The sequence below is a fragment of the Methanomassiliicoccales archaeon LGM-RCC1 genome, from assembly GCA_030168575.1.
Taxonomy (GTDB): Archaea; Thermoplasmatota; Thermoplasmata; order Methanomassiliicoccales; family Methanomethylophilaceae; genus Methanoprimaticola.
In genome coordinates this window covers 749,730-1,211,102 of record CP115555.1, presented here as the reverse complement: position 1 = coordinate 1,211,102, position 461,373 = coordinate 749,730, and the positions used below count along the sequence as shown (strand labels likewise).

The 461,373-nt window shown below is 53.7% G+C and carries 477 protein-coding genes, 15 tRNA genes, 2 rRNA genes and 1 pseudogene (2 of these 495 running past the window's edge); 177 read left to right on the top strand and 318 right to left on the bottom strand.

Annotated features, from left to right (window positions below):
• The 3 genes in view from PED39_06170 to PED39_06160 are tightly spaced (at most 4 nt apart) and all read right to left on the bottom strand, a layout consistent with a single transcriptional unit that may run on beyond the window.
• Positions 1–385, bottom strand: partial view of a thiolase domain-containing protein gene (locus PED39_06170; GenBank protein ID WII07173.1) — the 5' portion only. It extends 785 nt beyond the left edge of the window; 385 of the gene's 1,170 nt are visible here — the first part of the coding sequence; its start codon is at positions 383–385; its stop codon lies off the left edge, out of view.
• Positions 386–389: 4 nt separating this feature from the next.
• Complete coding sequence (locus PED39_06165; protein WII07172.1) at positions 390–1,442, bottom strand: hydroxymethylglutaryl-CoA synthase; 1,053 nt, start codon at positions 1,440–1,442, stop codon at positions 390–392.
• A complete protein-coding gene (locus PED39_06160) occupies positions 1,442–2,137 on the bottom strand; it encodes a helix-turn-helix domain-containing protein (GenBank protein WII07171.1) in 696 nt (231 codons plus the stop codon). Before PED39_06160 ends, PED39_06165 begins: the two co-directional genes overlap by 1 nt.
• A gap of 103 nt (positions 2,138–2,240) precedes the next feature.
• On the opposite strand from PED39_06160, the gene PED39_06155 reads away from it, so the two are divergent.
• Together PED39_06155 and acnA are read left to right on the top strand one after the other, a co-directional pair.
• On the top strand, positions 2,241–2,594 hold the full coding sequence (locus PED39_06155; protein WII07170.1) for a hypothetical protein: 354 nt from the start codon (positions 2,241–2,243) through the stop codon (positions 2,592–2,594).
• A gap of 12 nt (positions 2,595–2,606) precedes the next feature.
• Positions 2,607–4,895, top strand: coding sequence for an aconitate hydratase AcnA (gene acnA / locus PED39_06150; GenBank protein WII08387.1), 2,289 nt, complete (start codon positions 2,607–2,609; stop codon positions 4,893–4,895).
• Positions 4,896–5,026: 131 nt separating this feature from the next.
• Here acnA and PED39_06145 read toward each other — a convergent pair whose 3' ends face one another.
• The 3 genes from PED39_06145 to PED39_06135 all read right to left on the bottom strand — a co-directional run bounded on the left by PED39_06145 (position 5,027) and on the right by PED39_06135 (position 7,376).
• Positions 5,027–5,257, bottom strand: a complete 231-nt coding sequence (locus tag PED39_06145; protein ID WII07169.1) for a type II toxin-antitoxin system RelE/ParE family toxin — start codon at positions 5,255–5,257, stop codon at positions 5,027–5,029.
• Positions 5,254–5,475 carry a DUF6290 family protein gene (locus PED39_06140; GenBank protein WII07168.1) on the bottom strand — a complete coding sequence of 74 codons (222 nt, stop codon included), beginning with the start codon at positions 5,473–5,475 and terminating at the stop codon, positions 5,254–5,256. Before PED39_06140 ends, PED39_06145 begins: the two co-directional genes overlap by 4 nt.
• A gap of 92 nt (positions 5,476–5,567) precedes the next feature.
• The gene (locus PED39_06135; protein WII07167.1) at positions 5,568–7,376 is read right to left on the bottom strand and encodes an ABC-F family ATP-binding cassette domain-containing protein; all 1,809 of its coding nucleotides are present in this window, start codon (positions 7,374–7,376) and stop codon (positions 5,568–5,570) included.
• A 1,088-nt stretch (positions 7,377–8,464) separates the two neighbouring features.
• On the opposite strand from PED39_06135, the gene PED39_06130 reads away from it, so the two are divergent.
• Entirely contained in the window at positions 8,465–9,733 is a 1,269-nt protein-coding gene (locus PED39_06130) for an Ig-like domain-containing protein (protein WII07166.1), read from the top strand.
• A gap of 35 nt (positions 9,734–9,768) precedes the next feature.
• Here PED39_06130 and PED39_06125 read toward each other — a convergent pair whose 3' ends face one another.
• The 3 genes from PED39_06125 to PED39_06115 all read right to left on the bottom strand — a co-directional run bounded on the left by PED39_06125 (position 9,769) and on the right by PED39_06115 (position 15,255).
• Positions 9,769–10,419 (bottom strand): YigZ family protein, encoded by a 651-nt coding sequence (locus PED39_06125; protein ID WII07165.1) that lies wholly within the window; start codon positions 10,417–10,419, stop codon positions 9,769–9,771.
• A 34-nt stretch (positions 10,420–10,453) separates the two neighbouring features.
• Positions 10,454–11,956, bottom strand: coding sequence for a sodium/proline symporter PutP (gene putP, locus PED39_06120; protein WII07164.1), 1,503 nt, complete (start codon positions 11,954–11,956; stop codon positions 10,454–10,456).
• A gap of 125 nt (positions 11,957–12,081) precedes the next feature.
• A complete protein-coding gene (locus PED39_06115) occupies positions 12,082–15,255 on the bottom strand; it encodes an MMPL family transporter (GenBank protein ID WII07163.1) in 3,174 nt (1,057 codons plus the stop codon).
• Between the two features lie 106 nt (positions 15,256–15,361).
• Here PED39_06115 and PED39_06110 point away from each other — a divergent pair, with 106 nt between their 5' ends.
• On the top strand, positions 15,362–15,784 hold the full coding sequence (locus PED39_06110; protein ID WII07162.1) for a hypothetical protein: 423 nt from the start codon (positions 15,362–15,364) through the stop codon (positions 15,782–15,784).
• 54 nt (positions 15,785–15,838) lie between these two features.
• Positions 15,839–15,913: transfer RNA gene (locus PED39_06105), tRNA-Ala, on the top strand.
• Between the two features lie 44 nt (positions 15,914–15,957).
• Here the strand turns inward: PED39_06105 and PED39_06100 are convergent.
• From PED39_06100 to PED39_06090, 3 genes are all read right to left on the bottom strand, one after another.
• A complete protein-coding gene (locus PED39_06100) occupies positions 15,958–16,866 on the bottom strand; it encodes an NAD(P)-dependent oxidoreductase (protein WII08386.1) in 909 nt (302 codons plus the stop codon).
• A 239-nt stretch (positions 16,867–17,105) separates the two neighbouring features.
• Entirely contained in the window at positions 17,106–17,705 is a 600-nt protein-coding gene (locus PED39_06095) for a hypothetical protein (GenBank protein WII07161.1), read from the bottom strand.
• A 247-nt stretch (positions 17,706–17,952) separates the two neighbouring features.
• Positions 17,953–18,546, bottom strand: a complete 594-nt coding sequence (locus PED39_06090) for a hypothetical protein (GenBank protein WII07160.1) — start codon at positions 18,544–18,546, stop codon at positions 17,953–17,955.
• A gap of 247 nt (positions 18,547–18,793) precedes the next feature.
• Between PED39_06090 and PED39_06085 the strand changes: the two genes are divergently transcribed.
• Together PED39_06085 and PED39_06080 are read left to right on the top strand one after the other, a co-directional pair.
• Positions 18,794–19,738 (top strand): asparagine synthase-related protein, encoded by a 945-nt coding sequence (locus PED39_06085; protein ID WII07159.1) that lies wholly within the window; start codon positions 18,794–18,796, stop codon positions 19,736–19,738.
• 63 nt (positions 19,739–19,801) lie between these two features.
• Positions 19,802–20,188: a hypothetical protein gene (locus PED39_06080; GenBank protein ID WII07158.1), complete on the top strand. Its 387-nt coding sequence runs from the start codon at positions 19,802–19,804 to the stop codon at positions 20,186–20,188.
• Between the two features lie 22 nt (positions 20,189–20,210).
• On the opposite strand, the gene PED39_06075 is transcribed toward PED39_06080, so the two are convergent.
• Both PED39_06075 and PED39_06070 read right to left on the bottom strand, forming a co-directional pair.
• Complete coding sequence (locus PED39_06075; protein ID WII07157.1) at positions 20,211–20,765, bottom strand: GTPase; 555 nt, start codon at positions 20,763–20,765, stop codon at positions 20,211–20,213.
• A 9-nt stretch (positions 20,766–20,774) separates the two neighbouring features.
• Positions 20,775–22,391, bottom strand: a complete 1,617-nt coding sequence (locus PED39_06070; GenBank protein ID WII07156.1) for a methylamine methyltransferase corrinoid protein reductive activase — start codon at positions 22,389–22,391, stop codon at positions 20,775–20,777.
• Between the two features lie 270 nt (positions 22,392–22,661).
• Here PED39_06070 and PED39_06065 point away from each other — a divergent pair, with 270 nt between their 5' ends.
• From PED39_06065 to PED39_06040, 6 genes are all read left to right on the top strand, one after another.
• Positions 22,662–23,441: a cobalamin-dependent protein gene (locus tag PED39_06065; protein ID WII07155.1), complete on the top strand. Its 780-nt coding sequence runs from the start codon at positions 22,662–22,664 to the stop codon at positions 23,439–23,441.
• A 5-nt stretch (positions 23,442–23,446) separates the two neighbouring features.
• Positions 23,447–24,838: a methanol--corrinoid methyltransferase gene (locus tag PED39_06060; GenBank protein WII07154.1), complete on the top strand. Its 1,392-nt coding sequence runs from the start codon at positions 23,447–23,449 to the stop codon at positions 24,836–24,838.
• A gap of 68 nt (positions 24,839–24,906) precedes the next feature.
• Positions 24,907–25,392, top strand: a complete 486-nt coding sequence (locus PED39_06055) for a hypothetical protein (GenBank protein WII07153.1) — start codon at positions 24,907–24,909, stop codon at positions 25,390–25,392.
• Positions 25,393–25,518: 126 nt separating this feature from the next.
• On the top strand, positions 25,519–28,134 hold the full coding sequence (locus PED39_06050; protein WII07152.1) for a PEP-utilizing enzyme: 2,616 nt from the start codon (positions 25,519–25,521) through the stop codon (positions 28,132–28,134).
• Entirely contained in the window at positions 28,131–29,000 is an 870-nt protein-coding gene (locus PED39_06045) for a hypothetical protein (protein ID WII07151.1), read from the top strand. Before PED39_06050 ends, PED39_06045 begins: the two co-directional genes overlap by 4 nt.
• 104 nt (positions 29,001–29,104) lie before the next feature.
• Positions 29,105–29,443, top strand: coding sequence for a hypothetical protein (locus tag PED39_06040; GenBank protein ID WII07150.1), 339 nt, complete (start codon positions 29,105–29,107; stop codon positions 29,441–29,443).
• A 2-nt stretch (positions 29,444–29,445) separates the two neighbouring features.
• On the opposite strand, the gene PED39_06035 is transcribed toward PED39_06040, so the two are convergent.
• From PED39_06035 to PED39_06000, 8 genes are all read right to left on the bottom strand, one after another.
• The gene (locus tag PED39_06035; GenBank protein WII07149.1) at positions 29,446–29,847 is read right to left on the bottom strand and encodes a hypothetical protein; all 402 of its coding nucleotides are present in this window, start codon (positions 29,845–29,847) and stop codon (positions 29,446–29,448) included.
• 55 nt (positions 29,848–29,902) lie between these two features.
• Complete coding sequence (locus tag PED39_06030; protein WII07148.1) at positions 29,903–30,040, bottom strand: hypothetical protein; 138 nt, start codon at positions 30,038–30,040, stop codon at positions 29,903–29,905.
• A 43-nt stretch (positions 30,041–30,083) separates the two neighbouring features.
• Positions 30,084–30,581 (bottom strand): regulator of amino acid metabolism, contains ACT domain protein, encoded by a 498-nt coding sequence (locus tag PED39_06025; GenBank protein ID WII07147.1) that lies wholly within the window; start codon positions 30,579–30,581, stop codon positions 30,084–30,086.
• 122 nt (positions 30,582–30,703) lie between these two features.
• A complete protein-coding gene (locus PED39_06020) occupies positions 30,704–32,071 on the bottom strand; it encodes a hypothetical protein (protein WII07146.1) in 1,368 nt (455 codons plus the stop codon).
• 28 nt (positions 32,072–32,099) lie between these two features.
• On the bottom strand, positions 32,100–32,738 hold the full coding sequence (gene upp, locus PED39_06015; protein ID WII07145.1) for a uracil phosphoribosyltransferase: 639 nt from the start codon (positions 32,736–32,738) through the stop codon (positions 32,100–32,102).
• 126 nt (positions 32,739–32,864) lie between these two features.
• Positions 32,865–33,488 carry a hypothetical protein gene (locus tag PED39_06010; GenBank protein ID WII07144.1) on the bottom strand — a complete coding sequence of 208 codons (624 nt, stop codon included), beginning with the start codon at positions 33,486–33,488 and terminating at the stop codon, positions 32,865–32,867.
• Positions 33,481–34,062: a deoxynucleoside kinase gene (locus tag PED39_06005; protein WII07143.1), complete on the bottom strand. Its 582-nt coding sequence runs from the start codon at positions 34,060–34,062 to the stop codon at positions 33,481–33,483. The genes PED39_06010 and PED39_06005 overlap by 8 nt, the downstream gene beginning before the upstream one ends.
• Before the next feature lie 4 nt (positions 34,063–34,066).
• Complete coding sequence (locus tag PED39_06000; GenBank protein WII07142.1) at positions 34,067–34,795, bottom strand: hypothetical protein; 729 nt, start codon at positions 34,793–34,795, stop codon at positions 34,067–34,069.
• Between the two features lie 114 nt (positions 34,796–34,909).
• On the opposite strand from PED39_06000, the gene PED39_05995 reads away from it, so the two are divergent.
• Together PED39_05995 and PED39_05990 are read left to right on the top strand one after the other, a co-directional pair.
• Complete coding sequence (locus tag PED39_05995) at positions 34,910–35,740, top strand: geranylgeranylglycerol-phosphate geranylgeranyltransferase (GenBank protein WII07141.1); 831 nt, start codon at positions 34,910–34,912, stop codon at positions 35,738–35,740.
• Between the two features lie 4 nt (positions 35,741–35,744).
• Positions 35,745–36,110, top strand: a complete 366-nt coding sequence (locus PED39_05990) for a type II toxin-antitoxin system PemK/MazF family toxin (protein ID WII07140.1) — start codon at positions 35,745–35,747, stop codon at positions 36,108–36,110.
• Here PED39_05990 and PED39_05985 read toward each other — a convergent pair.
• A pseudogene (locus PED39_05985) lies at positions 36,111–36,575 on the bottom strand (hypothetical protein).
• Between the two features lie 18 nt (positions 36,576–36,593).
• Complete coding sequence (locus tag PED39_05980; protein WII07139.1) at positions 36,594–37,790, bottom strand: Na/Pi symporter; 1,197 nt, start codon at positions 37,788–37,790, stop codon at positions 36,594–36,596.
• 157 nt (positions 37,791–37,947) lie between these two features.
• Here PED39_05980 and PED39_05975 point away from each other — a divergent pair, with 157 nt between their 5' ends.
• Positions 37,948–39,069 carry an SLC13 family permease gene (locus PED39_05975; GenBank protein ID WII07138.1) on the top strand — a complete coding sequence of 374 codons (1,122 nt, stop codon included), beginning with the start codon at positions 37,948–37,950 and terminating at the stop codon, positions 39,067–39,069.
• Between the two features lie 4 nt (positions 39,070–39,073).
• On the opposite strand, the gene PED39_05970 is transcribed toward PED39_05975, so the two are convergent.
• From PED39_05970 to PED39_05955, 4 genes are read right to left on the bottom strand one after another with little or no spacing between them, the layout of a single operon-like run.
• Positions 39,074–39,844, bottom strand: coding sequence for a YqaJ viral recombinase family protein (locus PED39_05970; protein ID WII07137.1), 771 nt, complete (start codon positions 39,842–39,844; stop codon positions 39,074–39,076).
• Positions 39,845–39,895: 51 nt separating this feature from the next.
• The gene (locus PED39_05965; protein WII07136.1) at positions 39,896–40,408 is read right to left on the bottom strand and encodes a GNAT family N-acetyltransferase; all 513 of its coding nucleotides are present in this window, start codon (positions 40,406–40,408) and stop codon (positions 39,896–39,898) included.
• A gap of 1 nt (position 40,409) precedes the next feature.
• Positions 40,410–41,126: a pseudouridine synthase gene (locus PED39_05960; protein WII07135.1), complete on the bottom strand. Its 717-nt coding sequence runs from the start codon at positions 41,124–41,126 to the stop codon at positions 40,410–40,412.
• The gene (locus PED39_05955) at positions 41,123–41,806 is read right to left on the bottom strand and encodes an ACT domain-containing protein (GenBank protein WII07134.1); all 684 of its coding nucleotides are present in this window, start codon (positions 41,804–41,806) and stop codon (positions 41,123–41,125) included. The genes PED39_05960 and PED39_05955 overlap by 4 nt, the downstream gene beginning before the upstream one ends.
• 136 nt (positions 41,807–41,942) lie before the next feature.
• On the opposite strand from PED39_05955, the gene PED39_05950 reads away from it, so the two are divergent.
• The gene (locus PED39_05950) at positions 41,943–42,572 is read left to right on the top strand and encodes a flavodoxin (protein ID WII07133.1); all 630 of its coding nucleotides are present in this window, start codon (positions 41,943–41,945) and stop codon (positions 42,570–42,572) included.
• Between the two features lie 36 nt (positions 42,573–42,608).
• On the opposite strand, the gene PED39_05945 is transcribed toward PED39_05950, so the two are convergent.
• The 4 genes from PED39_05945 to PED39_05930 all read right to left on the bottom strand — a co-directional run bounded on the left by PED39_05945 (position 42,609) and on the right by PED39_05930 (position 46,408).
• Positions 42,609–43,355 carry a hypothetical protein gene (locus PED39_05945; protein WII07132.1) on the bottom strand — a complete coding sequence of 249 codons (747 nt, stop codon included), beginning with the start codon at positions 43,353–43,355 and terminating at the stop codon, positions 42,609–42,611.
• 84 nt (positions 43,356–43,439) lie between these two features.
• Entirely contained in the window at positions 43,440–44,270 is an 831-nt protein-coding gene (locus tag PED39_05940) for an ABC transporter ATP-binding protein (GenBank protein ID WII07131.1), read from the bottom strand.
• Between the two features lie 6 nt (positions 44,271–44,276).
• The gene (locus PED39_05935; GenBank protein ID WII07130.1) at positions 44,277–45,326 is read right to left on the bottom strand and encodes an iron ABC transporter permease; all 1,050 of its coding nucleotides are present in this window, start codon (positions 45,324–45,326) and stop codon (positions 44,277–44,279) included.
• A complete protein-coding gene (locus PED39_05930; GenBank protein ID WII07129.1) occupies positions 45,326–46,408 on the bottom strand; it encodes an iron ABC transporter permease in 1,083 nt (360 codons plus the stop codon). The genes PED39_05935 and PED39_05930 overlap by 1 nt, the downstream gene beginning before the upstream one ends.
• A gap of 119 nt (positions 46,409–46,527) precedes the next feature.
• On the opposite strand from PED39_05930, the gene PED39_05925 reads away from it, so the two are divergent.
• Positions 46,528–48,792 carry a dockerin type I repeat-containing protein gene (locus tag PED39_05925; protein ID WII07128.1) on the top strand — a complete coding sequence of 755 codons (2,265 nt, stop codon included), beginning with the start codon at positions 46,528–46,530 and terminating at the stop codon, positions 48,790–48,792.
• Between the two features lie 16 nt (positions 48,793–48,808).
• Entirely contained in the window at positions 48,809–51,094 is a 2,286-nt protein-coding gene (locus PED39_05920) for a hypothetical protein (GenBank protein WII07127.1), read from the top strand.
• A 35-nt stretch (positions 51,095–51,129) separates the two neighbouring features.
• Here the strand turns inward: PED39_05920 and PED39_05915 are convergent, their stop codons facing one another.
• Genes PED39_05915 through argC form a run of 4 tightly spaced genes read right to left on the bottom strand, consistent with a single transcriptional unit; the run spans position 51,130 to position 55,378 of the window.
• On the bottom strand, positions 51,130–52,302 hold the full coding sequence (locus tag PED39_05915) for an acetylornithine transaminase (GenBank protein ID WII07126.1): 1,173 nt from the start codon (positions 52,300–52,302) through the stop codon (positions 51,130–51,132).
• A gap of 4 nt (positions 52,303–52,306) precedes the next feature.
• Positions 52,307–53,125 (bottom strand): acetylglutamate kinase, encoded by an 819-nt coding sequence (argB, locus tag PED39_05910; protein WII07125.1) that lies wholly within the window; start codon positions 53,123–53,125, stop codon positions 52,307–52,309.
• A gap of 4 nt (positions 53,126–53,129) precedes the next feature.
• On the bottom strand, positions 53,130–54,362 hold the full coding sequence (argJ, locus tag PED39_05905; protein ID WII07124.1) for a bifunctional ornithine acetyltransferase/N-acetylglutamate synthase: 1,233 nt from the start codon (positions 54,360–54,362) through the stop codon (positions 53,130–53,132).
• The gene (gene argC, locus PED39_05900) at positions 54,359–55,378 is read right to left on the bottom strand and encodes an N-acetyl-gamma-glutamyl-phosphate reductase (protein WII07123.1); all 1,020 of its coding nucleotides are present in this window, start codon (positions 55,376–55,378) and stop codon (positions 54,359–54,361) included. Before argC ends, argJ begins: the two co-directional genes overlap by 4 nt.
• Positions 55,379–55,581: 203 nt before the next feature.
• On the opposite strand from argC, the gene PED39_05895 reads away from it, so the two are divergent.
• The gene (locus PED39_05895; protein ID WII07122.1) at positions 55,582–56,937 is read left to right on the top strand and encodes an argininosuccinate synthase; all 1,356 of its coding nucleotides are present in this window, start codon (positions 55,582–55,584) and stop codon (positions 56,935–56,937) included.
• 4 nt (positions 56,938–56,941) lie between these two features.
• Positions 56,942–58,384 carry an argininosuccinate lyase gene (argH, locus tag PED39_05890; protein WII07121.1) on the top strand — a complete coding sequence of 481 codons (1,443 nt, stop codon included), beginning with the start codon at positions 56,942–56,944 and terminating at the stop codon, positions 58,382–58,384.
• Positions 58,385–58,419: 35 nt separating this feature from the next.
• Here the strand turns inward: argH and PED39_05885 are convergent, their stop codons facing one another.
• Entirely contained in the window at positions 58,420–58,788 is a 369-nt protein-coding gene (locus tag PED39_05885) for a hypothetical protein (GenBank protein ID WII07120.1), read from the bottom strand.
• A gap of 50 nt (positions 58,789–58,838) precedes the next feature.
• Here PED39_05885 and thiD point away from each other — a divergent pair, with 50 nt between their 5' ends.
• The 3 genes from thiD to PED39_05870 are packed head-to-tail and all read left to right on the top strand — an operon-like array spanning position 58,839 to position 61,733.
• On the top strand, positions 58,839–60,125 hold the full coding sequence (thiD, locus tag PED39_05880) for a bifunctional hydroxymethylpyrimidine kinase/phosphomethylpyrimidine kinase (GenBank protein WII07119.1): 1,287 nt from the start codon (positions 58,839–58,841) through the stop codon (positions 60,123–60,125).
• A gap of 7 nt (positions 60,126–60,132) precedes the next feature.
• Positions 60,133–60,996: an ABC transporter ATP-binding protein gene (locus PED39_05875; protein ID WII07118.1), complete on the top strand. Its 864-nt coding sequence runs from the start codon at positions 60,133–60,135 to the stop codon at positions 60,994–60,996.
• Complete coding sequence (locus PED39_05870) at positions 60,996–61,733, top strand: ABC transporter permease (GenBank protein ID WII07117.1); 738 nt, start codon at positions 60,996–60,998, stop codon at positions 61,731–61,733. The genes PED39_05875 and PED39_05870 overlap by 1 nt, the downstream gene beginning before the upstream one ends.
• 138 nt (positions 61,734–61,871) lie before the next feature.
• Here PED39_05870 and PED39_05865 read toward each other — a convergent pair whose 3' ends face one another.
• Entirely contained in the window at positions 61,872–62,795 is a 924-nt protein-coding gene (locus tag PED39_05865; protein WII07116.1) for an FKBP-type peptidyl-prolyl cis-trans isomerase, read from the bottom strand.
• 123 nt (positions 62,796–62,918) lie between these two features.
• Here PED39_05865 and thiE point away from each other — a divergent pair, with 123 nt between their 5' ends.
• From thiE to pth2, 4 genes are all read left to right on the top strand, one after another.
• Entirely contained in the window at positions 62,919–63,542 is a 624-nt protein-coding gene (gene thiE, locus PED39_05860) for a thiamine phosphate synthase (protein WII07115.1), read from the top strand.
• Positions 63,543–63,604: 62 nt separating this feature from the next.
• Entirely contained in the window at positions 63,605–66,073 is a 2,469-nt protein-coding gene (locus tag PED39_05855; GenBank protein WII07114.1) for a winged helix-turn-helix domain-containing protein, read from the top strand.
• Between the two features lie 79 nt (positions 66,074–66,152).
• Entirely contained in the window at positions 66,153–67,448 is a 1,296-nt protein-coding gene (locus tag PED39_05850) for a hypothetical protein (GenBank protein ID WII07113.1), read from the top strand.
• 46 nt (positions 67,449–67,494) lie between these two features.
• The gene (gene pth2 / locus PED39_05845; GenBank protein WII07112.1) at positions 67,495–67,875 is read left to right on the top strand and encodes a peptidyl-tRNA hydrolase Pth2; all 381 of its coding nucleotides are present in this window, start codon (positions 67,495–67,497) and stop codon (positions 67,873–67,875) included.
• Here the strand turns inward: pth2 and thiM are convergent, their stop codons facing one another.
• Positions 67,876–68,667, bottom strand: a complete 792-nt coding sequence (gene thiM, locus PED39_05840) for a hydroxyethylthiazole kinase (GenBank protein ID WII07111.1) — start codon at positions 68,665–68,667, stop codon at positions 67,876–67,878.
• A 96-nt stretch (positions 68,668–68,763) separates the two neighbouring features.
• Between thiM and PED39_05835 the strand changes: the two genes are divergently transcribed.
• Together PED39_05835 and tgtA are read left to right on the top strand one after the other, a co-directional pair.
• The gene (locus tag PED39_05835) at positions 68,764–69,168 is read left to right on the top strand and encodes a hypothetical protein (GenBank protein WII07110.1); all 405 of its coding nucleotides are present in this window, start codon (positions 68,764–68,766) and stop codon (positions 69,166–69,168) included.
• Between the two features lie 74 nt (positions 69,169–69,242).
• Positions 69,243–71,174, top strand: coding sequence for a tRNA guanosine(15) transglycosylase TgtA (gene tgtA / locus PED39_05830; GenBank protein WII07109.1), 1,932 nt, complete (start codon positions 69,243–69,245; stop codon positions 71,172–71,174).
• 2 nt (positions 71,175–71,176) lie between these two features.
• Here tgtA and PED39_05825 read toward each other — a convergent pair whose 3' ends face one another.
• Positions 71,177–71,806 carry a formate/nitrite transporter family protein gene (locus PED39_05825; GenBank protein WII07108.1) on the bottom strand — a complete coding sequence of 210 codons (630 nt, stop codon included), beginning with the start codon at positions 71,804–71,806 and terminating at the stop codon, positions 71,177–71,179.
• 81 nt (positions 71,807–71,887) lie between these two features.
• Here PED39_05825 and PED39_05820 point away from each other — a divergent pair, with 81 nt between their 5' ends.
• On the top strand, positions 71,888–72,397 hold the full coding sequence (locus PED39_05820) for a hypothetical protein (GenBank protein ID WII07107.1): 510 nt from the start codon (positions 71,888–71,890) through the stop codon (positions 72,395–72,397).
• Positions 72,398–72,401: 4 nt separating this feature from the next.
• Entirely contained in the window at positions 72,402–72,629 is a 228-nt protein-coding gene (locus PED39_05815) for a helix-turn-helix transcriptional regulator (GenBank protein WII07106.1), read from the top strand.
• On the opposite strand, the gene PED39_05810 is transcribed toward PED39_05815, so the two are convergent.
• A complete protein-coding gene (locus PED39_05810) occupies positions 72,612–73,568 on the bottom strand; it encodes a Na+-dependent transporter (GenBank protein WII07105.1) in 957 nt (318 codons plus the stop codon). The genes PED39_05815 and PED39_05810 overlap by 18 nt on opposite strands.
• Positions 73,569–73,645: 77 nt before the next feature.
• Here PED39_05810 and PED39_05805 point away from each other — a divergent pair, with 77 nt between their 5' ends.
• Positions 73,646–74,575 carry a prenyltransferase gene (locus PED39_05805; protein WII07104.1) on the top strand — a complete coding sequence of 310 codons (930 nt, stop codon included), beginning with the start codon at positions 73,646–73,648 and terminating at the stop codon, positions 74,573–74,575.
• Positions 74,576–75,325 carry a ubiquinone/menaquinone biosynthesis methyltransferase gene (locus PED39_05800; GenBank protein WII07103.1) on the top strand — a complete coding sequence of 250 codons (750 nt, stop codon included), beginning with the start codon at positions 74,576–74,578 and terminating at the stop codon, positions 75,323–75,325.
• 215 nt (positions 75,326–75,540) lie between these two features.
• Here the strand turns inward: PED39_05800 and PED39_05795 are convergent, their stop codons facing one another.
• The 13 genes from PED39_05795 to PED39_05735 form a co-directional block, all read right to left on the bottom strand.
• Positions 75,541–76,185 carry a methyltransferase cognate corrinoid protein gene (locus tag PED39_05795; protein WII07102.1) on the bottom strand — a complete coding sequence of 215 codons (645 nt, stop codon included), beginning with the start codon at positions 76,183–76,185 and terminating at the stop codon, positions 75,541–75,543.
• 368 nt (positions 76,186–76,553) lie between these two features.
• Positions 76,554–78,044, bottom strand: a complete 1,491-nt coding sequence (locus tag PED39_05790; protein ID WII07101.1) for a transcriptional regulator — start codon at positions 78,042–78,044, stop codon at positions 76,554–76,556.
• Between the two features lie 60 nt (positions 78,045–78,104).
• Complete coding sequence (locus PED39_05785; GenBank protein WII07100.1) at positions 78,105–78,824, bottom strand: tetratricopeptide repeat protein; 720 nt, start codon at positions 78,822–78,824, stop codon at positions 78,105–78,107.
• Between the two features lie 45 nt (positions 78,825–78,869).
• Positions 78,870–80,285 (bottom strand): aminopeptidase, encoded by a 1,416-nt coding sequence (locus PED39_05780; GenBank protein WII07099.1) that lies wholly within the window; start codon positions 80,283–80,285, stop codon positions 78,870–78,872.
• 318 nt (positions 80,286–80,603) lie between these two features.
• Positions 80,604–81,386 carry an S-methyl-5'-thioadenosine phosphorylase gene (gene mtnP, locus PED39_05775; GenBank protein ID WII07098.1) on the bottom strand — a complete coding sequence of 261 codons (783 nt, stop codon included), beginning with the start codon at positions 81,384–81,386 and terminating at the stop codon, positions 80,604–80,606.
• Between the two features lie 57 nt (positions 81,387–81,443).
• Positions 81,444–82,091: a histidinol phosphate phosphatase domain-containing protein gene (locus tag PED39_05770; GenBank protein ID WII07097.1), complete on the bottom strand. Its 648-nt coding sequence runs from the start codon at positions 82,089–82,091 to the stop codon at positions 81,444–81,446.
• Entirely contained in the window at positions 82,088–82,690 is a 603-nt protein-coding gene (gene hisIE / locus PED39_05765) for a bifunctional phosphoribosyl-AMP cyclohydrolase/phosphoribosyl-ATP diphosphatase HisIE (GenBank protein ID WII07096.1), read from the bottom strand. The genes PED39_05770 and hisIE overlap by 4 nt, the downstream gene beginning before the upstream one ends.
• Positions 82,687–83,439, bottom strand: coding sequence for an imidazole glycerol phosphate synthase subunit HisF (gene hisF, locus PED39_05760; GenBank protein WII07095.1), 753 nt, complete (start codon positions 83,437–83,439; stop codon positions 82,687–82,689). The genes hisIE and hisF overlap by 4 nt, the downstream gene beginning before the upstream one ends.
• 5 nt (positions 83,440–83,444) lie before the next feature.
• Positions 83,445–83,993, bottom strand: coding sequence for an imidazoleglycerol-phosphate dehydratase (locus tag PED39_05755; GenBank protein WII07094.1), 549 nt, complete (start codon positions 83,991–83,993; stop codon positions 83,445–83,447).
• A gap of 76 nt (positions 83,994–84,069) precedes the next feature.
• Positions 84,070–86,142 carry an ATP-dependent protease LonB gene (gene lonB / locus PED39_05750; GenBank protein ID WII07093.1) on the bottom strand — a complete coding sequence of 691 codons (2,073 nt, stop codon included), beginning with the start codon at positions 86,140–86,142 and terminating at the stop codon, positions 84,070–84,072.
• Between the two features lie 19 nt (positions 86,143–86,161).
• Entirely contained in the window at positions 86,162–87,133 is a 972-nt protein-coding gene (locus PED39_05745; GenBank protein WII07092.1) for a hypothetical protein, read from the bottom strand.
• Between the two features lie 136 nt (positions 87,134–87,269).
• The gene (locus tag PED39_05740; protein WII07091.1) at positions 87,270–87,947 is read right to left on the bottom strand and encodes a DNA alkylation repair protein; all 678 of its coding nucleotides are present in this window, start codon (positions 87,945–87,947) and stop codon (positions 87,270–87,272) included.
• Positions 87,940–88,416 (bottom strand): methylated-DNA--[protein]-cysteine S-methyltransferase, encoded by a 477-nt coding sequence (locus PED39_05735; protein ID WII07090.1) that lies wholly within the window; start codon positions 88,414–88,416, stop codon positions 87,940–87,942. Before PED39_05735 ends, PED39_05740 begins: the two co-directional genes overlap by 8 nt.
• Positions 88,417–88,518: 102 nt before the next feature.
• Here PED39_05735 and PED39_05730 point away from each other — a divergent pair, with 102 nt between their 5' ends.
• Together PED39_05730 and PED39_05725 are read left to right on the top strand one after the other, a co-directional pair.
• Positions 88,519–89,058, top strand: a complete 540-nt coding sequence (locus PED39_05730) for a rubrerythrin family protein (protein WII07089.1) — start codon at positions 88,519–88,521, stop codon at positions 89,056–89,058.
• Positions 89,059–89,129: 71 nt separating this feature from the next.
• The gene (locus PED39_05725; protein ID WII07088.1) at positions 89,130–89,816 is read left to right on the top strand and encodes a DUF5714 domain-containing protein; all 687 of its coding nucleotides are present in this window, start codon (positions 89,130–89,132) and stop codon (positions 89,814–89,816) included.
• Positions 89,817–89,845: 29 nt separating this feature from the next.
• Here the strand turns inward: PED39_05725 and PED39_05720 are convergent, their stop codons facing one another.
• The 4 genes from PED39_05720 to PED39_05705 form a co-directional block, all read right to left on the bottom strand.
• A complete protein-coding gene (locus PED39_05720; GenBank protein ID WII07087.1) occupies positions 89,846–91,750 on the bottom strand; it encodes a beta-CASP ribonuclease aCPSF1 in 1,905 nt (634 codons plus the stop codon).
• A gap of 59 nt (positions 91,751–91,809) precedes the next feature.
• Positions 91,810–92,442 carry a proteasome subunit beta gene (locus PED39_05715; GenBank protein WII07086.1) on the bottom strand — a complete coding sequence of 211 codons (633 nt, stop codon included), beginning with the start codon at positions 92,440–92,442 and terminating at the stop codon, positions 91,810–91,812.
• 96 nt (positions 92,443–92,538) lie between these two features.
• Positions 92,539–93,441 carry a DUF3089 domain-containing protein gene (locus tag PED39_05710; protein WII07085.1) on the bottom strand — a complete coding sequence of 301 codons (903 nt, stop codon included), beginning with the start codon at positions 93,439–93,441 and terminating at the stop codon, positions 92,539–92,541.
• A gap of 1 nt (position 93,442) precedes the next feature.
• Complete coding sequence (locus tag PED39_05705) at positions 93,443–95,128, bottom strand: DUF5591 domain-containing protein (GenBank protein ID WII07084.1); 1,686 nt, start codon at positions 95,126–95,128, stop codon at positions 93,443–93,445.
• A gap of 77 nt (positions 95,129–95,205) precedes the next feature.
• Here PED39_05705 and pyrB point away from each other — a divergent pair, with 77 nt between their 5' ends.
• From pyrB to rrf (PED39_05675), 6 genes are all read left to right on the top strand, one after another.
• Positions 95,206–96,135, top strand: coding sequence for an aspartate carbamoyltransferase (gene pyrB, locus PED39_05700; GenBank protein ID WII07083.1), 930 nt, complete (start codon positions 95,206–95,208; stop codon positions 96,133–96,135).
• Entirely contained in the window at positions 96,135–96,614 is a 480-nt protein-coding gene (pyrI, locus tag PED39_05695; GenBank protein ID WII07082.1) for an aspartate carbamoyltransferase regulatory subunit, read from the top strand. The genes pyrB and pyrI overlap by 1 nt, the downstream gene beginning before the upstream one ends.
• Before the next feature lie 4 nt (positions 96,615–96,618).
• Positions 96,619–97,149 (top strand): AAA family ATPase, encoded by a 531-nt coding sequence (locus tag PED39_05690; protein WII07081.1) that lies wholly within the window; start codon positions 96,619–96,621, stop codon positions 97,147–97,149.
• Positions 97,146–97,412: a hypothetical protein gene (locus PED39_05685; GenBank protein WII07080.1), complete on the top strand. Its 267-nt coding sequence runs from the start codon at positions 97,146–97,148 to the stop codon at positions 97,410–97,412. Before PED39_05690 ends, PED39_05685 begins: the two co-directional genes overlap by 4 nt.
• Positions 97,413–97,490: 78 nt before the next feature.
• Positions 97,491–98,219 (top strand): DUF92 domain-containing protein, encoded by a 729-nt coding sequence (locus PED39_05680; protein ID WII07079.1) that lies wholly within the window; start codon positions 97,491–97,493, stop codon positions 98,217–98,219.
• Positions 98,220–98,252: 33 nt separating this feature from the next.
• Positions 98,253–98,374, top strand: a 5S ribosomal RNA gene (rrf, locus tag PED39_05675).
• Between the two features lie 37 nt (positions 98,375–98,411).
• On the opposite strand, the gene PED39_05670 is transcribed toward rrf (PED39_05675), so the two are convergent.
• The 5 genes from PED39_05670 to PED39_05650 form a co-directional block, all read right to left on the bottom strand.
• Entirely contained in the window at positions 98,412–98,594 is a 183-nt protein-coding gene (locus PED39_05670; protein WII07078.1) for a hypothetical protein, read from the bottom strand.
• 67 nt (positions 98,595–98,661) lie between these two features.
• On the bottom strand, positions 98,662–99,615 hold the full coding sequence (locus tag PED39_05665; protein WII07077.1) for a thiamine pyrophosphate-dependent enzyme: 954 nt from the start codon (positions 99,613–99,615) through the stop codon (positions 98,662–98,664).
• Entirely contained in the window at positions 99,612–100,775 is a 1,164-nt protein-coding gene (gene porA, locus PED39_05660; GenBank protein WII07076.1) for a pyruvate ferredoxin oxidoreductase, read from the bottom strand. Before porA ends, PED39_05665 begins: the two co-directional genes overlap by 4 nt.
• A 2-nt stretch (positions 100,776–100,777) precedes the next feature.
• Positions 100,778–101,047 carry a 4Fe-4S binding protein gene (locus PED39_05655; protein ID WII07075.1) on the bottom strand — a complete coding sequence of 90 codons (270 nt, stop codon included), beginning with the start codon at positions 101,045–101,047 and terminating at the stop codon, positions 100,778–100,780.
• Positions 101,048–101,054: 7 nt separating this feature from the next.
• On the bottom strand, positions 101,055–101,612 hold the full coding sequence (locus tag PED39_05650; GenBank protein WII07074.1) for a 2-oxoacid:acceptor oxidoreductase family protein: 558 nt from the start codon (positions 101,610–101,612) through the stop codon (positions 101,055–101,057).
• A gap of 342 nt (positions 101,613–101,954) precedes the next feature.
• Here PED39_05650 and ppsA point away from each other — a divergent pair, with 342 nt between their 5' ends.
• Positions 101,955–104,282 (top strand): phosphoenolpyruvate synthase, encoded by a 2,328-nt coding sequence (gene ppsA / locus PED39_05645; GenBank protein ID WII07073.1) that lies wholly within the window; start codon positions 101,955–101,957, stop codon positions 104,280–104,282.
• 42 nt (positions 104,283–104,324) lie between these two features.
• A complete protein-coding gene (locus PED39_05640; GenBank protein ID WII07072.1) occupies positions 104,325–104,630 on the top strand; it encodes a TIGR04076 family protein in 306 nt (101 codons plus the stop codon).
• On the opposite strand, the gene PED39_05635 is transcribed toward PED39_05640, so the two are convergent.
• Together PED39_05635 and PED39_05630 are read right to left on the bottom strand one after the other, a co-directional pair.
• Positions 104,624–105,469, bottom strand: a complete 846-nt coding sequence (locus PED39_05635; protein ID WII07071.1) for a CBS domain-containing protein — start codon at positions 105,467–105,469, stop codon at positions 104,624–104,626. The genes PED39_05640 and PED39_05635 overlap by 7 nt on opposite strands.
• Before the next feature lie 43 nt (positions 105,470–105,512).
• Entirely contained in the window at positions 105,513–106,139 is a 627-nt protein-coding gene (locus PED39_05630) for a hypothetical protein (protein ID WII07070.1), read from the bottom strand.
• Between the two features lie 118 nt (positions 106,140–106,257).
• Here PED39_05630 and PED39_05625 point away from each other — a divergent pair, with 118 nt between their 5' ends.
• Together PED39_05625 and PED39_05620 are read left to right on the top strand one after the other, a co-directional pair.
• Entirely contained in the window at positions 106,258–107,997 is a 1,740-nt protein-coding gene (locus tag PED39_05625; GenBank protein ID WII07069.1) for an ABC transporter ATP-binding protein, read from the top strand.
• Complete coding sequence (locus tag PED39_05620; GenBank protein WII07068.1) at positions 107,994–109,811, top strand: ABC transporter ATP-binding protein; 1,818 nt, start codon at positions 107,994–107,996, stop codon at positions 109,809–109,811. Before PED39_05625 ends, PED39_05620 begins: the two co-directional genes overlap by 4 nt.
• A gap of 62 nt (positions 109,812–109,873) precedes the next feature.
• On the opposite strand, the gene PED39_05615 is transcribed toward PED39_05620, so the two are convergent.
• On the bottom strand, positions 109,874–119,146 hold the full coding sequence (locus tag PED39_05615; protein WII07067.1) for an InlB B-repeat-containing protein: 9,273 nt from the start codon (positions 119,144–119,146) through the stop codon (positions 109,874–109,876).
• 396 nt (positions 119,147–119,542) lie between these two features.
• On the opposite strand from PED39_05615, the gene PED39_05610 reads away from it, so the two are divergent.
• Complete coding sequence (locus tag PED39_05610) at positions 119,543–120,370, top strand: Mrp/NBP35 family ATP-binding protein (GenBank protein ID WII07066.1); 828 nt, start codon at positions 119,543–119,545, stop codon at positions 120,368–120,370.
• A 1-nt stretch (position 120,371) separates the two neighbouring features.
• Positions 120,372–120,707, top strand: a complete 336-nt coding sequence (locus PED39_05605; GenBank protein ID WII07065.1) for a hypothetical protein — start codon at positions 120,372–120,374, stop codon at positions 120,705–120,707.
• Between the two features lie 4 nt (positions 120,708–120,711).
• On the opposite strand, the gene PED39_05600 is transcribed toward PED39_05605, so the two are convergent.
• From PED39_05600 to PED39_05230, 75 genes are all read right to left on the bottom strand, one after another.
• The gene (locus PED39_05600; GenBank protein WII07064.1) at positions 120,712–121,338 is read right to left on the bottom strand and encodes a radical SAM protein; all 627 of its coding nucleotides are present in this window, start codon (positions 121,336–121,338) and stop codon (positions 120,712–120,714) included.
• Positions 121,325–121,999, bottom strand: a complete 675-nt coding sequence (queC, locus tag PED39_05595) for a 7-cyano-7-deazaguanine synthase QueC (protein WII07063.1) — start codon at positions 121,997–121,999, stop codon at positions 121,325–121,327. Before queC ends, PED39_05600 begins: the two co-directional genes overlap by 14 nt.
• Positions 122,000–122,473: a 6-pyruvoyl tetrahydropterin synthase family protein gene (locus tag PED39_05590; GenBank protein WII07062.1), complete on the bottom strand. Its 474-nt coding sequence runs from the start codon at positions 122,471–122,473 to the stop codon at positions 122,000–122,002.
• Between the two features lie 2 nt (positions 122,474–122,475).
• Complete coding sequence (gene mtxX, locus PED39_05585; GenBank protein WII07061.1) at positions 122,476–123,219, bottom strand: methanogenesis marker protein Mmp4/MtxX; 744 nt, start codon at positions 123,217–123,219, stop codon at positions 122,476–122,478.
• A gap of 70 nt (positions 123,220–123,289) precedes the next feature.
• Positions 123,290–124,273 carry a diphthamide biosynthesis enzyme Dph2 gene (dph2, locus tag PED39_05580; protein WII07060.1) on the bottom strand — a complete coding sequence of 328 codons (984 nt, stop codon included), beginning with the start codon at positions 124,271–124,273 and terminating at the stop codon, positions 123,290–123,292.
• A 7-nt stretch (positions 124,274–124,280) separates the two neighbouring features.
• Positions 124,281–124,799: a 50S ribosomal protein L16 gene (locus PED39_05575; GenBank protein ID WII07059.1), complete on the bottom strand. Its 519-nt coding sequence runs from the start codon at positions 124,797–124,799 to the stop codon at positions 124,281–124,283.
• A gap of 222 nt (positions 124,800–125,021) precedes the next feature.
• Complete coding sequence (locus tag PED39_05570) at positions 125,022–125,921, bottom strand: site-specific integrase (GenBank protein ID WII07058.1); 900 nt, start codon at positions 125,919–125,921, stop codon at positions 125,022–125,024.
• 320 nt (positions 125,922–126,241) lie between these two features.
• Positions 126,242–126,388 (bottom strand): hypothetical protein, encoded by a 147-nt coding sequence (locus PED39_05565; GenBank protein WII07057.1) that lies wholly within the window; start codon positions 126,386–126,388, stop codon positions 126,242–126,244.
• A complete protein-coding gene (locus PED39_05560) occupies positions 126,381–126,596 on the bottom strand; it encodes a hypothetical protein (GenBank protein ID WII07056.1) in 216 nt (71 codons plus the stop codon). Before PED39_05560 ends, PED39_05565 begins: the two co-directional genes overlap by 8 nt.
• Positions 126,597–126,797: 201 nt before the next feature.
• Complete coding sequence (locus PED39_05555; GenBank protein WII07055.1) at positions 126,798–127,313, bottom strand: hypothetical protein; 516 nt, start codon at positions 127,311–127,313, stop codon at positions 126,798–126,800.
• A complete protein-coding gene (locus tag PED39_05550; protein ID WII07054.1) occupies positions 127,313–128,104 on the bottom strand; it encodes a hypothetical protein in 792 nt (263 codons plus the stop codon). The genes PED39_05555 and PED39_05550 overlap by 1 nt, the downstream gene beginning before the upstream one ends.
• A gap of 108 nt (positions 128,105–128,212) precedes the next feature.
• On the bottom strand, positions 128,213–128,614 hold the full coding sequence (locus PED39_05545) for a hypothetical protein (GenBank protein WII07053.1): 402 nt from the start codon (positions 128,612–128,614) through the stop codon (positions 128,213–128,215).
• A gap of 3 nt (positions 128,615–128,617) precedes the next feature.
• On the bottom strand, positions 128,618–129,682 hold the full coding sequence (locus PED39_05540; protein WII07052.1) for a reverse transcriptase domain-containing protein: 1,065 nt from the start codon (positions 129,680–129,682) through the stop codon (positions 128,618–128,620).
• A 433-nt stretch (positions 129,683–130,115) separates the two neighbouring features.
• Positions 130,116–131,831, bottom strand: a complete 1,716-nt coding sequence (locus PED39_05535) for a carboxypeptidase-like regulatory domain-containing protein (GenBank protein WII07051.1) — start codon at positions 131,829–131,831, stop codon at positions 130,116–130,118.
• A complete protein-coding gene (locus PED39_05530; protein WII07050.1) occupies positions 131,828–132,421 on the bottom strand; it encodes a hypothetical protein in 594 nt (197 codons plus the stop codon). The genes PED39_05535 and PED39_05530 overlap by 4 nt, the downstream gene beginning before the upstream one ends.
• Positions 132,418–133,326 carry a hypothetical protein gene (locus PED39_05525; protein ID WII07049.1) on the bottom strand — a complete coding sequence of 303 codons (909 nt, stop codon included), beginning with the start codon at positions 133,324–133,326 and terminating at the stop codon, positions 132,418–132,420. The genes PED39_05530 and PED39_05525 overlap by 4 nt, the downstream gene beginning before the upstream one ends.
• A 6-nt stretch (positions 133,327–133,332) precedes the next feature.
• A complete protein-coding gene (locus PED39_05520) occupies positions 133,333–133,728 on the bottom strand; it encodes a hypothetical protein (GenBank protein WII07048.1) in 396 nt (131 codons plus the stop codon).
• Between the two features lie 4 nt (positions 133,729–133,732).
• Positions 133,733–133,897, bottom strand: coding sequence for a hypothetical protein (locus PED39_05515; GenBank protein ID WII07047.1), 165 nt, complete (start codon positions 133,895–133,897; stop codon positions 133,733–133,735).
• Positions 133,894–134,163: a hypothetical protein gene (locus PED39_05510; protein ID WII07046.1), complete on the bottom strand. Its 270-nt coding sequence runs from the start codon at positions 134,161–134,163 to the stop codon at positions 133,894–133,896. The genes PED39_05515 and PED39_05510 overlap by 4 nt, the downstream gene beginning before the upstream one ends.
• Entirely contained in the window at positions 134,164–134,484 is a 321-nt protein-coding gene (locus PED39_05505; GenBank protein WII07045.1) for a PF13754 domain-containing protein, read from the bottom strand.
• Complete coding sequence (locus tag PED39_05500) at positions 134,484–135,428, bottom strand: Ig-like domain repeat protein (GenBank protein ID WII07044.1); 945 nt, start codon at positions 135,426–135,428, stop codon at positions 134,484–134,486. Before PED39_05500 ends, PED39_05505 begins: the two co-directional genes overlap by 1 nt.
• Positions 135,429–135,499: 71 nt before the next feature.
• Entirely contained in the window at positions 135,500–136,171 is a 672-nt protein-coding gene (locus tag PED39_05495; protein ID WII07043.1) for a zinc ribbon domain-containing protein, read from the bottom strand.
• A 34-nt stretch (positions 136,172–136,205) separates the two neighbouring features.
• On the bottom strand, positions 136,206–137,747 hold the full coding sequence (locus PED39_05490; GenBank protein ID WII07042.1) for a hypothetical protein: 1,542 nt from the start codon (positions 137,745–137,747) through the stop codon (positions 136,206–136,208).
• A gap of 4 nt (positions 137,748–137,751) precedes the next feature.
• Positions 137,752–138,213, bottom strand: a complete 462-nt coding sequence (locus PED39_05485) for a hypothetical protein (GenBank protein ID WII07041.1) — start codon at positions 138,211–138,213, stop codon at positions 137,752–137,754.
• A complete protein-coding gene (locus PED39_05480) occupies positions 138,210–139,961 on the bottom strand; it encodes a hypothetical protein (GenBank protein WII07040.1) in 1,752 nt (583 codons plus the stop codon). The genes PED39_05485 and PED39_05480 overlap by 4 nt, the downstream gene beginning before the upstream one ends.
• A complete protein-coding gene (locus PED39_05475) occupies positions 139,958–140,224 on the bottom strand; it encodes a hypothetical protein (GenBank protein WII07039.1) in 267 nt (88 codons plus the stop codon). Before PED39_05475 ends, PED39_05480 begins: the two co-directional genes overlap by 4 nt.
• A 35-nt stretch (positions 140,225–140,259) precedes the next feature.
• Positions 140,260–140,547 (bottom strand): hypothetical protein, encoded by a 288-nt coding sequence (locus tag PED39_05470; protein WII07038.1) that lies wholly within the window; start codon positions 140,545–140,547, stop codon positions 140,260–140,262.
• 4 nt (positions 140,548–140,551) lie between these two features.
• On the bottom strand, positions 140,552–141,226 hold the full coding sequence (locus PED39_05465; protein ID WII07037.1) for a hypothetical protein: 675 nt from the start codon (positions 141,224–141,226) through the stop codon (positions 140,552–140,554).
• Positions 141,227–141,235: 9 nt separating this feature from the next.
• Positions 141,236–141,613 carry a hypothetical protein gene (locus PED39_05460; GenBank protein WII07036.1) on the bottom strand — a complete coding sequence of 126 codons (378 nt, stop codon included), beginning with the start codon at positions 141,611–141,613 and terminating at the stop codon, positions 141,236–141,238.
• The gene (locus tag PED39_05455; GenBank protein ID WII07035.1) at positions 141,610–142,026 is read right to left on the bottom strand and encodes an HK97 gp10 family phage protein; all 417 of its coding nucleotides are present in this window, start codon (positions 142,024–142,026) and stop codon (positions 141,610–141,612) included. Before PED39_05455 ends, PED39_05460 begins: the two co-directional genes overlap by 4 nt.
• Positions 142,023–142,340, bottom strand: coding sequence for a hypothetical protein (locus PED39_05450; protein WII07034.1), 318 nt, complete (start codon positions 142,338–142,340; stop codon positions 142,023–142,025). Before PED39_05450 ends, PED39_05455 begins: the two co-directional genes overlap by 4 nt.
• Before the next feature lie 4 nt (positions 142,341–142,344).
• The gene (locus PED39_05445; protein ID WII07033.1) at positions 142,345–142,641 is read right to left on the bottom strand and encodes a hypothetical protein; all 297 of its coding nucleotides are present in this window, start codon (positions 142,639–142,641) and stop codon (positions 142,345–142,347) included.
• A gap of 11 nt (positions 142,642–142,652) precedes the next feature.
• Positions 142,653–143,576: a hypothetical protein gene (locus tag PED39_05440; protein ID WII07032.1), complete on the bottom strand. Its 924-nt coding sequence runs from the start codon at positions 143,574–143,576 to the stop codon at positions 142,653–142,655.
• Between the two features lie 10 nt (positions 143,577–143,586).
• A complete protein-coding gene (locus tag PED39_05435; GenBank protein WII07031.1) occupies positions 143,587–144,108 on the bottom strand; it encodes a DUF4355 domain-containing protein in 522 nt (173 codons plus the stop codon).
• Positions 144,109–144,432: 324 nt separating this feature from the next.
• Complete coding sequence (locus PED39_05430) at positions 144,433–145,518, bottom strand: minor capsid protein (GenBank protein WII07030.1); 1,086 nt, start codon at positions 145,516–145,518, stop codon at positions 144,433–144,435.
• On the bottom strand, positions 145,515–146,897 hold the full coding sequence (locus tag PED39_05425) for a phage portal protein (GenBank protein WII07029.1): 1,383 nt from the start codon (positions 146,895–146,897) through the stop codon (positions 145,515–145,517). The genes PED39_05430 and PED39_05425 overlap by 4 nt, the downstream gene beginning before the upstream one ends.
• Before the next feature lie 4 nt (positions 146,898–146,901).
• The gene (locus PED39_05420; protein WII07028.1) at positions 146,902–148,155 is read right to left on the bottom strand and encodes a terminase family protein; all 1,254 of its coding nucleotides are present in this window, start codon (positions 148,153–148,155) and stop codon (positions 146,902–146,904) included.
• Positions 148,148–148,663 carry a helix-turn-helix domain containing protein gene (locus PED39_05415; GenBank protein WII07027.1) on the bottom strand — a complete coding sequence of 172 codons (516 nt, stop codon included), beginning with the start codon at positions 148,661–148,663 and terminating at the stop codon, positions 148,148–148,150. Before PED39_05415 ends, PED39_05420 begins: the two co-directional genes overlap by 8 nt.
• A gap of 153 nt (positions 148,664–148,816) precedes the next feature.
• Positions 148,817–149,023 (bottom strand): hypothetical protein, encoded by a 207-nt coding sequence (locus PED39_05410; protein WII07026.1) that lies wholly within the window; start codon positions 149,021–149,023, stop codon positions 148,817–148,819.
• Between the two features lie 283 nt (positions 149,024–149,306).
• Complete coding sequence (locus PED39_05405; GenBank protein WII07025.1) at positions 149,307–149,567, bottom strand: hypothetical protein; 261 nt, start codon at positions 149,565–149,567, stop codon at positions 149,307–149,309.
• The gene (locus PED39_05400; protein WII07024.1) at positions 149,564–149,749 is read right to left on the bottom strand and encodes a hypothetical protein; all 186 of its coding nucleotides are present in this window, start codon (positions 149,747–149,749) and stop codon (positions 149,564–149,566) included. Before PED39_05400 ends, PED39_05405 begins: the two co-directional genes overlap by 4 nt.
• Before the next feature lie 3 nt (positions 149,750–149,752).
• Complete coding sequence (locus PED39_05395; GenBank protein WII07023.1) at positions 149,753–149,974, bottom strand: hypothetical protein; 222 nt, start codon at positions 149,972–149,974, stop codon at positions 149,753–149,755.
• Positions 149,975–150,217: 243 nt separating this feature from the next.
• On the bottom strand, positions 150,218–150,418 hold the full coding sequence (locus PED39_05390; GenBank protein WII07022.1) for a hypothetical protein: 201 nt from the start codon (positions 150,416–150,418) through the stop codon (positions 150,218–150,220).
• Positions 150,415–150,576 (bottom strand): hypothetical protein, encoded by a 162-nt coding sequence (locus tag PED39_05385; protein ID WII07021.1) that lies wholly within the window; start codon positions 150,574–150,576, stop codon positions 150,415–150,417. Before PED39_05385 ends, PED39_05390 begins: the two co-directional genes overlap by 4 nt.
• On the bottom strand, positions 150,576–150,779 hold the full coding sequence (locus PED39_05380) for a hypothetical protein (GenBank protein WII07020.1): 204 nt from the start codon (positions 150,777–150,779) through the stop codon (positions 150,576–150,578). The genes PED39_05385 and PED39_05380 overlap by 1 nt, the downstream gene beginning before the upstream one ends.
• A 1-nt stretch (position 150,780) precedes the next feature.
• Complete coding sequence (locus PED39_05375; protein WII07019.1) at positions 150,781–150,987, bottom strand: hypothetical protein; 207 nt, start codon at positions 150,985–150,987, stop codon at positions 150,781–150,783.
• Positions 150,978–151,115: a hypothetical protein gene (locus tag PED39_05370; protein WII07018.1), complete on the bottom strand. Its 138-nt coding sequence runs from the start codon at positions 151,113–151,115 to the stop codon at positions 150,978–150,980. Before PED39_05370 ends, PED39_05375 begins: the two co-directional genes overlap by 10 nt.
• The gene (locus tag PED39_05365; GenBank protein WII07017.1) at positions 151,112–151,273 is read right to left on the bottom strand and encodes a hypothetical protein; all 162 of its coding nucleotides are present in this window, start codon (positions 151,271–151,273) and stop codon (positions 151,112–151,114) included. The genes PED39_05370 and PED39_05365 overlap by 4 nt, the downstream gene beginning before the upstream one ends.
• Before the next feature lie 199 nt (positions 151,274–151,472).
• A complete protein-coding gene (locus PED39_05360; protein ID WII07016.1) occupies positions 151,473–151,682 on the bottom strand; it encodes a hypothetical protein in 210 nt (69 codons plus the stop codon).
• A gap of 257 nt (positions 151,683–151,939) precedes the next feature.
• Positions 151,940–152,170, bottom strand: a complete 231-nt coding sequence (locus tag PED39_05355) for a hypothetical protein (protein ID WII07015.1) — start codon at positions 152,168–152,170, stop codon at positions 151,940–151,942.
• On the bottom strand, positions 152,146–152,400 hold the full coding sequence (locus tag PED39_05350; GenBank protein WII07014.1) for a Lar family restriction alleviation protein: 255 nt from the start codon (positions 152,398–152,400) through the stop codon (positions 152,146–152,148). Before PED39_05350 ends, PED39_05355 begins: the two co-directional genes overlap by 25 nt.
• Positions 152,397–152,579, bottom strand: a complete 183-nt coding sequence (locus PED39_05345; GenBank protein WII07013.1) for a Lar family restriction alleviation protein — start codon at positions 152,577–152,579, stop codon at positions 152,397–152,399. Before PED39_05345 ends, PED39_05350 begins: the two co-directional genes overlap by 4 nt.
• Positions 152,580–152,766: 187 nt before the next feature.
• Entirely contained in the window at positions 152,767–152,946 is a 180-nt protein-coding gene (locus PED39_05340; GenBank protein ID WII07012.1) for a Lar family restriction alleviation protein, read from the bottom strand.
• Between the two features lie 41 nt (positions 152,947–152,987).
• Positions 152,988–153,200 (bottom strand): hypothetical protein, encoded by a 213-nt coding sequence (locus PED39_05335; protein WII07011.1) that lies wholly within the window; start codon positions 153,198–153,200, stop codon positions 152,988–152,990.
• Entirely contained in the window at positions 153,197–153,340 is a 144-nt protein-coding gene (locus tag PED39_05330; GenBank protein WII07010.1) for a hypothetical protein, read from the bottom strand. Before PED39_05330 ends, PED39_05335 begins: the two co-directional genes overlap by 4 nt.
• Positions 153,341–153,691 (bottom strand): hypothetical protein, encoded by a 351-nt coding sequence (locus PED39_05325; protein ID WII07009.1) that lies wholly within the window; start codon positions 153,689–153,691, stop codon positions 153,341–153,343.
• A 295-nt stretch (positions 153,692–153,986) separates the two neighbouring features.
• Positions 153,987–154,454: a DNA N-6-adenine-methyltransferase gene (locus PED39_05320; protein WII07008.1), complete on the bottom strand. Its 468-nt coding sequence runs from the start codon at positions 154,452–154,454 to the stop codon at positions 153,987–153,989.
• A complete protein-coding gene (locus PED39_05315) occupies positions 154,451–155,401 on the bottom strand; it encodes a hypothetical protein (GenBank protein ID WII07007.1) in 951 nt (316 codons plus the stop codon). Before PED39_05315 ends, PED39_05320 begins: the two co-directional genes overlap by 4 nt.
• A 384-nt stretch (positions 155,402–155,785) precedes the next feature.
• On the bottom strand, positions 155,786–156,043 hold the full coding sequence (locus tag PED39_05310; protein WII07006.1) for a Lar family restriction alleviation protein: 258 nt from the start codon (positions 156,041–156,043) through the stop codon (positions 155,786–155,788).
• Positions 156,040–156,201 carry a Lar family restriction alleviation protein gene (locus PED39_05305; protein WII07005.1) on the bottom strand — a complete coding sequence of 54 codons (162 nt, stop codon included), beginning with the start codon at positions 156,199–156,201 and terminating at the stop codon, positions 156,040–156,042. Before PED39_05305 ends, PED39_05310 begins: the two co-directional genes overlap by 4 nt.
• 840 nt (positions 156,202–157,041) lie before the next feature.
• Positions 157,042–157,191, bottom strand: coding sequence for a hypothetical protein (locus tag PED39_05300; protein WII07004.1), 150 nt, complete (start codon positions 157,189–157,191; stop codon positions 157,042–157,044).
• 20 nt (positions 157,192–157,211) lie between these two features.
• Positions 157,212–157,595 carry a Lar family restriction alleviation protein gene (locus PED39_05295; protein WII07003.1) on the bottom strand — a complete coding sequence of 128 codons (384 nt, stop codon included), beginning with the start codon at positions 157,593–157,595 and terminating at the stop codon, positions 157,212–157,214.
• Positions 157,592–157,804, bottom strand: a complete 213-nt coding sequence (locus PED39_05290; GenBank protein WII07002.1) for a hypothetical protein — start codon at positions 157,802–157,804, stop codon at positions 157,592–157,594. Before PED39_05290 ends, PED39_05295 begins: the two co-directional genes overlap by 4 nt.
• Positions 157,801–158,049, bottom strand: a complete 249-nt coding sequence (locus PED39_05285) for a hypothetical protein (GenBank protein WII07001.1) — start codon at positions 158,047–158,049, stop codon at positions 157,801–157,803. The genes PED39_05290 and PED39_05285 overlap by 4 nt, the downstream gene beginning before the upstream one ends.
• Positions 158,025–158,285, bottom strand: coding sequence for a winged helix-turn-helix domain-containing protein (locus PED39_05280; GenBank protein ID WII07000.1), 261 nt, complete (start codon positions 158,283–158,285; stop codon positions 158,025–158,027). Before PED39_05280 ends, PED39_05285 begins: the two co-directional genes overlap by 25 nt.
• Positions 158,282–158,425: a hypothetical protein gene (locus PED39_05275; protein WII06999.1), complete on the bottom strand. Its 144-nt coding sequence runs from the start codon at positions 158,423–158,425 to the stop codon at positions 158,282–158,284. The genes PED39_05280 and PED39_05275 overlap by 4 nt, the downstream gene beginning before the upstream one ends.
• Entirely contained in the window at positions 158,422–158,649 is a 228-nt protein-coding gene (locus PED39_05270) for a hypothetical protein (GenBank protein ID WII06998.1), read from the bottom strand. Before PED39_05270 ends, PED39_05275 begins: the two co-directional genes overlap by 4 nt.
• A complete protein-coding gene (locus PED39_05265) occupies positions 158,646–159,359 on the bottom strand; it encodes a hypothetical protein (GenBank protein WII06997.1) in 714 nt (237 codons plus the stop codon). The genes PED39_05270 and PED39_05265 overlap by 4 nt, the downstream gene beginning before the upstream one ends.
• Positions 159,356–159,616, bottom strand: a complete 261-nt coding sequence (locus PED39_05260) for a helix-turn-helix domain-containing protein (protein WII06996.1) — start codon at positions 159,614–159,616, stop codon at positions 159,356–159,358. Before PED39_05260 ends, PED39_05265 begins: the two co-directional genes overlap by 4 nt.
• Positions 159,613–159,780 (bottom strand): hypothetical protein, encoded by a 168-nt coding sequence (locus PED39_05255; GenBank protein ID WII06995.1) that lies wholly within the window; start codon positions 159,778–159,780, stop codon positions 159,613–159,615. Before PED39_05255 ends, PED39_05260 begins: the two co-directional genes overlap by 4 nt.
• A complete protein-coding gene (locus PED39_05250; GenBank protein WII06994.1) occupies positions 159,777–160,505 on the bottom strand; it encodes a hypothetical protein in 729 nt (242 codons plus the stop codon). The genes PED39_05255 and PED39_05250 overlap by 4 nt, the downstream gene beginning before the upstream one ends.
• Positions 160,502–161,374, bottom strand: a complete 873-nt coding sequence (locus tag PED39_05245) for a hypothetical protein (protein WII06993.1) — start codon at positions 161,372–161,374, stop codon at positions 160,502–160,504. The genes PED39_05250 and PED39_05245 overlap by 4 nt, the downstream gene beginning before the upstream one ends.
• The gene (locus PED39_05240) at positions 161,371–161,586 is read right to left on the bottom strand and encodes a hypothetical protein (protein ID WII06992.1); all 216 of its coding nucleotides are present in this window, start codon (positions 161,584–161,586) and stop codon (positions 161,371–161,373) included. Before PED39_05240 ends, PED39_05245 begins: the two co-directional genes overlap by 4 nt.
• Positions 161,583–161,744 (bottom strand): hypothetical protein, encoded by a 162-nt coding sequence (locus tag PED39_05235; GenBank protein ID WII06991.1) that lies wholly within the window; start codon positions 161,742–161,744, stop codon positions 161,583–161,585. The genes PED39_05240 and PED39_05235 overlap by 4 nt, the downstream gene beginning before the upstream one ends.
• Complete coding sequence (locus tag PED39_05230; GenBank protein ID WII06990.1) at positions 161,741–162,151, bottom strand: hypothetical protein; 411 nt, start codon at positions 162,149–162,151, stop codon at positions 161,741–161,743. The genes PED39_05235 and PED39_05230 overlap by 4 nt, the downstream gene beginning before the upstream one ends.
• Before the next feature lie 260 nt (positions 162,152–162,411).
• Between PED39_05230 and PED39_05225 the strand changes: the two genes are divergently transcribed.
• From PED39_05225 to serS, 4 genes are all read left to right on the top strand, one after another.
• Positions 162,412–163,410 (top strand): hypothetical protein, encoded by a 999-nt coding sequence (locus PED39_05225; protein WII06989.1) that lies wholly within the window; start codon positions 162,412–162,414, stop codon positions 163,408–163,410.
• 65 nt (positions 163,411–163,475) lie between these two features.
• Complete coding sequence (locus PED39_05220) at positions 163,476–163,793, top strand: ribonuclease P protein component 4 (GenBank protein WII06988.1); 318 nt, start codon at positions 163,476–163,478, stop codon at positions 163,791–163,793.
• Positions 163,790–164,083 (top strand): YhbY family RNA-binding protein, encoded by a 294-nt coding sequence (locus PED39_05215; protein ID WII06987.1) that lies wholly within the window; start codon positions 163,790–163,792, stop codon positions 164,081–164,083. The genes PED39_05220 and PED39_05215 overlap by 4 nt, the downstream gene beginning before the upstream one ends.
• A 9-nt stretch (positions 164,084–164,092) precedes the next feature.
• Positions 164,093–165,364, top strand: a complete 1,272-nt coding sequence (gene serS, locus PED39_05210) for a serine--tRNA ligase (protein WII06986.1) — start codon at positions 164,093–164,095, stop codon at positions 165,362–165,364.
• A 35-nt stretch (positions 165,365–165,399) separates the two neighbouring features.
• On the opposite strand, the gene PED39_05205 is transcribed toward serS, so the two are convergent.
• The 4 genes from PED39_05205 to lysS are packed head-to-tail and all read right to left on the bottom strand — an operon-like array spanning position 165,400 to position 169,025.
• Positions 165,400–165,957: a flavin reductase gene (locus PED39_05205; protein ID WII06985.1), complete on the bottom strand. Its 558-nt coding sequence runs from the start codon at positions 165,955–165,957 to the stop codon at positions 165,400–165,402.
• Positions 165,958–165,980: 23 nt separating this feature from the next.
• Positions 165,981–167,126 (bottom strand): HD domain-containing protein, encoded by a 1,146-nt coding sequence (locus PED39_05200; protein WII06984.1) that lies wholly within the window; start codon positions 167,124–167,126, stop codon positions 165,981–165,983.
• Positions 167,127–167,131: 5 nt separating this feature from the next.
• Positions 167,132–167,419 carry a hypothetical protein gene (locus PED39_05195; protein WII06983.1) on the bottom strand — a complete coding sequence of 96 codons (288 nt, stop codon included), beginning with the start codon at positions 167,417–167,419 and terminating at the stop codon, positions 167,132–167,134.
• Between the two features lie 55 nt (positions 167,420–167,474).
• Complete coding sequence (gene lysS / locus PED39_05190; GenBank protein WII06982.1) at positions 167,475–169,025, bottom strand: lysine--tRNA ligase; 1,551 nt, start codon at positions 169,023–169,025, stop codon at positions 167,475–167,477.
• Between the two features lie 116 nt (positions 169,026–169,141).
• On the opposite strand from lysS, the gene PED39_05185 reads away from it, so the two are divergent.
• Positions 169,142–169,306 (top strand): preprotein translocase subunit Sec61beta, encoded by a 165-nt coding sequence (locus PED39_05185; protein ID WII06981.1) that lies wholly within the window; start codon positions 169,142–169,144, stop codon positions 169,304–169,306.
• A gap of 104 nt (positions 169,307–169,410) precedes the next feature.
• Complete coding sequence (locus tag PED39_05180) at positions 169,411–169,914, top strand: hypothetical protein (GenBank protein WII06980.1); 504 nt, start codon at positions 169,411–169,413, stop codon at positions 169,912–169,914.
• Positions 169,915–170,030: 116 nt separating this feature from the next.
• Here the strand turns inward: PED39_05180 and PED39_05175 are convergent, their stop codons facing one another.
• From PED39_05175 to PED39_05165, 3 genes are all read right to left on the bottom strand, one after another.
• Positions 170,031–171,437, bottom strand: coding sequence for an alanine/glycine:cation symporter family protein (locus PED39_05175; GenBank protein WII06979.1), 1,407 nt, complete (start codon positions 171,435–171,437; stop codon positions 170,031–170,033).
• A gap of 70 nt (positions 171,438–171,507) precedes the next feature.
• Positions 171,508–172,797: a cation:proton antiporter gene (locus PED39_05170; protein WII06978.1), complete on the bottom strand. Its 1,290-nt coding sequence runs from the start codon at positions 172,795–172,797 to the stop codon at positions 171,508–171,510.
• Between the two features lie 72 nt (positions 172,798–172,869).
• Complete coding sequence (locus tag PED39_05165; protein ID WII06977.1) at positions 172,870–175,047, bottom strand: hypothetical protein; 2,178 nt, start codon at positions 175,045–175,047, stop codon at positions 172,870–172,872.
• 171 nt (positions 175,048–175,218) lie between these two features.
• On the opposite strand from PED39_05165, the gene PED39_05160 reads away from it, so the two are divergent.
• Positions 175,219–176,556: an MFS transporter gene (locus PED39_05160; GenBank protein ID WII06976.1), complete on the top strand. Its 1,338-nt coding sequence runs from the start codon at positions 175,219–175,221 to the stop codon at positions 176,554–176,556.
• Between the two features lie 2 nt (positions 176,557–176,558).
• Here PED39_05160 and PED39_05155 read toward each other — a convergent pair whose 3' ends face one another.
• Together PED39_05155 and PED39_05150 are read right to left on the bottom strand one after the other, a co-directional pair.
• Positions 176,559–177,302 (bottom strand): hypothetical protein, encoded by a 744-nt coding sequence (locus PED39_05155; GenBank protein ID WII06975.1) that lies wholly within the window; start codon positions 177,300–177,302, stop codon positions 176,559–176,561.
• Between the two features lie 54 nt (positions 177,303–177,356).
• Positions 177,357–178,133, bottom strand: a complete 777-nt coding sequence (locus PED39_05150; GenBank protein ID WII06974.1) for a ZIP family metal transporter — start codon at positions 178,131–178,133, stop codon at positions 177,357–177,359.
• Between the two features lie 91 nt (positions 178,134–178,224).
• Between PED39_05150 and PED39_05145 the strand changes: the two genes are divergently transcribed.
• Positions 178,225–178,608, top strand: coding sequence for a CopG family transcriptional regulator (locus tag PED39_05145; GenBank protein ID WII06973.1), 384 nt, complete (start codon positions 178,225–178,227; stop codon positions 178,606–178,608).
• Between the two features lie 70 nt (positions 178,609–178,678).
• On the opposite strand, the gene PED39_05140 is transcribed toward PED39_05145, so the two are convergent.
• On the bottom strand, positions 178,679–180,061 hold the full coding sequence (locus PED39_05140) for a sodium-dependent transporter (protein ID WII06972.1): 1,383 nt from the start codon (positions 180,059–180,061) through the stop codon (positions 178,679–178,681).
• A gap of 167 nt (positions 180,062–180,228) precedes the next feature.
• On the opposite strand from PED39_05140, the gene PED39_05135 reads away from it, so the two are divergent.
• Positions 180,229–181,212, top strand: coding sequence for a hypothetical protein (locus PED39_05135; GenBank protein ID WII06971.1), 984 nt, complete (start codon positions 180,229–180,231; stop codon positions 181,210–181,212).
• Between the two features lie 238 nt (positions 181,213–181,450).
• Here PED39_05135 and PED39_05130 read toward each other — a convergent pair.
• The 4 genes from PED39_05130 to PED39_05115 form a co-directional block, all read right to left on the bottom strand.
• A tRNA-Glu gene (locus PED39_05130) sits at positions 181,451–181,523 on the bottom strand.
• Between the two features lie 53 nt (positions 181,524–181,576).
• Entirely contained in the window at positions 181,577–182,362 is a 786-nt protein-coding gene (locus PED39_05125; protein ID WII06970.1) for an NAD+ synthase, read from the bottom strand.
• Positions 182,363–182,512: 150 nt separating this feature from the next.
• Positions 182,513–183,259, bottom strand: a complete 747-nt coding sequence (locus PED39_05120; GenBank protein ID WII06969.1) for a hypothetical protein — start codon at positions 183,257–183,259, stop codon at positions 182,513–182,515.
• Positions 183,216–183,395 (bottom strand): hypothetical protein, encoded by a 180-nt coding sequence (locus tag PED39_05115; GenBank protein ID WII06968.1) that lies wholly within the window; start codon positions 183,393–183,395, stop codon positions 183,216–183,218. Before PED39_05115 ends, PED39_05120 begins: the two co-directional genes overlap by 44 nt.
• A 240-nt stretch (positions 183,396–183,635) precedes the next feature.
• On the opposite strand from PED39_05115, the gene PED39_05110 reads away from it, so the two are divergent.
• Positions 183,636–183,724 (top strand) — tRNA-Ser (locus PED39_05110).
• A 465-nt stretch (positions 183,725–184,189) separates the two neighbouring features.
• Here PED39_05110 and PED39_05105 read toward each other — a convergent pair.
• A complete protein-coding gene (locus PED39_05105) occupies positions 184,190–184,693 on the bottom strand; it encodes a hypothetical protein (GenBank protein ID WII06967.1) in 504 nt (167 codons plus the stop codon).
• 125 nt (positions 184,694–184,818) lie between these two features.
• Between PED39_05105 and PED39_05100 the strand changes: the two genes are divergently transcribed.
• The 7 genes from PED39_05100 (at position 184,819) to PED39_05070 (ending at position 191,652) form a co-directional block, all read left to right on the top strand.
• The gene (locus PED39_05100) at positions 184,819–185,310 is read left to right on the top strand and encodes a hypothetical protein (protein ID WII06966.1); all 492 of its coding nucleotides are present in this window, start codon (positions 184,819–184,821) and stop codon (positions 185,308–185,310) included.
• 1 nt (position 185,311) lies between these two features.
• A complete protein-coding gene (locus PED39_05095) occupies positions 185,312–186,313 on the top strand; it encodes a homoserine dehydrogenase (protein ID WII06965.1) in 1,002 nt (333 codons plus the stop codon).
• A 1-nt stretch (position 186,314) separates the two neighbouring features.
• Positions 186,315–187,874, top strand: a complete 1,560-nt coding sequence (gene cimA, locus PED39_05090; protein WII06964.1) for a citramalate synthase — start codon at positions 186,315–186,317, stop codon at positions 187,872–187,874.
• Entirely contained in the window at positions 187,871–188,143 is a 273-nt protein-coding gene (locus PED39_05085; protein ID WII06963.1) for an ACT domain-containing protein, read from the top strand. Before cimA ends, PED39_05085 begins: the two co-directional genes overlap by 4 nt.
• A 4-nt stretch (positions 188,144–188,147) precedes the next feature.
• Entirely contained in the window at positions 188,148–189,512 is a 1,365-nt protein-coding gene (locus tag PED39_05080) for a PFL family protein (protein ID WII06962.1), read from the top strand.
• 77 nt (positions 189,513–189,589) lie between these two features.
• A complete protein-coding gene (locus PED39_05075; protein WII06961.1) occupies positions 189,590–190,411 on the top strand; it encodes a hypothetical protein in 822 nt (273 codons plus the stop codon).
• A complete protein-coding gene (locus PED39_05070; GenBank protein ID WII06960.1) occupies positions 190,408–191,652 on the top strand; it encodes a hypothetical protein in 1,245 nt (414 codons plus the stop codon). The genes PED39_05075 and PED39_05070 overlap by 4 nt, the downstream gene beginning before the upstream one ends.
• 39 nt (positions 191,653–191,691) lie before the next feature.
• Here the strand turns inward: PED39_05070 and PED39_05065 are convergent, their stop codons facing one another.
• The 5 genes from PED39_05065 to PED39_05045 form a co-directional block, all read right to left on the bottom strand.
• Positions 191,692–192,036 carry a hypothetical protein gene (locus tag PED39_05065; protein WII06959.1) on the bottom strand — a complete coding sequence of 115 codons (345 nt, stop codon included), beginning with the start codon at positions 192,034–192,036 and terminating at the stop codon, positions 191,692–191,694.
• Positions 192,037–192,229: 193 nt separating this feature from the next.
• Positions 192,230–192,400, bottom strand: a tRNA-Trp gene (locus tag PED39_05060).
• Between the two features lie 175 nt (positions 192,401–192,575).
• Positions 192,576–192,650: transfer RNA gene (locus tag PED39_05055), tRNA-Arg, on the bottom strand.
• A gap of 101 nt (positions 192,651–192,751) precedes the next feature.
• The gene (locus tag PED39_05050; protein WII06958.1) at positions 192,752–193,375 is read right to left on the bottom strand and encodes a hypothetical protein; all 624 of its coding nucleotides are present in this window, start codon (positions 193,373–193,375) and stop codon (positions 192,752–192,754) included.
• A 56-nt stretch (positions 193,376–193,431) separates the two neighbouring features.
• Positions 193,432–193,830, bottom strand: coding sequence for a hypothetical protein (locus PED39_05045; GenBank protein WII06957.1), 399 nt, complete (start codon positions 193,828–193,830; stop codon positions 193,432–193,434).
• Positions 193,831–193,971: 141 nt separating this feature from the next.
• On the opposite strand from PED39_05045, the gene PED39_05040 reads away from it, so the two are divergent.
• Together PED39_05040 and PED39_05035 are read left to right on the top strand one after the other, a co-directional pair.
• Positions 193,972–194,805: a hypothetical protein gene (locus PED39_05040; protein WII06956.1), complete on the top strand. Its 834-nt coding sequence runs from the start codon at positions 193,972–193,974 to the stop codon at positions 194,803–194,805.
• Positions 194,806–194,898: 93 nt separating this feature from the next.
• On the top strand, positions 194,899–195,681 hold the full coding sequence (locus tag PED39_05035; protein WII06955.1) for a cobalamin biosynthesis protein CbiX: 783 nt from the start codon (positions 194,899–194,901) through the stop codon (positions 195,679–195,681).
• A 70-nt stretch (positions 195,682–195,751) separates the two neighbouring features.
• Here PED39_05035 and PED39_05030 read toward each other — a convergent pair whose 3' ends face one another.
• Positions 195,752–197,065 carry a hypothetical protein gene (locus tag PED39_05030; protein WII06954.1) on the bottom strand — a complete coding sequence of 438 codons (1,314 nt, stop codon included), beginning with the start codon at positions 197,063–197,065 and terminating at the stop codon, positions 195,752–195,754.
• A gap of 167 nt (positions 197,066–197,232) precedes the next feature.
• Between PED39_05030 and dinB the strand changes: the two genes are divergently transcribed.
• Entirely contained in the window at positions 197,233–198,465 is a 1,233-nt protein-coding gene (gene dinB, locus PED39_05025) for a DNA polymerase IV (GenBank protein WII06953.1), read from the top strand.
• 26 nt (positions 198,466–198,491) lie between these two features.
• Here the strand turns inward: dinB and PED39_05020 are convergent, their stop codons facing one another.
• A complete protein-coding gene (locus tag PED39_05020) occupies positions 198,492–198,839 on the bottom strand; it encodes a P-II family nitrogen regulator (protein WII06952.1) in 348 nt (115 codons plus the stop codon).
• A gap of 9 nt (positions 198,840–198,848) precedes the next feature.
• Complete coding sequence (locus tag PED39_05015) at positions 198,849–200,204, bottom strand: ammonium transporter (protein ID WII06951.1); 1,356 nt, start codon at positions 200,202–200,204, stop codon at positions 198,849–198,851.
• Between the two features lie 365 nt (positions 200,205–200,569).
• Here PED39_05015 and PED39_05010 point away from each other — a divergent pair, with 365 nt between their 5' ends.
• The 3 genes from PED39_05010 to PED39_05000 are packed head-to-tail and all read left to right on the top strand — an operon-like array spanning position 200,570 to position 204,798.
• Positions 200,570–201,919: a diaminobutyrate--2-oxoglutarate transaminase family protein gene (locus PED39_05010; protein WII06950.1), complete on the top strand. Its 1,350-nt coding sequence runs from the start codon at positions 200,570–200,572 to the stop codon at positions 201,917–201,919.
• On the top strand, positions 201,906–203,354 hold the full coding sequence (locus PED39_05005; GenBank protein ID WII06949.1) for a pyridoxal-dependent decarboxylase: 1,449 nt from the start codon (positions 201,906–201,908) through the stop codon (positions 203,352–203,354). The genes PED39_05010 and PED39_05005 overlap by 14 nt, the downstream gene beginning before the upstream one ends.
• Positions 203,355–203,388: 34 nt before the next feature.
• The gene (locus PED39_05000; protein ID WII06948.1) at positions 203,389–204,798 is read left to right on the top strand and encodes a glutamate synthase-related protein; all 1,410 of its coding nucleotides are present in this window, start codon (positions 203,389–203,391) and stop codon (positions 204,796–204,798) included.
• Positions 204,799–204,801: 3 nt separating this feature from the next.
• Here the strand turns inward: PED39_05000 and PED39_04995 are convergent, their stop codons facing one another.
• From PED39_04995 to PED39_04920, 16 genes are all read right to left on the bottom strand, one after another.
• Positions 204,802–205,749 carry an alpha/beta hydrolase gene (locus tag PED39_04995; protein ID WII06947.1) on the bottom strand — a complete coding sequence of 316 codons (948 nt, stop codon included), beginning with the start codon at positions 205,747–205,749 and terminating at the stop codon, positions 204,802–204,804.
• Positions 205,746–206,252, bottom strand: a complete 507-nt coding sequence (locus PED39_04990) for a helix-turn-helix domain-containing protein (protein WII06946.1) — start codon at positions 206,250–206,252, stop codon at positions 205,746–205,748. The genes PED39_04995 and PED39_04990 overlap by 4 nt, the downstream gene beginning before the upstream one ends.
• Before the next feature lie 163 nt (positions 206,253–206,415).
• Positions 206,416–206,805 (bottom strand): hypothetical protein, encoded by a 390-nt coding sequence (locus PED39_04985; GenBank protein ID WII06945.1) that lies wholly within the window; start codon positions 206,803–206,805, stop codon positions 206,416–206,418.
• Between the two features lie 102 nt (positions 206,806–206,907).
• Positions 206,908–206,980, bottom strand: a tRNA-Ala gene (locus PED39_04980).
• Between the two features lie 65 nt (positions 206,981–207,045).
• A complete protein-coding gene (gene purF / locus PED39_04975) occupies positions 207,046–208,434 on the bottom strand; it encodes an amidophosphoribosyltransferase (GenBank protein WII06944.1) in 1,389 nt (462 codons plus the stop codon).
• 6 nt (positions 208,435–208,440) lie between these two features.
• Positions 208,441–208,614 carry a 50S ribosomal protein L37e gene (locus PED39_04970; GenBank protein ID WII06943.1) on the bottom strand — a complete coding sequence of 58 codons (174 nt, stop codon included), beginning with the start codon at positions 208,612–208,614 and terminating at the stop codon, positions 208,441–208,443.
• A 189-nt stretch (positions 208,615–208,803) separates the two neighbouring features.
• Positions 208,804–209,925 (bottom strand): cation diffusion facilitator family transporter, encoded by a 1,122-nt coding sequence (locus PED39_04965; protein ID WII06942.1) that lies wholly within the window; start codon positions 209,923–209,925, stop codon positions 208,804–208,806.
• Positions 209,926–209,957: 32 nt separating this feature from the next.
• Positions 209,958–211,073: a YkgJ family cysteine cluster protein gene (locus PED39_04960; protein WII06941.1), complete on the bottom strand. Its 1,116-nt coding sequence runs from the start codon at positions 211,071–211,073 to the stop codon at positions 209,958–209,960.
• Positions 211,066–212,331, bottom strand: a complete 1,266-nt coding sequence (pyrC, locus tag PED39_04955) for a dihydroorotase (protein WII06940.1) — start codon at positions 212,329–212,331, stop codon at positions 211,066–211,068. The genes PED39_04960 and pyrC overlap by 8 nt, the downstream gene beginning before the upstream one ends.
• Before the next feature lies 1 nt (position 212,332).
• The gene (locus PED39_04950) at positions 212,333–212,719 is read right to left on the bottom strand and encodes a hypothetical protein (GenBank protein WII06939.1); all 387 of its coding nucleotides are present in this window, start codon (positions 212,717–212,719) and stop codon (positions 212,333–212,335) included.
• Positions 212,720–212,721: 2 nt separating this feature from the next.
• Positions 212,722–213,894, bottom strand: coding sequence for an ArsA family ATPase (locus PED39_04945; protein WII06938.1), 1,173 nt, complete (start codon positions 213,892–213,894; stop codon positions 212,722–212,724).
• A gap of 85 nt (positions 213,895–213,979) precedes the next feature.
• Positions 213,980–214,088, bottom strand: a tRNA-Met gene (locus PED39_04940).
• A 119-nt stretch (positions 214,089–214,207) separates the two neighbouring features.
• Complete coding sequence (locus PED39_04935) at positions 214,208–214,936, bottom strand: 30S ribosomal protein S3ae (protein ID WII06937.1); 729 nt, start codon at positions 214,934–214,936, stop codon at positions 214,208–214,210.
• Between the two features lie 174 nt (positions 214,937–215,110).
• On the bottom strand, positions 215,111–215,956 hold the full coding sequence (gene hdrB, locus PED39_04930; GenBank protein WII06936.1) for a CoB--CoM heterodisulfide reductase subunit B: 846 nt from the start codon (positions 215,954–215,956) through the stop codon (positions 215,111–215,113).
• A gap of 5 nt (positions 215,957–215,961) precedes the next feature.
• The gene (gene hdrC, locus PED39_04925) at positions 215,962–216,447 is read right to left on the bottom strand and encodes a CoB--CoM heterodisulfide reductase subunit C (protein WII06935.1); all 486 of its coding nucleotides are present in this window, start codon (positions 216,445–216,447) and stop codon (positions 215,962–215,964) included.
• An 85-nt stretch (positions 216,448–216,532) separates the two neighbouring features.
• Positions 216,533–217,333 (bottom strand): LysR family transcriptional regulator, encoded by an 801-nt coding sequence (locus tag PED39_04920; protein ID WII06934.1) that lies wholly within the window; start codon positions 217,331–217,333, stop codon positions 216,533–216,535.
• 46 nt (positions 217,334–217,379) lie between these two features.
• Here PED39_04920 and PED39_04915 point away from each other — a divergent pair, with 46 nt between their 5' ends.
• A complete protein-coding gene (locus tag PED39_04915; GenBank protein ID WII06933.1) occupies positions 217,380–217,901 on the top strand; it encodes a hydrogenase maturation protease in 522 nt (173 codons plus the stop codon).
• Here the strand turns inward: PED39_04915 and PED39_04910 are convergent.
• The gene (locus PED39_04910; protein ID WII06932.1) at positions 217,882–219,156 is read right to left on the bottom strand and encodes a pitrilysin family protein; all 1,275 of its coding nucleotides are present in this window, start codon (positions 219,154–219,156) and stop codon (positions 217,882–217,884) included. The two genes, PED39_04915 and PED39_04910, sit on opposite strands and share 20 nt — an antisense overlap.
• Positions 219,157–219,207: 51 nt before the next feature.
• On the opposite strand from PED39_04910, the gene PED39_04905 reads away from it, so the two are divergent.
• From PED39_04905 to PED39_04895, 3 genes are read left to right on the top strand one after another with little or no spacing between them, the layout of a single operon-like run.
• Positions 219,208–219,924 carry a PAC2 family protein gene (locus PED39_04905; GenBank protein ID WII06931.1) on the top strand — a complete coding sequence of 239 codons (717 nt, stop codon included), beginning with the start codon at positions 219,208–219,210 and terminating at the stop codon, positions 219,922–219,924.
• 36 nt (positions 219,925–219,960) lie between these two features.
• The gene (locus PED39_04900; protein WII06930.1) at positions 219,961–220,434 is read left to right on the top strand and encodes a pyruvoyl-dependent arginine decarboxylase; all 474 of its coding nucleotides are present in this window, start codon (positions 219,961–219,963) and stop codon (positions 220,432–220,434) included.
• 4 nt (positions 220,435–220,438) lie between these two features.
• Positions 220,439–220,879 (top strand): hypothetical protein, encoded by a 441-nt coding sequence (locus PED39_04895; GenBank protein WII06929.1) that lies wholly within the window; start codon positions 220,439–220,441, stop codon positions 220,877–220,879.
• Here PED39_04895 and PED39_04890 read toward each other — a convergent pair.
• The 3 genes from PED39_04890 to PED39_04880 form a co-directional block, all read right to left on the bottom strand.
• The gene (locus PED39_04890) at positions 220,871–221,596 is read right to left on the bottom strand and encodes a hypothetical protein (protein ID WII06928.1); all 726 of its coding nucleotides are present in this window, start codon (positions 221,594–221,596) and stop codon (positions 220,871–220,873) included. The two genes, PED39_04895 and PED39_04890, sit on opposite strands and share 9 nt — an antisense overlap.
• Before the next feature lie 164 nt (positions 221,597–221,760).
• Positions 221,761–223,701, bottom strand: a complete 1,941-nt coding sequence (locus PED39_04885) for a phosphoadenosine phosphosulfate reductase family protein (protein ID WII06927.1) — start codon at positions 223,699–223,701, stop codon at positions 221,761–221,763.
• 60 nt (positions 223,702–223,761) lie between these two features.
• Positions 223,762–224,475 carry an HAD family hydrolase gene (locus PED39_04880; protein ID WII06926.1) on the bottom strand — a complete coding sequence of 238 codons (714 nt, stop codon included), beginning with the start codon at positions 224,473–224,475 and terminating at the stop codon, positions 223,762–223,764.
• 85 nt (positions 224,476–224,560) lie between these two features.
• Here PED39_04880 and PED39_04875 point away from each other — a divergent pair, with 85 nt between their 5' ends.
• Entirely contained in the window at positions 224,561–225,226 is a 666-nt protein-coding gene (locus PED39_04875) for a site-2 protease family protein (GenBank protein ID WII06925.1), read from the top strand.
• Between the two features lie 79 nt (positions 225,227–225,305).
• Here PED39_04875 and PED39_04870 read toward each other — a convergent pair whose 3' ends face one another.
• Genes PED39_04870 through PED39_04860 form a run of 3 tightly spaced genes read right to left on the bottom strand, consistent with a single transcriptional unit; the run spans position 225,306 to position 228,846 of the window.
• The gene (locus PED39_04870) at positions 225,306–226,736 is read right to left on the bottom strand and encodes an FAD-binding protein (GenBank protein ID WII06924.1); all 1,431 of its coding nucleotides are present in this window, start codon (positions 226,734–226,736) and stop codon (positions 225,306–225,308) included.
• 60 nt (positions 226,737–226,796) lie between these two features.
• The gene (locus PED39_04865; GenBank protein WII06923.1) at positions 226,797–227,702 is read right to left on the bottom strand and encodes an adenosylcobinamide amidohydrolase; all 906 of its coding nucleotides are present in this window, start codon (positions 227,700–227,702) and stop codon (positions 226,797–226,799) included.
• Complete coding sequence (locus PED39_04860) at positions 227,692–228,846, bottom strand: adenosylcobinamide amidohydrolase (protein WII06922.1); 1,155 nt, start codon at positions 228,844–228,846, stop codon at positions 227,692–227,694. The genes PED39_04865 and PED39_04860 overlap by 11 nt, the downstream gene beginning before the upstream one ends.
• Before the next feature lie 99 nt (positions 228,847–228,945).
• Between PED39_04860 and PED39_04855 the strand changes: the two genes are divergently transcribed.
• The 5 genes from PED39_04855 to PED39_04835 all read left to right on the top strand — a co-directional run bounded on the left by PED39_04855 (position 228,946) and on the right by PED39_04835 (position 231,917).
• Positions 228,946–229,572 carry an adenylate kinase gene (locus tag PED39_04855; protein ID WII06921.1) on the top strand — a complete coding sequence of 209 codons (627 nt, stop codon included), beginning with the start codon at positions 228,946–228,948 and terminating at the stop codon, positions 229,570–229,572.
• 127 nt (positions 229,573–229,699) lie between these two features.
• Positions 229,700–229,999, top strand: a complete 300-nt coding sequence (locus PED39_04850; GenBank protein ID WII06920.1) for a hypothetical protein — start codon at positions 229,700–229,702, stop codon at positions 229,997–229,999.
• A 19-nt stretch (positions 230,000–230,018) separates the two neighbouring features.
• A tRNA-Gln gene (locus PED39_04845) sits at positions 230,019–230,091 on the top strand.
• Positions 230,092–230,157: 66 nt separating this feature from the next.
• Positions 230,158–231,315, top strand: a complete 1,158-nt coding sequence (locus tag PED39_04840; GenBank protein ID WII06919.1) for a formate--phosphoribosylaminoimidazolecarboxamide ligase family protein — start codon at positions 230,158–230,160, stop codon at positions 231,313–231,315.
• A complete protein-coding gene (locus PED39_04835; GenBank protein ID WII06918.1) occupies positions 231,312–231,917 on the top strand; it encodes a hypothetical protein in 606 nt (201 codons plus the stop codon). Before PED39_04840 ends, PED39_04835 begins: the two co-directional genes overlap by 4 nt.
• 50 nt (positions 231,918–231,967) lie before the next feature.
• Here PED39_04835 and PED39_04830 read toward each other — a convergent pair whose 3' ends face one another.
• The 5 genes from PED39_04830 to PED39_04810 form a co-directional block, all read right to left on the bottom strand.
• Positions 231,968–232,465 (bottom strand): GNAT family N-acetyltransferase, encoded by a 498-nt coding sequence (locus PED39_04830; GenBank protein WII06917.1) that lies wholly within the window; start codon positions 232,463–232,465, stop codon positions 231,968–231,970.
• Between the two features lie 2 nt (positions 232,466–232,467).
• A complete protein-coding gene (argS, locus tag PED39_04825; GenBank protein WII06916.1) occupies positions 232,468–234,228 on the bottom strand; it encodes an arginine--tRNA ligase in 1,761 nt (586 codons plus the stop codon).
• 5 nt (positions 234,229–234,233) lie between these two features.
• Positions 234,234–235,472 (bottom strand): peptide chain release factor aRF-1, encoded by a 1,239-nt coding sequence (prf1, locus tag PED39_04820; GenBank protein ID WII06915.1) that lies wholly within the window; start codon positions 235,470–235,472, stop codon positions 234,234–234,236.
• 89 nt (positions 235,473–235,561) lie between these two features.
• Positions 235,562–235,804, bottom strand: coding sequence for a hypothetical protein (locus tag PED39_04815; GenBank protein WII06914.1), 243 nt, complete (start codon positions 235,802–235,804; stop codon positions 235,562–235,564).
• A gap of 138 nt (positions 235,805–235,942) precedes the next feature.
• Positions 235,943–236,899 carry a hypothetical protein gene (locus PED39_04810; GenBank protein WII06913.1) on the bottom strand — a complete coding sequence of 319 codons (957 nt, stop codon included), beginning with the start codon at positions 236,897–236,899 and terminating at the stop codon, positions 235,943–235,945.
• A 137-nt stretch (positions 236,900–237,036) separates the two neighbouring features.
• Here PED39_04810 and PED39_04805 point away from each other — a divergent pair, with 137 nt between their 5' ends.
• Entirely contained in the window at positions 237,037–237,942 is a 906-nt protein-coding gene (locus PED39_04805; protein ID WII06912.1) for a histidinol phosphatase, read from the top strand.
• Positions 237,943–237,944: 2 nt separating this feature from the next.
• Here the strand turns inward: PED39_04805 and PED39_04800 are convergent, their stop codons facing one another.
• The 8 genes from PED39_04800 to PED39_04765 form a co-directional block, all read right to left on the bottom strand.
• On the bottom strand, positions 237,945–238,241 hold the full coding sequence (locus PED39_04800) for an STAS domain-containing protein (GenBank protein ID WII06911.1): 297 nt from the start codon (positions 238,239–238,241) through the stop codon (positions 237,945–237,947).
• 2 nt (positions 238,242–238,243) lie between these two features.
• The gene (locus PED39_04795) at positions 238,244–240,031 is read right to left on the bottom strand and encodes a SpoIIE family protein phosphatase (protein ID WII06910.1); all 1,788 of its coding nucleotides are present in this window, start codon (positions 240,029–240,031) and stop codon (positions 238,244–238,246) included.
• Positions 240,032–240,033: 2 nt separating this feature from the next.
• Positions 240,034–240,549: a hypothetical protein gene (locus PED39_04790; GenBank protein ID WII06909.1), complete on the bottom strand. Its 516-nt coding sequence runs from the start codon at positions 240,547–240,549 to the stop codon at positions 240,034–240,036.
• Positions 240,546–247,754, bottom strand: a complete 7,209-nt coding sequence (locus PED39_04785; protein WII06908.1) for an amino acid adenylation domain-containing protein — start codon at positions 247,752–247,754, stop codon at positions 240,546–240,548. The genes PED39_04790 and PED39_04785 overlap by 4 nt, the downstream gene beginning before the upstream one ends.
• 370 nt (positions 247,755–248,124) lie before the next feature.
• Entirely contained in the window at positions 248,125–248,658 is a 534-nt protein-coding gene (locus tag PED39_04780; protein WII06907.1) for a hypothetical protein, read from the bottom strand.
• Entirely contained in the window at positions 248,651–249,709 is a 1,059-nt protein-coding gene (locus PED39_04775) for an ATP-binding protein (protein WII06906.1), read from the bottom strand. Before PED39_04775 ends, PED39_04780 begins: the two co-directional genes overlap by 8 nt.
• Positions 249,710–249,938: 229 nt before the next feature.
• Positions 249,939–250,853 carry a DMT family transporter gene (locus tag PED39_04770; GenBank protein WII06905.1) on the bottom strand — a complete coding sequence of 305 codons (915 nt, stop codon included), beginning with the start codon at positions 250,851–250,853 and terminating at the stop codon, positions 249,939–249,941.
• Between the two features lie 14 nt (positions 250,854–250,867).
• A complete protein-coding gene (locus PED39_04765; protein WII06904.1) occupies positions 250,868–251,536 on the bottom strand; it encodes a 4'-phosphopantetheinyl transferase superfamily protein in 669 nt (222 codons plus the stop codon).
• 350 nt (positions 251,537–251,886) lie between these two features.
• On the opposite strand from PED39_04765, the gene PED39_04760 reads away from it, so the two are divergent.
• Positions 251,887–253,026, top strand: a complete 1,140-nt coding sequence (locus tag PED39_04760) for a Fic family protein (protein ID WII06903.1) — start codon at positions 251,887–251,889, stop codon at positions 253,024–253,026.
• Positions 253,027–253,048: 22 nt separating this feature from the next.
• Here PED39_04760 and pyrH read toward each other — a convergent pair whose 3' ends face one another.
• From pyrH to PED39_04735, 5 genes are all read right to left on the bottom strand, one after another.
• Complete coding sequence (pyrH, locus tag PED39_04755; protein ID WII06902.1) at positions 253,049–253,729, bottom strand: UMP kinase; 681 nt, start codon at positions 253,727–253,729, stop codon at positions 253,049–253,051.
• A 471-nt stretch (positions 253,730–254,200) separates the two neighbouring features.
• The gene (locus PED39_04750) at positions 254,201–254,785 is read right to left on the bottom strand and encodes a TetR/AcrR family transcriptional regulator (protein ID WII06901.1); all 585 of its coding nucleotides are present in this window, start codon (positions 254,783–254,785) and stop codon (positions 254,201–254,203) included.
• Positions 254,773–255,567, bottom strand: a complete 795-nt coding sequence (locus PED39_04745) for a S41 family peptidase (GenBank protein ID WII06900.1) — start codon at positions 255,565–255,567, stop codon at positions 254,773–254,775. The genes PED39_04750 and PED39_04745 overlap by 13 nt, the downstream gene beginning before the upstream one ends.
• Positions 255,564–256,169, bottom strand: a complete 606-nt coding sequence (locus PED39_04740) for a hypothetical protein (protein ID WII06899.1) — start codon at positions 256,167–256,169, stop codon at positions 255,564–255,566. The genes PED39_04745 and PED39_04740 overlap by 4 nt, the downstream gene beginning before the upstream one ends.
• 32 nt (positions 256,170–256,201) lie before the next feature.
• Positions 256,202–256,909 (bottom strand): ABC transporter ATP-binding protein, encoded by a 708-nt coding sequence (locus PED39_04735; GenBank protein ID WII06898.1) that lies wholly within the window; start codon positions 256,907–256,909, stop codon positions 256,202–256,204.
• A gap of 628 nt (positions 256,910–257,537) precedes the next feature.
• Here PED39_04735 and PED39_04730 point away from each other — a divergent pair.
• The 4 genes from PED39_04730 to PED39_04715 all read left to right on the top strand — a co-directional run bounded on the left by PED39_04730 (position 257,538) and on the right by PED39_04715 (position 259,489).
• Positions 257,538–257,939, top strand: coding sequence for a hypothetical protein (locus tag PED39_04730; protein ID WII06897.1), 402 nt, complete (start codon positions 257,538–257,540; stop codon positions 257,937–257,939).
• Between the two features lie 247 nt (positions 257,940–258,186).
• Complete coding sequence (locus PED39_04725; protein ID WII06896.1) at positions 258,187–258,768, top strand: zinc ribbon domain-containing protein; 582 nt, start codon at positions 258,187–258,189, stop codon at positions 258,766–258,768.
• A 27-nt stretch (positions 258,769–258,795) separates the two neighbouring features.
• Entirely contained in the window at positions 258,796–259,296 is a 501-nt protein-coding gene (locus PED39_04720; GenBank protein WII06895.1) for a hypothetical protein, read from the top strand.
• On the top strand, positions 259,289–259,489 hold the full coding sequence (locus tag PED39_04715; protein WII06894.1) for a hypothetical protein: 201 nt from the start codon (positions 259,289–259,291) through the stop codon (positions 259,487–259,489). Before PED39_04720 ends, PED39_04715 begins: the two co-directional genes overlap by 8 nt.
• Positions 259,490–259,752: 263 nt before the next feature.
• On the opposite strand, the gene PED39_04710 is transcribed toward PED39_04715, so the two are convergent.
• Together PED39_04710 and PED39_04705 are read right to left on the bottom strand one after the other, a co-directional pair.
• Complete coding sequence (locus tag PED39_04710) at positions 259,753–264,324, bottom strand: hypothetical protein (protein WII06893.1); 4,572 nt, start codon at positions 264,322–264,324, stop codon at positions 259,753–259,755.
• 401 nt (positions 264,325–264,725) lie between these two features.
• On the bottom strand, positions 264,726–269,147 hold the full coding sequence (locus tag PED39_04705) for a hypothetical protein (protein ID WII06892.1): 4,422 nt from the start codon (positions 269,145–269,147) through the stop codon (positions 264,726–264,728).
• Between the two features lie 333 nt (positions 269,148–269,480).
• On the opposite strand from PED39_04705, the gene PED39_04700 reads away from it, so the two are divergent.
• A complete protein-coding gene (locus PED39_04700) occupies positions 269,481–269,888 on the top strand; it encodes a hypothetical protein (GenBank protein ID WII06891.1) in 408 nt (135 codons plus the stop codon).
• A gap of 5 nt (positions 269,889–269,893) precedes the next feature.
• Here PED39_04700 and PED39_04695 read toward each other — a convergent pair whose 3' ends face one another.
• The 7 genes from PED39_04695 to PED39_04665 all read right to left on the bottom strand — a co-directional run bounded on the left by PED39_04695 (position 269,894) and on the right by PED39_04665 (position 278,485).
• Positions 269,894–270,196 (bottom strand): RES domain-containing protein, encoded by a 303-nt coding sequence (locus PED39_04695; protein WII06890.1) that lies wholly within the window; start codon positions 270,194–270,196, stop codon positions 269,894–269,896.
• A gap of 630 nt (positions 270,197–270,826) precedes the next feature.
• A complete protein-coding gene (locus tag PED39_04690; protein WII06889.1) occupies positions 270,827–272,128 on the bottom strand; it encodes a Fic family protein in 1,302 nt (433 codons plus the stop codon).
• Positions 272,129–272,364: 236 nt separating this feature from the next.
• Positions 272,365–276,825 (bottom strand): hypothetical protein, encoded by a 4,461-nt coding sequence (locus PED39_04685; protein WII06888.1) that lies wholly within the window; start codon positions 276,823–276,825, stop codon positions 272,365–272,367.
• Positions 276,826–277,044: 219 nt separating this feature from the next.
• Entirely contained in the window at positions 277,045–277,572 is a 528-nt protein-coding gene (locus PED39_04680; GenBank protein ID WII06887.1) for a hypothetical protein, read from the bottom strand.
• A gap of 189 nt (positions 277,573–277,761) precedes the next feature.
• A complete protein-coding gene (locus tag PED39_04675) occupies positions 277,762–277,971 on the bottom strand; it encodes a hypothetical protein (protein WII06886.1) in 210 nt (69 codons plus the stop codon).
• 34 nt (positions 277,972–278,005) lie between these two features.
• Positions 278,006–278,212, bottom strand: a complete 207-nt coding sequence (locus PED39_04670; GenBank protein ID WII06885.1) for a hypothetical protein — start codon at positions 278,210–278,212, stop codon at positions 278,006–278,008.
• 87 nt (positions 278,213–278,299) lie between these two features.
• Positions 278,300–278,485, bottom strand: coding sequence for a hypothetical protein (locus PED39_04665; GenBank protein WII06884.1), 186 nt, complete (start codon positions 278,483–278,485; stop codon positions 278,300–278,302).
• A 433-nt stretch (positions 278,486–278,918) separates the two neighbouring features.
• Here PED39_04665 and PED39_04660 point away from each other — a divergent pair, with 433 nt between their 5' ends.
• A complete protein-coding gene (locus tag PED39_04660) occupies positions 278,919–280,121 on the top strand; it encodes an ATP-binding protein (GenBank protein ID WII06883.1) in 1,203 nt (400 codons plus the stop codon).
• Positions 280,118–280,684, top strand: a complete 567-nt coding sequence (locus PED39_04655; protein WII06882.1) for an RloB family protein — start codon at positions 280,118–280,120, stop codon at positions 280,682–280,684. Before PED39_04660 ends, PED39_04655 begins: the two co-directional genes overlap by 4 nt.
• A gap of 276 nt (positions 280,685–280,960) precedes the next feature.
• On the opposite strand, the gene PED39_04650 is transcribed toward PED39_04655, so the two are convergent.
• The 7 genes from PED39_04650 to PED39_04620 form a co-directional block, all read right to left on the bottom strand.
• The gene (locus tag PED39_04650) at positions 280,961–282,016 is read right to left on the bottom strand and encodes a hypothetical protein (GenBank protein WII06881.1); all 1,056 of its coding nucleotides are present in this window, start codon (positions 282,014–282,016) and stop codon (positions 280,961–280,963) included.
• Between the two features lie 426 nt (positions 282,017–282,442).
• Positions 282,443–282,832 carry a hypothetical protein gene (locus PED39_04645; protein ID WII06880.1) on the bottom strand — a complete coding sequence of 130 codons (390 nt, stop codon included), beginning with the start codon at positions 282,830–282,832 and terminating at the stop codon, positions 282,443–282,445.
• A 127-nt stretch (positions 282,833–282,959) separates the two neighbouring features.
• On the bottom strand, positions 282,960–283,793 hold the full coding sequence (locus PED39_04640; protein WII06879.1) for a D-aminoacyl-tRNA deacylase: 834 nt from the start codon (positions 283,791–283,793) through the stop codon (positions 282,960–282,962).
• Between the two features lie 675 nt (positions 283,794–284,468).
• Positions 284,469–284,744, bottom strand: a complete 276-nt coding sequence (locus tag PED39_04635) for a hypothetical protein (protein ID WII06878.1) — start codon at positions 284,742–284,744, stop codon at positions 284,469–284,471.
• Between the two features lie 484 nt (positions 284,745–285,228).
• Positions 285,229–285,375 (bottom strand): hypothetical protein, encoded by a 147-nt coding sequence (locus PED39_04630; protein ID WII06877.1) that lies wholly within the window; start codon positions 285,373–285,375, stop codon positions 285,229–285,231.
• 54 nt (positions 285,376–285,429) lie between these two features.
• Complete coding sequence (locus PED39_04625) at positions 285,430–286,950, bottom strand: phenylalanine--tRNA ligase subunit alpha (GenBank protein WII06876.1); 1,521 nt, start codon at positions 286,948–286,950, stop codon at positions 285,430–285,432.
• Between the two features lie 4 nt (positions 286,951–286,954).
• Complete coding sequence (locus PED39_04620) at positions 286,955–288,076, bottom strand: tryptophan--tRNA ligase (GenBank protein ID WII06875.1); 1,122 nt, start codon at positions 288,074–288,076, stop codon at positions 286,955–286,957.
• A 284-nt stretch (positions 288,077–288,360) separates the two neighbouring features.
• On the opposite strand from PED39_04620, the gene PED39_04615 reads away from it, so the two are divergent.
• Complete coding sequence (locus tag PED39_04615) at positions 288,361–289,716, top strand: ATP-binding protein (protein WII06874.1); 1,356 nt, start codon at positions 288,361–288,363, stop codon at positions 289,714–289,716.
• Between the two features lie 71 nt (positions 289,717–289,787).
• Here PED39_04615 and PED39_04610 read toward each other — a convergent pair whose 3' ends face one another.
• Together PED39_04610 and PED39_04605 are read right to left on the bottom strand one after the other, a co-directional pair.
• On the bottom strand, positions 289,788–293,942 hold the full coding sequence (locus PED39_04610; protein WII06873.1) for a hypothetical protein: 4,155 nt from the start codon (positions 293,940–293,942) through the stop codon (positions 289,788–289,790).
• A gap of 332 nt (positions 293,943–294,274) precedes the next feature.
• On the bottom strand, positions 294,275–294,703 hold the full coding sequence (locus PED39_04605) for a hypothetical protein (GenBank protein ID WII06872.1): 429 nt from the start codon (positions 294,701–294,703) through the stop codon (positions 294,275–294,277).
• 133 nt (positions 294,704–294,836) lie between these two features.
• On the opposite strand from PED39_04605, the gene PED39_04600 reads away from it, so the two are divergent.
• On the top strand, positions 294,837–295,115 hold the full coding sequence (locus PED39_04600; GenBank protein WII06871.1) for a hypothetical protein: 279 nt from the start codon (positions 294,837–294,839) through the stop codon (positions 295,113–295,115).
• 11 nt (positions 295,116–295,126) lie between these two features.
• Here the strand turns inward: PED39_04600 and PED39_04595 are convergent, their stop codons facing one another.
• Positions 295,127–296,347, bottom strand: a complete 1,221-nt coding sequence (locus tag PED39_04595) for an ATP-binding protein (protein WII06870.1) — start codon at positions 296,345–296,347, stop codon at positions 295,127–295,129.
• A gap of 273 nt (positions 296,348–296,620) precedes the next feature.
• On the opposite strand from PED39_04595, the gene PED39_04590 reads away from it, so the two are divergent.
• Positions 296,621–297,067, top strand: a complete 447-nt coding sequence (locus tag PED39_04590; protein ID WII06869.1) for a hypothetical protein — start codon at positions 296,621–296,623, stop codon at positions 297,065–297,067.
• Here PED39_04590 and PED39_04585 read toward each other — a convergent pair.
• The 32 genes from PED39_04585 to PED39_04430 form a co-directional block, all read right to left on the bottom strand.
• Entirely contained in the window at positions 297,045–298,142 is a 1,098-nt protein-coding gene (locus tag PED39_04585) for a hypothetical protein (protein ID WII06868.1), read from the bottom strand. The two genes, PED39_04590 and PED39_04585, sit on opposite strands and share 23 nt — an antisense overlap.
• Complete coding sequence (locus tag PED39_04580) at positions 298,139–298,477, bottom strand: hypothetical protein (GenBank protein ID WII06867.1); 339 nt, start codon at positions 298,475–298,477, stop codon at positions 298,139–298,141. Before PED39_04580 ends, PED39_04585 begins: the two co-directional genes overlap by 4 nt.
• Positions 298,478–298,531: 54 nt before the next feature.
• Entirely contained in the window at positions 298,532–299,530 is a 999-nt protein-coding gene (locus PED39_04575) for an RNA-guided pseudouridylation complex pseudouridine synthase subunit Cbf5 (GenBank protein WII06866.1), read from the bottom strand.
• On the bottom strand, positions 299,527–300,057 hold the full coding sequence (locus PED39_04570; GenBank protein ID WII06865.1) for an AAA family ATPase: 531 nt from the start codon (positions 300,055–300,057) through the stop codon (positions 299,527–299,529). The genes PED39_04575 and PED39_04570 overlap by 4 nt, the downstream gene beginning before the upstream one ends.
• Entirely contained in the window at positions 300,054–300,794 is a 741-nt protein-coding gene (locus PED39_04565) for an EMC3/TMCO1 family protein (protein ID WII06864.1), read from the bottom strand. Before PED39_04565 ends, PED39_04570 begins: the two co-directional genes overlap by 4 nt.
• Positions 300,795–300,798: 4 nt before the next feature.
• On the bottom strand, positions 300,799–302,325 hold the full coding sequence (secY, locus tag PED39_04560) for a preprotein translocase subunit SecY (protein ID WII06863.1): 1,527 nt from the start codon (positions 302,323–302,325) through the stop codon (positions 300,799–300,801).
• Positions 302,326–302,347: 22 nt separating this feature from the next.
• On the bottom strand, positions 302,348–302,770 hold the full coding sequence (locus PED39_04555) for an uL15 family ribosomal protein (GenBank protein ID WII06862.1): 423 nt from the start codon (positions 302,768–302,770) through the stop codon (positions 302,348–302,350).
• Positions 302,771–302,780: 10 nt separating this feature from the next.
• Complete coding sequence (locus PED39_04550; protein WII06861.1) at positions 302,781–303,245, bottom strand: 50S ribosomal protein L30; 465 nt, start codon at positions 303,243–303,245, stop codon at positions 302,781–302,783.
• A gap of 2 nt (positions 303,246–303,247) precedes the next feature.
• Positions 303,248–303,928 (bottom strand): 30S ribosomal protein S5, encoded by a 681-nt coding sequence (locus PED39_04545; GenBank protein WII06860.1) that lies wholly within the window; start codon positions 303,926–303,928, stop codon positions 303,248–303,250.
• Between the two features lies 1 nt (position 303,929).
• A complete protein-coding gene (locus PED39_04540; protein WII06859.1) occupies positions 303,930–304,430 on the bottom strand; it encodes a 50S ribosomal protein L18 in 501 nt (166 codons plus the stop codon).
• Positions 304,430–304,888 (bottom strand): 50S ribosomal protein L19e, encoded by a 459-nt coding sequence (locus PED39_04535; GenBank protein WII06858.1) that lies wholly within the window; start codon positions 304,886–304,888, stop codon positions 304,430–304,432. The genes PED39_04540 and PED39_04535 overlap by 1 nt, the downstream gene beginning before the upstream one ends.
• A 2-nt stretch (positions 304,889–304,890) precedes the next feature.
• Positions 304,891–305,583, bottom strand: coding sequence for a 50S ribosomal protein L32e (locus PED39_04530; protein WII06857.1), 693 nt, complete (start codon positions 305,581–305,583; stop codon positions 304,891–304,893).
• Positions 305,580–306,131, bottom strand: coding sequence for a 50S ribosomal protein L6 (locus tag PED39_04525; protein WII06856.1), 552 nt, complete (start codon positions 306,129–306,131; stop codon positions 305,580–305,582). The genes PED39_04530 and PED39_04525 overlap by 4 nt, the downstream gene beginning before the upstream one ends.
• A 9-nt stretch (positions 306,132–306,140) precedes the next feature.
• Complete coding sequence (locus tag PED39_04520; protein WII06855.1) at positions 306,141–306,530, bottom strand: 30S ribosomal protein S8; 390 nt, start codon at positions 306,528–306,530, stop codon at positions 306,141–306,143.
• Between the two features lie 10 nt (positions 306,531–306,540).
• On the bottom strand, positions 306,541–306,702 hold the full coding sequence (locus tag PED39_04515; GenBank protein WII06854.1) for a 30S ribosomal protein S14: 162 nt from the start codon (positions 306,700–306,702) through the stop codon (positions 306,541–306,543).
• The gene (locus PED39_04510; protein ID WII06853.1) at positions 306,699–307,208 is read right to left on the bottom strand and encodes a 50S ribosomal protein L5; all 510 of its coding nucleotides are present in this window, start codon (positions 307,206–307,208) and stop codon (positions 306,699–306,701) included. The genes PED39_04515 and PED39_04510 overlap by 4 nt, the downstream gene beginning before the upstream one ends.
• Positions 307,205–307,912 (bottom strand): 30S ribosomal protein S4e, encoded by a 708-nt coding sequence (locus PED39_04505; GenBank protein WII06852.1) that lies wholly within the window; start codon positions 307,910–307,912, stop codon positions 307,205–307,207. Before PED39_04505 ends, PED39_04510 begins: the two co-directional genes overlap by 4 nt.
• Positions 307,909–308,280 (bottom strand): 50S ribosomal protein L24, encoded by a 372-nt coding sequence (rplX, locus tag PED39_04500; protein ID WII06851.1) that lies wholly within the window; start codon positions 308,278–308,280, stop codon positions 307,909–307,911. The genes PED39_04505 and rplX overlap by 4 nt, the downstream gene beginning before the upstream one ends.
• Positions 308,281–308,290: 10 nt before the next feature.
• Entirely contained in the window at positions 308,291–308,689 is a 399-nt protein-coding gene (locus PED39_04495) for a 50S ribosomal protein L14 (GenBank protein WII06850.1), read from the bottom strand.
• Between the two features lie 5 nt (positions 308,690–308,694).
• Positions 308,695–309,027 carry a 30S ribosomal protein S17 gene (locus PED39_04490; protein WII06849.1) on the bottom strand — a complete coding sequence of 111 codons (333 nt, stop codon included), beginning with the start codon at positions 309,025–309,027 and terminating at the stop codon, positions 308,695–308,697.
• A 6-nt stretch (positions 309,028–309,033) separates the two neighbouring features.
• Positions 309,034–309,288, bottom strand: coding sequence for a ribonuclease P protein subunit (locus PED39_04485; protein WII06848.1), 255 nt, complete (start codon positions 309,286–309,288; stop codon positions 309,034–309,036).
• Entirely contained in the window at positions 309,285–309,584 is a 300-nt protein-coding gene (gene yciH / locus PED39_04480; protein WII06847.1) for a stress response translation initiation inhibitor YciH, read from the bottom strand. Before yciH ends, PED39_04485 begins: the two co-directional genes overlap by 4 nt.
• The gene (rpmC, locus tag PED39_04475; protein WII06846.1) at positions 309,584–309,787 is read right to left on the bottom strand and encodes a 50S ribosomal protein L29; all 204 of its coding nucleotides are present in this window, start codon (positions 309,785–309,787) and stop codon (positions 309,584–309,586) included. The genes yciH and rpmC overlap by 1 nt, the downstream gene beginning before the upstream one ends.
• 2 nt (positions 309,788–309,789) lie before the next feature.
• Entirely contained in the window at positions 309,790–310,482 is a 693-nt protein-coding gene (locus tag PED39_04470) for a 30S ribosomal protein S3 (protein WII06845.1), read from the bottom strand.
• A gap of 1 nt (position 310,483) precedes the next feature.
• Entirely contained in the window at positions 310,484–310,936 is a 453-nt protein-coding gene (locus PED39_04465) for a 50S ribosomal protein L22 (GenBank protein ID WII06844.1), read from the bottom strand.
• 10 nt (positions 310,937–310,946) lie between these two features.
• Positions 310,947–311,408, bottom strand: coding sequence for a 30S ribosomal protein S19 (locus PED39_04460; GenBank protein ID WII06843.1), 462 nt, complete (start codon positions 311,406–311,408; stop codon positions 310,947–310,949).
• 5 nt (positions 311,409–311,413) lie between these two features.
• The gene (locus PED39_04455; GenBank protein WII06842.1) at positions 311,414–312,109 is read right to left on the bottom strand and encodes a 50S ribosomal protein L2; all 696 of its coding nucleotides are present in this window, start codon (positions 312,107–312,109) and stop codon (positions 311,414–311,416) included.
• 11 nt (positions 312,110–312,120) lie between these two features.
• A complete protein-coding gene (rplW, locus tag PED39_04450) occupies positions 312,121–312,402 on the bottom strand; it encodes a 50S ribosomal protein L23 (GenBank protein ID WII06841.1) in 282 nt (93 codons plus the stop codon).
• Positions 312,399–313,178, bottom strand: a complete 780-nt coding sequence (rpl4p, locus tag PED39_04445) for a 50S ribosomal protein L4 (protein ID WII06840.1) — start codon at positions 313,176–313,178, stop codon at positions 312,399–312,401. Before rpl4p ends, rplW begins: the two co-directional genes overlap by 4 nt.
• Before the next feature lie 4 nt (positions 313,179–313,182).
• On the bottom strand, positions 313,183–314,181 hold the full coding sequence (locus tag PED39_04440; protein WII06839.1) for a 50S ribosomal protein L3: 999 nt from the start codon (positions 314,179–314,181) through the stop codon (positions 313,183–313,185).
• Positions 314,182–314,442: 261 nt separating this feature from the next.
• Positions 314,443–314,772, bottom strand: coding sequence for a DUF5611 family protein (locus PED39_04435; protein WII06838.1), 330 nt, complete (start codon positions 314,770–314,772; stop codon positions 314,443–314,445).
• A 4-nt stretch (positions 314,773–314,776) separates the two neighbouring features.
• A complete protein-coding gene (locus PED39_04430; GenBank protein WII06837.1) occupies positions 314,777–315,769 on the bottom strand; it encodes an archaeosine biosynthesis radical SAM protein RaSEA in 993 nt (330 codons plus the stop codon).
• A gap of 149 nt (positions 315,770–315,918) precedes the next feature.
• On the opposite strand from PED39_04430, the gene PED39_04425 reads away from it, so the two are divergent.
• Positions 315,919–317,271 carry an FAD-dependent oxidoreductase gene (locus PED39_04425; GenBank protein ID WII06836.1) on the top strand — a complete coding sequence of 451 codons (1,353 nt, stop codon included), beginning with the start codon at positions 315,919–315,921 and terminating at the stop codon, positions 317,269–317,271.
• Between the two features lie 4 nt (positions 317,272–317,275).
• Positions 317,276–318,046 carry a C15orf41 family protein gene (locus PED39_04420; protein WII06835.1) on the top strand — a complete coding sequence of 257 codons (771 nt, stop codon included), beginning with the start codon at positions 317,276–317,278 and terminating at the stop codon, positions 318,044–318,046.
• 34 nt (positions 318,047–318,080) lie between these two features.
• Here the strand turns inward: PED39_04420 and PED39_04415 are convergent, their stop codons facing one another.
• Both PED39_04415 and mptA read right to left on the bottom strand, forming a co-directional pair.
• Complete coding sequence (locus tag PED39_04415) at positions 318,081–318,458, bottom strand: PAS domain-containing protein (protein WII06834.1); 378 nt, start codon at positions 318,456–318,458, stop codon at positions 318,081–318,083.
• Positions 318,459–318,462: 4 nt separating this feature from the next.
• A complete protein-coding gene (mptA, locus tag PED39_04410; GenBank protein ID WII06833.1) occupies positions 318,463–319,347 on the bottom strand; it encodes a GTP cyclohydrolase MptA in 885 nt (294 codons plus the stop codon).
• Between the two features lie 64 nt (positions 319,348–319,411).
• On the opposite strand from mptA, the gene rnhB reads away from it, so the two are divergent.
• The 6 genes from rnhB to PED39_04380 all read left to right on the top strand — a co-directional run bounded on the left by rnhB (position 319,412) and on the right by PED39_04380 (position 322,520).
• Positions 319,412–320,056 (top strand): ribonuclease HII, encoded by a 645-nt coding sequence (gene rnhB / locus PED39_04405; GenBank protein ID WII06832.1) that lies wholly within the window; start codon positions 319,412–319,414, stop codon positions 320,054–320,056.
• 4 nt (positions 320,057–320,060) lie between these two features.
• Positions 320,061–320,393: an SCP2 sterol-binding domain-containing protein gene (locus PED39_04400; GenBank protein ID WII06831.1), complete on the top strand. Its 333-nt coding sequence runs from the start codon at positions 320,061–320,063 to the stop codon at positions 320,391–320,393.
• A 44-nt stretch (positions 320,394–320,437) separates the two neighbouring features.
• A tRNA-Met gene (locus PED39_04395) sits at positions 320,438–320,515 on the top strand.
• Positions 320,516–320,593: 78 nt separating this feature from the next.
• Positions 320,594–321,478, top strand: a complete 885-nt coding sequence (locus PED39_04390) for a zinc ribbon domain-containing protein (GenBank protein WII06830.1) — start codon at positions 320,594–320,596, stop codon at positions 321,476–321,478.
• 118 nt (positions 321,479–321,596) lie between these two features.
• Positions 321,597–322,073, top strand: a complete 477-nt coding sequence (locus PED39_04385) for a glutathione peroxidase (protein WII06829.1) — start codon at positions 321,597–321,599, stop codon at positions 322,071–322,073.
• 6 nt (positions 322,074–322,079) lie between these two features.
• On the top strand, positions 322,080–322,520 hold the full coding sequence (locus tag PED39_04380) for a MarR family transcriptional regulator (protein ID WII06828.1): 441 nt from the start codon (positions 322,080–322,082) through the stop codon (positions 322,518–322,520).
• Positions 322,521–322,575: 55 nt separating this feature from the next.
• Here the strand turns inward: PED39_04380 and PED39_04375 are convergent, their stop codons facing one another.
• Together PED39_04375 and PED39_04370 are read right to left on the bottom strand one after the other, a co-directional pair.
• Positions 322,576–323,088 (bottom strand): hypothetical protein, encoded by a 513-nt coding sequence (locus tag PED39_04375; protein WII06827.1) that lies wholly within the window; start codon positions 323,086–323,088, stop codon positions 322,576–322,578.
• A 41-nt stretch (positions 323,089–323,129) separates the two neighbouring features.
• Positions 323,130–323,270, bottom strand: coding sequence for a hypothetical protein (locus PED39_04370; GenBank protein ID WII06826.1), 141 nt, complete (start codon positions 323,268–323,270; stop codon positions 323,130–323,132).
• 31 nt (positions 323,271–323,301) lie between these two features.
• Here PED39_04370 and PED39_04365 point away from each other — a divergent pair, with 31 nt between their 5' ends.
• The 7 genes from PED39_04365 to PED39_04335 all read left to right on the top strand — a co-directional run bounded on the left by PED39_04365 (position 323,302) and on the right by PED39_04335 (position 329,081).
• Complete coding sequence (locus PED39_04365; protein WII06825.1) at positions 323,302–323,841, top strand: DUF2284 domain-containing protein; 540 nt, start codon at positions 323,302–323,304, stop codon at positions 323,839–323,841.
• Between the two features lie 44 nt (positions 323,842–323,885).
• Positions 323,886–324,158 carry an aspartyl/glutamyl-tRNA amidotransferase subunit C gene (locus PED39_04360; GenBank protein WII06824.1) on the top strand — a complete coding sequence of 91 codons (273 nt, stop codon included), beginning with the start codon at positions 323,886–323,888 and terminating at the stop codon, positions 324,156–324,158.
• Positions 324,155–325,483 carry an amidase family protein gene (locus PED39_04355; GenBank protein WII06823.1) on the top strand — a complete coding sequence of 443 codons (1,329 nt, stop codon included), beginning with the start codon at positions 324,155–324,157 and terminating at the stop codon, positions 325,481–325,483. The genes PED39_04360 and PED39_04355 overlap by 4 nt, the downstream gene beginning before the upstream one ends.
• A complete protein-coding gene (gene gatB / locus PED39_04350; GenBank protein WII06822.1) occupies positions 325,480–326,820 on the top strand; it encodes an Asp-tRNA(Asn)/Glu-tRNA(Gln) amidotransferase subunit GatB in 1,341 nt (446 codons plus the stop codon). The genes PED39_04355 and gatB overlap by 4 nt, the downstream gene beginning before the upstream one ends.
• Positions 326,821–326,989: 169 nt before the next feature.
• Positions 326,990–327,844: a hypothetical protein gene (locus PED39_04345; GenBank protein ID WII06821.1), complete on the top strand. Its 855-nt coding sequence runs from the start codon at positions 326,990–326,992 to the stop codon at positions 327,842–327,844.
• Positions 327,841–328,188 carry a hypothetical protein gene (locus tag PED39_04340; protein ID WII06820.1) on the top strand — a complete coding sequence of 116 codons (348 nt, stop codon included), beginning with the start codon at positions 327,841–327,843 and terminating at the stop codon, positions 328,186–328,188. The genes PED39_04345 and PED39_04340 overlap by 4 nt, the downstream gene beginning before the upstream one ends.
• Before the next feature lie 380 nt (positions 328,189–328,568).
• Complete coding sequence (locus tag PED39_04335; protein ID WII06819.1) at positions 328,569–329,081, top strand: nitroreductase family protein; 513 nt, start codon at positions 328,569–328,571, stop codon at positions 329,079–329,081.
• A gap of 45 nt (positions 329,082–329,126) precedes the next feature.
• Here PED39_04335 and PED39_04330 read toward each other — a convergent pair whose 3' ends face one another.
• On the bottom strand, positions 329,127–329,528 hold the full coding sequence (locus tag PED39_04330; protein ID WII06818.1) for a DUF3574 domain-containing protein: 402 nt from the start codon (positions 329,526–329,528) through the stop codon (positions 329,127–329,129).
• A 69-nt stretch (positions 329,529–329,597) separates the two neighbouring features.
• Between PED39_04330 and PED39_04325 the strand changes: the two genes are divergently transcribed.
• The gene (locus tag PED39_04325) at positions 329,598–330,545 is read left to right on the top strand and encodes an arsenic resistance protein (GenBank protein ID WII06817.1); all 948 of its coding nucleotides are present in this window, start codon (positions 329,598–329,600) and stop codon (positions 330,543–330,545) included.
• 15 nt (positions 330,546–330,560) lie between these two features.
• Here PED39_04325 and aspS read toward each other — a convergent pair whose 3' ends face one another.
• Together aspS and PED39_04315 are read right to left on the bottom strand one after the other, a co-directional pair.
• Positions 330,561–332,381 carry an aspartate--tRNA ligase gene (gene aspS, locus PED39_04320; protein ID WII06816.1) on the bottom strand — a complete coding sequence of 607 codons (1,821 nt, stop codon included), beginning with the start codon at positions 332,379–332,381 and terminating at the stop codon, positions 330,561–330,563.
• Positions 332,382–333,039: 658 nt separating this feature from the next.
• Positions 333,040–333,429: a zinc ribbon domain-containing protein gene (locus tag PED39_04315; GenBank protein WII06815.1), complete on the bottom strand. Its 390-nt coding sequence runs from the start codon at positions 333,427–333,429 to the stop codon at positions 333,040–333,042.
• A gap of 130 nt (positions 333,430–333,559) precedes the next feature.
• On the opposite strand from PED39_04315, the gene PED39_04310 reads away from it, so the two are divergent.
• From PED39_04310 to PED39_04300, 3 genes are read left to right on the top strand one after another with little or no spacing between them, the layout of a single operon-like run.
• Positions 333,560–334,738: a DHHA1 domain-containing protein gene (locus tag PED39_04310; GenBank protein WII06814.1), complete on the top strand. Its 1,179-nt coding sequence runs from the start codon at positions 333,560–333,562 to the stop codon at positions 334,736–334,738.
• Positions 334,739–334,776: 38 nt separating this feature from the next.
• Positions 334,777–335,148 carry a nascent polypeptide-associated complex protein gene (locus PED39_04305; protein ID WII06813.1) on the top strand — a complete coding sequence of 124 codons (372 nt, stop codon included), beginning with the start codon at positions 334,777–334,779 and terminating at the stop codon, positions 335,146–335,148.
• 4 nt (positions 335,149–335,152) lie between these two features.
• Positions 335,153–335,383, top strand: a complete 231-nt coding sequence (locus tag PED39_04300) for a HypC/HybG/HupF family hydrogenase formation chaperone (GenBank protein WII06812.1) — start codon at positions 335,153–335,155, stop codon at positions 335,381–335,383.
• On the opposite strand, the gene PED39_04295 is transcribed toward PED39_04300, so the two are convergent.
• Positions 335,384–336,898, bottom strand: a complete 1,515-nt coding sequence (locus tag PED39_04295) for a hypothetical protein (GenBank protein WII06811.1) — start codon at positions 336,896–336,898, stop codon at positions 335,384–335,386.
• 268 nt (positions 336,899–337,166) lie between these two features.
• On the opposite strand from PED39_04295, the gene PED39_04290 reads away from it, so the two are divergent.
• The 6 genes from PED39_04290 (at position 337,167) to PED39_04265 (ending at position 342,682) form a co-directional block, all read left to right on the top strand.
• Positions 337,167–337,949 (top strand): B12-binding domain-containing protein, encoded by a 783-nt coding sequence (locus PED39_04290; GenBank protein ID WII06810.1) that lies wholly within the window; start codon positions 337,167–337,169, stop codon positions 337,947–337,949.
• 1 nt (position 337,950) lies between these two features.
• Positions 337,951–339,351: a methanol--corrinoid methyltransferase gene (locus PED39_04285; protein WII06809.1), complete on the top strand. Its 1,401-nt coding sequence runs from the start codon at positions 337,951–337,953 to the stop codon at positions 339,349–339,351.
• A 304-nt stretch (positions 339,352–339,655) separates the two neighbouring features.
• A 5S ribosomal RNA gene (rrf, locus tag PED39_04280) occupies positions 339,656–339,777 on the top strand.
• Positions 339,778–339,871: 94 nt separating this feature from the next.
• A complete protein-coding gene (locus PED39_04275) occupies positions 339,872–340,642 on the top strand; it encodes an isopentenyl phosphate kinase (GenBank protein ID WII06808.1) in 771 nt (256 codons plus the stop codon).
• 4 nt (positions 340,643–340,646) lie between these two features.
• Positions 340,647–341,699, top strand: coding sequence for a type 2 isopentenyl-diphosphate Delta-isomerase (fni, locus tag PED39_04270; protein ID WII06807.1), 1,053 nt, complete (start codon positions 340,647–340,649; stop codon positions 341,697–341,699).
• A complete protein-coding gene (locus tag PED39_04265; protein ID WII06806.1) occupies positions 341,681–342,682 on the top strand; it encodes a polyprenyl synthetase family protein in 1,002 nt (333 codons plus the stop codon). Before fni ends, PED39_04265 begins: the two co-directional genes overlap by 19 nt.
• Position 342,683: 1 nt before the next feature.
• On the opposite strand, the gene radB is transcribed toward PED39_04265, so the two are convergent.
• Positions 342,684–343,343, bottom strand: coding sequence for a DNA repair and recombination protein RadB (gene radB, locus PED39_04260; protein ID WII06805.1), 660 nt, complete (start codon positions 343,341–343,343; stop codon positions 342,684–342,686).
• Positions 343,344–343,449: 106 nt separating this feature from the next.
• Here radB and PED39_04255 point away from each other — a divergent pair, with 106 nt between their 5' ends.
• Both PED39_04255 and PED39_04250 read left to right on the top strand, forming a co-directional pair.
• Positions 343,450–344,775 (top strand): SPFH domain-containing protein, encoded by a 1,326-nt coding sequence (locus tag PED39_04255; protein WII06804.1) that lies wholly within the window; start codon positions 343,450–343,452, stop codon positions 344,773–344,775.
• Between the two features lie 9 nt (positions 344,776–344,784).
• Positions 344,785–345,144, top strand: a complete 360-nt coding sequence (locus PED39_04250) for a hypothetical protein (protein ID WII06803.1) — start codon at positions 344,785–344,787, stop codon at positions 345,142–345,144.
• Between the two features lie 38 nt (positions 345,145–345,182).
• Here the strand turns inward: PED39_04250 and PED39_04245 are convergent, their stop codons facing one another.
• The 3 genes from PED39_04245 to PED39_04235 form a co-directional block, all read right to left on the bottom strand.
• Positions 345,183–346,052 (bottom strand): zinc ribbon domain-containing protein, encoded by an 870-nt coding sequence (locus tag PED39_04245; protein WII06802.1) that lies wholly within the window; start codon positions 346,050–346,052, stop codon positions 345,183–345,185.
• A gap of 87 nt (positions 346,053–346,139) precedes the next feature.
• Positions 346,140–346,460: a hypothetical protein gene (locus PED39_04240; protein WII06801.1), complete on the bottom strand. Its 321-nt coding sequence runs from the start codon at positions 346,458–346,460 to the stop codon at positions 346,140–346,142.
• A 10-nt stretch (positions 346,461–346,470) separates the two neighbouring features.
• Positions 346,471–347,148 carry a TIGR00266 family protein gene (locus PED39_04235; GenBank protein ID WII06800.1) on the bottom strand — a complete coding sequence of 226 codons (678 nt, stop codon included), beginning with the start codon at positions 347,146–347,148 and terminating at the stop codon, positions 346,471–346,473.
• A 51-nt stretch (positions 347,149–347,199) separates the two neighbouring features.
• Here PED39_04235 and PED39_04230 point away from each other — a divergent pair, with 51 nt between their 5' ends.
• Both PED39_04230 and rdgB read left to right on the top strand, forming a co-directional pair.
• The gene (locus tag PED39_04230) at positions 347,200–347,817 is read left to right on the top strand and encodes a KEOPS complex kinase/ATPase Bud32 (GenBank protein ID WII06799.1); all 618 of its coding nucleotides are present in this window, start codon (positions 347,200–347,202) and stop codon (positions 347,815–347,817) included.
• Positions 347,814–348,359, top strand: coding sequence for an RdgB/HAM1 family non-canonical purine NTP pyrophosphatase (gene rdgB / locus PED39_04225; protein ID WII06798.1), 546 nt, complete (start codon positions 347,814–347,816; stop codon positions 348,357–348,359). Before PED39_04230 ends, rdgB begins: the two co-directional genes overlap by 4 nt.
• A gap of 28 nt (positions 348,360–348,387) precedes the next feature.
• Here the strand turns inward: rdgB and PED39_04220 are convergent, their stop codons facing one another.
• From PED39_04220 to PED39_04210, 3 genes are read right to left on the bottom strand one after another with little or no spacing between them, the layout of a single operon-like run.
• Positions 348,388–348,765 (bottom strand): hypothetical protein, encoded by a 378-nt coding sequence (locus PED39_04220; GenBank protein ID WII06797.1) that lies wholly within the window; start codon positions 348,763–348,765, stop codon positions 348,388–348,390.
• A 25-nt stretch (positions 348,766–348,790) separates the two neighbouring features.
• Positions 348,791–350,038, bottom strand: a complete 1,248-nt coding sequence (locus PED39_04215; protein ID WII06796.1) for a phosphoglycerate kinase — start codon at positions 350,036–350,038, stop codon at positions 348,791–348,793.
• A 10-nt stretch (positions 350,039–350,048) separates the two neighbouring features.
• Positions 350,049–351,065, bottom strand: coding sequence for a type II glyceraldehyde-3-phosphate dehydrogenase (locus PED39_04210; protein WII06795.1), 1,017 nt, complete (start codon positions 351,063–351,065; stop codon positions 350,049–350,051).
• A 164-nt stretch (positions 351,066–351,229) separates the two neighbouring features.
• Here PED39_04210 and PED39_04205 point away from each other — a divergent pair, with 164 nt between their 5' ends.
• From PED39_04205 to PED39_04180, 6 genes are all read left to right on the top strand, one after another.
• A complete protein-coding gene (locus PED39_04205; GenBank protein ID WII06794.1) occupies positions 351,230–352,168 on the top strand; it encodes an ABC transporter ATP-binding protein in 939 nt (312 codons plus the stop codon).
• A gap of 1 nt (position 352,169) precedes the next feature.
• Complete coding sequence (locus PED39_04200; protein ID WII06793.1) at positions 352,170–353,177, top strand: ABC transporter permease subunit; 1,008 nt, start codon at positions 352,170–352,172, stop codon at positions 353,175–353,177.
• 100 nt (positions 353,178–353,277) lie between these two features.
• Positions 353,278–354,615 carry a CCA tRNA nucleotidyltransferase gene (gene cca, locus PED39_04195; GenBank protein ID WII06792.1) on the top strand — a complete coding sequence of 446 codons (1,338 nt, stop codon included), beginning with the start codon at positions 353,278–353,280 and terminating at the stop codon, positions 354,613–354,615.
• A gap of 108 nt (positions 354,616–354,723) precedes the next feature.
• Positions 354,724–355,716 carry a Fic family protein gene (locus PED39_04190; GenBank protein ID WII06791.1) on the top strand — a complete coding sequence of 331 codons (993 nt, stop codon included), beginning with the start codon at positions 354,724–354,726 and terminating at the stop codon, positions 355,714–355,716.
• Positions 355,717–355,764: 48 nt separating this feature from the next.
• A tRNA-Pro gene (locus PED39_04185) sits at positions 355,765–355,837 on the top strand.
• A 323-nt stretch (positions 355,838–356,160) separates the two neighbouring features.
• The gene (locus PED39_04180; protein WII06790.1) at positions 356,161–356,394 is read left to right on the top strand and encodes a hypothetical protein; all 234 of its coding nucleotides are present in this window, start codon (positions 356,161–356,163) and stop codon (positions 356,392–356,394) included.
• Between the two features lie 148 nt (positions 356,395–356,542).
• On the opposite strand, the gene PED39_04175 is transcribed toward PED39_04180, so the two are convergent.
• The 7 genes from PED39_04175 to PED39_04145 form a co-directional block, all read right to left on the bottom strand.
• Positions 356,543–357,199, bottom strand: coding sequence for a hypothetical protein (locus tag PED39_04175; protein WII06789.1), 657 nt, complete (start codon positions 357,197–357,199; stop codon positions 356,543–356,545).
• Positions 357,200–357,538 (bottom strand): hypothetical protein, encoded by a 339-nt coding sequence (locus PED39_04170; protein WII06788.1) that lies wholly within the window; start codon positions 357,536–357,538, stop codon positions 357,200–357,202.
• Positions 357,539–357,956: 418 nt separating this feature from the next.
• Positions 357,957–358,718 (bottom strand): DUF1828 domain-containing protein, encoded by a 762-nt coding sequence (locus tag PED39_04165; GenBank protein ID WII06787.1) that lies wholly within the window; start codon positions 358,716–358,718, stop codon positions 357,957–357,959.
• A 4-nt stretch (positions 358,719–358,722) separates the two neighbouring features.
• Entirely contained in the window at positions 358,723–359,454 is a 732-nt protein-coding gene (locus tag PED39_04160; GenBank protein WII06786.1) for a hypothetical protein, read from the bottom strand.
• Between the two features lie 52 nt (positions 359,455–359,506).
• Complete coding sequence (locus tag PED39_04155) at positions 359,507–359,962, bottom strand: hypothetical protein (protein ID WII06785.1); 456 nt, start codon at positions 359,960–359,962, stop codon at positions 359,507–359,509.
• A 218-nt stretch (positions 359,963–360,180) separates the two neighbouring features.
• Positions 360,181–360,477, bottom strand: a complete 297-nt coding sequence (locus PED39_04150; GenBank protein WII06784.1) for a nitrous oxide-stimulated promoter family protein — start codon at positions 360,475–360,477, stop codon at positions 360,181–360,183.
• Between the two features lie 121 nt (positions 360,478–360,598).
• Positions 360,599–360,973, bottom strand: coding sequence for a YegP family protein (locus PED39_04145; protein WII06783.1), 375 nt, complete (start codon positions 360,971–360,973; stop codon positions 360,599–360,601).
• Positions 360,974–361,225: 252 nt separating this feature from the next.
• Between PED39_04145 and PED39_04140 the strand changes: the two genes are divergently transcribed.
• Complete coding sequence (locus PED39_04140; protein WII06782.1) at positions 361,226–361,627, top strand: hypothetical protein; 402 nt, start codon at positions 361,226–361,228, stop codon at positions 361,625–361,627.
• Positions 361,628–361,673: 46 nt separating this feature from the next.
• Here the strand turns inward: PED39_04140 and PED39_04135 are convergent, their stop codons facing one another.
• The gene (locus PED39_04135; protein ID WII06781.1) at positions 361,674–362,225 is read right to left on the bottom strand and encodes a cysteine hydrolase; all 552 of its coding nucleotides are present in this window, start codon (positions 362,223–362,225) and stop codon (positions 361,674–361,676) included.
• Between the two features lie 124 nt (positions 362,226–362,349).
• Between PED39_04135 and PED39_04130 the strand changes: the two genes are divergently transcribed.
• From PED39_04130 to PED39_04120, 3 genes are all read left to right on the top strand, one after another.
• Entirely contained in the window at positions 362,350–364,155 is a 1,806-nt protein-coding gene (locus tag PED39_04130; protein WII06780.1) for an InlB B-repeat-containing protein, read from the top strand.
• A gap of 104 nt (positions 364,156–364,259) precedes the next feature.
• Entirely contained in the window at positions 364,260–365,249 is a 990-nt protein-coding gene (gene ilvC, locus PED39_04125) for a ketol-acid reductoisomerase (GenBank protein WII06779.1), read from the top strand.
• Positions 365,250–365,260: 11 nt separating this feature from the next.
• Complete coding sequence (locus PED39_04120) at positions 365,261–365,641, top strand: cyclophilin-like fold protein (protein ID WII06778.1); 381 nt, start codon at positions 365,261–365,263, stop codon at positions 365,639–365,641.
• Here PED39_04120 and PED39_04115 read toward each other — a convergent pair.
• The 5 genes from PED39_04115 to PED39_04095 all read right to left on the bottom strand — a co-directional run bounded on the left by PED39_04115 (position 365,630) and on the right by PED39_04095 (position 369,279).
• Complete coding sequence (locus PED39_04115; GenBank protein WII06777.1) at positions 365,630–366,415, bottom strand: radical SAM protein; 786 nt, start codon at positions 366,413–366,415, stop codon at positions 365,630–365,632. The genes PED39_04120 and PED39_04115 overlap by 12 nt on opposite strands.
• Complete coding sequence (locus tag PED39_04110) at positions 366,412–367,524, bottom strand: Xaa-Pro peptidase family protein (protein WII06776.1); 1,113 nt, start codon at positions 367,522–367,524, stop codon at positions 366,412–366,414. The genes PED39_04115 and PED39_04110 overlap by 4 nt, the downstream gene beginning before the upstream one ends.
• Positions 367,509–368,315: an aspartate dehydrogenase gene (gene nadX, locus PED39_04105; GenBank protein ID WII06775.1), complete on the bottom strand. Its 807-nt coding sequence runs from the start codon at positions 368,313–368,315 to the stop codon at positions 367,509–367,511. The genes PED39_04110 and nadX overlap by 16 nt, the downstream gene beginning before the upstream one ends.
• 75 nt (positions 368,316–368,390) lie before the next feature.
• Positions 368,391–369,029, bottom strand: coding sequence for an HD domain-containing protein (locus tag PED39_04100; protein WII06774.1), 639 nt, complete (start codon positions 369,027–369,029; stop codon positions 368,391–368,393).
• Between the two features lies 1 nt (position 369,030).
• Positions 369,031–369,279, bottom strand: a complete 249-nt coding sequence (locus PED39_04095) for a hypothetical protein (GenBank protein ID WII06773.1) — start codon at positions 369,277–369,279, stop codon at positions 369,031–369,033.
• Positions 369,280–369,350: 71 nt separating this feature from the next.
• On the opposite strand from PED39_04095, the gene PED39_04090 reads away from it, so the two are divergent.
• Positions 369,351–369,758 carry an archease gene (locus tag PED39_04090; GenBank protein ID WII06772.1) on the top strand — a complete coding sequence of 136 codons (408 nt, stop codon included), beginning with the start codon at positions 369,351–369,353 and terminating at the stop codon, positions 369,756–369,758.
• On the opposite strand, the gene PED39_04085 is transcribed toward PED39_04090, so the two are convergent.
• Positions 369,759–370,265: a hypothetical protein gene (locus tag PED39_04085; protein ID WII06771.1), complete on the bottom strand. Its 507-nt coding sequence runs from the start codon at positions 370,263–370,265 to the stop codon at positions 369,759–369,761.
• A gap of 99 nt (positions 370,266–370,364) precedes the next feature.
• Here PED39_04085 and PED39_04080 point away from each other — a divergent pair, with 99 nt between their 5' ends.
• Positions 370,365–371,186 (top strand): formyltransferase family protein, encoded by an 822-nt coding sequence (locus PED39_04080; protein WII06770.1) that lies wholly within the window; start codon positions 370,365–370,367, stop codon positions 371,184–371,186.
• A gap of 4 nt (positions 371,187–371,190) precedes the next feature.
• Positions 371,191–372,300: a hypothetical protein gene (locus PED39_04075; protein WII06769.1), complete on the top strand. Its 1,110-nt coding sequence runs from the start codon at positions 371,191–371,193 to the stop codon at positions 372,298–372,300.
• 34 nt (positions 372,301–372,334) lie between these two features.
• On the opposite strand, the gene PED39_04070 is transcribed toward PED39_04075, so the two are convergent.
• A tRNA-Glu gene (locus tag PED39_04070) sits at positions 372,335–372,407 on the bottom strand.
• A 107-nt stretch (positions 372,408–372,514) separates the two neighbouring features.
• On the opposite strand from PED39_04070, the gene eif1A reads away from it, so the two are divergent.
• The 8 genes from eif1A to rsmA are packed head-to-tail and all read left to right on the top strand — an operon-like array spanning position 372,515 to position 377,447.
• Positions 372,515–372,844, top strand: coding sequence for a translation initiation factor eIF-1A (gene eif1A / locus PED39_04065; protein WII06768.1), 330 nt, complete (start codon positions 372,515–372,517; stop codon positions 372,842–372,844).
• Positions 372,845–372,858: 14 nt separating this feature from the next.
• The gene (locus tag PED39_04060; GenBank protein WII06767.1) at positions 372,859–373,653 is read left to right on the top strand and encodes a serine protein kinase RIO; all 795 of its coding nucleotides are present in this window, start codon (positions 372,859–372,861) and stop codon (positions 373,651–373,653) included.
• A complete protein-coding gene (locus PED39_04055; GenBank protein ID WII06766.1) occupies positions 373,650–374,198 on the top strand; it encodes a KH domain-containing protein in 549 nt (182 codons plus the stop codon). The genes PED39_04060 and PED39_04055 overlap by 4 nt, the downstream gene beginning before the upstream one ends.
• 8 nt (positions 374,199–374,206) lie before the next feature.
• Positions 374,207–375,433, top strand: a complete 1,227-nt coding sequence (locus tag PED39_04050; protein WII06765.1) for a tRNA pseudouridine(54/55) synthase Pus10 — start codon at positions 374,207–374,209, stop codon at positions 375,431–375,433.
• Between the two features lie 11 nt (positions 375,434–375,444).
• Complete coding sequence (locus PED39_04045) at positions 375,445–375,741, top strand: 50S ribosomal protein L21e (protein ID WII06764.1); 297 nt, start codon at positions 375,445–375,447, stop codon at positions 375,739–375,741.
• 10 nt (positions 375,742–375,751) lie between these two features.
• Entirely contained in the window at positions 375,752–376,102 is a 351-nt protein-coding gene (locus PED39_04040; protein WII06763.1) for an RNA polymerase Rpb4 family protein, read from the top strand.
• Positions 376,103–376,116: 14 nt separating this feature from the next.
• Complete coding sequence (locus tag PED39_04035; GenBank protein WII06762.1) at positions 376,117–376,668, top strand: DUF655 domain-containing protein; 552 nt, start codon at positions 376,117–376,119, stop codon at positions 376,666–376,668.
• The gene (gene rsmA, locus PED39_04030) at positions 376,665–377,447 is read left to right on the top strand and encodes a 16S rRNA (adenine(1518)-N(6)/adenine(1519)-N(6))-dimethyltransferase RsmA (GenBank protein ID WII06761.1); all 783 of its coding nucleotides are present in this window, start codon (positions 376,665–376,667) and stop codon (positions 377,445–377,447) included. The genes PED39_04035 and rsmA overlap by 4 nt, the downstream gene beginning before the upstream one ends.
• A 1-nt stretch (position 377,448) precedes the next feature.
• Here the strand turns inward: rsmA and PED39_04025 are convergent, their stop codons facing one another.
• Positions 377,449–378,522, bottom strand: a complete 1,074-nt coding sequence (locus tag PED39_04025) for an HAD family hydrolase (GenBank protein ID WII06760.1) — start codon at positions 378,520–378,522, stop codon at positions 377,449–377,451.
• A gap of 89 nt (positions 378,523–378,611) precedes the next feature.
• On the opposite strand from PED39_04025, the gene PED39_04020 reads away from it, so the two are divergent.
• The 3 genes from PED39_04020 (at position 378,612) to PED39_04010 (ending at position 382,731) form a co-directional block, all read left to right on the top strand.
• Positions 378,612–379,799 (top strand): redox-regulated ATPase YchF, encoded by a 1,188-nt coding sequence (locus PED39_04020; GenBank protein WII08378.1) that lies wholly within the window; start codon positions 378,612–378,614, stop codon positions 379,797–379,799.
• Position 379,800: 1 nt separating this feature from the next.
• Positions 379,801–382,215 (top strand): DNA polymerase II, encoded by a 2,415-nt coding sequence (locus PED39_04015; protein ID WII08377.1) that lies wholly within the window; start codon positions 379,801–379,803, stop codon positions 382,213–382,215.
• A 90-nt stretch (positions 382,216–382,305) separates the two neighbouring features.
• Positions 382,306–382,731: a hypothetical protein gene (locus PED39_04010; GenBank protein ID WII08376.1), complete on the top strand. Its 426-nt coding sequence runs from the start codon at positions 382,306–382,308 to the stop codon at positions 382,729–382,731.
• Position 382,732: 1 nt separating this feature from the next.
• On the opposite strand, the gene PED39_04005 is transcribed toward PED39_04010, so the two are convergent.
• Complete coding sequence (locus tag PED39_04005) at positions 382,733–383,476, bottom strand: ABC transporter ATP-binding protein (protein ID WII08385.1); 744 nt, start codon at positions 383,474–383,476, stop codon at positions 382,733–382,735.
• Between the two features lie 93 nt (positions 383,477–383,569).
• Here PED39_04005 and PED39_04000 point away from each other — a divergent pair, with 93 nt between their 5' ends.
• From PED39_04000 to PED39_03990, 3 genes are read left to right on the top strand one after another with little or no spacing between them, the layout of a single operon-like run.
• Positions 383,570–384,982 carry a dockerin type I domain-containing protein gene (locus tag PED39_04000; protein WII08375.1) on the top strand — a complete coding sequence of 471 codons (1,413 nt, stop codon included), beginning with the start codon at positions 383,570–383,572 and terminating at the stop codon, positions 384,980–384,982.
• 35 nt (positions 384,983–385,017) lie between these two features.
• Positions 385,018–385,782, top strand: coding sequence for a class I SAM-dependent methyltransferase (locus PED39_03995; GenBank protein ID WII08374.1), 765 nt, complete (start codon positions 385,018–385,020; stop codon positions 385,780–385,782).
• On the top strand, positions 385,767–386,828 hold the full coding sequence (locus PED39_03990) for an iron ABC transporter permease (protein WII08373.1): 1,062 nt from the start codon (positions 385,767–385,769) through the stop codon (positions 386,826–386,828). Before PED39_03995 ends, PED39_03990 begins: the two co-directional genes overlap by 16 nt.
• On the opposite strand, the gene larC is transcribed toward PED39_03990, so the two are convergent.
• The 3 genes from larC to larE are packed head-to-tail and all read right to left on the bottom strand — an operon-like array spanning position 386,829 to position 389,517.
• Positions 386,829–388,013 (bottom strand): nickel pincer cofactor biosynthesis protein LarC, encoded by a 1,185-nt coding sequence (larC, locus tag PED39_03985; GenBank protein WII08372.1) that lies wholly within the window; start codon positions 388,011–388,013, stop codon positions 386,829–386,831. It abuts the gene before it with no gap.
• Positions 388,010–388,753: a nickel pincer cofactor biosynthesis protein LarB gene (gene larB / locus PED39_03980; protein WII08371.1), complete on the bottom strand. Its 744-nt coding sequence runs from the start codon at positions 388,751–388,753 to the stop codon at positions 388,010–388,012. The genes larC and larB overlap by 4 nt, the downstream gene beginning before the upstream one ends.
• Positions 388,750–389,517 carry an ATP-dependent sacrificial sulfur transferase LarE gene (gene larE / locus PED39_03975; GenBank protein ID WII08370.1) on the bottom strand — a complete coding sequence of 256 codons (768 nt, stop codon included), beginning with the start codon at positions 389,515–389,517 and terminating at the stop codon, positions 388,750–388,752. The genes larB and larE overlap by 4 nt, the downstream gene beginning before the upstream one ends.
• A 169-nt stretch (positions 389,518–389,686) precedes the next feature.
• Here larE and PED39_03970 point away from each other — a divergent pair, with 169 nt between their 5' ends.
• Entirely contained in the window at positions 389,687–390,310 is a 624-nt protein-coding gene (locus PED39_03970) for a 50S ribosomal protein L15e (protein ID WII08369.1), read from the top strand.
• 73 nt (positions 390,311–390,383) lie between these two features.
• Here the strand turns inward: PED39_03970 and PED39_03965 are convergent, their stop codons facing one another.
• On the bottom strand, positions 390,384–391,229 hold the full coding sequence (locus PED39_03965) for a THUMP domain-containing protein (protein ID WII08368.1): 846 nt from the start codon (positions 391,227–391,229) through the stop codon (positions 390,384–390,386).
• Positions 391,230–391,285: 56 nt separating this feature from the next.
• Between PED39_03965 and PED39_03960 the strand changes: the two genes are divergently transcribed.
• The 3 genes from PED39_03960 to PED39_03950 all read left to right on the top strand — a co-directional run bounded on the left by PED39_03960 (position 391,286) and on the right by PED39_03950 (position 393,105).
• Positions 391,286–392,107: a sulfite exporter TauE/SafE family protein gene (locus tag PED39_03960; protein WII08367.1), complete on the top strand. Its 822-nt coding sequence runs from the start codon at positions 391,286–391,288 to the stop codon at positions 392,105–392,107.
• Positions 392,104–392,361: a DUF1634 domain-containing protein gene (locus PED39_03955; protein ID WII08366.1), complete on the top strand. Its 258-nt coding sequence runs from the start codon at positions 392,104–392,106 to the stop codon at positions 392,359–392,361. Before PED39_03960 ends, PED39_03955 begins: the two co-directional genes overlap by 4 nt.
• A 456-nt stretch (positions 392,362–392,817) precedes the next feature.
• A complete protein-coding gene (locus PED39_03950) occupies positions 392,818–393,105 on the top strand; it encodes a hypothetical protein (protein ID WII08365.1) in 288 nt (95 codons plus the stop codon).
• 79 nt (positions 393,106–393,184) lie between these two features.
• Here PED39_03950 and PED39_03945 read toward each other — a convergent pair whose 3' ends face one another.
• From PED39_03945 to PED39_03920, 6 genes are all read right to left on the bottom strand, one after another.
• Complete coding sequence (locus PED39_03945) at positions 393,185–394,576, bottom strand: NCS2 family permease (GenBank protein WII08364.1); 1,392 nt, start codon at positions 394,574–394,576, stop codon at positions 393,185–393,187.
• A 607-nt stretch (positions 394,577–395,183) separates the two neighbouring features.
• Positions 395,184–396,401, bottom strand: a complete 1,218-nt coding sequence (locus tag PED39_03940) for a hypothetical protein (GenBank protein WII08363.1) — start codon at positions 396,399–396,401, stop codon at positions 395,184–395,186.
• 59 nt (positions 396,402–396,460) lie between these two features.
• Positions 396,461–396,548, bottom strand: a tRNA-Leu gene (locus tag PED39_03935).
• 107 nt (positions 396,549–396,655) lie between these two features.
• Positions 396,656–396,868 (bottom strand): hypothetical protein, encoded by a 213-nt coding sequence (locus PED39_03930; protein ID WII08362.1) that lies wholly within the window; start codon positions 396,866–396,868, stop codon positions 396,656–396,658.
• Between the two features lie 196 nt (positions 396,869–397,064).
• Positions 397,065–398,750: an ABC transporter ATP-binding protein gene (locus PED39_03925; protein ID WII08361.1), complete on the bottom strand. Its 1,686-nt coding sequence runs from the start codon at positions 398,748–398,750 to the stop codon at positions 397,065–397,067.
• Complete coding sequence (locus PED39_03920) at positions 398,741–400,453, bottom strand: ABC transporter ATP-binding protein (GenBank protein WII08360.1); 1,713 nt, start codon at positions 400,451–400,453, stop codon at positions 398,741–398,743. The genes PED39_03925 and PED39_03920 overlap by 10 nt, the downstream gene beginning before the upstream one ends.
• A 72-nt stretch (positions 400,454–400,525) precedes the next feature.
• Between PED39_03920 and PED39_03915 the strand changes: the two genes are divergently transcribed.
• Positions 400,526–400,942 (top strand): hypothetical protein, encoded by a 417-nt coding sequence (locus PED39_03915; GenBank protein ID WII08359.1) that lies wholly within the window; start codon positions 400,526–400,528, stop codon positions 400,940–400,942.
• 43 nt (positions 400,943–400,985) lie between these two features.
• On the top strand, positions 400,986–402,347 hold the full coding sequence (locus PED39_03910) for a hypothetical protein (GenBank protein ID WII08358.1): 1,362 nt from the start codon (positions 400,986–400,988) through the stop codon (positions 402,345–402,347).
• Here the strand turns inward: PED39_03910 and PED39_03905 are convergent.
• Positions 402,341–402,715 (bottom strand): Mov34/MPN/PAD-1 family protein, encoded by a 375-nt coding sequence (locus PED39_03905; protein ID WII08357.1) that lies wholly within the window; start codon positions 402,713–402,715, stop codon positions 402,341–402,343. The two genes, PED39_03910 and PED39_03905, sit on opposite strands and share 7 nt — an antisense overlap.
• On the bottom strand, positions 402,712–404,319 hold the full coding sequence (locus PED39_03900) for an NAD(+)/NADH kinase (protein WII08356.1): 1,608 nt from the start codon (positions 404,317–404,319) through the stop codon (positions 402,712–402,714). Before PED39_03900 ends, PED39_03905 begins: the two co-directional genes overlap by 4 nt.
• Positions 404,320–404,368: 49 nt before the next feature.
• Here PED39_03900 and PED39_03895 point away from each other — a divergent pair, with 49 nt between their 5' ends.
• Together PED39_03895 and PED39_03890 are read left to right on the top strand one after the other, a co-directional pair.
• A complete protein-coding gene (locus tag PED39_03895; GenBank protein ID WII08355.1) occupies positions 404,369–405,028 on the top strand; it encodes a fibrillarin-like rRNA/tRNA 2'-O-methyltransferase in 660 nt (219 codons plus the stop codon).
• Between the two features lies 1 nt (position 405,029).
• Positions 405,030–405,380, top strand: coding sequence for an NUDIX domain-containing protein (locus tag PED39_03890; protein WII08354.1), 351 nt, complete (start codon positions 405,030–405,032; stop codon positions 405,378–405,380).
• Here the strand turns inward: PED39_03890 and PED39_03885 are convergent.
• Complete coding sequence (locus PED39_03885) at positions 405,371–407,884, bottom strand: hypothetical protein (GenBank protein WII08353.1); 2,514 nt, start codon at positions 407,882–407,884, stop codon at positions 405,371–405,373. The genes PED39_03890 and PED39_03885 overlap by 10 nt on opposite strands.
• Positions 407,881–409,395: an MFS transporter gene (locus PED39_03880; GenBank protein ID WII08352.1), complete on the bottom strand. Its 1,515-nt coding sequence runs from the start codon at positions 409,393–409,395 to the stop codon at positions 407,881–407,883. Before PED39_03880 ends, PED39_03885 begins: the two co-directional genes overlap by 4 nt.
• 161 nt (positions 409,396–409,556) lie before the next feature.
• On the opposite strand from PED39_03880, the gene PED39_03875 reads away from it, so the two are divergent.
• Together PED39_03875 and PED39_03870 are read left to right on the top strand one after the other, a co-directional pair.
• Entirely contained in the window at positions 409,557–410,012 is a 456-nt protein-coding gene (locus PED39_03875; protein ID WII08351.1) for a 30S ribosomal protein S15, read from the top strand.
• Between the two features lie 5 nt (positions 410,013–410,017).
• On the top strand, positions 410,018–411,364 hold the full coding sequence (locus PED39_03870; protein WII08350.1) for a DHH family phosphoesterase: 1,347 nt from the start codon (positions 410,018–410,020) through the stop codon (positions 411,362–411,364).
• Here PED39_03870 and PED39_03865 read toward each other — a convergent pair.
• The gene (locus PED39_03865; GenBank protein ID WII08349.1) at positions 411,348–412,331 is read right to left on the bottom strand and encodes a bifunctional N(6)-L-threonylcarbamoyladenine synthase/serine/threonine protein kinase; all 984 of its coding nucleotides are present in this window, start codon (positions 412,329–412,331) and stop codon (positions 411,348–411,350) included. The genes PED39_03870 and PED39_03865 overlap by 17 nt on opposite strands.
• A 63-nt stretch (positions 412,332–412,394) precedes the next feature.
• Between PED39_03865 and PED39_03860 the strand changes: the two genes are divergently transcribed.
• Positions 412,395–412,470 (top strand) — tRNA-Val (locus PED39_03860).
• Positions 412,471–412,801: 331 nt separating this feature from the next.
• Positions 412,802–414,268 carry an alanine/glycine:cation symporter family protein gene (locus PED39_03855; protein WII08348.1) on the top strand — a complete coding sequence of 489 codons (1,467 nt, stop codon included), beginning with the start codon at positions 412,802–412,804 and terminating at the stop codon, positions 414,266–414,268.
• A gap of 82 nt (positions 414,269–414,350) precedes the next feature.
• Here PED39_03855 and proB read toward each other — a convergent pair whose 3' ends face one another.
• Both proB and PED39_03845 read right to left on the bottom strand, forming a co-directional pair.
• The gene (gene proB, locus PED39_03850; protein WII08347.1) at positions 414,351–415,463 is read right to left on the bottom strand and encodes a glutamate 5-kinase; all 1,113 of its coding nucleotides are present in this window, start codon (positions 415,461–415,463) and stop codon (positions 414,351–414,353) included.
• Positions 415,464–415,467: 4 nt separating this feature from the next.
• Positions 415,468–416,772 carry a glutamate-5-semialdehyde dehydrogenase gene (locus PED39_03845; protein WII08346.1) on the bottom strand — a complete coding sequence of 435 codons (1,305 nt, stop codon included), beginning with the start codon at positions 416,770–416,772 and terminating at the stop codon, positions 415,468–415,470.
• Positions 416,773–416,825: 53 nt separating this feature from the next.
• Between PED39_03845 and PED39_03840 the strand changes: the two genes are divergently transcribed.
• Positions 416,826–416,911: transfer RNA gene (locus PED39_03840), tRNA-Ser, on the top strand.
• Positions 416,912–417,349: 438 nt separating this feature from the next.
• Positions 417,350–418,633, top strand: coding sequence for an acyltransferase (locus tag PED39_03835; GenBank protein WII08345.1), 1,284 nt, complete (start codon positions 417,350–417,352; stop codon positions 418,631–418,633).
• Between the two features lie 677 nt (positions 418,634–419,310).
• Here the strand turns inward: PED39_03835 and PED39_03830 are convergent.
• Entirely contained in the window at positions 419,311–419,634 is a 324-nt protein-coding gene (locus tag PED39_03830; protein WII08344.1) for a hypothetical protein, read from the bottom strand.
• A 357-nt stretch (positions 419,635–419,991) separates the two neighbouring features.
• Between PED39_03830 and PED39_03825 the strand changes: the two genes are divergently transcribed.
• A complete protein-coding gene (locus tag PED39_03825) occupies positions 419,992–420,162 on the top strand; it encodes a hypothetical protein (GenBank protein WII08343.1) in 171 nt (56 codons plus the stop codon).
• A gap of 164 nt (positions 420,163–420,326) precedes the next feature.
• Here PED39_03825 and PED39_03820 read toward each other — a convergent pair whose 3' ends face one another.
• From PED39_03820 to PED39_03810, 3 genes are all read right to left on the bottom strand, one after another.
• Complete coding sequence (locus tag PED39_03820; protein WII08342.1) at positions 420,327–435,923, bottom strand: amino acid adenylation domain-containing protein; 15,597 nt, start codon at positions 435,921–435,923, stop codon at positions 420,327–420,329.
• Between the two features lie 122 nt (positions 435,924–436,045).
• Complete coding sequence (locus PED39_03815) at positions 436,046–436,198, bottom strand: hypothetical protein (GenBank protein ID WII08341.1); 153 nt, start codon at positions 436,196–436,198, stop codon at positions 436,046–436,048.
• Between the two features lie 230 nt (positions 436,199–436,428).
• Complete coding sequence (locus tag PED39_03810) at positions 436,429–437,076, bottom strand: GNAT family N-acetyltransferase (protein WII08340.1); 648 nt, start codon at positions 437,074–437,076, stop codon at positions 436,429–436,431.
• Between the two features lie 177 nt (positions 437,077–437,253).
• On the opposite strand from PED39_03810, the gene PED39_03805 reads away from it, so the two are divergent.
• The gene (locus PED39_03805; GenBank protein WII08339.1) at positions 437,254–438,717 is read left to right on the top strand and encodes an AAA family ATPase; all 1,464 of its coding nucleotides are present in this window, start codon (positions 437,254–437,256) and stop codon (positions 438,715–438,717) included.
• 121 nt (positions 438,718–438,838) lie between these two features.
• On the opposite strand, the gene dnaJ is transcribed toward PED39_03805, so the two are convergent.
• From dnaJ to PED39_03780, 5 genes are all read right to left on the bottom strand, one after another.
• On the bottom strand, positions 438,839–439,957 hold the full coding sequence (gene dnaJ, locus PED39_03800) for a molecular chaperone DnaJ (protein WII08338.1): 1,119 nt from the start codon (positions 439,955–439,957) through the stop codon (positions 438,839–438,841).
• Positions 439,958–439,962: 5 nt separating this feature from the next.
• Entirely contained in the window at positions 439,963–441,825 is a 1,863-nt protein-coding gene (dnaK, locus tag PED39_03795; protein WII08337.1) for a molecular chaperone DnaK, read from the bottom strand.
• A 20-nt stretch (positions 441,826–441,845) separates the two neighbouring features.
• Positions 441,846–442,361 (bottom strand): nucleotide exchange factor GrpE, encoded by a 516-nt coding sequence (locus PED39_03790; GenBank protein ID WII08336.1) that lies wholly within the window; start codon positions 442,359–442,361, stop codon positions 441,846–441,848.
• Between the two features lie 73 nt (positions 442,362–442,434).
• Positions 442,435–444,060, bottom strand: a complete 1,626-nt coding sequence (gene thsB / locus PED39_03785; GenBank protein WII08335.1) for a thermosome subunit beta — start codon at positions 444,058–444,060, stop codon at positions 442,435–442,437.
• Positions 444,061–444,188: 128 nt separating this feature from the next.
• Positions 444,189–446,372, bottom strand: coding sequence for a glutamine synthetase III (locus PED39_03780; protein WII08334.1), 2,184 nt, complete (start codon positions 446,370–446,372; stop codon positions 444,189–444,191).
• 119 nt (positions 446,373–446,491) lie between these two features.
• On the opposite strand from PED39_03780, the gene PED39_03775 reads away from it, so the two are divergent.
• From PED39_03775 to PED39_03760, 4 genes are read left to right on the top strand one after another with little or no spacing between them, the layout of a single operon-like run.
• Entirely contained in the window at positions 446,492–446,980 is a 489-nt protein-coding gene (locus PED39_03775; GenBank protein ID WII08333.1) for an HPP family protein, read from the top strand.
• A gap of 8 nt (positions 446,981–446,988) precedes the next feature.
• Entirely contained in the window at positions 446,989–447,342 is a 354-nt protein-coding gene (locus tag PED39_03770) for a hypothetical protein (protein WII08332.1), read from the top strand.
• A gap of 13 nt (positions 447,343–447,355) precedes the next feature.
• Positions 447,356–447,856, top strand: a complete 501-nt coding sequence (locus PED39_03765) for an NUDIX domain-containing protein (protein ID WII08331.1) — start codon at positions 447,356–447,358, stop codon at positions 447,854–447,856.
• Positions 447,857–447,907: 51 nt separating this feature from the next.
• Positions 447,908–448,432: an adenine phosphoribosyltransferase gene (locus PED39_03760; protein WII08330.1), complete on the top strand. Its 525-nt coding sequence runs from the start codon at positions 447,908–447,910 to the stop codon at positions 448,430–448,432.
• A 13-nt stretch (positions 448,433–448,445) separates the two neighbouring features.
• Here PED39_03760 and PED39_03755 read toward each other — a convergent pair.
• Both PED39_03755 and PED39_03750 read right to left on the bottom strand, forming a co-directional pair.
• Positions 448,446–448,522: transfer RNA gene (locus tag PED39_03755), tRNA-Arg, on the bottom strand.
• Positions 448,523–448,569: 47 nt separating this feature from the next.
• The gene (locus PED39_03750) at positions 448,570–449,319 is read right to left on the bottom strand and encodes a DUF169 domain-containing protein (GenBank protein WII08329.1); all 750 of its coding nucleotides are present in this window, start codon (positions 449,317–449,319) and stop codon (positions 448,570–448,572) included.
• A gap of 116 nt (positions 449,320–449,435) precedes the next feature.
• Here PED39_03750 and hypE point away from each other — a divergent pair, with 116 nt between their 5' ends.
• Positions 449,436–450,467, top strand: a complete 1,032-nt coding sequence (gene hypE / locus PED39_03745) for a hydrogenase expression/formation protein HypE (protein WII08328.1) — start codon at positions 449,436–449,438, stop codon at positions 450,465–450,467.
• A gap of 2 nt (positions 450,468–450,469) precedes the next feature.
• Here hypE and PED39_03740 read toward each other — a convergent pair whose 3' ends face one another.
• Positions 450,470–452,368 carry an AAA family ATPase gene (locus PED39_03740; protein ID WII08327.1) on the bottom strand — a complete coding sequence of 633 codons (1,899 nt, stop codon included), beginning with the start codon at positions 452,366–452,368 and terminating at the stop codon, positions 450,470–450,472.
• 158 nt (positions 452,369–452,526) lie between these two features.
• On the opposite strand from PED39_03740, the gene PED39_03735 reads away from it, so the two are divergent.
• The 7 genes from PED39_03735 to aroC all read left to right on the top strand — a co-directional run bounded on the left by PED39_03735 (position 452,527) and on the right by aroC (position 461,276).
• Positions 452,527–453,858 carry a TrpB-like pyridoxal phosphate-dependent enzyme gene (locus PED39_03735; GenBank protein ID WII08326.1) on the top strand — a complete coding sequence of 444 codons (1,332 nt, stop codon included), beginning with the start codon at positions 452,527–452,529 and terminating at the stop codon, positions 453,856–453,858.
• A 98-nt stretch (positions 453,859–453,956) separates the two neighbouring features.
• Positions 453,957–455,012: a prephenate dehydrogenase/arogenate dehydrogenase family protein gene (locus tag PED39_03730; protein WII08325.1), complete on the top strand. Its 1,056-nt coding sequence runs from the start codon at positions 453,957–453,959 to the stop codon at positions 455,010–455,012.
• Positions 455,013–455,058: 46 nt separating this feature from the next.
• Positions 455,059–455,850, top strand: a complete 792-nt coding sequence (locus PED39_03725) for a 2-amino-3,7-dideoxy-D-threo-hept-6-ulosonate synthase (protein WII08324.1) — start codon at positions 455,059–455,061, stop codon at positions 455,848–455,850.
• A gap of 8 nt (positions 455,851–455,858) precedes the next feature.
• Positions 455,859–456,869 (top strand): 3-dehydroquinate synthase II, encoded by a 1,011-nt coding sequence (locus PED39_03720; GenBank protein WII08323.1) that lies wholly within the window; start codon positions 455,859–455,861, stop codon positions 456,867–456,869.
• Complete coding sequence (gene aroE, locus PED39_03715) at positions 456,870–458,150, top strand: shikimate dehydrogenase (protein WII08322.1); 1,281 nt, start codon at positions 456,870–456,872, stop codon at positions 458,148–458,150.
• Positions 458,147–460,201: a 3-phosphoshikimate 1-carboxyvinyltransferase gene (aroA, locus tag PED39_03710; GenBank protein ID WII08321.1), complete on the top strand. Its 2,055-nt coding sequence runs from the start codon at positions 458,147–458,149 to the stop codon at positions 460,199–460,201. Before aroE ends, aroA begins: the two co-directional genes overlap by 4 nt.
• Positions 460,202–460,205: 4 nt before the next feature.
• Positions 460,206–461,276 carry a chorismate synthase gene (gene aroC, locus PED39_03705; protein ID WII08320.1) on the top strand — a complete coding sequence of 357 codons (1,071 nt, stop codon included), beginning with the start codon at positions 460,206–460,208 and terminating at the stop codon, positions 461,274–461,276.
• On the opposite strand, the gene PED39_03700 is transcribed toward aroC, so the two are convergent.
• On the bottom strand, positions 461,256–461,373 hold the end of the coding sequence (locus tag PED39_03700; protein ID WII08319.1) for a chorismate mutase. Its footprint extends 452 nt past the window's final position; the window shows 118 of its 570 coding nt (coding positions 453–570); the start codon falls outside the window, past its right edge; its stop codon occupies positions 461,256–461,258. The two genes, aroC and PED39_03700, sit on opposite strands and share 21 nt — an antisense overlap.

The window sequence follows — 461,373 nt, the reverse complement described above, 5'->3', positions numbered from 1 at the left end:
TGACGGAGTTGATCGATGCATCGTCCAGATCGGTCATCTTCTCGGCTCCGCCGACCATGACGATGTCGTGCATTCCTGATGCGACTGCCATGACGGCCTCCCTGAATGCCACTCCTCCGGATGCTCCTCCGGCCTCCACCCTCGTCGCAGGGACGTGGTTGGTGGCCATTCCGGTGTAATCCGCGACCATGGCATCGATGTGCTGCTGGTTGATGAAGCGTCCTGCGGACATGTTTCCGATGAACAGTCCGTCGATCTCGCTTCCCGACAGTCCTGCGTCCTCGATGGCCTTGATACCGGCCTCGATACCGAGGGACCTGAAAGATTTGTTCCAAAGCTCACCGAACTTGGTGACTCCTACTCCAATGATTGCTACTTCCCTCATGTTATCACTCCGGCATGATGATCTTGCCCTTGAACTTGGCATAGGAGCCGTAGTCCAGGTAGATCGGGTCTGCCAATATCTTCTCCAGAAGAGGTGCGTTGTCCCTCTTGTAATTCTTAATCTCATCGGTAACGGTGATGTCGAATGCATCGCTTCCCGCTCCGGATCCGTACGATGTGACGAAAATCCTGTCGCCGGGCTTGGCGTGGTCCAGGACGTTGGACAGTCCGAGGGGTACGGCACCGCTGTAGGTGTTACCGATGTCGGGTGTGAGCAGTCCGTACTGTATCTGCTCAGGGGCGAATCCCAGCTGTGCGGCGACCCTTGTGGGGAACTTTCCGTTGGGCTGGTGGAAGACCGCGTAGTTGTAGTCCTCGGGCTTCGTTCCCATGGCCTCCAGCATCATCTTCGCGGCTGATGTGATGTGCCTGAAGTATGCGGGCTCACCGGTGAACCTTCCACCGTGCTTAGGATAGGGCTGTCCCTCTCTCCTCCAGAAGTCGGGTGTGTCGGTTGTGAAGCTCAGTGTCTTGTTGATCTTGGCGATGATCTTCTCGGATCCGATCAGGAAGGCTGCTCCTCCTGCCGATGCGGAGTATTCCAATGCATCCCCGGGCGCTCCCTGGGAGGTGTCCGCTCCAATGGCCACTCCGTACTTCACCATTCCGGATCCGACCAGTCCCATGCAGACCTGGATTCCGGCGGTTCCCGCCTTGCATGCGAACTCCATGTCCGCCGCTGTCATGTTAGGCGTGGCCTCGATGGCCTCTGCTACGATGGTCGATGTGGGCTTGACCGCATAGGGGTGGGACTCCGATCCGACATAGATCGCTCCGATGTCCTTGGGATCCACCTCAGGGACCCTGGCCATCATGCTCCTTGCGGCCTCCGTCGCTATTGTGACGACATCCTCGTCAGGTGAAGGTACAGACTTCTGATTGATCATCAGACCCTTTCCCATTCCCTTTCCGTCTACTCCCCAGATCCTGCCGATCTCCTCGGGCTTGATCCTGTACCTCGGGACATATGCCCCGTAACTCACGATTCCTACATCCATCAGTTCTCAACCTCTTTCAGTGCTGTCAACTTCTCTACTAACGCATCCACCTCGTACTCCGTGGTGACCAGGGGGATGCGCTCCAAACGCGCCAGTTTGACCGCTAGGGGGTCAACGGCATCAGGTTTCTGATAAACGACCACCGCCGGCGTAAGGGGGTGGGCGCGGATGGCGATCATCGGGGAACGGCCGTAGTGGACGTTCGTGAAGATCAATGCCCTCTCGATGTTCCATCCGTACATCTTCATGTAATCCTCGGAACCCAGACTGAGGATCGCCTTTACCGAGTCCACGATGGTGTATCCGTACACCACCTTGGAGGGCACCTGCTCGGTGTTGAGGTCCCTTCCGCCGATGGCCGCTATGAATGTCTTCATATCGACCCCGACAGGGAACTCGTCCGTTGCAAGTATGCAATCCAGCTTGTAGTCCGGGATGTACTTGGAGATTATGGGTGAGCCCCTCTCCTCGTCCAGCTTGATGAAGGACTCCACCATCTTCTTGATGACCGCTACACCGGGGGACTTCCTCCTCCCGGACTCGTAGTCGCTGACGACGGAGTGCGAGATGCCCATGCTGTCGGCCAGCTGATGCTGCGACAGCCCAAACTCCTCTCTCCATTTCCTTATGGTCTTTCCCGGATCAGGCGACAGCGTGATCTCTCCCGCTATCTTCTGTTTGAATTCCTCTACCATGATTCGGTGTAGCCAGGGTCCATATTTAATATTGACGTATCGTCAATTCGTCAATCGACGATTTATTGCACCCCTTATCTTTTTTTACAGGATAGGGATAAACATGGACAGAGGAAGAGGCATGACCGAGATCGGAAAGTGCGTAAAGACGATTGAGACCAAAGAGGGCAAGTTGGACATATACAGCCTCAGGGAGCTGGAGTCCAAGGGTGTGATCAAGGACCTCTCCAAGATGCCCTATTCCATCAAGGTCATCGTGGAATCGATGCTCAGGCAGAGGGACGGGGACGTCATCACGGATGAGGATGTCATCACAGCAGCTTCATGGAACCCCAAGGAGAACACCGATAGGGACATCCCATGGATCCCCGCAAGGGTGCTCCTGCAGGACCTCACCGGAGGAGCAGCCATCACAGATCTGGCCAGCATGAGGAATGCAGTTGAGGCCATGGGCTAGGACCCTGAGCTCATCAACCCCATGATCCCTGTGGACCTCGTCATAGACCACTCGGTCAACACAGATTACGCCGGAAGGGACGACGCGCAGGAGCTGAACGAGCAGCTGGACTTCCAGAGGAACAAGGAGAGGTACGCGCTCTTCAAATGGGCCCAGAGGTCGCTGAAGAACTTCCGCGCCGTGCCCCCGGGGAACGGAATCTGCCACCAGGTCAACCTCGAGTACCTCTCGCCTCTGGTGCACGTCAAGGAGAAGGACGGAAAGACCATAGCATACCCTGATTCCTGCTTCGGAACAGACTCCCACACCACGCAGATCGACGGACTCGGAGTCGTCGGATGGGGTGTCGGAGGAATCGAGGCAGAAGCTGTCATGGTCGGCCAGCCCAGCTACATGAAGCTCCCCGATGTCATCGGATTCAAACTCACCAACAAGCTCGGACCCGGCATCACCGCCACCGACCTTGTCCTCACAGTCGTCCAGATGCTCAGGAAGAAGGGTGTCGTGGGCAAGTTCGTGGAGTTCTACGGACCAGGATACAAGAACCTCTGCCTCGCGGACAGGGCGACCATCGCCAACATGGGTCCGGAGTACGGAGCCACCATGGGATTCTGCCCCGTGGACGAGAAGACCATCGAATACCTCAAACTCACAGGCAGGGACGAAGCCCATATCGACACCATCGAGAAGTACATGAAGGAACAGACGATGTGGTACGACGGCGAGCCGGAGTACACCGACACGCTGGAGCTGGACCTTTCAACAGTGCAGCCCTGTCTCGCAGGACACAAGAGGCCACAAGACAGGATCCTCCTGTCAGAGATGAAGGAGAAGTTCACAGAATCGCTGAAGGCTCTGGGAGTCGAGGAACAGAAGAAGCCCTTCTCCGACCAGCTCGGAGACGGCTCGTTGGTCATCGCTTCGATCACATCCTGTACAAACACCGCCAATCCCTCCGTGATGATCGCGGCCGGACTGGTGGCCAAGAAGGCCGCAGAGCTCGGTCTGAAACCAAAGGACTACGTCAAGACCTCGCTAGCACCCGGATCTAGGGTCGTCACCGAGTACCTGAAGAACTCCGGGCTGCTGCCCTACATGGAGCAACTGGGCTTCCAGGTTTGCGGATACGGATGCATGACATGCATCGGTAACAGCGGACCTCTCTCGGAGAAGGTCAGCAACACCATCATCGCCAACGACCTCGCTGTTGCTGCGATCGCATCGAGCAACAGGAACTTCGAGGGAAGGATCCATCCCCTGGTCAAGGCCAACTACCTTGCGTCGCCCCCGCTGGTCGTGGCGTTCGCCATCGCAGGAAGGGTCGACATCGACATGGATAAGGAACCCCTCGCAACGGTGAATGGCAAGGAGGTGTTCCTGAAGGACGTCTGGCCCACCGATGCCGAGATCCAGGAGATTACCGACAAGTACGTGACCAGGGAGACCTTCGTCGCGAAGTACAAGGACATCTTCAAGGGCTCCGCCAGATGGGATGCCGTGGAATGCTCGGATTCACCCCTGTTCAACTGGGATGAGGCTTCCACCTACATCAGGAACCCGCCTTTCTTCGACGACATATTCGAGGAGCCGGAGATCAAGGACATCAAGAGAGCGAGGGTCCTCGCCAAGCTCGGCGATTCCATCACCACCGACCACATCTCACCGGCAGGAGCCTTCTCCGCCGATTCCGATGCTGGAAGGTACCTGCTCGCCAAGGGAGTCAAGAAGGAGGATTTCAACTCCTACGGATCGAGGAGGGCCAACCACGAGGTCATGGTCAGAGGAACTTTCGCCAACATAAGGTTGAAGAATCAGCTGGTCCCCGGAAGCGAGGGAAGCAAGTCCAGATACATGCCCGATGGCTCCGTCGACACTATATTCGAGACCTCCAGGAAGTACGAGGAGGACATGACCCCCCTGATCGTCCTGGCCGGAAAGGAATACGGAACCGGAAGCTCCAGGGATTGGGCGGCCAAGGGGCCGTTCCTCCTCGGAATCAGGGCAGTGATCGCGGAGTCCTTCGAGAGGATCCACAGGTCCAACTTGGTCGGAATGGGGATCGTCCCGCTGCAGTTCCTCCCCGGACAGAACTGCGAGACGCTGAACCTCGATGGTTCGGAGACGTTCGACATCGACCTTTCGGACCTTGAGCCCAAGGGCGACATCTACGTCACTGCCTACAAGGACGGTAAGAAGCTGGAGTTCAAGACCATCTGCAGGGTAGATGTCCCGGCAGAGGTCGAGTACATCGCCAACGGCGGAATCCTTCAGTACGTCCTGAGAAGGATGGCTGAGGAGTAAACAAACTCAAAAGAATACCTAGAGATTGAATCGATCCAATTATGGACTCTCTTTCAATTTCTGGTACTCTTCCTGATATTCTTCAAAATCGATAGGATCATCGTATGCATGTTCACGATTTCTTATCTCTATCAGAAGATTGTAAGAACATCGCCTTCGATGACCGTGAATATTCTAAAATCACCTACGCGGTATCTCCAAACTCTTTTCAGATCTCCCTTCAAGGACTTGCCCATCCTATAAGGGTCTGATGAACCTTCCAGATTCTTTGTTATCCAAGAGTAGATCATTGCTGCTGAAGAACGATCCATCTTCCTCAGATTCTTCCTTGCTTTATCTGTGTATATCACACTGTACTTCAAAGAAATCCGAGCTCCTTCCCAATTTCCTCGTGAGTATAGGTCTTTGGATTGTTCTTGAACTCCTGGAGAGCCTTGCGACAGATGGTTATGTCTATCTCGTCTTCAATAGCCTCCATGACTGATTTCCTCAACAGCTCTGAAATTGTCATATTGTGAAGCTTTGCATACTGCTCAACAATAGTCTGCTCTTGCTCATTAAATCTGACCGAATAGACCATAATTGTTGTATGACATCGTCATACATAGATGTATATATCGTATCATCTGAACACATAACAACTGTTTCAGAATTGAACTGAAAAACTAGTATTCAATTGTTCTGCTTCGGAAGATCAGGCAGATTGACCTTCTTCCTCTGTCTTCCACCGGTCTTCTTCAGCTTACCCTGGTCCAATGCCCACTGGAAGCTCTTCTGGTCCGCAGGAGCTATGAGCACACGGTCGCCCTTTGCATACTTCTTGCCTGTGACCCAATTCGTGAATGAGGATAGAACACGGTACTCATCCGCATCCATCACGATCTCCTTGGTGTTCTTCCTGCCCTTCATCTCGGAATAGGTTCCGGTGTAGCATCTGACGGTGTGGTCCTTTACCTCCATCATCTTGGTGCAGACGGTGTCCAGGAAGTACCTGTCGTGGGTGACCGTGATGACGGTTCCGTCGTATTCCACCAGAGCTTCCTCGATAGCATGCTTAGCAGGGATGTCCAGGTAGTTAGTGGGCTCGTCCAGGATCAGAAGATTCGTAGCATCCAGGAGCAGCAGGCATAGCGCCACCCTTGCCCTCTGTCCTCCTGACAGGGTCGACATCGGACGCTCCACATCCTCCCCGAAGAGCAGGAACCTTGCCAGCATCTTCCTGGCCTCGCCCCTTCTCTCCTTTCCGATGACCGTGAGGATCTGCTCCTCAGCCGAGAGCTTGAGGTCCAATCCCTCATGATTCTGAGAATAGTATCCGATCTTCGCACCGGGGGCCATCCACATCTCTCCTATCGAGGGGATCTCCTCCAGGATTGCCTTGATCAACGTGGACTTGCCCTGACCGTTGGCGCCGAAGATACCGATCTTATCGCCCTTCTGGATGTCGATGTCCACATGCTCCAGGATTGTCTTGTCTCCGTATCCGACCGAGAGATCCTTGGTGATGAGGACGTTCTTACCAGACTTATGGGCGGCCTGTATCCTGACGGTGATCTCCTCCATCTTCTCGGGTTTCTCCTTCTCGTCCATCTTGTCGATCATCTTCTGCCTGGTCTTGTGGACGGTCAGGAAGGGATTGTCGATGTACATCTGTTTGGCGATGCTCTCCTGATGCTTCTTCTCGGTCATGTAGCGCTGGTATTCCTTGCGCATCCTCTCGAGGTCCAGCATCTTCTTCATAATGAAGTCCGAATAGTTGCCCTTGTATTCACGGGACTTGCCGTGCTCGATCTCCAGCATCCTGGTTGCGATCTTGTCGAGGAAGTACCTGTCATGACTGATGACCAGAACCGCGCAGTGTGAATCTAAAAGGTAATCCTCCAGCCATTCGACCGTGTCTATGTCCAGATGGGATGTGGGCTCGTCCATGACAAGGAGGTCGCATTCCTCCGCCTGGACGACGATCCTAGAGAGCATGACCTTGGCCCTCTCTCCTCCGGAGAGAGAGTCCATAGTCCTGTCCATGAACTCATCTGAAAGACCAACTTTCTCTAATGCTCTCTTCTGATTGTCCTCGTCATCCATGTCGCACTTGGACAGCTGCGATTCGAGGTTCGCATTCTCCTCGGCCAGAGCATTCCAGTCGATGTCCCCGCCTGCCGTCATGATGTCCTCGATCTCCTTTAGGCGGCGCTTGATATTCTCGATGTGCCCATATGGCCTTCCCAGGACATCCCTGACAGTGTACTCATGAGAGGATTCTGGGAACTGCTCCAGATATCCTATCCTCTGCGTGTTGCGGGTGAGCTCACCGGTATCCGGCTTCATCTCGCCCAGCATGATCTTCAAAAAGGTGCTCTTTCCGGCGCCGTTGACACCAATTAGGCCTATGCTGTCACCCCTGTTGATCTGGAGACTGACATCTTTCAGAACCTTCTGCGGTCCGAATGCCTTTGTGATCGACTGGGCTTTAATCAGCATGAGACAGGACAAGAGGTGCTCATACTAAAACGTTAGATTGCGTCGTAACCTATGTGCCAACAGGGGGAAAATGTATATTATGGCTGTTGGATACCCTTTGCATGAATTATGATAAGGCAACGATGAAAGGGAGAGGGCCTAAGGCTCTGATGCTCGTCGTTGTTCTGTTGATCGTGTCGTTTACTGCAGCCACTATTGTAGTTAAAGAGGTAGATGCAGACGGACCTTACACGATTTCACCAGAAACAGCCACAATATACATCAATGGAACTGTCAGTTTATCAGTAAACGGTCTTGCTTCAGGAAATACAGTAGTTTGGAGTTCCGACCAAAGTGCTGCTACAGTGTCCTACTCTACTACAGCGTCATCCACCTGCGTAGTTACGGGAGTTTCAAAAACAACAGGAACTGGTGCAACCATTACTGCAACGGTCTATGCAAATGAAGACCATACAAGTTCTTTAGGTTCTGCAACATGCACAGTGGTAGTCAAAAAAGCTGTAACTGGAGTTGACATTAGAGAGACTAAAGTAGCAGTAGAGATGGATGTTACACCAAAAGTCACGTTGCATGCGGATGTAACACCTGATGATGCATCCGTTAAAACCCTGCAATGGAGCAGCGCGACCCCATCGGTAGCAACGATTGGTCAGTCTACGGGAACAATCACTGCGGTCGCAGTGGGTACTTCAGTAATAACTGTTAAAAGCGTAGACAATCAATCAAAGACCGACACAATCACCATCAATGTCATAAAGAAGGTCGAATCCCTTACTTTATCGGATACCTCTCTGAATTTGTACAAAAACAGCAAAGAATCAGAGAACAGCAAGACAATTGGTGTGACCATATCTCCCTCTGATATCACCTACAGAGACTGGTCGAGTAGCAATACATCTGTAGCTACCGTAAGCAATGATGGTAAGGTCACTGCTGTTGGAGCCGGTACAGCCACGATTACTTTGAAAGTTGGAAGCCAGACGAGAACATGTACCGTCACTGTTTCTACTGTACCGCTAACATCAGTTGAATTAGACAAAACAACTGCTGAAATAAATGTAGGAGATCCTATCGAACTCACTCCACTGTTGAATAATACGACGGGAAGCCACTATCCAACCAACGATAAGGTCACCTGGACCGCCAGCGCATCTGGAAAGGTCAGCGGCCTCCCCAGCGGAGAGGTGTCTGCCGCCAAGGTAACGCTCACAGGGGTCGCTGAGGGCACCGTTACGATCACAGTAACGACCAAAGAAGGCTCCAAGACGGCACAGTGTACGATCAACGTGAAACCCGTTCTCATCCAAAAGGTCGAGATCAAGGATGGTCCCTATGAATTGGAAGTGGACGAGATCAAGGACTTGAGTGCCAAACTGAAGTTCACTCCCACCAATGCTACCAACAAGAATGTAACGTGGGCCTCCAGCGATTCCACGAAGGTAGAGATCAACGCAAACGGCATCATCACCGCTAAAGCTCCTGGAACGGTCACCATAACCGTTACCACCGTGGAAGGCAGTCACACCGCCACGACAACAGTGACAGTCACCAAGGACTACACCATAGAAGCTGACGTCACCGAATCCGGAGGAAAAGGTAACGTCGGCAATGTGACCGAACTGCTGAACAAGATCGAAGCGACCAAAGCAAAAGGTCTGAACCCTATTGTTGATATCGATGCTTCCCACTCCGACTACGTCAGCATGACCTCGGACGTTATCACAAAACTCAAGGGCATCAGGGGCGCAGAGCTCCACATCGAGCTTAAACTCGGAGGCATGGCCTTAGACAATGGCGCCATGAGCAAATTGCCCAAAGGAAACATGATCGGATTCTCGGTCAACACGACAACCCTGGCGGATACTTACGCCAAGTTCGCGCCATACTATGCGTACGACGTCTCGATATACTCTGGGGAACTCAAGGTACCGACCAACTTCGGTGGCGATCATGTCACCGTCGCCATCAAATACACGCTCAAAGACGGGGAGAGCAAAGAGAAACTCGCTGTCGCGTACGTTCCCGACAAAGGAACCCCGGTGCTTGTAAGCGAATTCGACTACAATTCGGAATATGATTGCGTCGTGTTCGAGACCAACCATTGCTCGTCCTTCATGGTGCTCTTCCATGACAATGACATTAAACCTGAAGGTGATGGCTTCATCGTCTTCATCGTGTTCATGATAATAGTCATCGTACTGATCGTCCTGATCACGCTGTACATCAGGTCTGCCAACGGGTTCAAGGGAATGTTCGCTGTTAACGGCAACAACAGGAGACAGCAGCCTCCCCAGCCGCCGGCGGGATACTATCCTCCGGCCGTAGTGTACAATAACTACTACAACTACCGCCGCTGAAAACACTTACCTGCCCGGAAGGGCAGGTCCTTTCTTCACTTCTTCAACGGAAAAGCATCGTCGATGTACTCGTCCTTGACAGGCTTGAGCATCACATGCCTCTCGGTCAGATCCGTTATCCTGCGTACGAACTCGTCCTCATCCGCGATGCGTATCCAAGCCTTGACGTCGACCTTGTCCGAGTAATCGCACTGAGGATTCCTCGCCATAAGGTCCCTGCACTTGCTCTCGAACACGCTGTAATACCCGTAGTCCAGAGTGAACCTGTATACGGCGCAGGCTGTCCTGGTGTGCTTCTCGGCCTTCTCCAGAGCTATCCTTGATCCTTCTGTATAGGCATGTACGAGTCCGCCCGTCCCCAGCAGGGTGCCTCCGAAATACCTCACGACGATGCAGATGACATCTGATAGTCCAGAACCTTTGAGCATGAACAGTATGGGCTTTCCGGCGGTCCCTGAGGGCTCGCCGTTGTCGCTGGACTTCTCCTTCCTCTCGGAGCCGTTGAAGATCGCTGCATAGCAGTAATGCGTAGCGTTCGCATAGCGCTTCGATACGGTCTCGAGACATACGGATATATCTTCCTCCGTAGCACAAGGCATCAGGATGCCGATGAAACGGGATCCTTTCAGAGTGATCTCGTCCTCGTAGGAATCCGTAATCGTATCGTAGTCGGTGATGCGGTTCATAAAAAGATGCCGTCCCGAAGGACGGCTGAAAGGTTTAACGGGACTCCCTCTCGATGACCTGGGCTCTGTCGAAGTCCTCCAGGATCTCTTGCTCGGGAGCCTTGGTCACAAGCGACACGATGACTCCTGCGATGAGCGAGAGTATGAATCCTGGGAGCAGTTCGTAGATGCCGGTTCCGGAGAGGAACGTGTTCCACAGGATGATGGTGGCGAATCCTACCAGCATGGCTGCGATTCCACCATACATGTTCATCCTCTTCCAGTACAGCGAGAGGATCATGAGAGGTCCGAACGCGGCACCGAATCCAGCCCATGCGTAGGACACGAGGCCCATGATCGAGTCTCCTCCGAACATGGCCAGAATGAGTCCGAGGATGGCGATCGCGATGACGATCGACCTGGAGATCCACATGAGCTTGCGGTCGAGGTTCTCCTGCTGGCTAGCCCACTTGGTCTTGCTGATGATGTCGTTGGTGATCGACGATGCGGAGACCAGGAGCTGCGAGTCCGCAGTGGACATGATCGCGGCCATGAGTGCTGCGTAGATGATTCCAGCCAGAAGTGGCGGGAACAGGCTACCGCTCAGGAAGATGAAGATGTGCTCGGGATCGTCCAGAACGGTTCCGACGTCGTAGCCGTTGACAATGAGGTATCCCCTTCCGACGACACCGACAAGGATCGCGAATGTGAGTGCGATGACGATCCAGATGAGGGATACGCGCCTTGCGACCTTAATCTCCTTGGGATCCCTGACAGACATGTACCTGACGGCGATGTGGGGCATACCGAAGTATCCGAACGCCCATGCCATCAGGGATATGATCGTTATGATTCCGAGCGGGCTTCCGCCGTCGTAGAAGATGTTGAGGAACTCGGTTCCGAGTCCATCGAGACCAGCCTCGATCGCCTCCCATCCACCGGTCGTGTTTCCGATGGTTGCAAGGGGAACGACGACGACTGCGATCACCATCAGGATGGCCTGGAAGAAGTCGGTCCAAGCGACCGCTTTGAAACCGCCCATGAATGTGTAGGCGACGATGATGACTCCTCCGATGATCATTGCGACCATTACGCTGATCTCGGGGAAGATTGTCTGAAGAACTCCTCCGCTCGCCTTGAATCCCGATCCGACGTAGATGACGAAGAAGAACAGGATGATCACACTGGCGATGATCCTGAGGTATCCTTTCTTGTCTCCGAAACGGTTGGAGAAGAACTCGGGCATGGTTATAGCGTTGCCCGAGACCTCGGAGTGGACTCTGAGCCTCTTTGCAACGAGCAACCAGGAGAGATATGATCCGATGGCCAGACCGATACCGATCCAGGCCTCGCCCAGACCGAGCATAAGGACTGCACCGGGCAGACCCATAAGGAGCCATCCGCTCATATCGGATGCCTGGGCGGACATCGCTGCCACATAGGGGTTCATAGAACGTCCGCCGAGGAAGTACTGCTCCATATTGTGGGATTTGTTGTAGAAGTAATAGCCGATACCGATTACCAATGCGAAGTAGGCGATAAAGGCGATTAGTACCATGAAATCCAATTCAATACACCTGCGAGCGCATTTAGGTCATCAAATAAAAAAGGAATGGGTGGCAAAAGATGCCATCCATCCCTGTAAATTGTTTGTTTAAGGGATGTGTGGATCCCGTTTCACGGTCAGAAATACTCGTCGAGGTCTTCCTGTGAGGGTGCGTCCTTATCGGACTTGGACTTGTACTTGACGCCGGGTCCCTTCCAGTTCCAATCTCCAAGGAGATGCATCACTGCGGGGACGATGTATGTACGGACGATCAGCGCATCCACCAGGATGGCGAAGCACAGTGCGAATCCGAACTCCTGCATCATGTTCATTCCGGAGATCATCAGGGTACCGAAGGCACCTCCCATGATCAGTCCGCAGATGGTTATGACGGAACCGGTGTGGGTGACCGCGTGGTAGATCGCATCGTCGTTGGACATTCCCAACGCCATCACGTTCTCCTTGATACGGGTGGTCAGCAGGATATCGTAATCCATTCCCAATCCGAGGCATATGACCAGCAGGATGATCGGGATCATCCACAGCGTGTCGCCTCCCAGAAGGTCCACGAACACCAGACGGGTGACTGCCAGTGTCCAAACGATGGACATGAGGATCGTCAGCACCGACCTGAACGGGATGAGGTAGGACCTCATCACCACGAACAGGAGTATGAGGATCAGAACGATCACCAGGAGCTCGATGTAGGCGAACTCCTTCTTGACCTCTTCGGACACTTCATACATGATGACGGCGCTTCCGGTGTTCCACTGGGCCTTGACGATGGCGCTGTTCTTGGTCGCATAGTCGGAGACCGCTGCCGCTATGACGGAGATGGACTCCATGGACCTGGTTGACATACCCGGTGCGTTGGTGGCGGTGATGATGCTGATGTAGGTGACATCGCCTGAGCCGGTCTTCGCATAAGGCCCCCCGAGGATCGAGGCGGAGACGTTCATGATGTAATCCACAATGGGCGCAAAGGTGCCGGACACAAGGATCTCGTTACTGATGCCCGAGCCGTTGAGGAAAGTCACAGCAGCTGCCAGGATCTGTCCCACCGTCGGATTCTCGGCAGTTACCTGGTCTTTGATGGCCGCGACGATGGCATCAGGGTCCGTGACTCCGGCGGCCCTTGCGGCTGCGACCGCGGCATCCCAATCGAACTCAATCCTCATGCTGTCGAACGCACTGTCTATGACGGGTCCGAACCCGTAGACGAGGATGTCATTGGTGAGGCCGTTGCTGTTGAGACCCGAGATGATCTGCGTGGCTCCGGTCCTTGCGGCTTCCGGCATGAAATGGATGATCGCTGCGACGATCTCATCGGGATCAGTGAGACCGTATGATATGGCAGTGGCGACCGCGGCATCCCAATCGATGGTGATTCCGGCGGATGCGAATGCGGCATCCACCACTGATCCGACACCGTTCACCAGCATATCGTCTGTGACGCCGGACTGCTTGATCTGCGTTATGATCGCGGTGAGCGTCTGGGCCATCGAGGGGTACTCCGTTGCGAAGCGCGACTCCACATCGGCCACTATGGCTGCGGGATCCGTGAGACCGGCCGTCTTTGACGCTGCTACCTCCTTGTCCCAATCGAAATCGATATTGTAGGATTCGATGATGCTGTCGATGAGCGCTCCGGGGCCTTTGAACAAGTACTCTGTGCTCATGCCCATCTCTGACACTTTCTCGACCATCTGGTTGAAGATCATATCGATCTTGGCCGAGCTATGCGCCTTGATGTATGCGACCTTTTCATCCGTCTCGGTTATCCCTGCGGCCTCTATCGCTTCCAGCATGTCCTCCCAAACGAAGGGTCCGCTGGCGTATGCGACGTTATCATCCTTCATCATATCTGTATACAGCGATGTCAGGGTAGACGATACCCGATCGTTCCAATTATCGGTCCAATACAGTGTGCCTATCTGCTGACCCTCTGTCTTGGTTATGGTCGCTATGGGCGACTTGTACTCGATGATCGAATAGTTGGGCATGACCATACCCTGGTCTGCGTAATCGGCGATGTATCCCATTCCGTCCCCGGATTCACCGCTCAGCATGGAGGTGATCATATCATAGGAGTTCTCGTTCTCCATGACCAGATATGCTGCGGGGGCGGTGGCGATCAATGCAGCGAGAACGATGGCCTTCGCATGCTTCAGAGAGAACTTGGCGGATCTGTCGAAGTACCTCTCGCCGATCTTCGCGCACCATGCATACCAGCCCTTTGTCGATTTTCCGCCTTCCTTGAACGTTTTCATGGTGGAGGGCCAGAAGACCTTGTCCCCCACGAAGTGGAGGATCGATGGTATCAGGGTCAGAGCGGCAAGCAGCGCGACCAGGACACCCAATGCTAGGCATATTCCCATGGTGGAGATGAGGGAGTAGTTGCAGACGGACATAGCTCCGAAACCGATGATGACCGATGCTCCGGAGATTGTGATCGACTCCCCTGCCCAGACGATAGCCTGGTGGAGGGCGTCATCATGGGAGAGCCCGGCACGGAGCTCTTCCCTGTAACGTGCAATGATGAAGATACAGTAATCACATCCAGCACCCATCATGGACACAAGGATCATCATGTTGGTGATGTAGAAGATGTTCATGTACTGACCGAGGATAAAGATGAGCGCCATGGCGACCACGAAGGCGACACCGATGGTCATCGGCGGGATTCCAGACGACACGAAGGACCTGAAGAACAGTCCAACGAGAATCAGGATCATCAGCACGGTGAAGGGATCGATCTTCGATATGTCCTCCAGTGCGTTGTGCTCCATGTCGTAGGTCATCGCTGATGTTCCGGTGAGGTACTCTGCACCGTTGAATCCGGTAGCCTCCATCACATCGGCGATGAAATCACGGACATCGGGCGTGAAGGCTGCGACCTCGGTAAGGGTCAACCCCTCCAAAGTGATGAATGCCATCACTATTCCCTTACCAGAGGCGTCTTTCATCGGGTCCATGGCAATGGCACCGGTTATATGCTCATAGCCGGATGCGTATGAATCCAGGTCCTCGACGAACGTCTGGGCCCTGGCCAGTTGCGTGGCGTTCTCGAAGTAGAGGACGAGAATCGGCATGGTGTTCTCATCTGCTTCCGACGTGGGGAAGTAGTCGGTCAGGATCTCGAGCCCTATCATGGACTCTGAGTTCTCGGGGGCCATCTCGTTCATGTCGTAGCTCATCACACTGTTGGCGTTGATTGCGAGGAAGCCCGACAGGCACAGGATCAGTACCCAAATCACAATTATCGCCTTGGCATGCCTCTGTATGCCATTGGCAATATGGTCGAATATCATAGGTTCTACGAACCTCCGGTCATATAATAATATTTTTAACGCGACTACACGGAATCAGTTGTTCCCGCCAAGATTTATTCGTGCACTCATATGCCCTGAGCATCACATGGGCGAGGAGTACACATACAGATGCAGTTCCTGCGGACACGAGATCGCGCTCCAGATAGGGGACTACAACTGCAAGGGCTGGGGTGACAGGAAGTCATACGGCGAGATCATGGGCTGCAAATACGGCAAGAAAGCAAAGGATGCCCTTTCCGCTCATCCGCACTGCCTGTTCCACTTCCGCACCGATGTCTTCACATGCGGCTGCGGCTACACCAAGAGCTACGATTCCCTGTTGATCCATGACAATGATATCCTTGAACCGGAGGTCTACTTCTCCACACCGCACAGATGCCCCAGGTGCAAGAAGTACATGCAGGTCCTTGAGGACTTTCCGGACACTATCCGCTGCCACAGGTGCGGTGATGAAATGGAGAAGGACTGGCGCAGCCTTTTCAGATGGGCCCAGCCTTCATCTGAATAAGACCAAAGTTTTTATCTCAGTCCCCTCTACGGAGGCTTACCGGGATTTCTCAATGGGCAAGTAGATCAGCCCGGTTAGATCGCTTCGTTCGCAACGAAGAGGCCGCGAGTTCGAATCTCGCCTTGTCCACTCATTATTCCATCAAAAGTGACCCGCAAAGGTTATTCGAGTGATCAGGCCAGTCTGTGGGGGATCTCCTTCCCTTCGTTGTGCAGTTTCATGCTGAGAAGGCAGTTGGACACCATGTCCCTGACAGCTGTGCGGTAATAGAATGCCATGTGCTGCGTGTAGATGACATTGGGCATGTTCCTCAGGATATCGATGTAGTGTCCTTCCAGATCCTTGCCCCTGCAGTCGTTGTAATACAGACCGAGCTCGTTCTCCACAACGTCCAGTGCAGCACAGGAGACCTGTCCCGAGTCCAGAGCGTCGATGAGGGCCTTGGTATCGACGAGCCCGCCTCTTGCGGTGTTGACGAACACAACGCCCTTCTTCATTTTGGCGAAAGCCTCTGCATCCAGGATATGGTATGTCTTCTCGTTCAGCTCCATATGCATCGAGATGACGTCGCAGGTCCTTAGAAGCTCATCCATGCTGATGAACTCTGCGTACCTGTCGGCCTCTGCCTTCCTGCTGCGGTTGCAGTAATACAGCTTGCATCCGAAGCCTGTCAGGTCCCTCATGACGGCAAGGCCGATCTTTCCGGCTCCGATGATTCCGACGTTCATATCCTTGAGCTGCTCGGCCAGAAGGCAGTTGAGCCTGAAGTCGTTGCCCATGGTCTTGATCATGACCTCCTTCATCCTGCGGACGCCCATCAGGATGTCCATGACGGTGAATTCCGCCACCCCGTCGGAATCGTAGGTGATGTTGGTCACCACCATGCCGATCTCCTTTGCATGGGCTATATCGATGTGGTCGAACCCGATGCACCTTGTGCCTATCATCTTGATCCCCAGCTCCTTGAACCTGTCCAGCATCGGCGCTGTGACCGGTGTCGTGAGGATGGAGACGTAATCGTATCCGGCTGCAAGGTCCACGATCTCAGGGACCAGCGTATCCGAGGTGCAGTCCCATTCTATGCCGAGTTTTTCAGTGAATTCGCTGAAGAACCCCTATTCATCGTATGTCCTGCAGTCGTAGACGAATACCTTCATGATTGACCGGGTGGATAGTTGTGGACTTACGATAAAAAGATTGATGTAAGTGGTCCCGTGACACAGGATGGATGACCAAGGACAATCTAGATTCAATTCAGGTCGTCGAGACCCCCTACAAATCCAACCTCTTGCAGAAGATCTATCGTATCATCTGAGGTAGATCACTGATCAGACTTGTAACGCATCCCTTCCACCGGGACCAACGTAACCTTGCACCGACACCCCAGGCAGAACGGAGGGAATTTGGAGTCCTTGCTTCCGAATTCGAATTCTTTCCCATCCCAGAATTTGCAGATGGAACAATCGTTCTGGAAACATGATATCACATATCTTGGCCTCCAATCCTCGAAGGTTCCCTGTATCTGTGCTGCCTCCCTCATCTTCTTCACGATCCTGCTGCGCGTCAGGATGGTCTGTATGGCTTTGATCTCCAAGGGATCGGCGGTGAAGTACTTGATGAAGAAATCATTAGGACCGTACTCGCTGCGGCACAGCCTGATCGCCATGTCCTTCGCGTGACGAACCCTATCTTCGCACTGAGCATCATAGAGATAACGGCAGTCATCGGCTTCGATTATGTCTGCCTCCGACTCCAGAAACAATGGCGCGTCTAGTGGATTGTGACGTTCGTACTCTTCCAGATAATGATTGTAATCCAGTTTGCATTCCAATGGGACGTGGTCCTTTTCCGAAGTAACGGGCGCCTTTCCGGAACGAAATATGTGGCCCCGCAGTTTGGTTAGATGGGAATCCTTTCCCATGAAATTTCCTCTGCATCGGTAGATAAGGAGTTGTCAGCAATCATTCCGATTTAGGGAAAAGTTAGGCGAAATTCTATTAAAAAATTGTACCACGTTTTCGTTGTTTTGAAAGTGATGACTACATATTGGACGTATTATCCAGTATAGTCTTATTGTTCATATTTGACGATGTGATGATTGTGATAGAATCCTATGAAGAAGGATAGAGACATGAGAAAAATGGGTAAAGGGTTTGGAGAGGGTACGCTCACTGGTGAGCGATACCCGTCCAGGTGAACCAGCATGCCTTGAAGATCGGTACGCCCTCGATGTTGTTGGCGATGAACTTCTTCATGAAGATCATGGACACGATTCCAAGAGCGATGATGTCGATCGCCAGGAGGATGAATACGATCATTCCGGGCGTGGACAATCCCAATGCAGGGTTCGCGGTGAAGATCAAAGCTGCTGTAGCCATGAGGCTTATTCCGGAAACCACTGTCATGAGAGGCTCGATGAGAGCAACGATTCCGACCGCAAGAGTGACGAAGGTCATAGCGAAGATCGCGGTCTGGTTGTTCATTCCGACCCTGAGGATGGTCTTGTCGAAGTGCTCGAAGTCCACGGGGATCGCGAAAAGCGCGACGATCGTGATGGCAAGAGCACATACGGACAGAATGATCGCGAAACTGCGTCCCTTGGGGTCGTACTCTCCCTCAGCCTTGGGCTTGTCCTTCTTCCTTGTCGCAGGAGGCATGGGCATGTACGGAGGCATGTTGGGATTCATGTTGGGATTCATGTTAGGATTCATAGGAGGCGCCTGGTACGGCCTGTTGGGATCGTAGGCGCCGATGCGCTCCACGGGCTCCTGCTGGTGTGTACCGACGGCCTCTTTGAGATTGGCACCGCAGTTAGCACAGGTGTCACTCTCTTCAGGATTGTTATAGCCGCATTTTCCGCAGAATGTGATGTTAATCCCCTCTTTTACTTTACGGCAGATAATTTTCTAAAGATATATAATTCCCCCCGCAATCTTTAGATATCTCGCAACATCCAGATATCGCCTCGAACAGGCTCATTATAATAAGCTCGACGCATTCCGTACACTCATGTGGGACGGATTGAGGGATTCTCTCGTTGAGGTAATCAAGGAAGCCTCAGAAGGCCAAAGGGTGGGCATCGCATGCTCCGGAGGATTGGATTCCGGATTGGTCTCCGCTCTCTCCAAGCAGTATGCTGAATCCGTCACGCTCTATACTTGCGGTACAGCCAACGCCTTCGACGTGTCCATGGCCAAGGACCTCTCCAAGAGGCTCAATCTGCCCTTCGTCCACGCTCAGATATCCAAATCGACCATCGTGGACCTGATCAAGGAATTCATCACCGCCACCGGCGTTTCGGATCCGTTCACCATCTCCTACGAATTGCAGCTCTTCTGCGTCTGCAAGGAGGCCGAGGAGGAGATCATCATCACCGGCCAGGGGGCGGACGAATACTTCATGGGTTGTGCGAAATACGTAGGTCAGACCAGGGAGGAATTCGAGCTTCTGAAGGATGCTGGAGTGGAGAGGCTCATGAACGTCTCCGTCCCTTGCGAGAAGGCGATCGCAGATTACTTCGGAAAGACGCTCATCTACCCCTATCTTGACGACCGTGTGCTCTCCGAGATATCGAAGATCGATCCGGAGACGCTCATTCCCGAGGACATGGACTCCAGGAAGCAGGTGCTGAAGGACGTGGCCAGCGACCTCAGGTACGGGTTCCTGGCGGACAGGAAGAAGAAGTCCTCTCAGTACGGCTCAGGCACCACCGATCTGGTCCGTGCGGTCGCACGCGAGAGAGGGGTTGGGTACGCCAACCTGATCTCCATCCTCTATGACGAAGTCGTCTACGGCAGCAAGCAGTCCGAAAGGGGTGCTGTCGTGAACGCTAGGATCGACCCGATAATCAAGCTCAAGGCCGAAAAGATTCTCATGGAGAAGGGCCTATCACCCTCAGAGGCCATAGAGAAGTTCTACCTGGATGTAATCAAGGAGAACGAGAAAGAGGACTAAAACCCTTAAAAATTCTGAGAAACCGACGATAAAGGTTATCAACGAGGGGGAAATCTTACCATCATGGATTTCTGCCCCAGATGCGGAAGGTACCTCAAGGATGATGAATTCCAGTGTCCCGAATGCGGGAATATGGTTCGTCAGATCCCTCACGATGACGTTCGTCCGGACGGCTTCCAGCCAAATGGCAACGAGAACGTCACAGTTACCTCCGGGAAGGACATAGTGAAAGCCATATTCGACAAATACTTCTTCATAGCGATGGCCATCGGATTCGTCGCGATGTTCGCCGTCACCTACATGTGGGGATTCCACTTCATTCTATTCTGCATACCGCTCTTCTTCCCGATGGGGAGGATGAGCATAGGTCCGGGGCTTCTGGCGGGGATGACCGTCGGAAGCTTGACGGCCATCCTCTGGAAGATGTATATGGTCAGCGCGACAGTGTGAAATCGTAGAGCTTGTCCATTCCCTAGCCGGTCTTCGCGGACACCGCTTCGACAGGCTTGTCGGGGAAGTTCTCCGCGAACCACTTCCTGATGTGCTCCACCTGACCTGGCTGCGCCAGATCCACCTTGTTGATCAGGACCAGGTCGGAGCCCGACATCTGCATCTTGTAGAACGCTTCCTTCTTCTCCAGGAGGGAATCGAACCTCTCCACGTCGGCCAGCCCTATGATTGAACAGGTCTCCTCGTCTATCATGGCCGTGTGCACGAACTGCTTCACCTTGTGAGGAAGCGCCAAACCCGTGGGCTCTATTATCAGGATCTCGGGGTCGATGTCCCTCTTGATGTTCCTCAGAGTCGCCTGAAGGGTACCAACCAACGTACAGCAGATGCACCCCTCGGGCAGCTCCGTTGCGCTGTATCCCTCGGCCTTGATGGTCGCACCGTCCACTCCGACCTCGCCCGATTCGTTGACGATGATCGCGGTCTTCATCCCCTTGTCCACATAGACCTTCGCCAGGCTGAGCAGCATGGTGGTCTTCCCGCTTCCTAGGAATCCTCCGATTATGAACACGTGCATCTGATCGCCTCAGAAGGTGAGCTTGAGGTTATCGTACTTGTAGACCTTCTCCGGACAGCTGAACTGACACCTGTAGCAGGCGGTTCCAAGGCAGTTCTTAGTCTTGACGACGATCTCCTTGTCATCGGTGACGGTGAGAGCGTGCTCGGGGCACTCCTTCTCGCACTTCTTGCATCCTATGCAGCCTTCCATGTGGCCGCGTAGCTCGGTACCGATGTCGTGGAGGATGAACAATCCCCTGTCTCCCAGATCGGGGATGTCACGCTGCACCATTCTGTGGACGGTGGGGGTTCCCTTCGGCTTGGGGAGCTCCTGGATACCGGCGATGGCATTGTTCCTGTTGTACATCTCCATGCCCATTCCCTCGTCGCAGACGGCGAGCTCCTGAGTGTAGATCTGCTCGAAGATCGGGTCCCCGGCGAACATGACATGGTTGGCGCGGATTCCGTTGGCGATATCCTGGAGGGTGTCCAGAAGCTCGGGGTCCCTGAGGATATCGGTGGCCATGGCCAGCGAGGTGTTTCCATACTGATAGATGGTGTTGCATGACGGCGGAAGGAGTCCGACCTCCCTCGCCTTCACGGCATCCACATAGGTTCCGGAGGCTCCGGCCATGTACATGATGTTGAGGTCGCTGAACTTGATTCCCGCGTGCTCAAGGAGGGTGAAGTGTCCTGCCCTCATGGCACCGATGGCCTTCATAGCCTCTGAGATGTCATGGGAGTCGATGTAGATGCCATCCTGGAGATGCATCTTACCGTCGGAGGTGGTGAGCTTTCCCTTCCTCCAGATGTGGCAATCCAAGGCTGCTGCGACGGCTGCGATGACTCCGGTTCCGGTGATACCGATGGCCTTTCCGCTCATCGGACCCTCTTCCTTGACCGTCTCCAGCGCGAAATCGCACCTGTCTCCGTTCTCGGGGATTATGTCGTCATTGAGGACCTTACAGATGTATTGGAAATCATACTCCAGATCGGATATCGCCCCAGGTCCTGCGAGCATACCGCATTTGATGGACTGCCCCTCCATGGCCGGTCCCGCAGCAGCGGATCCGGTATAGATGTCGTCGCCGATCTTCAGCGCCATCTCGGCGTTGGTTCCGTAATCGGTGACCAGACAGTTCTCCTTCTGCTCTAGGAATCCGCTCTTGTACATCATAGCTAGGGCGTCGGCTCCGATCTCGTGCCTGATCGCAGGAGGGACGCATAGCTCGCATCCGTCCTTGACATTCAGTCCGACATCGACCGCTGAGAACACTCCCGCATCCCTCTTCTGTGCGACGATCCCTCTGGCCTTGTGAGCATTCTCTCCGGCGAAAGCGAGGTCATCCACAGGGATTCCTTGGAATAATGATAATTGGATAGGGTTACCGCAGATGCTGACCCTCTCTACCTGTTTGAGATCCACACCGAGCGTAGCGATCAGTTTGTTGACCGTATCCATCAATATCTTGTGGGCCGTGTCGGTTCCTGCATTGATGCAGAAAGTGAGATGGTCCATGATGTTGGCTCCGGGCAGCGGATGGCATTCCGTGACCGAAGTGGACAGGATCTTTCCGGTGGAGAGGTCTACTGCGTGGCCCCTCGTTCCGCTGGTACCGATATCCAAAGAAATTCCGTAGCTCATCTTATCTCCTTCTGGCCGTTTCCGGCCCTACTATTTTGATAATCTTCTTCATGTGATATAAAACCAGATAACATTGGATGGATAGAAATGATGAGTGCTCAATTTTTTTGTTGTTTTAGTCAATAATATATAAAGATACTATCCATAGTTTATATACTTCGGTAGGATTAACCATCCATCCATCCAACTCGTTATATAGGTACTATACACATCCAACTAACTGTAGGAAGTTGGGCAAGCAGCTTCCGAAAAATAATAGGAGGAAAAAGAATGATTGATTATAGCAAAGTCGACTTCTCGAAGATCCTCAAGCGCTACGATGTTGAGGCTCAGAACGAGACAACACCTGAGGCAGTCGCCAAGGCTATGCTCCCTAAGGACCCTGTCCTGTACAAGGTAGCTGACTGCGTCCTTTACATGAAATTCAAGGACGTCGGACCTGCAGTCGCAGAGGCGCTGAAGACGAAAGATGCATTAGATATAATCAACAACGGACTGGTAGTTGGAATGGAGTGTGTCGCGAAACTGTACGCAGAGCACATCTACTACCTGCCCGAGATTATGATGGCAGCAAAGACAATGGAGATCGGAATCGCACTCGCAGAGAAGCAGACCCCCGGTGGAAGGTCCACCAAGGGAACTGTCGTCATGCATGCGGCCGAGGGAGACCCCCACGACATTGGAAAGAACATCGCTGCTGTTATGATGAGGTCGTCCGGATACACAGTCATTGACATGGGTAAGGATGTGGCTGTAGACGACGTCGTTGCCAAGGTGAAGGAAGTCAAACCCTTCATGGTCACCGGTACCGCACTTATGACCACTACTATGACCGCATTCCCGCGCGCAGCAGCAAAGCTCGTCGCAGCAGGCATCAACATCCCGTTCATGGCTGCTGGTGGAGCAGTTAACAGGGACTTCTCCGAGTCATTCGACTTGGGAATCTACTCTGAGAAGGCACCTCAGACTCCCCCGATCGCTGACAAGGTCCTCGAGGGATACGACTGGAAGAAGATCAGGGAAGAGTGGGACCACATTGTAGGAGCGTGAGTAAAATGGCAAAGTACACAAAGATGGCATACGACAGTGCAGAAGAGATGGTATTCGGACACGCAAAGGAGCCCATTTCCTACGGATTCGGAATCAAGGTCGGAGCCGGCAGAGTCATACCCGAGCTCAACTACGGACCCAGGCCCGGATCTGAGGCTTCGCCCGAGAAACTCAAGAAGGAGTACGTTGACTACATCTCGAAGGATGTCCTCAACAGGTGTGTAACACTCGGATTCCCCGACGTCCAGCTGGAGACCGAGTGGATCTCCCAGATGGGAGACCCCAAGATGTCGACTCCCGTCGTAGAGGGACAGAAGGCAATCTGTGAGAAGTTCCACGAGGAGTACGGAATCAACTGTGCAGTAAGGCAGACCATCCCTGACCAGCGTGAGGCTGAGGAGGGATACAGGCCCGGAATGGGCGGAAAGCACAGCTACCCCGAGCACCTGTTCGGATGCGCGGAAGTCGCATGTGAGAATGGAGCAGACGTCCTGTCCTGTGAGACTCTCGGAGGAAAGGAGTTGGGAGACTACGCGACCACCAACGGAGATATCGTCGCATTCCTCTTCGGAATCGGATACCTCGGATCCATCGATATGGAGTACGTGTGGAAGGAGTTCGTCAACATCGCAAAGAAGAACAAGACCGTGGCAGGAGGAGACACCAACTGTTCCGGAGCGAACACCTCGATGTTCATGGCCGGCGGAATGCTGGACCAGGATGTCCAGAGGACCTACTCTGCGGTTACCCGTGCCATCTCGGCAGCAAGGACCCTTGTTGCATGGGAGCAGGGAGCATCCGGACCTGACAAGGACTGCGGTTACGAGGGACCTATCTGTAAGGCCATCGCCGGAAAGCCCTGTGCTCAGGAGGGAAAGAACTGTCAGTGCGCACACGCTGATCTTCAGGGTAACCTGATGGCTCAGGTCTGCGACCTGTGGTCCAACGAGTCCATCGAGTACCACCCCGAGTTCGGAGGAACCTCAGTCCAGTGCTGGATGGGATCCCTCGGATACGAGGTCGCTCTGATGAACACCGCTATCCAGACCGGAAAGCAGAAGGAACTCAGGGACCTGTACATGATCACCGACAGGGAGAGAGGACCTGAGGGACACATCCTCGCATACGACAATGCCTACGATATCGGAAAGGCGATCGTCTCTGAGGGTAACAACTACTACCTCAGGGCAAAGGCAGCCGGACTCAAGGCCGCAGAGCTCATCAAGGCCCACAACGACGCCAAAGAGCTCCAGCTCACCAGGAAGCAGAGGGAAGTCCTCGAGGGAATCATCAAGGACCTCTCCGCACTGCCTGACGACGAGGACAAGTTCTTCGAGTACTGCTGCAAGAAATACGCAGACGTACCCAACTTCGACCTGAAGAACTACGGACTCTGATTTGTAAAACCTTAAACTAAAGCCCGGCAGTGATGCCGGGCAACACCAATTTTCGGAGGTTGTGCTTCATGTCAGAATTCAAGCCAATAGACCCGACAGCATGCGGACTCCTGTTCGTCGCTGCGATCTCATTCCCTCTGGCGCTGTCATGCTTCGTCGAGACAGTCATCCCCGCAGAGCTGTTCATGCTCATCGGTGCGATGATCATGCTCGTGGCAGTCGCTGCTTGGAGAGCGGAGAGCGCGTTCGGATTCACGGTGTTCCTGTTGGTCGGTGCAGCTGTGTTCGCCACCGGATATGGAATAGACTCTTGGGGAAGTGTAGGTTTCGGGATAATCTTCCTCTTCTGCATCATCTGGTCGATCATGGCGAAAACACCAAGACTGTTGACCCTGTTGCTAATAACCACTGCGTTCGTCTTCCTGCTCGCAGGACTGAACGGAATCATAGGCGGACTGACCACCATACTCGGAGTAGTCGCCGCGCTGAACTTCCTGTTCAACTTCTACCTCGGAATGTCGTTGGCAACCGAGGGAAAGATCCCTGCGTTCTAAGCAAAAAGGCATTTATTCCTTCTTAGGGCCCGAAAGGGCCCACCCTTGTTCTAATTAAATAATATACGTTGATTGTCGAATATATGAACCGATAATGCCTTTATTGTAATCCATATTCGTCAATTGATGACAACAGATAGTCCTCGCCCTGTCGTACCCCTGGATTCATCCGACCTAGACATAAGCTTGGTCGGAGGAAAAGGAATCAATATCGCAAAGATGATATCCAGCGGATTCAGCGTACCGCCTGCGCTCTCCGTGACCGTGGATGCATACGAGATGTTCCTCGACCTCACAGGTCTCAGATCCAAGATAGCAGAGGTACTCGAATCGACGGACTTCGATGATGAAGAATCGCTGGAATCCTCCTCGGAGAAGATACGCAACATGTTCTTCGAAGCGGACCTTCCAGAGCAGGAGATCGACATCCTCAAGAAGAACTTCTTCAGCCTTGACGGGGAGTACTTCGCAGTCAGATCCTCAGCAGTGGCCGAGGATCTTGCGGATGCGAGTTTCGCAGGACAACAGGACACCTATCTGAACGTGAGAAAGCATGACATCATCCAGATGGTCCTGAAATGCTGGACCTCCTACTGGAATGCTAGGGCTATGAAGTACAGGCACGACGCCTCCAAGAATCACTTGGAACAGGGAATGGCGATTGTCGTACAGAGAATGGTCAAATCAGACATCAGCGGAGTCATGTTCACATCAGATCCCGTCACAGGAGAAGGACACATCATCATAGAGGCGTCATGGGGACTCGGAGAATCGATAGTATCTGGACTCGTCACCCCGGACAGATACATACTTTCATACGACGGGGAGGTCGTCGACTGCACCGTCAACACCAAGCAGCAGGGATTCTACCTCATAGGAGGAGAGAACAAGCTGATCGACATCGACGAGGACAAGAGGGACGTACGCTGTGCGAACGACAAGATCCTAAAAGCGATAGCGGACGAGGGACTGAAACTCAGAAACCACTTCGGATGCCCCCAGGACATCGAGTGGGCTGTGGAGGACGGCAAGGTGTACATCCTGCAGTCCAGGGCCATTACGACGCTTCCCGACATGGCCGAGAAGGACGACATCCTATGGTCAAGGGGATACGGAGACGAATATTGGGCGGATGCAACGACACCAATGTTCTACACTGTCATGGGGAAACTGCTCACCGATTACGTGAACCATGAGGGCGCCCACATGATGGGATACAAGGACCTCGAGTCCGGGCCACTCACGAAACTGCACAAGTCAAGGGTATATTTCTCCGCGGTCGTGCTGGAGAGGATCTTCGCCCACTATCCGAAGCTGATCCGTTCCAGGGAGCTTCTCGAGTATTTCCCCCGCTCCGAGCAGGAGAGGATCTCGAAGTACCCCAACGATATACTCGGTATGGTCAAGTCACAGCTCTGCCTGCTCATCCGCGACAGAGACGGAATGATCTGGAAGACCGACAAGGTCTACAGGGAATGGGCTAAGGGATTCCTGAAGCTATGCGAGGAATTCGATGCTCTGGACCTCACTAAGCTCGAGGACAAGGAACTGGCCGATTGGTATTACAAGATCCGCAAGGGATCGACCAAGCACTATCAGCTGATCCGTTACGGAATGGTATCCCATTCGATCATGACCAACCTTCTGGTCAAGAACTGGTGCGTCAAATGGATGAACGATGACGGTTCCATCTATGCCGGGCTCATGTCCGGACTGGAGGACAACAAGACCATCGAGACCAACAAGGGATTCTCCGACCTGGGAGTCGCCCTCAGGAATGACCCCGATGTCAGGAAGAAGGCTGAGAGCATGGCTCCGGCCGAGTTCGTGACCTGGCTTCAGACATCCGATGCACCGTTCAAGGACGTGTACAACAAGTTCATCAAGGACTTCGGCCACAGGTCAGGTACGAGGGAACTCAACGCTCTCAGGTGGGCGGAGGATCCCGACTACGTAATGGGAATCGCGCTGCAGATGGCCGCTGGAGATGTGGATCTCAGGGAAGAGTTCAAGAACGGTGTCAAGCGCAGGGAGGATACCGAGACTGACATCAAGAAGAGGCTCGGATTCTTCAGAAGGAAGCTCATCATGACCGTCCTGAAGTACGCCCGCACTTACCTCATATTCAGGGAAAACCAGAGGTTCTACCTCGACCACATGATGTACAGGAACAGGCTAATCTTCCTGGAGCAGGGAAGGAGGATGGCGGAGAAGGGACTCATCGACGACAGGGAGGACATATTCTTCCTGGAGGACACCGAGGCCATCGACATCCTCAACGGAAAGAACATCGGCGACATCAAGGCGCTGATCGCCCCCAGGAAGGCAGAGTTCATGAAGTACCGCGACAGGCTCCCACCGAAGTTCCTGCTCAACGGAGTGGACTTCGACGACGACCCCATCTCCCACGGAGACGTGCTCGTTGGTGCTGCGTCCAGTCCCGGAAGCTACCGCGGAAAGGTGCGCATCATCATGGACGTAAGGGACCTCGGAGAGGTCGAGAAGGGAGAGATCCTGGTCACCAGCAACACCGACCCCGGATGGACGGTCGTGTTCTCCAAGCTCGGAGGACTCATCACCGAGACCGGAGGAATCCTATGCCATGGGGCAGTCATCTCCAGGGAATACAGGATCCCTGCCGTCACCGCGGTCAAATCAGCTTCAACCACCCTCCACACCGGAGACCTAGTGCTGGTCGACGGTACGAAAGGAGAGGTCACCATATTGGAGGAATCGAAATGAGCACAGAACTTGATTGGAACGAGAGCTATTACTTCAACTTCTTCGACAAGAAGGAGGGCCTTACAGCTTTCATGCGCATAGGCAACAAGCCCAACAGGAACGAGAAATCCGTCTTCCTTTTCGTGATGAACAGGAACGGCGTGTTTGGCCTCAGGAACACCGAGCCCTGCGACGAGAACAAGAAGTTGTGCTCATGCCTCAAATTCGATGAGAAGGACGGCGCATGGAGGATCACGTTCAACGGCCCTCTGTTCGACATGTCCAAAGAGCCCGTTCCCATCATGTCCTCACTGGACATCTGCTGGAATCCCGTCAACCCCGTCATGGACTACCATGACTGTGTAGATGAGAAGGGTGCGACCATGTCCGCCAACACCGCTTCGGAGCACTTCGAGCAGTTCGGTGTCGCCACTGGAAAGATCGTCATTGGAGACTACTCCTGCCAGGTGGATGCCACCGGCGAGAGGGACAAGAGCGAAGGTGTCCGCGACTGGGGCTCACCGAAGATGTGGCTTTGGCTGAACTCCGTGTACGACAAGGACCTCGGATGGAACGCCACCAAGCTCTCCACCCAGATGGGCGATGTCGATGCTGGATTCGTAGGTACCAAGGATTCCAACGATCCCGTCATCAAGATCGATGTCGAATTGGAATACAACGGAAACCTGCCCGCCGGATACACGATGAAGATGACCGGAAAGAGCGGAAAGACCTATGATGTGAGGGCGAAGATCCTGAAGCACGCTCAGCTCCCGATGCAGGGCAGCAAGGATATGATGCTCATCGAGACCATCTCGGAGACTGTCATGGACGGTCGCACCGGATACGGAATCGCCGAGTTCCTGGTTCCCGCCCAGAGACAGTGAAACTACGGGGCCAGAGCCCCGTTTTCCTATCTTGAAACCCCTTATGATTCATTCTCACACCGAATAGCATTATAATGCTGCATCCTCATTCGAAACCGATTCACATGACTGACTGCAAAGTATGCGTGGATGCCGGCGTATGCAAGATGAAGACGATCATAACAGCCACCACCGACGAGATGGGGATGGTCAAGCTCGACATCAAGAGCGACTGCCCCGACATCCTGAAGATGTCATGGAGACTCGAATCCTTCAGCCCCTATTCGGAGGTCGAAGCAGAATTCTACAAATCAGAGGTATACAAGCTCGCTCAGGAGACCCCGATACCTCACACAGCATGTCCCGTGCCTTCGGCCATGGTCAAGGCCATAGAGGTCGCTGGGGATCTAGGTCTCAAACGCGACGTGACCATCAGGTTCATCGACGACGATTCAGAAGCCTGATCTCATATCTGTAGCTTGGTGCAGAGAGGCACCTGCCGGCATGCCTGGGCGCAGTAGTACACTTGGATGTTTTTCCCCTTGTACTTCTCCATGAGAAGGTTCCACCCCACTACAGGGATATCCCCCGCAATGATCAGGTTCAGCTTCTTCCCATCGGCGAGCTTTCTGTCGATGTAGTCCCCAAGTTCCCTAGCGAAGGTTATGTTCTCGTCCGAGAGGAAATCACGGTCGACCTTCACGATGTTCGTGTCGGGCTCCTGTTTCCTGAGCTCGTTAAGGACCACTTCGAGCAGCCCTTCCATACCTTCGACCACTAGGCCTGCCAAGGCCATGTTATCCTTGTTCGAGATGAAATCAGCTACATTCAGACGGGGATCTGACTGAGGAGGACAAGCGTTAACCATAAAGATCGGAATCAAAATCGGTAAAGAAGTTTATAACATCTGGCAAGAGGAAAAGTCACTTCATCTTCTTCTTCAGCTTTGCAATCTTCTTCTTTGCTTCGCCGTCACCGGCTGCGGCCTGTTTCTCCAACTCGGCCAGCTCTGCCTTCTTGGCCTGCTGCTTCTTCTCCAACTGCTTCTTGGACATCGGCATATGAAATCGCCTGAATCCTAAATGGACTGAAAGAACAAATATCTTACTTGATCAGGACGCTGGACACACCGCGGCAGTTCTTCAGGAGCATGATGACGTTCTCATGAAGCTTTCCGTCGACTACCAACTGGAGCGTGGATCTGTCCCTCTCACCATCGTCGCTGATCATCGCCTGTCTGAGCGTGATTCCGGAGTTGTAAAGGACGGTGGTGACATCTGCTATGATTCCGGGGACCCTCGCGTCCGTAGGGATGATAACGATGGCGGAGCATCCGATCTCGTCAGCCATATCCACCATGGACAGCATCGGCTGGAGCTTAGAGAAAATACGGTCCAGTTCCGGTGTTGCGGAGATGTGCTCGAGCGTTGTCCTGACCACTCTCCTGTCAACCTCGCACGCACGTGCGATACCAGCATCGGTCTGCTCGATGTCACCGCAATATGCGACACCTTTCGTCACCCTGATCCCATACTCCAGCAGCTTCTTGGCCACCTTGCGCTGGGACGGATACCTCTTGAGCAGTACGGTTATCTGGTCCATGGTCCGGTATTAGAATCGTAGATATTAAACGATGTTCCTATTCGAACAATATTACCTATTTGAATGAATTACTGCATAAAAATGAACAATTAAAAGAGAGGGGATGATCCCCTCGTTTGTCCTCAAGCTTCTTCGAGCTCGGGGTTCATGAGATGGTTCTTCATGACGATATTGGTGATGATACCGACGATCAGCGCAGGGGCCAGCGAATCGATGACAACTCCTCCGCCGAAATCGAAGTACAATCCTCCGAGACCGCAGATGAAGACCGCTGCGACAACGTACAGGTTCCTGGGGTCCATGAGCTCCACACCGGACAGCATCCTGAGACCCGATACGGAGATGAATCCGTACAGTGCGATACAGGTGGATCCGATGACACACCAGGGCAGGGTCTCGACGAACACCACGATGGGGTAGATGAATGCCACGACGATACAGATGAATGCTGTCAGCAGGATGGTCTTGGTAGATGCATTCTTGGACAGTGCGACACAGCCGATCGATTCACCATAGGTGGTGTTGGGGACACCTCCGAAGATAGCTCCGACGAACGATCCCACTCCGTCTCCCACAAGGGTCCTGTGAAGTCCGGGATCGGCGAACAGGTTCCTCTTGAGGATCGAACTGATGTTCTTGTGGTCCCCGAGGTGCTCCGTGAACACGACGAATGCGGTAACGAAGTATGCGACGATGATGGTTACAATCTTCGACATATCTACGGCAGAGAGATCCTGTCCCAAGAGTCCGACGAAGGTCAGCTGGGGGATCCAGTTGTTGAAGTCCCCGATCTTCTCGAACGGCGAGAAGTCGATGAGCTGAAGGTCCTGGATGCCGGTCGCCATTCCGATTCCTGTCAGAATCAGGGCAGCAACGTATCCGACTGCGATTCCGACGATGAAGGGATACATCCTGATGGAGCTCCTTGCCCTCACTGAGGTGTATGCGATCACCATGAAGGCGAACAGACCAAGGATAATTGCGAACATGTTGTATGACGCGGTCGGCAATGCGGAGTTGTACTCGTTGTACATCACATAGGTCATGGCGGTTCCTGCGAGGAAGAATCCGATCAATGCCACAGTGGGTCCGATGACGATCGGAGGCAGGTACTTGTTGATCCACCTGATTCCTCCGGCCAGAACGATTACGGCGATGAGGACGTAGACCAGGCATGCGACCAATGCTCCGATTATGAGACCGAAGAACCCGCATCCGATGGCCATGAACAGCGGACCGATGAATGCGAAACTGCTTCCTAGGAAGACAGGGCTCTTGAACTGCGTGAACAGGAGGTACACGATCGTACCGAATCCCGCTCCGATGAGGGCGGAAGCCATGTTCAGGTACTCGCCTGTGGGGTCCACGATGAGCGGTACGAGTATGGTGGCCGCACTGATGGCGAGGAACTGCTGCAGAGCGCATACCAAGTTCTCCTTGAACGGAGGCTTGTCCCCCACATCATATTTCATTCCATTTTCTTCAGACATGTTATCTTCTCACTAATGAGTTTGTGAATCATTTGGTTCCGAAGATCCTGTCTCCGGCATCCCCCAAACCTGGGAGGATGTATGCGTTCTCATTGAGCTCCCTGTCCATGGTGGAGATATAGACCTCCACGTCGGGATGGTCCTTGTGGACCCTCTCCGCTCCTGTTGGGGCAGCTATGATGGACAGCAGCTTGATCTTCTTGCATCCGTGCTTCTTCAGCATGGTGATGGCCTCGGATGCGCTGCCTCCTGTTGCGAGCATCGGGTCGGTGACGATGACCACCTTCTCCTCGATGCGGTCCGGAAGCTTGCAGTAATATTCGATAGGTTGGTGCGTCTCCTCGTCCCTATAAAGGCCGATATGCCCGACCTTTGCCGAGGGGAAGATGTTCAGGATGCCTTCTACCATGCCCAATCCGGCACGGAGGATGGGGATGACTGCGATGCAGTCGTCCTTGACAACCGTCTGCTTGCATTTCTCCAAGGGCGTCTGAACCTCGATCTCCATTGTTGGAACGTCCCTGAAGCTCTCGTAGACCATCAGGGTAGCGATCTCGGTGATCAGATCCCTAAAATCCTTGTGACCAGTATTGACATCCCTGAGCATCGCCACCTTATGGCGTATCAGGGGATGGTCCAGGACATGAATGTTCGGGCAAAAATCCATCGAACTCACTTCTCTGGGAATATTGTATGGTCGTATCAGTTAAAACTGATTCGTTTAACATACGACAATAATGTGATTTTTAGCAAGATAATGGTCATTGTTGCCCACTAGAATGATGCCCTTGATTCAGAGCAACAGGAAGAAAATGAGATACGTTATGACGAATCCCACAAGCGCTCCGCCCACCAATTGGAGAGGAGTGTGCTTCTTCAGGAAGTAACGGCTCCACATGATCGGGGGCAGAAGGAGTATGTACAACGCCCCGTAAGGCCAGAATGCTGCGGCCAATCCCATGGATGGTCCGATGACACCGCATGCATGCACGCTGATCTTCCAGAACGGGGTGATGAATGCTATCGCAAGAGTGACTAGAACGTAACAGATCATGAGCACGGTGGCGAGCCATGGCGCCCCCAGCAAGTATAGCAGAACGACGCCTATCGAATAGCCGATTATTCCCGCGATCAGAGGCCACATCCTGTCCTCCTTCCTCTCCACATCGAGCTTGTCCGCATTGCCGTACTTCTTCGAGAAGAACACTATGACCGAGATCGGGATGACCACGGCCGAGAGAACTGAAGCGATTGATGCTAGGATGCCTGTCGTTGAATCCTCTGAATAGGACATGCATATGGCGATGAACGGGATTATGGCCAGGAATGGCGGCTGGCCTATGGTGGAGATGACCTTCGCTATCTTCTCGGTCTTGGGAGATATTGTTCCCTCGAAGCGATGCGTCGGATCATGCATTCTTACGGACCTCCTTCAGAACCTTCATCGTCTGTTCCTTGGTCTGCTCAGGTGTCCCGGAGTTGTCGATCTTGATCCAACTGTCGGTTATGAGGGACATCCTGTGGCGTGTCTTCTCCAGCTTCTCCTCGGTCTCGAAGGTCTCAATCTCCTCGCCCCTCTCGTAGATCCTCTGGAGAGCGATCTTGGGCTCTATGTCCACATAGATCTTCACCTCGGGAACGGGAAGGATCATCTCTATGACCTTGTAGATTGGTCTGCAAAGGAATTCGGGCAGATAAGCAGCGGCGAGGCTGTACCTGACGAAGATTATGTCATCGTACTCCTTTCCATGCTTCCTCTTGAATCTGAGCGAATGCAGCACATCGAAGATGTAGTATGTGGTGGAGATCAGAACGGCGACCTTGCTGTCCTTGAGAAGGTACTTGGATGCTGTGCGCCCGTATGACGTCTCACTGTTGGGATGGGTAATCTCCAGGACCTTACGTCCCTCCGACACCAGCTGCTCCCTTATGAAATCGGAAGAGGTGGTCTTTCCGGACCCATCCATACCGTCAACAACGAACCATGTCATCCGATCACAATCCCAACAGAATCATGACGGCCGTGACGGCCATGCAGTTGACGATGTTGTCCACCCATCCGGGAGTGAAAGTCTCTGTGATCGATACGACGGCGCCTGCTATCAGACAGCACGCCCACATGGGGATCGATGCCGCTAGCTTTATTCCGGTCGGATCTGGCAGAGGCATGAAGCCCAGGAAAACGATCAGGACCATGGAAACGATGGCCGTGACGAGCAGGACTGCGAGCGTTCCCTCCAGCGATTTGCCGTTGACGGTCTTGTGCTTTCCGTACTTCTTACCTATGATGCTTCCGAATCCGTCTCCCCAGGTCATCGCCACTATGCCTATGGACGCTGCGGTCCAATGCTCGTTGAAGCATAATGCGACGAGGATGACGATGCTGACCACATACAAGAACAATCCAGGTGTGTGGCCTTTGTTCTTCGATATGTCTCCGAGAGCGGAGTTAGAAATCGCATTATTCTTGAGCATCGCGAAGAAGAGAATGATCGCGAAGGGCACTGCGAAGAATGCCTCCATCACCCAAGCGTTCTCGAACATCCACCAGATGAACACGAAATTACCGATTCCGATGTGGATGATCTTGCGTATGTCGTACTTGTCTCCGGTCTTCTTCTGGGTGAGAAGAGCGACGGCCAATACGGCTACAATCAGTGCGTAGACCAGCACAAGGGCAACGATATCGTTGCTCGAGATCTGAAAAAGGTCTTCGATGCCCATGTGCCATACACCTGATGCTTAACGGTATAAATGACTTAGAGATAAAGGTATGTCCGTCGGATGACGATTTATCTCCACCAATCGAATTTATAGCCCTTCGATGATTGCTGTAGCATGAACAAGTACCTTCGGCTGTTCAGGCTCGGCAACACACTGATCGGCTCGTTCGCGATCCTCATCGCGGCATTCATGGCTGCCGGTACAGGTATGATCGATTACTGGCAGAACCTCGTCATAGGTTTCGCTGTGGTGTTCACATTCATAGCTGGAGGAAACTCACTCAACGACTTCATCGATGTAGAGATTGACAAGACAGCGCATCCTGACCGCCCGGTGCCGTCAGGTGAGCTCACACCGATACAGGCCAGGAACATCGGAATCGTTATGCTGGTCCTATCAGCAGTGCTGTCGCTCCTTACTGTGGATATCCCGAGCATCGCCATCGTCATCATAGCGGTCATCCTGATGGCCTCCTACGAGCTCTTCCTCAAGCAGAGGGGATTCATAGGGAACCTGACCATCGCCGTGATGACCGGAATGGTCTTCCTTCTCGCAGGAGCCCTCGTCGGCGACTACACATCCAACATCGCAGTTGCGGGAATGGCGACCCTGGTCTCGGTAGGAAGGGAGATCTCCAAGGACATCGAGGACATGGAATCCGATATCGGAAGGAAGACCCTCCCCATGAGCATCGGAGTCAGGAACGCATCGATAGTCGCTTCGCTTTTCTACCTAGCTGGTCCAATCCTCAGCTGGTATCCGATCTACCTCGATCCGGCCAACTACCTGTACTACAGCGTTATCCTCGCGGACATCGCGTTCTTCTACTGCGCATACAAGGTGTTCTCGGACCCCCACGCAGCGGAGAAGAAGGCCAAGATCGGTATGCTGTTCGGACTCCTGGCGTTCATCCTGAGCGCCATCTACTACAGCTTCCTCGCGTGATAGGATGAAGCTCAAGCAGGACACCTCCGACCCGAAGGCTATGGAGGTGTGGAACGCCAAGGTCGATTTCGATAACATGTCCGGCGCGAAGAACCGTCCGGTCATCGTCCTGGCGAAGAAGGGCGATGCGTACACGGTCTTCATGGTCACATCCCACGGCCATCATCCGGAGACAGACATCAAGCTGGTGAATCCGTACGAGGTCATGCTGGACAAGACCTCGACGGTCAGGACGGATAGGACTTTCAATGTCCCCAAAAGCAGGTTCAATTACAAGCTCGGAGACCTGACGCCGGACGACTGCGAGATGGTGGAGATGTTCTACGGTCGTGTGAAGAACGGCAAGCGCATCAATACGCCATACGTCTAATCAGGCATACAGCCTGATGACCTTTCCCATGTTGATAAGATGGTCCGCAACCCTCTCTGAATCTGAGGTCATCGCAAGGAACTCCGAACCGACATCCAGAGTGCATATCCCCTCATTGAGCCTCTTGACATGGTTCTCGGCCATCTCCGCAGTGACGATGTCGATGTGCTCCTCGATGTCATAGGCGGCTTCGAGGGCGATCTCGTTGGTCTCTGTGTAGGCCATCTCGATCTTGTCATACAGCTGATCGATGAGGGCCTCCACGTTCATGGTCTCCTCGAGTGCGGTCTCCGAGAATGAAACGTTCATATCCTTCATCTTCTGGGCGTACTCCATGATGTTCTTGGAATAATCTCCGATACGCTCGAGGTCGGATATGGTGTGATACACTGTGGAGATGTAGATCTGATCCCTCTCGTTCAGCCTGTTCTCGGACAGTTTGACGAGGAATCTGGCGATCTCCTTGTTGAGGAAATTGAGCTCCTATTCATTCTGGCAGAACTTCTCAACGTTATCGAAGTCCATCGTGCGGATCATGTGGCATGCAAAACGGTAGTTCTCCATGGCGATGGAGGACATGTTCAGGACCTCCTTCTTGACCTGCTGGACTGCGATTGGGGGATTCCTGAGCATGTACGCGTTCAAGTAGTGCAGGCGGGGTACGAATTCCGTTTCGACCTTCTCGCCACCGATCTTCTCGGGAACAATCCTCATGACGAGCCTGATGAGCGCATTGGTCAGCGGCAGCATGATGACCACTGTGATCACGTTGAACACCGTATGGAACATGGCCAGCTGGGTGGACGGCACTCCGGGGAACAGGGACTCGAAGATTCCTGCATAACCGTATCCGAACAATCCGATGACCATGCCCAATATGACGAAGATGACCACTCCGAACACGTTGAACAGAAGGTGGATCGCCGCAGTACGCTTCGCGTTCAATCCGCCGGAGAATCCGGCGATCATCGCCACGACACAAGAACCGATATTCGATCCGAGGGTCAGGTAGATTCCCTGCTCGAGGTCGATCAGACCGGTGACGACCATGGTGATGGCCAGAGTGGTGACAACCGACGAACTCTGGACCAGTGCAGTCAGGAGAATTCCGATCAGAAGCAAGACGAAGATGTTCTCGATGCCGGCAAGGAAATCGACTACCTCGGGGAGCTGCGAGAACTCCTCCATGGATGTTGCCATCATGGTCAAACCGACGAACAGCAGACCGAAACCGGTCAGAACCCCTGCCCAGATCTTAGTAGACTCTTTCTTAGAGAACGAGTATGCGAACGCTCCGATACCTGCTATCGCAGAGAAGATGACTGCAAGGGAGATCGTCTCCCCGCCGAACATTCCCATGGCGGCGATCTGAGCCGTTATGGTGGTACCGATGTTCGCTCCGTAGATGATAGTGGCAGCAAGCGGCAGGGTCATAATCCCCGCGTTTACGAATCCGATGACCATGACGGTCATGGCTCCGGAGCTCTGGATGGCAGCCGTACCAACGGTACCGATCCCTACTCCGTAAAGCTTGCTCTTGGAGGCCTTGGTGAACATATTCTTGAGCTTGCCACTGCTCAGCGACTCGAGATTCGAACTGAGCATCATGCACGCGGTTAGGAAAACACCGATACCTGCGAGCAGTGTCAAAATGGCCGTTGTGACAATGATAGCGTCCAAGAAAAGCCTCCATTCTTGCCTTGCTTGAAAAGGCGTATTCTTTTTACATTAAAAAGGGCAACCCCCTACCATCGCATTGGCCATCCTCTTCCATCTGCTAAACACGTACGACTCTGCCATCGACAATGTTATAACCGCTGGCCTGCGTTCCCGTCTCATGGATATCATAAGCTTCGTCAAGAAGGACTACCTTCTCATGATATCCGCGGCCCTAGCGTTCATCTCTCTGTTGATAGTTCCGTTTGACACCGTTCTGACCTATGACTACATGAGGATAGTCGAGACGATCTGCACCCTTCTGATGTTCCTGCTGATCGTTGCGGGGCTGAAGGAATGCAACGTCCTGAACAAATTGGCACAGAAGATGCTCAGTGACGTGAAATCCACGAGGATGCTCTGTATCGCCCTGATCCTGATGCCCTTCTTCTGCGCAATGCTGTTCTCGAACGACGTGGCGTTGCTCACATTCGTCCCGTTGGCCATAGCGATCCTCAGCATGGCTGATATGAAGAGGGCCACCATCGGAGTACTGGTCCTCCAGACTGTGGCGGCCAACGTGGGCAGCTTCCTCACCCCGTTCGGGAATCCCCACAACCTTTACATCTTCAATCTGAAAGACGCCTACGGCTTCACGCTTTGGGATTATGAAATGGTTCTCATCCCCATAGTCGCAATGGGTACTGTGATGTTTCTGGCGATGACGCTGATGATGAGGAACAAACCTCTGAAATTCGGAATGGATCAGGAAATCAACATCAAGAACAAGACCACGGTGTTCATCATCCTGGCGCTGTTCATCCTGGCGATAATCACGGTCATCGACTTTATCCCGTTCTACGTCACCGTGCTGATCATAATCGTAGCATTCCTGATCATGATGCCCGGGATCTTCAAGAAAGTCAATTACAGCATCCTGCTGATCTTCTTCTTCCTGTTCGTCTTCGCCAGCGGACTCACCAACATGGAATACGTGCATTCTCTGCTGACAGGGCTCATGGACTGGGATCCCATGTTGACGACCGTCATAACGTCGCAGTTCACAAGCAATGTGCCTTCTACCATTCTGCTTCAGCCGTTCACCGACGATTGGGCGGCGGTTCTGATAGGTGCGGATATAGGAGGATTCGGAACCCCCATAGCATCCATGGCCAGCATCATTACCCTGAAGCTGTATCTCCAGGAGAAGGATTCCTCTGTAAGGAACTATCTGAAGGTCTTCCTCATCGTGAACATAACGATGCTGGCGGTGCTGATCCCGACCTATTACATCTTCGTCTGAGGGATCATCTTCTGGGCTTGTAGGCCTTGAGGTACTTCAGAACTTCTTCATCCTTGTCTGTCCACTCCGGGGTGTATCCGCCCTTGATGTACTCGTTGTACCAATCCTCGCACTGCTTCATGTAGTCGGTCATATCGAGTTTGGGGACGCATATGACCTTCGTGTTGTCCGGATTGGGAACCCACTGCTTGGGACGATCGTAGTCCTTCTCTTCAAGGAATCCAACCAGGAAAAGGATCCTGTCCAGATTGGAGAGCTCGGCATAGAGGGAAGCCTGCAGCATGTAGGTCATCGGGATATTGGAGTAACCTCCCTGATCGTCCTTCCACTTCTCCATATCGTGGGAGGTCTTGATCTCCAGTATTGTGTCCCTGACGCCGTCGACCTGTATGTATCCGTCTACAAGCCCGCCGAAGACCTTCTCGTTATGGAAGTGATCGTAGCCGCATTGCTCCTTGGGAACGGGTTCCTCGACTCCGACCTTCTGTTCCTCCGAGAGGCCCAACGCCTCCCTCATGAGCGACGGCTTGGCCGCGAGATAATCCCTGAGGACCGGTTCCAGGATGTTGCCGGCATCGATGTACTTGTTCGGCTTGTCTCCGGGATAGAGGCCGGCCAATTCGCAGGCCACCTTGAAGGGTGTGGAGAACTCGCTCATTCCAAGTATCGGACCGACCTTGGTGCCGGTGATCTTCTTGAACCTGTAGATATCGAAGATTACATTCTTCTCCTCGTCGTCTATCTCGACGATGCTTGCCCTTCCATCGAATGCCATGCGTGCGGAATCCTGATGGGGGTTAATGATACTATGCCCAGGAATTATAGGTCAGGCCCTTCCGTTGTGGATGTCCTCGTAGAGGGTCACGACCTTGACCATCTCCTCTTCGCTGAGCGTTCCCTGGATGAACATGGCGTCGAACCAGACATCGTCCGAGAGGAGCTTGATACCGGTCTCGGTGCAGCCGTTGCGGATGTAGTAGTTCTGGCGCCTTACCCTCATGATGTAATCCTCGGCCCCGCTGTCCTTGGGTTCCGTCACCAGGAACGACCTCTTGTCCTGATACCTCTGACGGAAATCCTTGAGGATCTGTGCTCCGTATCCCTGTCCGCGTACCTCGGGAACTGTTGCGAAATAGATGAAGAACAGCTTGTCCCCGTCGATGAAACCGAAAATGAATCCGATGAACCTGCCCTCATCGCTGTAGGCGTCGAGGAAGGCCCCCTTCCCCATCGCACGGTGTATGTTCTCCAGAGGGACCCTCTCCGCATCGGAGAATGCGGTCTTGTAAAGATCGAGGATCGGCCCGTCCATGAATGCCATTCTCTCGCTTCTGAGCATATCATAACCCCAACTGTCTGTAGAGCTCCTCGCGCTCCTGCTTGGAGATGTCCCTGTAACGGCCCTCCTTCAGCTTTCCCAGCTCCACGTTCATTACCCTGATCCTGACCAGTTTGACGACATCATAGCCGAAGTACTCGCACATCCTGCGGATCTGCCTGTTCAATCCCTGTTTCAAAATGATCCTGAACTCATTCTCCCCGGTCATCTCTACGAAGCACTTCTTCGTGATCCTGTCCTCCAGGATGGGCACCCCGTTGGACATGCCCTTGATGAATGCCTTGGTGACCGGTTTGTCCACCGTGACGATGTACTCCTTCTCGTGCTCCCCTCTGGAGCGCATGATCTGGTTGGCAAGCTCGCCGTTGTTGGTCATTAGCAAAAGGCCCTGCGAGTCCTTGTCCAGCCTACCTATGGAGTATATCCTCTTCGGATAGCCGATGTAATCTATCACGTTGTCCTTGTCTTCCGGATTGGAGGTGCAGGTTATCCCCTTGGGCTTGTTGAACACCAGGATGATGTCCTCTCCCTCTTTCTCTATCCTCTTCCCGTTGACTGCGACTATGTCGTCCTCGTAGACCCTGTCCCCCACAACGGCAGGCTTGCCGTTGATGGTGACCTTGCCTCCCTCGATCAGCCTGTCGGCCGCACGGCGGGAGGCAACACCAGCCTCGCTGATGTACTTGTTGAGACGGGTTCCTTCGGACAAGACGATCAATCCTTGACCGTGGCCTCGGCGGACTGAATGCACTTGGTAAGAACGGAATAGGCATTGATCATGTTGCTCTCGTCGACGATGAAGATGGTGTCGGTGTGGCAGCTGACCGTCTCCTCGATATTGATGCCTGCGTCGGAGAGATTGGTGATCAGATATGCGATGACTCCGCTTGTGTCCACGATCTTCTCCGGTGACTTGACGGCGATCTCCACGAGGTTCTCCCTGATCTTGATGATGTTGAACCTTCCAACGGTGTCCGTGATCCTGTCCTTGAGGTTCCTGTCAGCGATGATGGTGACCGCGGATGCGGACTGGACGCACTGCATGATGGAGTTCTCGTTCCAAAGGTCCTTGAACAGGTTGTCCATCTTGTGCAGGACGGACCAGTCGTTCTTCGCTGTGACGATGCATGTCTTTGTCCTCATCTCGAGCCTGCTGTCCTTCAGGACCCTGAGGATGTTCAGCTCGTGGTCGGTGGTGACGTTGAGCTTCGATGCGTAACGGCGGCATGCGATCATGACAGCCTCCTCGTTATCGACATCTATGTCCTTCATGATCATCCTGGCCAGGGAGGAATAGTTGATCAATCCCTTGGCGACGCAATCCTTGATGCTGGGGTGCGCGTCGATGTAAACCCTGGTCTTCTCCGCAAGACTCTCTTTCATCTCGCCTTTTGCCATGCTGAGGGATATTGTACTACAGTATTTTATGTCTATCTCTGAACAAAATTATCTTAAAAAGTTCAAAGCACAACATTGTGTCTTGAAATACATTGTTGGATGTTATATCCTATAAATCGGTTATTCGTTTGATAATATGGATAACAAAACGATAGCTATCGTAGCCATTGCGGTCATCGCAATGGTATCCGTAGGAGCTTTGCTGATTCTGAACCCGTGGGGCTCTGAACAGAAGGATCCCGATCCGGAACCGGAAAAGGAATTCCCGGACCTCAATGAGAAGGTCATTGTGATCTACTTCTCAGCGACTGAAACAACAGCTGGAGTGGCAGAGAAGATCATGGATTATCTCAATGCAGATGCATACCGTATAATCCCCGAGGTGCCGTATACTAATGAAGACCTCCAGCGTGATGTTGAGGGCAGCCGTGTAAACAATGAACATGCCGATCATTCGATAAGACCTGCGATCGAGGGGGCCCCGATAGACCTTTCCAGCTATTCCACGATCGTTTTAGGATTCCCAATCTGGTATCACCAAGAACCTAACATCATCGACACTTTCCTCGACATTTACGATCTGAGTGGAAAGAACGTAGCAATCTTCGCAACTTCATGGTCTGCAGGAGTTGCTGCCGCCAGGTTGAGCGTATGGAATGCGGAACCCGACTGCAACATGCTGAAGGGGGCCTGCTTCTCAACTGGTTTCAGCGAATCGGAAATCTACAATTGGCTGGATTCGCTTGGTTTTGAAAAGAAACAATAAATTAGTAGGGGGATAACCCCCTACGTTTTTAGTTTATCAGAAAGCCTTGATGAGCTTTGTCAGTTCCTTCTCGTAGTCAGCCTGTGTGATCTTAGAAAGGATTCCAACGATATCCTCGTCGTAAATCGCTTTGTTCAGGTACAGTCCGAACTTGTCAGAAGTAGACTGGTTGAAGACGATCAGGTTGTTTCCATCCTGGATGACTCCCATTGCCAATGTGAATGCTGCAATGGTTGTCTTTGTAGGGTGGTACGCTCCGTAGAGGACGTAGATCTGATCGCATCCGTAATCGCTGGCCTTGACGTTCTTTACAGAAACTCCGTCGATCGAGTGGAGCTCGATGTTCTTCGTTCCGTTGAGAACTGTGACGAAATCCTTTGCCATTCCGACAGGAGTCAGCTGGGAATAGATGGTTTCTCCGCTGGATCCGTTGGTGGACTCGTAAGGTGCGTCATGAATTTTGATGTAGTTGTCGTATGCTGCGGTAGCTGCATCTTTGGTCTCGAAGTGGATGACTTTGATGTTGCTCGACCTGGTCTTGTCCAGAACTTCTCCGGTTGAAGGGATCACTGTGTTGGTTGTGTAGGACAGAATTGCAAGGTCTTTTGTTCCGCCGATTGCGACTTCGAAATCTCCGAACTCTCCGTCGTAGTCCTTGACGAACTTCTCTGCCAGTTCCTGCGCGTTGTAGTTCTTTGCAGGGAGGAGGAAGACGCAAGCTGCTGCTGCGATGATGATCACAACAGCAACGACAGCGACGATTGTCATTGTCTTCTTTTCCATAATATCCTCTTGGATAAGATATCCATCCGGTGAAGTGAGATGGATGTACTTAAATTGTACTAACCATCCAATTCGTACTGGGTGTCAGATTGCCCTTCTTTCCTTTACGGCATAAGTATCCGCAGCAAGAGAGGCCGACTCGGCATCGAACTCGTCATCTAACATTATGAGATGCGGCCTTCCGTGACTGTCGATGATTTCTGAATCCACGTCATAGACTGCCTTGATGTTCTCCTTCGTGATGACTTCTGAAGGCGTCCCTATCGCATATATGGAACCGCCATAGAGCATGATCATCGTATCGGAATACTTGGCAGCGATGTTGAGGTCGTGACTGATCATTATGACCAGGATGCCCTTCTTCTGGGAAAGATCCCTGAGGATACGTGTGACCTCCATCTGGTGCTTGATGTCCAGGTTCGAGGTCGGCTCGTCCAACAGCAGGATCTCGGGCTCCTGGACCAATCCCCTGGCGAGCATGACCTTCTGGTGCTGTCCTGCGGAGAGCTCATCGAAGTTCCTCATTGCGAGGTCCTCTATGTCCAGAAGCTTCAGGGTCTCATAGACTATGTCCAGATCCTTATCCATTGACTTGTAGGTGGCGTGAGGATGGCGCCCCATGAGCACAGTGTCCACCACAGACAGAGGGAAGGTATCGTTGGCGGAGTAGGGAACGTAACCGACTTTCTTTGCGAGATCCTTGAGCGAGATGTCATTTACAAGATCGCCGTCGATCATCACGGTACCCTTGTTGGGGGAAAGGATCCTATTGATGCAGTGGATCAGCGTGGACTTTCCGACTCCGTTGGGCCCTATGATCGAAAGGAGCTGCGGACCGTTTGCATCCAGCGTTATGTCCTTGAGCACAGGTAAGCTAGAGTACCCAAATTCTATTCCGTCAATTACTAACCTCATTTATCCTCATCTCCAAGCGCTCTTCCTGCGCATCCTGATCAGTATGATTATGAACAACGGGCATCCGATGATGGCGCTGATGACTCCCACGGGCAGAGCGAACTCCCCGGAAACCCTGGCGATACAGTTCGCCAACAGGAGGAATAGTCCTCCGAATACCGCCGAAGCGGGAAGAAGATGTTTTGTCTCGGAACCGACGAACAGCCTCGCGATGTGCGGGGCGACCAGACCAACGAAACCGATGGTACCTGTGAAGCAGACCACTGCCGCGGTCATCAATGATACCAGTGTGATCTCCACCAGGATCGTCTTCCTGGGGTCCACTCCCATGGAGTGAGCTGAATTGGCACCGGCCATCATGACATTGATGCGTCTGTGATGATAGAATATGATGGCACCGCAGACCAGACTGATGGCTAGAGGTATCGGGATGGTGCTCCATTCCGTGAGCGCCAGGGTTCCGACCCTCCAGGAGTAGATCTCGGATAGAGTCTCCTCCGAAGCGGTTATCATCAGCAACTGGACGATAGCTGAGAAGATGTACATCATCGCGATTCCGATAAGGATGATCTTTGTGGCCGTCACCCTGCGCCTGAATGAAAACAGCAGGATTACCGCCACCGGGATCAGCGAGAATCCGAATGCCATCACTATCCTGACCCATGGTTCACCGAAGAACGGCATGATCGTGTTCCCGAGGACGATCGCGATTGATGCACCCAACAGTGCACCTGACGAGACTCCCATGGTATATGGGTCGGCCAGAGGGTTGCGGAGCATGGACTGCATGACCGCACCGCCCAGCGCAAGTACGGCACCTACGATGACCGCGAACAATGAGATGGGCAGCCTCGTGTTGATGACGATATCATCAGAGTACGGGTCGGTTATGTTCCCCATGATGTGATCGATAAGGATCGTATAACAATCCACGAAGCTCAGCTCGTACATTCCTATCGACAGAGAGAGGACTATGGCAACTACGGTCAGCACCGCGCAGAGGATGATGAAGAACCATTTCCTGCGGATCGATCTGTAGTAATCCTCCTTGCCCATCAGAACACCTCCTTCTGAGCTTTACGTCTGACGATGAGATAGAGGAACACGGGCGCGCCGATGAACGACATGACGACTCCCAGAGGGATGTATCCGAATCCCGTGAGAAGACGCGATACTAGGTCTGCTATGACCAAAACCGTGGAGCCCAGTATGATGGATCCGGGAACTACGAACTTGTTGTCCCCTCCGACCAGATAACGGGTCATGTGCGGCGCCACGAGACCGATGAAACCTATGATTCCCGTGAATGAGATGATCGATGCGATGAGCACCGATGTCAGGATGATGCACAGCATCCTGAACTGGACCACATCCAATCCGAGACTCTTGGCGCTCTTCTCTCCCAGAGCCATGATATTGAGCTTACTGGACGATAGCTGAACGAGGATCGCGGAAGCCACTGTCATCACCAACATTAGGGGCATATCCGCCCAGGATGCGTTGGTGACGCTTCCGACCTGCCATATGTATGCGTCCTGAAGACTCTCTGTGCTGGCGGTGATCATCACCAGCGTTACCAATGAGTTGAAGAAGAATGTCAATGCGGTTCCTATGAGGATGATCGTCGATGGCGAATTGCCAACAAAACGCACCATCAATATCACTATGACCGCCGGTATGAGCGACCCGATGAATGCATTGATGACTATTCCTGCCCCCGATACGACCGTGGAGTAGGAGAATCCCATGATTATGGCCACTACTGCTCCCAGACATGCTCCCGAAGAGATTCCGGTGGTATACGCATCTGCGAGAGGATTCTCCATCATGCTCTGCATGACGGTACCGGCCAGGGCCAGACCTGCACCGGCGATCAATGCCATTATCACTCCGGGCATGACATTGTTGAAAATGTAGTAATCGGCCCACCAATCCGGACTCCTGATCTCGTATGTGACACCGGTAATGTGGTCCCAAATGACCTGCGCGGTCTTCGTGAACTCGTATCCTGTACCGACAGAGCATGAGACCAGGGTTGTGATGATGAGGGCTATTAGACATATCGCTAGAAATGCGAATTTGCGGGCTATGGAGCTTTTGTACTGCTCCTTGCCGGTTCTTTCTATCTCCTCGATCATCGGATGAGACATCCAATTTGTTTTTTCGTATTAATTGGTAGCGACCTCCGACCCCCAATATTGTTGGTTAATACTTCCAACTTTTATAGGGAGAAATGATAACAGTTGGCATTGATAACATGAAGTCGAACGTGACCATGATTGCAATTGCCTTGGTAGCGGTAGTCGCAATAGCAGGAGCAGCCGTTTTCATCCTGAACGGAAACGGAGAAGGCGGCGAAGAGCTTCTGGACAAGACTGCCCTCCCCATCTATGGGAATGCGAATGATGACACGACCATAGACCAGAAGGACATAGACCTCATCCAGAAGATGATTGACGAGAGCATCCCCTTGGAAGACTATCCCTTCGCAGATGCCGATAGGGATGGCGCTGTGACCAGCAAGGACATAGCAATCGTACAGAAGATCATCAACGGGGAAAACACACCGGTATGGTTCGTCGACCAGTACGATCTGGTGGCCGGCAAATACCACTACGTTAAGATCGACTATCCGCTCAGGGATATCGTCACTCAGAACGCGGACATGCTGCTGCTGACGATGATGATTGATGCTGACGATGTGGTAGCGGGATACGTTGCCAACATCGCCAACTACCCCAACGAGTTCTACAAGGTCACCCATAACGGCTTCTCCAAACAGGTAGGCGAGACAGCAAGGTACATCGGTTCCACCGACTGGGTGGGCATCAAGAACCTCGATGTGGAGCTACAGGAAGAAGGAAGGCAGATCGGAGCGATCGTCGTTCACAGCAAAGCCGCTCTCGGAGACTATGAGGATGACATCATAGCGGCAGGATTCCCGCTCATATTCCTGAGATGCACTGACCCCATCTATTCGATTGATGCGGCTCTGCTGCTGGGAACCCTCATGGGTCCTGAGCATGCAGCCAAAGCAACTGTTTTCGCTAACGATTGCAAGCAGACCATAAGCGAAGTCAGCGACATAGTCGGCAATATAGCTGACAAGGACAAGAAACGCTTCATCTCCCTGTGCATGATCTGCTACATAGCACAGGATGAATCGCAGTATAACAAACTCGGAATACAAGCTGGGGGCAAGTCTGTCGTCGGTATCTCCGGTAACTCCTCGGAGCGTCTTCAGGATGTGGAAGCCATCACGAAGTACAACAACAAGATAGACTACATGATCAACTGCACCACCCAGGACTGTACGAATGTCACCGCAACATCCCTCTGGGAGGACAACGGTGTCAGATACATGGCCAAGAGCACTCACTACAAGGACATGTTCTGGATCAACATGTCCATGCCGGTTCCCTGCAGGGTGATGTACGTAGCATCAATGTTCTACCCGGACCTGGTGTCGAAAGCTGATGCGGATGCATACTTCCAAAGCACTGTCGACAAGTACATGCCGTACCTTCACGAGACCGTCTCCGACGGATATTTCGACGTATCCAAGGACATGTTCACCATAATCACCTACCAGGATTATGTGAACGAGGGCGGAGGAGACCCTGGCGAAAAGGTCACCTCAGAGATCAATGCGAAGCTCGTAGCCCAGCACTTCCTTGACACCATGGACCTTGAAGGATTCTCCGGCGATGGTTTCTATCTCAAAGATTCTTCGAACGACCAGTCCGCTGACGTCCTCTCCAACTCCGGTAACTACTATGTCAACGTTAAGCTGTACAACGATGCGAAATCCGTATTCGAGGCGAAGAAAGCAGAGTTCGAGCAGAAGGTTGGACAATCGTCCTCCATGGGAGGCACCTATGTCGCCATGGATGTGGTCACCGGCCTCACCGACGGATTCGGTTATTACGTGAACACCACGGAGAAGGGACAGATCGGATCCATGCACTACGCAGGATACTACAAGGAATGTTTCATCCTCATCCATCTGGCGAAGAAACCATCGTTCTCGGATGTGGACCTCCAGGAGATCGTGACTTCGGCGTGGGCGGTGGACGGCAGTTTCTCTGCTGTGGATTCGGCCAACAAGCTTGACCTCAATCTTCTGAGTAAACTGGACTATCCTCCGTACTCTCTCATTCCCAACAGCAATGATGTGAAGGCGGAGATAGGATGTTCAGCGAACGACGCCGGAAAATACTATTACATCACCTACGACAACAGCTCTGATGCGCTGGTCAAATTCCTCAACGAGAAGCAGGAATACATCGACAAGATTGGCACCGACTATATGGGAGGTACCGCAATGGCAGTCGAGAAAGGAGGCTTTGACGACGGATACGGATTCTACGGACAGGCCGTCAGGCAGGGCGGATTCTGGATGCTGAAATTTGTCGGATACAAGGACGGCTGCTTCGTGACCATGTATCTCAGAGGAAACCCCGAGTTCAACGACCAGAACACTGCTGAACTGGTGAACGCAGTAGCGAAAACCATCCCGTGATCTAGGAGACAATGAAATGGAAAAGAACAATCTAATCATAATCGCAGTAGCGGCGGTCATCGTTCTAGCGGCGGCAGCTGTGATTGCGTTAGGAGGCGCGGGCGGTGGCAATTACGACAATCTGAAGATGACCAGCCTGCCGATCTACGGCAACGCCAACGAGGACTACACCATAGACTCGAAAGATGTGGAGCTGATAAGGGAGAACATCGGCGGGGATCTCTCCAAATACCCCTACGCTGACGCTGATGGGGATGACGCCATCACAGAGAACGATGCTGTGATCGTGGAGAAACTCATAGCGGGAGAGAGTACCAAGATACGCTTCATCGACCAATACGTATACGATACTGGCGACATACATCTCCTGGAGATTGACTATCCTCTGAAGAATCTGGTCACCATCAATCCCGATATGCTCCAGCTGATGTTCACTTTTGACGGCGACGAGAAGGTCATAGGCTACATCGCCAACAAGAGTTCCTACACCAATACATTCTACAAGGCCGATCACAACGGTGTGTCCAAATGCCTCGGTACCACCGCTAGGCAGATAAAGACCTCTGAATGGGAGGCGATTAAGAACACGGACAGCGAATACCACGACCAGGGCGGTATCGGCGCCATATTGGCGTACAATGACAATGCCCTCGGAGACTACAAGGACGATCTTCTGGTTGCTGGAATCCCTGTCATTTACATCAGGTGCACAGACCCCTTATACTCCATCGATGCCACCATGCTCCTTGGATTCCTATTGGGTCCGGACTACTTCCAGAAAGCCCTGAATTACGCTAACGATTCTCGTAAGGCCATCGTAGATGTAACCGAGGCCGTCGCAAAACTCGACGAGAAGGACCGCACCAAGTTCATCGCCATGTGCATGTGGCGTTACATCTCTCAGCACGAGTCGCAGTACACCAAGATCGGAACTCAGGCCGGCGGAATAGACGTCGCCAATCTGGAAGGCAACGGATCGACACAGATCAACGATGTGGAGGCGATCACCATCTACAATGGCAAGATCGATTACATCATGAACTGCCACACCTGCGACTGTACAGTGGTCAGCCCCTCGTATCTGTTCGAGAACAGCGACCTGGACATAATCAGAAAATCCTCTGAGTTCGAGAACATGTTCTTCCTGAACCTGTCCATGCCCACGCCCTGCAGAGTGATGTATGCGGCAGCAATGTTCTATCCGGACATTGTGTCGATGAGTGATGCCAACAAATACTTCCAGACAATGGTCGACAAGTACCTCAGCTATCTGGACAACACCGTCGCTGACAATGATTTCAATGTCGTTCAGGACATGATGACCGTGATCACCTACCAGGACTACCTTGACTATAGAGGAGGGGATGAACCAAAGGAGATCGAATCGAATATCAGCACCGTGGCGTTGGCCAACAGGTTCTGGAATATCATGAAGGACGATCTGAACTCCAACTTGGACCCGATGATCGACTATTCGTACACTCCGTACGTACTGTCTCCCGACAACAACTCTCAGGAGTCGAAAGTGGTGTCGGATGGAAGCACATACTACATCAAGTACACTCTGGTGGAAGATGCCAAGTCCAAGTACGAAGAGATTAAGGCCACGTATGAGGCCAAGGTAGGTACAACTGCAAGGACCAGCGGAATATGCACCGAACTTCCGTTCTCCAACGGTCTGACCGAGGGATACGGATACTATGTGAACTCCGATCCTGATGCTGAACATGTGCTCGGAAGCATGAAGTTCGTAGGCTACATCGACCACTGTCTTGTGGATCTGCAGATCGTCAAGAGGCCGTCGTTCTCAATGGATGATCTCGCTAAGCTCATCGATGCGGCATACCCCTCTGAGTCCGGTAAATCCGCGAAGACCTGGCTGCAGACGTTCGACAGCACATCCCTCAACGTGTATCTGGGGTCGCCTTACACCTTGGACGAGGGTGCAACTGATACCTACGCCAACATATCTGCTGCGGACAGCGGGAACGGAAACCGCCACGTGGAGGTCGATTCCTCTGCCAACTCGTTCGCGACGTACAGCAAGGCAGTGTCCACATACAGGACCAAGACCGCCGGTTATGACACGGAGGGTACGGAGTACCTGCCCCTGAGTACCGATGGGTTCGAGGATGCCTTCGGATACATCATATACCGCACCCAGGTGAGTGGATACATGATCTACTTCGCCGGATACGTGGACGGATGCTCTCTGGACCTCACCCTCAGATATGAAGGCACAGACTATACGGTTGACCGTGCAAACACGCTTATCCAAAACATATTGAAAGCCGAACCTTGAAGGTTCGGAAGCAGGGGGATCTCCCCCCTGCCACCTTAAATCGATTCTTTGAGGAGTTTGGTGAAGACATCCTTCTGCTCATCGTTGATGATGAGCGGAGGGATCAAACGGACGGTGTTCCCATGGCAGACGTTCACCAGGACACCGTTATCGCGGCAGTGCTTCTGTACGGCCGCTGCGGTCTCGTTTGAGTCCATCTCGATACCGATTATGAGCCCGTATCCGCGAACCTCCTTGATCTTGTCAGATTTGATGGCCTTCAGATCGGCCATCCATCTCGCTCCCAGATCGTGTGAGTTCTGGACCAGGTTCTCCTTCTTCAAGATGTCCAGAGTAGCGCAACCGGAAGCGGTGACCAGTGGGTTGCCTCCGAATGTCGTTCCGTGGGTTCCGGGAGTCATGACCTTTGCGATCTCGTCTGTGGAGGTGACCGCTCCGATTGGTGCCCCTCCTCCTAGTGCCTTGGCCATGGTGATGATGTCAGGTATGACGTCGAAGTTCTGTATTCCGTACCACATTCCCGTGCGTCCGATTCCGGTCTGAACCTCATCCACTATCATCAGCGTTCCGTTGTCCGTACAGAGGTCGCGGACGGTCTTGAAGAACTCCTTGGGTGCCGTGCGAACACCGCCCTCTCCCTGGATGGGTTCCACTATCAAGGCCGCCACATCCTTGGACATCATGCTCTTCACGGATTCACAGTCACCGTATTCGTAATACTCGTACGCACCGCTGATCAGAGGTTCAAACGAGGCTTGATACTTAGTCTGGCCTGTGGCTCCCAGCGCTGCGGCAGTTCTTCCGTGGAATCCGTTCAGCGCCGCCATCACTTTGCTGCGTCCAGTGTATCTTACGGCCAGTTTCAATGCGCCTTCGTTGGCCTCCGCTCCGCTGTTGACGAACAGGGTGCGGTTGAGCTCACCAGGAGTTATCGACGCTATCTTCTCCGCCAGCTTGGCCTGCTCCTCCACATAGTACAGGTTCGATACATGCGCGAACTTCGCGACCTGCTCCTGCATAGCTTTCACCCACTCTGGGTGCGAATAGCCAATCGAGTTCACGGCTATTCCCGACACCAGGTCAAGATACTCATTGCCACTGGCATCGTAAAGATAGCATCCCTTCCCGTGTGTGAACGACAGTTCTATGCGGCCGTAGTTCTGGAAGAGGTACTTGGAACTCAGTTCCTTTACTTCTTTGAAATCCATTTTATCACTTCACTATGATTGTTCCGTGGAGGTTTCCCTCCTTCATTATGTCTGCAACTATGCAGTTCGGATCCGTCCCGTTCACCATACGGACGGTTCCGACACCCGCTTCTATCGCCTTGCGGCATGCGTCCACCTTGGGGACCATTCCGCCGGATATCACGCCGGATGCGATCAGTTCATCTATCTTCTTCAGATCCACCTTGTCCAGCTTGGACGAGGGATCGTTGACGTCCATCAGTATCCCCGGGACGTCCGTTATGGCGATCATCTCCTTACAGGGGACGTTCGCCGCGATGCCGGCGACCATGGTGTCGGCATTGACGTTCAGCTTCTTCCCGTCCTTGTCCTTCCCTATCGGGTAGATGACGGGCACTACGTTCTGCTCCAGCAGGTCCATCAGCGCTGTGGGGTCGCACTCGGAGACCTCTCCTACCAATCCCACATCCACTGTGATCTTCTGTCCGTCCTCGATGGCCTCCATGGGGGGCTTCTTGACGCAGAGGGTGCAGTGGTATCCAGGCAATCCAATGGCCTGAACGCCTGCATCCTGCAGGCATGCGACGACATCCCTGTTGAGGTTCGAAAGGACCTTCTCAGCCACTTCCAGACCATCTTGGTCCGTGACCCTGATCCCTGCGACCTTCTTGGGCTTGAGTCCCCTCCTCTCCATCTCCTCGGAGATCTCGGGACCTCCTCCGTGGACAAGTATGATCTTCGCCCCTGATGACATCATCTGGGCGATCTCCTTAGCAAGGCGTATCATCGCATCCTTGCCGCGGATAGCGTTTCCGCCGAACTTCAGGACGTATAGATTGTCCATGCTATCACGTGGAGTACTCGGCGTTGATGCGCACGTAATCGTACGTCAGGTCGCATCCCCACCCGGTAGCGGTCTCCTTACCGATTCCCAGGTCGACGATGATTGATACCTCTTTGTTGTCCATGGCCATGCGCACGACCTCCACGGAGCGCTCGTCCTGGAAGACAGGGGCTCCGGAATCCAGGATGGGAACCTCCATGTCCCCTCCCTTGATGGTGAGACGGACATCCTCGAGGTTGAACTTGCATCCGCTGTTGCCCAGCGCCATCATGATACGGCCGTAGTTGGGGTCGGACCCGAATATGGCCGACTTGACAAGAGGCGAGTTGATGATCGTCTTGACCAGCTTGTTCGCATCCTCCTTGGAGTCGGCTCCAGTGACCTTCACCTCGATGAGCTTTGTCGCTCCCTCTCCGTCGGATGCGACGGTGCGGGCGATCTTCGTCATCACGAAGTTCAGGGCATCGAAGAATTCGGGATCGTCGTCGGCCACCTTTCCTCCTGCCATTCCGTTGGCCAGGAGGATGCTGGTGTCGTTGGTGGACTGATCTCCGTCTACCGAGACCATGTTCAATGAACTGTCGAGGATCTGCTGCCATTTCTCGCGGAATCCGACGGACAGGTTGGCATCCGTTGTGATCAGCGACAGGGTGGTTCCGTGGAGGACCTTCATGTGGGGTGCGATCATTCCGCTTCCCTTGCATATCGCTCCGATGTAAACCAGGGTGCCGTCCGAGAGACGTACGCGGACAGCGCACTCCTTCTTGATCGTGTCTGTGGTCATTATGGCCTCGGCCAGATTCGCATCCGCCTGACGTCCGTTGAACAACTCCTTGGCCGCTCTTGAGATACCGTAGCGGACCTTGTGCATGTCCATGAAGCGTCCGATCAGACCGGTGGACATCACTCCGACGTTGAGGGGGTCCAATCCCAACTCGTTTGCGGTGACCTTCTTCATCTCTATGGCGTCCTCGATACCGCGGCGTCCCGTGAGGGCATTTGCGTTACCGCTGTTGACGACAACCGCCTGCAGCTTCTCCGCATTCTCCTTCATCATCACCTGTACGGGTGCCGCCTTCACGTTGTTGCTAGTGTATCCGACACATGCTGTCGCAGGTGTCTCGGAGTACAGCAGAGCAAGGTCGAGCGAGCGGTACTTCACACCGCTGTGCACTCCGGCCGCTTTGAATCCCTGAGGAGTCGTTACTCCCCCCTCTATGACCTCTACCATCTTCATACCCCCAAACCAGGCAGGTTCAGGCCTTTCTTCTCATCCATGTTCAGCATCAAGTTCATGCATTGGACTGCCTGCCCCGATGCCCCTTTGACCAGATTGTCCAACACTCCGAAGGAGACGACCTTGTCCCCCATGACTTTGGACGAAACCTGTGCGTGGTTGGATGCCACCACTGCGCGTATGGACGGCTCGGGGACGTAGTGTACGAACACCTCGTTGCCGTATTGTTTACTATAAATCGAATCCACATCCTCCTGCGAGAGGTCCTTGGTGATGCTGAAGTAGCATGACGACAGGATGCCGCGGACTATGGGCAGAAGCTGCGGGACGAATGTCACCTTGGTGTGGGAACCCGCGAACTTGTCCACCGCCATCTCGATCTCCGGCGTATGGCGGTGCTTGCCTACGCTGTACGGTATGATCGTCTCTCCGCATGTGGAGTGGTGCGTGCGTTCCGTGGGGACCATTCCGGCCCCGGACGTTCCCGACTTGGCATCCACTATGATGTCCTCCTTGACGACTCCTGCCTTCAGCAGAGGCCCGCAGGCCAGGATGATGGATGTCGCATAACAGCCCGGATTGGCCACCAGGTCAGCTCCCTTGATCTCGTCGCGGAAGAACTCCGGCAGACCGTACACCGCTTTCTGCAGATTGTCCACGTCCGTGTGCTCGTGGCCGTACCACTTCTCGTAGACGGCGACATCATGCAGGCGGTAGTCCCCCGACAGGTCGATGCATTTGATCCCCTGCTCCATCAGAGCGGGAATCTCTTTCATGGCCACTCCGTGAGGGGTGGCGACGAACACGAAGTCAAGATCCTTGGTGTCGGAAATCTTCTCGGTGAACTCGAGGTCGCCGATGTATCCCCTGAGGAAGGTGTGGACATCGCCGACCCTGCGTCCCGCGTTCTGGCGTGACGTAAGCGCGGCTATCTCTACATCGGGGTGCGTGCAAAGGATGCGTGAAAGCTCCCCTCCGGTGTACCCGGTTCCTCCTATTATTCCAACTTTAACCATAGGCAGTCTCCTTTTTGTTCCTTTAACCCCATGTTTTTAAGTATATTAAGTATGGTGTTCGATTCTAGACAAAAATGTTACATAGTAAACATTGGGTATGTTCCAGACATCTTGAGTTTCCGAATGGACACTATCCGACACAGTTTGATATATCTTTGCGCGCGCCTTATATAACGGAATTCACATCGTTTGGAACGGTAAGCATGGCAGTAGCTAAGAAGACAGCAACAAAGAAGGCTAGCACAGCCAAGAAGACGGTTAAAGCGACCCCCGCCAAGAAGCCCAGGGACAAAGTAGTCCTTGCGTACTCCGGAGGTCTCGACACATCTGTCGACATCCACTGGTTACAGGAGAACTACAACGTCGACGTCATCGCCATCGCGGTCAATGTCGGTCAGCCCCCGAGCAAGGACGACATCGTGGCCCGCGCACTCAGGAACGGAGCGATCAAGGCCGACTTCATCGATGTCAGGAAAGAGTTCGTCACGGACTACATCTGGCCTGCACTCAAGGCCAACGCCATGTATCAGAACGTCTACCCCCTGAGCACCGCTGTCGCCAGACCTCTCATCACGAAGGTCCTCGCAGACATCGCCAAGAAGGAAGGCGCGAAGTACATCGCCCACGGATGCACAGCCAAGGGAAACGACCAGGTAAGGTTCGATGTCGGACTCATCTCCCAGAACCCCGACCTGAAGATCATCGCCCCCATGAGGGAATGGATCACCACCAGAGAGGAGGAGATCGATTACGCCAAGAAGAACGGCATCGAGATCATCGTCAAGAAGTCCAGCCCCTATAGCCGTGACGAGAACCTCTGGGGCAACTCGTGCGAGTGCGGAATTCTGGAGGACCCCTGGGAGGAGCCACCCGCAGGAGCATGGGCATACACAGTCGACCCTGCCAAGGCACCCGCTGCACCCAAGTACATCGAGATCGGATTCGAGAAGGGTGTTCCCGTATGCCTCGACGGAAAGAGGATGGACGGAGTCAAGCTCATCGAGACACTCAACGAGCTCGCAGGAAAGTACGGAGTCGGAAGGATCGACCACGTCGAGGACCGTCTCGTCGGAATCAAGAGCCGCGAGACATACGAGTGCCCCGCAGCGATCACACTCATCACAGCCCACAGGGCACTGGAGTCCCTGACCCTGCCCAAGAACACGATCGAGTTCAAGCGCATCATCGAGCAGAAGTTCAGTGAGATCATCTACGACGGTCTGTGGTACGAGGGTCTCCGCGAGAACCTCCAGGCATTCATCGAATCCACTCAGGAGTATGTCACCGGAGTCGTAAGGGTCAAGCTGTACAAGGGAACCGCCACCGTTGTCGGAAGGAGATCCCCCTACTCGCTGTACGACGTCGGACTCAGCACATACGCCAAGGGAGACGGCTTCGACCACAGCTCCGCAGTCGGATTCATCTACTGCTGGGGACTGCCCGGCAAGACCGCAGCCAAAGCGCACGCCAAGGCACCCAAGAAGACTGTGAAGAAGGCAGCCCCTGCTGCGAAGAAGACCGCGGCACCTGCCAAGAAGACAGCAACAAAGAAGAAGTGATCACGTGAAACAAGCCCTCTGGTCTGGAAGGTTCAAGGACAAGATGGATGACTCCACGCTCGACTTCACATCCTCGCTGGATGTGGACTCGAAGATGGCGTTCTACGACGTCATGGGGTCCCTCGCACACGTGGAGATGCTGAAGGCATGCTCCATCCTTCCGCCAGAGGATGTCGACCGTATCACAGAAGGCCTCAAGGCCATCCTCAAAGAGATCGAAGAAGGGAAGTTCGAGCTGGACTACTCGCTGGAAGACATCCACACCAACATCGAATTCTCCCTCACTGAGAGGATCGGCCCTGCAGGCGGCAAACTCCATACCGGAAGGAGCAGGAACGACCAGGTCGCAGTCGACTTCAGGATGTACCTCAGGGACAAGGTCCTCGAGGCGGCAACCTCCATCGACGGCCTGGTCACCAGCCTCCTCAAGATCGCCGAGGAAAATGCCGAGACGGTCATGCCCGGATTCACGCACATGCAGCATGCGCAACCGGTAACCTTAGCGCAGCACATGCTCGCATACGCATTCAAGTTCTCAAGGGACGCGGATAGGTTCATCGATGCGTTCAACAGGATGAACAAATGCCCGCTGGGAGCGGCCGCTCTTGCGGGAACGACATACCCCATAGACAGATTCATGACCTCAGAGGCTCTGGGATTCAAGGAGCCCACCGAGAATTCCATGGATTCGGTCAGCGACAGGGACTTCGTGAATGAAGTGGCATTCTGCGCCACCCAGACACAGATCCACCTGTCATCCCTGTGCGAGGAGCTGGTCTACTGGTCCTCTCAGGAGTTTGCGTTCATCGAGATGGATGACAAGTACACCACCGGATCCTCCATCATGCCCCAGAAGAAGAACCCCGACATCGCGGAGCTCGTAAGGGGCAAGACCGGAGGGGTCGTCGGATCACTCGTCACCATGCTGGTCCTGACCAAGGGGCTTCCGCTCACATACAACCGCGACCTGCAGGAGGACAAAAAACCCGTCATGGAATCCATGGACACGGTCATCCGCTGCCTGGAGATCATGGAGAAGGTCATGTCTACGACCACCTTCAAGGCTGACAGGCTCATGGAGGTCACCAGCAGGGGACAGATCAACGCCACCGATCTCGCAGACTACCTTGTGACCAAGGGAATCCCCTTCCGCGAGGCCCACGGCATCGTCGGTGCAGCGGTGAGGGAGAGCATAGAGTCCGGAGTGAACCTCGAGGACATGCCCCTGGACAAACTGAAATCGTTCTGTGACAAGATCGAGGACGACGTCTATAAGTTCATCCCCGTGAAGAGTTGCGTGGACAGAAGGGAATCCTACGGGGGGACATCTCCGACATCCACCGATGAACAGATGTCCAAGGCGATAGAGCAACTGATGCTTCGCGAAGAGACCCTCCGTCAGGAGAAGCAGCTGATCGATAATTGCTGGAAGAACCTGCTGTCCTGACAGCAGGCTGTTTTCTGAGAAGATATCGAGGATAATCAGTCGTAGTCGATACGGTCGTTATCCTTCACATCGAACTTGATGTTGGCGGCAGTCAGCATCTCGCTGATCCTGTCCGCGATGGGGACAAGGTCCGATGCCTTTCCGTACGTCTTGATGTAGAACTCCTTGGAATCCATGGGGAAGACCAGTCTGACCTTTCCCTTCCTGTTGTATCCCTCGGGCTTCCTGTTCATCTCAAGGTCGATGGTGTTGAGCTCTATCAGCATCTGCAGAAGTTCCTCCTCCTCAGGCATCTGATCGATCGACTCCAGGAACATCTTGAGGATGTCGGGGAAAACAGGAGCCAAATCCTTGTAGTCTGATTTGCCTTTGAGGACGAAATGCTTACTGCTGACTTTCATCATTGCTCCAAAGCTAAGACTCTTTATTTATTGCTTTTGATATGGGAAAAACAATGAGAACAGCTCTTACTGTGGCAGGTTCCGACTCCATCGGAGGCGCAGGTGTCCAAGTGGACATCAAGGCCATGTCCGTAGTCGGCATTCACGCCACATCAGTCATCACGGCCGTCACCGCCCAGAACACGCAGGGCGTCGATGGCATCTTCCCCATGCCTGTGGATTTCATCCAGGCCCAGCTCGAATCGGTGCTGAAGGACTGCGACATAAAGGCAGTCAAAACCGGTATGCTGTACAGCGCAGAGATCGTAGAGACGGTGGCAGACATCCTAGAGGACCATGAAGCCCCGCTTATCGTGGATCCCGTCATGATTTCGGGAACCGGATGCTCCCTCTGCGAGGACGATTTTGTCAAGGCACTCAAGAAGAAACTCCTTCCAATATGTGAACTCGTGACCCCGAACATGCATGAAGCTGAGACGTTGGCAGGCATGAAGATCAGGAATGAGGACGACATCACACTCGCCTGCGAGCTCATAGGCAAACAGGGATCGTCCGTCCTGTTCAAAGGCGGCCATCTCAGAGGGCCCAAGGTTGTGGATTACCTGTACCTGTCATCAGAATTCAACAAGCTTGAGTATCCTCGTCTCAACAAGGCCGGACACGGCAGCGGATGCTGCCTCTCCGCTTACATAACCGCCAATATGGCGAAAGGACTGGACATCGTCAACGCGGTGATCAAGTCCAGGGACATGATCCAAGAATCCATCGCATCGCAGTACGCCATAGGCAAGGGCGACGTCGTCGTCAACCCGATGGTGAAGGTCAAAGGGGAATCGGACAAGTTCAAGATCCTCGATTCCCTGGATTCCGCGGCATCCAGGATCATCGACCTGATCCCCAATGAATTCGTCCCCAAAGCGGGAATGAACATCGCCTATGCGCTCAAGGATGCTGCCGGACCAGAGGAGATAGCGGCCATCGACAAGAGGATGGTCGTTCACAACGGAATCCTCAAGAAGAACGGTCCCGCCAAGTTCGGAGCCGCTGAAGGACTATCATACATCCTGCTTGAGATAATGAAGCACGACCCCAAATCCAGATGCATCATGAACCTCGCCTACAGGGACGACATCATCGACATCATGGAAGAGGTCGGCATGACCGCCGTGAGTGTGGAGATGTCCAAGGACAAGATCTCCGAGGCCACGAAGAAGGCCGTCAGCCTTGCCGGAAAGGTACCCGATGCCATTGTTGACAAGGGCTCCAAGAAGGACAGGACAATCAGGATCATCGCCAGGAACCCCGAACTCATGATGGAGAAGCTGGACAACATACTCTGAGGACATCATGGATACGGATGACGACTCCATTATCCGCTGCAGCGGGCTTGTCAAGAGATTCGGGAAGTTCACGGCAGTCGACGGGATCGACCTTGACATTAAGGAAGGGGAGATCTACGGATTCCTCGGACCCAACGGTGCCGGTAAGACTACCACGGTCCGCATGCTCACGACCATCGACGTTCCCGACGAGGGGCAGGTATGGATCGGCGGGCACGACACCCACTCCGATTTCATCGAGGCCAGAAAGCTGCTGGGGATCATACAGCAGCAGCACAGTCTGGACAAGGACCTCACCGTCAAGGAGAACATCATCCATCACGCACTCATGGAGAACCTGTCCTGGAAGGAATCTCACAGGCGCATGAACGAGCTGGCCGACCAGATGGAGCTCCATGAATACATGAACAAGAAGGTCATGCACCTGTCCGGAGGCTGGAAGAAGAGGGTTGCCATCGTCTGCTCGCTCATCCATACCCCGAAGGTACTCTTCATGGACGAGCCCACGACCGGCTTGGACACACAGTCTAGGAACATGCTGTGGAAGCTCATACGCAACATCAACAAGACGGGCACCACCATATTCCTGACAACCCATTACATCTTCGAGGCGGAATCGCTGTGCGACCGTATCGGGATCATCAACAAGGGGAAGATCATAGCCGAGGGAACACCCAAGGAGCTTAAGGAAAAGGTAGGAAACTTCACGCTGGTCACCGTCGATCCCGAAGGAAACGAGAACACCAGCTACTTCCAGGACCTGGCCCACGCCAAGAATGCCTCTCTCGATATCCCGCCGGACTGCAGCATATCGATACGCCGCACCAACCTTGAGGATGTCTTCCTGGAGCTTACCGGGAGGAGGATGTGATGTACAACATTTTCTCCGAGATCTTCAGAGTGGCGTACGGTGACCTGGTCTACATGAAGCACAATGCGATTCAGACCCTGGTCTCCACTCTGGTGGGTCCGTTGCTATATCTCATCGCCTTCGGTTACGGTATGCGCGCAGGCGACTCGGGATACATCGCGTATGTCATACCTGGTATCGTCGCGATATCCTCCATGAACTCAGGATTCTCTTCCTCATCGCAGAAGATAGTCATCCAGAGGCTCTTCCATACCAGCTTCGACGAGCTCATTCTCTGCCCTATGCATACCCCTTCGATAATCTTCGGTAAATGCCTGATGGGGATCATAAGGGGACTCATCGGTGGGGTCATAATCATCTGCCTTGGAATGCTGCTTACATCCGGGCTGCACATAACTGCGGAACTGATCCTGACGATGATCCTTTCGAGCGTAATGTTCTCATTGCTCGGAGTGGCCGCTGGATTGCTGGCTGACTCTACCCCCACATTGATGATGTTCAACAGCCTGATCATCCTCCCGATGTCGTTCATGTGCGGCACCCTGTTCGATGTGAGCGCACTTCCGGACATCATATCCTCGATAATCTGGGCACTTCCGTTGACGCACACCACCACGGTCATGCGTGAAGCGGCGAACTGCCTGCCGATGGATGGAATCTCGATCCTTGTGATCATGATATACATCGTATCGTTCTATGCAATCTGCCATTACGTGATCAGGAAGAAGCTCTACTGAACATGCAGAAGATGAAATTCATCTGCAGACAGCCGTTGCGAATATATTTCTCGGACTGCGACCAACGCACGGATGCAGTGGAATTGATTCAAGAATCGATGATAGAATTGATCCGACCTCAGGTCGTAAGAGGATTGGTTACCCCCGGGCTAATGCCCGGGGGGATGACTGTTCCCACTCGATGGTCAAAACTTTGATCTCGAAGAACAGAGGCTGGTTGACACGCTCTGCTCCTTCTTTGTAGATGATGTCGGAACCATCGATGTTAGTGATGTAGATTGTCTTGGTTCCGAGGTCGAGCTTGATCATCTGAATCTCGGTTGAACCGACCTTCACAGGGTTCTTGATCTCTATGTCGTAGGTGATCTTTCCGCTGGAGACGGTCTTGACCTTGTAGTTGACGACGGTGTCTCCGGACTTGTAGACCTCGTAGGTCTCTCCTGCCTCGGGGACGTAAGTGATCAGGACAGCGTTGCCCATGTCGGTGTAGGAGGCGTATGCGTCCCACTTGTACTTGGAAACGAACTTGACCTCTCCGTTGTCCTTGAGGGTCACGTCGGAGTATGCGGCTGCGAAGTCCGTCTTGGTCATGGTGACGGTTGTGGACATCACATTGCCGGAGGTGTTGAGGTATCCTTCTGTGGATGCTCCGATGTATCCCTGGGCTGCGGTGAGCTCGATCTTGTACTTGTCGCCGACCTTGTGGCCGATGACGGATTCCTCGAATGCCTTCAGCATCGTTCCTTTACCGATTGTGAACTCGAGAGGTGAATAGGAGGTCTTCGCCGTGAAGTCGTTGGATTTGGCGATGTTCGTGTCGTTACCGATGCTGGAAACGTTGGTGTCGAATACGACGGCATAGGTTCCTCCGTACTCGTCATAGAATGTTCCTGTGTACTCCACAGTCACTTTGTCTCCATTCGATGCCGTCTTTTCCCCACTGGGGAACCATTCATCGGACACGAAGCATCCGATGACAACGACGGCTGCAACCAAGAAGATGACACCACAGACCAACATGATCGGGTCCCTATCTTTTCTGACAGTCTTATCGCCAGCCATTTTAACCAAGCAACCGATTCAAAACCCTGTATAAAAGTCCTATGCCTTTTCTATTAAGTAGAATAAAAAAGAGAGGGAATCGAGCCCGAATCAGTTATGTATGACACCGGGGATAGACATGCCATGTTCGACCTGTATGTCGTGACCGATGAATCTCTCTCCAAAGGACGCTCTAATGTCGAGATCGCAAGGCTCGCCTATGAGGGCGGTGCCGATGTTGTGCAGCTGAGGATGAAGGATTCGACAAAGGAGGACATGCTCAGGGACGCCCTCAAAATCAAGGAGATCGCTGACGACTACAGCAGATATTTCTTCGTCAACGACAACGTGGAAGTCGCTGTGGAATCAGAGGCAGACGGCATACATCTGGGACAGTCGGATATGCCTCTGGAGAAGGCATCGGAGATCGTGGGCGGTAGGATGCTCATCGGCATCTCCGTCACGACCGTCGATGAAGCGATAAAAGCCTACAACGGAGGGGCCGCCTACGTCGGTGTCGGATCCATCTTCAACACCTCTACGAAACCTGATGCGACCCAAGGTCTCGGACTTGATGCAATCTACAGGATCAGACAGGCCGTCGACATCCCGATCGTGGCCATCGGCGGTATCAACAAAGGCAACATCCAGGACGTCATCAGGGCTGGTGCAGACTGCGCCGCCGTGGTGTCCGCTGTGGTCAGCCAGGATGATGTGGTCAAAGCGGCTCACGACCTCAGGGACCTCATAATCAAAGCTAAGCTTTGATTCGCACATCGTCCGTACAAACTGGGGTGCTCTTAAAATATAATTAAAAAAATACCCCTATCATGGGCGCACAGGATGAGTATCTACGCAATTTCTGCATCCTACTGACCGACAAAGGTGTCGTTCCCCTCACGGATCCCCTGCAGATAGCAGTCTACAACAGCCTGCTCCAGGGAATGAAGAGACCGAGCGATCTCACATCGGAGCTCAATCTGAGCTCATCGTCTCTGCACTTCATCATCGACAAGATGGCCGAGAACGGGATAATCGACAGGACCAAACCGGAGTCCGACAAGAAGACCGTCTACTACTCCACCAACGCTAAGGTCCTGGCCAGTTCCACGGAGACCAACGACAGGCTCAGGAACGTATCTCAGAAGACATTCGTCGATCCGCTCAAGAACTACAAGGGACTCTCCACACTGTCCAATATGCTGGACTGCTACATGTCCGAGATCGGTGTGGACATCGACCCTCTCAAGATGAAGTACGCCGACGCCCTGGCGGACTCCATCGAGATGGAGAAGGCCGGAATGGAGGATGCCGTGATGAACGTCAGGGACATCTTCTCCAGGATCACAGGCCACAGTTTCTCCGTATTCTCGTTCTCCCCTCTGACCCTGGTGGTCACCGGCGACGAGAACATCATGGACAAATCCAAGATCCTGATGGAATTCGTCATCAGGCTCATCGAGAACTCCACTGGAAGGACCTACAAGATCGTCAGCACAGAGCCCTTCAACGGCGCAGACAACATGATCAAGGTCACCATGGACCGCACAGAGAAGGTGGAAGAGCCCTACATGAACACCAGCCTCCACCACAAGGATACCGATCGCTTCCTCATGGTCGACGTTGACGGATCGGCCGGTCTGATGACCAGCGACGTCCAGATCGATATCATCAACGCCATCTACGAGAGGCCCCTGTGCATCACGGACATAGTCACCAAGGTCGACTCCCCAAGGTCGACCATCACTTCGAACCTGCTCAGGATGGTTGAGGAGGGAGTCATCTCAGTCTTCTACTCCGAATCAGGTTCAGCATACTACGGGCTCGCATGCTCGATACTGCTCAAGAAATCCCGCCCGATCTCCTACGACAGATCCGAGATGGACGAGGTCCTGGACAAGATCAAGGACAAGGAGGGCGGATTCATGGAAGGCCAGTTGCTGTACACATTGGCCCTTCTGAAGATGTACGGATTCGATTCCGAGTACACCATGGTCGTCCTGGGAGCCAAGTACATGAGGGCATCCGGATCCATGGATGTGCAGGGCAGCTTCGACACCTACTTCGGAAAGATGTCGGACATAGCCCAGGCGATCGGACTTTCACTGAACATCGTTTCCGTCTACCCCCTGACGATAGGAATCTCCAGCAGGGACCCTAACTCGGAGATGTCGCAGGCGATGACATTCATCAAGGGAATGGCCCACCAGGGACTGGAGATGGCCAGCAGCGGAATATTCGTCAGGAGCTCGGAGGAGAGCGCGACGAACGAGAACATCTCGTTCAAGGAGATCTACCCCGCACTCAGCATGAAACCCGTGAAGGGAGTCATGATCGAGAACCTGTCCCCTGCGCCTTCCGCGAAGAAACGCACATCATCTGTCAAGACAGCCCTGCTCAACCGCAGCAAGAAGGACAGCACACAGTCCACGAGATCGGTCAGGTACATCACCGCGGCCGTGTTCATGGTGATGCTCTCAGCCATATTGGTGTTCGGAGCGACAGGAACCGGTTCGGATCTCAGCGCAGAGACGTTCGAACTCACTGTCGACAGCTCGCTCGAGTACACTGTGTACGACGAGGACGGCAACGAGCTCACCTACCCGTACAGCGCCCAGGCCGGAGATACGCTCTCCCTGGTCCTCGACGATCCGACAGATATCGGTTACGTGAGGAACGGGATGGCATTCCTGATGTCCCCTGCGGACAACGGAGAGTACAGCATCACGATGAATTCGGACCTGAACCTGGTCCCCCTTTTCGACGTCTCCGACCTGACGGAGATGGATTGCACATTCTCCCTCTACTGCTCGGAGAAGGCCATAGTTCTGGACACAAGCTCCGCTCTTAAGGAGAACGAGAAGTACAGGAGCTCGGAGAGCTACATGGAGCTGACCGGAGGATTGTACGTCTCGGCCAACAATGCGATTAAGGTCACAGCCAAGGACGGCTACTATATCGCCAGCAACGATGAGAGCGAGAAGGACAAGATCCTCCCCAGCCGTTTCTGCAACAGCACCAACTTCAGGGACATGAGCATCAACGAGATCCCCGTTGAGACCAGGACGATCTACCTGGACAACGGCCCGCTGCTTTACGGCGACCAGCTCATCGAGGGTGAGCTCGTGGTTCCCGGAGATGCGAAGAAGATCGGTCCGATGAAGATCGTAGGCGACAAGAACGTCGTGGTCAAGGTCAACGGCAAGGCTGTGGAGCTGGACAACGACAACTCCTTCATCATCATCCTCGAGCCCGGAGTGGAAACCCACATCACGGTGGAAGAGAAGAACTTCTACTGATCTTGCACACATTCCGACAGACCAGCGCATAGTATTATTACACCGTCAGGTCTCGAAGCCACTAGGAGCGTGAACATGCATGGCCGCAAACAAGCACACCGACAAGGGATTCTGCCCTTTCTGCGGTAACGAGTTCCTCGGCGACCATGACAACTGTCCTTTCTGCGGTCAGGACCTCAGACAATACAAGGATGACCTCGGCCCGATCATGGAGACCATCCAGACCAGGACCAACATAGACATGAAGAGCCCCAAGGTCAGGATCACCATGTCGATCATCCTGTTCGTTTTGGTGTTTGCAGGCGCTCTCGTGGCATTCGACTACTATGAGACTCACATGCAGCCTGAACCCGAACCGGTGGCGGAAGGAATCATAGTGGACATCAAGACCAACGGTTACATCGACCTGACCGGCGACTTCGCGAACTACGACCTTAACCTCCTGCCCACCTACGACCCCGAGCTCAAGCTCACCATCAGCCTCAGCGATAAGTACGTGGGCAAATACAACAAGATAATATGGGTCGTCCAAACGGATGCCTACAACCATACGAACGCCAAGAATCCATTCTACCAGAAGGTCACCAAGGACATCGCCGATTCCGACAACATCTACAGCGTGACATGGGACAACGTCTCCATAGGGAGATTCTGGATCACTGCCGACTGCTATGGCGAATCCGGAGATTACGATGTGTTCATCGGCAAGGGAGTGTACTATGGGAAGTACACGACAACCTACTCTTGGGAATACGACGGCACCGTCAATTCCTTCGAGTACACCATGTCTTCCGATGAGGTGAAGAACTGCCTCAACGTGGACCTCAGCATCAGGCTGGACGAACAGTCGAAGACCTCGATGACGAAGTACGTGGTCGATAGCCTCTCCGTGGAAACCCTGAACGATCAGCTGAGATCGCTGTTCAACAAGAACTACAGGGATTCGCAGGCCAAATATGCGGACTTCGTCCTCTCTTTCGTGCAGAACTGCTTCCCCAACGTGTTCGACAGCTTCAACTACCGTGTCAACGACTACTGGGCATACCCGACGGAGACCCTGCTCTGGGGATGCGGCGATGACGAGGACAGGGCCATCCTGTACTGCTCCATCATGAAGAGGGAGGGCAGGGATGTTGGCCTGCTGTTCCTGCCGGAGACCACGATCGCCGCTGTGGATGTCGATCTCACCGACAGCCCCATATCTGCTTACGCCAAAGGGGTCAGGGGAGTCTACAGCCTGTACATCGTGGCCGACACCAGCTCTGACCTGGGGCTCGGAGAGCTCAGGCCTTACTACGACATCTCCGACAATGGAAGGATCCTCTACTACAACGGCGAGGAGATCCACGGACGCTACGGATTAGAGGTCGTGTGAAACAATCAGACCACCTTTTTTATAGGCCGATTATGTCGCTTCCTCCATGGCATTCGGACTGTTCAGACCTACAGGGGAGTATAAGCTCGTCGTGCTCGTAAGGAACGACCTCAAGATGGGCAAGGGCAAGATCGCCGCTCAGGTTGGGCATGCCGCTGTCGAATGCGCGCTTTTCACTGAGAAGAAGGACAAGAAATCCTTCGATGCATGGTACAGATGCGGCCAGCCCAAGATCGTCCTCAAGGTGGATTCGATGGAGGAACTGGACAAGTACAGGATGATCGCCAGCAGCAACAAGATCCATATCGCGGTGATCACCGATGCAGGAAGGACTCAGGTCGACCCGGGAACGGTCACCTGCATGGGCCTCGGACCTGCGCCCGCCAGTGAAATCGACAAGATCACTGGCGAGCTCAAGATGCTGTGATCAGAGCCTTCTGATCTTTGCTTCCTTCGGCAGATCCTCGGATCTGAGATTGAAAAGGGAATCGAACAGCCCGACCTTGAATGAACCCGGACCTTTGCAGTCTTTTGCCGCGTGTTCCGCCGCAACGTTGAATGCAGTTATCGCCGAGATCACGGACTCCTTCTTGACTCCGTTGGCCCCGACATATGATCCGATGACGGAGCTGAGCATGCAGCCGGTACCGGATACGTTGCCCTGCATGGGGTCGCCGTTCTTCAGCTCATACACCTCTTTCCCGTCGGAAACGTAATCCACTTCACCAGTGGATGCGACGATGCAGCCCAGCTTCTCGGCCAGAGAGCTGATCAGCTCGCCTACGTCTGATTTACCCACGGCATCGACTCCTCTTACTCCGCCCTGAATTCCTGCAAGGAACGAGATCTCCCCGGAGTTGCCTTTGATCACTTCGGGCTTTACCTTCTTGATGATCATCTCGGCAACTTCGTTGCGGTATCTGGTGGCACCGGCTCCGACAGGATCGAAGATGACGGGGACATTGTTGTCCTTGGCGATCTTTCCGGCATACATCATGGATTCCACTGTGCGAACGTTGAGAGTCCCCATGTTCAGGACAACGGCATTGGCGAAACTGGACATGTCGATGATGTCCTTCATCTCATCTGTCATCACGGGTGATCCCCCGGAGCAGATGCAGATGTTCGCGCAGTCGTTTACGGTCACATAGTTGGTGATGTGATGGACGAGCGGATGCTTGGAACGGACGCAATCCATCATCTCAGTTAGGTAATCCATGATACCTCTATCCCCAGCCTGATTTAAATCAGATTGCTGGACCAGTAGGATAATGGAAAAGAATCTTTATCTAATCGAGTAAACAATCCTTCTGACATGGCTACGATCAAAATCGAATACAAGCACACCGAGAAGGAGATCTCCGACATATCGATCAGGAGACCCTCCACCGGCAAGATGGCAGCCTACATCCAGGACCTGATCTACGAGATGAAATCCGCGGACATATCCTGCTCGTTCAAGGAGACGATCATCGAGGACGGGAAGAACGACGTCCTTATCAACGGAAGGACCATCCCCGAGGTCATCGACGGCCTCCAGATCAGGTACCTCGATTCCGACGACGCTTGCGACCACGGCAAGCCCCAGAGGATCACGTTCGGACGCCCGACACTCGACTGGAAGAAGGAGTACGTCGAGGACGTGCCCGACACCATCATGAAGAACGCCATCGCCAAGGTGTACGCCGACGAGAGGCAGAAAGAGAAAGAATCGCAGTGAACCCACTTACCCGGGGCATCCCCGGGCTTTTTTTAACGAACTGGTTATAAACGTCGTCCCTATCCTCTGAACTAATGTTCGAGATCATCAGAAGGGACGGGCTCGCCCGTATCGGAAAATTCACCACCAATTCAGGACGCTCCATGGAGACTCCGGCGCTGTTCCCGGTAATCAATCCGAAGATCAACACGGTGCCTGCAAGGGAACTCTATGATACCTTCGGCTTCAAGTCACTGATCACGAACTCATACATCATAAAGAACACGCCCGAACTCAAGGAGAAGGCCCAGGCCGTCGGACTCCACGAGATGCTGGATTTCCCCGGGATCATCATGACCGACTCCGGAACATTCCAGAGTCACATGTACGGCGAGGTGGAGCTCACCAACGAGGAGATCGTGGAATTCCAGAAATCCATAGGCACGGACATCGGAACTGTTCTCGACATTTTCACCGAGCCGTACTGGACCAAGGAGCAGACTGCGGAATCCATCGAGGTCACGCTCGAGAGGACGCAGCAGGCCTGCGAGATGAAGGGCGAAATGATGATCAACGGAGTCGCACAGGGCTCCATCTACCCGGACCTCAGGGAGGACTGCGCTAGGAGGATGGCGGAAATGGACATCGACGTCCACCCCATCGGAGGTGTTGTTCCCCTCATGGAGCAGTACAGATACGCAGAGCTCGTTGATGTCATAATGTCCAGCAAGAAGGGCCTGAATCCCAACCGTCCAGTCCACCTCTTCGGTGCCGGTCACCCCATGATCCTCGCATTCGCAGCGCTGATGGGATGCGATTTCTTCGATTCCGCCTCCTATGCTAAATTCGCTCGCGACGAGAGGATGATGTTCGTCGACGGAACGTTCCGTTTAGCGGACATGGAATCCCTGGACTGCAACTGCCCCGCGTGCCGCGGACACTCCCTAGAGGAGCTCAGGAAGATGGAGAAGGGCAAGAAGACCAAGCTCATCGCTGAGCACAACCTCTACCAGATCGTCCAGGAGCTCAACCTCGTCAGGAGGTACATCCGCGAGGGACGCCTCTGGGAGCTGGCGGAGATCAGATGCCGTGCGCACCCCGCCCTTCTGGAAGCACTGAGGAAGCTGAGGGACTACCAGGATGTCCTGGAGCAGTACGACCCCATCAGCCGTGACGGTGCGATATTCTACACAGGTTCAGAGACAAGGATCCGTCCCGTATTCAAGAGGTACCTCGACAGGCTCGGGACTAGGTATGTCCTGCCCACTGACAAGGTTTGCCTCTTCGAGGACACACACGGTAAGCCTTACAGCAGGCCCTATGAGCAGGAGTTCGACAAGGCCAGGAAGGCAGGTTACACGCCTATCGTCGTCTCGCCATTCGGACCGGTTCCGGCGGAATTGGATGAACTCTATCCCCTGGCGCAGTCGCTTTTCCCCCAGATCCCTGACATGGAAACCGAGACGGAATCCGAGAGGCTCACATATCAGTTCCTAAGCATGATGGGTGTCAAGCAGGTCATCCTCCAGGATCAGATCCCTGAGGACGGGACCGAGGAGTACAACGCGGACATGCTCAGGGCGAAGGCTGTGGCCAGATATCAGTTCGGCATCGAGGCCGCGGATGCACTTTTCAGAGAACCTGTTGAGCTCGTCACCAGCAAGAAGACCGGCAAGATCAGGAACGTCATATCCGACGGGGAGCACGTCCTCTCGATGCGCGCAGGCGACGGACTGTACACCCTCAAGCTCGAGGGAGCGAAGAGGATCGTGAAAGCCGTTCCCAAGCCCCACATGAGAGTCCAGGTGACGGATGATGCCGTTCCCTTCGCCGCAGACGGACGCAACGTCTTCGCCCAGTTCGTAACGGAATGCGATCCGGAGATCCGCCCCATGGAGGAGGTCATCGTCACAGACAAGGACGACAATCCCGTGGCAACCGGACGTGCGTTCCTGGTGCCCTTTGAGATAAGGCAGATGAAGAAGGGAATGGCCGTGAAGGTCCGTTCCGGTTCCAGCGACGAGTGAGCTCAGGCTTCCTCGTACATGTACTTCCTGCAAACGGGGATTATCACTCCGCCGATCGCGTTACCCAATGCGACCAGGAGGATGAATGCGAGTGCCTCCAGGGAGTATGCTCCCGCCGCACAGAAGTAGTACATGTCCGCAATGCTGTGCTCAGATCCCGCAAGAATGAAGACAGGGACGCAGATGAACGCTCCGAGGTAACTCTTCTTCGTCTTGTAGACATCCGCTGCGATGAACATCAGGATACCGCAGAAGATTCCTTTGAGGACCACCGTAACGGGCGAGTCCAGCATGGCCAGCCTTCCATCGATGAATCCGGGGATGAACTGGTCCGCCATAGGCATGCAGAATGCAATGAACATCGTTCCGAAGAAGTTACCGACCAGCATGATCAGCAGATCGATGCCGTATGTCCAGGGTTTGTCGTCGAACATGTATCCGACCTTGCCGGTGTACAGATCGAGACCGAATGTGAAGACGGTGAAAAGTCCGATAGAGAACAGGATCGCCCCTACCCACTTGAGCTCAGGATTTATGCCCATTGTCCCCAGCAGCACAGCGCCGCCGAGTCCTATTGCCATACCGGCGAGGAACGATCTCACAAAGCATTTCGGATAGTGTTGGGAATCCATCTTCACTTCACTTCAGAGGATGTTATCTCTGGCCACCATTTAACCGTTATCATTATTCCCCATGACTGCATCCCTGTATCCATGAGAGGGGACCTCCATACCCTGAAGAAAGTGTGCAGATACGCATCTGTCGTAATGCTGATCGGCGAGATCGCATTCCTCGCCCTCACAGTTGCCGTCATCGCATTGGGGGCATTGTCCTTCTCGTCACCGGACATCCGTTCGATGTTCTCTGATCTTATCAAATGCGGAGGATCCGACATCTCGCTGATTTCAGGTACTCTGGAGATGGCGGTGGCGTTCCTTGCCATGTTCGTCACCGTGAAGGTGATCCATGACATCATGGCCTCCATCCAAAGGGAGCACAGCCCGTTCATGGAGGACACTCCTAAGGGATTCAAGCTCGTTTCCCTGACATTCCTGATATCTGCGGTTCCCCTCACGATTCTTGAATACCTATGCAGGGGCGATGAGATAATCACGATCTGCATCCTGCTGGTATGCGCCCTCATCTCGGTCGTGATGTACTGCCTGACCATAATCTTCCGTTACGGATTCCTGCTGCAGGACGAATCGGACCACACGTTGTGATACAATGGCGATAATCCTCAGATTGGACAGGGTGATGGCGGACAGGAAGATGTCCCTCAACGAGCTCGCCGAGAAGGTGGGCATCTCCAATGTCAATCTGTCGAACATCAAGACCGGGAAGATCTGCGCCATCAGATTCTCCACCCTGAACGGGATCTGCAAGGCCCTGGACTGTCAGCCCGGGGACATCCTCGAGTACATCGAGGAAGACGATTCAGACGCTGCCCTCTGACGCCAGCTCCCTCTCCATCCTCTTCTTCGAGAACAGAACCGAATCCATGAATGCTACCCATGTGATCTCCACGAGGATGGACGTAGCTATAGCGACCATTCCCGGAGGATAGAGGGCTACGCACAGAGCGATCGCAACACCCTTGTTCTTGTATGACGTCATCAGGATATCAGTGACCCTCTGGCCCCAGAGGATTCCGGCCCTCTTCTCAATGACCTCGACGGCGGTACCGAGACCGAATGACCTCAGGGCGGCGATGATCAGGAACGCCAGGAAGATCCACCAGGCATTGCCCGCGAAGTTGGTTGATCCGACGGACAGCCATACCATGAAGAAGATACAGCAGTTGAGGAAGACAGCGAGCGTCTCCTTGCCGATGTCGAATCTCGCCAATACTCTGGACAATACTAGAGGCACGCCGATGAGCTCGATGACCGTGATGATAAGGAACTGCATGTCCACGGAATCTCCGAGGGCGAGCCAAACGATGAACGGGATCCAGATCAGCGAGAGGATGTAGATCACTATGGTGCCTCTGGCAGCATGCTCCGCATCTCCGCGGAGGATGATGGACAGCGGCAGAACGGATCCTGCGAACGGAGTGGCTGCGATGAACACCAGACCAGCGGCCTGAGCGGCATACTCCGTATCCTTGAGAAGCAGGTATCCTGCCAAGGGGATTATGGAAGCGACGACCATCCCGAGCAGTATGGCCCTGGCCATGGACTTCCCGTATTTCAGGGGATTCAGGTTCTGCATCGGTATCCTCGACATCGAAAGGGTCAGCATGACCACGAGGGTGAGGATTGTCAGATTTGAACGCAGTCCTGCGTCCAATACGTCTCCGGGGAACCAGCCGCAGAAGTTGGTGATAAGAGCGACAAACATGGCCGCCATCATCATGAATGCACTGCTGGTCAACAGAGTGATCGCTTTCATAGATGCATCATGACCTAATCAATATTTATCGATTATCGATAAATAATTCATAAATAACATAATTGGGATTGTCGGATATGGCCGACGTCAGACCGGTTAAAGCCGGATGGTGGAATGTATTCAGACCCTGGACCCTTCATGGGGCCATCATACCCGTCCTTATCGGAGGAGCGGTCGCATTCCAGACGGCCGAGGTGAACGTCCTCAGTGTGACGATGTTCCTCCTGATCATCCTGGGAGGATGCCTCCTTCAATCGGCGGCCAATATCCTGAACACCTATGGGGACTTCAAGACCGGAGTGGATACCGTCGAGAACGAGACCAGGTCGCCTGAGCTCGTCACAGGTGTCCTCAGCCCCAAGAAGGTTCTCTACACGGGACTCGCGTGCCTTGGGGTCACCGCCCTGCTCGGACTGATTTTCATCTGGTATTCCGGATGGGGGATCCTGATCTACGGGCTCCTCGGACTTCTGGGAGCCGGGACCTACACAGTAGGACTGTCCTACAAATACCACGGCATGGGCCAGATCAGCGTCTTCGTGATGATGGGGCTCCTGATGCCCCTGGGGACCAACTGCGTACTGACCGGAGAGATATTCGCCTGGGAGCCATTGCTGCTCGGGCTTCCTAACACCTTCATGATCACCGGAGTCCTGGCAGGCAACGAGATGAGGGACTACTGGGAGGACAAGAAGGCTGGAGCAGGTACTCTGCTGGGCCGTTTCCCCTACGAGACAGGGATGAAGATATACCTCTTCGAGAGCCTGGTATCGTTCCCTATTCTGGCCGCACTCATCCTATGCGGGGTCGCACCACTCGGATGCGCATTGGCCTTCATCACGCTGTACGACGGATACATAGTTTACAAGAACAGCAAGAAAGCGCCCACCGATCCGCACGCCAGCTTCATGCTGGTCCCCCTGTGCTTCAAGCTGAATTGGCATTTCGGGCTGCTGCTGGTCATAGGATATGTTTTAGAGTTGAATATCATCCCCATGGTGATCTGAATGACAGAGGAGCTCAAGACCGGCAACCAGTTCGAGGGTAAGGAGGAGTTCGTCAAGGACGCTTTCACCGAGATCGCGGAATACTATGACGACATGAACGAGGTAATGTCCATGCACATGGTGCAGGGATGGCATAAGTTCATGATGAAGCAGGCCGGAGACATCAAGGGCAAGACCTGTCTGGACGTAGGTACCGGTACCGGCGAGATCGCATTCCATGTTGCAAGGACCGCTGGACCAGGATCCACCGTCATCGGAGTGGATATAACTCCTGCGATGCTAGAGCTCGCTAAGAGGAAGGAGGCAGAAATGGACCTCCCTGTCAAGATCGATTGGCGCGAGGGGGACGCCCTTGCCTTGGACATCCCTGACAATTCCGTTAACCTCGTGACATCGGGATACATGCTCAGGAACGTCACCAATATCCTTCAGGCTGTTTCCGAGATGCACAGGGTGCTAGCTCCCGGAGGAAAGGTCGTCGTCGCAGAGCTCTCCAAACCCAAGAACAGGGTAGTGAAGATCGGTTACAACCTCTACATGAAGAGGGTCAAGGCCTACGGTCGCAAGCGCGACAGCGGCAAGAAGATCGATGACAAGTTCTCGCCCTACGAGTGGCTGACCACATCCATCGAGGGATTCCCTTACGGAGACGACATGGTCGCCATCTTCAAGAAGGCCGGTTTCAAAGATGCCCATTTCTACGTCAAGTCGATGGGTGCCGTCAACATCTACGTCGGCACGAAGGAATGATCCTTCGATTATTTTGTTATCAAAACAGCAAATCGCTGATTGTTTGTAGATAATAGTGTGAAAATTAGGTCCCTGGCTCCTAAGGCAAGCGGAGCCAGGGAATCGGGGCGACTTCAGGTGGAAGGACCTGTTGTCTGGAGGTTAATAACCCCGATGGTTTATGTATGGATCCTGGGGTTTCCCCCTGGACTGTTAGCGGCTCAGCGCTGATCGGATCAGTCCGATGCGAGTGCTGATGCCTTCTTGGTTGTCTCGGATGCGGACTCTCCGTAGAGGTCAGCTCCGATCTTGTCGGCGTATCCCTGTGTGACGGGTGCGCCTCCGACCATGACGATGACTTTGTCACGGATGCCCTCGTTGTTGAGCATGTCGATGACGGTCTTCATTCCGGTCATGGTTGTGGTCATGAGTGCAGACATTCCGCAGTAGTTGCAGCCGTTCTTGCACTCCTCAACGATGTTCTTGAGGGGAACGTCCCTTCCGAGGTCGTGGACTTCGAATCCAGCGCACTGGAGCATGGTGGAGCAGATGGACTTTCCGATGTCGTGAACATCTCCCTCGACTGTTCCCATGACTGCGACTCCCTTTGCGGATGCACTTCCGGCTCCGGCCTTGAGCTCGTCGTCGAGAATTGTCATAGCGTTCTTCATTCCGGCAGCTGCGCTCAGAACGTGAGGCAGGAAGAGTTTTCCCCTCTCGAAGAGAACTCCAACGTCGGACATTGCGGCTCCAAGTGTGTTGATGATCTCGTCTGCGGGCATGCCTGCAGCCTTTGCCTCCTCGACAGCCTTTCCGATGTCGGGGACCTTACAAGAGATCAGTGCGTTCTTCAGTTTCTCAGACTCTGCTTCAAATGCCATTTTGTATTCCTCCTTGGTAAGCGGTTTTTCTTAGCTAAACGAAATAATGAGGGCTCAATATAATAAGGTTGTTAATCACATTTATATACAAGTAAAATTTGTTTGAATCAGATGTTCAAATTTTTTCCTCAAAAAATTTGATAATAAAGAATTAATTAGCGTTTATTTTGAAAATATTTATATATAGAAATAAGGAAAAACTATCCAAAAGGGGATGGATTATACATACATCCACCCTATATCCATAGAATTTGTTTGAATCTTAAGTTCAAACTAATATAGATCAAAATCTTTGACTGATAAACATATTATTAAATATAATAATAAAAAAGAAGAAGGAATAATGAAACGTCAATAAAATTAATGATTCAATTGTTCAGAACCATCAATGGATCGGACGCACCCTCGCGGATGACCTCGACCTTGACCCTGTACTTCTCTCCGAGCAAACGCTTGAGTCCCTCGTTGATGAATCCCATTATGAAATCCCCGGGCCATGAAACCCAAAGGGTGTTCTTTGACAGAGTGACCTCGATGCGAAGCGGGAGGTACGTTCTCAGCTCTGCCCTGTCAGGGGGCGAGACCATATTGCAGGCCAAATCGACGAACTGCTGCGGTTCGATGCCCGGGTTCTGATCGATTACAGTGTTGGCCGCATTCCTTCCTGCCCTGATGAACATCTTATCGAAATGTATGCCCAGGCAGTCTATGACCTCCATCGCATAGGCGATGACGGATGAATAGTAATCCACCTCTCCGGATTGGAACCTCTCGGCGATCCCGTTCAAGATGTCACGGTTCTTGGTCCCCGGTTCGGTAACGTACAGGATAGGATCTGCCGTAAGCTTGTACTTCTTCGGAGAACCGGAATCCTTCTCGATCTCTACGGCGCCCATGTCCTGCAGCTTTACGAGTGAAGCATAGAGCGTCGCCTTGGAGATTCCCATGATATCCTCCAGCTCATTCAGCGAATAGTTGCCGTTCGAAAGATTGTCGAGGATGGACATCATAGTCGGATTGGTGAAAAGTGTAGCCTTCCCACCGATGGAGTAGATGGAGAACGGCTCTTTGACCTTGAAAGCGTCCGAATTAGGCATAATCGGACGAGGTGCATCGAACTCCTGGCCGTAGAATGCCGGAACATGGATGTCCACTCTGCGGCCGTGCTCCGAGACCTTAAGGCTCAGATCATGGGCAAGATTGAATCCCAGGAGCATGCGGGAATGCGCGATGAACGCACCGATCATCGGAACAACGATCAACGGAAGGTCCGATATGTCGTCCTTCTTGGATGTGAACACGAGCGTGAGGTCCTCCAGAGTCTCCATGTGGACGGATATACCGTACGGGGCGCACTGGCCCTGGATGTCGTCCAATATGTGGTCCCACCAGCGTCTGCCGCCTTCTATGTATGTGAGGGCGGCACCTACATTGAACAATCCTTGGATAACGTTCAGACCGCTCTCCGTAAGGGATGCCGTATACAGGGACAGATCCTCCCTGCAGGTACACTGCCCATTCCTCATTATGCGTGCAATGGATGCGGACCTTGCATAAAGCTGCCATTCCACATCCGTATCGCTGCAGAACATGAGTATCGCATCGGTCCTGTAGACCGCTATGCGGGCATCGTTCACACGTGCTTCCTGTGTCACGATACCGGTACGGAGCAGCTTGGCCATGTTTCCTTGGATAGTGGACTTGGATACGCCCAGTGTGGTGGCGATCTCCGTAGGGGAGATCTCACGGATGCGCATCTCTTTCAGAATTGCTAGACTGAGGCTGTTGGTTACAATCTGTACTCCGTTCTCTCTGGTGAGATAAACCTCGTACTCGGAACTGTAGCCGACGTCACTCATTCTATCGAATGTCGAATCTGAAACTAACTTAAAAAAGATTATCAGAGCAGTGCGATAATATCACTGGCTGTTCAGTTTCAGGAGCAATTGGAATGCGGGCTCGAATCCATTCTTGGCTGACTTCGTGACCCATTCCACCGCCTCGGCATACTCCATGGGGATCTGATTAGAGAGCCCCAGTGCACCCAGGTTGTACTGGGCTGAGGGCTCGTCCTGCTCGGCGGCATATCTGAAGTATTCCTCTGCACCCTTCAGGTCCTTCTGGTCGAGAAGGATGGATCCCATCATGGACTGGGCATAGGCGAATCCTTTGTCCGCAGCGCTCTCGAACCACTCCTTCGCCTTAGCGAGATCGGGCTCTCCGAGATACTCTCCCATGTACAGCAGCCCGAGGTTGTACTCCGCCTTCACGTCCCCCTTCATCGCCGAGGTCATGAAGTATCCCTCAGCATCCTTGTAGTTGCCTTTCTCGAAAAGGATCCCTCCGTAGCAGAGGCATGCGTCTGAATCCCCCTGGTCGGCGGAGAGCTTGAAGTACTTCTCGGATTCGACGCGGTCCTGGGGGATGCCCTCGCCATTGTCGAGCATGAACGCCAGGTCGTACTGGGCGTCAGAATCTCCAGTGTCGGCCAGCTCCCTGTACAGCTGTGCTGCCTTCTCCTTGTCCATCTCTACCCCCTCGCCGTTGCGGTACTTGGTGGCCAGGATATACTTGGCATCCGGATTGCCCTGTTCGGCCATGCGGACGTAGTCTTCGAAGGAGAACTGCTGCTGTTGCATGGAAACACCGGGAAAAGGTATGGGGCCGAAGCCCCCTGAATGGTTTCAGATCTCCTTGGGGAACTTGCTGTTGTAGACCGCGTAGATCGCCTTGTACAGCATGTACTCGTCGGCCTTCGCGACGACCTCGACGGGTGCGTGCATCGAAAGGACGGGCACACCGATGTCGATGGTGTCGATGTTGTTCAGCGAGATGTAGGACGCAATGGTTCCTCCGCCTCCGACGTCGATCTTTCCGAGCTCTCCCATCTGCCATGAGACTCCGGCATCCCTGAAGATCCTCTGGACATAGTTCACCATCTCGGCCGATGCGTCGTTGGTGCTGTACTTCCCTCCGGCCCCATCGTACTTGGACAGGATCGGTCCGTAGTTCATGAATGCGCAGTTGGTCCTCTCGAATACCTCCGGCCAGGCGGGATCGTATCCCGCTCCGACGTCTGCTGAGAGACAGACGGAGTTCCTCATGACGTGGCGGACCTCGCATCCCTCTGTCTGGGCCAGGTCCTCCATGAAGTCCCTGAAGAAGTATGATGCCATTCCGGTGACACCGTCGGATCCGGTCTCCTCCTTGTCGGCGAAGATGGTCATGGTTGTGTACTCGGGGTTCTTCGTGTCGATCTCCGCCATGAACTCTGCGTAAGCGCAGGAGCTGTCATCCTGTCCGTAGGCTGCGATCATGGACCTGTCGAATCCGAGGTCCCTGGCCTTGAATGCGGGCACGGCGCAGAGCTCTGCGGACTCCAGGTCGCACTCGGTGAATCCGTACTTGTCGTTGAGGATCTTCATGATGGCGAGCTTGCATCTCAGAGATACTTTCTCGTCATCGAATGGCCAGGATCCGATTAGGAGGTTGAGCTGCTCTCCCTCCACGACCTTGGATGCGGTCTTCTGCATCTGGTCCCTCGCCAGGTGGACCAGCAGGTCCGTAATTATGAATGCGGGCTCGGACTCGTCCTCTCCGACATTGATGGTGACCTTCTTCCCGTCCTTCAGCATCACGACTCCGCGGATGGAGAGGGGGACCGTGGTCCATTGGTATTTCTTGATACCGCCGTAATAGTGAGTCTTGAAGTACACCATCTCGCCCTCCTCGAACAGGGGGTGAGGCTTGAAGTCCAGCCTGGGGCTGTCAACGTGTGCGACGGAAACACGGACTCCTTCGGACACGGGTTTCTTTCCCTTGGTGCACATGATCAGGTCCTTTCCGCGGTTGACCATGTAGAACTTGTCGCCGGCCTTGTACTTCTTGCCGGGGACGTACTCCGTGTACTTGTGCTTCTTGAGGATCGGGATCGCGTATGCGACGGCTTCGCGCTCGGTCTTGTTTGCAAGGAAGGCCTTGTAGCCCTCGCAGAACTTCGATGCCTCGTCGAGATACTTGGGATTCGTCTCCCCGATGCTCTTGGGGTTCGAAAGCAACTCATCGGCCAATTTCTGGCCCTTGGTCTTTTTCTCTGCCATGCTTGGGCTAATCAAAAAGGAGGTAGTTAATGCATTTGATTAAGGGTGCGGAGAATCTGCGATTTTGATATTAATTGAAGAAGAGTGCAGCCGGGAGCTAGGCATCGCTCGCTCCCGGCTCCCTGTGATACTATGGATGATGTACTAATGCCGTTCAGCGATGTCTCGTCGGTCCGGAGTGTTACGGACTGAGTTCAAGACCGCTTTCGCTTTCTAGATATAATAAGACTGAGAAACGATTGTCCAGCATTGTGAATCCGGTTGTACAAACACTGACAAAAATGATTGGAAGATGCCGGCACTGAGTGCCGGAAAGAATCATTCGATTGCGCCGCAGGCCTTGGCAGCTGTGATGCAGCTCTTGCAGCCCTCGGTCTTGATCTTGGGGAGTCCGGCCTCGAGCAGCTTGAGTACCTTGTCCAGACATGATGCCATGGTCTTCTTGACCATCTCGATGTCGACGGTCTCCTCCTTCCACGCATCGTAGTCTGTGATGGTGGCGAGACTGCAGTAGCACATTCCGAGCTCCCTTGCGAGCTGACATTCGGGGACGACAGTCATTCCGATGATGTCTCCGAACTGCCTGAACATCCTGCTCTCTGCCCTGGTGGAGAACCTGGGGCCCTCGATGCAGACGTATGTTCCGCCGTTGTGATATTTGATGCCCAGCTTCTTGGCGGTATCCACGAAGACGGAGTTGAGATAGGGGCAGAACGGCTCGGGGATAGCGATGTGAGTGATCGAGTCGTCGAAATAGGTGTAATCGCGCTTCTTGGTGAAATCCACGAACTGGTCAACGATGACCAGGTCACCGCTTGCGAACTTCCTCTGCAGTGATCCGACCGCACATGCGGAGATCACATACTTGCATCCAAGTTCCTTGAGAGCGTACATGTTGGCCCTGTAGGGCACGGTGGACGGCGGGTGGGGCACAGTCGTGCCGTGGCGGTGGAGGAAAGCGATCTCCACGCCAGCGATCTTCCCGATTAGGATCTCGTCAGAGGGCTTTCCGTAAGGTGTGTCTGGAAAGACCTTGTCGATGAGTTCGAAAGTATCCGGGTTATAGATTCCGGTTCCGCCGATTATCGCTATCTCAGGCATAGTACGCCATCTTAACTCCCATATTTAACCGATTTGCTAATTGGACGTGCTGGCACATCATAAATGCTTGGTCATCTCATAGGGTGTTACATGGAGAGCGGTCTCTGCTTCTTTGTCTGTCAGACCAGCTCCGAGAGCCACTACTAATGCCTCAGCATCGTTCATCAGATTCTCAGGCTGGTGCGTGTCGGAATCGATTACCATCTTGGCGCCGACAGCCCTGGCCATGTTCACGACGTGTCCGTTGGTGATGTTGTGACCTGCCCTTCCGGTGACCTCCAGGATGACGTCGTTGTCCTTGGCGATCTGCGCCTCCTCCAACGTGATGAATCCGGGGTGCGCCAGGATATCGATCTCGGGATTCTCGACGGATGCACGGTTGGTCCCGGGCATCACGGGCTCGGTGACGGTCTCTCCGTGGACGACTATCCACTCCGCACCGAACTTCCTGGCCATCTTCGCGACCTTATCGATCTGCTTCGGAGGGACATGTGTGATCTCGACTCCGGGGATGACCTTTATGTAATCCTCGCAGAGGTCGACGGCCTTCACCATGTTCGTGACCACCCATTCGACGTTGGTCATGTCTACGTGGTCGGTGATTGCGATCAGATCGTGTCCCTTGTACATGGCCCTGCGGACCAGTTCGGCAGGGATGAGTTCCCCGTCGCTGTAGACTGTGTGCGTGTGAAGGTCTGCTCTCATTCTGCCCTCTCCTTCAATTTCTTGTAGACCTCGGACATCGGGAGGCCTGTCTTCTCTATGGCCACCATTGCGTGGTAGATCAGGTCGGCCAGTTCCCAGGCCATCTCATCCGTGTCCTTGTCCTTTATCGCCAGTGCGAACTCTCCGGCTTCCTCGATGACCTTCTTGCACATGCGGGTCTCGTCGTTGAACAGCTTGCACGTGTAGCTCTCATCGGAGGGATTCTGGTGCCTGTCCTCAATCACGCGCTTGAGGTCGGGGATGATCGCCATCGTCTCGTCGGTCTCTCCGAAGATGACCTCGTCGAAGCATGACGGCTTTCCGAGATGACAGGCCACTCCGGTCTGCTCCACCCTCACCAGGAGGGTGTCCTCATCGCAGTCGGTCTGGATGGACTTGATCTTCTGGACATGTCCGGACTCCTCGCCCTTCTTCCACATCTTCTGCCTGCTTCTGGACCAGAAGTGGGTGTATCCTGTAGTCTTCATGAGCTCCACAGCCTCTGCATTGGCCCAGGCGACCATGAGAACCTCGTTAGTGATCCAATCCTGGACCACAACGGGGATCAGTCCCTTATCATCGAATTTGAGTTCTGTCATCTTACGCACACTCCGTTGTCCCTGAGGTACTCCTTGACCTCTCCGACGGTGTATTCCTTGTAATGGAAGATCGAGGCCGCCAGCGCAGCCGACGCATTGGTCTGCTGGAAGACCTCCAATATATGCTCCTTCGAACCGCATCCTCCGGATGCGATCACGGGGATCCTGACCTCGTCAGAGATCAGAGCTGTGGGCTTTATGTCGTAACCTGTCTTGACGCCGTCGGCGTCCATGGATGTGAACAGGATCTCCCCTGCCCCGAGGTCCTCGACCTCTTTCGCCCACTCGATGGCATCGATGCCCGTGAACCTCGTTCCCCCGTGCGTTACGACCTCCCAGTGGTCGTCCTTCCACTTTCCGTCGATGGCGACGACTATGCACTGGCAGCCGAATGCGTTGGAGCATTCCGTAATTATGTCCGGGTTCTGAACCGCGGCGGAATTGATCGATACCTTGTCCGCTCCTGCGTTCAGGGTGTTCCTCACATCCTGCACCGATCTTATTCCTCCGCCTACGCAGAGCGGGACGTTCAGGCCCTCTGCGGTCTTGGTTACCACATCGAGCATCGTTGCCCTCTCCTCCTGCGATGCGGAGATGTCCAGGAAGGTGATCTCGTCCGCACCCTGGCCTTCATAGTCGATGGCCATGGTCGGAGGGTCCCCTACCTCTTTGATGTTCTGGAAGTTGATTCCCTTGACTACCTTCCCGCCCCTCATGTCGAGGCAGGGGATGATCCTCTTGGTGAGCATTGGAATCACTTTACTTTTACAGTGCCCTTGTTGCTGAGGGCGGTCTTCCTGACCTTCACTGCTTCCTTGAGGGCCTTTCCCATCGATTTGAAACCGGCCTCTATGATGTGGTGCTCGTCGAAACCGCGGATGACCAGTATGTGCAAGGTGATTCCGGCGGTCATGGCGAAGCTCCTGAAGAAGTGGATGTACAGCGGATCGGGGCAGTCTGCCTCGCAGTACGGCCTGTCCACAAGGTCCAAGGATGTCATCACCATCGCGTCGTCCATGACGACGGTGGCGGTTGCCATCCTCTCTATGGGCTGCTCTCCGATGGCATCCCTCATCGCCTTTCCCAAGGTGATGGCCACATCCTCGATGAGGTGGTGGTCGTTGTCTCCGGAGGCTTTCACCTTGATGTCGAACTCTGCGTACCTCGCGAGTGTCTCCACCATGTGCTTGAGGAACTGGAGGTCGCAATCGACATCGAATTTCCCCGTTCCGTCCAGATTCAGTTCCACTGAGACGTTGGTCTCCCTGGTCTCGCGCTTGATCTTAGCAACCCTGCTGGTCATAATAAGGGACAATTGCGCACGGGTTATTTAAATAGATAAGAAAAGGGCGGGTTCTACCCGCCCTATGAATAATGTTTCAGTCCTCGGACTCAACTTCGACGGTCACTTCGACCTCTTCGGGCTCGGCGACGGTCTCGGCCTCCTCGGCCACAGGCTCCTTCTTGGCGACCTTGGAGCGCTTCCTGTCCTTCTTGTACTTCGGAGGGATCTTGACCTTCTCAGCGGTAGATTCTCCGGAGGGATTCAGCGGAAGGAGTGCATCCAGGTACTTCTGCTTGGCAGGGCAGTCCACGAATGCGTACTCGAACACGTCACGGAGGGTCTGCATGGTGTAGATCTCCATCATGTCGTAGTACTTCCTGTCGATCATGACGTCCTTCTCGTTCTCCTTGGGGATGAGCGCGACCTTGATTCCGGAGTTGGCTGCCGCCTCGAGTTTGGCGGTTACTCCTCCGATGGGCATGACAGTTCCCCTGACGTTCAGCGAACCTGTCATCGCCAGGTCCTGACGGATGGGGATGTTCTCCAATGCGGAGATGATCACGGTGGCCATCGTGACCGATGCGCTGTCACCGTCGACACCGTTGTAGGCTGCGACGTACTCGATGTGGATGTCCAGGGCGGACAGGTCCGTGAGCGTGTACTTCTTGATGACGGCTGAGATGTTGTCGACTGCTTCCTGTGCAATCTTTCCGAGCTGACCGGTTGCGATGATCTTTCCGCCCTTCTTGCTCTGTGCTGGGGTGACCTCAGCGGCCAGGGGCATGACCATTCCGGACATCTCCGACGAGTTGCCGTTGGACAGAACCGCGAGACCGTTGATGAGTCCGACCGCCTCTCCGCTGTTGTGGAAGAGCTGGTATCTCATCATTCCCTCGATCTGCTTATCGGCAATCTGCTGCTCGAGACTGCGGGCTGTCTCCCTTGCGAGCATCACATGCTCGGATGTGACGACTTTGTCGCCGTTGTTAACAGCCATATCTCCTGCGATACGGATCAGTCCTCCGAGCTCCCTCATCCTGAGCGTGATCTCTCCCTTCTTGCCCGAACGGCGCTGACCCTCCTTGAGGATCTCTCCGACGGCGTATTTGTCGAAGGCGGGGATCTTCTCGTCCTTCTTGACCTCCTGGGCGACGAACCTGACGATGTTCTGACGGTTCTCGTCGGTGTCGGGCATGTTGGTCTCCATGAAGACCTCGTATCCGTATCCCCTTATCCTTGACCTGAGTGCGGGGTGCATTCCCTGGATGGCATCCAGGTTACCTGCGCAGACGAGGATGAAGTCGCAGGGTACGGGTTCGGACTTCACCAATGCTCCGGACGACCTCTCGGACTGACCGGTGATTGACATCTTCTTCTCCTGCATGGCGGTGAGGATGGCCTGCTGAGATTCGATCCTCAGGAGGTTGATCTCATCGATGTAGAGGACTCCCTTGTTGGCCTTGTGGATACAGCCTGCCTCGATCCTGTCGTGGGACGGGGTCTCCAGTCCTCCGGACTGGAAGGGATCGTGCCTGACATCTCCCAAGAGGGCACCAGCGTGGGTTCCAGTGGCATCGACGAACGGGGGCATATCTCCCGGATCATGGCCTACTAGGACCTTGGGTACGATGGCGACCTCTGTCCTCTGCTGCATGGGGCTCCTGTAGAGCATGAGTATGAGGAACACACCCATGAACGCCAGCAGGGCGATGGTGTAACCGAAGTACATCGCACCGATCAGACCTAGGATCAGCAGTGCGATGCAGACGTAGATGTAAGCGGAGTTCTTCTGATTCTTCTGGGCCGCGGCTGCAGCTTTCTGCTCGTTGACGACGGCCTTTCCCTTTCCTGCAGGGAACACCCTGATCCTGGGCTCGTTGAAATCCTCGGGGTTGTGATAGGCAACGATGTCCTCTAGGGCCTCCTTGGAAAGATACTCTACCATCGAATTGGCGAGCATGGACTTTCCTGTTCCGGGCTCTCCGATGAGCATGACGTGCCTCTTCTGGGAAGCGGCCTTCTTCATGATCTCGACTGCCCTGTCCTGTCCGATGACGCGGTCCGCCATCATGTTGGGGATCTCGATATCGTCAGTGGTATTGAACGTCTGGGCGTCCACCCAGGCCTCCACCGACAACTTGGATACCTTCTTCTTGTCTTCTGTCATATTAACCCCGTTTCTCCTATCAGATTACTCCAGTCCTGACGGCATAAAGCATGCCGACAATCACTACTGCCCCGATTGCTGCCATGATGAGCATCTCTCCGTACTTCTCGAAGAACGTCGGTCCTCCTACCTGCACGTACTTGTTCTTGGCAAGCTGGGGCACGTCCAGCGTGTTATCGCTGGAAAGCGTCAGATCCCTGTTGTGGGCCGACGACATGGAATAGGCTTTGTTGTCGAAGACCACCTCTGTGAGGTAGCCTGCTATCCCTGTCGTCGTCGCATATGTGGGATCGACGATGTACCATGAATATTTCGTCTCGCCGTCTATGTCCCCTTCCAGATACACGTAATTCCAGAAGCTCTTGGACTCATTGGTTGCGAGCACGTTGTCTCCGGCCACGGTTATGGCCGGGATGTTGTTGAGTATGCAGAGCTGGTTGAAGGCCTGTGATACCCCTGCCGAGGTGGTCTTGAGTTCCACCACGGCGTTGTAGATGTTGCTGACGGTTCCCTCTTCGTCCTTCTGGAAGTACATGCCGTTCAGATAGGCCATTATCGAGATGACCTTCTCAGAATCTGTGTTCCCTGTGACGTTGACTTTGCTGAGGGCTTCGCTCAGCTTCTTCATCTTCTCTGCTGTCATCCCCTCAGGGACGGACAGCGTGAATGTTACCGATTCGACGATGTACTTCTTCTCTTTGCCCTCGTAGATCGCGATCTCGGAGCTGACTTCCACTGCCTTCACCGGATAATCCCAAAGGTAAGGGACCATCGGATTCGTCAGATATTCCGCTGCCAGTGCATCCTGGACTGTGGAGTTCGCGTATGCCTTGGCGGATGCCGTGTCGTCGAATAGCCTGTCGATATTGAACGTAACGGTGAACGTCTTGCTCTCCCCGTCTATCGTGGTAGCGTTCGCGACCTCGTTATAGACGAGCCTTCCGTTGACGTCCAGTTGCGACTTGTATGTGAACAGCTCCGTGTCATCCACCTCGGCATCCAAGGCTGGGATGAATATAACTGACGCTAGAACGAATAACGCCAATATAACGCCTAGACGGGGCTGCATACTCTCTCGCATAAGTCCCTTATTTTTAATAATATGGGTGGCACGGTCGAAATAGTCGTCATTTTTTACGGATCGAGCGAAGGAACTGCTTGTCCTCATCGCTCACACGGTAGGATTCGCAGATCTTCTGAATGGCCTTGTTGTACGTCCATTTGTCCATGTCGCTGTTGCGCATCCTGTCCAATGTGGTTTCCGGGAACTTGACATAGCAGACGGATGCGGCCCAGGCTGCGCCCATCTTGTAGTAGTAGCCGTCATGGTCGTATCTCACGATATCATCCATGATGTCACCTACATGTTCCTCGTCTATGAAGTGCGACATACGCAAAACAAGGGATACTCTCATCCTGAACTCCTGGCCCGAATCGATGAGGGATGAGAAGTAATCGTACACTCTATCCGACTCGCTCTTGCGGAACTTCCAGGCCTGACAGAACGAATCGCAGGTGGCCCAATTATCGATATAGCCCAGGAAACCTTCCGTATAGCCTATCCTGCGCTCGGCATCCATGGGTGCGGTGGCGATCACCAGCCCCTTCAGGACCTCCTCCTCGTAACAGGTCGGAGTCTCTTCGAGGAACGCTTCCCAGTCATCCTTGGTGATCTGCTTGGCAATCTTCTTCAGCGTCGGAACCCTCACTCCGATTATGCCTTCCTTCCCCGGGATCAGTTTGGAATTGAATCTGGCGTACTCCTTCTCGGCGGACTCCTTCAGCAATGAACGGTAATCAATCAAGGAACACGCCCTCCAGATTGAGGAGCTTCTTCTTCATCGACGTGCCTCCGGCATAGTTGCCATAGCCTCCGCCAGAAGGGACCACGCGATGGCACGGCACCAGGATCGGCAACGGGTTCTCTGCGCATGCCATGCCGACTGCGCGCACTGATGTTGGGTATCCGATGGCTTCAGCGACCTGCTTGTAGGTGCGGACCTCCCCGTAGGGTATCCTGTTGAGCTCCTCCATCACCCTGGACCTGAAATCGGAACCGTCGTAACGCAGGTCCAGATCGAACTCAGTCCTCTTCCCTGCGAGATACTCGTTGATCTGCTTCGCGGCCGATGACAGTGCGGGCGTCTCGGATTGGTCCATCGGCGGCAGGTTATCGCACGGCAGGAAAACTCCCGTGATCATGCCCTCTCCGTCCTCGGTGATGCTTATCGTCCCCAGAAGGGTGAAGAAGGATGCGATACACGGCCCGCGCATGCTTTCTGTATCCCTGAATTGATTTTTAAGCATACTTCAGCGTCAGTTGTCCGAGAATAGCTTTTTCTATGGAATCGATGATAGTATCGACGAGGTTACATCATGGAACTAAAAGGTTCAAAAACAGAGCAGAATCTTATGGCGGCTTTCGCAGGCGAGAGTCAGGCCAGGAACAAATACACCTACTACGCCTCCCAGGCGAAGAAAGAGGGCTACGAGCAGATCGCAGACATCTTCCTCGAGACAGCGGAGAACGAGAAGGAGCACGCAAAGCTCTGGTTCAAGGAACTCCACGACGGAAAGGTCCCCAAGACAGTTGAGAACCTGAAGGACGCCGCCCAGGGAGAGAACTACGAGCACACCACGATGTACAAGGAGTTCGCCGAGACAGCGAAGGCTGAGGGATTCGACCAGATCGCCAAACTCTTCGAGATGGTCGGCGGAATCGAGAAGACGCACGAGGAGAGATACCTCGCACTCCTGAAGAACATCGAGGAGGGCGTCGTCTTCAAGAAGGACAAGGTCGTCATGTGGAAGTGCAGGAACTGCGGTTACATCCACGTCGGAGAGGAGGCCCCTGCCGTCTGTCCAGTATGTAAGCACGCCCAGTCGTTCTTCGAAGTAAGAGCAACAAACTGGTGATTTCAAACTCAACCCCCGGTCCGGAAGGTCCGGGGCATAACCTTCTTTCACTTGTTTTCAAGAGGCCTGACATGGATACGGGATGCATAATCTGCGGTTCCGCGCTAGAATACCTGGATGCGGATTATGAAATGACATGCGCCGTATGCGGAAAGAAATTCGCCGACAGAGTGAGATGCGCAGACGGGCATTATGTCTGCAACGAATGCCATATGTCCGGACTGGATTCAATCGTCCCTGTGTGCAGGAAAGAGGTGTCGAAGGATCCATCGGAGATATTGGACAGACTTATGCGCCTTCCGTTCTGTCACATGCACGGCCCTGAGCACCACGTTCTGGTCGCCGCATCGCTTCTTACTGCCTACCGCAACGCAGGAGGAATGGTGGATTTCGATAAGGCACTGACGGAGATCGTGTCGCGCGGCAAAGCGGTCCCGGGAGGGATCTGCGGATACTGGGGCACCTGCGGAGCTGCCGTAAGTTCAGGGATTTTCATATCGGTCGTTACCGGCTCCACTCCTCTGGCGAAGGAGGCGTTCGGATTGTCCAACACCATGACTTCCAGGTCTCTGCAGTCGATAGGTTCCCACGGAGGCCCGAGATGCTGCAAGCGCGACTCGTTCCTTTCGTTGATAGAAGCTGTGAGATTCGTCAAAGAAAATCTCGGCATCGAAATGGAGCTCGGCGAGATTGTGTGCGGTTTCAGCGAAAAGAATCCGCAATGCCTGGGCGGCGACTGCCCGTTCCATAGAAGATGAATGCCCCGGTCTCCCGGGGCTTGAATGGTTTATCTGAGCCTGATGGTCTCGAGGTTCTGGGGAGCCTTGGTCTCGATTCCGAACTTCTTGTAGATCGATGACGCGAAGTCAGTACACTTCTTGTCCTCACCGTGACCGATGATGATCTTGTTCGGCTTGGGCTCCAGCGATGAGATGTACCTCATCAGCTGCTTCCTGTCGGAGTGTCCGGAGAATCCGTCCACGGTGACCCTCTGCATCTTGATCTGCAGATCGATGGGCTTGCCCTTCATGCTGAGGGTGATCTCGCTGCGTCCCCTCTGGATTGTCCTTCCGATGGAACCTTCGGACTGGTATCCGACGAAGAGCAGCCAGTTGTTCTCGTTGTCAGCCCACTCGCGGAAGTACTCCATGACGGGTCCTCCCGACATCATACCAGATGTGGCGAGCACGATGCACGGATCGGGCGAATGGCAGATCTCCTCCCTCATGTCCGCCGTCTCGACCCTCTTGAAGATGGGTGAGAGGAACGGGTTCTCGTTCTGCTGGAAGATCTGCGTCCTCAGATTGCTGTTGAGGTATTCAGGGTAGGCCGTGTGGATTGCGGTTGCTTCCCAGATCATTCCGTCCAGGTACACTGGGCACTTGGGGATCTTGCCGAGGCGCATCTGCTCCTCGATGACGAGCATGACCTCCTGCGACCTTCCGACCGCGAATACAGGGATCAGGACCTTTCCGCCCTTGGCGGTTGCCTGCTGGAGAAGGTTGCCCATCTCCTCGGACGCCTCTGTCCTGGTGGGGGTCACGTCGTTGTGCCCTCCGTAAGTCGACTCTATGACCAGCGTCTCGAGCCTGGGGAATCTGTTGTTGGCAGGGTTGAACAGCCATGTCTTCTCATACTTGGTGTCTCCGGAGAACGCCACGTTGTGGAGACCGTCTCCGATGTGGAAGTGGGCGATGGCCGATCCCAGGATGTGCCCGGCGTTGTGGAAGGTGAGCCTGACATCGGGAGCGATGTCGGTGGTCTCGTTGTACTTGAGCGGGATCGTGTGCAGGATCTCCTGCCTCACGTGGGATGCGTCGTAGGGAGTCTTCTTGTCCTCTCCGAATCCCAGTTTGATGTTGTCCAGCTGCAGAAGCGCCATCAGGTCCCTGGTGGGCGGTGTGCAGTAAACAGGCCCCTTGTAACCATACTTGAACAGTGCTGGAAGTGTTCCGCAGTGGTCCAGGTGGGCGTGGGTGATGACGACGGCATCGATATCCGACAGAGGCTGTACCTCGGGGATCGCGAAATAGGGTGTCGCGTCCGATGAGGGGTCGAGACCGCAGTCGATGAGGATCTTGGACTCTCTGGTGGTCAGCAGCGAAGCAGACCTTCCGACCTGCCTGAATCCTCCCATGGCGGTCATCCTGACCCACTGCTCTCCCTCGAGCTTGGGCCTGGCGATCCTCCTTGCCACATACTTCAGCATGTCCTGCCTCTCGTCGTGGTTCGCACGGAGGTATCCTCTGACATCCGAGACGGTCTTGGACGGGATTGGCGGGGCCCTCATGACCTTGATGTTCCATCCCGTCTCCTTCCTGAGCTCGGTCAGACGCTGACCTTCCTTACCGACGACCTCGCTGGGGTTGATCGCTTCAACGATTGCCTCCCCTGTCTCCTCGACGAAGTTTATGTCGAAGATCTCCGCCTTCTCCGGGATCATGCTCCTGATCTTCTCCTCGACCTTGTTGGGATCCTCGAGTGTGGAGGGGTCAGGCCTGATGTCCACCCTGCGGTGTATGCTCTGCGCGATGGTCCTTGCCAGACTGTCGTCTGCGGAGAACTTCTCGTAATCGTTCGTGTAAACGACCACGACAGGTCCCTCGAAGTTGATCGAAGTGATCTTCATGTCCGAGGGCACAAGTCTCCTGACCTCGTCGGTAAGGGTTTCGAATAGCTTGTCTACGTTCATTTCAAATCCAGCTTTGAAAAGTTAGGGTTTAGAAGGGAAGGGGTTTGAGATGTCCGGATTCAGTTCGGGAACTTGAATCCGAGCTTCTCGCAACGGGAGATGATCTCCTCGCGGGAGATCTCCTCGTATCCGTCGGGACCGACGTACGACACGAGGAATCCGTCTCCGGAGTAATTGTCCCTCCTCCTGGCGGAGTTGAGGGCTGTGATAGCACAGTTGATGCCCTCGTCCTTCGTCATGTTGGGCTTGTATGCGGACTCCAGTGCTCCAAGTGCGAACACTGAACCGGAACCCGATGATGTGTAGTTGTCCTCGAGAACTCCGCCTGCCATGTCAACACTGAAGATGTGTCCGCCTGTGGAGTCGTATCCGCCCACGAGAGGGGCGACGTAGAATCCCTGACGGAGGATATTGCCGATCATGGTGGCCGCTGTCTGTACGGACATGGGTGCGCCCTTCTTCATCTTGTAGATCGAGACCTCGCTCTGGAGGTAACGGACGAGCAGCTGTGCGTCGCCGACTCCGCCTGCGATGGTCATTCCGAGGTTCTCTGCAATGGGGAACACCTTCTGGCAGTGGTTGTCCGCGATCAGATTGCCCATGGTGGCCCTCTGGTCGGTTGCCAGGATTACCCCGTCCTTCAGTTTCAGTCCGATTGTGGTTGTACCGGTCTTAAGAGTCTCCTCAGTCATAGTTAATCTCCCAGTTGATGAGAAAAGACACAACTCGTGCTGTGCTGAGTCTCAATAAAACGCAATCATATATAATGGGTTTGGACGAATGTTCGATTATCTTTTCGACAGGTACGAATCGATCCTCTTGGAGACGTTCTCCTTGAGGTTGTGGTAGAAGAACTCGTAATCGTAGAGGTGAAATCCGCCCTTAGGCAGGAACGGGACGATCGGTTTGTACTTCTCCGCGTCCACTCCGGGGACCTTCAGTGCACCGCGCTCCGGATCGATGTAGCATCCGCAGAAGTTTGGGATCTCGGCCTTGACCTCTCCGTTGGAACGCATGATGCGTGCCCCTTTGTTCAGGGAAGCGTCTGCGGGTACGGAATCCGTCCTCCAGTTGAGTGGGTTGATGGAGTGGCTGCGCCTGCCGACGGGGTGAAAGATCGTCTCCTCGACCTCAGGGGCCTCGCAGTCGAATGTGATGATCACGCCTGTGTCCGTCTCGCCCTTGGCCGGCGGGACCGGATAACGGGCACCCTCATACTCCACATAGTACGGCCAGCCGAATACATAGGCTGCAACGAACTGACTCCGTAAACGGTCATCCTTCAGGTACTCCTCTATGATCCTGTAGCACATGTGCGCGCCCTGCGAGAAACCGGCGAGTATGAACGGCCTGCCATCGTTGTAATTGTCGAGATAGTACCTGAAAGCGGCCGAGATGTCGCTGTACGCAACAGTGATGCATCTCCTCCTGGTCTCGTTGTCAGAGGTGAAAACCTTCAGGGCCGATTGGCGGTACAGGGGCGAGAATACCCTGCAGCGGCCCTCGTACAGCCCGAGCTGCATCCTGACGGCATCCTTCATGCTCTGGACGAACTTCGTGTCATCGACGGACATGTTGTCATCCTCGCCTGTGTAGACCGTCGGCGAGATGAGGAACACGTCCACATCCTTGTCCCTCCCTTCGGACAGGTAAATCCAATTCGCTGGATCGGAATAATCTGTTACGGGCATGTCACTTGACCTTGTGCCTGACCTTGACGGCTATGCCTCTCTTAAGGTCGGTCATCTCGCGTCCGCACATCGCGGCGACGCCTATCGCACGGACCTTTCCGTCGCATACGGCTATCGCCTCGTCTCCCACATGGATCCTCGGATCCGCCTCGATGACCCCTACAGCGAACAGGTTGCCCTTCATCTCGAAGTCCATGATCTTGATGACGGGATATCTGGCATCCGCCAGAAGCTGGGCGCCCTCGATAGTCAGGGATATGCCACCCCTCTCGGGAGTGAACATTCCGAGCTGCGTCTTCTTATGCTCTGCATCCTCGCGGAAGAGTTTGAAGTACGGGAACTTGCCAAGGGCATGGGTGTTACCGTCCATGAGGACCTTGGCCGCCTCGTCGCCGAACTGGAATCTCAGCATGTTCATCATCTGGGCGTCCCTGTCGATCGTGTTATCGACCGGCTCCATGCCCTTTGTAGCATCCCTGAGTGCCTTGTCAAGGTTCTGGAGGGATGCTGGGGATGTGCTGTCTCCGACGACCGTGCATGTCATCTCGGCCAATCCCTCGACCAGCTCGTAATCCTCGCCGAGATGGCAGATGATGCTGTCCCATCCCTGGTCGATGATGTCGCCGACCATCTTGCGGATCATAGCCTTCTCCTCGGGCTTCCATTCCCCGGTGACGGGTATGTCATAGGAGTTGGCAGGATAGTATGCATCCAGTTCCCTGGGGACTACACCGAGCGGAGAGGTGACGATTACCTCCTGCACCAGGGTGTCGTGGAATCCTGTGTGGATGGCGGATGAGAACGCCTTGTGCGTCTTTGAAATGTGATACGGCTTCTTCGCGGAGCATGGGAGCAGCAGGAGGACCTTCTTGTGCTCGGGCTTCCTGTAGCTCTCCATACGATGCTTGTAGCTCTTGATGTCTGGCCTCCTGAGGGCCTGAGTTGTGTTGCAGCTGAACCTGCATCCGACGAAGGAGCATGTCTCCTCGGCATACTCGTAACCGACATCGTCATACAGCCTGAGCATGGCGACGGACGTCGGTGTGGAAGGGGCCCTCTGATCCGCCAGCTCTCTGAGGCGGTCGGTAGCGATGAAGATCCTGATCTTCTCCAGCTCCTCCTCCATCGCCCTGATGTTGCTGTCGGATTCGTCCTGTCCCGTGGCGATCTCCGCCTCGGGGATTAGCCTGATGCCGCTGATACCGGCGGCCCTGGGCAGGGCTTCGTCGAAGAGGTCGACCCCCATGTAGGTCAACAGTGCGACCGTTGAGGGCTCTCCCAATCCCGAGAGATAGAGCAGACGGTTGAAACCGGCGGCCCTTCTGAGCCTGATGATGTTGTCGACGATCCTTCTCGGGTCCTTCCTAAGCTCATATGCATTAGGGACTACCACGATCTCGACGGAATCGTCGAAGGACAGATCCTCCTGGACCGGCAGCCTGACGACGGCGATGCCGTCTGTCACCTGGACCTCGGTATCCCTTCCGGAATTGGAGGTGGTCCTCAGTCCGCTCTCCATCACTACATCGGTGCCCATGACATGGAGCACCCTATCGTTGCCCTTCGCCTCTATCCAGACCGGTGACTCTGGATCCGATCCGATCATCGACGGCGTGGAGAGCTTGAGCTCGTTCCTCGTGTATTCGCAGACCCTTGCGCGCTGGGATCTCGAAAGGACGTCCAACATACTGCGTGCCTATCCCTTCAACGTATAAAAACGGAGCATCAACACCATTATCTACGCGTACACGATAGAGAATAAACATGGACCTATACCACAAGGATGTCGTCTCAATCATGGACTTTTCTAAGGACGACATCGAAGGCATTCTCGACATGGCCGAGGAGATGGTCCCGTACGCCAAGGGTGATAAGATAAAGCGCACCCTGGACGGGAAGATCCTCGGGAACCTGTTCTTCGAACCGTCCACACGCACGAAGCTCTCCTTCGAGAGCGCCGCCCACAGATTGGGCTGCAACGTGATCGATGTGTCGGAGATGTCGATGACATCGATGGCCAAGGGAGAGACCCTGGCGGACACCATCAAGATCGTGGATGCCTACTGCGACGTCACGGTCCTCAGGCATCCCTTCGAGGGAGCAGCCAAGCTCGCGGCCAAGTTCTCCGATCATCCCGTCATCAACGCCGGGGACGGAGCCGGGTCGCACCCCACTCAGACCCTTCTGGACCTCTTCACCATGAGGCAGTCCAAGGGCTCCCTTGACAATCTCAATATCACACTGGTAGGGGACCTGAAGTACGGGAGGACGGTCCATTCCCTCGCACAGGCTCTGACCAAGTTCGGAATGAACATCACCCTGGTAGCGCCTGAGTCGCTGCAGATGCCCAAAGACATAATCGACCATCTGGAAGAGAACGGCTGCCATCCCACCACCAAGGTGTTCCTGGAGGACGCTATAGCGGATGCTGACGTGCTCTACGTCACGAGGATACAGAAGGAGAGGTTCCCCGACCCCGCCGAATATCAGAAGGTCGCAGGCACATACAGGATCGACAACGCACTTCTCGAGAACGCGAAAGATGACCTCATCGTCATGCATCCTCTGCCGAGGGTGAACGAGATCGCGCCGGAAGTGGATGGGACCAAGCACGCTAAGTATTTCGAGCAGGCCGCCAACGGGGTTCCCGTAAGGATGGCCCTCCTCAACGCACTTCTGGGAGGCGAGCTCTGATGTCAGAGGAGAATCAGATCAAGGAGGTCAGGCTTACCCCTATCAGGAACGGAACCGTCATCGATCACATCGCATGCGGACAGGCGCTGAACGTGATCAAGATCCTGGGCATCAACGAGAGCAACATCTACTCGTCCATCAGCGTCGGCATCCATGTCAGCTCCACCACCCTCGGCGGATGGAAGGACATCATCAAGATCGAAGACATAGAGATCGATGACAATACCGCTGAGAAGATCGCCCTGGTGGCGCCCGATGCGACCATATCCATCGTAAGGGATTACTCTGTCGCCAAGAAATACAAGGTGAACCTGGGCGACCATATCATCGGCCTTGCCAGGTGCAGCAACATAAACTGCATAACCAACAAAGGCGAACCGATCAAACCGGAATTCCAGGTCCTGTCCAGATACCCTATGCAGCTCAGGTGCTGCTATTGCGACAAGATCCTGATGAACATCACCGACCACCTGCTGTGATAGAATGAAGATCCTACTCGTCACTGGAATGCCCGGAGCCGGAAAGGAGGAGCTCCTTACCGTTGCCCGCTCTATGGACATCCCGTTCCTGAGGATGGGGGACATCGTCAGGGAATTCTACGAGACCTCCGGTGCGGCACAGAAAGGGCTCAGCGTCGGCCAGGTGGCCAATGGCGAGAGGGAGCTCCACGGCAAGGATATCTGGGCAAAGAGAGCCCTGGAGAGGATGTCCGGCGACCTGTTCCTTGTGGACGGATGCAGGAGCATGGACGAGGTCAACTCATATAGGGGACTGAGCGACGAGGTTTACATCATCGGCGTGCACGCCCCCGGCAAGACCCGCTACGACAGACTTATCAAGAGAGGACGCGAGGACGCACCGCACAACATCGAAGAGTTCAACGAGCGCGACAGCAGGGAACTCGGATGGGGACTCGGGAACGTCATCGCCATGTCCGACATCATGATCGTCAATGATTCCGGCCTCGATTCTTTCAAAGCTAAGGTCAAGAGAGAGCTGGAGGCCCTAAGATGAAGTTCTCCGTTGCCCGCCTCTGCGGAGGTCAGGCCCTTATGGCGGTGTCCGCGGATATCATGGACATCGACATGGCCGAGGCAGCGAAGGGCATCGAGGCCGAAGGACTTCCCATATCCTCCAAGGATGACCAGATGATCGTCTACCAGTGGAACGGGATGGAGACCACTCTCTACAGGCCAGGAAAGGTCATGTTCTTCCCGCTCTCAGACAAAGCGCTCTGCATCAAGTACGCCACCGAGATCCTAGAGCAGTATCTCTAAGTGCCACATAGTAAATTTTGACCGGATATCGTAAAAACGTACTGACCTTTTATCTATGAGTTAGATTATGGACGAGCTATGGACCCGTACCTGTTGATGGCCATTGAAGTCGTCATAACAGCAGTGCTCTCGGTGGAGGTGTACAAGCTCCACTGCCTATCTAAGGGCGGAGCTCTGGCCTCCCTCGTGATCGGGGTCCTGCTGGCCTACTACGGGTCGGTCAGCGCATTCTTCATCATGTCGTTCTTCGTCATCATGAGCTTCTTCGCCACCATGAGGGACATCGACAAGAAGATCGCAATGGGGTTGCAGGAAGGTCAATTCGGCGAACGTGGGTGGAAGAACGTAGTCGCAGTCGGATTCCCTCCCGTTCTCTTTACTGTAATTCATTATTACTACCCAATAGATGAGACGTTGTACGTCATCGCTTTCCTCACATCCGTGGTGGTCGCCGGTGCGGACACCGTGGCCAGCGAAATAGGTGTGAAGGATCCCAAGGCTTACATGATAACCACACTGAAACCCGTGACCCCCGGAACCAACGGGGGCGTCTCCAAGCTAGGTATGGTCTCCTCGACCGTGATGGCCATCGTGACGGCCGCCCTCGGATGGTTGGTCATGACAGCATCACTCAGCTGGTTGATGCTCATCCCCTTTACCCTCGGAGTCTTCGGAAATCTATTGGACAGCCTGTTCGGGGCATGGTTAGAGAATAGAGGATGGATCTCCAAATTCACCGTCAACTGGTCCACAGAGCTCATATCCGCCATACTGGCGGCTGCCCTGTGGTTCTACATTCTAGCATAAGATTATATAGTTGTCACCTATCCCCTGTATTGGTATGACGGCCATAGCGGAGGAGTCACACCCGGTCCCATTCCGAACCCGGCAGTAAAGCCCTCCCGCGTACCTGTCTGTACTGTATTGCGCAAGCGTACGGGAACTCAGGCACGCTGTCAACCACTTTTCCCATTCTATTTCGATGAGCGGGAGCTCTGTTCAAGGTTTTGAGAAATCGTCGCATCTATCGGCCGATGCGAGATGGATCGTACCAATCAGCGTGAACAGAAGGATGAATACGTATGTCGGTCTGAATCCATGGTCCATGTAATCCTTGATGGTCATGATCAGAAGGAACCCGTTGACGACCAGCAGGAACAGCAAAGAATTGTTCAGCGACATCAACGATTCTACGGGCGTATCAAATAAATAAGGGCACCGCCCCGAAGGACGGTGCCGTTGAAGGGTTTCACTCGTCGAGCTCGGACAGCTTGATGAGTCTCTTCCATCTTCTGTCGACTTCGGTCTGCATCTGCTCGATGACGGGCTCCCATCTGTCCTGGAGAAGGTGCTTGTACCTGCCCTGAGCGTTGATCCAGTCCAGGACGGGCTTCTTCTCGGCCTTTCCGTCAGCGATCCTTGCGCTCTCTCCGGTAAGCTCGTACTTACCGTTGACGACTTCGAAGAGAGGCCATACGCAGGTCTCGACTCCCAGCTTCGCCATGGCGATGGTCTGGTCCGATGCGAACCTCCATCCTCTGGGGCAGGGGGACAGCGCGTTGATGAATGCGGGTCCGCCGCAGTTGAACGCCTTCTGTGCCTTCTGGACCGTGTCCCTCCAGTTGTGCGGGGAGACCTGTGCGACGTAGGGGATGTTGTGTGCAACCATGATCTGAGTGAGGTCCTTGGAGAACTCCTTCTTACCGGACGAAACGGAACCGGGCCACGAGGTTGTGGTCTGTGCTCCGATGGTGGTGGCGGAGGATCTCTGGATTCCGGTGTTCATGTATGCCTCGTTGTTAAGGCAGACATAGACCATCCTGTGTCCCCTCTCCATGGCTCCGGACAGTGCCTGGAGACCGATGTCGTAGGTTGCTCCGTCTCCTGCGAAGTTGACGAAGTTGACGTTCTGCTCGACCTTTCCCTTCTTGTGGAGTGCGTTGTACGCGGTCTCCACTCCTGCGCATGTGGCCGCTCCGTTTCCGAAAGCGGTGTGCACGTAGGGCACGTTCCATGAGGTATAGGGGAACACGGTGGTCGAGACCTCGAAGCATCCGGTGGACAGGGAGACGACGATGTCATCCTCCGATCCCATCAGGATCTGCTTCGCGATGATGGACTCGGCGCATCCTGCGCAGAGCCTGTGTCCGCTGGTGAGCCTCACGGGCAGTTTCTGTAAGTCCTTGATCGCAAGAGAGGTCATAGCCTCACCCCCAGATAGTGGACCTTCTCAGCGGTGCCTTCGACGACCGCGGTGAAGGATTTCTCGAATCCGGAAACGGTGGCGTCTGCGCCTCCGAGACCGTATATCACATTGTACATCTTGGGCAGCTTCTCGAGATCGGAAGCTGCTGCGACTACCTCAGGGAACATGGGTCCGTAGGATCCGATGCTGAGGTGCTTGTCATAGACGACAACGCCCTTCTTGCCTGCCATGACCTTGGCGAGGTCCTCGATGGGCCAAGGCCTGTAGACACGGGGCATGGCGCATCCGACCTTCAGTCCCTTCTCGCGGAGGATGTCGACGGTCGCCTTCATGGTTCCGAACGAGGAACCGAGGATGACTGCGACGTACTCTGCGTCATCGCATCTGTACTCCTCTACGAGGTGGTACTCCCTTCCGGAGACTCCCTTGAACTCCTCGAAGACATCCTTGCAGACCTCCAGGGCCTTCTGCATCGCCAGCACGGACTGGTATTTGTGCGGGTAGTAGAAGTCGGGTCCGTCCATGTTTCCGTGGGAAACGGGGTGCTTGGTGTCAAGCAGGGGGTAGAGGGGCTTGTGCTCTCCGACGAAGGATTTGACGGCCTGTGTGTCGACCATGGTCATCCTCTCAATGGCATGGGTCAGGACGAATCCGTCGAGGTTGACCATACAAGGCAGCTGGACCTCGGGGTGCTCGGCGATCCTAGGTGCGACGATGGACATGTCATATGCCTCCTGGACGTTCTCCGAGAACAGCATAAGCCATCCGCAGTCGCGGGCCGCCATTGCGTCTCCGTGGTCGTTGTTGATGTTGATGGGTCCGCTCACGGCCCTGTTGGCTACGGCCATGATAAGGGGGACCCTCATCGCTGCTGTGATGGGGAGCATCTCCCACATGTATGCCAGACCCTGGGATGCAGTGGCCGTGAAGGTCCTTGCTCCGGCGGATGCCGATGACGTACAGAGGGTGAGCGCGGAGTGCTCGGACTCCACGCATACGAACTCGGTCGAGACCTCTGCGTTCGCTACGTACTCTGCGAACTTCTCGACGATGATTGTCTGAGGCGTGATGGGGTATGCCGCACACACGTCGGGGTCGATCTGCTTCCATGCGAGTGCGACCGCGTTGTCTCCGTTGATTGCGATATCCTGCGTCATCCTCACTCCTCCTTCATCGTGATGGCACCCTTGGGGCAGACCTTGGAGCAGATTCCGCATCCCTTGCAGTGAGTGAGCTTGAATCCGCTCATGTGGCCCTCTCTGAACACGACGCTGTTGTCGGGACAGAAGATCCAACACTGACCGCAATCGATGCACTCGTCCTGGTTGATGACAGGGACGTATGTTCTCCAGTCACCGGTGTTGAACTGCTCGGAGTTTCCGGGCTTGACTATGCGTCCTCCTACCACGAGGTCGCTGATGCTTGCCATTACCATTTCACTGCACCTCCTGGTATCCTCTCTTCAGTGCGGAGAGGTTCTTGAGAATGACCTTGTCAGGCAGCTTGCCTGTGAACTTGGTTGTGATCTGGTCCTCCAGATGGTCGTATCCGACGAGGGGCGAGCACTTGACGAGCGCTCCCAGCATGACCGTATTGACCATGGGCTTGCCGATCTCCTCGATGGCGATCTTCTGGGCGTCCAGAGTGTGGCATTCGATATCCGTCATGAGTGCATCCTGGAGCTCCTTGGGAGAGCCTGCGTAATTGGCGACGACGATTGTGTCCTTCTTTGCTCCTTTCGTCACGTCCACCTTTCCGACCAGTGTTCCGTCCATGATGACGACGATGTCGGGCTCGTAGACTTGACTGTGCACTCTGATGGGATTCTCTGAGATCCTCGTGAATGCCCTGATGGGGGCACCCATCCTCTCGGGACCGAACTCGGGGAAGGCCTTGACGTACTTCCCTGCGAGGATCGCGGTCTCCGCGAGGATCTCGTTAGCAGTGACGACTCCCTGACCGCCTCTGCCATGCCAACATATTTCGATATCCATTGATACCACTGACGCTCCCCATGAAGTGCTAGGGATTAAAAGCTTTCCAAATATAATATAACGAATAACATAGCAAGATTATGCTAAATCCTACGAATTGATTATGATTATCTTCGAATTTAGAATATATTATTACGAATTGCAGCAAGATATCTATCAGAATTCGAAATACATACTATTGTTTTCTTAACAGGCTTAAAAATAGTAAGTAAATTTTTCAAAATGTCCTTCTGGATTCATCCAACACCAAATCCTATTATTAAGGGGAACGATATAATCAATCAGAAGGCGGACAGCCCGCCAAAAACTTCCAAAACTGCGTTAAAACAGCGGGGATTCCCAATGGATAAGAAAATTGTCGATGTTAACGAACTGCATGTCGAAGATGTGCCCTTCGTAGGTGGAAAAGGAGCCAACCTCGGAGAGCTTACAAACGCCGGATTCCCTGTGCCTGAGGCATTTGTGCTGACCACAGTGGCCTACGACTACTTCCTCTCCAAGAGCAAGATCTTTGACAAGATCACCAAGGAGCTCGAGGGAATTGACAGGAATTCGGACGACTCTCTCGTCGCCGCCTCCGACAAGATCAGGGCGATGTTCGACGAGTGCGAGATCCCTGCCGACTTGAAGAAAGAAATCGTCTCCAAATACAAGATGCTCTTCCCCAAGGGAAAGATCGGCTTCGTCGCAGTAAGGTCGAGCGCAACCGCTGAGGACCTGCCCGATGCCAGTTTCGCAGGACAGCAGGAGACATACCTCAACGTCAAGGACGAGGCTGACCTATTCGACAAGATCAGGAAGTGCTGGTCCTCTCTGTTCACCGCAAGGGCCATCGCATACCGCGAGAAGCAGGGATACGCCCACGAGGACGTCAAGCTGGCCGTTGTGGTCCAGAGGATGGTCAATTCGGAATTCTCCGGAATCATGTTCACAGTGGACCCCAACAGCGGGGCCAAGCAGATCGTCATCGAGGGAGGCTACGGTCTCGGAGAGGCGATCGTCGGAGGAGAGGTCACACCCGACACATACATCGTCGACAAGCAGAAGATGGATATCCTCAAGAAGAGGATCTCCACGCAGACATGGAAGTACGTACGCGGAAAGAACGGCGGTGTCGAGAAGAAAGACATGCCCCAGGAGATGGTCAAGGCTCAGAAGATCGCCGACGACCGTGTCCTGGAAATCGCGGAGATCGGACGCCAGATCGAGATCCACTACAACAAGCCCATGGACATGGAATGGTGCATCGAGGACAACAAGGCATACATCGTCCAGGCTAGGCCCATCACCGCCACCGGTAACTCTGTCACCAACGAGACGGTGGGAGATGCAGTGTCCAGCGATGCGATCGTCGCCACCGGACTGGGAGCAAGCCCCGGACTCGCCACTGGAAAAGTCATCATCTACGATACATCCATGAGTCTCGACGTCATCAAGGAAGGAGATGTCCTGGTCACGAAGATGACCATGCCCGACATGGTCCCCGCCATGAGCAGGGCCGCAGGAATCATCACCGACGAGGGAGGAATGACCTGTCACGCCGCGATCATCTCCAGGGAGCTCGGAACACCCTGTGTCGTCGGAACAGGAAACGCGACGGAATGCCTCTCCAACGGAATGGATGTCACCGTCGACGGAACCACAGGTAACGTTTACAAAGGAATCATCGCCAAGAAGAAAGACACCTCCTCGGCATCAGCTGAGACCGCAGGACCCGTCGGATATGCGGAGGCAGTCCCCATCACCGGAACAAAGGTCATGGTCAACATGTCCATGCCTGCCAAAGCGGACGAGATCTCGCAGCTTCCCTGCGACGGTGTCGGACTGATGAGGATCGAGTTCCTCTTCACCAACTATGTCGGAGAGCACCCCTGCGCATTCCTCGCTGAGGGAAGGGAGCAGGAGCTCATCGACAAGCTCGCTGACGGAATCTCCAAGGTCACAAGGGCGTTCTACCCCAGGCCCATCGTCCTCAGGACATCGGACTTCAAGACCAACGAGTACCACGACATGAAGGGCGGTGCGGATTACGAGCCCAACGAGGACAACCCCATGATCGGATGGAGGGGATGCTCCAGGTACGTCTCGGACAGCTACCGCGACGCATTCATGTGCGAGCTCAAGGCCATCAAGAAGGTCAGGGACGAGATGGGATTCAAGAACCTCAACATGATGCTCCCGTTCGTCAGGACCATCGACGAGGTCAAGGAGATCACCGCCATGATGGAGTCCATCGGACTCAGGAGGAGCAGGGACTTCAAGCTCTACTTCATGGCAGAGGTCCCGGTCATCATCTTCATGGCGGACGAGTTCTGCAAGTACTGCGATGCGTTCTCCATCGGATCCAACGATCTGACGCAGCTCACGATGGGGTGCGACAGGGATTCCGATATCCTCGGCCACATGGGATACTTCGATGAGAGGAACGAGGGAGTCAAGAGGGCCATTTCCCACTTGATCAAGGTCGCCCACGAGCACGGAAAATACGTGAGCATCTGCGGACAGGGACCTTCGGTCTACCCCGAGTTCACCGAGTTCCTGGTCGAGGAGGGAATCGACGGAATCTCACTGAACCCCGACACCTTCTACAAGACCAAGAGGATCATCGCATCCGCTGAGCAGAGGATCATGCTCAGAGATCTCAGGAACCTTAGGAACCAGCAGTTCTGAAAACGACGGGGCCACCCCCGTCTTCCTATTCTTTTTGATATCATGTATGATGTGAAGATCACGGCCGTACGCAAGACCTGCTACGAGGATCTCATGGAACAATACGAGAACCCGATAGATCACGCCTGCGACATCCAGATCGGCCAGATTTTCATATCCAAGAACGGCAAGAGGCCGGAGGGCATGTGCGAGAGCGCATGGGAATCCATGGAGAAGTTCGTAAAGGAACTGGCCAACGGCGGCGGAAACTTCTACGATGGGTGGATGAAGAACCCCAGGTCCGCTATGATATCATGCAACGACGGATTCAGACCCGTCAGTTTCTACATCGAGGCTATAGATCACTGAGAATCGCGGTCGATGAGCTTCTTGGTCAGTGCCTCGGTCTCCTCTCCAGGCATCAGCATGGTGGTGACCTCCATGAACGGATGCTTGGTGCCTTCGATGATGTTGACATCGTCCAAAGACCTCAATCCCCACTTCTCGGCGGTCTTCTCGAGACCGAGCTTGACATCGTATACATTGGGAATCAGCACGATACACTTGTAGGTCTTCATGCCCAGCTTCTTGGCGGCCATGATCCTGTGGTGACCGTCGACGACGAGATAACCGTTGCGCCTCTCCACTACGATCAAAGGCTCGATCATTCCCCTCTTCAGCTCGTATTGGCGGCCGACCAGCTCATCCATGTAGATCTCCTTCTGGGTGGGGACGATCATGTTTACGGGCACATCCTTGTTCTCGACCTTCATCTTGATACCGTTGGTCTCCTCGAGGAAGCGCTTGACCGTCATGACCTTGTTGGGACGGGACTTCTCAATCTGAGACCTGACGATGTCCAGATTGGAAATGATGCCGATGAGCTTCTTGTCTTCATCGACGACGGGAAGATTCCTCAGACCGTACCTGAACAGAATACGAGTGGCGTCCGCAACGGTCATAGAAGGGATCGCACAGAAAGTCCCCTTCTTCATAACGTTGCGGATCTTGGCATTGGGCTGGTCCACGTAGCGGAGGAGCTCCTTTGCCGTTATGAAACCCAGGAGATATCCGTTCTCGGCCACCGGGAATCCGTGGAACTCCGATTTGATCATCTGATCCATGGCTTCTCTGACCGTCATGTTCGGATCGACGGTCTGAACATTGCGGACCATGTACTCCCCGACTAAGGGCTTATCCTCTGGCATGGGACTCCGTATCGGATAGGAAGATAATAACGATGCTGGCCCATCAGGACTTCGCTTCTTCTTCGTTGGCCCTCAAGTGCTTCGCGTTAGCGGACATTCCTTCGATGATTCCTTCGTCGTAAAGCGAGATGAAGATGTAGAAGAACAGGATCATGGATGTCATGGTGTCGATGTAATCGCATATACTGAATACCATCAGAGGGATCTGGACCAGCCTCGTTATGGCGATCATTGCTATCACCGCTATCAGGATCTTCCTCTGATGCTCGATCCTTTTCACGCTCTTTCTCCTGATCGATCCCGAGACACGCAGCATGTAGAGACAGAAAAGAAGGCCGACCGCGAAAGCCGCATATTCTGGCCAAGTGGTTTCCACAGCGAAATAGTCACCGACCGTACATATGCACCTGTCGACGATGGTCAGTAGCGCTGTAACACCTACGAACGCTCCGAAGACGAAAATCTTGTCGCGTTTGTTCCTCCAGAATTGCTTCGATGCAAGGATCCACAGAGCTGCGTTGATGAATGCTTCCACGCAGTAAACGGTGAATGCCAATCCGCCCCTTCCTTCCATGACATAATCCACCAGAAGGAAACAGCCGCTGATGAACTGTGCTATACCTACGTAAAGGCAGACGGCGACCGAGTTGGTGGCATCGAAGAAATACATCGGGATGACGAACAACTCGGTGTATAAACTTATTTCGCGACCGACTGCTGGACTCGTTACCTATAATATAAGTAAAACAAGGGCAACCTTTTTAACACGTTTTGATTACACCCGTGGTATGTTATTCAGGTATTATAACCGCAACGCGGCGATTCTGTCGGCGATATGTCTATTCGTATCGGCCCTCAGTATCTACTTTACTGCGCAGATACCTGATTGTTTGGACAAGCTCACGGACGCTTTCCTCCATGAGGACACTGAGGGTGCCCTCGATAACGCAGAGATGATGTCTGTCTTCGCGATCAGTTCATTGGCAGCAGCTCTCGTGGCAGGAGTCATGTCCTCCAAGATCGTGTCTCTGGTAACGGTGCGTCTCAGACGCAAAGTGTTCCAAGCCGCGCAGAACATGGTGCCCCAGGATGTCGATCATTTCTCAGTCCCGACTCTTACCAACACCGTCACCGGTGACGTGGAAACGGTAGCTAACTTCATCTCGGCCATGTCGACGACCGGATTGGTCCTGCCCATGACTCTGCTGATCGTTGCCCCGGCAATGGCTTCCAAATCCCTGTTCCTGAACGGAGTGGTGGCGGCCTTGATGATCGCTGGTGCGATATTGATCATGCTCACGCTCCGCCGTATCGCACCCAAAATCGATTACTCCAGCGATCTCGGAAGCGACATGAACAGGAGCGTCATGGAGTACATGGAAGGACTGGGAACCATCCGTACGTATGGTGGAGAGCAGAGACATACGGAAGATTTCAACCGCATCAGCGAAGAGATGTACGGAACGACCGCCTATATCGGAAAGAAGACGGCATACATCTATCCGATGATGGACATGATGGTCATTATCATCCCGCTGGCCATCTATGTTGTTGCATTCTTCGCACTTCCGACTTTAGGATACGAGGAACAGATCTCCCTTTTGGCAAGCATAATATCGTTCACAATGTACGTCCTTATGCTCTTCGCAGCGGTCACCCAGACCATTTCACTAGTGGGTATGCTATATCCGGATTACGTTTCAGCCAGGAATTCTGTCGACGAGGTTCTTGACTACAAACCCTCGCTCACAGAAGGGGACAAGGACCCGCCGTCTGAGGGAGGGACCATCGAATTCCGCGATGTGTCATTCCAGTACCCGACCCGCCACCACCTGGTCCTGAAGAATGTCAGTTTCAAGATCAACCCAGGAGAGAATATCTCCATCATAGGTCCTCCGGCATCAGGAAAGACGACTATCCTCAATCTTATACTCAGATTCTACGACGCCACATCCGGTTCTGTCCTGGTGGACGGAATGGATGTTAAGGACTACCGCTTCGCCGACCTCCGTGAGAGGATCACATACTCATCACAGGACCCGATCATCTTCAGCGAAACCCTGATGGGAAATGTCAGGTTCAGCCCCCAATCGGCAGGAATGAGCGATGAGGAAGTCAGGACAGTGATGAATGAATGCAGGATCGATGAATTCATCCACAGACTTCCCAATGGGGAAGAGACCTTGCTGACGGCGAAAGGTGTGGATCTGTCCGGTGGACAGAAACAAAGGATCAACCTCGCCAGAGCATTGTGTATCCCTGGCGACATATACCTTCTTGACGATCCGTTCTCAGCCGTCGATGTCATGATGGAATCTGAGATACGCGGCAACGTGAAGAGGAGACTGAAGAATGCAACGACGATACTCGTCACACAGAGGGTATCGACGGCCATGAAGGCCGACAGGATCATAGTGATGGATGCCGGCGAGATCATAGACATAGGAACCCACGAAGAGCTCATGAAGACGTGCGAATACTATGCTGAAATGGTTAGATTCCAGTCAGACTGGGAGGCGGTGAAATGAGCGAAGGATCCGGTTTGGAAAAGATAGAGAAGGATCTGGAAGACACCTTCATGCGCCGCCTGTACGAATACTCGCCGAAGGCGCTGCACTACATCACAGTCGGTATACTGCTGACCCTGATCTCCACCGGTTTCAACATTGTCACTCCGCTTCTGCTCTCCTACATAATGGACGAATTCGCCGCAGACATAGGTCATTTCGAAGGATCGGACACGATATTTGCAGCGATCAACACGCTGGTCGCACTGTGTGCCACCTCATTCATCATTTCCACTTACAAGGACCGTGTCATAAGCAAAGGATCCATCGAACTGGCTGAGACCATACGCGTGGACATGTTCGACAAGATCAGAAGGATCCCCTACGGCAGACTGATCGGTGTAAGAACTGGAGATATCGCCAACCGTATCGCTAACGACTGCAGTACGATCTCGAATCTTGCGGGATCGACGGCGGCTACAGGTGTGAGCTCGATAGCCTTGATCGTGGGATCGGGAGCCATGATGGCCTACACCAATGCGGAACTCGCTGTGGTCTGTACGCTGCCTATCGTTTCAGCGGTCTTGATCACGCTCTTCTTCTCCAAGAGTCTGGACAGATACTACAAGAGACAGAGCAAGGATCTTGGTGAAGTGAACAACCGTATCCTGGAGAGCTTCTACGGATACCTCACCATCAGGGCATCCAGTTCAGAGGGCAAGTTCTTCAAGGAATTCCAGGAACTCAACCTGGACATGGGTAAGAAGATGTACAAGCTCATGAACTATGCTTCCCTGATCCCTTCGATGATGGGATTCATCACCAACGTAGGATACGTGACCATCTGCGGTTACGGACTCATGATGATCGCGGACGGCAGAGCGACCTTCGGACTTATCATCGGATTCCTTGTGTACATGAGGCTGTTCACCCAGCCTATAAGCGATATCTCCGCTACAGCCGTCGCGCTGAAAGAGCTCCAGAGCGCTTCCGATAGGGTCTTCGAGGTCCTTGATCAGAGGGAGATTCAGGAACACGATATCGAATCGATCAAGGAATTCAAGGGCGGTGTGGAATTCGACCATGTCAACTTCTCCTTCGGAGAAGGAAAAGGCTATGCGATCAAGGATGTGTCCTTCAAGGTTGAACCTGGTCAGACCGTTGCCATCATCGGACCCACCGGCTCCGGTAAGACGACGCTCATGAATCTGCTGATGGGATTGTTCGAGCTCGAATCGGGAACCATCAAGATCGACGGTACCCCCATCAACGAGCTCAACAACGTTCAGATGCGCAGCATGTTCTCGCTTGTTGCCCAGAACAGCTGGGTTTTCAAAGGCACCATCAGGAACAATATCGTCTACAATTCCGCGCCCAAGAGCGACGAATACCTCTGGGAGGTCATCGATTCTGTAGGTCTAGGCTATATCAGGAAGTACTCCAAGGGTCTGGACACATACCTGGACAACCCCTCTGCGCTGTCCGTCGGACAGAGGCAGCAGTTATCCGTGGCCAGGGCGATCATCCATGACGCCCCTATACTGGTCCTTGACGAGGCTACGAGCTCCGTCGATATCAGGACCGAGAAGGCCATCGTCGAAGCACTTGACAAGGCCGCCAAGAAGAGGACCTCCTTCGTCATAGCGCACAGGCTGTCCACCATAAAATCGGCTGATCTCATCCTTGTCGTCGAGAACGGTACGATCCACGAGAGCGGAACCATGACCGAGCTCATGAAGAAGGGCGGTCTGTTCTACGACCTGGTCTCCGTGCAGAAGAATGACACGAAGACAAAGAAGGATCCTATGCCTGAGAATTTGGATGTTCAATCCTGAGTCCTCTTAAAGTCAAGTAAATAAAAGAAGACGGAGGGGCTCTCCCTCCGCCATTATTGTTTTCACCTCTTAATCCACACAGCCACTGCCGCAATTGCTACCAGTATCACTGCTGCGATTGCGATGTACATCACTGGGAACTCGCCTTCGTCAGTGGGGTCAACCGGGACTGGTTCCGGATCCTCGCTCACGATGGAGTACAGACTCATGTGCGAAAGGTAGAACACCACGTTCTCACCGTCATAGGTGAACTCCAGCTTCTCCAGCTCCTCTCCCAGATAAAGCACTGAGATTGAATCTACAGACTGGCCTTCCTTGAGCTTGTATGGGATAGTGACTTTCACAGGCTCTGAGAACTGCTCGTGGTACTCCTGATGGTTGATCTCCATCCTGATGTCGTATGCAAAGGTGATTCCCGCCTCTGTCCTGTACTTCTGCGGGATATCGTCCGTGATCCTGATGGACAGACGGTCTATGCTTGTAAGGCTCATTCCTTTCAGCGTCTTCGCGGTCAGATAGAGTTCCTTTCCTCCCTCTATGAAGGTGAGGGATCCGTCACCCTGTATGATGTCACTTATGATGGACTCCGGAACTGAAACAGGAGTCTCCGAGATGATGACGACCTCGGGATTCTTGTCTGAAGATATGGCATCGTTGATCAGATCTTCTACCATGTCAGCCTGCTCGTTGGACATGGAATCGCTGTATCCAAACTCGACCTTTCCGGTAGGGGTCTCGCTTCTGGAATCTCCAGAGGTGTGACCGGTAACCCAGTCTCCGCTTGAGAATGTGACGGTGTTCGTGGATTCGAAGCTTCCGTCAGAGGATATGTCCTTCTGCGTCCTGTGCGTCATCGATGCTCCGTTCTTGTCTGTCTCCACATCCGTGACTACGATCTGAGTCGAATCATCCACGCGTTTGGTGGTCTCTGTGACCTTCACCCTCTTGTAACCGTCAGAATATTGGATGGTTTCGGTGATCCTCTCTGTGATGGAACCGTCCGCGTTCATGATGGTCTCTTTCGATATGGATGATTTGGGTTCTTCGGGATCCACAGGATCTACGGGTATGATGCTCCAGTGGGCCGTTAGAGTCTGGTCCTGGACCTCGTTGAACACGGTGTTAGAGTAGATGCGGTAACCCTCCTGGTCATACCAACCGTTGAAGGTGTATCCGGGCCAAGATGCTGTCGGCAGGTCACCGTACGTCGAATTGAACGTTACGGTCTTCGACGGGAATGATAGGGATGTTCCTCCATTCGCATTGAAGGTGACCGTGTATGACTTGTAATGCATGGAATACTGGGCCATGTAGGTGGTGCTGACGTTGACTGTTTCCTCAGACAGGGTTACGGGCATTCCTCCCTTCTCCCAGTGATCGAACTGGTAGTAGATTCCGGGATCGTCGGCCCTGATCGGATCCGCGTGACTGGGCACTGCTCCGGGTTCGACGACTTCCTTGTCCAGGATCTCTCCGTCGTAATCTGCCCACGTGATCCATGTGAACTCCGCTCTGTAGAATGCGAAACCGGTGACCTCTCCAGGCTCTACAGTTGCTCCTATGGAATCAGTCCACCTGATGGGGTGGAATACATCCAAGCCCTGTGCGATAGTGACCTCTCCGAAGTTCAGAGACGTTCCATTTTCGAACTTCTTCTGGTAGTAACCGTTGTAGTCCAGGATCCAGCCGTTGCCCTCGTTGACCAACGTGGAAACGGCACCGTTGAGGTCGACTGTGATGACCGCGGTGTTGGTGTTCGAGGAGTACTTTGCCTTGTAAGTCGCGTCACCGGTAACGATGGCGACATCGGGCTGCCATCCATCGAATGTGTATACTGCATCGTCGTCTCCTGGCCTGATCGGGTCCAGACCATACACTGGAGTGGTTCCGTTGTACAGTATGTCCTGACGTAGCTGGGAGTCGTCATAATCATTCCAAGTTATCGTTGACTTGTGGGTGGTTACCTCGACGACGACTCCTATAACGGTCATCTCATCGACCCTATCGCCTGATCTGACTGGCTGTCCGGAGAGGATGTACTCCCATTTGACGAACTCCACAGTCCTGTATCCTGTATTGTTCGGATGCATGGTAATGTTTCTGTCTCCGATTGTAAGGGATCCATTTTCGTTCACGTCGATCCTGGTTCCCAGAGGGATTCCGATAAGTGATATGACTTCAGCCTGCTGGCCTCCGTTCTCGTCGAATGTGGCCATGGTCTCCGATCCGTATGAGGTGGTCACCAGGACAGAGTAGTCAGCAGGGATCTGCGCGAACATCGCTGTGATCTCAAGGTCGTTCTGACCGTTGATCTGGTATCCGTCAGGGACCATGTCGCTTCCGATATACCAACCCACAAAGATACTGACCATGCTTGCGGAGCTGTTGTTTGCAATCGCTCCGAACTCCTTGTCGAGTCCGCTGATGGAGAGGGTTCCCGCAGGGGTATCGGTACCCATGGTCGAAGTGTCGATATCGCTGACTGTCATCGATGCGTTGCTCTTGACGGTGTAGGTTCCCGCGTTCAAGACAGAACCGAGCGTGCTGTCAGACGATACTATCTTTATCCTGACATCGAAGTAATGCGAATCGAAGGTGGCGGTGTATGTGGCGTCTCCGGTGACGGGTACGATCTCGGGGGACCACCCGTTCCATGAATGCTTCTGATCGACCGGGGTAGCCTTGATCGGGGTGATTCCCGAGTAGCTGGGGGTCGTTCCGTAAGGGATGGATTGGGTCCTGAGGATGGTTCCGTCCCAGTTCTTCCATGTCACTGTGTACTTGTTGACCTCGGTGTCGTAGACTGCGAAATAGGTCGAATCGCCCTCCACATTGGAGATGGCGGGAGTCCACTCCCTGAAGGTATAGGTGTACTGTCCGTCCCTCTCCATGGTCGGGGTACCCGAATATGCAGGGGTTGCTCCATAGGTTAAAGTCTCCTGCTTCAGTACGGTACCATTCTGGTTGACCCAAGTCACCTTGTACTCATTCAGCACCTCATCGTACTGTGCGGTGTAGGTGATATTACCGGTCACGGCGGTCACCTCTGGGGTCCAGCCCAGGAAATTGTAGGTGTACTGAGCAGTAGGCGTCATCGCGGGGGTCCCTCCTAGGAACTCCGGGATCTCATCGAGCGCGACGGATGAGTTCTGAAGGATCTCTCCGTCCGGGTTCATCCAGGTTACGTATGCAGCGACGTTCACCGTCTCGAACATAGCGGTGTAGATGACGTTGCCGGTCACGGCGATCACCTCTGGGGTCCAGCCCAGGAAATTGTACCTGTTGAGATCGTCCTGTGCCCTGGCCGGGGTATCACTGTCGTAGTGGGGTATCGAGCCGTACTCGGCCTCGGAATCGGTCTCAAGAACGGTCTCATCCCAGTTCTTCCATACAACGGTGTACTTGTTGACCGACTGGGTGAGCACAGCGTTGTATGTGACGTTAGCAATCACGACCTCGTTGGCCAGATTGACAGGGGCTGTTCCGCTGTTCTTGGTCCAGGCCACAGTGTATGTGTACTGGGCGTTGTTCAGATAGGTCATGTCCGGTGCCACAGGAACGCTTCCATGCTTCACATCATTGACAGTTGAGATCGTATCTCCGTTCGCATCCTTCCATGTGACCGTATAACCGTTGATGTCGATTTTCGTGAAGCCCAGATTCTGATCGGCCGTGATGTTGCTTATCGTGAACACTCCATCTGATTTGCTCACCTTGGTGCCGTTGGCCAATACCTCAATCTTATCAGGCACCTGACTGTATTCATCGGTATTCGCGGTAATCCTGAATGAGAAGCTATCTCCATAGTTCACGTGATCCTTGTTCATTCCTTCCAAGGGATTGACGGTGAATGTCGTGCTGCCAGAGTAGATTATCTTGAACACCTTGGTTTCGCTGGCGAATGTCGCACGATATACTGTGCTGGAAAGAGCGACATCAGCATTGGGATCAGAAACAGGAACCCACTCCGAACCGACATATTTGGTCCAACCGGTAAACGAATAATTCTTGGAATCATCGGTAACGACGGGTTTCTCCGGAGTTCCCGGGACGATTATGCTGGTGTCGTGAGCGGCGTACTTGTCAGGATAGAGCGTGGCCCCGTTCTCGTCCTGCCACTGGATGGTGTACACATTGATGGTCAGGTCGACCAGTATTGTCTTCGCCTCGGTGATGTTGCTGATCCAATAGTATCCTTCACTGTCCTTAGAGGAAGTGATGTTCTGTTCTGTGCTGCCCTTTGAGATGACAGTCAGGTTCCTCAGCTGTGAGAACTTCGGTGCGCTGGGGTTGGCAGTGATCTTGAATTTGTAACTGCTGCCATGCGTCACGACGTTGGACTCGCTGTCAGGGACCACTGTGAATATATCCGCATCAGGAAGCGTGATAGTGTACTGATTCACTACCTGCGAGAAATCAGCGAAGATGGACATGTCCGAAGTGATTGAGACTCCGCTCAGGTCCACCACACTGCCCGAGCTGTCCAATTTCCATCCGTTGAACACGTAGTGATAACCTGTGATAGGATCTTTAGTGGGGACGAACGGTGCAACAGGCGTACTGCCCGAACGATAATGTTCGGTCATAAGGATCGTATCCCCATCCTTCCAATCGACAGTGAACAGATCGTAACTGAGAGTGGCCCTCAGGACGACATCGGTGGTGACGCTGGGGATTGTGTAGGTAGTGGTCATTCCGTCAGCATTGTTCACAAAGGTCATTCCCATGGGTGCAGGGTCGTTCGTCTCCTTCACTCCGTTCACGCTCAGGATGTACTCTGCCCTCTTGCCTTCGGGATACGACAGGATGGATGTCAGGGAACTGCCGTAGGGGACCTTGAAACCGGATGCGCCCTGGGGGCTGGTAAGAGTACATTCCAGACCATTGTCGCAATTGAAGGTGACGGTATATTCGCTGTATGCCCTGAAGGTGACATCGCCGGACATTGTGTATTCGTTGAGATTCACAATGCTGCCTTCTCCCCCTATCTTCCATCCCTTGAAGGAAGACGTGGTCTGAGCGGGATAAGCCGGTGCATTCGGATGGGTGTCATGCTTCACATCGGAATCAACCGTGATCTGCGTTCCGTCCTCCCTAAGCCAATACACGTTGTAACCGTTGAACGAGATTCCGGTGAAGTCCAGATTCGTGTCCGCCGTGATGCTGCTGACGGTGAACACATTATCCGTGCTCTTCTGTACAGGCTGTCCATTGGCCTGGGCCGTTGCCTTGCTGGGGACCTGACTGTAGCGCTGGTCGATGATCGTCAGGGTGAATTGGAAGTTGCTGCCGTAAGGGATGGCGTTGATATTCGCGCCGTTGAGCGGATTCAGCGTGAACACATCGCTTCCCGAATAGGTGATCCTGAATGTCTTGACCGTCTCTGTGAAATGGGCGTAGTATACTTTGTCGGAGAGCAATACCTGACCATCCATGTTTGTGATGGTCTCGCTGCTATCATACGAACCTACTGACCAGTATTGGAACGTATAATTCATGGAGACGTCCTTGTTCGAGGGGCCGTCTGGTGTACCGGGTTCTGCGACCGGCGTTTCGTACGGACGCGTGATAGATGTGTAGATGCTGTCGCCATTCTTATCAAGCCAACTGGCCGAGTACATGTTGATCGTCAATGTGATGGTGACATCTGCGGGTTTGGTGATGTTCGATATCGTGAAGTTACCATCTGAATCCTTGACCAGGATCTCCGAACCTCCGCCTGTGTAATTGACAGTGACCTTCAGTCCATTGAGCTGACTGAACTGGGGCTGGCTCGGGTTGGGGTTGATCTTGAAAACATACGATGTGCCGTACTCTGCCGGGTTGGTTCCCGATACGGTGACCACGTCGTAGGCTACGTTTGCAGGGATGTTGATGTTGTAAGGAACGATCGCGGTCGAGTATGTAGCCGTATAGACGGTGTTTCCTGTGACAGGACCGACCTGCGGGGACCATCCGCTGAACGTGTAGACGTAATGCTCATCTGTGGCCCGGGTCGGGTTACTGCTGTTGAACACAGGAGTCGAGTTGAGTGCGACCTCGTTATCGGTCTCCAATACGGTTCCGTCATAGTTCTTCCAGACGACCGTGCATGTCTCCACCTTCCACATGGCGTACAAGGTCATGTTACCGGCTACAGTGTCCGTATCGAAGTTCCATGGGTTGCTGTACACTCCCTGGCTGTAGGTTCTGTACCATCCCTTGAATATGTAGTAGCTGGTCGTCGGATCCGCCGGTTTGTTCACAAGATCCCCGTACTTAACGTTCTGCTGAGGGATCTGGGTACCGAACTCCGATGAGAATGATACCGTGTACGTACTGCGTTCCTCGCTGAACAATGCGGTGAACGATTTCGATCCCAAGGACCCTGCGGGAATCTGTGTGATCAAAGTCTTGTTCTCGTCCCCGGTCTCATACCACCCGAGGAATGTCACGTCATATCCGGTCTTCAGATAGGGTGTGATCTTGTCTGCTCCCGGAAGCTGGAGGCTCTGTGAGCTCTTGTAAAGCAACGGAGCGGAATATTCGTTCGCCCAGTGCGCTCCCAAGAGCACGAACGTCAGCTGATTGTCCACATCCGTGATCCTCAGAGCCTCTCCCTGTCTCTGTACCTGATCGGAATCGGCCCATTTCACATTAATGGGATCGTTGATCCTCAACGTGGCGTTATACGAACCGACAGCCGTCCCCTGGGCTTCGCTTACAACTTCATACCAGAAGTTTGAAACGAGGTCGGCTGATTGCTGCTCACCGTTGTACGGGGTCTCCAGAACGGCAGGCCAGGAAATCTCCTTCTTGACGATCTCGAACGTCCTGGTAACCGATTTGTTGAAGTTGCCCTTTCCTTCCACCTTCATGGTGGCGGTTCCCGCAGCGATATTGTTGGTGAAAGATAATGTGTAATCTGTGCCCAGGACCAACACGTTGCCCCAAGCACGGATCTCAGGAGACGGCGTGATGAGCTCTCCTGTATAGACCTGATCCTCGATCGCCTCTATCTGGAGATCGTCACCCATGGATGACAATCCTTTGGGAAGGATCGTCACCTTGCTGCCTCTGATTTCGAATTTTTTGAAATTGTAGACGTAATTGTCCGAACAGAACGTATCACTATCGGACAAGGACAATGCAGTGACGTCGATGACCTTGTTCGATCTGGCCTCCGCATTCGAATACTTCGCGGTGGCGCTTATGTTCGGTACCTCTCCCGATACCAGCCCGTGCATGAACAGATCGGTCGGCTTCACCTGACCGCTGCTGTCCGTGCCCAGATTACGGGTGCCGTCATAGATCTTGCTGATCTCGGCTGACGACGCGCCCTCGATGACGAGTGTCTTCTTCTCGATCACCCATTTGAAAGTCTTGGCTCCGGTGGTATGATCCCACCATTCCAATCCTTCCTTCGGCGTGACCGTTATCTCGTACAGTCCCGCATCCTTTGCATTGTTTTGGCCGGTTATGGTGTAGACGTCGTCGTCTCCCATTAGACCGGTGTGATATTTGCCGTCATAGATGAACTTCCCCACCACAGGAACGTTGTCCGATGAAGTGTAAGCGTTGGGATTTCTGAGGATATTGTCCGTCAGGATTACCAGCTTGACGTCCATTGCAGGCATGAGGAAACTGGTGCCCTCGAGTGCGACGCCGTTGAGGATCACCTTGTAGATGGTCTTACCCTCAGCAGGCACGATGTTGACTTCAACCCCTTTGAACAGACTGTATCCGCTGGGGATGTCACCGTATGATGAGGTCGCCCTGTATTCGCTGGTTTCGTCATAGGTGAGTATTCCTCCGTAAGTCACATATGCGATACGGGTTCCAATATCGGACTTCGCATCCCCGAACCCGTTCCTGATGTTCATCCTGTTGAGACCTGCGGCGCTCTGTCCGTCGTAATGTCCTCCGACACAGAGAGTCTGGTATCCCGCCCTGTACTGGATGTTGTCGCCTATTGGAAGGTAGTTCTTTTTGTTCTCGTTGACGGATGTGGGGAAATCCCAATACTCTGGATTGCTCGAGGTCGACTGAATTGGCAGCATATACTCCTTGCTTGGATTGGGGAAGATCGCGTTTTCTATGAGCTCCTGGTTGTCATTCAGACCTGCGTCCGTGCCGCTGGTGGATGGATATAGGATATGGTCAATGATGTTTCCGATGCTGTTCTGACCTGCATGCAGCTGTCCCTCTCCGATCCACACATCGTCCAATAGGTCATGATACGATCCCCAGGTATTCTCCAGGAACAGCTTGACAGAGTGCTTTCCGTCCTTGTAGGATCCGGAACCGTCGCTGTTCAATCCTCCCCAGTACGGACCCTGATCATCTCCCAGACCGGTGGTCATGGGACCGGAGTTCGCACCGTTGCCCAACAGGGTCGCACCCTGACCTATGGCCAGCTGAGAGTTCTTGGTTCCTATAACCGTGTAGGACATCATCTTGTAGAGAGTCCATTGGTAGTAGTTCCAAATCATGTACTCCCCGGTCTCGTTGGTCGCCTCGGTGTTCAAGTTGTTTACCATGTCACGGAACTGCGCAACCGACTTGTTGTTAAGAGGAGTCTTGCCTGACTGCGATACCAGACTGCTGCCGGATTGGGAAGCCTCGTAGACTCCCAGTCCGAGATAGGGCCTGATCTGTCCGTCTATGGTATGGGCGCGAGCTTCCATCAGCTGGGGCGAAACACCGTCGTCTGTGAAGTAGTCCTGCCTGTTAGAAAGCCAAAGATGATTATCATCCGAATACCAATAGACAGTAGGGATGAACAGCATGATGTTGTAATCCGACGGGTGGGAGTACGTGTAGTACGTGTAGTTATCTGTTCCTGAATAGGCTGACTTGGTAGTCCCGTCGGTTATTATGGCCTCTTCCAAGTTGTATGGGTTGAGGATATATGCTATCTGGCCGGGGACGTAGGATGTCTTGTACAGGTCACCGTTGTTGCGTGTATCCCCGATGTTCAAAGCAACATAGAACGAGTTGAACGGACCGAGTCCGGTCTTCTCATCGAATCTCAGCAAATCGTTGAATTTGGGGTTCGTGGAGCTGCTGTTCACGGAATTGTTGTTGTACAAGAGGTTCCCATAAGTGGTGTCCTCATAGATCTTCACCATGTTTTTATCGGAACCGCCGTACTCCACGCCCTTGATTCCGTTTCCAGTGTATCCTCCGCTGGTGATCTCGCCCGTGGTGATCCTGTATCCATAGGTCTTTCCTATGGGGAGGACATCAGTCATTCCTGCAGCATCGTTCTCCTGTTCGATCATGGTGAACGGCATGCAAAGCATGACTGCTACCACGAACAGAGCGAACAGAGTCTTCCTCGACCTGTCTTTCATGGCCTTACCCCCTCTGTTGCACCCCGTGATTCGAGCGTCTTTTTCCGATCTAATGTGGATCCGTCTGCTAAGCAGGTTAATTGTGGGATTGTCACCTTACCACGACACTTGGCCCATACCGCCATCTTCTTCAGCCTAAGGGCGATACGGTCCCCCTTTTTTTCCTAATAAAAGACAGTTTAGAACTATGTGGTATAAAAGTAATAGCTTTATGTTAGTTGGATAAAATACTGTTAACTATACTTTCTTTTTCATACAACCCAGTAATATCTGTTCACATCTCGTTTCGTGATCATATTTTCCTATCTAGCCCTCTTCGATCGTCCTTCGTTTTTCTCTAACTCCAAACCTTAATCTATAAAAGTCACCCGACGTATGCTGACGCAGAGGATTACTATGGCAGGTCCAGTTTTGACCGGAGAATCAATCGAGCAGGAGACGAGGCTCAATGATGCACTCGCCCAGATCAAGCACGTCATCATCGTCATCAGCGGTAAGGGCGGAGTAGGAAAGAGCACGGTCTCTTCCAACCTCGCGATGACTCTCGCTATGAAGGGTTATGAGACCGGTCTGATGGATATCGACATCACGGGCCCCAACATCCCCAAGATGTTCGGCATCGAGGACGAACAGCTCATGGCGGACGAGGACAGGATGCTCATCCCGATCATAGTTCCCCCGTCGCTCAAGGTCATGTCCATGGCGTTTCTGCTTCCCAGCAAAGATGTCCCTGTAATGTGGCGCGGACCCGTCAAGATGTCCGCCGTCCAGCAGTTCATCGAGGACGTCAGGTGGGGCAAGCTCGACTACCTCGTTATAGACATGCCTCCGGGAACCGGAGACGAGGCTCTGTCCATAGTGCAGCTGATCCCCAAGGCAGACGGAATGGTCGTCGTCACGACACCTCAGGACGTAGCCCTTCTGGACAGCAGGAAGTCCGTTGGATTCGCCGCACAGACCAAGATCCCCATCATCGGAATCATCGAGAACATGAGCGGATTCGTCTGCCCCCACTGCGGTGAGGTCACCGACATCTTCAAGTCGGGCGGAGGAGAGGCCACGGCCAAGGAGATGAACATCCAGTTCCTTGGTAAGATCCCGATCGAGCCAGCTGTCGTACTGAGCGGGGACTCCGGAATGCCTATCGTCCTGAAGGACCCCAAGTCCGCATCCGCACAGGCCTTCGAGGGCATCATAGACAAGATCATCAAGACAGTTGAGTGAGATGAGGATCGTAGTAATCTCAGAGGGCGAGTCGCTTGACTCCGAAGTGGCCGAGGATTTCGGCCACGCCCCCTTCTTCCTAGTGGTGGATTCCGACAGTCTGGACTATCACGTTATCGAGAACGAGTTCGCCGATTCGCCCGAAGGTGCTGGTGTTGCGGTCGCCAAGGCGATAACCACTTTGGAACCTGATGCAGTCATAACCGGCGGCATCGGAATGCACGGACTGGACATCCTCAGAAAAGCAAACATCATTGTATCCTATGACGAAGAAGGTCCGGTCGAACAGTGCATCACGGACTTCGTCAGAAGGCACAACAGAAATATGGCCGCGTGAGCGGTCAGACCCCTTTCTTATCTCCCCAGATTATCTTGTGCAGCTGGGGCAGGACCCGAGCATCGGCATCGTTCTTCAGTACCTGGTCCACCAGCCATTCTAGCCTGTCGGTTCCACCGACCGGTCCGAAGATCACATTGGTATCAACGGGGTGGTCGCTGAGATACTTCACCGCATAATCGAAATCGGTCTGATCCTTGATAATGAACTTGAGCTGATCCTTTCTGGAAAGGTACTGGAGATTGGATGTGAGCATCCTATCGCTCATGCCTGACGAAGGACATTTGATGTCCATGCTTATCATCATCAAAGGATCGTTCGGAACATCCTTCAGGTCAACTGATCCATTGGTCTCCAGGACCACTTTCTTACCTGCTGACAGGAGAGCGTCGAACAGCTCGCAGATGTCCTTCTGGAGCATCGGTTCCCCTCCTGTGATGCAGACTGTCCTGCAATCCCCAACCTTCTCCATTATCTCGGGAACGGTCATCTCCGTCCCGCCTTCCATGGAGTACATGGTGTCACACCAGGCGCACCTGAGGTTGCAGCCTACCGTCCTTACGAACACGGTGGGCGCCCCCATGGTCAGGCCTTCGCCCTGGATCGACTTGAAAATCTCACAGATCCTCATAGGGAATCTCATCCTCGTATCCGGCCTCTTTGAAACCGGCCAATCTTAGCCTGCAGGAATCGCAATGGCCACAGGCCTTCTCTCCGCCGTTGTAGCATGACCATGTCAGGTGCAGCGGCGCCCCGAGCCTCTTTCCCCTCCTGACGATGTCCGCCTTGGAGTCCATGCCGATGGGGGTGACGATCTGTATCGAGTGTCCTTCCTTTCCTGCCTTCGTCCCGACCTCCAGCGTATGCTGGAATGCCTTGATGAACTCAGGAGTGCAATCGGGGTATCCTGAATAGTCCACTGCATTCACACCGATGTAGATCCTGTCCGCATCGATGGATTCGCACAGCCCTGCGGCAATGCTCAGGAACACTATGTTCCTCGCAGGGACGTATGTGACCGGGATCTCCTCGTCCAGCTCTCCCTCGCGGTCCATAGGGACATCCATATCGTCCCTTGTCAGAGCAGAACGGAATGAGCTCAGATTGAGGTCTATTATCACATGCGGGACCTTGTAGAACTTGCATACATTTGCTGCAGAGGTCAGCTCCTTGGTGTGCCTCTGGCCGTACCTGAAGCTCAGTCCCGTGGGTTCGCAGCCGTCCGCTATGGCCTGGGCCATGCATGTGGTGGAATCCAATCCACCGGACAGAAGGACGACTGCCTTAGACATTCAGAGCACCTTCGTGTACCATGCGGTCTGGCCGCGCTCCTCGTCCAGTCCGATTGATACTGACTTCACGTTGGGCGGGAAGGTGAGTTCCCTGGCCATGCGCTCGGCCATCATCCTCGACATCTCCTCGGCCGTTGTGGTGGGGATGTCCAATAATGTGACGTCCATCCTGGGGAAAACATACCTCTTCCCGTCGCAGATGGCCTCTACGGACTCATCGGTAACAGTAAGGTGGACGTCCTCGGACTTGGTGGGAAGGAGGGTCTTGTGATCGACCTCGTCGATCATCTCCTTCAGCTTCTTCTTGAGGACAACGAAATCCATTATCATGCCCTCTTCTCCAATCTCCCCTTCGAGTCTGAGACGGACTATGTATGAATGTCCGTGCAGCCTGGAGCACTTCTCGTGCCTGGGGATGAAATGGCATGCTGAGAACCTTATGCCCCCGTATCCTCCATCAATCTCTAGATACATGATCATTCCTCCGTCATCCTCATCGCCAATGCGAGGGAATCTGTGTAATCCGTCTTGACCCTGGACGTGTCTATGAACACCTTGTCAATGTTGACGACAGGTGCGCCCAGCGCCTTTGCCCCTCCGATGAAATGGAGGGTCCTGAATATGATGTTGCCCGTTATTCCTTCGGGCGCTATGAGAATGTCTGCGTTGTTCACCGCATCCTCGATGAGGATCTGACAGTGGTATGCGTCATAGCCCTCGTCCCTGAGCTGCTTGGCGATGTTCCTTGCACTCTCGATCGATCTATCTACCGCCTTGCATCTGCCTACGTCCTCGCACCTTCCGCCGGACATGACGGCGACCTTGGTGCCCAGACCTACCCTCTTGGCCATCTTGACGCATTGCCGTGCCAGCTCTTCCTTCTGGGGGTCTGTCCAGCCCTCGTCTATGCCGACAGGAGCCATGAGGATCATCTTTCCGCTCAGAAGCTCCAGGAAGACTATCCTCTCCAGGGATTTGACCTCCAGCCTCTTCTTCAGGAGAGGGAGGAGAACGGACGATGACATGTCCCCGCGGACAGCGGCATCGATCTTGCCTGTGGCGAGGTCATCGACCAGAAGGTCGGGATCGTCGTAGATCACGACGTCATGGCCCTTCATCGCGGCTACGCTCTTCTCGACGTTTCCCGCATCGGTGCCGCGTCCGATACCGACACGCACCTTCGGGAGCTCGCTCTTGAGGAGGGCCTCTGTAGTGAACATAAGACCTCCAACAGTTTCCTATTAAATAAATAAGCACGAGAAGAGAAACGCTGAATCCGAACCTGCAGGCTCAAGGCCTGATCTGATCGAACTCGTAATCCGCCCATTCCCTATCGCCGAGGACTATGTCTAACTCAGGAATGGTGAGCATGGGCCTGTCGTACTTTGCGGAATCGTCCATGGCTACACGCGGGCATGCCGTGTTCACATATGCGTCGACCCTGTAAGACATGAGGGATATGGGATTGATCTCCTCCAGGACCGCTTTGTATGCCTTGAGACCGTGCGTCCTGATCTTCTCGATGATCCTATCGGCTTCTGCGGAACGGTTCTGGCCTACCTTGCTGCAGACGATGACCAAAAAGCTCTGGGCATTGGAAGCGGATTGTATCGCAGCGAATCTCTTCCTCAGGATCCGGTCCCTGGTCTCCGCCATATTGCGGACCTCTTTTGTGACAGGATTCAGGACGATAATGTCCTTATTCACACCGAATGCTGCTGCGAGCGGATGGAAATCGCCCTCCCCGATGAACAGGAACGCATCCACATCGTCGATGACCGCCTCGGCCGAGCTGCAGTTGCACCCTAGGACCTGACCGGGATATGCGATCCTCCTGTCACCGACACCCACGGACACTTTCCTGCCGTTCTTCTCCAAGATTGCTTTCACCACGGGGATCAGTCCAAGGTACTGGACGGTCGCCAGAAGCCCTATCCTCTCGGGAAGATCCTTTAAGGAATCCATTACAGAATCGTCCAAGGTGACGTCTGAACGCGACTCGATGTACATTACGTTCGGGTCGTCACCCTGAGAAGGTATCGGCGAATGGCCGAAGTGCACCAAGGCATCTGTCTTGCCCTTGTAATCATACAGATCGCAGGCCCCGTAACATGGGAGGCCCACGATCAGTGTATCAACGCCCGTCTTATCGGACAGGTATTCAGAAATCTCTGTCGCCCGGATCTTCAGACCCTCGGGCAATTGGAGGGCGACGGAGGAATATCCTCCGTCGCGAATCCAAGCAACGATGTCGTCCAATCTGAAATCGAACATCTCGGAATCAGTTTACGAATTCCTTGCCCTTCTCTACGTCGACGTAGCAGGGGGAGGGGAATTTCATGGATGCTCTCCAGAGAGCGTCCTTCGCTACTGCGATCTTGTCAGGGTTGACCCTGACGGTCAGGATTGCCTGGTTGCGCTCGAGCCTTGCAGCTGTTCCGACCGCCTTTCCGAATCCCTGACGCATTCCACTCGAAACACGGTCAGCTCCTGCGCCGGTTGCGAGCTTGTTCTCCCTGAGGACGACGTGGGGGAATGCCCTTACCGTCATGTGGTAGTTGGCGACTCCTGCCTGGGAGGTGAGAACCTTGTTTGCAGCGATACGGCCTGCCTCGATTGAGGTGTGCCTTACCTGGACGCGGTTCTTGACTTTCAATGTCAGTGTAACGGGGAACTCCTGCCTGGTGTTTCCCATCTCGTACTGACTTATACGGCTTGCAGGCACTCCACCCATGTATTCGCGGCGTGTGTATGCCTGTCCCTTGATCTGCCTGTACATCGATGCTGGCTTTCTTACCATTTAAACCACCAATTGTGATTGTGATAGGAACCCTCAATCCAGACGCCTATATAACGACTAGGTTGGGCTCCCATATTCTGTCTCGGACGATTGACAACACCCATATAAATGTTACGGGGCAGACACTCGACAAAAATATTCGCGCCTCTGTGAGTTAGAACAATGTTTCAATATAAAAAACCATTCGAGATTTGTAATCAAAGGAAGGTGTTTAGGTCGCACTTACGCGAGGATCTCGGCCATGTAACTCGTGAACTTATCTCTTGCCACATCCTCTTTGTCTCCATAAGCATCGATGTAGCACTGCAGCGTTGTAGCCGCACTTGCGTGCCTCATCATGGTCTTCAACGTCACGAGATCCGTGTCCAACTCATGCCATAATATTGTTGCGAAGAGTCTCCGGAGAGAGTGGGTGGTGACCTTGACCTTGGTCTTGATGGTGAGCGTCCTCATGTGATCGTTCAATGTCGCCGGGGCCATCCTTCTATAACTGTTCTTATGATGCTGCTGCGATTGAAGGAGGTAGTCGTCCTCGCAGTAGATCGTCCTTTTCCAGCTCCGGTATGACTCGATCTCATTGACTACCTGTGGCAGCATTTTCATCCTGACGACGAAGCCCTCCTCGGTGTGCCCTTTTCCGTGGATCGTGATTTTCCCGTCGCAGATGTCCGATTCTCTGATGTTACACATCTCCGTCCTCCGGAGACCCATGAATGCACCGAGAACGAGCACCAACCTATCAGTCGGATCCGCAGCTCCATAGAGGATCTTGAAGTCCTCGGGAGTGATCCATGTGCGTTCGTACTCTGCCCGGTTCCACAGGAGCCCTGCCTGTTTCTCGATGTCCTTCCCGGTAAAATGCTGACAGAACCTCGACAATATTCTTAGATCCTGCTTGCATACGTTCTCTTTATTCGTCCTGGTTTTGTAAAGGAAGAGTATGTCGTCCGCAGCTATGTCCTCTGCTCTGATGGATCTTCCATCTTCCTGAAGCTTAACCAGCAACCTGTGGATGACCATGGTCTTCTCCTTTACAGTATTCTGTTTCCTGCTTCTTGAGATCAAAAAATCCGCATACTCATTGACTTGACTCATATCGACCTTCCATTCCATCTTCTTCATGCTTCCACCTGTATCGGTCCTCCCATCCGTCGAGAAAACGTTTCATTCGGGAAGCCGTGAGAGAGATAGAGAGAGATAGAGAGATACATCCCGTTTTTTATATACCTCAACTCGCTTATTATGACTGGAGCTCTCATGGCTTCCCACTGGTCTCGCACCAGTGCTGTCCGATCTGTTCGCGCCTTGAATGTGGTCGGACAGAACTCCGATTCTTTCAATCAACTTCGCCTCATTCTTTGCTCACATCCCTCTGCTCCGGGATCCTGACCTTGCATCCGATCTCGCCCGGACGTGCGTTCATTCACTTTCCGATACTATTATCACTCGTCTCCGAATGTGTAATTAAGGCAATCAAGATGGACGAACTCTACACATCCATCCATCTTCACGAGCTTCCTTCCCACGGAAGGATCCCATATCTCACGGCCGCACACTGCACACAATATCATGTTACCCTCCTCAGTCATCATCTTCCTCCGCCGGAGGATCCTCGACCTCGATAGGCCTTGATACGATCCTCACGGTCACGTCCATTTGCATGAACCCCATATTCTCCTCGGTGATCCCGAGATTGTCCATTTCCTTCTTCGGGAACGGGATGAAGAATCCCGATCCAATCTTCCTCACTTCCCCTAAGAAAGTGAGCTCGTCCCTTGTAGCTTTGATTAGGCTCATAGGTCTAATAATGTGTTTCATTTATTTATATTTTCTATATCAAAAATATACATAAATCTCTAATCATTAAAGATGCTCTGTTGTAGATAATTATATTTTCATAAAGAGAAAGGAAAGGAAACCCCTCCAATGGAGGGGCGTAGGTGAAGTCCAATGAATGGTGGAGAGGAGGAAACCTCCTCTCATGGTTGGTGGTAGAGCTCACTTGAGCTCGTTGATCTGCTCGATGTCGCCTTTGAGATTCCTGATTCCCTCGACCAATGCCTTTGCTCCTTCGTTCAGACCCTTAAGGGTATAGAAGGATACTGCGAGCATCAGAATGGGGAGCAGGATGATGTAAGCGACCGCATCGATGTCCGGAATCCACTTCTGAATGATGATGGAGTAGACTATGATGGAGATCGAAGGTGTGAGCAACATGTCGATAATCATCGATGCTGTGTACTTTGATTCCCACTCATCGAACTTGTGCTTCGATTCGCCCTTCATGAAGAGCCCGGACACGATGGGTCCGAAAATGGAGAGCACAGCCATAATGATGACGACGACGAGCTGGTAGTCTGCAGGGATGTAGATTAGATCCATAGAGAGAACCTCCTTGGTTAGTAGTGTGTCCCCTATCACGAACAGGATCACCGAAATGAAGAACTTGGAGGGAGATTCCCTACCAAGTGCAACCAGCATACCCTCGTAAATGATAGAGGACTGTTTGCTCATCAGGCAGTCTCCTGCTTCTTCGCGGGTTTCTTGAAGAACTTGAAGACGATGTAGCCTGCAAGTGCGATGAGGACGATGATGAGAACAACGGAGACGTACATCCATATGTTGTTGTCAACGATGGTCTTCTTCGCATCCTCGACGGCCTTGTCGAGTTCTGCCTGTGTGTAGAGCCCGGCGACTGCAGCGTCGATGGCCTTGATGACATCCTCGGGTGAAGAGTAGCCTGCGTATTTCTCCTCGACCTCTGCAACAGCTGCGGCAACCGCGATAACGAGTGCGGAAGCTGCCTCCTCGGTTCCGATGAGCTCATAAGTGACCTTCTTCGTGAGGATGGTGTTGTCGAGTGTGATCTTTGTGCTGACTCCTCCGACGATCTCGTCGACCTTGTTCACTTCGACGGAAGTGAAGACTTTGAGTCCCTGCATGACATCATCGTCTGCGAGATCCGCAGCCTCGAATGTGACTGTCATTCCCTTGATGAGTCCGGCAGTCTTCATTGCGTCGTAGTAGTCCTTGGTGAGGACGGTGATCTTCTCCTCGAAGTCATCATCAAGAATCGCGACATACTCGACAGCGACCGAGGTTATCTCGTCTGCGTGTGCGAGATCTGCGATCAGAGTGAGGACCTCTGTGTTCTCGAGATAGACATCGTCGATGATGAGGACGAGGTCTCCATCGCCTGCAGCTGCATCGTTGGCCTCTGTCGAGATGACTGCGCCGAATCCGGCGAAAGCCATGGCAAAGACCGCCAGAGCTGCGATAATCTTTGTGTTCAATTTAGTTGTCATTGGGTTAACCCCCTCCAAACGGCAAGTTTGGATTAATTGAGAGTAACCCTATTGAGATTATTATGCCGTGCCTATAATGTGCCAGTTTTGTAGACACGGCATAAGGTTTCATTCCGGCTTGGGCGGATAGGTCACGCTCGCCGGGTAGGTGCTCTGTGAAGGGGTGGCCCTCACTCCCGCCTTGTAGGAGATCCATGCGTCAAGCATGGCCTGATCGGGCACATCATCCCTGCGTTTGGCGATATGCTTCTCCGCCTCGGTGTAGAGATACTCCCTCTCGATGGACCTCAGCTTATCGTCCCACTCCACTCCCGTAGGAAGGATTCCTATCTGCACGAGCTCCATCTCTCCTGCATCGAAACGGTACTGCGTGTATTCGTAGGCCGTCACAGTCTGTCCCGACTCATCCTTCTCTTCAACCGTGTGTTCATTCGTATAGATTAGCGTTACCGTCGGCCCTACGACCTTGGACGGCTGCCTCGCGTAGCTTCTCGTTGTGATTATCTGCATTCTTCATGCCTCCAACATCTTGTTCTCAATGCCGACGTACTCCATCAGCGGATAAACGGTTTTCATACCCAGATAATAGGAATCGCACCACTTAAGACACCCGTAATATGATGCGATGACTCCTCTGTCATGCTTGGTAGGTACTTCACCGTAGAGCATCTTTTCACGGATCTTCCTGCAAGCACGGAGCATCCTTATCTTGGTCCTTTTCCTCAGATGGACGTAGACATCCCCCTCTATAGAACGATAAGAGACAAAACCGACGAAATCGATCCCGGTCCATGTCGGTCTGATACGCCAGTTGGGTTTTATCGACAGTCCCCATGGTGCGATGATCTCTTGGATTTTTTTCAAACACCTGTGGAGCCACGCCTTCGACCAACCGATGATGACGATGTCATCCATATAGCGATAGTACCACTTGCAGTGGAACTGCTCCTTCATGAAGTGATCCAGCTCTGAAAGGTAGAAATTCGCCCAATACTGACTGGTGTAGTTCCCGATAGGAAGCCCGGAGAAGGGATATTCGAAGATGATCTTCCGACACAGTGCAAGGACATCCTTGTCCTTGACCCTCTTCTCGAGCTTCTTCATCAAAATCTCACCGATGATCGAAGGGAAGTATTTGTGAATGTCAATCTGAAGATAATACAGGGCCTCCTCATCATGCAATGCCTTGCGGATCTGCATTACCGCTTGGTGCGCCCCTCTTCCTGGAAGAGCTGCGTATGTCTGCGGAATGAGATTGCCCATAATCATATCGTGGAGCACGAGGATCAGAGCCCAATGGATTATCCTGTCCGGGAAGAAGGGAAGGTCGGCGACCTGTCTCGTCTTTCCCTTCTCGTGGATCTCGAACATCCTGTACTCACTGGTGTGGTATTCGTTTGTAACGAGCAGTCTTTGTACCTCTTTGATGTAGTAATCGGGATTCTCATCGACCTTCTTCACATCCGGACGATGCGTCTTCCCTTTGCGTGCATTCTGATACGCTTGCTTGATGTTCTCGTACGAGACCATCTTCTCCCAGAGGTTTCCTACTCTCTTCGTCATTTTCGTTGCCTTCATGACCTATAAGCGTCCTTTCCCCGAAGGTACTAAACCGCTTTTTCGGTGTCTTACTGTTTTGCCGAGGGGCAAGGCCGTACGAGAATTGGAATCTGGTTTAGGAGCTCTCTTCCATGAGCACTCCACGGTCGATTAGGCCAGACGAGCCCCGTTGTTGTCATTCGAGTTCGACAGATCATTGTTCGCATTCAAGTACGAAGGACCTGCATTGCCATTCGACACATTGTTCGAATTGCCACCCACGTTCCCGAGTGAGACTTCAAGGCAACGTCACTTTCCCGAAGGCCCGTCCATGATTCCACGTCAAGCGTGGTGGACTGTGATGTTGTAATGATTAAGTGGTTTGGCGGGGGTCTTGTTCCCCCTCATGTGGCTTGTGCACCTGTGTCTTTACCTCCGTATGGTGTACGGTTGAGTTCGGCCGAGGACGGCCTCACAGGTCAAACACGAAGGCCAGACGAGCCCCGAAGCTGCCATACGAGTACGACAGAGCATCGGCCGCACTCAAGTACGAAGGACCAGCATAGCCATCCGACACATAGCCCGAAACGCCACCCACGCCCCCGAGCCTATCGGATGATGTCGAGTAGTATTGATAATCGCACAAACCCTTCGAATTGTCTCCAGACGAGTTCGTACCGAGGCCCCAAGAAATGTCCCCTGTGAGGATCCCTGTAGCGAATCCCTGAGCTGCGAATCCAGTGATGGAGGTTTTGTTGCTGGTATTGTCCGTAGGAACCGCATTCTGACCGACGTAGTACGTTCCGCTGTTACCGTAGAAATCGTCGATGAACTGATACTGGCAACCCCACATGTTCTCGATGTAGCACATCACATGGTTAGACGTACCTGAGACATCACCAGCTATCGGGGAGATCGTATTGCATCCTCCCGGGGTACGAGTGGAATACGAGTGCCCGCCCTGACCGATCTTCCTCTGTCCATCGAATGATTTGATCGTGAAGAGAACAAGATCCCTCATCAATGCCCACTGATGGTAGTTCCAGACCATGGCATATCCTCCGGAGACGGTCTTCGCCGTAGAATGCGAACGGAAATTAGCCCTTGTCTGTGATCCTTTGGCCTGTACTCCGGATTTGGACCAGCACTTTGAACCGTCATCGGATGAAAGATAAACCCCGATAGCAAGATAATCGTAGACGTGTCCTCCGATGGTGTGAGCATAAGCAGTCCCCTTGGATGAATCGTCAGAGAGCAGGAGCTTGGATGATGATCTGGCCGAATAGACTGTCGGGATGCAGAACATTGTGTCCTCCGATGTGATGGATGATGAACCGGAAGCACTCTCCCACACCTTCGTCGAATTGTTCCATGTCGCAATCTTCTTGGTCAGGTCATTAGGATTCAGCTTCTCGTGGAGGACTCCGCTGGAATTGAATGTTGCAAAGAAGCAGTCCTTTAGGAGAGGATTCGATGATGTTCCGTCATCACTCCAGCACCAGAATGAGGATGTATAGTTGCTCGCTCTGCCAAGGGATGTATTGGCATTCGCTATCGGAGTCTTGCCGACGAGGTCATCGCCATAAACCAGACATCCCGTAGGGTCCGTCTGGAAGGTTGTCGCATTGAATGTCATGCTGAAAATCCATGCAAAGGTCAATGTAATGGCTGCGGAATATGATCCTCCAACAGATACCGATACGGTCACTGTGTTTGCGCTTCCTCCTGACGGAACGTCTGTGCACGTCACAGTGTAACTTCCAGAACCAGTAAGGTGCAAAGTCACCTGCCCGCTGGAGTCGGTCGTTCCCGTGACCGTCTCCGTGCCATTGGTTGCGGAGATCGTCCTACCGGACTGATAGCCCGAAGACGACGCATCTGTGACCGTAACCGTAATGGACGTGACCGAGATCGTGATGCTTGCAGTGTAGGAGCCTCCGATTTCGGCCACCACCGTAGCGGTAGACGCGGTCGCTCCCGATGGTGCATCGGATGATATTGTATATGTCCCGATGCTCTTGAGGTTGAATGTGACCTGCCCGCTGGAGTCGGTCGTTCCCGTTTGTGTGTTCGTTCCGTTCGTTATGGTGACTGTCCTGCCTGTCTGATAGCCGGAGGAGGACGAATCCGTCACTGTTACCACGAGAGTGGTCTTGATTGCGCTTCCCGCATTGGTTGATCCTATCATGTTGTACGCCTCTTTACTAAAATGGTTGGAATTGTGATGGAGTCTGACTTATCCGAATAGATGTAGACCCCACCGTTGAATGTCTGGCAGACTGGTGAGTAACATCCGGATGTTGCTTCCGCATCGCCGAAGATGACCTGCGCGTAATCATCTGAGGTCAGGTCGTTCGGACCCACGGCGCATCTAAACGGCCAGTCCGCGTATGTGTTATCGGCGATCCACGAGGATGCCGCCTGATTGCTGTAGAACTCGAGTTCTTGGTATTCGTCGTAGACGAGATCGAAGAAGACATAGTACGTCCGTCCAGATTCGGCTATGACCTTCTGGTCCTCGTCATTGAAGTAGGCCCTCTGTGATTGAGATGAATAGTTGAGGGCTACAGTGTATGTGTGCCCAGCATCCACCTCTACGGTCGCCCTTCCGGATGCGTCCGCGGTTGCGGTCTGCGTAGTGACTCCCGTTGCGGTGATTGTGAAGACTGCACCCGTCATGTCCACCCTATCAGAGGACAGGACGTGGAGGTATATGACGGACTTGCCTGCGCCCGTGAGCTCCACGCCGCTTCCGGGGAATGCGCTGATTATGCTCATTCCTCCACCTCGTCGTGGTTATGGAGTATACCTGCCTTGAGGTCTATGGAGGGTTCAGCAAACAATGCGGTGATCTCCACTTTGTTACCTGTCAGCCCTGTTACGACCAGACCGCATCTCGCAATCTCGATGGCCTGTGCGTTCGTCGTTGAGTCGCATGGACCGACAATGGCATCGGCCACGGATTCTACATCCGAGAGTGTGACTTCCTGCGTGTACGGACCACTCCCGGACCATCCCGCCGCGCTCAATGTTATGTCTGTGCTCATTTCCATCATTCCTACCGTTACCTTGATCGGGATGTTGACCTCTGGTCTCAGCGACAACGCAGTGACCCTTACCGTCCTCTCTCCGAGGATCTGTGCTCTAAGAATGGCGTTGACCGCAGCGACATGCTGTGAGAACGATGCGTTATGGTCGACGTATGCTATGGCATCCCTGCCGGGATGGATCGCTGGCATCGTAAGGTCGATGTAATAGGGGCCATTCCCTTGCCACTCATTTGCAAACAGAGTGGCGTGGGCAGTCACTAAAAACTGGTGGGATTCCACCCTATCGCCGACCCCTCCGAGTGCTTGGTACACCGTATAGGTATTCGCCTCGACCCTTTCGAAATCGACATAGGAAACCGAACGTCCAGCAAACCAAACAGGAGCAGGGGAGATGCTCACACCGATCTCTGAAGCTATCGCTGCAATCAGATTCTCCAGCTTCTGCATCTCGTCGAAACGGAACTGCGATGCACGGGTGGTCTCTATGAACTCGACCGTGGGCATACCCGCTTCCTGTGCGATGAGGTTAGCGTTGTACTCACATCTGTTCATATCCCCGAAGGTGAAGAATTCCTCCTTGTCGCCGTATCCAACCCCGTCCCACCGACGGATCATCAGCTGAGGTAAGGTCATCCGACCTCACCCCTTATGGACCAGAATCATAGGCACAGTGATGCTCTTGTTCGATCCAGAATAGATATAGACCCCTCCAGAATATGTCTGGCAGACAGGCGCGAGATCGCCCGAGACAGCATCGTCAATCGCAAACGTCACTTGTGCGACATCGTTCGCCGTTACCCCTGTGCATGCTATGGCGCATCTGTAGGGATAATCCGGATAGGTATTGTCCGAAGACCACGAGGACGCAGTCTTGGATGTGAATATCAGCTCCGCATTCCCCTTGCCTGATGCGGTGTCCGATATGGACTTCATAGTGGTATCTATAGTATCCATGTTCGTGTTTATGACCGAAATGTCCGCAGCCTCCCCGGATGCGGGCTTGGTCAGATTGTAATTCGTTGTTGAAGTGCTCATACCATCACCATGTCTTTGTCGCCAACATCTCGGCCCACGTCAGTTCTGCGACCTGTGCCCACGTCATATCTGTTTGGACGATGTTGGCAGAGAACAATGTGGAGGATCCTGCGTCCACAGGGTTCGGATTGAACCTTAGATACCCTATGGACATGGATTGGACGGTCACGAAACGTCCTCCACATTGAGTTTGAACTTACTTATCCAAGCATCCTGTCCCATGCGCCACTTGATGACTATGGTGTTCATGCCCAGATGTGATGCTACGAAACGGAACTTGACCTCGTTTCCATCCACGTTGCACGACCCAGTCTCAACGACCGCCCCGTCCACATAGAGCTCGTATTCAGCGGAATCGACCTCCGTCTCCTCGTTCCGTGTGTCATAGCAGTCGAAGATGAGCTCAAAACTCTCACCGTAGTAAGCCGTCTGCATTCAGCACACCGCCTTGGTGCATTGGTGCGCGTGCATGGTACAGGCCCTCGGGATGTCCTGCATCTCGCAGGATCTCCCTATGGGTCTCATTGTGCAAATCCCGAACTCATCGAGCCATTTGATGCACTTGACCGTACCTTCCTGGCAGGTGAGGACCGCGGCGCGATAGCTGGTGTTCCCTGCCTCGTCCACGGCCCAGAACTCTGCGACTATGGTCCCGGTCATGTATGGAGGAAGGACGAATATCCAATCGTCCCCCTCCACCTTGGACACGACCATGTCGATGCCCATGACCGTACCATACACGTCTGCTACCGTCATCAGCTGTCGGAGACCGTCACCGAAATGGTGAGGGTCGCGCCTCCATCGGCGGGGTTGGGTGTCAGTGTGATCGCGGAGATGGTCGGTGCGATGGTGTCGACATAGACCGTTCTCGTCACTGAGTTGGAGTTGCCTGCGGTATCGTAGACTGTCACAACGATGCTGTTGCTCTGGTTAGCCACGAGTGTGATGGTGGTGTTGAATGCACCCTCGGTGACTGTGACTTCTGTCTCCGAACCGCCGTTGATTGCAACGGTCAGCCTTGCCAGACCAGAGGTGGCATCCGAGCAGGTTCCAGTGAGTGCAACAGATGTCGAGTTGACATAGGAGTTGTCGACAGGCGAGGTAACGCTGAGGACAGGCAGGGTCACATCGACAGTGAATGATGCACTGTAGGTCGTGGAGACATTGCCGTCATAATCCTTGCAGTAGACCGAGATCGAATGGGGCCCGTCGGCCAATGCCGAACCGGGAGTGTATACGCAGTCCACGGTGGCGTACCCGGTCGTGTACTGATCCACGGTGGCCTTGACAGCCGTTCCGCTGTCAATGCTGATGTAGCACTCGTCAGGGTCGATTCCTGAACCGGCATCAGCGAAACTGAACTGGAATTCAGGTGTGGCGTTGGTGACGTATGCTCCCTGTGTGGGATATGTTATTGATCCCGTGGGCGCGGTCTTCTCGAGGACTGCCAGTTTCAGGGTGTCGCCGAAGGTGGCATCAGAAGTGTCCACCGTCGTGACGTTCCCTGCGGTATCTGCAACCGTGACAACTGCTGGATAGTATCCGTTGGTGGCATTCGGGCCTACTCCCGGACCATCAGCGTAGTTGCTTCCGGACGATGCTGTGGGCGCGGTTATGGATGTTGACCATACACCGTTACCCTGATCGGTAAGATTGTATTCGTTACCGTTCAATGTTATTTTGACTGTAGCTACGGTCATAATAGAATAATGCGAGAAACGATTTATTATGCCGTGGTCGGGAAGAGGATAGGAAAAGGTTTGTGTAAAAGTCAAATCAAACCGTTTTGATCTATGCTGACCTCGGGATCGCGGTAAATCTTGAACCTGTCCTCGTAATGATACAAGGCTATCTCCTTGTCCTTGAAATCCACGGGAAGCGGAGAGATGTGATAGGTTGTGGTGAATGTCGCACCCATCCCAATGTATGTAGGGTCTCCATAGGCCGCTACTCTACGCAGATCGTATGAATTACCATCCACCACTATGAAGAACCGAATCTCGTCCGGTCTGAGGTTCTGCACCTTCTCATTCTTGATGGTCATGTTCAATGTATAGGATAAATACTCGACTCCGCTGATTGAATATGTGTGCTTGTCCAGATGATAATTGGTGAGGACATACTGACCGTCCAGCGGGAGCTCGGATCTATGGATGGTGTCCTCATCATATCCCGTTGGTGTCTGACCAGAAGGAACCATGACCATCAATGCTACGACCACGGCAAGGAGAACGAGTGCTAATGCGACCCCTTTGCGGCTCTTCTTGTACTTCGGGGGAGGCGACGAGAGATATGCGGTATCGTCCTCTCTTGATACCGTTCTTCCATCGTTCTGGTAGTGCATATCGTCTGTGGCGAATCCCGCACCGCAGTAGGGACAGAACTTTGACCCTGCTTCGTGCTCCCTGTGACACTTCCAACAGATCCTCGCTGCCTCGGTCATGATTAAGTGATGCACTCACCATGTATTTTAAAGGTCATCTGATGAAAATGGTCCTCTCGGTCAGATGACCATCGAAGTCTATCTCCCTCTTGATGGGCCGATAGATGGTCTCTCCCCCATCTACAAGGTTGTACTTGCTGTATATCCCGACATCATCGTTGAGGTCCATGGCAGGATCGGCAAGCATCCTGACCGACACGGCTGTGCTGTAGAGATTAGCTGCTATCCTCGAGCCGACTGCTGTGGCATGTGCGAGAGTGGTTATCAGCGGATTGTTGACCGAGAACACCTGTTTGGATGTGGTGGCAGGATCCTCGCGGAGGTCCATGGTATAGTGCGAGGACAGGCCGTCGTAATATGCAATGTCGATGTAGTTGTAGCGATTGATCTGCGAGGTCTCTGCCCAAGTGAACATGGATGTGATGAGGACGTTGCCATAAGCATCGGATGAGAATCCGACACCGATCTCTATCGTTCCCTTACGGTTCGGGAGGATGGAAAGGCCGTATGCCTGCGCCACCTTCTGCAGATCCTCGAGTAGTGAGGACTCGTCATTGAAGCTATATGCCGATACCGGATATATCTCGTAGACATCATCGTCGATGAGGTATGCGAGACCTATCTGTCCAAAGAGGGAGTCGAGGGTAGTCCCAAGGTCCTCCTGCGTGTCGAGTGCCCAAGCATAGTACATATTCGAGAGCTGCCATCTTGTGTCATAGGCAGTAACGGACAGGAAGTTGCCTTTGGTACGCTTCGCACCTATAACGAACCTTCCCATAGGTATCGTGTACTTGCGTGTGTTGTCTGAAAGTAAATAGTATAGGTTGATGGGATTGCCGATCGCGAGCTGCGTGTATAGCGTCTCCGGGTTGTCCTCGTCATAGTCCCCACTGAGATTGATTATATCGAAGTCGAGCTCGGCCATCGGCAATCCCTTCCACAAGGGATCCATCTCCTCGATGTAACTAATCTGATTGCCCAATGCCCTCGAGGACAGGGATATGGAGTCCCCGAACTCCACTTCCACCAGACGGACGTGTTTGAATATGTCGTCTATCTTGGTGATGTGGATTGTGATCTCATCATAGGTGTACTCCCCGGATGCGGTAGCACGATTGGTTCCGCAATCGAGCTGCACGACGGTATCCGTCCCCTCGAGAGAGAACGTGACATCGCCTTCCGCTATGCTCGGACCATCGGTATAGATGGTCAGTGCGGAGGTATGCTCCTGTGACAAGGTGATGATGATGGTGAAGTCTATGTTCCCCGAAGAATCGCTGATCCCTGCGGACCATACACCTATCTCAGGAGGATAGGCTGTAGCTGTAAGAGGCGGTGCTATGCACGAACCTGTTGTCGCTATGCCATCCCCTTCGAAGGTCGCCTCATTGTATGTGATGCCGTAGTTGGCATCAATCAGCTGGCCGATGTTGGACATCGGAAGGAATGCCCCTGCAATATCCGTGATGTCATCTGGCGCGGTATCGTCGATGTACGTTCCAAGGGACATGGAGATGGCCTCTATGCGCCCCGGATTCTGCTGGACGTTCTGATAGCCGGATGCTGCAGAATACATGGTATCAGAGCTCGATGAGGGAGAGCTTTATGTCGTAATGCTCGAAACGTCCGTATGTCTTCCCGTTCTCCGTGACCCAAGCAAATTTTCCGTAGCCTGTTACGGTCTGATCGTTCCCGCGGTACATCTTCTTGTTCTCGACCATCTCGTCGGTGTCGAGATTTAGGAACGTGACCATGAAATACTCTGGTGCAGTGGCATTCATAACTGTTGTCTTCTCGTCATAGGTTAGACCATGCCACTCTATTTCGAGGGTGTACTTCCATGCGATGTGCTTCTTGATGAGTTCTCCCGGCCCATAGCCTGAGTACAAGAGGGACTGTCCTATGTCGGACAACAGGTCCCCTGTACTGACATTCCTCTCCGCCTTAACGAGCTCCTCGAGTCTCGTGGAATACTTCCCGTAGGCGGGGCTCGGAAGAGCCGTTGTACCTATCATTATTACAGGTGAATCCAAATAGGTCATGCTCCCACACTCCCATTCCTTCTGAGGCTCTCCGCCTCGATGTAATCGTAAGATGCCCTCGCTATGGTTCTTCCATCGAGCTCTACAGGGACCTCGATGCGGATGGTCTGTTGAGTGGGTCCGCCTGACGACAATGCCTCCTTGACCGCGGATACGATCATTGAATATGGGGCGGCGACTTCAGGCTCTGTCTTGTTATCTCCCATCCACACAAGCTGAGGACTGTTCGGCATGAATACCCCGCCCTCAGCGAATCCAAATGCAGAGCCTATGCCATTGAAAAAATTGGAAACTCCGCTGACAACGTTATCCACTGCCTTGCCTATGGCGGATCCGACATCGCTAAGGACTTTACCTGCGGACTCAACAGCCCCACTGACGGCATTGGAGACGGACGATGCGACCGAATCGAGGGCAGATGTTGCTCCTGCGGACTTCGCCACCGTGGATGCGGCCTTAGTCCCTTTGAGTGCGGTGGATGCAGCCTTCACAGCCCATCCGACGACAGGGATCGTTCCGACAACATCTATCGCGGTGTCGGCATAATCCCATAGATCCCATTCCTTCCCACTCTGCAACCTGTCGATTGTGCTCGAGAACGGGATTATTCCGGATTTCCAGATCGTGTCAAGAATACTGTCTCCTGTGCCCTCTACCTGTATGACGGGGTTGGGATTAGGATTCCTGTTGTTATTCTTATCATCGGCGGAGTTGCCATCGTCCGGAACAATCACTATCTCTGGTGTCGGGTTGCCGTTGTCATCATATCCGATGAACGATGTCCCGTTACCGCTGGAAGAACCGCTGGAGCTTCCTGATGATGATGAACCTCCACTGACAGACATTCCGTTGAAGGAAAGTCCCTGGAACCATGATTGTATGACGTTCAGTATCTTGACTGCCCAATCATAAATTGATTTGAATAGTGAAAGGATCCCGGAGTTCAAGGCGACTGTGAACCATTGGTCTATCACGGCCTTGATCTCCGATACCTTATCGTAAATCGATGTGAATGCGATTTTCATTGCGGCTACGAGGCCAACACCAGCTCCGAGTGATGCACTGAACCCGTCAGAGAGTGCCGATGCCAATGTGTCGCCGATCACCGCAATGTCTTTGTTGGCTTGGTCTACCCAGACCTTCCACTTCTCCATGATGCTCGCTATGGCGGTCTGCCAAGTGGCAAGATCTGCAGGTACGGCCTCCGGATTAGCGGAGGGTGAAGGGGCGGCATTCTTGAAACCCTTGATGAGGATCCCTCCGATACCCATGCCGAGTACCGCCTCGAGAATTCCCCCAATATCCTTCCCTATATCTTCGAGCATGTCCGTCGCTGACGGCTTGCCCAGAACGTTGAGCTTGTCGAATGCTGCGAGCCTCGCTCCTGAGCCGTTGATGGCTTGGAAGAGCTGCGACCCTACCGCAGCTATGGCCATCACCCCCGTTGCCTTGCGGAAAGCGGAAGAGTTCGCCATCTTCCCCATGGTATTGGACATCTTTCCGATGGTCCCGTTCGTGCCGAACTCGAATCCCATCTTCTTGAATGCGTCACCCATCTTCCCCATGTTGGTGGTAAGCTTCCTCATGGTAGGCGATATGCTCTCGAGGCTCTTCGACATGTCAGAGAACCCGGACGTAGTCTTCTTGACCTCCTCGCTCGTCTTCTCGAGCTTCTGCGACACCCTCTCGAGACTCGCTTCCGCCGCCTCGGTCCTTGCGATTACCTCGAATTCCAGAACATCGGTCATCTCTTCCTCATCCCTTTCAATTTGGCAAGTTGCTGCATCTGATTGGCTAACTCCTTCCTGTCGTTCTGCTGTTCGAGCAGATCCTTGTACTCCTTATCGGTGAACATGTGCCTGAGTGCGGTCGTGGCATCGCCCTTCCCGCTGAGTCCTCCGAGTATCAGATTCGAGATACCGACAGCGAGCTCTATCCTCTCCTGCCTGCTCTTCTCCTTCCGGATGCGGGTGGCGAGGATGATCTGTGAAGGGGGTGCGTCTCTCGGCATCCCCTCCACTAAAGAAATCGTTTCTATCGTGTCCTTCACTCTGTGGATGGGCTATCCTTTGGTATAAACCCCAATTCATTCAGCCCCTCAAGAATGACATTGGACAGATCGTCAATGGTGAATCCGTCCCCGACGAACTGCGGCCATCCCCCTTCATAGAAGAAGGATGTGAGCACCTTCAGGGACGAGAACTTCATGGTCTTGAGATTGGATAGCTCCTTGACCATTGACCAATCCGGATGTGCATCCTCGTATGCGCAGATCGCATCGAAATCAAGCGACACATCCTTCTCCACTCCTGTGGAAGATACGATATGAACCATGGGCTCACTCCGTATTGGCCACCCATGTGGCGGTCAAGGTCTCGTTCTGAGTTATGGTGAAGGACTCTCCCTCGGTCAGCAGACCTCCTGAGTAGCTCCATCCCGCGAATGTGTACCCCTCATAGGTGAAGGTGCACTCGGGGAAGGGGACGACGGTGTTGGGAGCATAGATGAGGCTCTCCATGTCGTCTCCGGACGCTCCGCCCTTGGCGAATGTGATGGTGCAGGCCTGTGTGTATGCTGAAAACACGGGTGCGGCCCTCGGGATCAGAGTGAGGTTGAGTTCGATTGCGGACGAGATCGCTCCTGCTCCCATGGAGAAGGTGAAGTCCGCGAGGACGGTAACGGTCTGATTGAGCTGAGGGTACATGATGTACCATGTGTATGCTTTGCTCTTGTCCAGACTCTGGATGAGGTTCATGTTGGATTCGTCATCTGTTGTCGGACTGTCGAGGAAGGGCTGGCAGTTCATGGTAAACTGGAGGTCTCCTCCTGCTACATCCGGTATGTCACGGATGTATTCGTGGATCTCGCTTCCGAGATGTGTAACGTCTATCCTCTCGGCGGACTCTCCGATCTCGGGTGTGGATTTGACCTCGTTGAAATACAGGAGATTTCCTGTGGTGGGGTCCTGCACCGCAAGCTGGATGCCCTTAGAGGACTGTGCTTTAGTTGTCATTTTCATTCCTCATGAGTATGTGAATGTGTTTCCGCGTTTGTCCAGCAGGGCTTGGACCGTGAGGATCCTGTATGGACCCATAGTCGGATTGTTCCAAGCCGGAGTAAGGCCGATGCGCGTAAATCCGATTTTAGCACAGGCATCAGAAACATCCGAGGCCAGATCAACGATCTCGGTCTGACTCCGTGCGTAGATGTGAATGTTATAGGTTATGAGGTTCATGACCTCTGTACGGTCATGTTCCGTCAGTGTCGGTGTGTTCGTCACCATCGATAGGATGGCGAACGTCGGCTCCTTGATCTTGTGCTGAGGGTACTCGAGGTAGCATTTGCCCGTCTTGAGGGCCTTCTCGACCACTCCGCGCATCTGCTGAACATTCTCGATCATTCGAGCACACTCCTGACTGCGAGCTTGCATTCTTCGACGAACTCGGTCTCCTTGTCGTAAATGGCAGGACGGAGGTAGGAGTGAGGATTCGTTCCCGGCCATCCCGCCGTGAATGATACCTCCTCATCCACATGCCCTCCGTATGCGTTAGAACCTTTGTCTCCCGTTCCGTACTCGACGTATGGAGCATACTCCACATTGGAACCGATACGGGCGGTTATCCCGCCCTTGGTGTACTCGGTCTTCTTGGTTATGCTCCCCCTCAGCCTTCCGGTGATTACGGGAGCCTTGTCCTTCGCATCTCCGACAGCGTTCATGGCGAATCTGCGAACCGCACCCTCGAGGGCGAATTGGATCTCTCTTCCCTTCTCCCTCATGATCTCGGGACCGACCTCTATGGAGTGTACGGTCATAGCTCCTCCCCCGTGATGCGGATGGATAGAGCATCGATCTTGAGGTCGAGGATCTTGTAGAGCCTCTCAGTCTTGGAACCAAGATGATCGCGGACATCCACCTCCCTCGTGCCATCGTTCGCTATGAGGATGGTGAAGAGCTTGTGGACATCCTGCCCCTCTATGAGGTAGTCGATGCTGGTCGAGACGGGATATATGGTTGCCGTGACAGGTTTCTTGCAACGTGTATACTCTGATGTGATGTCCCCCTCCTTCTCGGAGCTGGAGAACTTCCAGATATACAATTTGCGCGAGTCCCTTGCCAACGGTATCATCCTATCACGGCCAGATCGCTTTCCTGTAACGGTCCATGCGGAGACGGAGGGTCTCGGGAAGGGAATCCCACTGACGTGTGATCTCTCCCTCCTTCACCATGGAAGTTCCCTCCGCCCCGAGCATATTGAGCTTTATGGCAGCCATATCGACAATGATCGAATCGACCTCATCCCCGGGATCCTCCTTACGATTGGTGTAGATGAGGAAATCCTGCACTGCCTCCGCAAGAATCTCCTCGAGAACTGCGTCCTCGAGATATGAATACTGCGGGCGTACACGGAGAGAGGCGAGACGGTCCATTCAAGTCACCTTCATCCGGACTTGGCGATACAGGCGTAGAATCCGACCCTCTTCTCCGCGGGAACGAAGCAATCATGGAATATCCTGTACGCATACCTGTCGGCATCAGCGGTCTGGTTGATCTCTTTGGCGATGAACTTGGGTGCTTCGAACGCAACGACTCCCTGTGCGTAGCCGGGAGTGGCGACAGCGAAGAACACCTCGACTCCATTGTTGGAGTATCCAGATGCGGATGAAGCGGAATTGTAGGACAGTGCGGAATACATCCTGTTCTTGGGCATCTTGACGATCTGGTTGCCGTCGAGCTGCATGGTGTCGAGGTCGAGTGTCCTCTGTCCGGAGGTAAGCTCACGGGTCTTGCTGATCTCAGTGGTGTTCCTCAGTGCGGAAATTGCGGTGGGGTCCATGTAAATAACGAGGCCCTCGTCCTTTCCAGTGTCGTCGAAGACTGCATCGAGTGCATCGCCGAGCACGGACAGGATCCTGTTGTATCCGATTCCCGCCGACTGGCTGGATGCGGTGTATGTGTTGTTGACGTGTCCGACTGCGGATGCGGCTGAGACGATTGCTGCGATACGAGTCGCATCGATCTCAGGAACGACCTGAGTCTTCATGAACTCTGCTGCGACCTTCGTTGCGCTGAACACTCCTCCAGTCTCGTTCTCCTCCCTACGGTCAATATCGAAGACTGCGGATCTGTCATGGGTCAGCGCGTAAGGGGCCCATGTGATGGTTCCGTTCGCGGCGGCATAGCCTGCGTTGTAGTCTCCGAGTGATGTGGTGGTCACTGTTGCGATGTCGACCGTGCCTGCACTGTTAGCCGCCCTGATGATCTGAGGGTCCGCCTGCAGAGCCGAGGTCTTCGATTCCTGTTCGATCACGTCATCCATGACGGTCTTAAGGTACTCTGTCACTTTGTTTACGGTGTTTGCCATATAGTTCACCTCACTTCAGCCCTGCGGCCTTCCTCATCTGTTCGAGCAAGTCGTCAGATTCGGCAGACGATGGGGCAGTCGGGGCTCCGCGTCCTCCGACCTTATCCGCGTAGAGCTTGTTGCCCTTCTCGGTGGATGCGTCCGCTATGGCCTTGATAGCGGCCAGCAGTGACTTCTCATCCTGCGCACCGTTCAGAAGCACGGATGCGAGTTCCGTTGGGAGTCCGGCATTGGATAGTTCCTTCTCGGCCTTTGTGAGCCGCAAGGCATTCTCCGCCTCCTCTGCACGCTTGATGAGTGCGTTCCTCTCGTCCTCGGCTTCTGCCTTTGCACGCTCGGACTCGTCCATCTTCAAGCGATCAAGTTCGGTCTTATGCTTGGCCTCCGCCTCGCTGAGTTCCTTCTTGTGCGCACGCTCCGCCTTGTCCAGCCTCTCTTTGATGAGACGGTCCAAGTCGGCCTGTGAGAACTTGAGTTCCTCTGCGGGGGGATCTGTTGTTGTGTTCTCCGGTACTATTGGTTCTTCGGACACGGTTAACCCTCCGTTTGGTGATTGTATGATATTCTCGCGGAGTTTATTATGCCGTGGTCAAAACTGACAGGGGACGACGATAAGGAGAACCCTTTGGAAGGAGAGAGCAACCGTCGCCCCCTTTGAAGGAGGTAATGTTACGGAACCCTCCCTCATGTAAGGAGTGTGCCGGGGTATTCTATTTGGTTATTCTCGACGTTGCGTAACGTAACCCGGGCCTCGAAGAGTGTATGAGCCTGCTTCGCAAGGGGCTCCCGGATCCAGACTTACGATCTGATACTCCCGGCAGATGGAATATGCCCGCTTAGGTTTATTATGCCGTGGTCATTCGTCGAATTTGCCCGTCTCGATACCCAATCTCTTCTTCGCGGCATCGGAACCATAGCGCATGATGTACTCGTTGTATGTCATCGAGGCAGGGACCTTTATCGTCTTACCCTCTGCGTTCCTCGCGGCCCTCATCCTGCCCTCTGCATTCATGACGGTGGTGATGTAGCACCTGCAATTGGGATGGAATGTGGGCATCGGCCCACCAGAACCTACCTTCACGATCTTCCCATCATATCTCCCGCAGATCTCACAGGTCTTCTCGTCAAGGGTACAATGGATCTCGTACTCCTTGAATCCGAGATCCTTCATCTCCTCATAATCGGCATCGATGGAGGCCTGGGCCATGGTAGTCCTGACAAGTCTCACACATTTGTAGGATTCCTTTCCAGTGAGAGCTTCCACATCCTTTGCGATGTCATCATACGAGTGCCCGTCCAACCATCCTTTGGTGCAGATGCGCTTCACTTCCTTCATCTCCTCGTCGGTGAAGAGCTTGACCTTGTCGTACACCCCCTCTCCGCGAAGGGTCTCATCGACCGCTTCCATGTTCGGAATGTCGAAGGAGATCCCGATTCCCGCTTCCATGGAGGAATCGTAGGCGAGACGGGATACGGATTCATCCATGACCTCCTTGCCAGTGCTCTTGAGAACCTTGTCGTACTTCCCTGCGAGGACACGGGATTCGATCTTCTGTGCCTCGTCGATGGCCTTCTTACGGGTCATGCGATAGGAGTATGCGGGAGTGGAGAGGCGGGTGAGCTCCTGCGTCCTATATGGTTCGGGGAGCTTCCTCGCCCTCTCGATCAGGAGGTCGATGTCCTTGGGCTTGACGAAGCCGTCCATGTATTGACGGGCCTCCTCTCTCGAGGAGAACCCGCCTTTCTGTTTGTATGTATCGAGGATTTGCGCAATATCATCCGAAAGTTGCTCGGATGCTTGCTTGGTGGCCCTTATGAGAGTGCGCATAGCGAGTTGGGTCAAGGCGGTAATGGCGAGGACTTTCGCCGCCCCCCTCTTCTGTGACTTGGAGAGCTTGCCCTTCTTGGACTTGCCGTCATTGACCTTGTCTATCGCCATCATTCGACCTCTTCAGCCTCTTCCTCAGCGTCCAGCTGTTCCCTCACCTTATTGCCGAGATTGTTCTGGAGGAAATCCATCTCCATCTGCTGCTGACGCTCCATGTCGAGCTTCGTCTCCACGGCCAGACGTTCCTCCTCTATCGTGACATCCTCCACATAGGGGCAGTTCTCCATAGCCGTTCTCCTCGACAGGATCCTTGCCCCGATGTAGGTGTTGAGTGCATTGGCCTCATTGATGATGTCGGCAGGTATGTCGAATCTGAACACAATCCTCATGTTCTCCACATCGACCGCATCGGCATCTCCGAAGAGGATGTATGAGTAGAGCTTGCATCTCCTCTTGTAGCCCTTGTTGAACTGCGCTATCAGGGACTGCGCGAGATTGTTCAGCCCCTGCAGCTTGAACTTGATCGCCACACCGGAGGAATTGGAGGCGAAGGCCTGATCGGAGAGGTCGGGGATCCTGCTAATCTTGTGGAGGTCGGACTTGATGTCATCTATGAGGACCTGCACCGAGTTCTCGTCGAATGTCTTGACGAGATATGACAGGTCGGCATCCTTGGGAATCGCCAGATATGCCATTTCCTTTATCTGGCCCATATTCTCTTCCACCTCTTCTCTGTCATCTCCGAAGGTGACTCCTTTAGCTACGATGACAGCCGATGCAAAACGGTTCTTGTCTGTGACACGGTCCGACAGCACCTGATTGATGGCGTTCTGCAGGGACATGACGGGCTCGAAGTCCCCTCTCATAGTGGCATTGTTCCTGTACTCGGTGATGGGGACCCTGTCGAATCCGTGAGGGCGGGCCTCCATGACCTGCGAGAATGTGTTATTGTCGAGCTTGTAGCGTGTGATGTTGATCGCGTCGTACACATCGAGGTAATGTGTCCTCTTGTTATCCTCATCGACCTCCTCGTAATGGATCGCACCGAACACTGAATCCGGATCGATGGTGGTGTCGTATGCGACGAAACAGTGAAGGGGGCTGATCGCCGCACTCTTGGGAACGAGTGTTCCGTTCTTCTCCTCGCAGAAGCAGACCTCGAATGCCCTTCCGTATATGGAGCAATCGTTGACAAGCTTCTGATCCACCTCTTCCTTGGTTTGATGCCTGTAGAGGTCTATGACCTCTTCTGCCTTCTCGTCCCCTTCCCCTGCGGTATACTGGGGGGGATTCCCTGCTACATAGGAGGCCTTGGTATCGCAGATGTATTTGCAGTAGTTGGATACGCACGCATATTCGTCTTTCGCGCACTGTCCGGTATCGTATGCCCTGTCTATCGCAGCCAAACGGTCGAGTCTCGCTTTGAACTGGTTGAATGCGTTCCTGATGCTCTTCGGAGTGATCTCCGGCGGTGTCCTTATGATGTCTTCCATGTTCTCATCTCCTCAGTCTCGGCTCGATAAAGGTAGAGGCTGCGTAACGTGTTTCATCCGCGAGATCGTCGTGTTCTTTCACGACCTTGTCCTCTCCTCTCTCCGATGCCTTCTGGTCCCAATGGTAGAGATAGAGCTCCTCGATGGTCAGTGGACACTCGGGAGAGATATAGAGAACGTGCGTTTTCAGGAGTCTGGCGGTTGCGGAAATGCCGTCCAACACCTTCTTGTCAGGGGTTTGCGGCATCCAGTGTCTGCGCTCAGCTTCTCTGACGAGTGCCTCTCCGCCTCCCCCATAATCTATCGTAAGATTCATCTTCGAGATCCCGCCGAGCTCCTCGGTTATCTTCTCGAAGACATCCATATACTCTGAAGTGGTCATCTTGGAGGCCTGTTCAGGTGTGGCCCTCCATTCCTTAACCTTGTAATATGTTTTGGTGGGCTTGTCGTATGCGTACCAGCCCATCGCAGTAGGATGGACCGTACCGAAGTCGATGGCTGCCCAACGGACCGTAGCGGTCTCGGGAGGACTCTTGATGCACTCTTCCCCGAAGAATGGATAAACGAGCCCCTCCGCCACGCATCTCTCCCCTAAGACCTTCCTGCGATATTCCGCCCCCGTGTATGTGAGCTCCAATGCGCGGATCTTCTCGGGAGTCATGATGGGATTGTCCGTCAGTTTGAAGTGCCTCTCCGAATAACCCCCGAACTCCTCCTTCTCCTCAGCGGACATGTTGAGGAATCTGTCGGTGTACTCGGTGTAGATCCTGTTCCGGGGATTCTCGGGATTGGATGTCCACAGCACCCAAGGATGCTCTGAGGCGGAGATACGGGCAAGGGCCTCCTTGATGAAGTTCTCGTGATGCTTGGTGATCTCATCAGCCACCCAGAAATCCGCCGTGAATCCTCTGAGGGAATCATCCGAATCGGAATCGTCCGCACCGAACAGAACGACCCTGACGGGACCGTGCTTGGTGGGGATGATGATTTCGCCTTCGTGCTGCTTGAACTTAGCTTTAGGGGCGAGATCGAGCAGTCCCATGGCGGTCTTGACCACATTGTTCTTCGCTGATTTCGTGGTATTCCCCGAGAGTATGCCCTGCTTCCATGTAGGGTTGTTCTCAATGTGATATAGGAGTGCGAGGATGGATGCCTGCGTCTTTCCGCATCTGACAGGGCCCTCCCAGAACTGGAGCTTGTCCTCGCAGGTTATCCAGTCGAGGACATGGCTCGGGGGCATAATCAAAGTGTCACTCATCGTCCTCGCCTGTCCTTGTCTTCTTCAATGCTTCCGTGAATGCAGTCAATATCGGGTTGTCGGAATCGACCTTATCGTCAAGTCCTCCCCATTTGCCTACGAGTGCAATGTATTGGCGGTACTCCTTGAGGTACGATATGGTCAGGGATTCCCTTGTGGCATCGCCATCCACGAAACGGACTCTATCCAAACCGTCCTTGATGCGGGTGAGTCCGTCCCATAGGCCTCTCAGTGCATGATCCGACAGATTATCAAGATCGATGTGCGATATGGGCGGGAATGCTATGGACTCGTCATTCCGTGGAAAATTCCGATTTTCTTGGAAATTTCCGTTCATCGATTCCATTTTCTTCTCTGCCTTTCTCTCGGCTAAATCCTCGTCCACCTTCTTCTTCCACTGATAGACTGCGGACTTCTTCACATCGTATTCCTTGAGGATCTTGCTCACAGGTACACCTGCATAGAGCTTCATCAGTATCTCTGCGCGTACCTTCTTGTCGACTGCCACGGGTTACCCTCCGTTAAGGTGATTCTAACATTACGAAGCGGTTTTATTATGCCGTGCTTGAAAAGTGTCGGTCTATCTCCCGGCCGACAGGGATCCGTACCAAGGAATGATATTCGGTTATTACGGGTGTCCTTCCCGGTCATAGAATGACGGTCATGGCAGCCTGAGATAGGCATAGACCTCGTGTCCGAGCCATCTCTTGGGCTTCTTCCATCTTTCGAAGTAGTGGTATTCGCATAGAGAATCCATCTGCTTCTTCACGTTGCTGACCCTCTCGACACCTAACCTCTCGGCTACCTCGGCAGGACAGTACACCCTGCCGGGGGTCGTGATCTCTATGATGTCCTGTGAGAGTGTCATGCTCCTCCGTGAGAGGTGATCCTCCTCTATTACCCCCGAGGAGGAGGGGGATCGGATGGCTCCAAGTGTCAATGGATAAGACGATATGCGGCGAGTGCATCCCACTGCAGGCTTGCCGGATATGGGTTTAGGCCGGACCTCCCGTTCGATAAGGGATGGGATTCTCCTCACACTCTGCTTGAGAGGTCCGGTGGAGGTAGCGGGCATCACTGAGGATGCACCTTAGAGTGGGAACACTCGAAAAGTGGCAATGACACTCCGCTGTTAATGAATCTCTAAGAGTTTATTTAAAAAACCCTCGGAGAATCTCCTCGTCGAACTCAAGGAGATCGTACTTGGTGTATACATTGGTCTCGAATATCCTCGCCTCCTTGCCCTCTTCCTCGACGTTCAATGATGTACGGAACGTCAGGACATTCCTGTCATAGTTGACCGTTATGTCCTTCGCATCGTAGACACCTACTGGTCCGGGCAGCGGAGGTTCGAATATCTGCACCATGCCGTCCCTCTTCCCTTTATGGACGACGATCTTGGCGATTATCATGGCTTGTTCTCCGAGATTCCTCCGCCGATCACGGGCGAGGAAGTCTTGGGGGCCACTATTGTCTCCTTGACCGCACCGAGGATGTTATCAGCGATCCTCATGGCGGATGCTTCGTTCTTGAGTGTTGCGGAGAGGAGGTCCTCTCCGGTGTCGTCGTTCCTGAGTAATACTCTGTAGCTCATTGCTCATACCTTCTTTTCTTCTGTTGTAAAGGGTTTCTTGAGGAATGCTCTGCATTCCTGCCCGTCCGAAGGGATGACGACCTTTCCGAACTGCTTGCAGTACGATGTCACGGGTACATCTCCCCAGAACCTGTCATGTCTGACCGCCCTCTCGAGGAAATTCCTGCACTGCATGCAGGTCTGTCCTCCGTTGAGGGTATCTATCTTCGGCATACCGAAAGTCATTCAGTCACCGTCTTTGATTGGCAATTTTGACAATCGGGACAGAGGTGTTCCGTCCATCTCATCCCGGTTGTTGCCGTGTATTCTATCTCCGCCCATCCGTCAGGCAATTCCTCCGTCTCATCCGGATGGATGAAACCACATCTGGAGCATTCGTAGTTCACTCTTCCTCCCTCCTGTGAAGGATTATCAGACTCATGCATCCGATGAGGAGTGTCAATAACATCAAGAGGAAGGTGTCGAGAGTCATTCCGTCTCCCTCCCGTGCTTGATCTGCCATTTGGAATGCAGTGAATCGGTGAGGACTATCCTTCCCCTCCCTGCGAGATAGAGCATGATGTCAAGTACGGAGGATCTCGGAGCTCCGACCTTCTGCGCGACCTCATCCACACTCCTTTCCTGTTCGAGTGCCTTGAGGACGGCATTTGTGAGCTCGGAAGGTGTCATGCTTTCCTCCATAGCCCACATCCGAAGACCGTCTCCGATGCCGTCATTATCCTATCCCCGCAGCGGTATTCCTCTATGGGCTCGCCCTCAGGATCCTGACCGACCGTCCTCTTGGAGAACTCCCTGCATTCGCTGCATGAATGCGCTATGATCGCCATCACTCGTACTCCCGGCAGAGAAGACCTATCAGCTTCTCCGCGCTGCTGAGGATCGACTTGGCATCGGACAGGAGGTACTTCCTGAGCCTATCGACATCCTCATTGGTCCTGATGTTGAGTGACGACCTCGCATGGATGGATTGCATCAGCTCCCTGATCTCCCTGCGGTCGCTGTCCATGACGGATTCGTCGTAGAATGCCATGTCAGAGCACCGTCCCCACACAGGGCTCGCCGTCGAAGAAGAACCCGTGGATCCTGTTCCCGTTCTCCAACCGTATCAGGGCATCCTCGACCTCGTTCTGAGTGGCATCGAGTTCCTTCCCCATCATCGCCACAATGAGTCTTACGGGGACCGCCTTTGTACGGTTGTTCTCAATGAATTCCATAATCGCATCGTCAATCATTGCCATTCCTCCACAATCTCGAGCTCGCAGGCCTCGCATGTCCAGAATAGATGATTGGATGCTTCGTCCTCGGACGGGTACATGCGATTGCCGCAATGGGGACAGATCAGGATGATGTCCCTCCCGTCGCTCATGAGGGGACCTCCTTCCTGATGTAGGATCTGCGTGCGTTGAGGCCCCTTTTGTTTATTCCGTCGGTGCAGATTATGAATCCGTGCTCCCTCAGCTCACAGACCCTGCCTGTGACCACATTGATAGTTACTCCGAGCTCCGCGGCGATCTCCTCGTCCATGAGTCCGGGCTTCTCGGCTATGGTCTAAAACACCTTGCAGCGCAACGTGTCGAGCTTCTTCGTATTGAAAGCCCGCATGTACGCTTCCATGCTATTCTCGGCTATCATCGGCTCATCCTCTTCAGACCCTCGGTCTACGAGAATGAGAATGATTACTGCCATTATTATGCCGTGCATGATAGGACTTCGGCGGATACCACTACCCGACCTCGAGCCAGATGATGTCGGGCTCATATTCGGGACAGGGTTCGACCCCCATCTTCGTATGACTCGGTCTATCGATGAGGAAGCAGGTGGTCATCCCGGAGATCACGCAGATGTGCTTGACGCATGTCCAACAGGATTTCGGGATCTCATCCACCGACTTGCATGGAAGCGCGAAATAGCCGTAATCCGGATTGTCATTCATATTTCGGCGCCCCATAGGGCGTGAGGCAGATGGGGCAGGGTAATCTCGAATCGGTCGTATGAGGGCAGTTATAGGTTATCGGCGTCATTCATCCACCCTCCTGTTCCATCTTTCGATTAGATCCTCCATTCTGGGATTAGTACACCAAACCATCAACCTACAATTAAGGCAATGAATGAAATTACCGTCTTCGGGGGTATGATGCGCATAAACAAGGTCTGAACCTGCACCGCAGAACGGACATGGTTTAAGGTCGGTCATTTCTCCGCCTCCTCGTATATCGTTGTGAACCCGTCTTTCAGCAGTACGGTCGCAGTGCCCTCGACATCCTCGAAAGCAAGGCATAGGCCCTTCTTCCAATTACGGACGATCAGCACGAGATTCCCCTCGGAATCGCTCGCGGACCTCACGACCTTCCATCTCCTACCAATGGCATCGGAGTACCTGTTGCCGGCTGCGAAGGTCACTCCCTTGCCCTCCTGTTCCAAATCTCAATGGCCATCTGTGTGTTCGTGTGCATCGACGAACAGCATGAACATTTCGGGTTCACGCATTGGACCCAATCCTCTCCGCAACCCTTCATGATCTTGGCTGGTGCTCCGCAGAACGGACAGGGTTTCAGTTTTACAACGGTCGGATGATGAATTCCATCGGATGTCGTTCCCGTATATGTCGTAGGCCAAGGGTCACCCCACTTGCCTTTATTGGCAGAGTTCATTCCTTTACCCTCCTGTTCCATTTAGCAATTGCTTCTTTCAGTCCCTTGCCACGAACCTCCGCACCACATATAGGGTTCTCACAATTCACGGAAGCATCGTTCCCTATTTCGTATATCGTCGGCTCATAGGTGTGTATCTCGGTCGAACCGCAGAACGGACAGGGTTTGAGATCGGTCATTCATCCACCCTCCTGTTCCACTTGTCTACTAACTCCCCACGTGCGGATGTTTCACAACTTTCGTAATTCTCCAAAATACATCCGTTATCGGGATGTACGATTGAATAATGTTTGATTTTCACGAGATTGTAATCCATTATCGCAATTGACATTTCGCACCCGCAGAACGGACATGGTTTAAGATCGGTCATACCTCCACCCTCCTGTTCCATCTTTCGACGATCTGCTCTTTGTCCTCACAGTCATCGTATATCATCGCGTTACACCATCCACAGCGGATAACCCAGAACAGATTGTCGGTTTCCAGGTCATCTTCGTAGATCGTCACATCATGTCCGCAGAACGGACAGGGTTTAAGGTCGGTCATTCCTCTTCCTCCTCATCTTTGCCGAAGAACTTGATGTCCATCTATCTCCTCTCACAAAAAAGCTCCTTGATCTTGTCTTCAAGCATATCTCTGCAATCCTCTACCAATGCCCACTCCTTCGTATCATAGCGATAGATGTTGAGGGCCATCAGCTCATTGATGCATCTCCTCGCCAGTCCCATTTCTCTCGACAGATTGAAAATCTTCGCCACATCGTTCCTCGTGGGTGTGGGACGTGCCGTATCTTCGGTCATTCCTCTTCCTCCTTAGGCCTGAATTCCTTGCAATCGTTCGGTGTGTTCCCATCCTCCCATAGGAACGAGCCCAATGACCAACAGCAATGGTCGAGTTCGCACCTATAGCATTGCTCATGGTCCATGTAATGCTCGGTCATTCATTCCACCTCCAACAATATCTGTGATTTGAAACCGTTAACGTATTTGTCCACCCCGCCCCTGACCTGAACCCATGTAGTAGAATCGATAGAATCTGCTCCGGCCAATTTGCATAAGATCATACGCTTAATAGGTCCGATACGTCCGATGTGGCATTGGATACCGTGGGAATGAGCATATTCCACCCATCCTTTCATGGTTTCCAGCTTCCAATTCATCGAACCGCCAACGAATATACCGTTAATGCGATCCACGATCGAATCAATGGAATCGTAGCTCATACCGTCCTGGACTGCCAGGTATTTTGGGAATGTAGGGTACATCCTTTCCAGGATCGGCAACCATGCCATCGAAAACTCCAAGGATGCCGAATCCGTAGGTTTATCGGGTATGACGATATAATCGGGAATCCTGTTCTCTTTTACTAATCTGTTCAGGATGTTTAGGAATGGGCCAGCATTCCATTCTTCCTGTTGATTGAATGCAGAATAGCATCCGTTATCTATGGCAAAGAAAGGCCAATCCTCGGGATTGCGCCAATGATCTACCATCAATAACCCGATATTATGGATGTTGCACTTCTCGATGGTTTTGCGTGTTCCCGTTGATGTGTATAGACGCATCTGCCCATTATTGCTCATATCATCAACTCCTCGCCTCAAACATCGTTATCCTCGGAGTTGTCGGTGTTCCATAGATTACGATTACCGATGGAAACGGAGCACCTACGTTTGAGTTACCGAACTTAACGCGCCCCTTAATGAACCTCAGCTCAGATGCACGCATGACGTAATCCCTCCACCATTTAGTATCTGTCCTTGCGGGGAGTAAACATACAACTGTCCCCCCCCCCAGCCCTGTATCGTAAGCTTTCTTTACCCACTGACCGATGACACGGCCATAAGGGGGATTCATCCAGCATACATCTTTAGTCCAGTCCTGTTTCAATCCGTCAGCGTTTACATCGAAGAATCTCGATACTTTACAGTTAGTCGCACTGGCGCATACATCGAGTGTGAAATCGAACTCCTCGTTGAGCTGATCGAACAGACCTTGCGGAGTCGCCCAATCATCGGTCAGTGATGTTCTCATGCCCGAAGTGAACCCTGTCATAATAACGCCTCCGACTCATCATCGCATCCGCATTCATCGTCCTCGGCGACTGCCTTTCTCTTGGATTTTCTGGGCCGTTTCGGGTTATCCTCATGCTCCGGCTTGATTGGTTTTCTATTCCAGATGTATTTCTCGCATCCGTAACCGTTCTTCCTGTTCTCGCACTCGGAATGAATGCAATACCTGCATTCGTAATTCGGATATGCAGGCCATATTGGTTCTAACGGTTCGACGGTGTAGGGCCAGCGCAGTTCTATGCCTACCCTGTCTGCCAAATCGTTTATCCTGTCGAATAGGTCGGACTTAACCATCCCGCCGTCCTTCCAATCCCTTGTATATGGACAGTAGTTCTCCAACGCCCAGGAATAATGATCTATTAGGAAACATACATCTCTTACTTTCATCCCCCTCCTGAGAACCTCGTTTACGAAGTGCTCGGTTATTACGCTGGGGTCATACTTAGTAATGCGATATGCGTCGCATCTGGAATCATCTTCAAGCTTGATGTCGTAGATCATACCGTCTATGTCTATCAGATACAGATTGTCCGAATCCATCGAGGCATCGGCTATCTGGACGAATCTGCTGTCATATCTATGGTTTATCGGGTCGTATTCGGACAACCTCAACCAATCCTTGACTGTTCCATCGGCGTATATCTCCTTATGATAGGGCGAGCATAATTGGAGAAACGATCTCAACGACATATCGTTATGATCTATGGAGCTATCGGATGTACGGTCTATCTGATTGGTGTTCGCCAACACGCGGGTATCTGTGAGAGCTCCGCCGTTGAAGAACGTACCGATGGAATCGACTATACACTTAGCATCGGTACGATATGCACGCATGAAACCGTCCTCCTCATATACGTCCTTGAGGACGATATGACGGGCCGTCTGCTCTATGATCTTCGGCTTGAAGTCGAAGATAGACGCCTGTATCATCCCTTCCACCTTACGAAGAACGGACATCTGTCCCTTGATGCGCCTACTTTATCGGCTATCGCACATTCTATGCGACCGTTTACAAGCGACCTACCATAATGGAAACATTGGCGACAATCGGTCATTCTTCCTCCTCCATTTGAAAAATCTGCATCCGTGTCCTTTTAGAACCTGGATGTTCAGCTCGTCGCATACCCACTTCTTGCCCGACGGCGCATACTCTTGGATGCGGAAATGCTCGCAATGCCAACAGCATCCGTTATCATCGCGTGGGCCGTAATTCGCATCTTTAGCCCGATCTAATGCGGGCGTAGAATGTTTGGTATTGGATTCCTCCTGCATCTGTTTCTTATGCACGATGGATAGCATCTCGTGGCAAACCTCCTAATCATGCTCGGAGTTGTCGCAGTTGTATCTTTCGGAATCGAGCCACCCGTTGAACAGGGCCAGTAAATCCGCATCGTCATCGGCCCTCCTGTTCCATGATTCAATTGCTTTTTCGATTTTCATTTCAAGGGGGCCTTGAACAAGACAAGTATAGCAAGACACATAACTCAGTCTTTCGCCGTCTATTCCAAACTTATCTTCTAAATGCAAATAAGCTGTTTGTCCACAAAATGGGCATGGTTTAAGGTCGGTCATTCGTTCACTCTCCTGTTCCACATCTCGAACTGCCTGTCCGTTCCCTGATGGTCGCGGACCTCGATGTGGCAGGTGTTGCAGAGGATGTACCGCCCATCGTCCTCACGGTTCTGGACGTTGTTAGAACCGCAGAACGGACATGGCTTCAATTCGGTCATTCGCTCACTCTCCTGTTCCATCTATCCATGAACTCGTCAAAATCGGTGATATAGGGAATACTGCATAACAATAGGAAACAATCATTCTTAGGATGCTGAAACTCCCATACTGGCCCTCCCTGTTCTGGCGGTATATATCTGGTCTTTATCCGACATCCGCAGAACGGACAGGATTCAAGGTTGTTCATATCAACTCCCTCCCATTCCATTTCTGTACCGCAATATGTCTTTCATCCGCCATCGGGCCAGTTGCACCGCATGATTGACATTCCATCTGCCACTGCCCTTCGCCTCCGAATCTATGAGGGTAAATCCGTTCCGATTCCTTGCACCATGGGCAGGGTACGAGTTCGCAGGTCATTCCTCTTCCTCCTGTTCCGTCAATATTCTGTTAATATCTTCCCATTCGTCCTCATCTTCGAGATGGAGTATGTAATTCTCTTTTCTGGATGGGTCGGTCCCAAATATGTGATCAAACGTTACACCGACATTATACTCGTCCTCGTTAACGGGTCCTTCACAGAGAATTGATAATCTATTGAAACGTATGCGGTGCATTTGATTTTCTGACCACAGTTATAGCATTCGAGTTCCGTCTCTTCGCCATCCCCATGATTAAGCTCCTCGCCCTCGAGTTCGTTGACCGATCCGCATCTGGGGCATCTATAACACCAATCTGAGGTCATTCCTCTGCCTCCTTATACGGTTCGACTAATACCCCATCCTTCGTCAATGTTACGATGTATCTCGGATTGCCTTGATAGAAGGAATCCACCTGTGTATTGATAGTTACTACATAGTCATAGAAACCATTATTCTCATATACCTTTGATTCCACCATCATTCTCTCACCCTCTCATACCAGTCGTCCATCCCTCTCTTGCAGTTAGGGCAGTTGTCCCTGACCCATACGAACTGGAACGGGCTGTCGTCCATAGGCTTGGATATGTCCTTGAGGTCGAATATGGCCCCGCAGAACCTACACTTCATCTATACACATCCATCATCGGTCATTCGCTCGCTCTCCTGTTCCATAACCCTGCAATATCCTCATTGTCGGACATGTAATCCCTATAATGCCCGACCTGTGCTCCGCAATCGGTGCATCTGATGCAACATGAACCGTCCTCCTCGTCGGCGAACACAAGTTCCTCCGACCCACAGAAAGGACAAGGTTTCAATACTGATTCAGTCTTAGGTTTTGGCTTGTAGTTTTGAGCATATTCGTTCCACCTCTCGAATATGTCGGAAAGTGTATCTTCTCTCGTCAGTTTCAAATGGTCATAGTATTTGTGACAGCCCGTGCAATGAATAACACGGTTTCCCGATGTGTATTCCGTCATGATATTAAGATCGTCCGACCCACATTCGGGGCATGGCTTGAGTTCGCTCATCCTTTCATCCCCCACATCCGCATTCCTCCTTCGATGCCGAGCTTCTCGACGTAGCCCATCTTCTCCAGCATTAGCAATTTAGCAAATGCCTGAGTACGCTGCTGATACTCGGACTTGTCTGGGTAGAGGGCCTGTCCGAGGGATACCGCGGAGGTCTTCCCATCCTCCGGGAACAACGACAGGATCTGCTTTGCGTCCTCCGGTCTCACTGCGACAACCCCCATATCGTCTTCCTGTTGCTGGTGTGGGTTAAACCTACCTTCTGGACCAGCCCCTTGGCGGACAGCATCCTCATCATCTGACCTATGTTAGTGCTTGTGAAGTGTCCGTTATGCTTCTGATTGAGATAGACGGTCATCGATTCAGTGGTCATCGGTCCGCACTCCTTGAGGTAATCCAGTGCCTCGTCGAGAATCTTCTCCGTGATCCTCATCTGCACATCATCTCCATCCATTCCTCGAGGTCGTAGAGGCCTGCGGCCGCGACCTCTCCGTTATGGATCAGTTTCCAATCCAAACCCACTCTCTCCGTATACCCCTTGTCGCGAAGGATCTTGAGTGACTTGAGAGCAGCAGAATTGTCCATTCCGATGAGTTCGGCTATCCTCACAGCATTGTTGGGTCCGTTCTCATCTATGCAGATGAGGATCTCCGGAGTCCTCGTATGGAAGAGTTCACCCAGAATCGTCATTCCATCACCTTCGTAGTGGAGTGCTTGAGCCTCATCCTGTCGTAACATGATGAATGCACGAGGGTCGTATTGTTGTCCAACAGAAGCCATGACATCTGGTCGGTGATGAGCTCTTGACACAGCCAGCATCTTCCCTTCATTCGTCAACCTCCTGCAGTCTGGCCCCGCAGAAGGGGCACATGAAGAACATGTAGCCCTTCTTGGGTTTGTCCTGAATCTTCATCATGAGACCGTGGACCTTGCCCTTCTGCGCAGACATGTAGATCACGCCGTTGAGCAGACACATGTCCATTTCCCTGCAGCAGGGCTCCAAGACCTTGCTCACGGTCCCGTAGCGGAGTCTCCTGTCGTATGACACGCTCATTCGGACCCCTCCGAATCGATCCTCGGTGCGATGAAATAGAATCCTGACACCGTACCGTCCGTGAAGTCTATTCTTACCGGGTAGTCATTATCGAGATTGATCGTAACCTTGTACGACACGGGGATGGACTTGATCGCCGAGATGACGTATTCCTTCGGGAATACGCTCATTGCGACTGCACCCCGACCGATCCCATTGATCTCCACACCGACATCCTTGGAAGTGAGATCGTACTCTGCGGAGCTGAGCTCATCCTCGGATGCCATCGAGAATGTTCCGTCCTTCACCTTGATAGTGATAGTGTCGCCGAGATCCTGAATCCCTCTGATCGCAGTCAGCAGCCTATCCGCATCCGTCTTGATGGTATTCGGGGTCCTGATGTCCGATATGTCGATGAGAGCCATCCTGCGGGTGATATTCCCTGAGTTCATGGTCAGCCTGTCGTCGATGGAGACTTCTATGTCGTCTCCCGGGGATGATGTTTTGAGGAAACTTTGGATCTTCTCGAGGTCCATCCCGAACTCGTCCGCGGCCTCGTATCCTGTGAGAGCATCGGCAGGAATCGTGAATCCGACCATCGCTACATGGGCTGCGTCCACGCAAACGGTCTCCAACCCCTTCTCGGTGCAATTCACCATAGCAATAGATGTTACCGATGACAGGACCGAGACCAGTCCCTTGAGCATCGGCTGTGGAATGGTGAACCTCATGCGATCACCCCGTACCAGTTGACGGTCTTGTGAGTGAACGGATCCTTCTTCGTTCCTGCCTTGTAGATCAAGCCATCGTCCTCAAGCTTCTTCAGTCTCGCAGTGACGGAGGTCCTCTTTATCTTGGTGAGCCTTTCGATGTCGGCAGACGATGGGTGTCTGGCCTTTCTTATGGTGTCGAGTATGATCTGCGCCTGTGCCTCCTTCGTGGAGCCGAGGCTTGCGTATGCCTCTAAGGAGAGTACGTCGACTGTCATCTCAATCCCTCCGAGTGAAGGAAGGCTATGAGCCTGTCCGTGTGATTCTGGCAGAGCTCATATGCCTCTGTGCCCGTCTTGAATGATGAATGGGCCACGAATGCGTAGGCGATATGGACCGCGTCCTCGGGGATCTCGGCTCCGCACAGTATGCACTTGCTCATGCTACCGCCTCCCTCTTCATCGACCTCTGATAGACGACGTTGCCATCCTTGTCCTTTATCCAATAATCGAAGAAAGTGGATGAACCGCCAAGACACCTCATGGCCTCCTCATCAGCCTTCTCCTTTGCTTCCTCGACCGTTAGCTCCCTGATGCCGCACGATGTGGACTCACGGACCTCTCCGGTGTCACGGACGATGTAATCATAATGGACCGACACGATGAATCTCTCGAAATCCCTATCCCCGTAGGTCCATTCGTCTATGATCTCATGATTCTGCTCAATCCTGCAATGCTGGTTGGGCCTGAGATATAACGTGGCTGACCTGTAGGCATCCGCCAAGGTTAGACAATATGATGTGTGGCCCAGATCCTGCAGTGTCCTTGTCTGCCCCTCGGGGAGCATGACGTTCTCGAACACGAGGTAGATCCAGGGATAATGCTCAGGACCGAGTTCGTTCAGTAGCTCCTTTGGTGTGAGGGATTCCAGATACTCGTTGTATTCTTTTACCTCCCTCTCCTTCTGCTCACGGAACTGCCTTATCTCGTCCTCCTCCATGAGCCTCCTGAATTCCTTGAGGTCGGCCGTGGGGACGGTCTCGTAGTATCTGCCGCACTGCTTGCAGTTCCCCTTAAGGAGGAACCACTTCCTGCCGAACCTCTCCTCTCCCGGATACTCATAGAGGGTAACATCCCCTCCGCATCCGCATTCCATCCATGAGGTCATATCAATCCCACCTCTTGGAGATCCTTGTAGCATCTGATGGTGATGGTGGGTTGCCAATCGATCATCGGTCCATACTGGTTGATGTAATCCTTGATGATCGTACAATCCTTGTTGTTCTGATAGAATCCGAGGATCTCGACCATCTTGGCATCCGCCTCAACCGTCTTCTTGGCGAGCTCCGATTCATCAGCCTTGGTCACTGCGGCCTCGGTGTTGGTCTCTATCTTCTTCTGCACGGTCTTCGCTTCCTTCTTGGTATCGAAGAATCCGCCAGCCTGTGCTGCCTTGGTCGCACGAAGCTTTTTCCTGCGTTCCTCTTCCTGCTCCGCCTTCATCTTGTCGACGATAGGCTTGGCCGTCTCGACGATCTTCATGATCTGATCGTGGAATTTCCTTTCCGGATGGCCCTGCGAGTCGTATGATGTGATGAATCTGAACACATCCAGCAGGTCGTACTCCTCAGCACTCATACCATCGGGATCATCTGCCCTCTCTCCGATATGGTACAGGCCCTTGTAGTGGTTCTTGTAGAGCATGGATTCGGCCTTGTTCCATCCCTTGTCGAGGGTGTCGAATCCGACTGCAGTCCTCGGGAATTCCAGCCCGTGCTCCATCTCCTCATCGTCGATGCTGTAGTATGTCAGCACAGCACTGATCTTGCAACAGAGCTTGCCGTTGGCATCGGTAACGGAGAAGTCCGTCTCCTGATACTGGACAACAAGTCCCGCCTCGGTCTCCGCAGCTCCGACCTCGCGCCTGATCTGGTCGATGTCCACGGACTTGAACTGCGAGTTCGTCATGTCCTTTATCCAAGGATTCTGCTGGAGTATGGCCGCGGCCATGTTGATCCTCTGGAGAACTCCGGTCATTCCTCCACCTCCCTGAACTCGGGCCTCTTAACGTATGACGGGCATTCGTCGATAGTAACGGGCCACTTGGGCCATCTGCATGTCAGCTCGGGATCGATGGTTCCGTACTCGTTGCAAATGACCTTACCGAGCTCGATACGGCTACAGTGGATGCACTTGGAGCAGTCGTCCCCTTCTGGGTAGATGACTTCCTTCGGTGAAGGCATACTCATGACATCACCTTCCTTGCCCTGCCGACAATCGCGTATGCGTCGCCGTCCATGAAGATCTCGAGGAAGGGCCATCTCTCTTGCAGGATCTTGACCTGCGCAAGAACCTGCCTCATGGTGAGTTTCTCCTTGCGGAAGTTGATGAGGATAACATCGCTCATTGGACTTCCTCCATGTTCACGCACGCGCTTCCGCGCGCGATAGTGTGTGTATCTCTCTCTATCTCTCTATCTCTCTCGAGTGATGGGGTAACGGTATGTAGAAGAGCAACGTACTGCTTACGAACAGCCGTATTCATGAGATCCTTGAATACACTGACGTCGATGCCGTCTGTGACCGTGTCACCAAACCTCACCTTGCTGATGAATCCCCTATCGACGAGAGCTTTCCACTTCCTCTTCTGCGTCGAAGGATCCACGACCAACTCCGACATATTCATATCCTTTTCGAAATTTGAGAACCTGTAAGGGATGCTTGTCTTCCCGTCGTTGATGAAGCTCTCAATCAAATACTGCCTTTGCATCCATATTGTTCTGCGAAGCTCTTCGTATGTTATTTTGGCTGACATTTCCAACCTCCGAAGAAGCTCGAAAATCTATTGCCAGCTCGCCCTGTAACATTCATATAAATGTTATGCCAAATTTGCGCGTATATAGGGAAAATCAGGCATCTAGGCAGCTGACGCGCCTGATCTGTCGGTGCGGTTTCATCCTTCGACTTCCCGGCTTTGCGAGCATCGGAAAACCTAAGAGAGCCAGATTTACAATTCTCGATGATATCTGACGGGGCAGGAATAGTTTATTATGCCTGTGGATGATATAGTTTTTGATGCACTCGTTCGGATTCAGGGTAGTTTCGTCGGACCCCGATGACAGGTCGGGAGTCCCCATAGCCGTTGCAGGCCAGATCATGGTGGATGTCCAGACTCTCCTGACGGACATCGGCTGTATGATGCTGAGGCTGTCCATGAGGCTCCAGAACGAGATACCTGACAAGCTTGTCAGGAAATTCGACCTCACCATCGGCGGAGAATCCACAGGGGGCCTGAGTTCAGGACCTACAGAAGGCAACGACGAAGCGCTGGAAGGTGCCATGACGGTCCTCTGCAACACCCTGGACTTCCTGGGGACAGGAGCCGTCGGTAACTGGATGAAGGATACATTCCAGGAGGATGAGGCCCGTGGAAAGATCGCTCAGGATCTGATCGATCTCTCAGAGCACCTCAAAGGATATGTCCTGGAGTATGGCCGCGCAGACGACCAGAAGAGCTTCGAGGGTGTCGATACCTCGAAATTCGTCGAGTACACAGTCGACAAGGATTGGATCTCCGCAGCTGTCGGCAAGGTGGAAAGGGACAGCGTCAGGAGGAATCATTGGAATCTCTCCAATGATGAATACCTGATCCCGGTCTCATTCGACAAGAACATAGCTCATAGCGACATCCCGACGTTCGCAGCGGCCGGACCGGTCATACTGGTCGGAAAAGTGAGAAGGAACAAGGAAGGCCACATCATCGGCCTGGACAAGGTCCAGGGATGCTACACCATCCCTACCCTGAAATTCCACAGGCTCATCACCAAGGACAGGGACATGAACCTGCTGAACCCGCTGATCGCCACCATCTCCTACGACTCCGATACCGGCAACTGGAGCATGAGGAACGATGATGTGGGCATATCTGTGACCAAACCGTCATGGGATGACTGTGTGGTATCCTTCCACGAGTATGGGATCTTCCTCTTCGAGAACTACGTCGAGACGGATAGGCAGTTCGATGGAGAGGAGATGGAAGTTCGCGAATTCCTAATGTCTCTGCTCCCGGCTTGAATGTCCTCCTGTTTAGGTATTTTATTTATAGGTCATGTTCAGTCCGAGACCCTATAGGTGCGCACATGTCACGCCATGTACCCAACGCTACAATCCGCGAGATTGGGGCGGAGCGTATCGACAAGCTGCTTACCATGTCCGAACAGGCCGTCAGGGACGGAAGGGAGGACAGGGCCAGAAGATACATCGATATCGCCACCGGGATCAGCGGCAAGACGCGCGTCAAGATGCCCAAGGATAGGAAGTTCTGCAAGAGCTGCCACCAGCCATTGATGCCCGGTGTCAACTGCACGGTACGCCTGTCCAATCATAAAGTGTGCATCAGATGCGATGTGTGCGGAGAAGTACGGCGCATACCGTACATAAGGGAGCAGAGAAAATGACGGAGAAAGACGCAAGGAAGGAGCTCATGAGGCGTGCCAATGAGATCAACGCCACTGTCCATGTGGGCAAGGACGGTCTCGACCAGGGACTCTTCGATGAGATCACCACACAGCTGAAGAAGAACCGTCTGATCAAGGTGAAGGTGCTTTCGAATTCGGAGGACGGCGCCAAAGAGGCAGCGGAAGCCATCGAAGAGGCCACCGGGGCGGTCATAGTGGATGTCCGCGGCGGAGTAATCGTCGTAACGGACAAGAGGACCTGGACCTCCCTCTCCCAAAAGAAATTCTGAGGTAATGAAATGCTAGATGTCAATGTCATCAGATCGAATCCTGACATGATCAGGACTATGATCAGGAACAGAAACAGAGACGAGACCATATTGGACAGATTCCTTGAGGCAGATTCCGAATGGAGGGCCCTCACGGATGAGAACAACCGCCTCAGAAAGACGAGGAACGATGTTTCACTCGAGATCTCCAAGATGCCCAAGGGCCAGGAGAAGGATTCCAAGATCGCGGAGATGCGCGAAGTCGGAGACAAGATCAAGGCCAACGACGACAGGATGGCCGAGCTCGAGGAGATCAGGCAGGACTGCGTCCTGAACATCCCCAACATCCCCCACGAGTCCGTGCCCATCGGAAAGGACGACACAGAGAACGTCGTCGTATACGAGGCCGGAGAGAAGAGGAAGTTCGACTTCAAGCCCAAGGAGCACTGGGAGCTCGCCGAGGAACTGGACATCATCGATTTCGACAGAGGAACCAAGGTCGCAGGAAGCGGATTCTATGTGATGAAGGGAGACGGAGCAAGGCTCGAGCGCGCCCTCGTCAACTACTTCCTGGACATGCACAAGGACCAGGGCTACACCGAGCTCGTTGTGCCCGCAGTCATCAACAAGGCGGCGGTCATCGGAACCGGTCAGTACCCCAACTTGAAGGATGACATGTACTACCTTGCGAAAGACGACATGTACCTCAACCCCACAGCAGAGGTCCCCATCACGAACCTCCTGCAGGACGAGATCCTGGACAAATCACAGCTTCCCATCTACTACACAGCTAACCTGACATCTTACAGGCGCGAGGTCGGAAAGCACGCGGACACCAAGGGAATCATCCGTGTCCACGAGTTCAGGAAGACAGAGATGGTCAACTTCGTCGAGCCCAGCAAGTCATACGAGAGGCTCGAGGAGCTCAGGAAGAACGCAGAGGACCTCATCAACGGTCTCCAGTTGCCCTACAGGGTACTGCTCCTGTGCACTGGCGATATGAGCTTCTCATGCTCCAAGTGCTACGATCTGGAGCTGTACGCTCCCGGAAAGGATGCGTGGCTCGAGGCATCATCCTGTTCCAACTTCACTGACTTCCAGGCAAGGAGGGCAAGGATCAAGTACAGGCCCGAACCCCACCTGAAGAGCGAGTTCGTTCACACCCTCAACGGTTCCGGTCTCGCACTCCCCAGGACTGTAGTCGCAGTCATGGAGAACTATCAGAACAAGGATGGTACCATCACCATCCCCGAAGTCCTGAGACCCTATATGAGGGGCCAGGAAGTCATCGACAAACACTGAAAAACATTTAGAGGAGGGGGTCTCCCCCTCCGTCATCATTTTAGTTTCTTACCGTCGGAGAATGCCTTCCCGACGACTTCGCCGAACGCGAGATAATCGTGGTTGATCGCATCGTAGATTATCGGGTGGTATTTGCTGAGGTCCACCTTGCCATCCGTGAGGATCGCATCATCGATGTTCAGATTGACGATCTCACCGATACACTCGCAGTTGCTCTTGGTGTAGCTCTTAAGTTTGCACTCCAGACAGATAGGGAGCTCCATGATTATCGGAGCATCCACCTTTTTGCTCTTCTCGGCGTGGAATCCTGCCTTCTCGAACTTATTCGGGACATTGTTCCCAGATACGATACCGACGTAATCGGATCCAACGACAGTCTCCTGCGTTGCGAAACCGACAGTGAACGCCTTGCGCTTCAGGATGTTCTCTACCGTCTTATGCTCCGGAGAAAGACAGATGCTGATCTCCGTGTCCTCATGGATTCCTCCCCATGCCGCATTCATCGCATTGGGCGTTCCGTCACTGTTGTATGTACCGATGATCAGAACAGGCTCGGGATAGATGCATGGTTTGGCTCCGAAATCCTTCCTCATGAGGGCGGTATCGGTTTGGTATATCAAATATTCATGGTGTCCAGATCGGCAACGATCCTTGCGGTATCTATGCTTCCCTTCCTGTCCAGAAGCTTGGCGCGGATGTCCTTCTCGCCCTGTCTGAGGGTGGTTGAGCTCACTCCGTAGCAGATGGAGATGTGCGCCTCCATGTAAGCGGCGAGGTTGTCGCAGGTCTTGAGGTCGTAACCGTTCCTCCTCCCGAACTTAGGATTGGTAGCATCGTCGAACGGGTCCATGACCATGAACATGAACTCCTCATGCCACTCCGGCGCCAACAAGGGGAGGATCTTGCTCTCCACCAGATCCCTCTCGTAATCCTCCAGCAGGGATGCCAATCCGGAGACGTTCACCTTGATCGGCGTGATGACATCCTTGGTGAGCACCTCGGGAAGATCGTGGAATAGACCGGTGTAGTAATCGTTGTAGATCTGCCTATCTGAGGCACCGGCATCCAGATCGTTGAGGAACATCGAATTGGCGACCATCAGGGAGTGCCCCAGAACCGTCGTCTTGGGGATGCGGGGCGTCCTCGCCCAGCGCTGCTGGAATCTCAGCTGTCCGATCAGGTCGATGAAATTGAAGGAATCGCTCCTTGAGGTGGCGATCTCGCGCACCCCGGCCAGATCCATATGCTGGTCGATCTGCTCGTCGATCTCGTTGCGGGTGATATCGATGCCGTAAAGCGATCTATTGGAATCATAGATCAGATTGAACTCCCAGCGTGTGGCCAGATAGTGAGCTGCACGGATGATGTCATCCTCGTGAGACTTGTAGTCCTTCTCGAGGTATGTGATGAATCTCTGCCTGAAATCCGGATCGGAATCGGGGATCAACCTGTCATATTCTGAGATGACGAACTCGTTGACATCCTCTCTCCTGTCCTGAGAGATCTTGTGGAAGACCTGGGGCTTCAGGTCTGTGAGAACGGCGCGCTGTATGAACGAGAAGATCTGGTGCTCTATGAGCCTCTTCCAGTCCACGGATTTGCCAGCCTTCTCCTCGAACTTGCCGATCATCCAGGATATGGCGGCCTTGTGTGCCTGCTTGTCCATCTCCGTCAGATCGACCGGCCTGAGATGGTCGTTCCACCTGTGCATGTTGGCGGAATCGAAGAAAAGGTACAGGATGCGTGCGTTGAGAGCGGACATGCCGATTACTCCAGGACCTCTATCGTGGCATCGTCGCCGACAGGCTGGTATGGGCCGTCAAGAGAGATTATGCATCCCCTGTCCATAGCGGCCTCTTCCCTCGATGCCAATTCCTTCTCGATCTTCCTGGAGCTAAGTGCGGAGAGGGTATATCCTCCTACCATCAGGACCATTCCGATGATGAACGTCCCGATGAAGACTCCGCTAGGGACGAACACATACACCAGGAACGACAGGACCGTGGCGATCATGCCTACGATGGTCAGAATGGGCAGAAGCTCTCTGTACTCCATGTTCTCAAATCCCTCTTGTCCGATAAATAAATGGGGGAATGCTCCCCCTTGCCTTTCACAGAGATGCTTCGTTGAGCCTTCCGATGACGAACTGCTTGTCCATGCTGGCCAGGAACGGTCCGAGCCTCGGACCCATGTTCTTACCTATGAGGATCTTGTACATCGCCTTGAAGGCGCCTTTGTTTCCGATGGAGCCCTGTGCGACCTCAGTGACTGCGGCGTTGATCGATTCGGCAGTCCATGCATCATCCGCAAGCCTACCCGCCAGTGCCTTAAAGTAAGCCTTCTCATCGGCGGAGAGCTCTATTCCCTCGGGGACCTTGTCCTGTATGGAGAACTTGACGTTATCGGGAGCGAACTTGTCCAGCCAGAACCGGATGCAGTCCACACGGACCTGGAGCCTCTTGCGGTCGAAGTCGGTGATCTTAGACATATCCTCGGTCCTTCCCAGGATCTCCATCACGCCGTCGAAGTCCTTCGCCATCTGGACGACGTTGACCAGATGCCTGTATGAGATCTGCATGGGCAGCTTCTCAGGAACATGGTTGTGCTGAGCGATGACATATGCCGCGACGTTGTTCTCCTCTGCCTCGGTGAACTCCTTGGAGAAGTATGCCTTCTCCATCCTGTCGTACTCATCGGTCATGTCCAGGAGCCCCATTCCATAATCGTAGTCGATGGCCCTGTTGGGCTGTGTCCTGAGGAACAGGTAGTTGAGGACCTCTGGAGGGGTCATGTTGATCGCATCGAGACCGGTGACCGCGCTTCCCAGGGACTTGTGCATCTGGACGATCTGTCCTCCGGACTTCAGCTGGACGAACTCGTATGGGATAGGATAGGGTGCCTTTCCTCCGAAGATCTCTGAGACGAGCCTCTTTCCGGAATCGTAGGAACCTCCCGCTGCCGCGTGGTCCTTTCCGAAGGGCTCTGCGGATGTTCCGAAGATCATCCACTTGGCAGGCCACTCGAGCCTCCACTTGAGCTTTCCCTCCATCTTGCGGACATCAACCTTTCCGCTGGATCCGCATTTACAGGAGTACTCGAGGTAGGGGAACTCGTAAGTGTCGAAGTTCGCCTTGCAGAAGCGACCGCAGTCTGGGCAGAGCGGATCGTAGGGCGAGAAGTTGGGGTCGGCATCCTTTCCGGTGACCTCGTGGAGGATCTGGATGACCTCCTGCCTCTTGTTGATCGTCATGTCGATCCACTTGGCGAACTCCCCATTAGCGTAGAGCTCGTGGGTCCAGACGATCTCGCAGTGGACCTCCAGGGAATCGACTGCGTCCAAGAAAGGCTGGATGAAGTGATGGGCGTAGTTGTTGTGCTTACCGCAGGGGCAGGGGATCATGCAGATAGGCTTTCCGACATAGTCCTCGTACTCTTCCGGGAGGAACTCGTACCTCTTCCTCAGAGGGTCGAACGAGTCTATGAGGTAGATCAGCCTAACGTTCTTTCCTTGGGACGCCACGGCACTGCGGATGGATTCTCCGGTGATTGCCTCTCTTAGACTTCCTACGTGGATGATTCCCGTGGGGCTGATTCCTGTAGCGATCAACGGGTGCTCGCAGGTCTCTGCCACTTCCTTTGCGATTACATCTGCCCAGTGCATTCTAATCGAAGCGCGTATATATGTATAATAAAAAGGGATTTCGGTCACGCTCGACTGAAAGGCTTTCCAATCATTCTATGGCAGTCCTTTTATAGTTGTCCTTAATTCGCTACTTTATGGCAAAAAAGAACGACAGCGGTTTCCAGTCCTCCGCAGGTCTGATGAGATACTTCGACGTCGAGAACGAGAAGGGTCTCAAGGTCAGCCCCTACGCGGTCATCGGTATCGCCATTGCTGTCATCGTCATCGTGGAGATCGCATCCGCATTCTTCTCCCTCTGATCGTTAGGTTGCCGTAGTCAGGCCCTTCATCAGTCGGTGAAAGGCTATTTTGAAAATCCATCAGAGTGCATTCCAGTTATATCCTCTGATTCCGATACATGCGCATGTCCGATCCAAGGCTCGATGCGCTGATGTCCGAATTCGAATCCGGACGCGTTCCACTTCTTCAGTTCATACGCTCGGCCAAGGATATCCTGGATTCAATGGATGAGGGGCTGGAGATCATAGGGAAGGCCTATGTGGGCAGCTTCGGGAACCATACCGAAGGAAGGGATCTGATGTCATGCCTGCTCAGGATCTCCGGATTCGAGACCGTCGTGGCCGACCGTCATGTGAACGTAGAGACGATGATCAAATCCTGCGCCGAGGACCCGACCATAGATGTTCTATGCCTATCGGTTCAGACCACATACGACTGTCCTAGCCTCTATGATCTCGAAGAGCTTCTGGAGGAAGCAGGCATCAGGGATCGCCTTATCGTCAATGTTGGCGGTGCGGCCATCAACGAATTCCTTGCAGAGAAGATGGGGTCAGACGTCTTCAGCAGATCCGCGGTTGAATCTACCAGGCTGATCAAAGAGAAAGTTCTGGAGAGAAAAGGATTGTAAGGGGTTTCCCTCATTAAAAGTGGCCTCTTGCCTCTTTGTTTTACTTCACTTCAAACGAAGCAAGAGGCCACTTTTAATGAAATCGTTTGATGCCCGCTTTCGCGGGCTGAAATGTTTCATTCCCAATCGGTCACACCGGTGTCGTCACTGAGAGCATCCTTGTGGAATTTGGGCTTCTCAACGCCTTCGGCCTTCTGCTTCTTGTAATCATTGTAGACTTCAACAGCACGGTTGAAGAGCTTGAAGATGACGAAACAGTTGATTATACCGCACAGCGCCAACAGGATGTCCAGTATGGCGAAGATGAGGTCCGATGCATACAGGGTGGAGAAGAACACGACCACCATGACCAGGATCATGATGATGTACTTCGAGTTCTTGCTCTCGGTTATGAACTTCAGATTGTTCTCACCGATCACATAGTCTCCCATGAGACAGGTGATAGAGAACAGGAAGATGAAGATGAAGATCAGCGTAGGCGCTATGTCTCCGAGAACACTTGTGAATGCTCCCTGCAGATAAGGCATGGAGTCCTCTGCGATCTCCACCAAGGGATCGAAGTTCATGTAGGTCAGGATGACCAGTGCGGTGAGGGTACAGATCAGCGTGTCGATGAGTACTCCCAGGGACTGGGAGAGACCCTGAGATGCAGGGTGGTCGACATCCGCCAGGGACGATACGTTGGTAATGGTACCGATACCGGCCTCGTTGGACCAGATTCCTCTCCTCATACCCCAAAGCAATGCACCAGCGATTCCGCCGACGAATGCGGGCGGACTGAATGCATACTGGAAGATCATAACGATCGCGTTGCCGATATTCTGATAGTTCAACAGAACCGTAACGAGACAGATCACGAGCCATCCCAGAGCCATGAAGGGAACGATGTATGCGGATGATTTGGCGATCCTCTTGAATCCTCCTATGGCCACGATGAATGCGATGATGGTCATCACGATCGCGAGGATCAGCGCATTGTTCTCGAACTCGAATGCTCCACAGAACGCTTCGGAAATGGCTGCCGTCTCCGACGAGATGTATCCGACCAGATACATCATGATCATAAGACCGGCGACGACTGCTCCGAACTTCTTCAATCCGAGTCCGTTGGCGATGTTGTAAGCGGGACCTCCCTTGGAGTTACCATCTTTATCACGGGTCTTGAACAGCTGTCCGATGGTCGACTCAACGAAACTCGTTGCTCCGCCCAACGTAGCGAAAACCCACATCCAGAATATGGCTCCGGGTCCACCGCACAAGATTGCGGTAACGGGACCGGCGATGTTTCCGACTCCCACACGGTTACCCATGCTCACGCAGAACACTTGGAACGGCGTGACTTCTCCTTTCTCACTCTTTTCCTTGGAGAATGTTACCTTGAACATCTCCTTGATCTGTGTGAACTGGATCCCTTTGAACCTGATGGTTGAATACAATCCGAGAAGGAAGATCAACACGAACGGGATCAACCATAAGAGATCGTCGAATTCCCACAGCATATCTGCAATTTCAGTCTCATCCATCCTTAAACCTCACAGTAGTTAAGGTAAGTACGGAGTACGAATCTCCATCTTCCGTTTTATAGGATGTGGGTCAGATCTCGTCTTCCGGGATGATGGTGTATTGCCCTTCGTACTTCTTCTTGAACAGTGAAGAAAGGATCGGAGGCGCTATGATAGTGGTCAGCACAGACATCAAGACGACGACGGTGTAGAGGTCTCCGGTCATCACACCAGCGTGGAGACCTATCGATGCGATGATGATTCCGACCTCTCCCCTGGGCATCATACCGACTCCGATGATGCTGAAGGAGGCTCTGTCGATCGACTTGTCCCCGAGCCTTGCTCCGAGACCGCATCCGAAGTACTTGGTGACCATAGCGAGGATGATGACGATCAGTACAAGGAACACTATGGACATATCGGACATCGCGTAGATATCCACCTGCAGTCCGACATTGATGAAGAAGAACGAAATCAGGAACGAGGTGATAGCCTCCACCCTGTGCTCCAGCTCCCACTCCCAAGCGTAATCTGCGAACATCATTCCTGCAAGGAACGCTCCGATGATGGCCGCGAGTCCGATGTACTCTGCCAGAGCGGCCATTGAAAGACAGACGATGATGGCGAATACAAGCTTGTTGTATGTGATAGGGACCTTTCCGGCTGCCCTGACCTTCGCATTCCTCTCATCGAAGAAGTCGTAGATCTTCGGGACGACGTACTTGGCTACTGCTATCGCAGCCAACACGAACACCACAGCCTTGATGATGATAATGGAGAGGTCGACCATGTCTATACCGCCCTCTGAAGATGCCATTCCCTGAACGATGGCCAGAACGATCATTCCGAGAACATCGTCAATGACGGCTGCTGCGATGATGATACGGGACTCCTTGACCTCCATCAGTCTCATGTCCTTGATGATACGGGCAGTGATTCCCACCGATGTGGCGACCATTGCCGCACCCATGAACATAGCTGCGTTCATGCTGTATCCTCCGATCGCCATGACAAGTGCGAAACCGGCTATGAACGGCAGTATGACTCCCAGCAATGCCGTTAGGAATGCGGCCTTACCGGATCCCAGGAGGTCCTTGACCTTCGTCTCCAATCCGACGGAGAACAGCAGGAACATGACTCCCAGCTCAGACAGGGTGTAGATGATATCGTAGATGTTATCCTCGCCGTACTCATCAGAATAAGGATCGATAGCGAGGATATCTGTCATGAAGCTTCCTCCAGCAACGTTCGCAATCAGTATACCGATGAGTATCTCGCCGATAAGGCCGGGAAAACCAAATCTTGCGAAAAGTGTCGCACCTATACGGGCCAACACGAAGATGACCGCCATACTGAAGAGAACCTGTAAGAGGAGTTCCATGGGTCTTGTAATCTGATAATAATATAAAAACGTAAAAGAAATGGTTTGGATGGGAAAGAAGTTTCTTCGGAATCAGAAGTTGAATCCGACTGAATCGTAGCTCTTGGAGGAGCGTCCGAAGGAGAAGCTGACCATAGGGGTCTGCTTGTCCTCGGGGAGGGGTGCGAGGCACTCCGAATCGGATGCGGCCTCGATCTTCTCCTCGACGTCCTCGGTTGTTCCCATGGGGATCTTCTGGACCATTCCGTCCTTGAACACGAACTTGTAGGTCGTTGCCTGGATCACAGGCTTCTCTACGATGACGCTGTCCTTGCTGAAGTCGGGGTTCTCCCTGACATCGGTCTTCTCCTCCACATCAGTGGAGGTCTCGGCCATCTCGGAGATGCCTCCGAGTGCAAGGGCGTTGAATGACTCCTCGCGTGCCTCGAGAGGCTCGACCTCGATCTTCGTGAAGGCGACGGTTGAGGGCATTGCCTGGAAGACTGCCTGCTTCTGCATGTCCTGTTCGATCTGCATGTAGTCTCCGAAGGCCTCGACAGCGGCCTCGGATGCATCCCATGCGGGCATGACGAATGCCTCCCTTGCAGGGAAGTCGGGAACAGATGCGGCGAGTGCGGTGAATGCCGCTGCGCTCTCCTCGGTGACATCCCATGCGATTTCAGGCACAAGCTGTGCGGGGTACTCGGGCTCAATAACTCCGAATGCGACGAATGCGTCTGCTCCGTCCTCGGTGACATCCCAAACGGGAACCTCGACTGATGCGGGCATGCGGACCAGTCCCATGGACTGGAAGTCCTCGAAGGACACTGCTGCATCCTCGGTGACGTCCCATGCGATTTCAGGCACAAGCTGTGCGGGGTACTCGGGCTCGATGGCTCCGAATGCGACGAATGCGTCTGCAGCATCATCCGAAATCTCCCAGACGGGAGCAGCAACGAAGGGCTCCTCTTCAGGGATCGACATGATGTGGTCGATGAAGGAGACCGAGGCTTCCTCTGTGATATCCCAAACAGGGATCTCGACGGGAACGGGCTCCTCCTCCGGGATCATCGAGATGTAGTCTGCGAAGGAGACGGATGCCTCCTCGGTGACGTCCCATGCGGGCATCTCGACCGGTGCAGGTTCCTCTTCGGGGATCGACATGATGTGGTCGATGAAGGCGGTTGCCGCAACATCAGAGACATCCCAGACGGGTGCCTCGGCCACGAAGGGTTCCTCTGCAGGTATTGATGAAATGAAATCTGTGAATGAAACGGATGCTTCCTCGGAGATCTCCCAGACGGGTGCCTCGATAACAGCCGGCACCTCCATTGCTGCCGGGACCTCGGGTGCCTGAACAGAAGGCATCTCGGGAACGGATCTGTAGAAGTCCTCGATCTTGGGCTCGTCCCTCTCGACGAACATGATGTCGAACTCGTCCTCGACGTCGGTTCCATCCGCCTCGAAGGGCTGGTCTTCCTCGGCGATGGTCTCCTCCTCGATGAACGATGATTCGGCCCTGATCCTAGACTCGACCTTGCTCTCCACAATCTCGTGTGATTCGACGGCAAAATCGAATAAATCGAACTTCTCCTCGGGGGCGGTTCCCCTGATGATGCCGTCATCGTTGATTCCGGACTGGACCATGACGTCATCGTCCTTCTTCATGATGAGGTTACCGAAAAGAGCCCTGGGATCTATGTCCTCAGCGGGAGATGCATAATCTGAGCTGGGGTGAACCTCCTCTAATTCCTCGGCGACTTCCTCCTCGATCTTCATGATCATAGGCTCGGAGGGCTCCTCGGCATCCTGTCCCTCGAAGAGGGAGTTGAAGTCCACGTTCTCCTCTTCCTCGTCATCGTCCTCGTACTCGAACTCGGGGTATTCCTGAGCGGTGTACTTGGGTGCCGATTCCACAGGAACGGATTCGGGCTCCGCAGGGGTGTACTCGAACTCCTCGGCGACAGGATGCGGGTTGATAACGACCGCGCTCTCATTGAAAATGTTCCTGACCGAGTGCCTCTGGAAGTAGATTCCCTGCATCTTCTCGTAACCGTAATCGCTGAGATCCACGGTCTCCGTCTCTTCAGAGGCGGAGGACCTGAACCTGGACAAGTCCGGTTTCTTGATTATATCCTTTGCTTTTGATGATAACTGACCAACGCCTTTGCGAACGTTCTTCGTTATCGCATCCGTATTTAGCCCGCGGTCTTTGACTGAACCTACTAAGTTCTTAAAGCCCGAGCTAAGCTTGCGTGAGCTGTCACTCATGCTATCCCATCCAGAAGAAAAAAGGAGGTTCTGTAATATAAAGGTCGCGCCTTTATTTTGAATAGGATGCCTATAAATAGGCTATTTTTGACTGTTTTTGTCTCACTTTGACCGGATTTTAAGAACGTTCGATTTTTTATATCGGCAAGCCTGATTGCCATCCGATTGCGTATGTCGAGCATCTCGGAACGTATCGAATCCTTACCGATGACCAGGATGACCTGGACAATCCTTTTCCTGGTCGGTCTCGGATGGATGTTCGATGCCATGGATCAGGGAATGGTCAGCGGTGTCATCGCCGCCATAAACCTTGACTGGGGTCTCGACAAGTACCAGCTCAGCTGGCTGACCAGCTCTGGCATATTCGGAATGATCCTGGGTGCGGCACTTTCGGGAGCGATTTCGGACCGCATCGGAAGGAGGACTGTCATCCTTTATACCCTGCTGATCTACAGCATCGGCAGCTTCCTGTGCGGATTGGCCACGGATTATTGGACCCTGTTGTTGTTCCGTTTCATTACCGGATTCGGACTGGGAGGAGAACTACCTGCAGCCTCGACTCTTGTCAGCGAGATCTCCCCCATCAAGTCCAGAGGACGCAACGTCATCATACTGGAAAGCTTCTGGGCATGGGGATGGATCGCTGCCTCGATGGTGGCCTTCCTGGTGATTCCGGCTTTCGGATGGCGCATGGCGTTCTTCGTGGGTGCGCTGCCGGCACTGTTCGCGGCACTGCTCCGTTTCAAGGTCCCGGAGTCCCCCAGGTATCTGGAGGTCAACGGTAAGAGAGAAGAGGCCGAGAGGATAGTGGAGGAACTGGAGAGGTCTGCCGGAGTAGAATCGGTCAAGGACGATACTCCCTCGAAGGGTATAGAGAAGAGGCCCTGGTACGAAGAGTTCAAGATGCTTTGGAAGAGGGAGAACCTCCGTTCCACCGCAGTGCTTTGGGTCATCTGGTTCGGAATAAACTTCGGATACTACGGATTCGTCCTTTGGACCCCCAGCCTACTGACCGATCAGGGATTCGACATCGTCAAGAGCTTCGGATTCACAGTGATCATGTGCATAGCTCAGCTCCCCGGATACTTCAGTGCGGCTTATCTTGTGGAACGCTGGGGACGCAAGCCTACCCTCATAGTGTATTTCTTCGGTACGGCAGCGGCCGCATGGTTCTTCGGACATGCGGACTCCGAGATGACGATCCTCTTGGCAGGATGCCTGCTGTACTTCTTCGCCCTTGGAGCATGGGGCTGCGTTTATTCCTACACCCCGGAGGTCTACCCCACGGATGTCCGCGGCTCCGGTACCGGTTGGGCATCAGCGTTCGGACGCATCGGAGCATTCATCGCGCCGTTCATCGTTCCCATCCTCTACTCCAGCTTCGGTACCGAATACGGTTTCGTCCTTGTATTCGCTGTATTGTCAGCGGCGTTCGCCATGGTGGCGATAGTCATCGCCATATTCGGCAGAGAGACGAAGGGAATGAGCCTGAGGGACACGTCAGAGTGAGATTAGAAAAGCCTCTGCCCGTCATGGACCAGAGACGATGCCCTCATGGGGATGCGGATCAGGACAAGGAACACCGCCGGGATCCAGAACGCCAGGAGCAATCCGAATTGGGTTATGTCATCAGTGACCGTTATCACCGTCGTTGCTAAAGCGGCGATGAGCGCCATGATGGTAGATGCATTAGCGGACCATGCCCAATCGAACATCAGAAGGATCGGCGCAACTGCGAATAAGGCGCTCGCCACCAGCATCGCAGCACCGCCGTGGTTGATCGCCAGGATCGATGACAGGTTGAGGAATATGAGCGAGACGATCAGCATCAGTATGCTGAAAGATCCCAATGCTCCGATGGCATCCACCTTCTTCCAGAAGAATGCCTGGATGAGCATCGATACGAACACCATGATCCCTGAGAGGAGCATGAAATCGTTCGCACCGAATTCGGGATGGATGATGATCAGGACGATTGATTCCATCAGAGGGACGACCGCCAGAAGAGATGTGATGCTAGAGGCTTCCCTGAGCCTCTCGCATGTGCTCCTCTCCGATGACCAGAAGATGTCGCGGCGTCTGTTGATGAATACGAAGGAGAGTCCCGCGATTACCCCTATCACGATGGAGGCGATGCAGATCATTTCTCTGGACGTCTCATCGGTCAGCATGCTCCATGACACCAACGGCACGATGAGTGCGATGGCCAGAGCGATGGCTGTCATGATCAGATAATCGCGGATCTCCTGTTCCATGGTATCAGGACATCCTGCTCCTTGTAGTTATACCCATCATCCACCCCTTAGGCTTCAATGAACATGCGGGAACAGCAGGGCGATGGCTAGCATCAGTCCGACTCCCAGCAGGATGAGGGCAAGAGACTTCATCTCCTTCTCCTCCCTGTGGAAGGCCTCGGGCAGCATGTCGCACATGGTGACATACAGCAGGGTTCCGGATGCGAACATAAGTGGCAGTCCGAGCAGTCCCTCAACCTCCATTCCGCTGAACAGCATGAAGAACAGCGTACCGGTGATCGGGGTGATAAGAGCGAATATCCCCAAGCGCACGAGCGAGCTCCTCCTGGTGTAATCCGAAAGGAGCATCGTGGACGATAGGGAGAACAGCTCCGCGAACTTGTGGATGCACAAACCGATGGTGGCCATCAGACCGACTTCCTCTCCGGCCATGAACATAGCCGCCAGGGCGAGACCGTCGCAGGCTGCATGGATCGCCAGACCGATGTATGACGAAACAGAGACGAGCTTGTGGGAGTGTCCATCCTCGTGGCAGCCGCACTTGTCGTGATGGAGATGGTCCATCAGCTTCTCCAGGATCAGTATGGCGAGGAAACCTAGCGCAAGGACGATCATCGAGTAGTGGGTGTCGATTCCACCCTCCTCGCTTTCCTCCAGAGCCTCCGGCAGGAGCATGAACAGAAGCAGACCGAGGAATATCCCCGCGCTTATGGCGATCATAAGATGGGTGCGCCCATCATCCTTCCTGCCGAACATGGGCAGGTAAGCTCCTATCAGCGAGATCGCCACAAGGAGCGCTGAATACATCAAGAACAGCATTATCGGTTCCATATTCCCTTTGTTGAAATAAGATTATTAAAATATTCGCAGAATGTTAATAATTTCTGCCGACAAGTTTGGCGGATATTATTAACGTGGGACCATGACGATAATAAGCGTGTCGCTCAGCAACGAATACACCGAAGAGCTGGACATCATTCAGGAAACCTACAATCTCAAAGGGAGATCTGAGGCCATCAGGGCCTCGATATCCTCAGCGATGGGAGAGATAAAGGAACTGGACAAGATGGAGGGAATCATCGAGGGGGTGCTGATCATCGTGCGCAGCCACCACGAGGACCCTTGGATGATGCAGATCCAAGGCAGATATCAGGATCACATCAAGACGCAGATGCACTCGCACCTCCAGAACCACAAATGCCTGGAGGTGATGGTGGTGTCGTGCGATGCCCCTGTTCTAAAAGACATATTATCAGAAATAAGGGCTCAGGGAAAAGCGGACTATGTCAAGTTCGTGAGAGGCTGAGAACAGTCTACCTTCACTTTATTATGAGAAAACGGATGCCCGGATCCCCGGGCATCCTTATGGTTTCAGCTCAGAACGGCGGCAGTACGCCGACCATCTGCAGCAAGCCGTAGACAAGCATAACTACCAGGAACACTGGACAGATGTACTTGATCATCAAAACGAAAGCCTTCTCCGATCTGAAGGTGTTTCCTTCGGCCTTCACCTCGTCCGTGATGACGGTCACCTTAATGACGTATCCTATGAAGACACAGGTCAGGATGGCGACTATGGGCATCAGGATAACGTTGGTGATGTTGTCGAAAATTCCTAACCATCCGGCTCCCTGATCAAGAGGCGACAGGTCGGTCATCCAGGGACCGAATCCCATGACTGACATGATTCCCAATACCAAGAGAAGTGCTATCGAGATCAGGATCGAGTTCTTACGCTTGATGGACTTGATATCCACGAACACAGAGACCACAGTCTCTAGAAGTGAGACGGCCGAGGTCATGGCTGCGAACAGAACGAGCAGATAGAATATGGGTGCGACGATCTCACCTGCGGGCATTCCTTCGAATACCTGGGGCAAGGCCGAGAACATCAGTCCCATGCTCTTCGAGTCACCCATTCCCATCATGAATGCCGGAGGAACAATCATGAGACCCGCCAGGAAAGCGACTCCGGTATCAATGATACCGATGTTCCTCGCGGACTTCTCGATGTTGACGTTCTTCTTCATGTAGGAACCGTATGTGATCATGATTCCCATCGCCAGGGACATCGAGTAGAAGATCTGACTGATGGCTCCAACGAAGGTTCCGCCGCTCAGCTTGGACACATCAGGGTTGAGATAGAACACGACTCCATCCCAGATACCGGGGAGAGTGAACTCATAGATGGTGATTCCGATGATCATGAACAGCAGAAGAGGCATGAGGATCTTGCTCAGTTTCTCGATTCCTCTCTCCACACCGACAGCTACACAGACGACACAAAGCAATGCGAAGATCAGGAACCATGCCGTGGGATCGGACATGCCGTCTATGGCGCCCGTGATCCAACTCCACCAGTATGCTCCGCCTCCATCGGCCAGTGTGGCCAGTTCGCCCGTTGCGGACATCGCTAACCATTTTGTGACCCAACCACCGATAACGCAGTAGTATGGTACGATCAGAATAGGAACTATCGCTGCGATGATTCCGATGAATTTGTATTTGCTGCACAATTCTCCGAATGCGCTGATACAAGACTTTCCAGTCTTCCTTCCGAGAGCTGTCTCAGCGATGAGCAATGAAAATCCAAAAGTCACCGCCAAAATGATGTACACGATGACGAAGATTCCTCCTCCATAGTGGGATGTCAGATACGGGAACCTCCAAAGGTTTCCAAGACCGACTGCAGAAGCCGATGCGGCCAGGACGAATCCCACCTTTCCGCTGAATGAAGCTCTCTCTTCATTTTCGGGCATGAGATACGGAAGTGTTGTTCGCCGATATAAAAGGACATCAAAATCTGACCATGGTCAATTATTATTGACTATTTTCCCAAGATAACCAGCAGAATTACGCGTTTACAAGCATCGCTTTGACAGTAATAAAGAAAGACCATTAATACTGCCAACTTACTTTCACGGGCATGAAGTCTACATATATGGCAATCATAGCGGTTGTGATCATCGCGGTCGCAGCCGTAGGTGTGTACTTCGCCTTCTTCAACAACGGTAGTGAGAACTACCCCGTTGATGAGATCGTGAGAGAAGACCTCAGGGAAGGAGATTACATTGAGATTGGATTTGAGGCGGCCATACTGGCCAACAACAACATTACAGGCGTTGAAAAAGAAACAGTCCTCTCCAACCTGACCAATTACTATGGCGAGTTGACCGGACAGCACTCCGTGACATACAAGGGAGTACTCATCATGTGCGACCTGTATGAGTATAAGTCCGGAGAATTCACAACCGAGTACTTGGTGCACCCCGAGACCAGAGTAGTGTACGGATACAACTCCGTAACACCTAACCTCACTATGGAATACAGACTGGAAGATACCAACATCGACATCACTAAGAATGCCAGTGAGCTGACAATCGAGAAATCCTCATACATCAAGTTGTCGAACAGCGTGAGAGTCGCCGAAGGCGAAATCGTCGTGGAGTTCAGCGGATCCACGATCACCACGGTCACCAACGAGTCTGAAGGCCTCTACGACTGTACTGCGGTATCCGAACTCTATGCGAACGCCGATATACGGCTGGAAATCGAGTTCGTGGACCTTGACACCATAAAGCTCAAGGATATCGATGAGCCCATAAAGAAAGAGCTATTCCTGGCCTTCATCTCTGAGGATAAATTAATCGCACAGTTGGAAGAGGAGGAAATCTCGCTTGAGCCCAAGAGCAAGACCACTGAAATCGAGGATGTCGAAGGATACGGAAAGCGTAAGGTCACTTATGAGGTATTTGACGCGACCAAAGATGAACAGACGGCAACATTGACTCTCGGTTACGGCGAGAAAGGCGTCAACTACAATCTGAGCATGGTCTATAGTAGTGACGGCAATTCCCTGAGCTTCGTCGTCAAACTGAAGACCTCCAACCTCATATCGGTCCCCAACTGATTACAAACCATCCCGTCGGATTCCGACGGGATATTCCCCTTATTTTGCATCATTGCATCAGGAATGTACTGCAAATCGAGTTAATCTCGATTCGTATACTATTTAGATCTATTAATCAGGGATACCCGAGACCGCCGAAGCACCTAACAGGATTGCCTCATACTCATAAATGCGGGCCTGGAAGAATAGTGCAACCTAGAGGGAGTACTACTTTCGAATCTGGGTGAGGAAAAAATAGTGCTCCCGACGGGATTTGAACCCGTGTTGAAGCCTCGAGAGGGCTTCATGATTGGCCGCTACACCACAGGAGCAACATTGCAGAACATATAGCCGTAGTACATAAAGATTTCTGACAGGGGGACGGTCAGTATTCCGACGGGCGGAACGCTGGCATCCTCTTGTGCTCCATCAGTTGCACCTGCCTGCGGATGTCGGAGACCTGCTCCTTCGGCAGTCCGGTGTCCGCGGCGATCTGCGCATCAGTGCGGTCCTGCTCCATCTCATACAGGATGGCATCCAGATCCTCGTACTTGATACCCATCTCCGACTCATCCGTCTGACCCTCCCACAGTCCTGCGGACGGGGGCTTGTCGATGATCGGCTGGGGGACGCCGATGATGGCGGCGATCTGCCTGACCTCAGTCTTGTACATGTTCGCTAGAGGGGTCATGTCGCATGCCCCGTCGCCGAACTTGGTGAAGTACCCCATCATGATCTCGCTCTGATTGGACGTTCCCGCAACTAGGTACTGCCTCTTCTTGGCCAGATTGTACAGGACGGCCATCCTGCATCTTGCTGAGATGTTGCCCCTCTCGAGAGGAGTCTCCGCATCTGACAGCAGAACTGCTGCCAGCGCATCGACTGCAGGCTGCACGTCGACCACCCTGTACTCGGTGCCCCAGAGGGCTGCGAGATCAGCGGTTGTCTTGTAGTCCTCCGCAGGGGTGCCCCTGGAGGGCATGAAGATGTTCAGAACGTTCTCCGGGCCCAGCGCATCGGCGCAGAGCTTTGTGACGACAGCGGAATCAATGCCTCCGCTGAGACCGATTACAACACCCTTCGACTTCGTCTTCTTGACGGTGTCCTTGATGAAGGATTGCAACAGGTTCACGTCGTCCTTGGTGATCTTGGGGATCTTCGTTTCTGACATCGCTCTGGTATCTGATAGTGGAGTTATTAACTATTGGTCTGAACAGATATGAGGTGGCATCTGTTGTTAATTACCGTTACAAATAGGGTTCAGAACTGGGGGAAAGGTAGGTTAACGGCTTCCGATCGCTCGGAAGCCGCTTACCAGTTTTCAAAGTGCTTTGACTGCGTCGCTTCCCACGAGATCCACGATCAGAGTGAGCTCGAAGAGATCGTCGACAGCTGTTTCCATGTAGGTCTTGTACAGGACATCCTTGGATCCGTAGTAGAACTTGATGAATGTGTCCGTTCCGAACACATCGACGTTCATCTCCTGTACGGTGACGTCGCGATTCCCGTATGCGGTGACAATCTTTTCAGAATACTTCTTGCCCATGACGATTGAGTCCTCGCCATAGATCTCCTTGATATCGTTCAGACAGCTGGTGTAGACGTAATAGGACATTGCTCCGTCCTTGGTGTACTCGTTGTCGTTGCCTTCGAACTTGTAGACGTCGCCTTCGATGCTTGCCAGCTTCAGTGTGAGCATATCCTTGTTTTCGGAATTCATGGTGGTGTTCAGCTTGCAGTTGTCCCCGTTTCCGATCTCTGTCACCGTGTTGACTGAATATCCCTCCACAGCCACAGCCTCCATGCCGGGTATGAGGGCCCTCATCAGGTAGGTATAGGTGGTGCCCACGGTCACTTCCTGCTCTTCAATGGTCTTAGTGACATCGCAGCTGGTGCCTGTGAGCATGTAATTCGTACCATCCTCGTATGACACACCGAGAATCACTCCGGAATCCTCGATGACATAGTACTCGGCGATTTCTCCGTTCTCATCTATATCATAGACGAAGCATTCGTAGACCTTGTCATTGAAGGTCTTCAGGGTTGAATAGATGGGTGTGGGCCCCAACGATCTGGAAGTACATTTCGGAAAGAGCCTCGGATATAGGCAATTTCACTGTGACGTCCGCTATAAGAGTCGCATCGAAATCGTTCTTGATCTCATCTCCGACTTTGATATCGGTGTAGGCTTCGGTGCCTCCCAATTTCTCTCCCTGTCCAAATGAAAAATAGACGCAAACGCCAGCCACGATAACTATGGTGGCGATCAATATGACTATGATTTTCTTGTCTATGATTAATAAATGGAGCTGGATTATTTAGGATAATTGTTCCTACTTATGAGCAATGCGCCGACTCGGAAAACATCTAATCAGGGGTTGATCCAAAGACCTCGTTTCCTGTAAATAGGCTTTTATATCGTAATAAAATCCCCCTACTTGCACGCCGAGATGGCCCAGCCCGGTAAGGCGCGAGCCTGGAAAGCTCGTGGGCGCCTTTGCCCTCGGGAGTTCAAATCTCCCTCTCGGCGCCATTTTTATTCCATCAAAAGTGACTTGAGCGCAGGCTATAACCTATAAATTTTGGAAACAAAAAACATAGCTAACGCTAAAGATAAGTCAAAAAAAGAACAGTTTGTATAGTTCAGACCCTTCTCACAGCCCAGACATCATGTTATTCTACGATTATACGCATGAAACGCAAATCTCGGTACCGCTTTTCGATTGTCGTACGGTATTGCGTTATGTTATCTCTCGATCGACATCCGGAAGGATGTGATCACGATGGGTTCAACGATTATTTCCCGTACGATTTCTGGCGAAGTGTGATCCGATCTAGTATCGTATTTGAATGAAGAATCACAAAGTATGTTATTATCCCTATCGTCAATCTGCCCGCAGGGCAGCTTATGAACGGGTCAATATATTGACCCGTGAGTCACTTTTGATTGGGCGGTGTTATCAATCTTTACTGGAAACTCAGGACTTCAACACGTCATTCAGTCCTTGATCTTCATAGATTCCAGGATCTCGTTGAGCTGCGGACGGTTGACCGGTTCCATCTCGATTCTGGAGTATGCATAGACGGTATAGCAGACGTTCCCTTGCTTGAAGACGATTATCTCCGCGATGTATTGGTATCCGCGTATCGAGTAGGAATGCCTGAAACCCTCGCCCTCGATGTTGCACAGCAGCCTCCTGAAATGCTTCTCGAACTTGTAGTCGTGATCCTTCAGCCTGGCGGAGAGCCTCTCCTCAGTGCTCTTGCATATGGTCTTAGTTGGGACCATCTTCAGAAGAAGTCCGTTGGGCATGTGCCAGAATACGGTGAGCACCATGTGGTTCTCCCTGTCGATGATGCCCCATCTGTCATGGTTGTGATCCTCATAGAGCTCATCCATGAGGGAATCATCCATGACATCGAATCCGTCGGGTACCGAGATCAGGATTTCGCCGTTCACCAATGCTTCCTGCATATTCGCCCTCAAGGTTGCATCGACCATGTCGTTCTTTACCGTTTGCTTGACGATTTTCGATGTTTTTCCTCCTTTTTACGCAAAATTGCTGATTTTGCGCACGCATCCTTTATTATAGGGAAGAGCAGTTGGGTCAAACATCAGGTGCAAAAATGATAGTTAACGCAGAACTGTTCGTAAACGACCTGCCTGGTCAGCTGATGGGTTCGCTAGAACCGGTATCCCTAGTCAACGGTAACATCCTGGGGGTGGTTCACAACCGCGACAAGATCATCGACAACAGGATCTGCGTCAACATCACCTTCGAAGTGGATGACAAGCAGCTGGAGCGCCTCAAGGACCTCTGGAAGGCCAAGGACATAGTCATCTCCAGCCTGGGATCCGTCCACGAGACATTCACAATGCACTACATACTGATAGGCGACGTCAACGCACAGTACATCGAGGGCCTTCTGAAGAAGGTCAACGAGGCGACGACTCTGGATGAGATCAACGTCAGCTACTCCTCCAAGTCGATAAAGACGGCAAGCCACACCAGCCTGATAACGGTCAAGGCCCGCTACGAGGACAATCTGGAAAAGATCGATTCCATCCTCAGGAAGGAATGCAAGAGGGCCAACATCACTTATGTGAGGGGTGTCTGAAATGAGAGCTTTCATCTGCGGATTCGGAACCATCGGACAGAGCGTGGCCAAGATCATCAAGGAGAAGCAGGACTTCTTCGAGAAGCGCTACGGGGAGTCCCTCATCATAGTGGGAGCGCTGGACTCCAAGAACTTCGTCATCGACCAGAACGGGCTCGATGCGGATTCCGTCATCAAGACGAAGTGCGACACCGGACGTGTCGGCGGAAGGGCGTACAAGAACATCGAGGAAGCGCTGGACTCCGTCGATTTCGACATACTCATAGAGGTCACCTCGACCGACATCAAGACCGGCGGTGCAGGACTGAACAACATCCGCCACGCGCTGGAAACCGGGAAGGATGTCGTCACTGCGAACAAGGGCCCGCTGGCGCTCAACTTCAAAGAGCTCACCGCCCTGGCAGACAAGAACGACCGCTACCTCCTGTTCGAGGGAACAGTCGGCGGCGCGATGCCCATCATCAATCTCAACAAGTACGACCTTGCTGGTCAGAAGATCAAGTCCATCAGGGGTATCTTCAACGGTACATGCAACTACATCCTGACCAAGATGGACGACGGACAGCCCTTCGAGCAGGCGCTCAAGGAGGCGCAGCAGCAGGGATATGCGGAGACCGACCCCACCAATGACGTCGAGGGTTACGACAGCGCATGCAAGGTCGTCATCCTGGCCAACTCCATCTTCGGAAGGAACGCCACGCTCAAGGACGTGGAGATCACCGGAATCACCAGCATCAACTCCGACGCTGTCGCTCTGGCGCAGAACAACGGAATGGTCATCAGGCTCATCGGAGAAGTCTCTGCGACGAAGCTGGAGGTCGCTCCCAGGCTGATCCCGCGCGGACACCCGCTCAGTCTCCCCGGTACCCTGAACACCGCTGAGATCATCACAGAGTACGCTGGACCCATCACCGTCTCCGGTGTCGGAGCAGGCGGTCCCGAGACCGCATCCGCGATCCTCAGCGACATCATCGACATAATGGACGAGAGAATCGGTGACTGAGTTGACCGACTGGGTAGCCGTATACGACACCACCCTGCGCGACGGAGCGCAGACTGAAGGAGTTCTGTTCTCATCAGAGGATAAGCTCGATGTTCTGAAGGCATTGGATGACTTCGGGGTGGATTTCGTGGAGGGCGGCTGGCCAGGCTCCAATCCGGTCGATGACGAATTCTTCGAGAAGTCCAAGGATATCAAGCTCAAGAACACCAGACTCGTGGCCTTCGGCAGCACCCGCAGGAGCGGCGTGAAGCCTGAGGAGGACATGAGCCTCAAGGCTCTGGCGGAATGCCCGGCGGAATGGTGCTGCATCTTCGGCAAATCATGGGATTTCCAGGTCGAGGAGGCGTTAGGGATCAGCCTTGCCGAGAACCTGGACCTGGTGCAGGACAGCGTCAAGTTCCTGGTGGATTCCGGGAAGCATGTCATTTTCGATGCGGAGCACTTCTTCGACGGATACAAGTCGGACAGGAAGTACGCTCTGAACGTCCTCAAGGCGGCAGAGATGGGCGGAGCCGAATGGCTGGTCCTCTGCGATACCAACGGAGGAACCTTGCCGAGCGAGATCGGCGAGGCCGTAGAGGATGCATTGCTGTCTGTGGATGTCCCTCTGGGGATCCACTGCCACAACGATTCCGATCTTGCGACGGCCAATTCCCTGACCGCTGTGGACAGGGGCTGCACCATGGTGCAGTGCACCGTGAACGGACTCGGAGAGAGATGTGGCAACGCCAACATGTGCACGCTGCTCCCCAACCTTGTCTACAAGACGGGATTCGAGACGTCCGAGATGGACCTCCAGAAGATCACTCAGCTCTCCAAATCCATAGGGGAGATAGTCAACATCGCCCCTCGCTCCGACATGCCCTATGTCGGCGAGAGCGCTTTCGCTCACAAAGGTGGAGTACACATCTCCGCCATGACCAAGAACAGCCGCACATACGAGCACATCGACCCCTCGGCCGTGGGCAACTCCAGGAAGATACTGGTGTCCGAGATGGCCGGTAAGGCTAGCATAGTCGAGAAGCTGAAGGAGCTCGGCCTGGAGTGCGGAGACGACACCCCGGACATCGCCAAGAAGATCAAGGAGATGGAGTCCAAGGGCTACCAGTTCGAGGGGGCTGACGCCAGCTTCGAACTGCTGGTCAAGAGGCTCAGAAGGGAGATAGAACCCAAATTCACAGTCAAGGGATTCAAGATACTGATGGACAATCGCCTGGGTGCTATGGACACCGAGGCCAGCATCAAGGTCCTGGATTCCGCAGGGGAGCTTGAGCAGACCGCGGCTGACGGCAACGGTCCGGTCAACGCCCTGGACAAGGCTCTGAGGAAGTCGCTGATCAAGTTCTTCCCGGAGATAAACGACATGAAACTCACGGACTACAAGGTACGTGTCTTCGAGGAGAAGAAGGCAACGGCATCCGGTGTCCGTGTACTGATAAGATCGACTGACGGCAAGTGCAGCTGGACCACGGTCGGCGTGTCCGAGAACGTTGTGGAAGCCAGTCTAATTGCGCTTGTCGACGCTATCGAATACAAACTGATGATAGGTGAGAGCAGATGAGCAAGACCATAGTCACACTGGTAGGGAAGGACAAGGTGGGGATCATTGCCACCGTTTGCAACTTCTTCGCCGAGAACAACATAAACATCCTGGACCTGAAGCAGACCACTGCCCAGGGATACATCAACATGATGATGATCGTGGACACCGACCTCTACGAGGGATCCACCGAGGACCTCAACAAGGGACTCGAAGGAATCGGTGTGAAGGTGGGCTGTACCATCAAGGCGCAGCACGAAGAGATCTTCGACATGATGCACAGGATCTGAGACGATGGTAGAGCTCAATGAGGTCTTCGAGACCGTCAACATGGTCGCCCAGGAGAATCTGGATGTCAGGACCATCACCATGGGAATCAGTCTCCTTGACTGTATAGATCCTAATCTGGACAAGCTCTGCAACAAGATCTTCGACAAGATCACGACGTCCGCCAAGGATCTGGTCAAGGTAGGGGACGACATCGGGAACGAGTTCGGTGTCCCCGTAATCAACAAGAGGATATCCGTCACGCCTATCGCGATAGTCGGAGGAGCTGCATGCAAGAAACCCAAGGACTTCGTCAGGATCGCAGAGACCCTGGACAGTGCTGCGAAGGAAGTAGGCGTCAACTTCATCGGAGGATACTCTGCCCTGGTCCAGAAGGGAATGACCGCAGGCGACAGATTGCTCATAGAATCCATACCCGAAGCACTGGCCAAGACCGAGCGCGTGTGCTCATCCATCAGCCTCGGTTCCACCAGGACGGGTATCAACATGGATGCCGTCAGGCTCATGGGGGACATCATCCTCCAGACCGCAACCGCCACCAAGGAGAACGACTCGCTCGGATGCGCCAAACTCGTGGTGTTCTGCAACCCGCCGGACGACAACCCGTTCATGGCCGGTGCCTTCCACGGAGTGACCGAGGCCGACAAGGTGATCAACGTCGGAGTCAGCGGTCCCGGTGTCGTGAAGTACGAATTATCAAAGGTTCGCGGCGAGGACTTCGAGGTCCTCTGCGAGACGATCAAGAAGACCGCTTTCAAGGTCACAAGGGTAGGGCAGCTGTTCGCCAAGGAGGCATCCAAGAGACTCGGGGTCCCCTTCGGCATCGTTGACCTGTCCCTCGCACCCACACCTGCCGTGGGCGACAGTATCGCGGACATCATCCACGAGATGGGGATGGAGTACGCCGGTGCACCCGGTACGACAGCCGCACTGGCGATCCTGAACGATCAGGTGAAGAAGGGCGGTGTCATGGCATCATCCTATGTGGGCGGACTGTCCGGAGCATTCATCCCCGTGACAGAGGACCAGGCGATGGCAGAGGCCGCTGCGGTTGGAGCGCTTACCCTCGAGAAGCTCGAGGCCATGACATGCGTCTGCTCGGTAGGACTCGACATGATCGCTATCCCCGGAGACACTCCGGCCACGACCATCGCGGGCATAATAGCCGACGAGATGGCCATCGGTATGGTCAACCAGAAGACGACTGCCGTCAGGCTCATCCCCGTCATCGGAAAGGGTGTCGGCGAGGTCGCCGAATTCGGCGGTCTGCTGGGAGAGGCAAAGATCATGCCTGTCAACAGGTTCGGCTGCGCCGACTTCGTCGACCGCGGCGGAAGGATACCTGCGCCCATCCACAGCTTCAAGAACTGATCCGACACCGCTGGATGGTATCGGTTGGTAAACCATCGCTGGATACAATCATATATCCACAGGGACTGTTACAGCCAATGTACGAATCCAATTACCAAGCTCCGGCGTTCAATGAGAACGCCGAGGCTCCAGAAGTTGGCTTCAGGGATAACTTCGTGATATCTCTGAAGAATGCGTTCTCCGTCAGGGGAATAATCGGAATGGTGGCTTCGGTCATCACCATATTAGTTCTGGTGTACCTGCAGGATTACCTTAACGGGTTACTTGCTGAGAGGAGCACCCCGATCTCACTTCCTCTTTTGACCCTGATGATGATCGCAATCCCTGTGTGGACGGTGGCGAATGCAAGCAGGGCATCGTTGAAGAAGAAACAGCTACTGAATGCGTCAGAGACGGCCGGTATCCTCGGAAGATACGTCGGGGCCGTCCTCGGTGCGACCCTCACGATGATCCCCGCCTTCGCGACGATGATCATCTGCATGTTTGTCATCAAAGGAATCGTCCCCATGGTGATCCTGGAATCGTTCGCGGTCATGGCTGCGTTCTCCGCTCTGGTGTGCGCGATGACGATGATGTTCAACACAAGGGTGAAGATGGCTGGTGCTCTGACATTCCTCGTGGTCTTCGTGATCGTTCCGTTGGTGGTCTTCCTCATCGGTCCTTTCACGGGCCTTCTGGATCTGGGAACCATATGCGGAGTCATACCCCTGGTCGACACCATATCGGCGATAGGTACGAACGGATTCGGAGGGCTGACCGTCCTGACGCTATGCACCTTGCTGGCCCCCGTATCGTCAGTACCGACGGATCTGATTGTCGATATCCTGCTGCCCGTTTCGTGGGCACTGGTGTTCCTGGGCCTGACCGTATTCCTCCAATTCAGGAGGGAGAACCAATGAACAAGAAGATGTTGGCGCTGCTGCTGGTCTTCATGATGGCATTCACGGCGACGTTGCCGGCAGTGCAAGCTGATGCGGATGATGAAGAGGATAATGATCTGAGCGATTCGATAATCATCAAGATACTCGAAGCGATCCACAACAGATCCTATACTGTCGAGCTCACTGATGATCATACCGCTAACAGGGCGATCATCGTGGATCTCATCAACAGCGTATTGTCGTCAGAGAGCGGGGGGATTGTAATCACTGAAGAATTCGCAGACATATTGATCGGATACTTCGCAACAATGGTCCTCAAGTATGTGGTTTCAGGCAATTTCGAATACAACGGCGGCACTGACATCGACGCAGGTTATGTGAAAGCAGCATCCGACATCCCCCAGTACATGATAGACCTCATCTCGGGAAAGGACACGGAGGTCGATTATTCCAAGATGTTCGCCGAATGCGGCCTTTCGATTGATTTCAACCTAGGATGTGACGTCGATACCGATGGTCTCGACCACATCGGACTTGATATCAGCGATATGGAGAGCAGTCCGATTAGTTCCCTCCTTACCGCACTGATAGGTACCGACAATCCTGATGCGGTCAACGGCATGGACGTTGTTGCTGAAGACGGTTCTATCTACAGCACGTCGGCCAATCTGAAGCTGTTGACCTATCTGGGCATATTCGCCGACTCCAATATCGGCAAGACGGACAAGGATCCGTATGCGGCATTGAGGATCGTCCTCAATGCTAACGGTAAGTTCGGGGAATCCCTGAATAGGGTCAGCGGAACCGGCCCAGAATCCATAAGAACCGGACTGGAGCTCAACAACCTGTCCCTTGATTTGGTCGTCGATATCGCAAAGAACGGTTCTAAGACCAACATTTCTCTGACCATAAACAAAGCTCTGATCGATGCCAAATACTACATCGGAGCCGATGGCAATTACAAGGAGACAGCGATTCACAACTCCAACCTTATGGCGATGGTCAACGGAACCACGATCGTGGTCTCCGGAGACAGGAACCCTGTCACCCATGAGGTGTCCATAATCACCGATGCTGAAATGGCCAAGGCCAGAGCGGACAGGAGTCAGACCGTGAATGATATCATCGATGAAGCCAAAGATGGTACCGAAAACGAAACTGAGGAGATCGACAGGACGATCCCCCTGATCGTCAGTGCGGTACTGGCGATCGTGGGGATCGCAGTGATATCTGCGGTCAAGTTCGGTAAGAAATACTGATAAAACAAACGGTCCGGGAAACCGGACCCTTTTCCTTCTTCAATGGTAGAAATGCCTGCCCGAGGATGCGGAAGAATCCCTGACCTCAGACCTCTCGATGTAGATCGTGTTCTCTTTTGATTTGACAAGATTGGCGATGGATGCCGCCATATCGTAAGTTGCCGAGGACTGTTCGGTCTCCCAGCTCAACGCGACAGGGACGGCAATGGACTGATCCACATAATCTGAGGGAGAGGGTTTGCTCTTCTTTCCATTCTCGGATGACTCTGTGATAGATTCGCCGCTAATAGCAACGCGCTTGATTAACATGTACACCAGATAGCATGGAAGGACTACCAGGGCCAGGGTCATTATCACCATTTCACCGATTGATTTTCCGAACATCGTATCACCTCTGTTTCTGAATTACCATAGGCTACGGAGTATTTAATCCAACCCCTGGGGGGTATGGGTATAAGCGAAGAATTACGAAAAGATCGTCCAGATGTTGATGATTATAAGAAAAATAAAAACCGTGACCGGGAAGAAGGTTTCAGGCACCCGAAGGTGCCATGGAGAAGCATCGAAGATGCGTGAGTGGGGGCAGAGGGATTTGAACCCCCGTCAGCGGGTTTCCACTACGGGAGGAGCTACCTCCCGCGGAATAAATGAGTCATCGCTCCAGTTAATCATCAACTGTCAGCAAACCCATTTACAATCACGCTCAATAACTGGAGCCCGCCAGTCTGCCAGGTTAGCCTATACCCCCTGGAGAGTGATGCAAATGCAAATCACTGCTTACGCATCTTCGCTTCTTTCTTTCTTCTTCTCATTTTCTTCTTGCGCCATTTCCAACGCTGGTTACCGCGTTTCTTCCAGGCGCGTGAGCCTCTCTTCATCTTGATCCTTCCTTGGATTTGTCATCATTAGGTGATGCATCCAGGCGGGCCCGTCGGGATTCGAACCCGAGGCGTCTGGCTTAGAAGGCCAGCGCTATATCCTGGCTAAGCCACGAGCCCACTCTTCCCCTCCATTGGCTACTATCATTTAAAGGTTGTTGCCTTTTTTCGATAGGCCAATCCAGGGTTTTTTTTCTGTACTGGATGCACCTCGTTCAACGTCAGATTGCAGTCTCGATATGGGGTATCACTTCATCCCACGGGATCTGCAGGATGTAGTCGATTATAGACCCGTATCCGAAGTACTGACAGATGGCCTCGCCTATGCAGAGGAGTCCGAGTATGAACAGCACAGGCCAGCAGTTGAGGAAGGTCCCTACGACCTTCACGATTGCCTCTGCGAAGTTCAGGAGACCGTACACGATGGCGCCGCAGACGAATGCGATTCCAATTCTGTACCAGCCGGTGGCCAGTATGGACAGGTCTATCTCACCGACCATTACACCGTTCAGCCTAGCAAGAGCGATGTACACGATGGCCATCACGAGCATACCGATGATGACGGAGATGTGGATCTCGCGGATGGGTCTGATGATCAATGTGAATGCCGCCAGAGCGATCAGGACCAGCGAATATGTCTCCGCATGGAATCCTTCGAGGACGGCCAGAAGCACTATGACGATTCCGAGCAGGGTTCCAATTGCCACGCACGCCTTGTACTTGCCGGAATCCTTATCCTTGAGATAAGTGACCACTATGATAATGGCCATGATTCCTCCGAGCAGAAGCACGATGGGCGCCAGGTATGTGATTACCCACTCCGGAACATATTCTTCTAGAGTCATGTTTGCCCTAATTGGTTAATAGGATAAAAATGCCCCCGAAGGGGGGCTAAACAGGTTCAGCAGATCTTGGTTCCGGCAGACGGTCCGGCACTCTCGTCCCAGATCTCTGCCACATCGAATGTCCACACTGCGAAACAGGGGAGGTTGACCGCGGCCATCTTGGCTTTCATGTCCTCGTAGACAGGTCCGCTGTCCGCACGTGCGGGGTTCTTCAGGATCAGCTCATAGGCCTTGGGTCCCGCTGCGACGGTGAGCGCGGCCTTTCCTGTCTCTTTCAGGTTCTTCGCCGCTCTCTTCATGAGTATCTCGCCGACCCCGGCCATTCCCTCAGGTGTTACGAAAATGCTTCCACAGACGATCGCATGGGGCTGTCCGTCAGACGCAGCCGTCACTAGAAGCTTTGTTGTCTCTTTCGCGTTGATGATGTCGATTATTTCCGCGGGTATGGATGCCATTTCCTCACCGATTGATTGGATGATTTTGGTCCGTATAAATAGGTTAACTTTTTTGTCATCGACATCCCGCTAGATTCAATCATCTTTTATTGTTATATTCCAAATGAATGTTCTTAAACCAACACAGATGATAAGGTCCAAATGCCACTCTACGAAGACTACATCAGCAGGGAGCAGGAACTGTCATTCCACGATTTCCGCGAACTCAAGCACTGCCGCACCCAAAGGTACCTGTCCATCACCAACATGAAGAACGACATGGGCCTGTACACCAACTTCGCACTCATGATGTCTGACCAATGCCCCTGGCATGTCCAGATACACATACCCGGATTCGATGCGACGATGAACGGTCCGCTCCCGAAGCAGATGGGGGATGCGATGAACTGCCTCTCAGAACGTCTGGGAACCTCCCTGCAGACGGACAGGATCGTGAAGCTCTCTTCCTTTCCACGCACAGCGATAATGGAATCCCTGGCCAACGCGATAATACACTTCGACCCGTCTCTGATGAGGGACATCGTCATCACGGTCGATGAGCGGCACATGGTGATAGAATCTCCGGGGAACGCCGTGTACGAGGTGATAGAGAATGGCCTGCGTAACCCCAAGACTGCGGACATCATGAAGAAGATGGGTTACGCCAAGCTGATGGGGATCGGTTTGGATTCCATCAGATCGTCCTATTGCAATTCAGGTTTCATGCCCCGTCTCATCAGGGAAGACGATACCTTCGCCATCCACCTCCCTGCCATATCCGGGAAGGAGGACAGGGATGAGCGCAGCTACAAAGAAATCATAGAGTACATAGACACCATGGGCCACGCCTATCTGAAGGACCTCTGCGTGTCCCTGATGCTGTCCTCATATACCGCACTGAAAGCTGTTGACAAGCTGCAGAAGGACGGGGAGATATTCTCGATGGGCAGCGGTTCCAAGAAGCGCTATTACCGGAGCAAAAGGAAACAGAAATGATCGCCCTCATAGTTGGACCATACCACCATATCAATATAATGCAATCTTCCTCTCACCCTACATAACAGAAGCTCTGCCGCAGGAGTGAAAAGAATGAGCAAAGGGGTATTGATCGTTGGATACGGTACGAGGAACGGTAACCTCACAGAGATCCTGGACACACAGGTCAACAGGTTGAAATGCAGGGGATGGGAGCATGTGGGCAAGGCCTACTTCAGAGTGAACTCCCCGTCCATCCCTGAAGCGCTGGAGATGATGGTGGACGAGGGCGTGGACGAGATCGTCGCAATCCCCTACTACATCTCGGAAGGTACCCTCACGAAGGAGCTCATCCCCGAGAAGCTCGGTCTGGGCACATCCGAATCCGGAAAGGCCCTGGTGAAAGGGAAGGAGGTCACTATATCCATAGCATCCGCCTTCGACACCAGCTTCACTCTCACCGACATCATCTGCGATAAGATCGCCGATGCCAACGGCAACATGGACGAAGGCATCCTGATCCTCGGTCACGGAACCAGGTTCAAGGCTCTCTCCAACATGCGTACCATCAAGATGAACGCTGAGAGGATAGCTGCCAGAGGCTACAAGCATGTTGCCTATGCCTTCAACGAATACTGCGAACCTACGATCCCCGATGCGCTGGACCAGCTGGAAAAGTCCGGTGTCAAGAGGATCATCGCCGTCCCTCTGTTCATCGCAATGGGCGTCCATCTCGGAAAGGACATTCCCGAGAAGATGGGGCTCCAGCCTTACTCCGAGGGCGGAGAGATAACCGTCAACGGCAGGACCATCACCGTCTTCATGGCGCGCCCTGTCGAGTCCAACCCTCGTCTTCTCGATGTGCTGGACCAGAAGGCCAGGGAATACTTGGGCTGAAAAACATAAATCGTTTTTGTAAGGTGCGGAACCCGTCCGGTATTGAATCCGGACGGGCCCGCTTTCAATCTCACTCCAATTTCTTGTCGGGGAACACGTAGATGTACGCCAGCACGAAGATCAGCAGCACGAACTGATAGAACAGGAACGGCATGATGTCGAAAGCAGACAAGGTCAGTCCTGCTATAGATGCTGCGGACAGCGCAAGGAGCATCTGTGCTCCGTAGGGGATGATTCCCTGCATGACGCAAGAGAAGGTGTCCAGGATGGACGCGGCCTTCTTTGACGAGAAACCATATTCGTTGGAGATGTCCTTGGCGATGGGGTTCGCCATGACGATGGCGACGGTGTTGTTCGCGGTTGCGACATCCATCGCGCTGACCAACAGACCGGTTCCGAGCATTCCGCCCTTGACGCCTTTGAAGGTCTTCCTGATCCAAGCCAGCAGAGCCTCGAATCCGCCGTTGAACGCGATGAGCGCACAGATGGCAGAAACGAGTATGGCGACCATCGCGGTCTCCAGCATTCCGCCCATTCCGGATCCGACGAATGATAGGACGTCTATGGCCTCGGTCGTACCGGTGCCGACCATGATGACCGCTCCGCTGACGATACCTGCTGCCAGGACGACGAACACATTGATTCCGATTATTCCTCCTATCAGGACTATGAGGTACGGGAGGATCAGGATGAGGTCGTATGATCCGACATCTCCGCCGGTTCCCGTTGCAGAGAACGACATGATGGCCAGTATCACGACTGTCACAATCGCTGCAGGAATAGCGAACTTCGCATTCTCCCTGAACTTGTCCTTCATCTGACATCCCTGTCCGTTACAGGCTGCTATGGTCGTATCGGAGATGAATGACAGATTGTCTCCGAACATCGCTCCACCGATGACCGACGCTATGCACAGGGCAGGGTCGAAGTTGGTGGTGAGCGAGATCGAGATGGCGATCGGGGTCAGGACGGTAATGGTACCGCACGACGTTCCCATCGACACCGAGACGAATGCTGCAACAAGGAAGATGACGATGACAGCATACTCAACGGGCACATAGGTCAGCACGAAGTTGGCCACACTGCTGGCTCCTGCCTGGTTCATGACTCCGGTGAAAACTCCTGCGGTCAGGAATATCAGGATCATCATGAAGACATTGGGATCTCCGGCCCCCTTTCCCATGATCGAGAACTTCTCGTTCGAATCAACGCCCTTCGTCTGTACGTACGCGACGGCCAAGGCGATGAGGAAGACCATCAGTACGGGGATGCTGTAGAATCCCATGGATATTCCCATGCCGTACTCCAGGATGATACCCATTCCTAGATAGAGTATAACGAAGATCAGTATGGGAATCAATGCTTTCGGATTTCCTTGGTTCAAGGTATCACTTCGAATACCCCCAAAAGACGGTATCTCTCTTTTAAGGTTGATGTGCAAAATGGTCTTTTTTAGTCATTTTCGTTGAATTGGCGCAATAATCCCATATCTGGAAGGACGGCTGCAACAACTAATATGTTCATGCAGAAACTACAGGTGTCCGAGGACCCATGGAAAGGCTGATCATACACGTGGACATGGATGCGTTCTACGCCTCCGTAGAGATACGTGACGACCCCAGCCTGAAGGGGAGGCCGGTGATAATAGGCTCCCTTCCCCATGAGAGAGGCATCGTGGCAACATGCAGCTACGAGGCCAGGGAGTTCGGGGTCCATTCTGCTATGAACATCAAGGAGGCCTATCGTCTATGCCCCGACGGAGTGTACCTCAGGCCCAACTTCGATAAGTACAAGGCGACATCTGCCCAGATACACAAGATATGGGATGAGTACACGGAGATATCGGAGACGATAGCTCTGGACGAGGCATATCTCGACGTAACGGAAACAGCTGGAAGCCTGGAGAAGGCTAGGGAGTTCGCCAAGGAGATCAAGGCCAGGATCCTCAACGAGGTCGGTTTGACATGCTCCGTCGGATTGGCCTACTGCATGGGGGCCGCCAAGACGGCCAGCGAGGAGAGGAAACCAGACGGTTACTTCGAGATCCTCTCCCCACAGGATTTCATGGACCTGGTGATTGACCGCGACGTCCGCGTTCTGCCTTCCGTCGGTGTAAAGACGGCCGACAAGCTGCACAGTGTAGGGCTGGACACCGTCAGGGACATACTGGAGAGGCAGGAGGATGTCACCGATCTACTGGGGAACCACGGTAAGATGCTCATCGATCTTGCCCAGGGAATCGACGACAGGGTCGTCACCCCCTACAAGCCCGAGGATGCCAAATCCATCAGCCACGAGCTGACCTTCCAGGAGAACGTATCCGACTTCGGATTGCTGGAGGATGTTCTTCTTCTGCTGTCGATGTGCGTAGTCCACAGGGCGAGGCGCTACGACCTCCACGGCAGTGGCGTGGTGCTGAAGATCACCTACTCGGACATGAAGAGCATAACACGGTCGAAGGTCACCCTGCTATGCGACGACCCGATCTCCATCAGGAACGAGGCTGTTGGGTTGCTGTCATCGGTGAGCAAGCGCCCGATTAGACTGATAGGAGTAGGGATCTACAATCTCATGAGCAAAGGAGTCCGCCAGATGACCCTAGACGAGATCATAGACAATGAGAACGGCGAGAGGGAGAAGAAGCTCGCTGCAGCCATCGAGGATCTGTCCGAACGGTACGAGCTGGACTTCGAATCACGCCTACCCCAGATATACGGCAACGACTACCTTCACAGGCTTGTCAACTACATGCAGAAGCACAGGGCCCATAACAAAAGTGTTTGACAGGGGTGGCCCCCTGTCTGGATTGCTCATTCCTTCTTGGCCTCTTCCTCATTCGCTCCGTAGTCGCTTATGGTGTAGGACTCCTCCACAGGAACGACGAAGATCTTTCCGTCACCATGGCTGCCGGTTGTGGCCGTCTTGCATACGGTGTCGATCACCTTCTTGGCATCCTTGTCCTCGACCACGATCTCGAACTTGACCTTCTCTATCTCGTCGACCGTGAACTCCCCGAACCTGTTGGTGAACTTCACCCCAGCCTGCCTTCCGCGGCCGGTCACGTGGGAAATGGTCATTCCGTTTATCCCGATCTCATGAGTGGCATCCTTGACTTCCTGGGCCTTCTCCGGACGTACTATCGCTACTATCATCTTCATGGTATCACCTCACTGGTATGCGGGCTCCCCGTGCTCTATGATGTCCTGTCCGATGGCTTCTTCCTCTTTGGAGACACGCACCGGCATGAACTTTGACAGCACCCATATTATGCAATACGACGCAACGAAACAGAACGCGAGGGTCATGGCAACCGATGCGATCTGTCCGATCAGGAGGTCCGCCTGCCCGAAGATTATCCCTGCTGGACCCTCCTCGTAGATACCTGAAGCGTTGATAGAACCGGTATATTTCGACTCGGCGAATATCCCTGTGGAGATGGCTCCCCAGATGCCTCCTATTCCGTGGACGCCGAAGACGTCCAGCGCGTCATCGAAGTTGCACTTGCTGTGGATGAACCTCACCGCGAAGAAGCACAGCATGGAACCGATGATGCCTATGACGAAGGATGCCCATACCGGCACGTATGCGCATCCTGGGGTTATGGCGACCAGCCCTGCCACCGCTCCTGTGATCAATCCCAACGCTCCTACGCGACCTGTAGTCTGATACTGGCAGATCGCCCAGGTTATCAGCCCTGCCGCGCTGGCGAGCATGGTGACGAAGCATACGTGGATGGCCTGGCCGTTGGCCATCAATCCCGACCCTCCGTTGAATCCGAACCAACCTATCCAGAGGAGCATAGCTCCGAGGAATGCGAAAGGTATGTTGTGTGCATGCGACTTGCGGATGCTGGCGCTTCTCACGCCCACGAAGGAGATCAGGGCCAGACCGGTCACTCCTGCACATATGTGGACGACCGTTCCTCCTGCGAAATCCCTCACGGTGAACAGCTGGTCGAACATCCCTCCGCCCCACACCCAATGGGCCATTGGGGTGTACACGAACAGCCCCCAGAATACCAGGAACCAGGCCAATGCTGTGAATCTCACACGCTCCGCACAGGCACCGATGATGATGCATGCCGTAAGCGCCGAGAACATCATCTGGAAGAATGCGAACTCCAACTCGTTCACCTCTCCGTCGACCACATCCTCGATGACCCCGTTCATGAACACGTGGTCCAGGTTACCGATCAGGAATCCTTCGCTCCCGAAGGCCAGGCTGTATCCGCAGATCACCCAAATGAGGACCATTATGCCCGTGGCGATCAGACACTGCGCCATGGTGGCGGTCATGCTCTGCTTCCTCAGCATTCCTCCGTAGAAGAACGCTATCCCCGGGATCATTGCGAACACCAGAATGGATGCCGTCATGATCCAAGCTATGTCCCCACCGCCGGAAACGGGGGTGAGGAAGCCCTCAGGCTCAGCATCGGCCGATGAGGACATCAGCCCGAGCGCGGTCATTGTCAAGCCCGCAGCGATTATCACAAACGCGGCTGCGATCTTTCCGTGATGATTCAATCCATCTCCTCCTCTGCTGCTTGAAAACAGCAAACGCTGACCTTACGCTGTCTTTTCGTATTTAGAACATCCCAATCTAATCGAAAATGGGCTGTTTTATGTCAAACCTGACGAAAAATCGATTGTAAAATAGACGACATAGATGAACCTATGAGACAATATCGATTTCAGTCTGTAAAACCCGATTTTCGGCAAAAACGCCGAAATCGAAGAGTTCTCAACACCCATTTTATTTAAGATGATGCCCACGGGAAACCCCCTAGAAACCTTCGGTTAACAGATTGGAACAAAGGGGGACAGATCATCCCTCCCTGGGGCACATACGAGGGAAACTGGCTTAAATAATAGGTATGTACCCTCATCCAATGAACCAGAATACGAACAAGTACTTCATCGACCGCCAGGGTGACTTCGAGTCTTCGGCCAGGAGCTACCCTCGCAAATTCCCGCTAGCGATTTCAAAGTCCAAGGGATCATGGATCGAAGATGTTGAAGGCAATCGTTACCTCGATTTCCTCAACGGAGCAGGCACGCTTGCACTCGGCCATAACGATGACGAGATCAATCAGACCATGATTGAACTGATCCAATCGGGTGCCGCGCTGCACACGCTGGACCTTATGACTCCGATGAAGGACGAGTTCGTGAAGACACTCTTCTCGATACTCCCCCCTGAGTTGGCAGCCAAAGCTAAGGTGCAGTTCTGCTCCCCGTCTGGAACGGATGCCGCTGATGCGGCGATCAAGCTGTGCAAGACCGCAACAGGAAGGGGAACCATCATCTCATTCTCCGGAGGCTACCACGGAATGGGCCACGGAGCTATCGCTCTGACAGGAAACTGCACCGCCAAGAACAAGGTGCAGAACATCATGCCCGGAGTCCAGTTCATGCCCTACCCGTACTCCTACCGCTGCCCCATGGGAATCGGCGGAGAGGCGGGAACGAAGGCCTGCATCAACTACTTCGAGCGCCTGCTGAAGGACCCCGAGAGCGGAGTCACCAAACCGGCAGCGGTCATCCTCGAGCCAATCCAGGGAGAGGGAGGAGTCATCCCCGCACCCGTGGAATTCCTCCAGGCGGTCCGCAGGATCACCAAGGAACTCGACATCCCCCTGATCGTGGACGAGGTCCAGTCGGGAATCGGACGCTCCGGAAAGATGTTCGCATTCGAGCACGCAGGAATCGTCCCTGATGTCATCCTCATCTCCAAAGCCATCGGAGGAGGACAGCCCATGTCCGTCGTCGTCTACGACAAGAAGCTCGACGGATGGGAGCCCGGTGCGCACGCAGGAACCTTCCGCGGCAACCAGCTCGCTATGGCAGCAGGTACCATCGTCATGAAGAAGGTCAGCGACCCCAAGTTCCTGGCAGAGGTCACCCGCAAAGGGGACTACCTCAAATCACGCCTCATGAAGCTGAAGGATGAGGTCTCCATCATCGGAGATGTCCGCGGAACCGGACTAATGCTCGGTATCGAGTTCATCGACCCTAACGGCCCCAAGGACCTCATGGGAGTCCCCATGCCCGCAGGAGACATCACCCTCCGCGTCCAGCGCATGTGCTTCGAGAGGAAGCTCATCATGGAGAAGGGCGGACGCTACGGGTCCGTCATGAGATGCCTGTGCCCCCTGACTGTCACCGACGAGGAGATCGATACGATGTACTCGATCTTCGAAGGCGTGGTCAAAGAGGTCGACAAGGATGTCTGCCACTGATCCGCTGCTCCTTTCCGAATCCAAGGAAGTGCAGGAAAGATTCTCCCAGATGCTCAGGGAGACCCTGGAGGCCATATTCAACTCGTTCTCGGACGGCAGCGCCTTCTCCGGGATCGACCCCTACGAACTGAGAGCGAAGATCAACGACCTCGGATTCCTGCCCGAAGAGGGGAAGGGATTCGAAAAGGTGCTGGAGGAGACGGAGAAGGTCATCCTCCCCCACATGCTCAGGACATGGTCCACGGAGTACATGCCCCATCTGCATTCACCCGTTCTGACGGAATCCATCTGCTCAGAACTGATCATCTCATGCTTCAACAGCAGCCTGGACAGCTGGGATCAGGGTCCTGCCGCCACAGAGATGGAGGTCAGCATGATCAACGGCCTCGTGAAGCTGTTCGGCTTCCCCGAGGACACATCGGACGGATGCTTCACATCCGGAGGATCCCAGTCCAACATATCCGCGATCATCGCTGCACGCGATTGGTACTGCGCCAAGAAGTTCAATTATGACGTTAAGATGGACGGACTCCCCCCCGAGTACTCCAAGCTCCGTGTGTACACATCGGAGATATCGCATTTCTCCATGGACAAGGCCAGCCACATCCTCGGGATGGGGTACCGCGCCGTCAGGAAGATCCCAGTCGATTCCAAGTGCAGGATCGACGTGAATGAGTTCGCCAAGATGCTCGAGGAGGATGTTGCCGCAGGGCTCTACCCCTATTGCGCTGTAGCAACCTTCGGCAGCACAGACTTCGGTTCAATCGACGATGCGAAGAGCATGAGGGAGCTGTGCGACAAGTACGGGATGCACCTCCATGCGGATGCCGCCTACGGCTCAGGGCTCATCATGAGCCAGAAGTACCGCGACAGGATCTCCGCCATATCGCTCTGCGATTCCATAACGGTGGACTTCCACAAGATGTTCCTTCTGCCCATCTCATGCTCGGCTATCCTGGTCAAGGACAAGGACCTGCTGAAGTGCTTCGAGCTCCACGCGGACTATCTGAACCGCGAGGAGGACGAGGAGGACGGATACATCAACCTCGTGGGCAAATCGATGCAGACCACCCGCCGCTTCGACGCGCTGAAGGTGTTCATGGCCTTCCAGACCAGAGGAGTGAAGGGCTACGGAGAGATAATCGACAAGGCAGTCGGTAATGCCTACTACTTCTACCAAAGGATATCCGAAGACCCGGAGTTCATCGCCCCGGTGGAACCCGAGCTCTCATCCGTCGTGTTCGCTCTCAACAGCGGCGACGAGGTCAACAAGAAGGTCAGGCGCAAGCTGCTGAGCGAGGGTACCGTCATCGGACAGACCGTCAAGGACGGACGCGTGATGCTGAAGTTCACGCTGCTGAACCCCAACCTCGAGCATTACAAGATCGACGCCATCATCGTGAGGATCAAGGAGCTGGGAAGGACCTTCTCTTGAACTCCTTATAAAGATGGAATGAGTTCTCGTGCTCATGGCAGTCTACAGATGTTCAATATGCGGCGAGATTTACGACGAGGAGATCGAACCGATCAAGTTCGATGACCTCCCAGACGATTGGGTTTGCCCTGTATGTCACGCGCCCAAGAGCGCGTTCGTAAAGGTCGGGGAGGATGCTCCCAAGAAGGAGAGCAAGCCCGTCGAGAAGAAGGCCGCAGACACCAAGGACATCTCTATAGACCCGAAGATGATCAGGCACGACAACGGCCCTATGGATGAGATCCATGCCCTGGCCCAGACTGGGAAGAGCGTGGGCGAGCCCATGGACACCCTTCTGCCGATCCCATCGTTCGATGACATACTATTCCTGGGAGGCCAGCTGGCCCACCCGCCTCTTGACGACGGGGCGGATGTCGACATCAGAGTGACCATAGGCAAGAACGCCGAGAAGCCAATGGTCCTCGAATCTCCCATTTACATCTCGCATATGAGCTTCGGAGCACTGTCCGGAAGGGCCAAGAAGGCTCTCTCCAAGGGCTCCGCCATGGCCAAGACCGCCATCTGCAGCGGAGAGGGAGGAGTCCTCTCCGATGAGATTGACAACGCCTACAGGTACATCTTCGAGTACGTCCCCAACAAATACAGCACCACCATGGACACCTATGAGAGGTGCGATGCAGTCGAGATCAAGATCGGCCAGGGGACCAAGCCCGGAATGGGAGGGCACCTTCCCGGGGACAAGGTAACCGACATCATCGCAATGATGAGGGGCAGACCCGTCGGAAAGGACATCCTCAGCCCGTCCAGATTCAAGGAGATAAACTCCCCTGAGGACCTGAAGACTATGGTGGATTTCCTTCGCAAAGAGACCAAGGGAAAACCGATAGGTGTCAAGATCGCAGCCGAGCATATCGAGGAGGACCTTGGATTCATCTCCAAGTCCGGATGCGATTTCATCACCATCGACGGTAGGGGCGGAGCGACCGGCTCGTCCCCCAAGTTCCTTAAGGATGCCACCACAGTCCCAACTCTATATGCTCTTTCCAGGGCTAGGAAGTACATGGACGAGCACGGCATGGACCAGCAGCTGATCATCACCGGAGGTCTCAGGACCAGCAAGGACTTCATCAAGGCCTTGGCGATGGGTGCCGATGCCGTTGCGATCGCGACCGCTGCTCTCATGGCCCTCGGATGCCAGAAGTACAGGGCATGCAACTCCGGGAAATGCCCCATGGGGATCGCTACCCAGGATCCTGAGCTGGAGTCCCGCTTGGATACCGAGGCCGGCGCCATCAGGGTCGGGAACTATCTCAACGCTACTGCAGAGGAGATCAGGATATTCCTCCGCGTATCCGGCCACAAGTCGCTTGGCGAGCTGTCCCTGGATGACCTGTGCACAGTGAGTTCCGAGATCTCGGAGCACACCGGCATCAGGCACGCGTGAGGATCAATCCCTGAACTGCACCAACCAGGAGTCGATGGTCTCCTTCGTACCCTGATGCATGGGCTTCGCGGCCAGTCTGACGTACTGCTTCTTGACCTTCATGATGCTGTTATCGTCATCGATCTCCCTGAAGATATGGTTCACGTTCTGGGGGACGTAGCAGGTGATGCCCGGGACATCCTGTATCGCGTCAAGGAAATGATAGTCCGAAGACAGATCCGCCGTTCCGGTGATCGCCAGGATCGGTTTCCCGTAGGATTTCAGCATGTTGACGAGATCCCCGGACGAATACGAATCGTGCTCCCTCAGCCATTTTGCGCTCATCTTCGCGCCTTTGATGGAGATGGTATCGCCCTGAGCCTCAGCGGCCTTTCCGAACATCTCATCCTGATTGGACTCGATCTTCTCCCTAGATGCTAGCTTCTGCAGTAGCTTGCCCTTGATACCGCCGGTATTCTCTATCTGCTCCCCCGCTAACCTGCTCTGGTAGCGGAGCGCGTCCTTGAGGCACATGGCCGCTCCGCCAAGAAGGATCAATCCTGCGGTCTCCTCCTTATCAGATAGGAGGGTGGCGATGATGGAACCTTCCGAATGGCCGCATACGATTATCCTGGAAGCGTCCACATACGGCAGCGACTTCATGTACCTGATAACCGAGATCGCATCGTCGGTGATATCGCTGAGACCAGCGGTGTTGAAGTCCCCTCCGGATCCATGAGTGCCCCTCTTGTCGAAACGGACTGCTACGAACCCGTCCTCCGCGAACATCCTTGCGAAGTTCTTGTAGAGATCCATCTTGAATCCCATGCCGTTGCCATCCCTGTCTAGCTTCCCGGTTCCCATGATGATCACGATGGCAGGCTTCCTCTCGCTCTTGTCGGTGTAGGTGATGGTCGCTCCCAGCGGCACACCGCCGTCTATGGTCACATTCTCCTCTTTGATATCCGTCATTCCGATACCTCCTTCACCGGTGCCGATATGAACGATATGCTCCTGAGCTTCCCCTCGTTGGAGGTTACGTACCTGGAGAGCAGATCCCTAAGTTCCCGAAGGTAACCGTCCATGGCCTCATCGGTCATGCGGACGGTGCATGTCCTCATGGAGAGCCTGTCCTTCAGAGGATCATTCTCCCCCTCATCCACATACTCCTTGAAGCTGGCGTAGAGCGTCATGAGGAACTGGTAGGCCATATCTGCGATGTCATCTCCGGACTGCGACATGAATGCGTCCTCGTCGAAGGAGAAGGTCCTCTCGATGGTCCCCCTCACCTTCCTTTCCTCCTTGACGATGATCACCTTTTCGTCTAGGAGCTTATTGATATGGCGGTAAAGGGTCGGCACGGAGATATCGTTCAGAGCCTCAGAGATCTGCTTTGCAGTTGAATCCCCGTTGACTTTCAGGTACTGGACAATCCTTACCCTTACCGGGTTCGAGAGGAGTTCGCTTATCTTCATTCGGCACACCATTATCATTTTTGATTATATTCTCAATAATGAGAATAATATATAAACGTTAACAGATAGCCCAACATGCGGAAAACGAAGGAGAAAGCGGGTATCGTGACGATTGGAACTATAGTAAAGAAGAGGGAAAATGCCCTTGCGGGCATGTTTGTAATCAGATTCCGAAGAATTCCTTGACACCGGGCCTGAACAGATAGTACAGGATGATGGCATCGATGACCAGCGGGATGATTCCGACGAAACTGCCGACAAAGATGGTTGCGATTCCCATGATAAGGCTGAGTCCGTTGACGATCACGCCGATATACCACATGATCTTCCATCCGTTCCACATTCCGCCGGCTATGACCAGGTAGATGATTCCGATGAGAATAACGATTCCACCGCCGAGGGCAGCGTATTCTGCCATTTCGGGTACATGCGCTGATATATCGATGATACCCAAGGCCATGACTATTCCACCAGCGAGGAAGAATAATCCTATCAGGAAGTTGAGAATAGCGACGATGCTGATTACAACTGGGCGATTCTTGTCAGAAGACATGATAATGTGACGGCATTCGAGATTATATATGGTTTTTTGAAAAATGAGTTCAGAGAATGAACAACATCCAATAAAATCAGATATCTGGCTGAAGAGAATGAGTGGACAGGGCGAGATTCGAACTCGCGACCTCTACAATGCCAATGTAACGATCTTCCAACTGATCTACCTGCCCAGTGGATAACCGCACATAGCCTTGCTGTTATTAAACCTTTGGATGAGCTGGAGAACGGAAAAAGCTCAGTTCTGGTCGAACCTGTAAACCTCGCCCTCGATCCTGGTGGGGTACTTGTTGTTGACACAGGCCAGGCACAGGTCCTCTCCCTTGAATCCGATGGCTTCGATGAGTCCCTCGAGGCTGATGTATCCAAGGCTGTCCGCTCCGATGATCTCGCGGATCTCTTCGATGGAGTGCTTGTTGGCGATGAACTGGTCCCTTGTCTTCATGTCTACGCCGTAGAAGCAAGGTGCGATGACAGGGGGGCATCCGATACGGACGTGGACCTCCTTCGCTCCGGCGTCCTTGAGCATGCCGATGAGGATCTTCAGAGTTGTACCCCTTACGATACTGTCGTCGATGATCAGGACCTTCTTGCCGCTGACAGCGCTCCTGATGGGGATCATCTTCATAGAGACCGCAGTCTCCCTGAGCTTCTGCTCGGGCAGGATGAATGTCCTTCCTGCTGCACGGTTCATCATGAATCCTTCCTCGTACGGGATACCTGCCTCGATCGCGTAACCGATGGCGTGCGCACGTCCCGAATCGGGTATGGGCATGACGAAATCGACATCTGCCGGGCACTCTCTGGCCAGGACCCTTCCTATCTCCCTGCGGACATCGTACACGGTCCTTCCGTCGATGACTGAATCTGGCCTAGCGAAGTAAACCCACTCGAACATGCAGTGGGCCTTCGGGTGCTTCGGGTTCTCGGCGGGTGTGAACTTGTAGGAAGTGCTGGTGATCTCGCAGATCTCTCCGGGCTCCACATCCCTTATGACCTCTCCCTTGAGGGCCTCGATCGCTGAGCTCTCAGACACTAGGATGTATCCGCCATCCAATTTTCCTAGGATCAAGGGCCTGAATCCGTACCTGTCCCTGAATCCGTAGGTCTTGCCGTTGATGGTGAATACGACAGAATATGCTCCGTCGAGCTCGTCCATGATCTTGTGGACAGCATCGGTGGGGCTGTAGTCAACGAGATACTTTCCGAGGAGCCTGAGGATCAATTCGCTGTCGGACTGGGTGAAGAAGACCCAACCCTCCTTCATGTACTTCTCTTTCAGCTCGTTGTAGTTGGTGAGCTCGCCGTTGTGTGCGACTGCGATCTCACCGAAATTAGTGGCGACGTTCAAAGGCTGGGCGTTCTCGTAGCCGTTTGCGCCCAGGGTCGCGTACCTGACGTGACCGATTCCCGACTTACCGGGTAATTTAGAAAGGGAACTCGTCGGGATTGCGTCGTTGACCAATCCCTGACCTTTGATGGTGCGGATCGCCGCACCGTTGTAGACGGATATCCCTGCGCTTTCCTGTCCGCGGTGCTGTATAATCATCAGGGCCGTGTAGATATCAGAGGCTACGTCGTAATCGGCAGAAATCGCGACTACACCGCAACTGTGATTCACGGCCATCTCGGATCACTCACGGAGTTTTGCCCAAGCGTATGTTCTCATCTTTGCGGTCTTTCCGTATCCGCATGAAGCGCATACTCCCTTCCTGACGTGGTATGCGCGCTTTCCGCACCTGCGGCAGGGGATGTGCGTCTTGTACTTGTTGTGCCTTCCCTGTGCCGGTGTTCCTGCTCCTGACATTTTCGATCTCTCCTTTGATTGTGATTTGTCCCCGCGGACAACGCACCATCACGATAATCCTATCATGGGTGCTAACTTTGGACACCTATATAGAAACTGTATTTTAAGGTATCCCCCTGAAGATGCCTCTTACAGGAGCCCTCTGGGGGCTGTATCCCCGGGGCATTGATAAATGTGCTGAACGCACCGTCAGAGGTCTATGTCCAACACGACGGCGACCTTGTAATCGGGATATGCGGATTCGATATCCTTCAGGATGTCGCAGTAGACCGCCTCGCGGTCCTTCATATCGAAGTCGATGATGACATCGAGATCCATCCTGCGGGCCTCGCGGTCCAGGAAGAATCCGTGGACCTGCAGCACACCCTCGTGGTTCATGACCCTATCCTTGACGTCGTTGCGGATGCGTGTGGATTCTTCATCGGTGTCGATGGCGTAGATTCCTGTGGCGGTGAGGATTATGCCGAACTCCTGGTAGATGCGTGTCGCCAGGGAGCGCTCCAGCCTGTCGATCTCCTTGGCATCCATGTCCGATGGGACCTCTACATGGACCGATGCCAGAGTGGTGTTGGGGCCGTAGCTGTGGATGATCAGGTCGTACACTCCGGTGACCTTCTCCTCCTTCATGATGGACTCTTTGATAGCGTCCATCTCTTCCTTGTCGGTGCGCCTGCCGAGGATCTCGTCGACGGCCTCGCTGAACATCTCGATACTGGCCTTGATGATGAACACGGAGATCAGCAGTCCGACGTAGGCCTCCAGGCTGATTCCCCAAACGACGAAAATGATGGCGGACAGGAGAACGGATGCAGACAGCACAGCATCGAACAGCGCATCCTTTCCGGATGCCACCAGCGAACCCGAGTTGACCTTCTCCCCGACGCCCTTAACATACCTTCCGAGGAAGATCTTCACCAGGACAGCAGAGGCGATCACTATGAGGGAAACCGTTGAATAATCCGGGACCTCTGGATTGATGATCTTGCCGACAGATTCCGTCAATGCTGTGATTCCTGCATAGAGGACGATGGCCGCGATGATCATCGTGGTCAGGTATTCGATCCTTCCATATCCGAGAGGATGCTTCTTGTCCGGCTTCTTGCCGGCGAGCTTAGTGCCTATGATGGTGACGACGGAGGACAGCGCATCGCTCAGGTTGTTGACCGCATCTAGGGTGACAGCAATCGAGTTGCTAAGGATTCCCACTATGGCCTTGAACGTGGCCAGAAGAACGTTCACGACGATGCCGATTACGCTCGTGCGGACTATCTTGGAGTTCCTATCCTGCTGCTGACTGCCTATGTCGTCCATGAGAGGATGTTAAACCTACCCCGTATAAAAGATTAGACGAAAGCGCCTATCGCAGGTGCATCCAGACGGTCCATGTCGTAGAAGATTATGGCTTCCCTCACGCCCTCAGCTCCCACTCCGGTTCCCATGAAGTGGTCCAGCATGGACATCCTCCAGAGGAGGTCCATCACGGTCACGGCCATGCTGCCGAAGTACGCGTTGGTCATGTCGTCCTCATAGCCGTTCTGGTCCATCATCGAGAACACGCTGCCGAGGAAGCTGTCCCTCTGATTGAGGGTGTTGACGTAGTCCGTCAGTACCTTCACTCCCTCGGAGTCGGGCACCTTCAGCTTGATGTCGGTGGCGTCGGCGAACGCCTTGTGGATGAGATTGCCGTCGTCATCCATCACCATCCACTCTATCCTGCCGTTCTGGGCCATGAACATGTTCCAATTCCAATCCTTGTCGCAGTAGACCGGGACGCTCAGGGGATCGTTCGATGACATCGAGTCCATGGCGAGATCCCTCCCCGCCTCCTCCAGCGACTCCATGTCCAACTGCGTCTCCGGACGGGTGCCCGCCAATGCCATTATCGGCTCTATCTGGGACATATCCATTATACGGCTGAGGTAAGCAAGGTCCGTGAACATCGAGACATTCTCGGAAACGGTCATGCGGAGCATTGACGGGTCCTGATAGACGCCGGCCTCCTTGCAGTTAGCATAGAACTCGCGGTAGACTTCCTTGGCCTCCGCGATGGCTTCGGTTATCCTAGAATCCGCGGCCTTGATGAGTTCCTTGGCCTCGGTCAGAGCATCGTTGCCCTTGCCCTCCCAAGCACCCCTGCAGGAGAGGTCCAATTCGACCTTCACCCTGTCGCTGGCGTAGATGTGGTAGGGGAACTGCCTGCAATATGCGGTCCTGTGGTCGTAGACCTTGCATCTCCTGTTCTCCAGGAAGACGCATGATCCACATCCCTTCTTCAGCGCCAGAGCACTGTAGGGCTGAGGCCCCTTCGTCCTCACAAGGAACTGGGGGTAGTTCTTCTTGAAGAAAGGCCTCTCTTCGGGCAGGACCTCTGGCTGGCAGAGGCAGCACATCCCGCACTGCTCAGGACACGAGACCAGTCTGCCCGTGACCTCCGAATAGTCCACTTCGTAATCAGCCATAGATATCGACCCCTCTGCTCTCTCCGCAGAACTCTGCTCCTTCGACCTGTACCTCTCCCCTGATTATTACTGTATCGGGGAAGATGGCCTCCATGCCTCCGTACTGGCTGTGGCCGCACTTGCTGTGGAGCGTCTTGGGATCTATCCTGGTGACCTTCCTCATATCGAAGATGCTGAAATCGGCATCCATGCCGACTGCGATGCCGCCTTTAGGAAGTGAGAAGGCCTGTCCGGGTGCGTTGGCGCCCATCCTGACGGCCTGCGATAACGGGATGATGTCCTTGCGGACCATGTTCATGATGATCGGCATGGTGGTCTCCACACCGGGCATGCCTCCTGGAGCTGAGTCGAAGTCCCTGCTCTTCTCCGTGACCGTATGAGGGGCATGGTCGGTGCCGATCATGGTTATGTCGCCTGCCAGGAACCTCTTGTAGAGCTCATCGCGATTGTTGATGTCCCTGATGGGCGGATTGACCTTGTAGAATGCATCCTTGTTGCGGTCCACCTCGAACATCATGTGATGCATGGTGACCTCTGTGGTGAACCCTGCCTTCCTGGCCAGGTCCAATCCCTCGGGCGTCGTGATATGGCAGATGTTGATCTTCTTTCCAGAGAAATGACTGGCCAGCCTCCTGATGGCGTTGTGCTCGGCCTCGGCCGGACGATTCCTCAGGTGGTCCCTGGTGCAGTTCTCGGGCTCCTTGAGTATCATGGAGTCGTCCTCTGCATGGACGCTCACGCGCTTGCCGGTGGCAAGAGCATCGGATACGGCGGGGATCAGCTCCTCGTCGTCATTGAGCAGAATGTTGCCTGTGGTGGAACCCATGAAAAGCTTGAATCCGGGGACCATCTTGGCCAGCATCCCCGCGTTGATGTTGGGTGTGATCGCTGCGAACAATCCGAAGTCGGTGTATGCCCTTCCTTTGAGGTGGGATTTCTTCGACATAAGGGTATCGACATCGAATACGGCGGGCTTGGTGTTGGGCATGTCCAGCACCGTCGTCACACCTGCATGGACGGCAGCCAGCGTACCTGTGGAGAAGTCCTCCTTCTCGGTCATGCCGGGGTCCCTGAGATGGACGTGCGGATCGACGAATCCGGGGAGCACGGTCATGCTCGTCCCGAGCTCGATCCTCTTCTCCCCTCCGTTCACATAGCTGCCTACGGCTACTATCTTCCCATCGTTGATTCCTATCTCGGTGTACTTGAGTTCGCCGTTGACGAACGCTCTTCCCATCAGGACGGTCTCGATATCCATGTCACTCAGCTTTCTTCTTTGAGGTCTTCTTCATAGGACAGTTGGGATTGCATGCGCAGATGACCTGCCTGGTGCTCTTCTCCATGTCCTCCGCCGCCTCTTTGGCGAATCCCGGTACCGGAGCGTGCTGAAGAAGTGCCTTCATGCCCTCCATGAACTCCAGACCGGCTGTGATGAAATGCTTCTGTATATCCGGGGATACCAACGTGGAATGGATTTTGTCAAAGGCTTCCTGTCCCTTCGCCTTGGCGAACTCGTTGGTCATGCGGACCCCTTCATACGATGCCATGGCCGCTGCCTTGATGGTATCCTTCGGGACCTTCATCATGCTCTCGACCAGTTCCTTGTTCTGGGCCACGAACCTCTCCAGATCGTCGTTGGTAGTCATGGTCAGTTCCTCTTGAATTTGATAATGAGTTCATTCTCTATGAAATCTGCGCCAAGGATTTCTGCAGATAGTAAAGAATCCGGAAGATGGATGTTGCGCTTCTGGCTTCCAACGTGGACCATGAGCGATGACGCATTGACACGGAACAGCTCCACATCCGCTGCCTCCACGAAAGGCATCTTCATGACCAGCATATCGATCCCGTCCTCGCTGCGGAAGCTCATGGGGCTTTCAGAGGAGTAGACCTTGATCGGGTCCTCCTTGCCGTAGATCTCATCGGCCATGTACTCCAGCATCTCAAGGCCCCTGAGCTCGGTGCTCCTCATATGGCAGACCTTGATCTCCATGGGATCGAAGGCGCTGTGGATCTCCTCCATGTGGAATTTCTGCTCCTTGGCCTTCTCATCGAATATGCCGGAATTCAGGATTTCGTCTGGGTAGACCTTGTTGACCACGAGCATCTCGACGTTCCTGTTGTAAAGGCTCAGATAAGTGTAGGCGCGCATGGTCTCCTTGATGACCATCTGCTCAGGATTGAGGACCAGCCTGACGGTTGTGCATTTGGGATCATCCAGGATCCCGCTGACGCTCTGGAAGGTATCCTTCAGTACATCCACGGTATCCATGACCTCGGATGACGGAAGGGGGACGTTGGACACCTTTCCGACGGTTACGCGGGCCAAGGCCATCAGCTTCTTGAATGTGCTGTAGAACTTCATCACATACCAGTTCGCCGCTTCAGGCAGGCTCAGCAGCCTGAGCGTCTCTCCTGTGGGGGCGGTGTCCATCACTATGACGTCGTACTCTCCGCTCTCGTTGAACTGGTTGACGTAGAAAAGGGCTGAGATCATCTCCATTCCGGGGAAGATCGCCATCTCTTCAGCAGTGATGCTCCCCATGCCTTGGGATTCCATGAACTCGACCACGTACGACTGGATGTCGGCCCATTTGGTCTTCATCTCATGGATGATGTCTATCTCGAATGCGTCGAAGTTCTTCGAGATGTGCTTGATCTCCGTTCCCAGATCGATCCCCAGGGAATCGCCCAGAGAATGAGCTGAATCGGTGCTCATCAGAAGGGTGCGGTGACCTTTCTTGGCCAGTCTGTATGCTGTAGCCGCAGAAGTTGATGTCTTTCCTACTCCGCCCTTCCCGGTGTAGATGATGAGCCTCATGCCATCCTACTGGACATCTTGGTATATAAAAGTCGAGAATCGAATATCGTATTGGACTCAGAACCTAAGAATCGTGGATAGAAGATGGTGCCGGGAATGGGGTTCGAACCCATGACCTTCGGATTTCCCTGGAAGAGGTCTAATTGACCAGAACCCTATGAGTCCGACGCTCCACCAGGCTGAGCCACCCCGGCCTTGTGCAGGAGATTGGCTTGTTCGTTATAAGGGTTTCTATCGGGGTAAGATGGAAGCCAGAATCAGAAAATAAGTATGGAAAGGGTTTGAAGCCCCGGCGTACCGGGGCTGATGAAATTCACTCGGAGGCTTCCTCTGCGGGAGCCTCTTCGGACTCCTCTGCAGGTGCTTCCTCGGCGGTCTCCTCTGCGGGAGCTGCTGCCTCGGGTGCCTGGGTGCTGACCATCTCGTCGGCTGTGAAGACTGCCTCGGGCTCTCCCTCACCGAACTCGAGAACCTCGGACTTCCTGATCTCGATCCTCTTGATGGGGATGATGACGTGGCATGCCTTTGCGAGGTCCCTGGAGAGGGTTCCGTTGATGATTGCCTTGACGATCTCGGACAGTGTCATCTCCTTACCCATGTTGGTCAGGGTCTCGGAGATGATGGCTCTCATTCCCTCCTCCTGGGAGGACTGAATACGCCTGTCCGCGATGGACATGGTCTTTACCCTGTACTTGAAGCCGTCCTTGGTGTAGAAGTCCACGACGTGGTCGGTCTTGGTCTTTCTGCGGCGGGTGAGCCTTCTTACGTAGTCGCTTGTGAGGTCGTGTCCGACGAAGACTGTCTTCGCATCGGTTCCCTCTGTCGCGTTGACCTTGAACTTTAGTTTAATGTGCATCTTGGAGAAGTCCCCGGTCAGGTCCTGAACGGTGACCTCGACGGTACGTCCGATAACGTACTCGGGGTCTGCCGAGGGTGTGTCTCCGATCTCTGCCTCATTGAACATCTTGGGGGCGTGGATCTTGTACCACTCCTTCGCCTTCCACTTGTCCTTCACCTTACGTGCTGCTTGCTGTCTTGCCATGATAGACACCTTTTACTGAGTCGAGGCATCCTATGGTCATATTAAAAGATATGTCGATGTGTGTACCACATATATTTGAACTTAACTCTTAATTATTTAGAGTCAGAATCTCTCCTTTATTATTATATCAATTTTGGAGAAGAAGGGAGGTTTCCCTCCCTAATGAGTTTCAACTCAGAGCACAACAGGTGTCTGGTGCGTGGAGAGTGCGAGGTCCTTGGCGTCCATTCCGATCGCAAGTCCGAGGAGCTGCGAGAGGTGGAGAACGGGGATGCTGTATCCCAGGTCCTTCTGGACACCGTCGAACTGAAGGTGGCAGAACGGGCAGACATCGATGATGAACTGTGCTCCGGATGCCTTCATGTTCTCGAGGTTTGTCTCGGTGAACTTCTTTGCAACGTCTCCAAAAGCTGCCTTGAGTCCTCCTCCTGCACCGCAGCAGAGTGTCTTCTGCTTCCTGGGCATGGACTTGGCTCCGGTAGCCTCGATGAGGTCGTCGAGGATGTGGGGGTTCTCGGGGTCGTCGACCTGCTTGATCTCGCTGGGCTTCAGGAAGTGGCATCCGTAGAATGCTGCGACCTGGTACTCCAGGGGGTTGGTGACGGCGGCCTTGATCTTCTCGACTCCGACCTCGTTGTAGAGGACCTCGGCGAAGTGGTGGACCTTTGTGGTTCCCTTGTACTCCATTCCGATCTCTGCGAGGATCTTGTTGACCTCTGCGAGGAGCTCCTTGTCCTCGGCGAGCTCGTGGGCTGCGTCGAAGAGGGATCCGTAGCATCCGTTACAGATTGTGATGATGGGGAGACCCTGCTTCTCTGCGAGAGCGAGGTTCCTTGCTGCAGCTGCGAGCCATGTCTTCTTGTTGAAGGCCCTGATGACTCCGGGTGCAGGGCAGCAGCTTGCGTCGTTGAGGTCGACGAGTTCGATTCCGAGCGCCTCACAGACATCCCTTGTTGACTTCTCGATTCCGGGGTATCTGAGGGGTGCGATACATCCGAGGAAGAATGCGTATTTTGCCATCTTAATCACTCCTGTACGATCCTGTCGAATCCGGTCGCGATGAGGATCTTGTCCAGATCGGCCTTTGCCTTCTCGTTTGCCAGAACTGTGGGGGGAGTGTCGGGGAGTCCGATCTCGACCCTGAGCTTCGTGTATACATCCTGGACTGAGACGGTGTGTCCGTACTTCAGCAGGTTGGCAGCGGTTCCCTTGTGCTGCTCCCTCATGTGACCCTCTGCAACTGCGAGGTTCCTGAGGTCGATGATCAGGTCGACGATGGGGACCTGACGGGGGCATCTCTCTACGCATGTGTAGCAGGTGCTGCAATCCCAGAGTTCCTCAGAGGTGATGATCTCGTCCTTGAGGCCGAGCTGTGCCATCCTGACGATCTTCCTGACCCTGTAGGAGGTCCTCCTTCCGGAGGGGCATCCTGCTGTACAGGTACCGCACTGGAAGCACATCTTGGCTGCGTCCGCGATTTCTTTCGAAATCTCTGCTTTGGGTGTAACCATGTTAATCGGTCTATCATGCTCCCTCTGATATATAATAAAGGATGATGAAACGGAGGAGCTATTATCAAAAAGGATAATGGCCTTTTCACAGATTTCTGGCCTTAGCGGCCTTTACTATCCTCAAAACCCTCGGATCCTCGTCCCTGTAGATGGCGGTGATGGCGTGGCGGATCATCTTCGGATCCACGGCGCTCTTGAGCCTAAGGTTCCTGCGGGTGAGCATGAACTCGTCGATGAAGAAGCTCTTGTTAGACCCCAAGAGCTCGGATAAGGAGAATGTCTCCGAGTCCACCGTGTACTTCTTCTTGATGGAATCGAGGTACATGAACGCCACCCTCTGCGCCCCGTACTTGTAGCGGATGAATGATGGGCCGTTGTCCACGTACACCATCCCCATGTACCCTATCTCGTCCATGAGGTACTCGTCGGCGTCGAATAGGAACAGAGGATCGTCGATGATCGCCAGGTCGGCACGGTTCTCCCTCATCATACGGATGTTGTACTCGTCGTCGGAGACGATCATGTGGACGTCCGGGATCTTCAGAGCGGACACGACGGACATCATGATATCCTCGGTAACCGGAGAACAGCACACGGTGAAGTCCCTGTCCAGGTTGCATCTGTACCCCATGGCCTTGGCGGTCTCTGCGATCTCCTTACCTGCGGCGGTCAATGCAGATCCTGCCGGGGTGGTGATCAGCACGGGCTCGCCTGCGGCCTCCTCGATGAACGAGATGTACTTGTGGAGGACAGGAACGGATATCCCGAGCTTCCTTGCGGCGGCGCTCTGACTGTTGGTCTCCTGGACCGCCAGCAGGGCCTCCAGCTGACGGGTGGTGACGGTCTTGCCGTTGATGATCTGAGAGCTCTCCGCCTGGATGCGCATATCACAGAGAGTGTTACCAAAAAAGATAAAGCTAATCCCTGAAAAGATGATAAATGGGATGCTCCATAGGGTGTCCGATAAGATGGACAGGAACTCCGAGATCGCCGTTGTAGGACTGGGCAGCCCGATCATGTGCGACGATGCCGTCGGACTGAGGGTATCGCAGGCCGTTGAGGATATGCACCTGGACAGCGTGGACTGCCACCAGGAAGCGGTCGGAGGATTGGACATCCTGCCTGTCATCCACGGTTACAGGATGGCCATCATAGTCGATGCCATCATGACCGGCGAATACGGTCCCGGGACCATAGTAATCTATTCGGAATCGGATTTCGACAGCAAGATCGGGGAAGCGGCCACTCACGATGTCAACCTCCCCACTGCGATAAAGATCGGACGCCAAATGGATCCGGAGATCATGCCCGAGAAGATCATGTTCATCGCGATCGAGGTCCAGGACATCAAAACCATGACCGAGACCATGACTCCCGAGATCGAAGCCGCGGTGCCCAAGGCGTGCGATGCGGTGCTGTACCTTATCGACGATTTCAGAAAGCAAAAGAGCTGAGATCGAGCTTCTTGAAGGTCCTGTTGTTCTTCCCCAGGACCACAATGTTCATCTGGTCCGGCTTGAGGATATCCCTCGCGACCCTCATGACATCGTCCTCCGTGACAGCGTCGATCTTCTGAAGACGCTGCTCCAGCGTCTCTGTGCTCTCGTTCAGCATGTGGTTGACCCCGAGCCTGTAGAGACGGTTGTCCGTCGACTCCATCGCTCTGATGTTAGAACCTTTGACGAGCCTCTTGGCCCTCTCCAGCTCCCCCTTCTCCAGACCCTCGGCGAGGAACTTGCCTAAGACCTGGGAAGTTGTCTCCATTGCCTCGATCACGTTTCCTTTGGTGCATGACATGTACGTGGCGAAGGAGCTTGCGTCGCTGTTCTGAGATATGCTGTTGAAGATGGAATAGACCAGGGCCTTCTTCTCCCTGACATCCTGGAAGAGCCTTGAGCTGGTTCCGGAACCGAGTATGGCAGAGAGCATCGATGCCGCCGTGCGGTCCTTATGGGATGCTCCGTAGGCCTCGAATCCCATGGCCACCTGATAATGCTCCGAATCGCTTGCCACAAACTCGTACTTCCCTTTGGGCGTCGGCGGAGCGGTCCTGACGTTCCTCTTGCCTCCAGCCATGCCATCCAGGGTCTCCTCTGCCCATGCGACGGTCTCGTCCATGTCAGGCGTGCCGACGGCATAGACGGACAGGTTGGGGATCCTGTACTTCTCGTCGTAGTAGGCTCTGAGGTCCTTGTAGGTCATGCCGGCGACGAGCTTCTCGTCGCCTCCCTCGTCCTGGCAGAGCTCGTGCCCCTTCCAGAGCACCATGCTGAACAAATCGTGGATGTACCTCTCGGGTTCGCTCTTGACCATGCTGAGCTCCTGCAGCACGATCTTCTTCTCGAGCTCGGTGGCGTTCTCATTGATGAGCGGGTTGGCCACGATGTCCCCGACGATCCTCCTGGCGACATCTGCAGTCTCGTTGATAGTGATCCCGTAGAATGCGGTCATCTCCCTTCCGGTGAAGGCGTTGAGCTCCCCTCCGGCACCCTCGATCTCCTTGGCCATCTGGTAGGAGTCCATGGTCTTGGTCTCCCTGAACACCGTGTGCTCCAGAAGATGCGATAATCCGAAGATGTCCGAGGTCTCGTCCCTGGATCCGGTGGCGACGCCGATCATGTATGCGATGCTCTCGCTGCCGGGGATGTTCTCCACTACGACCGGTATACCTCCGGAGGTCTTGGAAACCGTGATGGAATGACCGCTCATACTGCGAGTATGATAGAACTTCTTAAAAAGTTATTCGGTATTATGCCTCTCATGAACATGGAGATAATCCAGTACGAGGACATGGATCTGAACGACCCTGTGGGCATCATAGGATTCCCTACCGTGGGCCTCACCAGCTCGATCATGGCCAACATGTACGTGAAGAGCCTGGACATGACGCCCGTGGCAGGCATGGCCTCTGCCTGCATGCCTCCTTACTGCCTTGTCTCCGAGGACCGCGTGATGCCGCCCATCAGATTCTACGGCTACAAGAACAAGAGGAAGAACGGCCAGGATGTGCTCCTGTGCATGACCGAGTACGCCCCCAAACCGGAGGATTGCTACTTCACCTCGACGCAGATCCTGAACTACATGAAGTACAGGGGATGCAAGACCGTCATCTGCATGGAGGGGACCCCCAGATTCGAAGACTCCAAGGTCATGGCCGTCGCAGGAGGCGTGAACGGCAAGAAGCTCCTCAAGAAGTGCGGATTGGAGAGCATGAGCGAGGGGATGATCAGAGGTATGACCGGCATCATCATGTACCTGGCGCCCAGCAAGGGCATGGATGTCATCACGATCATGTCCCCAGCTACATCCGGGGTGCCTGACCCGGCATCATCGACCGCGTTCATCGAGCCTATCTCCAAGCTCGTTCCCGGCTTCAAGACCACGCCCAACGAGCTACTCAAGGAAGCGGAGATCATCCGCAACCAGATCGATATGGCCCAGAAGAACATCGAGGACACATCCCAATATATAGGTTGACAAACAACCTAATATGAGTAAGACTTCGAGAGTCCCATGGAGCTAGTTCCCAGCAAATTCTTCATCACTCACAGCTCGGCTGTGAGCGAGACGTCCGACCTGAATGCCTTCGATAAGGCGCTGATACAGGCTGGCATAGGGGAACAGAACCTGGTCTCCGTGTCATCCGTCATCCCGATAGGCGCGGAACTCATCGACCCCTGCGTAATGCCTATGGGTGCCGTAACGCACTGCGTCCTGGCCCAGATGAGGGGAACGGAAGGGGAGACCATCGCCGCCGGGATCGCCTACGCCTACCGCAAGGACGGAAGGGGCGGTTATGTGGCGGAAGGGCACATCCACGGCTCCGCCGAATCCCTAAGGGAGATCCTCACCTGCAAGATGGACGAGATGTCGAAGATACGCAACGTCGAGTTCGACGAGATCCACTTCGCCATGGAGGAGCTGAAGATCCCCATGGACAACTACGGCTGCTGCGTGGCTGCACTGGTGTTCGCCGAGTACAGGTGATTCAGTGTACGGGATCTTCATCTGCAGCCTCTGCGGAAGGGCCCGTATAGTCGACAAGGACAGCAAGAGCTCCTCATGTCCCTACTGCGGCACCACGACCAAGACGAAGGACATGATCTTCATCTATGAATGCCGGGATCAGGAAAGGGCACGCGAGGCACTGGGCCAGGCTGCCGGGTTCGAAAGGCCTGACGACAAGGCCAAGAAGAAGAGGATCGAGAAGGCCGACCCCTACTCCACGATGATATACAAGTACGAGCACGCCTCGGACCTGGACGAGAAGATGGTGATTTTGGCCAAAGGCCTGACGAAATCCAAGGGAACGTTCACGCTTGAGGATGTACAGGAGATCGTGGGCGAGAAGAATGCCGAGAGGTACGTCGCGGCCATGATGGACCGCTGCTACATAGCTGAGGTCAGACCCGGCCAGTACAGATCATCTTGACTTCGGGATGTCGTCCCTCTTCTCATTGTTGTACTTCAGCACATCCCTAACCACGTTCGGAAGGTTCACGAACAGATTCTTGTGGAAGAAGTACGCACCGATCAGGAGCATCAGCAGGAGCGCACCGATATAGACGATGCCACCAGTGGTGGGGAGTATCGCGAAGATCATGTTGAACGCTACCAGCGGGATGGCCCCCTGCATCAGGTACTGCATCGGCATGTGCCTGGCGATGCCTTCTCCGATGTTCGTTCCTCCTGAGGAGAATATGAGGGATATGCCGCAGGACAGAATCACTGCCATGATGACCATGGTCGGATCGAGTCCTTCCGATGAGGCCATGAGCATGAGGTAGACGAAACCGGACGCCATTCCTCCGGCCATTCCCAGTCCCATGCCGTACCCGTAGAATATCGAATCGGACTTGCCGCGGAACCTCTTGAGATTCATGACCACGACGATTGCCATCAGCTCCACGAACGCCATCATGACCATGTACATGATGGAGAAGGAGCTCTCCAGCAAACCTAGGAGGCTTATGACCACGGCCATTACGGCTCCCTCTACGATACCCACGGTGAAAAGACCGAAGAAAGTGGTGTCCTTGAAGAACGGGGTCTCCACGCGGGGATAGGTGTAGTTCTTCAGGATAGTATCCATCAGTATGAAGACCGGAGCGAATCCGATCAGGAGGGCTATGCCGAATGTCCAATCCATGTTCGGGAGTAGGTGTGCGGGTATTAAAATCGTTATCTGAAAAATCCGGGCTTAGATTCTATAAACAAGTTTCAAAGACTTGTGTAGAAGTCATACTGACTAACGTCCCTACAGAAGTGCTAAGCCCAAAAACGACAAAAAAGCCTAGCCCGAAACACGTAAGTTCACTGTTTAGCAGAGGGACAGGCCTTCTCTCCTTCTCCGGCGGATTCCATCAGTTTATCGTAGTAATGGATGACCATACAGGACCTCTCGCACTTGCCGCATGACGTGCATCTGCCGGGATCAACCCTCATTCCGCCCTTGATGGTTATGGCATGGCGGTGACAGCCCTTCGCGCATATGCCGCACTCAGTGCACAGCTCCGCCCTTATGAGAGCCTTGACCGCCCTCTCGAAAACGATCTTGGAGTTCTTGGCATCCGGAGCGGTCACCGAGACCTGTCCTCCGCCGAACAGCTTGGCCCTTCCGTTTGGCATCTTCAGCAGTGCTATCTCGAACTCCGAGGAGTACTTCACCTCCCCGACGGTCCTGAGCGCATCCTCCACATAGGAGAAGTCCCTGCTGCGGGGGACGTTGACGATGGCCTCCATGGAATACCCTCCTGCAGCGCAGGGCGATGCTCCCTTCAGCATCCTCATGCTGGGGCCTGAAGCCTTGGACGGTTTCAAGGAGATCCGCATCTCATCAGACAGTTGTATCATCTTGGGCGGAAGCACCTTCCATCTCCAGAATCCCATGTCGGCGTATTCCTTGGGAAGCCCTCTTTCCTCAGCGTACTTATGGAGGTAATCCTCCCATTCGGCATACAGGTCTGGATGGATCCTTCCTGTGTTCCTCCACTCGCTGGAAAGGCACGAGGGGCAGAGGTAGCAGCCAATCCTCTCGAAGTCCCTATCATACAATGGGTTGTACTCCAGTCCGAATGTGAGGATGTAGGCCCATACCTCAGCTGCGCACCAAGCCCTGATCGGATTGAGGTTGACCTGATTGGGGACGAACGGGTTCTTCGTAACGAAACCGATGGTGGAACGTGCGTATGATTCCAGCCAGCGGTTGCCCTCCACGGTGATCGTCCCCTTGGGGAAATCCTCAGATATCATATCGGTGGTGGGTCCGAGCTTGCAGACCTTGCAGCACCATCTGAAGTCCTTGGCCGGAGGACCGAATGTGTCGACGTTCTCCCAGAAACCGTCTTTGCCCTCGGCTATGTGGAGCCTGTTGCCGTGCTCCATTGCAAATGCCTTCACATAGTTCACCGTCTCCGGGAACTCCAGACCGGTGTCGATGTACATCAGGTCGAGGTCCTTCACCGCCTGTGAGGCGAGGCCGTAGGCCGCCAGGGAATCCTTCCCTCCCGAGAAGGATACCGTGATCGGGAGACCTTTCTGATTCTTCTCGTCCAGGAACCTCTTGATCTCCTTGACCGCATGCCTGCCGATGCGTCTTATGTGATCCTTGTTCGCCTCGACGAAGGTCCTGAGGTCCGCATCCACAGGCGAAGGCAGCTCCGTCGGGGCGTTTAGATCGCGGATCTTCACCGCCTTCTCGGCGTTCTTCAGCTCCATGCTGTCTGCCAGTGCTATTCCCGGGCCGACCTTCTGGCCCTTCCTTAGGATCAGCGTTTCCCCCGCCTTGAAGTCCCCTATGACGTCGATGACGTTCTCGCCGGGGACCGACTTTCCCTTTAGATGCCCGGACATGCCCCCGATCACCACTATGTTCTTGGTGGCGACAGGGTTGAACATGTCCGCTCCTGGCTGTCTGATCTCCAGGACGATCCTGTCGGACCTCATATCGAATCTGAGTATCCCCAGAACGGAACCGTTGGCGACGATCTCGTCGGTACGGTCCTCTCCAGGGACCTTGTTGAAGAAGATTGCTTTGCCTTCCAGCGGTGTCGAGGTGCCGAAGGCATCCTTGAACAGGGACAGGACCATGGGGATGCTGTCCCCCATGCATGGTCTGATGTCTCCCGGGCTGTTGATCTCGAACTCCCTCCCTTGGGAGCCGCAACTGGAGCAGGACTCGCCTAGTATGAGGGTGCCGCAGCCGTCGCACCATCTGCGTACCTCCTTCCCGTGGGCGATATTCTTTTGGACCATGCCTGCTCCTTCCGTATTCTGATAATCGAGATTCCATAAATGGATTGTCTTCTAAGACGTTCAGTCCCTGAAAAACGTCGGTATCTCCGATATCGATGAAACGATGCCGTTCTCCCTGGACGGTCTCGAGGGATCTATCAGGAATGATCCCCTCATCCCGAATCTCCTGGGCCCGAGGAAATCCTTATCCTCGCTGTCACCGGCGAAGAAGCAGTCGCTCCTTTTCATCCCCAGCGAATCTATGGCAGCCTGGTAGGCGTTGTCGTGCGGTTTCCTGTATCCGACATCGGCGCTGCTTACGACAGCGTCTATGAGATGATCGAAGCCGACATCCTCCAGCAACCCCTTGACCACGATGCCGCGATAGGATGTGTTGCTCAGGACGCCTATCTTGTAACCTCTCTCCCTGAAGTAGCGGAGCGTGTCCTCCGCACCCTCCACTGGGATGAATGTGTGGGTGGACCTCATCATCACGTTCTCCGCCTCGAGGCTGTCGTTCTCCGTGTGGAAGGCCTCGTCCATCCTTGCCAGCAGATAGGTTATAGACATCTCCCTGTGCGGCCCGTGGTTTCCCTCGAACTCGGAGACTATCCTCTCATACTCCCTCTGGACATCCGCCTTATCCGCATCCGGGAACAGCCTGTAGAATGCCGAATAGATGTCATCCAGGTTCCCGAACCTCGCCCTGACCAGCGTCCCGTACATGTCGAATATGAACGCTCTCTTGGATTCGTCGGGGTCATGGAGGAAGCACAGGCTGCGGTTGATGTCCATGAAGTCAGGATGGATAACGGGGATATAACGGATGGTACGGGCGGTCCGATGATACCCTTATTTACGGCGACGGTATCGAAGTTGCATGGACGACGATTACTACGACGGCCTGCAGCGCGTGAATCCGGGTTACGGGAAGCCCAAGTTCAGCAAGATCGAGATAAGGGACATCCTGATCTCGATACTTGTACTGGCATTGGCGTTCACGCTACTGTACCGCAACAGTTCTCTACCTCTGTACTTCGAGATGACCTTCGGTCAGTCTATGGGATACATAGTCCTGTTCCTGTTCTGTCTGGTATTGGTCGTAGTCAGTTTCCTATTCCATGAGTTCGGCCACAAGTTCATGGCCCAGAAATTCGGTCTGTGGTCCGAGTACCGTATGTGGCCAGCAGGACTGGGTATCACCTTAGTGACCTCACTGTTGGGATTCCTGTTCGCATCGCCCGGTGCGGTCGTCATAATGGGGAACATGGACAAGGAGATGAACGGCAAGGTGAGTATAGCCGGACCCATAGTGAACATAGTGCTATGCGTTATCGGAATAGTGGTTTTCAGTCTGACCACCGATACCCTCACGTACATATTCTTCTTCATGCTGGCCAACATCAATGCTATCCTTGCACTCTTCAACCTCATTCCAATACCCCCGCTTGACGGTTCGAAGATCTTCGCATGGAACAAGGTCATCTGGGGAATAGCTATCGCCATTGCGGCAGCTGAATTTATCCTACTCAGATACGTGATCTGAAACTATTCAAGGGGCGCCTGCCCCTGAATTATTTTTAGAAATGATTCCCGGTCGGTCTCCCGACCGGGTTGAAAGGGATTCAATCGAGTTTGCAGGGGTACCTAAGGTTCCTGAGGATCGATCCGGTCCACTGCTCCGATTTGCCGGGGTTCAGGATATTGTCGGGATCGAACGCTGCCTTGACGGCCCTGATGGTGTTGAGCTCCGATGCCCTCTCCTTCTGGTAGTTGGGTGCCTTGGAGATTCCCACACCGTGCTCTCCTGTGACGGTCCCACCGAGCTCGATGCAGACATCGAAGATCTCGTTCACCGCGCTGATTCCCCTCTCCCACTCGTCCTTGTCGGTGGGGTCGATGACCATCTTGGTGTGGAGGTTACCATCAGATGCGTGTCCGTAGGTCGCTACGGTCACCCTGTACTTGTCCGCGATCTCCTGGAATGCTTTCACCGCATCGGGGACCTTGGAGATGGGCACTCCCATATCGTCTGCGAGAGAGACGGATGAGCATCCGGGCTTCAGTGCCGCGAGGGAGACCATGACGGACTTCCTGGCATCGGTCCACTTGTTGATCAGCGCCTTGTCCTTGGTGGGCTCCACGGAGATCGCTCCGTTCTGCTTGGCGATGTCCGCGACGATCGCTATGTCCCTGTCGACTATCTCGTCGCTCTCTCCGTCCGCCTCGACTATTATCAATGCGCCGCAGTCTGGAAGGGGGTGTCCCCTGGCCTTGTTGACCGCGTTGATGCTCGTGCTGTCCATGAGCTCGCAGGATGCGGGGATCAGAGGCTTGGCGATGATGGCGGATATGCACTTGCCTGCGGCGACGACATCCTCGAAGCAGCAGAGGCAGTATGCCGACTTCTTCGGCTTGGTGGTGATCTTGAATGTGATCTCTGTGATGACGCCCAGGGTTCCCTCGGAACCGCACATGAAGCGGGCCAGCTGGTAGCCTGATGCGTCCTTGATGGTCCTTGTTCCGCAGCGGACGATCTCTCCGTCGGCCTTGACGAAGGTCAGTCCCATGACGAAGTCCCTGGTCGCTCCGTATTTGACCGCACGCATACCGGATGCGTTGGTGGCGACCATCCCTCCGACCTGACAGGCCTCAGCGGAACCGGGGGACGGGGGGAAGAAGAAACCGTACTTCTCTAACTCGGCGTTCAGATCGTTGTACACACAGCCTGCCTGGACATCCACCCAGAGGTCCTCGACGCTCACCTTGAGCACCTTGTTCATCCTCTGCATGGCGAGGACGATACCTCCCTTGATCGGGACGGCTGCGCCGCACAGTCCCGTTCCTGACCCTCTGGGGGTCACCGGGATCTTGTACTTGGAAGCGACCTTCATGATCTCCGATACCTGCTCGGTAGAGGTCGGCTGGATGACCATGTCGGGGTCGTTATGGAAGATCGATGCGTCGAATCCGTATGTGTACAGGACCGACGGTGCCACGGAGTACCCGTCCTTTCCTACAATCCTCTCAATCTCATCGATTACCTTCTGTTCCATGCGAACACCTTGTGCGCACGATTACAGTACATCGGATTTAAACGTACGGTTGAACAGAACTTAATTTTCGGCAACGTATCTGGCTACCGCCGTCGCGATGGTGTCCAATATGGACATCCCGGAGACATCCTGCAGCAGACCGGAGCGCATGAGCCTGCGGACGACCTTGAGGCCGATCTCCTCTTCCAGCAGGCCCCACTGGACCTCGTGGTAGATGTGCAGGGCCGCAGATACGGCACCGATCGCAGAGGGCTTGGGGTTTCCGGCGATGACCTTCACCAGGAACAGCGACATGTCCTGGCTGCCGGAGAGGTTGTACAGCTTCTCCTGGTCGTATCCGTACGGTTCGAGCATGCCCAGCAGGTTCATGCGGTTAACGATTGTGACACCGTTCTCCGCGGCGGATGCCTTGACGGCCTCGATTGTGGAGCGACCTATAAGCTCTCCCAGCTTGGTGTGCTTCCCGGCTCCGCGCAGGTACATGCGCGATCCCCTGTCGCGGATGACGAGGATGTTCTGCTTGACCGCTCCCGAGGGGATCAACGAGGAATACGCCAGACCTAGGTCCTGAAGGGATGCGGTTATGCCCTCCGTTGCCGTTATCCCCGCCCTGGCCATGGCCGAATCGGGAAGGTTCGAATCTATCAGGAGTATTAGGAGGATCTCTCCCTGGCCGATGCCGGCCTCCTCGCCTGCCCTGATGAGCCCACCGTTCAGATCGGCGAATGCGATGGCGGTGACGAAGGTCGAACCGTAGGACAGCTCCGATATGCTGAACTTGGTGGGATCGCCGTCGATGTGCACGTACAGGTTGCCGTCGCGGTACGACGTCTCCCCGTTCCCCGCGTGGATGTACTTAACTCCCTCCACCAGGCCGATCTCGGTGCTGGTGAGGATGTCGTGGTCCGAATCCGAGAAGAATATCGATAGCTCGTCGATGTTCCTCTGGATGATCTCACTGCCCATTCGACGACCTCCTTTCCCTGACCACTTCCATGAGCTTCAGCGCGGATGCGTACGACAGCACATCCGGTATCGTCTCGGCGAAGTCCAGCCTGAGCCTCTCCACTGGATCGGTCACCGGCTGCAACACGAGATCCTCGCAGACGCTCCTGGCAAGCTCTATGCCGTCCAATTCCGACATCAGCCCGTTGCGGACATCGTCCGCTATGTTCAGCACGGCGGATACGACCGCGGTGTTGTAAGAATCCTTCCTGATCGCTTCCAGCGCGGACAGCAGCTCGTCCATGGTCGCCGGGAAGCGGATCTCGTCCCTGATGCCATCCATGCTGTATCTGGACATCAGCACAAGCGGGTCCCACTGCGATCTAGGGTTCATACCGGTCTGAAGATCGAACGTCTTCCTTAGGGCCTGCTTCATGCATTGGGAGATGGTCCTAGCCAGCTCGGAGTCCCTTGGTATGGATTCTATCCTCTCGGAGGAGATAGTGTTGGAGATGATCGTGACCTGATCGGTGCCTGAACCGGTGGCGATGCCTTCGCTGTAAAGGCTCCTGGCCTGCAGCTCCTGTATGACGCAGCTCTTCGCCTCCGTGGCGATGAGCGTGGCTTGGAACATGGCGCCGTCGGATAAATTGGCATCCAATGCCATGAGTGTGATTATCGTGCCGGGTTTCTCCTCGTACATCGATTCCGACTCGTCGTAATCGGCAGGGTCTCCTGCGCGGCCTCCGTTGCGCCTGATGCCGCCTGTCACCGCCAGGGATACCTTCACGCCGTTGGCGGAGACCTCGTTGACGATAGCTGCGTTCTCCATGTTCGCAGCGGTGCCTTGGAAGATCGTCCTCTGAGGATCGAGGCCCAGCTTCTGTGCGTAGGCCATGTTCATCCTGTCGTAGGTACCAAGACCTCCCTTCATGCAGGTGTACTCGACCTTGCCGCCCATGGCGGACACGTTGACGACCGCCTGCGGGGAATCCATGAATCCCCCGTTGGTGAACCCTGAGGAAAGCGTCCTGAATCCTGCGTTGGGCATCAGGAGGATAATCGCCCTCCCCTGTCTGAAAACCGTGATGCCCGAGCACATCCTCCCGAACTCCCTGCGGTCGGTGGTGTCCTCGGCCTCGATGATGTCTTCCCATGTTAGCATCGGAAATCGGTACAGTATCGCGGTCTATCTATTATTACGTGCGCAATGGACAATTCCCTGTCGCAACTTTTTATCTATGATGATGCGCTCCCTTTGATTATGAAGACAACGATCGTACTTCTCGGACCCCCGGGAGCAGGAAAGGGAACCCAGGGAGAGAAACTCACAGATGAATTCGGATACGTCAGGCTCTCCACCGGAGACATGCTCCGCGAAGCCGTGAGGAACGGGACCGAACTGGGAAAGAAGGCCAAGGAGTACATGGACTCCGGAGCACTCGTGCCCAACGACCTCATCATCAACCTCATGAAGGAGAAGATCGCCACAGTCAAGGGCGGAGTTCTTCTCGATGGATTCCCCAGGACCGTCGAGCAGGCCGATGCGCTCGGAGAGGTCATGAACGTCGACCTCGCACTGAACTTCGATGTCCCTGATGAGGAGCTCATCTCCAGGCTCACCAAGAGGCGCTCGTGCCCCAACTGCAACGCTGTATACCACCTCGTCACGAAGAAGCCCGCGAAGGACGGCATCTGCGACAAGTGCGGAGCGGAGCTCTACCAGAGGGACGACGACAAGGAAGAGACCGTCAAGAACAGGCTCGAGGTCTACCACAAGAACACACAGCCCCTCATCGACTACTACGAGAAGAAGGGCTGCCTCGTCACCATACCCTCCACGGGAAGCATCGACGAGATCTTCGAGCAGGTCAAGAAGGCAATCCGGTGAAAACAGGGGGGTTCGCCCCTCTTTCCTTTAGTTTGATATCTTTTACAGTTCAATTCATTTGACTAATGGTCAAACCATATACCGTTGATTCAATCCTCTTTATACACAGGATGCGTAATCAGCCGTTATGATTTCCAAATTCCATGTCTCCGACAGGAACGTAGTGGGTCTCTTGCTGATCCTCAGGGAGGACAACAACTTCAACTCCGGCAAGATGGTCTCCATAAACATGAGCTACGGAAATGTCAGGGACGCCGCGGTGCACCTCAGGGATGCCGGACTTCTGACATCCGAGGAATCCCCGGAAAGGAAGGGGAAGACTATGTGGCGCCTGACTCCCGAAGGCAGATCGGTGGCAGACAACCTAGCAGAGGCCGAGAGCGGCCTGAACAAGGCCATGGCGGCTCAAAAGTATTATAAGCAGTGAGGGAATCGGGAGTCTCGATAGCCTCGTAGTGTAGTGGTCAATCATTGGAGACTCTGGATCTCCGGACCCAAGTTCGAATCTTGGCGAGGCTACTCTTCTTCCCCATTCTTACCTGGACCAGCGATTATTATATTACCTCTCTCGCGTTACGTTCGTACATGATTAGCAGAGACGAGGTTCTTGGAAATCTTGAGAAGATTAACCTCAAAGAGGCCAAGATCGGAGTTGTAGGGTCCCATTCGGGACTGGATACATGCGACGGAGCTAAATCCGAGGGATTCAAGACCGTTGCCATCTGCCAGGAGGGAAGGGATTCTCCCTTCACCAGGTACTACAAGACGATCTATGACGACAACGGAAACCTCCGCAGGGGAACTGTGGACGAGACCGTGGTCCTCGACAAGTACAGCAGCATCCTCAAGCCCGAGGTCCAGAACAGCATGTTGAAGAACAACGTCCTGTTCGTTCCGAACAGGTCCTTCGTCTCTTACTGCGGCATCGATGCCGTGGAGGACGACTTCAAGCTCCCCATGGTCGGCAGCAGGAACCTGCTCAGGTCCGAGGAGAGGGGAGACCCCAAGGATTACTATTGGATACTCAACGAGGCCGGACTTCCCTTCCCCAAGAAGGTCGAGAAGCCCGAGGACATCGACGGGCTCACGATCATCAAGGTGCACCACAAGGTCAAGAAGCTGGAGAGAGGATTCTTCACAGCCAAGGATTACGACCAGTTCGTGGAGAAATCCGAGGAACTGATCAAGCAGGGAGTCATCGAACCCGACTTCCTGAAGGACGCGAGGATGGAGCAGTACATCATCGGCCCCGTCTTCAACCTGGACTTCTTCTATTCCCCGCTCGAGGAGAAGGGAGAGAAGCTGGAGCTCCTGGGAATCGACTGGAGGTTCGAGTCCTCTCTGGACGGATACTGTAGGCTCCCCGGAAAGCAGCAGGTGGAGCTGGAAGAGGATGGAATCATCCCCGAGTACACGGTGTGCGGACACAACTCCGCAACACTCAGGGAATCTCTGCTTCCCAAGGCCTACGAGCTCGCTGAGAAGTACGTCGCAGCGACCAAGAAGTTCTACGACCCCGGAATCATCGGACCCTTCTGTCTGCAGACCTGCGTCGACAAGGACCTGCACTTCCACATCTACGATGTCGCACCCCGTATCGGTGGAGGAACCAACGTCCACATGTCCGTCGGACACCCGTACGGAAACTCACTGTGGAGGCAAGAGATGTCCTCCGGAAGGAGACTTGCCAAGGAGATCAGGAGAGCAATCGACGAAGAGCGTGTAGAGGAGATAGTGACATGAAGACCAAGGCATTGTTCGCAGTCGCACTGATGCTGCTGATGGCATTCGCTTTCGTTATTCCCGCAGAGGATGACGATGCGGCGATCACATCTATGAGCATCGAGGGCGGGAACACCATCACAGTGGACCAGGGAAAGACTGTCAAGATCGTGCTCGACTACACGACGGACAGGAACGAGGGATGCACCATCAAGATCGTGAAGGTCTCCGACAACACCACCGTGCACAACCAGTATTACTCCCTTGTATCCGGTGCCGGATCTCTTGAGATCTACCTGGACGACCTCGGGAACACATCGCCCGGAAAGATGAAGCTGACCTACACCAGCGGTGGCTCTGATACCTCGTTCTACTTCGATATCAACTACACCACCTCCATCTGGAGTAATGCCGCGATCTACATCGCGATAATCGCGATCGTCATCCTGGTCATTGCGCTCGTCCTCTTCAAGTCGCGCATGGCGCCCAAGCAGAAGAACCAGCTCACCTTCGAGCAGATCGAGGCCGAGAAGCAGGCCCAGAAGACCTCCAAGCCGGAAGAGAAGAAACCCTCCGCTTCGAAGTCCGAGAGGCAGAGATACCTCGCCTCTAAGAAGAAGTGAAATCATTTAGGCGGGGAGACCCGCCTTCTTTTTTAAAAATCCACAACTGATCAGAGCTTCAGCTTCGGATCCCTAAGGTCCATGAGCGCCACCTCGCGCCTGTCCATGAAGAATCCGAGCTTCTTGTGAAGCAGGATCGACGGTGCGTTGTCCTCTTGGATCATGGCATGGGCCACCGTACAGCCCATATCCCTGCCCTTCTTGACGCACTCCCTCAACAGCTGGTAACCGATCATGTTGCGGCGGAAGTAAGGGTGGACCCCCATGTTCTCGATCCACAGCAGATTGTCCTCGTCACAGATATGGTGGAGTATCTGTGCGAAGATGAAACCGACTACCTCGTCATCCTCTACGGCAACGAAGCTGACTCCGCTGTCCAGATAGGCTTTGAAATGATTCTTGCTGCTGGCCCCAAGATTGTCCTTCCACTCCTGGGGAAGGTCCTCCCACTTGTTCTCGATGGTCTCGGCGAAGTACTCCTTGATGCATGCGATCTCCAAGTTACGGACACTCTCTATGTCCTTGACCTTCAGCTGGCGGATCTCCATCCTCACATCTCCTCGGGTGCGCCCATTCCGAGACAGTCGAGAACGTCAGCGAGAACGGTCTTCGCGCATTCGACCAGGGTGAGCCTGGCGTTCCTCTTCTCGTTCGAGTTGAGGATGGACACGTCAGCGTAGTATTGGTTGAAGGCACTGGCGAGTTCGTGGCCGTATGCCGGGAGCATGTGGACGCGCATGTCGTTGCCTGCGGTCTTGAGGACGTCCTCGTACCTTGCAAGTGTCTTTATGAGATTGAGCTCAGTAGGCTCGACGAATTTGGCCGGATCGGTATCGTGCTCGAATTCTCCGGCTTTCTTCAGCATGGTACAGGCCCTTGCGTGGACATACTGGAGATACGGTCCGGAATTGCCGTCGAAGTTCAGAGCATCCTCCCACTTGAAGACGAACTGCTTCTCCGGCTGCACGCGGATGATGTTGAACCTCACTGCGGCGACACCGACGATCTTGGCGATCTCCCTCATCCTGTCCTCGGGCATCTCCTTGCGCCTGGACTTGATCTCCTCGTATGCGCGGGCGACCGCCTCGTCGATAAGATCGTCGAGGTAGACGACGACTCCCTTCCTGGTGGACATCTTCCCTTCGGGAAGAGAGACGAATGCGTAGAACAACGGCTCGGGGAGCTTCTCATTGCCGAGGATCTCCAATGCAGAGCACAGCTGCTTTGAACCGAGCTTCTGGTCCTCTCCGAGGACATCTATCAGGCGGTCGGCCCTTGTGAACTTGTCGAGATGATAAGCAAGGTCGCGGGTAGTGTACAATGTGGTTCCGTCGGACCTGGTGAAGGTGAACTTGGTGTTCTTCCCCTGGACTCCGAAGTCCTTGAGGTCCACGAACCATGCACCGTCCTCGGTCTGGCCAGCGTACTTGGACTTCTTCAGCTTCTCCACGACGTCCCTTGCCGATCCATCGGCTATGTACTGGGATTCCCATGTGTACCTGTCCAGGAGGACGTTGATGTTCCCCAGGGTCTCCCTGAGTCCATCCAGCATGATCTCCGCTGTGTGCCTGACGGTGTCGATGACCTCCTTGTCGCCCTGCTCGAACCTGCGCATCATGTCGGCGATCTCCTCCTGAACTGCAGGATCGGATTCCATCCTCTTGTTGGCAACGCGGTACTTGGCTACGAGCCTGTGGTCGGTCTTATCCCTCTCCTTCTCGTTCTGGCCGATCTCCTTCATATGCTCCTCGGAGTTCTTGGCGGCCTCCTCGTCGGAGACATTGTTGACACCCCAGGTGAGCACGACGACCTGTTTTCCCACATCGTTGACGTAGTACTCGGTCGTGACCTTGTGTCCGCACCTCTTCAGGCATCTTGCCAGCGTGTCCCCTATGATGGGGTTGCGGGCCCTTCCGACGTGTATGGGGCCGGTAGGATTGGTGGAGGTGTGCTCCACGTTGACAGTGATACCGGACGACGGCATAGAGCCGTAGCATGATTGGCATCTGACGATCTCGTCAAGGGTGGATCTGATCAGTGCCGACGGATCGATGTTGAAGTTGAGGAAACCGTTGACCGACGAGACCTTCGAGATCATGCCGGAGGGCTGTATCCTCGATGCGAGATCGTCGGAGATCATCTGGGGCGCCTTCCTCATGGCCTTGGCCAGCGGGAAACAGGGCACCGCCATGTCGACGCCTTCCATCGTGGAGGCTTCGATGACGAATTCGGCTCCCTCGGAGCCCATATCCTTCAGTGCTGCCGAGACCTTTTCCTGGATCTCGCTGCGGAAATCATCCATGACCGTCATGTGAATCACATCTTGTATCTCAGGAGGGCTGCCACTCCTCCGAACGCTTTCAGCAGCATGTCTCCTTCCTCTGAGTCGGGAGAGATTAGTTGGACGCGGGTGCTGTACAGCTCCGCCTTGTTGAAGAAGTCGTCGATGAAATCCTCATCGTTGACGATCTGGGCATTGGCCCCGCATTCGGGACACTGGAATCTTGCATCCGAATCGGCGACGGTCATCTCATGGGTGTGCCCGGATTGGCACTGGACCGTTATGCGCCTCTTCTTGATGGACTCGGACAGAAGGACCATGTCAACGGCACCGGCGTCCAGTGCAGCCCTGACCTCGTCCTCTCCGTATGCGGAGAGCCCCCCGTCAGGCTTCCTTATCTCGGTGAAGAGCCTCTGCATGAAGACCTTCTCCCTGGAGAGCTGCAGTCCCGTGAGAATGTTCTGGGAGTTCTGGACCAGTTCCCTGAGTCCGGACTCGTCTGTATATCCGGTGTCCACCAACGGTGTGACGACCTTCTTCCTGAGCTCGTGGTGGAGATATTCCTCCTTGACGAAGAACTCCTTGGTGTATCCGGGCCCACCGACCAGTATGCCCAGCAGTTCGGGCCTGTTGAGGAAGTACTCTGTGCAGTTGTCCGCCACCTTTGTGAAGAACTCATGGGCGGCGATCTCGATCAGCCTCTCGAAACGGACGGACGACTGACCTCCCTGGTGGTGTTTGCTGGGGACCAGGGAATCGAAGTGCTTCAGGACCTGTATCCTGCTACCGGAGAGGATACCGAGTGTGGCCTCGGACCTGTCGATGGTGATGAGCCCGTAGCACTTCTTGTCCAGCATCATGGACTCGAGGGGCTCGGTGAAGAAGTCCGAATCGCATCTGTAGAGGAATGCTGTGATCGCTTCCGGCGGGTGGATGACGTACTGGACCATCTTGGTCTGGTCGCCGGCGCGGGGTACCTCCCCGCAGAAGATTACGATACCGTTCGGCGGTGCCTGTTTGAAGGTTTTGAGTCGAGATGCGATGGAGTCGATTGCGCTGGTGACATTCTTCATCGTCGTCTTCGACTTGATGTTGGATGCCTGCGACTGCTCGTTCCTCAGGTACGCCATGACATCGGAGATGGGCTTGTTCTCGGGAACGTAACATGAGATGAGTTCTGTTCCCCTTCCCCTGTAGTTCATGATCTCCTGCATGTCCTTCTTGAAATCGTACCTTGCTCTGTCCTCAGAGTTCTCCAAATTGGCGTCTGCCATTATATCCACCTTGGAGTCGCATCCCTATAATTGTTAAAAAGCTTATGATAGAGTCCGGAGATTTCCACATCAGATACAAAGAACTGCGATCAAAACGAGTCAGTGTCCTTAACCCTGAATCTCCTCTCGACCTCTTCCCTGATATCTTCTGGAATGGCCTCTAAGGCTCTCTGAATATCTATGCTCTCGTCGATCATGAAAGAGACAGTCTTGAGGTAATTGTTAATCGCCTGCTCCTTTGCGATTTCAACTGGAACCAATTCTCCCGAGTCAATGGCTTCCTGAATCCATTCACGTCTCCAACCCCTATGCATCTCCTCATCTATGGTCATATTCAACTCTCCCGCGTTAACCAATTTTAAAGTTCAAACAAGAGGTTATATAGGCTTCCTTACGCCGTTCCATGCAAGACACAAAAAAACGTATCAGAGAATGAATTCTGTCGATAAATCAATAGAAAGGTGAATAAATTATTCGAACGAATTAATGCCTCTTTCCTTGATTCTTTTCTGAACCTCGTCTCTGATTTCTTTTGGTGCACACAAATCCAAGGCCTTTTGAAGATCCATCCCACCACTGACTAAAATGGAGACAGAATTGAGAGAATGATTTACGATCACATCGGCTGGAACCACCTCTCTCGAATCGATGGCTTCCTGGACTCCTTCACGTTTCCAACCCCTATGCATCTCCTCGTCTATGGTCATATTCAATCCCCTGAGCCTATCGAATATGTATTCGGTATCGGGGATATTATAGACTTCGCTCAGCCGTTCCGCCTTCTCATGATCCGTGATATCCGAAGAGAACAACGAATTGAGCATTCCCATGGTTGTCTCCGGGCAATCATCCTTGTTGCCTATGTTGACGATCACGATCTCCATCTTGTCGCTTCTGACCAGCGGACGGTCTGATGAATAACGGCTATCGTATTCGCCCTGAACATAGTATCTGCTGATCGTGTTCTTCATATCCTTTCTCGGATCCATCATGATCCAAATGCTGTAGGTCTTCACGATGTCGCTGTAATTGTCATGGTCGAAGTACGTTCCCTTCTGCTCATGGATGATGGAGGCCGCATAGTACAGCGCCCGGTCGATTATGGAATATCCCGGACTGCGTTCCCTCTGCCCCTCTATGTTCAGCAGCACCCTTACCTTGCCTGTCGCGGGTATGCGCATCTGGATGAAGTTGTCCATGGTCACGTGGTGGCCTTTCGCCGGGATCTCCGGGTTGCCCTTGATCACGGTGCGCCCTCCTTCCTCAATGGGGAGGCATCTCCGGATGTACTCCAGATCCTTTCCCCTGACCTCCTGCACCAGTTCGCTGAGCACACGCGCCAGGACGTAGGAATCCCCCATGATCTCCTTGAATATCTCATCCAATGTTCTTTCCTTTTGTACTCCGACCTCTACCATGTCCATCATTTGGATACGGAACGTATCCGCAGATGAGTTGCGTTCCCCATATTAATCGTGTAAACCGTTTTCTAGACTCTATAGATTGAGACCCCGTTTTTGTCCCATGTACTGTTTATAACTGTTTCATTTGAGTTGAAACTGAGATGATAGGCGTTTATAGATGGGTAACCATCCATGCCTGCATGGGAGAGGCATCTGGCGACAGGGTCAGATTCGGTCGCATCGACCGCGATTGGGTCAGAGAATCGGGTCTGCTGTGCGCCGATATGCATTTCCATACCCATTTCTCGGATTCGTACACGAAGGTGCCCAGCGCCATTGCTCTCGCGAATAAGAGGGGATGCGGTCTGGCCATAACCGACCACAACCTCATAGGCGGTGCTCTGGAGGCCTTCGAATCATGGAAGCTCGGAGATCCCTTCCTCATACCGGGGATAGAGATCAGCTCCTGGGACGGGCCTCACATCCTGGTCTACTTCTACACGATCGATGAGCTGAAGGAGTACTGGGAGAAGAACGTGCATCCGTACATCTCCAAGAGCCCCTGGCTGAACATGGCCAAAGGAACGGAATGGATCCTCGATTCGCTGGAGGACGTCAACTGCGTCGTATCGGGCGCGCATCCTCTTGGATATCTCGGGACGGTCAAGGGCGTTCAGAAAGCGGCCAACAACGGCACCCTACCTAAGGACATCGGGCGCAGGTTCGATGCCTACGAGGTCATCTGCAGCGGGATGTTCAGGGGAGAAAATGTCAAAGCTTGGAAGAAGGCCGACGAGTTCGGCATCGGCTACACCGGAGGCAGCGACGGTCATCTGCTCAGCGAGGTCGGAAGCGTCATCACGTTATCGGATGCCAACGACCTGGATGAGTTCCTCGATAACATCGTGAAGCACAGGAACATGGTCATGGGAAAGGAGAAGATGATCTACAAGAAGGCCATCATGGGTATGGCCAGCGTCAGCAGGTTCATCACAGCGTACCCGCTGTCTTCCATAGAGGAGAAGGTGGGACGCATCGTCCACACCCACTCCAAGAACAGGTGCTGAGATCACTCGATCTTCAGCAGACCGGAGAAGTTCGTCATGTCCAGGATGGACCTGACATCCTTGTTCACGTTCACCAGCTTTATGCCGTCCTTGTCCTCCATCAGCTCGTCGGCGTTCAGGATGGACCTCAGTCCGGCGGACGAGATGTACGATACCTCGGCCATGTCGAACACCAATGACTTGGATTCCACAGCCTCCCTCTCGACGGCCTCGTCCAGTTCCGGTGCCGTGACGTAATCTATGTTGCCTCTGGGGATCAGAGTGGTGACCCCGTTCTCCTTCTTCACATCTATCTGCATTTTCAAATCTCCTTGACCAGTTTCAGTATGTTGTGGTCGCCCTCGCGGGTGTAGGTCACGTCGTCGCAGATCTTCTTGACGATCATGATGCCCAGTCCCCCGCGCTTGCGGTTGTTGAAGTTCTCGACCGGGTCGGGATCTAGATGCTCAAGCGGGTTGAACGGGACCCCCCAGTCTGTTATCGTTATGCTAATCCTGTCGCTGAACACATCCATGGCGACCTTGATGTCGCCCTTCTCCGGCATCTCTCCATAAGCGTACATGTCCAGGTTCGCGAATATCTCTGATACCGCGACCTGCATCTCGTTGATGACCTTGGGCTTGCAGCCAGCCTCGGTGAGTATGCGCTGCAGGCGGGAAATTATCCTGGAATGTCCCTCGCTGTCCGCGGACACGGTTATGCCCTCGTCCTCCTGGACCGAGTAGACCTGCTTGTACTCCATGGCCATGATGGTGATGTCGTCGCTCTGGACAGCATCCCTGACGAATTGGGAAAGGTCGGACTTCACGTGATCCACCAGATCCTCCACATTGGCTCCGCCGTGGGAATCCAGGGAGGAGTTGAGCCTGTCCTCTCCGTACATGGTGCCGTTTGGGCCAACGGCTTCCGTGACACCGTCGGTGTACAGGAAGATCCTGTCCCCGATGTCCATCTTTACGTGCTGCTTATTGTACCTGATCGCCCTCTTCCTTCCGAAGACGAAGTCGGGCTTGGCCTCCAGCTTGGTGAACTTGCCGTCCTTCTCGATGAACGGCGGATTATGACCTGCATCGATGTAAGTGACATCGCCGGTCTTGAGGTCGAGCACCCCTATCCAGACTGTGACGAAGTACTTCATCACATTGTCGGATGCCTGCTCCCTGTTGGCCTTCTCCATCGCCTTTGCGAGGTCGCCTCCGGCCTGAACGTTGGATCTTATCAGTGTCCTGGCGGTTGCCATGAACATGGCCGCGGATATGCCCTTTCCAGAAACGTCTGCCATGACGATGGCCAGATGGGATTCGTCGACCATGAAGAAATCGTAGAAGTCCCCACCGACAGTCTTCGCAGGATACATCCTGGAGGCTATGGAGAACTCCTCCCTGTCGGTGATGTCGGAGGGCAGCATTCCTGACTGAATCTCCGATGCTATGGTGACATCCTTCTCCACCATCGCCTCCCTGATTGCGGCATCCCTGGATTGCTCCATGTGGTTACGGCCTATCTCGGCCAGCCATACCGATAACAGCGAACCGAGTATGAACACCAATGCGGATGGCACGGCGTTGCTGAAGAACTCCTCAGTTATGCTGTCTGCACCGTAGCCGACGATGGTGTTGTAGGTCGGGGTGTAGCTGACCAGCGTCACATAGTTGAGATTGACTATGCCCACCAGGTAGGTCAGGCACGGGCCGACGAGTATCAGGATGCCGCATACCAGCGATGTCGCCAGCGCCAGCTTCCTGTTGTAATACAAGCTGCACAGGATGATCGGCAGGAAATACGGCAGGTAATTGTTGTCCAATATCGTGACGAGTGCGGTACATGTCACCATCACCGCGGACATCAGGACGTACCTGAGCCACCGTGCCTCGCCTTTGTAGACCAGGTTCAGCACCACAGCGAATGCACCGACGGCAGAGCACAGAGTCAATGCCTGATATGTCTCCGCATGCTTGTACAGTTCGATGACATCCATGCGGAACAGGATGTAGAAGATCATCATCACGATCGACAGCAAGACCACAATGGCAGACACGAGATTGTTGGCCTCGCGGTCCGAGTTTATGCTAAACTCTTGACCGGTCATGATCACGACCCTCCTTCAGTATCGTATCCGATGAACAGGGAAGAATTGATCAGATGCAAGGACATCCCGCCAATAATCGAATGATATATCACCCCATACTCGTCCACATAGTAGTAGCTCAGCTGGTTTTTGTAGATGTCACACAGCACCGTTCCGTGAAAGGTCTTGATGAGAGAGATACCACTTACTTCGCATTTGCTTTTCAGCTCCTCGGAGTTGAACAGGATCTTCGAAAGGAACTCATCCTTTCCGCTAGTGTACGTGATCTCCTGCTCCCCAGCAGTGGTCATGTTAACCGTCAGGATGTCACCGTCCATGTCAGCTATCTCGAATCTGATCTCTGAGCCAAGGGCTTCATTCTTGAATACGTAGAAATCGCCTACGACAAGATCCGTGCGGATCTTGCCGTCATCGTCCGGGAATACGAACAGCAGAACAGACATGGCGATCAATATTATCACGGCGACCGCCGCGAGCGGCTTGCCGCCCTTCCTGATATCGGGGATCCCTTTCATCATTTGAAGAACCTCATGGATTTCAATGCCTTGAACGCTCTGTCGATGTACTGCTCGGAGATGATCGGCCAGGAGAAGCCCAGTCTGTAAAGGGCCTTGATGGAGTATATCTCGTCGGCAGCGATGAACCTCCTGGATTCACCGGCGTTTCCGAGATAGCTGATCAGTCCGGAGACGTACTCTCCCTTGGACTCGTCCTTCAGCGCTTCCATGAACCTCTGGTCGAAGACCTTCTTGGAAACGACCTCCACGGGCATGTCGTTGTCCCTCATGACCTTCAGCACGTTGGCCATGTGGACCTTATGGCAGTTGTTCACATGGAACACGGTGAACTGGTCGGGGGTCCCTGCGAGGATGACCACGGCCTTGGCAACCATGTCTATGGGTGAGAACTCCACCTCGATGTCCATATCGGTGACGGAGAAGAATCCGAGCTTGACATAGGACCTCATCTGCTTCATGAAGGCGTTGGTGTCGAAGTTGATCTGGAATTCACCGTCGCTGTCACGGCTCATCAGGTTTCCGACACGGATGATCTTCGCCCTGAGGCCGGAGGGTATGGCGTCGATCATCGCCTTCTCCGCCATGAACTTGGAGTGGGCGTACTTGTTCTCCAGGTTCTGCCCGAAGAACAGCTCGTTCTCCTTCATCTTCTTGTCGATGGGGACGCTGCCGTTGACGGATTCACCGGCAACGCTCTCGGTTGAGATCTGGACGAGCATCGCGTTCTTCCTCTTGGCGACGTCTATCAGGTTCACGACACCTCCAACGTTGACCCTGTCTATGGAGTCGTCAGCTGCGAAGTGCTTCACTATCGCGGCGCAGTTGATGATCGTGTCGAAGTCCAGGTCCTTCACCTTGTCGTAGAGGTCCTTGTCGGTGATGTCGCAATCCAGGACCTTGACCTTCTCGAGGACGCTCTCGTTGAACATTCCTCCGAAGTAGTACATGAACATCGACTTGAGCCTCTCCTCGGATGTCTGTCCCTTTCCGCTCCTCACAAGACAGAACACCTCCTTGACGTTCCTCCTGAGCAGCTCGTAGAGCACGTGCGATCCGAGGTATCCGGTGCATCCGGTGAGCATGATCTTCTTGGGGCTGTGAGAGCTGATCTCGTCCAGCCTGTCAGCGACGTTGGCTGACAGAGGCCCTTCGTCTGCGACGACCTCTTCCTTCGGTTCCTCGCCTCCGGCTGCGGGCTCCTGCTTGGTGATGAACCTGGCCAGCTGCTCGGGCGTGGGGTTGTCGAATATGTTCTTGTAGACCAGCGGGAAGCCTGCATTCATGCAGTTCAGCACGAGCTTGGATGCGGAGATCGATGTTCCTCCGATCGCGAAGAAGTCGTCGTCCGCATACACCTTCTCCAGCCCTAGGACGGTGGCGAAGATCTCGCACAGCTTCTTCTCCGCCTCGCTCTTGGGCATCCTGCCCTCCATCCTGGATGAATCAAGTGTGGGTTCGGGCAGCTTGCGCTTGTCCACCTTGCTGTTGACGTTCAGCGGTATCCTGTCCAGCTGCATCGTGGCGGCAGGCACCATGTAAGGCGGCTTCCTCTCCCCGATGAACCTGTTGAGAGCTTCCACATCGACCTTGCTGTCTGATACGACATAGGCCGCGATGTACTTTCCGCCGGCCGGAGAATCGAAGGCAGCTACCGTGGCATCCCTGATTCCGGGGAACTCGCGGATGACCTTCTCCACTTCTGTAAGTTCGACCCTGAAGCCTCTGACCTTGACCTGGCCGTCGTTCCTTCCGATGCACTCGATCGTACCGTCGGTGAGCCATCTGACGATGTCCCCGGTGCGGTATGCACGCGAGTAGTACGGATCGTTGGTGAACGGGTTCTTGATGAAGACCTCGGAGGTCTTGTCCGGCCTGTTCAGGTATCCTCTGGACACCTGCGGTCCGGCCACATAAAGCTCTCCGAGGGCGCCTACGGGAAGGAGATGTCCGTTGCGGTCCACGACGTAGGCCTTGGTGTTGTCCGTGGGCCTTCCGATCGGGCACAGCGGATTGTCGTCCTTGACGCGGTGGCTTGTAACGTAGACCGATGTCTCCGTAGGACCGTAGATGTTGACGAAATCCACCCACGGGACGGGGTTCACGGGGACAAGTTTCTCTCCGCCGACCAGGAAATGCTTCAGCGTCTTGCATTTGGTCATGGTGACGAACTGCCTTCCCACCTGGGTGGTCATGAATCCGTGGGTGATGCCGTTGTCTACGAAGTAGCGGTCCACCTCGGGCAGGTCGAGGCGCATGTCCTCAGGGATTATATGCAGCTCCCCACCGTTGCACAGCGAGGTGAAGATGTCCATCATGTTCGCATCGAAACCGTAGCTGGCGTAGGATGCCGTGCGCATCTTGTTGCTGCCCTCCAGGTTCCTGGTGTAGTGGTTGATGATGGACTTCACGTTGCCGTTCTCCAGGATGCATCCCTTGGGGGTTCCGGTGGTACCAGAGGTGTAGAGTATGGTGAAGGCGTCCAGCGGACCGCAGACGGTTCCCTTAGGGGTTCCGTCCGGAAGGTCGGCTATCTCGTCCGTGAACAGGACGTCGCCCTGATACTCGTCGATGATTTCCCTGAGCTTGCGGTCGACGATGACCAGCTTGGCACCGGAATCCTTGACCATGAAGTTGAGCCTCTCCTTCGGATAGGAGGGGTCCAGAGGCTGGTATGCCGCTCCGGACCTGATGATTCCTACCGTCGCGAGTGCGATCCACTCGCTCCTCGGGACCAGGACGGATACGAAGTCCTCCTTGCCTATGCCCTTGGACTCCAGCAGGACGCAGATCTTCCTCGAGATCTCATCGAGCTGCTTGTAGGTCATCCTGACGTCCTTGTATGCGACCGCGATGGAATCCGGAGTCTCCTTCATCCACTTCTCGATCATCATGTACGGGGGCACTTCCAGATCCTGCTCCGCTCCGGTCTGGTCGAATCCCTCGAGGACCTTTGCTGCCCTGTCGCTCAGAACGGTGACATCGGCCAGCTCGTCCCTCTTCAGGAATCCTTCCACAGCGGTGTCGAATGCGTCCACCAGACTCTCGACGAATCCGTGGCTGTAGAGTGCCTTATCGTACTCGCACTCGTAGTGCAGCTTGCCTTTGACCTCGGAGAGCATGAATGTGATCGGGCTCTTCACCAGGTCCGACGAGAGGCGGATCTGCTCCGCGGGTGCTCCGCAGATGGTCTCGAATCCGAACATCGCTCCCTGGTAGACGAACAGCATATCGGATTTCACACCGAACTCCTTGTTGATCTCGGCGAAGGACATCACGCTGTTCGACATGCTGTCCATGAGCTGCTGGGAGATGCCGCGGACATAATCCTGGGTCTTGCCCTTGACATGGCAGACCACAGGCATGGTCTTCACCATCATGGCAACGGTCTCCGCGGTACGTGAATCGTCCCTTCCGTTGTATACCGTGGCGAAGACGGGATCCTCGGTTCCGCAGAACTTGGAGAGCACGAATCCGAACACGGAGCACATCATTCCGTTGACGGTGACTCCCTTCTCGCTGCAGTACTTCTGAATCTCATCAGTAGACGCTCCGTCGGTGACGACGGAACCCAATCCCTTGTCCTTGCTGTAGAGGTCTGTCCTGGGAAGGATGTCGGTCTCGCATCCTCCCAGGAGGTTATCGTAATATGTCTTGGCCTTGTCCAGCGCCTCGGGCGTGCGTGCCTCGTTCTCGGACATCACTACCTCGAATCCGCTGAACTTCTCCTTCTCCAGCTCCTCTCCGGCGTATGCGCGGGACACGGAGTCCAGGAAGTTGTTCATCGACGTTCCGTCGGAGATGATGTGATGCATGTCGATGTACAGGTACCTCTCCGACTGCGTCTCCAGAATCCTGAGCCTGAACAGCCTGTCGCCGATGATATTGTACGGCTTGCACAGATTGGATTTGGCCTTCTCCAGGTCATCGACTTTCTCGACAGGGATATCCGCTACACCGTAGTCCTCCTTGTCCTCCCTACTCTGCTGGACATCGCCTGAGGAGTCCAGGAAGATCCTGGTGCGGATGAAGCTGTGGGCGTTCACCGCCTTGACCAAAGATTCCCTCAGCTTCTCGACATCCAGATCCTTGGAGATCTTGAACAGGAGAGGGATGTTGTAAACGGTGCTGCCGGGGTTGGCGATGCACTCGGCGAATATTCCCTCCTGCGTCTTGGACAGTGCATAGCTGTCCTTCTGCTCATAGGTCTTCGAGGGCGACCTGGATCCGATGAGCTTCTCCAGCTTCCTTACGGTGGAGTTCTCCTTCAGGCCCTTGATCTGCATGTCCACACCGAACTCCTTGAACAGGAGGACGTTCAGTTGGATGGTGGTGATTGAAGTCAGTCCTGCTGCGTACAGGTCCGTGTCCACTCCGAATGCGTCTGTGCCGATCACTCCTTTGACGATGTCGAATATCTTCTGCTGGACATCATTCTCGGGCGGAGTCAGGTCCTCGGCCTGGATCTCCGGTTTCGGAAGCTTGCGCTTGTCCACCTTGCTGTTGACGTTTAGCGGGATAGCATCGATCTGCATGGTGACCGCCGGTACCATGTACGGCGGCTTCCTCTCGGCGATGAACGAGTTGAGCTCGTTCACGTCGATCTTGGAATCTGATACGACGTATGCTGCGATGAACTTTCCACCGGAAGGTGCATCGAATGCTGCCACCGTCGCATCCTTGATTCCGGGGAACTCGCGGATGACCTTCTCCACTTCGGTCAGTTCGATCCTGAATCCCCTTACCTTGACCTGTCCGTCGTTCCTGCCGATGTACTCGATAGCTCCGTCCGGCAGCCATCTGACGATGTCCCCGGTGCGGTATGCGCGGCGGTACTTCTGCTCGCTGCAGAACGGATTGACTATGAAGACCTCGGAGGTCTTGTCGGGCCTGTTAAGATATCCTCTAGTGACCTGCGGTCCGGCGACGACCAGCTCACCGGGGATTCCAACTGGAAGCTGGCGTCCGTTCTTGTCCATGATGTACGCCTTGATGTTGTCGTTGGGCCTTCCGATGGGGCACAGCGGATTGTCGTCCTTGACCTGCTGGTATGTGACGTATACAGTGGTCTCTGTGGGACCGTAGAGGTTCACGAAGTCCAGCCACTCCGGCGGGTTGACGGGGACCAGCTTCTCCCCTCCGAGGGAGAAGTGCTTCAGCGTCTTGCATTCCGTCATGGTTACGAACTGCCTTCCCACCTGTGTGGTCATGAAAGCATGCGTGATCTGATTCTCCGTGAAATAACGGTCCATCGCCATGATGTCCAGGCGCATCTCCTCTGGTATGATGTAGAGGTGTGCATCAAAGCAGAGCGTGGTGAAGATGTCCATCATCGATGCGTCGAAACCGTAGCTGGCGTATGTGATCGCACGGCTGTTCTCATCTATCTGGAAATGCCTCTGGTGATGGTTAAGGAAGGATGTGAGGTTCCTGTTCTCCAGGATGCATCCTTTGGGTGTTCCGGTTGTACCCGAGGTGTAGAGTATGGTGAACGGATCCTGGGGTTTGTGCTCGTATTCCTCATCCGATGGTTTCAGAGATGGGATCTCGTCGGTGAACAGGACGTCTCCGTTGTACTCATCCAGGATGTCCCTCAGGGACCTGTCGGCTATGAGGAGCTTCGCTCCGGAGTCCTTGACCATGAAGTTGAGCCTCTCCTTCGGATAGGACGGGTCCAGGGGCTGGTAGGCGGCTCCCGCCCTGAGAACTCCGATGGAAGCGGTTACCATGAGCTGTCCTCTGGGGATCAAAATGGAGACGAAGTCCTCCCTTCCGATGCCTTTGGAATGGATGCAGGCGGCTATCGCGGATGTGACGGAATCCATCTGGCCGTAGGTAATCTGCTCTTCCTTGAACACTGATGCTACGGAGTCGGGAGTCTCCTTCATCCATTTGCGGATCATATCGTAAGGCGTGACGGTGAGGTCCTGATCGACATCTGTCTGGTTGAACCCGTCGATGATCTCGGCGGATTCATCATCCATCAGATCGATCTCGTCCAGACGTTCCTTGACTAGCAGCTCCTGGGCAAGCTTGATGTATGCGCGGAGCAGGGCCTTCATCATCCCTTCGGTGTACATGTCCGCGCGGTAGGACAGGTCGATGACGTAGTCGCCTGTCTTGGAGTCGGCGTCGACGACCTCGAATGTCATCGCTGCGCCGGAGACGTATTTCTTATTGTAGATGCGCTCGACGTTGCCGTCGTAGCCCTCCACGAACTTGAGCTTCGAGACATCCTTCTGGTAGGCCATGGTGATGTCGGCGTTCAGGCCGAACTCCTGAGCCAGCTCGATGTAGGACATCGAATCGTTCCTGTATGTGCCCTCCAGGCGCTGATATGTCGTGGAGATGATGTCGCGGATGGATCCCTTGGAGATGTCGGTGTAGACCGGGATGGTCCTCACGAACATGTTGATGGTGTCCTCGTTCTCAGGTCTCCTGCCGTTGTGGACCGATGTGATGAACGAGTTGTCCTTCCCGGCCATCCTGGCCGTCAGGACGCCCATGACGGTGATAAAGAATGCAGTACGGTTGGTGCCGACTTCCTTGCGGAGTGCACGGAACCTCTCCTCGTCAATGTGGAAGGGCTGCACGATCCTTCCCTGGGAGGGGGTGTCGGAATAGACGTCCCTCGGAGGGAGCGAATCGGTCTCGATGCCGTCCAGGAACGAGGCGTAGAACTTCTTCGCCTCGGCCTTCTCCCCATCGGTCTTGGAGTCCTCATAGGCCACCTCGTCCTGCATGGTGAATTTCTCTTTCTCGAGGGGCTTGCCCTTGTACGCGTCGCCCAGGTCCCTTGCCAGGACCTTGTTCGCGCTGCCGTCGTAGATGAGGTGATGGATATCCATGAAGAGGTAGTTGCCTGAAGGGGTCCTGTAGATCTCGAATCTGGCCAGAGGGCCTTTCGCAAGGTCGAAGGGCACGACCAGATCGTCCTTGACAGAATCGAACTCCTCGTCGGACATGTCTTTGACGATCGCGTGCACCTCGCAGTCCAGTTCCTGGACCAGCTGACCGCTGTCATCAGCGAACACCCTGGTCCTCAGTCCGGGATGCGCCTCCACCAGAGCGTCAACGGCCCTGACGAGTCTATCCACGTCCATATGGTCCGGCATCCTCTCGATGGCGGGGATGTTGTATCTGGTGGAATCAGGGTTCTGAATGCACTCTGCGTAGATCCCGTACTGTACCTTACTTAATCTGAACATGTCCATCACTTCATGTCGCTCGACCAGGAAGGACGCTGCCTGTGACGGTCTCTGATCCTGAACTACATCATAGCCACGCCGTCCATCACCCTGGGGCATAAACCTTGGATGGATGTTATGTCTTATTCCGATTTAATGGCCTTGCCCTTGAATCTCTTCACTGAAGCACTGGATCAGGCTAGATATCTGCTGGGGTTGTAATCCACTGCATTGAAAACCGATGTATTCAGGATGTGTAACATATTCTCTTTCACAAATTCCTCGGTCTGACAGTCGAATATGTTCTTCTGGCCAAGCTCTGAATACATATCCCTTGTAGGCATACTTCTGTCCTAATTCACCAAGAGATTGGCCTTCATCAGATTCAAGTCTATGATCCGCCTCCACATATCAGGCAGGTTTTTTCCCACATCTGCCAATGCGGGATCCCCCTCTTTTCCGACCATTTCCTTGTAATGGTTGATGTCATCCACAGAAACTCTTTCGTCGAGATATGACGAATCATCAGGATGTGCGATGTGTTTATATGATTCAACATCGGGTAATTGATGTACATCTTCCCATTCTCGGTCGAATCATCGAAATAATCTAGCGCCTTCCTTACTCTTCTACTATCGAAATTCTGATCTTGCAGATCCATATCGAACATGAGGAATATGTCCGTGAATGTTCTGTCGAGAACATCGCCTCCGCTCCCGGTTCTACAGGATTTCAGATATTCCTGGAAATCCAGATCCGTGTCGATATCACCGCCTTCGAACATTCCATCCAGCATCTTGTGCAGACTTGTGCCATAACTGAATACGGAATAATCCCTATCGTCGCGGGTACTGCGATGAGGGCCTTGAGGAATCTGGGCTCCGTCCTCCCCCCCTTCAAGGACGAATAGTATATCCTTAGTCATCGAACTCACCGTTGCGGTACATCTTTTCCAGATTGTGACCCTCGCGGAGCTCCCTTCCAGTGGAATCGGAGAATGAACGGATACGCCCGTTATCGATGGTCAGGCAGCAGTCAGGCCTCAAAAGGGAATTCCTAAGAAGGGATATGTTGTGAGTCGTAAACACCGTCTGGAAACCTTCCATCTGTGAGACCATCCTCACTATCCTCTCAGACATCTCGTAATGATAGTATGCATCGAATTCATCCATGTATACAAATCTGACATCTCCGAAATGCTTGTACCAATAATAGAAAAGGGCGAATACCCTCGTTCCTGTGGACGATATTGACTCGAATGTAAGCTGTCTGTTCCTGAACTTCTGGACGAAGACTCCTGGCGTTCCCGGCATCTTCACCACACCCAGATCAGCCTCGACCTCAGCATATTCCTTCAACATTCTCTTGAAATCCTCGGTGAGCCCGTTGTTGATTATGTAATCATAGATGAACTCACCGGTCTTGCCATAACCGATGAATCCGTTTCCTTCTATGTCGGATTTGAAATACAGCATATGTGAGACAAAATCCATGATGAATGATATCGGAGATTCTTTGTTCTGAACAGTGTTCGCATTTATGTAACGGACGACCGAGAGTGCACCGTTGTCCATGTCCATACGGAGATTGTCGGCGTTGATCTTGGAAAGGCCCTTGTAATCGCTCTTGTCGCCGTCACGCAGGAATATGAGCTTCCCATTGACCTCCAGTTCCTCATAGGATATCGTCCTCGGATCGGTCTTGCGATAAATGTATCTTATCGTACGGTCTCCATCTTGGAATTCGTATTCGAATGTGGCATACTTCTTGGTGGAATCCCCGTTCAAATAGGATCCAGGATCGATTTGCCTGTTGTATACCACGTTGTCCGTCAGCGTTACGACAATGTCGAAGATTGCAAGGCCGAGGTTCGTCTTCCCGGAACCGTTCTTTCCGAGTAGTATGACCTTGTTAAGAAGACCGTTGCTTATGCATTGATCATTGAACGAATAATTGCGCACGGCTGTGAAATCCATCACCGTGCGACCCTTAAAATTTTTGTAGTTCTCAACCGCGAATCTTCTCAGCATATTATCCCATTACCGTAATATTTTTACGGCATATAAAAGTATCTATATCCCGTAATAAAATTACGGATATTAGAAAAATTCAATCTTTGATATATAAAGTCTAGATTGTTTTTTCTATGTATTGTGAATCATCAAAAACTAGAATCTAGCTATTCTTCGGGTAAGTACGCATACCTCATGAATCGTAACTCTTTCCCTTGAATCTCTTCACAAGAGATTCAGGCGGGTCCAATAGGATTATGGCGGCCATGACGAGTATTATACCGATCACATCGGTCCAATGGAACTCGTCTCCGAACACCAATACTCCGCATAACGTGGACACTATCAGGCTCGAGGTGATCACGATGGAGACTGTGGCCGGGTCCATACGGCGGATCGAATAGATGACCAGATAGTTGAGCGCCAGTGTACACAGTATTCCCATGACGATGATGCATGCCAAGAGGATCCAGTCGGAACTAGCCACGGTCCAGATCGTGTTGAAATCCGCCAACGGCGCGACCAGGATCGCGCTGAACAGGAAGAAATAGAACATGGCGCTGTTCTCCGAATACCCTCTCTCCCCGATGACCTTTCCGCCTATGGTGAAGGCCGCCAGGGTCATTCCTGAGAGCAGCCCTATCGCGACTCCGAGTATGTCGATATTGTCGACACCATTGACCAATCCGATGATGAACACGCAGCCGACGAAGGCCATCACAACGGCGAGGACCTTCCTTCTGGTGACCTTGTCCCCGAAGAGGAAGTATGCAAAGACCAGCATGAAGTATGGGCTGGTCATCTCTAGCACCGCCGCCACTTCCAGAGGCAGCGTCTCCTGAGCGGTGAACACGCACACGTTGCTGATGACGTTGAACGCTCCGAACAGGGCGAATATCCAAAGGTCGCGTATCCTGACCTTGAAGGCTGAACGGTCGATGGCCAGAAGGATCAGTGCGAACACTATGGCGGTCACTCCCTCGCGGCAGGCACAGATCTCCATCGGACCCAATCCTGCATTGAGCAGATCCTTGGAGAACATGTTGAGGAGACCTGCGAGGATCGCGGCCAGAAGTACCATTGCGAAGGGTGACGGCTTGAAGCTCACGAAGGTCTAAGGTATTACGAGTATTTAGCGAGGTCTACATACTCCATCTTCGGAGAGAAGTCCTCCGCCAGGGAGCAGACGGCGTATCTGTAGCCGTCGTTCATGTCGTATTCCTTGAAATGATAGACGTTGCCGTCGACGGTTTGGTCCACGGATATATCCTCACCCAAGTGGATGCAGAATGAATCCAGAGGGAGCTCGAATCCCAGGCCGGTGGCCTTCATGAAGCTCTCCTTGAGGGTCCAGAAACGATAGAACATGCCGTCCCTGTCATCAGCGGAGGAGATCGTTCCGTACTCGGAACCGAAGAAGTACCTCCTGGCGATGTCCATATCGATGGGTTGTATGTGCTCGACGTCGCATCCCAGGTCGATATCGGATACAGAGCACATCACGCGATGCTCGGAATGTGAGAGATTGAATTGGATGTCCGAGCCTTCCATTATAGGCTTGCCGTTCTTCCGGTATCCTATGCGGACACTGTCGGGATCCTCTCCCAGGCCATCCAGGGCCCTGCGGAGCAGCAGCCATGCGCCTGCGGACAGCGCCTTGTCCTTGGCGAAGACGAAGGAATCCGCCTTCTCCCTGCGGTATTCCGGAAGGACGGAGTATGCCCTGCCGTAGACGTCTGGATGAAGAAGGAGGTCGGTATCCGAATAGTATGTGACGACTGTCCGGGGCATGTCGTTTCCTTGATTGTAATCGGAGTTGATTATCGTTTGTGAATGTACTCGGTCAAAAAGAAACGTGATGTGTGACAGCAATATTCCATTGAATCTTCATTGAAAAGTGTGCGATATTTTCTATCTACTTTTCAATCATATTTAAGCAATTTATAAAAGAATGACTTATTTTGATGTACAAAACAACAAAGTGTATAGCTAACGGTATTAAACTGCCACTACTGAAGGAAAAAAGAATGGTTCGCACCCCAGTCACTGCCTTATTTACACTAATTATAATAAATTTTTATCACAATAACCAACAAATCATCAGATTATTTATATATAGATATCAATTATGATAAATTATTATGATAATAAACTATGATAAATACAGAAGATTCTATGCGGATCTGGTCCCTGTACGGCACAAGAGGAAGGACCTCACCAAAATAGATGTCAGGCTCAGCAAAGGCTACAGGGATGCCATCCGCGACATCGGCGATATGGACAGGACACTGGGGTCCTTCGTCCTTGCCGAGAAGGACTACACCGATCTCGTTCAGGAGGCACATGCGGTGAATGCCCATTGGTCCACGAAGATCGAAGGGAACAGGATGAGCCTCAGGGAGGTCGAGGAATCCTCGCGCATGATGATGAGATCGGAGGGGATCGTCAGGGCAACCGACCCCGGCAACCAGCAGGAGATCCTCAACCACCTGTATTCATACTACGTCCCCGGCCTCTTCCGGCTGCCGTGGGATACCGGTACGGTGTCTGCGGTGCACAGATACCTGTTGACCGGCACCGACGAGGATTGCGTGCCAGGGAGGATCAGGACGGACGGGGAGGAAGTGCACGTGGTGGCCGGGGACCAGGAGGTTTTCATCGGATGCCCTTCCGTACATGTGATGACCGAGTTATCGGATCTGATGGAATGGCTGAGGGACTCGCCATTGGAGAGCATCGTCACCGCCGTCGTGTTCTTCCATGAGTTCGAGAGCATACATCCGTTCCTGGAAGGGAACGGGAGGACGGGGCGCTCGCTCTTCCATATCCTGATGCAGGAACTTGGGTACAGAAACTTCAACCTCTGCAAGATCGACGACAAGCTCCTCGGTGACGGAGATGTGTACTACAACCTTCTGAGGTACACGGACAAGACCGGGGATTATTCACCCTTGGTGGAGTTCTTCATCGACTGCATCCAATCCGCCTACGGCGAGGCCGTGAGAGAATTCGGGGAGAAGGATGTGCTGAAAGGACTGGACCTGAACTCCAGGCAGCTGGCCATTCGTGCGAAGGAAAGGAAGGAATGGTTCACGATGCAGGAGGCATCGTCCTGGGCCGACGGTATCGGGGACCAATCGGTGAGGAACAGGCTCAACGCACTGGCGGACATGGGCGTGCTCGAGAAACAGGGGAAGACAAGGTCCATGACGTTCAGGTTCAACGATCCGTTCAGAAGGATAAGGGAGAGCCTGGGAGATGTGCTGCCTGAATCCGATTGACGGATCCTTTGTATTATCCGAATCAGTGAGAATCCACGAAGGTCCCGTTGATCTCCTTCCCCAGAATGGCGTTCCTGAGCTCGTCCAGGTTCCTTCCGTCGATGATCAGGATATCCATCCTGTTCTCCTTGGCGAGCTTCACTCCCAGCGGATCGAACACGCTGGACTTGGACGCCCCGTGCTCCTTGTAAACGATATCCCCCAGCTCATCGATCGTCATGTTGGTGATCTTCTTCGCGTCGGGGTTCTTCCTGGGGTCGTCGGTGTAGACAGCGTCGACGGATGTCCCGTTGATGATCCTGTCCGCCTTCATAGCGGCGGCCAGCATCGAGGATACTGCATCGGTTGTGTGTCCGGGGACGGTACCACCCATCACCGCGATCTTCCCTGGGACGGATGCCTTGGCCGTCTCCTCCACGTCGCCGGTGACCGTATCGGGCATGTCGCCGAGTGCTAGGCTGAGGAGCTGGGCGTTCATCCTCGTGGCCGCTATGCCCAGGATGTCCTGCGCGTAGGTGTCCCCTCCGAGATCCCTGGCGATGCCTGCGTAGTACCTGGCCGTCTTGCCCCCGCCGCATACGACGGCGATCTGGACCTCCTTGGAGACCTCCTTAAGCATCTCCGCAAGTCTGCGTATGAAATCCGCATCGTTCTCTCCGGGCACGAGGATGGAACCTCCGATGGACACGACGACCTTATCCATGTTATCGGGCCTGGATGGGGCTGGACCAATATGAATGTGTTTATGGAGCGATGGAGAAGAGGACGAAAGAATCGAACATTTGATGAAGTGGGTGTCAAAGAAGAACGGAGCATTCGGCGCTATGCGCCTTATGCTCCTGTCAGCCACTTCGCCTGGAGGCTCACTGATTGGATGAGCATCCAATTATAATTGGATTGCAATCCAATAAATCCCTTCCGTAATCCATGGAAGACGGTTATGTTATCAGGCACAGGTACCTCGATATGATGATGGAATACCGCAGAAATCCGGAGCTCATCAAGGTCCTCACAGGTATCCGCAGATGCGGCAAATCCGTCATACTGGAGCAGTTCCGCGAGAGACTCGTGTCCGAAGGGTTCCCGAGGGCATCGAGGTCATCGATGCCGTGGATTTCTCCTGGAGGAAAGAAGAGGGGATTGCGGAGCACCAGGTGCTCCGCGGGCCCTTATCTCAGTTCGATTCGCCCTTATTGGACACCACGCCGTTCATTATCTTGTCGATGCACAGTTCCATCAAATCCTCCGATGCCTCCGTCCTGTCGGCGAAGACCAGAGCGGCCATGCCGTTGGCGATGGCCACCATGTACTTGATGTCGAACATCAGCTCGGGATGTTCGTCGGCGAGGCATCCGTACTTGTCCTCGAATATCCTCTTGATGACCTCCTCCACGGTCCTGTACTTTGGAGGAAGCGGGCCGTGGCTATGGGCATGCTGGATGTAGAAACGTGCCTTCTGCGGGTTCTCCATCAGGTATCCGAAGTACGCCCTCCAGAGATCGGACAGATAGGAACGGATGTTCTCCACCGTGCACACCTCCGGGCCGGACACCTCGTGCAGCCTGAGCCTGATCTCGTGGCAGATGAGGGTGAAGCAGCTGGACATCAGGTTCCTCTTGGTACCGTAGTAATGGATGATGAGCGTCTTGCTGCATCCGAGCTCGGTAGCTATATCGTCCAGCGACACCGTCGCCCCCTTGATGTGGTAGAGCTCGATGGTCTTCAGCAGGATGTCGTTCTTCTTGTTCATGTCATCCATCCCTCCGAGCGCAGCATCTCGTATGCCAATTCCAGATAGTCGTTTATGTTCGCGGAGTCGAAGCCGACGATCTTCATGGTGGATCCGGATCCTACCGCGTTGGGGACCTCCCACTTGTAGGCCGCATAGCGGAACATATAGTTCGGATCTGCATGGAATCCGCCCATGAGCTCCATTCCGACACCGCATGCCGGAGGCTCCACTCCGATGGCGACACAGTTCTTCATCTTGCCGAATATGCAAGACGCCAGCATCTCCGCGCATCCGCGCGTGTCCCTGTTGGTGAAGAGGAAGACCTTGTATGGTCTGAACTCGGCACCTTTGGACGATGTGCTGCACTCGTGCCCGCGGTACTTCTGTCTGCAGATCTCCCCGCCCGCCAGCGCGGCGGACATCCTCATCGCGGCCCTGCAATCGTCTCCAGTTGAGGATCTTAGGTCTATGATCAGGACGTCGGGAGAGGATTTCCTGATCGATGACAGCGCCCTGTTGACGGAATCGTCGCAGACGTGATACATCCTCAGGGTCATAACCGAGTCCTCCGTGCGGTCCACCGTGATGCTGGTGTTCACCGGCATCCTCGAATAGATCCTGGTCACCCTGTCCGAAGGGACATTGTCGGTGAGCCAAGAATTGATCACCTCCGGACTCCTCTCCTTCCCATCCAGGAGCTGCTCCTTCCTCTTCTCGAAGGAAGCTATCCAGTCCATGAATAGGTAGGAGTTCTCGTACGCATCCACCATCCTGAGCACGTCAGTGCCGCTTAACGCCCTGTCCATCATATCCCCTCCAACATGCGTTGCTTGGACGGCAGCCATACCGCCCGCATGAGCTCGGCCACGAGCCACATGATTATCACCGCCGATACCAGCAGCGCCACGAATATCGGCCAGTCTACGGATCCCTCCGACAGGAACAATCCTACCGCCATCGCTATGAAGATGAGTGTCACACCGTCTCCTTTCCTCCTTCCGAAGCGGATTATTGCCATCCACCTCAGTAGGACCAGGAGGTTAGATACGAATACCAGGGCTATCAGGATCGCCACGCATCCTGCCTCCAACGACAGCGACCATCCGCCCACCATGAGCAGGCATGCCATGGTTAGCGACGATATGGCGGTGCATATGAGCGTCCTCTTCAGGAGGAGCCTCATGGATCTCTCCGACACAGTCGGCATGTCCCTGCTGAGGATCAGCACCATGGTCATGTCCCCCAGAGGGAAGGCCCTGTGGAAACGGAGCGACATCACCAATGGCGTCACCAACAGCAGAGGCGACAGCTGATGGAACGGCACCCAATGCATCATCAACAGGATGATGATCGGCATCAGGATCGAGAGCCCTATCAGGACCTCCTTCCTCTCGTCGAACCTCTCCTTCACATAGGAGAGATGGACCGGCGTGAACCTTCCGATCAGAATCTCGCCCCCCTCATGAGCGCGAGATATCTCTCGGTAAGATCGAGTCCCTCCCTGTTGTCGATTATGTCCAGAACCTTGCCTTTCTTGAGGAACAGCAGGGTGTCGCTTACCCTCTGGAGACTCATTAGGTCGTTGGAGCTTATTACGAATGACGTACCTAGAGACTTCAGGGCTCTGACGTACCCCTCCAGATGGATACGGCCTTCTGTATCCAGACAGGAGAACGGTTCGTCCATGATCACGAGGTCGGGAAGTCCCACCATGGTCCTGGCGTAGGACAGTCCTTTCCTCATCCCGTCTGACAGGGTACCCGGCATGGAATCCTTGCGGCCGACAAGTTTCACCGCTTCCAGGATGTCCTCGATGTCGGAGTCCATCCTGTGCCTGCCGGGATATCCTCTGTAACACTGGTAGAACATCTCGAGATTCTCGGAGACGGTCATATCGAACGCTGCCGCGGTATCTGCGACGTAATGGATGCCTGCTTCGCAGGGATCTACCTCGGCGACGTCCTTCCCATCAACTGTCACTGTACCATGGCTGTCATACAGTCCGGCTATCGTCAATAGGAGGGTGGTCTTTCCGGAACCATTAGGTCCGCATACCCCCAAGCATTTGGACTCGGGGACGCTGAACGTAACGTTCTCCAGAACCGTCCTGTTCGATAGCATGGCAGTCAGACCGTTCACTTTCAGTTCCAAATCGATACCCCTGATGTTAACTCCCTTTCGATCAATCCCCTCCGAGCGGGCGCGACGTGAAATGTATGAGTCCTCTCGATATATAACCGAGACCTTTCCGAATGGTCAGTCCGACAATACATCCAGCAATGGGGAAATGAGGGTGAGAAATCGTGTCCGGGATAACACGAATCGACGAAGTGCTATAATGGATTCTCGATGAGATAGCTAGGGGAGAAGAACAGCCTGTCCGCCCGGGCAACAAGAGTCGTCGACGGACCCGGAATGAAATACAGTCACTACTATGCCGAAAGCGCCCTGTTCAGTGGGCCTAGGTAACCGGCTGTCCGCATCTTTCTCGGGCTGACAGGCAAATGTATCGAGGGGCTGCAGGATATATAATCAAGACCTTTCCAGATGGTCAGATTTTGTAAGGTGTCTGAAGGATTCGTTTCTAGTAAGAAAGATAAAAACAGGTCACTTGAAAAGTAACATTCAATACCTATCGTAGATCTTTAGACCTGCTATTCGACGGACAGGGAATTCTTACCTTTTGGTACCGTACCGCCTGGAAAGGCCTTGGTTAAATATTGACAGATTCTCTCTATCACTGCGGAACACTCTGCCGAGAAATCCGCAGGATAAGGACATGAATGGAGAAGGAATCACGATGCACGACGCTGTCGGGCTGACCGTTCCGGGTACGGCATTCGCGCCAGGATTGGATGTGCACTGCATTCCGATCGAGGTCACCAGTCATACGTACTGCGGTTTCGATCTAACCGACGATAGCGGAAGCGCAACTGCATCGTATCCCGAACCACATCCGGACATGCCTGATGACAGGAACGGACCAGAGGGCCATTCATTACCTGGTGGCCTGCCGTTCATCGTGTCCTATGCGAGGGCCCGCCTCCGTGACAGCGACAAGACCTGCGCTGTGGGGAGGTCCATCACCACACACGGTCGGGACAATATCATGGGTCCCGGTAACCTTGCCGAGACGTCCGGAGAGACTGATTCATTGGTATCTCCATCGGGATACTCGTGATTCTCACGGTGTACCGGTATACAGCAGGTGTCTCCTGGCCGGACGGCATAGGATCCTCAGGGGTACGACCGTGAAAAAGGCCCGACAGCCCAAAGGCATGATCCAAAGCGGATCCGACGGCAGAGTGTTCTGCGCACATTACCCGCTACGCGGAGTACCCGTGCATACTGCAGAGATTTAGATGCGTGGCTGGTCCAGAAGTGGAACCTAAACGGTGAAGCCTGTTCTGACTCGAAACGGTGAGATAGTGGCTAGGATATGTTGGAAATGCGGAAGAATGCATGACGAAGGCGAATCATCATGTCCGTTCTGCGGAGCAACATTCGCCTCCGAGGACGAAACATATCAGAACGACGGCAGGACCATATCGTCCGAGAACCGCGACGCATATCTGAGATCCGGACCTCCCAAGTACAGGCGTAACCGCGATTCCATCCTTACAGCTATCATCCCCATAATCATCTTGATTCTGGTGGCGTATGCCGTCATTGACCTCACCGGCATCCTGAAACCGGACATAGTGTATGACTACGGGACCGATGAGGTGGAGACGGGACCTGAATGGAACAAGGTCACATACCAAATCTTCCTGGCTGACAACAAGTTTTTGTACATCGACTGGTCCGGGATCTCCTTCGAGCTGAACGTCGGCGAGGAATTGTATTCCCCATCTCAGACGGACATGAAGAACCTGGGTTTGGTCTATGCTGGTAAGGTGTCGTTCACGATACCTTCGTCGCAGACCTATGAGGATGCGGTACTGAACCTGACGTACACGGATGGGAAGTATTCGTTCGAAAGGGATACGTCGCTCATTAGGTCCCGCTGAAAGAAGGAGGAGGCGGTCAAAATTAAGATGGATCCGCTCTATATGGTTGCGCTGTGGCTGATGATAAACAGTGCGGTCGTTCTTGCTGTATATACCGTTGCATTCCTCATATGGGAACTGGACACCGATGCCCAATTGGTGTTCCAAGTTACGGTGTTCATTCCGATCCTGATGTCGCTTGTGCCTATGTTGGTGTGTTACAGGCGCGATATGAGTCTGACCTCCATTATGAACGGAGAGGATTATGATGACGAAAGGGATCGGAGAACCATAGTCAGGATTAGGAAGTCGATCAGCCGCCGGTATCGCATCGTCATAGTATCGCTGCTTTTGATCATTGTCACCATCTGGATGCTGAGATTGGCAGGCATCATCACCTCGGATATCCCCCATCTGATCGTAATGGGGCCCGTCATTTTGATCATAGGCATAGGTTCGCTCCTTCAAGAGAACGCAATCAGGAACGCTTCTCTGCGATGGACCGGAATTTACCATTTTGTCCTTATGACCAGAGTTCCGATTGACTGACGTTCAGTTACCGCTTGATAAGGTCTTGAATAAATATCCGCAGAACGCCTTCAGTATTGCAGACCTGTTCTGCAGAAGGGATTGCTATGGGCAATATGACAAACTGGTCGATAAAGGAATGGTTGATTGTGATTACGGTCTTTCTGATCGCGGTGCTCCTGAGCTGGCTGTCGTGGATGTTGTTGGCGGGTGATTTCGGCGAGGATGCTGTATGGGCAGGATATTGCCTGCTTCCGGCGTTCTTGATCATCCTGCTGATATGCATTGCGGCCTATCGCAGAGGCGACAGGATCTCTCCTCCGATACGCAAAGAATCGGATGAACTGAAGCCGTAACCGTTCCCAACGGCCAGGGTCACCCTGGCCTCTTTCCTTTTCTTGGATTCATCAGATCTGTGAGACCGTGTCCTGAGTGAATGGAACTCGGCACTTCTATTCTGCATTAGAGTTTGCTTCATCAGCGCCTGTCGAGGCTGAGGGCAAGGTAGATGGCCATTATCGAAAGGATGACGAACAACAGGGACAGCAGGAGATTGGTTATGGTCAGTTCGGACTCCTTCTCCGGTTCGACGGGTTCCGGAGAGATGGGTTCGGTACCGGACAGCTGGAATGTGCGGAGCGCATATCCCTTCTCGTCATCGTAGCCGTCGGTCCCTGACAGGACGAACTTCCGATCCTCCAGGACGTTGCCGTGGCGGTCCGAGAGCTGTACCCCGGAGGCGGTCTCCTCGTACTTCTTCATCAGGGTGTAGGTGACCTCGTATGTGCCTGCCTCGAGCATCTTTGTGGAGACGAAGACGTTGCCGCCTGTGTTCAGCAGCAGGATACCGTCGATGGAGACGGACTTCAGCCCGGAATCGGTCACGATGGTGACGTAGTATATTTTGTGGTTGACGTTCAGCTCATAGTCCTTGCCCATTGTGAGGTCGACGGTGTCTACCTCCTCCCCGTCCAGCATCCACTTTCCAGCTATGGAATCCTCTACCGTCGGTCTGCCTATATCTGCTTCGGTGCAGGTGCTGTCGCCGGGGACGTACACCGTCATGTAGAGCTCCCCGTCCACGTAGAATCTGGATGCCTTCATGTCGGTCACCGCGTCGTCGGATATGGTGGAGCCTGCCCTGAGATAGATGATGCCGGCATCATCGGCGAATCCGATGGATCTCGCTGACGCGATAGCTGTAGCGGAGAGGTCGTCGGACTCCATTCCGATGTACAATGATGTGACCGTGAGGGATCCGCCATGGGATTCTCCGTTGGTGTTGTCAGCTGGCAGGACAACAAGGGATCCGAGGATCGTTGCGCTGACGACGGTCAGCGAACCTGCTGATGTGGATTTGTTCTCACTTGCGGGGTTCTTCCCACTGTTGACGATGACGGTACCGTCGACCGTCATCGTGTAGATCGATACCTTCCCAGCAATGGCCAAAGCGGAACCCGCATTCACTTCGAATCCCACTGTTTCGGGGACGGTCAGACCCGTTGCGGTGACCGTTCCGTCCGTCAGAGTGATTACAGGAGTCTTGGACTTCGCACCCTTCGTTACTGATCCGCTCAGGATAAGGCCGGAATCGAATGTTGCTGTGAAGCCTCTGATGCCCTTGATCTCTGCGACATTTGTGCCGTTGGAGATTGTTCCATCGAATGTTCCCAAAGCAACCAACCGTGCGTTGGCTGCCGTGATGTCTGCCGTCAGCGAGCTGCCTTCGGCGACGATGATCGTAGCAGGTTCGTCTGCAGACTTTCCCATGACGGAGACGGCGCCTCCGTCTACTGCGCCGTAAGCGAAGATCGTCGCATCTTCTGCGTCCATCACATCGATCGATGCTGTTCTGAGGGGCGTTACGTTCACGTATGGCCCTCTGTCGTACACGCAGTAGTACATTGCGGCGACCTTGTACTTCGCATAGATCGTTGCGGGATTATCGCTCTCGCCCGTCATGAACACACCGTTGACCACGAGCTCCGAAGGAGACGATCCGTCGAATGTTCCGGCGATACCGTTGAAGGCTGTGACCGTACCGTCGATGGTGATGACCGTTCTCGGACCTAAAGCCAGCTGCGTCTTGTAGGGTGCTGCTAGCGTGACCCCCTCTTTCACGGTCACGTTGGACCTGAATGTTACTGTCTCGGTCGATGTGATGGTGACCGTGTCGCCAGGATTGGCATTGTTCAATGCATTGTAAACGTTGGTGTATATCGAGGAGACTTCCCCTTCCACTGCCACATCGCAATTGACGTGAGCAAGCCTGTTGTCATCCTTGTTCTCGAATTCAAGGGTACCGTACACGGTCACGCCGTTCCCTCTGAAGACGGCCCCGTCCGCGAACTTGACAACCGCGGAGGTGTTGGTCCTGGACCCGATGGTCACGTCCCCTCTGTTGCTCAGCTCCACGGTCGAAGGCACATACAGATTCGAGTTCAGCGCGTAAGCTCCGTAGATGGTGATCGCGGTGGCTCCGGCATCCATTGCCTTCTCGAGCGTGGTGTAATAGTGATAGATGCTGCTGAGGTCGTCAGGCTTGTAGTAGGCCCCGATCATGTTGGTCGGGGTGTCGACGTTCGTCCTCAGGGTGATGAGTCCGGTGGAAGCCACCTTTCCGGTCACCGATAGGCGGGCATCGCTGCTCAGGACGTATAAGTTGCCGGAGACCGCGAGCTTGTTCGCGGCCACGTTCAGTACCACCTTGTCGCCGAGGTAGAGGTCTTCCTTGACCATCGGCGTGGATCCCGATATGGTGACCACCGGATAATCGTTGGATCCGTTTGGCAGGACATAGTCCATGTGTCCAGAGATATCCATTCCCCTGGAGGTCGTTCCGGATGCCACTGTTAACTTGATTCCCTCGAGTCCGGTCCTGTCGTCGATTCCGTCGGTCGAACCGTCGTGGGATGCCACGGTGAACGTGTTGACACCGTCCTTTATCGTTAGTACTGCGCTTGTGGAGGCTGATGTCTGGCGGGCGATGGTGACCTCTCTCACATCGGCCTCTGCACCTGTGGTCGCCAGGACGAGCTCCGAGCTGAGCCCCATGTATGCATCGTCAAGGATGAGCTTCCCCCCGATTGAGGTGGATTTGGATTCGGCGGAGAAGGTGCCTTCGATGACGACCTTGGATCCGGCCGAGGTCTTGAGACTGACACCGACGTTGTTGTATGCGTAGAGGTCCAGGTTACCCTGCGATTCCAGGGACCCCCCGTTCGCTATGCTGAGAGGTCCGCTCGCGGTGACCGTGTCCTCTGCTCCGAGTATGATGTTCGATCCGCGCCAACCTTCTATAGAACCTGTGACTGACGATGATTCGAGGTTATAGACGCGGAGATAGGCTCCGTCCTTCACCTCGATGTCCCCCTTGACGTCTAGTATGGCGGAATCGGAATCGATGATCAGAGTCGATCCCTGATCGATGGTCAGCGTCATCCCCTCGGGGATGGTGAGTGTGCCCCATACCGTGACGACGGAATTGTTGCGTATCGTGAGGTCGCTGATGAGGTCAACGCTCTGAGTCTGGTGGAAGGTCGCTCCGCCCATCATGGTTCCGCCGATGCCCATCCTGGACAGTGCTTCTGTGAAGTCTATGGTACCGGTGCCGTTCTGGTCATCGACCTTGACCTTGGAGGACATCCACATGCCTTTGTGCGCCTTGAATGTCCCGGAGCATTTCAAAGCCGTTGACGCTGCGGAGGAATCCAATCCTCCTTTAACGATCATCCTGCCTGATGATGCACCCAGACTGGTGGCCTTGTCGACCAGGAAGTTCTCGCCCATGACCAGCCTGGAATCCGCCGATATGTTAATGTAATCGTTCTCGTACACGTGGAAATTGTTGGCTACAGTGAATGTCCCTGATTCCAGAGAGATCCTCGTGTAACTCGTCGAAACAATGGCCGTTCCCGTCTCCGAGATGGTGAGGGTGCCTGTGTATTCCTCCACATAGGCCTTGTTGCTGTTGATGACGTCCCCGGTGCCGTTCAGATTGTTCAGGGTGATGTGGGCAGTGGCGTTGTTCAAAGTGGCTGTGATGCCTGCATTGGAGAATCTGCCCGCCTCCACCTTGCCGTAGATGAAAGGTGCAGCCGCAGCAGCTTCGATGCCTGCGCTGGTGCTTGAGATCGTCACATTACCATCGTTAAGCGGACTGTTACTGGCGACCTGCACTGCCTTGGTCGCATAGAAATTGATGGATACGTTAGTTGTCATGAATCCGTAATTCAATTCGCCGGCAGTCATCGTTGCAACACCTTTGTCCATCGTGAAACCCATGCTGGATGCTGCTTCTGTTATACCAATGACCATCGTGCCTGTTGCGGCGGTTCCAATCGAGAAGGTAATGACTCCGGTTGATGCAGTTGCTGCTCTGACGGTCGCTGTGGCAACGGCTGTCGTGCCTGCGGTTCCGTTGGAGTAGGTAAGAGAACTCACGGTGTATGTTCCCATGGATCCTACGGGGAAGACGATCAACTGCTCGTTGTAATATGCGGTCTTGGACCCATCGGTGAGGAAGGTGTATGTCGTGCCGTCCTTCTTGTACGGCGTCTTCAACGTCGTGTGCTCATCCATCGTGGTTATGCTGAAATGATCTGTATTTCCGGCATTGTTGCTTGCTGTGATGGTTTGTGTATAAACTCCGCCGGCAGCCACGACAAACTCCAGCTTGGTATCCTTGTAATAGGTCACCTGACCTGATATCCAGGAGTCGCTGGCCGTTGCCGCGACGTACGCAGTGACAGTTATGGAATGGGTGCTCTTCGATGCGAATGTGACCGAAGCGCCGTGCCTGACGAAGACAGTTACGGAGTAATCTCCGTCAGAACCTGCGCTTACAGTGTCCCCATTGTCCGCGTAGTAGTATGCACCATTACCTGTAAGAGTGACTGAGGTATCGATGGCGTTGATCGTCAGATCCGATGTCGTCTCCTCTGTGTTGGCAGCATCGTTCTGCTCTGATGTTGCGATGACAGTGATGACTGAGAAGGCCATGACGAATACGGCCAAGACTGCCAGGAACTTTGTATTCCTCGCGCTCATCACCATTTTCTCCTTACAGCGGACCGCCCAACTGGTTAGAAGCGTCATTCAGGTTCCTGTTCCCTTTCTAATCATCTCAATGGAACGGAATCCCTTGGATTTTGATCCACCCCTTGACCGATCGCACCACAGCGATGATCTAGCCCCTTACCTCGATGGAACAGGTGCATCATGCACTTACCCTTATTTTATTTTGATACCGGTAATAGTCCAGTAGAATCTAACTACTTGCGTGAAGAACAGAATAGGTACGACGCTGAGAGCGGATCGATAGTATCGCTGCCAGCAAAAGATGTGCTGTACCGTTCTGACCGAGCCTGCTTAGGTAATGCCGGGGGATGACCCCGGGCTGTTTGTTTTGTGGTTATTGGTGTGCTTTCAACATCATTCCGAAGTTACCTTCAGCTCCTGTTGAGTCTCAACGCGACGATGACTGCCATGACGGCGATCAGGATCACGAGGATGACAAGCAGGATGGTGGTGATGGTCCACTCGGACTTCTCCTCGGGGGTGATGGGTTCGGGAGTGACGATCTGCTCGGTTCCGGAGAGCTGTAGCAGGACATTGGTGTCGGTGGTTCCGGAGAGGACGAATGAATTGTCCTTGAGGATTGTTCCGTCAGCGGTGTAGAGCTGGGCGGTTCCCTCGTATCCGTTGATCAGGGTGTAGGTGACCTTGTAGGTTCCTGCTTCCATAGCACGGAGCTCGAACAAGTTGTCTCCGGATGCGGGCGACTTCATGACTATTCCGTTGATGAAGACTGCCTTGACTCCGGCATCGGTCTTGATCGTCACGTTGTAGATGTCGTACTTCACGCTGATGTCGTACTTGGTAGCATCGTTGTCGGGTGTGACGTTTCCGGTGATCTTTCCGATGTCGTCGCCTGATCCGATGATGGAGACGTTGCCCTTGGACCAGTTGTAGTTCACGATGGCGTTCTCAACGGGGACGAGGGTCTTGGCGAGCACGACGTTTCCGTTGCTGTAGACGGTGAACCAGAGCTTTCCGTCGATGTAGAAGTTGTTGTACTTCATGTCCTCGACGATGGCCGGGTCGACGGTGTTGCCTGCGTACAGAATGACCGTAGTGGCGGTGACCTCTCCGGTGACGGAAGCGGCCGCTGCGATGGCCTTGGATGAGGATCCGATGGTCACGTTGGTGATCTCGGAGTCTCCGATGGAGGTCAGTGTTCCGGTGACGTTGGCGTACTTGGCCTCGAGGGATTCCTTCTCGCCGATGGTGAATGTTCCGGTGACGACAAGTGTGTTGTCAAGATCGATAGCTTTCTTACCGGTAGTGGTTGCTGCGCCGGTGATCTTCAGGTCGTATGCGCTGAGCTCTCCGATGACAGCATCTCCCGCTACTGCGAAGGAGTGGGTCTTCTCGGTTCCCTTTCCGAACTTTCCGGATACGGTGAAGTCGTCGCCAATGGCGATTGTCAGCTTGTCGGTGTTGGCGGTCGAGGGGACTGCTCCGGCGAGGGTCGCGGTGGAAGCTCCGTCGGTCACCTTGGTGTTGACCTGGGTTCCGTGTGCGAACACGACCTTGGCGTTGGTGGCGGTAATGCTGGTTATCTCCACGTCATCGTTGAAGGTGACTGTGGCTGCTCCTGCATTAGTTCCGGCGAATGCGAGGTCTCCTGCGCTGATCTTTCCGTAGACATCCACGGTGGTGACGCCTGCGGCGGTGATGTCTCCAAGGTTGTTGATTCCTGCGATGTAGTAGTAATCGACGTTCGCGACCTCTGTGGCGAAATAGGCTCCAGTGAGGCCAGTGGTATTGTATGTCCTCTGGTCATCGCTGACGATGTATCCGTTGAGTGTGACGTCATCGTAGCTGCCGAAGTCAGCCGCTGCATAGAGCATAAGGGTTCCGTTGACGGTCAGCTTGTAGTTCTTCTCGTCGGTGTTGTTGTATGTGCTGAACTCCTTCTCGTTGGTGTCGAGGGTAACTCCCGCCTTGATTGTGGTGTTCCTGGTGAGCTCGACGGCTCCGCTGTCCTTCGTGATGACTACTACGTCTCCGGCCTCAGCTGCATCGAGTGCCGCATAGAGGTTGGTGAACATCAGGTCAGTGGTTCCGACGACCTTGACATCTGCGATGATGGATGTCGCGGTGGTGGCTCCGGTGAGTCCGGTCCTGGCGTTCTCGACGTACAGCGTTCCATCTACGGTGATTGTGGCTCCGTTGTTGAGCTCCGCTCCGTATGCAACGATGACTTTTCCGTCCTCGGTGATCTTCATTGCACCCTGGTTCTTCACCTTCATTGGGGCAGGGATGGTGACTTCGGTCTTGATAGAGTTGTCTCCCATTGCCGTGACCTCATTGACTCCGGCCTCAGTAGCCATGGAGATGGCGTTAGCAAATGTGGTGTAGTAGTAGATCTTGTTGAAGTTCTCGTTCACCATGAACACGGTAGCGTTGATGGTCGGTCCGGACATCGGTGCCTTGTTGGCAATAGCCAATCCGTCGACGGTGATGGAATTCGCGCCTGTGATCTCGGTGTTTCCACTAACCATAACGAACGTTCCCTTGACGACGAGATCATCTGTAGTAGCACCCGATCCTGCAAGCTTGAACTTCTCCTGCATGATCAGGTCACCGATGAACGTCATTCCTTTGACAGTGAGAGAGTATGTACCTGTAATCTCTCCGTAGGTCTTGGTAGCGACGGATGCATTACCTCCGATGATGAAATAGCTGTAATCGGCTTTTCCATCATCGCCAGGGGAGTTGTATGTTCCGATCAAGAGTCCGGAGACGATCTTCCAGTCACTTTCGCCGGTGTAGGTGGAGGGGATCTGGACGTAGTTAGTTCCGGTTGTCTTGACTTTGTTGATGAATTTCAAATCGAAACCGTTTTTAGGCAGAGCGAGCTCATTGATCGTAACGGTGGCCGCTTTGTCTGTGATGGTGATTTGAGTGGTTGCTGAGAGGTTAACGACTCCGTCAATAACGAGAGCACCTGCATTGGATACGACGGATGACGCTGCAGCTAATGTGAGAGCGGCATTCTGCTCGAAGATTCCGGATGCCTGGTTGAGGAAAGCTCCGGTCTGTTTGATCTCCATATTTCCTGCTGCGTTGGTAAATGTACCGTAGTTCTTCACGAATGCAGCGGATCCTGCACCGCTTCCGACGACGAGAGTCTTCTGAGATACGATTGCTGCGGGGTCTGTGATGGTGAACTCCCCATTGTTCTCGATGAATCCTGCCGTGTTCTGGATATTACCAGCCTCGATAGCAGTGCTCTGAGCCCTGATGGTTCCGTTGTTGATGATGACGGACTGAGCGTTCGCCATGACGATCTTTCCGTTGCCGGTGATGTCGAGTGTTGCTCCCTCATCGATGATGAGGACTCCATTCAACTGCAGTGTTCCGATGAGTGTCGCACTTCCCGTGATCGTGGCGGACTGGTTGAACTCATAAGTATCGTTACTGATGGTTCCGGTGATGATCTTGTTGTTTGCGGTCTGGTTCCTGACGTCTCCGGTGGAGGTGTTGGTGAATATGACTCCGGTAGCTATGGTGGTCTCCTTGAATGTGAAGGTACCGTTGTTGGTGATTGTTGCACTGCCGCCGGTGTTCGTCCACGCGGGTACTGCTCCGGTCAGTGCCTCATCAGTAGTGAGCTGGGTGGTTACGATCCTTCCTTTGTTGTTGATCGTGTCATCATTGGTTGACTGCACAAAGATACCGAGGTTGTTGATGACTCCCTCGTTCTTCATCGTGTCCTTCAGTGTCAATTTTCCCACACCGTTGACCTTGGAGGAATCCTTGGTCTGCTTGATGCTGATGGTTCCGTAGTTGACGAAGTCTGCTGTAGCGGTCTCGCCCTGGTTGTAGTGCTCATCACTGGTTATTACTTCCGCCAACGTAGAAATCGGAGTAGTAGGTGTACCTGAAGCAGGCTCTGTCGCATCGACGTAAAGCGTGGATCCCAGAGGGATGTTGCTCGAGATTGCGGCTGCAGTCTCAGGTGCCTTTACGATCTCGACATCTCCTGCATCCCACTCGGTTATCGTGGCATGTTTGTCCCCACTGCTAGCAATGGTCATCTTACCAGTGAACTTCGTCAAGGTCAAGACGTTGACTGTACCTGTGGACTCGGAAGAGACCGTTCCTGTGAAATTAGTGAAAGTCCATTCAGACGGATCAGCTTCAGTGTTGTAGTTATACAGAACTCCGGTCCAGATTCCCGTTGCCATGAAGTTCGCAGAGGTTACATTGGTGTCGTCCCCGACAGAGGCCGCGTGGAATACTCCGCTGTTTGTAGCCAGGAGAGATTTCTGTGTTCCTGCAGCTGTTGCCGTACCGATACCGATGCATGTTCCCATGTTGGTTCCGTCAGTTTCCTCATAATCTACTCCCAAGAGTAAATAGTCACCAGACTTAAACAGAGTACCTGCAGCTGTTGCTGATGTGTAGATCGTGTTGGTTCCGCTTGTGGTCTTCTTGACACTCAGTGCTGAGAAGTACATCGCTGCCCCAGGAACAGATTCGACACTGATTGTGACTGTCTTTCCTTCCTCGATCAGAAGCAATACAGGTGACGAATTGCCCGTTATCGTCGGGAAGATCACGGTCGTGTTTTCTGCGAAATAGTATGCTTTTCCAGGGGTGATTGAACCTGTTGTTGTCAATATGTCAGTCGTAGCAGTTACTGACGTCAATACAGTCCTATCTGCGTTCCATGTTGATACTGTACTCGCAGTACCGCCTGTCGCATCATCCTGCTCAGCAGGTACAACGACAGCGAATGCGGCGAATGCCATAGCGAGAACAGCCAGGGCTGCCAGGAATTTCATTCCTTTTGTATTCATATTTCATTTCTCCTTTTCAGCGGTGATGTTACCTCTGATCCGGGTTGTCTTCCGAAACTCGGAAGATGATGTCGAAAAATCTCCGTTTACTTGCAGGACCCTCATCCCTATAATGGGATCCCGCGGGCCTTTCACCGCCCGACCCTCTTATCCCGTCTCAGGCCCCTAATTTCCCTTGACGGAGAAAGATACGGTCGAATACACTCAATCTGATCAGATTATTAAGAAGGCTCAGCGATTCCAGACAAACTATCCCGAAAAAACGCACAAAAGATGTATACCCTACATGGATTCAAAACCCTGTTCTTATCAACGTTGAACATCCGGGACATCATGCAGGTACCCCGCACCGTCCCCCTGGACGGCAAGCTCGACGACAGGAAGAACGTCTACAAGGAACCCATACGGTTCGAGGATCTCCCCGAGGAGCTGCAGCATTACCTCTCCGACCGCTCCCGCAGGAAGAAGGACGAGAGGAACACGGCGCAGATCCTCGAGGGGAAGCACGTTCTGACGCTCATACTATACATCGATGCGATGTCCCCCGTTCTGAAATCCGACATCTACAACAACGTGTCCCGTAGCGGGGGCATGGTGGAGAAGATAGAGGACCTTGTGGAATTGGGGTTGGTGAAGGTCTACTGCACCGCGAGGACGAACTCGCAGATACTCGTCATAACAGAGAAGGGGAAGCTTGTGGCGGGGCTGATCAGGGAGATCGTCGGGACTGTTGAAAGCTGATTGGGTTAACGGCCCCGTTTCTTTCTTATCTGGCCTAGCTCCACTGTTCCATTAACAACAATTGCCCCGAATGATGACCGATTCAATTTCACACACTCTTCAGCTACGACCATTTCCAATATGGAACCGGGCTTGAGAAGAGCGGCATTTCTCTCTGATTCCCTCCAATCCCATACGGACCTGAATAGAATACCATCAAAACCTCCTTTCCCAAGGAAGAAATCGGCAGCTGCGCGGGATGCTTTATACGAATTGCCCTTTTTATCCTGATCCCATAGAATGAGATCATTGGCCGGATCCAATATCATGTCGGCCTTCTTCGATTGCTCTTCTCTTAGTTCTTTCCTCCATTTCCTATCCAGGAATGGATCTTTACAAGAACCGCCGTGGCCAACGTTATCTCCTTCCTGTTTCTGTAGTGAATCATTACGAAAGGGTTATTCCCGGAATATTCGGTCTCGATCAGTGCTCCTCCGGGGGTCGATGATGTATGCATCACCGAGCTGCTGAGGTAGTCCGATCCTCCTGTACGGTTGGAAAGGTCGAACGGTTTCTTCCAATACCGACCCGGTTACCTCACCCTACGAAAAATTAACTCTCCAACTGGGATCGTGTTGAAAAATAGGTTCTTCACCAGTCTTTATCTCGGCCACAGAACCATCAGTATTGCTTCCTTTATTTCCTCCTCATCCATTGATAAGAAACCGGATCCCTTCAGAGCCTCCATCCCCCGCTCTGATTCATGCCTATCTGATGAATCCGGTCAGTCCCTGTACCCTTCGACATCGGATAGGAATTCAGTCTTTTTCGATGACATCGCATATCAGCATGCCCTGTTTCCCTTTATCAATATTTAAAAAAAAGTCAAATTATATGATTTTGACTTTCTTTGATATTTTACATCCGGTATGAATAAAATCTCGATTTGGAACCATGATTCACAATCTTGATTTCCAATCGATATCGTCTGTCACGACATACAGCACCGTTTTCCTGTTCTTAGACAATGCTCTGACATATCCCAATTCGCAAAGGTGTCTGACATACAGTCTTGCAGACTGATACGATATCGGATATCTATTGGAGATCTCCCTTATGCTGAAAGGGGAGGGGTCCTTGGTATAATCCTTCAATACGGTCATCTCATACATATTCAATTCAGGATTGGACTCGATCATCTTCACTATGTTCTTCTGCTCCGCCACCTTCCGTTCAATGTACTTTCTCAGATCATCGACAGCTGTCTCTATACATTTGAGATTGAACTTTATGAAGTATGTGAGGTCATGATCATCGGTTTCGGAATACTGATATGCCAACCCGTATTTGGTTTGGGACTTCCTTATCACTCTGGATATGGAAGCGTATTCCATCAGCCAATACCCTCTTTTCATGGCATACCAGTAGAATAATGATCTGGCAAGGCGGCCATTACCATCAACAAAAGGATGAATATACCCTATTAGATAGTGTATAATTATCCCTTTGACTATCGGATGGATGAATTCATCCTCGTTATTGATGAATTCACACAGATCTTCCATCATACCAGGAATCTGTTCATACTTAGGCGGGATGTGAAAAATCAAATCTTCCCCATCTGAGCTTCCGACATAAGTCTGATCATCCTCTCTGAACCTCCCCTCCCACTGCGGTCCCTCGCGCAAAGTCCCCTTGGCGATCGCTCTATGCATCTCTAGGATCAGTTCTATATCCATCTTCTTGTCCAATGTGCTCTTTATGTGCTCCATTGCTTCATAGTTGTTGAAGATCATTCTCTCGCTATTATCCCGAGGTTTGCGTTGCGCCCTAAGCATCCTTTTGGCTTCCTGCCTCGTTGTTGCGGCCCCCTCGATCTGACTGGATGCGATCGCTTCCTCCATAAATGACATCATGACGTATCTTCTTGCGGTCCTCTCTCCCGGATTCTCAACAGACACGGGACCGGCAGAATCACGATCGATATGATAAAGACATTCCTGGAATGAAGAGATTAGATTGTAGCTGAGATCCAGACCACATACCTGTATCCTCTTCGAGGTGTTGGTACGCAGGATTTTCATCAGGGCCCACGTGCTCCTCAGATCCTTCTCGTCCACCCTATATTTCAACTCGTCCCAATGATAGTAGGCCTCATTGTACTGAAATATCTTTGAAATCTGTTCAGGATCATCGATATATCCCATAGCATTTTTGAAATCCTCTGGAGTGAGATCGGGTGTTTTCTGTATTTTTTTCACAGTGCGACAGTGACGTATTAATATTTAAAGAAAAGTCAAATTATATGATTTTGACTTTTATTGTCTTTTAGAGGGATGGATCTAATCACGATTAACAATCGATCATATTAGCGATGGCCGTCCGTTGATCGTGGTAGATTAAGACATGATCCCGATAATTTGTAAGAAAGGGGGATTGCTCCCCCTGTTTGTCTTTTGGTTATTGGTCTTTGTTCAACATGGTTCCGAAGTTACCTTCAGCTCCTGTTCAGCCTGAGCGCGACGATGACTGCCATGACGGCTATCAGGATCACGAGGATGACGAGCAGGATGGTGGTGATGGTCCACTCGTTCTGCTCGACGGGTGTGGGCTCGGGAGTGACTTCCTTCTCAGTTCCGGAGAGCTGGAAGGTGACATCCCTGTGGTCTGCGTCACCGGTGATGGTGATTCCGTAACCTCCAAGGACCGCCTTGCCCTCTGCATCGTACAGCACGGGGCTTCCCTCGTATCCGTCCTTCAGGGTGAAGGACAGGACGTACTTGCCTGCGGACATCTTGAATCCCATTCCGTTCTCGGAGTACTGCTTCGTATAGGAAACATACACGTTGTTACCGAGGTTGATGAGCTCCCTTCCGTCGACGGCAACGGACTTAACTCCGTCGTCGGTCTTGACGATGAGGGTGAACACATCGTAGTCGATGAGTGCGGTGTAGGTCCTGGATGTCGTAAGCGCGGTTCCGGTAGCCTTATAAACAGTTCCAGAGGACGTGTAGGTCCAGTACTCGAAATCGACTTCCTCGGAGTGGGGACATACTATGTCTCCCGCTGTGAGGACAGAATTCGAGAGCGTGTAGACTGTGAGGTATGCTGCATTCTCAACGACGAACTTGCTGACGACCATTCCATCGACGACTTCCTCACTGATGGTGGAACCCTCGAGCACGAAAGCCTCCTTCAGTCCGGCAATGACGGATGCGGAAACGTACGCTGATGCTGCGGTGGTGGCCCCCCTCTTGTCCACATCTGCCCTCTTGACACCGACGTACAGTTTGGCGATGGTAGCGCTTCCTGCGGCGGTGCCTGCCTCGGAATCAGAATCTGCGATGATAAGTGCGCCGAGTACTTGGACACCCTTCTTCACTTCGGTAGCGGAGTTAACGAAGATTCCGCCGTCGGTAACATAGAGGGTTCCATTGATGGTTGCGGTCGAACCGTTCTCGATCTTGGCATTGTTGTTGGAACCGTCCACGACGAGGGTGGTATCGGCTGCGACGGTGAACGATGATACGTCGAGTGTTCCGGTGACGTACACGATACCCTTGGATGCGCTCACGGACAGGTCTGCTGTTCCCTTACCCTTTGTGATGGTTCCGGTTACGAACAGCATGCTCTCTCCCTTGACGGTCTTCTCTTCGACAGTGAATCCCTGTGCATTGGCGAACTTCACTGCTCCCTCCTCGGAACCGATAGTACCGGTAAAGGAAGGTTTGGTTGCGTCAGTGGGTGCGCTGATCTGCGCCTTGGCGAGGGTCAGGGTTCCCATGCTGAGGGACTGTCCTGCGGGAATCACCACAGAGATCTTGTAGTCTCCGGCGATCTCGACGTCGGTTGCGGTCTCGTCTCCGTAGATGGTGACGGGCTTGGCCTTGTCATCGATGAACAGCGGGACCACCTCAAAGTCGGTGATCATGTTGTAGGTCGCATCGGAGTCGGTGTAGGTGTAGTATGCTCCAGTGGCTGCATATTTGGCATAGGAAGCATCCGCAACTGTGGCGAACACTCCGTTGACGATGAGCCTGACTTCACCAGATGTGGCGAGTGTTGGATTGTTGACGAATACGGATCCGGTCTCGGTCTGCAGAGCATCCCACGAGCTGAGGGTTCCGTTAACAGTCAATACGACTCCGTCATTCAGCTTCAATGCCTTTCCAGCATCCAACTCAACGGTAACGAGCGCAGGAATGGTTACGGATTTATCGAGGACAACGGGTGCGGTGTCCTTGGTCACAGTGATTATGTCTCCCGGCTCGGCAGCGGCGAGTGCGGTGTACAGGTTGGTGAAAACCTGGTAGTTGCCATTTGTGGTGAACACATCGGATATAATCTCTCCGACCTTCTTTCCGGTGGTGTAATCCTCGAATACGAGGGAGCCGTTCACGATGGCCTCATTGATAGTCAGCTTGGCTCCGTCCTTGACAGTCAGCTTGGCATTCCTGTAGTCGCCGTCGCCGACGTAAATCGTGGCACCGGAGGCGTCGACTTTGATGGGTGCAGGAATCTCCACGTCTCCGTAGACGTAGATGTTTCCGAGGAGCTTGAAGTCCTTTCCGATCTGGAGGGCGTTCTCCAACGAAGTGTAATTGTAGTACTTGATACCCATTACCGTCTCTTCATAGTAGGCAGCGTTGATCTGTGTGATCGTATCCTTGTTGATTACGGACAGGAGACCGGTGACGGTGACATAGGGTCCATAAGTTCCAGCTTCTCTAAAGTCAATGGGGTCCCCGGTAACAGTCTTGTACATAGTACCGCTAATCGTCAAGGTTGCCCTATAATCGGTGAACTGCACCTTCTCACCGATACTAAGCATATCGGAGACGGTCATTCCTGTAGAAACATTCGTGGCAACATTGCCATCTGTCAATGTGATGGTGATTACATTAGCAGTTCCCGAGGATACTGAACCGGACAGATCCAGCTTGCTGGAGAGCTTCTCGACTCCGTAGGAATCGATCAAAGCCGCTGTCTGGGTGACTGTGAGTCCTGAAAGGATCTGGGTGCCGGTCACTGTTCCTGCTCTTGTGACAGTGATTGTGTTACCTGCGGCGATGGTGATGGAAGTTCCCTCGGAGTTCTTCATCGATGTTCCGACATCCGCAATAACGAAGACGTCGTCCTCATTGTCACCGAGGTCGGTGAACTTGACGGAGGACAAGATGACCTTCGCGCCGTTGCCCACGGTGTAGATGTAGCTCTTGTCTGAATCTCCAGCATAGAGCTTCACAGTACCGTCGATATCGAAGGTGCCTGCTACGTTCACGGCAGCGGAAGCTGCGGTGTACTCGAGGGTTCCCTCGATGACTCCCTTGGAGCCGGATGCGAAGTTGATGCTTGTAGCATCGCCTGCAAGGAGTGTTCCGTTGGAGGTGACTGTCAAGAGCGATCCGCTCTTGAAGGTAGTCTTGGCGTTGACATCCATGGGAGCATCCGTAGTAATAGTTCCGGTGATGTTGAAGCCGTTTCCGTACAAGAAGTACAGTCCTGTATTGGCCACAGTGGTCTTCTTAGCATCAATCTCTCCCTGAATATCAGCAGTTGCCAGATTTGAGATGACGGTTTCTTCATTGTACACCGTTCCACCGAGTATCAGGGTAGCGGTGTCGGATACGGTAAGAGTAACTCCAGGGTTGACCGTGAGCTTACCGAGAATAGCGAGCGTCACTCCAGGCCTGATGACCAGATCCTTCGTAATAACGATATTCTGAATCTGATTACCAGTAAAGTCAGATGTGAGCTCTGTGGTCATCTCTACGTCCTTCATAGCGGATCCGAGTGAAACATCGCTGGCAGCCATGGTAGTGTAGACTCCCTGCCCAAAGATGGCTCCGCTGTAAGCGGCGAACTTTCCGTCGTTGGTTCCGTCGCCGTTGTTAGTGATTGCAAGGGTCGCTCCGTCTTTGGCGTTGAGTGTTCCGTAGAGGATCAGGGATGAATTGTCCGCGATGGTCAATGCACCTGCACCTGCATTGGCATAGCCATAGTTGAGTGTAGCGTTCTTACCTATCGTCAGGGCCCCGGTGACAGTGAAATTTCCGCCACTGGGTGTTGTGAATGTACCTTCGTTGAGGCTCATCTTCCCTGCGGCGATGGATGTTATAACTCCGCCTGTCGCGGTGTATCCTCCATTACAGGCGTCGAGGACAATCTTGTTGTCGAATGCCTGTATCTGACCGGTAGTGGTCGCACCTGCCGCGGATGTGAACGTGATCTCTCCAGTCGCCCCATCTGTCTTTTTGATCTCCATTCCGCCGTTGAGGTAGAGGTCCCCCCTGGCTTCCAGTTGTATATCGTTCGACGCCTGCTGGATCACGGTCACGGTATCCGTGACCTCCGTCGTTGCATTGTCGATACCTGCATAGAGCTTTGTGCCGGTAATAATTACATCGAGCAACTCTCCCTTCTCAAGGATCTTCACATCACCGATAGCGAACTCACCGCCCCATGTTGCATGGTTATCAGTAACTGTTATGTTGTTCTGTGTGAGGTACGTTGAAGTGCTCGTGATCTTGATGACTCCTCCGTCGTTCTCAATCACATAATCCGCAAGGATCTGATTCGCGAAGACGATCTTCGACGCATTCGCGTAGTTGTACGTGGCTTCATTATTTGCAACGGTCTTCGTAGCCGCTCCGACGATGATTCCAGGGCTTGTGAATGTTGTCGCCGAGCCTTTCTCGATCGTGATCGAGGCTCCGTCGAGCAAGAAAATTCCGTAAGTACCTGATACTTTATTCGGTGCGATCGTGTATTCCCTATCGGCGACCAGGATTTTATTTCCGCTTGTCTGATCGACAGCTCCCTCTGCTGCCTCTGTAGCCTCAATTGCTCCCCATGCTGCCGCCTCATTCTCCTGTGCGGGAAGGGCGACTGCGAAGGCCGCGAAGGCGAAAGCCAACACTGCGAGGACAGCCAGGAATTTGATTCCTTTTGTATTCATATTTCATTTCTCCTTTTCAGCGGTGATCTTACCTCTGATCCGGGTTGCCTTTCTATCGAAAGGTGATGTCGAAAAATCTCCGTTTACTTGCAGGACCCCATGCCCTTAATCATGGATCCCGCGGGCCTTTCACCGCCCGACCCTCTTATCCCGTCTCGGGCCCCTAATTTCCCTTGACGGAGAAAGATACGGTCGAAACTACAGAATCTGAAAGGAAGATTAAAAGGGACAGAACTCTCGAAGGAACTCCGAACAACAACGGTTCGAAGGACCGTATACACCAAACGTGCTATCACGGAAGGGAACCCTGTCCCCCCCCCCCATCTTGTACTCTCCCTTGACCAGGTCTATCATCTGCCTTACCAATTCGGCCACATCGTGACCCTTATCAGTAATCACGATCACATTGGAATTGGTCCTGGCGGTCTCGTATATCTCTATCAGCCCTATCGACCTCATCTCGTCCAGCTTGTGCACCATGTTGGCGCTCCTGGACACCGTGTTATACACATCCGACTTCAACACGGGGGACATCTCGTCTATGAACAGCAGGGCGGTCATCACGTGCTTCTCCTCCAGAACTTGAAGAACACCCCTCCTCTCGCTGCCCTCCGACCTCCTCTCCATCAGGATCCTTCTAATGTCCTCCGGGAGCTCCTCGTACGACCTAGGGTTCTCCGAGGCCCTCTTCCTGTCGTCCAGCGCACCCGATATGGGTATCGATCTGCGGTTGTGGCCGTTTTCCATGGTTCGTACAGCATCGTTGACGGTTATAGGCAGCATACTGTCTCGAATAATGCTCGAACTCTTTTGGATGACACGGATAGTTTACATCTTTGATGATGGCCGGGGAATCGTGGATCTAAAGATCCACGACCGAAAAAGACCGTTCGATCACGAATAAAGACCAGGAACCCCCGGCCGTCTTCGGAGTTCTCATTCCTCATCCTTCTCCCATGCTTGGATCCTCTTACGGAACACCAGGATCAGGATCAAACCTATCGAACCCACGATGTACGTGGGCCAATTGGCATATTCTATCATATCCTCACCGAATCTCCCGTCCCATATCAGAGCCGAAATCAACGAAAGGAGCATCATGATAGAGAATATGACAATCAGGAATATCCAACCCTTCCTGCTCATGATGCATCCCCTTGATTCACAAAGACCATATCGGTCAGCCCTCCTGTTCCCAGGACAGTAACGTCCTGCGGAAGATCAGGACCAAGGATATGACGACGACCGCAGAAACAGGCAGGATCCAACTCTTCAGCCAGATCCAATCCTCGCCGAACATCCCTTCGGAGACCTTCTCCGTCAACAATAGGAGCAGGAGCATGACTGCAAAGAATATTATGAACACATACCAAGCCTTTCTTCCCATCCTACACCACCTTACCTCAATCGAATACCTATCGATCCAAGTTAATGACCGACAGCAGAGGATCGGACAACCTGACCGTTTCTATGATCATTCATCTTCAGAGTCCGACAAATCCATGGCCCAGCAGAATGCAGCGACCAACGGAGAAACGATCAAGGGATAGAACACAATGGTCCAGTTATCTTCCAGGATCACGAACATGATCGCGACGGAAAACAGCACGGTCATCATGCAGAAGAACATGATGACCGCACCCAGAGTCCCTCTTCTCATCCTATTGCCTCCTTACAACTTTCCAATCTCGAACCGACAGGCGTATTCAAAGCGGAACATAGGATGATCCCCCGCGACTGTCGAAATCCCTCCGTCCATGATATCGCCGGAGACATCTCGCATTACGGAATAATAAGGATGACCTTACCATATGGTTACACTTTTCAATATACAATATCGAATATGCGACAGAAAGACTTCGGCCAATGACTTGAAAAAGAATCACAGTTTTTGTCATAAGGATTTTGGACCGCAAGTACGAGCACTTTAACAGCAGATTATACGATATAATTCCCGAAAATATAGCCATAGCCCGCCTGCACCATTTTTCAATCTCCAAATCATAGGTATAAAAACCTAAAATTCAAAATTAAATTTTGATTATTGTGATTTTGTCACAAATTTTATAATTAAATTTCGCATATACACAATCATGTTGATTCGCTTTACCCTTGAGAACTACAAATGCTTCAAGGACAGCACCACGTTGAATCTCAAAGCCTCTCCGGACAGACTCCACCCGCACAACCTTTACGTCTCGGAAGACGGCAAGACGAAGCTGCTGAGGTCCGCCAGCATCTACGGTTCCAATGCATCCGGGAAGACGACCGTGCTCGCAGCACTATCCCTCATGAAGGATTTCGTCATGAACTCCAACATGTTCGACCCGGCCCTGCCTCTGAACCATATGCCTTTCGCTTTCGACCCGGCATGCACATCCAAGCCCACGTCGTTCGAGGCCGAGTTCATCCACGGGGGCATCCGCTACATCTATGGGTTCAGCTATGATTCAGAAAAAATAAGCGAGGAACATCTGTTCTCGTATCCGAACGGCAAGAAGAAGATGGCGTTCGTAAGAGACGGACAGAATTACAGGTTCAACTCCGATGTCAAGATCAGGACGGACATCTCCAAGAGGATGGATCCGAAGAAGCTCTACGCATCCTTCGCATCCCAGTTCAACGATGCTGAGTGCAAGGCCGTGCACGATTGGTTCTCCAACGGACTGATCACCATCGTCAACTACAATGTGGGCAGCTCTCTGGAGATGCTCTTCGACACCATGAACAGGGATCCGGACTTCAAAGGATACGTGCTGAAGGCGCTGAGGATAGCCGACTTCGGGATAACCGACCTCCGCGACAACATGCAGCTCATAAACGTGACACCGGCAGCGATGGCCGTGAGGATGCATGATTACAGGGCGCAGCACACGGTCGATGGGAAGGATCGGCTCCTTCCGCTCGCGGCGGAGTCGAACGGGACCATCCGCTTCCTTGCCGTCATCGGCCCTGTGATCAGCGCATTGATGAACGGTCTGACCTTGAGCGTTGACGAGATGGATATGAGCTTCCACACGGACCTTTGCAAATGGATAATCGGATTGTTCCATGATCCGGAACAGAACGTGAAAAACGCCCAGCTGATCTTCAATACCCATGATCCAGAGCTCCTTGACCAGACCATGGTCCGCAGGGACCAGGTCTGGATGACCAACAAGGATGCGAACACCTCCGAATCAACCCTGAACAATCTCACGGAGTACCGTGTACGCAACGACCTCGACATCCGCAAGGCGTACATCAACGGATCTCTCGGAGGAACACCCTTTATCGAATCGGAGATGCTGATTTGAGCAGGGAACAGCTTCCGACGGTGCTCATCGTCACCGAAGGGTTGACCGAGAAGAAGTACCTCTCCCATCTGTCCAGACGGAACGCAGGATACCTAGTCAGGGTGGTCGAATCCCCCAGGAAGGATCCGGTCAGTATTGTGAAGTTCTGCATCAAGGAGATGTCGAATCGGGGGCTGAGTCCGAAGGACGGCGATATGGTCTACTGCGTCATCGATGTAGACTTCAACAAGGAAATACAACTGAAGAAGTCCATTGCCCTGGCGAGGAAGAACGGCATCTCTGTCGTGCTCTCCAACCCTTGCTTCGAGGTATTCTTAATCTTCCATTTCAGAGATGTCCTGCCGATTTTCGCATCCCCCGATGAAGCAGTCGAATATCTCAAAGGATTCATCCCGGATTACACCAAAAATAAAGATTATTGGTATCTGTTAGAGAAAGACCTCGATGTCGCCCTGGAAAGAGTTGCGAGAGAATTGGACGAGATACCTCTCGTACTAGGTTCAAAGAGCACAACAAACATCGGCAGACTATTCGATGACATCAAAAAGATGAATGAGACCTAAGTCATCGCATAATATATTGCGATTACCCTTTAGAACACATTACAATGCGAATTAATGTGCATTTTTCTAAATAGGAGGAACGGCACGGACGCACGATTGTATTCTGATGATGCGAGTCATCCGACGACGCGCTAAAAAGTACTCAGAGTGAGGGTCGGTTCCAGACTCAACATGGGAGTGGTGCAGCATTCCAGCAAAATGAGAATAAGGCTATCCTCGATCGTCATGTTCTCACAGTTGGAGAAGAGGGTGCGGGGAGGTCCGCACCCTCTTCATTCACCTATAGGGGTGCCTCTTGGACACCTCCACCATGGCCTGTATGTTCCTTATCGGTGTGTTCAGCGGTTCGGCGCATCCGGCACCGAAGATATATCTTCCGTCCTGGCCGGCATAGGAGAAGCATCTCTCCGCCTCCTCGGTGACCTTTTCTACGGAATCGCTGAGCATCACCGAAACGGGATCCAGATTGCCCATGATCGCCACCTTGTCGCCAAAGCATTTCCTGGCATCCCTCAGATCCACCTTGTGGTCCAGACTCATGACCTTGGCCCCGGTCTTCACGAAGTCCGGGAGCATCGGCGTCGTATCGCCGCAGATGTGCAGCATCGTATCCACACCGTACTCCCTGTTCCAATGCATTATGTTGTCATGAAGACGGTCGCGGTTGAACTTCCTGAACATATCTCCATCGATCATATCCGCGGAGGACACCGGGTCCGTGTAGACGACATAATCCGCATAGACCTCCTCCAGCTGAGCACTGACGATGTCCCTGGAGAACGCCGCTCCCCTGTCTATGACCCTATTGATCTCCTCGGGCTGCATCATAAGCCCCATGATCAGGTTCTCCATCCCGAAGAGGAAACCGCTGGTGGTCAGGACGCCCTCGCACCATACGGGCATCATCACATCCTGGCACGCCTTGCGCTGCGAGGCGAAGAAGTCCACCACATACCTGTAGAATTTCGGACAGGTCGCAGGATCGAAGGGGTCGTAGAGATACTTCTCCACGGCCTCGTCTATGGATTGGAAGTAGGTGTTCTTCAGGGAACCCTGGTCGTTCTCCGGCAGCTTGATCTCGATACCGGGCAGGTCCATGAATATGCCCTTGGTCTCGACGGGACCGAAGAAGAAGTCCGCCCCTGTTTCCTTTACCCATTTCTTCATGATGGTAACGGCAAGGCCGGGATCGTCCCTGCATTGCTGCATGGTGCGGCCGGTGTGCCCGAGCATTGCGGCGTTGCCGAAATCGCATACCGGAGCACGGTCGGGGATCTCCCCTTGGAAGATCGCGAGGCCGCGTTCGCGGGACGTCATCTTCTTCGTGGACATTGCATCACCGCTTCGATGCCGGCAGCCCCGACATTACAATAATCGGATGCGGTCCTGTGGTAAGGTCTGCCGGAAATCCGGCCCCTTACCGACTGTTCTGTCGTGATTCTCATATCGATATCCTTCTGCAGAACTGGTCTGCGATACTGGAGGCATTATGCAGATATTTATCCTAGACCTTATCGCGCGGTAACTGACCGCTGGGTAATATATCGGCCGGACGGTCGCATCTCCCTCCACAACGTTAATCAAAATCATACCTGTGACCCCGGGCCGGTCTCCCGGCCGCGGGGCTAGCGGGTACTGCGCGGAACACCCTGCTGCCGTCCTCGGGCGGTCATGCCCTGTGACGCCGGCAGCCTACACGGCCTCGTCCCTTCGGACCCCTGCCGAAGACATCTCCGGTTGCAGCCAGGTTCCGTGGGATCACGGACATCCGGCGGAGATCCCGATGAAGTGGGGCTCAGCGGGTTTTCCGGGTTCCGGGACGATCGTGCCGTGCTTGGGTGCTGGACCTCTTACAGCGAAGGTCTCGTCGCTGTCGCAGAAGCGGGCTCCGGCGCGGGACGCGTTGAACGGAAGGCCGTAGGCTAAGGGACGGCCCTCCAGACCGTTCATTGCGGGCATGCGCCGATATGGAGAAGGGCATGATACGGCGCCGTCGGACCTCTCCTTGACTTGCACATTACCGTCACCGTAGCACAAGCGATCGAAAGCGCGGATCAGTACGCCCTGAACGTCCGCTGCTTTCTGGATCGCCGTACGCGTAACGGTCGGCTCGTCGGTGAAGAACGCCGCCACCCTTGTCATATCCATATCCTTTTTCCTGCGGACAGCTCGGCAGAGTGTTCCGCAACGATAGAGAGAATCTATCTATATTTATACAAGGCCTTTCCAGATGGTATATCGTCCATCCCAGGTCGAAACGCCCGCTGATATAGACTCACAAAGGCTCCAGATCAGCGGATTTAATCCTCTCGTAACCGACCGATTCTATCAGGCCCTCGATCCTCCTCTCCTCGGCCTTCTTCATGGATTTCCCATGCAGATACACCATCTTAGTGCCGGTGGCCTCTCCTGCCAGCCCTATCATCCTGACGATGTCCTCATCGTCCCTTCCCTCCAGATGGTAGTTGGGGATCATGTGTCCGAAATTCACCTTGTACTTCAGCGCCACCTCGGTGAACCTCGGGGCGTAATGGCCTCCCCCGATGCCTATCGCAGAGGGATACTCCTCATGGGGTTCGAGGGAATCGATCACCTTCGCGAGGATCTCGGCGGCATGCTTGTTGCCCCACTCCCTCTCCTCGCTGCCCACCTCGATGAAGAACGTGGGCTTCTCCATCCACGGGCCGTGATGGGTGACCTCGAAGCACAGCTGTTCGTCGGGGATGTCGTTGAATGATACCATCCTCCTCAGCGCATCGGTCATCAGCGCCGGATTGGCCTTCACGACGGCCTCCGCCTTCCCTCCGAAATCGTTCTCATGGTAGTTCCCTATCGGATGCGCGGTGAGCGCGGGCCTGCCGCTTGCGGCGGAATGCTTGCTCATCACTATGACCTCGTCCACCTTGATGCCGAACGCCTCCGCCTCCTTGTCTAGGTCCTCGTGGCGGATGTGCAGGTCCGGGATCGTCACCATCACCGTGTCCCCGTTGGACAGATAGGAGTTCCTGCCATCGGACCCCATGTCCTCCCACTCATGCATCCTCAGCAGGGATTCCTTCATATTCGCCGACGGGAGGTCGGGTTCGCTGCAGACCAACAGCCTTGCCATGCCTCAAGGAACCGTGTGATGGGATAAAATGGGTTCCGATTCGATTTTCACTTTCAGTCGGGCCTTTTCAGCCATTTTTGCGGTTTTTCGGAGAATCTTAGATCCTTAAAATTACGGCTCCAGGTCCACATTCGGCCACCTCCCCTTCTTAGCCTTATACGCTCCGTTAGATGGTGATCTGCCAGAGGAGCAGGAAGTCCGGTGCACAGGACTTCCGGTGCTGGGCATCGGACCCTCTCGTCTGAGAACTTGTTCGGAAATGAATATTGCTATCAGGCGATTCTCCGAATAAAAGACGGCCCCCGACTTTAGAATGAAGACGTGACGCCGTTCCTCCTCGAATGCTCACAGCCCTTCAAACGCCCAAGGGGTTTCAATCTATAGATGCTAGAAAGCGGTTGCCCCCATTATATTCTCCAAGAGGAACTACCTCATCATGGAACGCGTTTCATACCACGACAAGATCCTCGCCCACCTATTCAACTACAGGCACCTGAGATACGACATCGATTACGACGCCCCCTCGGAGATCACTCAGGACGGCATAGCGGTGTCCGTCGGGATCACCAGGTCCCATGTCAGCATCATTCTGAGAAGGATGATCGAATCCAACGAGGTCGTGTTCTCATTCGCCAGCATAAAGAAGTCGAACCGTCCTGCAAAGAGGAAGGTGTATCACATCACCGACACCGGGAAGAAGATACTCGCCGACAGGATCAGGTCCCTCAAGGAGGATGATGTGGAGCTGTTGGACCTTTGTTCGATCATGGATGCGAAGGACTTCGATACGCTCAGGAGGAATCTGGGGGACCGACTGGATTGCATCGGGTGCCTGAGCCTGCTGCGCACACGGATCATGGCATCCGATGTGAAGTTCGCCAGCCCCCTGATAGTGATGAGGCCGAATGGGGAAGCGACCGTCCAGGCGGCATTCAGGACCAAGCTGCTCAAGATAAGTCCGAAGGATAAGCAGACGGAATGGCACAGCATGGCTGCCGACTGGTGCCTGGACCATGGATGCCCGATATCGGAAAGGGTGTATCATCTGGGGATGTCCAACAGGGATAGGGAAGCACTGAGGCTGCTGACCGAACATACGTTTGACATAGTGGACCATTCGGACCGGGACCTATCCGCGGTTGTATCCAAGATGGTGATGAGGAACGGACGTTCCGACCTGCTGCCGATGGCAGCGAGGATGGCCTTGGATACGGGCGGGTTGGAGACCGCTTCTGAGATGGTGCCGAAGATAATCGAATCCGATCCGTGCCTTGGATATTCTCTGATGTGCGAAGTGTTACTGAGATCCGACAGGATCAGGGAGGCCCTCTCCCTGGCGTCGGCCCGGGGAATTGTCGATATCGATTCAGGTATGGTCCTCGGCCTCTGCCTTTACGCCAACTGCCGCTATATCGACGCTCTGAAGGTCCTTGAATCAACGAGAAAGAGGATGCTGGACGAAGGCTGCATCTTCCGCATGGACGAGCTCCTCCGCTGGGAAGCGGTGATAGAGATGGAGCTTGGCAACAGCGAATGCGCCAAGGAGCTCCTGAACAGCGCCCTTCGTCTCAGCCGCAACCATGACAGGAAGATAATCCTATCAGTGCTGATGGATATGGTCTCGGATTACGTGCCCTCAGAACACGGTGTTCTTCTTGAGGGTGTCGATGTCGGAGATGTACAGGTCCCTGATGTCCCTGATGTCCCATTTCAGCATGGCGAGCCTCTCGAATCCGAATCCCCATGCGAGCACAGGCGTCTTGACTCCGAACGGCGCCAGGACCTCTGGCCTGAACATGCCCGCTCCTCCGAGCTCCATCCACTTTCCGTTGAAGAAGACCTCTATCTCCAGCGACGGCTCGGTGTACGGGAAGTACGCCGGACGGATGCGGATCTGGTCGAATCCCATCTTGCTGTAGAACTCCTTGATCATCGAGATCAGCATGTTGAAGTCCGCCTTCTCGTCGATGACGATTCCCTCGATCTGGGTGAACTCCGGAAGATGGGTGGAATCGATGGATTCGTTCCTGAATATCCTGGATATCGAGAACGCCTTCTGCGGTGCATCCGGATGGGCCGCGATGTACCTGATGGACGAGCAGGTGCTGTGCGTCCTGAGGAGCGCGGACTCCGCCATCTCCCTGGACCATTTGCCTCCCCATCCAGTGGAACCGGTGTCCCCGCCGTTCTCGTGGATCGCCTTGATCTTGGCGACGAGCTCCTCGTCGTCGATGTGGATGGCCTTCGGCCTCTCCAGATAGAATGTATCCTGCAGGTCCCTCGCGGGATGGTCCTGCGGCGTGAAGAGGACATCGAGATTCCAGAACGATGGCTGGACGTACTCAGATGACATCTCTGTGAATCCCATGTCGGTGAACATCCTGCGGATCTCCGCACCGAGCCTGGACAGCGGGTGCTTCTTCGCAGGGACGATAGCGGGAGCGAACGTCTGTATGTCGTATTTCCTGAACTCGGCGTTCTTCCATTCTCCCGACTGGATGAGACGGTCGGTCACCTCGGTGACCTCCTCCTTCAGCTCCAATCCTGAGTTGGCGACCTCCTTTCCGAGGTCGGTGAGTGCGATGCTCCTCTCGGTAACGACCTTCTCGCCGATCATTCCCTTCCTGCCCTTGAGGTCCTTGACGATGTTCTTGTCAGCCTCCGCTTCGGGCACGGGGTTCTCGGCCAGCCTCTTGAGGAACGCCTCCTCGGGCATCTCCTCATTGAGCACAGCCTTCCCCTTGTCGGTGAGCACCAGGAACTTCCTGTCGCCCTCGGCGACGATGTCCGCCAATGCCTTCCTCTTAAGCCATCCGACGGCGACCTTGTCCATTCCTCCGGGCATCTGCTCCGCGAGGGCGTCCATGTCCATCCTTCCGCCCGCTTCGTTGATCTTCACTACCGCGGTCCTCTCGGGAAGCCCGGTGGAGACTATGGATTCATCCGTCAGGACGATGAACTTCTCCACCCTCTCGGTGATCCTAGCCAGCTCCTTGGACTCCAGCCAGGAGGCGGCTCCCATGACCTCGACCTCCAGACCGAACTGCTTATCCGCTATGAGCTCCGCAGGAGAGGCGGAGCCTCCCCTGGCGCCCAGCGCCAGCAGCAGTCTCTTCTCGTTGTAGCTCAATCCTTCCAGAATCTCAGCGCTTACCATGGGATCACCATTCGAATCCGTCGTACGCCATCTCCGCGATGACGTCCTTTGCCTTCTCCCTCTTGTCCTGATGCTGCTCGAGGAAGACATTGATCTTCTCGGTGAGGCACATCTTGCATTCCCCGCAGAGCACCTCTCCGCTGCGGCACTTGCGTGCCATCTCGTTCAGTTCGGCATCGTCGTGCTCGAACATGTAGTAGTTGTACTTGAATACGGCGCAGACCTCGGGGTTTCCGCCCTTCTCCCTCTGCTCCTCCACGCTGACGCATCCGCCGGTGAAAGCCCTGCCGACCTTCTTCTTGACCTGCTTGGGGGTATCGGTGGTGTATATGGTGGCGTTCTCGTCCGAGGATGACATCTTGTCCCCGCCGGAAAGGCCAGGCATCATCTTGCAGCAGATCAGCGAGGGCTTGGGGAATCCCAACCCCGGAGCGACGTCCCTGCAGACCCTGAAGTGGGGATCCTGGTCGATACCACAGGGAATGACCACGGGCACCTGTTTACCTGCATCGACCGAGGGCAGGAACGCCGGGGCCGACTGCATGGCGGTGAAGAATATCGATCCGATGTTCGTGGAGTTGTCGAATCCGAACACCGCCTTGGCGGTGGAGAAGGTGACCTTCTTCGCCACACTCAGGGCGATCGGGTACAGCTTGTCGATGTTCTTCGTGTTGACGATGATCCTCGTCTTCTTGGGATCGAATCCCAGCGCTATGAAGTCCAGGGCGTTCTGGTAGGCCATGTCGGTGGTCTCCTTCAGCTCCATGTCCTTGAACAGGAACTTCTCGTCGTTGGTCATCTGGAAGATCATGTTCACGCCGAACGTGTCCTGCATCCACTTGTTGAACATCCACGGCATCAGGTGTCCGAGATGGGTGTTCCCTGAGGGTCCCCTCCCGGTGTAGATCGTAAACCTGTTCCCCTTGTCGTACTCGTTCAGCAGCCAGAGCATGTCGCGGTGGGTGTAGAATATACCGCGCTTGAGCATCGGGTGGAGGTCGCCGTACGTGGACAGCCTGTCCATGAGGGCATCGTCTATCGGACTGGTTCCGAACTTCTGCATCAGCAGGTCGTAGTCGATGTCCCCCTTGACCTCCCATGGGGTGACAGTGAATTCCTCTGGCATGATGGCAGGTTATCTGTTACTTATTAATAAAGCCGTGCGCGGGCACGGACGGGGAGTGAGGCGTGCAATGGAAACGTTATTCGTTACCTTCATTTCCACTATACGGGGCGACCGAGAGTTTGTATTATCTGATGAAGACTACTCCGGCGATGTGCTCACTTTCCCTTTGCTGGAACATACCAATTCAGAGGAAAATCCTAACATCAAAAATAATTGAAAATTTTTTAAATTAAAATTTTTTCAATTAACAAAAACCTTTTTTACGGAGGAAACGTAGCATGTGCATGGACTTCATCGGCAGAAGACAGGAGATGGAATTCCTAGAGGAGCAGTACAGGATGCCGCATCCCCTGGTGTTCATCAAGGGGAGACGCCGCGTGGGCAAGAGCAGGCTCGTCGAGGAATTCATCAAAGACAAGGAGAGCCTGTACTTCGAGGTGGATAAGGAGACCTCCGAATCCATCCTCCAGAGCCTTTCAGATGCCGTATCGGAGTCCGCGGGCATCCAAGGACTGAGGTTCACGAATTGGAAGGATGCCCTGAAGACCTATGTCTCCAACAGGCCAGGAAGGAAGATCATCGTCATCGATGAGTTCCCCTATGCCGTACGTGCCGACAGGGACCTCCTCAAGACGATCCAAGGCCTTTGGGACACTTACCTGTCCAAGGAGAACGTCATGCTCATCCTGTGCGGCTCGTCCCTGGCATCCATGAAGAGCTACTCCGAAGAGGACAGCCCCCTGCACGGCAGGGGGACGGGGGACCTCACCCTGATGCCGCTCCCGTTCCGGGACACCATAAGGGGAAAGCCTTACCGCACAGCTGTGGAGGAGTACTCGATCACCGGAGGAGTCCCCTACTACATGATGCTCATGAGGGACGGTCTCACCCCGAAGGAGAACGCGGTATCATCATCCCTGTCCCTGGGGGCACCCCTCCTGAACGAGGGGGAGTATCTCCTCAGGAGCGAGTTCTCCAATCTTTCCAGCTACAACACGTACATGAGGGCGATCGCCAACGGAAACCGTACCGCGGAGAAGCTCACCAGCGCCGTCCAGGCTCCCTCCTCAGAGGTGCTTCCGTACATCAGGAGACTGATGGATGTCGGCATGGTGGAGAGGATATCTCCAATCACCGAGAAGTCCCCGGAGCACAGCAGGAACGGGCAGTACGTGATAGCGGACAGCTTCACGCAGTTCTGGTTCCGCTTCGTGTACCCGTACAGGAGAAATATCCTGAAAGAGGAGCCGGAGACCGCCCTGGATGACCTGGAGGAGCATTTCGTCGATGCGCACGTCGCCTTCGTGTTCGAGGGCATCTGCAGGAAGGAGCTGCGCAGCTACCTTCTCGAAAAGGGCGTGCATGCAAGATACGGGAAGTACTGGGGCAACGGGGAGATCGACCTTATCGCCCTGGACAACAGGAACAAAACGGCATATGTATGCGAATGCAATTTCACGGAGAGGCCTCTGGGCATAAGCGTCCTGAACTCTCTGGTTTCCAAGGCTGGGGATGTGAAAGAGCTGGGCGATTACAGGAAGGTCTACTGCATGTTCTCGGTATCCGGTTACAACGACGATATCAGAGATGGTTTCGAAGGAAGGGACGTGATCCTGTTCAACAACGGGGTCCCAATCTGAGTAAATGGGCCCCGAAGGGCCCTGTTTGGTTTGTGGTTGTTGGTGTTCGTTCATCCTTGATTATCTAACGCTCAGCTCCTGTTGAGCCTGAGTGCGACGATGACGGCCATGATGGCGATCAGGATCACAAGGATGAGCAGGAGTATGGTGGTAACGGTCCACTCGGACTGCTCTTCCGGGGTAGGTCCGGAGGGGACCTCCTTCTCGGTTCCGATAAGCTGGAAGGTCACGTTCAGATCGTCTGCATCGGTTCCGGACAGGACGAACGAATTATCCTCAAGGATGGTTCCGTCAGCGGTGTAGAGCTGAGCGGATCCTTCGTATCCGTTGAGCAGGGTGTAGGTGACCTTGTAGGTACCCGCCTCGATGCCCAAGAGAGTGAAGTCGTTGAGTCCGGAAGGGGGAGAGGCCATGACCTTTCCGTTGATGTAAACGGCCTTGATTCCGGCATCGGTTATGATGGTCACGTTGTAGATCTCATAATCCACCGCAAGATCGCATGATGCCTTGTCTCCAGGAGTGAGGGTTCCGGAGAGCTTTCCGTCCTCGCCGACTATGAGGTCGTCATAGTGACCGGGGTGCGCAATGGCGTCGGTCACGGGAACCGTGAGGTCGTTGAGCTCGACCAGTCCGTTGCTGTAGACGGTGAACCAGAGCTTTCCGTCAACGTAGAACTCGGTGAACTTCATGTCCTCGATGATCTCACTGTCGACGGTGTTACCTGCGAACAGGACGACAACGGTAGCGGTGACCTTTCCGCTCACATCCGCGACCGCCTTGACGGCGTTGGATGTGGATCCGATGGTCACGTTGGTGATTGTCGCGGCGCCGATAGCATCGATGGACCCGGTAACCATCGCGTTCTTCGCGGTCAGGGTCTTTCCCTCTGCCACGGTAAGACTGCCGGTGACGACAAGGTCGTTGACGATGACGACAGCTCCGGCCGTGGTGGCGGTTCCGTCGACCCTCAGGTTGTAGACGTTCAGAGCATCGATGGTGCTCGCTCCGGACAGGGTGAAGACGTACTTGGATGCCTCGGTCGTGACTGCGTTGAAGTCTCCTCCGACCTTGAACTTGTCCCCGAGTGTGACCTCGAGGGTCTTAGCCGTAGGAACATCTCCGACAAGGGCGACAGAGTTGTCTCCGTCGGTTACAGTCGACTTGACTGTGGAGCCAGAGTTGAACACGACCACTGCCTTGGTGGCAGTCATGGTGGTCACATCGACGTTGTCGTAGAAGGTGACGGTAACCGTCTCCTCTGCACCCGAGAATGCAATCGCAGCGGTGCTGATTTCTCCGCGGACCTCTATCTCGGTGACACCGGAAGCGGTGATGTCCGCCAGGTTCTTGATGCCTGCGATGTAGTACCTGTCGACACTGCCGACATCCGTGGAATAATAGGCTCCGGCGAGACCAGTGGTGCTGTATGTCCTCTGGTCATCGCTGACAATATATCCGTTGAGTGTGACATCCTCATAGCTGGTGAATGATCCTGCCGCATACAGTGCAAGTGTACCGTTGACAATCAGTTTCTTACCGTTGGTATCGAGAGCCTTCTCGTTGGTGTCAAGGGTCACTCCAACAGGTATGGTCGTGTCCTTGGAGAGCTTGACAGCGCTTCCATCGTCCTTCGTTATGACGACCGTGTCCCCTGCCTCTGCGGTTTCGAGCGCACTGTACAGGTTGGTGTAGAGTACGTCCTCGCTTCCAACAACCTTGACATCGCTGACGATGGCGATGGATGTCGTGTTTCCACTGATGTCCTCGATCTTGTAGGCATACAGGGAACCGTCGACATTTATTGTTCCGCCGTTGTTGAGCTCAGCACCATCGGCGACGGTGACGTTCGCTCCGTCCTTGATTGTCAAGATTCCCTGATTCTTCACGATGAGTGGTGCGGGGATGGTGAGATCGGATTTGACCTCCAGACTTCCGTATATTGTGACCTCTGCGACTCCGAGATCGGATGCCTCGGCGACCGCGTTCGGGAGTGTGGTGTAGTAGTAGGTCTTGATGAAGCTCTCGCTGATCGTCTGATACATGGCTGCGTTGAGATTTTTATATCCAGAGAGAGGCGAGACATTCGTTATGATCTTACCGTCGACCGTGATGGTTCCGGTAGCGTCCATGTCCTGAATGGCTGCAGAACCGGGGTTGGCGGCAACGAGTGTTCCCACGACCTTGAAAGTCTTATTCTCTCCGGCAAGGAGAACCTTCTCCTGAAGGGTCAAGTCGCCGATGTAAGCGGTAGTACCCTTAAGAGTGATGGTGTAACTCTCGGAGACGGTCTGTCCGTATGTATCGCTGTAAAGCGAGACATTGCCGGAGACAATCAGTGCCTTTCCTTTGTCATATGTCGCAACGTTAAGGCCCGTGATGAGATCGGTGTGATCAGAATATTTTGTCGTCGCCAGAACGACACTTCCGACAGCACCGTCGACACCGGTCTTGTTGGTGATTGTCAATCCTCCGTCTGGAAGGATCAGCCCGACAATCTGGACGGTGGCGTCCTTGTCGGTCAGGGCAATTGCCTGGTCTGCACCACTGGCGTCAACGGTACCATCGATCTGAATCTTTCCTGCATTGGAGATGAGTGCACCATCGCCGAGATAGAGGAAGGAATTGCTAATGAAAGATGCTCCAGACTGATTCATGAAGGAACCTTTCTCATTTACTGCAACGTATCCGACACTGTTGGTGATCGTTCCGTAGTTCTTCACGAATGCGGCATAGTTGATGGTTTCAATAGTTACTCCAAGAGCAAGAGTGGGCGAATCTTGTGATACGCTGGTACTGGGGTCGCTGAGGGTCATCTTACCGTAGTTGTAGATGAATCCCTTCTGGTTGTCGATTCCCATGTTGTTCTGAATGACGATCGTTCCGTTGTTGACGATGACAGACTGAGGGCTGTCAAGAACGATCTCTCCACTTCCGGTGATGGTAAGGGTGACACCCTCGTTGATAGTGAGGAGTCCGTCCAGCGTAAGTCTTCCTGTGAGGGTAGAGCTCGCAATAATGGTCGCACTCTGGTTCCACCCGTACGTATCTGATGTGAGTACTCCGCTGACATCCTTGTTGGATGCTGCCTGGTTCCTCACCTCTCCGGTGCTCTCTGAAGAGAATACAACACCAGACCCGGCTATGGTCTCTTTGAATGTGAATGTACCGTTATTGATAACCTCACCGCTAGTAGGGGCCCATGTCACCTTTACACCGTCTTCTCCAGTTGTGATCTTTCCCTCATTGGTGATATTTCCATCCTGATCAAATTTTCCAAGATTATTGATAACACCGTTGTTGACCATATTAACGTTCAGGGTGAAGATTCCGACCTCAGCTACTCCAGTCGAGTCCTTTGTCTGTTTGATGTTGATCGTACCATTGTTGGTAAATTCTGTTGACGCAGTTATAGTAGCACCTGAATCAATGTATAGAGTCGATCCCGTGCTTATGTCTGAGTTCAGGGTGGAGTCGACAGATTTCACGACTTCGATATCTCCCGAAGTCCACTTGTCGATGGATAAGGTTGTAGAATCAACATAAGAAATCTCTCCTGAGAACTTGGTCACCTTGAATGTCGTACCGTCTGTAGTCTCCGAATGTATTTCGGCGGTGAGGTTAATGGCTATGAGCACAGAATCCGTGTCAGTCTTGAGATTGATTGGGCATGTCTTCCAATCTCCAGTCACTCCTACAGCGCTGCTATCAATGTTGAGTTCACTCGATGTAGGTCCGAGGTAGATTCTCCAGTCGCTTCCTACCTGTACTGTCTGTAAGGTGGATTTATCTCCGACATCGAACCAAAGGTTCCTGTCCGATGCGTCCGCATATGTCGTCACTTTCTTCGTTCCGCTAGTGGTGCCTGCCTCTTCGGTGAGAGCGACCCATGCGGAAATAGCGGGGTTTTCATTGGTCGCAGTTCCGATGTTCTCGATTTCGACGGTGCATCCTTTTAGGATGATGATCTTAACTGCGTCAGTATAGGTGCCACTCTTAATGGCTGCCCATCCGGCTTCGTCAATGCTTGTCGCATCTATCTTCACTTTCACGTTCGAGTTCGCATAATAATATCCACTTGTGGAATCGAGCGTGGCACCGTCTGTGATAGGTGTCAAATCGTCTATCACTATAGAAGCCGCGTCGTCCTGCTCCGCAGGTGCGATGACCGCGAAAGCCATGGCGAGAACCGCCAGGACCGCCAAAAACTTTGTCGTTTTTGTATTCATTACTCATTTCTCCTTTCAACGGCTACTCGGCCACTGAATCGGGTTCCCACCGGATGGATGGGCGATGTCGAAAATCCTCGGTCAGTCCTACACGGATCCAAACCCATTATACAGATCCGTGCGGGCCTTTTACCGCGAGACCATCCTTGTTCCCCCAGGCCCCTAACATCCTTCGGGAACGAAAGAATCGGTCGAATCATAACAATCGGAATGCGGTATTAGAACGGTCCCGAATTACCATCGTAACCCGAGACGCAATGCCCTTGCATATTTCGCAAATGATGAAAAACAACAGAAAAAAGAAACCCCGACTCAGCGGAGAATAGAAAAGATCAGATCATCTCCTCTCTGCCGTCGATTATGTCCACCATGCGGGAGATCCTCTCCGCCACCTCCCTGCCCTTCTGGGTGATGATGACGATGTTTGTGTTGGTCCTCCCGGAGCAGTAGATCTGGATCAGCTCCATGTCCTCCAGCTCCTTTAGCTTGGCGACCATGTTGGCATGCCTCGCCACATCGTTGTAGATGTCGCTCTTGGTCACCGGCGACATGGAGTTGAGATACACGATCAGGCTCAGGACGTGCTTCCCCTCCAGCCTCTGCAGGGTCGTCCTCTTGTCGCCGGTCTTGTTCCTCCTATCCGCCAGATACCTCCTTACCTCCTCCGGGAGCTCCTCGAAGGTGTGTGGGTTCGCCCATATGTTGTCCCTCTCGTCTATCTTCTTACCGATAGGTATCGAACTTGTCACTTGCTCAACCATTGAAAGACTCCCGACGGATCCGAACATAAATCCATCATTATGTTCCTCAAAAGGGGCTGAATCATATTTTACAGTTTCTAATAAAAATGGAAACTGACATTAGGATTAAGTATTGACAGTACAGTTCTTGGTTATGGAGGTTCCGCTACCTCTGGATAGGTATGCCTATCTGATTCTCACCTGCGTGCATGACAGGGGCCCATGCAAGAAATCGGACATTTACGATTATCTAGGGACCAAAGGACAGAATGTCATAGACGAACTGAACGAGCTCATCGGACATCATCTGCTAGAGGAGAAGGGTCCGCTCATGCACAACACCAAGACGATCTCCCTCACTGAGAAAGGCAACAAGGTCCTCGGGCTGATGAGCGAGATAGGTACTGAGTACAACAACCTTCAGGATGATTGAAGGGAAACCTGTCAATACGGTTCCTTTACCCAATCATCGTAGTCCACTATCCTTATACCGTCCACATCATCAAACGGGATTTTACCCTTGCATATGATGTATTTCGGATAATTATCGTCAATCGACCTGAGCGGCGCGAGCTCCCTCTTCAGCGTATCCATGGATGTAATATCGGAACAGACCTGGTAGTACGCCTTATGCTTAGGAGCCCATACGGCAAAGTCCACCTCACGTCCATCCACATCATATGTACAGACCGTCCCGTATCTCTTCTTCAGTTCCATGAACACTATGTTCTCCATAATCCCATCTATATCATCAGGATGAGGCGGTACGAGCACGTTCCTGATACCGATGTCGGTGCTGTAGAATTTCTCGCTGGTGCGAAGATAGTCCTTCGTTCCGGAATCCATCCTTTTGGCACGATAGAAGAGCATTGCTGCCTCTAACATCGATATGTATGAATCCACCGTTTCGGGGTTTGTCTTGGTGGCTGTGCTGGTTAGATATCCCGCCGCGGATCTCACGGATACCCTGTCGCCGATATTGCGCAGCATAAAACGATTGAGATTGTAGATCTTAGCGCTGTTCCTGATCTCGTTCCTCTGGACCACATCTTTCACGAAGACGGTGTTGAATATGCCCGTGAGCATCATATCTATGAGATCGGTCTCATCCTCGTCCATCAGTGCTATCGCCGGAAGAGAACCCGTCTGCTGGAATCTCCTCAGGAGCTCGTCTTCACCGGATGTGTCACCCCGGTTCCTCCTGAATTCCACGAACTCCCTGAATGTGAGAGGATACACATTGATCTCCACGAATCTCCCCGAAAGTCCGGTGGCCAATTGCGATGATAGCATCGTGGCATTGGATCCTGTGATATAGACGTCTGCTCCCGCCTCGTAGAACGATTCCACAGCCCGTTCCCATCCTTCTATATCCTGCATCTCATCCAAAAGGACAAAGGCCCCCTTGCCAACATCGATCTTCGATCTGACGTCATCGATCAATCCACGCAGATCGGGCCTCTCCTCTTCCAATTCATCGTCGAACTTACGGTAGTAGATCGCGGACCTGGCGACGCCTGAGGATACCAGATCCTGAAGGAATAACTTCATCAGCATGGACTTGCCCGTACGCCTCATCCCCACCAGAACCTTGATCATCGGCGTGGATACCGACCTCATAAGCAACTCCTGGTAAACTGGACGTGGTACGAGTTTCTCATCCATATGGTATAATATAACAGTACACTATTTAAATTCTTTTTTAATTTGTACTGTTATAACCGTACAAATTTATCAAAAATTGCAAATCCCTGAATCTGAAATCGAACCTACTGAGATAGATTGACAAATAATCAACATTGATTAAATTGTAATTAATATCACAATTTGACATTATTTTAAGTCTATTAATTTCATGTCTTTTAAATACTATTCAAGATGGGACATCCAAAGATGTCCACCCGACGTTACAAATACCCCCTTGCCATTCTACGAAACATGTGGAAGATACTCGGAACGGAGGCAATCTACCTGGACATACCGGTGACATGGAAGAAGCGCATGCTCGAACTGGCGCCGGAGGACGACAAGGGCAAGAGGTTCAAGGAGATACTCACGGATTCCGATGTCGAGTACATCTTCAACGCTGAGAGCCTTGAGCACACTTTCTTCATAAGGCTCAAGGACGAGATCACCCCTGAGGAGATCCAATCCATGGCCGACACCGTCCTGGATACCCTGAAGGCATTGGAGGTCCCCGTAGTCCAGATCGAGGATGATGTCCAGAGGTATCAGGTGATCATCACCAATTACCATGAGCCCGAGATCATCGGTCTTAACAAGACTCCGGGCATGTCATCGGGACAGGTCTTCATGCCCATCATAAGCTCCCTGAACGCACCGGGGCAGTTGAACCCGAAGTTCAGCGGCGGCTACGACTCCTGAGATCCGGCAGGAAGCACTCGGAGGGATCCCTTCTGGGAGTCCCTGGGATTCCGTCATCCAGAGAGGATCTGGCCTCCTTAGGGGAATAACCCGAATACATCTCTGTAGGCTGGAAATCGCCCCATTTGTCCAGGATATCGTTTACCACGACCATCTCGTTGCTGGTGTAGTACATCACGGACGTGAACACTATCATCGCCACGATCATCAGCAACGACATGCCGATGTAGTAAAGGCTGTTGGCATCCGCCGTCAGGGCTATTCCGAGGAATATTATCGCCGCGAAAACCGGCAGGAACATCCTCTTGAATGTCTCCAGGAATCCGGTGTACAGACTGAAGTCCCTGTACTCCGTGCCGATCCTGACATTCAGAGAGCTGAAGATCGTCCAGGGCATCACCGCCATGGACAGGTACAGGATGATCGTGAACGTGTAGATGGGGACACCGTGCGTCTCCGGGGAGAACGACGGGTTCAGGAACATGTAGATCCATATGAACATGCAGAACAGCAGCGCCAGCATCATGGTGTAGGCCATGTCCTTCCAGGGGAGCTTGTTCCTGGAGACGTTCCTGTCTATGAGCAGGTTCCTCGTATCCAGGTCGACGGGTATGTTGAAGAAGAACACCACCACCCTGTCCATGAATGTCATGCTCTTCTTGATGTTCACCCTCTCCACGGTGGACATGATCCTGTAGAAGATCATCCTCTGTATGATCTCCACCATGGTGGCCACTCCCTCGGCGCACACTAGAAGATACAATATGAACAGCACGCTGTACGGCAGCACGAAGAACGCTATCGCCGATATCCCGATGATGAACAGCCCGGCGTAATACCTGCGGTTGACCACATAGAATATCAGACCTACCACGAAGAAGGGTACGGCCAGTATGGGCATGCCGGCATAGACGGTGAATCTTCCCTCGATGAACGTCAGGTAGAGGTATGCCGCAGCGGAAGCCACGAACAGGAAGATGAACAGCGCCAGCGTGTTCCTGTCCGAACGCCTCATGAGCGATATCCTCCTGGAATCGCCTGTGAATGAGAATCCTTTGACCTTCTTGGAGCTCATTTCCTCTCCATCCACGCCTCTATCGTCGCTTCAGCGGTATCGCCGCGGAACACTCCGACGATTATCCCCATGCTCTTGGCCTTCTCCGTCGGATACGGGCCCATGGTGACATCCCTCTGCCTGTCCTTGTGCTGCACGGCGGAGCCGTTGTCCCTTGCGACGACGACATCCACCGGATTGTCCGATGTGACCTTCACGTACAGCAAATGGTTGGGTTTGACCGTCAGAGGGATTGTGACCACGTTGCGGTAGAAACCGTCGGCGGTGGGGTCGAACTGACCTATCTGGACCTTCTCCGGCCCGTACACCTGCGTCCTCTTCTCGAAAAACGACATGACGATCGCTATCGTAATCGGCTATGTGGGATATAGAACTTGGTTGCGAACGGTTCATTCCGGGAACACGGGCTCTTCCTTGAGCTCATCGAGATCCGTGGAATACTTCCACATGCGGGGATAATGGCCCTCGTCCATGAAGACCCTCTCCGTGTCGACCGCCTTGCCTTGGGATGTGGCCATTATCTTGGAGGTCGACATGGCCATCCTTCCGATGGCGATGAGCTCCCCGCGTGCGGTCATCATCGCTACGAGGGCGTTCTTCCTGATGTCCTCGTCCAGCATGTGAATCCCGGAGATGTTCAGGTCTGCCCCGTGGCAGACAGCGTCCACCGCAGTGGCCTTCACGACGATCTTCGGCAGCGGCTCGACCAAGACTTCCATGGGCAGGATCATGCTCCTGAGCCAATCCTCACGGCCGTTCTGCTGCCACAGCACATAGGCATCCTTGATATCCTGGAGCGTCTGTGCGCGTTCCTCGGTCATCTTGCCCGACCTGGACCTCCTGAGCTCGACCATGTTGGCCCCGCATCCAAGGACGTCTCCGATATCGACGCATAATGTCCTCGCATAGGTTCCGGCATCGCAGGCCATCCTGAACAGTATGTCCCTTCCCCTGATGTCCAGGACCTCGAGTTCCTTGATGGTCCTGATCCTCAGCTGGCGCTTGATGGACGACCTGACGGGAGGAAGCTGGTAGATCTTCCCGACGAACTCTGCGAAGACCTCCTTGATCCTCTTCTCCGGACGGTCGCCATGCAATCTCATCAGGCAGATGTACTCCTTGTCCGATGACAGGACGATGTCCGTCAGGCGCGTGGCCTTGCCGAGCGTCACTGGAAGGACTCCGCTCACATAAGGGTCGAGCGTTCCCCCATGGCCGACCTTATCGGCCTTCAATGCATCCCTCACCCATGCCGTCGCCTGGTGCGACGTGGGGCCAGAGGGCTTGTCAAGAATGATAACGCCGCCTCTCAGCAGCTCTCCGACCGTACGGTCCGAAGGCCTCTTCCCCCACTTGTCGGGGATGGCGTCCGGGTCCTTTACGATCATCTCGACCTCACAGCCTCGAGGATCTTCTCGACCACCTGGTCGGGATCCAGTTCATCCGTGTTGACGATCAGGTCGTAGACGCTCAGGTCCTCGATGTCTATGTCGTAGTACATCTTGTACCTCTTGGCCTCCGACCTCTGACGGTCGATGGTCTTGGCGCGCGCCTCCTCCTCGGTCTCCCCCTCGCGCAGCCCGATGCGGGCCATGCGGACGTCAGGACTGGCGTCCAGATAGATCTTCAGAGCGGGGATTCCGTTGCGTGCGCACATGTAGGCTGAAAGCCTGGATTCCAGGATGATGTCCTCGTTGGCCCTGGCGATGTCCAGTATCCTCGAGTCGATCATCTTGTCGATAGAAGGGTCCTTCTCGGCGATCGCGCCGAGCTCGGAAAGTGTAAGGTTTTTTTCTGCAGCAAGCTCCCTGAAGATCTTCCCGAAGATCACTGCTTCGAGTCCGAGCTCCTCGGAAAGCTTGCTGCAGGCGGTCGACTTCCCGGATCCGGGAGGACCGCTTATGGTTATTCTCATTCGATCTCAGCTCTCTTGACTTCTGAATCGAGTCTCGCTAGCTCCTTCTTCAGGAGATAGAGCCTGATCAATCTGTTCTCGATCTGCGATACAGGCATCGAAATCATCATGTAAACGACGAACCACACTGGGATGGAGAGGAACAGCGTTCCGTTCAGGTCGACGTTGGAGCACCAGGGAAGGTCCACGATGGGCTCATTGCCGGGCTGGAAGTACTTTCCGGGCTCGTCGATGGTTCCTGTGCTGAGGAAGTACCATGCCCAAGCGATGATGGGGATGAATATCAGCATCGTGATGGGCATGATCTTCATCATGTCCGTGCTCTGCTGCATCGAAGCCTCCATCATCCTGGGCTGCTCTGCCTCCAGCTTCTTCATCTTGTAGAGGTTGTTCTCGATCCTCGCCTGACGGAATTCCTTGTTGAACTCGCTCTGAATCTGCTGGTTCCTGGCCTGGGCCATGGGGTCCTGCATCAGACTCCTGATCGTTGTTGTGATCAGGATGGCGATGGTACAGACAAGCATGATGGAGATGACGGGATATTTCCCGTCGAATGCAACGAATTGGAACACGACATCCAGGGCCGCTCCGATCTGCATCCTGAACTGGATGGTGACCATGGAGACACCCATGAGCACGAGCATGGCGATCATCATGCGGGTCATGTTGGGACCCGCTGACTGAGTGCCTGCTGCGTTGATTGCTCTCATGTTCTCTGGACTGCCTGGGTTAGCCATTCGCTCACTCTCCGCCGAAGAATTCCCTCATCATGGGGTTCATCTCCATCATCTGCTCGCGGCCCATGGCCTCGTAGAAGTGGATGATGATACCCACGGTCAGCAGAACTCCGGTTCCGCTGGCGTTTCCTGTGGTTCCGACCATATCCGCGAATGCCGCAAGTGCTCCGACGATTGCTCCCGACATGATCGTGATCGTGGGGATGTACCTCTCCAGAACACGCTTCAGTACACGGGGGTCGCGACGGAATCCGGGCATCTGCATACCGCTCTTCTGAATCTGCTTGGCGACCGACTCGGGACCGAGGTTGGTGGTCTCCACCCAGAACTTGGCGAACAGGATCGAACCCATGACCATCACTGTGAAGTATATGGCCACGTGGGCTATGTGCTGCAGGGGCCCGTGCAGACCGTCGCCGTATGTGGCGGGGTCCAGTATGGGCATCAGCCAGCTGGATAGTCCTTGCGGTGCGGACAGGTACCATGCCAATCCGCCTGCGGCTGTTGTCGAGCCCTCCTCGAAGTATCCTATGGCGGAGTTTCCTCCGATCAGCGGGATACTGCTGAGGAAGCTGTTGCTGTACAGCAGCAGTGCGACCATGCTCACGATTGCGAGCAGTGCGGACATCAGGATGACGGGGATGTTGCTTGCGTACAGGAGCTTGATTGGGTAACGGCCGCGTGCTCCCCTGGCGTTGCCGTGGGAGAGAGGCAGCTCGATACGTGTCGATTCCAGATATGCCACCACGAAGAAGATGACCAACGTACCCACCAACGCGATTACCGGGTTGGGGCTTCCCAAGAACAGGGACTCGTATCCGTACGAGGACATCTCTGCCGGCGACAGCGTGAACACATAGTAGATCGCTCTTGGGATCGTTCCTCCGGGGACATCCGTTGATCCCATGGAGACCATCTCCCAGTTGAACGTACCTGTGAACAGCTGCTGGGCCACTCCTGCGGCGATGAACAGGGAGATACCGCTTCCGATACCCCACTTGGACACCACCTCATCCATCATGAAGATTATGTAGGATCCCACGAAGAGCTGCAGCACCAGGATGAGCCTTCCTCCCATTCCTCCGATTGCGGCGGTGAGGCCGCTGGAGGGGGTGAGGTATCCCGCAACCTGCGGGATGGCCTCGAAGACGATCATCACGATGACCAGCAGCTTGAGGACGGACTGATAGCAGGCCTTGTCCTCGCGCTTCGAGAGGTCCAGTTTGATGATTTTTGCACCGACGAACAACTGCATTATGATTGATGCAGTGACGATCGGTCCGATACCGAGCTGCAGTAGCGATCCGGAAGCTCCTGCCATGATAGTCCTGTACTGTGCGAACATGTCCAGCATGGACTCCCTGTCCAGACCGTAAAGGTACACGTTCGTCATCACGAAGTAGACCACCAATACGACGATCACCCACATCATCTTGGTCCTGAAGTGCACGTGGCCTTCAGGCCTCTTGACGGAGGGCAACCTGTCCGAAAAGGGCTTTATCCTGTAGAGCAGACTCTGTGTCTCTTCCATCTCTTCTACCTTCCCGATATCTTCACTCGGCGATCGATCCGCCTGCGGCCTCGATCTTCTCGCGGGCCTTTCCGGAGACCGACTCGACTGTCACGTTGACAGCGATGTCGATGTTCCCGTTGCCCAGGAGCTTGTCGATGCCGGCCTCTGTGAGGTCGAGCTGATAGGCGTCGCCCTCTTTCTTGGCGAAGCCCATCGTCACGAATGTCTCGATCTTCTCGTTCAGCTCGCCGACGTTGATAGTGCGGTTCGCTTCTACAGTGCATTGAGGTCTCTTGAAGCCGTGGCGGCCGAAGTAGTTCCTGTCCTCCTTCAGCATCCCGATCTTTCCGGTCTTGCCGTATCCGGCCATACCGTGACCACCGATGATACCTGCTCCACGTCCGGACTTCTTACCGCGTCCGTGGGTCCTGTATCCTCTGAATTTCTTGGTTCTGCTTGGCATCTTTCACACCTCAGATCATCCTGTTGACGAGATCGTTGATCTTCGCTCCCCTGTATCCAAGGGCTCCGCCGTTCTGGAAGGAACGCTTGTTGCCCTCGTATCCCTTGATGGGAGGATGGAGACGGAAGATGGGCTTGACGCCCTCGACATCCCTCATCTTGTAGTTGTTCTCGATAATCGCCTTCGCGAACTCATAGACGGAGCCGAACTCGGAGTGAGCCTTGAGGTACTCGTCGTCTATGGGTGCGTCGCCTACGACCTTTCCGCGCTCGCGGATCAGCGAAGCGAGTGTTGACTCGTCGATCTCTCCCCATGTGCAGTAGTCCTTGACTACCTGCAGCATTCCCTTTGTCGAGGGGTTCTCGGGGATGACGGCCGCGTTGTTGACCTTGTTGAGGCCCAGGAGTCCCATGGTGTGCTCGATGTTGTAGTTCACATCGGGCTGACCGCGGACACGGATAACTACGTATGTCATCTTCACTCCTCCTGTGCGTCGACATCGGTCTCTGCGAACTTGATTCCAGTGGGGCCGGATACGATGTTCAGGTTCTTGGCCTGGTCATCGGTGACCCTCATCCTGGACGTCATCTTCAGGGCCTCGAAGGTTGCCATGGCGTAGTTGACCTTGGTCTTCGTGTTGCCCCTTGCGAATCCCCATGCGTCGTGGACACCGGCAAGGGTCAGGAGACTCTTTGCGACGTCTCCGACTGCCAGCGACACACCGCGGGGTGCGGGCTTGAGGGTGACGGTGACGGATCCGGTGGATCCCTGTACCTCGAAGGGCAGACTGTGGGGGTTTCCACATCCGCACTGCCAGGAACCGCAGCCCCTCTTGATCTCGATGATGTTCAGTTTCGCGTTGTCGATAGCCTTCTTGATGGAAGGTCCGACCTCTTTTCCCTTGGCCCTGCCGTAGCCGATGAATCCGTCGCCGTTACCAACGATACAGGTAACTGCGAACCTGACCCTCCTTCCGGAGTCGGTCATCCTCTGGACCATGTTCAGGTCGATGACCTCGTCCTGAAGGTCGGGGAGCAGGATGTCCACGATCTCGGGCTCACGGAGAGGCAGTTTGGTCGCCAGGGCGTCGCTCATCGTTGTGATCTCGCCGTTGAGGACCATCTGTCCGAGTCTTGTCTTAGGAACCCAGTCAGTCATTTTACTCAGCCTCCATCTTCTGTTTCATGCTGTCGATTGCGGCCTCGATCGCATCATCGATGTGCTTTCCCTTGAGCCTGTCCTCATCGGGGAGGACGTCCTCGCTGTGGGGCACCTCGAGTCCTGCATCGGTCATTCCGGCAACTGTTGCGAAGAGAACTCCGCCGTGCTGCACGTGCTGCATTCCGATGTCGAGGACTGCGTACTCGACGCCTTCTTTCATTGCTCTCTTTCCTGCAAGGTATCCTACGAGGTACGCTGCGGGGATGGACGAACAGGAGTACTCCCAGCCCATCTTCTTCAGGTCCTTCGTGGTGGCCGTTGCGATGATGTTGTCGCCACCCATGGTGAAGTCCGCGAACTGGATCGAGATGTTCCTGCTTGACCTCCTTACTACGGCCCTGGTCTCTCTCGCTGTGAGGAGCTTCTTGCGGGTGTAGTAGTCGGTGCGGAGCTCTCTTCTCCTGCGGAATGCGACTTTGTATCTAGGTCCTGTTGCCATCAGATCTCCTCCTTGAGGTGTCCAGCAGCGATCATGTGCTGCTTAAGGTGCCTGCGGGACTTGAACATTCCTCCCTTGGCTTTCCTGTAGTAGAGCCTGTACACGGAGGGTGAGATCTTGCCGTCGGCCCTGAGGGTCTTCAGCTCGTCACGGATGGGCCTGATTGTGGCCATCCAGCGCTCCTTGTCGCGGACACGGGCGTTCGCCGTTCCCTTCCTGGAACCGGGTCCCTTCCTCTTTCCGCTGGCCTTCTGTCCCTGCACGTATCTTATCCTTCCCTTCGAGGTTCCGTTCTTCGCCTTCGCCTTGATGAGACCGGATGCGATCGCTGTGCGGACGTCTGCGCGTGTGATGCAGTCCTCGACCTCCTCCATCTTCTCGGGGTTGATCCAGACTCTGTTCTCACCGCACTTCAGGATCTCTGCTGCCATTCTTCTCTGGTTCTTCAGATCGGACATGTTCACACCATCCTGTTGAGGACCCTGATTCCGAGCTCGTCGGCCCTGTCCTCGATTGCGGCTCTCTTCTTCGATCCGACGGTTCCGCCGATACGGACCGCCTGCTTCTTCGGGTCGATGTTGTCCAATCCGTCCACGTTGTAGACGAGGACCTCCTCGAATCCCGACGGGTGGAGTCCCCTGACCTCTGCGGGTCCGCGGAAACCGATGTCCACTATGGGTCCGCGCCTCTTGAGCCTCCTCTTCATCTTGGAGTGGATTCCCTTGGGCTTCCTCCATGTGGAGTCCTTGAACTTGGCGTATCTGAACCACTCCTGCCTCTTGAAAGCGGGCCTCCTTCCGGAGATGATTGCCCTCTTGGCAAGAGCGTCAGCGGTCTCGGGGTCGATCTCCGCCTTCTTCTTCACTGTGTACTCGCCGGTGGCCTCGACTGTGACTGCCTCGACGGGCTCCTCCTTGACGGCTTCCTTCTTGGCGGGCTCCTTCTTTGCGGGTGCCTCTCCCTCGAATGCTGCCTTCCAGTTGGCGACTGTCTTGGGTCCGACTCCGGACAGGGTCTTGATGACCTCCTTTGCCTTTGCGTCGTCGTTGACCGCGGCCTTGAGCTCCTCGACGGTGTTGATGCCGATGGCCTTGAGCTCCTCGATGTTGTCGTCCTTCATTCCGGGAAGGTCCTTGAAATCTTTCACGGTCATTGTCTCACCTTGTGCGATTTGCCGACGATGTATATTCCGTCCTCGAAGACCCTCTTATCGAAGCCTCCCCTCTGGGTGGCCTTCTCGAGGTTGGCCGCTGTCTGTCCGCAGGCCTCGATGTCGATTCCCTCTACGGTGACATCCTGACCTGAGATCTTGACAGTGCATCCCCTTACGATGTTGGCGTAACGGGGGGCGTGTCCTCCCATGTAGTTGTTGATCTCAACGCGGTCGCCTTTAACAGCAACTTTCATCGGGAAGTGTGAGAACACGATCTTCAGGTCGTACTTGAATCCCTCTGTGACACCCTTCACCATGTTGTTGATGTGGGCGACGAAGGTTCCGACCATGGCCTTGTCCTTAACTCTGGGGTACTCGCAGCTGACGCTGACTTCTCCCTCTCCGACGGCAATAGTTATGTTAGGGTACGCGAAGTTTCTGCTTAATTCTCCCTTAGGTCCTTTGACCTTCATGGTACCTGCGTCGTATGTGACGGATACCCCACCGGGGATAGCGATGGTGCTTTCGATTTTCCCTGCAATTGTCATCTTTATTCCTCAGTACACATAGGCTAACAGTTTTCCGCCGATTCCGAGCTCTTTGGCGCGCTCCTGGGTGATCACACCGGCGGTGGTCGTCATGATCAGGAGTCCGAAGTCCTGGGCGGGCAAGAACCTTGCCTCGACCTTCTCGACCTCGGTGACCTTGACGGAGTACCTGGGTTTGATTACACCACAGTCGTTGATCGCTCCTTCGAGCATGACGTGGAATTTGCCTGCCTTTCCATCCTCGACGTACTCGAACTGACTGATGTAACCGTAGTCCTGCATAACCTTCAGCACGCGGCCGATGAGCTTTGACGAGGGCTCGATTGTACACTCCGCCTTTCCGTTTACGGATGCGTTCTTTATGACGCACATTGCGTCGTTAAGTGGATCGCTCTGCATTTATGACACCTCACGAATACTTCTTGAAACCGAGCTCTGGGGCCATGTCCCTGAAGCACTGGCGGCACAGATGCATTCCGTATCTCCTGATGATTCCTCTGCGGCGTCCGCAGCGGGTGCATCCAATGGATCTTCCGAACTGTTTCTTGGGTTTCTGTGTGTTCACTTTCACTGGACCACCTCGATCTGGAAGTTGTCTTTCATGTACTGGATCGCCTCATCGCGTCCGACGCGATGGGACTTGGGGATCCTCCTCTTGAGGAGGGCCCTCTGTGTGATCCTGTTTCCGGGCCTCCTGAGAACGACGCTGATATCCATTCCGAAGATTCCGATCTCGGGGTCGTACTTCATACCCTCGAAGTCGGTGTAGTCGGAGATACCGAAGGACATGTTGCCCTCCTGGTCGAAGGAGTACTCGGGCACGCGCATCTCCCTGATTGCGAGAGCCTGCTTGACGAAGTCGACAGCGGAGTCTCCCCTGAGGGTGACCTTGCATCCGAGGGGCATTCCCTCACGGATACCGAGATCCCTGTTGACCGTCTTGGACAGTGTCTCGACGGGTTTCTGCTTCGTTACCATCTCGAGGACCTTCTCTGCCTTGGCGAGCCTCTCTCCGGCCTCGCCGACACCGATGTTCACGACGACCTTCTCCACGTGGAGATCTCTCATTGTGCTCATTCGGATGCCTCCGGCATTGTGATTGCGGGCTTGTCCGCTCCGATTACGAAGCAGTTGTCCACGATGGTCTGTGTGTCGTCGGAGAAGACCACGACGTTGGGTGCGGATCCGCGTATGATCTGGACCTCTTTCAGGGTCTTGACCTTACCGGACTGGGCTCCCTCCTTGATCAGGACGGTGTTGCCGGCTGCGAAGGGGAAGCACTCCAGGATCTTCTGTCCGTCGTACTGGACCTTCAGGCTGTCGCCGCACTTGTACTCGTTCTTGTCCAACAGGATGTTCTTTCCTCCGCTGAGGTTGAGCTGGAACTTGCCACCCTTGACGAGTGTCTTGTCCTGGATCCTGTAGAGTCCCCATGCTGCCTCATCCTTGGAGATGGGCACGAGGGTGAGTTTTCCCTTGTCCGTGATCAGCATGCGGTAGTAGAGATCCATCTTGGGGATGCTGATCGCATCCATGAATCCTACCGGTGCCTTGGGGTCCTTGACGGCCCTGCCGTTCACGAACAGCTCGCGGTTCCCGATGATCTTCTTAGCTTCCCTGGCGGTGTCACATGCTTCGATCATGTCCCTGAGAACGGTCACGGCTGCCATGGAGTCCTCGATGGGGTGTGCTCCGGCGGTCTGCTTCGCGATGAAGACGTTGACCTTCCTCTTCAGGGGCCATGACCTGGGCGCTGCCAATCTTTTCATGTGGTCGCTCATTCTTTAGCCTCCTTCTTCGACAGTGAATCCATCCTCCAGGCATCCTCTGTGTTCAACTTGGTGATGACCAGGTTGGATGCGTGGATGGGGCGCTCGGCCTCGGTTCCGTCCGCCTGCTTGATGGTGATTCCCTCAATGGCGACGCGGCCTGTCTTGGTGTAGACGTTGATGACCTTGCCCTCGATGTTCCTGATGTCTTCGTTTCCGCGGACGACGATGACGGTGTCTCCCTTGCAGACCCTTGCGGCGCGCTTTCCGTACTTCTCACGGAGCTCGTCGCTGAGGTGCGCGGAGAGCATCTTCCTCTTCACGTGCGCGGTTGCGTTGGCCTGTGCCTTCCTCTGTACCCTTGCTTTGCTGCTAACCATGCTTCACACCTCAGATGATCGTGCTGGCGGTAGCGGATACACGGGGCCACCTCTCGGCGGCTTCCCTGGCTACGGGGCCTTTGATGTCTGTTCCCTTGACTTCTCCGGTCTCAGTGGTGATGACCGCTGCGTTGTCCTCGAAGAAGACCATGGTTCCATCGGGTCTCCTCATGGGGCGCCTCTGGCGGACGATGACCGCGAATACGATCTGTCTCCTCATTGCGGGCGTTCCCTTCTTGACCGATGCGATTACGAGGTCTCCGACTCCTGCGGAGGGGACCCTTCTTGCTGTGCCGTGGTAACCGGGGACCGTGATGATCTCGATCACTTTGGCGCCTGTGTTGTCGATGACATCGAGCTGGGATCCGTTCTGAAGTCCCCTTGTCTGATTTCCGGCAATTCCCTTCATTTAGATCACTCCTTCTTCTCGATGACTGCGAAAGTTACTGTCTTGGACAGGGGCCTGCACTCGGCAATTGTGACCCTGTCTCCGACCTTGAGACCGAGGCAGGGTGCCGCGTGTGCGACGTACCTGCTCGATTTCTTCTCGTACCTCTCGTATTTGTGCATGTACCTGAGGTAGTTGCGCTCTACCACGACGGTCTTGTTCATCCTGACCGTGGCAACTACTCCGTCGATCGTCTGTCCGCGGACTCCCAGTGTCCCGTGGAAGGGGCAGTTGGGGTCATTGCACTCCGAAGTTGGAGGGACGACGTCGATTCCGATGTCCTTGATTTTTGCTGTCATTTTTATTCACCTAACCTTCTTGATTCTGTCCTCTGGTCGGTAAACTATCTTTGATCCGATGATGTCGATTGTTCTGCCTTCATATGTGAACCTGAACTCATTGCCTGACTTGGGTACCATTCTCTCAGTTCCGGCCGAATCGATGGTAAACGTGTTCTTCGTCTCGTCAACCACCTTACCGGATATTCCCGAGTATGGTGAAGACAGCACTTCCACGTCCAATCCAATGAGCTCAGTTCTCATGAAGAGATTATCTTTCATCTTACCTCTGTGCGGAATCCCATGTCCTCCAGGACGAGCTTCACTTTCTTCTTGTGGTCTCCCTGGAGTTCGATGCGTCCGTCCTTGTATGTTCCGCCGGCGGCGCATTTGTTCTTCAGCTGTTTCGCCAGGTCTCCGATGTCGATGTCATTCTCATCGATTCCGTCGATGACAGTGACCATCTTTCCGTACCTGCGGCTGTCGACTGAGATCCTTACGGTCTGCTGCTCGCGTGCGATCTCCTCGCACATGCAGAGTTCCTTAGGCAATCCACATACTGGGCAAATCTCAGCCATCAGATTTTTTCCTCCTCCTTCTGGACGGTCAGGATGCGTGCGATGTTGAGCCTGAGAGCCTTGATGGCTCCGGGGCTCGAGGGGGCACCGCCCATGGCGGAGACTCCCCTCTCGTGCATCAGCTCGTCGCGGAGCTCTTTCAGTTTCTGGTTGCGCTCCTCGACGGACATGTTCCTGATGTCTGCTGTTTTGAGTCCGGACATGGTCACTCGACCTCCTCTGCTACGGGTGCCTCTGCCTCGGCGGGTGCCTCGACAGGTGCGGGTGCGTTGAAGAGGTCAGGGAGCACTGCTGCGGCCTCAGTCTTGTTCAAGACTGTGATGTCCGCGGGCATCTTTGCGTCCTTGACCATGATCTCGACGGTAACTCCGATAACTCCCATCTTGAGCTTAGCGACCGCATATCCATGCTCGATGAACTGGGCCTTCGTCTCTCCACAGAATTTGATGTTACCCTCTTTGAACTTCTCGGTTCTGTGCCTCTGACCGGAGAGCTTTCCTGCCACGATGATGTAGCATCCGCGAGCTCCGGAATCCATGATCCTGCGGACCGTGGAGTGTCCAGCTCTGCGGAAGTGCCATCCCCTCTCGAGGGAGAAGGCAAGCTTCTCGGCCATGATCTGTGCGTTGAGGCTGGCGTTCTGGACTTCCTGGACCTCGATCTGGGGGTTGTCGAATCCGAACTGCTCCTCAATTACCTGGGTCAGATTCTTGATTGTCTGACCGCGCCTTCCGATGACGAGCCCGGGCCTCTCGGTCGTGAGGATGACACGGGTTCCCATGGGTGTCCTCTGGACGTCGAGTCCTCCGAATCCCGCACGGCTTACCTCCTTCATGAGGTACTCCTTGAGGAGAACCCTGCGGACGTGCTCGGCAACGATCTTTCTCTCTGCTGCCATTTCACTCAACCTCCTGGAGGATGACTTCTACGTTGATCGTGTCCTGGTTCCACTCCGTCGCACGGCCGTGTGCCCTGGGCATGTGTCCGGGGATGACCTGTCCTCTGGAAACAGAGATGGTCGCGATGGCCAGGTTGGATGTGTCCAGACCCTTGAACTCTGCGTTCGCAGCTGCGCTGTCGATGACGCTTAGGATGGCCTTGGCCGCCTTGACGGGGTATCTTCCGGGTCCGACTCCCGCCTTGTGAGATACTCTCTTATTGTATCTCTTAAGGGGAACGGGCCTCTTCTTCTCGATCACTTCCTCGAGAGCCCTCTGGGCTGTCTCGAGCTTCATTCCGCGGACCATGCCTGCGACCTCGCGGGCGAACTTGGGGGAGACGGGCATCTCCCTTCCGAGCGCCTTTGCGGTTGTGTCGGGGTCAGCTACTGCAGTATAACCTGAATTAACCATATCTGACACCTCACTTCAACGGCATGAACTTGGATGATCTGGTTGCACCGACTCCGGGTCCGGAGTGCACTGGAGGCTTCCTTGTCTGGACGAACTCTCCGATGAAGCAGCCGATCATCTCGGGCTTGATCTCTACGTCTTTGAAATTCTGACCGTTGTATACGCTGACGGTCTTTCCCACGAACTGGGGGATGATAGGCAAGTCCCTGCGGTGTGTCCTGACGGGCTCTGTTGCGTCCTTCAGCTTGTCGAACAGGAGCTGCTGCTCGTAGTTCAGACCGCGGAGGTATGTCCTCCTTGAGCGTGAGGGCATGAGTCCGAGGACCTCTTCGAAAGGCATGGCCAGAAGCTCTTCCATCGTGAATCCGCGGTACAGGAACTCCTTCTTCCTGCGTGCCTGGATTGCCGACGCCTTCTTCCTGGACTTCCTCCTCGAGGCTTTTGCCGATCCTGCAATAATCTTCTTTGCCATTGCAATCACTTCCTTACTTTCTTCTTAGGAGGCAGGAATCCTACCTTCTGACCAGGCGATGCTGTTCTCTTCTGACAGTTGGGTCCTCCGACGTGGGCGTGGCTACCTCCTCCGTGGGGGTGGTCGACAGGGTTCATTGCGACTCCCTTCGTCTTGAAGGGTGCCTTGGACCTGGACCTGAGTGTCAGAACGTTCTTACCTGCTTTCGCGAGGGGCTTGTCTCCCCTTCCGCCTCCAGCTACGACACCGATTGCGGCGCGGCAGTTGGGGCTGAACTCTTTGATGGCTCCTGAGGGCATCAGGACGTTGACCTTGTCTCCCCTGGAAACGACTGTTCCGGAGGATCCTGCGGTCTTCACGAACTTTCCGCCGTCGCCGGGCCTTGCCTCGACGTTGTGCACGAGGGTTCCCTCGGGGATGTTGGCGAGCATCAGGATGTTTCCTGCTGCGACCTGGGTTCCGCCGATCATGATGGTCTGTCCAACCTTGGTTCCCTCGACTGCCAGCTGGTAGTCCGTCTTTCCATCGATGTCAAGGACTGCGAGAGGGCATGTCCTTCCGGGCGCCTGAATCAGGTCCTTGATGACTGCCTTGCCCTCGTTGAACGCGGGGAGCCTAACATCATCGACGTGCCTGTGGCTGGGCGAGCGGTACAAAGAGGTTCCGCGACCCCTTCTCATTGGTATCAATCTTTTTCCCATAATCACTCACCTCAGAAGACTCCGACTCTCATACCAACATCCTCTGCAGAGTATCCGTCTGCCAGTTTGATGATGGCGTGCTTTCCGTCCTTCTGGATTCTTATCCAGACTTTCTCTACTTTGACCTCGAAACGCTCTTCGAAGACGGTCTTGATCATCTCTTTGTCAGCGTGCCTGTTGACGATGAACTCGAGCTTGTTTCCGTCCTTGAAGTCCTGTGTGGGGGTTCCGGTCATGTGGTTCGTCGACTTCTCAGTCACGAACGGCCTGATGAGAACATCACTCTGCTTCATTGTGTCCAACCTCCGATAGCTTCGATGGCTGCCTTGGTGTAGACAGTGAGCCTTCCTGCGTCTCCACCGGGTGCGAGGATGCTCGTGTTGAGTGTCTTGACTTCCTCAACGGTCACTCCGGGGATGTTCGCTGCGCTCTTGAAGATGGGTGCGTTCCTCTCGTCATCTGCAACGACGATGAGCACGGAAACGGGGGTGCGGTACTTTCTGTTCCTCATTGTTCCCCTTCCTGCACGGATCTTGCGTCCCTCTTTTGCACGGTCAAGGTCGTAGCCGATTCCGATCTTCTCGAAGAGCTCGATGACTGCTGAGGTCTCCTTCATCTCGTTGAACTTGTCGTCGACGACGATGGGGAAGGAAACGTTGTCATCGAACTGGTGACCGCGTGCCTTGACACAGTCCGCACAGCCTGTTGCTGCCAGTGCGGAAGCGCGTGCTATCTTTGCCTCTTTCTTGTTGACCTTCTGTGCCCAGATCCTCTCAGGTACTGGCGGGTGTGCCCTCCTTCCCGAGACGTTGTTGGGTGACTCTCCGGCCTTTCCGAGTCCGTGGATCCTCTGGTTACGTGCGGATCCGGTACCCTTTCCGCGGAAGCTGACCGCGTGCCTCATTCCCGACCTGGGTGCGGGTCCGTAGGGCTGCCTGCCGTTGGCTGCAGCTGCGAGGACCGCCTTCTTGATGATGTCGGGCCTGTAGGGGGTCTCGAATGCCTCGGGGATCTTGACGGATCCCTCGACCGCACCGTTCAATCCATAAACATTTGTGGTTGCTGCCATTTACTCATGCCCCCTGCTTTGATTCGACGGAGACGTAAGTGACGTCGACCGCCTCGGTGTCTGCCTTCTTGGGCATCCTGGTCGCATCTCTGAATCTGATGAGCCTCTTGGTGGGTCCGGGGACGGATCCGTGGATGAGGACGTAGGTGTTCCTGACCTCTCCGTAGTTGAGGAATCCTCCCTTGGGGGTTACCTCGGTTCCGTCGGCTCCAACCTTGACGACTTTCTTGTTGAACTCGGTCCTCTGGTGGTATCCCATCTGTCCGGATCCAGGTACAGTCGACCTGACGTATCCGGGTCTTTTGGGTCCAAGGTTACCGATTCCACGGCGGTGCTTGCTGTTCCTGTGTGACAGGAGCTTGACTCCCCACCTCTTGGTGACTCCCTGGAATCCCTTTCCCTTGGTCACTGCGATGACATCGACCAGTGATCCCTCGGGGGAGAAGTCGGTGAAGCCAACCTCGGTACCGAGTATCTGCTTTGCGTATGCAACCCTCTCATCGATTGTTCCGCCTCCGATCCTGAGCTCCATGAGGTCGGGTACCTTCTTGGGTACACCGGAAACGACTTTGGGCTGGGTGTAGGCCAGTACGCGGACATCTTCGATGTCCAGGCCGTCATACCTTGCGAATGTCGCTTCCTCGTGGTTCTTGGGAACGTTGAGGCGCCTGTCGAGGAGCGGGTCGAGGTCCTTTGCCCAGACCTCTCCTGCTGTCTTCAGTCCGACGATGCTGCTCTCGTAGAATCTGACTGCCGCGATCTTCATCGGGGGAACCTCGACGACGGTCACGGGCACCTGGAGCTCCATTCCGGAGGTGGTGCTCTTTGCACGCTTGTCAACGATGAAAGCGTGTGTCATTCCCGCCTTGTAGCCTGCGAAACCCTGGATTTTAGGGGCTCCGCTGACCTCTGGCCAAGAGTCGAGCCTCGGTGTCTGAGACTGAGCTCTCTTCCTAGGGCCGAATGCCCTAGATCCTTTCTGTGGACGTCTTCTTTGTGGCATATTTTACACATACCTGCGAGGGTCTCTTCGCTAACCTCGCGCTTTATCAGACGAACGTCTTAATGTTCCGACCGTGACGCCATATTCGCTTCCAAAAGCCGTAGCGTGTGAAGCAGACGTGGGTTGCAACCGCATTGCCCGGTGCGTCTGGTCGGACACTATTATGTCCAATCCGAAAGTTGGTATAGAGGAGTTATATATAAAGTTACTCCCGCGTTCTTATTATTATAGAAGCGGGAGCGTGGAAAAACAGGTTTGGGATCAGAGAGTGCCTTCCTTCGCCTTCTTCTGAGCCCTCTTCATGCGGGCCTTAGCATCGAAGCCCGTCGCCTTCTCCGCGAAGATGTTGAGCTTCCTCTTGCTGTCCATGATCTCGTCGTCGGAGCGGCCCTTCGCGTCTGCGACGTTCGTGACGGTGATGTCCATCTTGTCCTTGTTGATGACGGTGACCACGATGGACTCCATTACACCATAGGACGAGACGTACTTGTCGCCGTCCTTCTTCACGTTGCCGAACACCTGTTCCATCAACTGTGCCAGTGCATCCCCTTCGATATTCTTGAACCATCCCTTTTTGATATCGTAATCCATCGATTCACATCCTCAAAACTAACTCGTTTTCAAAGTCCCTGTCGAGATCGGCAGGGGATCCGAGGATCGTCTCGGACCTCTTGTAGGCCTCCCACTTGGGGATGCATTTGCAGGTGACGTCAAGGTCCTTGACGTCCTGCGAGTAACTGAATTTCTCAATGGCCTCGAGCGCCTTCATGTCGCACTCTCCGCAGTTGTGCACGCCCCTCATCGCCCCTCCGCCCGATGGGGAGGACATGATGCGCGCGTTGACGGTACCGGACAGTTCCCTGAACACCTCGATGAGCGACCAGATCCACGGTGACCTGAACTCTCCCCTCTTCCAGAGGCGCTCCACATAGGTGGCCCTCTGCACATTGAGGGGGTTGATCGATATCTCATCGGAGAACGGATCCGCGAACCTTGCGGACCTCACCGCATCCTCTATGGCCATCTGCTCCGTCATGAACGGGGGCTTCAGGAGAAGGTAGGTCCTCACACCGAGGCCGTTCGCCTTGAGCAGTTCGCCTGCCCTCTTGATGTCCTCGGGGGTGAATCCCTTGTGAACGGAAACCTCTAGCACCTTAGGGTCGGAGCTCTCCAATCCCAATGCGACGGTTACGTTCTTCGGGAGTTTCTTGACCACATCCTCGGTGATGAACTCGGGGCGGCTCTCGAAGAGGAGCCTCTTGCATCCCTTGAACGCATCGAATATCCTCTCCCTGACCTCAGGGGGGATCTCGTTGTCGTCGAGGAAGCTTCCGGAAGTGTACATCTTGACGAAAGGCTCGTCCTTGTACCTTGACAATGCCTGGTCCAGCTGCTTCAGGAGATCCTCCGGTGTGACGTTCATCAGCGAGGCCTCCTTGTATCCGCACATGGTGCAGCCGCCGTGCTTAACCCAGCAGCAGCCGTTGGTGCGCATGATCATGACCATCGCCTTGACCTTCTGTCCGTCGACCATGTCGTCCTCTTTCCAGAGGGCCTCTAGTTCCGACGGGGATCTCTTGTCTTTCATCTGGACGCCTGATTTCAGTATATCAAGGGGCGGATTTAATGATTGGTAGCGGAAAACACATCCCGATCCTGATCTCGCGAGCTTTCCCTTGACCCTCTTCCTTACCATTCCTTATTAATAGAATCTCTTATTCGGAACGGAGGAGCCTTATGGCTAAGAAAGTAATCGTAATCGGTTCAGGAGCGGCTGGAATGACTGCCGCCTCCACCGCCAGGGCCAAAGACCCTGGATGCGAGGTCACCGTCTTCACAGAGGACGAGGACATCGCCTATTCTCCTTGCGCTATCCCGTGGGGTATCGAGGGGAAGAGCAAATGGACCGACATCGTCATGCACACACCCGACTTCTACGAGAAGGAGCGCGGGATAAAGGTGTACACCAAGACGACAGTCGAGTCCGTGGATGATGCTGCCAAGACCGTCACAGCCGGCGGAAAAGCATACGCATACGACTCACTTGTGATTGCGACCGGAGGAAAGGTTTTCGTTCCCCCGATCGAGGGCACATCCCTGAAGAACGTCTTCATAGTGAGGACCATCAGGGACGGAAAGGACATCCAGGAAGCTCTCAAGACGGCAAAGAACGTCGTCATCGGAGGAGCCGGTGTCATCGGACTGGAGCTCGCGGTATCGTTCAAGAACATGGGAAAAGACGTGACAGTCATCGAGATGATGAATCAGGTCATCCCCCGTATCGCGGACAAGGACATGGCCGACAACATCCAGAAGCGCCTGGAGGACATGGGAATCAAGTTCGTAATGAAGGCCCCCATCCAATCCGTGAAGGGAACCGACAAGGTCGAGTCCGTCACGGCAGATGGGAAGGAGTACCCCTGCGATGTCATGATCTTCGCAACGGGAGTCCGCGCCAACCTCGAAATCCCCAAGGCGTTGGGATTCGACATCGGTCAGCTCAACGCTCTGATCGTCGCACCGACCCTCCAGCCCTACAGGAAGGGCAGGCTGGTCCCCGACATCTACGTCGCAGGGGACCTCGTCCAGTGCGAATCGGCTATCATGAACGGAGCGACCATGAGTCAGCTCGGTTCCACCGCAGTCAAGCAGGGATCGGTCGCCGGTAACAATGCAGTATCCGCAGAGAAGAAGCTCTTCGGACCCGTGGCAAGCCCGTGGGTGAGCTTCATCGGCGACAAACAGATCGCAGGAACCGGACTCTCCCAGGGACTCGCATCATGGTACGGCATCGACGTCGTCGAAGGCAAGGCACAGGGACTCACCCGCGCAAGGTACTACCCCGGAGGCAAGGAGCTCATCGTGAAGGTCCTCGCCGACAGGACATCGCACAGAATCATCGGAGCACAGATCATCGCAGGAGAGGAGGCAACCGGACGCATCGATTGGCTTACATCCGCGGTGATCAACGGCATGACAGCGGAGGACTTCCTCGTACGTTCGGAGAACGCCTACTGCCCCCCGACTTCCATGGTCAAGGATGTGGTCATCACGGCCGTAGAGGACCTCGCCAGGAACCTCAACCAGTGATACCGTGGACTATGCAGAGTACAAGGAACTGTACAACAGTCTGAGGAAACCTGCCGACTTAGATTCCCATAGGGGACGCTACGACGACAGGCTCCTGGACACGCTGTACACCCAGAAGACCAGCAGGGATGTGAAGAAGAGGTTCTACATCGTCAAGCAGAACGCCCCGCGCATGCTCAAGGAGTGGCGCAAGGGCAAGACGATCATGGAGCTCTCGGACAAGTACAAGTTCCCGCCGATCCTCACCGCGATGTTCATCTTCTTGGAGGACGGAACATCGAAGAAGGACTTCTGGGCATCCATCAACGACCCGGACTCCCTCGAGAGCCCGGAGGTCGCGGACGAGATCCGCGAGGCCATCGAGAACGATATCGTCTACTCCCCCGACGCCAACGACAGGCAGAGGGAGAGAGGTATCTGGGGAGAGGACCTCACCCACCAGTGGCTGGACGGCCAGGGCATCACCTACAGGACGGAGAACGACCTCCGCGACACGGAGTTCACAAAGACCCCGGACTGCCTTCTGGACCATCCGATGGTCTACAACGGCCACAAGATCTGCTGGGTTGAGAGCAAGGCCTCGTTCGGGGACAACACCGAGTTCAAGTACAACTCCAGGAAGCAGCTGATTCCCTACACCAAGCTCTTCGGACCCGGACTCGTGGTCTACTGGGTAGGATGCCTGGATGACCTTGAGTGTCCCGAGGACGTCTATGTCTCGGACATCTCCGTCATGGATGTAAAACTTGAGAAATATGAGGAGGAGCAGGAGTGATCCTGCCACCTCCCCAATTATGATTATTTATTGATCAATTCTTGAACGCATAGAAGGGGCTGTCGTCCCTGTCGCGATATTCGTGCTTCTCGTAGTAGCCGATCAGCTCGCCATCGTCGTCGCGCAGCGCGACCATGTAGACGTCCTTGTTCTGCTCCTCGTTGTAGAACGTGTGGACGATGTTGTTGTCCTTGTCCTTGGCGAACCAGTCCACGACGTCGCGGATGATCTGTCCTGACTTGGGGCTGTGGCAGTCGAAGATGTGGATGCCGATGATGGCAGAACCGCCGTGCTTGTAATAATGCTCCACAGCGGCGGGGTTCATGTAGACGACGATATGATTCGTATCGCAGATCACGACAGGCGCCCTGTCCTGATCGATTACGCTCTTGAAAAGCGGGGAGAGATCCATCAGATCACTGATTCTCTTGCCTGAGCTCTCCGAGGGTGGCCTCCCTCTCAGCGTATGCGTCATGCTTGTGGATGGATTCCTCGGAATCGCTGATGACGTCGATGAACACCTCGTCGGGGAGATCGGTGTACCTCTTCACGAAGTTGTCCAGGACGGCCCTTACGACGTCCTCCACGAACTTGGTGTTCCTGTGGGCGTTGATGATGACCTGTCCCTCGTCCGGCCTCTTGAGGAGCTCGTACGTGGGCGATGAGAATGAGGCTTCAACGATGTCGATGAGCTCGTTGGCCTCGACCGAGACGTTCTCCGGCATGTAGACCATCAGCGTGCAGACGTTCCTCTGGTTGTGAGTCATGACAGGGTGCTCGCTCTCGATCTCCAGCATCTCGGTGACCGTCTGCTGTCCGCAGGGACATGCGGTCATACCGGTCACGGTGACGCCGACCATCTTGGTCAGCTCCCCGTCGCGCTCGATGTGCCCTCCTGCGAGAAGGGTGTACGACTCGAATGTGTTCTTCCCCAGGGGCGTCTTGCTCGCACGGAAGTACTCCGCCTCTATGCTGACCTCTCCCTCCTGGGCGTACTCGTGGTGGACCATGAGCTTCCTGCAGATGTCCGCAGCGACATCCTCGATCGCGGTGATCGGGTTCGCTATGGAAGCGTCCACGATCTCGTTGAGGACCTCCACGTTCCTGGACATGTGGGATCCCTTCTGGTTCCCGGGCAGGTCGACGAAGATGTCGATGCTGCAGTTCAGAATGTTGTTGAGCGTGCCGTTGATGCCGTCCCTCTGGACGAGGATGGGCTTGCGTACTCCCTTCACACCTACGCGGGTGAGCTTGTACTCGGCATCGCCTTTGCCATATTGGAGGTCACACTTGAGCGTCATTGATAAAGACCAACGGAGGCAACTACTTAAGATTATGTAGGCTTACTACTGCTTTGGTAGAAGCATGTTCTGCGGTGTCGACGAGGCGGGAAGGGGGCCTGCGATGGGTCCGTTGGTCGTCGGTGTGGTTTACGCCGAATCCGACGGCTTCCTCAAGGAGATAGGCGTGAAGGACTCCAAGAAGCTCACGCCTAAGGCCAGGGAGAGGATGTACGACCAGATCGTAGAAGCTGTCCCCCACTGGTGCACCGTGATACTGTCCGCCGAAGGCATCGACGAGCAGAGGAAGACGATTTCCCTCAACGAGATCGAGCTGAACATGTTCGCCGAGGGATGCACCAAATGGGAGACCGAGGTGATCTACGCCGACTGCCCGGACATAAATGAGGAATCCTTCACCAACAGGCTTTCGACGAAAGTCGGAGAGGACGTAAGGATTATCGCAAAGCATAAAGCCGATGACACCTACCCTATTGTATCTGCAGCATCCATAGTGGCCAAGGTAACGAGGGACAGGATGATGCAGGAGATACAGGATGAGTTCGGAGTGAACGTGGGAAGCGGATATCCGAGCGACCACTGCACCATGGACTTCATCCGCGACTGGATCCAAGCCAACGGCAAGGCCCCTCCGCATGTGAGGACGTCCTGGGAGCCGGTCAGAGAGATGCTATCCCAGAAGAAGATGACGAGATTGGACGACTGGTGAGAAGATGACGATGCAACCGAAGATTCAAGAACTGATCGACAAGTTCCACAGAAAGATGGAGAAGGACCCCAACGTGAGGAAGGAGATCGAGCCCCTCGTGAAGACGTTCAACATCGACCTGGGCACAGAGGCATACTCCATGAAGCTGAAGAACGCCCAGATCTACGACTTCGTCCCCGTCATGCTCCAGGAGGCCGACGTCACACTCACCACCACCCCGGAGAACCTGTCGGCGCTCATCGACGGAACCCTCAGGCCCATGAGGGCGTTCGTCCTGAAGAAGGTCCAGATCAAAGGAAAACTGGACGACCTGATGTTCCTGAAGAAGTTCTTCTGAGACACCCTAAACGTTTTATAATATCCCCTCTTAGCCTTCAGCATAGCGAGGTGGGGTAGCCAGGATATCCCGTCGGGCTCATAACCCGGAGATCGGTCGTTCAAATCGACTCCTCGCTACCATCTTATTCTCCACAATTCAGCGATGCGTTCTGGCAACACCGTTTTATATTTTTTAATTAATGCGCGACTGAGGATATTATGACTTACTGCGGAAATTGCGGATCCGATAACCCAGAGGGAAATCGCTTCTGCTTCAACTGCGGAGCTGAGCTGCCTCTTCAGCCTCAGCAGTCTAACATGGGATATATCCCCACGATGGACACTGAGATTGAACGCATACGTCCTTACGACCCGAACGCTAACTACTACGTTCCGCCTCAGCCCCCTCAACAGAACTATCAGCAACAGCAGCCCTACCAGCAGCAGTACATGCCCCAACAGCAGTACCCCCCTCAGCAGGGCTATCAGCAGTACCCGCCTGCGGTTTACCCGGGACAGCAGCAACAGCAGTACCCGCCCCAGGGCTACCAGGGATATCCCCAGTACCCCCCGCAGCAGTATCCCGGTCAGAGACAGAGGGAGCCTCCGTTCTACCTTTACGGAGCCCCCAACAACCAGATCTCATTCCGCTGGATCGCGATCATCCTTTCGATCGCCACTCTGGTGATGACCATCCTCACGCTTACGATCATACCCGTCACCGAGAACGACTCGCTCATCGGCATCGGACTCGGAGAGGACGGACTCTATGTGCTCATCTTCTGCATCATGACCATCGTGATCGGAATCCTGAGCCTCCTCGTACCGCTGTTCAACATCGTGGCAGGTGTCTGCGTGATCGGAACGATCACACTGATCTTCACCAACACCGGCTTCGCCGTCACGGACACGACCCTCGTCCTCTTCATCCTGATGGGCGTCGTAATCATGGTCCTCGGACTCGTCAGCTCGCTGCTCATGACCAAGTACGTGAGGTCCAACGTCCGCAACGTCACAATGTTCGAGTGCAGCCTCTGGACCTGGATCGGAATCAAGATGCCCCAGGACCAGTATCAGCAGCAATACCAGCAGTATCAGTACTGAGTATCCAACAAACCCCTTTCCAAACCCCTTACTTCTCCATTCATCTCCGATTCCTAGGGTTACTTTTTTATAATTAGATTGTATACAATTTAATTGTAAACAATACAGGTGAACAAACATGGGAATCTATGATTACACGATGAAGGACGCTAAGGGAGAGGAGGTAAGCCTCTCTGAGTACAAGGGTAAGGTACTGCTGATCGTCAACACCGCCACTGGCTGCGGCTTCACCCCCCAGTACGAGGGACTGCAGAAGCTGTACGACACCTACCAGAAGGACGGCTTCGAGATCCTGGACTTCCCGTGCAACCAGTTCGGAAACCAGGCCCCGGGATCCGATGAGGAGATCGTAGAGTTCTGCCAGATGAAGTACAACACCACCTTCAGGCAGTTCTCCAAGATCGAGGTCAACGGAGACAACGAGGCGCCCCTCTACACCTACTTGAAATCCCAGAAGAAAGGAGGAATCATGGGAAGCAAGATCAAATGGAACTTCACCAAGTTCCTGGTGGACCGTGAGGGCAACGTCGTCGACCGCTATGCGCCCACCGACAAGCCCGAGAAGATCGAGGGCGACATCAAGAAGCTGCTGTGAGTTCATATGGGAGAGAACTACGACTGCCTGAAGCTGGAGAACCAGGTCTGCTTCCCCCTGTACGCATGCTCGAAAGAGATCGTCAAGAGGTACCGCCCGCTGCTGGACGAGCTGGACCTCACCTACACGCAGTACATCACGATGATGGTGCTGTGGGAGCATGGGGACTCCACTGTGAACGACCTTGGAGGAAGGCTGTTCCTGGATTCAGGCACGCTCACGCCGCTGCTTAAGAACCTGGAGTCCAAGGGATACGTGAAGAGGGGGCGCTCGAAGGAGGATGAGCGCTCCGTCATCATCTCCCTGACCGATGAGGGCAGGGATCTCCGGGAAAAGGCCCTCAAGGTGCCCGGGGCGATGGCATCCTGCATACAGTTGCCCCCTGAGAAGGGCAAACAGCTGTACGATCTGCTCTACGAGGTCCTAGGACTTCTGAGCAAAGAATGAGAAACGAATTATCCTCCCGCCCCGCAAGGGGCGGAAGGAGATTATCCTGAAGTTTTCAAAGAAGCGACTTGGCTTCCTCAGCATCGATGTCGAGGGCCAGAAGCATGTACTGGAGAGCTTTCTTCGCATAGGGTGCGCGGGCCTTGGGGTCCTCCATGATCTCCGCGTACTGCGCCATGACGTTATTGTAGTACTCAATGGCGAACTCGGAGTACAGCGAAGATGTCAATGATTCGTCGACTTCCGCAGCTGCACGGTATGCCTCCTCGGCCTCATCGTACTTCTGGATCGATATGCAGAACAGTCCGAATGCCTGGAGGTAGTCGGCGCGCTCGGGATCCAGTTCGATGGCCTTCTTGTAGGCCTCCTTGATCTCCTCGATATCCGCCTTGGCTCCGAACATTCCCGAAGCGTAGTTCCCGCACTCGGCCTTGTAGAACCAGCACTCAGCGTTATCGGGGAACTCGACAACGAGCTTCTTGAAGGATGAGTAAGCCTTCTTGAAGTCGCCTTCTTCCATCGCCTTCATTCCTGCGGCGAGTTGTTTCTCGGGTGTTGCAGTTGCCATGGCCTGTTCTATCATTCCGCATAATAAAGGTCTTTCGGGGATTACGGGCCCAAAGCGGTGATCGGGACCACGTACACCCCATCCTCCCTGCGGTACGCAGAACCGCTCTCCCCTACAATGACACATAGGAATCTGGGTTCGACGGCATCCTCGTCCCTGTGCATGAAATCGCCCTCTCCCATACATTTAAACCTCCAATCCCATGCGAACCTCATGGAGACATGGGAATCCGTCGCATCCATGAAGGACTTCGATAGCTTCACCATCAGAAAGGCGCCGGTACCGGAGTACAACGAGGACAGCTATCAGCTGGCGTTCAGCCGTTGCAAGGAGAACAAGTGCGGCACATACGACACCAACTGGGGGTGCAACCCCGGAGCGAAGAGGGATGTCGCCGAATACTACAAGGGCATCGACTACGTCATACTGGCCTACCGCGAGTTCGAGGCCGACTTCAACGACACGGAGCTGATGAAATCCATATCCGACGACGTTCACCGCACCCTTAGGATGATGGTCCTGGAGCTCAGGGACAACGGCATCGAGTGCGATGGTTTCATGGACGGCCCCTGCGACTACTGTGGGGAGTGCGCTTATCCCGAACCGTGCAGGTTCCCGGACATGATGATCCCGTCAGTGTCCACCCTAGGGATCGATCTCAAGAAATACTTCGCAGGCTTGGACATCCCGTACTCTTTCCAGAACGGCAGGATGATCCTGTACGGATTCATCTTCGTCCACAAGTCCGCCTAATAATTATTATAAAATCATCCCGATAGCCCGCCGAAGGTCTAGTAATGGATGTGAAGACCGTTAGAGACGTGGCGAAGTTCGCCCACATAGCCCTCACCGACGAGGAAGCGGAGAGATACTGCAAGGAGCTGGGGGACATCCTCGGCTACTTCGAGCTGCTCAACGAGGCACCAGAGTGCAACGAGCGCGGTGTCAATCCCATCATGGTCGCTGACATCATCAGGGAGGACGTTCCCAAAGAGGAGTTCGACGCCGATGAGCTGCTCAGGGGCATGGACACATACGACAGGTACGTAAGGGGGCCCAGGCTGTCATGAGCATGGATGACGTGATGTCCAAACTGAAGGCGGTCAACGAGAAGTACCGCATGTTCCATGCGATGACGGACGACACGTCCGCAGGCGATGCCAAGTTCCTGTTCTCAGCGAAGGACAACCTCACATCCAAGGACATGGAGACCTGTGCAGGATCGAGGATCCTGGAGGGTTACCATCCAGTGTTCGATGCCACATCCATATCGAAGCTCAGGGATGCCGGAGGCAAGCTAGTCGGGAAGACCAACATGGACGAGTTCGGTTTCGGAACCTTCTCCACCAACTCGGGATTCGAGATCCCCAGGAACCCCTACGCCCTTGACAGGGCATGCGGAGGGTCCTCAGGAGGATCCGCCTGCGCCGCTTCGGTCATCGAGGACCACATCTCACTGGGAGTCTCCACCGGAGGTTCCATCTGCTGTCCCGCATCCTTCTGCGGCGTGTACGGGATCGCACCCACATACGGACGCGTGTCCAGGTACGGTCTCATCGACTACGGTAACTCCCTTGACAAGATCGGCGTTCTGTCGCAGAAGGCGACGGACCTGAAGAAGTACATGGAGCTCATCGCCGGAAAGGACGATAGGGACCCCACATCTATGGTCCAGCCTGATTTCGACACATCCTACACGAAGATGAGGTCCGTGGCGATCCCCAAGGAGGGCATCGAAGGACTTTCCAAGGAAGTGGAGGCTGCTTTCAACAACGCCGTGGAGCAGCTGAAAGGAATGGGAATCGATGTAGAGTACGTCGACATGCCTTCGTTGAGGTTTGCCATGCCCGCCTATTATGTTCTGGCAACATCAGAGGCTTCCACCAACCTCGCCAGATATGTCGGTATGAGGTACGGCCACCAGGACGGCGACCGCACCCAGAAGTTCGACGATTTCTTCACGGAAGTGCGTACGAAGTACTTCGGTGACGAGGCCAAGAGGAGGATCCTCCTGGGGACCTACGCCCGCATGGCAGGATTCGGAGGAAGGCACTACGCCAAGGCCAGAGAGGTCAGGCAGGTTGTCATCAACGATTACAAGAAGGTCCTGGCAGACCACGACGCTGTGCTCGCACCCACCATGCCCTTCACAGCACCCAAATTCGATGACATCTCTAAGATGTCGGCTCTCGATTCATACAAGGCGGATTACCTCACGGTCCCCGCCAACATCGCAGGAACGCCCCACCTGTCTGTCCCCTGTGGATACGACTCCGAGGGAATGCCAGTCGGAATGCAGTTCGTAGCGAACCACTGGAACGAGAAGGTCCTGTTCTCCGTTGCGGAGGACTGGGAGAAGCAGTTCGATCTCAAGAGACCGGAGGTGTCGATATGAAGATCGGATTGGAATGCCATGTGCAGCTTCCCACCAAATCCAAGATGTTCTGCTCCTGCCCCACGGAAGAGTGCGAGTTCCCCAACACCCATGTGTGCCCCACATGCCTGGGCATGCCGGGATCCAGGCCCGTCCTGAACAAGCAGGTTCTGGTCTACGGGATAATGATCGCTAAGATGCTCAACTGCGAGGTCAACGACACCACATGGTTCGCAAGGAAGACCTACTTCTACCCGGACATGTCGAAGAGCGTCCAGATCACGCAGTACGACAACCCGATCGGAGAGAGGGGAGTCTACTACCTGGACGGCAAGAAGCCCATCAGGATCACCAGGATACACATCGAGGAGGACCCTGGAAAGACCAAGAGGACCGCGGACCTCACGTCGCTCGTGGATTACAACAGGTCCGGAATCCCTCTGGCGGAGATCGTGACCGAGCCGGACATCGCTACGCCTGCGGAGGCCAGGCAGTTCCTCACACAGATGATCGGGGACATCAGACACCTGCTGGACATCCCCGACGACCTGGAATGGGAGGTCAAGTGCGACTGCAACATCTCCGTCGGGACCGAGAGGGTCGAGATCAAGAACGTCAGCGGTCTGAAGAACGCCGAGAAGGCGCTGCATTCGGAGATGGTCAGGCAGATCGCCATGATCAAGGCCAAGAAGAAGATCGTCAGGGAGACCAGGAGATACGACCCCGAGAGGGACGTCACCGTCAGCATGAGGGTGAAGGAGTTCGAGGACCAGTACGGTTACATCGATGAACCCGATCTCGGAATCTATCACATCAAGGAGCTGGCCGATTCCATAAGGATCGCCGAGAGCCCCCAGAACATGATCCTGAGGATGACTTCGCAGTACAGCCTGGACCCGAAGATGGCCAAGCAGCTTGTGAACACCTCTGTGGACCTTGCCATCCTCTTCGAGGATGTCGCGAAGGAGTTCGGGACCGCCGATGCCATCAAGTGGGTCGGAGGTCCGATCAGCGCCAACTGGAGGGCCATGGAGGACCGCGGTGTAAACGACCTGTCGAAATTGAAGGGATTCATCAAGGACTTCGCAGACAGGAAGATCACCGACACCCAATGCGCCATCGAGATCAAATCGTTCATGACCGGTCAGGATGCGACCGCCGCACAGGAGGAGTCCGCAGGATTGGAGACACTGATCAACGGCTTCCTCGATGAGAACCCGAAGATCGTCGCCGACTACCAGAAGAACGACAAGGCAGCCAATCAGGTAATCGGATATGTCATGAGGCAGACCGGGGGCAAGTACTCCTCGGCAGAAGTGGTGGAAGCAGCCAAAAAGCTGATTGAATCCAGGATATGAGCGTCTGCCACAGAATTAATCCTAAAAATAAAGCAAATCATGGGGCAGGTTCTTGCCCCATCACTTTTCCATATTTTTTCTTTATTTGATTGATATAATTATTATTCAATAATAATTCCCAAAATTATTATTAAATACTTCAATAGAGTAGATAATAATAGGTGTGGCGATGTTCAGTCAAAGGGAGTTGGAATCACTCTATTATCTGTCGAGAGGATGCACAGATGTCGGTTCGTTAGCCGAAGCGATGAACATATCGAATCCAGAAACATACAGAATAGTTAGGAATCTGAAATCCAAAGATGTTCTAAAAAAAGAAAAACCACTAGCAATAAGCAACTGTGCCTTTGCCAAACGCTTATTCTATATCATGAGCAACGGGCCTGAAGTATCGAGATTCTTCAGTGACAGCAGATTGGATGTCCTTAAGTGTATCATGACGGCCAAAGACCTCAGCACCATCTCCAAGGAGACGGGGATCTCTGAGTCGCACATACATAAGATTCTGAACATTCATACCAACGGAGGTATCGTTAGAAATATCAACGGATACTACAGCCTGAATGATAACAGATATCCTCAAATCAGAAAATTCCTAGAAAGCTTGATTGACCATCTGGAGGTCAATGACGCCAAACTTCCGGATAACTCCCTTCTTCTCTTCAGGAAAAACGATGCCATCATCTACTCCACTAAAGAAAAAACGACAGACAATGTCACAGGCTTCACAGCTTTGGAAAAATATGGATTGACTGGTTGGGTATTCGATGACGTTTATTGTACGACAGAATATGGTGAACTTTCTCTAGAGGAGATATTCAACGATGCATTGAAAATAGCGGAGCATGAAGATAGCACAAGACTCCGTATGGCCGCTGAACTCTTCTACATGAAAAACGAAGATAAGCTTAACCCTCCAAAGGAGTTTGTCGACATCCACAACCGCATATTGTCAGGTGAGCGTATAGAGAGATGGCCGTCTCTCCAAGATCTGAACGACAGACTGTGGACGGTGGAAGGATGATCGAGAACACCTCACAGATCGAAAAACTCATCAGAGACATAGATTCGTTTATAGATCGCCCTGCGGACATATACTTGATCGGCGGTGGCGCTATGCTTTACAACAAGTCAAAGAAAAAGACCAAAGATGTCGATTTTGTAGTGCGTTCCAAGGAATCCTATGATGCTCTGATTTCAGCTCTTAAGAACATGGGATTTGAATCCATAAGGCCAACCCCAGGAATGGAGAGAACTAACATTTCAGACATGCTTTCTTTGGATGATTATCGGATTGATATCTTCGAGTCGAGAGTCTGCGGAATGCTCGGGCTTTCAGATGGCATGGCGGATCGCTCTACATTATGAATAGCATATGATAAAACCCGTCTATTTACATGCAGTTCAGAGGATATTTTTGTTTTCAAATCCGTAACTGAAAGAACCAACGATTATGAAGATTGTCTCAGACTGATTTTCTCTCATGATTTTGACTGGACCACTGTTCTGAACGAGATAAGATCTCAGTATAGGGCCTACGTATCACCATGGGTTACGTACACAACAGAAACTGTGATCAGACTATCCGAAGAAATCGACGTACCGATCAGAAATGAGATGATAAAGATCAAAGAAGAATACATAGAACAATGGGCATCTCAGTTTGAAAAGGCGCATCTGGATTAAACTGCCTTTGATTGTGATCTTTCGGCTAGATATTCTTTATCTAAAGATACCCATGGTTCTTCATGCAATTCGAAGACGTGATCAACTCAAGATACTCGGTCAGGAAGTACAGCGACAAGCCCGTGGAGGACGCTGTTCTGAACAAGATTCTGGAGGCTGGAAGGCTCGCTCCCACCGCCAAGAACATGCAGGGGCAACACATCTATGTGGTCAGGTCCCCCGAGCAGAGGAAGAAGTTCGATAAGGAATGGTGCATGCATTTCGATGCGCCCATTGTTTTGATAATCGCAATGAAGAAGGACCTCGAGTGGATCAGTCACTTCTCCAAACTGAACCGCGGAGAGACCGATGCCGCCATCGTTACCGACGAGATGATGCTCCAGGCGCATGCTCTCGGTCTGGGAACATGCTGGGTCGGCTGGTTCGACCCCCAGAAGGTGAAAGAGGTGTTCAACCTCCCCGAGGACGAAACAGTCTATAACCTCCTGCCCCTCGGATACCCTGCAGACGATTGCAAGCCTGGACCGATGCACGCATCCAGGAAACCACTGGAAGAGACCGTCACCTTCCTGTAAACAATAAAATTTGATGGGCGGGTCATGAGGCCCGCACCATCTGTTTCAATAGAACTCTATTTTCGGTTTGCCGATCGAGATCAGGATGCTTGACTGGTGAAGCAGGTCCTTGACCTCGTCGCAGATCTTGTGGACATCCTCGTAGGAAACATCGGTCAGGTAGTAGACCAGGCTCTGCTCGTGGGCGATGTTTCCGTCGTCATAGGTGTATGCTCCATCCGCATTGTAGCGGGTGAGGCCGCCCATGTACTTCAGGACGATCTCGTCCACCCATTCGGCCGCCTCCACCGGATCGTAGTCCTCGCCTGTCACCGAATCGTTGAGGCCGATATACAATGTGTATTCGGTCTGACCGTGATCCGACAGAATGTAGATTACCGCACCGGCGAGGATGACCTCTATTATGACGACGACCGCAATCAACGTCAAGATGCTTTTGTTTTCCATGGCGGTGAATCGTCATGTTAGACATAATTGTTACTCACTTTTTTTCTACTTGCTAATCGATTGGTCAGTATGAACAGTGCGTTCCTGCATCCGCTTATCATGCTGTCCGCGGCGATAATCGGCCTGGCGGCAGGGATGCTGTCCGACTGTTCCGACGCTTCGCTCCTGATAGAGCCGTTCCTGATGGTGATGCTGTTCTTCGTGTTCATGTGCGTCAGCATCAGGGATATCGGGAAATCCTTCTCCAACAGGCACTTCACCCTGACGGCCCTGACGATCAACTTCGTCTGGACGCCCGTATTCTCATTGCTGCTAGGGCTGATGTTCGCGGAGATCGATGTCAGGATCGGACTGGTGATGCTCCTTGTCACACCCTGCACGGATTGGTATCTGGTTTTCACCGCTATGGCCAAAGGAAACGTTCCCCTGAGCAGCTCCCTTCTGCCTCTGAACCTGATCCTGCAGATCGTCCTGATGCCGGTGTACCTGCTCATATTCTTCAACACACAGGTGGACATGGACATACCCGGTCTTCTATGGAGCATGATCGTGGTATTGGTGATCCCTCTGACCGCTGCCATCGTCTTGAAAATAGTGGGGGCGAAGGTCCAAAAGGTCGCCTATCTTGGTTCTAGAATTAGCGAAAACGGAGACAACCTTCAGCTATTCTTCCTGTGCTTGGCCATCGCGGCCATGTTCGCATCCGAGAGCGCTGAGCTGATGGGCCATCTTGAGCTGTTCATAGCGCTCATAGTCCCGCTGCTGGTGTTCTTCGCCGTGAACTACGTCGTAGCGACATTCGTATCCAGATTGCAGAGGTTCGACACGGCGGACACCACTTCCCTTGTGTTCACCAGCATGGCAAGGAACTCCCCACTGTCCCTCGCGATTGCAGTGGCGGCTTTCCCTGACGCTACATTGCTGCTGTTGGTGCTGGTAATCGCACCGCTGATAGAACTTCCGATCCTATCGGTTACCGCAGGATACAGGTTGAAGAAAGTAGAGAAAGGGGCCTGAGCCCCTGAAATGTTTTCACTCCTCGGGGAGGTCCTCGTACTCCGAAAGGTCGAGGTCCTCTCCTGCGAGGGAGATGATCTGGAGCTCTTCCAGCTTGTCGTCGTCCACCTTGGATGGGGAACCATCCAGGAGGGATACTGCCCTCTTGTTCTTGGGGAATGCTATGACGTCCCTAATGGAGTCCTTGTTGAGAAGGATCGCACAGATCCTGTCAATACCGATGGCGATACCTCCGTGGGGCGGCGCACCGTAGCTGAGCATCTCCACGAAGTAACCGAAGTTCCTCTCGATCCTCTCATCGTCCAGACCGAGCTTGTGGAAGACCTCGATCTGCTTCTCGGCGTTGTGGATACGGAGCGAACCGGATCCGAGCTCGTTGCCGTTCAGGCAGAGGTCGAAGCATGCTCCTCCGACGTACTCGTCGTTGAGGTCGTTGGTCGGCAGCACGAACGGGTGGTGGAACGCGTCGTACTTCCCGGATACGGGATCGATCTCGAACATGGGACAGTCGTCCATCCAGAAGAACTGGAATACATTGTCCGGAACGAGTCCGAGATCCTCAGCGATCTTCTTCCTGAGGAATCCTCCGCTCTCGTAGGTGGCCTTCCAGGGCCCTGCGATAATGAATATCAGGTCGCCCTCCTCGGCGCCCATGGTCTTCTTGATGTTCTCCAGGATCTCCGGCGTGAAGTACTTGACGATGTTGGATTCCAGCTGCCCGTTGACGCACCTCATCCATGTGAGTCCTCCGAGTCCGACCTTCTTCGCGTATGCGATGTAACGGTCGACATCGTTCCTTCCGACCTTGTCGCCGGCGATATCGGCCTTGAGATTGATTCCTGCGACGATCCCGCCGTTGGCCAGAATGTTCTGGAAGATCTTGTACGGAGCGTCCTTCACGACCTCCGTGAGCTTGACGAACTCCAGCCCGTACCTCATATCGGGCTTGTCGGATCCGAACCTCTCCATGGCGTCCCTGTATCCGATGTGGGGGAAGGGCGTCTTGAGCTCCTCGTCGTACAGGCCTTTCCAGATGTAGGCCATCAGGCCCTCCATCATGTCCTGGATGTCCTTCATGTCCACGAAGGACATCTCGAGGTCCAGCTGCGTGAACTCAGGCTGACGGTCCTTCCTTGAATCCTCGTCACGGAAGCATCTGGCAACCTGATAGTAACGGTCCATAGATGCGACCATCAGCATCTGCTTGAACTGCTGTGGCGACTGGGGGAGCGCGTAGAACGTTCCGGGGTGCACCCTCGAGGGCACGATGTAGTCCCTAGCTCCCTCGGGCGTGGACCTTCCCAGGATGGGGGTCTCGATCTCAAGGAAACCGTTCTGCTCCAGATACTGCCTGGCAAGATGGACCAGCTTGGATCTGAAGACCATGGACTGAATCATCTCGGTCCTCCTGAGGTCCAGGTACCTGTACTTGAGCCTGGTGTCCTCGTTGGGAAGGACTCCTTCCTTCTGGTCCCCGATCTCGAACGGGGGTATGGCACAAGTGTTCAGGAGCTCCGCTCCGGTGATGAGCACCTCGATCTGTCCGGTGGGATTCCTGGCATCCTCGGTCCCCTCGACCCTATTCCTTACGGTACCATCGATGGAAATGACGCATTCGCGGGTGAAGGTATTCATCACATCCGCGATCTTCTTTGCATCCGTGCCGGCGGGAAGGTCCTGAGGGTCGAAGACGACCTGGGTTATCCCGTACCTATCGGCAAGGTCGATGAACTGCACCCCGCCGTGGTCCCTGGAGAACCTGACCCATCCCTGCAGGCAAACCTTCTTTCCGATGTCGGAAACCCTAAGCTCACCACAGGTGTTCGTTCTTCTCATGAGAGCGCCTCTAACTATCGCACGCTACTAATAAAGTATTATAAAAGGGGATTGGAAGCGAGTATTGCACGAAACGATCGCGGATTTGCCGATAGATCCTTCGTTTAAATAACGGCCAGGGGGTCGCAATCTATAGACCGTAGAAAGCCCTTATGGTCATTAAATCTTGGAAACCCCAGTATCCTAATGGGCGGGGAAGGAAGTCCGTCGCGAAGGACTTCCTATCGCGACCGGACTGTTTGCCCGTACCTAATCCTTAGGAGGTGATTAAATACCTGCAAAGGAAGAGGACAGGGGAACCAAGTTCGAATTCGTTTCCCTCGTCCTCTCGGCAATCCGGACAATGTCCGAATTGCTAAGATGGTTCCTTTGAGAACCAAGGCCCCTTCAGGGGCCTAAATCCTTCAGGAACATTGTATCGATTTCATATGAGGATATAATGCTATCCTTGAGAATTCACAAAAAGTCGCTGTAAACTATCATGTCATCACCCTCGTTATCCGATTCTATATCGCAAGGACAGATGCGGTAGCAACGAGATCTTCAGGCATGACGGGTACATTCGACTTAGAAACACATATGACCGCTGTGGATGGTGTCTCCATCCACAGCCATGTGTGGGAAGAAGACGGCAGAGCCGTCGATTTATTCAGTGATTTCACATACCGAACAAACTGGAAATCATGGGCATTATTACCAGGTAGTATAACGCGAGAATTATAGGTATCTGGATCAATGTTCCGATTATACTCCATAACAATGCGTTCACCGTTGGATTACGGGTGTACTTCCCATAGTTCCCGTTGTACGTGAGCACTGCCAATAATACTCCAAAAAGACCAAAGAAAAATCCCAATATCAACGGGACTGCCTTGGATGGATTGACAGGCTTATCAGGGTCGTTTTGCTGATTCTGTGCATCATATACTGGTGGTGCTGAATATATGGGGGCTGCCCCATAGCCTGGTGCGTTGTTCAACCTCATCCCACACCCAGTGCAGAATAATTCTCCATCACTCATTTGTCTTCCACAGTTTGGGCAGATCATAAAGGCACGAATGCAATGCATGGTTATAGAATCTACCTGTCATTCTTGATTATCTCACGTTAGTTACAGACCTATAGTCGGATGACCATCTGTTTTATTAGAACCGACCGCATCCGCGAAATCCGATACGATGACCGACGAGATCTTCAGGCATGATGGGTACATTTTCGACTTCGAGGCACATGTTGCCGCTGTGGATGGGGACGATGTTATCCTCGACTGCACAGCATTCTACCCCGGCGGGGGCGGCCAGGTCTGCGATACCGGCAGCATCGCCAACTGCAAGGTCACCGAAGTCTCATACAACAAGGACAATGACATCGTCCACAAGTGCCCAGGGAACGATCTCCACGTCGGCGACACCGTTTGGTGCCAGGTGGACTGGAACAGACGCTACGACCTCATGCAGGGCCACACAGGGGAGCATCTGCTCTTCGGTTCACTGAAGAGGCAGTGCGAGGAGCTCAGCATCGTGAAGATCTTCATCTCGCCTGAGACCAAGTACGTCATCGTGGACAGGGACCTGACCTGGGAGCAGATCAGGAAGGCCGAGGACTTCGCCAACCAGGCCATCAGGGACAACCATTCCATCACCCACAGCATCATGGACAGGGACGATCCGGAACTGGAGAAGGTCAGGATCAAGCTGGACAGGATCGGAGAGGATGAGGAGATCACCGTCGTCGCCATAGGCGATATCGACTATTCCGCATGCAGCGGGGTGCACGTCCTAGAGACATCCGAACTGGAGATGCTGGTCGTCGACCGCAAGGTAAAGGCCGGAAAGGAAGGATACGAGATCCACTTCAAGGTCGGAGAGGCCGCCAAGCAATCTGCAGTAGCACTGTCCAACGTAGCGTTGGAGGTCATCGATGTCATAGGCTGCAAGAACGAGGATGCAGCGAAGGCCGTATCCAACATGAAGCAGGAGCTGGAGGTCAAGAACAGGCTCCTGAGGGATGCTACCAAGAGGATGGTGTCGCATCTCTCGCCGGAGGACGTCAACGGCACAGCTCTGTACTCGGCCATCCTTCCTGGAGCGGACAGGAATGTCATGAACGACACCATGGAATCGATCAGATCCAAAGGCGGTATCGGAGCATTCGTATCCGTGTCGGAGACACTGTCGGTCATGCTCGCATCCGGAAACCCGAAGGTAGATTGCAAGGCCGTCATCTCAGACGTCCTGGGAAGGTTCGGAGGACGCGGCGGAGGGAAGCCCGACTTCGCACAGGGAGGAGTCCCCGACGTGGAGAAAGCTGACGAGGTCCTGTCAGCATTGGTGGCCGCAGTCAAGGAAAGCATTTGAAAATACTTTTTAAATAAACGTCATAGGATGAGGATACCATGGGCGGAATGAGAATGAACCCTCGCCAGATGCAGAAGGCGATGAAACAGATGGGCATCAAGCAGAACAGTCTCGAGGACGTCACCGAGGTCATAATCAGGACCAGGACGAACGAGATCGTGCTCAAGGGTGCCGACGTCATCTGCGTCGAGATGGGCGGACAGAAGAGCTATCAGGTCAGCGGTCCCGAGACCGTCAGGCCGCTGGGTGGCTCCGATGAGGGATCCTCAGAGCCCGAGGTGACGTTCGCAGCATCCGATGTCGACCTGGTCATGAGTCAGACCGGATGCGACAGGGAGAAGGCCATCGCCGCGCTTACAGCGACGGACGGCCAGCCCGCAGAGGCCATCCTCAAGATCATGACGGAGTGATACCATGTGCCTAGCTATACCCGGGAAGATCGTAAAGATCGATGGAGAGATGGCCGATGTGGACTTCGGCGGAGTGACCAGGAAGGCCAACGTCGCAATGGTCGAGGCGGAGGTCGGCATGTGGGCGGTTATCCATGCAGGTTTTGCCATCCAGATCATGGACGAGGAGGATGCTCAGGAGACCATCAGGCTCTGGAACGAGGTCCTCGACAGCGACAAGACCACATATTGCTGATCATTCTAGATCGTAGTCTATCTCGAACGCGTTTAAGATGCGTATGTGAGTGTCGCTCAGCATCGTCTGCATGGGTTTCTTCGTGCCCGGCACGTTTATCGTCCTGATGGATGACAGCTCGGCGATTAGCTGCTTGTAGGTCAGGGTCTTGTTCAGCTTCTTGGATATCATGATGTTCTCGACCTGCATCCTCAGGATCAGCGCCAGGAACTGGATGAATATCCTGCTCAGGTAGTTGGATTCGGTGAAGAGGTTGAATGTCGTACTGTCGTACTCGTTCTTCATGTTCTCGAACATTCCCGTGATCGTCTTGTTCTGAAGGAACGGTATCAGCGCCGTCGACGGGTTGCGGGTGAAGTTGGAGATGATCGTCGAGTAACCTAGGTACTGGTTGTGGTGGAGGATGGCCTCGCTGTTATGAGAGACCACCTGCCTCCCTCTCTCGTCCTCCGTGACTATCAGGTACTTGTCGTACAGCTCCTGATGACCCTCGACGGGACGGTTGGTCTCCAACTCGTACTTGCACAGATTGATGATGGAGATGAATGTGGACAGATCCTGGACGGCCTTGTTCGGATCGAAGAAGATGTGGATGTAGAGCTTTCTCCCATTCACATGGTGCATGTACGTTTCTATGAACAGTGGGGTTCCAAACAGTATCCTGTAGTTCTCCGGATTGGTCATCGACGGTTCGGCCTTCTCGATCATCCCGGAGACGAACTCGTTGTCGGGACGGGTACGGACGATGAGGTTGCTGCCTGCGTAAGCCACCAGTGAAGGGTCGAGCGGATCCCCGTTCTCCTCGTCCATGAATGACGACAGCCTGCTGAAGCTCTCCCTGTATACATCGTAATCGCCGATCTTGTGGCCAGTGGCCATATTGGACAGCTGATAGCACAACGGTATGTTGTTCTTGGTGCTGAAGAAGATGTCCATCTTCGTCCTGTTGCTGTTGATGTTGAAATCGATATTGTACCTCTTCGAATACTCACTCATATCGTTCTCCGAGTCGCTGAAGCTGATGGAGCTCTCGTATGTCTCGTCGGGCTGCACACGTAGCTTCCATAGCGTGAAGAATAGGGAGATGCCGTTGGAGGTGATGTTGGACAGCAGCTCGTTCATGACATGCTCAGTCATGATGGAGTTGTAGGGTGCCCTGTTGTTCTCGCTCCACTGCTTGCAAAACTGCAGCTCCCCTCCGGTGGATGCGAGATAGTACGCTACGGTCATTATCTTCTTCCAATCATCCGGGAACGATAACGCCAGGGTCTCGGAGAGCAGCATGTCCTTGGCCACCTTGTCGAACATCTTGCTGACAAAAACGGAACGGACTGTGGGATAATCTCTTGTCTTGCTGGCCCTGTTCGGGACAATCTCGCCGGTCCCCGGATCCACGTGTCCTATGCATTTGCGCTTGTTGACGCACTTCTTCTTATCTGGATCCCAAACGGATTCGTTCAGATAAGCATAAATAGTATTGGACTTCCGATTTCTCAGATAGACAATCGATGACATTCATTTTGTATAATATTGTAATTATACATATAATTTTTCGATTATACATATGATATCAACACACCTAATTCATCCAATAAAACCCAATTACTATACAATCCAGTATAATTATTTATTACAAACTTAAACGATATATGGATATATCATTCATCCATGAATTTTTAAACAAAGTTTTATAAATGTTATAATTTAAAATGGTCATTTCGATTTTGAGACGGGTTATAAACATTCCACTCGTAACATCCATCCAACCTCAAAAGGTGGTAATGTGCTAAGCAAAGAAGGAGCAGATTTCACAAAAGTCCTCAAGCGCTACGACATCGATATGCAGGTGACGTTGACGCCCGAGGAGATGGCAGAGAAGATGCTGCCTACCGACGAAGTATTCAGAAAGGTAGCAGAGCAGGTTCTGCACATGCAGTTCAAGACAGTCGGACCTACCGTTATGGAGGCCCTCAAAACAAGGGATCCCCTTGATATTATCAATAATGGATTGGTAGCAGGAATGGAGTGTGTAGCAAAGCTGTACGCAGAGCACGTGTACTTCCTGCCCGAGATCATGATGGCCGCAAAGACCATGGAGATCGGAATCGCGATCGCAGAGAAGCAGGTCCCCGGAGGACGCGAGTCCAAGGGAACCGTCGTCATGCACGCTGCCGAGGGAGACCCCCATGACATCGGAAAGAACATTGCAGCTGTTATGGTTAGGTCCTCAGGATACGATGTCGTCGACATGGGACGTGACGTACCTATCGTGGACTTCATCGCTAAGGTCGAAGAGGTCAAGCCCCTGTTCGCCAGCGGAACCGCCCTCATGACCACAACCATGTCCGCATTCCCCACTGAAGCTAAGATGCTCCAGGACAAGGGAATCAACATCCCCCTGATGGGATGCGGCGGAGCGGTCAACAGGGAGTACGCCAACTCCTACGATCTCGGTATCTACTCGGAGAAGGCGCCCCAGACGCCCATCATCGCGGAGAAGATCAGACAGGGATACACCTGGAAGCAGATCAGAGAAGAGTGGGACGGCATTGTAGGAGGTCAGTGAGATGGCAGTAACAAGATACACGAGTATGGCATACGAGAGCGCAGACGACATGGTAATGGGGCACTCTAAGCACCCCGTATCCTACGGATTCGGTCTGAAGCTCGGCGCAGGATACGTCGTCCCTGAGATCAACTACGCCCCCAGGCCCGGAACCGAGAAGGACCCCGAGAAGCTCAGGAAGGAGTATGTAGATTACATCACAAAGGACATCCTCGACAGGGCTGTCACCGTCGGATTCCCCAACGTCCAGCTGGAGACCGAGTGGGTCTCCCAGATGAACCAGGCCAAGCTCTCCGCACCCGTCGTCGCGGGCCAGGAGGAGATGTGCGAGAAATACCATGAGGAGTACGGACTCAACTGCGGTACGAGACAGACCATCCCCGATCAGCGTGAGGCCGACCACGGACTCAGGCCCGGGATGGACACCGTCCACGCATACCCCGAGAAGTTCTTCGAGTGCTGCGACATCGCATGCGAGAACGGAGCCGACAACCTGTCCGTCGAGTCAGTCGGAGGAAAGGAGTTCGCAGACTACGCCGTCACCAACGGAGACATCGTCGCTTTCCTATACGGTGTCGGATACCTCGGATCCATCGACATGACCTGGACCTGGGAGCAGATGGTCGACATCGCAAAGAGGAACCACTGCACACCTGGTGGAGACACCAACTGTTCCGGAGCGAACGTTTCCATGTTCATGGCCGGAGGAATGATGGATCAGGACGTCCAGAGGACCTTCTCCGCCGTCACCCGTGCAATCGCATCCGCCAGGACCCTGTGTGCCTGGGAGTGCGGAGCCCTCGGACCCGACAAGGACTGCGGTTACGAAGGCCCTATCGTCAAGGCCATCGCAGGAAAGCCCACCACACAGGAGGGAAAGAACTGCCAGTGCGCACACTGCGATCTGCAGGGTAACCTCATCGCTCAGTGCTGCGACCTCTGGTCCAACGAGTCCGTCGAGTACCACCCCGAGTTCGGAGGAACATCCGTCCAGTGCTGGTTCGGATCCATCGGATACGAAGCCGCTCTGATGAACACCGCCATCCAGCTCAAGCAGGAGAAGACCCTCAGGGACCTGTACATGTACGCTGACAGATACAGAGGACCCGAGGGATACATCCTCGCATACGACCACGCCTGGGAGATCGGAAAGGCCATCGCCGAGAACGGAAACGACCTCTACCTCAGATCAAGGGCGGCCGGAATCAAGGCTGCCGAGATACTGCTCAAGGGATACGAATCCAAGGAGCTTGGCCTCACCGTCAAGCAGTTGGAGACACTCCAGGATATCCACAAGAAGCTCACCGCCCTTCCCGAGGACACTGACAAGTTCACCGAGTGGGCCCACAAGGAGTACAAGGAGATCGTCCCCAACTACAACCTCAAGAACTACGGTCTCTGAGATCACCTATAAACCCCAACAGCTCCCCTCATCCTCCTGGGGGGGGGCAACCCCTCTAAATCCCTCCAACTCGACAATTTTGTGTCAAGGGAACTCCATCCAGATGTTCATTATTGTGGACTTCTTTTCCTACCCCTGCTAAATAGTAATATGATATGACAGAATCGTTCGGGACCCGTATTGCTTGCCTATTGGTACGGCTCCCGAAATAAGGCACCCGGGCGTCCTCCTACGCACGGGGGCCTTACCCCGTCAATCGGTGCCCAGCAAATGTTATATACTTCTCTCCTATCCTCCGTATTGGTATGACGGCCATAGCGGAGGAGTCACACCCGGTCCCATTCCGAACCCGGCAGTAAAGCCCTCCCGCGTACCTGTCTGTACTGTATTGCGCAAGCGTACGGGAACTCAGGCACGCTGTCAACCACTTTTCTTCTCTAATCCTGTGGACGGGAGTCTCGATTTCTTTCGACAATAGCGACCGCCTATCTTATTATAAAGAAGACCAATCCACGAGACGATGATACTTATCAAGCTCGGCGGAAGCGTGATTACCGACAAGGCCCAGTACAGATCCTTCAAACAGGAGCAGACTGCTAGGCTTTGCAAGGAGATCGCTTCGGCTGGCGTAGGTGTGATGATCGTCCACGGGGCCGGTTCATTCGGCCACATGATCGCCAAGAAGTACTCCCTTCAGTACGGACTGAAGGACTTCGGACAGATCCCTGCCGTGGCACAGGTTCAGCACGACGTCAGGGATCTGAGCGCCATGGTGACACAAGAGCTCATCAAGGTCGGTCTTCCTGCGGTCTCGGTCCCTCCGGGATCCTGCTTCGTCATGGACAAGGGAAGGCTCATCGTCAACGAGCCCGAGGCATTAAAGGCACTGGCCCACATAGGCATCATGCCTGTCCTGTTTGGAGACGTCGTGGCTGACCGGTCCTACGGTTTCGCCATCTGTTCCGGGGACCAGGCCATGGAGGTAATAGCGGACATCTTCAAGCCGTCGAAGATAGTCTTCGTATCGGATGTCGACGGCCTCTACACAGCGGATCCGAAGAAGGATCAGAACGCCAAGCTGATAGAGTATGCCGACAGCAGCATGCTCGATAAGTTGGACTCGGAGCTGTCCGTGGCGGACGTCACTGGCGGCATCAAGGGCAAAGTGGAAGAGATGATCAGAATGTGCGGGGATGACGGAGAGTGCATCCTCGTCAACGGTACGGTGCCCGGCAGGCTCGAGGCGCTGCTCAAGGGGGAGGAAGTCCCCTGCACCAAGGTTAGGCCGTGATATCATGACAATCAAGGACAGGAAAGCGGATCACATCAGGATATGCATGAACGAACGCGTCGCACCCGGCTACTGCTACTGGGATGACATCAGGCTCATCCACAACGCGCTGCCGGAGATCAACGCATCAGACGTGGATACGTCATGCACGCTGTTCGGCAAGAAGCTAGAGGCGCCGCTGATCGTCACCGCGATAACCGGCGGTTTCACCGGAGCGAAGAAGATCAACAAGAACATCGCAGAGGCCTGCGCCGAGCTGGGGATCGGTATGGGTGTGGGAAGCGAGCGCGCTGGAGTCATGGGTTCCGCACCCAGCAGCTACTCCGTCGTCAAGGACTACGATGTGCCCCTCATGATAGGGAACATCGGTGCCGTCCAGCTCATAGACCAGGAGAAGGGTGCGAAGTACACCGACGATATGATCGAGAGCGCGATAGAGCTCATCGACGCAGACATCCTAGCCGTGCATCTCAACCCCCTCCAGGAGATCGTTCAGCCCGAGGGCGACACGAACTTCGACGGATGCTACGAATCCATACGCAACCTCGCCAGGAAGGGTCCGGTCATGGTCAAGGAGACCGGTGCAGGGATCTCCAAGTCCGTCACTGACAGGCTCAAAGGGATCGGAGTGCAGGGACTGGACATCTCCGGAATGGGAGGCACCAGCTTCTCAGCAGTGGAATTCTACCGTGCGCTGGAGACCGAGGACCCCGTCAGGACGAGCCTCGGCGACACATTCTTCGATTGGGGCATACCGTCCCCGGTCTCGCTCTCCCAATGCGCAGAATGCGGCATGCAGCTGATCTCCTCCGGAGGAATATTGGATGGGATCCACGTCGCATCATCGATAGCTATGGGCGCCGATGCCGCGGGAGTCGCGAACGTCATCCTCAAAGAGGCCTCCGAATCCGCTGATGCGGTCAAGGAGAAGCTCAACATCATAATCCAGGAACTGAAGGCAGCCATGCTGCTCACCGGTTCCAAGAACCTCAAACAGCTTTCGAAGGCCAGGTACGTCGTGCTTGGCGAGACCAAGGAATGGATGGACCAGATATGATTGACGCCAAAGAATACCTGAAGAAGATGTCCGCCGAACTGGACGGGCCTATAAAGAGCTACATCGGGGACGAGGAGCCCAAGGTGCTGATGGATGCGTCCAAGCAGTATCCCTTCGCCGGAGGCAAGAGGATGCGCCCGGCTATGGCCGTCGCATGCTGCAGGGCAGTGGGAGGGGACGCCTCGAAGGCCGTCCCCCTCGCAGTCGCCATCGAGTACATACACAACTTCACGCTCATACACGACGACCTCATGGACGGCGACGAGAAGCGCAGGGGAATGACCACCATCCACATTGGATACGGCATGCCCACCGCGGTCCTCGCGGGAGATGCCCTTTTCGCAAAGGCATACCAGATCATCGCGGACCTGGATGTGCCCGCTGACAGGATGAGGGATGTCCTGAAGTACGTAGCGAAGGCCGTTTGGGACCTCGCACGCGGTCAGCAGATGGACATCAACAACGAGGGACAGATAGTCTCCGAGGAGGTCTATCTCGAGACCATCAAGCTGAAGACCAGCGTCCTATTCGCAGCAGCCGCTGCAGGAGGAGCGATCATCGGCGGAGCGAAACCCGAGGAGGTCAAGGCCATTAACGAGTATGCCATGGATCTCGGGTTGGGATTCCAGATGTTCGACGACTACCTGGGCATCGCCGGGGACTCATCCAAGACCGGCAAGTCCGTCGGGAACGACATCCGCAAGGGCAAATGCACCTGCATGGTCACCCACACGATCTCCGTCCTGAAGGACCAGAAGCTCCTCGATGAGTTCAAGTCGATACTGGGGAACATGGACGCCACCGACGAGCAGTGCGCCCGTGCCAAGCAGATCATGGAGGACTGCGGAGCGATCCAGTACAACCTCGACCTCGCGAAGAAGAAGGTGGAGAACGCCATCGCCAAGATCCAGTTCCTGCCGGAGAGCGAGGATAAGGAGTTCATGATCTCCCTTGCGAGATACGCTATAGACAGGGACGTCTGAATCAGATATCCGAGATTCCGTTCTCGGTGATGCGGTACATCGCCGCCCTTCCCTCTGGAAGGCTCCTGTGCTTGATTATCACAGCAGCGCGTCTGCCCTCCGTCCTCTTGTCGAGACGGATGATGGTCTTCGCGTTGTGATGCAGAGCATGACCGCCGAGGAACTCCACTCCGCCGTTGGTGATGTTGGAGTACACCTGCGACGTGAGCATGACCGCTATGTTGTACTGGCGGGCCATGTTCAGCAGCACCTCGGTCTGCCTGATGAAATCGTTCCTCACATAGGCGTCCTCATAATTGAGACGGTAGAACATCGTGAGGGAATCTATGATCACCAAGGATATCGTCCCCGTGGCCGCCAGCTTCTCGATCTTGTCTATGCGGTCGGACTGCTCGGTGAAGCTGTGGACCTCGAAGATGAGCAGATTTTTGATGGATTCCTCCTGCCCCAGGAAGACCTGGCCCAGACGGTCCGATGAGAGACCTTCAGAATCGATGTAGGCCACCTTCTGTCCGGAGATGGCCATATTGCGCGCTAGCTGAAGACAAACATTGGTCTTGCCGGCACCGGCCTCTCCGTAGATCAGCGTGACGCTCCCCTTCTCGATCCCGCCCCCCAAGAGCTGGTCGAATTGGGAGCATCCCAGAGGTATCCTATCCACGCACCTGTAATGTAAGGGGCGGTAATAATGCTATTCTCATCGGTTCGCTCTGCTGCGGCGAACTACCAGGGAACTGGTTAAATCTCGTATGTGCATACCCTTTTTCATGGGACTAATCAAGGCAATAACAGGAGCTACCGGAGGCGCATTGGCTGACCAGTGGAAGGAGTTCTTCTATTGCGAGTCGATGCCCAAGGATGTCCTAGTGGTCAAGGGTGTCAAGCGCACGGGATCACGTTCGACCAACACCAAAGGTAACGACAACATCATCAGCAACGGTTCAGGTATCGCGGTCGCGGACGGACAGTGCATGATAATCGTCGAGCAGGGAAAGGTCGTGGCGCTCAGCGCTGAACCCGGACAGTACACGTTCGACTCATCGACCGAACCCAGCATCTTCTCCGGAGGATTGGGATCGGGTGTCATCAACACCTTCAAGACAATCGGAAGGCGTGTCGGATACGGCGGTGACACCGGAAAGGACCAGCGTGTCTACTACATCAACATCAAGGAACTCATCGACAACAAGTTCGGAACGTCGACGCCCATACCGTTCCGCGTCGTGGACAGGAACATCGGACTCGATATCGATGTGTCCATCCGCTGCTTCGGAACATTCTCTTACAAGATCACGGACCCCATCCTGTTCTACGCGAACGTATGCGGTAACGTGCAGGAATCATACTACAGGTCGGAGATCGACGACCAGCTCAAAACGGAGTTCATCTCCGCGCTTCAGCCCGGATTCGGGAAGCTGTCCGGAATGGGACTGCGCCCCAACGAGGTCATGAACCACACCGAGGAGCTACAGGAGGCCATGAACGACGCCCTGTCCAAGAAGTGGTCGCAGCTGCGCGGACTCGAGGTCATCAGCGTCGCCCTCGGATCGGTATCGTTGCCACCAGAGGATGCAGAGCTCATCAAGAACGCTCAGAAGGCCGCTATTCTTCGCGACCCCTCGATGGCCGGAGCCACCCTTGTGGAAGCTCAGGCATCCGCTCTGAAATCGGCTGCCTCCAACGAGGCCGGAGCGATGACTGGACTCATGGGATTCGGAATGGTAGGTCAGATGGGCGGCGGAAACATGAACGCCCAGAACTACTACGACATGGCGAACCAGCAGAAACAGCAGCAGCCTGCAAAGGCCGCCTCGGACGGAGCTCCGGGATGGCAGTGCACATGCGGCGCTATGGCCAAAGGCAAGTTCTGCCCGGAGTGCGGGAAGAAGAAGCCCGAGGACGGTTGGGAATGCCCATCCTGCAAGACCGTGAACCGCGGCAAGTTCTGCCAGGAATGCGGAGCCAAGAAACCGTCTGGAGCTCGCCAGTACCGTTGCGACAAATGCGGATGGGAACCCAAGGACCCGACCAAGCCCCCGAAGTTCTGCCCGGAGTGCGGGGACCCGTTCGGGGATGAGGACATCGTTCAGTGAGGCGGTGGCATGGCTGAGGAAACACAGAAGAGCTTCGGAAAGATGACGGTCATAGCGATCCTGTTGGGAGCGATCGTTTCTCTGGTCTACTATTATTACACGTCCAACTGGCTCCCGGCGATCGGACTGTTCCTCCTCGTGGTGGGAGTCTATGAGCTCCTCAGCTCCTTTTTCAGGAGCACACAGGACGACAGATGGGGGACCAACGAATCCGGCGCCGCTGCGCTGTTCGGGTTCCTGATGGTTGCTGCCGGAGGGGCCATAGTGGTCTACCAGTACGCGGACAGCATCATCATCCCGATAGTATTCGCGCTCGTCGTGATAATCCTGTACGTCGTGTATTCCCTATTCAGGAAGAGGAACGCATAAAACATTTCAACGGTCGGGTCCGCCCGGCCGCATCCTTCTCATCTGATCGATTTGGCCCAGGCCAGAATGGAGTCGGACTCGGCACGCATGGCTTTCAGCCGATCCTTGCTCCCGGAGACACCGTGCTTGAAGGCTGCCTCCCATTTGAGGCTGAGCGCATCGCTGTATCCCTTCAATGCAGTCGCCATGAGTGGTGCCGATGACTTGTCCAGTATCATCGTCGCTGCTGTGATGTAGAAGCATTCCTTGCGGAACTGCTGCAGCGCATCCCAGTTGGACTGTGTGGTCTCCATGGAGAATCTGCTTCTCCTCTTGCATTCATCCATCTGGGAGTTGATGGCCTCGATGAAAGTGTCCTTCAGATCGCTGTCAGCGAAGAAATCCTCCACCTTCCTGATGCGCTCATAGTTCCTGACGTTCTCGAGCTCCTTCGGCCCTACGGACCTCATCGAGAGGAACATGCGTTTGATATCGTCGCCCTTTGCAGCCAGATAGGATTGCGCGAACGCCATCTTGGCCTCGTCGTACTCGGAATCCGATAGAACAGAATCCTTCGATGAGGACATGGATCTGGCCATGTTCAATGATGATTTGGCCTTCTTGTAATCGAGGTCCAGACAGGCGAGGTATCTGACGAAGTACGGTCCGGGATCTTCGTAGGTGATCTCCACCGCCTTATCAGCGTATTTGAGGGCCGACTTGTAATCCCTGTTGGCAATGCTGTGGATGGCTGCTTTGATGTCGTCGACGGCTTCCTTGTTCTTCACGATGTGCGCCGCTTCCGCCTCGGTCATGTTCCTCTGGACCATGCTTCCGCAGTACTCGCAGATGCAAGAGGCCTTACCAAACGGGATCTGCGCGGGTGCACCGCATGCCGGACAGAATATCGCAGTACCTGCCAAATCCATCACCTTTCAGCAATTGATGAACGCATAGGAACGATAAAAATGGAATGAAGGAAGAAGGGGGACTAGCCCCCTGTTTTCTGTGAAGGCTCACTCGTCGTCGTTGTCCTCGGAAGAGGATTCCTTGACGGGCTTGACATCGCTGAGACTATACTCAACGCCTTCCTGGTACTGCTCGCCCTTGTAGGCGTACATCGGGAGTGCGATGATGCAGATGATACCGGCGATGATCGCCACGATCACCACGATCGCGAGTGCGATGAAAAGGAGCGACTCCAGGACTCCAGGGACCGTGAGGAACCATATGATCAGTCCGATAAGCGCTACGATTCCGATACCGACGAGGACGAGTCCGATTGCGGACTTTCCGGTGCCTGTCTTCTTCATGTTGCGAACTTCATTGTCTGCCATTTCAATCACCTCAGCTGTTGTTGGGCAAGTAAGGGATCAGTGCGTTAGCGAGATCTCCGAGGGTCATCGACTGGATGACGATTTTTCCAGGTCCGGTGAGGGTGGTGACGAACAGTCCCTCTCCTCCGAACAGAGATGTCTTGATTCCTCCTGCTGCAGAGATATCATACTGTACGGTATCCTCCCATGCCACTGCGTTCGATGTGGATACCTTGTACTGCTCGCCGGGCTTCAGCTCGACGACGTTCAGGTCACCGCATGCACCGATGAATGCCATTCCGGATCCAGAGAGTTTCTGGAGGATCAGTCCCTCTCCTCCGAAGAATATCGATCCAATCTTCTTCTGGAAAGCCATGTCCAGTTTGACCGTGGGCTGGGATCCCAGGTATCCAGTCTTCTGGACGATCCATGCTCCCTTGCCGACGTCCACATCCAGGATCTTTCCGGGAACCTGTCCGCCGAGTCCTACGACTCCGGTTCCGTTCTCGGGCCTGTATTTGACGAGGAACAGTGACGATCCCGCGAGCGAGCGCTTGATACCGGAGAACAGACCTCCTTCCATGACGGCTTCCATTCTCATGTTTCCTGTCATGTAGGCCATTGCTCCAGCAACGGAGCTCAACTCCTCTCCGGGACTGAGTTCTACATTCACGAACTGGAGGTTGTCTCCTGTTATTGTGTACTTCATTTATATCCCCGAAACGGAATGAGACTCCATAAAATTAAGACTTGTGATGGAATGGTCAAAAACAGCATGATCCAAGGTGCAGAGGCCACAGTTTCGATGGGTGAGTTCCTGGGAAGGAAGGCTTTGATAAAGACGAGGCCGGAGAAATCCTACAGGCTCCCGGAGATCGATTCCAGCATCCGCAACTCCAGGACCCGCAACGAGGCAAGGATCATGCGCGATGCAAGGGAAGCTGGAGTCAGAACGCCTTGCATCTACGACATCGACCTCTCCAAGGCCGAACTGACCATGGAGTTCATCGAGGGTGAATCGGTGAAGGATTTCCTGGATTCCAACCCTGAAAAGGCGGACGAGATCTGCGAGAAGATAGGGCTGGCTGTGGCCAAGATACATTCTGCGAAGATCTGCCACGGTGACCTCACCACATCCAACATGATCCTAGAGAACGGAGAGGTATGCCTGATCGATTTCTCCATGGGCTGCGCCAACGCGGAGCTCGAGGACATCGGAGTGGACCTCAGGTTGCTGGAGAGGGCCTTCAGCTCAGCCCATGTGGGCCTGGAATCATCCTTCGAAAAGCTCATGGACACATACTACTCCAACATCTCCGATCCCAAGGCAGTGAAGAGGAAGCTCGCCGACATCAAGAACAGGGGCAGGTACACATGAAGCTCAAAGTCATCACGTCGAATCCCGGAAAGGTTGCCGAATACCAGAAAGCGTTCGATTCCCTGGGGATCGAGATGGAGCACTACAGACTGCCCTACGACGAGGTCCAGACAAGCGATCTGGAGGAGGTCGTCAACAAAGGGATGGATGAGATCATCCGTCAAGGCGTCAGGAACTTCATCATCGATGATTCTGGATTGTTCGTGGATGCGTTGAAAGGATTCCCCGGCGTGTGGTCGGCCTACGCCCAGAAGACCATCGGCAACAAAGGGATACTGAAGCTCATGGAAGGTGTCGAGGACCGTGGCGCAGAGTTCAGGTGCTGCATCGGATGCGACATCGACGGAAGGCGCATCATCGTCATGGGCAAGTGCCGCGGAGTCATCACCCAGTCGGAGCAGGGCGACGGGGGTTTCGGATTCGACCCCATATTCTCCCCTGACGGGAAGCTCACGTTCTCGGAGATACCAATCGACGAGAAGAACACCATGTCTCACCGTGGCAATGCAGTCAAGCTTCTGATAGAAGAATTTAAGAAGTGATTTTTGAAATCGTTTGATCAACGGAGTCTCAGAACTGGACTCCGACGATGCAGATACCAAGAGCCATGGCGAGGTACATGAGGTACGTTCCCGCCAGCGACTTGACCTCTATGAGCTCCGGGTGGAGTCCGAGGACCGACGAGATCTTCTTGGTCAGGAAGATTCCGAAGAAGGCCAGGATCGTTGCGGGGATGGACATGAGGTAGTATCCTCCGCTCTCCATCGGCCAGGTCTTGATGAGGATCGCATCGATGATTCCGATGACTACTGCGAGAACCATGGAGACAGCGAATATCTTGGAGATGTAGATCTCTTTGAGGATGAACTCCCTCTCGTTGAACTCGGTCGGCGTGAACTCGTACTCTTCCTCGGGTTCTTCCAATATGCGCCTCTTCTTTTTAGCCATCGCAACCGCATCCTTAGTTCTACACTTAAAGCTTTTGGGCTTCGGCACCGAACTTGTTCTTGGAGTACTTCAGCGCCTCGATGACTGGCAGCGGCTCTCCCAGAAGGAAGGTCTCCAGCGCTCCGCCTCCGGTGCTGACGTAGGAGAACCTGTCCGCGAGATCGAACTTCTCAGCGGCTCCGCCGGTGTGTCCTCCGCCAATCACTGACTGACCTCCGCTGTCGACCATAGCGGTCATGAGGACCCTGGTGCCTATGGCGAAATCGGGCTTCTCTATCATCCCTGCAGGACCGGACATGAAGCTGGTCCTGGATGACTGGATGACCTTTGCGAACTTCTCAGCGGATGCGTCTCCGATATCCAATGCGGGCTCCTTTGTGGGCAGGTCTCCGATGTTGACGGAGACGCGCTTGCCGTCCCTCTCCACCGCCACATCGACGGGAAGCAGGATCCTCTGTCCGTACTTGGACATGACATCCTTTGCTGCCTGGAGGTTCTCCTCCGTGAGCTCCTCAGACAGGATCTGCGAGCTGGCCTCTCCGATGTCGATTCCCCTGGCCAGCAGGAAAGCGTTGCCTGCCAGTCCTGTGAGGATGACGGTGTCGGCTGTGTTGTTGCCCAGGACGCGGTCGATCATGATCGAGACATCACCGAACTTTGCCCCTCCCAGTATGAACACGGAGGGCCTGCGGGGGTTCTCGAAGATGGCCTTCAGGGCGGACATCTCCTTGGCCATGAGCCTTCCGGATGCAGAGGGCACCTTGGCGGAGAATCCGACCAGTGAGCACTGCGACCTGTGGGATGCCCCGAACGCGTCGCAGACGTAGTAATCGATAACTGGGGCGAGCTTCTGGACTATCTCTCCCTCGGAATGCGCCATCATATCGCCTTTGGCGGTCTCGCTGTCGATGGCCCTGACGTTCCCGAGGAGCAGCGCCTGTCCGGGCTTGAGGTTCCTGATGGCCTCCATCGCCTTGTCCCCCAGGACATCGTCGACGTACTGGACGGGAGCGTTGAGGTGCTTTGCGAGATGCTCTGCGTGCTGCTCCAGGTTGATGAAGTCCCACTTGTCCTTCCTGCTCTGATGCGCCAGGATGACCAGCTTGGCCTTCTTTCCCATCAGCTCCCTGATGGTGGGGACCACTCTCCTGATCCTCGAATCGTTGACGATCTGGAGGGTCTGCTTGTCAAGGGGACAGTTGATATCCACCCTGAGGAGGACGGTCTTATCCCTGTAGTTGAAGTCCTCGAGGGTGTTGAAGTCCTTCTGCATCTTCAGACCTTCACTGAGGGATTCCCATGGACTTGTTCGTCTTGGCCTGGGATGCGGCCCCGTCCTGCTCGAGCTTGCACATGGACCTGATGCAGTCTATATTCTCCGGGATCACATCGGACTCCTGGTGGACGGCCTGATAGTAGTACAGTGTGTTGCCGACTACCTTAACTCCGTCCTCCCAAACGACGATCTCGTACATGTCGGACCTGTCGCGGCCGAGCTCCCTGGCCAGTTCCATGACGTTCGCTGTGGATTTGATTCCGTCCTTGCTCTTGACCAGCCTGACACGGGGTGCGCTCCTGAAGATCTCCAGGACGTTCTCGGTGGTGGTCTCCTGCTCGAGCTGGACTACTACTGTCTGTATGTGCATCAGGGTCGTGGATGCCTTGACAGCCATTGTGTTGATGTTCAGCCAGGGCATGATGCTCTGCACATCGGGTCCGTGGTGGGTCGGGAGCTTAACAGAAGGCTCCAGCGCGTTGACCGGTCCGGTCTTGGAGTCGCCGGGATCGGCGGCACGCCTGACGATGGTGACGAACGCGTTCTTGATCTTGAGCTTCTTGTCGAGCGGATTCAGGGTCCTCAGGAGACCGGTTGTGTTGCACGATACGACACGGGACAGCTGGGCTCCCCATGACTCGGAGTAGTTGGCGGTCGAGTTGAAGGACAGTCCTGTGAGGGCGTGGTCCTCTCCACCCTGGAAGATGGCCTTGACGCCTGCGGCCTGATACTTGGCCTTGTACTCCTCTCCGACGTTACCGGGAGTGCAGTCCACGACGATGTCGACGCTCTTGAGCATATCATCGATAGTTCCATTGACCTTGATGCCGGCATCCTTGAACGCCTGCACGCTGTCAGCAGGAACGTAGAGGTTGAATCCCTTCTCTACGGCCGCCTTGGCCTCGAAGGAAGGACGTGTCTTAGTGACACCGACCAATTCCATATCGTCCTGCAATGCGACTGCCGATGCCACCCTCTTTCCGATGGTACCGTATCCGTTGACTCCGACCCTGATCTTCGCCATGATAATAACCTGTTCGGGGCATCGCCCTAGCCCATAATAAAGTATCTGAGCACAGGCGTTTTGGAGGGCGGATAGTCGCAATGAAAAGACGTTTTTCGCGGTGCTTTTCTGACCAATTTTTAATAACAGAGCGGCTGTGCTACTACCATTTGAGAGTGATCGACATGAGAGAGAACCCCATAGAGATCGTGGACCTCAGGAAGGAGTACGGCAAGTTCACCGCCGTGAACGACCTGAACCTCACGATCAAGAAGAACAGCTTCACCGGGCTCCTGGGGCCGAACGGCGCAGGTAAGAGCACCACGCTGAAGATCCTCACCCATCTCATCAACGCCACATCCGGGGAGGCCTACCTCAACGGTATCGATGTCACGAAGAACCCCAAAGGGGCACTGACGGACGTGGGTACGGTCATTGAGACACCTGAGTTCTACCCTTACCTCACACCGAGGGAGACCTTCAGGTACGTGGGGGAGCTCATCGGGATGAGGAGGGAGCAGATCGCAGCAGAGACGCAGGAGATCCTGGAGAAAGTGAAGATGACAGACTGGCAGGACAAGAGGCTCGGAACATTCTCAAAGGGAATGAGGCAGAGGATCGCCCTGGGCCAGGCCCTGCTGAACGATCCAAGAATAATCATCCTGGACGAGCCCACATCCGGACTCGATCCCAGGGGAATGGCGGAGATCAGGGAGGTCCTGAAGAACCTCAGGAACGAATCCAAGGACCTGACCATCGTCATGAGCTCGCACATACTGCCGGAGGTCCAGGACCTCTGCGACAGGATCGCTTTCATCAACCACGGCACGCTGCTGAGGGACGATGATATATCGGCATTCGAGTCCAACGGCGGGACCAGGAGCCTCATAGCGAGGATCGACGGCATACCTTCCGACGACGACATCGCACAGATCGATTCGCTGGACTACGTCATATCCGCGGAGCGTCTGGGCAACGACATAGTGATAAACATCGGTTCCGAAGTGTCGCTCAGGTCCAGGTTGTACAAGGACCTCAGCGAGATGAACCTGAACGTGTACGGACTGACCGAGGAGAACGCACTGGAGGAAACCTATCTGGACCTCATCAAGGAGTCGAGGTAAAATGGCCAACGACATTTCTCAGATCGGAGTCGTCGCGAAGAACGAGATCATCAAGTGCGCCCGCGGAAGGAAGTTCCTCGTCAGCGTTGTGATAGTCTTCCTGGTGTTCCTGCTGATCACCGGACTGCAGTTCGTCATGGATAGCTGGGACAATCTGGACAGCATAGGGGCTCTGACTGAAGCATATCTCAGCACCTTCCCGATGGTCATCGTACTCATAGTCGCACTCCTGTCGTCCATCGCATTGGTGTCCGAATTCGAGGAGAGGACCGCACTGATCCTCTTCACCAGACCGGTCAGGCGCACATCCATACTCATCGGAAAGATCCTGGCCTGCACGATCGTCGAAGCTCTGATCATCCTAGTCTACTACATCCTGGTGGCCACCATCGGTTTCCTCAAGATCGACGGAATGTCCCTGAACTTCCTGACTTCCTTCGGTTTCGCCGTAATGTATGCCTTCGCAACATCCGGGGTCGCGTTCGTCATCAGTGCCTTCCTCAAAAAGAGCAGCGTTTGTACCGTCATCTCGATCCTGCTGATGCTGGTCATCTTCCCCATCGTGTCCACGATGGTGGAGGCCAACGATGGCGAGAGTTGGTACATGATCGACCAAGCCGGAGAGACCATCTACACCTGTATCCCCGAGTACGTGGACAGATACAACGAGACGCTGGACCAGTTCGGTGATGTTATAGGTCAAGCAATCGCTATTCTGGAAGGGTTCACTGACCAAGATGTACAGATAGCAGTACAGGCCTTTATGGACTACTACCAGACATTAGATCCAGAAAGCCAAGCGGCTTTTGCTCCCTTGTTGGAGTATCTTAATACATCCTACTCTCAGAACCTTTACGGAATGATATTCGTCTTGAAAATGATGAGTGGTTCGGCCCTTTTGGCTCCAATGGAAAATCCTGATCTTCTCAAGGAATTCCTCGTACTGCTAGTATGGGGAATCGCAGGATACTTCGTAGCCTGGATAAGATTCGTCAGAAGGGAATTCTGATCCATCCGAAACCTCTTACCAAACCCCTTCCTTTTGTGAACAATCAGGCGCACATTTTTATCATATCGATCATCAATATCCATCCTATCAGGCGACCTTCATGGATGCAGAATTAGTCGAGCTGTCGGTTTTAGGGAAGATCGTTCCCTCGCAGAAGGAGATGGACTTCCTGAACGGTGTAGCATCGCATCTGCTCGATAAAGTCAGAAAGTACTTCGAAGAGAAGAGACTGGACGTAGACGTGAGACTGGCAGGCTCCTATGCCAAGGGAAGCTACCTCACGGACCAGGATTTCGACCTCTTCATGCTTTTCCCACTGGAGATGCCCCGCGAGGAGATGACCGAAATCGGCCTCCAAGCCGGGAAGGACATCATAAACGGCGAATTGGTGTACTCCGAGCACCCCTACACAACAGGATTCTTCGAGGGCGTGGAAGTTGATATGGTGCCCTGCTACCATCTAGCTTCCACGGAGCACATACAGACCGCAGTCGACCGCACCCCGTTCCACACTGAGTACATCAACTCCCATCTGGACGATTATCAGAAGGATCAGGTTCGTCTGCTGAAGAAGTTCATGAAGGGCATCGGCGCGTACGGAGCCGAGCAGGACTCCAGGGGATTCTCAGGATACATGTGCGAGATCCTCATCGTGAAGTACGGTTCGTTCAGGAAGGTACTAGAAGCCGCCACCCAATGGAAGAAGGGCGAGACTATCGTCATCGAGAAGGAGGGTCCGCATTTCAAGTCCGCACTGGTGGTCTACGATCCCGTGGACAGGAACAGGAACGCCGCATCAGCAGTTCACGAGGACACCTTCGACCTATTCATAACCGCTGCCAAGGTATACCTGGAAAATCCGGACGAGAAGTTCTTCTTCCCCAATAAGAGAGAGCCTCTGGCCCCTGAAGAGCTGGAATGGATCTGCTCCAAGCACGGCAGCAGGCTCTCATCTGTTCAGTTCGATAGGCCCGCCGATGTGGTAGAAGACAACCTCCAGGCACAGCTCTGGAGGACGCAGTACGCCCTGATCAAGAAGTTCGGCGAATTCGAATTCAACGTCCTGAATGCGGTTCACAGATTGGATGATCTCCGCATGACGGTGGTGTTCGAGCTGGAGACCGACCTATTGCCGGAGACCTTAGAGCACATCGGCCCGCCGGCGAAGGTGAAGAAGGCCTCCGAGGACTTCAAGGAGTTCTGGAAAGGGAACCTGTACGGAGAACCCTATGAGAAGGATGGGCACTGGTATGTGACCGCCCCTAGGCCAATAAGGAAGGCCACAGAGTTCCTGGAGAAGGAGATAGCGGTATCCGGAATAGGAAGGAACGTCGATCCTTCGACAAAAGTCATCTACGACCACTTCCAGACCATGTCATCGATAGAAACCGGTCTGCTAACGGAGCTCCTCGACCCGAAGTATCCTTGGGAGAACTGATGGTTTTCATCGGCTTGCAAAGATATATGTGGGCCTATATGCTGGCTTGGTCATTTTGGTTGCAGATTGACGATAATTTTAGATATATGTAAGATATATGTGAGATATATGTCTGAAGCTCCTCCTTTCACGATCTCACAGACTATGTTGGACATGGTGTTCCGCATAGGCGAACTTGTCAACAGCATAGAGCATTATGAGCTTCTAGACCCCCATCCGAAACTGAGAAAGCAAAATCGTATCAGGTCCATCCATTCATCGTGCGCTATCGAGGCCAACTCCCTTTCCGTCGGCCAAGTAGAGGATATAATCGACGGTCGCAAGGTTATCGGCCCCAAAGACGAGGTATTGGAGGTGAAGAACGCTATCGAGGCCTATTCCCTTCTAGGTGATTTCGACCCATACAGTATGGATGATTTTCTCAAACTCCATGGGATAATCGTAAGGAATCTGGAGAAAGAAGCTGGGAGGTTCCGTTCTGGTGCGGAGGGAGTGTTCGCCGGAGACAGGTTCGTGTACATGTGCCCGCCCCCGGAATTCGTACCGTCCCATATGGAGAACCTATTCGCATGGCTGAATGAGTCATCATCCACAGTCAATCCCCTGATTGCATCTTGCGTATTCCATTATGAGATGGTCTTCATACATCCGTTCTCCGACGGCAACGGGAGGATGGCAAGACTCTGGCAGACCGCACTGCTCGGGAAATGGAAGGCTATCTTCCATTGGATCCCCATAGAGAACAGAATCCTGAAGGCCCAGCAGGAATACTATGATTCGATCAACTTCTGCAATTCAGCAGGAAATTCCAACAGATTCATAGAATTCATGCTGAGGATGATACTGAATGCACTTGAGGATTCGATGGCCGAGATCAGAACAGCCACGGAAGCGCCTCCAAGACATCTGACGAAATTCATCCTAAAGATGGAATCTGGTAAGTACTACAGCGTCAAAGAGCTCATGGAACTCCAATCCTACAAATCACGCCCATCTTTCCTCAGATCTTACATCAAACCAGCAAGGGAACATGGACTGATAGAGATGGAGTATCCGGACAGTCCACGCACCACCAAACAACGGTACAAAAGAACGGAATGAATTCTATCAAAACGTTTTATATACCGTCGATAAATCCGAGGAATCAGTGGGCCTATGGGCTAGCTTGGTATACTTGTGGCTTTGGGAGCCATTGACCCCGGTTCAAATCCGGGTAGGCCCACTCATCTTTATGCTTATTTACATAATTCGAGGGCTGACTTTGAAGTCTGGCCATGTTTTTTCGTATGATCTAAAGGGTTTTTGGCGGGCTTGAGTCCGATCTTACCTAAAGGTCGACCCGAACCCGCTTTGGACCCAATGGGTGACCATATCATTAATTGTCAAGATAGATCTTCATTTCGACTCCGTTTGAGTGTATGATGGGGATAATATGGTTTTTCGGTTTGGGCCCAAATATCCCTTCATTCCTTATTCTGACAGATTCTTCAGAAAAACTGAACAGTGCGGAAAAACATTATTCTAGCTCAATCTATAGTCTCAATCATGGGAAAAATAGGCGCTTCTGCAGAAAACTACGTCGAGTCTTTTCTGGTTCTGTTACTGGTAGTATCTGTACTAGTCGAAATAATAAGAGGAATGGGATCAGAGGTAGGCGGTGTTGAAGGCAGTCTTATCAATGTAATAGCAGACGTCATATCTCCGGAGGTAACCTTGATTTTGTTGGCACTCGGTGCCTTTTTATTTTTTACATCTAAGATGATTAGAAGTCGTGAATGAAGCTATGCAGATGATTCCAATCATCTTCATAATGTACCGATTTTACACGGTACATATAAGGCAGGATACTGAAAGCCTTTATCAATTCAGTTCAATAACTCGTCTTTTTCAGTTCGTTTCAACATAATATGAGTGAGATAGTCTCGATTTAGTCCTCTTTACCTGTTTTCTGACAAGAATTTGAACTGTTTACCTGAATCTGCACGGAAGCTACCTCATTATTAAAAATTAGTGAGGGAACACAATTCGATTCAGATTGATTCTTACCATCCTCTTTGTTTACTATTAAGTCTGGTAATTGACATTCTTTGGTACCGTTTTCTTCTATTGTAAATGACCAACGAAGAATTGTGTTTATTACTTCCTCAATAATCCCCTGAAATTGGTCCTTACCTACAAAGAGATAATATTGTGCTTCATGACCAGTTAAAACGCCAATGGCTTGATTAATGTCGCCCATGAATGGCAACTCAAAATATTGTTGCTTGTTATTATCCAATAGAGATATTATTTCTGGAATTGAGTGTGTAATCGATCTACGAGTTAGACGCTTTGTACTTTCATCATCCAATTGAACAGGAATGTAGTTCCCGCTTATCCAACGTGCATATATCATTCCAGATACTTTCCTATACTGAGGAACTTTATCTGTGCTGGGGTATCCTTTTAGCTCATTGTCTATCCAAGATTGAAATTCTGATTGACTTAGTTTTCTAGCAACAATATAGGCTTTGCGCAGAAGGGCAATAACATCATCAGATTGATTAACACAGGAAGACTGAATATCTTGAATGAAATCTATCATTCAAAAACCTCCGTTTGTTAGTATTGTTGATAATGCATTGCTTATCAATCCCGGTGGAACACCTAAGAGAATATTTTTCAAAATGCCAAATCCCTTTTTAATTCTGGATTCGTTTTTACAATCGATTCCATCTTGTATCATTTCTATTGATTTAGAAACATCTGATGCTTTAATTCCAAATACATCATCGAAAGAACTCTTGTACTCCAATAAAGCATCTAGAGTCTCTTGGGCATTAGTACAATAATTAACAATGATGGAATTAACCATAACCGAGTCGGTAGTTTCTTGTTGAACTTGAGCAGAACCAACAGGCCCATTAAAGACAATACCCTTCATTGATATAGGCATTAGAAATGGGTGGATATAATTATCTCCAAAAAAATGAAGATAGTGGAGTGACAATAAAAAGAAAGCCAGCGACGGGCACTGGGCCGAGACCCGACGTGCCGCACAGCGCGCTTCAGTGTCGACCGCATACTTCGCTTCGCTAACAGCTCACTCGTATGCGCGTCGTCCGCTCAATCGTCCGCCGGGCAACTCTGTTAGGATGGATACTACCTTTACCGTCTTCTCTCTAGAGCTGCCAAGAACACGATGACTCTCCCAAAATGCCGGGAGTGTTGCAGACTTAGACGCGACTTCACAAGCACATGATTTTGATAATCGATTGACACAACGATCAACCATTACTAGCCTCATGTGATATTGGAGAAGGTCGATGATTCTGCTCGATTAGTACATAATATCGTTCACATCATTGCAGACTGATGAGCCTCTCCGCACCCTCCACAGCCCCTTCCAACCCTATCGTGGTCTTTATGGCAGCATTTATCGCTGTGTTACGATCTCTTGCAGGGACCTGTGTATTGTTATCGAAAACTGCCATGAACATATACTGTGAACCGCTCTTATCGAGCGCCAACATGGCCACGGTTGCTCTGGAGCACTGCAATGCTGTATGAATCCCAAAAACCAAGATCGGAATCTTGCTCTTAACATAAACATCTGCATAGTATTCAGTATCTCCATCGCCCGTAATCCTGTAATCATAGGAACACCTATCGGATAAAGATGAGATGCTAAACGCTGCCTTAAGATCGTCTATGAATGTATCTTTAACAGTCTCTTTGTCCAGATACAGAAGGTCTGCGACCTGAATCTCGGCTTGGATGAGACTTTTCAAAGACAGCCCTATTGAATCGACAGCACTGGTATCGATTGGGATGTACAAAGCACCGTCTTTAAATGACACACCGTTAGTTTTCAGCGTCCTTTCTAACAGATCCTTTCTCAAGTCTGTGAGATTGAAATCCTCATACGAAAGCCACATCATGGTGTGGCCCTCATCAGAAAACATCCAACCGCCATCCTCATTGATCATCAGGATGTGCAATTCATCACCATCTGGATATGTGTAACCTGTATGGACCATGAATCTGTTCACAGTACGGGGCTCGACCTCCAATCCCGAGCATATGGATTTCTTTAGATAACCTATCAACTCGTCTGCGTCCATGTCATCACCATTGTGATAAATCTTTCGTCCCCTTAGCCTCTTCGTATCTAATATTCAATTCTTTCATTGCAAATTCGATCGCCTGTTCAAGAGTCTTATACTGGTCGGTTTCGACAGCTTCTGTCTCATCTTTATGGTATTCTTTTTGTGCAGCCTCAGTTATGGTGTGGATGTGGGGGCCTGATATGTACCTGTTCGTGTTCTTATAATAGTGTCTGCCATGGTCTCCATTGAATCTACGGATTATGTATTCTCTCCCGTTGATGTCCGAATATGTGAAAACAACAGAAAAGTCCACCGGATCTTTGATCGACTTCCTGGTAGACAATTTGAAACTGTAATTTGCACGATCGCTGATCAGCTCTACGGATGACCTAAGATGTCCGTTATCCTCCTTCATCTTGAACAGATCCTTCGAACCTCTCGGAACATACTTCGGAATCCTGACCAATTCATCGACGAAATCTTCCTTCAATATAGGCCTGCCTTTCGGGGACAGTTCCTCAGTATCTTCCATGTGCATCACCATAATCCGATTGTTTCTTTCATATTTGTAACCAAGTGTCGACTCTTCATCGATTTTCCTGAAACGGGTTGACATCAGAGTCAATTCAAGTCGTTTTTCCACTGCCACAAAATATTTTAGAGCCGTCACTTCTGCCGCCTGACGCGGTTCCGCTGAATCCTGGAACGCATAGTTGCTCATCTTTAGCTTGGATGCGGCGGTGTTGTCCATTACTTCCTACATGGACACCACCAATGCCACTTCCGGGTGACTTTTTCCCATCTCAGATCGGAGCCTTGAGCTGCGTTTTAATTTCGATCACCTCTAGCTTCACCACTGGGTAGCTCTTGTGAAAACAATGAACGCTGTTGTTGAATATATGCGTCACAACCTCTCCGCAATGATCACACATCCGCGTGTAAACGTTGAGCGGCCCTCCACAACATGTGCATGTCCTAGTGACCCCATAGTTTTCGGTTATGACTGTCTTGATGCTCCTATTAGACAGTTGACCGAAATAGTTGTTACCAATCAGCGAATGCAACGAATCCATTGTGAACTGCAGCCAGTCGATCCATGGGATGTCCCCGACCATCCTTCCATTGCCGAGGACCTCGTTCGCATAGTCCTCGTCGGAATATCTGAATGCTCTGCCTGTGGCCGCACCGTATGATCCTGTCTCTTCGTTGTCCTTCCTGCAGTTCCCATCCGGGTTCTGGAATACATCTTTCCTAGCCACTTCACCCGTGCTCAATCTCACCGAAAAACCACACCTATGTTTGCAGGTCGAGTTCGACTTACGCGCCTTCAATGATTTCAAAATCCGTTTTTTTATTGCCTCCGGAACCACTTTGTCGGCTCGCGAAAAATTAAACCCGGGCAGACCCACTCATCCTAACCCATGAGAGTAACTTGGATGCAGGCATTTTCGTTTCATTCTCGCCCTGATGGTTCTGTTTACCAGTTACGGTATTTCTTCAGCATGACAGGATGAAGGATCAATCTTGGCAACTCGGAATCAAGGACATCCTCCATCATACTGGCCATATCGCGGTTGTAACAGCGGGTCGGACATCCTTTGCACCTTACCCCTGTCTCGTGATTCGGACAGGAGTCGATGCGGTCGAAGGCGTACTCCAGCAATGCTGCGCATTGATCGCATATCTCGCTGGTGCCATGCTTGCGGACGCAGTGCGCCCTGATCATGAACTCCAACGCTTCCTTGCGATCTCCAGTGCCGTTGACGAGAGTCATGACATCACCGTGCGGTAAACAGAACGGTATAACGGATAAAATGGGATTCCGTTGAATTCAAAATTCGATGTAAAAAGTGGAAAGGGCCGTCCGCGATTGGTCGCGGACAGCCTTGATGGGATCACTCCTCGACCACTTCGGTCTCAGAGTCCTTGTTGTTCCTGACGGACTCGATTCCCTTCTTGGCGTTGGCCTTTGCAGTGTATCCCTCGGATGCTGCAAGGATGATCTCGCCGTTGGAGGCTTTGAGCCTGAATCTGAACTCACCGGCTTTGTCGGTGTAGATCTCCCACTTGGGGCATTTGAGCTCCTCGAAGTCCTGGACGGTCTGGTCCTCGATCTCGACATCTGCGTTCTTCTTAACAGACTCGATTCCGTTCTTCAGAGCGGACATGGACGAGTAGGTCTGAGAGACTCCGATGACCTCGTGGTTGTTAGCTGCAAGGCTGAAGGCAAATCCGTCATTTGACGTCTTCTTGACGATAAATTTTCCCATGAAGTCTAAATTGCTGTAGTTAGTATTAATTGATGTCGGATGTATTCACCGAACACCTTACCATAATGGTTAAAATACATGAACTATTAGTTTTTGGAGACATAGATCACATTTTATCGATCAAAATAGTAAGTAAATCTTCCAACGACCATCACTTATAAGGCAGGGCTTTTATTTGGAAGACAAGATAACTCCGACGGATGGGATAGTATGAGTGAAAACTCAAGTAGCTGCAGCGCTAGCCTTCAAAGCATGTTCAGCCGCATGAAGTCGGTTAATGCCAACAAAGTGCCTGCGCCTAAGATGGAGGAGCCCCGTGTGACCACGGAGTACTCCAGGGGAGTGCGTCAGCTCAGCAAGTATGGGTATGAGACGTACAACATCGACGATGGCCCCGAGATATACATCATGAAGGTCAGCGAGAGGACAACCTTCAACAACGGCGAGGCCGTCGCTGTCAAGGCTGGATCCGCCAACCGTGTCGGCGTATGCAGGCCCAGACCCTCGATGGAGATCGAGAGCGTCGAGACATACAAACCCGTGGACGTGAAAGCCCTCTTCGGCAACGTCCAGCGCGGAACGGATTCCAACGTCAATGCGTTCACAGGCACATGCGTGAACGGCATGGTGAAGAAGTCCATCACGCTCGAATGAAAACCCTAACAACCTTTGCCGGCGAAAGCCGGCCGATTCTTTCTTCTCAGTGCACCATCCTGATCGGTGCCTGCTCGCCGTCCAGGAATCTCCTGACGGTCTCCATGCCTGCGGTGCTGCATATCAGCTCTGCGGCCTCGTTGCCCTTGGAGTTGTAAGGGATCAGCGCGTCCTTCCCCAGATAAGGTACTATTCCCCTTTCCGAAGCAGCGAAGTACGTGCTGATGACGCAGTATTCCGTCAGCATGCCTGTGAACAAAGCGCAGTCCGATCCTGAATCCCTGAGGACCTTCTCGAGATCCGTCTCCTTGAAGCAGTTCATGTGACACTTGTGCACCACGATATCCGAATCGAAGGACTCCAATCCAGGCAGCCACGAATCCGCATCGTCCCCCGAGTAACCGGTATGGGACGGACCGTCGAAATGGATGAAGATCACTGGTCTGCCGCGGCTGCGGAACTCCTTCGCGAAGGAATTGATGGCCTCCACGGCCGGCCGCGCCCTGTCTTCCCAATCGGGGATGTCCAAGGAGAACTTGCGCTGGGGATCTATGATGACGAGGGCCATCTTCTTCCCCCAGATGGATTCAACGATCATGCCCGAGATAGCAATGTTGGACAATATAATCCCTCAGTCGGAGCGCACGGCCTTACACTTTTTCCGCTCAGGTTTCAGTAGGCTTTTTTTACTTAATGAGGGTTAAAACAGCAAGGAGCAGGAAATGAACAGAGTAGCGACAGTCTCGATTGTCATAGTAATCGCCCTAGCCTGTGTGCTTGGGGCATCGCTTGTGGTGAACGAACCGCCGAACAAGCATTATTCCATCACGTACGAACTGGATGGAGGCACCATTTCGGAGGATGCGCCTAAACAGTACACCCCTGGCGATGAACTGGAGATCCCCAACCCTTCTAAGACGGATCTGATATTCGACGGATGGTTCCTGGACAAGGATCATGAGACACGTTTCACCGGTGACACCACGGACCTCACCGGCAACATCACTCTGTACGCGCTCTGGGGGGACGACCTGTCTGGCCACTCCATCACGTTCAGCAAGAGTGGAGAATATAAGAGAGGCATCAACCCCTACTCTATATCAGGAACCCTCACATGCACATACCTCTACTTCAACGAAGATAAACGCTCCTACTACATCCAGAACGATGACGTTACCACATACAAGTACCTGTATACTGGAAGCGAGATGACCCTCACCGATTCCAGCACATATTGGTCATCGGAAATACCGCGCACCATAATAGACCACTACACCGAAACAATTACCACTGACAACGGCGACGAGATCCTATGCAATGTCGTGGAATACCTCAACAATAACGGTTCTAAAGAAAAGCAGTGGACAGATGCCAATGGATGGATAACCTACAAAATCGTGAGCTACTACGGAACCGATGATAATTACCTCTACCGCTTCATATACGAGTATGCCTACGATGAGATCATCGAAATCGAGAAATCGTGCGAGCTTACCGTTCTCACGGGATGTGGAATCGAGGTCACGGGTAACGAAAGCCCCTACAAGATTGGGGCGACTGCAAGATTGAAAGCCAGTGTGGATTCCGAAGTAGAGTTCGCAGGATGGTACGACTCTAGTTTCAATCTCATCTCGAAGGATCTAGAGGTAGACATCATCATTGGAGGCTCCATGACCGTCTACGCTCTCAACGGCAAAGACAATGACTTGACTCTTGAATCCGATACAGAACTCGATCTGGATGAAGTATTCGGATTGACTGATGCGACATATACCATCAAGAATCTCGATACTGGAGAAACAATCACCGTATCTGGAGAGTACAGCTTCCCCGACGGCGGGAAATATACTGTTGTCGCCTCTACTGAGAGCGCCATTGGATCATACTATATCGTCACAGTCAATGGAAACGTTGACCGTACATTCAAGTGGTATTTCGAAAACGAGCTTTACACTGTCACGATTGGAATCGATTATAATGATTTACAGTATGCCAGAGAGTACTACACTATAAGTCAGAGGCAGCAGAGCTCAGACCATGTTCATGACAAAGATTTTGTAACCCTAAGCTACACTGATACCACAATGGCTCCTTACATGGAGGAGCTAGTGGATAAGATGCTGTCTGCCCTCAGGGAGAAGCACTCCAATATAACAGAAGATTTGCTACTGAATTACATCCTTAAGTTCACACAATACATCACATATCAGTCCGATGAGGAATACATGGGCTATACAGAGTATTGGAAGCTCCCTCTAGAGACTCTATACGACCAAGGAGGAGACTGTGAAGACACTTCGATCCTGTTCTGTGCCATCGCACATCAGTGCAGGGAAAAGGTGAACCTGAACTACAAGACCGCGCTCCTGCTTCTGCCCAGTCACATGGCTGGAGCGGTCAAGCAGACCGGCAGTACTGAATGGAGCTACTGCGAGACTACCTCAACGGATTACAAGCTGGAAGAGATCCCGTCTGGAATGAAGAGCTACATCAGCGACAAGAGGTACACGTTGGTAGAGATCCCATAAACATTTCAGGGCCTGACGGCCCTCACCCTCCCCTCAGGGAGGGCCGACTGTTTCTGATAAATTATTAATCGTACGTCACTGGTAGCGAGGATAGAGGCAGCTTCATGCAGATCTATCGCGACAAGGACGTTGACCTGAGCATATTCGACGGCAAGAAGATCGCTGTCCTGGGCTATGGCTCCCAAGGCAGAGCGCAGGCACTGTGCTTCAAGGATTCCGGACTCGACGTAACGGTCGGTGTCAGGATTAACGGCCCTTCTTGGAAACAGGCCAAGGAGGATGGGATGAAGGTCACTGATTTCGTGGACGCGGTGAAGGATGCCGATGTCGTCATGATGCTCCTGCCGGACGAGGTCCAGCCGGAGATCTACAAGGAGTTCGTGGAACCCAATCTGAAGAAGGGCTGTGCATTGGAATTCGCCCACGGATTCGCCATCACTTTCAAGACAATCGTACCGCCGGATGACGTGGACGTCATAATGATGGCCCCCAAAGGCCCCGGCAACATGATCAGGAACATCTATCAAGAAGGATTCGGGGTCCCCGCAATGGTCTGCATCCATCAGGATGTCTCCGGAAAGGCGAAGGACATCGCACTCGCCCTCGCGAAGGGAATGGGTTGCACCCGTGCCGGTGTGTTCGAATCCACTTTCCAGAGGGAGGCCTGCACCGACCTGTTCGGAGAGCAGGCGGTTCTCTGCGGAGGGATCACAGCTCTGATCAAGGCCGGCTTCGACACATTGGTGGAAGCGGGATATCCTCCCGAGATGGCCTATTTCGAGGTACTCCACGAGACCAAGCTGGTCGTCGACCTGATCAACAGGGGAGGCCTGGACTACATGTGGCAGGAAGTCTCCAACACCGCCGAGTACGGCGGTCTTACCAGAAGGGACAGGATCGTCAACGATGATTCCAGAGCAGAGATGAAGAAGATACTCAAGGAGATCGAGGACGGCACATTCGCCGGCCAATGGGTCGCTGAATGGAACGCAGGCCTACCGAATCTCAAGAAGATGGAAGAGGAAGAGAGGAACCTCCAGATCGAGAAGGTCGGCAAGGAGATCCGCGAGCTCTTCCTGAAGAGGAACAACTGAGGAGGGATCGAATGAACAAGATTATCATCAGGGCAAGGAACGCTGTATTCGAGGGAGAACTGGACGATTCGGACATATCGAATTCCATCTGGCTGTCCTGCCCGCACAAGCTGGACATCAACATGCTCGGAGGAATGATCTACTGCGACATGCCCCTCGATGTCGTCCTCCCCAAGGAGAACCGCACCACAGAGATGGAGGTCGGTGACATCGCATACTGGCCGAAGGTCGGGGCATTCTGCCTGTTCTTCGGACCGACCCCGCTGAGCGGCGAGGACCGCAAACCGGTCGCACCTTACGAGATGATAAAGATCGGAAGGATCAACGGCGACTGCTCCGAACTCGAAGATGCCGGCGACAGGCAGCGCCTCGTGCTCGAATCAACGTTCTGAGATTAGCTCCAGGCCTTCTCTCAGGCATGCTTCGCGGACCTTGCGTTCCGCTTCCACGGAACCGTCTATCCCCATCCTTACAAGCCTCTCGTAGTCTGTGTCGCGACGCATGTAGTTGTCGATGAAGACCTTCTTCACACCAGTCTCCGAAAGACGGCGTGCCAACTCTTCTTCACGGCCCTCCAATGATGAGAGTACAGGTGCGATGAAGACGCATGTCTTCACTCCGCTATCCACAAGTCTCCTTATGGTATCCAAGCGCTCCTCGAACGATGGCGCGCCAGGCTCAGTCATCTTACAGAACCTCTCGTCGGGATTCGAGACGGATACGGCCACTGTTGAATCCATATCCTTCAGAAGATCGAGATCCCTCAGCACCAGCGGAGATTTCGTCGTTATGAACACGCTCCTGCCCTTGCTGTGGATCAACTCCAGGCACATCCTGCTGAGCCTGAACCTTCCCTCGGCTGCCTGATACGCGTCGGTGACCGTTCCCAATCCTATGGTCCCTTCCGTGTTGCCTATCTCCTTGGCCAGACGGTCCACGATATTAGCCTTCACACGGACCACACGCCATTTGGCGGGGTCGGAATGAGTGTATCTGGGTGCGAAACAGTAGATGCATCCGTGCTCGCATCCCCCATACGGATTGAGACTGTACCTGACGGGATACATCACGGACGGATTCAATGCCTTCTTGCACTGTATGATCTCGAACTCCCCATCCCAAGGGACGGATTCTACCTCGAAGTCCAGAAGGGTCGGCAGAGTCATTGGACTACGGTGAATGAGTGGTCGAAATCCGTGAGGATCTCGTAGCCTTTCTCCGTGACCAGCACGGTGTCCTCTATCCTTATCCCGCCTACGCCGGGGATGTATATCCCGGGCTCTGCGGACACTATGTTCCCCGCGTGCAGGATCTGCTCAGATTTCGGCGATACCGATATCGCCTGGTGGACATCCTGGCCGATACCGTGGCCGAAAGAATGTATGAATGTTCCCTTGAACTCGGTCTCGTCGATGAGCTTCCTTGCTGCGAGATCAGCGGCGTTGGCGTTGGCCCCATCGCGATACTCCGCGATGCCTGCGAGCTGCGCCTCCCTGACGACCTCGTACGCTCTCTCCAATACCTCAGGAGGGTTGCCGAGGAACAATGTCCTCGTCATATCAGAGCAGTATCTGGCATATTTAGTTCCGAAGTCGAAAAGTGCGGTGTCTCCCTTCTTGAGCCTGTAGTCGCAAGGCATGTGATGGGGCTGTGATGAGTATGCTCCGAAAGCCGCGATGGTGTCGAATGCGTTACCAGTTCCGCCCAGCTCGCGCATCCTGTTGTCCATCCTGGAGGCGACCTCCTTCTCCGAGACTCCCTCGGAAAGATAATCCGGAAGCTCCTTCGCTACCGTGGATGAGATCTTGCATGCCTGCCTAGTGGCCTCGATCTCCTTCGCATCCTTGACGGATACCGTGCTGTCGATCGCCTTTCCTGCATCGACCGCCTCGATCTCACCGACGACCTTCTTTACGTACTGCACCATGGCGTACGTGCTGGAGTGGGTGTTGAAACCGACCTTCTTGCATCCCTTCAGGGATTCCTTGATGAAGTTCTCGCGCTCCTTTCCGTCATGGTAGACGCAAATGTTGCCCACTCCGTCCTCAGCCGATTCGGCTTCCAGAGGACTGACGATGACATCCAGCGTCCCGTCCTTGCGAACAATGGCGAATGAACCTTCAAAGCAACCTCCGGGCTGCTCGCACAGATACCAGAACGTGGAATCCAGGAACGGTTCCCCATCGTTCATTATCACTATAGCATCCATGCCTTCGGCATTGGAGATGAGCCTCTCGGCCCTTGTGGCGGACATCGGGATCAGATCCCTATCCACTCGTTCCTGACGATCCTCTGCAGCGCAGAGATCGCGGAGAATACTGAGAGGTTGGATGTCCTGGGGTTGATCGGCGAGGGGACGTTGAACGTGTGCGTGGTCATCTCTCCGAACTCTCCCTTGATCCTCAGCTCGTGGGAGTTGGTCTTGATCGCAGGATCGGCCTGGATTGTCACCATGGTCTTGTCGAATCCGATTCCCATGATGCTGACGATAGCCGCGACGTTGACGTTCCTAGGGAAGTACTGCACAGCCTCCCTGGCGGTTCCCTTGAACAGGACGGTGGTGTCCTTGATCGTCTTGACGTCCACTCCCTTGTCCTCGACGTACTTGATGCACTCGAAGCTGAGCGGGGGCATGGTGGTGATCAGCTCGACCTCCTGCACCGCTCCCACTGTGGATGACCTGAGACCGTCGGTACCGCATATCGCACCGGACGGGATGTAGATCTTGGCATCGCATTGCGAGGCCTTGTCCGTGACCATCGCCCTGAACTCATCGTCCACAAGCGCTCCCACCGACATGATCATGATGTCGACTCCCCTGGAGACGACCTTGGGGATGACCATCTTGGCGGCATCCTGTGTTGCGCATTCGATGACCAGGTCGCAATGGTAGAGCTCCTCCTCCACATCCTCGACCAGTTCGGCCTTGTTGAGGCTGGCTGCTACCGCTTCGGCACGTTTCTTGTCCGTGTCAACGAGATAGATCCTCTTGACTTCCATCATCTTATCGGCCGCTTCCGCGAGCTTTGAACCTCTGGAGCCGCAGCCTACAATCGTTATGCGCATAGCTTCCCTTACCCATTCATTGGTTAAAAAAAGAACTGGCGGTAAGTCGCAGACTCTGAAAGTGTTAACGCGTTTTCAGCGGGTGCCTTCCCATTCGGACATGAACTCCTCCAGATACCCGACCATGTAGTCGTGGCGTGCCTGGGCCATCCTCTTGGCCGTCTCTGTGTTCATCATGTCCTTGAGGAGCAGGAGCTTCTCGTAGAAGTGGTTCACGGAGGTGCCCTGATTGCTGAAGTACTCCTTCTCGGACATGCCCTCCTTCGGGGACTCTCCGGGGATGTAGATCGCCCTGCCCTTGCTACCGCCGTATGCGAATGCCCTTGCGATTCCGATGGCTCCTATCGCATCCATGCGGTCGGCATCCTGGACTATCTTGCCTTCCAGCGTAGAGGGCGTGACGGAATCCTTACCCTTGAATGATACCTGCGAGATTATGTCGCAGACGAAAAGCTGGTCATCTATCGGTATGTTTTCAGAATCCATGAAGCGTCTCGCGTTGGCGAAGCCGTTCCCACCGAACAGCTTGCGGTCGTCGACGTCATGCAGTAGAGCAGCGAGACGGACTATGTCCATCTCCCCGCCCTCTTTCATGCAGATCGTACGGGCCAGATCATGGACCCGGATGGTATGGTATACGTCATGGCCGCTGCTGTCGCCTTCGAATATCCCTCTGGCGAAATCCTTGGCCCTTTCGAATACCGCTTCTTCCATCTTACTTCCTGCGTTTGGGAAGTTTCGGTACGCCACGGACCTTCACATGGAGGGCTCCTGCGAACACCAGCACTATGACTATGATCAAGAGTGCTTCGAAAAGGTAATTCCTGTCATCGTCATCGGAAAGAGGTCCGGTCGAGACCAGAAGCCTCTCATCCTCTTCCGCATCATAATCTGCTGCGGGGATGATGGGCATGACCATCAGCATGACTGCCGCGACTGCGAACAGCGCATTCTTCGTCTTCATGTACTGGCCATTATTTCCATGATATAAAAACGAACGATGGGTACAATAATCCGGAATGCCTTCACCCACTTATGGAGAGGTACATCCTCATAGATCACACGGCCGACATGATGGTCAAGGCCTTCGGGAAGACCCTGGAGGAATGCTATGCCAATGCGGCATACGCCCTGTTCGACCAGACGGTGGATCTGTCAGATATCGGCACTTCCGAGGAGACGGAGATCCGTGTCACCGGGATCGATGACGAGGACAGACTGTACTCGTTCCTCTCCGAGCTGCTTTTCATAGAGGATGCTGACAATCTCATCCTGAAGGAATTCGTGGTGTCCTTCGAAGGTGACGATGTGGTATGCCATGCCAAGGGGGAGACCCTGGACAGGGCCAGGCACCGCATAAAGTCCGAGGTGAAGGCCGTCACGTATCACATGATGGAAGTGGACAGATCCACTCCTTCAGTGACCGTTCTCTTCGATGTCTGATCAGCGGCCGCGGACTATTCTCCTGATGACGGCCAGCACCACCGCGAAGACCATGAAGGCCACAGCGATCCCGATCATTATCATCTCCTCCGTGGAGTAGACGTGATCGGAGACCTCCAACGTGAAAAAGATCGTATCATGCGGCGGAACGGCCAGAGAATGGACATCCACATGCTTGCTGCCGTTCGGCAGGTTCAGCAGACAACCTTGGGAATCCGTTATGGTGAAGCTCATGCGGTCCGCCGAAGGGGTCACTATGCCTGAGGTGGTGTAGTACTTGGTGCCTTCATCGGAATCCGAGACATAGACTGAAGCCACCCAGCTTCCGTCCGCCAGCGGGACCTTCATCGTGACGGTGATCACTCCCTCGGCACCATCGTACGTTGCACTCTCCACATCCGTTTCTGCAGGCTCCAGGAAGAACGCGGCCCAGATGAATACCGCGAAGAACGCGATCAGGAACGCAGCTACGATGATCTTCGAGATCACCGGATTAAATCTAACCATGTTAGACCATAACATTCAACACTGTTTTAAAGGGTATGGTTCTGGACATGACTTGGAGTGTAGCATCCCTTTTATCGCACCTCTCCCATAGCCGTCACGATGCTCAGACTCGGTTGGTTCTCTACAGGCAGGGGTCCCGGATCCCGCAACCTTTTGAAAACGGTCATGGACCAGAAGGAGAAGGGTGGTCTCGATGTGGAGATCGCATTCGTCTTCTGCAATTGGGACAATAATGAAGAGGACAACCCCAAGAGGGAGCAGAGGCAGATGTTCTTCGACATGGTCAAGGGCTACGGCATACCCTTGGTCACCGCTTCCTGGAAGAAGTTCAAGCCCGAGCTGTGGAAGCAGGATGAGAAGGCCTGGCGCGACGAGTACGGCAAGCTCCTGAGGGAGCTCACCGGGAAGTACGAGTTCGACCTGGGGATCCTCGCAGGATACATGCTGTGGATGGACGATGAGACCTGCAGGCAATACGACATGCTGAACCTGCATCCCGCTCTGCCCACCGGCCCCAAGGGCACATGGCAGGAGGTCATCTGGCAGCTCATCTCGGAGAAAGCTGACAAGCAGGGAATAATGATGCACATCTGCACCGAGGAATGGGACAGGGGCGCGGCACTCACATACTGCGGCTTCCCCATCCGCGGAGGAGACTACGACAAGCTCTGGGAAGGGATGGAATCCAAGCTGAAAACGAAGACCCTGGAGCAGATCAAAGAGGAAGAGGGACAGGATGAGCCCCTCTTCAAGAGGATCAGGGAGGACGGCGCGAAGCGCGAGCTCCCGCTGATCGTCGCCACCATACGTGAGTTCGCGAATGGTAGGGTCGAGATCAAGGACAAGTGCCTCTACGAGAACGGGAAGAAGCTGGATTCGCCATACGACCTGTCGAGACAGGTCGATGAGTCGCTGGAGTGATCCCGTGCCGGACGAATTCGACCCGACAGTCGACCTCGGACTCCCGCCGGACAGATATGTCCTCTGCTCATGCTGGGGATTCCTGACCAGGAACAACGATATCAGGCAGCTCTGCGGACGCTTCATAGATGACGGGGAGCATTTCTTTGATGTCCTCGAGAGATACGACAGGCTCACATCCTATGTCCTCAACAGAGAGGACGCCACAGCCGGCAGCTACTACAAATGGTGCGTCCCGTTCCTGAAGGCCTTCGGGGCCACCGACCATCTGATCCACAAGTACAGCGCACAGGATCTGGAGATGATGCCCAACGCAGCCAGGACCATGAAGCACATCTCAGGTCAGATGGAGACGTACATCACAACATCCATGCTCGAGCACGGCACCATGGAGCTCGTGGAAAGACTGGGGACCAACATGCTCCATGTCACCGACTCCAAGCTCTGCATAGACCAGATGATGATGGGGCGCGCAGATGCCCGCAAGCTCAAAGACATCGCCAAAGAGATTAACCATCTGGACGTGCCGGAGACCTTCTATGAGCTGAATGTTCCCACGGAACTGCTGGAAGAGGATATAGAGATCATCAAGCTGATGGATTCGGTCATCAGCACCAGGATCGCAGAGGCGGGCGCCATGGGTCTGATGGAGGCTACGGATGCGATGACCTCTCACAAGAAGGCCTATCGCATGTTGGACATCAGGAGGCTCACCGCCATAGATCTGGACTGCACGATGTACATCGGCAGCAGCGCCACGGACTTCCAGCCGCTGGACCTGATCCGCGACGCCAACGGACTCGCCGTATCGTTCAACGGAGAGGAATTCGCGGTCAGGGGCAGCAACGTCGCCGTCCTATCGGAGGACACCACCGTCGCATCGATCTTCGCTGCCATGTTCATGGACAAGGGCCCTCTTCATGCACTTGAAATTGCCGAGAACTGGAACAGGGAGTACCTCGAGAACCTGGAGTTCCCCGACCAACCCCTCATGGACACCTTCCTGAGGGAGCATCCGAACGAGCTTCCGGAGGTATACAGGGTGACGGATTCCAATGTGGACGAGATCTCGAAGAAGAGTGATGAGTACCGCAAGAGAATCCTGAAGAACTGATGATGCTCCGAATGATTCCGTGAAAGAAAGTGAGTGCTCCAGACGGGATTCGAACCCGTGTGTCAGCCTCGAAAGGGCTGAATGATTGGCCGCTACACTACTGGAGCTATGAAGGAGACCATCGCAAACTCCTTTATAACGGTTACTAGCCAAATAATCCGCATTAAGTTTTTATAAGGCCCTTTATAATGCGATTAATATTGGAAGGATAAAAATGAGCGACAATGAACCGCTTGAAATGCCTGATGAGGACGTAACACGCGTACGTCTGCCTAACATCAAGGAAGCAGAGATGTTCGGGATAGCGGATCAGCTGCTCGGCGCATCCAAGATCAAAGTCATGTGCGAGGACGGAGTATCCCGCGTAGGACGCATCCCTGGAAAGATAAAGAAGAGGATGTGGATCAGGGAAGGCGACCTGCTGATCATATCCGTATGGGATTTCCAGCCCGACAAGTGCGACGTCAGGTTCAGATACACCAAGACGCAGGCCATCAACCTCAGCAAGAGGAACAAGGTCCCCAAGAACCTGGACATTTTCTGATTAGGTGACTCCGCATGTCCTCGTACGAGGAGGCGTATGCATACCTGGAAAGGCGTGTGGATGCCCTCAAGACCAACAAGACCGGCGATGAGAGGGAGACCGAGGCAGAGGTCTTCGACAAGAAGACCCTGATGACGATCTACGACTTCATGACCAGCGGGTATATCGACGCCGTCCACTACCCCATCTCCACCGGAAAGGAGGGCAATGTATTCTACGCCACTGACGAGAACGATGAGGGTATGGCCCTGAAGATCTTCAGGACCTCCACATCCACGTTCAAAAGGGTGGCGAAGTACGTCGAGGGAGACCCTAGATTCAGAGGGGTCACTGGCAACCGCTGGAAGCTGATCTACGCATGGGTGAACAAGGAGTTCAAGAACCTGGACAGGTACAACCAGGCAGGGATACCCGTGCCGGAACCCATAACATTCAATCAGAACTGCCTGCTCATGGAGTACATAGGCGACGAATCGGGACCTGCACCGCAGCTCAAGGACGTGATCCTGGACGATCCCGACGAGACATACGAGGATGTGCTGTCCTTCATCATCGACGGATGGCAGGAGGCCCACCTGGTCCACGGAGACCTGAGCGAGTACAACATCCTCATGCTGGACGGCGAGCCGATCATGATCGATGTCGGCCAGGCCATGACCAGAGACCATTACAATGCAAAGGAGCTCCTGGAAAGGGACATCCACAACATAAACAGCTTCTTCAGGAAGAGGGACGCGGACGTCCGGACGGACGCCGAGGTCCTTGAAGAGACACTTAACGGCAAAGAAGACGGAGAGGAAGAGGAATGAGATCTATCAGGATACCCGCCGACAGGGTCGGTACACTCATCGGCAAGAACGGGGAGACCAAGAAGATCCTACAGAACATTTCTGGGATCAAGATGGACATCGACACGGAAGAGGGAGAGGTAATTCTGCACGACGACGTCGAGCTCGAGGACCCGCTGAAGGCGCTCCAGCTCATGGATGTCGTGAAGGCGGTTGGAAGGGGATTCAACCCCGACAAGGCCATGAGGCTGTTCGACGATGACGAGTACTTCGAGCTCATAGACGTGAAGGAGGCCATCGGAGACCGCTCCAGCCAGATGCCCCGCGTGAGGGGACGCCTCATAGGCAAGAACGGTAAGACCCGCAAGCTCATCGAGGAGCTCACGGGATGCGACATGGTCATCTACGGGAACACCGTGGGATTGATCGGGAACTCCGTCAGCCTTCCCGTGGCGAAGCACGCCGTCGAGCTTCTGATCAACGGAAGCGAGCACGCCACCGTATACCACTATCTCGAGAGCCAACGCCCGATGCTCAGGATCACCGAGATGGGATTCGACCTCTGAGGGATAACATGGAATCCTGGATTGCGGACAATCTTGATACAGCGAGAGCCCTGGCGGAGACCGGGCTCTGTGACCACTGTCTCGGACGCATGTTCGGGAAGTTCGGCAGCGGGATGACCAACGAGTACCGCGGACAGATGATCCGCGATGCTCTGAAAGAGACCGGCGCCGAAGCGCCTGCCGAGGATTTCTGCCCTCTGTGCGAGGGCATCTTCGAGATGCTCCCGAGATTCGCCGAGGCTGCTGCGGAGAAGATCAACGAGGTCGACTCCGAGAACTTCCTCATCGGCAGCAGGATAGAGCCTGAGATAGTCGAGAGGGAGAAGGAGCTCGTAGCCCAGTACAACCTCGAGAACGCCGAGACCATAAAAGGCGAGCTCAACCGTGAGATCGGAAAACTGGCACTTCCAATGATTCACCGTCCTGTGGAGTTCAAGAACCCTCAGGTCGTAGCTCTTGTGGACACCCGTTTCGCCGACGTCACCCTGGACATATCGCCCGTGTTCATTGCCGGACGCTACACCAAGTACAGCAGGGAGATCCCCCAGACGATATGGCCCTGCAGGATCTGCCACGGAAAGGGCTGCGACCACTGCAACGGGAAAGGGAAGATGTACGAGACCTCCGTCCAGGAGATCATCGGAGACATCGCACTTGAGATGGCCGGCGGACAGGAGCACTTCTTCCACGGCATGGGCCGCGAGGACATCGACGCCTGCATGCTGGGCGACGGAAGGCCCTTCGTGCTGGAGATCAGTCAGCCCAAGCACAGGGACATCGACCTCGACGAGCTCGAGAGAAGGGCGAACATGAACGACATGGCAGGATACAACAGCCTGCACTTCGTTCAGAGAGAGGCCGTAGAGCGCTACAAAGCCGCTGCTTCTGATAAAATATATCACGTGCACATTATAGCTGAGGGCAAAGTTAATAAAGAGGAGTTAGTTAAGGTTGCCCTATCGTTCAAGGACGTCAATATAGACCAGAGGACTCCACGCAGGGTCGAGCACAGACGTGCTGACCTTGTGAGAAAGAGAAAAATCCACTGGTGCAAGGCGGAATGGATCTCCGACGACTCGTTCGATCTCGAACTCGAGACCGACTCGGGTACGTACGTGAAGGAATTCGTGTCCGGTGACGAGGGCAGAAGCGTCCCAAGCTTCTCTGAGAGGCTCGGGATACAATGCAAAGTCGAGACCCTCGATGTATTGGCGATCAAATTCGAAGAACAATGAAGGGATAAGCTATGCAGGCATCCAGCGGAACAAGGACAAAGACCCGCAACAAGCTGAAGAAGTCAGTTAGGGCACGCGGGCTCTCACCCATCACGAAAGGTTTCCAAACCTTCGAGGCAGGAGAGAAAGTCAACATCATCATCGACCCCAGCATCCACAAGGGCATGCCCTTCTCCAGATTCCACGGACTCACCGGAGTCGTCGTCGGAGAGAGGGGAGCAGCGTACGAGGTCTCCGTCAAGGACGGAAACAAGACCAAGATGGTCGTCGCACGCCCCGAGCACCTTGTAAGGAACATCGACAACTGAAGGTATAGACATGACCGAGCGCTACGTCACACTGGCAGAAGTAAGGACCCTCCTGGAGGAGGTAGCCGAGAGCAGGAAAGGAACAGCTGGATTGCTCGAGGACGAGGACGTTCTCCTCGCATCACAGAAAGCAGCACTTGACCACGCGCAGAAGGTCTCAAACATTTCCCCCGAGGACGCTAACAAGATCATCGAAGAGGTCAGCGCGCTCGAGGAAGTTACAGATGCCATTGCTGTGAAGATCGCGGACATCCTCCCGAAATATCCCGAGGATGTCCGTGCCATCTTCTCCAAGGAGAGGATCAACCTCAGCAATGACGAAATCAACCAGATCATTGAGATCGTAGGTAAGTACATCTGATGGGGGTTTTTCCCATGGAAGAGTTCGCTTATATTCTTGATTTCCTGCCCCAAGGAGCACCGTCTGCTGGCTTCTCCAAGAAGGAGCCTCTGTGCTACGCCGTGGGCGAGGAGGAGTTCAAGCTGTTCGAGCTTGTCACGAAGCCCAATGCAGTCGTAGCTATCGGTGCAAGGACTTTCATCGGCAAGGACTCGGAGACGCAGAAGCGCGACATGATTGACCATGTCAAGCGCCGTATCACGTTCAACGAGCTTACCAGCAATGCGGTATCGGAACTCGAGTTCGCGATCACCGACATCGTCATGTCCCATCAGGACAAGTACATCAAGTTCTTCAACGAGGCAGAGGCCATCAGCATGCGTAAGCACCTGCTGGAGGAGCTCCCCGGCCTGGGAAAGAAGTCCATGACGGCCATCCTCGACGAGAGGAAGAAGGGCAACTTCAAGGACTTCGAGGACCTGGCCACGAGAGCCGGCATCAAGACGCCCGAGAAGCTCATAGTCGCACGCATCCTCCTTGAGATCGAGGATCCCGAGAGGAAGCGCTACCTGTTCGTGTCCAGATGAACGATACAGGCAGACTCATAGCCGATACCGGCATAGTCCCCAAGAAGAGCAAGGGACAGAATTTCCTGATAGACGACCGTGTGGCCGACAGGCACATCGGGTACGCCAACATCGCCAAGGAGGACAAGGTCCTGGAGGTCGGTCCCGGACTCGGAATACTGACCAAAAGGCTGATCGGGGTCTCGGACGACGTCACCTGCATCGAGATCGACGACATCCTGGCGGATTACATCTCTCAGACCTACGGGGATTCCCTCAACCTCATCCACGCTGATGCCGTGAAGGAGCCCTTCCCGGACTTCGACGTCTTCGTCAGCAACCTCCCCTACAGCGTTTCCACGCCCATAATCTTCAAGCTCCTGGAGTATGACTTCAGGACTGCGGTCGTGATGGTCCAGAAGGAGTTCGCTGACCGCATGGTAGCCATGGTCGGAAGCCCCGATTACTCTAGGCTCACAGTCAACCTCTACTACAGGTCCGAATGCGAGATAATGGAGACCGTTCCCGCATCCAGATTCAATCCCAGGCCCAAGGTGGACTCCGCACTGGTCAGGATCACTCCGAGGGAACCACCCTTCAAGGTGCTGGACGAAAAGACGTTCTTCAAGGTGGTGGAGGTCACATTCAACCACCGCAGGAAGAAGATCGGGACATCGCTGAAATCCGCTCACATGATGGAATCAGGGGATGACGTCCCCTATATCGACGACAGAGTCGAGAGACTAAAGCCTGAGCAGATCGGCGAGATCGCCGATGCTGTCTACAGGCTGAAGCATTGATTCACTTCTTCTTGACACCGTCACCGTAGATGGTGGTCCAGTCGTTCTTCATGGAGATAGGGGTCCAGTCGTTCTGGTCGCACAGGTCGTACATCTTCTGTGCGGCCTCCATGTTACCATTCTCCCTCTCCAGGTCATCGCAGCAGAGGAAGTAGGCCATGCTCCTGTGCTCGTTGCCGTAGGTGGTGTAGGTCGCCATGCTGGAATCTGATGAGGAGTTTCCGAATGCGAGGACAGGCTGCTTGCCGATCTCGTTGATTATCGAGAGGACCTTGTTCATGTTCAGATCCTTGACCAGATGCTCCCCGCCGTAGATGATCTCCTCTCCGTCCTTGTAGACGTATTTGGAACCATCTGTGTTCCCCTGATTCTCTGAGACCAGAAGCTTGTCGGATCCGATTATCCTGTCGGCCGGAAGGTCCAAAGCGGAATCCTGCAGCAGACCGCGTACGGTCAGCCTGTCTGTACCGCTGATGACGTAGATGGTGAAACCGTTGGCCTCCAACGCATCCACCATCTGGAGCATGGGCTTGTAGAATCCTTCTCCGCGGAGCATACCGGTGTAGCTGGGCATCGATGTCTTCTTGAACGCCTGTATGTAGTCATTCATCTCTTCGATTGTCATTCCAGCGAAGGCAAGTGCCCTGGCCGCCTCCAGATTGTCATCCAGGATTCCCGGGGAAGGCGCAGCCTTCTGGATCAGTGCCTCATCAATCTCGAACTGGGATGCCTTGTCCTTGTAATCGGGATCCTCCAGGACACGGTAGATGAACAAACATAGGTCGAAATACCATGGATCGCGCTCACAGAACAATGTTCCGTCCAGATCGAAGACCGCTATACGGTCCTCAGGAAGGATGTAATCGTTGTTCTTCTCATCGGTGATCGCCTTGAGGTATGTGACGAACTCCTCCTTAGAGTCTGAGCCGTCCACCCAGTAGGACATGTCGGTCTCGACATATCCTGAGTTCCCGCCTTTCGACGAGAGTTCGGAGATATACAATCCGCTAACTATCAACAGCAGGCATACCGCTACAGCGGTAGCCGCTTTCCATCTGACATCAGAACCTGGCATGGTATCTGAATCGATATTGCTGGCAGCAAAATAAGCCTTTTCGATACCAAAGGACAATAAAGCGGTAAGGCATACCCTGGACGATAGCAATGCAGATAGGCATAGTAGGGAAACCGAACGTTGGAAAATCAACGTTCTTCGGAGCGGCCACCATGGCACCCGTGGAGATCGCCAACTATCCCTTCACAACCATCGAACCCAACAAGGGAGTGGCATACGTGCGCACCCCCTGTCCGTGCAAAACCCTCGGGGTCACATGCACGCCTCACAACTCGCTCTGCGTGAACGGAACCAGGATGGTCCCTGTCGAGCTTCTAGACGTCGCGGGACTGGTTCCAGACGCGTGGCAGGGCAAGGGACTTGGAAACCAGTTCCTGGACGACCTCAGGCAGGCGGATGCCCTGATCAACGTCATAGACGTCAGCGGATCCACCGATATTGAAGGAGTTCCCGGAGATGTCGGATCCCACGATCCCACGGAGGACATCACGTTCCTCAGGAAGGAGATCGAGTACTGGATGAGGGAGATCCTCAAGAACGGGTTCAACAAGATGGCCAGAGCATCCAGGATGACCGGTCAGAAGCCCGAGCAGATCATACAGGACAGGCTCGCAGGACTCAACGTTACCGAGGCTCAGGTCAAGAAGGCACTGATGTCGGTGGAGATGCCCCCCGATATCGTGAATTGGACAGACGACGACCTGCTGAACCTATGCATCAACATCAGGGCGCAATCCAAGCCCATGATCGCCGCCATGAACAAGGCGGACATAGCTCCTGAGGGCAACATCGAGAAGGTCGAGGCCATCAACGACATCTGCGTCGTGACCATGGCCGAGACCGAGCTCGCCTTGAAGAAGGCGGCGGCCGCGGGACTCATCGACTACACCCCCGGGGACTCTACATTCACCGTCAAGGAGGGAGTAACTCTCAGCGAGGGCCAGAAGAAGGCTCTGGACTACATGAAGGCCAACATGGAGAAGTATGGCGGAACCGGAGTCCAGAAATGCATAGAGGATGCGGCGTTCAAGATGCTGGATCTCATCACCGTATACCCCGTCGAAGACGAGAACAAGTTCACCGACCATTTCGGACGCGTCCTTCCGGATGCGTTCCTGCTGCCCCGCGGATCAACTGCCAAGGACCTCGCATACAAGGTCCATTCAGATCTGGGCGACAAGTTCATCCGTGCGGTCAACGCGAAGACCAAGCGCACCGTAGGTGCGGACTACATCCTCGAGGACGGAGACGTCATCAGGATAGTCGCAAACAAGTGATATGATGGAGACTTGGGACGTCAGGCTGATCAGCGCCTCCTCTTCGCAGGACGGGGAGGAACCTGTGGTAGAGCTGTTCGGGAAGACCCGCGACAGGGAATCCATAACCATCCTGGCGTACGGCTACAAACCTTATCTGTTCGCAGTGGACCCTAGACCGGATCTGGAGCAGCAGATGAAGGACGACCCGGAGGTCATCACGGCTGAGCACGACGAACTGCTGTATAAGTCCGAGATGCACGACGTGCTGAAAGTCACTATCAAGAGTCCATGGAAGGTCTCCGAGTTCAAGAACCGCTTCCAGAGGAAAGGCTACAAGGTTCTCTCCGCGGACATCTCCTTCCATCACAGGTTCTTCTACGACAAGGACATGGGATCCTGCATCAGGGTCACGGGAGAGAGGATTGACAAACCCTACCACACACAGATCGTGGCCAGGATGGAATCCTTCGAGAACATAGACTCCTTCGACCCCGGTCTGAAGATACTCTCGTTCGATATCGAGAACTCGATAGAGCACGAGTTCATCTACACCATCTGCTCCGTCGTCAAGGACGGGGATGAGATGCGCAACTGCGAACCCCTGACCGGAAAAGAGAACGCGATCATAGAAGGATTCGCGGAACTAATCGACAGGGAGGACCCTGACGTCATAACCGGTTACAACATCGACAACTATGACATCAGGAAAATCATGGAGAGGGCCAAGGCCCTGAAGATGAAGGATGCCCTCCCGTGGGGACGCGACGGAAGCCAGCCGCGCCTCATCAGCGACAGGTTCTGGAGAGTGAAGGGACGTCTCGTCTGTGATGCATGGTGGGCTGTGAAGAAGCAGTTGCGCCCTAAACAGGAGACGCTCAACGCCGTCTCAATGATGCTGCTCGGCGAGGGCAAGCTCGACGTTGATCCGAAGAACATGGATTCCGAATGGATCAACAACAGAGAGAAGGTCATAGAATACTGCTTCAAGGATGCGGAGCTGGCACTGCGCATTCTTCTTGAGGTGGGAACCGTCCGCAAGGACATGGATCTAGCCGCCGTGTCCAAGCTGACGATAGAGGATGTCATGACATCCGGATCGTCGCAGCTGGCCGATTCGCTCCTCATCCGTGCGGCGGACAGGAGCAAGGTCGCAGTGCCCCTCATGGGCGCAAGAATCGCAGGGGCCGACCAAATCGAGGGCGGGTATGTCCACAGCATGACCCCTGGGCTCTACCATTGGGTCTGCGTAGAGGACTTCAAGTCCATGTACCCGTCGCTGATCATAGCGAAGAACATCTGCTTCACGACGCTCTGCGAGGACGGGGAAATCGTCAGTCCCTCCGGCGCGAGGTTCATGTCCAAGGAACGCAGGGAAGGACTCCTGCCGAGGATCCTATCGGACCTGATGGACGAGAGGGACCGCATCAAGAAACTGATGAAGCTGACCGAGGACCCTCACGAACACAACTATCTGGACGGACTTCAGGCTGCGGTCAAGGTGCTGATGAACACGTTCTACGGTGTGTTCGCATCCACATTCTACAGGTTCACCGACAAGAGCATCGGAGCCGCCATCACGGCATTCGCCAGAGCGAATACCAAAGGGATCATCAACCAGGTGGAATCCGAGGGAACCCACGTGATCTACTCCGATACGGATTCCATATTCATGCAGTCCCCGGAGAACAATCTGGAAGGATCAGTGGAGTTCGGGAAAAAGATGGCAGAGAGATTTTCTGTTGAAGGCGGGGTGTTAGAGTTCGAGAAGATCCTCGAGCCCATGTTCACGCACGGAATGAAGAAGAGGTATGTCGGAAAGGTAGTCTGGCCCAAGGCCGAGGACGAGCTCCTCGTCAGGGGTTATGAGATCAGGAGATCGGATTCCTTCGACCTTCAGAGCAGGATGCTGACCGATCTCTTCGAGATGATTCTCGAGGAGAGGAACGACGAGGCCCTGACGATGGTGAAGAACACGATCCAATCCGTCAAGAGCGGGAAGGTGGACATAGACGAGCTCGTCATCTCAAAGACCTGCAAGGACCTCAATGCGTATGAGAATCCGGACAGGATGGCGAACGTCCAGGCCGCCAAGAAGATGATCGAAATGGGATACGACTTCATCCCAGGGATGAAGGTATCGTGGATCGTCACCGATTCCAAATCCGCACCTCAGACGGTGGAGCCGTACATCAGCGGTGTGGAGTTCACCGGCAAACCGGATTACAAGTACTATGCCGAGCGCCTTTCTCAGACTGCCTCCCGCATCACAGAGGTGTTCGGATGGGAGGAGAAGGACCTCCTCATGGGCAATCAGCAGGCGACGCTCTTCAGCGGCAAATTCGCTTCCAGCACGGACACGCCTAAGAAGAAATCGGAACCCGCTCCTCCGGAGAAACCCAAGCCGAAAACGAAGAGCTTGGATGACTTCTTCTGATCGACCGCATCGTTCATCGGTTCACGATGCCGCTGAACAGCAATACTGTTTATTAGAGGGAGACAGGATACCATGTCCATAGGTGAGAGAATGCCAAAGCTTCAAGAGATTAAGATGCCCAACGGCGACGTCTACGACGGAGAGATCGAGTACGGTAACTTCAACGGACACGGGATCTACAAGTTCGCATCCGGCGCCAGGTACGAAGGCCAGTTCAGGGACGGGATGTTCCATGGCAAGGGCGTCTACATCTGCGCTGACGGGGACCGCTACACCGGCGAGTTCGTCAGCAACATGTTCGAGGGCTACGGCATCTACCTGAAGGCGACCGGAGAGAAGTACGAGGGCGAATTCAGGGAGAACATGTACCACGGAAAGGGCATAATCACCTACCCTGACGGATCGAAGGACGAGGCATACTTCAAGTGCGGAAAGGCACAGGGAGTCGGATACCATACCTGGCCGGACGGCGAGAGGTCCGAGGTAGAGTTCGTCGACGGGAAGTTCAAGTACTGATTCAGTCCAGCACAATTATTCTTGGTCTTCCGTATTCCCGGTTCACATCTATTGAGATGCCGAAGACCTTCTCCACATTCTCAGGAGTCAATACATCCTCTGTACGGCCCAAGGCCTCTACCTTTCCATCATTCAACATCAGGATGCGGTCACAGAACCTCATGGCCAGATTCAGATCGTGTAGGATCATGCATCCGCAGAGGTTCTTCTCCTTCACGGTTGTGTTGATCGTCTCGAGTACATCCAACTGATAGCGGACATCCAGATTGCTGGTGGGCTCATCGAGCATGATAAGCTTCGCTCCCTGTGCGATTGCACGTGCGATCAGCACCCTCTGCGACTGGCCGCTGCTCAGTCTGTTGAAGGGCCTAGAAGCGAACTCCATGACATTCATCTCCTCCATAGCCTTCCAGGCGATCTCCTTGTCCTCATCGGAATAATCCCATGTGATGTAAGGCAGTCTGCCCATCAGCACCACTTCGAAAACAGAAGGGGGGACCTGATCAGACACGATGTTCTGCGGGACGAAGGAGATGTTCTTGGCAATCTCCTTGCGGGACATGGACATAAGGTCCTGGCCGTCCAAGAGCATAGTTCCTAGTGATGGCTCCAAGATGCGAGAAATGCAACGGATTAACGTGGTTTTGCCGGATCCGTTCGGTCCAACGATACCCAATACCTCGCCGTCAGATACATCCAACTCTATGCCCTTTAGGGTGTCATATTCGGCGTACCCGAAGTGCATATCCTTGACTGATAGGCCCATACTGGCCATATAGTAGTGTTACTATTTTAGTTTTAGTGTTACTATAAATAATTGGACATACTTTCCCTCCCTATGAACTCTAAGCTCATCGTAATCATCGTGGCCGCGATCGTGGTCATCGGTGGAGTCGCCGCTTACCTCATAATGAGCGGTGCCTTCGGCAAGAAAGACGTTGGAGGATACGGATTGGAAGTATTCGGAAACGTCGACGGAGACAACGATGTGGACGAGAAGGACGCCAAGCTCCTTCAGGATTACATCGATGCAAAAGAAAAGGGAACAACTGTCCCTAAGATCACAACCGAGTTTGCGGATGTGAACAACGATTCGAAGATCGACAGTAAGGATGTAGAATGCATCAAGAAGATCGCATCTGGAAAGGCAACGGAGATACGCTTCCTCGACGGAAACGGAAAGGACATGACTGTATCAACCGACATCAGCCGTATCGGTGCTGAATATTTCTGTAACACTGAACTGTGTATGATCCTCGGAGTCATTGATAAGGTTGTGGCGGTGGATTACGCTCCCTACCAGCTGAAGGACTTCTACTTCCAGAACGAGGCCCAGAGGGACGCAGTTTTGAATATGCATTCGATGAACACCCCTGACTACGACTTGATCAACAGCTACGAGCTGGACATTCTCTTCAGCTTCAGCTACGATCCTGACCTCATCTACACCAAGCAGACAAAGCTCGTGGACTGCGATGTTGTGTACCTCGGACTGTACACCCCTGACCTCATCGCAGCAGAGAACTCCTCGTACGTTCACGGAATCCTCAAGGCGGGATACATTCTCAACAAAGTTGACCGCGCAGAGGCCTACGTCGACTGGATTCTCGGTCAGCTCAACTATCTCATGGACAAGACCAAGAACATTGCTGAGGAGGACAAGCCCCACGTCATCATGACCAACTATCAGAACAGCTACCTCTCGGACGATGCCCGTACCAACATGACCCTGTACAACAAGAACGATCCTCAGGGACAGGCGGTCATAGTCGCCGGAGGACACAACGTCCTTCAGGATATCAGCGAGAGCGGCTACTCAGAAAAGGGAAAATACAGTCTGGCCGTACAATACGACGCTGTATTCAACGACGATCCCGCAGTATATGTGGATTACATCTTCTGCCACACCGTCGAATACACCTATGCCGGAACCGCGATGTCCGGAGTCTCTCACGGATACTGTACCAACGACTACTCTGACTTCGAGGTTGCATGGACCTACGCCAACAACAAGGAAATGGTCAAAGCCGAACTGGACGGCCCCGATTATCTGCACATCGACTCGGGAGACTTGAGGAACGGTTGCAGCGGAGGAGTTCTCCTGGCAGCGTACATCGCCAAGATCATCAACCCCGATATCTTCAGCGACCTGAACCCCTACAAGCTCCACAACAGCTACGTCAAGGAGTGGCTCGGAGTATCCGGATACGACGTCACGGAAGACGCTGTAGTCATCTACAAACAGCTTTGAAACCGGAGGGGCCAACGCCCCTCCCATATGATATCATGTCGAAAGATTGGAACAGCGTGTGGAACCACGAGGTCTCGTCCACATCCAGGAAGAATCTTGATAAGGAAGGTTTCTGGGATGACAGGGTCGAATCGGTCCGCAAGAACTCCATATTCGCCGAGATGACGGAATGGCAGCTTTCGCTAATCTCCGCAGAAAAAGACGACATCTGTCTGGACATCGGATGCGGCACCGGACGTCTGGCCTTACCGCTGGCAAAGACCTGCAAAAGAGTAACAGCCATCGACGGATCCCAACCCATGCTAGAAGCTCTCAGAGCAGAGGCTCAGAGCTGCGGAATATCCAACATCGACATCGTGCGCAGCACATGGCAGGCATTCTCACCTGACTCAAACTATGCTGTCGCATTCGCTTCGTTCTCCATATTCATGGAGGATATACACAAGCATCTTCAAAGAATGGCAGACTGCTCAGAACGCGGGGTCGTATTCGCATCCAACGATCTGCGGATCCCTATCGCAGCCCAACAGGCCATTTTCAACGACATTGTTAGCAAACATACGGATATCGAGATGATCCACAACATATGCGAGGAACTTGGACTAGAACCGGAATTCGAGACCAAAACCTTCAGTCGCCCGGTACCGGACGAGACCGAAGAACAGACAGCGATCAGGCTCGCTGAGGTCTTCGACATCGATGCCGACAATCCAGATCTCCTCAGCTACATCCGTTCGGACTACCGCAAGGAGCAGAGGGACAAAGTAAACGTGGGGGCAGTGAGATGGAAGAGAAAGTGAGCGATTCCAGGGAAGAGATCAAACGTCAGAGTAAACGCAGGATCGCATACGTCGCCATCGTGACCATCATGACCTTTGGACTCATGTCGTGGTCGGTCACAATCAGCTCCACGAATATCACTCCCGTCCAGGTTTACGAGGTCATCATCAACCAATTCTTCCCGGGAACCTTTGATGTCCCCTACCGTACCAGCCACATCGTCATGAACACCTACCTACCAAGAGTGCTCATGGGACTCTTCGCAGGTGCCACCCTGGCCATAGGCGGAGCGATCACTCAGACCATATTGAGGAACAGCCTTGCAACACCATACACGCTCGGAGTGTCTTCAAGCGCTGCGTTCGGAGCATCGCTCTCCATCCTGTTCGGATTCACTGCCGTCGCCGGAAGATACGGCACCATCCTGAATGCGTTCGCATTCTCACTGGTTCCCGCGATGCTGATCCTGTTCGCCTCTTCGAGAAGGAACATGTCCCCTGCATCGATGGTCTTGATCGGAGTCGCCATATCATACGTGTTCAGCGCCTGTACTACGCTTTCTCAGTACTTCGGTGATGCGGAAGCCACCAAAGCTGCCATGTTCTGGACTGTCGGTGACCTGAACAGCGTTCTCCTAGAATTCATCCCGTACGTAGCGATAACCATGGTTCTCACGCTGATTGTGACCATGTACATGACTAAGGATATGGATGCATTACGTATGGGAGATGACACCGCACTTTCCTTGGGAGTCAACGTTCACAGAACGAGGATCATCCTGATGATCCTGGCCTGTCTATCCACTGCCATTATCGTCAGTTTCGTCGGAGCCATCGGATTCATCTGCCTGCTGGCGCCTCACATCTCCAGACTGATAGGAGGAGGCAATCTCAGATTCCTGATCCCTGCATCTGCTATTACTGGAGCACTCCTGCTGACGGTGGCCGACATAATATCGAAGGATCTGGTGAATCCCATCATGCTCCCAGTCGGTGCAATAACCGCCGTGATCGGCGGACCCGTTCTGGTATACCTGTTATACAGGAGCCGCAACTCGGTGTTCTGATCACTGGTCAGGATCGAAACGTATTCCTGCCCTGACATCCCTGACGGTCACTCCATGGGCTTCAGCGGCCTTCAGGAGATCGTCGTGCTCTGGCTTCCATTTCCTTATACCGTAGCCTTCGGACACCTTCACGCGAATATCGCCATACTGCGTATGGCAGACCTCCATATGCGATGCCATCTCGAACCTCTCCGCTTTCCAGATCCTGAGACCGATGGTGGATGTGTTCTCGAGGATGAGCTTAGCTAACCTCTCCTTATCATCCTGACGGCAAAGGCAGGTGAGCCTCTGTCCCGGCCTTCCCTTCTTCATTATCGTCTGAGAGATGGTGGCATCGAGAGCCCCCTGCTCCAGAAGCATGTCGATCATGCTACCCAAATCCTCAGGGGTCATATCGTCGATGTTACAGTTTATCTCATAGATTTCGAATAATTTGTTATCCGATTCCCCGATGAAGGCTCTTATAATATTTGGTATGCTGAAGTCCTTACGGCCTAAGCCCACTCCAATTTCGTCGATTACCATCTTGGGGCGCTGGCCGTAATCCTCTGCGAAATGCCTGATAATGGCTGCGCCGGTAGGTGTTGTGAACTCCCCCTCCAGATCCCCTGCGTATGAAGGGACTCCTCTGAGAAGCAAGGCCGTAGCCGGTGCCGGGATCGGAAGAAGTCCGTGAGCGCATTCCACGTTACCGTATCCTGTGCGGAGTTCGGATGATACGATATATTCTGGCGCCAACCTCTCCATCAACATGCAGCTACCGACTATGTCCGCTATGGCATCTAACATGCCTACTTCGTGGAAATGGATCTCGGCGACGGATTCGCCGTGAACCTTTGATTCTGCCTCGGCCATATCCTTGTAGATGGCAGTGGCATGCTCCTTCACCCAATCGGAGACGTTCAGCCCTTTGATGATGTCCAGGACATCCTGCAATGTCCTATGTTGAATGTGATGGTCGTGGAAGTCGCCTTCCTCCTGTCCGGCAGCGATGATCTTCGCCCTTGTACCGGAGATGTGCGATTTCTCGCCCTTCTCCACTATCGCCTCCACGTCGGGGATGCCTGCCGATGCGATCATCTTCTCAAACTCCTTGGGATCCTCGAGAAGATTGGATAGGGCTCCGAGCAGCATGTCGCCCGATACCCCAGCATTGCATTCTAGATAGAGCACCTTCATCTTCATCCCTTCCTGTCGATCAATGATGCGATATAGCCCGCACCGAAGCCGTTGTCTATGTTCACGACGCTGACCGTTGATGCACAGGAATTCATCATAGCCAGCAATGCTGTCAATCCTTCGAAGGATGCCCCGTATCCCACCGATGTCGGAACTGCGATGACCGGTACGCTAACCAATCCTCCGACGACACTCGGGAGAGCTCCCTCCATGCCTGCGGCCACAACTACAGCGGTGGCCCCCATGATGGTATCCGCATCGGAGAGCAGACGGTGTATACCCGCCACACCGGCATCGTACAGGCGCTTCACCTTGCATCCGAGGATCTCGGCGGTAACCGCCGCCTCCTCGGCGACAGGTATGTCGCTGGTGCCTGCGCAGACCACGCAGACGTATGATTCCCTCTCTGCATCGGGAACCCTTCCCAAGATGCAGATCCTTGCGTCCTGATGATAGTATGATTCCAATCCGGATGATTCCGCGAGGTCGTGGACCTCCTTCCCGCAGCGGGTGACCATTACGCATTCCGACCCGTTCTCAAGCAGAGTGGAGGCGATCTTGACGCACTGCTCCGGAGTCTTGCTGGCGCCGTAGATGACCTCCGAAGCACCCTGTCTGGACCTCCTCTGTGTGTCCACCTTTGCGAACCCAAGATCGACGAACGGTCTGGAGCGCAGCATGCGCTCTGCATCATCGACTGACATGCTGCCGTCCCTGACGGCCTCCAGGATCTCCTTCGGATTCATAGCTGCGACCTCCTTATTCCGTATGAGACGGAATCGTAGTACTTCAGAAGAGTCTTCTCGACCTTGTGGCGCTTCTTGTCCAGCAGGTCGCTCTGTTCCATCTCCGTCTCCAACAAGGCTCCATCCCCTATGGTACGGACCCTGAAGTCCCTGAAGCCCAGCTCCCTGATGTCCGCCTCGGCATCCTCGGTACGGATCAGAAGCTCGCGGGTGATGGCGGTACCGTGCGGTATACGCGTGGCCAGACATGAATCGGACGGCATGTCCCATGTAGGGAGTCCCGCCTTCTTGGAAAGTTCCCTGATGTCCTGCTTGGAGAGCCCGGCCTCCTTCAGCGGGGACCTTATGCCCAGTTCCCCCAGGACCCTCATTCCCGGTCTCTCGCCGATATCATCCGATGCGTTGGTCCCGTCGAGGATGACCTCCCGACCGTCCCCCTTGGCCTCCTCGGATATCAGATTCATGATCATCTTCTTGCAGAGGTAGCAACGCTCCTCCGTGTTCTCCAGGATCTCGTCCCTGGACATCACGTCGAAATGGATGACGCTCAGATCGAATCCCAACGAGGATGCCAGTTCCGTCGCCCTCCTCATCTCCCTCTCGGTCTGGAATGCCCCCTTGACGAAGTAGTGTATGACGTCCAATCCCAGCTCCCCGCATGCGTAGAGGACGTATGTGGAATCGACGCCCCCTGAGAAAGCCATGGCCGGACGCTTGACGTCGGAAAGGACCTTCTGGAGACTCTCGGGCACGTTGGAGGACATCTTGATCGGACAGCGTATAACCGTCCTGAGATTTTATCCCTTCATTCGCGAATCTATATGCGCGCACTGTTTTCTTTATATACGACATAGGCATCCCCTTACTCTGTGAGACGTTTAGCCTCACGAACGGAAATGTGCCGTGAAAGGTGAATCCGTAAAGGTGATTAAAATGAGCGAAGAGACTCAGGAAACACGCCCGGTCAACGGGAAGAGCATGTACAGCTACATCGCTGATGCATGGGACGTACCCGAGAAATCATACGTCAAGGCATTGAACTACGAGCGCCGCATCAAGTGGAGGAAGGAAGAGAACTTCGTCCGCGTCGACAAGCCAACCCGTCTGGACAGGGCCAGAGCACTCGGATACAAGGCCAAGCAGGGATACGTCATCGTAAGGGCGAGGGTCAGGAAGGGATCCTTCCGCAAGAGGGCCATCGTCACAGGTAGGAGAGCAAAGAGGAAGGGAATCAACCAGATCATCACCGGCAAGAGCATCCAGAGGATGGCCGAGGAGAGGACTGCGAAGAGATACCCCAACCTCGAGGTTCTGAACTCCTACTGGGTAGGTGCAGACGGACAGCAGGAGTGGTATGAGGTCATCCTCGTCGATCCCGCACACCCCGTCATCAAGGCCGACCCCAAGATCAACTGGATCTGCGAGAAGACACACACCAACCGTGTCTACCGCGGAAAGACCTCCGCCGGACAGAAGGGACGTGGAATGAGGCACACCGGAAAGGGTGCTGAGAAGGCCAGACCCTCGGTCAAGGCGAACCAGAGAAGAATCAAGTGATCTCACTTACGTTCAGGTAAAACCATTTAACCGCCCGCAAGGGCGGATATTTCTTGTTTTTGCTCTAAAGGATTCAGAGGCCTTTGATTATGGTCTCGAAAAAAACATGGACTTCTTCGTCGGTCATTCCGATGGTCGGGAAGAATACAGGTAGCTCATACTGACTGACATCCACGCCCTCCAGGTCCTTGAGGTCGGTCCCCATGACGATTCCAAGGATCTTCTTCTCGTCGTCCTTCTCTGGATTGAACTTCCTCAGGTAGGTATCGTACTGCTTCAGGGGAGAGAAGTCCCCGTCGCCTCTGATCATGACCCTGCATCCACGCTTCATCATCAGCCACGCGGACACGATGCTCCTCTCAGAACCGTCGATGTCTGCGATGACCTTGCCCTGCGTCCCCACCGGGAGTCCCGCGTGGCATCTGATGTAATCCTGGAAGATGAACGCGCGGTTGTCGCGGGCCTCCACGAAGAACACCACGTCGGGATCCGTGAGATCGACCTTGATACCCTTGTCCTCATTGGCGAGGAATATGGCGGAGCCTATCTCCCTGCCCATGTCGAGGCTTGTGTATCCCTGTGTTCCCTCCCTGCGTGCCTTGACAGCGAAGGACTGCCCCTCGGACAGCCTTGACAGGGAATATTCCGCACCGGTGCGGCACATGTCCTCCATCTTGGAGGAGCACTCTTCTGCAATGGATATGGAGGCGATTCCGAAGACCTTCCTGGCGGATCTCACCGCGGCATCGATATCTGTGGCCTCTATGTAGAATCTCGCACCCTTGTTGGTGACCAGTGCCTCGACCCCGTCCTCCATGAGCATGTTGAGCATGTTATCCTTCAGCGTGCTCTCGAACCTCTTGCGGACAGGTGTGCTCTTCAACCCGATCTCAGCGTATCTAACGAGTAATATGGCCACGGCTTTGAATCGGGGTTGCGGATAAAACTATATCGCCCGATTAGATGCTGTTTTCCATGGAGATCCTCATCCTTTTGGGACTGATAGCCCTCGGAGCGGGAGCCGGCGTCATGGGTGCGCTCTTCGGATTGGGGGGGGGAGTGATATTCGTCCCCGTTCTGATGCTCGCATTCGGTATGGCGCCCGCCGAAGCGGCTGCCGTCAGCCTTGTGGGGATCGTGGCAGGGTCCGTTGGAGCGTCAAGCGTATTCGTGGAGAAAGGGCTGGCCAACATCCGTCTCGGATTGATGCTCGAGGTGACCACCACCATAGGTGCCGTGGCCGGAGCTTTGATCGCGGGATATCTGCAGGAATGGCTGCTGAGCCTGATCTTCTGCGCCGTGATGATCTACAGTGGTGTCAGGATGATACTCAGTCCAGAGAGGGTCGTGGAACCCAACGGGGAAGGGGGCAAGATGTGCTTCGAATACAAGGACGAGGCCAGCGGCGAGTGCATCTCGTATCATGTGCAAAACGCCGGCACAGGCAGTTTGGCATGTGTGTTCGCGGGAATGATGTCCTCCATGACTGGAGTCGGAGGGGGAGCCATCAAGGTCCCCGTGATGAATCTGATAATGCACGTCCCCATGAAAGCAGCCAGTTCAACGAGCAGCTACATGATCGGGATCACCGCGTTCTCCGGCGCCATAACCTACTTCTTCAGCGGTCAACTCGACCTGACCTTCGCGGGAGGCGTGGCCATAGGTGCATTCATAGGTGCATTGTTGGGAACGTACCTGGCGAGGAAGCTGGACACCAAATACATCAGGAGATACTTCTCGGTGGTCCTATTCTTTATGGCCACTCTCGTACTTCTGCGTGTGGGAGGGATACTGTGAACATGAACAAGGCGATAGCATGGACCCTCCGCATCGGAATCGTATTGGGACTGATCCTGATCGTTATAGGGGAGTTCATGACGGAAGGCAACCCTTTCCTTTACTACGGAGTACTAATCCTGATAACGTCCCCGATGTTCGCAGTTGTGACTGCATTCATAGGCCTTATCCTCGAGAAGGATTGGAAATGGGCTGCCGTGGCAGGCGTCGTTGTGGCGATTGTTGTCTCTGGTGCATTCCTGGCCATGATGTGACCACGCTGGATCGACGGTTCGTATATTGTATTTAGCGAGCCAAATTATAATGATGATTTTGCCACTTTTTCCGCATATATTATGAATTTACATGATTTATTATGTTCATTTATAGTAAGTACTTACTTTAAATGAGTTTTATTTCTAAACTTTAGATTGTACAAAATCAGCTCAAACATCGATGAAAAACAACGTTACAACGAACCCCCACAACGGTCCAGGTAAGAGAAATGGGGTCCGATGAAGCGAGAAGTACTTTCGCCGTCACAGCGGTGCCGCTTATGTTAGTGGTATACTCAGTACTGATGATGGAAGAGTTGGATGCAGGGGATTTACATCTCCGGTCCGACTCTAATCGTATCAAAACCTTGTTATCGAACGCAACTATGTACCTGCACGGGTTAACGGCCAATGTTTCCGACCCCCTTTATACGCTCCTATGACGTCCCTTTACCCATGACCGAAGTAGCATGCAACACGTCCAAATCCATCTGTTCGGCCAGCCAGTACAGGATAAGGCTGGAAGAGAAGCTGAAAGCCCTTCTGGGCGAAGAAAGGATAGCCGGCACCCTCGACCCTTACATCAACAGGGCGGCCGATTCCGGGAAGATCAGCGCAGAGGATGCGGAGACCCTTCTGAAGATATCGAAGTACATCGACCATTCCTACACAACCTGCGACGGCTGCAGGCTGATGACCTTCGACAGGCTGAAATCCTGGTCGGAGGTCGTGGAGAGGATCTGATCCGATCATCAATCACACTTACGGATGCACAGCATCCTTTTTCAGCAGATCCCCTGACGCTGAATGCCCTGCCGATGGATCAGGGTGTGAACTCGTAAAGGAGAATGAAGTGCACCAGGAATATTATCTCGAATGCCCACAGGACCAGTGAGATGTCTCTCCATTTGCCCTCTGCCACCATGCAGATGATGTAAGCGAACGTTCCCAGAGCGATTCCATTGGTTATCGATCCCGACAAGCCCATCATGAACAGCGTGACGAACACCGTTGCGATGGTGGTGTAATCGTTCCATTCTATCTCCCTCAGGGCGGTGATCATGGCCAAACCCACGAGGAACAACGCACCCACCGTACATGCCGGCGTGATTATGGCGAATGCCGGTACGAAGAACAGCATGGCCATGAACAACAGTCCTACAACGACCGCCATCAGTCCCGTCCTGGCCCCAGCGGCTATACCGGTGCTTGACTCGATGAAAGAAGTGGTGGTGGAAGTACCTGCGACGGCACCGAAGACGGTCGCTACCGCGTCGACCTCCAGGGCCTTCTCGTTGCCCTTGATCTCCCCGTCCTCGTCCATGATGCCGGCGGAACGCGAGACCCCGACTATGGTCCCCGTAGTATCGAACATATCGATGATCAGCAGAGATATGATGGATACTATGAACGCCGACCACATCGTGCCCTCGATCGACCCTATATCGAACACGACACCGAACAACCCGAAATCAGGCATACTGATGAGATCCGTTATAGCGGCCGTTCCCACTCCTGGGATGAGCTGCGCCCCGTTGACGACCGTATCCCAACCGAACAGGGCCCCTCCGACAAATCCGATGATGATGGTCGCTATGATACCGATCAGGACGGCTCCCCAGCTATTCCTGGCCCAGAAGAACATCGTTATGACGATGCAGGCCAAGGCGAGAAGCGTACCGGGTGCAGATAGGTCGCCGAGCTCCAGAGCGGAACCGGTCGCATGAATGATAATTCCTGCGTTAAACAGTCCGACGACCACGATGAAGAATCCTATACCTGCGGTGATCGCCAGTTTCATCACCATCGGTATGGCCTGAAGGATCTTCATTCTAAGACCGCTGACCGTCAGGATGAAGAAGGCGATACCGGAGATGAGGACAATGAGCAATGCCTGGGGATAGCTGAATCCCATGCTCAGGACGACTGTGTACGAGACGAATGCGTTGATACCCATTCCGGGGGCCAAAGCTATCGGGAATCTCGCATACAGCCCCATGAGTATACATGAGACGCATGAGGCCAGTGCCGTGGCGGTTACAAGCTGGCCGAACAGTTCTTCTCCCGCAGCCGGAGCCAGAATACTCGGGTTGACCGCGAGGATGTAGAACATCGCAAGGAAGGTTATGACTCCTCCCTTGATCTCGGTCTTCAAGTCCGAGCCCCTCTCGGTTATGTGGAAGAAATTGTCTATCTTGACCGACAGCTCGGACATGAATAATAAACCCGCCTATACGCTATAAATTGGTTATGTCTCGCTCGTGACAAAAATGAACAATATGGTGTTATGGAGAACGGATTGCCAGTACGATCGGACATTAAATGGAATAAATGGTGCAAGGGAAGGTTTGCACAACCCCCCTAGCATTTCCGAAAAACACCAAAAACACCGATTTTTGACTCCAATCGCATCGAACGTCTTGCACCAAAACCAGTACCATTTATTAGTGCAAAGCACACCCACTCCAATCACAATCCGACCATCGAGTAGCGAGTCTCCTGCGAGTATTTATCAGGACAAACGAGTGAAGAAAAGGTCATATTCGCAGTCATAGCAGCGCTGATAGGTCTAATCAGAGTGAAGGACTGGTTCCGGGCACTCATCGCGATCATAGTCTTGTCCATAGTAGTATCTGGGGCGGTACTAGCGGCGCTGTGATCTGACCTATAATTCTATTCGATTCGGGTATAACGCAGCTCATGTAGACTTGATGCCCCATAAGCAGGAAGGAATGGCCAGTAACAAAAATATGCGGTAATAACGCTCGCTTTTGTCAAGTAAAAATGAAGGGCAGGACCGTCTGGTCCCGCCCTGAAAGGTTTCACTCTGCCAGTTTGAAGACATTGTTGAAGATCATGTAGGTGCCAGCGGCGTTATCCGCTGTTCCGACAATCGTGATCTTCTTAAGGTCCTTAGATATCGTTCCGAAGTAATATCCCCAGAACGTTTCTCCGTTGTTATCGTAGACCGATTCCATATAGAAACTGTAGCCAGATTCGTTGGGGAAAAGCATCGCACCAAAATAAGAATCCCCCTCGGGCGCAAACAAGGTGACCTCTATAACGTTAGTGTTGGAATCGACAAGGTCGAACGTTATGGCCACTTCGTCCTCCATAGACCTCAGAACTACTCCATTCTCCTCGACATATGCGTTGAAGGTTCCCTCGTAACGCTTGCCCCAAAGGGTGCTGGGGGCCTTCACGACTTTGCTCTCGTCACCGTAACATACCTGCCAAAGTTCGATATCGCCGTTGGTATTGTCGTAGGATGCTGTATATATGACCCCGTCCTCGATATGCACCATATCGATAAGGCAGGTGTCGCTATCATAATCTGAGATTGCCATCCAGTCATTAGGCGATACCTTCACCGCGACGAAATCGAGGTCGGTTTGGTCACCGTGAGAGTTGTAGAACATAATACCGGGCTTGACCCCGTTGATCGTCAGGTAGCGGTTCTCGGAAAGGTGGTCGATGATACCATCTTCGGTGTACTGGTTCGCAATGAAAGCCTCGTACACATCACCTTCTTGGAATTCGTAGGAATCTCCCCATGAAGCCTCCCTCGATCCCGCCACGAGCCTGTCACCGGGATCCTGACGCTCGAAGATCATTCTGGCCACACCGATATAGCCGTCAAGGAACGATGAGACTATGATTGTATCCTCAATCTTGGTCAATATGGACGTGTTCGTGAAATCCCAAATGCCACCAGTCATCATCGTGTTGCCGTTGGCCACACAGATATATTCACTGCCATCCAGATGCATGGAGTAAATCCCGTCTCCGATCTCCTCGAAGGTCGCGACCTCATCCCACAGATACTTCGGATCGTACGTCTCGTATACGGTGCTGCCGTCATCGTCATAGTACCCTTCGGCATACGATGCTAGATGCCAATTGCCATCCAGATCCATCTCCTTCTGTCCGCCGTCGTAGACGATAAATGAAGCAAATAACACCAGCACAACTGCCGCCACAGTCACCGCAAAAGGCGAAATCTTGCGCAGTTTTCCAGCATTATCAATCTGTTCTGTCATGAACCTGTGTTAGAACTACATCGGTTAAATATTATGCTCGATTAGGTCATAATCAAAAGTGGTGCAAGGGAAGGGATTTGAACCCTCGAACTCCTACGAGAATAGGCCCTGAACCTATCTCCTTTGGCCAGGCTCGGATACCCTTGCACGTCAGGCCAATGACTGTGAATACATCCTTGTATAAAAGTAAGATGGAAAGGCCCGCCCCGTTCCCGGGACAGGGTTTCGAGGTTCTGAAGAAGTTCAGAAAACCATCAGGCTTTCATGATCTTCATCCAGCCGCCGGACTCGTAGATTGCGAGCTTCCTCTTTGCAAGGATCTGCTCGAACTCCGACCACTCGATGACGTCAAGCCTGTTGTTCTTTCCCTTGGTAAACTGAATACCAGAGGTTCCCTTCACTTTGCCGGGCTTCAATCCCTTGTTCTTCGCAATTGTCTTTGCTTTTTCCAGGTCAATGCGTTCCATAACCAATAGAATGCCCCCAGAACAAGTATCCGATTAGTCGGTATTTAAAGATTCTTTAATTTTTTGATATCTGGCTCGACTATTATGGCCAAATAATCATCCAAATGGGGAATACTGAACAAAGGTAAGTGTATCGGTGAAAGGTTGTCGACTGTCCCAGTATTGCATAGGTATTAACTGGAGTTAACATCCAATTTTACGCTAACACTCTACCGTTAGAAAGATAGATTACTTCGTCCGCCTGATTGATCACGGCTTGGTTGTGACTGATCATTATGATGGTGCGATCCTTCTTCAATTCCTGGAGCTGATCGATGATCGCCTGACCGGTGATCGGGTCCAAACCCGCGACGGTCTCGTCGAGGACGAGCACCTTGGGATCGCTGATAAGCGCACGCGACATAGACAGCATCCTGCGCTGTGCCAGAGGAATACGATGCATATCCTCTCCGACCATCGTATCGTATCCGTTGGGAAGCGTACCGACATAGATGTTGAGCCCCGTCCTCTCGGCTACCCTGACCATCTCCTCCTCGGTCAGGTCCGGGCGGTTGTAGATTATGTTCTCCCTGATCGAACCTTCTATCACCCAAGGATACTGCATGACGTAGCAGATGTCCCTGCCTGTGGTCTCTCCGCGTATCCTCTCGATATCTACGCCGTCTATCCTGACATGGCCTGAATCGGGTTTGTAAAGGCCCATGAGAAGGTTCGCAGTGGTAGATTTGCCCGAAGCGGTAGGTCCCGCTATGACGGTGAACTTGCCGGGCTGCACCTTGAAAGACAGGTTCCTCAAAATGGGCTTGCCCTCCACGTATGAGAAGCAGACATCGTCGAATTCCACCTCCCCTTTCCTGATCCCGTATCCACTCCCGGGATCGGGTTTGGGCTCCTCCGGTGCGTCCAATATCTCGATGATCCTCCGGACCGAGATCATCTCGTCCTTCACACTGTCGTAGATGGTCACGGTCATCAACAAGGGGGTGTTCACTACCCTGACGTAGATCATAAACGTCAGGAACATACCTATGTCGAGCTCACCGTAGTACAGGAGCACCGCACCGATGATCACGGTCGTGAGGTAACCTGAATTGACCATCACGCTGACGATAGGGGAGATGTAACTCGAGCGTATGTTCGACGACACAAATGCCTTGGAGAACCCTTTGTTGGACTCCTCGAACTCCTTGAGGACCTGCTCCTGCATGTTCTCCACCTTGATGGTGCGGTGTGCGGCGATGATGTCGCTCATCTTGGAGTTGATCTCCGCGACCCTCCTCCTCTGTTCCTCGTAATCCTCCATCGAATGCTTGGTCAGACGTTTGGATGCGAAGAACACCACCGGCGTCAGCAGCAGATAGAAGGCCGCCAGGACCGGGGACGTGATCAGCATCATGACCGCTATGGCCAGGATCATGGTGATATGGACTATGAACCCCGTATAGTCCGCGGATATGAGCTTGGACACCTTGGGCATGTCCGAGGTGAAACGCGACGACAGGTCCCCGGGTGGGAGCTTGTCGATGTAGGATATGGGCATCCTCATGAGCTTGTCATTGATCCTGTCCCTCAGGTTCCTTGAGAACAAGAGAGACAACTTAGACATCTTGCTGGTCGCATGGGCGGTGGACACATACCAAAGGGTGATCATCAGGATTATGATTGTGCACATGTCCAGAACGTCGGCTAAGTTGATGAAGCTCCCCTCCTTCAGCTTGGCCATGAACCCATCCATCATCCAACCGCAGATGTACGGGATTGTGTACAGGATGACGGTTGCCACCAGGGACAAAATGGCGCAGAAGCGCATGGTTCTCCTCTCGGAGCCGATGAACTCCTCCAGGCGCAGAAGGGTGTCGATGCCATTCCTTATCAGGCCCATGTTCCCTGCCCTCCCTTGGCGTGGACGTACATACTCCTATAAAGCTCGGATGTGTCCATCAAAGCCTGATGGCTGCCTTCGGCCTCCACGCGGCCGTTGTTCATAAGTATGATGTCATCGGAAATCTCGCAAGTGGAGGTGTCGTGCATGACGAATATCACGGTCCTACCCCTGCAGATCTCCCGAACGGCATTCAAAGCGAGATTTTTGGTCTCGGGATCCAGCGAGAAGAAGCAGTCGTCGAAGACGTTTATGTCCGCGTCCTTCAGGAGACCGCGGGCCATGATGACCAAAAGCCTCTGTCCCCCGGACATGGTTTCATCATCGATCACGGTGTCCAGATCACCGGACATCATCCTGGTCAGTCCGACACGGTCGCACACGTCCATTATCTCCTCGTCGGTCTTCCTGCCGCGGGGATCCAGGTTGTACCTCAGCGTCCCCCTGAAGATGTTCATGTTGTTGCCTGAAAACGCCATCCTTTCACGGAGGACAGCAGGATCCACCTTTGTCTTGTCCATCCCGTCGATGGTTACGCTCCCGGAATCCGGCTTCCCGAAGCCCCAGATTATCCTCGACAGGAAATAGACCCCGCTGGTGGTGGTTCCCAGTATGGTGACCGTCGATCCCCTTCTGATCTCCATGTTGACATTGTCCAGACTCTTCCTTCCCAGGTTGTCGATGAGATTCAGGTCTCTGACCACCAGCTGCTTCTCCGTGATAACCGGGGACGCAGGCTCCTTCGCCTCCTCGACGGCAGAACGGATGATGTTGTTGATACGGTCGAAGCACGTACGGCTCCTGGGGGATTCTATGCAGAGGTAAGGGATTATGACCAGGGTCGATACGATGTAGGTCGCGTACTGCATGAACACAATGATGTCCTCGGGGACGATCGTCTCAGAACTGTCCAATGCTGCCGCCAGGAACATGAATGTTATGAACGCCCACATGAAGGCGGTCGATATGTTCGGTATGAAGTAGCTGTTCAGGGTGACCTTCCAGTTCATCGCCCCGAATTCCGTACTGGCCTCGCTGAACTTCTTGTTCTCGTAATCGTAAGCGTTGTATGTACGGATCGTACGGGCTCCGGTCATTTTCTCCCTGAGGAGGAGGTTCACCCTGTCCATCTTCTCCATCTGTGTGCTGTACAGCTTGTTTATACGCGCCGTGGCCAGATATGTGAGCAGTATGACCACGACCAGCGTGGAGATCAGGATGAGTGCTATCTGAGGATTGATGTTGTATGTATACCAAAAAAGGACGGCCATCAGGAACGGCATCGGCAAGTACGTCCTCAGTGTCTCGAAGACGTATCTATGTACGAAATTTACATCGTTGATGAGACAGGTCATGGTGTTGGTGGTGCTTCCCAGCGCCTCCAGGTTCTCCGTCCTCACCGCGGCCTCCATTATGTTCTTCCTAAGGAACTCGGAGACCGCCATGGACACCTTGGATGCCATGTATGATGTCGTTATCAGGACTATGGCCGATATTATCGTCAGCACTATCAGGATTATTCCGTAGTGGAGTATGCTCCCCATATCCTGGTCGTAGACCCCTTGATTGAGCATCGGCTTCAACAGGGTGATGGCCATAACCTGTGAGAAGACCCCTATGACCTGAATGACCGCTATAATGATTACAGCGGGAACGAACGGCTTCAAGAGCCTCACGAGCGTCCAGTCCTCAGGTCTCCTCATCGGGCCTCAATCCTTTATCGCCATAATAACGATATCGTCACCGCCAAATATCGGAACGATTATGGGGAATCCATGAAAGAGGAGCGCCCTTACATCGCCAACTATGCTATAGGCATGATACTGGTAATGGGCGTTAACATGGCTTTTACCGCCATTTCTTGCTACCTCTATCCCGAACTGTTCAAACCTACCAGGGTCACCTACGAGATGTTGCTCGCTTTCTACATCGGAATGACGATTTGGGAGGTACTGTTGGCAGTCACCCTGTTCATCGGATCGGGCATATCATACAAGCTCTGCGTCCTATCACTCTTCCTCATCCTGGCTCTGACGTTGACCGATATGCTCATGCAGGGCAGCTTCGCATTCGACATATGGCTACAGATTGTCCTATCTGGACTCGCGATCGTCCTCCTTCTGCAGAAGCCCGCTAGAGCGTACTATAACAACTGGTCCCTGGGAAAATTGAATGAATGGGAGATAGAATGAGACCGAAAACCTTTTTTCTACCTGTCGTCACTAACGAGGGAATATGGAGCATTCGGAAAAGCTTCTTCTGAGGTCATCACCCTCGGAGGATGTCACTCCCGAGATGGGCATAATTCTCGGTCAGGCCCTGGCCATCTACTATGACAAGGTCGTCGTGGGAAGGGACCTGATGCAGAGCAGCCCCATGATGAAGAACGCATTGGTCTCAGGACTCGTCTCGAGCGGCACCGATGTCATCGACATAGGTGAAGTGTCAGAGCCCGTGGCAGGACTGGCAGCATCCTTGGGAGACTGCTGCGTCTACGTCACCGAGTTCCGCCAGCAGGACCTGATGAGCGGATACCTTCTCATCGAGAAGGACGGCAGCTTCTTCAGCATGGACCAGGTTAGACGCCTGGACCGTATTTTCGAGGTCGGCAGGAAACGCCCTCCGTTCAAGGAACTGGGAACGGTCAAGAGATACTACAACGCCATCAACGATTACAACATGAGACTGATGGCGCTCTCCAGATCTGCCACCGGAGGGTCGCTCGTCCTGGACTGCAACTGCGGACTGGGGACCGATTCGGCTCCGCAGATCCTCAACAAGATCGGCACCGACATCATATCGATCAACGCCCAGAAGGACAGTGAGTTCATCTCCAACCCCCTTTCCACCAAAGAGGCCGACACCCGTCACATGAAGGCGCTGGTCCTCGCCAGCCCCGGATCCACCGGCATATCAATGAACCGTGTGGGAACGATGATGAGGGTGTTCGATGAGACCGGCGAACCGATCACCGACGAGCAGCTCCTATGCCTTTTCATCCTCTACCTGAAGCCGAAGAAGGTCGTCGTCCCTATGGACGTCACTTGGCTGATCGAGGATGTATTCAGAGGGAAGGTGACCGTGGAGGTCGATTCTCCCTTCCCTGACCCCGATCCAGAACAGATGGAGTTCGTCGTCGCCAACCCTTCGGTCGGACCCATCCACAGAATGCTGGTCGAGAAGGATGCGGACCTGACGTACTACCAGGGCGGATTCGTCTTCAAGGGCATTTCGTGGTCCCCTGATGCGATCATGGGATCCGTTCTCCTGTCGCAGTTCTCAAGCTCCAACAACATGAGCGAGGTGCTTTCCAAGCTCCCGACGTACTTCTCCGAGAAGAAGACCTTCAGATTCTCCTGCAGCCAGGCGGACTTCGCCCGTATGATGGACGCCAACCTGCCCGACATCAACCCGATGGCTGTCTACGAGGACAAGTGCTGGAGGGTCGACATGGCCAGCGGAGGATTCTTCGTGGCGTTCGACAAGGACCAGGAGGATGTCGTCAACATCTTCGCTGAGTCCAACGACAAGCTTTACCTGATCAGCCTCCTGGAGGTCATAGACGGCCTCATGGAGAAGTGCGAAGCGGGTCAGTAAATAATCTCCAGATCCACAGGCTCTCCGCGGGAATCGTATGCCACCCAGCTGTTGCGGTCGTAAGGCTGGCAGGTTATGAAATGGACACCGCCAGTGTTGCTGAAGAAGTCCTTGTCGGCATCAGAGGGCTCGTTGGAATATCCCGGGTGCGAATGCGCTGATCCGGCTATGGAGTAATCTATTGGCTCCATCCACTGGTTGAGGAAGCTGTGCTCATCTCCGAACACCGTCCCGGGAAGCATGACCATCTCTGAGATGACCCCGTCAATCTCCCTGTGCATGCACAGGAACTCATCGGGATAGGCCGATTTGGCGGCCTCATTGAAACCATCGATGAAATGGATGCTGACTCCCTTGATCTTGTTCATAGCGCATTCACCAGTTTCTCGCGGACGCGGGAGAAGAAGTCCATATCGAACCTGATGAACCTCGCCTTCTTGTCCGAGAGCATGAAGTCCACCTTTGTGCGGCCTTCCATCGGGATCTCCTCCTGACCGTCCAGTACGATGACGCAATCCTTGTCCAGGACAGACTCCACCGTTATCTTGCTGGATGCAGGCACCACGAACGCTCTGGAGGTTGACTTGTATGCCGCCATGGGCACGACCATCAGCGCATCGACATGGGGGTCCATGTAAGGCGCACCGAGACTCATCGCGTAGCAGGTCGATCCGGTAGGGGTTGAGATTATCACTCCGTCGGACCTCATCTCGCAGGCGAGGACGTCGTCGACGTAGATCTTGTAATGACGGATCTTGGCCACGGACGAGGTGTGTATCAATGCCTCGTTGACAGAGTCCTTCAGGTACTCTCCGTTGTACCAAGAGCTGAGCTTGAAACGGGACTCTATGGTGTAGTCTCCTCTGATGAGACGGTCTATGCCGTCCTTGATGTGATCGCGGTCGATCTCCGCAAGGAATCCGACGCTGCCGCCGTTGATCCCGATGACCATCGCATCGGTGTGCTGGAGTACCCTCAGCAATGTGCCGTCTCCTCCAACTACTATGACGATGTCGACATCCATGTCCTTCAGCGGCGTACCTTCTATGCCCATTATCTTGGCGATCTGATCGTCAACAACGTATTCCTGGCCTTTCAGCGCGTCGATCACCTGCTGCGTGTACTCAACAGCCTTGGAGAGTGAGGTGTTTGCATAGATTCCATACCTGTGGCCCCTGACAGGGTCCTTTCCCCTTACCAGGTAATCGAACACGGTCTTGTCGCCTACAGCAACGGTGTTGCTCCTGTGCTCGAGATCGTACTTCATCTCGAGGACGTTTCCTTCCATGTCGTAGATCTCGCCGCCGGCCTCCCTAAGGATCAGCACAGCGGCCGCGATGTCCACAATCCTCTCGCAGTGGACGTAATTAGCCGAGTACATGCAGAACGCATCCGCCTGTCCCTCCGCGACCTCCACGATCTCTAGAGACGAGCATCCCATCCAACGGCTGGACGATGCCTTCTTGGACATCAGGAACGCATCTGGATGTGCGTGCTTCCCGATGTAGTTCATGATGAACAGGTTCTTGAAATCGGGCTTGCGGACATGTATCCTCTCGCCGTTCTTGAAAGCGCCCTTGCCTTTCTCGGCCCAGTAGGAATCCCTGGTGACCAGGTTGCGGATGTATCCGAGCCTCATCCCCGACAGGTTGTCCTTGCCGACTCCCAATGACACGGTATAGTAAGGTATGCCTGCGATCGCATTGTTGGATCCGTCTATCGGATCCAGCACGAGGGTCTCCTCCCCTCCCCTGTCGACGAAGCCTATCTCCTCGCTCAGGACGTTCAGCGGCACACCGTTCCTCTCAAGGTACATCAGGACGGCGTTCTCTGCCACCTTGTCTATCCTGGAGGTGGGGGTGCCGTCCGCTCCTATGCATATCTCGTCGCCCTTGCAGTTGGAGTCCGGGATCTTGCGGATCTCCTCGAGGACTGCGTCCGAGATAGCCGAGAGGGTATCAATCGTGATCATGGTCACTCGATTGACAGGATTTTATAAAGAATATACCATGGACAGGACGATGGAGCCACTGAACTTCACTTCGGACAGGGTTTTCCTCGACAGGGGAAGGCTTTACACGGAATCCCTCTGCCCTGGCAGGAGGATCTACGGAGAGAGGCTGTTCACCATCTCCGGTACCGAGTACCGCGAATGGGATCCTAGGAGGAGCAAGCTCGCTGCCTATCTCACCGTGGGAGGGAAGCAGTTCCCGTTCAGGAAGGACTCCAAGGTCCTTTATCTGGGAGCTTCCAGCGGCACCACTCCGTCGCATGTCGCAGATATCTGCGCTGACGGGAAGGTCTACTGCGTGGAGTTCGCCCAGAGGATGTTCAGGGACCTGGTCGGAACTTGCGAGACCCGCCCCAACATGATGCCCATACTCGGGGATGCCACAGTGCCCAGTGAATACTCCATGTTCGCCGACAGCGTGGACGTGGTCTACCAGGACGTGGCCCAGAAGATGCAGGCGAAGATTCTATGCGACAACATGGACGCCTTCAGCGCAGAGTACGGGATGGTGGCCGTGAAGGCGCGCTCCGAGGATGTGACCGCGTCGCCGGAATCGATATTCAGGGATGCGGAGAAAGTTATCCGCGACAGAGGTTACAAGGTCATCGACGATGAGCCTTTGGACCCGTACGAGAAGGCGCATGCCATTATAGTCATCGGAAGGGAATGATATGCGCACCGCCTACGCAATAGCATTCTCCGGAGATAGGTTCCTGATGGTCTGGCACAAGAAGCGCAACGGGTGGGAGATGCCGGGCGGTCACGTCGAGGAAGGAGAGACCTCCGAGCAGGCTGCAGCAAGGGAATTCCTTGAAGAAGCGGGGTACGAGATCGAGATAGTCTCCACACGCGACATAGGCTACTGCGATGTCTGCGCCGCAATCCTGAAAGATAAAGTCAAGGGCGACTGCGAGATGGAATCCGAGCTATTCAGCGATCTCCCTGATCAATTGTCCTTCGACAGGGAGGAGTATGAGGACACTGTCCCCTGGGCAAGGGAACAGATACGTCTTCATTCCTGATCTTCCGTCATCTTCAGCATATCCGGTTTCTTCACCCTCAAGTAGATGAGGATGACCGTCAGCACCAACGATGCGGCTGCGAATGCTATCAGCAGATACAAGGCATTCTTCTCGATGAATGATGGCTCAGGCTCTGCGCCCGAAAGGTCCTTTGCGACATCCAGATGCTTCAGCTGCCTGTCCAGTTCCGAACCGTCCTCGTACACGAGGCTGAGGTGGGCCTTATCGAGGGATGCCTTCAGACTGTCTTCTCTCTTCAGAACTGCGGATACTTTCCTGATGTCCAGCTCCACATCCGAGAACGCATTCAGAACGACCTCGTGCGAATCCTTGTAGATCTCCACTTCGGTGGCTGTCAGGGAAAGCCTCGTGTCCAGGCTGAAATCGTTGTGGGCCATCTTGTCGACCATGGCCAGTATGCCCTCGGTCATGTAATTGTAACCGTCTATGGCCAGATTGCCATGGGTGAGCGTCAGCGAGGCATCGTCCCCGACGATCCTGAAGACTATGTCGTAATAGGTCACGTCCAGCATCCAAGGCATGTAGAGGTTGGCGGAGAATGCTATGCCGTCCTTGAAGATCATCGAGAACGCACCGGCCAGATCGTTCGTGCGGAAATCGATGTTGGCGGTACCCTCGGGATCGGAGTAGGTCGCTTCCCTCTGCAGTATCAGGGTATAGCCCACTGCGGAAACGTTGCCCCTTATGGTCGTCTCTCCCAGATACTTGGAATAATCGATGGACATGGTCAACGATGCGAACTTGGGTGAAGAGTCTGAGGACTTGATGCTCTGTATAGTGTACGATCCCTTCTCGTCAGGATACTTGATGACGAATCCGGCGTTGTAGAGCTGGAATTCCGAATGGGCATCTTCGGTGAAATGGAAGCCTTCCGTAAACGCATCCAGACAATCCGAGAGAGAACCTTCCGATTCCATGTATATCTCGGTCTTGTCGATGTGCATATCAGCTGTGCTGGCGCCGTATTCTACCTTCGTGGTCAGCTCGTCGAAGTACACCGTGGCAGTGTTCTTACCTCTGGTGTCCACCTCGAGGACCATCCCGAAACTCAGGGCTGTGGTATCGGTCCTTCCATCTCCGTCCGAATCCTCTTTGAACGAGGTCATCGAGACGCTCAGCTTCTCGCTGTTGTCGAGGAGCTGCTGGATTGTCAGCTTTCCTTCCTTGGAGTATATCGTGTACAGTGAAAGGACATCCAAATTGTCTGTGAAGATCTTTAGCTCCTTCACTTCCACATGCATGATGTTCGCTCCGGACTCGGTCTTGTCGAGGGTAACGTACGGGATGGTGGCGTCGAGATCCACGACCAGACTCCTGGTCAACGCCATCGACGTTATATCCGCCTTTCCGGCCACCATCGTGTTCACCACATCGTCTTCCGTGAATTCGAGACTTAGGAAGTTTGTAGCAGTGTCCCTTCCATCTATGATGAGTACGATGTCCGTTACCGTTTTGCTGCTGCCGGAAGCCTTCTCTGTCGTTCCTATCTGTGCGGTGGTTTTCATGTACCTGAGGATATCGACCCCTTCTCCTTCTTCGGGGAACAGGAGCTTCTTAACCTCTGTCAACTCCAGTTCCGCATTAATTGTGGTGGTAGTCAGTGTCGTCCTCGAGTCCATCGTGCCTGCCGTGGTACGCTCGATCAGGACATTGGTCGCAGACGAATCCAAGGTCACTATGAAGTCCGAGTTGCCCGTGATCGTGGTGATGCCCATGCCGGCGATATGAAGCACGCTGGTCACATCGGAATCCTCGTAATGGGTGGTGGATTTGATCTCGGAGAATCTCATCGTTCCGTTGACTGCGCCGCTTGTCGTGATCGTTGTGTCCATCGTGTTTTCCGCGTCGTATGCGACCACATTGATGGTGTTGATGGACTTCAGCTTCCCGTCATCGTAGGACCTCTCTATGACATCCACGGTGGAGAAGCTCAGTATCTCCTGTGTGGATCCCGAACCCGAGCTGGCAGTGTATTTGTAAGTGAACTTCGGATCGTTGATGAACATGTCCGTGGTCTTCCAGGATACCTGGATGGAATGATCATCGGTGTCTGGAGTGAAGGATACTGTCGCGCCGCGCCCGGTTATGCCGGTGTTGTCTACGGTGACCGTTCCGTCGAATGTGTATGTTATCTCGTCAGGCATCCCGGGAAGGACCGCACCGACGAGGATGAAGCTGGTCCCTTTGCCCAGAACGAGCTCGCCGTACTGCGAGATTATGGTGGCGTTGCCCAGGAATATTACGTTGGAGTCAGCACCGAAATCCATGGTGTATGTGGAGATGTCCAACCTGGTGCCCAAAGCTATGGTTATCGTCGATCCATCATTGAAGGTCCTGTCCTCCGTAAGAGTCACGTCGCCGCTTATGGTCACAGCCCCATTGGACATCTCCCTGATATCCGCATCCGACTGATCTTCAATCGGGGCCAGGCACAGAACCATTGCAAAGACTGCTATCAGAATGAGCGCTGCCCTCAGCATCATATGTCCTTCTCCCTCCTTAACAGAAGAAGTGCGACGGGCAGTCCGATCACCACGAACGCTATCGCGCCCAGAGTGAATGCGTAGCCGACTCCCTCTGCGAATACTTCTGCTATCTCGTCGGTGAGTCCCGGAAGCAATCTTATCGCATCCCCCAGCGGGGTTATCAGCAGGTTCGCCAGAGATGTGTTCGACGGCAGTTCGAACGGCAGTATGGAATTCCAATGATCCACGATCGAACTGATCTTGGATGCCATGAAGGCATCAGTGACATGTTGGTAAAGGTTGTATCCCAGCCACAGGGCCACGGTACGCATCATGATCGCGAACGACATCATCGCACCGTTGTTGTCCTCGTTGGTCCTGTTCTGGATGGTGGCGTTGAGCATCGAGACCAAGCATCCTATGGCCAGACCGAGCAGGAAAAGATGTCCTGCGAATATGTAGAACGGATCGTCGGCACTCAGGTACTGCATGGATACCAATGCTATCGGGGAAAGTATCACGCTCAACAGGAGCCACGGGAGATGCCCGGTCCTGTCGATCGTCTTGGAGATGCATATTGCGGTGACCGCCGCTCCCAAGACCATGACTATGAAGAACGGCGCAGCCTGGCTGACCGACATCTGGAAAGTGAAGAACGCAGTCTTCACCATGAATCCCACCGCACCCATGTCCAGCACTCCGAGGAGCACGATGAACACCATGGAGACGCTGACCAGCCTCTTGTTCCTGACCTTCCTATGGAACATGGAATCGGGGTTGCGGACCTCGGCCACCATGAAAATCAGGAACAGCATGACGATGAATGCGGTCGCCGCCTGTGCGATCGTGTCCCTGATCGACCAGTTCAGATAGAACTCCTGGAGGAATATGACGAAGACTGCAGCCCAAATCGTCAGTATGATCGCTCCGGGCAGATCCGCCTTCATCTCGCTGTTCTTCCCGTTCTTCAGCACCTGCAGGGCAGGGAATGTGACTATCGCCTGAAGCACGGCCATGGCCCAGAAAGCGACCGGCCATCCGATGGTCTCCAGTACCGCCTTACCAGCGAACAATCCGACGAGCATTCCCCCTCCGAATCCGAGGGACATTATCCCGTTGGCCATGTAGCGGTCCTTGCGGTCATCTATATCGAAATAGATCTGAGCTATGCATGTGACGATGATCAGCCCGGTTCCGAATCCCTGGACCAGACGCGATATGTTGAACACCATCATGTCGGTCGCCATCGCACATACGATCGAGGATGCCACGAACATCAGCGATCCTGCCAGATACGGCATGCGCCGGCCGAACCTGTCCATGGTTCCGGCACAGAGGCCCATAGCCGCGCATTCTCCGGCGACGAACATGGGGAAGGTCCATGCATAGCTGTCATCGGGGAAGGCGTTGAGGTCTAGCATCAGGTTGAAAGATATTATCTGCGTGAAGGCTGCTGGCACACATACTATGAACGTGCTGAAAGACAGCAGGCACAGACCAGGTAACATCTTCTTTGATTGCTTCTCCATTTACCTTCCTCAGGACGACTTACCAATCGTTAACACTTATAAATTTGATGCGTTTGACAGGAAAAAGGGACGGATGCCTTCGGTCCCTCGAATGTTTATATACTTCTTCTATAATCGCATGCGTAGCCTCGCCGCCTAGATATGATTCGGAGGATCACACTATGGCAAGAATGCACACAAGAAGAAAGGGAAAATCCTGTTCAAAGCACCCAATGGTTTCCGAGAATCCCGCATGGGTACCCCTCAACGCCACCGAAATCGAGGACCTCATCGTGAAACTCGCGAAAGACGGAATCATCTCCGCCCAGATCGGACTTATCCTCAGGGACCAGTACGGAGTACCTGACGTTAAGCTCGCTACCGGCAAGACGATCACCGAGATCATGGCTGAGAAGGGAGTCGCACCCGCTCTTCCCGAGGACCTTTCAAACCTCATGAGGCGCGCAATCTCACTGAACGTTCACTTGAAGAACAACAGGGGAGACGTCTCCAACAGGAGAGGCCTTCTCATGATCGAGGCAAAGATCAGGAGACTGGAGCGCTACTACAAGAGGAACGGAGTCCTCCCCGCAGACTGGAAGTATTCTCTCAGCAACGCGGAACTCATGCTTAAGTGAGTTATATGGAGACTGAGGTCCCCTCAAAACTTCTTACAACCTTATCTCATGCCGCGGACATCGTCCGCGGGCATGAGTTTATCCAAGTCTATTCTCACTACGATGCTGACGGCGTATCTGCCGCATCGATCATCGCACAGACCCTGCTCCGCGAAGGGAAGGAGTTCCGTGTGACCCTTTTCACAACGCTCAACGACTACAACATGGACATCATCCGCAGCACCAAGACCGACTGCATAATCATCACGGATCTCGGTGCGTCGTACATCGACCAGCTGGATGCCATGAAGAACGACATCGTGGTCCTTGACCACCACACCATCATCTCAGAAGCGCAGCGCGTATGCTACGCCAACCCTCACCTATACGGAATCGACGGGATGACCTCCGGATGCGGAGCCACCATGGCGCTGCTCTTCGCGGTGACCATGAACGAGGCCAACTGGGATCTTGTCCAGGTTGCCTTCGCAGGCATCGCCGGCGACAGACAGCACATCAACGGCCTGTCCGGTCTGAACGTATACCTCCTCGAGGAAGGGAAGAAGAGAGGCTTCGTGGAGGAGATGCCGGGATCGCTGATCCCCGCAGGAGACCTGATGACGCAGCTCTATCTCACCACCGACCCCTACATCCGCGGGATTAGCGGCAACGAGGACGGTGTGGCCAAGATACTGGACGATGCCGGGATAGACCACGGCAAATCCTACATGGATCTCAACGAGGACGAGAAGAGGAAGCTCTCGTCGCTCATAGCGGTCAGACTTACAGAGCAGGGCATGCTCGAATCATCGCTGAACGAGATCGCCCGCACAAGGTACTTCCTCACAGGATTCAAGATGGATGCAGAGTACCTCTCATCGGTGCTCAACAGCTGCGGCCGCGCAGGATTCGGAGGCATGGGCATCTCCGCTGGAATGGGAGATGTCAAATCCATCGAGCTCGGCGCCAAGCTGATGAACGACTCCAACAGGGACGTCGTCCTCAACATGGTGGAACTGGACAAGAAAGGCTTGAACCAGAGGAATCACTTCCAGTGGTTCGACAGCACCGATTCCGGTTTCACTGGAATGCTCTGTGGAATCGCGATGCAGTGCATCGGGGATCCCGACAAGCCCACCATCGGAATGAATCAGTCCAAGGATCCCGTCAACCTCTCGTCGAGAGGGATGTGGAAGCAGCTGGACAGAGGAATCGACCTCGCTGTCGCCATGAGGGAGGCTTGTGCATCCGTCGGCGGAGAAGGCGGCGGTCACAGGATCGCTGCAGGCGGTTCCATCCCTGCCGAGATGGTAGAGGGCTTCTTAGAGAACCTTGATTCTATTCTGGAGAAGCAGCTCAGCTCCTCCAAGTGACATCGACCTCGTCTGTCCTGAATCTCTGATTCACGATGGTGTCGTTGATGTTCATCCTCACGCCGGACTCGTACATCTCGCTGCCGAGCCAAGCGATCATAGCGCCGTTGTCCATGCAGAACCTGCGGTCGGGACAGTACATCTCAGCTCCGCGGGCCTCCGCCATCTCCCTGACCATCTCCTTCAGACGGTTGTTCTGGGCGACGCCTCCGCCTAAGAGGACCTCGTCCTTTCCGATGTGGGCCATTGCCCTCTCGGTGACCTCTGTGAGCATGGCGTAAGCGGTCTCCTGGACGGACAGCGCGATGTCCTCCAACGGAACTCCCTTCCTCTGAAGGTTCAGTGCAGCCGTCATAAGGCCTGAGAATGCCACATCCATGCCTTTCACTGAATAGGGGAGCTCGTGATACTCCTTGCCTTCCTTGGCCAGCTTCTCGAAGATCGGTCCGGCGTAGAATCCCATACCGAGGTCCCTTCCGAGCTTGTCCAGCATGTTGCCGATACCGATGTCCTGCGTCTCTCCGAAGATCCTGTACTTGCCTTCGGCGAAGGCGATGATCTGAGTGTTCCCGCCTGAAGCGTACAGCAGGGCGGGGTCATCGCATCCGCATAGGGCCCTTCCGATCTCCACGTGGGCGACGCAATGGTTCACTCCCACTATCGGGATCCCCATCGTGAGGGCGAACGCCCTTGCAGCCGTTGCGGCGACACGCAGACAGGGCCCGAGTCCGGGGCCCATCGAGAACGATACGACATCGATGTCACCGGGTTTCAGTCCCGAGGCATCGAAGGCCTGCTGCATCACCGTGGAGACGACGTCCACATGATGGTTTGCAGCTTCCCTGGGGTGGAGACCGCCGTTCTTCGGCCTGAACATGTCGAGTTCGTTGGCTAGGACGTTGTGATCCGAATCCACGATCCCGACACCCAGCGTGTGGGCGGTACCCTCGATGCCTAATGTGATCATCGACCTTCAATCAAACGCGTGACTAAAAAGCTTTATGTACTGCCAGTCTATCGTCCGTACATCGGACCCGTGGTCTAGGGGTTATGACGTCGCATTGACATTGCGGAGGTCGCCGGTTCAAATCCGGCCGGGTCCACCATGTTTATCCAACACTTCTCCTGAGTCATAGTTCACGTCTCCATGATCGATGCTGACAATTAAGCTCTAAATGAATCAAAGTTAGCATAGGTCAACGATTATTGACCAAATTATTCGATATCAATAGAATTTCTACGAATCACAATAATTTTTTTCGATTTTGCTTATTTTTCGCAGTAGTTTTTTCGATTAATACAGCAAAAGTACCTATAATTACGAAAATCGAATAAGTCTGACAATCTTTATATTAATTAAATGAGGATGGGGTGGCCATAGATTGATGGTATCTCTTAGATACCATTCGCAATCGTAACTCAATTGAGGTTTAACTCATGGGAATAGCAGAAACCCTGTCAGATATATTCGATCCCCTCAACACATACATTTGGTACATCGCCTTCGTATGTCTGATCGGTCTCGGATTGTACTTCGCTTACAGGCTCAAGGTGATGCAGATCACCCACATGGGTGAGAACGCAAAGCTCGCCCTGTCCGGAGTCAGCGAAGGTAAAGGAGATAAAAGACTGTCATCGTTCGAGGCGTTCTGTCTCGGAATGGGTGCCCGTATCGGTGTAGGAAACATCGCCGGAGTGGCAACCGCCATCGTCACCGGAGGACCCGGAGCGGTCTTCTGGATGTGGATCTTCGCACTCATCGGTGCAGGAACTAGCTTCTTCGAGTCCACAGCGGCTCAGATCTACAAAGAGAGGAAGTCGGACGGAAGTTACTACGGTGGACCTGCGTACTACGCTACGAAGGGACTCAAGAGCAGGAAGCTGGGAATCGCCCTGGCCTTCATGATCTTCGTGACCTTCGGTATCGGATTCGTAGGAGTCCAGGCCAACAACTCCGCTGATGCGATCGCAACAGCATTCGATGTCGACCCCACAATCGTCGGTGCGCTCATCGCGTTCCTTGCGGCCATCATCATCTTCAGCGGAACGAAGATCGTCGGAGTGTTCTCCTCCAGGGTCGTTCCCGCAATGGCCGTTCTGTGGATCATCCTAGCACTCGCAGTCATCTGTGTCAACTTCCAGAACGTCGGAAACGCAATCTACATGATCTTCCAGTACGCCTTCTCCGGTCCCGCGATCTTGGGTGGAGGAATCGGAACCGTCATCATGATCGGTCTGAAGAGAGGAGTGTTCTCCAACGAGGCTGGACTGGGTTCCATCGCCAACATAGCAGGAACCGCACACACCACGCACCCTGTCAAGCAGGGACTCATGCAGTCCTTCGGTGTCATCGTCGACACCCTCATCGTCTGTACCTTCACCGCTCTGGCCGTTCTCTCGTTCGGAGACTGGTCCCAGATCGAGGCACTGTGTTACAACGCAGACCATGAGATCATCCTGCAGAAGGCCCCCCTTGTCATGTACGTCGCATCACAGGCAGTCGGACCCTGGGCATCCACAGTTATCGCCCTGTTCCTGTTCGTCTTCGCATTCACCAGCATGCTCGGATACTACACCATGTCCGAGGCCAACATGAGGTTCATCAAGGACAACAACCTGCTGATATTCGTCATGCGTTTGATCATCGTCGTTGTGGCGTTCGCATCCTGTCTCATCAACGTGTCTCTAATGGATACAATATCGGATACGTTCATGGCAGCAATGGGAGCCATCAACGTAGTGGTCGTAGCACTTCTGGCCAAGCCGGTCATGGAGGCCTACCACGACTACAGGGAACAGAAGAAGAACGGCATCAAGGAGCCTATCTTCACCAAGGACGTTCTCTCCGACCCCTCGGGTGTAACCGAGTGGGACTCGCCTCAGGAAGAGGGAGTAGAGGAGTAAGCACAAACTTTTACGGGGGAGCGATCCCCCGATCTTTCTTGTTTATTTCAACGGCGCAGTTATGCAGCTTTGATGAACTTGATCAGAGGACAACCAGATTCTCTGAGATTATTGCTTCCTTGTGATCCTTGCGTCCGAGAATTCCCTCGAGCTCCGCAGTATGCTTGCCGGCTATCGCCGACATCTCCTTGGAGCCGTATCCGGCTATGCCTTTGGCGATCCTGTGGCCCTCACAGATGATGTCCACGACCTCACCCTTGTCGAAGGTGCCTTCTACGGAACGAATCCCCACAGGGAGCAATGACTTGTGGTCCAGGACAGCCTTCTCCGCACCAGGGTCGATGACGAGCCTTCCGGATGCATGAGCGGACTTGATCCATCTGCGCTTCTTGGAGATCTCGCTGTCGGAGACGAATATCGTTCCGATGTCGTCGCCGGTAGCCGCCCTGTAGATTGCATCGGGCTCCTTGCTGGATGCGATGATCATGCTGCAGCCTGCATCCTTGCATATGACCGCTGCGTCCAACTTCGTCCTCATGCCGCCGGTTCCGAGACCGGTGCTGCTCTCCCCTGCCATGGAACGGACGGATGCGTCCACATTATGGACCACCGGAACGAGCTTGGCGTCAGGATTCTTTGTGGGATCGGAATCGTACAGTCCCTTGACATCTGAGAGGATGATAAGGAGGTCCGCATCCGTCCTGCTGGCCACTATCGCTGACAACGTGTCGTTGTCACCGAACTTGATCTCCGTGATGCAGACGGCGTCGTTCTCGTTGAAGATCGGGATCACGCCGTTGTCCAACAGTGAATCGATTGTGTTGTTGAGGTTTATCGCACTGTCCCTGTCGGAGTATGTGTCGAGGGACATCAGAATCTGCCCGACGATCATCCCCTGCCTCTGGAAGCTGTCGGCCCATCTCTGCATCAGTATGCTCTGGCCGACGGATGCCGCTGCCTGCCTTATCGGGATATCGTTGGGATTGGCCTGGACCTTCATGGCCTTGAGGCCGACTCCGATGGCCCCTGATGTGACTATCAGGACCTCCTTGCCCTCATCCTTCAGCGCCTTAACCTGCTCCGCGACGGAGTCCATGAAATCGATCGATATGGACTTCCTGCCCTGCATGAGGGATGTGGTCCCTATCTTGATGACGACACGTCCGACCTCTCCGAGAATATCCTTCCTAGACATCGTATCACCTCAAAGGACACTCCGAGTCCAGTCTCTTGTGCGTGAACGCCTTGGCATCCCTGCCGACGTAGTCCTTGACGACCTGGCCGTTGCCTATGAGCACATACTTGTAGATCATCAGGCCCTCCATTCCCATGGGGCCGCGAGCATGTATCTTGTTGGTGCTTATCCCGACCTCGGCTCCCTTGCCGAACCTGTAGCCGTCCGCGAAGCGCGTGGACGCGTTGACGAACACGTCAGCGGAATCGACCATCTTGACGAACACCGATGCCTTCTGCATATTGCTTGTGATGATCGCATCGGTATGATGCGAGCTGTGAGAGTTGATGAAGTCTATGGCCTCCTGGAGCGAATCTACGACTTTGACCGCGACTATTAGGTCGCCGTACTCCTCGTACCAATCATCTTCCGTGGCCTGGACGGCCTCCTTGACGATCGACCTCACACGGTCGTCACCCCTGATCTCCACTCCCTTCTCCGTGAGAGAGGAGGCGAGCTTGGGAAGGAACTCCTCCACGATCTTCGAATCCACGAGGATGTTCTCCACCGCATTACAGACAGCGGGGTACTGCACCTTGGAATCCGTCGCTACCTCCACCGCCATCGACTGATCGCATTCCGAATCCACATAGATGTGGCAGATGCCTGCTGCGTGACCGAGCACCGGGATCCTGGTGTTCTCCTGGACGTATTTCACGAAGCTGTTGGAACCGCGGGGGATCAGGAGGTCTATGTAGCCGTCCATGTCGAGAATCTCCCTGAAGTCCTCCCTGGACTCCAGGAGCACGAATGCTGAATCGCTGACGCCAGCTGTCGCCGCAGCCTTCCTGAGGACATCGAATATCGCCTTGATGGTGCGATGGGCCTCGCTTCCTCCCTTGAACGCCACGCAGTTGCCTGACTTCAGGCAGAGGGACATGATCTGGGGGACGACGTCGGGGCGGGATTCGAACACCACGCCCAGCATCCCCACGGGACAGCTGACCTGATAGAGCGTGAGACCGTCGTCCAGTTCAATGGTGGACATCGTGCCCCCTACGGGGTCCTTCAGGGATTCCACGCTCCTTATTCCTTTGACCATATCGTCGATCTTTGCGTCATCCACGACCATGCGCTTGTACATCGGCTTAGGTATCTTGTCCCTCGCTTCGTCCAGGTCCTTCCTGTTCTCCTCGAGGATGGTTGAACGGCTCCCATCGAGAGCTACCGCCATTGCCTCCAGCGCCCTGTCCTTGACTTCTGTGGACAGGACGGACATTCCGACTGTGGCCGCTTTCGCCGCTTTGATCTGATCGGTGATATCAGTCATTAGACAGCGATAGACGAAGATATTTAATAGACTAATTATGTCGGGGCATCTAAGCCGAGATAGCCAAGCCCGGTATGGCGGCGGTCTCGAAAACCGCTGGGCCTCGCCCTCGGGAGTTCGAATCTCTCTCTCGGCGCCATCTTTACCTTCTGGTACCCTTGTGTTGCTTCCTGCATTACCCGTTTTTTGTGACAATTCCATTGGGTAACGTCCCTGTTCTTCATCTCTGACGCTCTGCTAAAGGCTACCAAACAGCTTGTGGAAGCCCCATCTTATGACGAAGCATACACTTTATCCGGGTCGATATCAGATACATCGAAACAGAAACATCCTCTCAACTCAGTTCCATGGACTGAGGCATCGGAATCGAACCGCCCGCCCGGTACCTGAACGGATCTGTTTGGAAAGGAAACGGCGATGGCATCATGAGAAGCGGTTGAAAGACCATACGGCCTGACGGCCATTCCCATTATTCATAGATGGTCTGACAGTCAATAATACTTAACAATTCGTCTTCGAAACTGTTAAAGAAAAAATCCTTATTCTTCCCTTAATGAACCAACAATCGGGTGAACCCGTGGAAGGTGCAACGTCCAAGAGCAAACTGCCCCGCAACTCCAATCTGGAAATGGCCAGAATAATTGCGATGCTGATGATAATAGCGTTCCATCAGATCATCTTCACCAACGGATCTTTCCCCGACTCCCCCGATATAAGCGTCCTGACCTACTCATTCGGATGCACACTGGGGCTTGCCGGTGTCGTGATCTTCACGCTGATCACCGGGTACTTCATGGCCAATCAGAAGATAACGGTCACAAAAATACTCAAACTCCTGATGGAGGTCTGGTTCTTCTCGATAACTATCAGGCTTTGCGGTATTCTGTTCTTCGGCAATACCGTTAATGAAGAATACATCCTGGATATGCTCTTCCCGATTATATCGGACGAATATTGGTTCATTAGCTCATATCTGATACTTGTCCTACTTTCACCGCTAATCAACTTGTGTCTCCACACCATATCGACCAAGGCCCACCTGGCGCTGTGCACCGGCATGCTAATCGTCACCTGGGGGCTCTTTTCCATCCACAATATCACCATCGATGGGGCACCGGTGGTATCCAAGCACCTATCGCTGATTACCCTTTACTGCATCGGCGCATTCATCAGCCTGCACCCGCAGCCGATAATAAGCAGCAAAAAGACCAGCGGCTTCACACTTGCTTACGCGTTGATTGCAACGCTGGCACTATCCTTTGCCGTGACATTCCTGGTATATGACAGGAGCCTCGGATGGGACTGGATCCCACAGCTCATCATCGTTTTGATCGTTTTCATCGGGGGAGCGCTGCTGTGCCTGATAGCCCCCAAAGGGAAGTTCTTCGACAGACTGTTCATATTCCTGATATTGTTCCTACCAGTTCCGCTCTTCCTCGATCTGGGATACAACGACTTCCAGGGTATGGTCAATATCTACATGGGGAAGATGAGCGGCATCACGCTCCTGCTCGGCTTCGCGACCTTCCTGTATTTCCTCAACAAAAAACCGAAAACCAGCAAGGCCGTGAACTGGGTAGCGGCATCCATGTTCGGCGTATACCTGATACACGAGAACCCCATCATGCACTATCATCTATGGAATGAGTGGCTCGGGCTTCCAGAATACTTCGGAAATGCCCTCTACCCGTTGATCGTCATAGCCGTGACGGTGGTGGTGTTCATAGTCTGCGTATTCATCGATAAGGCAAGGATATACCTGGTATTCAAGCCGCTGGACCGGTATCTGCAAAAGTTTTACGCATGGGCCGAATCATTAGTTGAGAAAGTGGGAAAAATGGCGGATGCGAGCCTCAAATGACGGAAATCACGCTTTTTCCGAGACAATAAACCCCCCGCTTGCCTCCCAGGCCGGCACATAAGCCAATCCGCGAACTCCAGGATGATCTTGGGATCGGTGGGAATCAAACTGTACCTCTGGTTGTTGAACAGTGAGATTCCGGCAGTGTAGTCGCCGTACTGCTCGGTCCTTCTGTCCCAGAAGGAGTTCATGTCCAGGGAGACCCTAAAGGATCCCCTGGAGAAGGTCATACGTTGTCCCTCACGGGAGGGTGCTCGTTCTTGATGGGCTGTGCTGCTGTTCCTATGTCTGAATGACATCGTTTCCTATGTTTCCTATTGCCATGTCTATTCCTCGCAATGGTGTATTGAAGGGGTTTAGACAACATGCGAAAACACGGCGGATCACCCGTCTAACGTGGGATTAAAAGTCTAATAGTTGCAGATTTCTGCAAGACATGGCGAAGAGAGGCTGCCAAACAACTTGTGGAAACCCCGCCTTATGGCGAAGCGCTCATTCAAGCTGGCTCGGAGCGTTCTGCATCTCTCTCTCTCGGCGCCATTATTCCATAAAAAATGACCCGCAAAGGTTACATTGTCATCGATTTCTGGTAAACATTGGCATAGCTTCTGCCAGGATACGGTGCAAAATGACGTGGTTTGAACTGTTCGGTCCCTTCTCACGACCCAGACATCATTTTATTCTGCGTCCATACGCACGTCCACATCGTCGATCCTGTATCTCACAGCATCCCAGATGCCCGGGACGTCCTGCCATTCATCGATAAGCTGGGGGAGGTCGTCCTTGAAGATAAGGGTAGGATCCGTCATGGCCAGCCTGCGGTTCTGATAGTTCCCTTTCGGATCGGCTATGAGGATAGCGCTATTGCAGCAGTTGTATGACGTCCAGGTCTTCCCGCACCATTTGGGCCCTGTGATATTGACTGCACCGAAGAGAGACAGACACCTCTCCACTTCGCTGTCTATGAGTCTTGGGACGTATCCTTCCTTCTTCAGGGTCATGAACGTAGCATCGGTTGGACAATATACATTATTGATGATTTTTCGGATTGATTATTGATGATTTTTCGATATAATCGTTGATGAATTTTTGTATCTATCGACGCTATTTATTCCGTCTCTACATACATTCGTCATCGTCCTTCGGAATGTTGCGTACTGTCGGGCGGCTTTTTGAAAACTGAGGATGCCGACAGGCATACCCATCGAGACCCGCGTGCGGATTCTCGTCAGCGCCCGGAATTGATTGTGAAAAAAGAAAATATTCCAACACAGACAATGTTTAAACTATTAAGACATCAGAAATGACCATTAAACAAATGGAAGCTGGAACAAGAGCATACCAAAGGATTGAGTAACATGTCCAAACATCTCAGCAATACGAAGTTCATAATCGCCATCACAATCGTGATGCTCATATTCTCCGCATTCATGATAATGCCCGATGCGGAGGAAGCTGCCGCCGATCCCGGTGAGGACGGTCAGAATGCGGTGATAACCTTTGGTATAAACTGGACGGCACCATCCTGATCGTGGTCGCGGTAGCGTTCTACGTCATCAGGTCCAAGAGGGCCTGAAACCGATTAAGAAACGGGGGCTCAGCCCCCAATCTTCCTTCTGATCCAACGGACGCGTCCTACTTGGTGCCTCTAAAATGTAAATTCGGACCAATAGGACAAGGTCTCTGCAGCCTGTCAGCGTATGTGCTCTGCGAGCTCACTGAGGAACCCGTCGAACTCCATTACTATCTGATTGACCACTTTTCCGGACTGGTATTCCGCATAGGTGGTCCCGATTGCAAATCCGTCGCCGTGAGGTACGACGACTGAGTGCATCCTGAACGGGGAACGTGACAGTGCGGGCAACTGTCTGGCGGCCAGTCCGCCTCCCATCGAGCCCTCCGATTCTCCTTCGCCGATCTTGTAATTCTCGAACTGGATCACCACATCCGGATATATCGTGGGACGTGCTTCGAATATGGGCAGCAGCGGGATGTCCAGATACTGGAGGGTCCTGTCGACCTGTTTGACCGCACTCTCTACATATCCCATCAGATCGTCGGAGTCTTTGGTTATCCATATCGGATGGAGCCTCATGAACACTCCGACCGAATCTTCCACATCGACCTCTCCCCTTCCGTCCTCGATGATGTAGAACATCTTGTCCTTGCCGTACACGCGGTTGAGCGCATATGCCTCCGCCATATAGAACACGTCCGCCGGGCCGCAGTTGAGCTTTTGCGTGACATGCTTCATATCCGCAGCGCTTATGGAAAGGGGCATCTGGACTACACCACTGTCATCCTCACTCACCACTCCGTCATCATAGGTATCGTCGCTTCCTTCCAACGTCTGGAGGAACTCTGCGGCCCTCCTCTTGAACGTCTCGGTCAGCATGTATGCATTGTCATATCCTGCCTGACGGATCACTCCGTCATCGATCGGAGGTATGGTGCCGGTCATTATGGACTGTATGCGCATCGCCAGAGGAGCGATGGAACGCCCGTCGAAGGCCAAATGGCAGATGTCGATGAACAGGGTACATTGCCCCTCCCATTCCACTACCGCGAATCTCGACAGACACGGGCCGAACGGTGTGAAGGGTCTGACGAAGGTCTTTGCGAACTCCTCCGGGTCGCATTGAGCGGTCTCGATATCGATGTGCGCATCGTATCTTACGGTCACGTCCCTCTCGCTCTTGGCGATCATATGCATGCGGAGGTCGGGAGTCGTCTGTATCAAGGCTTCAACAGCCTTGTACACCATGTCGAAACTGATGAACGGTGGCAGAGTCACCATGGTGGCGATGTTAAGGCTGAGATTCGATACCAGCATGTACTTTATGACGTCCATCTGCGAGAACGAAGGAGGATGTCCCTTGTCCATGTCGTAGACGAAGCTCTGTATCTTGTCCTTGGCTTCCTGCTCTGAAAGAATCGCCCTCACGGTGCGCTTCCTCATGATATCGCGGGCGAAGACATGCTTGCCGGATTTCTCGTTGAAGATCGATGCGATCCAAGTAGCTTTGAGCGAATCGCCGCCCAGACGCTGGAAGTCGTCATCGATTCCCGCTCTTTCGAGACCTAAGGCCTCAGCGAATGCTCTGCAGAGGATGCGCTCATCCTCATCCCTCGGCTCCGAATAATCGGAGCTGAGCACGGATAGATCCGGCTCAGGCAGTGCACGTTTGTCCACCTTACCGTTGACCGTCAGAGGGATCCGGTCTAGCTTGATGACGAACGACGGTACCATGTAGTCCGGCTTCCTTTCTGAGACGAACTTCTGAATGTCGGATACAGATGTCGCAGATGATGCGACCACATATGCGCAGAGCTCCTTGGTTCCGCTCGCGGAGGCTATAGGCTGCACGGTGACGCCGGTTATTCCGGACATTGCCTTGATGCATGCCTCGACCTCCGTCAGTTCGACACGGTTACCGCGTATCTTCACCTGTCCGTCCCTTCTGCCTATGACGCCGAGCGTACCGTCCGGGAGCAGCCTGAAGAAGTCTCCGGTAGCGTACATCCTCTCGTATCCCTTCTCATCGGAGAATGGGTTGCCGAAGAACGCCTCGGCGTTCCTTTCGGGATTGTTGAGATAACCTGATGACAACTGATATCCTGACAGGAACAGTTCTCCTACCGCTCCCACAGGTACCCTGCGATGGTCCGCATCGAGTATGTATCCCTTAACGTTCTGGATAAGATGGCCGACAGACGAGCTATATGCACGTTCGTTTACCGGGATCGCCGCACTGACCGCAAGATTCTCCGACGGCCCGTACGTCTCCAAAGCACCGATGAAATCCGGTGCAGTGAATTCGCCGAGTTTCTCCCCTCCATAGGCCAGGCAACGCAATGTGGACGCTTTGACACTGGATGCGAACATCTTCCCCAAGTTGGTTGTGATGAATGTATGCGTCACTCCGCGGGACACGAAATGCTCATTCAGACGATGGATGTCCAGACGGATGTCCTCCGGAACTATGTCCACCGAACCTCCGGTGAATATCGGCGGGTACAACGACATGGTATGCATATCGAACGCTACCGATGCGAACAGCGCGAACACATCCCCGCTCTTGAAATCGGTGTAGGAGGAGGTCCATTCACTGAAGTTCTCCAGTGACTGGTGCGGTATCTTGGAACCCTTCGGCTTACCTGTGGTACCGGATGTGTAAAGGATGACTGCCGTATCGGTCGGCAAGACTGATACCGGCGTGAAATGGGAGGGTTCTAACCCTTCACAGCCTACGGTCGGGAGTCCGGTCAGAGAACCGCAGCGTTCTTTGGTCTCTCCTGTTACTACAACGGCTTTCGAGGATGAGTCGTTCAACATATGCGATATACGCTCGTCAGGATACGATATGTCGATAGGGACGTATGCCGCTCCCGTCTTCATCACGCCGATTGCGCAGATAAGATACCATTCCGATCTCGGAACCATGATCGCTACATTATCTCCTCTGATCACGCCTGATGACTTTAGGGTGGTCGCTATGGAATCCGAGATAACATCTACTTCTGTGTAGGTGTAGCTACGATCCATGTAGGTAAGGAGGGTCCTGTCCGGGTACTCCGAAACCGAATGTCTGAACGCTTCCAGGATATTGTTGAATCTCAGCGGAGCAGCTGTGTCGTTGATGGAATCGAGGATGTCTATGTCCTCCGAAGATGTGTATTGGATGTCCGACAGCCTCTCGCAGGCTATCAGACCCTTTGCAATCTCATTAAACGCATGCAGGAAACGCTCGCACGTTCTTTGCGAGTACCTTCCGGAATGCTCCAATGATGCCATGAAACCGTCATTGGATTCGGTGACATAGATGGCCAGGTCCGATACCCAATCAGCCGAATAGATCCCATGGCCGGAAGAATCTCCGCTTGCAGCCGATGTTATCGAGCGTATGCTGGAGTTGATGTCTGCGAGGAACTCGAAGGAAACTTTCATGGTCAATCCGTAGCGTCCTGCAACATCCATGAACGGGACCTTGGAATGGGACATCGAGGAAAGGATCGAATCCATCGATGAGTTCAGGAACTCCGATACCGGACGGTCGCTACAATCGATCGATACAGGGAATGTATTGACGAACATGCCCACAGCATCCTCGGTGCCCTCGGCGTTTCTTCCCTTCTCGGTCATCGGAAACACCGCCTGCGTGGAACCAGTGAATCTAGACAGGGTGTAACCGAACACAGCTGTGAAGAATCCTCCAGCGGTCATGCCCGAAGGGATGTCTCTTGAAGTGATTGGGATCGGCATCTCGAATGAACCTTTCACACCGTTGCCGTCCTCCACAGGCAGTTCGATGTCCTCTATGACGCCATCATAATAAGAAAGGGCATCCTCCTGGTAATCCGCATCAGGCTGGTCTGCGGCGGATGTCAGGAATCCGTATTCCGCCGGTATCTGGACTCCTTCAAAGGCCATTCCGAGATCGCGGATGAGTATTCTTCTTGACTCTGCATCCATTATCACATGGTGGACGTTCCACTGAATGTATCCGGGCACTATGCGGAACCTGCACAGGGATTCAGAGAAGTTGAACGGACGGAGGAACTCGTCATCCGATGATTTTTCAATAATCGGTCTGTTACCGGGCACCAACCACGGTTCGCCTCCGACCTCGGATATGTGCATCGATAGGACGGGGTGTGCATCCAGAACAGCGTCTATCGCATGGAGAATGTCGTCATCGGATGCTCCTTCCGGAATCGGGAACATTCCGGGAGCAGAGTATGCTGTCCCCTTGTCATTGGCCATCTCGTCGAGATACACATTGAGCTGTGGTCCAGAGAGCGGGGCCGATAAAGATTCCGCCAAGGCCTGCAAGATCGATCCCAGCCTGTTCTTTATTGTCTCGAAGATCGGCAGCTGCATCGGACATCTGCCCGATATTATGAGGCCGTCATCGGTCTCTGCGATATTGAATGATAGCAATTCGCCCATGTCCGGGGGTTCCTGATAGCTGATAGGTAACCTAACAGCCTCTAGGAGGCTGTCAGAATAGCTGAAGGCCGAACTGAGATAATTGAACGTTATGGGCGGAAGATCGTTTCTTAGATATCCGTATCCCCTGCCTCCTTTCGGTACGGAGCGTCTGGCCTTCCTCACAGAGAAGACATCGCGTACAGGATCGCCGGTCGTGGACAGCACCAGCGGATACATGCAAGTGAACCATCCCACGGTGCGCTCGACATCGTGGTCCCTTCCGTGACCCTCCATCCTCAGCACCAGATCTGTTCCCGTGATATCCTTGAAGGATTCAGCAAATGCGGTCAGCAATATGTCCTGTTTCCCGATGCCGTAGCGGTTCTCGGCAGAAAGGGGCAAGCTGATGGAGAACGGCTCGGACTCCAGCTCGGGAACATTGGCATCTATCTTTACCTTATCCCAGTAGCGCCTCTCGGATTCTGTCGGTTGGTATCCCCTGGCGATCCAATCCCTTATGGGCATGGTCCTGGGCGGCAGGGACGGTTCCCTTCCGTCAATGGCTGCAGAGATGCATTCGGACAGGTCCGACAGTATGATGTTCCATGACACCCCGTCCACGGCTATATGGTTGATCATGAGGCGGATGTATCTCCTGCCCTCGTACGATATGAGAAGACATGCCATCAGCCTGCCCTCTGAAAGTGACAACGTGCTTAACGCGAATGCTGAGGATGACAGGATGTCGTCCTCCGAGAATGCTTCCACCAGCGTTACATCGCAGACCCTGATACCCTGGTCCCTTATCCTCGGCCTTCCGTCGTAGATGGCACGGAGCATATCATGTCTGTCCGTGACGGCATCTATGGCATGCTGGAGGATGCCCTCGTCCAAAGACTGCGGACAGAGCAGATCCATGTGCTGTACGAATGTGTCCCTCTGATCAGCTGTGCCCGATTTCAGGAATATGCTGTGAATGGGTATCTCCCCGATATTTCCTACAGAGGAGCCCATATCGGCGGCCGACGATACTGTGGAGGAGATAGCGCGCACGGTGCGCAGGGACACCACGTCCTTCGCCTTGATCTCTATGCCCTGCGACCTGCATGATGATACCGCTCTGATCGCTTTCAGGGAGTCCCCGCCCAAACGCATGAAGTCATCGTCGATACCTATGCCTTCAATACCAAGAGCTGAAGAGAATGCGTCGCACAGGACTTTCTCGATATCGTTCCTAGGCGCTGTGTACTCCTTCCTGAGGCTCGATATATCCGGCTTCGGTAAGGCGCTCATATCGACCTTACCGTTAACGTTAAGCGGGATCTTCTCAAGGATTATCACGAAGGAAGGGACCATATAGTCGGGCTTGCGCTCGGCCACGTACGACCTCACGGATTCCCCAGAGATATGCTGGCCTGATGCTGAATGCAGTACGACGTATGCACAGAGCTCCTTGGAACCGTCGTTCTGGACGATAGACTGGACGATGACATCGCCGATGCCTTCCATGGATCTTATGCATGCTTCGACTTCGGTAGGCTCCACACGGTTTCCGCGTATCTTCACCTGTCCATCCCTTCTTCCTATGATGCCGAGGGTGCCGTCCGGGAGCAGTCTGAAGAAGTCGCCTGTGGCATACATCCTCTCATAACCCTCCTCATCGCAGAACGGGTTGTCAAGGAACACCTCTGAGTTCTTCTCCGGATTATTGAGGTATCCTGAGGAAAGCTGGTATCCTGAGACGTACAGTTCGCCCACGGCACCGACAGGTACCCTGCGGCGTTCGCTGTCCAGGATGTACACTTTGGAATTCATATTCGGTATTCCCACGGAACTGCTGTAATTACGTTCCGAGACCGATATCGATGACGTGCAGGCGGTGTTCTCTGTCGGGCCGTATCCGTCGATGACGTTGACATCGGTGAACACACCGAACTTCCCCAACGCCTCCCCGCCTAATATCACATTCCTGAGCTTTACCTCTGGATGCTTCTCGATGAGCAGTTTTCCGAGCTGTGTCGACAGGAACATACCCGATATACCCGCACCCTCTATGTGGGAATACAGAGAATCGATGTCAAGACGGGACTCCTCGGGGACGATGTCCACAGCAGAGCCTGTGAGGAACGGGGCGAAGAGGGCATTGAGATGGGCATCGAAACCGAAACTGGAATGCATACCCAATACGTCCTCTGACGACTGGGAGAAGCGATACGCGGTCCATTCCGATATGTTCTCGACTGCACGATGCGATATGAGGGTTCCCTTGGGTCTGCCCGTGGTACCCGATGTGTAAAGAATCAGTGCGACATCGGTGGGCTGAACCGTCATAGGCTTGAACTCTGATGGCTGAATACCATCGCATCCTATAATCAGCCTGCCTGTCAGGGATTCACAGCGACCTTTGATCTCAGAAGTGCACAGGACCACTTTCGCGGATGAATCGTCTATCATGAACGATATGCGCTCGTCCGGATAGGATGTATCGATTGGGATGTATGACGCACCGGCTTTCATCACGCCCAATGCACAGAGGAGGTACCATTGCGACCTAGGAACCACGATGGCCACCCTATCTCCTATGCCCACACCCTGTCCTGCCAGTGAGGACGCGATGGAATCCGTGATCCTATCGACCTCCGCATAGGTGTATCTGCGGCCCATGTACGATAGCAGAGCTCTGTCCGGGAATTCAGATACTGAGTGCCTGAATGCATCCAGTACAGTGCTGAAATTGAGCGGTACTGCGGTACGGTTGATGGAATCCAGAATATCTAGATCCTCTGCCGAGGTGTAACCAATCTCGGAAAGATACGAGCATGACATGAATCCCGAAAGGATATGATCGAATACATGCGCCATCCTCTGGACCGTACCCTCCGAATATCTGGAGGAATGAACGTACGCCAGAATGTACGATCCGTCTGACTGAATAAGGTTGAATGTAAGGTCGCCGATAATGTCGCTCTCTTTCATTTCAGAAGACACAGCATCGCCGTACTGTTCGACTCCGGTAAGATGGTTGAACACCACGCCGAACCCTATGCCGAGATTCTTGGCTATGCTATGGAATGTGCAGAGCTGGTTCGATATCGTGCCGAAGATCCTCTCCGATGCCTCCGAGACGAACTCACCCACAGTACGGTCCCTGCAGTCCAATGCAAGCGGGAGGGTGCGAACGAACATTCCTGCGGAACCCTCAGAACCTGTGAGGTCCCTTCCGTTGACGGTGTGGGTGAAAACCGCATCGCGAGTTCCTGAGAACCTGGATAGAGTGTATCCGAACGCTGCACAAAGGAGATTGGCCGGAGTGGTACCGAGGGATCTGGCCGACGAAACTATCCTGTCAAGAGATTCGGAGAGTATTATGTGCCCCGTACCGAAATGTCCGTCCGGACCTTCCGTAAGAATGAAGTCCGTATCAGATAGCATATCGCTGAAGAACTCCTCCGATTGTTCGGATGATGCGTAAAGGGAGGCGTCCTTCAGGAATCCGACATCCTGATCGGGAATGATTCCATTCAATATGGATTCGAGCGACTTACCTATGATGCTCGATGTGAGGCCGTCAGATATCGTATGGTGGAATGCCGCCTGCACATACTTTCCCGAAACGATATGGAACCTGCTGAGAGATTCGGACAGTTCGAATGGCCTGCGGACATCATCCACCGGAGAATCGGAGACTGTGATCTGCGGTTCTGAATCGATAGAGAACCACGGCTCCCCTTTATCGACCGTTATCCTGGACCTCAGGACCGGGTGGACATCCAAAAGAGTCGATATCGCCTCCAGTGCCTGATTGTCGGTTGTACCTTCGGGCATGGGGTATGTCGCATCGATGATGTAAACTGAATCGGACCTGCCGCTCTCGATGTCCAGATATACATCGAGGGAACCGCCTGTCAGCGGACATCCTGTTTCCAATGAGTAGATGTTTTCAGTATATGCTGAGACTGATGATGCAGCGATAGCTCTGGGGGTACGCTTGGTCAGTATATCTGAAACAAGGATTTTCATTCCAGACGACCTGCACACTGAAACCGCTTTAACCGCTTTCAAAGAATCTCCGCCCAGGCGGATGAAATCGTCGTCTATGCCTATGCGATCGATGCCCAGGGCCACAGAGAATGCTTCGCACAGCGCCTTCTCTGTATCATTCCCAGGTGCTGTGAACTCTGCTTTAAGTTCGGATACGTCCGGCTTAGGCAACGCACTCTTGTCAACCTTTCCGTTAACATTCAAAGGTATGCGATCCAGGACAACGACGAACGAAGGCACCATGTAATCGGGCTTACGCTCCGATACGAACGACCTCACCTGTTCTGTGGGAACAGATGGCGCTGATGAAGAGATTGCTATGTAAGCACAAAGCTCCTTGGAACCATCATTCTGGATGATGGGTTGGACAGTGACATCATCGATTCCTTCCATGGATCTTATGCATGACTCGACCTCCGTCAATTCGACACGGTTTCCGCGGACCTTCACCTGTCCGTCCCTTCTGCCCATTATTCCGAGAGTACCGTCGGGGAGCAGTCTGAAGAAATCCCCTGTGGCGTACATCCTCTCATATCCTTTCTCTTTACAGAAGGGGTTGCTGAAGAATGCCTCAGCATTCCTCTCCGGAGCATTCAGATATCCGGATGACAGCTGATATCCCGAGAGAAACAGCTGGCCGACCGCTCCTACAGGCACCCTGCGGTGCTCTGCATCGAGTATGTATCCCTTGATGTTGGACTGGAACCTTCCTACAGACGAGGGATCTTTCTTATCATTGACCGGTATCTGTGTGACCAATGCAAGCGATTCGGTTGGACCGTACCCATCCACGACCTGGTACGGGGTACTGGCATCGAACTTGCCAAGCTTCTCCCCAGCGACAAACAGTACCCTGAGATCGGATTCGAGACCTAGCTCCGCCAGCATCCTGCCCAGATGCGTGGTCATGAAGGTATGGGTCGTGTGAGCTTTCACAAAATGATCGTTCAGCACATGCATGTCCAGCCTTATGTCCTCGGGCACTATGTCCAAGGATGCTCCACAGACTAAAACGGGGTACAATGCTAGGGCATGCATATCAAAGGTATAGGCGGTGTAGAAAGAATAGACGTCGTCGGGCACCATGTCCGTGCATGATACATACCACTCCGAGAGATTGATCAGGGCCCTGCGGCCGATCACCGCACCTTTGGGCTGACCGGTGGTTCCCGATGTGTACAGCACGATGGCCGCATCTTCTGGAGAAACCGTTACGGGTTCGAACTCCGCATCAGCGCATTCGGAGCAGCATATTACTGTCACCGATGAAAGCCTGGAAGCACGATCCATGGTCTCAGCAACGCATAGGATTGCTTTCGCAGATGAATCGTCGATCATGAACGATGCGCGCTCGTCCGGGTAGGATGTGTCGATGGGTACGTATGCCGCACCCGTCTTCAAAGCACCTATGGAGCAAAGCAGATACCATTCCGACCTTGGGACCAGGACCGCAACGTTATCCCCCTTGTTCACACCGGATGCCCTCAGGGCGGCTGCTATGGAATCCGTTACCCTGTCAACCTCTGAATACGTGTAACTGCGGTCAAGATAGCTAAGGAGCCTCCTCTCAGGATACTCCGACACCGAATGGCTGAAGGCCTCAAGTATATCGTTGAATCTCAGCGAACGAGCCGTATCGTTCAAGGAATCCAGTTTGTCCAGGTCCTCTGATGTGACGTACCTAATTTCGGACAGATGCGAGCATGACATGAATCCCGAAAGGACAAGATCGAACGCGCGCACCATACTCTGGACCGTACTCTCCGAATACTTGGAGGAATGAACGTACGCCAGAATGTACGATTCGTCTGATTGGATGAGGTTGAATGTCAGATCCCCGATGACGTCCCTCTCTTTCATTCCGGAAAGGACGGCATCGCCGTGTTGCTCAACACCTGTGAGATGGTTGAATACGATTCCGAATCTTATGTTCAGATCATTAACTATACGGTGGAAAGGGCATAATTGGTTCGCTACCGTGCCGAAGATCCTCTCCGACGCCTCCGTTACGAATTCCTTGACAGTACGGTCTTTGCAGTCCAACGCCAGTGGGAGGGTGCGGACCAGCATACCTGCAGAATTCTCAGAACCTGTGAGGTCCCTTCCGTTGACGATATGTGTGAACACCGCGTCGGACGTTCCGGCGAACTTTGATAGAGTGTATCCGAACGCTGCACAAAGGAGATTGGCCGGAGTGGTACCGAGGGATCTGGCAGACTCGATTATCCGCTCCAGAGGTTGCGATAGGGTGACATGTCCGAAACCTATCTCGCCTTCCAGGTCCTCTGTCAGAGTGAATTCCGTGTCGGAAAGCATCTCGATGAAAAACTCCTCTGATTGTTCGGATGATGCATAAAGGGAGGCGTCCTTCAGGAATCCAACATCACGATCGGGAATGATTCCATTCAATATGGATTCTAGGGACTTGCCGACTATATCTGAGGTAAGACCGTCGGATATCGTATGGTGGAATGCAGCCTGAACATACTTTCCCGAAACGATATGGAACCTGCTGAGAGATTCGGACAGCTCGAATGGTCTGCGGATGTCTTCCACAGGTAAATCGGAGACTGTAATCAGTGGTTTTGCATCGACGGCGAACCAGGGCTCGCCATTCTGAATGACGATTCTGGATCTCAGAACAGGGTGGACACCGATAAGCGCGGATATCGCATCCAGAACCTGCTTATCAGAGATGCCTTCTGGTACGGGGTATGTCGTATTGATGACGTATACCGAATCCGATTTGCCGCTTTCCACATCCAGATATATGTCGAGTGAGCCGCCTGTCAACGGGCATCCAGTTTCCAATGTGTAGATGCATTCTGTATGAATGTGTGATATGGATGATGCAATGCTTTTAGGGGTACGCCTGCCCAGGATGTCCGAAACTTTGATCTCGAGTCCGAACGACCTGCATGCGGAGACCGCTTTGACAGCTTTCAAAGAATCTCCGCCCAGACGGATGAAATCATCCTCTATGCCTATGCGGTCGATGCCCAGGGCCACAGAGAATGAATCGCACAGGGCCTTCTCAGTATTATTCCTCGGTGCGACGAATTCCCTTATGAGTTGGGATTCGTTGGGCTCTGGCAGCGCATGTCTGTCCACCTTTCCGTTAACATTCAAAGGTATGCTGTCCAGGACGACGACGAACGAGGGCGCCATGTAGTCGGGTTTGCGCTCGGATACGAACGCCCTGATCTGTTCAGCGGTTATCTCGGAAGAGGGAGAGGTCACGATGTATGCGCAGAGCTCCTTGGAGCCATCGTCCTGAACGATGGGCTGGACGGTAACATCGTCAATGCCCTCCATCATTCTGATGCAGGACTCGACTTCTGTGAGCTCCACACGGTTGCCTCTGATCTTTACCTGTCCGTCCCTTCTGCCTATTATTCCGAGAGTACCGTCAGGGAGCAGTCTGAAGAAGTCCCCTGTGGCGTACATCCTCTCGTATCCCTTCTCCTTACAGAACGGATTGTCGAAGAACACTTCAGCTTCTCTCTGGGGATTGTTAAGATATCCTGATGACAGCTGGTATCCGGACAAATACAGCTCAGCTACGGCCCCGATCGGGACCCTGCGATGTTCCGCGTCCAGCAGATAGACTGCGGTGTTCTGAATCGGAATACCCACCGATTCGGTGTATGTCCTCGCGTCCAGAACCTGATAGGTGACCGAGACGGTGGCCTCTGTGGGACCGTACTTCTCCATGACAGGGTAGTCTGGGAGGACTGCCATGTCCATGAACTTCTCGCCTCCGACCACCAGATATCTCAGTCCGCATTCGGGATGCTTCTCTGCGAACATCCTGCCGATGACTGTAGGCAGGTGGAGGTTGTCTATGCGATGGTCGGTAACATAATCGTACAGAAGATCGAGGTCCAGCCTCACGTCCTCGGGTATGATCTCGACCGATGCACCTGAAATTATGGGGGAGAACATGCTCTCCAGATGTACGTCGAAACCGAAACTGTGGTAAAGCGCCACCTTGTGGTCCGGAGATGTGCATGTTGCCCGGCTGTAGAATTCTGAATAGTTCTCGACCGCAAGATGCGTGATGAGAGAACCCTTCGGCGTTCCTGTGGTTCCGGATGTGTATAGTATGACGGCAGTATCAGTCGGCGAGATCGACTTGTGCCCGAAACGGGACGTCTTGACCTCGTCGCAACTGACGATAGGGATCTCTGAAAGCGATTTGCAGCGTTCTCTGGTCTCGGCAGTGCATATTACCGCTTTAGAGAACGAATCACTGAGCATGAATGATACACGCTCGTCCGGATAGGATGTGTCGATCGGGACATATGCCGCACCCGTCTTCAACACGCCGAGGGCACCGAGGAGATACCATTCCGACCTAGGGACCATGACGGCTACACTGTCTCCGCTGGTCACACCCTGACCTACGAGTGCGGATGCTATGGAGTCCGAGATCCTATCGACCTCGGAGTAGGTGTAGTTGTGATCTAGATAGGTCAGCAGAGTTCTGTCGGCATGTTCCGATACGGATTGTCTGAATGCTTTTGTGATGTCGTTGAACTTCAACGGAACAGCGGTATCACTGATGGAATCCAAGATATCGAGCTCTTCCTCCGAGGTATATCCTATATCGGACAGTCTTTCGCATCCTATCAATCCTGCAACGATTCTGTCGAAGGTCTCGGCCATCCTCTGGACAGTGTCATCCGTGTACTTTTGCGAGTGCGTACAGGACAGATTATAAGTGTCCCCGGATACGAACACGTCGAATGATATGTCGGCGACGATCTCCCTGTCCTCGAGACGCACCGTCTCCAGACCGGACAGGTGGTTGAAAACCACGCTGAAATCCATACCGAACTCACTGGCGATGGCATGGAACGGACAGCGCTGGTTCGATATCACCGATATGATCGTATCATTCGTCTCCCTCAGGAATTCGGCCACGGACCGATCGTGGCAGTCCACGACCAAGGGCAAAGTGCGGGCGAACATACCTACAGAGGAAAGCGAGCCTGTGATGTCCCTTCCGTTTACTATGGTACCGAAGAGAGCTTTCGATGAACCGGTGAATCTGGACAGGGTGTATCCGAAAGCCGATGTCAAAAGGTTGGCAGGGGTCGTTCCCAATGAACGGGCACGTTCCGCCACCTGTTTTACACTTGATGTGAGACTCCTGCCCACGTGTCCGCTGGCGCCGTTGGGATCTGGTACCGGTTCAGGGATATCATAGATGTCGTCCAGTAATCCTCTGAAGAATTCCAATGATCCCTTGATGTCGAAATCCGCATATGAGGATGCATCCCTCAGGAATCCGATGTCCGCTTCCACGGAAAGACCTGAGAACAACTTCTCCAATGCTTCATTCAGGACCATTATGCTGAAACCATCGGAGATCGTGTGGTGGAACGCTGCCTGTATGCAATCGCCCGACACTATGTTGAATCTCGCAAGACTATCGGAGAGGATAAAGGGCCTTCTGATATCATGCACCCTTTCTTTCGATACGGTAACCTCCGGCACGGAACCGAAAACGAACCTCGGTTCTCCACTCTTATCCGAGATGCTGGCCGTAAGAATGGGATACACCTCCAGAAGCTTCCCGATCACCGCTCTTGCATCTTCGTCTCTCACACCCTTGGGGATAGGATGCTCAAGGCTGACTATGTATGGTGCGTCCGACCTGCCGCTCACTATGTCGAGGTAGACATCCAATGCTCCGCCTGTGAGAGGGCATCCGGTTTCGAGCGTGTACAGCAGCGTTTCCGCCAATCCTCCGGAAGATGCGGCCAAGGCCCGGGGGGTGCGCCTGGAAAGGATGTCCGCGATACTCACTGACAGACCGTGATCCCTGCATATGTACGACAGCTTAATCGCCCTGAGGGAGTCTCCACCCAGACGGATGAAGTCATCATCAACGCCGAGGCCTTCTATTCCGAAGACTTCGGAGAATGCCTCGCACAGCGTCCTCTCCGCATCATTGCTTGGAGCAACATACTCTGTCAACAGTGTCGATTGGTCGGGCTCAGGCAGTGCATGCATGTCCACCTTGCCGTTGGAGTTCCTCGGAAGGGAATCCATTCTGACGAAGCGCCTGGGAACGAGATAGGAATCGATCTTGCTCATCAGCTCGCCACGGAGCTTCTCTGGTTCTATCTTTCCAGTATAGAAACCGCACAGATATGGGCTCCCGTCGGGTCTGTGGAAGACGGCAACTGCCGCATCGTCAACACCATCTATGGTGGACATAGCATATCTGGTCTCGGCCGGTTCGACCCTATGGCCGTTAATCTTCACCTGTTCCCCGATCCTGCCCAGGATGTGTATCCCATCCTCCATCCTCTTACCGATATCTCCGGTGTGCAGGACGCGTATGGGCGTCTCCGGATATCCTTCGGACATATCGTCGAGATATCCCAACAAGAGGCCTCTGCCACGACAAACGATTTCACCCACATCAGCAGGGTTGCCATCCTCGTCCTCCACAGTTATAGAACTACCAGCTGGCGGTTCTCCGAGGGGAGGGTCCAGATTATAGTTTGTTACCTCGCCGATGCAGATTAATCCTTCAGACAATCCATAGGAGTTGAATAGCCTGACACCGTCAACACGGGATTGAACACCTGCCTTGTCTCCTCCGAAAACCACATTCCTGATCGATGAGGGTCTTCCCAGAGCATCGTAGTATCTAGGTATGAGGATCATGTAATCCAGACGTACCTTGTCCAGAAAGGCACGCATGCGAGGGATGTCGCCTCTTAAGGCATCGTCGATGATGTAAAGGGAAGCACCGCCGTTGAACGTAGGGTAGAGATCTACATTTGAGACGATGAACGATACGCTGCTGATCGTTCCGACTTTGTCCGTCATTTTTAACGGGATGGTCCCGATCTGTGTCTCGACCAGATTCGAGATGCATTCCCTGGATTGAAGCACCCCTTTGGGCGTTCCGGTGGAACCGGATGTGAAGACGATAAATGCAGGTTCATTATCGGATATAACCTCTGGTTCGAAATCTGATTGCAGACCTTCAGGCAGCGAAAAATCCCTTCTGATCACGAGCTTAGCACCGCTTGATGCTATCATCATCTCGGCACGCTGCTCCGGAACTGAGGGATCCAAACTGAAGTAGATCGCCCCGATATTCATGCATGCATATCTAAACGCGAAATGCAGCGCGCTACGCCCGGTGTTGATAACGACAACATCTTTCCTTAGTATGCCGCCATCTTTGAGATAATTGGTGCATCTGCCAATCATAGCGAGGAATTCTGAATTGGAATAGGATTTGTCCCCATCCGTTTCATACACGCAGAGTTCGGTGGGGTCCTCTCTCATCTTACGGTACGTCGTTGAGAGGATTTCCTGCGCTGTCAGCATATCTACGCCCAATGCAGATATTATATTAATGAAATGTGCTCAACCAGCCATATTTTAGAATACTCAGCCAATAGTTTAACTCATACAAATCTTGGATCGTCCTCAGAGAGATCGTGAAGGCCCTTTCCTGAACCCACGACGTTGTCCCTCATGGGAAGGTGCTTGTTCCTGATGGACTGTGCTGCTATTCCGAATGTCTGAATGACATCATTTCCTATGTTTCCTGTTGCCATGTCTATTCCTCTCAATTCGTTGATTTAAGGGGTTCAACATCCGGAATTAGGTAATTTCACATCAGATCGCATAACAAAATGAATCTTGAGTTGTAGATTTCTGCGAGCCATGGCGTAGAAAGGTTGCTGAACAACTTTCCAAAACCCACCGAAATGGTGAATCGCGCGTTTTCGCTGGGCTGGAGTGTTCTGCATCTCTCTCGGCGCTATTCTCACCTTATGACAACCCGTCAATCGGAATTCGATTGAGCCCTTCTGATCATCCCATAGTGCTTGATGTCGGTTCCTGGGAGCTTCCCCACTTCCGCCAGTTCGAAACCGAAATGCTCATAGAAGGGAACGTTGGATGCATCATGGGTTTCCAGATAGGCGGAGCAACCTATGTCGTCAAGGTAACCGAGGAAGGGGTCAAGCATCTTCCTGGCCAGGCCCTTACCCTGATAGGCGGGCTCTACGGCCAGATTGGATACGTACCATGTGTCCCTGTCTATGTACCTGTTCATCATGTCTACGCAGTAGTCCTCATAGGATGACAGCTTTGTCAGGACACTGAATCCGTACCTCATGCCCAGCCTGAGGCCTCCTTTCATGATGAAATCGAATGTCCCTATCTTCGATCCCGGAGGGCAGAGGGACAATATGCCGTGCCCGTCGACAGATATGTTGATCCCGTCCCTGCAGGCGATCATCTGCAACGCGCATATCTCAGAGATGCAATGATCATCATAGCCTTTCGGCAATGTGTAGTCGAAGCACGGATATCCTCTATAGCTCTCACCGCAGAACCTGGTTTTTGTGCGCTCATCGCCCTTGCGGATTATGGATAACCCTTCTGTCCTGGAGATGATCTCGATCAGATCAGAATGAGCGGCTTTCATGTCACTTAATTGGATTTCCGTCTATTATACTTATGCAACGAGAGTCCGCTTCTTCTAGATGATATGCTATGAAAAATTGAATTTTATCCCTATTTTTCCCTCATAAAAGTTGTGAAATTGTCCTATTTTTTCCTCATAAAAATTGAATTTATATATGTCCAGATCATTAATTCATTCGTGAGACGCAAAATTACTGAGAAAATGGCTTCATGGAAGGACGATTCCCAAAGGAAGGCTATCTTGATCCGCGGCTGCCGCCAGATTGGGAAAACGTACATCATACGTGATTTCATATCATCCAATTACGAATGTTACATGGAGTTCAACCTGGAAGAGCGCAAAGACATCGCCCAGCTCTTCAGGGATAAGAATCTTACAGCCCCTGCGATAATCGACCGTTTGATATTCGACTCCCCCGATATCAAAAAGATCGTACCGGGCAATTCAGCAATCTTTCTGGACGAGATCCAATCGTGTACTGAAGCATATGCGTCCCTGAAGGCTCTCGCCGACGATGGCAGATTCGACATATTCGCCTCCGGATCGCTTCTGGGGGTCATGTTGAACGATCTTCAGGATCAATCCCCGCTGGGGTATGTGAACATGATAGACATGTATCCCATGGATTTTGAGGAATTCCTGTGGGCAATGGGGATCGATCCCGAATATACGGAATACATCAGGAAATGCATCCTCAGATGCGAGAGGATCGACGAATTCATACTGACGAGAATATCGGATCTGTTCAGAAGATATCTCGTGGTCGGAGGGATGCCTGCAGCCGTCATCGATTACGCCTCCAAACAGGATTACTCCAGCGTGCGCTCGATCCTCGGTGATATAGCTGAGCTCATAGGACAGGATGCGCAGAGATATTCCAAAGGTGCGCAGAGGATGCACATAGATGCATGTCTGAAATCCATTCCGGAACAGCTTGCAAAACCCAATAAGAAATTCCAATACACCCGCATAGAGAAGAGGAAAGGCGTGGGAAAGAGGATCTACGGCCCTGCGCTGATGTGGCTCAAGAATGCCGGTCTGATCCACATATGCAACAATGTCACGGAACCGGTGTCCCCTCTGAGAGAAAGAACCGTCGCTGATGTGTTCAAGATCTATTTGGCCGATACGGGCATACTGATGGCGCTGACAGAGGAAAACATCGAAGGGACGATCGTCAACAGGGATCCTCTGGCCAACAACGGGATGGTCATGGAGAACGCCGTTGCCTGCGCCCTTAGATCCAAAGGATACACCCTGAGATACTATGAGAAAACCAACAGCACCTTGGAGATAGAATTCGTGGTTAACCTTCAGGGAAGCATTACGGCCATGGAGGTGAAATCCGGTAGGAAAAAGAAGTCCAAGTCACTGAAAATGGTCTTCACAACGACTCATACCGTGGGCAGGGCGATCAAGCTTTCCGAGGGCAACGTATTCAAGGATGAGAACGGTGTGGAGCACTACCCGTTGTTCGGGGTCTGCTTCTTCCCTGATACTTCGTACAGCGATATCGGCCCCATCGATTATATGGACGACCTGAAGGGAAGGCTCAGAATGATCGGTGGAAAGGATGCGCCCGATGAGAGCAGAATCGCCTTAAAAAGATTGGGAATGAGAAACAGCGCAAAAGATGCTTAGCACGGATTATATGATAGAATGACCGGCGAACGATGAATGAACTGCCTCGATGCGATGCGAAATTCGTTCCGAAAAAATGGACTCTGATCCGATATGCCGGATCAGAGTTTTTGTGATCTGTTCAAAACAGCTTCTTGCGTGACTTCTTGGTTGTCTTGGAAGCGGTGGAGTCCAGCTTGAGCAGGAGCTCCTTCTCCTCGTCGGTGACCGACTTCGGCACGTTCACGAAGACGCGGACCATCATATCCCCTCTGGAGGACGAATTCATCCTTGGAAGTCCCTTTCCGGGGACCTTAAGGACGGTTCCCACCTGGGTTCCGGTAGGGATGGTGATCTGGACCTTGTCGCCATCGATGGCGGTGACCGTCTCCTCCCCTCCGAGGACCAGCTTGGGATATGTTGTGGTGACCTTGGACCATAGGTTGGCCCCGTCACGCTCGAACTCCTTGCTCTCCTTGACATGGACCACTACGAACAGGTCCCCTGCGGGTCCGCCGTTGTATCCTGCGTTCCCCGCTCCAGGGACTCTGATCCTCATGCCGTCGTCTATCCCCTTGGGGACGTTCAGGTCGATATGGGAATCGGTGGTGTACCTTCCGTTGCCGTGGCAGCGGGGGCACTTCTCCGCAGAGGTCTTACCCTTACCGCGGCAGTCGGGACAGTCGGATACGGAGACCATGTTCCCGAAGGGGGTCCTCCTGACCATCTGCACCTGACCGGATCCTCCGCACTTGGAGCATGTGGTGACCTTGCCGTCCTTCCCTCCCGTTCCATTGCATGCACTGCATACGACGGCGTGGGGGATGTCCAGCTTGACCTTCTTGCCCTCGAACACGTCCTTGAGGGTGATCTCCAGGTCATATCTGAGGGAGTCTCCCTGGGACGGTGAGTTGCGGGATCTGGAGGACCTCATGCCGCCGCCGAACATGCTTCCGAAGATGTCTCCGAATATGTCGCTGATGTCGTCGGCACGCGTGAAGTTATCCCAGGTGAACCCGCCCTCACCGAACTGCTGTTTGACTCCGTCGAAGCCGTACTGGTCGTACAGGCCCCTCTTCTCCTGATCCGAGAGGACCTCATAGGCTTCCGAGATCTCCTTGAATTTAGCTTCCGCTACCTCCTTGGGCTCGGTGGATACGTCAGGGTGGTACTTCTTCGCAAGGGAGCGGTACGCCTTCTTTATCTCCTCGGGTGTCGCGTTCTTGTCGACCCCGAGGACCTCATAGTAGTCTCTCGGCATCAGTCTCACTCGTCATCCACGATCTTGTAGTCTGCATCGACGTAGTCGCCGTTGTTGGATCCGCCGTTTCCGCCCTGCTTGGGCTCCTCTCCGGCAGGTCCCTGCTGGGCCTGCTGCTGCGAGGCCTCCTGGTAGACCCTCTGGCTGATGGGACCCATGGCCTTCATGAGCGCGTCCATCTTGGCCTTGATGTCGTCGATGTTGTCTGTCTTGTTGGCAGTCTCGAGGTCGGAGATCGCGGGCTCGATGGATGCCCTCTCCTCCTGTGTGACCTTCTCGCCGAGCTCGTCCAGGGACTTGCGTACGGTGTACACCGCGGTCTCCGCCTGGTTGTGGACCTCGACCAGCTCCGCCTTCTTCTTGTCGGCGTCTGCGAACTGCTCTGCCTGCTTGACCAGGTCGTCGATCTCTTCCTTGCTGAGCTTGTTGGAGGATGCGATAGTGATCTTCTGCTCCTTTCCGGTTCCCTTGTCCTTCGCGGTGACGTTGATGATACCGTTTGCATCGATATCGAAGGTGACCTCGATCTGGGGCACTCCGCGGGGTGCGGGGGGTATTCCGTCGAGGATGAACTTTCCGAGCGATGTATTGTCGGCGGCCATCTGCCTCTCTCCCTGGACGACGTTGATCTCCACGGAGGGCTGGTTGTCGGCTGCGGTGGAGAACACCTGCGACTTCTTGGTCGGGATGGTGGTGTTCCTCTCGATCAGCTTGGTCGCGATACCTCCGAGGGTCTCAATTCCGAGGGACAGTGGCGTGACATCCAGAAGGAGGACGTCCTTGACCTCTCCGGAGAGCACGGCTCCCTGGATCGAGGCTCCCATGGATACACACTCCATCGGGTCGATTCCGCGCTGGATCTTGGGTCCGACGATGCTCTCGACGAAGTTCTGGACGATGGGCATCCTGGTGGGTCCTCCGACCATGATGATCTTGTCGATCTTGTCGTTGGACAGGTGCGCATCGCTGATCGCCTGAGTGATGGACTGCTTGCACCTTGCGACGATGGGCTCCACGAGCTCCTCGAGCTTTGCACGGGTGATCGTCTGGACCAGGTGCTTGGGGCCTGATGCGTCGGATGCGATGAAGGGCAGGTTGACCTCTGTCTGCATCGTGGTGGACAGCTCGATCTTCGCCTTCTCACATGCCTCTCTGACCCTCCAGAAGGCCATGTTGTCGGCTGCGAGGTCGACTCCGGTCTCCTTCTGGAATTCCTTGATGACATACTTGGTGAGAGCCTCATCCATATCGGATCCTCCCAGCTGGGTGTCTCCGGATGTGGACAGCACCTCGAACACTCCGTCGCTGAAGTCCATGATGGTGACATCGAGGGTTCCTCCTCCGAGGTCGAATACCATGATCTTCTGCTCGACATCGGACTTGTCCAGTCCGTATGCGAGTGCGGCTGCCGTAGGCTCGTTGATGATACGAACGACCTCGAGTCCGGCGATGGCTCCTGCGTCCTTCGTCGCCTGCCTCTGGTTGTCGTTGAAGTATGCGGGGACGGTGATGACCGCTTTGTCGACGGTCTCGCCGAGGTAGGACTCCGCGTCCTTCTTGATCTTCTGAAGGATGAATGCGGAGATCTGCTGGGGTGTGTACTCCTTTCCGAGTGCGGTGACCTTCTCGTTTCCGCCCATCTTCCTCTTGACGTTCTTGATGGTTCCGTCAGGATTTGTGACGGCCTGCCTCCTTGCGGGCTCTCCCACGAGGAGCTGTCCGTCCTTTGTGAATGCTACGTACGAAGGGAATGACTTTCCTCCGACGCTGGTTCCCTCTGCGCTGGGGATCATTGTCGGCCTTCCTCCCTCCATGATGGAGGCGGCCGAATTGCTTGTTCCTAGATCAATTCCGATGATTCTTGACATACTGCTCACCTTCCTTTGTTTTAAGCCGTTTTCTTTGTGACTTTCACTTTCGTGAACCTGATTACCTTTCCGTTGAGTGTGTATCCCTTCTGGAACACCTCTGCGATCTGATCGTCCTCCTCTCCCTCCACGGACATCAGGGCCTCGTGGTAGTTGGGATCGAACTTGCCGTCTGCGGGGATCTCCTCGAGACCGTTCTTCTCCAGGACCTTCATCAGATTCGCTCTCACTCCGCGGATTCCGGTGACGAACACGTCGTCGCCCTCCGCGTGATCCAATGCGCGGTCGAGGTCATCCACCACCGTGAGGAGGTCGATCACGATTCCTGCCGAGGCGTACTTCTTGAAGTCCTCATTCTCGCGCTGCGTCCTCTTGCGGTAGTTATCGAAGTCGGCCTGGATCCTCCTTGCCATGTCGAGGTACTTCTCAGCCTGCTCCTGGGCCTCCTTCAAGGGATCGACCTGGGGCTGCTCCTCGATGATCTCGACATCGTCGTTGGATGTTTCCTCCTTCTTCTCTTTAGACCTTCCAGTCATGCTGTTACCTTCTGTAGTGCGCTTGGATAAGTGTAGACAGGGGGCACTGGCCCCCTGCCAGTGTTCATCGTGTTTACATCATGTCGCTCATGTCGGGCATGTCCTGGGGACCGGGTCCGCTGTGCGTTGCAGCAGCGATGACGTCGTCGATCCTGAGGATCATGACTGCAGCGTCGGTGGCCGAGTTGATGGCCTGTGTTCCGATCCTGTAGGGCTCGATGACGTTGAGCTTCTTCATGTCCTCAACCTTTCCGGTGTAGGGGTTGAATCCTGCGTAGACCTTCTTGCCCTTGTGCTGCTTCCTCATCTCGATGAGTACATTGATGGGATCCTGTCCTGCGTTCTCTGCGAGAGTCGAGGGGATGGCCTCCATTGCGGAAGCGAATGCCTCGATTGCGATCTGCTCCCTTCCGCCTACGGACTGTGCGTAGTCGCGGAGCTGCATTGCGATCTCCATTGCGGTGGATCCTCCTCCGGTGACCATCTTTCCGTCCTCGATTGCGACCTTGACGACGGACCATGCATCGACCAGTGACCTCTCTACCTCGTCTGCGACGTGGTTGGTTCCTCCCCTTACGAGGATGGTGACGGTCTTGGGGTCCTTGAGTCCGGAGATGAATGTCATCTGCTCCTCTCCGACCTTCTTCAGCTCGACGCAGTCTGCGTATCCGAGGTCTGACTTATCGAGGTCGTTCAGGTTGTTGCAGATGTTTGCACCGGTGGACTTGGCGAGCCTCTCCATGTCGGACTTCTTGACACGCCTGCATGCGTAGATGCCTGCCTTTGTGAACATGTGCTGGGCGGGGTCATCGATTCCCTTCTGGCAGAAGACGACGTTCGCACCAGACTTGATGACCTGGTCGACCATCTTCTTGAGCATGTTCTCCTCTTCCTTGACGAAAGCGGCGATCTGCGAGGGATCGTTGATCTGGATCTTGGCGTCGATCTCGGTCTTCTTGACCTCGAATGCCGAGTCGATGAGGGCGATCTTCGCCTTCTTCACGCACTTCTCCATGTTGAGCTGGACGGGCTCTTTGTCGATGACGAGACCCTTGACGATCTGCGTCTCTTCCATGTTGGCGCCTGCCTTCTTGACTGTGGTGATGTTCTTGAGGTCGATCTCGTAGCCCTTGCCCTTCTTCTCGGCGATCGTCTTGATGGCGTCGACGACGATGTCTGCGAAGAGCTCCTTGGACTGGTTGACCTGCTTGGAGATCATCGCGGTCTCTGCGATGAGCTTGAGTGTCTTCTCATCGTCGATGGAGACCTTCATGGCGATCTTGTCCAGGATCTCCTGGGCCTTCTCGTTCGCCATCCTGTATCCCTTTGCGATGATTGTGGGGTGGACGTTCGCGTCGATCAGGTCTGTTGCCTTCTTGAGGAGCTCACCTGCGAGGATGACGGATGTTGTTGTTCCGTCTCCGACCTCTGCGTCCTGTGTCTTTGCGACCTCGACGAGCATCTTTGCTGCGGGGTGCTGGACATCCATCTCCTTGAGGATGGTAACTCCATCGTTGGTGATGATGACGTCTCCCATGGAATCGACAAGCATCTTGTCCATTCCCCTGGGTCCCAGGCTGCTCTTGACTGCTCCGGAGATGGCGACCGCTGCTGAGATGTTGTTCATCTGAGCGTCCTTGCCCTTCTCCCTCTTTGTTCCTTCTCTAAGGATGATGACGGGTGCGTTACCCATTCCCATTTTTCTTCCTCCGATATATTCCATTACGGAATGACTGAAACGGATAAAGTTTGTTCTTCTATATAAATCTAATCCGTTGTACTATCGGTGGGACCGTAGCATCCCGAAGCGATGGCCAGATGATCTGGTCAGCGGATGAACAGGAGCTCGCGGTACTTGGGCAGAGGCCACATCTCGTCGTCCACGATCATCTCGAGGTCGTCGACGAGCACCCTGATCTTCTCGATGTAGGGGATGACCTTGTCGTGATAGGCATTTGCCTTGGCGTACTCCGACTTCGCGGTGTTGGCCTTGTCGCAGGCCTTCTCCATGTCCATGGCGAGCTTGCGTGCCTCGGACAGGTCCTCCGCTATGGTCTTTATCATGGCGACCTTGCCCGCCGAGAGCTTCTTGTAGTCGGCCTCGGAGAAGATATCCTTCATCTTGGACACGTTGTCGAGCAGCCTTGTCTCGTACTGGGTGGCGATGGGCAGGATGTGGTTCTCGGTGAGGTCCGCGAGGATCCTGGCCTCGATCTCCACCTTCTTGCTGTAGATGTCGCAGAAGGTCTCCTTCCTCGCCTCCAGCTCCGCCGCGTTCATGACCCCGGTCCTCTTGTACATCGCGACCGTGGCCTTGTCGGTCAGGGCGCAGTAGGACTTGGGAGGTGATGTCTCGCAGTCGAGCCCGCGCTTCTTGGCCTCCTTCTTCCACTCCTCGGAGTATCCGTTTCCGTCGAAGCAGATGTTCATCGATGCCTTGTACGTCTCGCGGGTCTCGTCGAGGATGGCCTGCATGACGGGTGTGCCTGCGGCGACCTTCTTGTCGACGGCTTTCTTGAATATCGTCAGCTGGTCCGCCACGATGGTGTTGAGCGTGGCGACGGCGTTGGAGCAGTTCGCTGAGGAACCGACCGCCCTGAACTCGAACCTGTTACCCGTGAATGCGAAGGGCGAGGTCCTGTTCCTGTCCGTGTTGTCCAGCAGGAGCTCGGGCACCTGCGGGATGTTGAGCTTGTATGACTTCTTGCCATTCAGCTTGACCATGTCCGAGGAGTTAAGCAGGTCGTCGAATGCCTGCATAAGCTGAGCTCCCAGGAAAGTGGAGATTATCGCCGGAGGGGCCTCGTTGGCGCCCAGCCTGTGGGCGTTGGTCGCTGTCAGGACCGATGCCTTGAGCAGCGCGTTATGATCGTATACGGCCTTGAGAACGTTGGCCACGAACATCAGGAACATCAGGTTCTCGCTGTCGGTCTTGCCGGGTGTGAACAGTCCGATTCCGGACACAGTACCGATGGACCAGTTGCAGTGCTTACCGGATCCGTTGACGCCTGCGAAGGGCTTCTCGTGGAATAGCACCTTGAATCCGTGCCTCTCCGAGACCTTCTTCATCATGGCCATCAGCAGGAGGTTGTGGTCGTTAGCGAGGTTCGCTGCCTCGAACACGGGAGCAATCTCGAACTGGTTGGGTGCGACCTCGTTGTGCCTGGCCTTTATCGGGATGCCGAGCTTGTAGCACTCGAACTCCAGGTCCCTCATGAACGCCAGGACCCTCTCAGGGATCGATCCCAGGTAGTGGTCCTCGAGCTGCTGGTTCCTGGCCGCGTTGTGGCCGATGAGCGTCCTGTCGACCATTATGAGGTCGGGGCGCAGAGAGTACAATGCGGAATCGACCAGGAAGTACTCCTGCTCCCATCCGAGATAGGAGACGACCCTGTCGTCCTTGATTCCAAAGTACTCAAGGAGATCCTCGGCTGCCTTGCCGACGGCGATCTCCGACCTGAGAAGAGGCGCCTTGTAGTCCAGGGCCTCCCCGTTGTATGAGATGAAAATCGTGGGGATGCACAACGTGTCCGCGATGATGAAAGCGGGCGACGACGGATCCCATGCGGTGTATCCTCTGGCCTCGAAGGTGTTCCTCAGTCCTCCGTTGGGGAACGATGATGCATCGGACTCCTGCTGGCAGAGCAGCTTCCCTGTCAGCTCCTCGATGGCCTCCCCTTTCCCGAAGGGCTCTATGAAAGATACGTGCTTCTCGGCGGTACCGCCTGTCAGAGGCTGGAACCAGTGGGTGTAATGGGTGGCTCCCATCTCCATGGCCCACTTCTTCAGACCTGCAGCCACATCCTCGGCCGTGTCCCTGTCGAGGGTCTTCCCCTGCTCGCTGGACTCGTAGATCTTGCGCCTTGTATCCTCGGAGAGATACTGCCTCATGGCCTTCCTGTTGAAAACGTTGCATCCGTAGTAGTCCGATGTGACCGCTGCCGGTGCATCGACATGCACAGGCATCTTCCTGAACGCTTCATCGACGGCTCTGAACCTGCTGCTAGGCATGTTCAGACAGATTGCGACTGACTTAATATATATTATCAAAGTCGCGAGAATTGTTGTACCTTTGACAGAGGTACGAGGGATGACAATGGGGATTTATACCGATGATGGAATCACCGCCCATGGATTATTGGGAAGGCGTCAAGGAACGCATGGATAAGCCCCAGATCATCAGAGCCATCGCCTGTTTCATAGGCATAGGCTTCCTTGGGATACTCTGGGCCTTCCACGACCTTCCGCTGCTCATAGCATCTCTGGGATCAACAGCGGTGACCCTGTACGGCCTTCCAAAGGCCCCGGCCGCTAAGCCCAAGAGCGCAATTCTCGGACAGTTCTCATCCGCGATCTGCGGATGGGTTGTGCAGTACCTGCTTGGATCGGAATGGTACGCCTGCGCCATAGCCGTAATGCTGTCCCTGATTGTGATGGTCCTGCTGAACTGCGTCCACCCGCCGGGAGGAGCCACAGCGCTGAGCGCGGTCCTCATGCCCATGCCCTGGACATTCATATTCGCACCAGTCCTAGTAGGAGTGGTGTTCCTGGTCATCGTCGCATATTTCGCGAACAAGGCCTGCGAGAGGTACGAACCCAAACCTGAGACCGCCAGTTGAGGTATACCATGACAGAGAACAAGCAACACAACATCACAACCGGAGCGGCGTTCGGCGTCGCCATCCTGCTGGGGATCTTCATAGGGATCAACTACGGCATAATGAACGGCGTATTCACCATACTGATCGTCTCTGGCGTCTATCTCTCCGTATCGCTCTATCTGAAGGATAAGGAGGAGAACACCGGAGGGCCCTCGGAGCTTGGCGCCGCGATAACGGGCGGCATCCTTCTGGCAGGGATAGGCGCATGCGGATTCGTCTACAGCTTCACAGAGAGCGTGGTCATCACGGTCGTCTGTCTGATCGCAGTGATGCTGCTGTCCTCCGCCATCCTATTCTCCCGCTACAGGAAATACCTCTGAAAGGAGCACGTACATGAGGCCATTCTTCACCATCGACATGGAGGACTACGATGATTCCGATCCGGTCCTCTACCAGCCGGCATCCAGGGGGATCATCTGGAAGAACGGCAAACTTGCGTTGATACGCAGTGTGAAGTACGGCTACTACAAGTTCCCTGGAGGGGGAGTCGAAGAGGATGAGACTCTGATCGATGCGCTGATCCGCGAGGTCAGGGAGGAGACTGGGCTGGAGGTCATCCGCACGAGCATCCACGAATACGGGATGTCCAAGCGCAGGGAGAAGGGGATTTGGGACTACGTCCTCGACCAGGACAGCTACTACTACATATGCGATGTATCGGACAAGACCTACAGGCAGAAGCTGACCAAGCACGAGAAGGAGGCCAAGTTCGTCCTCGAGTATGCCGATCCGGAAACGGCCATCGAGGCCAACGAGAGATACCTCAAGAGGGACCATAAGGTGGCCATCGACAGGGACACCCGCATCCTCAGGATACTGGCCCACGAGCACTGACGAGTCCTCCGCTGGCATTATTTTATTTAGGTTCGAACCGTTGCCGAATCCATGAAGCAGTTAGCCGACTATGTCACGACGATCCCCAACTTCCCCAAGGAAGGGATCATGTTCAGGGACATCACAACTATCCTACAGGACCCCGAGGGACTGAAGATGGCGATCGACCAGCTCATCGACCACCTGAAGGATGTGGACTTCGACGTCGTAGTGGGATCGGAATCCCGCGGATTCCTCTTCGGAGCCCCCGTCGCATACGCCATGGGGAAGGGATTCATCCTCGCCAGGAAGAAGGGAAAGCTCCCGAGAGAGGTCATCAGCCAGGAATACGATCTGGAGTACGGAACGGCTACGATCGAGATGCATAAGGACTCCATCAAGCCCGGACAGAAGGTCGTCATCATCGACGACCTCATCGCCACAGGCGGAACCACCGAGGCCATCGTCAAGCTCGTCGAGAGGCTGGGCGGAGAGATCGTCAGCATGGGATTCGTCCTGGAGCTGGCTGGACTCAAGGGCAGGGAGAAGTTCGCGAAGTACAACCCCTTCGCACTGATCACATACCCCGGAAACTGATTAGAATCAATTATGGTGGCCCTACTGGGATTCGAACCCAGGTCAGCGGAGTCGAGGTCCGGCAGGATATCCAAGCTACCCCATAGGGCCACCACATCGTAGCACCATCGCCGATTAAAGGTTTTATATCGACTATCTCAGAGAGCCTTCTCGAAGTTCTCCAGGTACTTGTCCTTCGACAGGAAGGAATCGTCAATGTCCGCGACCATGCGCTGGTAGAGCTTGAAGGGCACGGCGAACGAAAGCTTGTCCTTGTCAACGAAGCGCCTTGCGTACATGTCGGTCATCCCGATGATGGCATGCGGATCGTCGCTCTCACCCTCTCCCCTGGGCAGGGCATAGACCTGCTGACATGCGAAACCGTACTGCATGATAGCAGCGGGGCCCGGTGTGGTCTTGGAGAATGCCGCGAGCTGCTGAAGGAGGCTGAGACGGACAGGATCCACCAGGAATGCAACGACCTCTATCGGCTTGCCTTCCTTGAGCGCCTCGTCTAGGTCCTGGAAGACTATGGCATCCTTTCCATCGCCGTAGTCCTTCACCTTCTCCAGCTGCATCATGGCGATCTCCGGCGTCTTGAAGTACGACATCCCCGAGCTCTTGTGGGCGATGGTCTCCCTTACCTCCTCAGGAATTGTAGAAGCAGACCAGGCAGACCTCTGACGGTCGGATATCCCTCCGAAACCGAAACCGCTCTTGGAACCGTGACAGGGCGAATGCTCGGAATCCGCGGCGCACTTGTCCCCTAAGCGCACACAGCGCATGAACAGCGAAGGTATGGTGCAATGACCCTGTTGGGGAACGCAAGCGTCCTCCGGGATCTTGGCCTCGCGATAGATGGCGACGGCATGGTTCTCAAGCTTCAGTATCTCGGACAATCTGCTCATGAACAATGAACGCCGATACATCGATATAAACCAGATTGGAACAATAATCCAAAGCTCCGGGTGGGCAATGCCTTTATCCAACCTATCCCATTGTGCGAACTATGTCGAAGGTGATCATGAATCACGGCGCCGGCGGAGAGCTCATGCAGGAGTTCCTCAGCAAGCACATCACAAGCCACTTCCCCAAGATGAAGGCGGAAGTACCTCTGGACTCCATGGACGATTCCGCTGTAGTGGACGACGTGGTGTTCACCATCGACGGGCACACAGTCAAACCTTTGTTCTTCCCCGGAGGGGACATCGGAAAGATCTCCGTATCCGGAACTGTGAACGACATATCGGTCATGGGTGCGACGCCCATCGCCCTCGCCTGCTCAGTCATAATCGAAGAGGGGCTGGACCTGGATGTCGTGGACAAGGTCATGGACAGCATGGGAAAGACCGCCGCAGACTGCGGAGTCCCCATCGTCACCGGCGACACGAAGGTCGTCGAGGCCGGAGCGATAGACCAGATGGTCATGTCCACATCTGCAGTCGGAAAGAGGTCCCCCTATCTGGATTCTAACCTCGCCAAGGCTGCGGAGTACAGAAAAGTGGAGAACAGATGGTGCACGGACTCCAGCGTCAGGCCCGGAGATGCCATCATCGTCTCCGGTTACCTCGGTGACCATGGAGTGTCGCTGCTCTCGTTCCGTGAGGGCTACGGATTCGATGCGGACCTGAAGAGCGATGTCGCTCCTCTGAACAAGATGATCGCCGAAGGCCTGAAGACCGGAGGAATCGTCGCCATGAAGGACCCTACCAGGGGAGGACTGGCCAACACCCTCAACGAGTGGTGCTCCAAATCCCACATCGGTATGGAGATCAACTATGCTGACATCCCCCTGAGGGATGCCGTCGTCAACGGATGCGACCTTCTCGGTATCGATCCCCTGAGCATCGGTAACGAGGGAAAGGCTGTCATCGGAGTCGTTCCCGAGATGGCCGAAGAGGTCCTGAAGACCCTTAGGAGGACTCCTGAAGGAAAGGATGCAGCCATCATTGGATATGCTACCGACGGTCCCGAGAGGGTCGTCCTCAAGACCGAGATCGGAGGAAAGAGGATACTTGAGGCTCCTGCCGGAGACCCCGTTCCCAGGATCTGCTGAACTTAAAGATCCCGATGGTCTATCAATTCGGCCTTCAGATATTTTCTGTTCCATCCCACGGACATTACAATATCGCCAGGGCCAGCGTAGCGTCTGTCCCTGATCTTACGGAATCCTTCAGCGACCAACAGGTCCAGATTATCGGTGCCCGCCTCAGCGGATGTCGTTATCTCTATGCAGACGCGGGGCATCCTATCCTTCTTAGGTATCAGGATATCGCAGAAACCGTTCCCTGACTCGGCTTCCGCATTCGCCTCAATCCCGGAATCCAGAAGGCGGTTCAGCATCCACTTCTTGCAGTCATCATGGCTCCAGCTGTCCCTTATCGAATTCCTGGCCAGATAGAAGTTGAAATACTCTGTCACACCGGCCGAGTCCTTCCTCGCTATCATCGGCATCGGCCCGGTACGATACTCCGCTCTGATGCCCTCTGCCCTCCTGATCAGATCCCTGTAGGATTCCCTTACCTCCTCGTTCGGCAACGAGATGTCGCAGATGTACGTCCTTATCCATCTTTCAACGACCTCGGCCCTCAGATATCCTGTGGTGACCAGTATCGAATACAGATGGGTGCCTTCGAAATCATCGTCGTTCAGATCCCAGTATGATACGGACGGGTCCACCTCCTTCCTGACCTTGAATCCGTCTGTATCCATCAATGCCGCAATCTCGTTCAGGATCCACCTCGGTGCCCGATTCAGCATATCGTCGAGGAATGCGTTATGGCGTTGTTGATCCCAATATGCCCTGGGAGGATGACCGAACGTCCCCTCCGATAGGTACATGTTCACGCTGCGGGGGTTGTAGATCTCCCTGCCGCCGAACACGTATCCGTCATAGGCCTTCTTGATCGCGGCCTTGACTGACACCCTGTCAGATTCTTCTGGAATCGTCCTGTCCAGGAGATCGTCCAGATCGTCATTGGTGTAACCGAAGCAATCCCCGGTCCTCTCATCGAAGATGTCGTGGATGACAGTATTGTTGAGACCGCTGATCATCCCGGTCTGCGATAATCTCAGAACACCTGTAACTACCCCATATTCGAGATTGTCGTTGTGCTTCAGAGTCGACGTCATGAATCTGGAGAGGAGGCCCAGAACAGAATCCCGGCCGCTGTTATCCCCTCCCATCGTCTGGATGAAGGAATCGTATTCGTCTATCAGGATTATCGCCCTCTTCCCGTAGCAGGAGAAGATGCAGCTGGAAAGATCCATTATCGATGTGGAGATGTCCTGTTCGGATGCCGTTCCGTCGATGAACCTGTCAAACCAGAAACGATATGAATCGAACTCCGGGAACTCGCTCAGCCTTTGCCTCATCCTCCTGAAAAGATCGGATACCATGTTCCCCAGAGAACGGTTGACGGCGTCGGCACTCGACGCATCTATGGTGCCCATGTTCAGACGTATGACCGGGAAGCTTCCTTTGTACCTCCTATATTCCGTGTAATAAGGACTATCTGTTATCTTCATCCCATAGAAGTAGTCCAGAATACCTGCCGTCTCGATGTTGAAGAAGCAGTCGAGCATGTCCAAATTCAGGGTCTTCCCGAATCTAGTGGGGCGAGTGAAGAAGTGGACGGACCGCGGATCTGAATCAAGGATCTCTGCGATGAGGCTCGTCTTGTCGACATAGGCGAACCCGTTTTCAAGCAGCTCTCTGAATCCCATCGCCGAAGTGGAGAACCTTGAACTCCTGTGATGAACGAAATGCTCTGTGATCTCTCCAGAAGGGATGAACATCTCTCCGCAGATGTAACCGATAGTGGCTCCGTTCTTCTGCTTGCCGTCACTGTCGATTTCCTTGATCCTTACCGGATACCTCCCATCCTTGGAAGGCGGGGTGACTACAGTGTTCTTAGGTCTCTTGACCTTCCTGATATTCTCCGGGATTCTGACCATAGTACAATTTGATCGCTTTTGCCGTATATAATTGTACTATTCTTTGTACTAAATGACATTTTAAGCACCAAAATCTTGTACTCTTAATATCTTCAATGAATAGAAATATACATTAATGAACATTAACATTAAATACATGACAAAATTGACTCCTAATCATGGCAATACCGAAAGATGCAAGAATCAATCTGTCGCCAGAGGACATCCCCAAGAGATGGTATAATCTGGCATCCGACCTGACCGACCTCAAGCCCCCTCTAAACCCGGGAACCGGCGAACCTGCCAAACCCTCGGATTTCGAGCCGATCTTCTGTAAGGAGATCATCAAGCAGGAAGGCAGCACGGAGAGGTACATAGACATCCCCGAAGAGGTCCGCGACAACCTGATCTACCTGAACAGGCCCGCACCCCTTCAGAGGGCATACAGGCTGGAGAAGGCGCTGAAGACACCCGCCAAGATCTACTTCAAGAGAGAGGACATGAGCCCCCTTGGAAGCCACAAGGGAAACACAGCGCTGGCACAGGCATACTACAACGCTGAGGCCGGAATCCACACCCTGACCACCGAGACCGGTGCGGGACAGTGGGGAACCGCTCTCGCAATGGTGTCCAACCTCTACGACCTGGACACGACCGTCTTCATGGTCAAGGGCAGCTACATGGCGAAGCCCCTGAGGAAGACGATCATCAACACCTACGGTGCGAAGATCTACGCCTCGCCCAGCGAGTACACCGAGTTCGGAAAGAAGGTCCTCAAGGAGCACCCGGAGACATCCGGATCCCTGGGAATCGCAATCTCCGAGGCTTGCGAGCTTGCGGCAAAGGACCCGGGAACCAACTACTCCCTGGGAAGCGTGCTGAACCACGTCATGCTCCACCAGACAGTCATCGGTCAGGAGACCATTCAGCAGATGGAGATCGGAGAGATCACTCCCGACTACGTCGTAGCATGTACCGGAGGAGGATCCAACTTCGGAGGAATGGTCTTCCCCATGCTCGGAAAGAAGATCAGGGGAGAGGGCTTCAAGGACACCCAGTTCGTGGCCGTCGAGCCCAAGGCAGCACCCAGTCTCACCGAGGGTCAGTTCAAGTACGACTTCGGGGACACGGGAGGATTCACCCCTCTACTGATGATGTACACCCTGGGAAGCGAGTTCATCCCCAACGCGATCCACGCAGGAGGACTCAGGTACCACGGAATGTCGCCTTTGGTCTCCGCAGCCTACGACTCCGGAATGATCTCCGCAAGGTCATACGACCAGACCGCGACCTTCGAGGCCGGTCTGCTGTTCGCCAGGACCGAGGGAATCATCCCCGCGCCGGAATCCTGCCACGCCCTGAAGGGAGCCATCGACCTGGCGCTGGACGCCAAGGCGAAGAACGAGGAGAAGACCATCGTCTTCTGCCTGTCCGGACACGGTCTGCTGGACCTGTACGGATACGAGCAGTACCTGGACGGAACGCTCCCCTCGTCGGACATCCACAGCTGAAACTAATTCTCCCCTTCGGGGGAGTTCTTCTACTATCGACTAATCGATTCAATTAATACGTCCTACGGACATGGGCGCCGCAGAATCAGAGGGATTTGATGAATCTTGACGAACTCAGGGACGAGATCCGCAGCAAGGATGAGGAGATCATCAGACTGGTATCAGAACGCACCAGGCTTGCGGAGAAGGTAGGCGAATACAAGAGGGCCAACAACCTCCCCATCAGGAACATCGAGGTCGAGAAGAAGGTCATCGCCAGATACGTCGACAGCGGCTCCAAGCAGGGTCTCAGCAAGGAGGTCATGGAATCGATCTCGAAAGCTGTCATCAAGGAAGCTGTCGATGCTGAGGCCAGACTTCCCAAGAAGTCCGAGCCCAAGATCGTCGCTGTGGTTGGAGGAGCCGGTAAGATGGGCGCCTGGTTCGCAGAGATGCTCAAGGCATCTGGTCACAAGATAATCATCATAGATCCTGCAACCAACAACGGCCTGACCCTGAAGGACTGCAAGGGCTGCGATATCGTCATCGTCTCCGTGCCCATGCACCTGACCTACACCACTCTGGCGGAACTGGATAACATATGCTCCGATGATTGCCTAATCTTCGACCTCACTTCCCTGAAGACGCCTCTGATCGGAAGGCTGAAGGCCATGGCTAAGACCCGCAAGGTATGTTCGGTTCACCCTATGTTCGGACCGTCCGCGACATCGATGTACGGAAGGAACCTGATCATCTGCGACTGCGGCAACCAGGTAGCTGTCGACATGACCAAGGATCTCTTCGACGACAGGGGAGGCAACATAAGGGTCATGGACGTCTCGGAGCACGACGGATACATGTCATACGTCCTCGGGCTGACGCATGCCGTCAACATCGCGCTGTTCACGGTCCTCGAGAGGAGCGGATACAGCTTCGAGGATCTGCTGACGGTCTCATCGACAACATTCAACAAGGGACTCGATACCAATAGATCCGTGGCATCCGAGGACCCGATGCTGTACTACGAGATACAGCACATGAACGCTCACAGGGACGAAATGTGGACCCTGTTCACCGATACTGTAAATGAGCTCAAGGAGAAGTCTCTGGACGATGATCCGGAAGGGTTCGTGACTCTGATGAACGTAGGCCGGAATTACTTTGAGAGTAGGTGACGTAAATTTTAATACAAACGAGAATACAATGGCGTGAGGCATCGACATGATGTATGGAAAGAGCATTCGTATGGAAAGGATAATGGACAGGAAGACCGGAAACGCGGTCCTCGTGCCTATGGACCACGGAATATCGGTCGGACCAGTGAACGGACTCATCGACATGAGGAAGACGGTGGATGACGTCTCTAACGGCGGCGCAACGGCCGTCATCATGCACAAGGGACTAATCAGATACTCCTACCGTCAGTCGGGAAGGGATGTCGGTCTCATCATGCACCTATCCGCCTCCACCGACCTCGGACCGAACAGGAACAGCAAGGTCCAGATCACATCGATCGAAGAGGCCATCAAATACGGTGCAGACGCGGTTTCCATACACATCAACTTCGGTTCAGAGGATGAACCCAACATGCTGGAGGAGGCAGGAAAGATCTCCGAGCAGTGCAACGAGTGGGGAATGCCCCTCATCGTCATGGCCTATCCCCGCGGACCCGAGATCAAGAACTCATTCGACCCCGATGCCATCGCACACGTCGCCAGGGCCTCAGCGGAGTTGGGTGCAGATATCGTCAAGTGCAGCTACACAGGAGACATCGACTCGTTCAGAGATGTCTGCAAAGGCGCACTCGCACCCGTCGTCATCGCAGGCGGACCCAAGATGGATTCCGACATGGACATCCTGAACATGGTCCACGATTCCATGGAAGCCGGAGGACACGGAGTGTCCATCGGAAGGAACGTCTTCCAGAACAAGAACGTCATGGGAATCACCAAGGCGATTTCCAGTATAGTTCTGGACGGATTCTCCGTCGAGGAAGCCGCCAAATTCCTTTGAGTGATCCGATGAAGAAGCTGATCGTGAGAGCCGACAGGTCCGATGACCCGAGCAAGAGGAAGGACTACGTCACATGCGGTCTGGAATCCGGGATGACCACATTCATCCTGAGGAAAGGGGACGAGGGTCTGGAGCAGCTCGGCAAGATGGATGCCCTCTACACTGAGAACGGTTCCTTCGCCGACGGTTCCTATGAGTACGTCGATATCGACACCCCCGAGACACAGGCGCATGCGATGTCCCTTGCCGGGAAGAAGAAGGCGGTCATCGTCACGACCTCCGACTGGACCATAATCCCGCTGGAGAACATGATCGCCAAGTTCGGCGGCACGGGCACCGAGATATACGCCTGCACATCGGACATCGACGAGGCTAAGCTCTTCCTCACCACTATGGAGAAGGGAGTGGACGGCATCGTCATCGACATCGCAGATCCCCTCAAGCTCCACGGCTTCGAGACTCTCGCCTCCACCGGAAAGGAGAACCTCACAGAGGTCACGGTCACATCCGTCAAGGCGGTGGAGATGGGCGACAGGGTCTGCATAGACACCAGCAGCATGATGGTCCCCGGAGAGGGGATGCTCATCGGCTCCTATTCCAACTGCCTGTTCCTCATCCAGTCCGAGAGCGAGGACAACGGCTACGTCGCCAGCAGACCGTTCAGGGTCAACGCCGGCGCAGTGCATTCATACATGGAGGTCCCCGGAGGAGGGACCAGATACCTTTCCGAGATCGCCAGCGGGGACACCGTTCTCCTTTGCGACAGGGAAGGCAACACCAGGATCGCATCCGTAGGAAGATGCAAGATCGAGAAGAGACCGCTCCTCATGGTCACCGCCACAGACGGGGACAGGGAGTACACGGTCATGCTCCAGAACGCCGAGACCATTAAGATGGTCGGGAAGGACGGCGCCAAGTCCGTCACAAAGGTCGTGCCCGGGGACAAGTTCCTTGCCAAGCTGGACAAGGGCGGCAGGCACTTCGGAATGGCCATCGAAGAGACCATCTCGGAGAAGTGAATGAAGGTCTGCACCACATACGGCTCCGACATCCCCCTGAGAAAGGGTGCGGAGATGCACGAGATACGCCTCGATGTATTCGACAGGATACCGGACGGTGTGGGCAGCGAATCCTTGGTAACGCTCTGCGGCAAGGACATCTCGGCCATACCTGATGATTTCGATGGGCTGGTGGATGTCGCCGACAAAGATGTGGCCACCTCGCACAGGAAGATCAGGTCCATACATGATTTTGAGAAGACCCCAACGGCAGACGAGATCGTGAAGATGCTCTCGGAAGGGGACCAGGAGATCTCCAAGGGTGCGTTCGTTGCATCGTCGTTCAGGGATCTGATGTCGATACTCGACGCCTCGAAGAGACTTGAGAGAGCGCATGTGTTGCTCGGAATGGGTCAGATCGGAGAGGTCACCCGCATACGCCAGAAGATATTGGGCAACGAGTTCACGTTCGGCTACGAAGGGGTGTCCACCGCCCCGGGACAGCTCAGCGCCGAGAGGATGGAGGAACTGGGGGACGACTGCTCGCTTGTAGGCATAGCAGGCCATCCGTTATCGCATACCAGCTCCCCGAAGATGCAGGATGCCGCCATGAGGTCCGCCGGGATCAACGGGAAGTACCTTGTCTTCGATTCGCCAGACCTCGAGCGCATGGAGGCCGTCATCCGCGGATACGACCTCAGAGGAATGAACGTCACGATACCCTACAAGCAGGATGTCATCCAACATCTGGACTGCATCTCTGCCGCGGCCGAGAAGATCGGCGCTGTCAACACGATAATCAACGATAACGGAAAGCTCAGAGGCGACAACACGGATATCGTCGGCATAGAGTACGCTCTGCTTGACGTCCCGCTGAGAGGAAGGAAAGCCTTGATAATGGGTTCCGGAGGGGCTGCCAGAGCGGCCGCATTTGCATTGGATTCCCTGGGATGCGAACTAAGCGTCTCGGGCAGGAACGAGTCCACCGTGAGGGACATCTGCGATTCCTTCGGTGCCGAGATCCACAATGGCTCAGCGGAAGGTTTCGATCTCATCGTCAACTGCACACCGATCGGCCTCGTGGAAGGTAGATATCCCTCGGATATCACCACGTTGTCCCGGGATCAGGCCGTATTCGATATGGTTTACGGAAGGGACACTCCGCTCATATCATCCGCGAGATCCGCTGGGTGCAGGATCGTCGACGGCAAGGAGATGCTTGTGGGCCAAGGGGCCGCATCGTTCAAACTGTGGTTCGGCAAGGAACCGGACTGCGATGTCATGAGGGGTGCGCTGGAATGACCGGTTACGGCACATCTTTCGGTGCGATCTCGGTCATGAACGCCATACCCTGCGGCATAGGCTCGACCATAGGCATATCGCTGAGGACGGAAGCGGTCTTCGAGCCTTCAGATTCGACAACTGTAGAATTGATCGACAGACCGGATACCGACGATACGCTTGTACGCACATGCGTGCAGAGGACCCTGGACTGGATAGGCCAGAAGACAGGATATCGTCTCACCGTGAGGACCGACATACCCCCTTCTATGGGACTGAAGAGCTCCAGCTCCGTATGCAACGCGGTCATATCCGCTGTCCTGGACCATTACAGGGTCCGGAAAGACCGTCTAGAGGTCATCAAGCTGGGGGTGGAGTGCGCCAAGGAGTGCAAGGTCACGATAACCGGCGCCTTCGATGATGCATGCGGATGCCACCTCGGAGGACTGGTCGTCACCGACAACAGGGACAACAGGATCCTTCTGAAGAAACCGGTCCCCCGCTACGATGTGGTCATCATCGTCCCTGACAAAATGATACCCAAGAACAAGGTGCCAGTGGACAGATACAAGGAGTTCTCATCCGAATACGAGAAGATGGTCCCCACGATCGGGGACAGCTATCTCAAGGTCCTCACCAAGAACGGCGAGGCCGTGGGCTCCATAGTCGATGACGGCGGTATCGCAAAGAAGGCCATGGCGCTCGGTGCCTTGGCGGCAGGCGTCACCGGTACGGGGCCTGCTGTCGCCATAATAGCCGAGGAGGGCCAGGGCCACCGTATAGCCGAGAAGTTAGGGCGTGTCAGCATAATGACCACAACCAGATCGGAGATCGCATTCCAATTCGACGATGTCAAGGGAAAGGTGGATGTGCCTCCCTCGAAGAGCTACACCCACAGAGCGATCCTCATGTCCGCACTTTCAAGAGGAAGATGCGTCATATCGAACCCTCTCGATTCGTTCGATACCCGCGCCACGATGGATGCCGTCCGTGCCATGGGCGCGGAGGTCATCGCTGACAGCGGAAAGATAACGATAGATTCAACGAACCTCCATGCACCGGACAGGACCATCGATGTGCTCAACTCAGGCACAACGATGAGGCTGATGACGGGGATAGCGTCCCTGTTCGACGTACCGATCACGATCACCGGCGACGAATCCATCAGGAAGAGGCCTATGAAGTCCCTGCTAGATGCTCTGGAGGGATGCGGGGTGAGATGCATCTCCGATGAGGGGAAGGCCCCCCTCACGATCAAGGGTCCGATATCCGGATCCGAGATAAGGATCGACGGCAGCATCAGCTCCCAGTTCGTATCGTCTATGCTGATGATGGCCCCTCTAGTGGGAAGGCCCGTCGACATAATCGTAGAAGGCAACCAGGTGTCCAAACCGTACGTGGAGATCACGGTCTCCATGATGAAGTCATTCGGTATCGAAGTGCAGAGGACCGGTTCCGGATTCCATGTGGAACCGCAGCAGTACAGACCCTGCGATTACACCGTCCCCTCTGATTTCTCATCGGCGGCATTCCCACTGGTCGCCGGAGGCCTGGGCGGAAGCGTGACGGTCGATGGGCTGGACATGGAGGATCCCCAAGGGGACAAGAGGATAGTTGACATCCTCAGGGACTGCGGATGCGACGTTAAGATTGAGAACGGCACGATCACCTGCTCCCGCAAGGGCAGGCCGAAGGCCCTGGACATAGACCTCTCGGACATCCCTGACCTGTTCCCAATAATAGCTGTACTATTGAGCACTGCAGATGGCACCAGCCGTCTCTACGGCGCGCCCCAGCTGAGATTCAAGGAGAGCGACAGGATCGCCTCCGTGGAGAGGATGCTAAGATCGCTGGGTGCGGACATAACCGGCACGGACGACGGATGCATCATTAACGGGGTGGAGAGGCTCAAGGGCGGCAGGATAGAGCACCTGGGAGACCACAGGCTCTTCATGTCCGCAGCAATCGCATCGTTGATATCCGATGGATTCGTTTCCATGGATAACGACGGATGTTGGAACGTATCCTATCCGGGATTCGTGGATGAGATGCTCCAGATAGTCCAGAGATGATACCGTGTACTCCATAGGGAACAAGCTCAAGGTCAGCCTATTCGGCAAAAGCCACAACGAATGCATAGGTTGCATAATCGAGGGGCTGCCCAGAGGCATGGAGATCGATTTCGATAACATACGCGAGCAGATGGCCCTGAGGAAGCCTTCCATGGGCATCGGTACCGCCAGGAAGGAGGACGATGTAGTCATCTTCGAGGAAGGCGTCGTGGAAGGCAAGGTATCCTCGAACAGCGTCTTGCTGAAGATAATGAACCGCAACACCGACTCCTCATCCTACTCACAGTTCAACACCAAGCCGAGGCCGGGACATGCGGACCTTCCTGCACTGATGAAGTTCAAGGACTTCGACGTGGCCGGAGGGGCGCAGTTCTCCGGAAGGATGACCGCCCCGCTTGTAGCGGCCGGAGCGATTGCCAGGCAGTGCCTGGAATCCTACGGAATCCAGATCGCAGCCTACACCAAGCAGATCCACTGCGTGAAGGATGACGGAAAGCACTCCTTCGACAAGATACAAGGTTCCTGCATGTTCAGGACCCGTGCCATCGATGACGCATTCGATCGCCTCATGGGGGACACCATAGAGGATGCAGCCAAGGAGGGGGACAGCGTCGGAGGAATCGTGGGATGCATGGTCATCGGACTCCCCATAGGATTCGGAGGCATCTGGTTCGACGCTTTGGACGTTTCAATCGCAAAAGCGATGTTCTCGATCCCCGGAGCAAAGGGTGTAGAGTTCGGAGAAGGTTTCGGACTTGCCTACATGAAGGGTTCCCAGAGCAACGATCAGTACTGCATCAAGAACGGATTCGTTTCCGCATCCACCAACAACATGGGCGGGGTGTGCGGAGGCATGAGCGACGGAATGCCGCTTACATTCAACGTGGCCTTCAAACCCACCCCTTCAATATCGAAACTCCAGAACACGGTCAACCTCGATACGATGACCGATGATGTGCTGGAGATCAGGGGCAGGCACGATCCCTGCATAGTCCCCAGGGCCGTGGCCGTCGTGGAGGCCATGACCGCGCTGACAATCCTGGACCAGAAGATGTCATTCGAGCTTGACCAGTGAGAACCTGGTCATGTTCTCCTTGTTGTCCTCGACGTTCTCGTTATCCAAGTAGAGGCCGTAATGCTCCCCGGCATCCCTGCGGCATACTGCTGCCGAT

Bases quoted from the DNA above. Each gene is read 5' to 3' on its own strand.
- PED39_06165 (WII07172.1), bottom strand. From the start codon at position 1,442: ATGGATGTAGGAATCGTGAGTTACGGGGCATATGTCCCGAGGTACAGG.
- PED39_06160 (WII07171.1), bottom strand. From the start codon at position 2,137: ATGGTAGAGGAATTCAAACAGAAGATAGCGGGAGAGATCACGCTGTCG.
- PED39_06155 (WII07170.1), top strand. From the start codon at position 2,241: ATGGACAGAGGAAGAGGCATGACCGAGATCGGAAAGTGCGTAAAGACG.
- PED39_06140 (WII07168.1), bottom strand. From the start codon at position 5,475: ATGGTCTATTCGGTCAGATTTAATGAGCAAGAGCAGACTATTGTTGAG.
- PED39_06135 (WII07167.1), bottom strand. From the start codon at position 7,376: ATGCTGATTAAAGCCCAGTCGATCACAAAGGCATTCGGACCGCAGAAG.
- PED39_06125 (WII07165.1), bottom strand. From the start codon at position 10,419: ATGAACCGCATCACCGACTACGATACGATTACGGATTCCTACGAGGAC.
- putP (WII07164.1), bottom strand. From the start codon at position 11,956: ATGGTACTAATCGCCTTTATCGCCTACTTCGCATTGGTAATCGGTATC.
- PED39_06115 (WII07163.1), bottom strand. From the start codon at position 15,255: ATGATATTCGACCATATTGCCAATGGCATACAGAGGCATGCCAAGGCG.
- PED39_06110 (WII07162.1), top strand. From the start codon at position 15,362: ATGGGCGAGGAGTACACATACAGATGCAGTTCCTGCGGACACGAGATC.
- PED39_06095 (WII07161.1), bottom strand. From the start codon at position 17,705: ATGGGAAAGGATTCCCATCTAACCAAACTGCGGGGCCACATATTTCGT.
- PED39_06085 (WII07159.1), top strand. From the start codon at position 18,794: ATGTGGGACGGATTGAGGGATTCTCTCGTTGAGGTAATCAAGGAAGCC.
- PED39_06080 (WII07158.1), top strand. From the start codon at position 19,802: ATGGATTTCTGCCCCAGATGCGGAAGGTACCTCAAGGATGATGAATTC.
- PED39_06075 (WII07157.1), bottom strand. From the start codon at position 20,765: ATGCACGTGTTCATAATCGGAGGATTCCTAGGAAGCGGGAAGACCACC.
- PED39_06070 (WII07156.1), bottom strand. From the start codon at position 22,391: ATGAGCTACGGAATTTCTTTGGATATCGGTACCAGCGGAACGAGGGGC.
- PED39_06065 (WII07155.1), top strand. From the start codon at position 22,662: ATGATTGATTATAGCAAAGTCGACTTCTCGAAGATCCTCAAGCGCTAC.
- PED39_06060 (WII07154.1), top strand. From the start codon at position 23,447: ATGGCAAAGTACACAAAGATGGCATACGACAGTGCAGAAGAGATGGTA.
- PED39_06055 (WII07153.1), top strand. From the start codon at position 24,907: ATGTCAGAATTCAAGCCAATAGACCCGACAGCATGCGGACTCCTGTTC.
- PED39_06050 (WII07152.1), top strand. From the start codon at position 25,519: ATGACAACAGATAGTCCTCGCCCTGTCGTACCCCTGGATTCATCCGAC.
- PED39_06045 (WII07151.1), top strand. From the start codon at position 28,131: ATGAGCACAGAACTTGATTGGAACGAGAGCTATTACTTCAACTTCTTC.
- PED39_06040 (WII07150.1), top strand. From the start codon at position 29,105: ATGACTGACTGCAAAGTATGCGTGGATGCCGGCGTATGCAAGATGAAG.
- PED39_06035 (WII07149.1), bottom strand. From the start codon at position 29,847: ATGGTTAACGCTTGTCCTCCTCAGTCAGATCCCCGTCTGAATGTAGCT.
- PED39_06030 (WII07148.1), bottom strand. From the start codon at position 30,040: ATGCCGATGTCCAAGAAGCAGTTGGAGAAGAAGCAGCAGGCCAAGAAG.
- PED39_06025 (WII07147.1), bottom strand. From the start codon at position 30,581: ATGGACCAGATAACCGTACTGCTCAAGAGGTATCCGTCCCAGCGCAAG.
- PED39_06020 (WII07146.1), bottom strand. From the start codon at position 32,071: ATGTCTGAAGAAAATGGAATGAAATATGATGTGGGGGACAAGCCTCCG.
- upp (WII07145.1), bottom strand. From the start codon at position 32,738: ATGGATTTTTGCCCGAACATTCATGTCCTGGACCATCCCCTGATACGC.
- PED39_06010 (WII07144.1), bottom strand. From the start codon at position 33,488: ATGCATGATCCGACGCATCGCTTCGAGGGAACAATATCTCCCAAGACC.
- PED39_06005 (WII07143.1), bottom strand. From the start codon at position 34,062: ATGACATGGTTCGTTGTTGACGGTATGGATGGGTCCGGAAAGACCACC.
- PED39_06000 (WII07142.1), bottom strand. From the start codon at position 34,795: ATGGGCATCGAAGACCTTTTTCAGATCTCGAGCAACGATATCGTTGCC.
- PED39_05995 (WII07141.1), top strand. From the start codon at position 34,910: ATGAACAAGTACCTTCGGCTGTTCAGGCTCGGCAACACACTGATCGGC.
- PED39_05990 (WII07140.1), top strand. From the start codon at position 35,745: ATGAAGCTCAAGCAGGACACCTCCGACCCGAAGGCTATGGAGGTGTGG.
- PED39_05975 (WII07138.1), top strand. From the start codon at position 37,948: ATGGATATCATAAGCTTCGTCAAGAAGGACTACCTTCTCATGATATCC.
- PED39_05970 (WII07137.1), bottom strand. From the start codon at position 39,844: ATGGCATTCGATGGAAGGGCAAGCATCGTCGAGATAGACGACGAGGAG.
- PED39_05965 (WII07136.1), bottom strand. From the start codon at position 40,408: ATGCTCAGAAGCGAGAGAATGGCATTCATGGACGGGCCGATCCTCGAT.
- PED39_05955 (WII07134.1), bottom strand. From the start codon at position 41,806: ATGGCAAAAGGCGAGATGAAAGAGAGTCTTGCGGAGAAGACCAGGGTT.
- PED39_05950 (WII07133.1), top strand. From the start codon at position 41,943: ATGGATAACAAAACGATAGCTATCGTAGCCATTGCGGTCATCGCAATG.
- PED39_05945 (WII07132.1), bottom strand. From the start codon at position 43,355: ATGGAAAAGAAGACAATGACAATCGTCGCTGTCGTTGCTGTTGTGATC.
- PED39_05940 (WII07131.1), bottom strand. From the start codon at position 44,270: ATGAGGTTAGTAATTGACGGAATAGAATTTGGGTACTCTAGCTTACCT.
- PED39_05935 (WII07130.1), bottom strand. From the start codon at position 45,326: ATGGGCAAGGAGGATTACTACAGATCGATCCGCAGGAAATGGTTCTTC.
- PED39_05930 (WII07129.1), bottom strand. From the start codon at position 46,408: ATGATCGAGGAGATAGAAAGAACCGGCAAGGAGCAGTACAAAAGCTCC.
- PED39_05925 (WII07128.1), top strand. From the start codon at position 46,528: ATGAAGTCGAACGTGACCATGATTGCAATTGCCTTGGTAGCGGTAGTC.
- PED39_05920 (WII07127.1), top strand. From the start codon at position 48,809: ATGGAAAAGAACAATCTAATCATAATCGCAGTAGCGGCGGTCATCGTT.
- PED39_05915 (WII07126.1), bottom strand. From the start codon at position 52,302: ATGGATTTCAAAGAAGTAAAGGAACTGAGTTCCAAGTACCTCTTCCAG.
- argB (WII07125.1), bottom strand. From the start codon at position 53,125: ATGGACAATCTATACGTCCTGAAGTTCGGCGGAAACGCTATCCGCGGC.
- argJ (WII07124.1), bottom strand. From the start codon at position 54,362: ATGAAGATGGTAGAGGTCATAGAGGGGGGAGTAACGACTCCTCAGGGA.
- argC (WII07123.1), bottom strand. From the start codon at position 55,378: ATGGTTAAAGTTGGAATAATAGGAGGAACCGGGTACACCGGAGGGGAG.
- PED39_05895 (WII07122.1), top strand. From the start codon at position 55,582: ATGGCAGTAGCTAAGAAGACAGCAACAAAGAAGGCTAGCACAGCCAAG.
- PED39_05885 (WII07120.1), bottom strand. From the start codon at position 58,788: ATGATGAAAGTCAGCAGTAAGCATTTCGTCCTCAAAGGCAAATCAGAC.
- thiD (WII07119.1), top strand. From the start codon at position 58,839: ATGAGAACAGCTCTTACTGTGGCAGGTTCCGACTCCATCGGAGGCGCA.
- PED39_05875 (WII07118.1), top strand. From the start codon at position 60,133: ATGGATACGGATGACGACTCCATTATCCGCTGCAGCGGGCTTGTCAAG.
- PED39_05870 (WII07117.1), top strand. From the start codon at position 60,996: ATGTACAACATTTTCTCCGAGATCTTCAGAGTGGCGTACGGTGACCTG.
- PED39_05865 (WII07116.1), bottom strand. From the start codon at position 62,795: ATGGCTGGCGATAAGACTGTCAGAAAAGATAGGGACCCGATCATGTTG.
- thiE (WII07115.1), top strand. From the start codon at position 62,919: ATGTTCGACCTGTATGTCGTGACCGATGAATCTCTCTCCAAAGGACGC.
- PED39_05855 (WII07114.1), top strand. From the start codon at position 63,605: ATGGGCGCACAGGATGAGTATCTACGCAATTTCTGCATCCTACTGACC.
- PED39_05850 (WII07113.1), top strand. From the start codon at position 66,153: ATGGCCGCAAACAAGCACACCGACAAGGGATTCTGCCCTTTCTGCGGT.
- pth2 (WII07112.1), top strand. From the start codon at position 67,495: ATGGCATTCGGACTGTTCAGACCTACAGGGGAGTATAAGCTCGTCGTG.
- thiM (WII07111.1), bottom strand. From the start codon at position 68,667: ATGGATTACCTAACTGAGATGATGGATTGCGTCCGTTCCAAGCATCCG.
- PED39_05835 (WII07110.1), top strand. From the start codon at position 68,764: ATGGCTACGATCAAAATCGAATACAAGCACACCGAGAAGGAGATCTCC.
- tgtA (WII07109.1), top strand. From the start codon at position 69,243: ATGTTCGAGATCATCAGAAGGGACGGGCTCGCCCGTATCGGAAAATTC.
- PED39_05825 (WII07108.1), bottom strand. From the start codon at position 71,806: ATGGATTCCCAACACTATCCGAAATGCTTTGTGAGATCGTTCCTCGCC.
- PED39_05820 (WII07107.1), top strand. From the start codon at position 71,888: ATGAGAGGGGACCTCCATACCCTGAAGAAAGTGTGCAGATACGCATCT.
- PED39_05815 (WII07106.1), top strand. From the start codon at position 72,402: ATGGCGATAATCCTCAGATTGGACAGGGTGATGGCGGACAGGAAGATG.
- PED39_05810 (WII07105.1), bottom strand. From the start codon at position 73,568: ATGAAAGCGATCACTCTGTTGACCAGCAGTGCATTCATGATGATGGCG.
- PED39_05805 (WII07104.1), top strand. From the start codon at position 73,646: ATGGCCGACGTCAGACCGGTTAAAGCCGGATGGTGGAATGTATTCAGA.
- PED39_05800 (WII07103.1), top strand. From the start codon at position 74,576: ATGACAGAGGAGCTCAAGACCGGCAACCAGTTCGAGGGTAAGGAGGAG.
- PED39_05795 (WII07102.1), bottom strand. From the start codon at position 76,185: ATGGCATTTGAAGCAGAGTCTGAGAAACTGAAGAACGCACTGATCTCT.
- PED39_05790 (WII07101.1), bottom strand. From the start codon at position 78,044: ATGAGTGACGTCGGCTACAGTTCCGAGTACGAGGTTTATCTCACCAGA.
- PED39_05785 (WII07100.1), bottom strand. From the start codon at position 78,824: ATGCAACAGCAGCAGTTCTCCTTCGAAGACTACGTCCGCATGGCCGAA.
- PED39_05780 (WII07099.1), bottom strand. From the start codon at position 80,285: ATGGCAGAGAAAAAGACCAAGGGCCAGAAATTGGCCGATGAGTTGCTT.
- mtnP (WII07098.1), bottom strand. From the start codon at position 81,386: ATGCCTGAGATAGCGATAATCGGCGGAACCGGAATCTATAACCCGGAT.
- PED39_05770 (WII07097.1), bottom strand. From the start codon at position 82,091: ATGAGAGCAGACCTTCACACGCACACAGTCTACAGCGACGGGGAACTC.
- hisIE (WII07096.1), bottom strand. From the start codon at position 82,690: ATGACAGAACTCAAATTCGATGATAAGGGACTGATCCCCGTTGTGGTC.
- hisF (WII07095.1), bottom strand. From the start codon at position 83,439: ATGCTCACCAAGAGGATCATCCCCTGCCTCGACATGAGGGGCGGGAAG.
- PED39_05755 (WII07094.1), bottom strand. From the start codon at position 83,993: ATGACCAGCAGGGTTGCTAAGATCAAGCGCGAGACCAGGGAGACCAAC.
- lonB (WII07093.1), bottom strand. From the start codon at position 86,142: ATGACAGAAGACAAGAAGAAGGTATCCAAGTTGTCGGTGGAGGCCTGG.
- PED39_05735 (WII07090.1), bottom strand. From the start codon at position 88,416: ATGCGCGGGCCGTGTATCGCATCCTTCTTCACCCTTCTGGGGACGATA.
- PED39_05730 (WII07089.1), top strand. From the start codon at position 88,519: ATGGAACTAAAAGGTTCAAAAACAGAGCAGAATCTTATGGCGGCTTTC.
- PED39_05725 (WII07088.1), top strand. From the start codon at position 89,130: ATGGATACGGGATGCATAATCTGCGGTTCCGCGCTAGAATACCTGGAT.
- PED39_05720 (WII07087.1), bottom strand. From the start codon at position 91,750: ATGAACGTAGACAAGCTATTCGAAACCCTTACCGACGAGGTCAGGAGA.
- PED39_05715 (WII07086.1), bottom strand. From the start codon at position 92,442: ATGACTGAGGAGACTCTTAAGACCGGTACAACCACAATCGGACTGAAA.
- PED39_05710 (WII07085.1), bottom strand. From the start codon at position 93,441: ATGCCCGTAACAGATTATTCCGATCCAGCGAATTGGATTTACCTGTCC.
- PED39_05705 (WII07084.1), bottom strand. From the start codon at position 95,128: ATGTTGGACGTCCTTTCGAGATCCCAGCGCGCAAGGGTCTGCGAATAC.
- pyrB (WII07083.1), top strand. From the start codon at position 95,206: ATGGACCTATACCACAAGGATGTCGTCTCAATCATGGACTTTTCTAAG.
- pyrI (WII07082.1), top strand. From the start codon at position 96,135: ATGTCAGAGGAGAATCAGATCAAGGAGGTCAGGCTTACCCCTATCAGG.
- PED39_05690 (WII07081.1), top strand. From the start codon at position 96,619: ATGAAGATCCTACTCGTCACTGGAATGCCCGGAGCCGGAAAGGAGGAG.
- PED39_05685 (WII07080.1), top strand. From the start codon at position 97,146: ATGAAGTTCTCCGTTGCCCGCCTCTGCGGAGGTCAGGCCCTTATGGCG.
- PED39_05680 (WII07079.1), top strand. From the start codon at position 97,491: ATGGACCCGTACCTGTTGATGGCCATTGAAGTCGTCATAACAGCAGTG.
- PED39_05670 (WII07078.1), bottom strand. From the start codon at position 98,594: ATGTCGCTGAACAATTCTTTGCTGTTCCTGCTGGTCGTCAACGGGTTC.
- PED39_05665 (WII07077.1), bottom strand. From the start codon at position 99,615: ATGACCTCTCTTGCGATCAAGGACTTACAGAAACTGCCCGTGAGGCTC.
- porA (WII07076.1), bottom strand. From the start codon at position 100,775: ATGACGCAGGATATCGCAATCAACGGAGACAACGCGGTCGCACTCGCA.
- PED39_05655 (WII07075.1), bottom strand. From the start codon at position 101,047: ATGGCAAGCATCAGCGACCTCGTGGTAGGAGGACGCATAGTCAAGCCC.
- PED39_05650 (WII07074.1), bottom strand. From the start codon at position 101,612: ATGGATATCGAAATATGTTGGCATGGCAGAGGCGGTCAGGGAGTCGTC.
- ppsA (WII07073.1), top strand. From the start codon at position 101,955: ATGGATAAGAAAATTGTCGATGTTAACGAACTGCATGTCGAAGATGTG.
- PED39_05640 (WII07072.1), top strand. From the start codon at position 104,325: ATGTATGATGTGAAGATCACGGCCGTACGCAAGACCTGCTACGAGGAT.
- PED39_05635 (WII07071.1), bottom strand. From the start codon at position 105,469: ATGCCAGAGGATAAGCCCTTAGTCGGGGAGTACATGGTCCGCAATGTT.
- PED39_05630 (WII07070.1), bottom strand. From the start codon at position 106,139: ATGTATTTCTTCGATGCCACCAACTCGGTCGCCGTCTGCCTTTACGTA.
- PED39_05625 (WII07069.1), top strand. From the start codon at position 106,258: ATGTTATTCAGGTATTATAACCGCAACGCGGCGATTCTGTCGGCGATA.
- PED39_05620 (WII07068.1), top strand. From the start codon at position 107,994: ATGAGCGAAGGATCCGGTTTGGAAAAGATAGAGAAGGATCTGGAAGAC.
- PED39_05615 (WII07067.1), bottom strand. From the start codon at position 119,146: ATGAAAGACAGGTCGAGGAAGACTCTGTTCGCTCTGTTCGTGGTAGCA.
- PED39_05610 (WII07066.1), top strand. From the start codon at position 119,543: ATGGCAGGTCCAGTTTTGACCGGAGAATCAATCGAGCAGGAGACGAGG.
- PED39_05605 (WII07065.1), top strand. From the start codon at position 120,372: ATGAGGATCGTAGTAATCTCAGAGGGCGAGTCGCTTGACTCCGAAGTG.
- PED39_05600 (WII07064.1), bottom strand. From the start codon at position 121,338: ATGAGGATCTGTGAGATTTTCAAGTCGATCCAGGGCGAAGGCCTGACC.
- queC (WII07063.1), bottom strand. From the start codon at position 121,999: ATGTCTAAGGCAGTCGTCCTTCTGTCCGGTGGATTGGATTCCACCACA.
- PED39_05590 (WII07062.1), bottom strand. From the start codon at position 122,473: ATGTATCTAGAGATTGATGGAGGATACGGGGGCATAAGGTTCTCAGCA.
- mtxX (WII07061.1), bottom strand. From the start codon at position 123,219: ATGTTCACTACAGAGGCCCTCCTCAAGAGCGAGCTCCCGAAGGTGCGT.
- dph2 (WII07060.1), bottom strand. From the start codon at position 124,273: ATGTTCGATTTCAGATTGGACGACATCGTTGCTTGGATTCGCGACGGA.
- PED39_05575 (WII07059.1), bottom strand. From the start codon at position 124,799: ATGGTAAGAAAGCCAGCATCGATGTACAGGCAGATCAAGGGACAGGCA.
- PED39_05570 (WII07058.1), bottom strand. From the start codon at position 125,921: ATGAAGAAGATGGAATGGAAGGTCGATATGAGTCAAGTCAATGAGTAT.
- PED39_05565 (WII07057.1), bottom strand. From the start codon at position 126,388: ATGACTGAGGAGGGTAACATGATATTGTGTGCAGTGTGCGGCCGTGAG.
- PED39_05560 (WII07056.1), bottom strand. From the start codon at position 126,596: ATGAGCCTAATCAAAGCTACAAGGGACGAGCTCACTTTCTTAGGGGAA.
- PED39_05555 (WII07055.1), bottom strand. From the start codon at position 127,313: ATGAGCAAACAGTCCTCTATCATTTACGAGGGTATGCTGGTTGCACTT.
- PED39_05550 (WII07054.1), bottom strand. From the start codon at position 128,104: ATGACAACTAAATTGAACACAAAGATTATCGCAGCTCTGGCGGTCTTT.
- PED39_05545 (WII07053.1), bottom strand. From the start codon at position 128,614: ATGCAGATAATCACAACGAGAAGCTACGCGAGGCAGCCGTCCAAGGTC.
- PED39_05540 (WII07052.1), bottom strand. From the start codon at position 129,682: ATGAAGGCAACGAAAATGACGAAGAGAGTAGGAAACCTCTGGGAGAAG.
- PED39_05535 (WII07051.1), bottom strand. From the start codon at position 131,831: ATGATAGGATCAACCAATGCGGGAAGCGCAATCAAGACCACTCTCGTG.
- PED39_05530 (WII07050.1), bottom strand. From the start codon at position 132,421: ATGAGCATAATCAGCGCATTCCCCGGAAGCGGCGTGGAGCTCACGGGC.
- PED39_05525 (WII07049.1), bottom strand. From the start codon at position 133,326: ATGACCTTACCTCAGCTGATGATCCGTCGGTGGGACGGGGTTGGATAC.
- PED39_05520 (WII07048.1), bottom strand. From the start codon at position 133,728: ATGAGCACTTCAACAACGAATTACAATCTGACCAAGCCCGCATCCGGG.
- PED39_05510 (WII07046.1), bottom strand. From the start codon at position 134,163: ATGCAGACGGCTTACTACGGTGAGAGTTTTGAGCTCATCTTCGACTGC.
- PED39_05505 (WII07045.1), bottom strand. From the start codon at position 134,484: ATGACGGTAGCAGACGTGTATGGTACGGTCATGGGCATCGACATGGTC.
- PED39_05500 (WII07044.1), bottom strand. From the start codon at position 135,428: ATGACCGTAGCTACAGTCAAAATAACATTGAACGGTAACGAATACAAT.
- PED39_05495 (WII07043.1), bottom strand. From the start codon at position 136,171: ATGACCGAGGCAGCGAGGATCTGTTGGAAGTGTCACAGGGAGCACGAA.
- PED39_05490 (WII07042.1), bottom strand. From the start codon at position 137,747: ATGTATTCTGCAGCATCCGGCTATCAGAACGTCCAGCAGAATCCGGGG.
- PED39_05485 (WII07041.1), bottom strand. From the start codon at position 138,213: ATGACCTATTTGGATTCACCTGTAATAATGATAGGTACAACGGCTCTT.
- PED39_05480 (WII07040.1), bottom strand. From the start codon at position 139,961: ATGACCGATGTTCTGGAATTCGAGGTAATCGCAAGGACCGAGGCGGCG.
- PED39_05475 (WII07039.1), bottom strand. From the start codon at position 140,224: ATGCCGAGAGACGCACCCCCTTCACAGATCATCCTCGCCACCCGCATC.
- PED39_05470 (WII07038.1), bottom strand. From the start codon at position 140,547: ATGGTTCATATCGTATCTTCCACAGGAGTGGAGAAGGATGTGTCGCTT.
- PED39_05465 (WII07037.1), bottom strand. From the start codon at position 141,226: ATGACAACTAAAGCACAGTCCTCTAAGGGCATCCAGCTTGCGGTGCAG.
- PED39_05460 (WII07036.1), bottom strand. From the start codon at position 141,613: ATGATCGAGAATGTTCAGCAGATGCGCGGAGTGGTCGAGAAGGCCCTC.
- PED39_05455 (WII07035.1), bottom strand. From the start codon at position 142,026: ATGACCGTACACTCCATAGAGGTCGGTCCCGAGATCATGAGGGAGAAG.
- PED39_05450 (WII07034.1), bottom strand. From the start codon at position 142,340: ATGATACCGTTGGCAAGGGACTCGCGCAAATTGTATATCTGGAAGTTC.
- PED39_05445 (WII07033.1), bottom strand. From the start codon at position 142,641: ATGGACCGTCTCGCCTCTCTCCGTGTACGCCCGCAGTATTCATATCTC.
- PED39_05440 (WII07032.1), bottom strand. From the start codon at position 143,576: ATGGCAAACACCGTAAACAAAGTGACAGAGTACCTTAAGACCGTCATG.
- PED39_05430 (WII07030.1), bottom strand. From the start codon at position 145,518: ATGATGGCGATAGACAAGGTCAATGACGGCAAGTCCAAGAAGGGCAAG.
- PED39_05425 (WII07029.1), bottom strand. From the start codon at position 146,897: ATGGAAGACATCATAAGGACACCGCCGGAGATCACTCCGAAGAGCATC.
- PED39_05420 (WII07028.1), bottom strand. From the start codon at position 148,155: ATGAGTGACACTTTGATTATGCCCCCGAGCCATGTCCTCGACTGGATA.
- PED39_05410 (WII07026.1), bottom strand. From the start codon at position 149,023: ATGACACTCTCACAGGACATCATAGAGATCACGACCCCCGGCAGGGTG.
- PED39_05405 (WII07025.1), bottom strand. From the start codon at position 149,567: ATGATAATCGCCAAGATCGTCGTCCATAAAGGGAAGAGGGACGGCATG.
- PED39_05400 (WII07024.1), bottom strand. From the start codon at position 149,749: ATGAGCTACAGAGTATTACTCAGGAACGACGACACCGGAGAGGACCTC.
- PED39_05395 (WII07023.1), bottom strand. From the start codon at position 149,974: ATGACTTTCGGTATGCCGAAGATAGATACCCTCAACGGAGGACAGACC.
- PED39_05390 (WII07022.1), bottom strand. From the start codon at position 150,418: ATGACACCTTCCGAGCTCACAAATGCCGTCCTCAAGGCACTCGAACAG.
- PED39_05385 (WII07021.1), bottom strand. From the start codon at position 150,576: ATGGCGATCATAGCGCATTCATGCAGCGAATGCAGGGAGTTCTCCAAG.
- PED39_05380 (WII07020.1), bottom strand. From the start codon at position 150,779: ATGGCATTCTACGACGAATCCGTCATGGACAGCGACCGCAGGGAGATC.
- PED39_05375 (WII07019.1), bottom strand. From the start codon at position 150,987: ATGGCAATGATTGACGATGCGATTATGGAATTCATTGAGAACAACCGT.
- PED39_05370 (WII07018.1), bottom strand. From the start codon at position 151,115: ATGAGCGACGGGAGGGACATCATCCTGATCTGTCCCCATTGCGGCAAT.
- PED39_05365 (WII07017.1), bottom strand. From the start codon at position 151,273: ATGGACGAGGAGATCGCCGCGGAGCTCGGAGTAACTATCAATGTGGTC.
- PED39_05360 (WII07016.1), bottom strand. From the start codon at position 151,682: ATGAATGACAATCCGGATTACGGCTATTTCGCGCTTCCATGCAAGTCG.
- PED39_05350 (WII07014.1), bottom strand. From the start codon at position 152,400: ATGAACTCTGCCAATAAAGGCAAGTGGGGTGACCCTTGGCCTACGACA.
- PED39_05345 (WII07013.1), bottom strand. From the start codon at position 152,579: ATGACCGATCTCAAACCCTGTCCGTTCTGCGGTTCGACCGAGATACAC.
- PED39_05340 (WII07012.1), bottom strand. From the start codon at position 152,946: ATGACCGACCTTAAACCCTGTCCGTTCTGCGGACATGATGTGACGATC.
- PED39_05335 (WII07011.1), bottom strand. From the start codon at position 153,200: ATGACCGAAGATACGGCACGTCCCACACCCACGAGGAACGATGTGGCG.
- PED39_05330 (WII07010.1), bottom strand. From the start codon at position 153,340: ATGACCGAGCATTACATGGACCATGAGCAATGCTATAGGTGCGAACTC.
- PED39_05325 (WII07009.1), bottom strand. From the start codon at position 153,691: ATGGCATGGTTGCCGATCCTGGAAAGGATGTACCCTACATTCCCAAAA.
- PED39_05320 (WII07008.1), bottom strand. From the start codon at position 154,454: ATGACAGGGTTCACTTCGGGCATGAGAACATCACTGACCGATGATTGG.
- PED39_05315 (WII07007.1), bottom strand. From the start codon at position 155,401: ATGATACAGGCGTCTATCTTCGACTTCAAGCCGAAGATCATAGAGCAG.
- PED39_05310 (WII07006.1), bottom strand. From the start codon at position 156,043: ATGACCGACCTTAAACCATGCCCATTTTGTGGACAAACAGCTTATTTG.
- PED39_05305 (WII07005.1), bottom strand. From the start codon at position 156,201: ATGACCGAATTGAAGCCATGTCCGTTCTGCGGTTCTAACAACGTCCAG.
- PED39_05300 (WII07004.1), bottom strand. From the start codon at position 157,191: ATGAAGTGTAGGTTCTGCGGGGCCATATTCGACCTCAAGGACATATCC.
- PED39_05295 (WII07003.1), bottom strand. From the start codon at position 157,595: ATGAGCGAACTCAAGCCATGCCCCGAATGTGGGTCGGACGATCTTAAT.
- PED39_05285 (WII07001.1), bottom strand. From the start codon at position 158,049: ATGGATGGAGATGATGTGCAGATGAGGATCACGGAGAAGATTCTCGAC.
- PED39_05280 (WII07000.1), bottom strand. From the start codon at position 158,285: ATGACGATTCTGGGTGAACTCTTCCATACGAGGACTCCGGAGATCCTC.
- PED39_05275 (WII06999.1), bottom strand. From the start codon at position 158,425: ATGAAGGGAAGATGCTGGCTGTGTCAAGAGCTCATCACCGACCAGATG.
- PED39_05270 (WII06998.1), bottom strand. From the start codon at position 158,649: ATGAGCGTGTCATACGACAGGAGACTCCGCTACGGGACCGTGAGCAAG.
- PED39_05265 (WII06997.1), bottom strand. From the start codon at position 159,359: ATGAGGTTCACCATTCCACAGCCGATGCTCAAGGGACTGGTCTCGGTC.
- PED39_05260 (WII06996.1), bottom strand. From the start codon at position 159,616: ATGACAGTCGACGTACTCTCCTTAGAGGCATACGCAAGCCTCGGCTCC.
- PED39_05255 (WII06995.1), bottom strand. From the start codon at position 159,780: ATGAGCAAGTGCATACTGTGCGGAGCCGAGATCCCCGAGGACGCGGTC.
- PED39_05250 (WII06994.1), bottom strand. From the start codon at position 160,505: ATGACCTCATGGATGGAATGCGGATGCGGAGGGGATGTTACCCTCTAT.
- PED39_05245 (WII06993.1), bottom strand. From the start codon at position 161,374: ATGACCGGAGTTCTCCAGAGGATCAACATGGCCGCGGCCATACTCCAG.
- PED39_05240 (WII06992.1), bottom strand. From the start codon at position 161,586: ATGAGTATGCCTTCACCGAAGGAAGTCATCTACCCAGAAGGGGACGAC.
- PED39_05235 (WII06991.1), bottom strand. From the start codon at position 161,744: ATGAGCGATGTTATCCTCATCAACTTCCGCAAGGAGAAACTCACCATG.
- PED39_05230 (WII06990.1), bottom strand. From the start codon at position 162,151: ATGTCAGCCAAAATAACATACGAAGAGCTTCGCAGAACAATATGGATG.
- PED39_05225 (WII06989.1), top strand. From the start codon at position 162,412: ATGCACTCGTTCGGATTCAGGGTAGTTTCGTCGGACCCCGATGACAGG.
- PED39_05220 (WII06988.1), top strand. From the start codon at position 163,476: ATGTCACGCCATGTACCCAACGCTACAATCCGCGAGATTGGGGCGGAG.
- PED39_05215 (WII06987.1), top strand. From the start codon at position 163,790: ATGACGGAGAAAGACGCAAGGAAGGAGCTCATGAGGCGTGCCAATGAG.
- serS (WII06986.1), top strand. From the start codon at position 164,093: ATGCTAGATGTCAATGTCATCAGATCGAATCCTGACATGATCAGGACT.
- PED39_05205 (WII06985.1), bottom strand. From the start codon at position 165,957: ATGAGGAAGGATTTCGGAGCCAAACCATGCATCTATCCCGAGCCTGTT.
- PED39_05200 (WII06984.1), bottom strand. From the start codon at position 167,126: ATGTCCGCTCTCAACGCACGCATCCTGTACCTTTTCTTCGATTCCGCC.
- PED39_05195 (WII06983.1), bottom strand. From the start codon at position 167,419: ATGGAGTACAGAGAGCTTCTGCCCATTCTGACCATCGTAGGCATGATC.
- lysS (WII06982.1), bottom strand. From the start codon at position 169,025: ATGCACTGGGCAGATGTAATCGCAAAGGAAGTGGCAGAGACCTGCGAG.
- PED39_05185 (WII06981.1), top strand. From the start codon at position 169,142: ATGGCAAAAAAGAACGACAGCGGTTTCCAGTCCTCCGCAGGTCTGATG.
- PED39_05180 (WII06980.1), top strand. From the start codon at position 169,411: ATGTCCGATCCAAGGCTCGATGCGCTGATGTCCGAATTCGAATCCGGA.
- PED39_05175 (WII06979.1), bottom strand. From the start codon at position 171,437: ATGGATGAGACTGAAATTGCAGATATGCTGTGGGAATTCGACGATCTC.
- PED39_05170 (WII06978.1), bottom strand. From the start codon at position 172,797: ATGGAACTCCTCTTACAGGTTCTCTTCAGTATGGCGGTCATCTTCGTG.
- PED39_05165 (WII06977.1), bottom strand. From the start codon at position 175,047: ATGAGTGACAGCTCACGCAAGCTTAGCTCGGGCTTTAAGAACTTAGTA.
- PED39_05160 (WII06976.1), top strand. From the start codon at position 175,219: ATGTCGAGCATCTCGGAACGTATCGAATCCTTACCGATGACCAGGATG.
- PED39_05155 (WII06975.1), bottom strand. From the start codon at position 177,302: ATGGAACAGGAGATCCGCGATTATCTGATCATGACAGCCATCGCTCTG.
- PED39_05150 (WII06974.1), bottom strand. From the start codon at position 178,133: ATGGAACCGATAATGCTGTTCTTGATGTATTCAGCGCTCCTTGTGGCG.
- PED39_05145 (WII06973.1), top strand. From the start codon at position 178,225: ATGACGATAATAAGCGTGTCGCTCAGCAACGAATACACCGAAGAGCTG.
- PED39_05140 (WII06972.1), bottom strand. From the start codon at position 180,061: ATGCCCGAAAATGAAGAGAGAGCTTCATTCAGCGGAAAGGTGGGATTC.
- PED39_05135 (WII06971.1), top strand. From the start codon at position 180,229: ATGAAGTCTACATATATGGCAATCATAGCGGTTGTGATCATCGCGGTC.
- PED39_05125 (WII06970.1), bottom strand. From the start codon at position 182,362: ATGTCAGAAACGAAGATCCCCAAGATCACCAAGGACGACGTGAACCTG.
- PED39_05105 (WII06967.1), bottom strand. From the start codon at position 184,693: ATGGTCGATGCAACCTTGAGGGCGAATATGCAGGAAGCATTGGTGAAC.
- PED39_05100 (WII06966.1), top strand. From the start codon at position 184,819: ATGATAGTTAACGCAGAACTGTTCGTAAACGACCTGCCTGGTCAGCTG.
- PED39_05095 (WII06965.1), top strand. From the start codon at position 185,312: ATGAGAGCTTTCATCTGCGGATTCGGAACCATCGGACAGAGCGTGGCC.
- PED39_05085 (WII06963.1), top strand. From the start codon at position 187,871: ATGAGCAAGACCATAGTCACACTGGTAGGGAAGGACAAGGTGGGGATC.
- PED39_05080 (WII06962.1), top strand. From the start codon at position 188,148: ATGGTAGAGCTCAATGAGGTCTTCGAGACCGTCAACATGGTCGCCCAG.
- PED39_05075 (WII06961.1), top strand. From the start codon at position 189,590: ATGTACGAATCCAATTACCAAGCTCCGGCGTTCAATGAGAACGCCGAG.
- PED39_05070 (WII06960.1), top strand. From the start codon at position 190,408: ATGAACAAGAAGATGTTGGCGCTGCTGCTGGTCTTCATGATGGCATTC.
- PED39_05065 (WII06959.1), bottom strand. From the start codon at position 192,036: ATGTTCGGAAAATCAATCGGTGAAATGGTGATAATGACCCTGGCCCTG.
- PED39_05050 (WII06958.1), bottom strand. From the start codon at position 193,375: ATGACTCTAGAAGAATATGTTCCGGAGTGGGTAATCACATACCTGGCG.
- PED39_05045 (WII06957.1), bottom strand. From the start codon at position 193,830: ATGGCATCCATACCCGCGGAAATAATCGACATCATCAACGCGAAAGAG.
- PED39_05040 (WII06956.1), top strand. From the start codon at position 193,972: ATGCCACTCTACGAAGACTACATCAGCAGGGAGCAGGAACTGTCATTC.
- PED39_05035 (WII06955.1), top strand. From the start codon at position 194,899: ATGAGCAAAGGGGTATTGATCGTTGGATACGGTACGAGGAACGGTAAC.
- dinB (WII06953.1), top strand. From the start codon at position 197,233: ATGGAAAGGCTGATCATACACGTGGACATGGATGCGTTCTACGCCTCC.
- PED39_05020 (WII06952.1), bottom strand. From the start codon at position 198,839: ATGAAGATGATAGTAGCGATAGTACGTCCGGAGAAGGCCCAGGAAGTC.
- PED39_05010 (WII06950.1), top strand. From the start codon at position 200,570: ATGAACCAGAATACGAACAAGTACTTCATCGACCGCCAGGGTGACTTC.
- PED39_05005 (WII06949.1), top strand. From the start codon at position 201,906: ATGTCTGCCACTGATCCGCTGCTCCTTTCCGAATCCAAGGAAGTGCAG.
- PED39_05000 (WII06948.1), top strand. From the start codon at position 203,389: ATGGCAGTCTACAGATGTTCAATATGCGGCGAGATTTACGACGAGGAG.
- PED39_04995 (WII06947.1), bottom strand. From the start codon at position 205,749: ATGACGGATATCAAAGAGGAGAATGTGACCATAGACGGCGGTGTGCCG.
- PED39_04990 (WII06946.1), bottom strand. From the start codon at position 206,252: ATGAAGATAAGCGAACTCCTCTCGAACCCGGTAAGGGTAAGGATTGTC.
- PED39_04985 (WII06945.1), bottom strand. From the start codon at position 206,805: ATGTCTTCTGACAAGAATCGCCCAGTTGTAATCAGCATCGTCGCTATT.
- purF (WII06944.1), bottom strand. From the start codon at position 208,434: ATGGCCGTGAATCACAGTTGCGGTGTAGTCGCGATTTCTGCCGATTAC.
- PED39_04970 (WII06943.1), bottom strand. From the start codon at position 208,614: ATGTCAGGAGCAGGAACACCGGCACAGGGAAGGCACAACAAGTACAAG.
- PED39_04965 (WII06942.1), bottom strand. From the start codon at position 209,925: ATGGACGACATAGGCAGTCAGCAGCAGGATAGGAACTCCAAGATAGTC.
- PED39_04960 (WII06941.1), bottom strand. From the start codon at position 211,073: ATGGCTGATTACGAAGTGGACTATTCGGAGGTCACGGGCAGACTGGTC.
- pyrC (WII06940.1), bottom strand. From the start codon at position 212,331: ATGGATATCGAGACCGTCCTGATGGGAAGAGCGTTCGTCAACGGCGAA.
- PED39_04950 (WII06939.1), bottom strand. From the start codon at position 212,719: ATGACTACCAACGACGATCTGGAGAGGTTCGTGGCCCAGAACAAGGAA.
- PED39_04945 (WII06938.1), bottom strand. From the start codon at position 213,894: ATGAGGCTCATCATCTACACCGGGAAGGGCGGAGTAGGAAAGACATCA.
- PED39_04935 (WII06937.1), bottom strand. From the start codon at position 214,936: ATGGCAAGACAGCAAGCAGCACGTAAGGTGAAGGACAAGTGGAAGGCG.
- hdrB (WII06936.1), bottom strand. From the start codon at position 215,956: ATGGCAAAATACGCATTCTTCCTCGGATGTATCGCACCCCTCAGATAC.
- hdrC (WII06935.1), bottom strand. From the start codon at position 216,447: ATGGTTACACCCAAAGCAGAGATTTCGAAAGAAATCGCGGACGCAGCC.
- PED39_04920 (WII06934.1), bottom strand. From the start codon at position 217,333: ATGCGCATCCAGGCGGAGAGCTCTCAGATCATCAACGGCAAGACCGTC.
- PED39_04915 (WII06933.1), top strand. From the start codon at position 217,380: ATGATAAATGGGATGCTCCATAGGGTGTCCGATAAGATGGACAGGAAC.
- PED39_04910 (WII06932.1), bottom strand. From the start codon at position 219,156: ATGAGCGGTCATTCCATCACGGTTTCCAAGACCTCCGGAGGTATACCG.
- PED39_04905 (WII06931.1), top strand. From the start codon at position 219,208: ATGAACATGGAGATAATCCAGTACGAGGACATGGATCTGAACGACCCT.
- PED39_04900 (WII06930.1), top strand. From the start codon at position 219,961: ATGGAGCTAGTTCCCAGCAAATTCTTCATCACTCACAGCTCGGCTGTG.
- PED39_04890 (WII06928.1), bottom strand. From the start codon at position 221,596: ATGGATTGGACATTCGGCATAGCCCTCCTGATCGGATTCGCTCCGGTC.
- PED39_04885 (WII06927.1), bottom strand. From the start codon at position 223,701: ATGGTCCAAAAGAATATCGCCCACGGGAAGGAGGTACGCAGATGGTGC.
- PED39_04880 (WII06926.1), bottom strand. From the start codon at position 224,475: ATGGACATCAACCGCAGCCTGTGCTTCCTCCATGACCCCGACGAATCC.
- PED39_04875 (WII06925.1), top strand. From the start codon at position 224,561: ATGGACGACGATTACTACGACGGCCTGCAGCGCGTGAATCCGGGTTAC.
- PED39_04870 (WII06924.1), bottom strand. From the start codon at position 226,736: ATGGAACAGAAGGTAATCGATGAGATTGAGAGGATTGTAGGAAAGGAC.
- PED39_04865 (WII06923.1), bottom strand. From the start codon at position 227,702: ATGGGCAGTGAGATCATCCAGAGGAACATCGACGAGCTATCGATATTC.
- PED39_04860 (WII06922.1), bottom strand. From the start codon at position 228,846: ATGCTAACATGGGAAGACATCATCGAGGCCGAGGACACCACCGACCGC.
- PED39_04855 (WII06921.1), top strand. From the start codon at position 228,946: ATGAAGACAACGATCGTACTTCTCGGACCCCCGGGAGCAGGAAAGGGA.
- PED39_04850 (WII06920.1), top strand. From the start codon at position 229,700: ATGATTTCCAAATTCCATGTCTCCGACAGGAACGTAGTGGGTCTCTTG.
- PED39_04840 (WII06919.1), top strand. From the start codon at position 230,158: ATGATTAGCAGAGACGAGGTTCTTGGAAATCTTGAGAAGATTAACCTC.
- PED39_04835 (WII06918.1), top strand. From the start codon at position 231,312: ATGAAGACCAAGGCATTGTTCGCAGTCGCACTGATGCTGCTGATGGCA.
- PED39_04830 (WII06917.1), bottom strand. From the start codon at position 232,465: ATGGAGATCCGCCAGCTGAAGGTCAAGGACATAGAGAGTGTCCGTAAC.
- argS (WII06916.1), bottom strand. From the start codon at position 234,228: ATGACGGTCATGGATGATTTCCGCAGCGAGATCCAGGAAAAGGTCTCG.
- prf1 (WII06915.1), bottom strand. From the start codon at position 235,472: ATGGCAGACGCCAATTTGGAGAACTCTGAGGACAGAGCAAGGTACGAT.
- PED39_04815 (WII06914.1), bottom strand. From the start codon at position 235,804: ATGACCATAGATGAGGAGATGCATAGGGGTTGGAGACGTGAATGGATT.
- PED39_04810 (WII06913.1), bottom strand. From the start codon at position 236,899: ATGATGGACATGGTAGAGGTCGGAGTACAAAAGGAAAGAACATTGGAT.
- PED39_04805 (WII06912.1), top strand. From the start codon at position 237,037: ATGATAGGCGTTTATAGATGGGTAACCATCCATGCCTGCATGGGAGAG.
- PED39_04800 (WII06911.1), bottom strand. From the start codon at position 238,241: ATGCAGATAGATGTGAAGAAGGAGAACGGGGTCACCACTCTGATCCCC.
- PED39_04795 (WII06910.1), bottom strand. From the start codon at position 240,031: ATGACCGGTCAAGAGTTTAGCATAAACTCGGACCGCGAGGCCAACAAT.
- PED39_04790 (WII06909.1), bottom strand. From the start codon at position 240,549: ATGATGAAAGGGATCCCCGATATCAGGAAGGGCGGCAAGCCGCTCGCG.
- PED39_04785 (WII06908.1), bottom strand. From the start codon at position 247,754: ATGTTCAGATTAAGTAAGGTACAGTACGGGATCTACGCAGAGTGCATT.
- PED39_04780 (WII06907.1), bottom strand. From the start codon at position 248,658: ATGACTAAGGATATACTATTCGTCCTTGAAGGGGGGGAGGACGGAGCC.
- PED39_04775 (WII06906.1), bottom strand. From the start codon at position 249,709: ATGGATTTCACAGCCGTGCGCAATTATTCGTTCAATGATCAATGCATA.
- PED39_04765 (WII06904.1), bottom strand. From the start codon at position 251,536: ATGCCCCGGACAGTCGTCACATACTATTCGGATACCGACCTCCTTCTT.
- PED39_04760 (WII06903.1), top strand. From the start codon at position 251,887: ATGATAATAAACTATGATAAATACAGAAGATTCTATGCGGATCTGGTC.
- pyrH (WII06902.1), bottom strand. From the start codon at position 253,729: ATGGATAAGGTCGTCGTGTCCATCGGAGGTTCCATCCTCGTGCCCGGA.
- PED39_04750 (WII06901.1), bottom strand. From the start codon at position 254,785: ATGGATGACATGAACAAGAAGAACGACATCCTGCTGAAGACCATCGAG.
- PED39_04745 (WII06900.1), bottom strand. From the start codon at position 255,567: ATGATGGACAGGGCGTTAAGCGGCACTGACGTGCTCAGGATGGTGGAT.
- PED39_04730 (WII06897.1), top strand. From the start codon at position 257,538: ATGAATGGAGAAGGAATCACGATGCACGACGCTGTCGGGCTGACCGTT.
- PED39_04720 (WII06895.1), top strand. From the start codon at position 258,796: ATGGATCCGCTCTATATGGTTGCGCTGTGGCTGATGATAAACAGTGCG.
- PED39_04710 (WII06893.1), bottom strand. From the start codon at position 264,324: ATGAGCGCGAGGAATACAAAGTTCCTGGCAGTCTTGGCCGTATTCGTC.
- PED39_04705 (WII06892.1), bottom strand. From the start codon at position 269,147: ATGAATACAAAAGGAATGAAATTCCTGGCAGCCCTGGCTGTTCTCGCT.
- PED39_04700 (WII06891.1), top strand. From the start codon at position 269,481: ATGCAGGTACCCCGCACCGTCCCCCTGGACGGCAAGCTCGACGACAGG.
- PED39_04695 (WII06890.1), bottom strand. From the start codon at position 270,196: ATGATATTGGATCCGGCCAATGATCTCATTCTATGGGATCAGGATAAA.
- PED39_04685 (WII06888.1), bottom strand. From the start codon at position 276,825: ATGAATACAAAAGGAATCAAATTCCTGGCTGTCCTCGCAGTGTTGGCT.
- PED39_04680 (WII06887.1), bottom strand. From the start codon at position 277,572: ATGGAAAACGGCCACAACCGCAGATCGATACCCATATCGGGTGCGCTG.
- PED39_04675 (WII06886.1), bottom strand. From the start codon at position 277,971: ATGAGCAGGAAGGGTTGGATATTCCTGATTGTCATATTCTCTATCATG.
- PED39_04670 (WII06885.1), bottom strand. From the start codon at position 278,212: ATGGGAAGAAAGGCTTGGTATGTGTTCATAATATTCTTTGCAGTCATG.
- PED39_04665 (WII06884.1), bottom strand. From the start codon at position 278,485: ATGAGAAGAGGGACTCTGGGTGCGGTCATCATGTTCTTCTGCATGATG.
- PED39_04660 (WII06883.1), top strand. From the start codon at position 278,919: ATGTTGATTCGCTTTACCCTTGAGAACTACAAATGCTTCAAGGACAGC.
- PED39_04650 (WII06881.1), bottom strand. From the start codon at position 282,016: ATGTCCACGAAGAAGATGACGTCCCGCGAACGCGGCCTCGCGATCTTC.
- PED39_04645 (WII06880.1), bottom strand. From the start codon at position 282,832: ATGGATATGACAAGGGTGGCGGCGTTCTTCACCGACGAGCCGACCGTT.
- PED39_04640 (WII06879.1), bottom strand. From the start codon at position 283,793: ATGGCAAGGCTGTTGGTCTGCAGCGAACCCGACCTCCCGTCGGCGAAT.
- PED39_04630 (WII06877.1), bottom strand. From the start codon at position 285,375: ATGGTTGCGGCTGAGACGAAGGGCGCTGTTCAGGAGCTCCTTGGCGCA.
- PED39_04625 (WII06876.1), bottom strand. From the start codon at position 286,950: ATGGTAAGCGCTGAGATTCTGGAAGGATTGAGCTACAACGAGAAGAGA.
- PED39_04620 (WII06875.1), bottom strand. From the start codon at position 288,076: ATGCCAGAGGAATTCACTGTCACCCCATGGGAGGTCAAGGGGGACATC.
- PED39_04615 (WII06874.1), top strand. From the start codon at position 288,361: ATGGACTTCATCGGCAGAAGACAGGAGATGGAATTCCTAGAGGAGCAG.
- PED39_04610 (WII06873.1), bottom strand. From the start codon at position 293,942: ATGAATACAAAAACGACAAAGTTTTTGGCGGTCCTGGCGGTTCTCGCC.
- PED39_04605 (WII06872.1), bottom strand. From the start codon at position 294,703: ATGGTTGAGCAAGTGACAAGTTCGATACCTATCGGTAAGAAGATAGAC.
- PED39_04600 (WII06871.1), top strand. From the start codon at position 294,837: ATGGAGGTTCCGCTACCTCTGGATAGGTATGCCTATCTGATTCTCACC.
- PED39_04595 (WII06870.1), bottom strand. From the start codon at position 296,347: ATGGATGAGAAACTCGTACCACGTCCAGTTTACCAGGAGTTGCTTATG.
- PED39_04590 (WII06869.1), top strand. From the start codon at position 296,621: ATGTGGAAGATACTCGGAACGGAGGCAATCTACCTGGACATACCGGTG.
- PED39_04585 (WII06868.1), bottom strand. From the start codon at position 298,142: ATGAGCTCCAAGAAGGTCAAAGGATTCTCATTCACAGGCGATTCCAGG.
- PED39_04580 (WII06867.1), bottom strand. From the start codon at position 298,477: ATGTCGTTTTTCGAGAAGAGGACGCAGGTGTACGGGCCGGAGAAGGTC.
- PED39_04575 (WII06866.1), bottom strand. From the start codon at position 299,530: ATGATCGTAAAGGACCCGGACGCCATCCCCGACAAGTGGGGGAAGAGG.
- PED39_04570 (WII06865.1), bottom strand. From the start codon at position 300,057: ATGAGAATAACCATAAGCGGTCCTCCCGGATCCGGGAAGTCGACCGCC.
- PED39_04565 (WII06864.1), bottom strand. From the start codon at position 300,794: ATGGCTAACCCAGGCAGTCCAGAGAACATGAGAGCAATCAACGCAGCA.
- secY (WII06863.1), bottom strand. From the start codon at position 302,325: ATGGAAGAGACACAGAGTCTGCTCTACAGGATAAAGCCCTTTTCGGAC.
- PED39_04555 (WII06862.1), bottom strand. From the start codon at position 302,770: ATGCCAAGCAGAACCAAGAAATTCAGAGGATACAGGACCCACGGACGC.
- PED39_04550 (WII06861.1), bottom strand. From the start codon at position 303,245: ATGACATACGTAGTTATCCGTGTCCGCGGTCAGCCCGATGTGAACTAC.
- PED39_04545 (WII06860.1), bottom strand. From the start codon at position 303,928: ATGACTGACTGGGTTCCTAAGACAAGACTCGGACAGATGGTCCTCAAC.
- PED39_04540 (WII06859.1), bottom strand. From the start codon at position 304,430: ATGGCAACAGGACCTAGATACAAAGTCGCATTCCGCAGGAGAAGAGAG.
- PED39_04535 (WII06858.1), bottom strand. From the start codon at position 304,888: ATGTCCGATCTGAAGAACCAGAGAAGAATGGCAGCAGAGATCCTGAAG.
- PED39_04530 (WII06857.1), bottom strand. From the start codon at position 305,583: ATGACCGTGAAAGATTTCAAGGACCTTCCCGGAATGAAGGACGACAAC.
- PED39_04525 (WII06856.1), bottom strand. From the start codon at position 306,131: ATGACAATTGCAGGGAAAATCGAAAGCACCATCGCTATCCCCGGTGGG.
- PED39_04520 (WII06855.1), bottom strand. From the start codon at position 306,530: ATGCAGAGCGATCCACTTAACGACGCAATGTGCGTCATAAAGAACGCA.
- PED39_04510 (WII06853.1), bottom strand. From the start codon at position 307,208: ATGAGCACAATGAGAGATCTCCACGTGGAGAAGGTCGTCGTGAACATC.
- PED39_04505 (WII06852.1), bottom strand. From the start codon at position 307,912: ATGAGCGACCACATGAAAAGATTGGCAGCGCCCAGGTCATGGCCCCTG.
- rplX (WII06851.1), bottom strand. From the start codon at position 308,280: ATGGTTAGCAGCAAAGCAAGGGTACAGAGGAAGGCACAGGCCAACGCA.
- PED39_04495 (WII06850.1), bottom strand. From the start codon at position 308,689: ATGAAGGGAATTGCCGGAAATCAGACAAGGGGACTTCAGAACGGATCC.
- PED39_04490 (WII06849.1), bottom strand. From the start codon at position 309,027: ATGACAGCAAAAATCAAGGACATCGGAATCGACGTCGTCCCTCCAACT.
- PED39_04485 (WII06848.1), bottom strand. From the start codon at position 309,288: ATGAAAGATAATCTCTTCATGAGAACTGAGCTCATTGGATTGGACGTG.
- yciH (WII06847.1), bottom strand. From the start codon at position 309,584: ATGGCTGAGATTTGCCCAGTATGTGGATTGCCTAAGGAACTCTGCATG.
- rpmC (WII06846.1), bottom strand. From the start codon at position 309,787: ATGTCCGGACTCAAAACAGCAGACATCAGGAACATGTCCGTCGAGGAG.
- PED39_04470 (WII06845.1), bottom strand. From the start codon at position 310,482: ATGGCAGCAGAGAGAAAGATCGTTGCCGAGCACGTCCGCAGGGTTCTC.
- PED39_04465 (WII06844.1), bottom strand. From the start codon at position 310,936: ATGGTTAATTCAGGTTATACTGCAGTAGCTGACCCCGACACAACCGCA.
- PED39_04460 (WII06843.1), bottom strand. From the start codon at position 311,408: ATGGCAAAGAAGATTATTGCAGGATCGGCAAAAGCCTCGAGGAGGAAG.
- PED39_04455 (WII06842.1), bottom strand. From the start codon at position 312,109: ATGGGAAAAAGATTGATACCAATGAGAAGGGGTCGCGGAACCTCTTTG.
- rplW (WII06841.1), bottom strand. From the start codon at position 312,402: ATGAAGCAGAGTGATGTTCTCATCAGGCCGTTCGTGACTGAGAAGTCG.
- rpl4p (WII06840.1), bottom strand. From the start codon at position 313,178: ATGGCAGCAACCACAAATGTTTATGGATTGAACGGTGCGGTCGAGGGA.
- PED39_04440 (WII06839.1), bottom strand. From the start codon at position 314,181: ATGCCACAAAGAAGACGTCCACAGAAAGGATCTAGGGCATTCGGCCCT.
- PED39_04435 (WII06838.1), bottom strand. From the start codon at position 314,772: ATGGATTACGATATCAAAAAGGGATGGTTCAAGAATATCGAAGGGGAT.
- PED39_04430 (WII06837.1), bottom strand. From the start codon at position 315,769: ATGAAAGACAAGAGATCCCCGTCGGAACTAGAGGCCCTCTGGAAAGAG.
- PED39_04425 (WII06836.1), top strand. From the start codon at position 315,919: ATGGCTAAGAAAGTAATCGTAATCGGTTCAGGAGCGGCTGGAATGACT.
- PED39_04415 (WII06834.1), bottom strand. From the start codon at position 318,458: ATGGATCTCTCCCCGCTTTTCAAGAGCGTAATCGATCAGGACAGGGCG.
- mptA (WII06833.1), bottom strand. From the start codon at position 319,347: ATGACGCTCAAGTGTGACCTCCAATATGGCAAAGGCGATGCCGAGTAC.
- rnhB (WII06832.1), top strand. From the start codon at position 319,412: ATGTTCTGCGGTGTCGACGAGGCGGGAAGGGGGCCTGCGATGGGTCCG.
- PED39_04400 (WII06831.1), top strand. From the start codon at position 320,061: ATGACGATGCAACCGAAGATTCAAGAACTGATCGACAAGTTCCACAGA.
- PED39_04390 (WII06830.1), top strand. From the start codon at position 320,594: ATGACTTACTGCGGAAATTGCGGATCCGATAACCCAGAGGGAAATCGC.
- PED39_04385 (WII06829.1), top strand. From the start codon at position 321,597: ATGGGAATCTATGATTACACGATGAAGGACGCTAAGGGAGAGGAGGTA.
- PED39_04380 (WII06828.1), top strand. From the start codon at position 322,080: ATGGGAGAGAACTACGACTGCCTGAAGCTGGAGAACCAGGTCTGCTTC.
- PED39_04375 (WII06827.1), bottom strand. From the start codon at position 323,088: ATGGCAACTGCAACACCCGAGAAACAACTCGCCGCAGGAATGAAGGCG.
- PED39_04370 (WII06826.1), bottom strand. From the start codon at position 323,270: ATGGGAGAGGGCGATTTCATGCACAGGGACGAGGATGCCGTCGAACCC.
- PED39_04365 (WII06825.1), top strand. From the start codon at position 323,302: ATGGAGACATGGGAATCCGTCGCATCCATGAAGGACTTCGATAGCTTC.
- PED39_04360 (WII06824.1), top strand. From the start codon at position 323,886: ATGGATGTGAAGACCGTTAGAGACGTGGCGAAGTTCGCCCACATAGCC.
- PED39_04355 (WII06823.1), top strand. From the start codon at position 324,155: ATGAGCATGGATGACGTGATGTCCAAACTGAAGGCGGTCAACGAGAAG.
- gatB (WII06822.1), top strand. From the start codon at position 325,480: ATGAAGATCGGATTGGAATGCCATGTGCAGCTTCCCACCAAATCCAAG.
- PED39_04345 (WII06821.1), top strand. From the start codon at position 326,990: ATGTTCAGTCAAAGGGAGTTGGAATCACTCTATTATCTGTCGAGAGGA.
- PED39_04340 (WII06820.1), top strand. From the start codon at position 327,841: ATGATCGAGAACACCTCACAGATCGAAAAACTCATCAGAGACATAGAT.
- PED39_04335 (WII06819.1), top strand. From the start codon at position 328,569: ATGCAATTCGAAGACGTGATCAACTCAAGATACTCGGTCAGGAAGTAC.
- PED39_04330 (WII06818.1), bottom strand. From the start codon at position 329,528: ATGGAAAACAAAAGCATCTTGACGTTGATTGCGGTCGTCGTCATAATA.
- PED39_04325 (WII06817.1), top strand. From the start codon at position 329,598: ATGAACAGTGCGTTCCTGCATCCGCTTATCATGCTGTCCGCGGCGATA.
- aspS (WII06816.1), bottom strand. From the start codon at position 332,381: ATGAGAAGAACGAACACCTGTGGTGAGCTTAGGGTTTCCGACATCGGA.
- PED39_04315 (WII06815.1), bottom strand. From the start codon at position 333,429: ATGATCTGCCCAAACTGTGGAAGACAAATGAGTGATGGAGAATTATTC.
- PED39_04310 (WII06814.1), top strand. From the start codon at position 333,560: ATGACCGACGAGATCTTCAGGCATGATGGGTACATTTTCGACTTCGAG.
- PED39_04305 (WII06813.1), top strand. From the start codon at position 334,777: ATGGGCGGAATGAGAATGAACCCTCGCCAGATGCAGAAGGCGATGAAA.
- PED39_04300 (WII06812.1), top strand. From the start codon at position 335,153: ATGTGCCTAGCTATACCCGGGAAGATCGTAAAGATCGATGGAGAGATG.
- PED39_04295 (WII06811.1), bottom strand. From the start codon at position 336,898: ATGTCATCGATTGTCTATCTGAGAAATCGGAAGTCCAATACTATTTAT.
- PED39_04285 (WII06809.1), top strand. From the start codon at position 337,951: ATGGCAGTAACAAGATACACGAGTATGGCATACGAGAGCGCAGACGAC.
- PED39_04275 (WII06808.1), top strand. From the start codon at position 339,872: ATGATACTTATCAAGCTCGGCGGAAGCGTGATTACCGACAAGGCCCAG.
- fni (WII06807.1), top strand. From the start codon at position 340,647: ATGACAATCAAGGACAGGAAAGCGGATCACATCAGGATATGCATGAAC.
- PED39_04265 (WII06806.1), top strand. From the start codon at position 341,681: ATGGATGGACCAGATATGATTGACGCCAAAGAATACCTGAAGAAGATG.
- PED39_04255 (WII06804.1), top strand. From the start codon at position 343,450: ATGGGACTAATCAAGGCAATAACAGGAGCTACCGGAGGCGCATTGGCT.
- PED39_04250 (WII06803.1), top strand. From the start codon at position 344,785: ATGGCTGAGGAAACACAGAAGAGCTTCGGAAAGATGACGGTCATAGCG.
- PED39_04245 (WII06802.1), bottom strand. From the start codon at position 346,052: ATGGATTTGGCAGGTACTGCGATATTCTGTCCGGCATGCGGTGCACCC.
- PED39_04240 (WII06801.1), bottom strand. From the start codon at position 346,460: ATGGCAGACAATGAAGTTCGCAACATGAAGAAGACAGGCACCGGAAAG.
- PED39_04235 (WII06800.1), bottom strand. From the start codon at position 347,148: ATGAAGTACACAATAACAGGAGACAACCTCCAGTTCGTGAATGTAGAA.
- PED39_04230 (WII06799.1), top strand. From the start codon at position 347,200: ATGGTCAAAAACAGCATGATCCAAGGTGCAGAGGCCACAGTTTCGATG.
- rdgB (WII06798.1), top strand. From the start codon at position 347,814: ATGAAGCTCAAAGTCATCACGTCGAATCCCGGAAAGGTTGCCGAATAC.
- PED39_04220 (WII06797.1), bottom strand. From the start codon at position 348,765: ATGGCTAAAAAGAAGAGGCGCATATTGGAAGAACCCGAGGAAGAGTAC.
- PED39_04215 (WII06796.1), bottom strand. From the start codon at position 350,038: ATGCAGAAGGACTTCAACACCCTCGAGGACTTCAACTACAGGGATAAG.
- PED39_04210 (WII06795.1), bottom strand. From the start codon at position 351,065: ATGGCGAAGATCAGGGTCGGAGTCAACGGATACGGTACCATCGGAAAG.
- PED39_04205 (WII06794.1), top strand. From the start codon at position 351,230: ATGAGAGAGAACCCCATAGAGATCGTGGACCTCAGGAAGGAGTACGGC.
- PED39_04200 (WII06793.1), top strand. From the start codon at position 352,170: ATGGCCAACGACATTTCTCAGATCGGAGTCGTCGCGAAGAACGAGATC.
- cca (WII06792.1), top strand. From the start codon at position 353,278: ATGGATGCAGAATTAGTCGAGCTGTCGGTTTTAGGGAAGATCGTTCCC.
- PED39_04190 (WII06791.1), top strand. From the start codon at position 354,724: ATGTCTGAAGCTCCTCCTTTCACGATCTCACAGACTATGTTGGACATG.
- PED39_04180 (WII06790.1), top strand. From the start codon at position 356,161: ATGGGAAAAATAGGCGCTTCTGCAGAAAACTACGTCGAGTCTTTTCTG.
- PED39_04175 (WII06789.1), bottom strand. From the start codon at position 357,199: ATGATAGATTTCATTCAAGATATTCAGTCTTCCTGTGTTAATCAATCT.
- PED39_04170 (WII06788.1), bottom strand. From the start codon at position 357,538: ATGAAGGGTATTGTCTTTAATGGGCCTGTTGGTTCTGCTCAAGTTCAA.
- PED39_04165 (WII06787.1), bottom strand. From the start codon at position 358,718: ATGGACGCAGACGAGTTGATAGGTTATCTAAAGAAATCCATATGCTCG.
- PED39_04160 (WII06786.1), bottom strand. From the start codon at position 359,454: ATGGACAACACCGCCGCATCCAAGCTAAAGATGAGCAACTATGCGTTC.
- PED39_04150 (WII06784.1), bottom strand. From the start codon at position 360,477: ATGACTCTCGTCAACGGCACTGGAGATCGCAAGGAAGCGTTGGAGTTC.
- PED39_04145 (WII06783.1), bottom strand. From the start codon at position 360,973: ATGGGAAAATTTATCGTCAAGAAGACGTCAAATGACGGATTTGCCTTC.
- PED39_04140 (WII06782.1), top strand. From the start codon at position 361,226: ATGTTCAGCCGCATGAAGTCGGTTAATGCCAACAAAGTGCCTGCGCCT.
- PED39_04135 (WII06781.1), bottom strand. From the start codon at position 362,225: ATGATCGTTGAATCCATCTGGGGGAAGAAGATGGCCCTCGTCATCATA.
- PED39_04130 (WII06780.1), top strand. From the start codon at position 362,350: ATGAACAGAGTAGCGACAGTCTCGATTGTCATAGTAATCGCCCTAGCC.
- ilvC (WII06779.1), top strand. From the start codon at position 364,260: ATGCAGATCTATCGCGACAAGGACGTTGACCTGAGCATATTCGACGGC.
- PED39_04120 (WII06778.1), top strand. From the start codon at position 365,261: ATGAACAAGATTATCATCAGGGCAAGGAACGCTGTATTCGAGGGAGAA.
- PED39_04115 (WII06777.1), bottom strand. From the start codon at position 366,415: ATGACTCTGCCGACCCTTCTGGACTTCGAGGTAGAATCCGTCCCTTGG.
- nadX (WII06775.1), bottom strand. From the start codon at position 368,315: ATGCGCATAACGATTGTAGGCTGCGGCTCCAGAGGTTCAAAGCTCGCG.
- PED39_04100 (WII06774.1), bottom strand. From the start codon at position 369,029: ATGGAAGAAGCGGTATTCGAAAGGGCCAAGGATTTCGCCAGAGGGATA.
- PED39_04095 (WII06773.1), bottom strand. From the start codon at position 369,279: ATGAAGACGAAGAATGCGCTGTTCGCAGTCGCGGCAGTCATGCTGATG.
- PED39_04090 (WII06772.1), top strand. From the start codon at position 369,351: ATGGAGAGGTACATCCTCATAGATCACACGGCCGACATGATGGTCAAG.
- PED39_04085 (WII06771.1), bottom strand. From the start codon at position 370,265: ATGGTTAGATTTAATCCGGTGATCTCGAAGATCATCGTAGCTGCGTTC.
- PED39_04080 (WII06770.1), top strand. From the start codon at position 370,365: ATGCTCAGACTCGGTTGGTTCTCTACAGGCAGGGGTCCCGGATCCCGC.
- eif1A (WII06768.1), top strand. From the start codon at position 372,515: ATGAGCGACAATGAACCGCTTGAAATGCCTGATGAGGACGTAACACGC.
- PED39_04060 (WII06767.1), top strand. From the start codon at position 372,859: ATGTCCTCGTACGAGGAGGCGTATGCATACCTGGAAAGGCGTGTGGAT.
- PED39_04055 (WII06766.1), top strand. From the start codon at position 373,650: ATGAGATCTATCAGGATACCCGCCGACAGGGTCGGTACACTCATCGGC.
- PED39_04050 (WII06765.1), top strand. From the start codon at position 374,207: ATGGAATCCTGGATTGCGGACAATCTTGATACAGCGAGAGCCCTGGCG.
- PED39_04045 (WII06764.1), top strand. From the start codon at position 375,445: ATGCAGGCATCCAGCGGAACAAGGACAAAGACCCGCAACAAGCTGAAG.
- PED39_04040 (WII06763.1), top strand. From the start codon at position 375,752: ATGACCGAGCGCTACGTCACACTGGCAGAAGTAAGGACCCTCCTGGAG.
- PED39_04035 (WII06762.1), top strand. From the start codon at position 376,117: ATGGAAGAGTTCGCTTATATTCTTGATTTCCTGCCCCAAGGAGCACCG.
- rsmA (WII06761.1), top strand. From the start codon at position 376,665: ATGAACGATACAGGCAGACTCATAGCCGATACCGGCATAGTCCCCAAG.
- PED39_04025 (WII06760.1), bottom strand. From the start codon at position 378,522: ATGCCAGGTTCTGATGTCAGATGGAAAGCGGCTACCGCTGTAGCGGTA.
- PED39_04020 (WII08378.1), top strand. From the start codon at position 378,612: ATGCAGATAGGCATAGTAGGGAAACCGAACGTTGGAAAATCAACGTTC.
- PED39_04015 (WII08377.1), top strand. From the start codon at position 379,801: ATGATGGAGACTTGGGACGTCAGGCTGATCAGCGCCTCCTCTTCGCAG.
- PED39_04010 (WII08376.1), top strand. From the start codon at position 382,306: ATGCCAAAGCTTCAAGAGATTAAGATGCCCAACGGCGACGTCTACGAC.
- PED39_04005 (WII08385.1), bottom strand. From the start codon at position 383,476: ATGCACTTCGGGTACGCCGAATATGACACCCTAAAGGGCATAGAGTTG.
- PED39_04000 (WII08375.1), top strand. From the start codon at position 383,570: ATGAACTCTAAGCTCATCGTAATCATCGTGGCCGCGATCGTGGTCATC.
- PED39_03995 (WII08374.1), top strand. From the start codon at position 385,018: ATGTCGAAAGATTGGAACAGCGTGTGGAACCACGAGGTCTCGTCCACA.
- PED39_03990 (WII08373.1), top strand. From the start codon at position 385,767: ATGGAAGAGAAAGTGAGCGATTCCAGGGAAGAGATCAAACGTCAGAGT.
- larC (WII08372.1), bottom strand. From the start codon at position 388,013: ATGAAGATGAAGGTGCTCTATCTAGAATGCAATGCTGGGGTATCGGGC.
- larB (WII08371.1), bottom strand. From the start codon at position 388,753: ATGAATCCGAAGGAGATCCTGGAGGCCGTCAGGGACGGCAGCATGTCA.
- larE (WII08370.1), bottom strand. From the start codon at position 389,517: ATGTCCTCCAACGTGCCCGAGAGTCTCCAGAAGGTCCTTTCCGACGTC.
- PED39_03970 (WII08369.1), top strand. From the start codon at position 389,687: ATGAGCGAAGAGACTCAGGAAACACGCCCGGTCAACGGGAAGAGCATG.
- PED39_03960 (WII08367.1), top strand. From the start codon at position 391,286: ATGGAGATCCTCATCCTTTTGGGACTGATAGCCCTCGGAGCGGGAGCC.
- PED39_03950 (WII08365.1), top strand. From the start codon at position 392,818: ATGACCGAAGTAGCATGCAACACGTCCAAATCCATCTGTTCGGCCAGC.
- PED39_03945 (WII08364.1), bottom strand. From the start codon at position 394,576: ATGTCCGAGCTGTCGGTCAAGATAGACAATTTCTTCCACATAACCGAG.
- PED39_03940 (WII08363.1), bottom strand. From the start codon at position 396,401: ATGACAGAACAGATTGATAATGCTGGAAAACTGCGCAAGATTTCGCCT.
- PED39_03930 (WII08362.1), bottom strand. From the start codon at position 396,868: ATGGAACGCATTGACCTGGAAAAAGCAAAGACAATTGCGAAGAACAAG.
- PED39_03925 (WII08361.1), bottom strand. From the start codon at position 398,750: ATGGGCCTGATAAGGAATGGCATCGACACCCTTCTGCGCCTGGAGGAG.
- PED39_03920 (WII08360.1), bottom strand. From the start codon at position 400,453: ATGAGGAGACCTGAGGACTGGACGCTCGTGAGGCTCTTGAAGCCGTTC.
- PED39_03915 (WII08359.1), top strand. From the start codon at position 400,526: ATGAAAGAGGAGCGCCCTTACATCGCCAACTATGCTATAGGCATGATA.
- PED39_03910 (WII08358.1), top strand. From the start codon at position 400,986: ATGGAGCATTCGGAAAAGCTTCTTCTGAGGTCATCACCCTCGGAGGAT.
- PED39_03905 (WII08357.1), bottom strand. From the start codon at position 402,715: ATGAACAAGATCAAGGGAGTCAGCATCCATTTCATCGATGGTTTCAAT.
- PED39_03900 (WII08356.1), bottom strand. From the start codon at position 404,319: ATGATCACGATTGATACCCTCTCGGCTATCTCGGACGCAGTCCTCGAG.
- PED39_03895 (WII08355.1), top strand. From the start codon at position 404,369: ATGGAGCCACTGAACTTCACTTCGGACAGGGTTTTCCTCGACAGGGGA.
- PED39_03890 (WII08354.1), top strand. From the start codon at position 405,030: ATGCGCACCGCCTACGCAATAGCATTCTCCGGAGATAGGTTCCTGATG.
- PED39_03885 (WII08353.1), bottom strand. From the start codon at position 407,884: ATGATGCTGAGGGCAGCGCTCATTCTGATAGCAGTCTTTGCAATGGTT.
- PED39_03880 (WII08352.1), bottom strand. From the start codon at position 409,395: ATGGAGAAGCAATCAAAGAAGATGTTACCTGGTCTGTGCCTGCTGTCT.
- PED39_03875 (WII08351.1), top strand. From the start codon at position 409,557: ATGGCAAGAATGCACACAAGAAGAAAGGGAAAATCCTGTTCAAAGCAC.
- PED39_03870 (WII08350.1), top strand. From the start codon at position 410,018: ATGGAGACTGAGGTCCCCTCAAAACTTCTTACAACCTTATCTCATGCC.
- PED39_03865 (WII08349.1), bottom strand. From the start codon at position 412,331: ATGATCACATTAGGCATCGAGGGTACCGCCCACACGCTGGGTGTCGGG.
- PED39_03855 (WII08348.1), top strand. From the start codon at position 412,802: ATGGGAATAGCAGAAACCCTGTCAGATATATTCGATCCCCTCAACACA.
- proB (WII08347.1), bottom strand. From the start codon at position 415,463: ATGTCTAGGAAGGATATTCTCGGAGAGGTCGGACGTGTCGTCATCAAG.
- PED39_03845 (WII08346.1), bottom strand. From the start codon at position 416,772: ATGACTGATATCACCGATCAGATCAAAGCGGCGAAAGCGGCCACAGTC.
- PED39_03830 (WII08344.1), bottom strand. From the start codon at position 419,634: ATGACCCTGAAGAAGGAAGGATACGTCCCAAGACTCATAGACAGCGAA.
- PED39_03825 (WII08343.1), top strand. From the start codon at position 419,992: ATGTCCAAACATCTCAGCAATACGAAGTTCATAATCGCCATCACAATC.
- PED39_03820 (WII08342.1), bottom strand. From the start codon at position 435,923: ATGAGAGAGGACCCCACCGAACTCTGCGTGTATGAAACGGATGGGGAC.
- PED39_03815 (WII08341.1), bottom strand. From the start codon at position 436,198: ATGGCAACAGGAAACATAGGAAATGATGTCATTCAGACATTCGGAATA.
- PED39_03810 (WII08340.1), bottom strand. From the start codon at position 437,076: ATGAAAGCCGCTCATTCTGATCTGATCGAGATCATCTCCAGGACAGAA.
- dnaJ (WII08338.1), bottom strand. From the start codon at position 439,957: ATGCCGAGAGACTACTATGAGGTCCTCGGGGTCGACAAGAACGCGACA.
- dnaK (WII08337.1), bottom strand. From the start codon at position 441,825: ATGTCAAGAATCATCGGAATTGATCTAGGAACAAGCAATTCGGCCGCC.
- PED39_03790 (WII08336.1), bottom strand. From the start codon at position 442,361: ATGACTGGAAGGTCTAAAGAGAAGAAGGAGGAAACATCCAACGACGAT.
- thsB (WII08335.1), bottom strand. From the start codon at position 444,060: ATGGGAATGGGTAACGCACCCGTCATCATCCTTAGAGAAGGAACAAAG.
- PED39_03780 (WII08334.1), bottom strand. From the start codon at position 446,372: ATGCCTAGCAGCAGGTTCAGAGCCGTCGATGAAGCGTTCAGGAAGATG.
- PED39_03775 (WII08333.1), top strand. From the start codon at position 446,492: ATGGATTATTGGGAAGGCGTCAAGGAACGCATGGATAAGCCCCAGATC.
- PED39_03770 (WII08332.1), top strand. From the start codon at position 446,989: ATGACAGAGAACAAGCAACACAACATCACAACCGGAGCGGCGTTCGGC.
- PED39_03765 (WII08331.1), top strand. From the start codon at position 447,356: ATGAGGCCATTCTTCACCATCGACATGGAGGACTACGATGATTCCGAT.
- PED39_03760 (WII08330.1), top strand. From the start codon at position 447,908: ATGAAGCAGTTAGCCGACTATGTCACGACGATCCCCAACTTCCCCAAG.
- PED39_03750 (WII08329.1), bottom strand. From the start codon at position 449,319: ATGAGCAGATTGTCCGAGATACTGAAGCTTGAGAACCATGCCGTCGCC.
- hypE (WII08328.1), top strand. From the start codon at position 449,436: ATGAATCACGGCGCCGGCGGAGAGCTCATGCAGGAGTTCCTCAGCAAG.
- PED39_03740 (WII08327.1), bottom strand. From the start codon at position 452,368: ATGGTCAGAATCCCGGAGAATATCAGGAAGGTCAAGAGACCTAAGAAC.
- PED39_03735 (WII08326.1), top strand. From the start codon at position 452,527: ATGGCAATACCGAAAGATGCAAGAATCAATCTGTCGCCAGAGGACATC.
- PED39_03730 (WII08325.1), top strand. From the start codon at position 453,957: ATGAATCTTGACGAACTCAGGGACGAGATCCGCAGCAAGGATGAGGAG.
- PED39_03725 (WII08324.1), top strand. From the start codon at position 455,059: ATGATGTATGGAAAGAGCATTCGTATGGAAAGGATAATGGACAGGAAG.
- PED39_03720 (WII08323.1), top strand. From the start codon at position 455,859: ATGAAGAAGCTGATCGTGAGAGCCGACAGGTCCGATGACCCGAGCAAG.
- aroE (WII08322.1), top strand. From the start codon at position 456,870: ATGAAGGTCTGCACCACATACGGCTCCGACATCCCCCTGAGAAAGGGT.
- aroA (WII08321.1), top strand. From the start codon at position 458,147: ATGACCGGTTACGGCACATCTTTCGGTGCGATCTCGGTCATGAACGCC.